Source organism: Novosphingobium sp. FG137 (genome assembly GCF_057809735.1).
Genome location: NZ_JBMDKN010000001.1, coordinates 736,529 through 1,188,051 on the forward strand (window position 1 = coordinate 736,529; position 451,523 = coordinate 1,188,051).

428 protein-coding genes, 4 tRNA genes and 1 riboswitch (1 of these 433 cut by a window edge) are annotated in these 451,523 nt (G+C 66.2%); of the genes, 259 read left to right on the forward strand and 173 right to left on the reverse strand.

Going from position 1 to position 451,523, the window contains the following annotated elements:
* On the reverse strand, positions 1–403 hold the 5' portion of the coding sequence (locus ACODS2_RS03355; RefSeq protein ID WP_488997551.1) for a 7-carboxy-7-deazaguanine synthase QueE. 344 nt of this gene lie to the left of the window's left edge; the window shows 403 of its 747 coding nt (coding positions 1–403); it begins with the start codon at positions 401–403; its stop codon lies beyond the left edge, outside the window.
* Complete coding sequence (locus ACODS2_RS03360; RefSeq protein WP_488997552.1) at positions 400–3,213, reverse strand: valine--tRNA ligase; 2,814 nt, start codon at positions 3,211–3,213, stop codon at positions 400–402. Before ACODS2_RS03360 ends, ACODS2_RS03355 begins: the two co-directional genes overlap by 4 nt.
* Before the next feature lie 110 nt (positions 3,214–3,323).
* Here ACODS2_RS03360 and ACODS2_RS03365 point away from each other — a divergent pair, with 110 nt between their 5' ends.
* From ACODS2_RS03365 to ACODS2_RS03380, 4 genes are read left to right on the forward strand one after another with little or no spacing between them, the layout of a single operon-like run.
* Positions 3,324–4,439 carry an MlaE family ABC transporter permease gene (locus ACODS2_RS03365; protein WP_488997553.1) on the forward strand — a complete coding sequence of 372 codons (1,116 nt, stop codon included), beginning with the start codon at positions 3,324–3,326 and terminating at the stop codon, positions 4,437–4,439.
* Complete coding sequence (locus tag ACODS2_RS03370; RefSeq protein ID WP_488997554.1) at positions 4,436–5,299, forward strand: ABC transporter ATP-binding protein; 864 nt, start codon at positions 4,436–4,438, stop codon at positions 5,297–5,299. Before ACODS2_RS03365 ends, ACODS2_RS03370 begins: the two co-directional genes overlap by 4 nt.
* 9 nt (positions 5,300–5,308) lie before the next feature.
* Positions 5,309–6,247: an MlaD family protein gene (locus ACODS2_RS03375; RefSeq protein ID WP_421839436.1), complete on the forward strand. Its 939-nt coding sequence runs from the start codon at positions 5,309–5,311 to the stop codon at positions 6,245–6,247.
* A gap of 8 nt (positions 6,248–6,255) precedes the next feature.
* Positions 6,256–6,849 carry an ABC-type transport auxiliary lipoprotein family protein gene (locus ACODS2_RS03380; protein ID WP_488997555.1) on the forward strand — a complete coding sequence of 198 codons (594 nt, stop codon included), beginning with the start codon at positions 6,256–6,258 and terminating at the stop codon, positions 6,847–6,849.
* On the opposite strand, the gene ACODS2_RS03385 is transcribed toward ACODS2_RS03380, so the two are convergent.
* The 7 genes from ACODS2_RS03385 to crcB all read right to left on the reverse strand — a co-directional run bounded on the left by ACODS2_RS03385 (position 6,843) and on the right by crcB (position 12,457).
* Positions 6,843–8,297: a porin gene (locus ACODS2_RS03385; RefSeq protein WP_488997556.1), complete on the reverse strand. Its 1,455-nt coding sequence runs from the start codon at positions 8,295–8,297 to the stop codon at positions 6,843–6,845. The two genes, ACODS2_RS03380 and ACODS2_RS03385, sit on opposite strands and share 7 nt — an antisense overlap.
* Positions 8,298–8,490: 193 nt before the next feature.
* Positions 8,491–9,186, reverse strand: a complete 696-nt coding sequence (locus ACODS2_RS03390) for an ATP12 family chaperone protein (RefSeq protein ID WP_488997557.1) — start codon at positions 9,184–9,186, stop codon at positions 8,491–8,493.
* Positions 9,183–9,425, reverse strand: a complete 243-nt coding sequence (locus tag ACODS2_RS03395) for a hypothetical protein (RefSeq protein WP_488997558.1) — start codon at positions 9,423–9,425, stop codon at positions 9,183–9,185. Before ACODS2_RS03395 ends, ACODS2_RS03390 begins: the two co-directional genes overlap by 4 nt.
* Positions 9,422–10,084 (reverse strand): HAD-IA family hydrolase, encoded by a 663-nt coding sequence (locus tag ACODS2_RS03400; RefSeq protein WP_488997559.1) that lies wholly within the window; start codon positions 10,082–10,084, stop codon positions 9,422–9,424. Before ACODS2_RS03400 ends, ACODS2_RS03395 begins: the two co-directional genes overlap by 4 nt.
* A complete protein-coding gene (locus tag ACODS2_RS03405) occupies positions 10,081–10,695 on the reverse strand; it encodes an FMN-binding negative transcriptional regulator (RefSeq protein WP_488997560.1) in 615 nt (204 codons plus the stop codon). The genes ACODS2_RS03400 and ACODS2_RS03405 overlap by 4 nt, the downstream gene beginning before the upstream one ends.
* On the reverse strand, positions 10,695–12,041 hold the full coding sequence (locus ACODS2_RS03410; RefSeq protein WP_488997561.1) for an RluA family pseudouridine synthase: 1,347 nt from the start codon (positions 12,039–12,041) through the stop codon (positions 10,695–10,697). Before ACODS2_RS03410 ends, ACODS2_RS03405 begins: the two co-directional genes overlap by 1 nt.
* A complete protein-coding gene (gene crcB / locus ACODS2_RS03415; RefSeq protein WP_488997562.1) occupies positions 12,038–12,457 on the reverse strand; it encodes a fluoride efflux transporter CrcB in 420 nt (139 codons plus the stop codon). The genes ACODS2_RS03410 and crcB overlap by 4 nt, the downstream gene beginning before the upstream one ends.
* A 186-nt stretch (positions 12,458–12,643) precedes the next feature.
* Here crcB and rpsU point away from each other — a divergent pair, with 186 nt between their 5' ends.
* The 7 genes from rpsU to ACODS2_RS03450 all read left to right on the forward strand — a co-directional run bounded on the left by rpsU (position 12,644) and on the right by ACODS2_RS03450 (position 18,611).
* Positions 12,644–12,850: a 30S ribosomal protein S21 gene (gene rpsU / locus ACODS2_RS03420; RefSeq protein WP_054121618.1), complete on the forward strand. Its 207-nt coding sequence runs from the start codon at positions 12,644–12,646 to the stop codon at positions 12,848–12,850.
* Between the two features lie 170 nt (positions 12,851–13,020).
* Positions 13,021–13,581 (forward strand): FKBP-type peptidyl-prolyl cis-trans isomerase, encoded by a 561-nt coding sequence (locus ACODS2_RS03425; protein ID WP_488997563.1) that lies wholly within the window; start codon positions 13,021–13,023, stop codon positions 13,579–13,581.
* 57 nt (positions 13,582–13,638) lie between these two features.
* Entirely contained in the window at positions 13,639–13,941 is a 303-nt protein-coding gene (gene gatC / locus ACODS2_RS03430; protein WP_488997564.1) for an Asp-tRNA(Asn)/Glu-tRNA(Gln) amidotransferase subunit GatC, read from the forward strand.
* Entirely contained in the window at positions 13,941–15,425 is a 1,485-nt protein-coding gene (gatA, locus tag ACODS2_RS03435) for an Asp-tRNA(Asn)/Glu-tRNA(Gln) amidotransferase subunit GatA (RefSeq protein ID WP_488997565.1), read from the forward strand. The genes gatC and gatA overlap by 1 nt, the downstream gene beginning before the upstream one ends.
* Positions 15,426–15,427: 2 nt before the next feature.
* Positions 15,428–16,921 carry an Asp-tRNA(Asn)/Glu-tRNA(Gln) amidotransferase subunit GatB gene (gene gatB / locus ACODS2_RS03440; RefSeq protein ID WP_488997566.1) on the forward strand — a complete coding sequence of 498 codons (1,494 nt, stop codon included), beginning with the start codon at positions 15,428–15,430 and terminating at the stop codon, positions 16,919–16,921.
* A gap of 110 nt (positions 16,922–17,031) precedes the next feature.
* Complete coding sequence (locus tag ACODS2_RS03445) at positions 17,032–17,697, forward strand: hypothetical protein (RefSeq protein ID WP_488997567.1); 666 nt, start codon at positions 17,032–17,034, stop codon at positions 17,695–17,697.
* Positions 17,694–18,611 (forward strand): hypothetical protein, encoded by a 918-nt coding sequence (locus ACODS2_RS03450; RefSeq protein WP_488997568.1) that lies wholly within the window; start codon positions 17,694–17,696, stop codon positions 18,609–18,611. The genes ACODS2_RS03445 and ACODS2_RS03450 overlap by 4 nt, the downstream gene beginning before the upstream one ends.
* Before the next feature lie 20 nt (positions 18,612–18,631).
* On the opposite strand, the gene ACODS2_RS03455 is transcribed toward ACODS2_RS03450, so the two are convergent.
* A complete protein-coding gene (locus tag ACODS2_RS03455; protein WP_488997569.1) occupies positions 18,632–21,502 on the reverse strand; it encodes a M16 family metallopeptidase in 2,871 nt (956 codons plus the stop codon).
* 493 nt (positions 21,503–21,995) lie between these two features.
* Here ACODS2_RS03455 and clpB point away from each other — a divergent pair, with 493 nt between their 5' ends.
* Positions 21,996–24,575 carry an ATP-dependent chaperone ClpB gene (gene clpB / locus ACODS2_RS03460; RefSeq protein WP_488997570.1) on the forward strand — a complete coding sequence of 860 codons (2,580 nt, stop codon included), beginning with the start codon at positions 21,996–21,998 and terminating at the stop codon, positions 24,573–24,575.
* A 228-nt stretch (positions 24,576–24,803) separates the two neighbouring features.
* Here the strand turns inward: clpB and trhO are convergent, their stop codons facing one another.
* On the reverse strand, positions 24,804–25,610 hold the full coding sequence (gene trhO, locus ACODS2_RS03465) for an oxygen-dependent tRNA uridine(34) hydroxylase TrhO (protein WP_488997571.1): 807 nt from the start codon (positions 25,608–25,610) through the stop codon (positions 24,804–24,806).
* 255 nt (positions 25,611–25,865) lie between these two features.
* On the opposite strand from trhO, the gene ACODS2_RS03470 reads away from it, so the two are divergent.
* A complete protein-coding gene (locus tag ACODS2_RS03470; protein ID WP_488997572.1) occupies positions 25,866–26,639 on the forward strand; it encodes an outer membrane protein in 774 nt (257 codons plus the stop codon).
* A 37-nt stretch (positions 26,640–26,676) separates the two neighbouring features.
* Here the strand turns inward: ACODS2_RS03470 and ACODS2_RS03475 are convergent, their stop codons facing one another.
* The 7 genes from ACODS2_RS03475 to ACODS2_RS03505 all read right to left on the reverse strand — a co-directional run bounded on the left by ACODS2_RS03475 (position 26,677) and on the right by ACODS2_RS03505 (position 33,430).
* Positions 26,677–27,990, reverse strand: a complete 1,314-nt coding sequence (locus ACODS2_RS03475; RefSeq protein WP_488997573.1) for a spinster family MFS transporter — start codon at positions 27,988–27,990, stop codon at positions 26,677–26,679.
* A 102-nt stretch (positions 27,991–28,092) separates the two neighbouring features.
* Positions 28,093–28,497, reverse strand: a complete 405-nt coding sequence (locus tag ACODS2_RS03480) for a type II toxin-antitoxin system VapC family toxin (RefSeq protein ID WP_488997908.1) — start codon at positions 28,495–28,497, stop codon at positions 28,093–28,095.
* A 9-nt stretch (positions 28,498–28,506) separates the two neighbouring features.
* Positions 28,507–28,770 (reverse strand): AbrB/MazE/SpoVT family DNA-binding domain-containing protein, encoded by a 264-nt coding sequence (locus ACODS2_RS03485; RefSeq protein WP_488997574.1) that lies wholly within the window; start codon positions 28,768–28,770, stop codon positions 28,507–28,509.
* Between the two features lie 140 nt (positions 28,771–28,910).
* Positions 28,911–29,987: a phosphotransferase family protein gene (locus ACODS2_RS03490; RefSeq protein ID WP_488997575.1), complete on the reverse strand. Its 1,077-nt coding sequence runs from the start codon at positions 29,985–29,987 to the stop codon at positions 28,911–28,913.
* A complete protein-coding gene (locus tag ACODS2_RS03495) occupies positions 29,984–31,075 on the reverse strand; it encodes a Zn-dependent alcohol dehydrogenase (RefSeq protein ID WP_488997576.1) in 1,092 nt (363 codons plus the stop codon). Before ACODS2_RS03495 ends, ACODS2_RS03490 begins: the two co-directional genes overlap by 4 nt.
* Before the next feature lie 119 nt (positions 31,076–31,194).
* A complete protein-coding gene (locus tag ACODS2_RS03500) occupies positions 31,195–32,484 on the reverse strand; it encodes an acyl-CoA dehydrogenase family protein (RefSeq protein WP_488997577.1) in 1,290 nt (429 codons plus the stop codon).
* 94 nt (positions 32,485–32,578) lie between these two features.
* Positions 32,579–33,430, reverse strand: a complete 852-nt coding sequence (locus ACODS2_RS03505; RefSeq protein ID WP_488997578.1) for an SDR family NAD(P)-dependent oxidoreductase — start codon at positions 33,428–33,430, stop codon at positions 32,579–32,581.
* 187 nt (positions 33,431–33,617) lie between these two features.
* Between ACODS2_RS03505 and ACODS2_RS03510 the strand changes: the two genes are divergently transcribed.
* From ACODS2_RS03510 to ACODS2_RS03530, 5 genes are all read left to right on the forward strand, one after another.
* Complete coding sequence (locus ACODS2_RS03510; RefSeq protein ID WP_488997579.1) at positions 33,618–34,778, forward strand: acyl-CoA dehydrogenase family protein; 1,161 nt, start codon at positions 33,618–33,620, stop codon at positions 34,776–34,778.
* Positions 34,779–34,916: 138 nt separating this feature from the next.
* Positions 34,917–36,056, forward strand: coding sequence for an acyl-CoA dehydrogenase family protein (locus ACODS2_RS03515; RefSeq protein WP_488997580.1), 1,140 nt, complete (start codon positions 34,917–34,919; stop codon positions 36,054–36,056).
* An 11-nt stretch (positions 36,057–36,067) separates the two neighbouring features.
* The gene (locus ACODS2_RS03520; RefSeq protein WP_488997581.1) at positions 36,068–36,868 is read left to right on the forward strand and encodes an SDR family oxidoreductase; all 801 of its coding nucleotides are present in this window, start codon (positions 36,068–36,070) and stop codon (positions 36,866–36,868) included.
* Positions 36,869–36,872: 4 nt separating this feature from the next.
* Positions 36,873–37,754 carry an SMP-30/gluconolactonase/LRE family protein gene (locus tag ACODS2_RS03525; RefSeq protein ID WP_488997582.1) on the forward strand — a complete coding sequence of 294 codons (882 nt, stop codon included), beginning with the start codon at positions 36,873–36,875 and terminating at the stop codon, positions 37,752–37,754.
* The gene (locus ACODS2_RS03530) at positions 37,751–38,218 is read left to right on the forward strand and encodes an SRPBCC domain-containing protein (protein WP_488997583.1); all 468 of its coding nucleotides are present in this window, start codon (positions 37,751–37,753) and stop codon (positions 38,216–38,218) included. Before ACODS2_RS03525 ends, ACODS2_RS03530 begins: the two co-directional genes overlap by 4 nt.
* A 5-nt stretch (positions 38,219–38,223) precedes the next feature.
* Here ACODS2_RS03530 and gmk read toward each other — a convergent pair whose 3' ends face one another.
* The 3 genes from gmk to ACODS2_RS03545 are packed head-to-tail and all read right to left on the reverse strand — an operon-like array spanning position 38,224 to position 39,792.
* Positions 38,224–38,877, reverse strand: coding sequence for a guanylate kinase (gene gmk, locus ACODS2_RS03535; RefSeq protein ID WP_488997584.1), 654 nt, complete (start codon positions 38,875–38,877; stop codon positions 38,224–38,226).
* 31 nt (positions 38,878–38,908) lie between these two features.
* Positions 38,909–39,301, reverse strand: a complete 393-nt coding sequence (locus ACODS2_RS03540) for a hypothetical protein (RefSeq protein ID WP_488997585.1) — start codon at positions 39,299–39,301, stop codon at positions 38,909–38,911.
* Positions 39,298–39,792: an SspB family protein gene (locus tag ACODS2_RS03545; protein WP_488997586.1), complete on the reverse strand. Its 495-nt coding sequence runs from the start codon at positions 39,790–39,792 to the stop codon at positions 39,298–39,300. Before ACODS2_RS03545 ends, ACODS2_RS03540 begins: the two co-directional genes overlap by 4 nt.
* A 93-nt stretch (positions 39,793–39,885) precedes the next feature.
* On the opposite strand from ACODS2_RS03545, the gene hisB reads away from it, so the two are divergent.
* The 14 genes from hisB to ACODS2_RS03615 all read left to right on the forward strand — a co-directional run bounded on the left by hisB (position 39,886) and on the right by ACODS2_RS03615 (position 49,105).
* On the forward strand, positions 39,886–40,479 hold the full coding sequence (hisB, locus tag ACODS2_RS03550; protein WP_488997587.1) for an imidazoleglycerol-phosphate dehydratase HisB: 594 nt from the start codon (positions 39,886–39,888) through the stop codon (positions 40,477–40,479).
* Positions 40,472–41,092, forward strand: coding sequence for an imidazole glycerol phosphate synthase subunit HisH (hisH, locus tag ACODS2_RS03555; RefSeq protein WP_298168793.1), 621 nt, complete (start codon positions 40,472–40,474; stop codon positions 41,090–41,092). The genes hisB and hisH overlap by 8 nt, the downstream gene beginning before the upstream one ends.
* A 97-nt stretch (positions 41,093–41,189) precedes the next feature.
* Positions 41,190–41,915, forward strand: coding sequence for a 1-(5-phosphoribosyl)-5-[(5-phosphoribosylamino)methylideneamino]imidazole-4-carboxamide isomerase (gene hisA / locus ACODS2_RS03560; RefSeq protein ID WP_488997588.1), 726 nt, complete (start codon positions 41,190–41,192; stop codon positions 41,913–41,915).
* A 10-nt stretch (positions 41,916–41,925) separates the two neighbouring features.
* Positions 41,926–42,687, forward strand: coding sequence for an imidazole glycerol phosphate synthase subunit HisF (gene hisF, locus ACODS2_RS03565; protein WP_298168784.1), 762 nt, complete (start codon positions 41,926–41,928; stop codon positions 42,685–42,687).
* A gap of 178 nt (positions 42,688–42,865) precedes the next feature.
* Positions 42,866–43,009, forward strand: a complete 144-nt coding sequence (locus ACODS2_RS03570) for a PEP-CTERM sorting domain-containing protein (RefSeq protein WP_488997589.1) — start codon at positions 42,866–42,868, stop codon at positions 43,007–43,009.
* A 126-nt stretch (positions 43,010–43,135) separates the two neighbouring features.
* On the forward strand, positions 43,136–43,483 hold the full coding sequence (locus ACODS2_RS03575) for a phosphoribosyl-ATP diphosphatase (protein WP_488997590.1): 348 nt from the start codon (positions 43,136–43,138) through the stop codon (positions 43,481–43,483).
* 3 nt (positions 43,484–43,486) lie between these two features.
* The gene (locus tag ACODS2_RS03580) at positions 43,487–43,870 is read left to right on the forward strand and encodes a histidine triad nucleotide-binding protein (RefSeq protein WP_488997591.1); all 384 of its coding nucleotides are present in this window, start codon (positions 43,487–43,489) and stop codon (positions 43,868–43,870) included.
* A gap of 79 nt (positions 43,871–43,949) precedes the next feature.
* Positions 43,950–44,417 (forward strand): YbgC/FadM family acyl-CoA thioesterase, encoded by a 468-nt coding sequence (locus ACODS2_RS03585; protein WP_488997592.1) that lies wholly within the window; start codon positions 43,950–43,952, stop codon positions 44,415–44,417.
* Complete coding sequence (gene tolQ, locus ACODS2_RS03590) at positions 44,414–45,139, forward strand: protein TolQ (protein ID WP_488997593.1); 726 nt, start codon at positions 44,414–44,416, stop codon at positions 45,137–45,139. Before ACODS2_RS03585 ends, tolQ begins: the two co-directional genes overlap by 4 nt.
* Before the next feature lie 10 nt (positions 45,140–45,149).
* Positions 45,150–45,611 carry an ExbD/TolR family protein gene (locus ACODS2_RS03595; RefSeq protein ID WP_488997909.1) on the forward strand — a complete coding sequence of 154 codons (462 nt, stop codon included), beginning with the start codon at positions 45,150–45,152 and terminating at the stop codon, positions 45,609–45,611.
* Between the two features lie 11 nt (positions 45,612–45,622).
* Complete coding sequence (locus ACODS2_RS03600; protein ID WP_488997594.1) at positions 45,623–46,549, forward strand: hypothetical protein; 927 nt, start codon at positions 45,623–45,625, stop codon at positions 46,547–46,549.
* A 5-nt stretch (positions 46,550–46,554) separates the two neighbouring features.
* Positions 46,555–47,931: a Tol-Pal system beta propeller repeat protein TolB gene (tolB, locus tag ACODS2_RS03605; RefSeq protein ID WP_488997595.1), complete on the forward strand. Its 1,377-nt coding sequence runs from the start codon at positions 46,555–46,557 to the stop codon at positions 47,929–47,931.
* 90 nt (positions 47,932–48,021) lie between these two features.
* Positions 48,022–48,540 (forward strand): peptidoglycan-associated lipoprotein Pal, encoded by a 519-nt coding sequence (gene pal / locus ACODS2_RS03610; protein WP_488997910.1) that lies wholly within the window; start codon positions 48,022–48,024, stop codon positions 48,538–48,540.
* 19 nt (positions 48,541–48,559) lie between these two features.
* A complete protein-coding gene (locus ACODS2_RS03615; RefSeq protein WP_298173328.1) occupies positions 48,560–49,105 on the forward strand; it encodes a J domain-containing protein in 546 nt (181 codons plus the stop codon).
* Between the two features lie 99 nt (positions 49,106–49,204).
* Here ACODS2_RS03615 and ACODS2_RS03620 read toward each other — a convergent pair whose 3' ends face one another.
* From ACODS2_RS03620 to ACODS2_RS03655, 8 genes are all read right to left on the reverse strand, one after another.
* On the reverse strand, positions 49,205–50,380 hold the full coding sequence (locus tag ACODS2_RS03620; RefSeq protein WP_488997596.1) for a CCA tRNA nucleotidyltransferase: 1,176 nt from the start codon (positions 50,378–50,380) through the stop codon (positions 49,205–49,207).
* Positions 50,373–50,975, reverse strand: coding sequence for an NUDIX hydrolase (locus ACODS2_RS03625; RefSeq protein ID WP_421839390.1), 603 nt, complete (start codon positions 50,973–50,975; stop codon positions 50,373–50,375). The genes ACODS2_RS03620 and ACODS2_RS03625 overlap by 8 nt, the downstream gene beginning before the upstream one ends.
* Entirely contained in the window at positions 50,972–51,541 is a 570-nt protein-coding gene (locus ACODS2_RS03630) for a DUF1285 domain-containing protein (RefSeq protein ID WP_298173320.1), read from the reverse strand. The genes ACODS2_RS03625 and ACODS2_RS03630 overlap by 4 nt, the downstream gene beginning before the upstream one ends.
* Before the next feature lie 22 nt (positions 51,542–51,563).
* The gene (locus tag ACODS2_RS03635; protein WP_298173317.1) at positions 51,564–52,073 is read right to left on the reverse strand and encodes a GNAT family N-acetyltransferase; all 510 of its coding nucleotides are present in this window, start codon (positions 52,071–52,073) and stop codon (positions 51,564–51,566) included.
* 74 nt (positions 52,074–52,147) lie between these two features.
* Complete coding sequence (locus tag ACODS2_RS03640; protein WP_488997597.1) at positions 52,148–54,727, reverse strand: CPBP family intramembrane glutamic endopeptidase; 2,580 nt, start codon at positions 54,725–54,727, stop codon at positions 52,148–52,150.
* A complete protein-coding gene (locus ACODS2_RS03645; protein ID WP_488997598.1) occupies positions 54,724–55,464 on the reverse strand; it encodes an ABC transporter ATP-binding protein in 741 nt (246 codons plus the stop codon). Before ACODS2_RS03645 ends, ACODS2_RS03640 begins: the two co-directional genes overlap by 4 nt.
* A gap of 145 nt (positions 55,465–55,609) precedes the next feature.
* Positions 55,610–56,275, reverse strand: a complete 666-nt coding sequence (locus ACODS2_RS03650; protein WP_488997599.1) for an SDR family NAD(P)-dependent oxidoreductase — start codon at positions 56,273–56,275, stop codon at positions 55,610–55,612.
* 115 nt (positions 56,276–56,390) lie between these two features.
* Positions 56,391–57,518: a TauD/TfdA family dioxygenase gene (locus ACODS2_RS03655; RefSeq protein ID WP_488997600.1), complete on the reverse strand. Its 1,128-nt coding sequence runs from the start codon at positions 57,516–57,518 to the stop codon at positions 56,391–56,393.
* 239 nt (positions 57,519–57,757) lie between these two features.
* On the opposite strand from ACODS2_RS03655, the gene ACODS2_RS03660 reads away from it, so the two are divergent.
* The gene (locus ACODS2_RS03660) at positions 57,758–58,942 is read left to right on the forward strand and encodes an MFS transporter (protein WP_488997601.1); all 1,185 of its coding nucleotides are present in this window, start codon (positions 57,758–57,760) and stop codon (positions 58,940–58,942) included.
* 111 nt (positions 58,943–59,053) lie between these two features.
* Here the strand turns inward: ACODS2_RS03660 and add are convergent, their stop codons facing one another.
* A complete protein-coding gene (gene add / locus ACODS2_RS03665; RefSeq protein WP_488997602.1) occupies positions 59,054–60,178 on the reverse strand; it encodes an adenosine deaminase in 1,125 nt (374 codons plus the stop codon).
* 97 nt (positions 60,179–60,275) lie between these two features.
* Positions 60,276–61,673, reverse strand: a complete 1,398-nt coding sequence (locus ACODS2_RS03670) for a helix-turn-helix domain-containing protein (RefSeq protein WP_488997603.1) — start codon at positions 61,671–61,673, stop codon at positions 60,276–60,278.
* Positions 61,674–61,830: 157 nt separating this feature from the next.
* Between ACODS2_RS03670 and ACODS2_RS03675 the strand changes: the two genes are divergently transcribed.
* The 4 genes from ACODS2_RS03675 (at position 61,831) to ACODS2_RS03690 (ending at position 67,204) form a co-directional block, all read left to right on the forward strand.
* Complete coding sequence (locus ACODS2_RS03675) at positions 61,831–63,426, forward strand: isocitrate lyase (RefSeq protein ID WP_488997604.1); 1,596 nt, start codon at positions 61,831–61,833, stop codon at positions 63,424–63,426.
* 23 nt (positions 63,427–63,449) lie between these two features.
* On the forward strand, positions 63,450–63,608 hold the full coding sequence (locus tag ACODS2_RS03680) for a hypothetical protein (RefSeq protein WP_169793754.1): 159 nt from the start codon (positions 63,450–63,452) through the stop codon (positions 63,606–63,608).
* Positions 63,609–63,809: 201 nt separating this feature from the next.
* On the forward strand, positions 63,810–66,194 hold the full coding sequence (locus ACODS2_RS03685) for a TonB-dependent receptor plug domain-containing protein (RefSeq protein ID WP_488997605.1): 2,385 nt from the start codon (positions 63,810–63,812) through the stop codon (positions 66,192–66,194).
* The gene (locus ACODS2_RS03690) at positions 66,194–67,204 is read left to right on the forward strand and encodes a phytase (protein ID WP_488997606.1); all 1,011 of its coding nucleotides are present in this window, start codon (positions 66,194–66,196) and stop codon (positions 67,202–67,204) included. The genes ACODS2_RS03685 and ACODS2_RS03690 overlap by 1 nt, the downstream gene beginning before the upstream one ends.
* A gap of 114 nt (positions 67,205–67,318) precedes the next feature.
* Here the strand turns inward: ACODS2_RS03690 and ACODS2_RS03695 are convergent, their stop codons facing one another.
* Positions 67,319–69,166 carry a DUF885 domain-containing protein gene (locus ACODS2_RS03695; RefSeq protein WP_488997607.1) on the reverse strand — a complete coding sequence of 616 codons (1,848 nt, stop codon included), beginning with the start codon at positions 69,164–69,166 and terminating at the stop codon, positions 67,319–67,321.
* Between the two features lie 309 nt (positions 69,167–69,475).
* On the opposite strand from ACODS2_RS03695, the gene ACODS2_RS03700 reads away from it, so the two are divergent.
* Both ACODS2_RS03700 and ACODS2_RS03705 read left to right on the forward strand, forming a co-directional pair.
* The gene (locus ACODS2_RS03700) at positions 69,476–69,649 is read left to right on the forward strand and encodes a hypothetical protein (RefSeq protein ID WP_488997608.1); all 174 of its coding nucleotides are present in this window, start codon (positions 69,476–69,478) and stop codon (positions 69,647–69,649) included.
* Between the two features lie 133 nt (positions 69,650–69,782).
* Complete coding sequence (locus ACODS2_RS03705) at positions 69,783–70,478, forward strand: glutamine amidotransferase (protein WP_488997609.1); 696 nt, start codon at positions 69,783–69,785, stop codon at positions 70,476–70,478.
* Here the strand turns inward: ACODS2_RS03705 and ACODS2_RS03710 are convergent.
* The 4 genes from ACODS2_RS03710 to ACODS2_RS03725 all read right to left on the reverse strand — a co-directional run bounded on the left by ACODS2_RS03710 (position 70,475) and on the right by ACODS2_RS03725 (position 73,532).
* A complete protein-coding gene (locus tag ACODS2_RS03710) occupies positions 70,475–71,641 on the reverse strand; it encodes an aminotransferase (protein ID WP_488997610.1) in 1,167 nt (388 codons plus the stop codon). The genes ACODS2_RS03705 and ACODS2_RS03710 overlap by 4 nt on opposite strands.
* Positions 71,642–71,698: 57 nt before the next feature.
* Positions 71,699–71,773: transfer RNA gene (locus tag ACODS2_RS03715), tRNA-Gln, on the reverse strand.
* A gap of 81 nt (positions 71,774–71,854) precedes the next feature.
* Entirely contained in the window at positions 71,855–72,700 is an 846-nt protein-coding gene (gene yghU, locus ACODS2_RS03720; RefSeq protein ID WP_488997611.1) for a glutathione-dependent disulfide-bond oxidoreductase, read from the reverse strand.
* 151 nt (positions 72,701–72,851) lie between these two features.
* Complete coding sequence (locus tag ACODS2_RS03725) at positions 72,852–73,532, reverse strand: HAD-IA family hydrolase (protein WP_488997612.1); 681 nt, start codon at positions 73,530–73,532, stop codon at positions 72,852–72,854.
* A 59-nt stretch (positions 73,533–73,591) separates the two neighbouring features.
* Here ACODS2_RS03725 and glmU point away from each other — a divergent pair, with 59 nt between their 5' ends.
* Genes glmU through ACODS2_RS03740 form a run of 3 tightly spaced genes read left to right on the forward strand, consistent with a single transcriptional unit; the run spans position 73,592 to position 75,881 of the window.
* Positions 73,592–74,965, forward strand: coding sequence for a bifunctional UDP-N-acetylglucosamine diphosphorylase/glucosamine-1-phosphate N-acetyltransferase GlmU (gene glmU, locus ACODS2_RS03730; protein ID WP_488997613.1), 1,374 nt, complete (start codon positions 73,592–73,594; stop codon positions 74,963–74,965).
* 11 nt (positions 74,966–74,976) lie between these two features.
* A complete protein-coding gene (gene aac(6'), locus ACODS2_RS03735; protein WP_488997614.1) occupies positions 74,977–75,420 on the forward strand; it encodes an aminoglycoside 6'-N-acetyltransferase in 444 nt (147 codons plus the stop codon).
* Positions 75,421–75,422: 2 nt separating this feature from the next.
* Positions 75,423–75,881: a DUF3291 domain-containing protein gene (locus tag ACODS2_RS03740; RefSeq protein WP_488997615.1), complete on the forward strand. Its 459-nt coding sequence runs from the start codon at positions 75,423–75,425 to the stop codon at positions 75,879–75,881.
* On the opposite strand, the gene ACODS2_RS03745 is transcribed toward ACODS2_RS03740, so the two are convergent.
* On the reverse strand, positions 75,878–76,588 hold the full coding sequence (locus ACODS2_RS03745; RefSeq protein WP_488997616.1) for a glutathione S-transferase family protein: 711 nt from the start codon (positions 76,586–76,588) through the stop codon (positions 75,878–75,880). The genes ACODS2_RS03740 and ACODS2_RS03745 overlap by 4 nt on opposite strands.
* Positions 76,589–76,717: 129 nt before the next feature.
* Between ACODS2_RS03745 and ACODS2_RS03750 the strand changes: the two genes are divergently transcribed.
* The 4 genes from ACODS2_RS03750 to ACODS2_RS03765 are packed head-to-tail and all read left to right on the forward strand — an operon-like array spanning position 76,718 to position 80,787.
* Entirely contained in the window at positions 76,718–77,086 is a 369-nt protein-coding gene (locus ACODS2_RS03750) for a ribbon-helix-helix protein, CopG family (protein ID WP_488997617.1), read from the forward strand.
* The gene (locus tag ACODS2_RS03755) at positions 77,083–77,463 is read left to right on the forward strand and encodes a PIN domain-containing protein (protein WP_298173252.1); all 381 of its coding nucleotides are present in this window, start codon (positions 77,083–77,085) and stop codon (positions 77,461–77,463) included. The genes ACODS2_RS03750 and ACODS2_RS03755 overlap by 4 nt, the downstream gene beginning before the upstream one ends.
* Before the next feature lie 16 nt (positions 77,464–77,479).
* Entirely contained in the window at positions 77,480–79,303 is a 1,824-nt protein-coding gene (gene glmS / locus ACODS2_RS03760) for a glutamine--fructose-6-phosphate transaminase (isomerizing) (RefSeq protein ID WP_488997618.1), read from the forward strand.
* The gene (locus ACODS2_RS03765; protein WP_488997619.1) at positions 79,300–80,787 is read left to right on the forward strand and encodes an ArnT family glycosyltransferase; all 1,488 of its coding nucleotides are present in this window, start codon (positions 79,300–79,302) and stop codon (positions 80,785–80,787) included. Before glmS ends, ACODS2_RS03765 begins: the two co-directional genes overlap by 4 nt.
* A gap of 7 nt (positions 80,788–80,794) precedes the next feature.
* Here the strand turns inward: ACODS2_RS03765 and ACODS2_RS03770 are convergent, their stop codons facing one another.
* Positions 80,795–81,706 (reverse strand): homocysteine S-methyltransferase family protein, encoded by a 912-nt coding sequence (locus tag ACODS2_RS03770; RefSeq protein ID WP_488997620.1) that lies wholly within the window; start codon positions 81,704–81,706, stop codon positions 80,795–80,797.
* Positions 81,707–82,002: 296 nt separating this feature from the next.
* Between ACODS2_RS03770 and ACODS2_RS03775 the strand changes: the two genes are divergently transcribed.
* The gene (locus tag ACODS2_RS03775) at positions 82,003–84,309 is read left to right on the forward strand and encodes a putative bifunctional diguanylate cyclase/phosphodiesterase (RefSeq protein WP_488997621.1); all 2,307 of its coding nucleotides are present in this window, start codon (positions 82,003–82,005) and stop codon (positions 84,307–84,309) included.
* Between the two features lie 2 nt (positions 84,310–84,311).
* On the opposite strand, the gene purQ is transcribed toward ACODS2_RS03775, so the two are convergent.
* Both purQ and purS read right to left on the reverse strand, forming a co-directional pair.
* On the reverse strand, positions 84,312–84,992 hold the full coding sequence (gene purQ, locus ACODS2_RS03780) for a phosphoribosylformylglycinamidine synthase subunit PurQ (protein WP_488997622.1): 681 nt from the start codon (positions 84,990–84,992) through the stop codon (positions 84,312–84,314).
* 71 nt (positions 84,993–85,063) lie between these two features.
* The gene (gene purS / locus ACODS2_RS03785) at positions 85,064–85,297 is read right to left on the reverse strand and encodes a phosphoribosylformylglycinamidine synthase subunit PurS (protein WP_298173233.1); all 234 of its coding nucleotides are present in this window, start codon (positions 85,295–85,297) and stop codon (positions 85,064–85,066) included.
* A 295-nt stretch (positions 85,298–85,592) separates the two neighbouring features.
* On the opposite strand from purS, the gene ACODS2_RS03790 reads away from it, so the two are divergent.
* The 4 genes from ACODS2_RS03790 (at position 85,593) to ACODS2_RS03805 (ending at position 89,539) form a co-directional block, all read left to right on the forward strand.
* Positions 85,593–86,207 (forward strand): TetR/AcrR family transcriptional regulator, encoded by a 615-nt coding sequence (locus tag ACODS2_RS03790; RefSeq protein ID WP_488997623.1) that lies wholly within the window; start codon positions 85,593–85,595, stop codon positions 86,205–86,207.
* A complete protein-coding gene (locus ACODS2_RS03795; protein WP_488997624.1) occupies positions 86,204–87,175 on the forward strand; it encodes an HlyD family secretion protein in 972 nt (323 codons plus the stop codon). The genes ACODS2_RS03790 and ACODS2_RS03795 overlap by 4 nt, the downstream gene beginning before the upstream one ends.
* Positions 87,172–88,149, forward strand: a complete 978-nt coding sequence (locus ACODS2_RS03800) for an ABC transporter ATP-binding protein (protein WP_488997625.1) — start codon at positions 87,172–87,174, stop codon at positions 88,147–88,149. The genes ACODS2_RS03795 and ACODS2_RS03800 overlap by 4 nt, the downstream gene beginning before the upstream one ends.
* 256 nt (positions 88,150–88,405) lie before the next feature.
* Positions 88,406–89,539 carry an ABC transporter permease gene (locus ACODS2_RS03805; RefSeq protein WP_488997626.1) on the forward strand — a complete coding sequence of 378 codons (1,134 nt, stop codon included), beginning with the start codon at positions 88,406–88,408 and terminating at the stop codon, positions 89,537–89,539.
* Here the strand turns inward: ACODS2_RS03805 and ACODS2_RS03810 are convergent.
* The gene (locus ACODS2_RS03810; RefSeq protein WP_488997627.1) at positions 89,536–92,388 is read right to left on the reverse strand and encodes a M16 family metallopeptidase; all 2,853 of its coding nucleotides are present in this window, start codon (positions 92,386–92,388) and stop codon (positions 89,536–89,538) included. The two genes, ACODS2_RS03805 and ACODS2_RS03810, sit on opposite strands and share 4 nt — an antisense overlap.
* A gap of 100 nt (positions 92,389–92,488) precedes the next feature.
* Here ACODS2_RS03810 and ACODS2_RS03815 point away from each other — a divergent pair, with 100 nt between their 5' ends.
* Both ACODS2_RS03815 and ACODS2_RS03820 read left to right on the forward strand, forming a co-directional pair.
* Complete coding sequence (locus ACODS2_RS03815; RefSeq protein ID WP_488997628.1) at positions 92,489–94,390, forward strand: CocE/NonD family hydrolase; 1,902 nt, start codon at positions 92,489–92,491, stop codon at positions 94,388–94,390.
* Between the two features lie 12 nt (positions 94,391–94,402).
* On the forward strand, positions 94,403–94,945 hold the full coding sequence (locus ACODS2_RS03820; protein ID WP_488997629.1) for a hypothetical protein: 543 nt from the start codon (positions 94,403–94,405) through the stop codon (positions 94,943–94,945).
* 526 nt (positions 94,946–95,471) lie between these two features.
* Here ACODS2_RS03820 and ACODS2_RS03825 read toward each other — a convergent pair.
* Complete coding sequence (locus ACODS2_RS03825) at positions 95,472–97,793, reverse strand: putative bifunctional diguanylate cyclase/phosphodiesterase (RefSeq protein WP_488997630.1); 2,322 nt, start codon at positions 97,791–97,793, stop codon at positions 95,472–95,474.
* Between the two features lie 4 nt (positions 97,794–97,797).
* Entirely contained in the window at positions 97,798–98,406 is a 609-nt protein-coding gene (locus ACODS2_RS03830; RefSeq protein WP_488997631.1) for a carboxypeptidase regulatory-like domain-containing protein, read from the reverse strand.
* Positions 98,407–98,499: 93 nt separating this feature from the next.
* Between ACODS2_RS03830 and ACODS2_RS03835 the strand changes: the two genes are divergently transcribed.
* Together ACODS2_RS03835 and ACODS2_RS03840 are read left to right on the forward strand one after the other, a co-directional pair.
* Positions 98,500–99,387, forward strand: a complete 888-nt coding sequence (locus ACODS2_RS03835; protein WP_488997632.1) for a DUF3034 family protein — start codon at positions 98,500–98,502, stop codon at positions 99,385–99,387.
* 11 nt (positions 99,388–99,398) lie between these two features.
* Positions 99,399–99,989, forward strand: coding sequence for a group I truncated hemoglobin (locus ACODS2_RS03840; RefSeq protein WP_488997633.1), 591 nt, complete (start codon positions 99,399–99,401; stop codon positions 99,987–99,989).
* A 169-nt stretch (positions 99,990–100,158) separates the two neighbouring features.
* Here ACODS2_RS03840 and purC read toward each other — a convergent pair whose 3' ends face one another.
* The gene (gene purC / locus ACODS2_RS03845) at positions 100,159–100,944 is read right to left on the reverse strand and encodes a phosphoribosylaminoimidazolesuccinocarboxamide synthase (RefSeq protein WP_298164217.1); all 786 of its coding nucleotides are present in this window, start codon (positions 100,942–100,944) and stop codon (positions 100,159–100,161) included.
* A 300-nt stretch (positions 100,945–101,244) separates the two neighbouring features.
* Between purC and wrbA the strand changes: the two genes are divergently transcribed.
* From wrbA to ACODS2_RS03875, 6 genes are all read left to right on the forward strand, one after another.
* Complete coding sequence (gene wrbA, locus ACODS2_RS03850; RefSeq protein WP_488997634.1) at positions 101,245–101,844, forward strand: NAD(P)H:quinone oxidoreductase; 600 nt, start codon at positions 101,245–101,247, stop codon at positions 101,842–101,844.
* Between the two features lie 180 nt (positions 101,845–102,024).
* Positions 102,025–102,435: a ketosteroid isomerase-related protein gene (locus tag ACODS2_RS03855; RefSeq protein WP_488997635.1), complete on the forward strand. Its 411-nt coding sequence runs from the start codon at positions 102,025–102,027 to the stop codon at positions 102,433–102,435.
* Positions 102,432–103,019 (forward strand): GNAT family N-acetyltransferase, encoded by a 588-nt coding sequence (locus ACODS2_RS03860; protein WP_488997636.1) that lies wholly within the window; start codon positions 102,432–102,434, stop codon positions 103,017–103,019. Before ACODS2_RS03855 ends, ACODS2_RS03860 begins: the two co-directional genes overlap by 4 nt.
* Entirely contained in the window at positions 103,019–103,918 is a 900-nt protein-coding gene (locus tag ACODS2_RS03865) for a carbon-nitrogen hydrolase family protein (RefSeq protein ID WP_488997637.1), read from the forward strand. Before ACODS2_RS03860 ends, ACODS2_RS03865 begins: the two co-directional genes overlap by 1 nt.
* Positions 103,919–103,959: 41 nt before the next feature.
* Positions 103,960–105,021: a glycerophosphodiester phosphodiesterase family protein gene (locus ACODS2_RS03870; RefSeq protein ID WP_488997638.1), complete on the forward strand. Its 1,062-nt coding sequence runs from the start codon at positions 103,960–103,962 to the stop codon at positions 105,019–105,021.
* A gap of 24 nt (positions 105,022–105,045) precedes the next feature.
* Positions 105,046–105,780, forward strand: coding sequence for a hypothetical protein (locus tag ACODS2_RS03875; RefSeq protein ID WP_488997639.1), 735 nt, complete (start codon positions 105,046–105,048; stop codon positions 105,778–105,780).
* Between the two features lie 27 nt (positions 105,781–105,807).
* Here ACODS2_RS03875 and ACODS2_RS03880 read toward each other — a convergent pair whose 3' ends face one another.
* The gene (locus ACODS2_RS03880; RefSeq protein WP_488997640.1) at positions 105,808–106,950 is read right to left on the reverse strand and encodes a GGDEF domain-containing protein; all 1,143 of its coding nucleotides are present in this window, start codon (positions 106,948–106,950) and stop codon (positions 105,808–105,810) included.
* A gap of 148 nt (positions 106,951–107,098) precedes the next feature.
* On the opposite strand from ACODS2_RS03880, the gene ACODS2_RS03885 reads away from it, so the two are divergent.
* From ACODS2_RS03885 to ACODS2_RS03895, 3 genes are all read left to right on the forward strand, one after another.
* The gene (locus ACODS2_RS03885; RefSeq protein ID WP_488997641.1) at positions 107,099–109,297 is read left to right on the forward strand and encodes a dehydrogenase E1 component subunit alpha/beta; all 2,199 of its coding nucleotides are present in this window, start codon (positions 107,099–107,101) and stop codon (positions 109,295–109,297) included.
* Positions 109,298–109,447: 150 nt separating this feature from the next.
* Positions 109,448–110,476, forward strand: coding sequence for an ACP S-malonyltransferase (locus ACODS2_RS03890; RefSeq protein ID WP_488997642.1), 1,029 nt, complete (start codon positions 109,448–109,450; stop codon positions 110,474–110,476).
* A 3-nt stretch (positions 110,477–110,479) separates the two neighbouring features.
* Positions 110,480–110,968 (forward strand): low molecular weight protein-tyrosine-phosphatase, encoded by a 489-nt coding sequence (locus ACODS2_RS03895; protein WP_298164198.1) that lies wholly within the window; start codon positions 110,480–110,482, stop codon positions 110,966–110,968.
* Here the strand turns inward: ACODS2_RS03895 and ACODS2_RS03900 are convergent.
* Positions 110,965–112,083 carry a bifunctional transcriptional activator/DNA repair enzyme AdaA gene (locus ACODS2_RS03900; RefSeq protein ID WP_488997643.1) on the reverse strand — a complete coding sequence of 373 codons (1,119 nt, stop codon included), beginning with the start codon at positions 112,081–112,083 and terminating at the stop codon, positions 110,965–110,967. The genes ACODS2_RS03895 and ACODS2_RS03900 overlap by 4 nt on opposite strands.
* Before the next feature lie 80 nt (positions 112,084–112,163).
* A complete protein-coding gene (gene putA, locus ACODS2_RS03905) occupies positions 112,164–115,781 on the reverse strand; it encodes a bifunctional proline dehydrogenase/L-glutamate gamma-semialdehyde dehydrogenase PutA (RefSeq protein ID WP_488997644.1) in 3,618 nt (1,205 codons plus the stop codon).
* Between the two features lie 83 nt (positions 115,782–115,864).
* On the opposite strand from putA, the gene ACODS2_RS03910 reads away from it, so the two are divergent.
* The 3 genes from ACODS2_RS03910 to ACODS2_RS03920 all read left to right on the forward strand — a co-directional run bounded on the left by ACODS2_RS03910 (position 115,865) and on the right by ACODS2_RS03920 (position 120,093).
* Positions 115,865–116,350: an Lrp/AsnC family transcriptional regulator gene (locus ACODS2_RS03910; protein WP_488997645.1), complete on the forward strand. Its 486-nt coding sequence runs from the start codon at positions 115,865–115,867 to the stop codon at positions 116,348–116,350.
* Positions 116,351–116,646: 296 nt separating this feature from the next.
* The gene (locus ACODS2_RS03915; RefSeq protein ID WP_488997911.1) at positions 116,647–118,575 is read left to right on the forward strand and encodes an AAA family ATPase; all 1,929 of its coding nucleotides are present in this window, start codon (positions 116,647–116,649) and stop codon (positions 118,573–118,575) included.
* Between the two features lie 165 nt (positions 118,576–118,740).
* Positions 118,741–120,093, forward strand: a complete 1,353-nt coding sequence (locus ACODS2_RS03920; RefSeq protein WP_488997646.1) for an NAD(P)/FAD-dependent oxidoreductase — start codon at positions 118,741–118,743, stop codon at positions 120,091–120,093.
* A 282-nt stretch (positions 120,094–120,375) separates the two neighbouring features.
* On the opposite strand, the gene ACODS2_RS03925 is transcribed toward ACODS2_RS03920, so the two are convergent.
* The 3 genes from ACODS2_RS03925 to ACODS2_RS03935 are packed head-to-tail and all read right to left on the reverse strand — an operon-like array spanning position 120,376 to position 123,986.
* Positions 120,376–121,344, reverse strand: a complete 969-nt coding sequence (locus ACODS2_RS03925) for a phosphotransferase enzyme family protein (protein WP_488997647.1) — start codon at positions 121,342–121,344, stop codon at positions 120,376–120,378.
* On the reverse strand, positions 121,337–122,620 hold the full coding sequence (locus tag ACODS2_RS03930) for an aspartate aminotransferase family protein (protein WP_488997648.1): 1,284 nt from the start codon (positions 122,618–122,620) through the stop codon (positions 121,337–121,339). Before ACODS2_RS03930 ends, ACODS2_RS03925 begins: the two co-directional genes overlap by 8 nt.
* Entirely contained in the window at positions 122,595–123,986 is a 1,392-nt protein-coding gene (locus tag ACODS2_RS03935) for a glutamine synthetase family protein (RefSeq protein WP_488997649.1), read from the reverse strand. Before ACODS2_RS03935 ends, ACODS2_RS03930 begins: the two co-directional genes overlap by 26 nt.
* Positions 123,987–124,090: 104 nt before the next feature.
* On the opposite strand from ACODS2_RS03935, the gene ACODS2_RS03940 reads away from it, so the two are divergent.
* The 5 genes from ACODS2_RS03940 to ACODS2_RS03960 all read left to right on the forward strand — a co-directional run bounded on the left by ACODS2_RS03940 (position 124,091) and on the right by ACODS2_RS03960 (position 129,305).
* On the forward strand, positions 124,091–124,843 hold the full coding sequence (locus ACODS2_RS03940; RefSeq protein ID WP_488997650.1) for a GntR family transcriptional regulator: 753 nt from the start codon (positions 124,091–124,093) through the stop codon (positions 124,841–124,843).
* Between the two features lie 17 nt (positions 124,844–124,860).
* Positions 124,861–126,240, forward strand: coding sequence for an APC family permease (locus tag ACODS2_RS03945; RefSeq protein WP_488997651.1), 1,380 nt, complete (start codon positions 124,861–124,863; stop codon positions 126,238–126,240).
* A gap of 86 nt (positions 126,241–126,326) precedes the next feature.
* A complete protein-coding gene (locus ACODS2_RS03950) occupies positions 126,327–127,493 on the forward strand; it encodes a GNAT family N-acetyltransferase (RefSeq protein ID WP_488997652.1) in 1,167 nt (388 codons plus the stop codon).
* Positions 127,490–128,338 carry a transcriptional regulator gene (locus tag ACODS2_RS03955; RefSeq protein ID WP_488997653.1) on the forward strand — a complete coding sequence of 283 codons (849 nt, stop codon included), beginning with the start codon at positions 127,490–127,492 and terminating at the stop codon, positions 128,336–128,338. Before ACODS2_RS03950 ends, ACODS2_RS03955 begins: the two co-directional genes overlap by 4 nt.
* A gap of 49 nt (positions 128,339–128,387) precedes the next feature.
* Positions 128,388–129,305, forward strand: coding sequence for an acyl-CoA thioesterase (locus ACODS2_RS03960; protein WP_488997654.1), 918 nt, complete (start codon positions 128,388–128,390; stop codon positions 129,303–129,305).
* Position 129,306: 1 nt separating this feature from the next.
* Here the strand turns inward: ACODS2_RS03960 and ACODS2_RS03965 are convergent, their stop codons facing one another.
* The 3 genes from ACODS2_RS03965 to uvrC all read right to left on the reverse strand — a co-directional run bounded on the left by ACODS2_RS03965 (position 129,307) and on the right by uvrC (position 133,412).
* Entirely contained in the window at positions 129,307–130,089 is a 783-nt protein-coding gene (locus tag ACODS2_RS03965) for a hypothetical protein (protein WP_488997655.1), read from the reverse strand.
* Positions 130,086–131,246 carry a hypothetical protein gene (locus ACODS2_RS03970; protein WP_488997656.1) on the reverse strand — a complete coding sequence of 387 codons (1,161 nt, stop codon included), beginning with the start codon at positions 131,244–131,246 and terminating at the stop codon, positions 130,086–130,088. The genes ACODS2_RS03965 and ACODS2_RS03970 overlap by 4 nt, the downstream gene beginning before the upstream one ends.
* 186 nt (positions 131,247–131,432) lie before the next feature.
* Positions 131,433–133,412: an excinuclease ABC subunit UvrC gene (gene uvrC, locus ACODS2_RS03975; RefSeq protein WP_488997657.1), complete on the reverse strand. Its 1,980-nt coding sequence runs from the start codon at positions 133,410–133,412 to the stop codon at positions 131,433–131,435.
* 144 nt (positions 133,413–133,556) lie between these two features.
* Here uvrC and ACODS2_RS03980 point away from each other — a divergent pair, with 144 nt between their 5' ends.
* Positions 133,557–133,961, forward strand: coding sequence for a PilZ domain-containing protein (locus ACODS2_RS03980; protein ID WP_488997658.1), 405 nt, complete (start codon positions 133,557–133,559; stop codon positions 133,959–133,961).
* Between the two features lie 64 nt (positions 133,962–134,025).
* Here the strand turns inward: ACODS2_RS03980 and ACODS2_RS03985 are convergent, their stop codons facing one another.
* Positions 134,026–136,569 (reverse strand): porin family protein, encoded by a 2,544-nt coding sequence (locus tag ACODS2_RS03985; protein ID WP_488997659.1) that lies wholly within the window; start codon positions 136,567–136,569, stop codon positions 134,026–134,028.
* Between the two features lie 246 nt (positions 136,570–136,815).
* On the opposite strand from ACODS2_RS03985, the gene infA reads away from it, so the two are divergent.
* The 9 genes from infA (at position 136,816) to ACODS2_RS04030 (ending at position 140,425) form a co-directional block, all read left to right on the forward strand.
* Positions 136,816–137,061 carry a translation initiation factor IF-1 gene (gene infA, locus ACODS2_RS03990; RefSeq protein WP_292940983.1) on the forward strand — a complete coding sequence of 82 codons (246 nt, stop codon included), beginning with the start codon at positions 136,816–136,818 and terminating at the stop codon, positions 137,059–137,061.
* A gap of 40 nt (positions 137,062–137,101) precedes the next feature.
* On the forward strand, positions 137,102–137,701 hold the full coding sequence (locus ACODS2_RS03995) for a Maf family protein (RefSeq protein WP_488997660.1): 600 nt from the start codon (positions 137,102–137,104) through the stop codon (positions 137,699–137,701).
* Positions 137,694–138,716: a ribonuclease E/G gene (locus ACODS2_RS04000; protein WP_488997661.1), complete on the forward strand. Its 1,023-nt coding sequence runs from the start codon at positions 137,694–137,696 to the stop codon at positions 138,714–138,716. Before ACODS2_RS03995 ends, ACODS2_RS04000 begins: the two co-directional genes overlap by 8 nt.
* The gene (locus tag ACODS2_RS04005; RefSeq protein ID WP_488997662.1) at positions 138,713–138,883 is read left to right on the forward strand and encodes a DNA gyrase inhibitor YacG; all 171 of its coding nucleotides are present in this window, start codon (positions 138,713–138,715) and stop codon (positions 138,881–138,883) included. The genes ACODS2_RS04000 and ACODS2_RS04005 overlap by 4 nt, the downstream gene beginning before the upstream one ends.
* 104 nt (positions 138,884–138,987) lie before the next feature.
* A tRNA-Phe gene (locus ACODS2_RS04010) sits at positions 138,988–139,063 on the forward strand.
* Positions 139,064–139,323: 260 nt separating this feature from the next.
* Positions 139,324–139,497, forward strand: a complete 174-nt coding sequence (locus ACODS2_RS04015) for an Arm DNA-binding domain-containing protein (protein ID WP_488997912.1) — start codon at positions 139,324–139,326, stop codon at positions 139,495–139,497.
* A 72-nt stretch (positions 139,498–139,569) separates the two neighbouring features.
* Complete coding sequence (locus ACODS2_RS04020) at positions 139,570–139,836, forward strand: phage integrase central domain-containing protein (RefSeq protein WP_488997913.1); 267 nt, start codon at positions 139,570–139,572, stop codon at positions 139,834–139,836.
* Between the two features lie 80 nt (positions 139,837–139,916).
* Positions 139,917–140,210, forward strand: coding sequence for a tyrosine-type recombinase/integrase (locus ACODS2_RS04025; protein WP_488997663.1), 294 nt, complete (start codon positions 139,917–139,919; stop codon positions 140,208–140,210).
* A complete protein-coding gene (locus tag ACODS2_RS04030) occupies positions 140,207–140,425 on the forward strand; it encodes a tyrosine-type recombinase/integrase (protein ID WP_488997664.1) in 219 nt (72 codons plus the stop codon). Before ACODS2_RS04025 ends, ACODS2_RS04030 begins: the two co-directional genes overlap by 4 nt.
* Positions 140,426–140,863: 438 nt before the next feature.
* Here ACODS2_RS04030 and ACODS2_RS04035 read toward each other — a convergent pair whose 3' ends face one another.
* From ACODS2_RS04035 to ACODS2_RS04045, 3 genes are all read right to left on the reverse strand, one after another.
* Positions 140,864–141,616 carry a metallophosphoesterase gene (locus ACODS2_RS04035; protein WP_488997665.1) on the reverse strand — a complete coding sequence of 251 codons (753 nt, stop codon included), beginning with the start codon at positions 141,614–141,616 and terminating at the stop codon, positions 140,864–140,866.
* Between the two features lie 26 nt (positions 141,617–141,642).
* Complete coding sequence (locus tag ACODS2_RS04040; protein WP_488997666.1) at positions 141,643–144,147, reverse strand: TonB-dependent receptor; 2,505 nt, start codon at positions 144,145–144,147, stop codon at positions 141,643–141,645.
* A 242-nt stretch (positions 144,148–144,389) separates the two neighbouring features.
* On the reverse strand, positions 144,390–145,403 hold the full coding sequence (locus ACODS2_RS04045; protein WP_488997667.1) for a YncE family protein: 1,014 nt from the start codon (positions 145,401–145,403) through the stop codon (positions 144,390–144,392).
* Positions 145,404–145,658: 255 nt separating this feature from the next.
* Between ACODS2_RS04045 and ACODS2_RS04050 the strand changes: the two genes are divergently transcribed.
* From ACODS2_RS04050 to ACODS2_RS04070, 5 genes are read left to right on the forward strand one after another with little or no spacing between them, the layout of a single operon-like run.
* Positions 145,659–146,336: a response regulator transcription factor gene (locus tag ACODS2_RS04050; RefSeq protein ID WP_488997668.1), complete on the forward strand. Its 678-nt coding sequence runs from the start codon at positions 145,659–145,661 to the stop codon at positions 146,334–146,336.
* Positions 146,329–147,684, forward strand: a complete 1,356-nt coding sequence (locus tag ACODS2_RS04055) for a HAMP domain-containing sensor histidine kinase (protein ID WP_488997669.1) — start codon at positions 146,329–146,331, stop codon at positions 147,682–147,684. The genes ACODS2_RS04050 and ACODS2_RS04055 overlap by 8 nt, the downstream gene beginning before the upstream one ends.
* The gene (locus tag ACODS2_RS04060) at positions 147,681–149,021 is read left to right on the forward strand and encodes a TolC family protein (protein WP_488997670.1); all 1,341 of its coding nucleotides are present in this window, start codon (positions 147,681–147,683) and stop codon (positions 149,019–149,021) included. The genes ACODS2_RS04055 and ACODS2_RS04060 overlap by 4 nt, the downstream gene beginning before the upstream one ends.
* Complete coding sequence (locus ACODS2_RS04065; protein WP_488997671.1) at positions 149,018–150,040, forward strand: efflux RND transporter periplasmic adaptor subunit; 1,023 nt, start codon at positions 149,018–149,020, stop codon at positions 150,038–150,040. The genes ACODS2_RS04060 and ACODS2_RS04065 overlap by 4 nt, the downstream gene beginning before the upstream one ends.
* Complete coding sequence (locus ACODS2_RS04070; protein ID WP_488997672.1) at positions 150,037–153,075, forward strand: efflux RND transporter permease subunit; 3,039 nt, start codon at positions 150,037–150,039, stop codon at positions 153,073–153,075. The genes ACODS2_RS04065 and ACODS2_RS04070 overlap by 4 nt, the downstream gene beginning before the upstream one ends.
* 50 nt (positions 153,076–153,125) lie before the next feature.
* On the opposite strand, the gene ACODS2_RS04075 is transcribed toward ACODS2_RS04070, so the two are convergent.
* The 3 genes from ACODS2_RS04075 to ACODS2_RS04085 are packed head-to-tail and all read right to left on the reverse strand — an operon-like array spanning position 153,126 to position 158,460.
* The gene (locus ACODS2_RS04075; RefSeq protein ID WP_488997673.1) at positions 153,126–154,487 is read right to left on the reverse strand and encodes a TolC family protein; all 1,362 of its coding nucleotides are present in this window, start codon (positions 154,485–154,487) and stop codon (positions 153,126–153,128) included.
* Positions 154,484–157,570: an efflux RND transporter permease subunit gene (locus ACODS2_RS04080; protein ID WP_488997674.1), complete on the reverse strand. Its 3,087-nt coding sequence runs from the start codon at positions 157,568–157,570 to the stop codon at positions 154,484–154,486. The genes ACODS2_RS04075 and ACODS2_RS04080 overlap by 4 nt, the downstream gene beginning before the upstream one ends.
* Positions 157,570–158,460, reverse strand: a complete 891-nt coding sequence (locus ACODS2_RS04085) for an efflux RND transporter periplasmic adaptor subunit (protein WP_488997675.1) — start codon at positions 158,458–158,460, stop codon at positions 157,570–157,572. The genes ACODS2_RS04080 and ACODS2_RS04085 overlap by 1 nt, the downstream gene beginning before the upstream one ends.
* 180 nt (positions 158,461–158,640) lie before the next feature.
* On the opposite strand from ACODS2_RS04085, the gene ACODS2_RS04090 reads away from it, so the two are divergent.
* The 3 genes from ACODS2_RS04090 (at position 158,641) to ACODS2_RS04100 (ending at position 162,641) form a co-directional block, all read left to right on the forward strand.
* Complete coding sequence (locus tag ACODS2_RS04090) at positions 158,641–159,309, forward strand: response regulator (RefSeq protein ID WP_488997676.1); 669 nt, start codon at positions 158,641–158,643, stop codon at positions 159,307–159,309.
* Entirely contained in the window at positions 159,306–160,319 is a 1,014-nt protein-coding gene (locus ACODS2_RS04095; protein ID WP_488997677.1) for a sensor histidine kinase, read from the forward strand. The genes ACODS2_RS04090 and ACODS2_RS04095 overlap by 4 nt, the downstream gene beginning before the upstream one ends.
* Positions 160,320–160,403: 84 nt before the next feature.
* Positions 160,404–162,641 carry an AAA family ATPase gene (locus ACODS2_RS04100; protein ID WP_488997678.1) on the forward strand — a complete coding sequence of 746 codons (2,238 nt, stop codon included), beginning with the start codon at positions 160,404–160,406 and terminating at the stop codon, positions 162,639–162,641.
* A 427-nt stretch (positions 162,642–163,068) separates the two neighbouring features.
* On the opposite strand, the gene ACODS2_RS04105 is transcribed toward ACODS2_RS04100, so the two are convergent.
* Positions 163,069–166,239, reverse strand: a complete 3,171-nt coding sequence (locus ACODS2_RS04105; protein WP_488997679.1) for a hypothetical protein — start codon at positions 166,237–166,239, stop codon at positions 163,069–163,071.
* Positions 166,240–166,399: 160 nt separating this feature from the next.
* The gene (locus ACODS2_RS04110; RefSeq protein WP_488997680.1) at positions 166,400–167,365 is read right to left on the reverse strand and encodes a helix-turn-helix domain-containing protein; all 966 of its coding nucleotides are present in this window, start codon (positions 167,363–167,365) and stop codon (positions 166,400–166,402) included.
* Between the two features lie 678 nt (positions 167,366–168,043).
* On the opposite strand from ACODS2_RS04110, the gene ACODS2_RS04115 reads away from it, so the two are divergent.
* Positions 168,044–169,159 (forward strand): OmpA family protein, encoded by a 1,116-nt coding sequence (locus tag ACODS2_RS04115; RefSeq protein WP_488997681.1) that lies wholly within the window; start codon positions 168,044–168,046, stop codon positions 169,157–169,159.
* A gap of 67 nt (positions 169,160–169,226) precedes the next feature.
* On the opposite strand, the gene ACODS2_RS04120 is transcribed toward ACODS2_RS04115, so the two are convergent.
* From ACODS2_RS04120 to bdcA, 5 genes are all read right to left on the reverse strand, one after another.
* Positions 169,227–173,504, reverse strand: coding sequence for a chemotaxis protein CheB (locus tag ACODS2_RS04120; RefSeq protein WP_488997682.1), 4,278 nt, complete (start codon positions 173,502–173,504; stop codon positions 169,227–169,229).
* Positions 173,505–173,749: 245 nt separating this feature from the next.
* Positions 173,750–173,941, reverse strand: coding sequence for a Thivi_2564 family membrane protein (locus ACODS2_RS04125; protein ID WP_488997683.1), 192 nt, complete (start codon positions 173,939–173,941; stop codon positions 173,750–173,752).
* Positions 173,942–174,093: 152 nt separating this feature from the next.
* Positions 174,094–174,864: an SH3 domain-containing protein gene (locus ACODS2_RS04130; RefSeq protein ID WP_488997684.1), complete on the reverse strand. Its 771-nt coding sequence runs from the start codon at positions 174,862–174,864 to the stop codon at positions 174,094–174,096.
* Between the two features lie 77 nt (positions 174,865–174,941).
* Positions 174,942–175,349, reverse strand: coding sequence for a glycine zipper 2TM domain-containing protein (locus ACODS2_RS04135; RefSeq protein WP_488997685.1), 408 nt, complete (start codon positions 175,347–175,349; stop codon positions 174,942–174,944).
* Positions 175,350–175,611: 262 nt separating this feature from the next.
* Positions 175,612–176,325, reverse strand: coding sequence for an SDR family oxidoreductase (bdcA, locus tag ACODS2_RS04140; protein ID WP_488997686.1), 714 nt, complete (start codon positions 176,323–176,325; stop codon positions 175,612–175,614).
* 139 nt (positions 176,326–176,464) lie between these two features.
* On the opposite strand from bdcA, the gene ACODS2_RS04145 reads away from it, so the two are divergent.
* Positions 176,465–177,364 (forward strand): LysR family transcriptional regulator, encoded by a 900-nt coding sequence (locus ACODS2_RS04145; protein WP_488997687.1) that lies wholly within the window; start codon positions 176,465–176,467, stop codon positions 177,362–177,364.
* A 70-nt stretch (positions 177,365–177,434) separates the two neighbouring features.
* Here ACODS2_RS04145 and ACODS2_RS04150 read toward each other — a convergent pair whose 3' ends face one another.
* From ACODS2_RS04150 to ACODS2_RS04160, 3 genes are all read right to left on the reverse strand, one after another.
* A complete protein-coding gene (locus tag ACODS2_RS04150) occupies positions 177,435–179,540 on the reverse strand; it encodes a sodium-translocating pyrophosphatase (RefSeq protein ID WP_488997688.1) in 2,106 nt (701 codons plus the stop codon).
* 112 nt (positions 179,541–179,652) lie between these two features.
* Positions 179,653–180,531 (reverse strand): thiamine-phosphate kinase, encoded by an 879-nt coding sequence (gene thiL, locus ACODS2_RS04155; protein WP_488997689.1) that lies wholly within the window; start codon positions 180,529–180,531, stop codon positions 179,653–179,655.
* 146 nt (positions 180,532–180,677) lie between these two features.
* A complete protein-coding gene (locus ACODS2_RS04160) occupies positions 180,678–181,484 on the reverse strand; it encodes a crotonase/enoyl-CoA hydratase family protein (RefSeq protein WP_298173537.1) in 807 nt (268 codons plus the stop codon).
* Positions 181,485–181,572: 88 nt separating this feature from the next.
* Between ACODS2_RS04160 and ACODS2_RS04165 the strand changes: the two genes are divergently transcribed.
* Positions 181,573–182,712 carry an acyl-CoA dehydrogenase family protein gene (locus tag ACODS2_RS04165; protein WP_488997690.1) on the forward strand — a complete coding sequence of 380 codons (1,140 nt, stop codon included), beginning with the start codon at positions 181,573–181,575 and terminating at the stop codon, positions 182,710–182,712.
* On the forward strand, positions 182,712–183,668 hold the full coding sequence (locus ACODS2_RS04170) for an acyl-CoA dehydrogenase family protein (protein ID WP_488997691.1): 957 nt from the start codon (positions 182,712–182,714) through the stop codon (positions 183,666–183,668). Before ACODS2_RS04165 ends, ACODS2_RS04170 begins: the two co-directional genes overlap by 1 nt.
* 46 nt (positions 183,669–183,714) lie before the next feature.
* Here ACODS2_RS04170 and ACODS2_RS04175 read toward each other — a convergent pair whose 3' ends face one another.
* A complete protein-coding gene (locus ACODS2_RS04175) occupies positions 183,715–184,479 on the reverse strand; it encodes an SDR family NAD(P)-dependent oxidoreductase (RefSeq protein WP_488997692.1) in 765 nt (254 codons plus the stop codon).
* 357 nt (positions 184,480–184,836) lie between these two features.
* Here ACODS2_RS04175 and ACODS2_RS04180 point away from each other — a divergent pair, with 357 nt between their 5' ends.
* The 7 genes from ACODS2_RS04180 (at position 184,837) to ACODS2_RS04210 (ending at position 191,154) form a co-directional block, all read left to right on the forward strand.
* Positions 184,837–185,871 (forward strand): MBL fold metallo-hydrolase, encoded by a 1,035-nt coding sequence (locus ACODS2_RS04180; protein WP_488997693.1) that lies wholly within the window; start codon positions 184,837–184,839, stop codon positions 185,869–185,871.
* 117 nt (positions 185,872–185,988) lie between these two features.
* Positions 185,989–187,161 (forward strand): acetyl-CoA C-acetyltransferase, encoded by a 1,173-nt coding sequence (locus tag ACODS2_RS04185; protein WP_488997694.1) that lies wholly within the window; start codon positions 185,989–185,991, stop codon positions 187,159–187,161.
* Positions 187,162–187,249: 88 nt separating this feature from the next.
* On the forward strand, positions 187,250–188,032 hold the full coding sequence (locus ACODS2_RS04190) for an SDR family NAD(P)-dependent oxidoreductase (protein ID WP_298165565.1): 783 nt from the start codon (positions 187,250–187,252) through the stop codon (positions 188,030–188,032).
* Positions 188,033–188,109: 77 nt separating this feature from the next.
* Positions 188,110–188,979: a crotonase/enoyl-CoA hydratase family protein gene (locus tag ACODS2_RS04195; protein WP_421839304.1), complete on the forward strand. Its 870-nt coding sequence runs from the start codon at positions 188,110–188,112 to the stop codon at positions 188,977–188,979.
* Positions 188,976–189,626 carry a TetR family transcriptional regulator gene (locus ACODS2_RS04200; RefSeq protein WP_298165569.1) on the forward strand — a complete coding sequence of 217 codons (651 nt, stop codon included), beginning with the start codon at positions 188,976–188,978 and terminating at the stop codon, positions 189,624–189,626. The genes ACODS2_RS04195 and ACODS2_RS04200 overlap by 4 nt, the downstream gene beginning before the upstream one ends.
* A gap of 65 nt (positions 189,627–189,691) precedes the next feature.
* Positions 189,692–190,150, forward strand: coding sequence for a MarR family winged helix-turn-helix transcriptional regulator (locus ACODS2_RS04205; protein WP_298165571.1), 459 nt, complete (start codon positions 189,692–189,694; stop codon positions 190,148–190,150).
* Positions 190,147–191,154, forward strand: a complete 1,008-nt coding sequence (locus ACODS2_RS04210; RefSeq protein WP_488997695.1) for a fumarylacetoacetate hydrolase family protein — start codon at positions 190,147–190,149, stop codon at positions 191,152–191,154. The genes ACODS2_RS04205 and ACODS2_RS04210 overlap by 4 nt, the downstream gene beginning before the upstream one ends.
* A 163-nt stretch (positions 191,155–191,317) precedes the next feature.
* Here ACODS2_RS04210 and ACODS2_RS04215 read toward each other — a convergent pair whose 3' ends face one another.
* From ACODS2_RS04215 to ACODS2_RS04245, 7 genes are all read right to left on the reverse strand, one after another.
* Positions 191,318–192,328, reverse strand: coding sequence for a type II secretion system F family protein (locus ACODS2_RS04215; protein ID WP_298165575.1), 1,011 nt, complete (start codon positions 192,326–192,328; stop codon positions 191,318–191,320).
* An 8-nt stretch (positions 192,329–192,336) separates the two neighbouring features.
* A complete protein-coding gene (locus tag ACODS2_RS04220; RefSeq protein ID WP_298165577.1) occupies positions 192,337–193,308 on the reverse strand; it encodes a type II secretion system F family protein in 972 nt (323 codons plus the stop codon).
* A gap of 82 nt (positions 193,309–193,390) precedes the next feature.
* A complete protein-coding gene (locus tag ACODS2_RS04225; RefSeq protein ID WP_488997696.1) occupies positions 193,391–194,722 on the reverse strand; it encodes a pilus assembly protein CpaE in 1,332 nt (443 codons plus the stop codon).
* Between the two features lie 3 nt (positions 194,723–194,725).
* The gene (locus tag ACODS2_RS04230) at positions 194,726–195,409 is read right to left on the reverse strand and encodes a CpaD family pilus assembly protein (protein ID WP_488997697.1); all 684 of its coding nucleotides are present in this window, start codon (positions 195,407–195,409) and stop codon (positions 194,726–194,728) included.
* 14 nt (positions 195,410–195,423) lie between these two features.
* Positions 195,424–197,097: a type II and III secretion system protein family protein gene (locus ACODS2_RS04235; RefSeq protein ID WP_488997698.1), complete on the reverse strand. Its 1,674-nt coding sequence runs from the start codon at positions 197,095–197,097 to the stop codon at positions 195,424–195,426.
* Between the two features lies 1 nt (position 197,098).
* Positions 197,099–198,142: a Flp pilus assembly protein CpaB gene (cpaB, locus tag ACODS2_RS04240; RefSeq protein ID WP_488997699.1), complete on the reverse strand. Its 1,044-nt coding sequence runs from the start codon at positions 198,140–198,142 to the stop codon at positions 197,099–197,101.
* Between the two features lie 59 nt (positions 198,143–198,201).
* Complete coding sequence (locus ACODS2_RS04245; RefSeq protein WP_298165587.1) at positions 198,202–198,690, reverse strand: A24 family peptidase; 489 nt, start codon at positions 198,688–198,690, stop codon at positions 198,202–198,204.
* Between the two features lie 105 nt (positions 198,691–198,795).
* Between ACODS2_RS04245 and ACODS2_RS04250 the strand changes: the two genes are divergently transcribed.
* From ACODS2_RS04250 to ACODS2_RS04260, 3 genes are all read left to right on the forward strand, one after another.
* Positions 198,796–199,767: an alpha/beta hydrolase gene (locus ACODS2_RS04250; RefSeq protein WP_488997700.1), complete on the forward strand. Its 972-nt coding sequence runs from the start codon at positions 198,796–198,798 to the stop codon at positions 199,765–199,767.
* Positions 199,768–199,772: 5 nt separating this feature from the next.
* Positions 199,773–200,888, forward strand: a complete 1,116-nt coding sequence (locus tag ACODS2_RS04255) for an NAD(P)/FAD-dependent oxidoreductase (RefSeq protein WP_488997701.1) — start codon at positions 199,773–199,775, stop codon at positions 200,886–200,888.
* Positions 200,889–200,969: 81 nt separating this feature from the next.
* Positions 200,970–201,152: a YegP family protein gene (locus ACODS2_RS04260; protein ID WP_298165593.1), complete on the forward strand. Its 183-nt coding sequence runs from the start codon at positions 200,970–200,972 to the stop codon at positions 201,150–201,152.
* Between the two features lie 6 nt (positions 201,153–201,158).
* On the opposite strand, the gene rnhA is transcribed toward ACODS2_RS04260, so the two are convergent.
* Genes rnhA through ispH form a run of 3 tightly spaced genes read right to left on the reverse strand, consistent with a single transcriptional unit; the run spans position 201,159 to position 203,576 of the window.
* A complete protein-coding gene (gene rnhA, locus ACODS2_RS04265) occupies positions 201,159–201,590 on the reverse strand; it encodes a ribonuclease HI (protein ID WP_421839292.1) in 432 nt (143 codons plus the stop codon).
* On the reverse strand, positions 201,587–202,570 hold the full coding sequence (thrB, locus tag ACODS2_RS04270) for a homoserine kinase (protein ID WP_488997702.1): 984 nt from the start codon (positions 202,568–202,570) through the stop codon (positions 201,587–201,589). The genes rnhA and thrB overlap by 4 nt, the downstream gene beginning before the upstream one ends.
* 10 nt (positions 202,571–202,580) lie before the next feature.
* A complete protein-coding gene (ispH, locus tag ACODS2_RS04275; protein ID WP_298165599.1) occupies positions 202,581–203,576 on the reverse strand; it encodes a 4-hydroxy-3-methylbut-2-enyl diphosphate reductase in 996 nt (331 codons plus the stop codon).
* Between the two features lie 121 nt (positions 203,577–203,697).
* Between ispH and ACODS2_RS04280 the strand changes: the two genes are divergently transcribed.
* From ACODS2_RS04280 to ACODS2_RS04290, 3 genes are all read left to right on the forward strand, one after another.
* The gene (locus ACODS2_RS04280) at positions 203,698–204,384 is read left to right on the forward strand and encodes a hypothetical protein (protein ID WP_298165601.1); all 687 of its coding nucleotides are present in this window, start codon (positions 203,698–203,700) and stop codon (positions 204,382–204,384) included.
* 92 nt (positions 204,385–204,476) lie between these two features.
* Positions 204,477–206,240 carry an arginine--tRNA ligase gene (argS, locus tag ACODS2_RS04285; RefSeq protein WP_488997703.1) on the forward strand — a complete coding sequence of 588 codons (1,764 nt, stop codon included), beginning with the start codon at positions 204,477–204,479 and terminating at the stop codon, positions 206,238–206,240.
* Positions 206,241–206,244: 4 nt separating this feature from the next.
* Positions 206,245–207,063, forward strand: coding sequence for an SPOR domain-containing protein (locus ACODS2_RS04290; protein WP_488997704.1), 819 nt, complete (start codon positions 206,245–206,247; stop codon positions 207,061–207,063).
* Here ACODS2_RS04290 and ACODS2_RS04295 read toward each other — a convergent pair.
* Entirely contained in the window at positions 207,041–208,309 is a 1,269-nt protein-coding gene (locus ACODS2_RS04295; RefSeq protein ID WP_488997705.1) for an alpha/beta hydrolase, read from the reverse strand. The two genes, ACODS2_RS04290 and ACODS2_RS04295, sit on opposite strands and share 23 nt — an antisense overlap.
* 121 nt (positions 208,310–208,430) lie before the next feature.
* Here ACODS2_RS04295 and nagZ point away from each other — a divergent pair, with 121 nt between their 5' ends.
* The 6 genes from nagZ (at position 208,431) to tatC (ending at position 212,470) form a co-directional block, all read left to right on the forward strand.
* The gene (gene nagZ, locus ACODS2_RS04300; RefSeq protein ID WP_488997706.1) at positions 208,431–209,450 is read left to right on the forward strand and encodes a beta-N-acetylhexosaminidase; all 1,020 of its coding nucleotides are present in this window, start codon (positions 208,431–208,433) and stop codon (positions 209,448–209,450) included.
* Positions 209,450–210,271 carry a segregation and condensation protein A gene (locus tag ACODS2_RS04305; RefSeq protein WP_488997914.1) on the forward strand — a complete coding sequence of 274 codons (822 nt, stop codon included), beginning with the start codon at positions 209,450–209,452 and terminating at the stop codon, positions 210,269–210,271. Before nagZ ends, ACODS2_RS04305 begins: the two co-directional genes overlap by 1 nt.
* A complete protein-coding gene (scpB, locus tag ACODS2_RS04310; protein ID WP_488997707.1) occupies positions 210,268–210,873 on the forward strand; it encodes an SMC-Scp complex subunit ScpB in 606 nt (201 codons plus the stop codon). The genes ACODS2_RS04305 and scpB overlap by 4 nt, the downstream gene beginning before the upstream one ends.
* A 71-nt stretch (positions 210,874–210,944) precedes the next feature.
* Positions 210,945–211,190: a twin-arginine translocase TatA/TatE family subunit gene (gene tatA, locus ACODS2_RS04315; protein ID WP_488997708.1), complete on the forward strand. Its 246-nt coding sequence runs from the start codon at positions 210,945–210,947 to the stop codon at positions 211,188–211,190.
* Positions 211,191–211,229: 39 nt separating this feature from the next.
* The gene (gene tatB, locus ACODS2_RS04320; RefSeq protein ID WP_488997709.1) at positions 211,230–211,688 is read left to right on the forward strand and encodes a Sec-independent protein translocase protein TatB; all 459 of its coding nucleotides are present in this window, start codon (positions 211,230–211,232) and stop codon (positions 211,686–211,688) included.
* Entirely contained in the window at positions 211,688–212,470 is a 783-nt protein-coding gene (gene tatC / locus ACODS2_RS04325) for a twin-arginine translocase subunit TatC (RefSeq protein WP_488997915.1), read from the forward strand. Before tatB ends, tatC begins: the two co-directional genes overlap by 1 nt.
* Positions 212,471–212,474: 4 nt before the next feature.
* Here the strand turns inward: tatC and ACODS2_RS04330 are convergent, their stop codons facing one another.
* The 4 genes from ACODS2_RS04330 to ACODS2_RS04345 all read right to left on the reverse strand — a co-directional run bounded on the left by ACODS2_RS04330 (position 212,475) and on the right by ACODS2_RS04345 (position 216,881).
* Complete coding sequence (locus ACODS2_RS04330; protein ID WP_488997710.1) at positions 212,475–213,398, reverse strand: glutathione S-transferase family protein; 924 nt, start codon at positions 213,396–213,398, stop codon at positions 212,475–212,477.
* Between the two features lie 77 nt (positions 213,399–213,475).
* The gene (locus ACODS2_RS04335; protein WP_488997711.1) at positions 213,476–214,201 is read right to left on the reverse strand and encodes a hypothetical protein; all 726 of its coding nucleotides are present in this window, start codon (positions 214,199–214,201) and stop codon (positions 213,476–213,478) included.
* 65 nt (positions 214,202–214,266) lie between these two features.
* Positions 214,267–215,973, reverse strand: coding sequence for an amidohydrolase (locus ACODS2_RS04340; protein ID WP_488997712.1), 1,707 nt, complete (start codon positions 215,971–215,973; stop codon positions 214,267–214,269).
* A complete protein-coding gene (locus tag ACODS2_RS04345) occupies positions 215,973–216,881 on the reverse strand; it encodes an NAD(P)-dependent oxidoreductase (RefSeq protein WP_298165622.1) in 909 nt (302 codons plus the stop codon). The genes ACODS2_RS04340 and ACODS2_RS04345 overlap by 1 nt, the downstream gene beginning before the upstream one ends.
* A 105-nt stretch (positions 216,882–216,986) precedes the next feature.
* On the opposite strand from ACODS2_RS04345, the gene ACODS2_RS04350 reads away from it, so the two are divergent.
* From ACODS2_RS04350 to ACODS2_RS04370, 5 genes are all read left to right on the forward strand, one after another.
* Positions 216,987–217,361, forward strand: coding sequence for a VanZ family protein (locus ACODS2_RS04350; RefSeq protein WP_488997713.1), 375 nt, complete (start codon positions 216,987–216,989; stop codon positions 217,359–217,361).
* A gap of 50 nt (positions 217,362–217,411) precedes the next feature.
* Positions 217,412–218,647, forward strand: a complete 1,236-nt coding sequence (locus tag ACODS2_RS04355; protein WP_488997714.1) for a threonine ammonia-lyase — start codon at positions 217,412–217,414, stop codon at positions 218,645–218,647.
* A 199-nt stretch (positions 218,648–218,846) separates the two neighbouring features.
* The gene (locus ACODS2_RS04360; protein ID WP_488997916.1) at positions 218,847–219,698 is read left to right on the forward strand and encodes an arginyltransferase; all 852 of its coding nucleotides are present in this window, start codon (positions 218,847–218,849) and stop codon (positions 219,696–219,698) included.
* A 49-nt stretch (positions 219,699–219,747) separates the two neighbouring features.
* The gene (locus ACODS2_RS04365; protein ID WP_488997715.1) at positions 219,748–221,889 is read left to right on the forward strand and encodes an autotransporter assembly complex protein TamA; all 2,142 of its coding nucleotides are present in this window, start codon (positions 219,748–219,750) and stop codon (positions 221,887–221,889) included.
* Complete coding sequence (locus tag ACODS2_RS04370; RefSeq protein ID WP_488997716.1) at positions 221,889–226,148, forward strand: translocation/assembly module TamB domain-containing protein; 4,260 nt, start codon at positions 221,889–221,891, stop codon at positions 226,146–226,148. The genes ACODS2_RS04365 and ACODS2_RS04370 overlap by 1 nt, the downstream gene beginning before the upstream one ends.
* Positions 226,149–226,415: 267 nt before the next feature.
* On the opposite strand, the gene ACODS2_RS04375 is transcribed toward ACODS2_RS04370, so the two are convergent.
* Positions 226,416–227,840: an aldehyde dehydrogenase family protein gene (locus ACODS2_RS04375; protein WP_488997717.1), complete on the reverse strand. Its 1,425-nt coding sequence runs from the start codon at positions 227,838–227,840 to the stop codon at positions 226,416–226,418.
* Positions 227,841–228,210: 370 nt separating this feature from the next.
* On the opposite strand from ACODS2_RS04375, the gene ACODS2_RS04380 reads away from it, so the two are divergent.
* Positions 228,211–230,457, forward strand: a complete 2,247-nt coding sequence (locus tag ACODS2_RS04380; protein ID WP_488997718.1) for a putative bifunctional diguanylate cyclase/phosphodiesterase — start codon at positions 228,211–228,213, stop codon at positions 230,455–230,457.
* Between the two features lie 9 nt (positions 230,458–230,466).
* On the opposite strand, the gene ACODS2_RS04385 is transcribed toward ACODS2_RS04380, so the two are convergent.
* The 5 genes from ACODS2_RS04385 to map form a co-directional block, all read right to left on the reverse strand.
* Positions 230,467–231,441: a cupin domain-containing protein gene (locus ACODS2_RS04385; protein ID WP_488997719.1), complete on the reverse strand. Its 975-nt coding sequence runs from the start codon at positions 231,439–231,441 to the stop codon at positions 230,467–230,469.
* Between the two features lie 51 nt (positions 231,442–231,492).
* Entirely contained in the window at positions 231,493–231,990 is a 498-nt protein-coding gene (locus tag ACODS2_RS04390) for a CHAP domain-containing protein (protein WP_488997917.1), read from the reverse strand.
* Between the two features lie 217 nt (positions 231,991–232,207).
* Complete coding sequence (gene glnA / locus ACODS2_RS04395) at positions 232,208–233,617, reverse strand: type I glutamate--ammonia ligase (RefSeq protein ID WP_488997720.1); 1,410 nt, start codon at positions 233,615–233,617, stop codon at positions 232,208–232,210.
* A gap of 118 nt (positions 233,618–233,735) precedes the next feature.
* Positions 233,736–234,074 carry a P-II family nitrogen regulator gene (locus ACODS2_RS04400; protein WP_298173854.1) on the reverse strand — a complete coding sequence of 113 codons (339 nt, stop codon included), beginning with the start codon at positions 234,072–234,074 and terminating at the stop codon, positions 233,736–233,738.
* Positions 234,075–234,503: 429 nt separating this feature from the next.
* Positions 234,504–235,337 carry a type I methionyl aminopeptidase gene (gene map, locus ACODS2_RS04405; protein ID WP_488997721.1) on the reverse strand — a complete coding sequence of 278 codons (834 nt, stop codon included), beginning with the start codon at positions 235,335–235,337 and terminating at the stop codon, positions 234,504–234,506.
* A gap of 118 nt (positions 235,338–235,455) precedes the next feature.
* On the opposite strand from map, the gene ACODS2_RS04410 reads away from it, so the two are divergent.
* From ACODS2_RS04410 to ACODS2_RS04430, 5 genes are all read left to right on the forward strand, one after another.
* On the forward strand, positions 235,456–236,868 hold the full coding sequence (locus ACODS2_RS04410; protein WP_488997722.1) for a leucyl aminopeptidase family protein: 1,413 nt from the start codon (positions 235,456–235,458) through the stop codon (positions 236,866–236,868).
* On the forward strand, positions 236,865–237,269 hold the full coding sequence (locus ACODS2_RS04415; protein WP_488997723.1) for an SH3 domain-containing protein: 405 nt from the start codon (positions 236,865–236,867) through the stop codon (positions 237,267–237,269). Before ACODS2_RS04410 ends, ACODS2_RS04415 begins: the two co-directional genes overlap by 4 nt.
* Positions 237,266–238,189, forward strand: coding sequence for an N-acetyl-gamma-glutamyl-phosphate reductase (argC, locus tag ACODS2_RS04420; protein ID WP_488997724.1), 924 nt, complete (start codon positions 237,266–237,268; stop codon positions 238,187–238,189). Before ACODS2_RS04415 ends, argC begins: the two co-directional genes overlap by 4 nt.
* A 128-nt stretch (positions 238,190–238,317) precedes the next feature.
* Positions 238,318–238,812, forward strand: a complete 495-nt coding sequence (locus tag ACODS2_RS04425) for a DUF427 domain-containing protein (RefSeq protein WP_488997725.1) — start codon at positions 238,318–238,320, stop codon at positions 238,810–238,812.
* Positions 238,813–239,162: 350 nt separating this feature from the next.
* Entirely contained in the window at positions 239,163–240,830 is a 1,668-nt protein-coding gene (locus ACODS2_RS04430; protein WP_488997726.1) for a formate--tetrahydrofolate ligase, read from the forward strand.
* A 3-nt stretch (positions 240,831–240,833) separates the two neighbouring features.
* On the opposite strand, the gene ACODS2_RS04435 is transcribed toward ACODS2_RS04430, so the two are convergent.
* The 3 genes from ACODS2_RS04435 to ACODS2_RS04445 form a co-directional block, all read right to left on the reverse strand.
* A complete protein-coding gene (locus ACODS2_RS04435; RefSeq protein WP_488997727.1) occupies positions 240,834–242,192 on the reverse strand; it encodes an alkaline phosphatase family protein in 1,359 nt (452 codons plus the stop codon).
* The gene (locus tag ACODS2_RS04440; protein ID WP_488997728.1) at positions 242,192–244,507 is read right to left on the reverse strand and encodes a TonB-dependent receptor domain-containing protein; all 2,316 of its coding nucleotides are present in this window, start codon (positions 244,505–244,507) and stop codon (positions 242,192–242,194) included. Before ACODS2_RS04440 ends, ACODS2_RS04435 begins: the two co-directional genes overlap by 1 nt.
* Before the next feature lie 381 nt (positions 244,508–244,888).
* Positions 244,889–245,206 (reverse strand): 2Fe-2S iron-sulfur cluster-binding family protein, encoded by a 318-nt coding sequence (locus ACODS2_RS04445; RefSeq protein WP_298173835.1) that lies wholly within the window; start codon positions 245,204–245,206, stop codon positions 244,889–244,891.
* A gap of 138 nt (positions 245,207–245,344) precedes the next feature.
* On the opposite strand from ACODS2_RS04445, the gene ACODS2_RS04450 reads away from it, so the two are divergent.
* Positions 245,345–245,962: a DNA-3-methyladenine glycosylase family protein gene (locus tag ACODS2_RS04450; RefSeq protein WP_488997729.1), complete on the forward strand. Its 618-nt coding sequence runs from the start codon at positions 245,345–245,347 to the stop codon at positions 245,960–245,962.
* A gap of 32 nt (positions 245,963–245,994) precedes the next feature.
* Entirely contained in the window at positions 245,995–246,798 is an 804-nt protein-coding gene (locus tag ACODS2_RS04455) for an SDR family oxidoreductase (protein WP_488997730.1), read from the forward strand.
* Here ACODS2_RS04455 and ACODS2_RS04460 read toward each other — a convergent pair whose 3' ends face one another.
* Complete coding sequence (locus tag ACODS2_RS04460; protein ID WP_488997731.1) at positions 246,799–247,575, reverse strand: hypothetical protein; 777 nt, start codon at positions 247,573–247,575, stop codon at positions 246,799–246,801.
* 104 nt (positions 247,576–247,679) lie between these two features.
* The gene (locus ACODS2_RS04465; RefSeq protein ID WP_298173823.1) at positions 247,680–247,973 is read right to left on the reverse strand and encodes a 4a-hydroxytetrahydrobiopterin dehydratase; all 294 of its coding nucleotides are present in this window, start codon (positions 247,971–247,973) and stop codon (positions 247,680–247,682) included.
* A gap of 63 nt (positions 247,974–248,036) precedes the next feature.
* On the opposite strand from ACODS2_RS04465, the gene ccmA reads away from it, so the two are divergent.
* The 30 genes from ccmA to ACODS2_RS04615 all read left to right on the forward strand — a co-directional run bounded on the left by ccmA (position 248,037) and on the right by ACODS2_RS04615 (position 280,740).
* Positions 248,037–248,612 carry a heme ABC exporter ATP-binding protein CcmA gene (ccmA, locus tag ACODS2_RS04470; RefSeq protein ID WP_298173820.1) on the forward strand — a complete coding sequence of 192 codons (576 nt, stop codon included), beginning with the start codon at positions 248,037–248,039 and terminating at the stop codon, positions 248,610–248,612.
* On the forward strand, positions 248,609–249,268 hold the full coding sequence (ccmB, locus tag ACODS2_RS04475; protein ID WP_298173817.1) for a heme exporter protein CcmB: 660 nt from the start codon (positions 248,609–248,611) through the stop codon (positions 249,266–249,268). Before ccmA ends, ccmB begins: the two co-directional genes overlap by 4 nt.
* 233 nt (positions 249,269–249,501) lie before the next feature.
* Positions 249,502–250,509, forward strand: coding sequence for a cysteine synthase A (locus ACODS2_RS04480; protein ID WP_488997732.1), 1,008 nt, complete (start codon positions 249,502–249,504; stop codon positions 250,507–250,509).
* Between the two features lie 38 nt (positions 250,510–250,547).
* Positions 250,548–250,931 carry a hypothetical protein gene (locus ACODS2_RS04485; RefSeq protein ID WP_298173811.1) on the forward strand — a complete coding sequence of 128 codons (384 nt, stop codon included), beginning with the start codon at positions 250,548–250,550 and terminating at the stop codon, positions 250,929–250,931.
* A 176-nt stretch (positions 250,932–251,107) separates the two neighbouring features.
* On the forward strand, positions 251,108–251,626 hold the full coding sequence (locus ACODS2_RS04490) for a hypothetical protein (RefSeq protein ID WP_488997733.1): 519 nt from the start codon (positions 251,108–251,110) through the stop codon (positions 251,624–251,626).
* Between the two features lie 343 nt (positions 251,627–251,969).
* A complete protein-coding gene (locus ACODS2_RS04495; RefSeq protein WP_421839256.1) occupies positions 251,970–252,470 on the forward strand; it encodes a division/cell wall cluster transcriptional repressor MraZ in 501 nt (166 codons plus the stop codon).
* Positions 252,467–253,432: a 16S rRNA (cytosine(1402)-N(4))-methyltransferase RsmH gene (rsmH, locus tag ACODS2_RS04500; RefSeq protein ID WP_488997734.1), complete on the forward strand. Its 966-nt coding sequence runs from the start codon at positions 252,467–252,469 to the stop codon at positions 253,430–253,432. Before ACODS2_RS04495 ends, rsmH begins: the two co-directional genes overlap by 4 nt.
* Entirely contained in the window at positions 253,429–254,214 is a 786-nt protein-coding gene (locus ACODS2_RS04505; protein ID WP_488997735.1) for a hypothetical protein, read from the forward strand. Before rsmH ends, ACODS2_RS04505 begins: the two co-directional genes overlap by 4 nt.
* Positions 254,211–255,956, forward strand: coding sequence for a peptidoglycan D,D-transpeptidase FtsI family protein (locus ACODS2_RS04510; RefSeq protein ID WP_488997736.1), 1,746 nt, complete (start codon positions 254,211–254,213; stop codon positions 255,954–255,956). Before ACODS2_RS04505 ends, ACODS2_RS04510 begins: the two co-directional genes overlap by 4 nt.
* Positions 255,953–257,422: a UDP-N-acetylmuramoyl-L-alanyl-D-glutamate--2,6-diaminopimelate ligase gene (locus ACODS2_RS04515; protein ID WP_488997737.1), complete on the forward strand. Its 1,470-nt coding sequence runs from the start codon at positions 255,953–255,955 to the stop codon at positions 257,420–257,422. The genes ACODS2_RS04510 and ACODS2_RS04515 overlap by 4 nt, the downstream gene beginning before the upstream one ends.
* The gene (locus ACODS2_RS04520; protein ID WP_488997738.1) at positions 257,419–258,939 is read left to right on the forward strand and encodes a UDP-N-acetylmuramoyl-tripeptide--D-alanyl-D-alanine ligase; all 1,521 of its coding nucleotides are present in this window, start codon (positions 257,419–257,421) and stop codon (positions 258,937–258,939) included. Before ACODS2_RS04515 ends, ACODS2_RS04520 begins: the two co-directional genes overlap by 4 nt.
* Entirely contained in the window at positions 258,940–260,004 is a 1,065-nt protein-coding gene (gene mraY / locus ACODS2_RS04525) for a phospho-N-acetylmuramoyl-pentapeptide-transferase (protein WP_298173788.1), read from the forward strand. It abuts the gene before it with no gap.
* Positions 260,005–260,023: 19 nt separating this feature from the next.
* A complete protein-coding gene (gene murD, locus ACODS2_RS04530) occupies positions 260,024–261,334 on the forward strand; it encodes a UDP-N-acetylmuramoyl-L-alanine--D-glutamate ligase (RefSeq protein ID WP_488997918.1) in 1,311 nt (436 codons plus the stop codon).
* Positions 261,331–262,563, forward strand: coding sequence for an FtsW/RodA/SpoVE family cell cycle protein (locus ACODS2_RS04535; protein WP_488997739.1), 1,233 nt, complete (start codon positions 261,331–261,333; stop codon positions 262,561–262,563). The genes murD and ACODS2_RS04535 overlap by 4 nt, the downstream gene beginning before the upstream one ends.
* Before the next feature lie 8 nt (positions 262,564–262,571).
* Entirely contained in the window at positions 262,572–263,753 is a 1,182-nt protein-coding gene (gene murG / locus ACODS2_RS04540; protein ID WP_298173857.1) for an undecaprenyldiphospho-muramoylpentapeptide beta-N-acetylglucosaminyltransferase, read from the forward strand.
* The gene (gene murC / locus ACODS2_RS04545; RefSeq protein ID WP_488997740.1) at positions 263,750–265,162 is read left to right on the forward strand and encodes a UDP-N-acetylmuramate--L-alanine ligase; all 1,413 of its coding nucleotides are present in this window, start codon (positions 263,750–263,752) and stop codon (positions 265,160–265,162) included. The genes murG and murC overlap by 4 nt, the downstream gene beginning before the upstream one ends.
* Entirely contained in the window at positions 265,159–266,118 is a 960-nt protein-coding gene (murB, locus tag ACODS2_RS04550) for a UDP-N-acetylmuramate dehydrogenase (RefSeq protein WP_488997741.1), read from the forward strand. Before murC ends, murB begins: the two co-directional genes overlap by 4 nt.
* Positions 266,115–267,059, forward strand: coding sequence for a D-alanine--D-alanine ligase (locus tag ACODS2_RS04555; RefSeq protein ID WP_488997742.1), 945 nt, complete (start codon positions 266,115–266,117; stop codon positions 267,057–267,059). Before murB ends, ACODS2_RS04555 begins: the two co-directional genes overlap by 4 nt.
* A 3-nt stretch (positions 267,060–267,062) precedes the next feature.
* Positions 267,063–268,076 (forward strand): cell division protein FtsQ/DivIB, encoded by a 1,014-nt coding sequence (locus ACODS2_RS04560; RefSeq protein WP_488997743.1) that lies wholly within the window; start codon positions 267,063–267,065, stop codon positions 268,074–268,076.
* Between the two features lie 10 nt (positions 268,077–268,086).
* Complete coding sequence (ftsA, locus tag ACODS2_RS04565) at positions 268,087–269,370, forward strand: cell division protein FtsA (protein ID WP_298166553.1); 1,284 nt, start codon at positions 268,087–268,089, stop codon at positions 269,368–269,370.
* A 142-nt stretch (positions 269,371–269,512) separates the two neighbouring features.
* Entirely contained in the window at positions 269,513–270,988 is a 1,476-nt protein-coding gene (gene ftsZ / locus ACODS2_RS04570; RefSeq protein ID WP_488997744.1) for a cell division protein FtsZ, read from the forward strand.
* A gap of 143 nt (positions 270,989–271,131) precedes the next feature.
* Positions 271,132–273,555: an SPOR domain-containing protein gene (locus tag ACODS2_RS04575; protein ID WP_488997745.1), complete on the forward strand. Its 2,424-nt coding sequence runs from the start codon at positions 271,132–271,134 to the stop codon at positions 273,553–273,555.
* A gap of 153 nt (positions 273,556–273,708) precedes the next feature.
* Positions 273,709–274,212, forward strand: coding sequence for a type III secretion system chaperone family protein (locus ACODS2_RS04580; protein WP_298174137.1), 504 nt, complete (start codon positions 273,709–273,711; stop codon positions 274,210–274,212).
* 72 nt (positions 274,213–274,284) lie between these two features.
* Positions 274,285–275,085 (forward strand): pyrroline-5-carboxylate reductase, encoded by an 801-nt coding sequence (gene proC / locus ACODS2_RS04585; protein WP_488997746.1) that lies wholly within the window; start codon positions 274,285–274,287, stop codon positions 275,083–275,085.
* Positions 275,086–275,264: 179 nt separating this feature from the next.
* Positions 275,265–276,008 carry a Bax inhibitor-1/YccA family protein gene (locus ACODS2_RS04590; RefSeq protein WP_488997747.1) on the forward strand — a complete coding sequence of 248 codons (744 nt, stop codon included), beginning with the start codon at positions 275,265–275,267 and terminating at the stop codon, positions 276,006–276,008.
* A 117-nt stretch (positions 276,009–276,125) separates the two neighbouring features.
* Positions 276,126–276,920, forward strand: coding sequence for a hypothetical protein (locus tag ACODS2_RS04595; protein ID WP_488997748.1), 795 nt, complete (start codon positions 276,126–276,128; stop codon positions 276,918–276,920).
* A 219-nt stretch (positions 276,921–277,139) separates the two neighbouring features.
* Positions 277,140–277,215: transfer RNA gene (locus tag ACODS2_RS04600), tRNA-Ala, on the forward strand.
* Between the two features lie 197 nt (positions 277,216–277,412).
* Entirely contained in the window at positions 277,413–278,468 is a 1,056-nt protein-coding gene (gene obgE, locus ACODS2_RS04605; protein WP_298174130.1) for a GTPase ObgE, read from the forward strand.
* A gap of 185 nt (positions 278,469–278,653) precedes the next feature.
* Entirely contained in the window at positions 278,654–279,799 is a 1,146-nt protein-coding gene (proB, locus tag ACODS2_RS04610; RefSeq protein WP_488997749.1) for a glutamate 5-kinase, read from the forward strand.
* A complete protein-coding gene (locus ACODS2_RS04615; RefSeq protein WP_488997750.1) occupies positions 279,796–280,740 on the forward strand; it encodes an SDR family oxidoreductase in 945 nt (314 codons plus the stop codon). Before proB ends, ACODS2_RS04615 begins: the two co-directional genes overlap by 4 nt.
* On the opposite strand, the gene ACODS2_RS04620 is transcribed toward ACODS2_RS04615, so the two are convergent.
* From ACODS2_RS04620 to cobA, 7 genes are all read right to left on the reverse strand, one after another.
* Positions 280,733–282,088, reverse strand: a complete 1,356-nt coding sequence (locus tag ACODS2_RS04620) for an ABC1 kinase family protein (protein WP_488997751.1) — start codon at positions 282,086–282,088, stop codon at positions 280,733–280,735. The two genes, ACODS2_RS04615 and ACODS2_RS04620, sit on opposite strands and share 8 nt — an antisense overlap.
* Entirely contained in the window at positions 282,085–282,435 is a 351-nt protein-coding gene (locus ACODS2_RS04625; RefSeq protein ID WP_488997752.1) for a thiol-disulfide oxidoreductase DCC family protein, read from the reverse strand. Before ACODS2_RS04625 ends, ACODS2_RS04620 begins: the two co-directional genes overlap by 4 nt.
* 267 nt (positions 282,436–282,702) lie before the next feature.
* Complete coding sequence (locus tag ACODS2_RS04630) at positions 282,703–283,509, reverse strand: phosphoadenylyl-sulfate reductase (protein ID WP_488997753.1); 807 nt, start codon at positions 283,507–283,509, stop codon at positions 282,703–282,705.
* Entirely contained in the window at positions 283,499–283,930 is a 432-nt protein-coding gene (locus ACODS2_RS04635; protein ID WP_488997754.1) for a DUF934 domain-containing protein, read from the reverse strand. Before ACODS2_RS04635 ends, ACODS2_RS04630 begins: the two co-directional genes overlap by 11 nt.
* Entirely contained in the window at positions 283,923–285,557 is a 1,635-nt protein-coding gene (locus ACODS2_RS04640; RefSeq protein WP_488997755.1) for a nitrite/sulfite reductase, read from the reverse strand. Before ACODS2_RS04640 ends, ACODS2_RS04635 begins: the two co-directional genes overlap by 8 nt.
* 2 nt (positions 285,558–285,559) lie before the next feature.
* A complete protein-coding gene (locus ACODS2_RS04645; RefSeq protein ID WP_488997756.1) occupies positions 285,560–285,856 on the reverse strand; it encodes a DUF2849 domain-containing protein in 297 nt (98 codons plus the stop codon).
* The gene (gene cobA, locus ACODS2_RS04650) at positions 285,853–286,623 is read right to left on the reverse strand and encodes a uroporphyrinogen-III C-methyltransferase (protein WP_488997757.1); all 771 of its coding nucleotides are present in this window, start codon (positions 286,621–286,623) and stop codon (positions 285,853–285,855) included. Before cobA ends, ACODS2_RS04645 begins: the two co-directional genes overlap by 4 nt.
* Before the next feature lie 256 nt (positions 286,624–286,879).
* On the opposite strand from cobA, the gene ACODS2_RS04655 reads away from it, so the two are divergent.
* Positions 286,880–287,344 carry a DUF3237 domain-containing protein gene (locus tag ACODS2_RS04655; protein ID WP_488997758.1) on the forward strand — a complete coding sequence of 155 codons (465 nt, stop codon included), beginning with the start codon at positions 286,880–286,882 and terminating at the stop codon, positions 287,342–287,344.
* Between the two features lie 114 nt (positions 287,345–287,458).
* On the opposite strand, the gene ACODS2_RS04660 is transcribed toward ACODS2_RS04655, so the two are convergent.
* The 4 genes from ACODS2_RS04660 to sseA all read right to left on the reverse strand — a co-directional run bounded on the left by ACODS2_RS04660 (position 287,459) and on the right by sseA (position 291,378).
* The gene (locus tag ACODS2_RS04660) at positions 287,459–287,845 is read right to left on the reverse strand and encodes a RidA family protein (RefSeq protein WP_488997759.1); all 387 of its coding nucleotides are present in this window, start codon (positions 287,843–287,845) and stop codon (positions 287,459–287,461) included.
* Positions 287,846–287,967: 122 nt separating this feature from the next.
* Positions 287,968–288,900: a mechanosensitive ion channel family protein gene (locus ACODS2_RS04665; protein WP_488997760.1), complete on the reverse strand. Its 933-nt coding sequence runs from the start codon at positions 288,898–288,900 to the stop codon at positions 287,968–287,970.
* The gene (metC, locus tag ACODS2_RS04670; protein WP_488997761.1) at positions 288,897–290,126 is read right to left on the reverse strand and encodes a cystathionine beta-lyase; all 1,230 of its coding nucleotides are present in this window, start codon (positions 290,124–290,126) and stop codon (positions 288,897–288,899) included. Before metC ends, ACODS2_RS04665 begins: the two co-directional genes overlap by 4 nt.
* Before the next feature lie 406 nt (positions 290,127–290,532).
* Positions 290,533–291,378 (reverse strand): 3-mercaptopyruvate sulfurtransferase, encoded by an 846-nt coding sequence (gene sseA / locus ACODS2_RS04675; RefSeq protein ID WP_488997762.1) that lies wholly within the window; start codon positions 291,376–291,378, stop codon positions 290,533–290,535.
* A 354-nt stretch (positions 291,379–291,732) separates the two neighbouring features.
* Here sseA and queF point away from each other — a divergent pair, with 354 nt between their 5' ends.
* The gene (gene queF / locus ACODS2_RS04680) at positions 291,733–292,194 is read left to right on the forward strand and encodes a preQ(1) synthase (RefSeq protein WP_488997763.1); all 462 of its coding nucleotides are present in this window, start codon (positions 291,733–291,735) and stop codon (positions 292,192–292,194) included.
* Positions 292,195–292,206: 12 nt separating this feature from the next.
* Here the strand turns inward: queF and ACODS2_RS04685 are convergent, their stop codons facing one another.
* Complete coding sequence (locus tag ACODS2_RS04685; RefSeq protein ID WP_488997764.1) at positions 292,207–292,614, reverse strand: histidine kinase; 408 nt, start codon at positions 292,612–292,614, stop codon at positions 292,207–292,209.
* Positions 292,615–292,820: 206 nt separating this feature from the next.
* Between ACODS2_RS04685 and ACODS2_RS04690 the strand changes: the two genes are divergently transcribed.
* Together ACODS2_RS04690 and ACODS2_RS04695 are read left to right on the forward strand one after the other, a co-directional pair.
* Complete coding sequence (locus tag ACODS2_RS04690) at positions 292,821–293,558, forward strand: SDR family NAD(P)-dependent oxidoreductase (protein ID WP_488997765.1); 738 nt, start codon at positions 292,821–292,823, stop codon at positions 293,556–293,558.
* Positions 293,559–293,718: 160 nt separating this feature from the next.
* Positions 293,719–294,759 carry an alcohol dehydrogenase family protein gene (locus tag ACODS2_RS04695; protein ID WP_488997766.1) on the forward strand — a complete coding sequence of 347 codons (1,041 nt, stop codon included), beginning with the start codon at positions 293,719–293,721 and terminating at the stop codon, positions 294,757–294,759.
* An 86-nt stretch (positions 294,760–294,845) separates the two neighbouring features.
* Here ACODS2_RS04695 and ACODS2_RS04700 read toward each other — a convergent pair whose 3' ends face one another.
* The 5 genes from ACODS2_RS04700 to ACODS2_RS04720 all read right to left on the reverse strand — a co-directional run bounded on the left by ACODS2_RS04700 (position 294,846) and on the right by ACODS2_RS04720 (position 300,009).
* Positions 294,846–295,145: a GIY-YIG nuclease family protein gene (locus ACODS2_RS04700; protein ID WP_298171167.1), complete on the reverse strand. Its 300-nt coding sequence runs from the start codon at positions 295,143–295,145 to the stop codon at positions 294,846–294,848.
* Positions 295,146–295,287: 142 nt separating this feature from the next.
* Entirely contained in the window at positions 295,288–296,064 is a 777-nt protein-coding gene (locus tag ACODS2_RS04705; protein ID WP_488997767.1) for a DeoR/GlpR family DNA-binding transcription regulator, read from the reverse strand.
* Positions 296,065–296,087: 23 nt separating this feature from the next.
* Positions 296,088–297,329: an MFS transporter gene (locus tag ACODS2_RS04710; RefSeq protein ID WP_488997768.1), complete on the reverse strand. Its 1,242-nt coding sequence runs from the start codon at positions 297,327–297,329 to the stop codon at positions 296,088–296,090.
* Positions 297,330–297,478: 149 nt separating this feature from the next.
* Positions 297,479–298,627, reverse strand: coding sequence for an FMN-dependent L-lactate dehydrogenase LldD (lldD, locus tag ACODS2_RS04715; RefSeq protein WP_488997769.1), 1,149 nt, complete (start codon positions 298,625–298,627; stop codon positions 297,479–297,481).
* Positions 298,624–300,009 (reverse strand): FGGY-family carbohydrate kinase, encoded by a 1,386-nt coding sequence (locus ACODS2_RS04720; RefSeq protein WP_488997770.1) that lies wholly within the window; start codon positions 300,007–300,009, stop codon positions 298,624–298,626. The genes lldD and ACODS2_RS04720 overlap by 4 nt, the downstream gene beginning before the upstream one ends.
* Before the next feature lie 83 nt (positions 300,010–300,092).
* On the opposite strand from ACODS2_RS04720, the gene ACODS2_RS04725 reads away from it, so the two are divergent.
* The 4 genes from ACODS2_RS04725 (at position 300,093) to ACODS2_RS04740 (ending at position 305,979) form a co-directional block, all read left to right on the forward strand.
* The gene (locus tag ACODS2_RS04725) at positions 300,093–302,201 is read left to right on the forward strand and encodes a bifunctional rhamnulose-1-phosphate aldolase/short-chain dehydrogenase (protein ID WP_488997771.1); all 2,109 of its coding nucleotides are present in this window, start codon (positions 300,093–300,095) and stop codon (positions 302,199–302,201) included.
* A gap of 228 nt (positions 302,202–302,429) precedes the next feature.
* The gene (gene rhaI / locus ACODS2_RS04730) at positions 302,430–303,722 is read left to right on the forward strand and encodes an L-rhamnose catabolism isomerase (RefSeq protein ID WP_488997772.1); all 1,293 of its coding nucleotides are present in this window, start codon (positions 302,430–302,432) and stop codon (positions 303,720–303,722) included.
* A 168-nt stretch (positions 303,723–303,890) separates the two neighbouring features.
* Positions 303,891–304,952: a DUF47 family protein gene (locus tag ACODS2_RS04735; RefSeq protein WP_488997919.1), complete on the forward strand. Its 1,062-nt coding sequence runs from the start codon at positions 303,891–303,893 to the stop codon at positions 304,950–304,952.
* A 13-nt stretch (positions 304,953–304,965) separates the two neighbouring features.
* Positions 304,966–305,979, forward strand: coding sequence for an inorganic phosphate transporter (locus ACODS2_RS04740; RefSeq protein ID WP_488997773.1), 1,014 nt, complete (start codon positions 304,966–304,968; stop codon positions 305,977–305,979).
* Between the two features lie 191 nt (positions 305,980–306,170).
* Here the strand turns inward: ACODS2_RS04740 and ACODS2_RS04745 are convergent.
* The 4 genes from ACODS2_RS04745 to ACODS2_RS04760 all read right to left on the reverse strand — a co-directional run bounded on the left by ACODS2_RS04745 (position 306,171) and on the right by ACODS2_RS04760 (position 308,915).
* Positions 306,171–306,246 (reverse strand) — tRNA-Thr (locus ACODS2_RS04745).
* A 19-nt stretch (positions 306,247–306,265) separates the two neighbouring features.
* Complete coding sequence (locus ACODS2_RS04750; protein ID WP_488997774.1) at positions 306,266–307,138, reverse strand: hypothetical protein; 873 nt, start codon at positions 307,136–307,138, stop codon at positions 306,266–306,268.
* Complete coding sequence (locus ACODS2_RS04755; RefSeq protein WP_488997775.1) at positions 307,135–308,457, reverse strand: replication-associated recombination protein A; 1,323 nt, start codon at positions 308,455–308,457, stop codon at positions 307,135–307,137. Before ACODS2_RS04755 ends, ACODS2_RS04750 begins: the two co-directional genes overlap by 4 nt.
* 227 nt (positions 308,458–308,684) lie before the next feature.
* A complete protein-coding gene (locus ACODS2_RS04760) occupies positions 308,685–308,915 on the reverse strand; it encodes a hypothetical protein (protein ID WP_488997776.1) in 231 nt (76 codons plus the stop codon).
* Positions 308,916–308,933: 18 nt separating this feature from the next.
* Between ACODS2_RS04760 and ACODS2_RS04765 the strand changes: the two genes are divergently transcribed.
* The 4 genes from ACODS2_RS04765 to ACODS2_RS04780 all read left to right on the forward strand — a co-directional run bounded on the left by ACODS2_RS04765 (position 308,934) and on the right by ACODS2_RS04780 (position 312,890).
* A complete protein-coding gene (locus tag ACODS2_RS04765) occupies positions 308,934–309,407 on the forward strand; it encodes a PadR family transcriptional regulator (RefSeq protein WP_488997777.1) in 474 nt (157 codons plus the stop codon).
* An 8-nt stretch (positions 309,408–309,415) separates the two neighbouring features.
* Entirely contained in the window at positions 309,416–309,736 is a 321-nt protein-coding gene (locus ACODS2_RS04770) for a DUF2218 domain-containing protein (RefSeq protein WP_488997778.1), read from the forward strand.
* Between the two features lie 175 nt (positions 309,737–309,911).
* Entirely contained in the window at positions 309,912–310,346 is a 435-nt protein-coding gene (locus tag ACODS2_RS04775) for a hypothetical protein (protein ID WP_488997779.1), read from the forward strand.
* Positions 310,347–310,472: 126 nt separating this feature from the next.
* Entirely contained in the window at positions 310,473–312,890 is a 2,418-nt protein-coding gene (locus tag ACODS2_RS04780) for a beta strand repeat-containing protein (protein WP_488997780.1), read from the forward strand.
* A 21-nt stretch (positions 312,891–312,911) separates the two neighbouring features.
* Here the strand turns inward: ACODS2_RS04780 and ACODS2_RS04785 are convergent, their stop codons facing one another.
* The 5 genes from ACODS2_RS04785 to ACODS2_RS04805 form a co-directional block, all read right to left on the reverse strand.
* A complete protein-coding gene (locus ACODS2_RS04785; protein WP_488997781.1) occupies positions 312,912–314,156 on the reverse strand; it encodes a glycosyltransferase family 4 protein in 1,245 nt (414 codons plus the stop codon).
* Between the two features lie 129 nt (positions 314,157–314,285).
* Complete coding sequence (locus tag ACODS2_RS04790; RefSeq protein ID WP_298169496.1) at positions 314,286–314,648, reverse strand: hypothetical protein; 363 nt, start codon at positions 314,646–314,648, stop codon at positions 314,286–314,288.
* Positions 314,649–314,768: 120 nt separating this feature from the next.
* Positions 314,769–315,212, reverse strand: coding sequence for a hypothetical protein (locus ACODS2_RS04795; RefSeq protein WP_298169499.1), 444 nt, complete (start codon positions 315,210–315,212; stop codon positions 314,769–314,771).
* Positions 315,213–315,593: 381 nt separating this feature from the next.
* Entirely contained in the window at positions 315,594–316,478 is an 885-nt protein-coding gene (locus ACODS2_RS04800) for a hypothetical protein (RefSeq protein ID WP_488997782.1), read from the reverse strand.
* A gap of 26 nt (positions 316,479–316,504) precedes the next feature.
* Positions 316,505–317,434, reverse strand: a complete 930-nt coding sequence (locus ACODS2_RS04805) for a tetratricopeptide repeat protein (protein ID WP_488997783.1) — start codon at positions 317,432–317,434, stop codon at positions 316,505–316,507.
* 240 nt (positions 317,435–317,674) lie between these two features.
* On the opposite strand from ACODS2_RS04805, the gene ACODS2_RS04810 reads away from it, so the two are divergent.
* Positions 317,675–317,830 (forward strand): hypothetical protein, encoded by a 156-nt coding sequence (locus tag ACODS2_RS04810; RefSeq protein ID WP_488997784.1) that lies wholly within the window; start codon positions 317,675–317,677, stop codon positions 317,828–317,830.
* A gap of 61 nt (positions 317,831–317,891) precedes the next feature.
* Here ACODS2_RS04810 and ACODS2_RS04815 read toward each other — a convergent pair whose 3' ends face one another.
* The 3 genes from ACODS2_RS04815 to typA form a co-directional block, all read right to left on the reverse strand.
* Positions 317,892–318,239, reverse strand: coding sequence for a hypothetical protein (locus ACODS2_RS04815; RefSeq protein WP_488997785.1), 348 nt, complete (start codon positions 318,237–318,239; stop codon positions 317,892–317,894).
* Between the two features lie 113 nt (positions 318,240–318,352).
* Positions 318,353–318,874 carry a DUF1993 domain-containing protein gene (locus ACODS2_RS04820; protein ID WP_488997786.1) on the reverse strand — a complete coding sequence of 174 codons (522 nt, stop codon included), beginning with the start codon at positions 318,872–318,874 and terminating at the stop codon, positions 318,353–318,355.
* A gap of 130 nt (positions 318,875–319,004) precedes the next feature.
* Positions 319,005–320,831, reverse strand: a complete 1,827-nt coding sequence (gene typA, locus ACODS2_RS04825) for a translational GTPase TypA (protein ID WP_421839203.1) — start codon at positions 320,829–320,831, stop codon at positions 319,005–319,007.
* 207 nt (positions 320,832–321,038) lie between these two features.
* On the opposite strand from typA, the gene ACODS2_RS04830 reads away from it, so the two are divergent.
* Positions 321,039–321,467 (forward strand): DUF805 domain-containing protein, encoded by a 429-nt coding sequence (locus ACODS2_RS04830; protein ID WP_488997787.1) that lies wholly within the window; start codon positions 321,039–321,041, stop codon positions 321,465–321,467.
* 125 nt (positions 321,468–321,592) lie between these two features.
* Here the strand turns inward: ACODS2_RS04830 and ACODS2_RS04835 are convergent, their stop codons facing one another.
* Complete coding sequence (locus tag ACODS2_RS04835; RefSeq protein WP_488997788.1) at positions 321,593–324,136, reverse strand: ABC transporter permease; 2,544 nt, start codon at positions 324,134–324,136, stop codon at positions 321,593–321,595.
* Between the two features lie 79 nt (positions 324,137–324,215).
* Positions 324,216–324,941 carry an ABC transporter ATP-binding protein gene (locus ACODS2_RS04840; protein ID WP_488997789.1) on the reverse strand — a complete coding sequence of 242 codons (726 nt, stop codon included), beginning with the start codon at positions 324,939–324,941 and terminating at the stop codon, positions 324,216–324,218.
* A gap of 57 nt (positions 324,942–324,998) precedes the next feature.
* Between ACODS2_RS04840 and ACODS2_RS04845 the strand changes: the two genes are divergently transcribed.
* Entirely contained in the window at positions 324,999–325,685 is a 687-nt protein-coding gene (locus ACODS2_RS04845; protein WP_488997790.1) for an arylesterase, read from the forward strand.
* A 120-nt stretch (positions 325,686–325,805) separates the two neighbouring features.
* Here ACODS2_RS04845 and recF read toward each other — a convergent pair whose 3' ends face one another.
* Together recF and pspF are read right to left on the reverse strand one after the other, a co-directional pair.
* Positions 325,806–326,879 carry a DNA replication/repair protein RecF gene (gene recF / locus ACODS2_RS04850; RefSeq protein WP_488997791.1) on the reverse strand — a complete coding sequence of 358 codons (1,074 nt, stop codon included), beginning with the start codon at positions 326,877–326,879 and terminating at the stop codon, positions 325,806–325,808.
* A gap of 297 nt (positions 326,880–327,176) precedes the next feature.
* Positions 327,177–328,214 (reverse strand): phage shock protein operon transcriptional activator, encoded by a 1,038-nt coding sequence (gene pspF, locus ACODS2_RS04855; RefSeq protein ID WP_488997792.1) that lies wholly within the window; start codon positions 328,212–328,214, stop codon positions 327,177–327,179.
* Positions 328,215–328,398: 184 nt separating this feature from the next.
* Here pspF and ACODS2_RS04860 point away from each other — a divergent pair, with 184 nt between their 5' ends.
* The 11 genes from ACODS2_RS04860 to ACODS2_RS04910 all read left to right on the forward strand — a co-directional run bounded on the left by ACODS2_RS04860 (position 328,399) and on the right by ACODS2_RS04910 (position 332,466).
* Positions 328,399–328,560 (forward strand): hypothetical protein, encoded by a 162-nt coding sequence (locus ACODS2_RS04860; RefSeq protein WP_170233763.1) that lies wholly within the window; start codon positions 328,399–328,401, stop codon positions 328,558–328,560.
* On the forward strand, positions 328,560–329,375 hold the full coding sequence (gene pspA, locus ACODS2_RS04865) for a phage shock protein PspA (protein ID WP_421839196.1): 816 nt from the start codon (positions 328,560–328,562) through the stop codon (positions 329,373–329,375). The genes ACODS2_RS04860 and pspA overlap by 1 nt, the downstream gene beginning before the upstream one ends.
* A gap of 3 nt (positions 329,376–329,378) precedes the next feature.
* Positions 329,379–329,687, forward strand: a complete 309-nt coding sequence (gene pspB / locus ACODS2_RS04870; protein WP_488997793.1) for an envelope stress response membrane protein PspB — start codon at positions 329,379–329,381, stop codon at positions 329,685–329,687.
* Complete coding sequence (pspC, locus tag ACODS2_RS04875; RefSeq protein ID WP_421839195.1) at positions 329,684–330,067, forward strand: envelope stress response membrane protein PspC; 384 nt, start codon at positions 329,684–329,686, stop codon at positions 330,065–330,067. The genes pspB and pspC overlap by 4 nt, the downstream gene beginning before the upstream one ends.
* 29 nt (positions 330,068–330,096) lie before the next feature.
* Complete coding sequence (locus ACODS2_RS04880; protein ID WP_488997794.1) at positions 330,097–330,378, forward strand: hypothetical protein; 282 nt, start codon at positions 330,097–330,099, stop codon at positions 330,376–330,378.
* Positions 330,378–330,713 carry a hypothetical protein gene (locus ACODS2_RS04885; RefSeq protein WP_488997795.1) on the forward strand — a complete coding sequence of 112 codons (336 nt, stop codon included), beginning with the start codon at positions 330,378–330,380 and terminating at the stop codon, positions 330,711–330,713. Before ACODS2_RS04880 ends, ACODS2_RS04885 begins: the two co-directional genes overlap by 1 nt.
* Positions 330,710–330,994 carry a hypothetical protein gene (locus ACODS2_RS04890; protein WP_488997796.1) on the forward strand — a complete coding sequence of 95 codons (285 nt, stop codon included), beginning with the start codon at positions 330,710–330,712 and terminating at the stop codon, positions 330,992–330,994. The genes ACODS2_RS04885 and ACODS2_RS04890 overlap by 4 nt, the downstream gene beginning before the upstream one ends.
* A gap of 24 nt (positions 330,995–331,018) precedes the next feature.
* A complete protein-coding gene (locus ACODS2_RS04895; protein ID WP_298173874.1) occupies positions 331,019–331,267 on the forward strand; it encodes a hypothetical protein in 249 nt (82 codons plus the stop codon).
* A gap of 19 nt (positions 331,268–331,286) precedes the next feature.
* On the forward strand, positions 331,287–331,511 hold the full coding sequence (locus ACODS2_RS04900; protein ID WP_488997797.1) for a hypothetical protein: 225 nt from the start codon (positions 331,287–331,289) through the stop codon (positions 331,509–331,511).
* Between the two features lie 189 nt (positions 331,512–331,700).
* A complete protein-coding gene (locus ACODS2_RS04905) occupies positions 331,701–332,111 on the forward strand; it encodes a SufE family protein (RefSeq protein ID WP_488997798.1) in 411 nt (136 codons plus the stop codon).
* 4 nt (positions 332,112–332,115) lie between these two features.
* Positions 332,116–332,466, forward strand: a complete 351-nt coding sequence (locus tag ACODS2_RS04910; protein WP_488997799.1) for a YbaN family protein — start codon at positions 332,116–332,118, stop codon at positions 332,464–332,466.
* A 37-nt stretch (positions 332,467–332,503) separates the two neighbouring features.
* On the opposite strand, the gene ACODS2_RS04915 is transcribed toward ACODS2_RS04910, so the two are convergent.
* On the reverse strand, positions 332,504–333,010 hold the full coding sequence (locus ACODS2_RS04915; protein ID WP_488997800.1) for a sterol desaturase family protein: 507 nt from the start codon (positions 333,008–333,010) through the stop codon (positions 332,504–332,506).
* 144 nt (positions 333,011–333,154) lie between these two features.
* Between ACODS2_RS04915 and leuC the strand changes: the two genes are divergently transcribed.
* The 5 genes from leuC to ACODS2_RS04940 all read left to right on the forward strand — a co-directional run bounded on the left by leuC (position 333,155) and on the right by ACODS2_RS04940 (position 338,285).
* The gene (gene leuC, locus ACODS2_RS04920; RefSeq protein WP_488997801.1) at positions 333,155–334,585 is read left to right on the forward strand and encodes a 3-isopropylmalate dehydratase large subunit; all 1,431 of its coding nucleotides are present in this window, start codon (positions 333,155–333,157) and stop codon (positions 334,583–334,585) included.
* A gap of 332 nt (positions 334,586–334,917) precedes the next feature.
* The gene (locus ACODS2_RS04925; protein ID WP_488997802.1) at positions 334,918–335,862 is read left to right on the forward strand and encodes an OmpA family protein; all 945 of its coding nucleotides are present in this window, start codon (positions 334,918–334,920) and stop codon (positions 335,860–335,862) included.
* A gap of 243 nt (positions 335,863–336,105) precedes the next feature.
* The gene (locus tag ACODS2_RS04930) at positions 336,106–336,282 is read left to right on the forward strand and encodes a hypothetical protein (protein ID WP_298172534.1); all 177 of its coding nucleotides are present in this window, start codon (positions 336,106–336,108) and stop codon (positions 336,280–336,282) included.
* A 110-nt stretch (positions 336,283–336,392) separates the two neighbouring features.
* Positions 336,393–336,983: a 3-isopropylmalate dehydratase small subunit gene (gene leuD, locus ACODS2_RS04935; RefSeq protein WP_488997803.1), complete on the forward strand. Its 591-nt coding sequence runs from the start codon at positions 336,393–336,395 to the stop codon at positions 336,981–336,983.
* Positions 336,984–337,286: 303 nt separating this feature from the next.
* The gene (locus ACODS2_RS04940) at positions 337,287–338,285 is read left to right on the forward strand and encodes an NADPH:quinone oxidoreductase family protein (RefSeq protein ID WP_488997804.1); all 999 of its coding nucleotides are present in this window, start codon (positions 337,287–337,289) and stop codon (positions 338,283–338,285) included.
* An 80-nt stretch (positions 338,286–338,365) separates the two neighbouring features.
* Here ACODS2_RS04940 and ACODS2_RS04945 read toward each other — a convergent pair whose 3' ends face one another.
* Together ACODS2_RS04945 and ACODS2_RS04950 are read right to left on the reverse strand one after the other, a co-directional pair.
* Positions 338,366–338,779, reverse strand: coding sequence for a DUF2147 domain-containing protein (locus tag ACODS2_RS04945; protein ID WP_488997805.1), 414 nt, complete (start codon positions 338,777–338,779; stop codon positions 338,366–338,368).
* Positions 338,780–338,781: 2 nt separating this feature from the next.
* Positions 338,782–339,462: a trimeric intracellular cation channel family protein gene (locus tag ACODS2_RS04950; protein ID WP_488997920.1), complete on the reverse strand. Its 681-nt coding sequence runs from the start codon at positions 339,460–339,462 to the stop codon at positions 338,782–338,784.
* A gap of 97 nt (positions 339,463–339,559) precedes the next feature.
* Here ACODS2_RS04950 and ACODS2_RS04955 point away from each other — a divergent pair, with 97 nt between their 5' ends.
* The gene (locus tag ACODS2_RS04955) at positions 339,560–341,746 is read left to right on the forward strand and encodes a sensor domain-containing protein (protein WP_488997806.1); all 2,187 of its coding nucleotides are present in this window, start codon (positions 339,560–339,562) and stop codon (positions 341,744–341,746) included.
* A gap of 242 nt (positions 341,747–341,988) precedes the next feature.
* On the opposite strand, the gene lpdA is transcribed toward ACODS2_RS04955, so the two are convergent.
* The 6 genes from lpdA to ACODS2_RS04985 form a co-directional block, all read right to left on the reverse strand.
* Positions 341,989–343,389 carry a dihydrolipoyl dehydrogenase gene (lpdA, locus tag ACODS2_RS04960; protein ID WP_488997807.1) on the reverse strand — a complete coding sequence of 467 codons (1,401 nt, stop codon included), beginning with the start codon at positions 343,387–343,389 and terminating at the stop codon, positions 341,989–341,991.
* 144 nt (positions 343,390–343,533) lie between these two features.
* On the reverse strand, positions 343,534–344,751 hold the full coding sequence (gene odhB / locus ACODS2_RS04965; RefSeq protein ID WP_488997808.1) for a 2-oxoglutarate dehydrogenase complex dihydrolipoyllysine-residue succinyltransferase: 1,218 nt from the start codon (positions 344,749–344,751) through the stop codon (positions 343,534–343,536).
* A 31-nt stretch (positions 344,752–344,782) separates the two neighbouring features.
* On the reverse strand, positions 344,783–347,623 hold the full coding sequence (locus tag ACODS2_RS04970) for a 2-oxoglutarate dehydrogenase E1 component (RefSeq protein ID WP_488997809.1): 2,841 nt from the start codon (positions 347,621–347,623) through the stop codon (positions 344,783–344,785).
* Positions 347,624–347,880: 257 nt separating this feature from the next.
* The gene (gene mdh, locus ACODS2_RS04975) at positions 347,881–348,843 is read right to left on the reverse strand and encodes a malate dehydrogenase (protein WP_488997810.1); all 963 of its coding nucleotides are present in this window, start codon (positions 348,841–348,843) and stop codon (positions 347,881–347,883) included.
* Between the two features lie 219 nt (positions 348,844–349,062).
* Positions 349,063–349,413: a hypothetical protein gene (locus ACODS2_RS04980; protein ID WP_298172029.1), complete on the reverse strand. Its 351-nt coding sequence runs from the start codon at positions 349,411–349,413 to the stop codon at positions 349,063–349,065.
* 191 nt (positions 349,414–349,604) lie between these two features.
* Positions 349,605–350,846, reverse strand: a complete 1,242-nt coding sequence (locus tag ACODS2_RS04985) for a cell wall hydrolase (protein ID WP_488997811.1) — start codon at positions 350,844–350,846, stop codon at positions 349,605–349,607.
* Between the two features lie 257 nt (positions 350,847–351,103).
* A riboswitch (cobalamin riboswitch) is annotated at positions 351,104–351,307 on the forward strand.
* A gap of 107 nt (positions 351,308–351,414) precedes the next feature.
* Here ACODS2_RS04985 and ACODS2_RS04990 point away from each other — a divergent pair.
* The 6 genes from ACODS2_RS04990 (at position 351,415) to ACODS2_RS05015 (ending at position 360,417) form a co-directional block, all read left to right on the forward strand.
* Positions 351,415–353,271 carry a TonB-dependent receptor plug domain-containing protein gene (locus tag ACODS2_RS04990; RefSeq protein ID WP_488997812.1) on the forward strand — a complete coding sequence of 619 codons (1,857 nt, stop codon included), beginning with the start codon at positions 351,415–351,417 and terminating at the stop codon, positions 353,269–353,271.
* Positions 353,272–353,327: 56 nt separating this feature from the next.
* Positions 353,328–354,371, forward strand: a complete 1,044-nt coding sequence (locus ACODS2_RS04995; protein ID WP_488997813.1) for an ABC transporter substrate-binding protein — start codon at positions 353,328–353,330, stop codon at positions 354,369–354,371.
* Positions 354,368–355,330 (forward strand): FecCD family ABC transporter permease, encoded by a 963-nt coding sequence (locus ACODS2_RS05000; protein ID WP_488997814.1) that lies wholly within the window; start codon positions 354,368–354,370, stop codon positions 355,328–355,330. The genes ACODS2_RS04995 and ACODS2_RS05000 overlap by 4 nt, the downstream gene beginning before the upstream one ends.
* Positions 355,327–356,067: an ABC transporter ATP-binding protein gene (locus tag ACODS2_RS05005; protein WP_488997815.1), complete on the forward strand. Its 741-nt coding sequence runs from the start codon at positions 355,327–355,329 to the stop codon at positions 356,065–356,067. The genes ACODS2_RS05000 and ACODS2_RS05005 overlap by 4 nt, the downstream gene beginning before the upstream one ends.
* Positions 356,068–356,380: 313 nt before the next feature.
* Positions 356,381–359,338 carry an excinuclease ABC subunit UvrA gene (uvrA, locus tag ACODS2_RS05010; protein WP_488997816.1) on the forward strand — a complete coding sequence of 986 codons (2,958 nt, stop codon included), beginning with the start codon at positions 356,381–356,383 and terminating at the stop codon, positions 359,336–359,338.
* A gap of 191 nt (positions 359,339–359,529) precedes the next feature.
* On the forward strand, positions 359,530–360,417 hold the full coding sequence (locus ACODS2_RS05015; protein ID WP_488997817.1) for a MipA/OmpV family protein: 888 nt from the start codon (positions 359,530–359,532) through the stop codon (positions 360,415–360,417).
* Positions 360,418–360,587: 170 nt separating this feature from the next.
* Here ACODS2_RS05015 and ACODS2_RS05020 read toward each other — a convergent pair whose 3' ends face one another.
* Complete coding sequence (locus ACODS2_RS05020; protein ID WP_488997818.1) at positions 360,588–360,770, reverse strand: hypothetical protein; 183 nt, start codon at positions 360,768–360,770, stop codon at positions 360,588–360,590.
* Positions 360,771–360,924: 154 nt separating this feature from the next.
* Between ACODS2_RS05020 and ACODS2_RS05025 the strand changes: the two genes are divergently transcribed.
* The 3 genes from ACODS2_RS05025 to ACODS2_RS05035 all read left to right on the forward strand — a co-directional run bounded on the left by ACODS2_RS05025 (position 360,925) and on the right by ACODS2_RS05035 (position 363,083).
* Positions 360,925–361,035, forward strand: a complete 111-nt coding sequence (locus ACODS2_RS05025; protein WP_488997819.1) for a DUF6471 domain-containing protein — start codon at positions 360,925–360,927, stop codon at positions 361,033–361,035.
* A complete protein-coding gene (locus tag ACODS2_RS05030) occupies positions 360,993–361,781 on the forward strand; it encodes a hypothetical protein (RefSeq protein WP_488997820.1) in 789 nt (262 codons plus the stop codon). The genes ACODS2_RS05025 and ACODS2_RS05030 overlap by 43 nt, the downstream gene beginning before the upstream one ends.
* Before the next feature lie 201 nt (positions 361,782–361,982).
* Positions 361,983–363,083 carry a hypothetical protein gene (locus tag ACODS2_RS05035; RefSeq protein ID WP_488997821.1) on the forward strand — a complete coding sequence of 367 codons (1,101 nt, stop codon included), beginning with the start codon at positions 361,983–361,985 and terminating at the stop codon, positions 363,081–363,083.
* Here the strand turns inward: ACODS2_RS05035 and ACODS2_RS05040 are convergent.
* From ACODS2_RS05040 to ACODS2_RS05095, 12 genes are all read right to left on the reverse strand, one after another.
* Entirely contained in the window at positions 363,037–363,852 is an 816-nt protein-coding gene (locus tag ACODS2_RS05040; protein WP_488997822.1) for a hypothetical protein, read from the reverse strand. The two genes, ACODS2_RS05035 and ACODS2_RS05040, sit on opposite strands and share 47 nt — an antisense overlap.
* Positions 363,853–363,884: 32 nt before the next feature.
* On the reverse strand, positions 363,885–365,930 hold the full coding sequence (gene gspD / locus ACODS2_RS05045; RefSeq protein ID WP_488997823.1) for a type II secretion system secretin GspD: 2,046 nt from the start codon (positions 365,928–365,930) through the stop codon (positions 363,885–363,887).
* Positions 365,923–366,468, reverse strand: coding sequence for a hypothetical protein (locus ACODS2_RS05050; RefSeq protein WP_488997824.1), 546 nt, complete (start codon positions 366,466–366,468; stop codon positions 365,923–365,925). Before ACODS2_RS05050 ends, gspD begins: the two co-directional genes overlap by 8 nt.
* A complete protein-coding gene (gspM, locus tag ACODS2_RS05055; RefSeq protein ID WP_488997825.1) occupies positions 366,434–366,979 on the reverse strand; it encodes a type II secretion system protein GspM in 546 nt (181 codons plus the stop codon). The genes ACODS2_RS05050 and gspM overlap by 35 nt, the downstream gene beginning before the upstream one ends.
* Positions 366,976–367,986 carry a PilN domain-containing protein gene (locus tag ACODS2_RS05060; RefSeq protein ID WP_488997826.1) on the reverse strand — a complete coding sequence of 337 codons (1,011 nt, stop codon included), beginning with the start codon at positions 367,984–367,986 and terminating at the stop codon, positions 366,976–366,978. The genes gspM and ACODS2_RS05060 overlap by 4 nt, the downstream gene beginning before the upstream one ends.
* Complete coding sequence (locus ACODS2_RS05065) at positions 367,983–368,669, reverse strand: PulJ/GspJ family protein (protein ID WP_488997827.1); 687 nt, start codon at positions 368,667–368,669, stop codon at positions 367,983–367,985. Before ACODS2_RS05065 ends, ACODS2_RS05060 begins: the two co-directional genes overlap by 4 nt.
* Entirely contained in the window at positions 368,666–369,037 is a 372-nt protein-coding gene (locus tag ACODS2_RS05070) for a hypothetical protein (RefSeq protein WP_488997828.1), read from the reverse strand. Before ACODS2_RS05070 ends, ACODS2_RS05065 begins: the two co-directional genes overlap by 4 nt.
* A gap of 3 nt (positions 369,038–369,040) precedes the next feature.
* Positions 369,041–369,502 carry a GspH/FimT family pseudopilin gene (locus tag ACODS2_RS05075; RefSeq protein WP_488997829.1) on the reverse strand — a complete coding sequence of 154 codons (462 nt, stop codon included), beginning with the start codon at positions 369,500–369,502 and terminating at the stop codon, positions 369,041–369,043.
* A 3-nt stretch (positions 369,503–369,505) separates the two neighbouring features.
* Positions 369,506–369,934: a type II secretion system major pseudopilin GspG gene (gene gspG, locus ACODS2_RS05080; RefSeq protein WP_488997830.1), complete on the reverse strand. Its 429-nt coding sequence runs from the start codon at positions 369,932–369,934 to the stop codon at positions 369,506–369,508.
* Complete coding sequence (locus ACODS2_RS05085) at positions 369,931–371,145, reverse strand: type II secretion system F family protein (RefSeq protein WP_488997831.1); 1,215 nt, start codon at positions 371,143–371,145, stop codon at positions 369,931–369,933. Before ACODS2_RS05085 ends, gspG begins: the two co-directional genes overlap by 4 nt.
* Before the next feature lie 5 nt (positions 371,146–371,150).
* Complete coding sequence (locus ACODS2_RS05090; protein WP_488997832.1) at positions 371,151–372,908, reverse strand: GspE/PulE family protein; 1,758 nt, start codon at positions 372,906–372,908, stop codon at positions 371,151–371,153.
* Between the two features lie 387 nt (positions 372,909–373,295).
* Complete coding sequence (locus tag ACODS2_RS05095) at positions 373,296–373,997, reverse strand: DsbA family protein (RefSeq protein WP_488997833.1); 702 nt, start codon at positions 373,995–373,997, stop codon at positions 373,296–373,298.
* A gap of 141 nt (positions 373,998–374,138) precedes the next feature.
* On the opposite strand from ACODS2_RS05095, the gene modA reads away from it, so the two are divergent.
* Genes modA through ACODS2_RS05110 form a run of 3 tightly spaced genes read left to right on the forward strand, consistent with a single transcriptional unit; the run spans position 374,139 to position 376,250 of the window.
* Positions 374,139–374,921 carry a molybdate ABC transporter substrate-binding protein gene (gene modA / locus ACODS2_RS05100; RefSeq protein ID WP_488997834.1) on the forward strand — a complete coding sequence of 261 codons (783 nt, stop codon included), beginning with the start codon at positions 374,139–374,141 and terminating at the stop codon, positions 374,919–374,921.
* A 17-nt stretch (positions 374,922–374,938) separates the two neighbouring features.
* On the forward strand, positions 374,939–375,634 hold the full coding sequence (modB, locus tag ACODS2_RS05105; protein ID WP_488997835.1) for a molybdate ABC transporter permease subunit: 696 nt from the start codon (positions 374,939–374,941) through the stop codon (positions 375,632–375,634).
* Positions 375,624–376,250: an ATP-binding cassette domain-containing protein gene (locus ACODS2_RS05110; protein ID WP_488997836.1), complete on the forward strand. Its 627-nt coding sequence runs from the start codon at positions 375,624–375,626 to the stop codon at positions 376,248–376,250. Before modB ends, ACODS2_RS05110 begins: the two co-directional genes overlap by 11 nt.
* Here the strand turns inward: ACODS2_RS05110 and ACODS2_RS05115 are convergent.
* From ACODS2_RS05115 to ACODS2_RS05135, 5 genes are all read right to left on the reverse strand, one after another.
* The gene (locus ACODS2_RS05115; RefSeq protein WP_488997837.1) at positions 376,247–378,262 is read right to left on the reverse strand and encodes a potassium transporter Kup; all 2,016 of its coding nucleotides are present in this window, start codon (positions 378,260–378,262) and stop codon (positions 376,247–376,249) included. The two genes, ACODS2_RS05110 and ACODS2_RS05115, sit on opposite strands and share 4 nt — an antisense overlap.
* A 77-nt stretch (positions 378,263–378,339) precedes the next feature.
* Positions 378,340–380,151 (reverse strand): TolC family protein, encoded by a 1,812-nt coding sequence (locus tag ACODS2_RS05120; RefSeq protein ID WP_488997838.1) that lies wholly within the window; start codon positions 380,149–380,151, stop codon positions 378,340–378,342.
* 5 nt (positions 380,152–380,156) lie between these two features.
* Positions 380,157–381,506: an HlyD family type I secretion periplasmic adaptor subunit gene (locus ACODS2_RS05125; RefSeq protein ID WP_298171948.1), complete on the reverse strand. Its 1,350-nt coding sequence runs from the start codon at positions 381,504–381,506 to the stop codon at positions 380,157–380,159.
* The gene (locus ACODS2_RS05130; RefSeq protein WP_488997839.1) at positions 381,503–383,266 is read right to left on the reverse strand and encodes a type I secretion system permease/ATPase; all 1,764 of its coding nucleotides are present in this window, start codon (positions 383,264–383,266) and stop codon (positions 381,503–381,505) included. The genes ACODS2_RS05125 and ACODS2_RS05130 overlap by 4 nt, the downstream gene beginning before the upstream one ends.
* Positions 383,267–383,548: 282 nt before the next feature.
* Complete coding sequence (locus tag ACODS2_RS05135; RefSeq protein ID WP_488997840.1) at positions 383,549–383,920, reverse strand: hypothetical protein; 372 nt, start codon at positions 383,918–383,920, stop codon at positions 383,549–383,551.
* A 183-nt stretch (positions 383,921–384,103) separates the two neighbouring features.
* Here ACODS2_RS05135 and ACODS2_RS05140 point away from each other — a divergent pair, with 183 nt between their 5' ends.
* A complete protein-coding gene (locus ACODS2_RS05140) occupies positions 384,104–384,580 on the forward strand; it encodes a protocatechuate 4,5-dioxygenase subunit alpha (RefSeq protein ID WP_488997841.1) in 477 nt (158 codons plus the stop codon).
* Positions 384,580–385,422: a class III extradiol dioxygenase family protein gene (locus tag ACODS2_RS05145; protein WP_488997842.1), complete on the forward strand. Its 843-nt coding sequence runs from the start codon at positions 384,580–384,582 to the stop codon at positions 385,420–385,422. The genes ACODS2_RS05140 and ACODS2_RS05145 overlap by 1 nt, the downstream gene beginning before the upstream one ends.
* Before the next feature lie 19 nt (positions 385,423–385,441).
* Here the strand turns inward: ACODS2_RS05145 and ACODS2_RS05150 are convergent, their stop codons facing one another.
* The gene (locus tag ACODS2_RS05150) at positions 385,442–386,068 is read right to left on the reverse strand and encodes a response regulator (protein ID WP_298171933.1); all 627 of its coding nucleotides are present in this window, start codon (positions 386,066–386,068) and stop codon (positions 385,442–385,444) included.
* Positions 386,068–387,648, reverse strand: a complete 1,581-nt coding sequence (locus ACODS2_RS05155; protein WP_488997843.1) for a sensor histidine kinase — start codon at positions 387,646–387,648, stop codon at positions 386,068–386,070. The genes ACODS2_RS05150 and ACODS2_RS05155 overlap by 1 nt, the downstream gene beginning before the upstream one ends.
* A gap of 255 nt (positions 387,649–387,903) precedes the next feature.
* On the opposite strand from ACODS2_RS05155, the gene ACODS2_RS05160 reads away from it, so the two are divergent.
* The 29 genes from ACODS2_RS05160 to ACODS2_RS05300 all read left to right on the forward strand — a co-directional run bounded on the left by ACODS2_RS05160 (position 387,904) and on the right by ACODS2_RS05300 (position 407,201).
* Positions 387,904–388,572: a helix-turn-helix domain-containing protein gene (locus tag ACODS2_RS05160; protein ID WP_488997844.1), complete on the forward strand. Its 669-nt coding sequence runs from the start codon at positions 387,904–387,906 to the stop codon at positions 388,570–388,572.
* A 73-nt stretch (positions 388,573–388,645) separates the two neighbouring features.
* Positions 388,646–389,011 (forward strand): hypothetical protein, encoded by a 366-nt coding sequence (locus ACODS2_RS05165; RefSeq protein ID WP_488997845.1) that lies wholly within the window; start codon positions 388,646–388,648, stop codon positions 389,009–389,011.
* Positions 389,012–389,050: 39 nt separating this feature from the next.
* Positions 389,051–389,497, forward strand: coding sequence for a hypothetical protein (locus ACODS2_RS05170; protein ID WP_488997846.1), 447 nt, complete (start codon positions 389,051–389,053; stop codon positions 389,495–389,497).
* The gene (locus ACODS2_RS05175; protein ID WP_298171919.1) at positions 389,494–390,078 is read left to right on the forward strand and encodes a winged helix DNA-binding protein; all 585 of its coding nucleotides are present in this window, start codon (positions 389,494–389,496) and stop codon (positions 390,076–390,078) included. The genes ACODS2_RS05170 and ACODS2_RS05175 overlap by 4 nt, the downstream gene beginning before the upstream one ends.
* Positions 390,079–390,465: 387 nt before the next feature.
* Positions 390,466–390,837 carry a 30S ribosomal protein S12 gene (rpsL, locus tag ACODS2_RS05180; RefSeq protein ID WP_054121067.1) on the forward strand — a complete coding sequence of 124 codons (372 nt, stop codon included), beginning with the start codon at positions 390,466–390,468 and terminating at the stop codon, positions 390,835–390,837.
* Positions 390,838–390,906: 69 nt separating this feature from the next.
* Positions 390,907–391,377 (forward strand): 30S ribosomal protein S7, encoded by a 471-nt coding sequence (gene rpsG, locus ACODS2_RS05185; protein WP_292929480.1) that lies wholly within the window; start codon positions 390,907–390,909, stop codon positions 391,375–391,377.
* 142 nt (positions 391,378–391,519) lie between these two features.
* Entirely contained in the window at positions 391,520–393,592 is a 2,073-nt protein-coding gene (gene fusA / locus ACODS2_RS05190) for an elongation factor G (protein ID WP_421839145.1), read from the forward strand.
* A 152-nt stretch (positions 393,593–393,744) separates the two neighbouring features.
* Positions 393,745–394,935: an elongation factor Tu gene (gene tuf / locus ACODS2_RS05195; RefSeq protein ID WP_421839144.1), complete on the forward strand. Its 1,191-nt coding sequence runs from the start codon at positions 393,745–393,747 to the stop codon at positions 394,933–394,935.
* 153 nt (positions 394,936–395,088) lie between these two features.
* Positions 395,089–395,400, forward strand: coding sequence for a 30S ribosomal protein S10 (gene rpsJ / locus ACODS2_RS05200; protein WP_028639306.1), 312 nt, complete (start codon positions 395,089–395,091; stop codon positions 395,398–395,400).
* Positions 395,401–395,630: 230 nt separating this feature from the next.
* Entirely contained in the window at positions 395,631–396,392 is a 762-nt protein-coding gene (rplC, locus tag ACODS2_RS05205) for a 50S ribosomal protein L3 (protein ID WP_421839143.1), read from the forward strand.
* A gap of 3 nt (positions 396,393–396,395) precedes the next feature.
* Positions 396,396–397,025: a 50S ribosomal protein L4 gene (rplD, locus tag ACODS2_RS05210; RefSeq protein ID WP_488997847.1), complete on the forward strand. Its 630-nt coding sequence runs from the start codon at positions 396,396–396,398 to the stop codon at positions 397,023–397,025.
* Positions 397,018–397,323 (forward strand): 50S ribosomal protein L23, encoded by a 306-nt coding sequence (locus ACODS2_RS05215; RefSeq protein WP_336896647.1) that lies wholly within the window; start codon positions 397,018–397,020, stop codon positions 397,321–397,323. Before rplD ends, ACODS2_RS05215 begins: the two co-directional genes overlap by 8 nt.
* 10 nt (positions 397,324–397,333) lie before the next feature.
* Positions 397,334–398,170 (forward strand): 50S ribosomal protein L2, encoded by an 837-nt coding sequence (gene rplB, locus ACODS2_RS05220; protein ID WP_421839141.1) that lies wholly within the window; start codon positions 397,334–397,336, stop codon positions 398,168–398,170.
* A gap of 6 nt (positions 398,171–398,176) precedes the next feature.
* Positions 398,177–398,455, forward strand: coding sequence for a 30S ribosomal protein S19 (gene rpsS / locus ACODS2_RS05225; RefSeq protein WP_067913284.1), 279 nt, complete (start codon positions 398,177–398,179; stop codon positions 398,453–398,455).
* The gene (rplV, locus tag ACODS2_RS05230; protein ID WP_421839140.1) at positions 398,455–398,844 is read left to right on the forward strand and encodes a 50S ribosomal protein L22; all 390 of its coding nucleotides are present in this window, start codon (positions 398,455–398,457) and stop codon (positions 398,842–398,844) included. The genes rpsS and rplV overlap by 1 nt, the downstream gene beginning before the upstream one ends.
* A 2-nt stretch (positions 398,845–398,846) precedes the next feature.
* Positions 398,847–399,542, forward strand: coding sequence for a 30S ribosomal protein S3 (rpsC, locus tag ACODS2_RS05235; protein ID WP_067913290.1), 696 nt, complete (start codon positions 398,847–398,849; stop codon positions 399,540–399,542).
* Between the two features lie 15 nt (positions 399,543–399,557).
* Positions 399,558–399,992 carry a 50S ribosomal protein L16 gene (rplP, locus tag ACODS2_RS05240; protein ID WP_421839139.1) on the forward strand — a complete coding sequence of 145 codons (435 nt, stop codon included), beginning with the start codon at positions 399,558–399,560 and terminating at the stop codon, positions 399,990–399,992.
* Between the two features lie 29 nt (positions 399,993–400,021).
* On the forward strand, positions 400,022–400,207 hold the full coding sequence (gene rpmC, locus ACODS2_RS05245; RefSeq protein ID WP_488997848.1) for a 50S ribosomal protein L29: 186 nt from the start codon (positions 400,022–400,024) through the stop codon (positions 400,205–400,207).
* Positions 400,208–400,217: 10 nt separating this feature from the next.
* The gene (gene rpsQ, locus ACODS2_RS05250) at positions 400,218–400,487 is read left to right on the forward strand and encodes a 30S ribosomal protein S17 (protein ID WP_072379290.1); all 270 of its coding nucleotides are present in this window, start codon (positions 400,218–400,220) and stop codon (positions 400,485–400,487) included.
* Between the two features lie 63 nt (positions 400,488–400,550).
* Positions 400,551–400,919: a 50S ribosomal protein L14 gene (gene rplN / locus ACODS2_RS05255; protein ID WP_054121079.1), complete on the forward strand. Its 369-nt coding sequence runs from the start codon at positions 400,551–400,553 to the stop codon at positions 400,917–400,919.
* A complete protein-coding gene (gene rplX, locus ACODS2_RS05260; RefSeq protein WP_488997849.1) occupies positions 400,919–401,236 on the forward strand; it encodes a 50S ribosomal protein L24 in 318 nt (105 codons plus the stop codon). The genes rplN and rplX overlap by 1 nt, the downstream gene beginning before the upstream one ends.
* Positions 401,229–401,810, forward strand: a complete 582-nt coding sequence (gene rplE / locus ACODS2_RS05265; protein ID WP_421839136.1) for a 50S ribosomal protein L5 — start codon at positions 401,229–401,231, stop codon at positions 401,808–401,810. The genes rplX and rplE overlap by 8 nt, the downstream gene beginning before the upstream one ends.
* Before the next feature lie 72 nt (positions 401,811–401,882).
* Entirely contained in the window at positions 401,883–402,188 is a 306-nt protein-coding gene (gene rpsN, locus ACODS2_RS05270) for a 30S ribosomal protein S14 (RefSeq protein WP_421848414.1), read from the forward strand.
* Positions 402,189–402,198: 10 nt separating this feature from the next.
* Positions 402,199–402,594 (forward strand): 30S ribosomal protein S8, encoded by a 396-nt coding sequence (rpsH, locus tag ACODS2_RS05275; protein ID WP_067913314.1) that lies wholly within the window; start codon positions 402,199–402,201, stop codon positions 402,592–402,594.
* Positions 402,594–403,127, forward strand: coding sequence for a 50S ribosomal protein L6 (gene rplF / locus ACODS2_RS05280; RefSeq protein ID WP_488997850.1), 534 nt, complete (start codon positions 402,594–402,596; stop codon positions 403,125–403,127). Before rpsH ends, rplF begins: the two co-directional genes overlap by 1 nt.
* Positions 403,127–403,477 carry a 50S ribosomal protein L18 gene (rplR, locus tag ACODS2_RS05285; RefSeq protein ID WP_488997851.1) on the forward strand — a complete coding sequence of 117 codons (351 nt, stop codon included), beginning with the start codon at positions 403,127–403,129 and terminating at the stop codon, positions 403,475–403,477. Before rplF ends, rplR begins: the two co-directional genes overlap by 1 nt.
* Before the next feature lies 1 nt (position 403,478).
* Complete coding sequence (rpsE, locus tag ACODS2_RS05290; protein WP_298164279.1) at positions 403,479–404,210, forward strand: 30S ribosomal protein S5; 732 nt, start codon at positions 403,479–403,481, stop codon at positions 404,208–404,210.
* Positions 404,211–404,215: 5 nt separating this feature from the next.
* Complete coding sequence (gene rpmD / locus ACODS2_RS05295) at positions 404,216–404,392, forward strand: 50S ribosomal protein L30 (protein WP_488997852.1); 177 nt, start codon at positions 404,216–404,218, stop codon at positions 404,390–404,392.
* Positions 404,393–404,684: 292 nt separating this feature from the next.
* Positions 404,685–407,201: a TonB-dependent receptor gene (locus ACODS2_RS05300; protein WP_488997853.1), complete on the forward strand. Its 2,517-nt coding sequence runs from the start codon at positions 404,685–404,687 to the stop codon at positions 407,199–407,201.
* A 60-nt stretch (positions 407,202–407,261) separates the two neighbouring features.
* On the opposite strand, the gene ACODS2_RS05305 is transcribed toward ACODS2_RS05300, so the two are convergent.
* Positions 407,262–408,755 carry a DUF4139 domain-containing protein gene (locus ACODS2_RS05305; RefSeq protein ID WP_488997854.1) on the reverse strand — a complete coding sequence of 498 codons (1,494 nt, stop codon included), beginning with the start codon at positions 408,753–408,755 and terminating at the stop codon, positions 407,262–407,264.
* Positions 408,756–408,826: 71 nt separating this feature from the next.
* The gene (locus tag ACODS2_RS05310) at positions 408,827–410,335 is read right to left on the reverse strand and encodes a DUF4139 domain-containing protein (protein WP_488997855.1); all 1,509 of its coding nucleotides are present in this window, start codon (positions 410,333–410,335) and stop codon (positions 408,827–408,829) included.
* Positions 410,336–410,502: 167 nt separating this feature from the next.
* Here ACODS2_RS05310 and rplO point away from each other — a divergent pair, with 167 nt between their 5' ends.
* The 4 genes from rplO (at position 410,503) to ACODS2_RS05330 (ending at position 414,367) form a co-directional block, all read left to right on the forward strand.
* Positions 410,503–411,033, forward strand: coding sequence for a 50S ribosomal protein L15 (gene rplO / locus ACODS2_RS05315; RefSeq protein ID WP_421839128.1), 531 nt, complete (start codon positions 410,503–410,505; stop codon positions 411,031–411,033).
* A gap of 179 nt (positions 411,034–411,212) precedes the next feature.
* Positions 411,213–412,580 (forward strand): preprotein translocase subunit SecY, encoded by a 1,368-nt coding sequence (secY, locus tag ACODS2_RS05320; protein WP_421839127.1) that lies wholly within the window; start codon positions 411,213–411,215, stop codon positions 412,578–412,580.
* Positions 412,581–412,650: 70 nt separating this feature from the next.
* Positions 412,651–413,295 carry an adenylate kinase gene (locus tag ACODS2_RS05325; protein ID WP_298171132.1) on the forward strand — a complete coding sequence of 215 codons (645 nt, stop codon included), beginning with the start codon at positions 412,651–412,653 and terminating at the stop codon, positions 413,293–413,295.
* Between the two features lie 49 nt (positions 413,296–413,344).
* Positions 413,345–414,367 carry an SRPBCC family protein gene (locus ACODS2_RS05330; protein WP_488997856.1) on the forward strand — a complete coding sequence of 341 codons (1,023 nt, stop codon included), beginning with the start codon at positions 413,345–413,347 and terminating at the stop codon, positions 414,365–414,367.
* Between the two features lie 28 nt (positions 414,368–414,395).
* On the opposite strand, the gene ACODS2_RS05335 is transcribed toward ACODS2_RS05330, so the two are convergent.
* The gene (locus ACODS2_RS05335) at positions 414,396–415,679 is read right to left on the reverse strand and encodes an MFS transporter (protein ID WP_488997857.1); all 1,284 of its coding nucleotides are present in this window, start codon (positions 415,677–415,679) and stop codon (positions 414,396–414,398) included.
* 393 nt (positions 415,680–416,072) lie between these two features.
* Between ACODS2_RS05335 and rpsM the strand changes: the two genes are divergently transcribed.
* The 11 genes from rpsM to ACODS2_RS05390 all read left to right on the forward strand — a co-directional run bounded on the left by rpsM (position 416,073) and on the right by ACODS2_RS05390 (position 424,873).
* Positions 416,073–416,441 carry a 30S ribosomal protein S13 gene (rpsM, locus tag ACODS2_RS05340; RefSeq protein WP_421839123.1) on the forward strand — a complete coding sequence of 123 codons (369 nt, stop codon included), beginning with the start codon at positions 416,073–416,075 and terminating at the stop codon, positions 416,439–416,441.
* A 53-nt stretch (positions 416,442–416,494) separates the two neighbouring features.
* A complete protein-coding gene (gene rpsK / locus ACODS2_RS05345) occupies positions 416,495–416,884 on the forward strand; it encodes a 30S ribosomal protein S11 (RefSeq protein ID WP_008065643.1) in 390 nt (129 codons plus the stop codon).
* 121 nt (positions 416,885–417,005) lie between these two features.
* Complete coding sequence (locus ACODS2_RS05350) at positions 417,006–418,070, forward strand: DNA-directed RNA polymerase subunit alpha (RefSeq protein WP_488997858.1); 1,065 nt, start codon at positions 417,006–417,008, stop codon at positions 418,068–418,070.
* Between the two features lie 116 nt (positions 418,071–418,186).
* On the forward strand, positions 418,187–418,612 hold the full coding sequence (gene rplQ, locus ACODS2_RS05355) for a 50S ribosomal protein L17 (protein WP_298164085.1): 426 nt from the start codon (positions 418,187–418,189) through the stop codon (positions 418,610–418,612).
* A gap of 375 nt (positions 418,613–418,987) precedes the next feature.
* A complete protein-coding gene (locus tag ACODS2_RS05360) occupies positions 418,988–421,282 on the forward strand; it encodes a prolyl oligopeptidase family serine peptidase (RefSeq protein ID WP_488997859.1) in 2,295 nt (764 codons plus the stop codon).
* A gap of 110 nt (positions 421,283–421,392) precedes the next feature.
* Positions 421,393–421,716 (forward strand): DUF1476 domain-containing protein, encoded by a 324-nt coding sequence (locus tag ACODS2_RS05365; protein ID WP_298164081.1) that lies wholly within the window; start codon positions 421,393–421,395, stop codon positions 421,714–421,716.
* Complete coding sequence (locus ACODS2_RS05370) at positions 421,716–421,949, forward strand: BolA family protein (protein WP_488997860.1); 234 nt, start codon at positions 421,716–421,718, stop codon at positions 421,947–421,949. The genes ACODS2_RS05365 and ACODS2_RS05370 overlap by 1 nt, the downstream gene beginning before the upstream one ends.
* A gap of 34 nt (positions 421,950–421,983) precedes the next feature.
* Positions 421,984–422,307: a Grx4 family monothiol glutaredoxin gene (gene grxD, locus ACODS2_RS05375; protein WP_298164077.1), complete on the forward strand. Its 324-nt coding sequence runs from the start codon at positions 421,984–421,986 to the stop codon at positions 422,305–422,307.
* A 402-nt stretch (positions 422,308–422,709) separates the two neighbouring features.
* A complete protein-coding gene (locus ACODS2_RS05380) occupies positions 422,710–423,516 on the forward strand; it encodes an NUDIX hydrolase (RefSeq protein ID WP_488997861.1) in 807 nt (268 codons plus the stop codon).
* A 214-nt stretch (positions 423,517–423,730) separates the two neighbouring features.
* Positions 423,731–423,958, forward strand: coding sequence for a hypothetical protein (locus ACODS2_RS05385; RefSeq protein WP_488997862.1), 228 nt, complete (start codon positions 423,731–423,733; stop codon positions 423,956–423,958).
* Between the two features lie 141 nt (positions 423,959–424,099).
* Positions 424,100–424,873, forward strand: coding sequence for a sugar transferase (locus ACODS2_RS05390; protein ID WP_488997863.1), 774 nt, complete (start codon positions 424,100–424,102; stop codon positions 424,871–424,873).
* Here ACODS2_RS05390 and ACODS2_RS05395 read toward each other — a convergent pair.
* Positions 424,867–426,120, reverse strand: a complete 1,254-nt coding sequence (locus ACODS2_RS05395; protein WP_488997864.1) for a glycosyltransferase family 4 protein — start codon at positions 426,118–426,120, stop codon at positions 424,867–424,869. The genes ACODS2_RS05390 and ACODS2_RS05395 overlap by 7 nt on opposite strands.
* A 178-nt stretch (positions 426,121–426,298) precedes the next feature.
* Between ACODS2_RS05395 and ACODS2_RS05400 the strand changes: the two genes are divergently transcribed.
* From ACODS2_RS05400 to ACODS2_RS05430, 7 genes are all read left to right on the forward strand, one after another.
* Entirely contained in the window at positions 426,299–427,168 is an 870-nt protein-coding gene (locus ACODS2_RS05400; RefSeq protein WP_488997865.1) for a glycosyltransferase family 2 protein, read from the forward strand.
* A 5-nt stretch (positions 427,169–427,173) separates the two neighbouring features.
* Positions 427,174–428,247, forward strand: a complete 1,074-nt coding sequence (locus tag ACODS2_RS05405) for a glycosyltransferase family 4 protein (protein WP_488997866.1) — start codon at positions 427,174–427,176, stop codon at positions 428,245–428,247.
* A complete protein-coding gene (locus ACODS2_RS05410) occupies positions 428,244–429,722 on the forward strand; it encodes an oligosaccharide flippase family protein (protein WP_488997867.1) in 1,479 nt (492 codons plus the stop codon). Before ACODS2_RS05405 ends, ACODS2_RS05410 begins: the two co-directional genes overlap by 4 nt.
* Positions 429,723–429,793: 71 nt before the next feature.
* Positions 429,794–430,375, forward strand: a complete 582-nt coding sequence (locus ACODS2_RS05415) for a twin-arginine translocation pathway signal protein (RefSeq protein ID WP_298164067.1) — start codon at positions 429,794–429,796, stop codon at positions 430,373–430,375.
* 30 nt (positions 430,376–430,405) lie between these two features.
* Positions 430,406–432,385: a TonB-dependent receptor gene (locus tag ACODS2_RS05420; protein WP_488997868.1), complete on the forward strand. Its 1,980-nt coding sequence runs from the start codon at positions 430,406–430,408 to the stop codon at positions 432,383–432,385.
* 58 nt (positions 432,386–432,443) lie between these two features.
* Positions 432,444–433,025, forward strand: coding sequence for a GbsR/MarR family transcriptional regulator (locus ACODS2_RS05425; RefSeq protein ID WP_298164064.1), 582 nt, complete (start codon positions 432,444–432,446; stop codon positions 433,023–433,025).
* Between the two features lie 66 nt (positions 433,026–433,091).
* Positions 433,092–434,102 carry a hypothetical protein gene (locus ACODS2_RS05430; protein ID WP_488997869.1) on the forward strand — a complete coding sequence of 337 codons (1,011 nt, stop codon included), beginning with the start codon at positions 433,092–433,094 and terminating at the stop codon, positions 434,100–434,102.
* On the opposite strand, the gene ACODS2_RS05435 is transcribed toward ACODS2_RS05430, so the two are convergent.
* The 5 genes from ACODS2_RS05435 to ACODS2_RS05455 all read right to left on the reverse strand — a co-directional run bounded on the left by ACODS2_RS05435 (position 434,099) and on the right by ACODS2_RS05455 (position 440,320).
* Positions 434,099–434,500 (reverse strand): OsmC family protein, encoded by a 402-nt coding sequence (locus ACODS2_RS05435; protein ID WP_488997870.1) that lies wholly within the window; start codon positions 434,498–434,500, stop codon positions 434,099–434,101. The two genes, ACODS2_RS05430 and ACODS2_RS05435, sit on opposite strands and share 4 nt — an antisense overlap.
* A 362-nt stretch (positions 434,501–434,862) precedes the next feature.
* The gene (locus ACODS2_RS05440) at positions 434,863–437,355 is read right to left on the reverse strand and encodes a TonB-dependent receptor domain-containing protein (protein ID WP_488997871.1); all 2,493 of its coding nucleotides are present in this window, start codon (positions 437,353–437,355) and stop codon (positions 434,863–434,865) included.
* 202 nt (positions 437,356–437,557) lie between these two features.
* On the reverse strand, positions 437,558–438,592 hold the full coding sequence (dmpG, locus tag ACODS2_RS05445) for a 4-hydroxy-2-oxovalerate aldolase (protein WP_488997872.1): 1,035 nt from the start codon (positions 438,590–438,592) through the stop codon (positions 437,558–437,560).
* Positions 438,589–439,533, reverse strand: a complete 945-nt coding sequence (locus ACODS2_RS05450; RefSeq protein ID WP_488997873.1) for an acetaldehyde dehydrogenase (acetylating) — start codon at positions 439,531–439,533, stop codon at positions 438,589–438,591. The genes dmpG and ACODS2_RS05450 overlap by 4 nt, the downstream gene beginning before the upstream one ends.
* Position 439,534: 1 nt before the next feature.
* Positions 439,535–440,320, reverse strand: coding sequence for a 2-keto-4-pentenoate hydratase (locus tag ACODS2_RS05455; protein ID WP_488997874.1), 786 nt, complete (start codon positions 440,318–440,320; stop codon positions 439,535–439,537).
* Between the two features lie 88 nt (positions 440,321–440,408).
* Between ACODS2_RS05455 and ACODS2_RS05460 the strand changes: the two genes are divergently transcribed.
* Positions 440,409–441,164 carry an IclR family transcriptional regulator gene (locus ACODS2_RS05460; RefSeq protein ID WP_488997875.1) on the forward strand — a complete coding sequence of 252 codons (756 nt, stop codon included), beginning with the start codon at positions 440,409–440,411 and terminating at the stop codon, positions 441,162–441,164.
* A gap of 55 nt (positions 441,165–441,219) precedes the next feature.
* Here ACODS2_RS05460 and ACODS2_RS05465 read toward each other — a convergent pair whose 3' ends face one another.
* Together ACODS2_RS05465 and ACODS2_RS05470 are read right to left on the reverse strand one after the other, a co-directional pair.
* Positions 441,220–443,046: a methyl-accepting chemotaxis protein gene (locus ACODS2_RS05465; protein WP_488997876.1), complete on the reverse strand. Its 1,827-nt coding sequence runs from the start codon at positions 443,044–443,046 to the stop codon at positions 441,220–441,222.
* A gap of 85 nt (positions 443,047–443,131) precedes the next feature.
* Positions 443,132–445,639, reverse strand: coding sequence for a TonB-dependent receptor domain-containing protein (locus ACODS2_RS05470; RefSeq protein WP_488997877.1), 2,508 nt, complete (start codon positions 445,637–445,639; stop codon positions 443,132–443,134).
* A 213-nt stretch (positions 445,640–445,852) separates the two neighbouring features.
* Here ACODS2_RS05470 and ACODS2_RS05475 point away from each other — a divergent pair, with 213 nt between their 5' ends.
* Positions 445,853–446,968, forward strand: a complete 1,116-nt coding sequence (locus tag ACODS2_RS05475) for a DUF2332 domain-containing protein (protein ID WP_488997878.1) — start codon at positions 445,853–445,855, stop codon at positions 446,966–446,968.
* A gap of 93 nt (positions 446,969–447,061) precedes the next feature.
* On the opposite strand, the gene ACODS2_RS05480 is transcribed toward ACODS2_RS05475, so the two are convergent.
* Entirely contained in the window at positions 447,062–447,454 is a 393-nt protein-coding gene (locus ACODS2_RS05480) for a hypothetical protein (protein ID WP_488997879.1), read from the reverse strand.
* A gap of 186 nt (positions 447,455–447,640) precedes the next feature.
* On the opposite strand from ACODS2_RS05480, the gene ACODS2_RS05485 reads away from it, so the two are divergent.
* From ACODS2_RS05485 to ACODS2_RS05495, 3 genes are all read left to right on the forward strand, one after another.
* Positions 447,641–447,889 (forward strand): hypothetical protein, encoded by a 249-nt coding sequence (locus ACODS2_RS05485; protein WP_488997880.1) that lies wholly within the window; start codon positions 447,641–447,643, stop codon positions 447,887–447,889.
* A gap of 128 nt (positions 447,890–448,017) precedes the next feature.
* Positions 448,018–448,656 (forward strand): Crp/Fnr family transcriptional regulator, encoded by a 639-nt coding sequence (locus ACODS2_RS05490; RefSeq protein WP_488997881.1) that lies wholly within the window; start codon positions 448,018–448,020, stop codon positions 448,654–448,656.
* A 248-nt stretch (positions 448,657–448,904) separates the two neighbouring features.
* On the forward strand, positions 448,905–449,270 hold the full coding sequence (locus ACODS2_RS05495; protein WP_488997882.1) for a PRC-barrel domain-containing protein: 366 nt from the start codon (positions 448,905–448,907) through the stop codon (positions 449,268–449,270).
* Positions 449,271–449,317: 47 nt separating this feature from the next.
* On the opposite strand, the gene ACODS2_RS05500 is transcribed toward ACODS2_RS05495, so the two are convergent.
* Together ACODS2_RS05500 and ACODS2_RS05505 are read right to left on the reverse strand one after the other, a co-directional pair.
* Positions 449,318–449,437: a NepR family anti-sigma factor gene (locus tag ACODS2_RS05500; RefSeq protein WP_488997883.1), complete on the reverse strand. Its 120-nt coding sequence runs from the start codon at positions 449,435–449,437 to the stop codon at positions 449,318–449,320.
* Positions 449,438–449,668: 231 nt separating this feature from the next.
* Entirely contained in the window at positions 449,669–450,496 is an 828-nt protein-coding gene (locus ACODS2_RS05505) for a response regulator (RefSeq protein WP_488997884.1), read from the reverse strand.
* A 287-nt stretch (positions 450,497–450,783) separates the two neighbouring features.
* Here ACODS2_RS05505 and ACODS2_RS05510 point away from each other — a divergent pair, with 287 nt between their 5' ends.
* Complete coding sequence (locus ACODS2_RS05510; RefSeq protein ID WP_488997885.1) at positions 450,784–451,422, forward strand: sigma-70 family RNA polymerase sigma factor; 639 nt, start codon at positions 450,784–450,786, stop codon at positions 451,420–451,422.
* Positions 451,423–451,523 lie beyond the last annotated feature (101 nt).

Sequence of the window (451,523 nt, forward strand, 5' to 3'; positions counted from 1 at the left end):
CGTGGGGCGGCGGGACGCTGCCATTGGTCTCGATCTCGACCTCCAGCGCGGGGACCGCTTCCTTGAGCATGGGGATGAGCCGGCCAAGCGCTGGAGCCTGCAGCAGCGGTTCGCCCCCGGTGATCACCAGCCGCGTCGGCCTGAGCGCGAGAATGCGCATGGCCACCTCGCGCACGTCGAGCGTGATCTGGTTGTCGATCCGCTCGAACGTCACATCATCGCGGTGCGGGCGGATATCGCCGGTAAAGCGCCAGGTATAGGCGGTGTCGCACCAGCGACAGGCCAGGTTGCAGCGCGAGAGCCGCACGAACACGCAAGGCCGCCCCGCCGAAGGGCCTTCGCCCTGCAGCGAGGGGAAGATTTCCGGCTCGCCGGGCGTGGTGGTGGCGAGCGTCAGGCTCATCCGAGGCGCGCCAATGCGGCGGCGAGGCGGGTGGCCTCGGCACGGTGGTGGGCATGGTCGGCGCGGGCCTTTTCGACCGCTTCGGGCTTGGCCTTTTCGGCGAAGGCCGGGTTGGAGAGGCGGCCTTCAAGCGACTTGGCTTCCTTCTCGGACGCGGCGAGCGCCCTTTCGAGGCGGGCCTTTTCGGCGGCGATGTCGATCACGCCTTCGAGGGGGATTGAATAGGACGTGTCTGAAACGACGATTTGAAATGCAGCGTTTTTGCCAGAGACATAAGCAGTCCGGTCAATCTCCTCGCCAGTAGAAAGAACAAACGCTGCTCCTGACATCGCAAATTGCACAACGTCGAGCCGAGCCATTCGAGAAAGTGCGGGGCCATTTGCCTTGAATTGCACGATTAGATCAGACCTAGCACCGTAATCGACGGAACCGTTGACCACTTTCGTGTCATTGTGGACAATTATGTCGGTTCGCACGGACGGTGATATGTTCATCTCGGCTCGGGCAGAGCGAATTTGCCCGACAAGAGCGATCAACCATTCCACTTCGGCCTTCGCCGCCGGATCGACGCTGGCCTGCGGGGCAGGCCATTCCGCCACGATCAGCTCTGCCGAACGCTCACCCAGCGCATGCCACAGCTCTTCGGTCACGAAGGGCATGAACGGGTGGAGCATCACCAGAATTTGATCGAGCACCCACCCCGCGACGGCGCGGGTCTCGTCGTCGAAGCTGCCCTTGATGAGCTCGATGTACCAGTCGCAGAACTGGTCCCAAACGAAGTGGTAGACCGTGTTCGCGGCGGCATCGAAGCGTAAGTCCGCCATCGCCTGATGGAGCGCGGAGACGGTTTCGACCACTTCGCCGATGATCCAGCGATTGACCGCGCTCGTTGCGGCAGGCGCGGCGACCGAGGTGCTGCCGGTGATCCCGTTCGCCATGCAGAACCGCGCGGCGTTCCACAGCTTGGTCGCGAAGTTGCGATAGCCCTCGACCCGGCGCTCATCCATCTTCACGTCGCGGCCCTGGCTTTCCATGGCGCACATGAAGAAGCGCAGCGCATCCGCGCCGTACTTGTCGATCAGGCCCAGCGGATCGACCACGTTGCCCTTGGACTTGGACATCTTCTGCCCGTCCGCCGCGCGCACCAGCCCATGCAGATAGAGCCGCTTCCACGGCACCTCTTTCATGAAGTGGATGCCCTGCATCGCCATGCGCGCATCCCAGAAGAACAGGATGTCGAACCCGGAAATGAGCAGGTCGTTGGGGTAGTGCTTCTTGAGCAGCGGCGCGTTCTCATCCGGCCAGCCGAGCGTGGCGAAGGGCCAGAGCGCAGAGGAGAACCAGGTGTCGAGGACGTCCTCGTCGCGGGAAAGCGTGACACCGGCGCCTGCCTTGGACTGCGCTTCTTCCTCGCTCTCGGCGACATAGCACTGGCCATCCGAGCCATACCAAGCCGGAATCCGGTGCCCCCACCAAAGCTGGCGGCTCACGCACCACGGCTGGATGTTTTCCATCCAGTTGAAGAAGGTCTTCTCCCAGGTCTTCGGCACGATCTCGATCGCGCCCGAACGCACGGCTTCCATCGGCGCGACGGCGAGCTTTTCGGCATCGACGTACCACTGGTCGGTGAGCCAGGGCTCAATCACCACGCCGCCGCGGTCGCCGAACGGGGTCTGGATCGTGCGCGGTTCGGCGTCGAGTTCGCTTTCCTCGCCGTCCTTGTTCTTGACCAGATGCGGGACGAGACGGCCCACTTCCTTCATCCGCTGCACGATCAGCGCGCGCGCGTCGAAACGGTCCATCCCGACGAACTCGGCCGGCACCAGCCCATCAGCGGTCTGCACCACGCGCGCTTCGGCATCGAACATGTTGAGCATGTCCCCCGCCTTGATCCCGGCGCGGCGGCCCACTTCGAAGTCGTTGAAATCGTGGCCCGGGGTGATCTTCACCGCGCCCGAACCCAGTTCCGGATCGGCGTGCTCATCCGCCACGATCTGCAGGCGGCGCCCAGTCAGCGGCTGCACGACAAACTGCCCGATCACTGCCTTGTAGCGCGGATCATCAGCGTTCACCGCGACGAGCATGTCGGCCAGCATCGTTTCGGGCCGCGTGGTGGCGACCTCGATGTAGTCGAGCCCGTCCGCGCGCACCGCGCCATCCGCCAGCGGATACTGGAAGCGCCAGAACGAACCCTTGATCTCGCGCGTCTCGACCTCGAGGTCCGAAATCGCGGTCTTGAGCTTCGGGTCCCAGTTCACCAGCCGCTTGTCGCGGTAGATCAGGCCCTGATTGTAGAGATCGACGAAGACCTTCACCACCGCCTTGGTGAAGTGCGGGTCCATCGTGAACTGTTCGCGGCTCCAGTCCATCGAGCAGCCGAGGCGGCGCAGCTGGCCGGTGATCGTGCCGCCGCTTTCCGCCTTCCACTCCCACACCTTCTCCACGAACTGCTCGCGCGTGTAGTTGGTGCGCTTGTCCTGCCGCGCTTCCATCTGGCGTTCGACGACCATCTGCGTGGCGATGCCGGCGTGGTCCGTGCCAACCACCCACAGCGCATCCTTGCCGCGCAGGCGTTCATAGCGGATCACCACGTCCTGCAGCGTGTTGTCGAGCGCGTGGCCGATGTGGAGGCTGCCGGTCACGTTCGGCGGCGGGTTCACGATGGTGAAGGGCGCGGCATCGGGGCGTTCGGGCCGGAACAGGCCGTTCGCTTCCCAGTGGGCATACCACTTGGCCTCGAGCCCGGCGGGCTCGAACGTCTTGGCGAGGGCTCCGGCCTCGCTGGCTTCGGGATTGGTTGTTTCGCTCATGATCCGGGGCCTTGCCATCGCAGGGACGGCGCTGCAAGCGTTCGCGCGGATGGGCAGGGTCTCGGCCCGTGCTTGCGGCTTTGGCCGATTTCCCGCATGAAGCCATTACCATGCGGGCATCAGCCGATTTTTCGACCGAGCAGGGCGCCGAAGGCGCGACAACGCTGGTATTCTCCGGCCCGATGACCGTTTCCGCGCTCGGCGCGGTCGATCACCGGCTGCGCGCGCTCGAAGGGCCCTTCGCGGCGATCGATATCAGCCACGCAACGCGCATCGATACGGTGGGCGCCTGGACCGCGTGGAGCCTGTCGCAGCGCCTCGGCGCACCGATCACCGGCGCTTCGCCAGAGGCGGAGCGGCTGATCGCGGCTATCCGCGCGGTTGACGACAATACGGCCCCGGTTGCGGGACACCGCCTGCCGATCTTGCTGCGCGTGCCCGATCATGTCGGGCAGGTGATGGCCGGGCTGGGGCAGGGCATGCTGCTGGTGCTTGGCTTCCTAGGGCAGATCGTGCTGGCAAGCGGCGTGCTGCTGCGCCATCCCAGCCGTTTCCGTCTGCGCGCGCTGGTGCACCAGATGGAGCTGATGGGGGTCAACGCGCTCGCCATCATCGGCTTGATGAGCTTCCTCGTCGGCATCGTCATCGCGCAGCAGGGCGCGGTGCAACTGCGGCAGTTCGGCGCCGAGATCTACACGGTGAACCTCGTCGGCCGGCTATCCTTGCGAGAGCTGGGCATTCTGATGACGGCGATCATGGTCGCGGGCCGCTCAGGCTCGGCCTTTGCCGCGCAGCTCGGCACGATGAAGCTGACCGAGGAAATCGACGCGATGCGCACCATCGGCGTCTCGCCGATCGAAGCGCTTGTGATCCCGCGCCTGCTGGCGACCATGCTGATGATGCCGCTGCTCGGCACCTATTCGGCGGTGATCGGGATCATCGGCGGCGCAGCGCTTTCGGCGCTCACGCTGGGCATTCCCTTCTTCACCTTCCTTGCTCGCATCCAGGAAGTGGTGCCGGTGCACGATGTGTGGGTGGGCCTGATCAAGGGGCCGGTGTTTGGCCTGATTGTCGCCACATCGGGCTGCTTTCAGGGGCTGCAGGTGAAGAGCGACGCCGAGGAAGTCGGCACACGCACGACAGCGGCAGTGGTCATGGCGATCTTCATGGTGATCGTGCTCGACGCGTTCTTTGCGGTGTTCTTCTCGGAAGTGGGCTGGGGATGAGCGAGGAGGGGTTCCTTACCGCCTGCGCCGTGCCGCCCCCGCCGGGGAGCGAGGCGGAGCTTTTCCCGATCCGCGTGCGCGGCCTGAAGAATGCGTTCGGCGAGCATGTGATCCACGAGAACCTCGATCTCGATGTGCGGCGGGGCGAGATCCTCGGCGTGGTTGGCGGATCCGGCACCGGCAAATCGGTGCTGATGCGCTCGATCATCGGGCTGCAGATCCCCGAGGCGGGTGAGATCGAAGTGCTCGGCAGCCCGATTACCGACGCGCGGGATGACGACGATATCGATATCCGCTGCCGCTGGGGCATCCTGTTTCAGGGCGGCGCGCTGTTTTCCACGCTGACGGTGGCGGAGAACGTCGAAGTTCCCCTGCGTGAGTTCTATCCCGAGATCACCGACGAACTGCGCCACGAAATCGCGCGCTACAAGGTGCTGCTTTCGGGCCTGCCGGCGGAAGCGACCAGCAAGTATCCGAGCGAGCTTTCGGGCGGCATGAAGAAGCGCGCCGGCCTTGCCCGTGCGCTCGCGCTCGATCCCGAGCTCCTGTTCCTCGATGAGCCGACTGCCGGCCTCGATCCCATCGGCGCGGCAGGCTTCGACCAGCTGATTCGCAGCCTCCAGCAGACGCTGGGCCTCACCGTGTTCCTGATCACCCACGATCTCGATACGCTCTACGAGATCTGCGACCGGGTGGCAGTGATTGCCGACAAGCGCGTGATCGCGGTGGGCACGATCCCCGAGTTGATCGCCACCGACCATCCGTGGATCAAGGCCTACTTCAACGGTCCGCGGGGCCGCGCGGCCATGGCGGCAAACGAGCGCAACGGTGCCCTTGGCACTGCTGGTGATCAGGCATAGGGATAGCCGATGGAAACGCGCGCCAATCATATCTGGGTGGGGATCGTCACCATCCTGCTCATGGCGGGGCTGGCCGCGCTGCTGATCTGGATCGCACGGCTGAGCCAGCACGAGCAGAACGACTACGACATCTTCTTCAAGCAATCGGTGGACGGCGTCGCGAAGGGCTCGGAAGTGTCCTATTCCGGTGTGCCGGTCGGGCAGGTGAAGGACATCACGCTGTGGGAGAAGGACCCGAGCTTCGTGCGCGTGCGCATCAAGATCGATCGCAAGGTGCCGATCCTCCAGGGCACCACGGCGAGCCTGCAGGGCAGCTTCACCGGCGTCTCGACCATCCAGCTTTCCGGCGCGATCAAGGGCGCGCCGCCGATTGACGAACCGGGGCCGGGCGGCGCACCTGTCATCCCGACCAAGCGCAGCGGGCTCGGCGAAATCCTCTCGAACGCGCCACTGCTGCTGGAGCGATTGGCGACCTTGTCAGAGCGGCTGACGATGGTGCTGTCCGATCAGAACCAGAAGGCCTTTGCCAATATCCTCGCGCATACCGACCAGCTTACAGGCAATCTCGCCAGCGCCTCGCCCGAGGTGAAGAAGTCGCTCGCCGAACTGCAACTCACCCTGCAGCAGGCGACGACCACGCTGGCGACAGTGGACAAGCTGGCGGCCTCGACCGACGCATCGATCAACGACCCGGCGAGCGGCCTTGCCAAGCAGCTGCGCGCCACGCTCAAATCGGCGCAGGCGGCGGCGGATTCGCTACAGGCGACGATGGACGAGACCAAGCCCGCTGCGAAACAATTCAACGAGCGCACCCTCCCGGCGTTCGAGGCCACGCTGCGCGATATCGAGGCGACCTCGCGGTCGATCCGCGCGATGACCGACCAGATCGGCGACCGCGGCATCAGCAGTGTCGTGGGGAGCCCCAAACTGCCGGATTACAAGCCATGAGCGCCCACATGACCCGACCTTTTGCCGCAACGTTTGTGGTGCTGGCTGCGATGAGCGCCGGATTGGGGGGCTGCGTCAGCATCGGGGCAAAGCCGCCCGGTACGTTCCTCAGCCTGACATCGGACGCAGTGCCTGCGGCCGGTTCCAGCAGCAGCGGCACGCTGAGCGACGCGACCGTGGTCGTTGAACCCGGTGCGGCGGCACCGGTTTCGGTGCTGCGCATTCCCGTGCAGATCGATGCAACCAGCGTTGCCTATATCAAGGGGACGCAGTGGGTCGAGCGGCCGAGCCGCGCCTTCCAGCACCTGCTCGCCGACACGCTGCGCGCACGCGGTAAGGGGCTGGTGGTCGAGATCGATCGCAACACCACCGGCACGCGCATCGGCGGCCGCCTGCTCGCCATGGGCTTCGATGTGCCGACACGCTCTGCCGTGGTGCGCTTTGATGCGATGAAGTGGCTGCCCGATGGGCGGATCGAGACGCGGCGTTTTGAAAGCACGGTTCCGGGTGTCGATGCCGAGCCAGGCGTGATCGGGCCTGCGCTCAACCGCGCCGCCAACAAGGTCGCGGGCGAAATCGCGGACTGGGTTTCAGCTCAGTAGTTCCACTGGACCTGCGCCCGCACGATATCGCCTTGCGCCCGGCCTGCGCGGCGCTCGTCCGCTTCGTTGCGCTTCACGTTCGCATAGCTGACGGTCACTTCCAGCTCCTTCAGCGGCAGCCATTCGACGCCCATCTCGGTTTCGTCCGTTTCGAGCCGAGGCGCGTTGATCGCTGCCTTCCAGCCGCCGCGATAGTGCTGCCAGCGCACGAAGGGGATGATCTGGCCGACCGGCGTGTGCGCGGCGCGGACCATGCCCATGACATAGCCGCCCGTGGCGCGCTTGCTCACGATCTCGCCCAGCGCAGGATCCCACTGCGGCCCCTTGCCCCAGGTCCATTCGGCCTGAATGCCGAAAGGCTTGGGATAGATCATGCCGTGCACCGCCACATGGTCATCGCGGTAGGCGAGGGTGGAAACCCCGCCGCTGCGCACTTCGGGCCGGAACTGGTTGCGCATGGCCGCACCGCCAAATTCGGCGACCTGGCCTTCGAAGATGCCGCCCAGACCATCGAGCTTCAGCGGGATGGACATCATGGCTACGGTCATCAGCCCGCCAGAACGTTCGGTGCGATTGGTGCCTTGTCCGTTGAACACGCCGACGCCGAAAGCGCCGTAGTTGCCGAACAGCTTCTGCCCGTCAGCCGTGAGCGCGTCCCAGATCTTCTGGATTTTCACCGGGGTGTAGTAGGCAACCGCTCCGAGATCGCGCTCGCCAGGCACCGGCGCGTTGATCGCATCGGTGCGGTCGAGCGGAATGCGGTTGCTGGAAGACTGCATGTTCTCCCAGCCGAAGGGCACCTTTGACTGTCCGAACCGCAGGCGGAGCGTCTTGGCCTTGTCGAGGAACACGTCGGCATAGGCATCGCGCATCTGGAAGAAGTTCTCGCGCCGTTCGGTGCCCGATTGGTTGCTGACGGCGCTGGCGAGATCGCCTTGCATGTAAAGCGAGACGCGGTCGGACAGATCGCCCTGCACGATGAGGCGGGCGCGGCGGATCGAGAAATTGCCGTTCTCATTGATCCCCGCATCCTGCACCGAACGCAGGCGCGAAACGCCGGAGGGCGCCGATTTCGGACCGGAGATGATCTCGTTCATGCGCAGCTGGGTGTAGCCGCGCAGCATGATCTTTTCGTACCAAGCCTTCTTCTTCTTGTCCGCACCATGCGCAGCGGCGGGTGCCGCAGCCGCCGCGGCGGCGAGTTGCACGGGCGCGACCGCTGGCTGAGCGGGTGTTGCCGCCAGAACCGCAGCTGGGGCCGCCGGCACAGGCTGCGCATGGTTGGCGGCCTGCAGGGCCTCGACCATCGCCGTCAGCCGATCGACTTGTGCTTGCAGCGCGGCGATCTTTGCGTCCTGGCTGGCAGGATCGGCCTGCGCCTGGGCAGAACCCGCCACGCCGATCAGGCTGGTGGCCAGCAGTGCTGCGCGAAATGCCGTGGTACTCATGCCCGAAACTGTCTTCCGATCCGCGTTGACGGGTCGGCGGCTAGGCACTGGTCATGACACTTTTATGACATTTTTGCTACGAATTTGACGGTAATATTGCAGCCGCGGTCGCGTAAGTATCTGATGTTGAATGATCTATCTGCACTAAGTGTGACAATCCGCAACAATTTGTCACAAATCGGTCAAAGAATGGTCAGCCCCGTGCCAGCACGGCAAACCGCGCGGCAGCGGCAAATGCGGCGTGGCGGCGGGCGCGGCGGACCTCGGCCTCGTCATCCTTGCCCCAGAGCTCGGCCTGCCAGTCTTCCTCGAGGTTGGCCGCATCCCACAGCGCATCGATATCCGCACCGGGTTCGACCGCCATCAGGCCCAGAACCAGCGAGGCCGCGAGCGAGGCCGTGGTCTTCACTGCCGCCAGCGTGAAGCCGTCGCGGCTCGCCAGGTCCTCACGCAGGCGCGCCAGCGTTTCTACGGGCTGCGGGCGGTGCATGATTCCGGCGACACGCACGAAGCGTACCTCCCAGCGCGCCTCGGCAGTGGCGAGCAGTGGATCCCATGCCGCGCGCTGGCGGATGCCGAGCGCTTCGTCGGGCTCGGCGCGGTAGCACAGCGTGTCCGTCTCGCCATAGGGGACGAGTTCCTCCACCACCGCCGCCTTGCCGGGGACGACCACATCGATGGCGTAGTCGGCCAGATCGCGGAAGACGAAGCGCGCTGGATCAATCTCCTCGCCCTGTCCCGCCCATTCGGCGGCGAGCGCTTCGGCCAGCGGGGCGCTCGGCACGATCTGCGCGTGTCCGCCGACGGTGCGCAAAGGGCGGCCATCGAGCATGACCCGGAAGCCGGTGCCTTCGGCGGCAACAGTAACGGCCTTGTAGAACCGCTTCACGGACGGCTTTTCCAGCGCCGCGCGATGAGCACGGGGGCCGCGAAGAAGTCGATGAGGCCGGCACCAAGCAGCGCATAGCCGGCCGCCTCGGGCAGCTTCGGCAGCCAGCCGACTTTGCCGGAAATGATCAGAACACCCGCAAAGGCGAGCAATGCGCCCGAAAGCCGCACCAGTTGCAGCACCGCAAAGCGCGCGGCGGCTGGATCACCAGCGGGATCCTTTCCCGTCGGCTCGCTCATTCCATGCCCTTCAGCAGCAGGCGCAGTTCGGCGATCGATCCGGCGACTGCCTCGGCACCCGCCTCGACCAGTTCGCGCGGGTGATGGTAGCCCCAGTCGACGCCGATCGCGCGGACCCCGGCGTTGACGGCCATCGCCATGTCGAACGCAGTATCGCCGATCATCGCGGTCGCGCTCGGCGCAGCGCCGCTTTCCGCAAGGCAGGCCTCTATCATGCTGGGATGCGGCTTTGACGGGTGCCGATCCGCTGTCTGCAGCGTGATGAAGTGCCCGGTGAGACCGTGCGATTCGAGGCAATGGACAAGGCCGCGGTCACTCTTTCCCGTGGCGACGCCGAGCAGCCAGCCCGCGCCTGCCAATTCCTCGATCAGCCCGGCGATGCCTTCGTAAAGCGGCTCGGCCACCTGGCCCGCCATGCGGCGTTCGCGGAAGGCGTCGCGGTAGAGCTGGGCGAGCAAGGTGTGATCATCGCTGGTGCCATCGGGGCGCAGGCGGCGCATTGCCTCGGGCAGCGAAAGGCCCACGACGCGGCGCGTGGCGTTGCGGTCTGGCGGGGTCAGCCCGGCCGCGGCAAAGGCCGCATCCATTGCGGCGCAGATATCGGCCTGGCTGTCGACCAGCGTGCCGTCGCAATCGAAGATGGCGAGGCGTGATGTCATGCCGCTAGCCTTTCCATCAGCGCGGCGAGCGCGAGCTTGCCTTCGCTCTTCAGCCCCTCGATCAGCCTTGCCCGTTCTTCAGCAGGCTTGTTCTGGGAAAGCTTCACCGTGGGCCGCCAGGCCTCGATCGCGAGTTCGAAGCCGACGATCATGTCCATCATCCGGTCGCGCTTGATCCGCGCCATCTTGTCCATGGTCCAGGGCGTGCCTTCGGTGACCCGCGCCTCGTGATGGGCGGAGACGTCTTCGAGCAGCGCGTGGAGGCCATCGCGGTCCATCCGCCGCACCGGCCCTTCCATCTCGAGCGCGAGGTAGTTCCACGTCGGCACCTGATCGGGATCGCTGTACCAGCGCGCCGAGATATAGCCGTCTGGCCCATTGACCACCGCCAGCGCGCGTGCGCCATCGAGGTGGCGGGTGAGCGCGTTGCCGAGCGCGAGGTGGAAGCGCAGCGTGCCCGCTTCGGTCAGTAGCAACGGCACATGGGCAACGCGCGGGCCGTCCGGTGTGGTCAGAAACACCATGCCGAAGCCGGTTTCCGCGATCAGCGCGGAAAACAGCGACCGGTCATCGCTTGACGGATTTGGGCGGAAGGCAGGATTGGGGTGCATCAGGCCCTCGGGCTACGGCGCGGCGCCCCGCCTTTGCCGGCCGGAGGCTTGCTGCCGCCGCTCTTGCCCGCTGCTGGCGCGCGGCGCACCGGCTTGCCACCGTTGGCGCTGCGTTCCGCCGCATTGCGTTCGGCGGAGGCGCGCCCGGCCGAAGCACGGGCGAGCGCAGTTCCGGTCGGTGCCTTGCTGCCCGGGCCTTTCTTCACCTCTGCTCGCGCCTTGGGCGCAGTGCGGCCGCTGGGCGGGGCATCGATGCGCTTGCGGCGCTCGCCCCGGCGTTCCTTGCGGTATTCCTTGGCGTGAGCTTTGGCGGCGCGCTTCTCGATCACCTTGTCGGGGATCAGCTTGACCGGCTCCAGCGGCAGATCGCCATCGGCTTCCTCGAAGCCCAGCTGCACCATGCTCGCCGCGAAATGTTCGGGCAGCGGGGCCGTCACGTCGAGCAGATCGCCTTCGGGATGCTCGATCCGCAGGCGGCGCGCGTGGAGGTGCATCTTGCGGCTGATCGAGCCGGTGAGGAACGCGGCCTGCCCGCCATACTTGCCGTCACCCACGATGGGATGGCCGATCGCGGCCATATGCACGCGCAACTGGTGGGTGCGCCCCGTCAGCGGCTGCAGCTCGACCCAGCACGCGGCATTGCCTGCGCGGCCGATCACGCGGTAGCGCGTGCGGGCAGATTGGCCGTGCTCGCTCTCGTCGACCATCATCTTCTCGCCGCCGGTGCCCGGCTGCTTGGCGAGCGGAAGTTCGATCAACCCGTCCTTCACATCGGGCACGCCGGTGATCAACGCCCAGTAAATCTTGCGCGCGGTGCGCCCCGAAAAGCGCTTCGAAAAGAATGCCGCGCTGCCCGGGGTGCGGGCGATGAGGAGGACGCCCGAGGTATCCTTGTCGAGCCGGTGGACGAGGCGGGGGCGAGGGCCCTTCTCCTCGGCATAGGCATCGAGCAGGCCATCGACATGTTCATGCGTGCCGCTGCCGCCCTGCGTGGCGAGGCCCGGCGGCTTGTTGAGCACGATCGCGGCGCGGTCCTGCGTGAGGATCATGCTTTCGGCGAGCGCGATCTGCTCTTCGGTCAGCGGCTTTTTGGGCCGCGTGCCCTTGATCCCGGCGGGCGCGCTGCCGCCCGGTGGCACGCGCAGGACCTGGCCTTTTTCGAGCCGCGTATCGACATCTGCGCGCTTGCCATCGACGCGCAGCTGCCCGGTGCGCGCCCAGCGCGAGACGGTGGCGAAGCCCACGGTGGGCAAGTTGCGCTTGAACCAGCGGTCGAGCCGCACACCGTCGTCATCCTTGACGACAGTGAACTGGCGGACGTCATCCGCGTTTCCGGGGCCGGTCATGCCGTCACCCGCATCAGCCAGAGGCCGCTGAACAGCGCGGCGAAACCCGCCACGAGCGAGACCGCGACATATGTTGCCGCGAGGCCCAGTGCGCCGCGTTCGACGAACACCGCGAACTCCAGCGCGAAGGAGGAAAAGGTGGTGTAGCCGCCCAGAACGCCAACACCGAGCAGCAGGCGCCATGCCTCGCCCCCCGTCCCGTGCCGCGCCAGCCAGCCGACGAGGAGGCCCATCGCGGCACTGCCCAACACGTTGACCGTGAGCGTGGCCCAGGGGAAAGCGCTGGCCGCGACCGGCCCGATGGTGGCAAGAAACAGGCGGCTGGTCTGGTAGCGCAGCCACGCGCCCAGCGCGCCGCCCGCGGCGACAGCAAGGCCGGGCGGAACGCTGGCAAGCAGAGGTGGGGTGGTTGTCATTGGCCAAGCCCCTAACGCAGGCGGGCGCCAATTGCACGAGATTGCTTGCCTTGGGGGGGCGCTTTTGGTAGCGGGCGCCGCGTGAGAGCCGATCCATTCGGATTCGGCGCGTTTTCTATTTCTGCCATTTACGGTGATTCCCGCTGGGTGCGGGCTCTCGCCATCAGCATTGAGGTGTAGCGGTTTATGCAGATTCTCGTTCGCGACAACAATGTCGACCAGGCCCTTCGCGCGCTCAAGAAGAAGCTGCAGCGTGAGGGCGTGTATCGCGAGATGAAGCTGCGCCGTCACTTTGAAAAGCCCTCGGAAAAGCGCGCCCGTGAAAAGGCTGCGGCTGTCCGCCGCGCCCGCAAGATGGAGCGCAAGCGGCTTGAGCGCGACGGCGGCAAGTAAGCTGCCATAAGGGCCGGACGATCCCGGCCCTTAGCCTCTTGCGATAAGGGTCCGGCTGGGCCAAGAGGGCGCCGTATTCGCGGCGCCCTTTCGCTTGTCCGGCACACGTCGGCCGCGCTTCAAGGGCATGGAATCGGGGCCGTCCCGCCGGTCCCACAAAAGGGGAAGACATGTCGGAAATCACCCGCGTTCCGCTCCAGCCGGTTGGCAAGGGATCGCTCACCCGCATCTGGATCGGCGTGATTCTCGCGCTGCTGATCGGCGCAACTGCCGCCTGGGCCACGCGCTACCAGGGCCTCGTCGTTGAAACCCTCACGGCGGGCTCCGGCCCATCGCCTACGGTGGGCGATGTCGTGCTGGTCAACTATGCCGGCCACCTCGCCAACGGCAAGGAATTCGACAAGGGCACGCAGGTTGCGATGCCGGTCGAAGGCGTGATCCCCGGTTTCAGCCAGGGGTTGCAGAAGATGCAGCGCAAGGGCAAGTACAAGCTTATCATCCCTGCTGCGCTCGCCTATGGCGCTGCGGAGCAGAAGAACCCCTCGACGGGTGAAGTCGTGATCCCAGCGAACAGCGATCTTACGTTCGATGTCGAACTGCTCGATTTCAAGAGCGCGGCAGAGATCGAGCAACGCCGCCAGATGCTCCAGCAAATGCAGCAGCAGATGGGCAGCGCGCCGAAGGCCGGTTCTGGTGCTGGCGCCGCGCCTGAAAGCATGCCGCAGCCCTGATTTTCCGGTTCCCGGCCAGCGGCGCGCCCGCTGGCCCCAGACTTTCGAGAGACAGCCATGTCCGTAGACACCGCCACGGTGGCCAGAATCGCCTCGCTGGCCCGCATCAAGGTGACCGAAGACGAGATCGCGGCGATGGTGCCCGAACTCAACGGCATCCTCGCCTGGGTTGAACAACTCGGCGAAGTGAACGTGGAAGGGATCGCGCCGATGACGGCGGTGATCCCCAACAAGCAGCGCCTGCGCGATGACGTGGTGGGCGCCGATCCGCTGACCGGCGGCGGCGTGCAGGGCAAGGTGCTGTCCAACGCGCCGGCGGGCGAACATGGCTTCTTTGGCGTGCCCAAGGTGATTGAATAATGAGCGACCTTACAGACCTTGGCGTCGCCGCGATCCGCGATGGCGTGGCGAAGGGTGATTTCGCCGCGACCGAAGTGGCGGGTGCTTTCAACGCAGCCGTCGCCGCAGCGCAGCCTGCGCTCAACGCCTTCATCACGCTGACGCCCGAGAAGGCGCTTGAGGCCGCAGCAGCGGTCGATGCCGACCGCGCCGCCGGCAAGCCGCTCGGCAAGCTGGCGGGTGTGCCGATCGGTATGAAGGACCTCTTCGCGACGACCGGCACCACGACGACTGCCGCCTCGAACATCCTTGGCAGCTTCGTGCCGCCTTACGAATCCACCGTAAGCCAGAAGCTGTGGGATGCGGGCGCGGGCATGCTCGGCAAGCTCAATCTCGATCAGTTCGCGATGGGCTCCTCGAACGAGACGAGCGCGTTCGGCAATGTGGTCTCGCCATGGCGGCGTGAGGGCAGTACGGCACAGCTGGCCCCCGGCGGCTCTTCGGGCGGTTCTTCGGCAGCAGTCTCGGCGCGCATTGCCCCGGCGGCAACCGGCACCGACACCGGCGGCTCGATCCGCCAGCCGGCCGCCTTCACCGGCATTTCGGGCATCAAGCCGACCTATGGCCGCTGCTCGCGCTGGGGCATCGTCGCGTTTGCCTCTAGCCTAGATCAGGCAGGCCCGATGGCGCGCGATGTGCGCGATTGTGCGATCATGCTGGAAGCGATGGCGGGCTTCGATCCCAAGGATTCGACCAGCCTCGACATGCCCGTGCCCGCATGGGAATCGAACCTCAACGCCGACCTGCGCGGCAAGAAGGTCGGCATCCCGCGCGAATATCGCATGGATGGGATGGACGCCGACGTTGCCCGCACGTGGGACGAAGGCATCGCCTGGCTCAAGGACGCGGGCGCCGAGATCGTCGACATCAATCTCGCGCACACCAAGTACGCGCTGCCCGCGTATTACATCATCGCGCCCGCCGAAGCCTCGTCCAACCTCGCGCGCTATGACGGCGTGCGGTATGGTCTGCGCGATCTGCCGCAGGGCGCTGGCCTGCAGGACATGTACGCCGCCACCCGCGCCGCCGGGTTCGGCGCGGAAGTGAAGCGCCGCATCATGATCGGCACTTATGTGCTCTCGGCGGGCTTCTACGATGCCTATTACACGCAGGCGCAGAAGGTCCGCACGCTGATCAGCCGCGATTTCATGGACGCGTTCCAGACCGTCGACGTGATCCTCGCCCCCACCGCGCCGACCGCTGCCTTCGGCCTTGGCGAGATGGTGAGCGATCCGCTGGCGATGTACCTCAACGACGTGTTCGCTGTGCCTGCCTCGCTGGCTGGCCTCCCCGCCATGTCGGTGCCTGCGGGCCTCGACCGGCAGGGTCTGCCGCTGGGGCTCCAGTTGATCGGCCGTCCGTTCGACGAACAGGGCGTGCTCGATGCGGGTCTCGCGATCGAAGCCCGCGCGGGGTTCACCGCGCGTCCGGCGAAGTGGTGGTAAGCATGAGCGACTATCGTATCCAGGGCGCAACCGGGGAATGGGAGGTCGTTGTCGGCCTCGAAGTCCATGCGCAGATCAGCACGCAGTCGAAGCTGTTTTCCGGCGCGGCCACCGCGTTCGGCGCGGAGCCCAACACGCAGGTCAGCCTCGTTGACGCGGCTATGCCCGGCATGCTGCCCGTGCCGAACCGCGAGTGCATCCGGCAGGCGGTGCGCACCGGCCTTGCGATCAACGCGCAGATCAACAAGTGGTCGCGGTTCGACCGCAAGAACTACTTCTACGCGGACTTGCCGCAGGGCTACCAGATCAGCCAGCTCTACCACCCCATCGTGGGTGAGGGCAGCCTTGAGGTGCAGCTCGACGACAAGAACCCCGAGAGCACCAAGACCATCGGGATCGAGCGCATCCACGTCGAGCAGGATGCGGGCAAGCTGATGCACGATCAGCATCCGACGATGTCCTATGTCGACCTCAACCGTTCGGGCGTGGCGCTGATGGAAATCGTCAGCCGTCCGGACATGCGCTCGCCCGCAGAGGCAGGAGCCTATCTCGCCAAGCTGCGCACGATCCTGCGCTATGTCGGTTCGTGCGATGGCAACATGGACCAGGGCTCGATGCGCGCAGACGTCAATGTCAGCGTGCGCAAGCCCGGTGAGCCGTTCGGCACGCGGACCGAGACGAAGAACGTCAACTCGGTGCGCTTCGTGATGGCCGTGGTCGAGCAGGAGGCCAAGCGTCAGGTCGCGCTGATCGAGGACGGCGGCAAGGTCGTGCAGGAAACCCGGCTCTATGATCCGGACCGCAACGAGACGCGTTCGATGCGCAGCAAGGAAGATGCGCACGATTACCGCTACTTCCCCGATCCCGATCTGCTGCCAGTGGAACTCGATGATGCGTTCGTCGACGAATGCCGTGCCAGCCTCCCGGAACTGCCCGACGCCAAGCGCCACCGTTATGAAACGGTGCTCGGCCTTTCGCCCTACAATGCCGGCGTTCTGACCGCCGAGGTCGAAACCTCGCGCTGGTTCGAGGCGCTGCTGGCGCAGAGCGCCGCGCAGCAGGGCAAGCCGGAGAGTGAGGTCGCCAAGCAGGCGGCCAACTGGCTGACCTCCGAACTGTTCGGCGCGCTTAACAAGCTCGGCAAGGGCCTGCTGGAAAGCCCTGTCAGCCCCGAAGCGGGCGGCGAACTGCTCGCGCTCGTCGGCAAGGGCACGATTTCCGGCAGCGCGGCCAAGCAGGTGCTGGAGATCATGCTCGAAACGGGTGACGCCCCTGGCGTGATCGTCGAGCGCGAGGGCCTGACGCAGACGTCCGACACCGGCGCGATCGAAGCGGCGGTCGATGCCGTGCTCGCCGCGAATGCCGAAAAGGTCGAGCAGTACAAGGGCGGCAAGGAAGCGCTGTTCGGCTTCTTCGTCGGCCAGACGATGAAGGCGATGCAGGGCAAGGGCAATCCGCAGCTGGTCAACGAAGTGCTGAAAGCGAAGCTCGCTTGAACCGCCGGGTCCGCTGATCCGGACCCGGCGATTTCCCCGGCAGAAGCCGAATCGGGCTTCCAATCCCGGAGGCGATGTGCTGCTATTCCCGCCATCAAGAGGGGGGATGCTTGCTTCGAAATCATGTTCTGACGGCCGTGCTGGCCGTCGCTATCGCGTCTGTGCCTGCCATGGCGCAGCAGGCTGCCGCGCAGGAAGCCGTACCGACGCCAGTATTGGCGCCAGTATCGGCCCCCGCTCCGGCTGCTGAGGCGGCGGCAGCGCCCGCCGCTGCGGAGGCAACGATCCCCTCGCCCGAAGGACTGGCGATGCCCAAGCTCGATTTCACCGCGACGCCGGAGATCGAACAGGACTTCGACAAGTACTTCTATTTCCACCGCGCCAACACTTCGTTTGCCGAAGCCTATGTCGACATCCACGAATGCGATGCGCTGGCGAGCGGGAGCAGCATCTACTTCAACTCCTCCACCGCGACCGCAGCCGCGCTTGCCAATTCGAGCGTGCTTGCTGCGGGGGTCGGCGGGGCGATTGCCGGGGCGATGATGGATGCCATTTTCGGCTCCTCCGCCCGGCGCGCGCAGCGGCGCCAGAACGTGCGCAACTGCATGTATTTCAAGGATTACAAGCGCTATGGCCTGAGCCGCGACTTGTGGACCGAATTCAATTTCGAGGAAGGCATGGGCCGCAAGAAGGAAGGCGTCCGCAATGATGCGCTGGCGCTGCAGGCGCTGGTCGCTTCCGGACCCGCGCCGACCACGAGGGAGCTGGGGCTGTGAAGATCATCCGCACCCTGATCGCCGCTGCGCTCGCAGCAACCTGCCTGGCCGGAGGCGCCCTGCGCGCCGAGCCGGTCGAGGAAAAGAATGTCGTCTCGGGCAAGACCACGCTTGATCCTGCCAAGGGCTATATCCTTGTCAGCGGGCCGGCCCGGCAGTTCGGCATGTTCCTGCGTGTGCCGGACGATTCCACGTTCGCTACCTGGGAGAAGGACCGGCAGAAGGCCCTCGACAAGGCACTGCGCGCCTACAAGACCGAACATGCGAACTGGCAGGTCTTGGCAAACAACGCCAAGGCAGACCACTCCAAGCCGCCGGCAGAGCCTGTCCAACCCACGCTGGAAACCATACAGGTCGATCCGCCCGAGCTGCGCGATGTGGCCGCGTTCGGTCCGCAGTTCGTCTACACCAAGGGCGAGACGGTGACTTATCTGCAGGCGGTGAAGCCCGGCACCTATCGCTGGTACGGCAACGTCATTGGCGGTGCGGGCTTGCCGGCTGGCGGCACCTGCATGTGCATGGGTACGGTGCAGTTCGAGGTGAAGGCCGGGGTCGTCACCGATACCGGCAACTGGCTCCAATCGGCGCCCCACAGCGGCGAGGACATGGACGTTGCGCGGCTTGCGCTCAAGGAAGCCAACGACAAGCGCGTGGCGGCCGGCAAGGAGCCGCGCCTGCCATTGCCCCCGTCCGAGCCTCGGTTCGGCGTGCCCGCCAGCCTGAAGGACTGGCCTTCGGTTCAGGCCGAGTTTCATGCCAGCGGCAAGCTCAACAACTACTACGGCATCTTCATTTCGCGTCTCTCCCCGGTGCCCGGCGTGCTCGGCTATCACCGTGACACGCCGGTCGATCTGCGCACCGGGCAGGAGATCGAAAGCCCGACGCTGGTGAGCCGGGCCAGGATCAAGAAATAAGGCGGTGAGGGGCTAGCCCCTCACTCTCCCTTCACCACTTCCACCGGCAGGCCCAGCCCATCGAGCTGCGGCTTGACCTTGGCCGCATCGCCGACGACGACCCAGACAAGGCGGCTGGGATCGATGGTCTTCCTCGCCGCAGCGTCAAGGTCTGCGGGAGTCATCGCGCGGTAGCGGGCGGGGAGCGTGGCGAAGTAATCGTCCGGGCGCTTGTAGGTCTCGATCTTGGCAACGCCATCCAGCACCGCGCCCGAGGTTTCGAACGCGCCGGGAAGTTCGCGCGCGCTGCCTTGCGTGGCCAGCGCGGTTTCTTCCGGCGTGGTGCCCTTCGCGCCGAGATAGCGCGTCATCTCCCCGCGCAGTTCGGTGATCGAGGGGCCGGTCTGGTCGGTCTGGACCGGGGCATATAGCATGAACAGCAGCCGGTCGGCCCGGTCGTTGATCAGGCTGGCGACGCCGTAGGACCAGCCCTTGGTCTCGCGCAGGTTGGTGTTCATGCGGCTGAGGAAATCGCCGCCGAGCACATCGTTGGCAGTGCGCAGGGTTACGGTATCGTCGGTGCCCTTGGCGGCGATCACCTCGCCGCCGAGGATCATCGACTGCGGCGAGCCGGGGCGGTCGATCAGCACGATGCGCGGGGTGGGCGCGGGGATCGGGGCGGAGAAGTCCTTGACCGGCGGGGCCATGCGGTTCGAAGCCCAGTTGCCGAAGCTCTTCTCGAGCAAGGGCACGACATCGGCGAGCGTGGTATCACCCACGACGTAGATCGTCGCGCGGTCCGGCCGCAACCAGCGGGCATGGAAGGCCGCGAGATCGGCCCGGGTCAGCTTCTTGACGACGTCTGCTTCGCCCGTGCCGGTCGGGGCATAGCCATAGGGATGCGCAGGACCGTAGATCGCGGGGTAGAGCACGCGGCTGGCGAGCGAATAGGGATCGGTGCGCTCGGACTGGATCGTGCTCAGTTGCTGGGCGCGCACGCGTTCAAGCTCCGCCGGATCGAGCGCCGGGTGGCGCACATAGTCCGCAAGAAGATCGAGCGAGGGCGCGAGGTTGGGGACCAGCGCGTTCAGCTCGAACGCGGTTGAATCCGGCATGCCCATGCCGTTGATCGAGGCGCCCAGCGTTTCCTTGGCGCGGGCGAGCGCGGACGAATCGAGGCTGGTGGTGCCTTCATTCATCAGGCGCAGCAGCAAGGCAGTGGTGCCGCGCGCGCCAAGCGGATCGGCAGCATAGCCCGCATCGAACGAGACCCGCACCGACACGATCGGCACCGCGCTACGGCGGGCGAAGACGACCTTCATGCCGTTCTTGAGGCTGGTGCGCTCGATGGCGGGGAAATCGAGCGTGGGCACGTCGCCGGCGGGCGGGATCTTGCTGCGATCGGCATCGGCGGTGGTTGCCGCCACGGCGACAGGCGCAACCGGAGCGGCGACAGCCGGGGGCAGCGCGGCATCGCCGCCGCGCGCTTCGCCGCCACTGGTACGTTCGCCGGGGACGACAGTGAGCGCGAAGACCGGGCGCTTCATCCACTTCGCCAGCGCATCGCGTACTGCGGCGGGGGTGAGCTTCGCGGCTGCCTCCAGTTCCTTGCGGTAGTGCGCCGGATCGCCGGAATAGATCAGCCCCTCGGCCAGCGTCGCCGCCTTGCCGCCGCCGCCCACCGATTCAAGCGAGCGAATCTCGCCCGCCGCAAAAGTGGTTGCAGCGCGGGCGAGCTCGTCCGGCGTGGGGCCCTCGGTCATCAAACGCGTAAGCTGCGCATCGAGCGCCGCGCCGACCTTGGCCGGGTCCGCACCCGGTTTCACATCGGCTTCCATCACGAACTGGCCACCCTGCGCGAAGATATCGGCGTGGGCGGAGGCCGATACGGCGATCTGCGCACCGCGCACCAGCGCATCATCGAGCCGCGAGCTGGCCAGCCCGCCGAGGATCAGGCCGCCGACCTGCAGCGGCAAATAGTCCGGATTGTCGAGCCCGGGGACCGCCCACATGCGGTAGACGCGGGTGGTGGCGACACGGTCCTGCACGGTGCGCGCGATGGGCGCGGGCAGGGTCGGCACCGGCACGCTGACCGGCTGGACGGCGGGACCGGCAGGGATTGCGCCGAACCACTTTTCCACCTTGGCCTTCGCGGTGGCGAGATCGAGATCGCCCGCAAGCACCAGCACTGCATTGTTGGGGCCGTAGTGATCGCGGAACCAGCCCTTCACATCATCGAGGCTGGCGCTGTCGAGATCGGCCATCGAGCCGATGGTGGTGTGGTGATAAGGATTGCCGGCGGGGTAGAGCGTTTCGTACTCTTCGTATTCGATCAGGCCGAAGGGGGCGTTGTCGCCCTGCCGCTTCTCGTTCTGGACGACGCCGCGCTGGTTATCGAGCTTCTCCTGCGTCACCGCGCCGAGCAGGTGGCCCATCCGGTCGCTTTCGAGCATCAGCGCGCGGTCGAGCGCGGCCTTGGGCACAGTCTCGTAGTAGTTGGTGCGGTCGAACCAGGTGGTGCCATTGGCATCGGTCGCGCCGATTTCCTTGAGCGGGCCGAAAAAGTCGTTCGGCGCGTTTTCCGAGCCGTTGAACATCAGGTGCTCGAACAGGTGGGCAAAGCCGGTCTTGCCGCGCGGCTCGTTCTTCGAGCCGACCTTGTACCACACCGACAGCGCCACGACGGGCGCCTTGCGATCGGTGTGGACGAGGACGGTGAGGCCGTTGGGGAGCGTGAAGCGCTCGTAGGGAATGTTCACCGAGTTGACGAGTTCGGCGACTGGCGCGGCCTTGATCGCAACAGCAGGCACCGGGGGTGCAGCCGGATCGGCGGCGAGTGCGGGCACGGCGGCGAGGAGGACAGGGAGCGCGAGCAAAGAGGCCATCAGCGAACGGTGCAGCGAACGGGGCATGGTGATCCTGCGGCTGGGGCGGCGTGCCGGACGGCGGCCGCGCGGGGAGGGGATGTCGCTCTGTTTCAGAGCATGGCTTGGCTGAACAGAAGCAAAATCGAATCGGGCGTCCACTTGCCCCGATGGGCGGGCATCTGGGCGGCAAGTTGACACAGTTGACACTGTCCTGAGGAATAATTGCAATCGATCACTGACGGGCTTTTGATCGATGAAAACGATCAGGGACCGGATCGGTGCGATGCAGACTAACGTCATGCGTTCAAGCATACCGGCAAGCTGGCCTGTAGGACAGGCGGTGCCCGACGAACGTCATTTGTGCATCGACAGGCGCGCAATTAGTGGGCGCTAGGCAGTTGCTGGCGGCTGCTTCAGCCAAGGCGCTGAGGTACCCGGCATAAGGGGACCCGGAGAGCTACGGACGGATTTTTGATCCATGTCCTTGTGTGGCTGAAATGACACACTACTTTCGGGGCATCAGGAGGAAGTCTACCCCATGAACCTCGAGAAATTCACCGATCGCGCCAAGGGCTTTCTGCAGGCGGCGCAAACTGTTGCCATCCGCAATAGCCACCAGCGGATTGGCCCCGAACATGTGCTGAAGGCCTTGCTGGAAGACAGCGAAGGCATGGCATCCGGGCTTATCCAGCGCGCTGGCGGCACGGCGTCTGTCGCGCTCGCGGAGACCGACAAGGCGCTGGCCAAGATCCCGGCGGTTTCCGGCGGCGGAGCGCAGCAGACGCCCGGGCTGGATAACGATGCCGTGCGCGTGCTCGATGCGGCGGAGCAGATCGCGGCGAAGAGCGGCGATGCCTATGTGACCGTGGAGCGCATGCTCGTGGCGCTGACGCTGGCGACCACGACGGCGGCGGGGCAGGCACTCAAGACCGCGAACGTGACCGCGCAGGCGCTGGAGGCGGCGATCACCGCGCTGCGCGGCGGCCGCACGGCAGACAGCGCCGGAGCGGAAAACGCCTATGAGGCGATGAAGAAGTATGCCCGCGACCTCACCGAAGCGGCGCGCGAGGGCAAGCTTGACCCCGTGATCGGGCGCGACGAGGAAATCCGCCGCACGATCCAGATCCTGGCGCGGCGGACCAAGAACAACCCCGCGCTGATTGGCGAGCCGGGCGTGGGCAAGACCGCGATTGCGGAGGGCCTCGCCATCCGAATCGCCAATGGCGACGTGCCCGACAGCCTGAAGCATCGGCGCCTGATGTCGCTCGACATGGGTTCGCTGATTGCGGGCGCGAAGTATCGCGGCGAGTTCGAGGAACGGCTGAAGGCCGTGCTCGACGAAGTGAAGGGCGCCGAGGGCGAGATCATCCTGTTCATCGACGAGATGCACACGCTGATCGGCGCGGGCAAATCGGAAGGCGCGATGGATGCGGGCAACCTGCTGAAGCCGGCGCTGGCGCGCGGCGAACTGCACTGCATCGGGGCGACCACGCTCGACGAGTACCAGAAGTACGTCGAGAAGGACCCCGCGCTGCAGCGGCGGTTCCAGCCGGTGTTCGTGGGCGAGCCGACCGTGGAGGACACCATCTCGATCCTGCGCGGGCTGAAAGAGAAGTACGAACTGCACCACGGCGTGCGGATCACCGACGGTGCCATTGTGGCGGCGGCGACGCTTTCCAACCGCTACATCGCGGACCGCTTTCTGCCCGACAAGGCCATCGACCTCATGGACGAGGCGGCGAGCCGGCTGCGCATGGAAGTGGAGAGCAAGCCCGAGGAGATCGAGAACCTCGACCGGCGGATCATCCAGCTGAAGATCGAGGAAATGGCGCTCGCCAAGGAAAGCGATGCGGCCTCGAAGGACCGGCTGGCGGCGCTGCGCGAGGAGCTGGCGAACCTTGAGCAGCAATCGAGCGAGCTGACGACGCGCTGGCAGAACGAGCGCGACAAGATCGCGGCCGAGGGCAAGATCAAGGAAGCGCTCGATGCGGCGCGGCTTGAGCTGGAGCAGGCGCAGCGGCAGGGCGACCTCGGCAAGGCGGGGGAGCTGGCCTATGGCCGGATTCCCGAGCTGGAGAAGCAATTGGCGGAAGCGCAGGGCATGGCCGAGAACGCCCTGCTGCGCGAGGAAGTGACCGCGGACGATATTGCCGGCGTGGTCAGCCGCTGGACCGGCGTGCCGGTCGAGCGGATGCTGCAGGGCGAGCGCGAGAAGCTGCTCAAGATGGAAGAGACCATCGGCAAGCGGGTGATCGGCCAGCGCGATGCGGTGGTTGCGGTTTCGAAGGCGGTGCGCCGGGCGCGCGCGGGCTTGCAGGACCCGAACCGGCCCTTGGGCTCGTTCCTGTTCCTCGGCCCCACGGGCGTGGGCAAGACCGAGCTGACCAAGGCGCTCGCGGGCTTCCTGTTCGACGACGACAACGCGATGGTGCGCATCGACATGTCGGAATTCATGGAGAAGCATTCCGTGAGCCGGCTGATCGGCGCGCCTCCGGGTTATGTCGGCTATGATGAAGGCGGCGTGCTGACCGAGGCGGTGCGGCGGCGGCCCTATCAGGTCGTGCTGTTCGATGAGGTGGAGAAGGCGCACCAGGACGTGTTTAACGTGCTGCTGCAAGTGCTCGACGATGGCCGCCTGACCGACGGGCAGGGCCGCGTGGTGGACTTCACCAACACACTGATCGTGCTGACCTCGAACCTTGGCAGCCAGTACCTTGCCAATCTGGAAGAGGGGCAGGACGTAAGCACGGTCGAGCCGCAGGTGATGGACGTGGTGCGCGGGCACTTCCGGCCCGAGTTCCTGAACCGGCTGGACGAGATCATCCTGTTCCACAGGCTGGGCCACGAACACATGGCGCCGATCGTCGATCTGCAGGTGGCGCGGGTGCAGCAGCTACTCAAGGACCGCAAGATCGTGATCGACCTGACCGATGCGGCGAAGCGCTGGCTGGGCCGGGTGGGCTATGATCCGGTCTATGGCGCAAGGCCGCTGAAGCGCGCGGTGCAGCGCTATGTGCAGGATCCGCTGGCCGAGCGACTGCTGGGGGGAGAGATCCCCGATGGCAGCACGGTGAAGATCGACGAGGGCGACGGCGCGTTGACGTTTGTGGTGGGGTAAATTGGTTCGCGCAGAGGCGCGGAGGCGCTGAGAAGAGAGAAGGGAAGGGGGTTCGCGCAGAGATCGCAGAGATCGCAGAGATAGAGAGAATTCGGGCCGGAGGCCCTGAAGCCTTCTCCTTACCGAAGGACAAGAAGCGGCTTCTTCGTGAACTCCAAGGTCTCTGCGGACTCGGCGATCTCTGCGCGAAACCCATTCCTCTTTGCGCCTCTGCGCCTCTGCGCGAATTCAGTCTTTGCAGCCGCAGTCCTCGCCTGCTGCAACCGCGCAGCCGCAGCTTTTGCAGAGCGTGTGTTCGCCCTCGGTCAGCCCATGGCCGAGCGCGACGCGTTCGTCGAACACGAAGCATTCGCCCTGCCACAGGCTCTCCTCGGCGGGCACGTCTTCGAGATAGCGCAGGATGCCGCCCTGAAGGTGGTAGACTTCCTCGACGCCTTCGGCCTTGAGGAAGGCGGTCGATTTTTCGCAGCGGATGCCGCCGGTGCAGAACATCGCGACCTTTGGCTGTTTTCCGGCACCCAGAAGGCGGTCCCGTTCGCGGCGGAACCAGGCGGGGAACTCGCGAAAGCTGCGCGTCTCTGGATTGATCGCGCCCGCGAAAGTGCCGACCGCGACCTCATAGGCGTTGCGCGTGTCGATCACGATGGTTTCGGGATCGGCAATTAGCGCGTTCCAATCGTGCGCGGCGACATAGGTGCCGACCGCGGCGAGGGGATCGATGTCGGGCTCGCCCATCGTCACGATCTCGCGCTTCAGGCGGACCTTGAGGCGGCCGAAGGGCATCGCCTCGGCAGTGGAAAGCTTCACATCGAGGTCAGCGCAGCCGGGCAGGGCGCGGATGGACGCAAGCACGCGTGCGATGCCTTGTGCGGTGCCGGCGATGGTGCCGTTGATGCCCTCTCCGGCCAGGATCAGCGTGCCCTTGATGCCGGCGGACTCGCAGGCTTCGAGCAGCGGCGCGCGCAGCGCTACCGGGTCCGCGAAGCGGGCGAAACGATAGAGCGCGGCAACAGTGATGGAGGCGGGTTCGGCCATGGCCTTGCTTCCTAGAGCCGATTGCGCCCGCGCGGCAAGAGTGGCCGGCTGGGGCATTTTCGCCACACTTGCGCGGAAGAAAAACAGACGAATCTGCCTGCTTGGGCATGCCGCACTCGGCTCGTCGCGCTGTTCATTTTCAGTACAGGCGCCGGGCGTATCGACAGGCCATCGCGAACACAGACAGTTATGACTCGCAACATTTGCGAAGTGTTTCTGGAATGTAAGCGTGTATCCAAGAGAAAGGGTTGCGTAATGAGGAATAACTATTTGCTGCTTGCTTCGGCTTGTGTTGCTGTAGCGATGGCTAACAGTGCAAATGCACAGACTTATGTCGGTGTATCGGCAGGTATTTCTGCTCCGCATAACTCGAATAACCAAGGTACATTCACTTCCGATGTGCCTGCCACAACTGCCGCGCCGGTCTATGGCGCCATTCCTTCGGGCACGCCGCTGGGCTGGAAGACCAGCTTCGACGTGGGCTACAACTTCGCGGCACAGGTCGGCCACCGCTTCGACAACGGCTTCCGCATCGAGGGCGAGTTCGCCTTCACGCGCGCCAACGTGCGGCGCCACAGCGGCGTGACCGTGGGCGGCACCAACATCGATGCCATCGACGCCTCGATCCTGACGCGCGGCCCGACCGTGGGTTCGACCGTGGGTCAGGTGGTGGACAGCGGGATCGGCAGCCAGCGCGGCATCGCCGGTTTCGTCAATGCCTACTACGACATCAACACTGGCAGCGCGTTCCAGCCCTATGTCGGTGGCGGTGTGGGCATCCAGGAAACGAAGTTCGACTATCGCCCCTCGAACATCGATGTCGGGCAGGGCAAGGAAACCAACTTCGCGTGGCAGCTGATGGCGGGCGCGACCTACAAGATCGGGCCGAAGTTCGAGCTGTTCGGGCAGTACAACTACCGCGATGGCGGCAAGACGACGCTGCCGCTCGACCTCGTGCCGGCGGATCTGCAGGCGAAGAGCCGGCAGTCGCTGGTCTCGGTCGGCTTCCGCATTCCGCTCGGCAAGTAAGGGCGTGACGGAGGGGCCGTGGGGGCGTCTGGCGCTCTCACGGCCCCTTGCGGTCGAGCTCCTCGTTGAGGCGCAGCGACGTGCGCCAGAAGAAAAAGGCCGGGACGAACCCGATCACCGCCGCGCCATAGAGCACCCAGCGCACGCTTTCCTCCCCGGCCATGGGCTTGATCCCGTCTGACAGCATCCCGAAGAAGAGGGGGCCGAGGCCCAGCCCGATGAGGTTCTGGCTGAACAGCAGCAGCGCGCTCGCCATCGCCCGCGCTTCGGGCTTGACCAGTCCTTGCGCGCTGGAGAAGCAGGGGCCGTAGTAGAGCGAATTGAGCGCGGTGGGGAGCATCAGCAAGGCGAGGGCCCAGCGCCAGTCGGTCATGCAATAGGCGGCGATGGAAAGCGGGACCGCCACGGCAAAGCCGATGGCAGGCGCGGTCATCACATGGCGGCGGTTGACCTTGCCGAACCGGTCCGCCAGCCAGCCACCTGCGAGCGTGCCGATAATGGCTGCGACCCCGCCCCAGATGCCGAACCAGAACCCGGTATCGCCCGGGCTGAGGCCGTGGGTGCGCTGAAAGAAGATCGTCGTCCACGTCGCCTTGCCATAGCTGAGGAACGCAGCCGCCGAGCCAGCCGCGAGCAACAGCACGAAGGCGCGCGAGCCCAGAATTTCGGTCAGCGCCTCGCGGTTGGACAAGGTGCGGGGCGGCGGGGCGGCATTGGCCGCGCGCAGGGCTTCGCCCGCGCGGCGCGGATCGCGCAGCAGCAGGACGACCGCGCCGGCCAGCACGATGCCGGGCACGCCGACCACGACGAACGCCGCCCGCCAGCCATAGGCATCCGCCAGCTGGCCGCCGATCAGCATGCCGAGCAGGGTGCCGATGGGGATGCCGAGCGCATAGATGGACAGGGCCGAGGCGCGCTTTTCGGGCGGCGCGAGATCGGCAATCAGCGAATGCGCGGCGGGCGAACACCCGGCCTCGCCCACGCCGACGCCGATGCGGGCGAGCAGCAATTGCACGAAGTTTTGCGCCTGCCCGCACAGCGCCGTCATCCCCGACCAGATGATCAGCGCCCCGGCGATCAGCCCGACGCGGTTGGTCGCAGGGCGATCTGCATAGCGCGCGATGGGAATGCCGAGGAAAGTGTAGAAGGCGGCAAACGCGATGCCCGTCATCAGCCCGATCTGCGTATCGGACAGGCCAAGATCGCGGCGGATCGGTTCGGCAAGGATGTTGACGATCTGGCGATCGAGGAAATTGAAGATGTAGACGACCAGCAGGACGGCGAGCACGAGGCGCAGGGACTGGGGCTTGGGTGCGACGGATTTAAGCGCTTGCCCGGCTAGTTCGGTCATCCTCATCCTTTCGCGGAACTTTTGCCCGCTGTTCTTGGCTTAGGGGGGCTGCCAGTGAAATGCCAGCCTGCTCCATGGTCAGCGGTGTCCCTCGACAGACGCTCAGGCCGCAAGCAGGGCAACCCCGCTGCGCCGTGCTGCGGCAATGAGAGCTGCATCGCGGGTGGCCAAGGGGAGGCCGCGGCGAAGTGCGAGTTCCAGGTAGGCCGCGTCGTACGGCGTAAGATCCTGGTCGCGCGATAGTCTGCGCGTTGCGTGCCATGCGTGTCGGTCGGTTTCGGGATCGACCGCGATGGGCAGACAGGCAAGGCTGGCGAGAAGTTGGTCCGCAAGTGCAGCGGTGCAGCGTCCGCGCCGCTCGGCGGCCCGGAGCACACTGGCCATTTCGAGGTGCCAGAGGGCAGGGACAAGGGCGCCGCCCACGGTCACTTCATCAAGCACGGCAAGGACTTCGGGAGTCTGCTCGTCAGCGAAGAGCCACGCAGCTGCCATCGAGGCATCGAGCACGAGCAGCAATCAGCGGCGCCCTTCTTCGATCAGGGAGCGAATGGAGAGACCGCCAAGCGTCAGACCTTGCGACAAGGCAAGGATGCCTGCCCTGGCCGCTTCGGCCTTGCGGCGGGCTTCGGCATGCGCGGCATCGCGGCGGATGACAATGGTGCCATCGACAGCCTCGATCTCGACCGCTTCGCCATCGGTCAGACCGGCGGCCTGAACGACGTCGCTGGGAACGCGCACGGCAAGGCTCTTGCCCCATTTTCCGACGATGACTTGAGTCATGGCTGCACCTCGATTTGGGATATCATGGCATATCCCGGGTTAAGGGGCAAGCCTTGCAGCCCCTCCGTCCACCCTTCCTTCGACAGGCTCAGGATGGGCGGAGCTACCACCTCCCCGAAACAAGCTCGGGGAGGGATGGGTCAGGCGCCCGCCTTCACCGCGTAGTTCCACGCCATGTCTGCCAGCGGGCCCACCCGGTCGGACATCGCAGCAGCGTGGGCGCTGCTGGCGGTGCCGTCGAGATAGCGCTTCTTGATGCCCTGGATGATGCCGGCGAGGCGGAAGTAGTTGTAGGCGAGGTACCAATCCATGCCGGCGATGCCGTCGCGGTTTGTCTTCTCGCAGTAGCGCGCGATCACTTCATCGAGTTCGGGGATGCCGAGTGCGGCGCGGTCGAGGTCCATGACGCCGGAGCGGCCGCCGTTTTCGGTGGACCATGCCATCGCGAAGTAGGTGAAATCGGCCAGCGGATCGCCGAGTGTCGAGAGTTCCCAGTCGAGCACGGCGAGCGGCTTGGGCGCGCCATGTGCGAAAATCATGTTGTCTATGCGGTAGTCACCGTGGACGACGCTCACGCGGGTCTGTTCGGGCAGGGTGCGCGGGAGCCACTCGATGAGGCGCTCCATCGGCTCCATGCGTTCGGTTTCGGAGAGGCGGTATTGCTTGGTCCAGCGATCGACCTGGCGGCCGAAGTAGTTGCCGGGCTTGCCGAATTCGGTGAGGCCCACAGAGTCGACGTCCACGCTGTGGAGCTGGGCGAGGGTATCGACCATGGCGAAGTAGGTGGCGCGGCGGTCTTCGGCGCTCGCGCCGGGCATCGCGCCGTCCCAGATGGTGCGGCCATCGACGCAGCCCATCACGTAGAACATTGCGCCCGCGACCGATTCATCGGTGCACAGACCATATTGCGGGGCGACCGGGAAGCCGGTGGGGCCGAGCGCGGACTGGACCTTGAATTCACGGTCCACCGCGTGGGCGGAGGGGAGCAGCTTGCCCAGCGGCTTGCGCCTGAGGACGTAGGGGCCCGAGGGCGCGTCGATCCGGTAGGTGGGGTTCGACTGGCCGCCCTTGAACTTCGAGACGGTGAGTGGGCCCTGAAAGCCTGCCACGTTGGCTTCGAACCAAGCGGTGAGCTTTGCCTCGTCCAGCTTGTCCGCGCCTTCGGGGGAGACGGTGCCGGTGAAGGCGGCCTGAGCGTCGATGACAGGCTCGGTCATGAGTCGAACACGATAACCGAGCGGGCGGAGTGGCCCTGCTTCATCTTTTCGAACCCTTCGTTGATGCCTTCCAAGGGGATGCGTTCGGCAATGATGCTGTCGAGGTCCAAGAGGCCGCGCATGTAGAAATCGACGAGGCGCGGGAGATCGACCGGGAAGTGGTTGCCGCCCATGATCGCGCCTTGGAGCTTCTTGCCCGAAAGCAGATCGATGGCGGAGAGGCCGACCTTGTGGCCGAGCGGCATCATGCCGAGGATCGTGGCGGTGCCGCCGCGGCGCAGCGCAGCGACCGCGAGATCGCCCGAGGCGGGTCGCCCGACGGCTTCGATGGCGTGGTGGACGCCGCCCTTGGTCATTTCCTGGATCTGCTTGGCGGCATCGGGATCGAGCGCGTCGATCACGTCTGTCGCGCCAAGCTTGATCGCGAGTTCGCGCTTTTCGGGCATGGGATCGGCGGCGATGATGCGGCCTGCGCCGGCGATCTTGGCGGCGTTGATCGTGGCAAGGCCGACACCGCCGCAGCCGATCACGGCGACGGTTTCACCCGGCGTGACCTTGCAGGCGTTGAAGATCGTGCCCGCGCCGGTGGTGACGGCGCAGCCAATGACGGCGGCGCGATCGAGCGGCATTTCGGGGTTGATCGCGACGCAGGCGTGTTCGTGAATCAGCATCATTTCGGCGAAGGCCGAGAGATTGAGCATCTGGTTGACGACGCTGCCATCGCTGGAGCGCGTGAGGCGCGGTGCCTCGCCGGGGCGGCGGCGGGTATCACCGCCGAGGCAGAGCGACATGCGGCCGGTGACGCAGAATTCGCAGTGGCCGCAGAAGGCCGAGAGGCAGGTGACGACGGCATCGCCCTTCTTGACCGTGCGGACTTCGCTGCCGACTTCCTCGACAATGCCGGCGGCTTCATGGCCCGCGACGCAGGGCATCGGGTGGGGATAGGCGCCATCGATGAAGTGCAGGTCCGAATGGCACAGACCGCAAGCGGCGGTGCGGATCAGGACTTCGTGCGGGCCGGGCTTGGACACGGTGAGCTGGTCGATGACGAGCGGGGTGCCGGCTTGTTCGAGGATGGCGGCTTTCATGGGGTCTACCTTGCACAGTCCCCCTCCCGCATGCGGGAGGGGTTAGGGGAGGGTGTGTTGGGGATGGCGTGAACATGCCCTCCCCCAGCCCCTCCCGCTTGCGGGAGGGGAGTAGGTTGTCAGCGTGAGATCGCCATGTCGCCCGAGGTGAAGCCCGGGTCGCTCGGCAGATCGGTGTGGCGTGCATATTCGATGCGGGCGACGGCGCGGGCGTGGACTTCGTCCGGACCGTCCGCCAGGCGCAGCGTGCGCTGGTGCGCGTAGGCTTCGGCGAGGCCAAAGTCTTCCGAGACACCGCCGCCGCCGTGGGCCTGGATCGCATCGTCGATGATGCGCAGCGCCATGTTGGGGGCCTGCACCTTGATCATCGCGATTTCGAGCGCGGCGGCCTTGTTGCCGACCTTGTCCATCATGTCTGCGGCCTTGAGGCAGAGCAGGCGGGTCATCTCGATATCGATGCGGGCACGGGCGATGCGCTCTTCCCACACGGACTGTTCGGAAATCCGCTTGCCGAAGGCGACGCGCGACTGGAGGCGCTTGGCCATCTTGCCGAGTGCTTCTTCGGCAACGCCGATGGTGCGCATGCAGTGGTGGATGCGGCCCGGCCCGAGGCGCCCCTGCGCGATTTCGAACCCGCGCCCTTCGCCGAGCACGACGTTGGAGACGGGGACGCGGACGTTTTCGAGCAGGACTTCCATGTGGCCGTGCGGCGCATCATCATAGCCGAAGACGGGAAGGTGGCGCAGGATGTTGACGCCCGGCGCGTCCATCGGGACGAGCACCTGCGACTGCTGCGCGTGGCGCTTGGCGCTGGTGTCGGTCTTGCCCATGACGATGGCGATCTTGCAACGCGGATCGCCGAGGCCCGAGGACCACCACTTGCGGCCGTTGATGACGTATTCATCGCCTTCGCGCACCATGCGGGTTTCGATGTTGGTCGCGTCCGACGAGGCGACGAGCGGCTCGGTCATCAGGAAGGCCGAGCGGATTTCGCCGTTCATCAGCGGGCGCAGCCACTGCTCCTTCTGCTCGCGCGTGCCGTAGCGGTGGAATACTTCCATGTTGCCGGTATCGGGCGCGGAGCAGTTGAACACTTCGCTGGCCCACGAGATGCGGCCCATTTCCTCGGCGCAGAGCGCGTATTCGAGGTTGGTGAGGCCGGGGCCTTCGAACTCGAACGTATCATCGACATGGTGATGGCCCGAGTTCTGCGGCGGCATGAACAGGTTCCAGATGCCGGCGGCCTTGGCCTTGGCTTTCTCTTCCTCGACCACCTGCAGCACCTTCCAGCGGCCGCCGCTGGCCTGTTCGGCCTTGTAGTCCTTGTGGCGCGGGCGAACGTTGCTCTCGATGAAATCGCGGACGCGGTTGCGCCAGTAGACCTGCCGCTCGGTGGGTTCGAAATCCATGTTTGCTCTCCTGCGGTGCGGGCGTGTGGCACCGCTCTTGTTTGTTGATTTAATCTGTCGGTTAAACCTTGCGCCAGATCAAGCGCCAGTTTTGTCAGGCCGCTGCTTCGGCTGCCGCTTTCATCTGGCGCAGCGCTTCGAACAGATCGGGCACTTCGGGATCCCACGAATGGCGCGGGCCGATGGTGAGGCCGCCATCGACGATGATCGAGGTGCCGTTCACGAAGCTGGCGGCCTCGCTGCACAGATAGAGCACGGCTTCGCCAATATCATTGGGCTGGCCGCCGCGCGCCACGGGCTGGGCGGCCTGGCTCATCATCGCGATGGCGCCCTTGGCCTGCGCTTCGAGTTCGGCTGGGACGTCCAGCGAGGTGGTGAAAATGTTGGTGTTGATGAAGCCGGGCTGGACGGCGTTCACGCGGATCTGGTGGCGGGCGAGATCGGCGGCGCTCGTCTTGGTCAGATGGAGCACCCCGGCCTTGGCGACGGCGTAGGCATTGGGCGAGTAGCCGGGGCCGACTGCGGCGACCGAGGACGTGTTGACGATGGCAGCGCCCTTGCGGCCGATCATGTGCGGCACGGCATAGCGGATGCCGAAGGCAACCGAGCGCAGCAGCAGGTGCATCGTGCGGTCCCAGCCCTCGGGCTCGATCTCGTCGATCTTGGCCATGTCGCCGCCCGCGCCGGCATTGTTGAACACGGCGTCGATCCCGCCGGTTTCGGCGGCGGCGCGGTCCATCAGGGCCTTGATGTCCTCGGTGTTGCAGACGTCGCAGCGCACGGTGTGGACTTCGCCGTTGGATTCGGCGGCGGTGGCGGCAAGGCCGGCTTCGTCGATATCGGCGGCATAGACCTTCGCGCCCTCGGCGGCGAACAGGAGCGCAGTGGCGCGGCCGATGCCGGAGGCGGCCCCGGTGACGACGACGGTCTTGTTGTGGAATCGCATTGGAACCTCTCCGTGTTTCTGATTTTGGCGTGAGCTTAGGCTGCTGCGCCCCTTCGTCAATGCCGATCGGGTTGACGCTACGGCATGCGGGAGTGGTGCGGATTGGCAGAAAACCGTGCCGAAATCGGTGCTTGCCAGCGTGCGCTGAGTCGCCTTAACCTTCCGATTAAGAGAGGAGACACGAACGATGTCGGACCTGGAGACTTTCCGCGCGGAGATCCGCGCGTGGATCGAGGCGAACTGCCCGGAAGAGATGCGCCGGCCCGTGCAGGGCGAGGATGACATCTGCTGGGGCGGGCGCAATTTCGTGTTCAAGAGCGCAGCGCAGAAGCAGTGGATGGAGGTCTGCGCGGCCAAGGGCTATACCGTGCCGGACTGGCCGGTGGCCTATGGCGGCGCGGGGATGAACCCGGCTGAGGCCAAGGTGTGGCGCGAGGAAATGACGCGGGCCGGGGCGCGGCCGCCGCTTTCGAGCTTCGGCATCTGGATGCTCGGGCCGGCGCTGCTGAAGTTCGGCACCGAGGAGCAGAAGGTCCATTACCTGGGTCAGGTGGCGCGCGGGGAAATCCGCTGGTGCCAGGGCTATTCGGAGCCGGGCTCGGGCTCGGATCTCGTCTCTCTCCAGACCTATGGCGAGGACAAGGGCGACCATTGGGTGGTCAATGGCCAGAAGATCTGGACCAGCTATGCCGACAAGGCGGACTGGATCTTCTGCCTGGTCCGCACCGACAAGACCAATGTCTATCAGGGAATCTCGTTCCTGCTGTTCGACATGACGACGCCGGGGGTGACGACCAAGCCGATCAAGCTGATCAGCGGTAGCTCGCCCTTCTGCGAGACGTTTTTCGACAACGTGGTGGTGCCCAAGAGCCAGATCGTCGGCCAGCTCAATCGCGGCTGGGATGTGGCGAAGTACCTCCTTGGCCATGAGCGTGAGATGATTTCCGGCGCGGGCGGCGGCGAGCAGACGAGCACGATCGGCAAGGTGCTGACGCGCAATGGTCTCGACGATCCGATGCTGCGCGCGGAGCTTGCCGCATTCGATATCGATGCGCTGGCCTTTGCCGCGATGGGCGAGAAGTTCCTCGACGAGATCAAGGTGGGCAAGGCGCACCCTGCGCAGCCCAACATGATGAAATACGCCGGGACCGAGCTCAACAAGCGCCGGCACGAGCTGCTGATGGCGGCGGGCGGCAGCACCGCGCTGGAGTGGGAGAGCGAGGAGACGCGCGGCGGGGCGCCTTCGCGGTCGTGGCTGCGCACCAAGGCAAACTCGATTGAGGGCGGCACGAGCGAGGTCATGCTCAACGTCGTCGCCAAGCGCATTCTCGAGCTGCCGGGGGCCTGACGCGCAATCCTCGAGGCCCCGCTCATGCTGAGCATGTCGAAGCATCTGGCCCGACCGTGGTGCCAGCACCCTTCGACAGGCTCAGGGTGAGCGGGGTTTAGAGATGTTTTTGAATTTCTAGGGCTTAGGAGCAAATCCATGCCGCTGTATTACAACGAAGATCAGGCCATGCTGGCCGATAGCGTCACCGGCTTCATGGCCGATGAAGGCGGGATCAAGAAGCAGTTGCGCCACTGGCGTGACATCAATTGCAAGGACGGTTTCGGCCACACCTTGTGGAAGCAGTTTGCCGAGATGGGGCTGACGGGCATGCTGGCGGCGGAAGCCGATGGCGGGCTGGCCATGGGCCATGTCGAGGCGGGGATCGTGCTTGCGGAGATCGGGCGCAACCTGACGCCGTCGCCGTTCCTCACCACGGCGGTGATGGGCGTGACGGCGCTGAAGGACGCATCGGACGAGCTGCGCGGGCGCTGGCTGCCGGGGATCATCGCGGGCGAGACGGTGCTGGCCGTCGCGATCGACGAGGGTGCGAAGCACAGACCTGAGAAGATCGCTTGCCGTGCCGAGCGTGCGGGCAACGGGTTCCGGCTGACGGGCGCGAAGGACTTCGTGGTGCATGGCACGTCGGCTGACGCAATCATCGTGGCGGCGCGCACCTCGGGCAGCGATAGCGATGCGGATGGCGTGACGCTGTTTGCCGTGCCCAAGGATGCGGCCGGGATCGGGCACAACGCGGTGCGGCTGGTCGATAGTTCCATCGCCAGCCATGTGCGGTTTGATGGCGTCGAGCTCGACGGTTCGACCGTGATCGGCGAAGTCGATGGCGGGCGCGCGGTGCTTAACAAGGTGCTGAGCGCAGGCCGCATCGGCGCTGCGGCGGAGCAGACGGGCGTTGGCGGCGGAGCCTTCGCGATGACCAAGACCTATCTCAAGACGCGCAAGCAGTTCGGCAAGCTGATCGGCGAATTCCAGGCGCTACAGCACCGCGCGGCGCACCTCTATTCCGAGCTGGAGATTGCCGAGGCCGTGGTGATCAAGGCGCAGCAACTGCTCGATGGTGGGTCCGAGCGGGCCGAGCTGATGGTCTCCGTCGCCAAGGCCAAGGCGGCGCGGGCGTGCAATCTGGCGGTGCGCGAGGGCGTGCAGATGCACGGCGGCGTGGGCATGACCGACGAATACGACATCGGGCTCTACATGAAGCGCGAGCGCGCGCTGACCGAGTTCATGGGTGATGCGAACTACCATGCCGAGCGCGTTGCGCAGCTCAGCGGCTACTAAGGATCAGACAGATGGATTTTGCCAAGCTTTTCAGCCTTGAAGGCCGCGTAGCGGTGGTGACGGGCGGTTCGCGCGGGATCGGGCGGATGATTGCCGAGGGTTTTATCGCGGCGGGCTGCGAACGGGTCTATATCACCGCGCGCAAGGCTGCGGTGGTCGAGGCGACGGCGGCGGAACTGGGGCCGAAGTGCATCGCGCTGCCGGGCGATATTTCGACTTACGCGGGGATCGAGGCGCTGGCCGAGGATCTGGCGCAGCGCGAGAGCCGGATCGACATTCTGGTGAACAATGCTGGCGTGGCCTGGGGCGCGGAGTTTGATGATTTCCCGGAAATGGGCTGGGACAAGGTGATGAACCTCAACGTCAAGACGCCCTTCTTCCTGACGCAGAAGCTGCACGGCCTGCTTAAGGCGGGCGCGGTGAATCAGGCGGCCAAGGTGATCAACATCGCCTCGATCGATGGCCTGCGCGTCAATCCGTGGGAGACCTATAGCTATCAGGCCTCGAAAGCGGCGCTGGTGCACCTGACCCGGCGCATGGCGGCGCGGCTGGTGCAGGACAACATCATCGTCAACGCGATCTGCCCCGGCGCGTTCGCCTCGGAAATGAACAAGGCGGCGGCGAAGAACCCCGAAGCTTCGGCGCGCGGCATCCCGCTGAAGCGCATCGGCAATCTGGAAGACATGGCGGGCGGCGCGATCTTCCTTGCCAGCCGCGCGGGCGATTATGTGATCGGCACGCCGCTGCCGATCGACGGCGGGATCGTGAACGCCTATATCCCCGAGAACCATATCAACCCGCTGGGGGAGTAAAGCCATGAGCCGCGCGGTCCGCCAGCTTGCCGATGGGTTCCACTTCGGCGAGGGGCCGCGCTGGCATGAGGAGCGGCTGTGGTTCAGCGATTTCTACAGCCGCACCATCCGCTCGGTGTACCTTGCGGGCGACCACCGGATCGAGCTTGAACTGGACGACCAGCCTTCGGGGCTGGGCTGGATGCCGGATGGCTCGCTGCTGTTTGTTTCCATGCGCAAGCGGCAGGTGTGGCGGCGCTGGCCGGACGGGCGGCTGGCGATGCATGCCGATCTGGCGGACCTGACGGCGCATCTGTGCAACGATATGGTGGTTGATGCCGAGGGGCGGGCCTATGTCGGCAACTTCGGCTTCGATCTCGACCACGAGCTGCGCGCGCGGGGCGTGGAAGCGGTGCTGGCGGAGCATCCCAAGGCCAATCTGGTGCTGGTGCAGCCTGATGGATCGGTTTCGGTCGCGGCGCCGGATATGAGCTTTCCCAACGGCACGGTGATCACGCCCGACGGCAAAACGCTGATCATCGGTGAGACGCTGGGCGGGCGGCTGACGGCGTTTGATATTGGCGAAGGCGGGGCGCTTTCGGGCCGCCGGGTGTGGGCGGATACCATGCCGCGCGTGCCCGATGGCATTGCGCTCGATGCCGAAGGCGCGGTGTGGATCGCGAACCCGATCGCGCCCGAATGCGCGCGGATCGGCGAGGGCGGGGCGGTGCTGGAGGTCGTCTCGACCGGCGAGATGCCGTGTTTTGCGTGCATGCTCGGCGGGCCGGAGGGGCGGCACTTGTTCATGCTCTGCGCGCCGAGCAGCGATGCGGACGTGGCCAAAAGCGCGGCGAAGGGCGTGGTGCTGGTGGCTGAGGTGGATGCAGCGCGTGCTGGGCGGCCGTGACCGCGCGTGATTCAGACGCGGTGCGGGGCATCGGCGACTGCGAGCTTGCGATTACGCGCCAGATCGCCGCGCCGCGTCCGCAGGTGTTCCGGGCATGGGCCGAGCCTGCGCTGTTCCGGCAGTGGTGGATGCCGGAGGGGTTGGGCGCGACCTTGCTGGAATGCGATCTCGATCTGCGCACCGGGGGTTCGTACCGGCTGGTCTATGCCTTTGGAGAGACGCAAAACATGGCGTTCCACGGCACGTATCCCGAAGTGGTGCCCGATGCGCGAATCGTCTGGACCAATGCCGAAGACCCCGATGGGGCGGTGACGACGGTGACTCTCGCCGACCATGATGGCGGAACTGTGCTGACCTATCACGAGCGCTACCCTTCGCGCGAGGCGCGGGACGAGGCGCTGGTGAGTTCTGCTTCGGCTTTGCCGCTGCAATTGGATCAGTTGGCGGCGTTGCTGGAGATCTGAGCGCCTCAGGGCCGCATAAGCTCGCGGACGAAGCCGATCAGGCCGGTCTGGCGGGCGCGCTTCATGCGTTCGGCGTGGAGGATTTCGCGGACCTTGGCGAAGCACTGGTCGATATCGTCGTTGACCACCACGTAGTCATAGCCGTCCCAGTGGCTGATTTCGGCGCGGGCGCGTTCCATGCGGGCGGCGATGACTTCGGCGCTGTCGGTGCCGCGACCCGTCAGGCGGCGGCGCAGTTCATCGATGCTGGGGGGGAGCAGGAACACCCGCACGACATCGGTTTCGAGCTTCTGGTAAAGCTGCTGCGTGCCCTGCCAATCGATATCGAACAGGTAGTCGCGGCCTTCGCGCAGGCCGGCCTTCACCTGGGCCTTGGGCGTGCCGTAGCTGTTGCCGAAGACGTGGGCCCATTCGAGGAACTCTTCGTTTTCGACCATGCGGTCGAATTCGGCATGGGTGACGAAATGGTAGTCCTTCCCGTCGACCTCGCCAGGGCGCATCGGGCGCGTGGTGGCCGAGACCGAGAGGCAGATGGCGGGATCGGCCTCCAGCAGCATGCGCGAGATCGTCGTCTTGCCCGCGCCCGAGGGCGAGGACATGATGAACATCAGGCCGCGGCGGTGGAGTGCGTCGGACGTTTGGGGAGTCGGCTGGACCATGCGCGCTGTTGGCGCATGGGGGGCCGGATGGTCAAGCTTTGCGATTCTTGCGGCGCTGGTGGAGCGTCTTTGCCAGCAGCGCGCCGCCGACGACGATCGCGCCGGGGACCGAGCGCGTGGCGATGCGCGTGGCGGCGGCAGTGAGGATGCGCGCGCCGAGGCCGAAACGCTTCTTGGGCGCGGCAGCCTTGGCAGCCGAGGCACCGGCGGCTTTCGCGGCGGCCTTGAGCGCTTCGGGTGCAGCGCCGAGGATACCGCGATCAACGCTGCGCTTCAGGAAGGTGGAACCGGCGCGCATGGCAACGCCGGCAAGGATCGCGCGCGCGACCGGGCCTACGGGATCCAGACCAGCCGGATCGGGCGCCGAATCAGTGGTGGGTTCGGGTGCTGGAGTTTCCGGGGCCTTTGCGGTGGGCCCGGTCATTTCTTCCGGCCGAAATCCACGGTGACGACGTTGGAGCCATCATCCGGGCTTGCAGGCCCGCTGCCATCGGGCGAATCGTTTTCCGCGTCGTGCAGCGGTTCGTCCTCGTCGTCGCTGTCGCCCGCCGTCTGAAACTGGAGGCCGAAATCGACCGCCGGATCGACGAAAGCGGTAATCGCGCTGAACGGGACCACCAGCGTGGACGGAATCTGGTTGAACGAGAGGCCGACGCTGAAGCCTTCGGGTGTGACCTTGAGGTCCCAGAACTTGTTCTGGAGCACGATGGTCATTTCGTCCGGGAAGCGTTCCTTGAGGCGGGTCGGGATCGACACGCCGGGGGCGCCGGTCTTGAAGGTGATGTAGAAATGGTGCGCGCCGGGGAGCGTGCCGCCGGTGTTTTCAACCTGGCCGAGCACGCGGCCGACCACCGCGCGCAGGGCCTCCTGCACGATTTCATCGTAGGGGATCAGGCTGTCGGGTGCATCGCTCATCCTGCCTAGGGTGGCTTGGAGCGCCGCGCGGGTCAAGAGGGTGCGGCGTGCAGGCAATTGATTCTGTGCGGAACCAGCCTATAGGCGAGGGCCATGCGCACCGGATCGATCGCCCGCACCACGCACGAAACCGACATCCAGGTTTCGGTGAACCTTGATGGCACCGGCACTTTCGACGTCAGCACCGGCATCGGCTTCCTCGATCACATGATCGAGCAGTTCAGCCGCCACTCGCTGATCGACGTGACGTGCCGCGTGAAGGGCGACCTCCACGTCGACCAGCACCACACGACCGAGGATAGCGCGATCGCGCTGGGGCAGGCGATTGCGCAGGCGCTCGGCGACAAGAAGGGCATCACCCGCTACGGCACGGCCTATTCGCCGATGGACGAGGCGCTGGCCCGCGTGGCGCTCGATATTTCGGGGCGGCCGGTGCTGGTCTGGAAGGCGCAGTTCACGCAGCCACGCCTTGGCGAGATGGATACCGAGCTGTTCGAGCACTGGTTCCAGTCGATTGCTCAGGCGGCCGGCATCACGCTGCATATCGAATGCCTCTACGGCTCGAACAATCATCACATCATCGAGGGCATCTACAAGGGTTTTGCCCGCGCGATGCGAAGTGCGGTGGAGATCGATCCGCGCAAGGGCGATGCGGTGCCCAGCACCAAGGGCATTCTGGGTGGCTGAAGTCATTGCCTTGGTCGACTACGGCGCGGGGAACCTGCGCTCGGTCGCCAATGCGCTGAAGGCGGCGGGGGCGGAAGGCGTTGCGGTGACGGCGGACCCCAATGTGGTGCGCGCGGCGGACCGGATCGTGCTGCCGGGTGTCGGCGCATTCAAGGCTTGCGTGGAGGCGCTGCGCGGCGTGCCGGGGCTGGTCGAGGCGATGAGCGAGCGGGTGCTGGTTGGCGGCGCGCCGTTCCTTGGCATTTGCGTGGGCATGCAGCTGCTGGCGGACCGGGGCATCGAGTTCGGCGTGACTGAAGGGCTGGGCTGGATCGGCGGCGAAGTGCGGGCCATCGAGCCGAGTGATCCCAGCATCAAGGTGCCGCACATGGGCTGGAACGATGTCGCGCCGATGCACCACAATGCTTTGATCGTGCCGGGCGAGGCCTATTTCCTGCATTCCTATCACTTCGTGCCCGAGGAAGGCGCGAGCATTGCGGCGATGACCGACCATGGCGGCGGGCTGGTTGCGGCGGTGGGGCAGGACAATGTGCTGGGCGTGCAGTTTCACCCCGAGAAGAGCCAGGACTACGGGCTGGCGCTCTTGGGGCGTTTTCTGGAGTGGAAGCCTTGAGCGGTCGCGCCTCGACTTTGGCGTGGTTACCCCCACCCAGCCTCCCCCGAACGGGGGAGGGGCTTGCCATGTATAAATCGACGGGTGGTGCTCTGCGATGATCGTTTTTCCGGCAATTGACCTCAAGGGCGGGCAGGTCGTGCGGCTGGCCGAGGGCGATATGGCGCGCGCAACGGTCTATGGCGATGATCCGGCGGCGCAGGCCATGCTGTTTGCGGATGCGGGCTCGCAGTACCTCCATGTCGTCGATCTCGATGGCGCGTTCGCGGGCGAGGCGGTCAATCGCGAGGCCGTGGAAGGCATCCTCAAGGTGTTTCCGGGGCACGTGCAGCTGGGCGGCGGCATTCGGAACCCAATTGCCGTCGATGGCTGGTTCGATCTGGGCGTGAGCCGGGTGGTGATCGGCACGGCGGCTTTGAAAGACCCGCAGTTCGTGAAGGATATGGCCAAGGCCTATCCGGGCGGGATCGTGGTGGCGGTCGATGCGCGCGATGGCATGGTGGCGACGGAAGGCTGGGCGGAAGTTTCCGACGTTTCGATTGTCGATATGGCGCGGCGGTTCGAGGATGCGGGGGTGGCTTCGATCCTGTTTACCGATGTGGGGCGCGATGGGCTGCTCAAGGGCTGCAATATCGACGCGACGCTGGATCTTGCGCGTGCGACGCGGCTGCCGGTGATCGCGAGCGGCGGGGTGAAGGGCATCGACGATATCCGGATGCTCAAGATCCACGAGGCTGACGGGATCGAGGGGGTGATTACCGGGCGGGCGCTGTTTGAGGGGCGGCTGGACTTGGCCGCTGCGATTGCGATGGCTGAGGCGTGAGGGTGGGGGCATGACCGTCCGCATCCGTGTCATTCCTTGCCTCGATGTGCGCGATGGGCGCGTGGTGAAGGGCGTGAACTTCGTCGATCTGCGCGATGCGGGCGATCCGGTCGAGCAGGCGCGGGCCTATGACAAGGCGGGCGCGGACGAGCTGTGCTTTCTCGATATTTCGGCAACGCATGAGGGGCGCGGGACGCTGCTCGATGTCGTCGCGCGGACGGCCGAGGTGTGCTTCATGCCGCTGACGGTGGGCGGCGGGGTGCGTGAGCCTGAGGATGCGCGCGCGCTGCTTCTGGCCGGTGCGGACAAGGTCGCGGTCAATTCCGCAGCCGTTGCGCGGCCCGAATTGGTGCGCGATATTGCCGAGCGGTTCGGCGCGCAGTGCGTGGTCGGCTCGGTCGATGCGCGGCGGGTGGCGCCGGGCAAGTGGGAGATATTCACCCACGGCGGGCGGCGGCCCACTGGGATTGATGCGCTGGCCCATGCGGAAAACTTGGCCAAGTTGGGGGCGGGCGAGTTGCTCGTCACCTCGATGGACGGAGACGGCACGCAGGCGGGCTATGATCTGGAGCTGACCCGGCGGATTGCCGATGCGGTGCCGGTGCCGGTGATTGCCAGCGGCGGTGTCGGGAATCTTGACCACCTCGTTGCGGGTGTGCGTGAGGGGCATGCCAGCGCGGTGCTGGCGGCCTCGATCTTCCACTTCGGCACGCACTCGATTGCCGAGGCGCATGCCGCCTTGCGCGCGGCGGGGATTCCGGCGCGGGGATAGGTCCCGCTAGTGTCGGAATTCTTGACAAATGCAGTCTGAACGCTGCGGACGTTAACTAGCGAAATAGGCTTATTTCCTTGATTTTCGGGATGTTGGCACAGGGATTGCTTTAACCTTTTAGCAAGGCCTTGTATTGGAAATCCCCCGCGTGCTCCGTTTTGTTCCCATTGCCCTTGTCGTGTTTGCCACCACAACCGTCCCTGCCTTTGCGCAGGCGAGCGGTGGCATCGCCATTCCTGAACCGACCGACGGCGCGCTTTTCGCCATCGGGCTCGCAGGCCTGATCATCGGCCGCCGCGTCGCGCGACGCAAAGAGGACTGAGGCAGCCTTCAGCGCCGGGTGCCTCGACTCCGCTCGACACCAACGGAGGTGGGGGCGAACGGAGGCGGCGAGCGATAGCTTCTGGCCCGCTTGACCTTCCCATCGCCGCGCGCCATGCCCGCTGCGATGTCTTCCTTCACCGATCCGACCACGCTCCTCTCCCGGCTTGAAGCCACGATCGCTGCGCGCCGCGCTGCCGGTTCTGCTACAGGCCCCGATGCTAGCTATGTCGCCCGTCTGCACGCCAAAGGGCGCGGCAAGATGGCGCAGAAGGTGGGCGAGGAAGCCACCGAAGTGGTGATCGCCGCGCTCACCGGCAGCCCTGAGGCGCTGGTGGGGGAAGCGGCGGACCTGCTCTTCCACCTCTTCGTGCTGATGGGCGATTGCGGCGTTTCGCTGGCCCAGGTGACGGCCGAACTGGAGCGGCGCGAGGGCACGTCAGGGATTGCCGAGAAAGCCAGCAGGAGCAGTTGAACCATGGCGGTCGATGCCACCCAGCCTTACGATGACCAGAACGTCTTCGCGAAGATTCTGCGCGGGGAAATCCCCTGCCGGAAGGTCTACGAAGACGAGTGGAGCCTCGCCTTCCACGACATCAACCCGCAATCGCCGACGCATGTGCTGGTGATCCCCAAGGGCGCTTACGTGAGCTGGGACGATTTTTCGGCGAAGGCTTCGGACAGCGAGATCACCGGGTTCGTGCGCGCGGTGGGGCATGTGGCGCGCGCGGCGGGGCTGGTCGCGCCGGGATACCGGCTGCTGGCGAACACCGGCACGAATGCCCATCAGGAAGTGCCGCATCTGCATGTGCATGTGTTTGCGGGCCGTCAGCTTGGCCCGCTGCTGGCGCGGGTGGACTGAAACCTTCCTGAAGCGGTTAACAAATTGCCGCGTTTGATCTTGCCTCGCGAGTCGCGGCAAGGCTAGGACAGCGCGGCATATGCCTGCTCCGCTTCCTCCTTCCGGCTGTTTTGACGGCGCGCGCCATCTTTATGCGATACGCGTTTACTATGAGGACACCGATCTTTCGGGCGTGGTCTATCACGCGAATTACCTACGCTGGTTCGAGCGGGCGCGGTCGGACATGTTGCGCCTGCTTGGCATCGACCAGCGCGGTGCGCATGAAGCGGGGGAAGGTGCCTTTGCGGTGACCGACCTTGCGCTGAAGTACCTCCGCCCGGCGCGGCTCGATGACGATGTGGTGATCGAAAGCACCGTCGCCGAGGTTTCACGCGTCACGTGCAGTCTGGTGCAGAAGGCCTGGCGCGGCGAGGACTTGCTGGCCGAGGGCCGGGTCCGCGTGGCGTTCGTCTCTCCGCTGGGCCGCGCGCGGCGGCTGCCTGCATCGTTCCATTCCGCTTTCACGGCGCTGCTGGCGCCTCCCCCTGAAGGGTCCGTCCATCCATGATGCTATCCGTTCTTGCCGCTGCCGCCGTGCCTGTCGCCGCCGGGGCGACTGCGGGCATGCCGACCCGGCTCAACCCGGTCGCGCTGTTCCTTCATGCCGATATCGTGGTGCAGGTGGTGATGGGCGCGCTGGTGCTCGCCTCGGTCTGGGTGTGGACGATCATCGTCTCCTTCTCGCTGCGCATGGGCAGCGCCGAGCGCAAGTGCGACAAGTATGAGACGGCGTTCTGGGAAGCGCGCGATGTCGATGCCTTCCACAAGGAGAACGGCGGCAAGGACGTGCCCAGCGCGCGGATCGTGACGGCGGCGCTGGCAGAATGGCGGCGCTCCACCTCGGGCAAGACGATCGACCGCGAGGGTACGCGCCAGCGGCTCAACTCGGCGATGGAAAGCGTGGTGACGGCGGAAACGGACCGGCTGGCGGGGCGGCTCAATTTCCTCGCTACAGTTGGTGCGGTGGCGCCTTTCGTCGGGCTGTTCGGCACGGTGTGGGGCATCATGGACAGCTTCTTCAACATCGGCGCGCAGCAGAATTCCTCGCTCGCGGTGGTGGCGCCGGGCATTTCGGAAGCGCTGTTTGCCACGGCCATCGGCCTGTTCGCGGCGATCCCGGCAGTGATTGCCTACAACCGCTTCTCGCACCGGGTGAACCGCTTCGAGACCCGGCTGTTCCGCTTTGCCGACCGCTTTCATGCGACCTTGAGCCGCGAGTTGGAGCAGTAACGCCATGGCGATGAGCATGGGCTCTGGCGGTGGCGGTGGCGGGCGGCGCGGGCGGCGGGGGCGCGGGCGCGGCGCGGCGATGAGCGAGATCAACGTGACGCCGCTGGTCGACGTGATGCTGGTGCTGCTGATCATCTTCATGGTGACCGCGCCGATGCTGACCGCGGGCGTGCCGATCGACTTGCCGGACAGCCGGGCCGAGGCGCTCAAGACCGACAGACAAGTGATCACGGTGAGCATGGACGGCGAAGGGCGGATCTTCCTCGACGATCAGGAACTTGCGCCGGGTGAGCTTTCCGACCGGCTGACGGGGCTGGCAGTTGCGGGGCCGGGTGGCCAACTGCCCGTCGTCACGCTGCGCGCGGATCGCGGCCTCGATTATGGCCGGGTGGTCGCCGTGATGGGCGCGCTCAATGCCGCGGGGTTCAAGTCGATCTCGCTGGTCACCAACGGTTCAGTCACGGCGCCTTAACCGCGATGGGCATGACGGCCTCTTCCTCCTCCCAAGGCCTCACGCGCGAGGAAGCGCCCATACCGTTTGGGGCGCTTGGCATCGCGCTGGCGGCGCACGTGGCGCTGATTGCGGCGCTGACGCTCTCGCCGCCGGGCAAATCGATCCTGTCGCCCCCCGAACGGATGACGGTGACCTTCGCCGAAGAGACTGCCGACCAATCGACCTCGCCGCAGCCCGATGCCGAGGCTGCGCCCGATGTCGCGCCGGTGCTGGGCGAGCCTGTGCCGGAACCGGCCCCGCCGCAGCCTGCGCCGCAGATTGCGCCGCCTCAGCCCCAGCCCCGGCCCCAGCCCCAGCCCTTACCTAAGCCCGCGCCGCCGCCACCGCCTCAGGCAAAGCCCGCGCCGCAGCCCAAGCCTGTTGCGAGGCCGCAGCCTGTCATCAAGCCGCAGCCGCAACAGCGTGCCGTGCCTGCGCCGCCGCAAAAGCCGGTGGCAAAGGCGGCCGCCGCGCCGCCGCTTGACCCGCGCCAGCGGCGGCGGCCCGATGCGCCAAGCGGCGCCAGCCAACTGGGCTCCGATTTCCTCAAGGGGATCAATACGGGGACCCGGCCGGGCGCGACGGGCAATCCCGCCGATGCGTTGAGCGATACTGCCAAGGCCGCGATCCGCGTCACGATCAACCGCAAGGTGGTGCCGCCGTGGAACAGCTGTCCGCTGAGCGGCGTTGAGATCGAGAAGCTGCGCGCGAAAGTGACCTTCCAGCTTGATCGCAGCGGGAACATCGTCAGCATTGCAACGCCGGTTCTTTCCGGCCAGACTCCTGCCAACACGCCGCAGGTGGGCCGCTTCACCGAATGCGCGGTTCGCGCGATCAGGACGGCGGCTCCGTTCAATCTTCCTGTCGAAACGTATGATTTCTGGAAGACCTACACGCTCAATTTCAGGAAAGAGTAGAGCCCTTGCGTAGCACTCTTGTCGTCGGCCTTTGCGCGCTCCTTGCCGCCTCGCCTGCACTGGCGCAGCCTGCCACACCTGCGCCCCAACCCGCCGCTTCGGCCGCGCCGGCGGATTCCTCGCCAGAGGAGGACGTGGTCGGCACGATCAACAACGATGCTGCCATCGCGATCCCGACCTTCCCGACCAACGAGATGCTGCCCACCGCAGCCGATGGCGGGAACACCGAGGCGCTGGGGCGCAATCTTGCGCGGGTGATCTATGGCGATCTCAAGAACAACGGGCTGTTTCGCCCGGTCGGCCCCGATGCATTGCCGGGCATTGCCTATGGCGAAGTGACCGCGCCCACGTTTCCGAACTGGCGCGCGCGTTCGGCGGAAATGCTGGTGCAGGGCTTCGTCAAGGCCGGTGCCGACGGAAGGCTGACGGTGGGCTGCTACCTCTATGACGTGGCGCTGGGCAGCGAGCTGGCGCGGCAGGGCTATGTGGTGAAGCCCGAGGAGTGGCGCCGCGCGGCGCACAAGTGTGCGGACATGGTCTATTCGCGGCTTTCAGGGGAAAGCCCGTTCTTCGACAGCAAGATCGCCTATATCGCCGAGACGGGGCCGAAGGATCATCGCCGCAAGCAGCTGGCGATCATGGATTCGGACGGGGCGAACCACCGCTTTATCACCAACGGCCAGGCAACCGCGCTGACCCCGCGCTATTCGCCGGACTACTCGAAGATCGCCTACCTCAGCTTCCTCAACGGCACGCCGCGCATCTATGTCTATGATATCGGCAGCGGGCAGCAGCGGCTGGTGACCGAGGGCAAGGGGCCGACTTTCGCGCCGCGCTGGTCGCCCGATGGCAAGTCCATCCTCTACTCGATGGCGATTGCCGGGAATACGGACATCTACCGCGTGCCCGCAACCGGCGGCGAATCGGTGAAGCTGACGGATTCGCCGGGGATCGACGTGGGCGGCAGCTATTCGCCTGATGGCAGCAAGATCGTGTTCGAAAGCGATCGTTCGGGAAGCCAGCAAATCTACGTGATGAACGCCGATGGCACCAATCAGAAGCGCATCAGCTTTTTCGGTGGTCGCTCCGCGACGCCCGAATGGAGCCCACGCGGTGGCCAGATCGCGTTCACCCACATCGCTGGCAATCTTCGCATCGCGGTGATGAACCCATCGGGCGGCGAGATGCGCTATCTCACCGACAGCTGGCAGGATGAAGCGCCGACATGGTCGCCCAACGGCCGCATCGTGCAGTTCTTCCGCACGGCAAAGACCACTGGCAAGACCTCGATCTGGCAGGTGGACCTGACCGGGCGCAACGAGCGGCGGCTGAATACGCCGGTCGATGCATCGGACCCTGCATGGGGCCCGGTTCTGCCCTGAACCGGTGCCAAAACCGTTTGCCGATTCGCCTTGTGCAATGCACTCTGGCGCTGATTGACCAAAGGAGACCCGTCCGTGACCCGCAAGATCATCACATCGAAAGTCTTGACTGGCCTGCTGCTCACCTCCGGCCTTGCGCTCGCGGGTTGCGCCACCAAGCCCAAGGAACTGCCGCCGCAGCCGACCGGCGCGACGACCACGACGACGACTACGCCACCGCCGGTCAGCCAGCCGATGGGGCCGGTGCCGGGCAGCCAGGCCGATTTCATGGCCTCGGTGCTGGGCGACACGATCCTGTTCGACACGGACCGCTACAACATCGACAGCGAGGATCAGGGCATCCTGCAGAGCCAGGCACAGTGGCTGGCGCGCTATCCCGGCAAGCGCGTGACCATCGAAGGGCACTGCGACGAGCGCGGCACGCGTGATTATAACCTTGCTTTGGGCGAGCGCAGGGCCAATGCGGCGAAGAACTACCTCGTCAGCCTCGGCATCGATGCTTCGCGCATCACCACGGTGAGCTATGGCAAGGAGCGCCCGGTCGCTCTGGGTTCGGACGAGGCAAGCTGGGCGAAGAACCGCCGTGCGGTGACGATCACCGTACAGTGAAAAGGGATTAGCCACTTCGATGGCACGGCAAGGCAGATCGGCTGACTGGGGTTTCCCACGCTGGCGCGGCTATGGTGGTTCGCGCGAGGCGGCCCCGGTGCGCCTGTGCGACCGGGCCGGCTGCGACGAGAAGGGCGACCGGCCTGCGCCCAAATCGCCGAACAACCCGGACCGGTGGTACTTCTGCGAGCGCCATGCCGCCGAATACAATGCCGGGTGGAACTACTTCGAAGGGCTCGACAAGGAAGAAGCCGAGCTACGCGAGAAGGCCGAGCGGGGCGAGGCTTCGGGCTATGCGCAATCGGCCTATCAGGCCTGGGCAGGCCCCGGCGATGGCAGCCGCAGCCGCGACGAGATGCGCGCGCTGGAAGCGCTTGGGCTGGAAGTGGACGCCGATTTCGAGGCGGTGCGCAAGGCGTGGCGTAGCCGTGCCAAGGAAGTGCATCCCGATGTGCGCCCCGGCGATGCCGAAGCGGCGGCGGAGTTCCTGAAGCTGCAGACGGCCTATGAAGTGCTGCGCGCCGCCGAGGAGCGGCGCGAGTGGAAGGGGTCTGACGCGGGCTGAAGGCCGGGCGCATGGTGTCTCGACTTCCAGCCCTTCAGGCTGGAAGTTCATCCCGAGCGACGTCGAGGGGCTCGACACAAACGGGACTTGGTTTTTCGCTTAGCCGAGTTCTTCGCTGAGCAATTCCGCGATGCGGGCTTCGTTTGGAAAACCTTCTGCCACCCAGCGGGCTTCGACCGCGCGGAGGATGCGGGCGACTTCGGGCCCGGCGCTGACGCCGCGGGCGACGATCGTGCCGCCTTTGAGCGGAAACTGCGGGATATCCCAGCCATCGAGCGGGGTGGTGTCTTCGCCGGTGATCAGCAAGCGATCGAGCGCGGCTGCGCGGCCGACCTGGTAGGCGAGCGGGCGGGCGGCTTCCTCGGGAACGGTGCGCGCGGCGACGAGGGCGAGGTGCTTGCGCTGGGCGATCGAGAGCCTCAGGCGCGCGGCGATCAGTTCGGCCAGCGGCGGATCGGCGGGGAGCAACGCGGCGAGGCGGCGCAGCGGTTCGGGCGCAACGGCGCGGGCGGCTTCTGCGGCGAGGAGGGGCGGGAGCGCTGCGGGATCGGCTTCGGGCAGGATCACGCCAAGCACGCCGAGCTCAGCCATGCGCGCGACGGTGGGCGCCGGGTTGGGCAGCGCCAGCAGCATGAGGAGTTCGCTGGCGATGCGTTCGCGCGAGAGGCCCTTGAGGCCCGGCGCCAGCGCACTGCAGGCGGCTTCCGCGGCTGCATCGGCAGGGAGCGAGCCGAAGCGGGCCTGGAAGCGGAAATAGCGCAGGATGCGCAGGTAATCCTCCCGGATGCGCGCCTCCGCATCGCCGATGAAGCGCAGGCGGCGGGCCTTGAGGTCTGCGAGGCCGCCGAAGTAGTCGTGAACCGTCAGGCCCTGCGGATCGGCGTAGAGCGCGTTGATCGTGAAATCGCGGCGGGCCGCGTCTTCCGACCAGTCGGTTGAAAACGCGACGGTGGCGTGGCGGCCGTCGGTCGAGACATCGCGGCGCAGGGTCGTGATCTCGACCGGGCCGCCAGCGAGCACGGCGGTGACGGTGCCGTGGGCAAGGCCGGTGGGGACACTGCGGATGCCTGCGGCCTTGAGCCGCTCGATCACTGCAGGCGGTTCGAGCGGTGTGGCCATGTCGATGTCCTTCACCGCGATGCCCAGCAGCGTATCACGCACCGCACCGCCGACGTAGCGGACGAGGCCTTCTCCGGCCGGATCGAGCGCGGCGACGAGTGCGGCGAGGTCTTCGCGCTGGGTCCAGTCGGCAGCAGGGAGGCGCGTTTCAGCCATGCCAGCGGATCCGCTGCGCAAGATTGGCGATAATCCCGGCGGTGACGCCCCAGATGCGGTGCTCATTCCACTGGATATCGATGTAGCTACCGCGCCGCCCGGCCCATTCACTCTCCCGCCGGACGTGGTTGGCGGGATCGAGCACGAAGCCAAGCGGGGGCTCGAACCAGCTCGCCACTTCGGCGGGATTGGGCTGGATGGGCAGGTCTGGCGGAACCATCGCGAGGACGGGGGTGATGTCGTAGCCGGTGCCAGTGCGGTACTGGTCGGTCGCGCCGATCACGTCCACCAGCGCGGGATCGATGCCGAGCTCCTCGTTCGCCTCGCGCAGCGCGGCCTCGATCGGGGTTTCGCCCGCATCGATCTTGCCGCCGGGGAACGCGGCCTGCCCGGGGTGCGCGCGCATGTGCGAGGGGCGGTGGATGAGGAGCACGCCGGGGCCTTGCGCATGGTCTGGCCGGTCGGTGACGGCGATCAGCACGGCGGCGGCGCGCAAGGGCGTATCGGGAAGCGGGCGCCAGTCCTCGTAAGCGGGCGGGACGGGGAGGGCATGCCCGACGTCGAAAAGTTCGGCGAGGCGTTCGCGCAGGCTCATGCGGGCAGCAGGCTGAAGCGGGTGCCCCGGCTTTCGACCGCGAGCGCTTCGGGTTCGGATAGAGTGAGCGCGTGGTCGATCAGCTGGCCGTAAGTGCTGCGGTTGAGCCGCGCTTCGGTGCCATGGCGCACGGCGAGGTAGAAGGCGGGGACTTCGGGCGTGCCCGCAGCGCGCAAGGGATGATCGGGGCCGGCGAGGACCACATCGTCGCTATTGAGGCGGAACGCGATGACCGGGTGGCCGTTCTCGTCGCTGCGGACTTCCATGTCGGTCGCGATGAAGGCGGCGTCGTCCACCGCGATGGCGAGCTTTTCGACCGGAGTGACGAGCCAGTGCTGGCCTGCTGCATCGCGGGTGAGGAGCGATGAGAAGGCGCGGACCATGGCCGGGCGGGTGATCCTGCCGCCCTCGTGGAACCACGTGCCGTCTGCCGCGATGCGCATGTGGCTTTCGCCGATGTTCGCGGGGGACCAGCTTTCTACCGCCGGCAAGCGGCGCGATGCGATGGCCTCTGCCAGTTCACTCAGCGAAAGCGCTGCAAGTTCGGGGGGCGGTTCATAGGGCACGAACCGCCGATGCCAGATCAGATCAGCCGCGCCAAGGGCCGAGCATGCCCTCTGTGGGCAGGACGGCCGGATTGGCGGTGCGGCAGAGCAGGCGCGCCGGGTCCCACGGGCCGGGCAGCTTCCATCCGCCGGTGTGCGCGGCGGAAAAGCCAAAGAAGCGGCCATAGTAATCCAGATCGCCGATCATCACCTGCGGCAGCGGTGCGCGCGGATCGATTGCGGTGAGGCTGGCGGTGACGAGCGCCTTGCCATAGCCCTGGCCCTGAAGGCCCGGGAGGACAGCGACCGGGCCGACCATGATCATCGGGTGGGCGCGGCCGCTTTCATCGTTCAGCGCGACAGGCCAGCACTGGATCGTGCCGGCGATGTGCTCGCCTTCATCAAGCGCAGCGAAGGACAGGCCGGGGAGCCACTCGGTCCCCTCGCGCACCTTGTAGGCCGTGCGCGCGAAGCGGTCCGGCCCGAAGGCGGCATCGAGCACGTCTTCGATCAGCGCGGAATCGATATCGGCAAGCGGGATCAGCGTGGCCAAGGTGATGCGGGCTTTCGGGTGGATGGCGGAAGGCGCGCCGATAGCGGGCGAGGGAGCCGGGGGCAAGCGCGGGGTCACGATCCGGTCAGCACGACGACCGTATTGTAGGCCATGTGGAGCACCACGGAGGGGGCGAGCCTGCCGGTGCGCTTGAACATCACGCAATTGAGCGCACCGAGCAGGCCTACCGGGAGCCATGCGATCGGCGGGTGATAGATCGCGAAGAAGGCGGCGGCGGCAAGCACCGCTTTCCAGCCGCCCCATTGCCGATCCAGCGCCCGGTAGAGCAGGCCGCGGAACAGATATTCCTCTGCAAATGGCGCGCAAAGGATCGCGATGAAGGCGTAGCTGAAGCGCAAGGACGGGTTCGCGGCCCACTGGGCGTGAGTCGCCGCGATGTCGTGCGCGAACGGGGGAAACATGGCGAGGATGTGGATGTAGGCCCAGGCGAAGCCGCCGAGCAGCAGGCCGACCGCAAGGCCTTCCGCCATCGCTCGCCCGTGATGGCGCAGGAGGTTCCACAGCGTCTCCCACGGTGCGACGAACATGTGCACGGCCTGCGCGGGCGGAGGAGACCACAGCCACGCGGCTGCCGGATTCATGCCGCGATCCTCAAGGACCCGCGCGGTCACCATCGAGACGAGTACGGCGCTGGCCGAATAGCCGACGGCCATTGCCAGCGGCAGATTTTCACGCCCGCCGATGCCCGCGACGAAGGCGGCGATCACGGAGGAAAGCTCCAGCATTGCGCTGACCGCGATCATCGCGTGCATCAGCGTGGGCGGCGGTGGCAGCTTTTCCGACCACGGATCATAGAGATAGGGCAGGCGCGCGCGGAAGTTTTCCCACATCGCGGCGGCGGTGACCCATGAATAGACGATGCCGACGATGGCAAGCGACCAGACCTGCGTGCAGATGCCGATCGCAAAGGTCAGCATGCCGAGCTGTGCGGCCCAGCGCCGCCCGGAGGGGATCGGCTGCGCTTCGCCCGATTCCGAAACGACGGTGACCAGCGTGACAGCCTTTTCGGCCATGCTGCGGGCGAAAAGGTACCAGCCCACGCCAACCAGCACGATCTTCCACCAATCCTGCGGGAACAGCGCGCAGCCCAGCAGCAGGACCACTGCAACCAGCAGCGTCGCGATCAGCGACCACAGCCAGGCCTTGGCCTTGAGCACGCTTTCGATCCCTTGCGGCCAGGTCAGCGCGATCCACAGCGCGGAGCCTTCCGAGACCAGCGACTTGGGGCCGAGAACCCAGAGCATATAGGTGCCGAGCGCGATTGCGGCACCGGCGAGGAGGTTCCAGGATTGGGCGGCCAGACTGAGTGCGCCGCGCAGCTGGAACATGTTGTAGCCAGCGACGGTGAGCGGGATCAGGATGGTCTGCACGATGGCGCTGCGATCGCGCAAAAACCACAGGACTTCCTTGCGAAACAGCGGCTCGCGCCCGAAGCGCGTCTGCCGTACGGGGCCTGTGTTCAGGGTTTCGGCCGCGAAAGCGCCCGACAGGCCATTGCGCAGCGCGCGCACGCTGAGCCAGACGGCGAAGCCGAGCATGGCGGCAGCGACGAGCCAGCCAAAGGCGATGGCACGCAGGAACGAGCGGCCCCCCGCACCATCAAAGCCGAGCAGCAGGGCGAGCAGGGGCGCGGGCAGGCGCGCGGCGATGGCAAGGGTGCCGGCAAAGTGCCCGACCAGCCAGTCGATCGTGGCGGCGCCGACAATCGGGCCAACCGTGCCGACAAAACCGAACCAGCTGATGACGCCGATCACGCCGCCGCGGGTGCGCGGGGACAGACGCAGCACCGCCGAGATTTCAAGCGCCTTGCCCAGGCAGCCCGCCGCAATGGTGAGGGGAATGCCAATCACCACCGCGCCGATGAGGCCCAGCAGCACATCGTAGGTGAGGCCGAGCAGGGCGCCGACGAACAGTGGTCCGGCCCAATAGGTAGGGTTGGCGGCAAGCGGCGCGATCATCTCGGCAAGGAAAACCGCGCCGGGCTGCACCGGATGCGAGAAGAGCCATTCCCACATGGGATGACGGCGGCGCTGGATGTCGAGCTCCAGTCCCTCGCCCTGGCATACCAGCGTTACCAGCCAGAGCAGGACGAGCAGCGATCCCAGCAGCGCGGGGATGGGTTGCGAGAGGCCTTGCGGGGTGAGGCCGGGTTCTGCGCTTTCGGCAAGGACAAGTCCGCTGCTGCCTGGTGCCGCGACGCGCGCGCGCAGCTTTGCCGCGATCTCTTTTTCGTCCTCGCCGCGCTGATCCCGCGCGATCCTTGCCGCCTCGTCGCCGATGGCCTCCGCCAGCGAATCGCTGCGGACTCGCGGCGAGGCAAAGCGAGTCTGATCGGCTTCCTGCACCTGTTCGAGGAATTCCTCGCTGACAACCATATGCCCGTGGAGCTCTGCTTCGGCGCGCTGGCCGGCGGTTACCGCAACAAACACCGAGCCTGCCGCGAAGCCATGGATGACAACGCTGATGATCAGGCCGACCAGCAAGCCGAGGCCCGACCAATCCGTTCCCTTGCCGTCGCTTCTTTGGCTGAGCAACTGCTGTTGCCGCTTGCTGCGCCCGCTCTGGCGGCGACGCGCCGATGCCAGCAGCAGGCGCACGGTGCCCCAATAGCCGGGGGGAGAGGCGGCGCTCATTCCTGCGCGGGCCGGGCGGTCAGCTTCAGGAACAGTGCTTCGAGATCGGGCTCGCCATGGCGGGCAGCGAGCGCGCCAAGCTCGCCCTGTTCGACCACGCGGCCTTCGTTCACGATCACCGCGTGCGAGCACAGGCGCGCAACGTGATCCATCAGATGGGTCGAGAAGAGGACCGTGGTGCCGGTGGCCGCTGCCTCGTTCACCAGATCATAGAACAGGCGGGTGGATTCTACGTCGAGCCCGTTGGTCGGCTCATCCAGCACGAGCAGGCGCGGCTGGTGCAGCATGGCGAGCAGCAGGCCGAGCTTCTTCTTCATGCCGCGCGAGTATTCTTCGGCATATTTGTCGAGATCGTCGGCAAGGCGCATGCGCATCGCGAGGGCTTCGATCCGCGCCATCGCCTCCGGCACGTCGAGGCCGTGCATTCCGGCGCTGAGCGCAAGAACCTCGCGGCCGGACAGGTAGGAATAGAACACCGGCTCGTCGGGCAGGAAACCGATCGCGCGCTTGACCTCGACCCGATCCTCGAACGCATCGAGACCGGCGACGCGCAGCGTGCCCGAGGTGGCCTTGAGAATGCCCATGAGCAGGCGGAACAGCGTGGTCTTGCCCGCGCCGTTGGGGCCGAGCAGGCCGCAGATCTGGCCGGGCGGGACACGGAAAGAAACGTCGGTCAGTGCGGTCTTGGGGCCGAACGACTTCGACACGCGTTCGACAATGACGATATCGTCATCCATGCAGGCCGCCCTCGACTGGCAGGAGAGGTGAATGCCGCCCGGATAGCGCCAATGCAGCCGTGAGTACCGGCAGACCTATTCTACACCAATCTGGCTCCATTACTCCAAGTCTAGCAGACAATTACGGACAGGCAACCGCAGTGTCTCACAAGATCACTTCCACCGGGGCGGGGGCGGGCATGGTGTGGAGATCCCAGAAATGCCCGGCGATCGTATCGGGCGCAAGCGGTGTGCCGGGGAGGATCTGGCCGGTGACGGTGACCGTGCCGACGCGGATGGCCGAGCCTTCCAGTTCCTTGTGCAGCGTCTGGGCAAGGTTGCGGATCCCGGCCTTGCCGATGGCGAGCGAGGCGGCCGGGAGCCAGCCGGTGGGATCGAGCGCGAGGCCGCCGCCGGTGAGCAGCACCGTGCCTTTCCCGCGCGCCTGCATGGCCGGAAGCACCGCCTGCACCGCCGCCAGCGCGCCGCCGACGTTGACGCGGAAGTCCGCCACCAAGGCATCGAGCGGGATCTGCGAGGGGACCGCAGGCGTGGCGCTGTAGGCATTGTAGATCAGCACTTCGATCGGCCCCAATTGGGCCTCGACGGCGTGGATGGTGGAACCGAGGGCGGTGAAATCACCGGCATCGACCGCGCGCAGATCGAGTTTGTGGCCCTGTTCTGCCATGGCGGCCGCGAGCGCAGCGGATTTTTCGGGGCTGCGCGCCAAGCCCGCGATCGCATAGCCGCCGGCGGCAAAGCGCTGGGCAAGCGCGGCGGAAAGACCGGGCCCCATGCCGATGATGAGCGCGACGGGGCGCGTGGCGGACATGCGCTGTTCTCCTCTTCCGGTGACCGTCTCAGCTTTCACCGGCGGTCTTGAGTCCTCACGATACTGCGCCCTTGCGGACGCTGTATATGAGGAATTCGAACGGCAGGGCGCTCGATCAGTGCGTCTTGCGCGCCAGCAGCCGCAGCCGCGAGTTGAATTCGCCGCGATCGACGTAGCAGCCGTGGAGATGGCGGAAGCCGGTTGCCGGGTTGAATGCCTCGCGCCCATGCAGCACGCGGCGGTTGTCGAACACGATCATCTCGCCCGCCTTGAGCTTGAAGGTGAGCCGGTAGGCGGGGTCGCGCGTCATCGCCATGAAGGCGCGGTAGGCGCGGTAGTAGGCGGGCATGACGTCCGCCGGCATATCGAACGTGGCGGCAATATGGGCGTTCCAGCGGATTTCGCTTATGGCACCGGCGCGGTCCCCAGTGGCATTCAGCGTGATCACCGGGGCGTGGGTGCGGATATCGGCGTCTGCATCGTGGAAGCGGAAGGGGATGGCGATTTCGCTGAGCAGGCGGAAAGCCTCCGGATCCTTCGCGCGCAGATCCTCGGCCAGGGCAAAGCCATCGGCAAAGAGCGAGCCGCCACCCTCGGCCTCGTTGGCGAGGCAGTGGAGGAACTGGAAGCCCGGTGGCACTTCCTGATTGGGCAGGTCGGTGTGCAGCGGCAGGGTGACGGCAGTATAGGCAAGGTTGTTGGGATCGGGCTTGCTGACGACCTCGAAGGTCATGCCGAAGTTGGTTTCGCGCAGGAAACCGATCTTGCAGGCAATCTCCACGCCCGCGTCGATCCGGTCGTCGAGGCCATCGACGATCGAGAGGCCGACTGCGGCGGTATCCTGCATCCACGCGCGCAATGCGCCGTCATTTTCAAGCAGCTGGGCCGCAGCATAGCGCGGCACGCTGGCCGGGGTGAGATCCGCGCGCCAGAGCCGGGGCACAATCGCGGCGGGGTCCTTTGTGGCGCAGCCGGGACGATGCTCGAAGAGCAGGGCCATGGGCACGCGGCTGACATGGCCATCGGCAAAGTGCAGGATCACTTCGTCGCCCGCGCGCTCGGCATTCAGCAGGACCGGCTCGGGATCGAGCGTCAGCAGATCGAGCACGCGCTCCTCGGTCTGCGGGTGGAAGGCGCTGGGGCAATTGTCGCGAAGCCAGAGCGTGGGATAGGTCACGGGGCCCGACTGGGACCAGGTCGCGAGGAGGGCATCCGCCCGCACCTCAAAGGATGAGATTTTCATGGGAACGTCCCGTCATGGAGCAAGGGTCAGCTGACGATGTCGATCAGCCCTTGCGTGGCGGCGGGCGCCAATCCTGCACCTTGCCATAGCGGAACGACGCGGGGCGCCGGCCATGGATCAGGTCTGAGCAGATAACTGTCATAATACTGCAGCGTATGGCGTATCGTTTGGTTGGACAACTGTAAAACAAGCGTTGCCCTCATTGCCACTTGCTGCGCAGCATGCCACCCCTGCGGGCGATGGATCATTCGCATGGCAGGCCGTCCGGCCCGGCGCGGGACACCGCCCCGTTCGCCCCCACCCTGATCGGCATCGGCGCGGCCACGGCAGCGGCGCATATCGGCAACAACTTCACCACCTATCTGGTCGGCGGGTTGATGGACCGGTTCGGTTTCACCCCCTTTGCGATGGGCGCGTGGAACATGGCCGAGACGCTGAGCTATGCTGCCGCGATGTTCCTTGTCGCGCCGCGCGCGCGCGGGCTGGATGCGCGGGTGCTGGCGATGATCGCGAGCGTGGTGGTGATTGCGGCGCAGGCAGGATCAGCGCTGACAGGGGCCTATCCGCTCTTGCTCGCCGGGCGGATCGGCACGGGGCTGGGCTTCGGTCTTATGAACAGTGCGCTCAATCTGGCGGCGGGGCGCACGGGCAATCCGGCGCGGTGGATCTCGCTGGGGATTGCGGTGCAGACCTTGCTCTATAGCGGGATCGCAATTGTGGTGCCGTTGGTCGGGCGCGATTTTGGCGCGAGCGGGATGTTCCTTGGGCTGGCGGGGATTTCCGTGCTGTTTGGCCTGTGCGCGCTGCTGCTGCCGGGGGGCAAGGGTGCTGTCGAGGCACACGCGCAAGCGGCGGCGCCCATCGGCGCGGAAGGATGGCGCGTGCTGGCGGCGATGGCGCTGTTCGCGTTCGGCTCGCTGGCGATCTGGCCGTTCATCGAGCGGACCGCGCATGCCATCGGCATCCCGGCGACGCAGTTCGGACTTTATCAGAGCGCGGCGGTGCTCGCGAGTGCGGTGGGCAATGCCGGGCTGGCCATGGTGATCGGCCGCCTGCCGCGCGCCTGGCCGTTGGCGACGGCGCTGGGCATGTGCGCCTTGATGTGCGGCTTGCTGACCACGGTGGGGAGCGAGGCGGCGTTCGGTGCGGCCTTCGTCGCGTTCATGGTGAGCTGGTTCCTGACCTATCCGCTGCTGCTGCGGCTTGCCTATGCGCAGCCCGCCGGAGAGCGGCTGGCGGTGATGACCACGGGGACGTGGCTGCTTTCACAGAGCCTCGGCTCGCTGGCGGCGGGCGCGATGGCGCAGGGCTTTGGTGCTTATACGCTGATCGGGCCGGTGGGCGGGGTGATCTGTGCGTTGGCGATTGTCGCGGCGATGCCGGTGGCGAGAAGGTTGGACGGGGAAGTGGGCTCAACTTCGTGAAGAGACCGTTCGCAACCCCGCTCACCCTGAGCTTGCCGAAGGGTGCTGGCGCAACCGTTGTGCGTGATGCTTCGACAGGCTCAGCATGAGCGGTTTTGGGAATGGAGCCAGCTAGGCGGCACCCGCGAGATAAGCTTCCAGCTTTGCGATCAGCGCGGTTTTGTCAGCCGCTGGTAGCCACGCTGCCTCGAAGCCGTTGCGGGCGATTCCGGCAAGATCGGTGCGGGTGAGGTTGCTGCGGGTGACGGCGCGCAGGAGCACTTCGTTGATATACTCGCTCGCCATGTAGGCAGGGTCGTCTGACGAGATCGTGACCTTGAGGCCGGCATCCAGCATCGAACGCACCACATCGACCGGCGGGTTGATGCCCCGGCGCAAGGTGCCGGAGAACGTCGGGCAGACGGTGAAATACATCCCTCGCTGCTTGGCGATGGCGACGAGTTCGGGGGACTGGACGATGTTGCCACCGTGGTCGATCCGATCGACCTTGAGATCGACCAGCGCGGTGCGGATGTTCTTCAGCGTATCGACCTGATCGACATCGCAGTGCGCGGTGACGTGGAGGCCGTTGGCGCGCGCCTTGGCGAAATGGGCGGCGAACTTTTCGGGCGGGTGGCCGGCTTCATCCGAATCGAGCCCGACGCCGACGAGGTGCTGCTTGAAGGGCAGCGCGGCATCGAGCGCGGCCATCGCGGTATCGGCGGGAAGATCGCGCACGAAGCAGAGGATGAGCTGCGAGCGGATGCCGAGCTTCGCCTCGGCGTCACGGCGGGCACGGGTGATGCCCATGATCACCGCTTCCATCGGCACACCGCGCTTCAGGTGCTCCTGCGGATCGAAGAACATCTCGGTGTAGATCACGTTCTGCGAGGCGGCCTTGGCGAGGTAGGCATAGGCGAGATCGTAGAAATCCGGCTCCTTCAGCAGCACCTTCATGCCGTCGTAGTAGATCGCGAGGAAGCTCGGCAGGTCGTGGTACTGGTAGCTCGCCTTCATCGCGGCGACATCGGCGAAGGGGAGGTTCAGGCCGTTGCGCTTGGCGAGGGCAAACTTCATTTCGGCCTCGAGCGTGCCTTCGAGATGCACGTGGTATTCGGTCTTGGGCAGGCCCTTGATGAAGGTGACAAGCGCGGGATCGACGCCTTCGGCGGGCGCGGCTGCATAAGCCCAGCGGGGGAGCATGGCGAGCGTGGTTGCGGCGGTGAGGCCAGCCATGAGTGTGCGACGTGTGATCATGTATTCGGCCCCCGGATTGTCCCTTTGCGGGCACATTCGGGATGCAAATGGGCGGGGTCAATCGGGTTTTGTGCAATGGACCGTGCTGGAAATGCGTTCAGCTTTCCGCAAAGGTGAACGGCTCGGGCGTCTTGCGGTAGTCGTCCGGGAGAATCTCGCGGCCCAAGGGCGGTTCGGCGCGGGCGGTGCAGGTGGCGCGATTGCAGAGGCGGCAGGTGACGCCAATGGGCGTGGGGGCGGGCTGTTCGCCGCGGGCGTAGATCAGCCTGGCCGCGTGTTCGGCGGTGCAGCCGAGCGCGATGGCGCGCAGGACTGCGGGCTTGCCGTGGCCGCCGCCGCCCGAGGTGACCGAGCGCGCGACGCTGAAAAAGCGCTCGCCGCCGGGGAGTTCGAGCCATTGGGTGAGCACTTCGCCGGGGCGGCGGAAGCAATCGTGCAGGCTCCACAGCGGGCAGCCGCCGCCATGTGCGGCGAAAGGGAAGCCCGCGCCGTCGAGCCGCTTGGAGACATTACCTGCCGCATCGACACGGATGAAGAAGAACGGCACGCGTTCCTGCCCGGGGCGATTGAGCGAGGTGAGGCGGTGGGCGACTTGCTCGAAGCTCGCGCCGAACTGGCCCGAAAGCGCCTCGATATCGTAGGCGCGGGCTTCCACCGCGCGGGCGAAGCGGTCGTAGGGCAGGATCAGCGCGGCCGCGCCATAGGCGGCGAGCGCGCGGCGGACGAGCTGGGCGGCGGTCTCGCTCGAAAAGCTGGCCCCGCGCACGAGGGCGGCGATCTCGCCGCGAAGCGCGGTGTAGGCGATGTGGAGGGCGATCTGCCAGCGGCGGGCCTGCGGGCTCAGCGTTTCGTCGATCAGGAGCTGCTCGGCATGGCGATCGTAGCGGCGCAGCGCGTCCATCATGATCTCTGCCGGCATGAGGCGCACGCGCAGGCCCTGCCCGCGCAGATATTCGGCAAGGCCGCCCTCCTGCAGGCCGCCGAGCTTTTCGATTTCCTCCGAAAGGGCCTCGGCCTTGCTGTCGAGCGCGGGGAAGTAGTTGCGGCGCTGGGCGACGAATCGGCGCGCTTCGGCGAGCGGATTGGCCACATCGCTGCCCGCGCCGCCGCGAAGCCCGGCCAGCGCCTGCTGTTCGCGCATGTAGGCGGTGTGGAGGCGCAGCATGGCCTCGGTCACGCCGGGATAGCTGGTGGCGACGTCCGCCACTTCGAGCGCGGGCAAATCGATCTCGGCGAAGATCGGATCCTTGAGCACATCGGCGAGGCGGCGGGCGTAGTCGTCGCGCTCGTCGGCCGCGAGTTCGCTGACATCGAGCTTGTAGGCCTTGGCGAGGCGCAGCAGGAGATCAGCGGTGAGCGGGCGCTGGTTGCGTTCGAGCAGCGCGATATAGCTGGGCGAGATCGCGAGATCGTCGGCCATGACAGCTTGCGTGAGGCCGAGTTCGCGGCGCAAGCGCTTCAGGCGAGGGCCGAGGTAGAGCGGGCGCGATTCCATATGGTTAAGAGGTCCTGTCTCGCCGAAGTAAGGGCTGTACAACTTTACAAGCATATTCTGTAAAGTTTGACAACATGACTGCGCTGCGGGTTTCGCGGGTGCGTTCGCGGGTCTAGCCGGGGTGCATCAAGCCTACCCCAGACAGGAAGCGAGACCCATGACCTATTCCCAGACCATCAACGAAGCCGCCAAGGCGATCGCGCCCTTCGGCAAGCCCTGGGACGGGATCGACGCCGCTTCGGTAGCGCGCATGCGTCTGCAGAACCGCTTCCAGACCGGGCTCGACATCGCGCGCTACACCGCCAAGATCATGCGTGCCGATATGGCCGCCTATGATGCCGATCCGGCCAAGTACACGCAGTCGCTCGGCTGCTGGCACGGGTTCATCGGCCAGCAGAAGATGATTTCCATCAAGAAGCACTTCGGCACGACCAAGGGCCGCTACCTCTACCTTTCTGGCTGGATGGTCGCCGCGCTGCGCAGCGAGTTCGGCCCGCTGCCCGATCAGTCGATGCACGAGAAGACCAGTGTTCCGGCGCTGATCGAAGAGCTCTACACCTTCCTGCGTCAGGCCGATGCGCGTGAGCTGGGCATGCTGTTCCGCGAACTCGATGCCGCCAAGGCCTCGGGCGACGCGGTCAACACGCACCGCCTGCTGCACAAGATCGACGAGTACCAGACCCACGTCGTGCCGATCATCGCCGATATCGATGCGGGCTTCGGCAATGCCGAGGCGACCTACCTCCTCGCCAAGAAGTTCATCGAAGCGGGCGCCTGCTGCATCCAGATCGAGAACCAGGTTTCGGACGAAAAGCAGTGCGGCCACCAGGACGGCAAGGTGACCGTGCCGCACGAGGACTTCCTCGCGAAGATCCGCGCGGTTCGTTACGCTTTCCTGGAGCTGGGCGTCGATGACGGGATCATCGTTGCGCGCACGGACAGCCTTGGCGCGGGCCTCACCAAGCAGATCGCCTTCGTGAAGGAACCGGGCGACATTGCCGACCAGTACAACAGCTACCTCGATTGCGAGGAAGTCGATGCGGCGACGCTCGGCCACGGCGATGTGCTGATCAGCCGCGACGGCAAGCTGATGCGCCCCAAGCGCCTTCCTTCGAACCTGTTCCAGTTCCGCCCCGGCACCGGCGAGGACCGCTGCGTGCTCGACGGGATCAACAGCCTGCAAAACGGTGCGGACCTGCTGTGGATCGAGACCGAGAAGCCCCACATCGGCCAGATCGGCGGCATGGTGCGCCGCATCCGCGAAGTGATCCCGAACGCCAAGCTCGTCTACAACAACTCGCCGAGCTTCAACTGGACGCTGAACTTCCGCCAGCAGGTGTTCGATGCCTGGAATGCGGAAGGCAAGGACACCAGCGCCTATGACCGGGCAAAGCTGATGAGCGTGGACTACGACGGCACCGCGCTGGCGGACGAAGCCGACGAACGCATCCGCACCTTCCAGCGCGATTCGGCGCGGGAAGCGGGGATCTTCCACCACCTCATCACGCTCCCGACCTACCACACCGCGGCGCTCAGCACCGACAATCTGGCGCGCGAATACTTCGGCGAGGCGGGCATGCTGGGCTACGTGAAGAACGTCCAGCGCGAGGAAATCCGCCAGGGCATCGCCTGCGTGAAGCACCAGAACATGGCCGGCTCCGATCTTGGCGATGATCACAAGGAATACTTCGCCGGCGAAGCCGCGCTCAAGGCGGGCGGCGCGCATAACACCATGAACCAGTTCGCAGCATAAGCACCGAGCAGAGGAGCAGGACAATGGCTGAACCGACCCGGGCCCGTGCGGTCCTTTCCACCGAAGACTTCAAGCTGATCCGCGAGGCAGTGCTGCACTACCTCAAGGTGATCGAGGACCAGCCGGAATCGGTGAAGTTCTCGCACCTCTACCACCGGCTCGGGAGCGCAATGGGCAGGTAATCCGCCCTCGCGCCCCACACGATACTTTCCTGGGGAGGAAAGCTGGCCCGCCGTGCGATACATCGCGCGGCGGGCCTTTTTAGTAAGAAAAGTATAATATAACAAATAATTGCTCGATGAGAGAGTTGCCGTCTTGTAACAGTTCTGTCTCCAGCCACGCATAGCCGCCCCTCATTCGTCAACACGAATGGGGGACCTGACGTGACCACATCTGCCAACCGCCTTGCCTTTGCGCCGCGTACCGCGCGCCTGCTGGTCCGTGCCACGCTTCTGGCCGGAAGCGTGCTCGCCTTCACACCGGCCCTGGCAGCGGACGAAGCTGCGGACGGCGCGGCAGCCGAAATGGCCGACGACGAGACGACCCGCGCCGCGCGCGAGATCGTGGTGCAGGCCGAGATCGGCTTTCGCAACCGCGCGACAGATGGAGTCGAGCCCAAGCTGGTCTATGACGAGGAATACTTCCGCCGCTTCGAGCCGCTGACAGCTGGCGATGCGCTGAAGCGCGTGCCTTCGGTCACGTTCCTTTCCGACGTGCTGGAAAGCGACGGAGCGCGGCTGCGCGGGCTTGATCCGGGCTATACCCAGATCCTGATCAACGGCGACCGGGTGCCCGGCGCGAACGCCGACCGTTCGTTCTTCCTCGACCGGATTCCGGCCGAACTGATCAAGCAGGTCGAAATCGTGCGTTCCTCCTCGGCCCGCCGCACCGGCGATGCCGTCGCTGGCACGCTGAACATCGTGCTGCGCAACGCCTTCAGCATGGACGGCGGCTATGTTCGCGCCGGCGGGCTGTTCTTCGATGATGGCAAGGCCAAGCCCAGCGGCGGCCTTTACTACGGCGGGCCGCTCGGACCGGGCCGCTTGCTGATCGGCGCAAACGTGCAGGGACGCTATGCTCCCAAAACCAAGAAGAGCCTGCGCTACGGCGATTCGCCCGAGAACAATCCGAATTTCGCCACCGATGATTTCAACAACCGCGAAGAGCAGTCCGACATCCGCAACGGCACCGACTATGCCGGTAACGTCAGCTGGGCGATGGAGCAGGGCGGCACCAAGTTCGAGATCGCGGGCAATTATGTGCGCACCGAACGGGAGCAGATCGAGCGCTCGTTCGAATTCAACGATCCGGTCGTTTCAACCGGCCCGGTCCGCCTCAATGCAGGCGGCACATTGCTGACCGACAACTACAACCCGCTGTTCATCAAGCAGGAGAGCATGGCTCTCACCAGCAAGTTCAGCCATGAGACCGATTGGGGCAAGACTACCGCCCGCGTCAGCTTCTCCAGCTTCCGGAATGACGAGCGCGAGTTCGAGCATGAGGTCGATTTCGACCGCAGCCGGCCGCGCTACACAGGCGACTTTGGCACGACCGCGCTGCGCGATACCGAACTGGCTGGCGAACTGGAGCAATCGTTCCGCCTGACCAGCGCGATCAACCTTGCGGTAGGCGGGTTTGCGCAGAACAAGATCCGCAAGACCGATATTGCGGCTGTGCGCAACCGTTTCAACGTGACCGGCAATCTTTCGGGATACGCACAGGCGACCGACAATCCCGAACAATTCGCCCGGCCTTTCGTGGATATTGAAGCCACCCCCGGCGGCTTCAACCGGATCGAGGAGGATCGCCGCGATCTTTATGCCCTGATCGAAGGCAAGAGCGGGAGCGTGAAGTTCGAGGCAGGGCTCCGCTGGGAAAACACCGCGGTGCGGATCGAGGATTTCACGGTCGATCCGGCGGATGCCTCGGCGCGGGTGAAGTACAATTTTCTGCTGCCTTCGGCTTCGGTGCGCATCGAACTGGGTGCGGGCCGGATCACCGCTTCGGCCGCGCGGACCGTGCGCCGCCCGCGCTTCGATTTCATCTCGCCCGCGCTGCTCGAGGCCGAATTGGGCGACAACGATCTGCTGGGCAATCCGCAACTGAGGCCGGAAACATCCTGGGGCGGCGATCTGGGCTATGAACACCGCATCGGCCGGACGGGCGTGATCGGGGTCAATGCGTTCTATCGCACGATCAAGAATGTCGTCGAAGTGGCCAACACCGGGCGCGAAGGCTCTGAAGGCGAGAACACCTTCGTGCTGCAGCCCCGCAACACCGGGAGCGGTGAAGTCTGGGGCGTGGAGTTCGATCTTTCGGCCAGCCTCGGTTTCATCGGACTGCGTGAAACCGGCATTTTCGGCAACCTGACCTTGATGCAGAGCAGCATCCGTGACGAGTTCGGCACACGGCGCTTCAATGGACAATCGAAGTACATCTACAATTTCGGCATGATCCAGAATTTCCCCAGGATCGGCGGCACCATCGGCGCGACTTATCGCAAGCAGGGTCCGGCGTTTGACCGGATTATCGGCGAGGAAATCCGCACGACTTATGGGGCGGATCTCGAGGTGTTCGTCGAAAAGCGCTTCGGCAAGAGCTTCACCCTGCGTGCGGTCGGCTCGAACCTGCTCAACGGCGCCAAGGATGAGGTGTTCAACAAGTTCACCACGATCGGCGATCAGCGCACGCGCAGCTTTGACGAGTATGAGCTTGAATCCGAGACTGGCGGCCCGGTGTTCCAGATCGTCGCGCGGTACGCGTTCTGATGCGGCTCTGGGTGGCACTTGCTGCGGCGGCGCTGCCGATGGCGGCGTTGGCTGCGCCGGTGACGGTATCGGTCACCGCGCAAGCTGAAACTGTGCCGGTTGGCACCGCGGCAGCTGATGCCGCCGACGATCCTGCGATCTGGCGCAATCCGCGTCGGCCACTGCGCAGCCTGATCGTGGCGACTGACAAGAAGGCCGGGCTCTATGTCTACGGGCTCGATGGAAAAGCGCGCGATTTCTCACCCGATGGGCGGCTCAACAATGTCGATCTGATCGGCATGGGGCGGCGCGGCGTGATTGTGGTGGCGAGCGACCGCAACGATGAAGCTGCGGCGCGGCTGCGGCTCTACCGGCTCGATACCCGCCGCGCAAAGCTGATGCCGCTGGGCACGGTGAGCGGCGGCGCGGGCGAAGCCTACGGCTTGTGCCTGATGCGCGTCGGCGCGCGGCTTCATGCGTTTTCGGTGCTGAAGGACGGGACCGTCGCGCAAGTGGCGATTACGCTGGGGCAAGGAAAGCCGCGCGGGCGGATCGTGCGCCAGCTCAAGCTGGAAAGCCAGGCCGAGGGCTGCGTGGTCGATCCGCGTAGCCGCACGCTCTATGTGGGCGAGGAAGATCGCGGCATCTGGGCGTTCGATGCGCGGGCCACGGCTTTGCGCCGGGGGCGGCTGGTCGCGGCGGCGGACGGCGCGCAGCTTGTCGCCGATGTCGAGGGACTGGCGCTGGCACCGCAGGGGCGGCGCGGCGGCTGGCTGATCGCATCGAGCCAGGGCGACAATGCCTATGCGCTGTTCCGCTTGCCCGGGATGAAGCCCGCCGGACGCTTCCGCATTGCCGCGGGCCGGCTGGGATCGACCGAGGAAACCGATGGCATCGCCTTCCATCCCGGCGCATTTGGCCCACGCTACCCCTCCGGGCTTTTCGTGGCGCAGGACGGCGACAATGCGCCTGCAGCGCAGAACTTCAAGCTCGTATCCTGGGCGGATGTGCTTGCGGCCTTGCGGCGCTGAGCCGGGGCCGCAAGCAAGTCCTCACACCGTCAGATCGGACTCAAGGGCCTCTGCTGCGAGAAGACCCCTATCGCGGTGGCCAGATTGGGCGCCCGCGCAGACCGATAACTCTGCCTACTGGCGCCGTGCGGCGATCCACGCATCGACCTTGGTTTCCAGAATCGAAAGCGGCATGCTGCCCGATCCGATCAGCAGATCGTGGAACGAGCGGATGTCGAACTTCGCGCCCAGTTCGCGCTCGGCCTTGCGGCGCAGTTCCATGATCTTGAGCATGCCGATCTTGTAGCCGGTCGCCTGCCCCGGGAGCGTGATGTAGCGGCGCACTTCGGACCGGGCCTGGTCGGGCGTGGCCCGGCCGGTTTCGATCATGTAGGCGACCGCCTTTTCCTCGTCCCAGCCCAGCGAATGGATGCCGGTATCGACCACCAGCCGCGCCGCGCGAAACACTTCGGCATCGAGCCGCATGAAATCGCTGGCAAGATCGGGATAGGCGCCCATTTCCTTGCACAGCGCTTCCGCATAGAGGCCCCAGCCTTCGCCGAACGCGACATAGCGGGTGGCCTGGCGGAAGCGCGGCCCCGCAGTCTGGCCGATCTGGATATCGCCCTGCATGACGTGGCCCGGCACACCTTCGTGGCACATCAGGTCGACGATCGCATCGGGTGAGGGATCGCTGGTCTGGCCGAGCAGGTGGACATAGACGCGGCCCGGGCGCGAACCATCGGCGCTGGGCCCGGCGGCATGCGCGGCCCCGCCGGTCACTTCGCTGAACGAGGGTTCGCGCACCACTTCCATCGCGCGTGTCGGCAGGGTGCCAAAGAATTTAGGCAGCAGCGTGCGGTTGTGCGCGATCGCGGCATTGGCCTTCTGCAGATAATCGGCGCGCAGTGCGTCGGTCCATGGCTGGGGCGGGTTCTTGCGTGCCAGCTCGGCGTAGAACGCAAAACGATCCTTGAACCCGCCTGCCTGCGCAAGCTTGTCCTGCTCGCCCTCGATCCGCGTGACCTCGGCAAGACCGATCTCATGGATCTGCGAGGGCGTGAGATCGGTGGTGGTGTTGAGCCTGAGCGCGGCGGCGTACCAATTGGCACCGCCGGGCAGCGAAACCGCGCCGACCCGGCCGGATGGTGCGGTTGGCAGGTCTTCCTTTGCCCAGGCGATCACCCGTTCATAGGCGGGCTGGATCGTCAGCAAGGCGGCGCGCGTATCGGCCAGCAAGGTATCCGCCTCTGCCGGGGTGACCTTGCCGCTGGCCTGCAACTTCTGAAGCTTGGCCTGCGCATCGGCCCACAGCGGCGAATCCTTGCCTGCGCCGAACGGAGCGCCGGAGATGATCGCACCGCTGCCGGAAATCACCCGCTCGATCTGGAAGCGCGGCGCCCGCACGCCAGCGGCATCGGCTGCGCGGCTCCGTCGGATCGCCTCGTCCAGCACCGCAGGAATGGCGCGCAGCCGCGCGGCATAGGCGCGCATATCGTCCGCATCCTTGACCGAGTGCGTGTTGACCAGGAAATCGGGCAATTGCGAATGGAGCGAATAGAGGAAGGAATAGAACGGCGGCGTATAGGTGCGGAAGCGATAGGCCAGCTCGGCGCGCTCGAGCTCAAGCGCCCAGATGTCGTAGTTGGTCTGTCCTTCCGCCGTCAGCTTGCTGCGGTCAAACAGCGCCTTCATCTGCGCCACGCTGGCCCGGCGCCATTCGAGGCGTTGCAGCGCTGCCGCGTCGCTGATGTCGTCCAACTGATCCTTGGCCACTTTGTCGCCGAGGTAGGTGGCGAGCTGGGGTTGCTGTCGCAGCTGCTCGGCGAAGGCCTGATCGAGGAAGGCATAGAGCCGGCCGGTTTCGCTTTGGGCCGGTGCGGCGGGCGCTTGCGCCTGAGGCGTCTGCGCGGCGGCGGGGGCTGCCACGGCGAGCGGCAGCAGGAGCGCGAAAGCGGCGCGGTTCAGGAAGGGTTTGCGCACAGGGTTCTCCTTGAAAGATGACCTTAGCTAACGCCTCGGAAGAGGTTCGCGAAGTGCAACTTCTGATGGAAATGCTGGTGGGCCCTTTCGGGCGCAGCAAGCAAACCTTGGCAGGGCTTCAGAATTTCTGAAGTGACAATACCCAATTAAATTAGTAGAGATTTTGCGTGCGCCGGGGATGTCCCTCTCCCCGTCCTCGGCGCATCGCGGCTTTTGATGGATGTCAGCTTGCTCCGCGTCACCAACGGCTAAAGCGCACGAACCGGGGCGACCTCGCCAGATTCGTGTTCCGATCAAGGAGCCCCGAATATGTCGAGACTTTCGAACCCGCCCCGTGGCGCCCGCAAGCCGTCCGCCCGTTCGCCCGTCGCCAGCGCCGCAATTGCCCGTCTGCCGCACCCATCGTGGCGCCTGTCGGGAGAGACTGCGACCGCAGACCGCACGCTGTCCGCCGAAGATTTCTGGCAGAAGCTGGGGCTCTGACCCGGCGTTTCGGCGTGCTCGCGGCGGTGGTTCGGCGGGCCGGAAAGCGCGGCTATGGCGGAGCCAATCTGAACTCGCTGGCCTTAGTCTATCGGTTTAGTAGAAATAGACTTCCGACTCAGGAGCCACATTGATGAAGACCGCGCTGATCATCCGCCACGTGCCACGTGAAGGCGTTGCCGGTTTCCGCGCGCCGATCGAGGCGGCGGGCTACGTGATCAACCGGGTGGATGTGATCGACCACGATTTTCATGCGCTTGATCTCGTCTCGCCCGATCTGGTGGTGATGATGGGCGGGCCGATGGGCGTCTACGAGCGCGAGGCGCATCCGTGGATTACCTGCCAATTGAAGCTGCTCTCGCGGCGGCTGGCGGCAGACCGGCCGACGCTGGGTGTGTGCTTCGGTTCGCAGATGATCGCGGCGGCGCTGGGGGCGGATGTTTATGCAGGGCCAGTCAAGGAAATCGGCTTCGCGCCGGTGATGATCCACGACCGCGAGGGGCCGCTGCGCCATCTGGCGGAGGTGCCGGTGCTGCATTGGCACGGCGATACGTTCACCCTGCCCGATGGAGCGGAGCTGCTGGCTTCGAGTCCGCTCTATCCGCATCAGGCGTTCCGCAAGGGGCGCAATGTGCTGGCGCTGCAGTTCCATGCCGAGATGGGCGAGGACGAGCGCTTCGAGGACTGGATCGCGCAGGACATGGATTACCTGACTGCCGCCGGGAAGTGCCCGAACGAACTGCGCACAGATCATGCGGCGCATGGGCCGGGCGCAGTTGCCGCCGGGCGGGCGATGATCGCGGAGTGGCTGGCGGGACTTGCCGCCTAAAGACTTTCGCGCCAGCGGCTGAGGCGCGCAACGGCATCCTCCAGCATCGCAGGCGGCTTGCAGTGGCACAGGCGCACGATGGTGGTGGGGCCACCTTCCCCTTCCCAGAGCGCGGAGAGCGGGATCGAGGCGACCCCCGCCTCGCGCACCGCGCGTTCGCTGAAAGTGCGGTCGTCAAGCGCGATACCGCTGGCGGGCAGGTCGATGCAGGCGAACCAGGTGGCCTTGCTTTCGAGCACGGCAAAGCCCGCGCGCTTCAGGCCTTCGATGAGGACGGCGCGCGAGGCGGACCATTCGGCATGGAGCGCCCCGGTGATCGCGGGATCGGCGAGGCCTTCGGCGGCGGCCCATTGCAGCATTGGCGGGGTGGTGAAGGTGAGGAACTGGTGCGCCTTGCCCAGCACTGCGGCGAGCGCGGCATCGCCGACCAGCCAGCCGACCTTCCAGCCCGTCGCGCCGAAAATCTTGCCGGCCGAGCCGATTTTGATCGCGCGCTCCGCCATGCCGGGCTCGGCCAGCAGCGACTGGTGCGCACGGCCATCGAAGCGGACGGCTTCCCACACTTCGTCGCAGATGGCGACGAGATCATGCTCGCAGGCGATCCGGGCGAGGAGGGCGAGTTCTTCCGGGCTCGTGACCGAGCCGGTGGGATTGAGCGGATCGTTTAGGATCAGGGCGCGGGTGCGCGGGCTGATCGCAGCGCGGATCGCCGCTTCGTCATAATGCCAGCCCGGCGGGCTTAGCGGCACGAACACCGGCACACCGCCAGCACGGCGCACCAGCGGGGCATAGGCATCGTAGGCGGGCGAGAAGAGGAGCACTTCATCGCCTACCCCGACGACGGCAAGGATCGCGGCGGCAATCGCTTCTGTCGCGCCTGAAGTGACGACGACTTGCTCGCGGGTGAGGGCAAGGCCTTGGGTCCGCGCATAGAATGCGGCGACCGCATCGCGCAGTTCGGGCACGCCCATGCTCGGCGGGTACTGCTGCGAGCGGGTTTCCATCGCGCGCATCGCGGCAGCGGTGAGCGCGGCGGGCGGCGGCGTATCGGGAAAGCCCTGGCCCAGATTGATCGCGCCGAGGCTGCGGGCAAGGCCCGACATGTGCTCGAACACGGTGACGGGCATCTCAGCGTAGATGGGATTGAGGCGAAGGTCGGTCATCGCGCACCACGCTAGCGCTGCGCTGGCAGCCTGCCCAGCCCCGTCTCGACAGGAAGCTGGCTGGGGCGGGAGGATTCGAACCTCCGAATGCCGGTACCAAAAACCGGTGCCTTACCACTTGGCGACGCCCCAGCGGGAAGGCGCGCTTATAGCGGCGCGTTCATGAATGAAAAGGGGCGGATGGGGCAGGATTTTGCCCCATCCGCCGGACCGTCAGAGCGTCCCTTCCGGCAGCGACGCGAAATCGGCGGCGCTGTGGCGTTCGGGCAGGCCATTGGGGCGATTGACCAGTTTGCCGCGCTTCACCGCGGGGCGGGCGTCGATCTCGGCAACCCAGCGGCCGACGGCTTCGTATTCGTGCATCGAAAGGAAGGTCGCCGCATCGCCATAAGCATCGCCGCGGTAGATATTGCCGAGCCAGGGATGCGTGGCGATATCTGCGATGGTGTATTCATCGCCAGCCAGGAAACGGGTTTTCTTGAGCTGGTTGTTGGCGACATCGAACAGGCGCTTGGTTTCCATCGCATAGCGATCGATCGCGTATTCGATCTTGAACGGGGCATAGGCGTAGAAGTGGCCGAAGCCGCCGCCCATGAACGGGGCCGAGCCGACCTGCCAGAACAGCCACGAGAGCACTTCGGCGCGGGCGGGGCCTTCCTTGGGCAGGAAGTGGCCGAACTTTTCGGCAAGGTGCACCAGCATCGCGCCCGATTCGAACAGGCGGAAAGGCTCTGGGCCGCTCTTGTCGAGCATCGCGGGAATCTTGGAATTGGGATTGAGATCGGTAAAGCCGCTGCCGAACTGGTCGCCATCGAAGATCTTGATCAGCCAGGCATCGTATTCTGCGCCGGTGATACCGAGCTCAAGCAGTTCCTCGAGCAGGATCGTGACTTTCTGGCCGTTGGGCGTGCCGAGCGAATAGAGCTGGAACGGGTGCTCGCCGACCGGCAGCTCCACTTCCTTCTGCGCGCCGGCGGTGGGGCGGTTGACGCCGGCAAAGGCGCCGCCGTTCTCCTTGTTCCAGGTCCAGACCTTGGGCGGCACGTATTCTTCGGACATCGGGATCTCCTCGGGGAAGTTTTGCTTGCCACAAGAGTGGCGTTGCAGCGCGCGGATGGCAAGGCGCAGGGGCCGCGCAGATATTCTGCTCGCGCCCCACTTTTTTCTATCGCGAGGTCCGAGGCGGCAGCCAAAAAAATAGGGACAGTCCCTATTTTTCGAGCGCAATCCGCGCCAGTGCCGGGACCAGCTCATCGAAATGGTCAATCACCGCGTCCGCGCCGAGTTCATCTGCCGGCAGATCGTTGAACCCGAAGCGGACCGCGACGACGGGCAGGCCCGCCGCGCGCGCCGCGCCCACATCGAAGGTGGTATCGCCGACAAAGGCGGCGCGGCCACCACCGCAGCGCGCGACCATTTCGTGCAGCATGTCGGGCGCAGGCTTGGCGCGGCCGGGGCCGAGCGTATCGCCGCCGATGATCGTGGCGAAGCGGGAAGTCAGGCCAAGCTCGTCGAACAGGCGGCGGGCGAGGTCCTCGCGCTTGTTGGTGGCGATGGCGAGGTGGACGCCGCGCGCTGCCAGCGCTTCCAGCATGGCCTCGCCGCCGGGGAACAGCGCGGTGTGGCGGGCGATGTTTTCGGCGTAGAAGGCCACCAGCACGTCCTGCAGCGCGGGTACGTCGATCCCTGCTGTGCCGCCGGTTTCGGCCAGCGCGCCGTGCAGCATCTGCCCGGTGCCGCCGCCGATGAAGCGGCGCGCCTCCTCGACCGGAACAGTCGGTCGGCCGATGTGGGCAAGCGCGTGGTTGAGCGCGTGGCCGAGGTCGAGCGCGGTATCGAGCAGCGTGCCATCGAGGTCGAACCCGACGATCTGGAAGGGAAAATCCGTCATGCCGCGCTCCGTGGCGGCACGTTCTGGAAACTGCAAGCAAATGCTGGCAAGGAGCGCGCATGACCGAAGCTTCCTCCCCGCCCGAACGCCCACTCGCCCTTGTTGTCCTCGCCGCCGGCAAGGGCACCCGCATGAAAAGCGACCTGCACAAGGTGCTGCACCCGATCGCCGGGCGGCCCATGCTGATGCACCTGCTGGCGAGCGCCGATGCGCTGGACCCGGCCCGCAAGGTCATAGTGGTGGGCGCGGGGCGCGAGCAGCTGGCAGCTGCGCTGGGCGACAGCGCGGAACTGGCGGTGCAGGATCCGCAGCTCGGCACCGGCCATGCAGTCCAGCAGGCGGAGAGCGCTCTCGCCGGGTTCGCGGGGGATGTGCTGATCCTCTATGGCGATGTGCCGTTCGTGCGCACGGAAACGATGCGGGCGATGCTGGAACGGCTACATGGGCCGGACAATCCGGCAGTCGTGGTGCTGGCCTTTGAGCCTGAGGATGCGCTGCAATATGGCCGGGTGATCGCCGAGAACGGCGTCGTCACCAAGATGGTCGAGCACAAGGATGCGAGCGCCGATGAGCGCGCCTGCCGCCTGTGCAATTCCGGCCTGATGGCGGTACGCGGGGAGGAGCTGTTTGCGCTGCTGGGGCGCGTTGGCAACGACAACGCGCAAGGCGAATACTACCTCACCGATATCGTCAACGTGGCCAATTCCGACGCGCGGGTGTGCGCGGTGGTGCTGACGGACGATCCGGACGAAGTGGCGGGGATCAACAGCCGCGCCGAACTCGCCGAGGCGGAAGGGCGCTGGCAGAAGAAGCGGCGGTTGCAGGCAATGGCGGACGGCGCCAGCCTCGTCGCGCCCGAGACGGTGTGGTTCGCCTGGGATACCCAGCTCGGCCGCGATGTGACGGTGGAGCAGAACGTGGTGTTCGGCCCGGGCGTGACAGTGGCGGACGGCGTGGTGATCCACGCTTTCTGTCATATCGAGGGCGCGCGGCTGGAAAGCGGTGTTTCTGTGGGCCCCTTCGCGCGGCTGCGCCCCGGCGCGGTGCTGGAAGAGAAGGCGCGCGTCGGCAATTTCGTCGAAGTGAAGAACGCGGTGCTCCATGCCGGCGCCAAGGCCAATCACCTGACGTACCTTGGCGATGCCGACGTGGGCGCAGGCGCGAACATCGGCGCGGGCACGATCACCTGCAACTATGATGGCTACTTCAAGTATCGCACCGTGATCGGCGAGCGCGCCTTCATCGGATCGAACTCGGCGCTGATCGCGCCGGTGAAGATCGGGGCGGATGCAATCGTCGCGGCGGGCAGCGCCGTGAGCCGCGACGTGGCTGACGGCGAATTGCGCCTGGTCCGCGCCGAACAGCTGGTCAAGCCCGGCTGGGCCGACCGCTTCCACGACGCGATGAAGCGCAAGAAGGCTGAACGGAAGTAGAGGGGGAGCAAATGTTCACCGTAGTCCCGGCAGCCGAGGAGCATCTCGACGGCTGGGCCACGTTGCGGCACTTGCTGTGGGATGAGTCTTCGCAAGCGGAGCACCGCGAAGAAGCCGAGGAACAACTGGCCGAGCCAGAGCGGTTCTTCAATCTGGTTGCGCTCGATGGAGCAGCAGTCGTCGGCTTTGCCGAAGCGTCGATCCGCCACGAATACGTGAACGGCTGCGAGGATTCCCCGGTGCTGTTCCTCGAAGGCATCTGCGTCGCGCCGGAAGCGAGGCGGCAGGGCCTCGCGCGGCGGCTGGTTGCGGCCGTGGCGGACTGGGGCCGGGCGCAGGGGTGCCGCGAATTCGCTTCCGATACCTGGCATGACGACACCGAAAGCCATGCCTTCCATCTCGCCGCCGGTTTTGCCGAGACCGAGCGGGTGGTCTATTTCCGGCAGGAGCTCTGATCGTGCCTATCGCCCAGCTCAATGTTGCCCGCTTCCGCAAGGCCAAGGCCGATCCCGCCAATCAGCCCTTCATGGACGCGCTCGATCACGTGAACGCGCAGGCGGATGTGGCGGACGGTTTCATCTGGCGGCTGGTTGGTGCCGATGAAACTGGGGGCGATGCCAACGATGCCACCGCGATCGAGGCCGTGGCGGGGGATGCCGATTTCATCGTCAACCTCTCGGTTTGGCGTGATGTGCCCTCGCTGGAAGCCTTTGCCTATCGCCAGGCCGATCACCGCAGTGTTCTGGCAAGGCGCAGTGAGTGGTTCGATCCGATGGAGCCTTCGTTGGCGCTGTGGGAGGTGCCGGAGGGCCATATCCCGAGCGTGGCCGAGGCGCTGGACAAGCTGGCGCAGCTGGGGCGCGACGGGCCGAGTGCGTCCGTCTTCACCTTCCGCTGGTGGCGCGAGAACCGCTAGTAGTACCGCGCCGCAAACCGGTCGATGAAGGCGACGAGGTTGGGCGTTTGGCCGATGGCGCGGCGGACCTCGCTTTCGAAGGGTGCGCGCCAGATGTTGACGAGCTGGGCGTAGACCACCGCGTCGGTCGAGCTGGGCTCCGCGCCGAAGAACCAGTCCGACGCGCCGAGGATATCGGAAAGTGCGTTCACGTCGCGGCGGCCGATGGCGGCGATTTCCGCAGCGCTGTGGATGCCCATGCCGTGGCCTTCGAGCTGCTTCTTCACCCCGCGCCGGGCGATGGGGCCGAGCACGCGGCGCAGCGGCACGGCAAGGCCGCCGAGCACGACATCGCGGAATTGCTGCCAGTTCGCATCGTTCATCCAGCGATCATGGACCATCGTCCAATAGAGATTTTCGTCGATCAGCCGCTGGATCGCCACCGCCGTGCCGCGCTGCGAGGGGGTGAGGTGAGCATCGGGGTCGACGCCGTGGCGCTGCATGAGGTGCGCGATGATGAAGGTCGAATCGCCCAGTTTCTGGCCATCGAGTTCGATCCACGGGGCCTTGCCCTTGGGGCCAGCAAAGGGCGTGGCGGCAGTCATGCTCTCGTGCTGGATGCCGGTCATGCGCAGCCATGCGTCGAGCTTGAGGCAGAACGGGCTGACGGTGGGCAGGCCCCAGGCCCCGGGCAGGTGATAGACCTTGAGCGTGGACGTAGCGGCCATCGTGGGTTCCCCTTCCCGCATCGGCTGTACCGACTTGTTTACGCCTGAAGACTATAGGGGATCGGGGCGGAGACAAGCCCCGACCATTCCTCTTGACATGATATCATGATATGATATCGCGATATCACTATGACACGGATCCTTGCCGACCTGCCCGATGAAGACATCCGTTGGCTCGATGCCCGCGCGGCCGAGCAAGGCAAATCCCGCGCCTCGGTGCTGCGCGATGCGGTGGCTACCTACAAGGCGCAGGCCGCGTCTCAGGGCACGGACTGGATCGATCTGGGTTTCGGTCTGTGGAAGGATCGCACCGATATCGGTGATTCCGTCGAATGGCAGCGGCGCGAGCGAGCATCGTGGACGCGCCCCTGGGATGACGACTACGAGGCGACCAAGGCGGAGTTTCCGGACCTGTTCGATGCCGAAGACGATCGCCAGCGTGCCGTCTATCTCGCAATGCGCGGGTCTGGGTCCAAACCGGAAGATGACGCAGCGTGAGCGACTATGCGTTCGATTCCAACATCGTGATCGATGCACTGCTCGGCTATGATCGCGCGCGGGCCGAGCTCAAGCGCGCGGCCTCGGCGGGACGGCGGCTGTGGCTCAGCCGCATGGCCTGGGTGGAGATTCTCTCGAAAGGCGAAGGCCAGACCCTGCGCGAGACCGAAGCATTCCTTGACCGGTTCGCGATTGACGAAATCGATGTGGAGATCGCGTCGCGCGCAGCAGCCTTGCGGCGCGAACGGCCGCGTTTGAAATCGCCGGACGCGATCATCCTTGCCACCGCACTCACCCGCGGCCGCGTCCTTGTCACCCGCAACACCAAGGATTTCCCGGCCGAGATGCCCGGTATCCGCGTCCCCTATACTCTCTAAGCGAAAGCACCTCCCCATGTGCGGAATTATCGGAATTGTCGGCAAGGAACAGGTGGCGGACCGGCTGGTCGATGGCCTGCGCCGCATGGAATACCGGGGCTATGACAGCGCGGGTATCTGCCTCGTGGCCGATGGCCAGCTGGTGCGCCGCCGGGCCGAGGGCAAGCTGAACAACCTCGTTCTCGAGCTGGCCCGCCATCCGGCCGCAGGCCACATCGGCATTGCCCACACCCGCTGGGCCACCCACGGCGCGCCGACGACCAGCAACGCCCACCCGCACGCGACGGACGAGGTGGCGCTGGTGCACAACGGGATCATCGAAAACTTCAAGCCGCTGCGCGATGCCCTGATCGCGCGCGGCCGCAGGTTCGAGAGCGAGACCGACACCGAAGTCGTCGCGCACCTCGTGTCCGAACAGGTCGAGGCCGGCCTCAGCCCTCAGGATGCGGTCAAGGCCGTGCTGCCCACGCTGCGCGGGGCGTTTGCGCTGGCGATTGCGTTCCGCCAGCATGACGACATGCTGATCGGCGCGCGGCTCGGCTCGCCGCTGGTGGTGGGCTATGGAGAAGGCGAGACCTATCTGGGGTCCGACGCGCTGGCGCTGGCCCCGCTGACCCAGCGGATCACCTATCTGGAAGAGGGCGACTGGGTGGTGATCACGCGCGAGGGCGCGACGATCTACGACGTGAACAACAACCTCGTGACGCGGCCCATCGTGGCTTCGGGCGCGACAGCGGCGGCGATCGAGAAGGGCGAGTTTCGCCACTTCATGCAGAAGGAAATCTTCGAGCAGCCGACCGTGGTGGCGCAGACGCTGCGCAGCTACTTGCGCCGGATCGACCAGACCGTGGCGCTGCCGCAGATCGATTTCGACCTCTCCAGCATCAGCCGCGTGACCATCGTCGCCTGCGGGACGAGCTTCTACGCAGGGATGGTCGCGAAGTACTGGTTCGAGCAGTTCGCGCGCCTGCCCGTCGATATCGATGTGGCGAGCGAGTTCCGCTACCGCGACCCTGTGCTCGAGCCGGGCGGCCTTGCCCTGTTCATCTCGCAGAGCGGCGAGACGGCGGACACACTTGCCGCGCTGCGCCATTGCAAGGCGGAAGGGCAGACCATCGCAGTCGTCGTCAACGTACCGACCAGCTCGATGGCGCGCGAAGCGGATCTGCTGCTGCCGACCCACGCCGGGCCGGAAATCGGCGTCGCCTCGACCAAGGCGTTTACCTGCCAGCTGGCCGTGCTCGCAGCGCTCGCCGCACATCTGGCGGTGAAACGCGGGCGGCTCAGCCGCGAGGAAGAAGCCGATATCGTCAACCAGCTGGCCGAGACTCCCGCCGCTTTGAACGCTGCGCTCAGCCATGACGACGAGATCGCGGCGATGGCCCACCTCATCGCCCCGGCGCGCGATGTGCTCTATCTGGGCCGCGGGCCGGACTATCCGCTGGCGCTGGAAGGCGCGCTGAAGCTCAAGGAAATCAGCTACATCCATGCCGAAGGCTATGCCTCGGGCGAAATGAAGCACGGGCCGATCGCGCTGATCGACGAGGCCGTGCCGGTGATCGTGCTCGCGCCTTCGGGGCCGCTGTTCGAGAAGACCGTGAGCAATATGCAGGAAGTGCGCGCGCGCGGCGGCAAGGTCGTGCTGATTTCGGATGCGGCGGGGATCGAGGAAGCGGGCGAGGGCTGCCTTGCCACGATCGAGATGCCCAAGGTTCACCCGCTGATCGCGCCGCTGGTCTATGCCGTGCCGGTGCAGCTGCTGGCCTATCACGTGGCCGTGGCGAAGGGGACCGATGTGGACCAGCCGCGCAATCTGGCGAAGTCGGTCACCGTCGAATGACCGCAGCGGCCGCGGGCATCGCGGACCATGGCAGGGCTGGAGCGCTCGTGCGCGAGCTGCCGGTCCTGCTGTTCATTGCCGCATGTTCGCTGCTGATCCGCATCTGGTGGATGGACAATCCGGTCGTCGACCACGACGAGCAGTTCTATTCCTACGTCGCCACCGCCATGCTCGACGGGCAGGTGCCCTATGTCGACATCTGGGATCGCAAGCCGGTCGGGCTGTTCCTGCTGTATGAGGGTGCGCATGCGCTGCTTGGGCGCGGGGCCTTCGCCTATCTCGCCATGGCCAACCTGTTTGCCTGCATCGGTGCCTGGCTTGCCTATCGCATGACGGCAGTGCTGGCCGACCGCCGCACCGGCTGGGTCGCCGCGCTGCTTTACCTTCTCGCCATGACCGTGTTCGGATGCCGCGGCGCGCAGAGCGAATTGCTGTTCACGCCGTTCTGCATGGGCATGATGTACCTTGCGATGGTCTATCCGGGGTCGCTGCGGGCGATGGTGCTGGCCATGCTGCTGGGCGGCTTCGCGCTTCAGATCAAGTATACCGCAGCGCCGTTCTGCGCGGTGTTTGCCGCGTTCGTGCTGGTGGAAGACTATCGCCGGGTCCGCGCGGTGCTGCCGGTGCTGGGGCGGGCCTGCCTCTATGCGCTCGCGGGCCTCGCGCCCACGATCGCGATCGGTGCGTGGTATGCGGCTGCGGGCCATTGGGATGACTTCGTCTACGCCAACTTCGTCTCGATCTTCGAACGCAAGACGAGCATCGGACGGTTTCATCCCAAGACCCTGACGGTGATCGCGCCGTTCCTGCTGATGATCGCAGCCGGGGGCTGGGCATGGTTCCGGCTCGGCCAGACCTATCCGCGCCGGGCCAGCGCCCTCGTGGTGGTGATGACGGTGGGCGCGCTCGCCTCGATCTACTTTCCGAGCAATGTGCTGGCCTACTACTACGCCTTCCTTGGCCCGTTCGCGGTACTGCTGGCGGTGCCGTTCTACGATCTGCGCCAGCGCGCCGGGTGGTTCGGCGCGGCGGTGCTGGTCGGGGCGCTAGTCGTCGTGGGGAACTTTCCGCGGAACATTGCCGCCGGCCGCACCGATGTGGCCCAGTTCCATGCCATGGTCGAACGGATCAAGTCGGGCGGCCCGGGCCGCACGCTTTACGTCTTTTCCGGGCCGACGGCGGCCTATGCGGCCACGGACACGCGCCCGAAAGCGAAGTATCCCTTCCCGTTCCACAGTGCCGAATACATGGAGCACGGCGCAGTGGGGCGGCCGCAGGAGCAGATCGTCGCCGAGTTCCTTGCGAAACGCCCGATGTTCATCCTGACGCGGTCCGACCTGAGCATCTACGCGACCTCGTTCACGGCACCGACGGTGATGAATGAGGCTCGCACGCACTACACGCCGGTCGGGGACTACCTGATCCTGGGGGACGGGCTGACCTTGTGGCAGCGGCGGCCCGAGCCTGCGCCGGGCGCGGGCTGACCGCCGGTCAGGCGTCGCCCGCGCTCGCCCGCAACGCCGCGATGTGCTCCGGCCCGATCCCGCAGCACCCCCCGAGGATCGAGGCACCGGCTGCGTGCCACGCCGCGGCGAAGCGCCCATAGCCGTCCGGCGTCAGGTCCTCGCGGATGGGCGTCAGCCCGTTGTTGGCTTCGGCATCGGCGGCCATGGGCGGGAAGGCATTGGCATAGACGCCGATGCGGATGGGGCTGTCCGGCCCCAGTTCGGCATCCGCTGCGCGTACCGCGGCTTCCATCACTTCGGGCTGGCTGCAATTGAACAGCAGCGCCGCCGCGCCGATCTCGTGCGCAAGGCGGGCGGCTTCGGCCACGCTCTCGCCCGAGCGCAGGACCGGCTCGGCGGCCGGCTGCCCATCCTCCAGCGTGAATGAGAGCCACAGCGGCTTGGCCGTGGGCGCGGTGAGCGAGGCGGCCAGCCGCGCTTCGACGAGCGAGGACAAGGTCTCCGCAAGCCAGTGGTCGATGCTGGGCGCGAGCGCTGCGACGAGGACTTCGAGCACTGGGCGGGCACGGTCGAGATCGACGAGATCGGGGCGGTAAGATCCGCAGATGGGCGGCAGCGATCCCGCGACATGCACCTTTCGTCCCGCGGACTCTTGTGCCGAATCAGCGACTTCGCGCGCCAGCCGTCCGGCACGGGACGCGAGCGCGGCGCCCTGCTCGGCAAAGCGTTGCTCACCGATATGAAAGGGGACGACGGCATAGGAATTGGTCGTGATCACGTCCGCCCCGGCCGCGACATAGGCGCGGTGGACGGCGCTGACGAACTGCGGCCCCTCGATCAGCGCGAGCGCCGACCATTCGGGCTGGCGGAAGGGCGCACCGCTGCGGGCAAGTTCGCGGCCGGTGCCGCCATCGAGGATCAGGAGGGGGGCAGTCATGGTCGGGACGAAACTCGCGCTAAGGGTGGCGTGTGGGCGCTAGCACGGTGCCCGGCAAAGCGGCAGGGGCAAGCTGCAGGGGCCACAGCGTGAAGGTAAAAAAATCCCAATGGAAATTCGTTACGAAACGGGCTTGTGCCCGTTGTTTCAGGCGCTTGAAAAACATCCGGAAAGGCGCAGCTCGTGGTGGAACACGCCACCTGCTTACCATTGCGCAAGGTTTCCCCACTAAGCCGCGAAGTGTGACGCGAACCACCGATCAAACCTTGCCCGCCCTGCCGCGGGAACTTCCGGCGATGGCCGTGCTGGGCCTCTCTGATTCGGCGGAAGGCGATTGGGGACGGCTGCGCGGATTGCAGTATTCCGGCCTCGCCCGGCTCACCCGCCCCAGGCTGGTAGCCCATGGGCTCGCAGCCATGCTCGTCGTTCAGGCGCTGTGGGGGGCAATCCCGTTTGCGGTGCTGCTGGGCTGGGCCGTGGCGCTCGCCGGGGTGCTGGCCTGGGGCGCAAGCTTCGACCGCACGCTCGAAGATGCCGATCGCCGCCGGATGACCCGGCACGAAATTCACCGCCACACCGTGTGCACCGTTGCGGCGGGTCTGGTGTGGGTCTTGCCGATCCTCGTCATGTCGCCTTTCGCCTCGCCCGAGCAGCGGCTGCTGGTCTGGACGATCATGGCGATGCTGATGGCCGGCACGGCGCTGGCCTTCGCTGCCGTTCCGCTCGGCGCGGTGCTGTTCAACGCGATCCTTGGCGCGGCGAGCGTCGTGGTGTTTGTCTTCTTCGGCAAAGTGACGGCGGCGGCTGCGGCAGTGACTTTCGTGATTTTCCTCTGGGTCGGCAGCCTCGAGGCGGCGCGCATGTTCCTCGCCGGCAAGGTCGCCGAAGCGGGCGTCGCGGAAAAGAGCGAGGTCGTCTCGCTGCTGCTGCGCGAGTTCGAGGAAGGCGAGGCGGACTGGCTGTGGCAGACCGATTCCAACCGCCGCGTCCGCGCCGCGAGCCCCCGCTTTGCCTTCGCGCTGGGCGAGGATCCCGAAGACATCGACGGCAAGCCGCTGATCCAGCTGATCGCCGGGTCGGCATGGGAAAGCGGGCATTTCCATTCCTCCCTGCATGATCTGGCCGAACGGCTGAAGCGGCGCGAGAGCTTTTCGAACCTGCTGGTCCACGTAACCCTGCACGGCAATTACCGCTGGTGGGAGCTCTCCGCTTCGCCGCGATTTAACGACAACGGCAATTTCATCGGCTTCCGCGGTGTCGGTTCGGACGTAACCGAGCAGCGCGAGAGCGCCGACAAGATCGCCTATCTCGCCCGCTACGACACGCTGACCGGCCTGCCCAACCGCCTGATGCTGACCGAGACGCTGGGCGAGGCGATGTGCGAGGCGGACCGCTGGCGGATGCGCTGCGGTTTCATGATGATCGACCTCGACCGGTTCAAGGCGGTCAACGATACGCTTGGGCACCTCGTCGGCGACCAGCTGCTCGCCAAGGTTTCGGACCGGCTGAAGTCGCTGATGAGCGAGAACGAGCTGTGCGGGCGCCTCGGCGGTGACGAGTTTGCCATCGTGGTGCGCGATACCGGCGACGGGACGCGGATCCGCGAAGTGGCCTACGCGGTGATCACTGCGCTTTCGCAGCCTTACGAGATCGATCACCACACGCTGTATGTCGGCGCGAGCGTCGGCTCGGCGATCGGGCCGCGCGATGGCGCGACCGTCGAGACGCTGATGCGCAATGCCGACCTCGCACTCTACCGCGCCAAGGACGAGGGCGGCGGGCTGCACTTCGATTACGAGCCTTCGCTGCATGCGCATGCCGAGGAGCGGCGCAAGCTGGAGTTCGCGCTGCGCCACGCGCTGGAGCGCGGGGAATTCACGCTGGCCTATCAGCCGGTGGTCGATGCGATTACCGAGGCGCCGGTGAGTTTCGAGGCGCTGCTGCGCTGGCATTCGGCGGACCATGGCCCGATCAGTCCCGCGAAGTTCATTCCGCTCGCCGAAGACACCCGGCTCATCGTGCCGATTGGCGAATGGGTGCTGCGCACCGCGTGCTTCGAAGCGATGAACTGGCCGGACCCGATCAAGGTGGCAGTCAACGTTTCGGGCGAGCAGCTGCTTGATCCCAGCTTCGCCGAAGTGGTGGTGAGCGCGCTCGCCGCCAGCGGCCTGCCGCCACACCGGCTTGAGATCGAGGTGACCGAAAGCATTTTCGTGCGCGACGGGACGGCGGCGCAGCAGACGCTGGAGCGGATCATGTCGCTGGGCTGCGGCGTGGCGCTTGACGATTTCGGGACGGGCTATTCCTCGCTGGGTTACCTCCGGAAACTGCGGTTCTCGACGATCAAGGTGGACCGCAGCTTCGTGCAGGGCGCCGCGAAGGACAATCCCGAGAGCCTTGCCATCGTGCGCGCCGTGGTGGCGATGGCCGACGCGCTTGAGATGTCGACGACCGCCGAAGGTGTCGAGACCGAAGAAGAACTGGCCAAGATCCGCCAGCTTGGCTGCAAGAAGATCCAAGGCTACTACTTCGGCCGCCCAATGACCGCGCGCGACGCGGCCGGGCTGTTCGATACGCTGGAGTGGCGCCGCCAGCTTGCCTGAGATCAGGCCGCTACGCCGAGGCCTGCCAGCACGCTTTCAAACAAGGCCCGGCCGTCGCTGCCGCCCTGCGCGGGTTCGATCATGCGTTCGGGGTGCGGCATCATGCCGAGCACGTTGCCAGAAGCATTGAGCACACCCGCGATATCGCGCTGCGAGCCGTTGACGGGCTCGCCATAGCGGAAGGCGACGCGGCCTTCGCCTTCGAGGCGGTCCAGCGTTTCGGCATCGGCGAAGTAGTTGCCATCGTGGTGCGCGACGGGGATCGTGATGCGCTGGCCGGCGGTGTAGCGCGCGGTGAACAGCGACTGGTTGTTTTCAACGACGAGCGGCACATCGCGGCAGACGAAGCGGATGCCGGCGTTGCGCATCAGCGCGCCGGGGAGCAGCCCGGCTTCGGTGAGGACCTGAAAGCCGTTGCACACGCCGAGCACGGTGACACCGCGATGGGCGGCGGCGACAACCGCCTGCATCACCGGCGAGCGCGCGGCCATCGCGCCCGAGCGCAGATAGTCACCATAGGAAAAGCCGCCGGGCAGCGCGATGAAATCGAGGCCCGCAGGCAGTTCGGCATCGCCGTGCCACACGCGGTGGACCGTGCCACCGGTAATCTTCTCGATCGCCACCGCCATGTCACGGTCGCAGTTGGAGCCGGGGAAGGTGATGACAGCGGCGGTGAAGGGCATGGGCTGGGCTTTCGGTGTCTGGTGTCTCGACTTCGCTCGACACGAACGGGGGGAGTCGTTCCGGTTCCTGCTCAGGCGACCTTTTCGATGCGGAAGTTTTCGATCACCTGGTTGGCGAGGAGCTTGCGGCACATCTCGTCCAGCGCGGCGTCGGTGGTGCTGTCGGCCACGTCCATCTCGATCAGGCGGCCGGCGCGCACATCGTTGACGCCTTCGAAGCCGAGGCCTTCGAGCGCGTGATGAATGGCGCGGCCCTGGGGATCGAGCACGCCGTTCTTGAGGCTGACGTGGACGCGAACTTTCATGGGTGAAGAGCCTTTCGTGGCGGCGAAGGGAAGATTCGCGTGCGCCTATGCTCCGGCGCGCGGCCAAGCGCAAGTTGGCGGCAAGTTGACACGGTTGACACAGTCCTGAGTGAAAACCCGGCGGCCCCGGCGGGCAGGACATGCGCGGCTGCCGAAGCGGCGTGGAAGCGACGAAAAATGGCGGAAATGCGCAACATGGAGCCACCATACCAGATCGCCGCGATGTAGGAAAATCGGCCCGAAACGCGCCGCTACCGACTTTTAAATAACAGACGCGTCTGTTATTTATTCGGCCATGGCCCGAGTCACACCTCCCGATCGCGATGACCGCATCCTCGATGCAGCGCGCGAAGCCTTCGCCACGCGCGGATTTGCCGCGACGACGATGGAAGACATTGCGCAGCGGGTGGGGATCAGCCGCAGCGCGATCTACAGCCGGTTCGAGAGCAAGGAGGCGCTGTTTCGCGCGCTGGTGGAGGGGCTGATCGGGCACGTGCTGCCCGAGGCCATGCCCGATCTTGCGGGCACCAGCGCTCCCGACGCGCTGCGGCGGTTCATCCACGTGGTGATGGTGCGGCTGGGCAGCGGCAACATTGCCTTTCTGCCGCGCCTGATCATCGGCGAGGGGCAGGCCTTTCCCGATCTGGTGAAGTTCTACCACGACCATGCGATCACCCGCGTGCTCGGCGCGATCGAGGCGATCATCCGCCACGGCGTGGCGCGCGGCGAGTTCGTCTGCGCCAATCCTGCGCTGGCGGCGCGCAGCGTGGCGGGCGGCATGATCTTTTCCGCGCTGTGGCGGATCGTGTTCGAGCCGGTGGGCGCGGAGCCGCTCTATATCGAGGCGATGGCGGTGAGCCATGCGGAGGTGCTGCTGAAGGGGCTGACGGCCCGGGGAGATTTCGCATGAGCCTGCGCGCGCGCCTGCCGATCCTGCTGTTGCTGGCCGCGCTGGGGGGTGTGGCCGTGTGGTTCTTCACGCGCAGCAGCGCACCCGATCCGTGGCTCGGCTATGTCGAGGGTGAGGCGCTATATGTGGCCGCGCCGGTTTCAGGCACGCTGGCCAGCCGGCCAGTGGAGCGCGGCGGGCGGGTGAACGCAGGCGCAGCGCTGTTTGCGCTCGATCCGCGCAGCGCGGATGCGAGCGCGGCGCAGGCGGCGGCGCAAGTGCAATCGGCGCAGGCTTCGCTCAGCGATCTGGGCGCGGCGCGCGAGCGGACGCCCGAGATCGACGTGGCGCGCGCGGCAGAGGCTTCGGCGCGGGCGCAGCTGGTGCGGGCGGAAGCGGACTTCCGCCGCTTTGCGGACCTTTCGGCAAAAGGCTTTGCCAGCCGCACGCAATTGGATGCGGCGCGCGCGGCGCGGGACAGCGCGGCAGCGCAAGTGGCCCAGGCGCAGGCACAGCAGCGCAGCGGCGCGCTCAGTGTGGGGCGCGGTACGCAGCAGGCTGCGGCTGCTGCGCAGGTCGAGGGTGCGAAGGCGGCGCTGGCGGCCGAGGCGCGGCGGCGGCAGGAAATCGCGCCGACCTCCCCGGCGAGCGGGCAGATCGAGCAGACCTATTTCAACCCCGGCGAATGGGTGCCGGCAAACCAGCCGGTCGTCTCGATCATTCCGGATGACAAGCGCAAGATCCGTTTCTTCGTGCCGCAGGACAAGGTGGCGGGGCTGCGCATGGGGCAGGCAGTGCGCTTTACTTGCGATGGCTGCGGGGCGGAGCGGACGGCGACGGTGCGCTTCATCGCGCCGCGCGCGGAATATACGCCGCCGGTGATCTATAGCGAGCATGCGCGCGCGAAGCTGGTGTTCATGGTCGAGGCCATGCTGCCGACAAACCAGCCGCTGCCGCTAGGGCTGCCGGTGGCGGTGAGCGCAAAATGAACCTGCCCCTCCACCATCCTGCGGATGGTCCCCCTCCCCGTTCCGGGGAGGAACTGGTGATCGATGTGCGGGGGCTGACCAAGCGGTTTGGCGGGCGGACCGTGGTCGATGCGGTCGATCTGGCGGTGGCGCGGGGGCGGATTTGCGGGTTTCTGGGGCCGAACGGATCGGGCAAGACAACGACCTTGCGGATGATCTGCGGGCTGCTGATCCCCGATGCGGGCGAGGGCACCGTGCTGGGCGAGGACCTGCGCACGCGGCGCAGCGCGATCAAGGCGCGCGTGGGATACATGACGCAGAAGTTCGGGCTGTTTTCGGACCTGACGATTGCGGAGAATCTGGAGTTCTTTGCGCGGGTGCATGGGCTGGACCGGCGGCGCGAGCGCGTGGCGGAGGCGCTGGAGCAGCTGGGGCTGACGAGCCGCGGCGATCAGCTGGCGGGCAAGCTTTCGGGCGGATGGAAGCAGCGCCTCGCGCTCGCGGCCTGCGTGCTGCACGGGCCGGAAATCCTGCTGCTGGACGAGCCGACCGCAGGCGTCGATCCGCAGGCGCGGCGCGAGTTCTGGGAGCAGATTCATGGGCTGGCGGCGGGCGGGATGACCGTGCTCGTCTCCACGCACTATATGGACGAGGCCGAGCGCTGCCACGAGATCGCCTATATCGCCTATGGGCGGATGCTGGCGCGGGGGAGCATTGCCGAAGTGGTCGCGGGCTCGGGCCTCAAGGCGCTGCAAGGCGAAGGGCCGGGTGCAGACCGGCTGGCGGCGGCGATCGAGGCGCGGCCCGGAGTGGCGATGGCGGCGCCCTTTGGCACGGCGCTGCATGTTTGCGGGCCGGATCTGGCGGCGCTGCATGAAGCGGTGGCGCCGTGGGCGGGGACGATTGCGTTCCGCGAGGCGAGTCCGAGTTTGGAGGACGTATTCATCCACCTGATGCGCGGGGCCGAGGACAACTCGGTGGTGGTGCACGCATGAGGGTGTTTTTGAGCTTTTCGCGCAGAGGCGGAGGGGCGCGGAGAAGAGAAGTGGTTTGTTCGCGCAGAGATCGCAGAGATCGCAGAGCCGTAGAGGAAAACGGCGAAGCCGCTTCAAATTTGAAAGCTCGCATGGAAGATTCAATTGCCTGCGGCGCACACGCCATCTCTGCGGTCTCTGCGATCTCTGCGCGAACCCCCTTTAACCTTCTCTGCGCCTCTGCGCCTCTGCGCGAACAATTTCCCGGAGCCCGCACATGAGCGCCACGCCGCTGCAGCGCATCGGCGCGATGGTGTTCAAGGAAGTGCGGCAGATGCTGCGCGACCGGGGCACGGTGGGCATGATGCTGGTCATGCCGCTGATGCAGCTGATGATTTTCGGCTATGCGATCAACAACGATCCGCGCGGGCTGCCGATGGCGATCGAGCGGGGGGACAATTCGGTCTTCGCGCGCTCCATCGATGCGGCGCTGCGCAACACGACATACTTCAAGGTAACCGAGCTGGTGGAAAGCCCCGGCGCGGGAGAGGCGCTGCTGCAGCAGGGCAAAGTGCAGTTCGTGGTGACGATCCCCGCTGATTTCGGGCGCGATCTGGTGCGCGGGCGGCGGCCGCAATTGCTGGTGACGGCGGACGCGACCGATCCTGCCGCTACCGGCCCCGCGATCAGCGCGATCAGCGAGGCGGTTTCTACCGCGCTGGGGCATGATCTGATCGGGCCGCTTGGGAGCCGCGCGGCGGGGCCATCGCCGGTCGATCTGGTGCTGCACCGAAGCTATAACCCCGAAGGGATCACCAGCCACAACGTGGTGCCCGGCCTGCTCGCCATCGTGCTTTCGATGACGATGGTGATGCTGACCGCGCTATCGGTGACGCGCGAGGTGGAGCAGGGGACGATGGAGAACCTGCTGGCGACGCCGCTGCGCCCGTTCGAGGTGATGGTGGGCAAGATCGTGCCCTATCTGGCCATCGGCGTGGTGCAACTGAGCGTGATCCTGCTGGCGGCGCGGTTCCTGTTTCAGGTGCCGTTTGCGGGGCCGCTGCCGCTGCTGCTGGGAGCGACGCTGCTGTTCATGGTGACGAGCCTTGGGCTGGGCTTCACGCTTTCGACCTTGGCGCAGAGCCAGTTGCAGGCGATGCAGATGAGCTTCTTCTATATCCTGCCCTCGGTGCTGCTTTCAGGCTTTGCCTTTCCCTATCGCGGGATGCCGCAGTGGGCGCAGACATTGGCGGAAGTGCTGCCGACGACGCATTTCATCCGGCTGGTGCGCGGGATCATGCTGAAGGGCTGGGGGATCGTGGATGCCCTGCCGGAGATGGGGGTGCTGGCGGGGATGCTGGCGCTGCTGGGGTTCGTGGCGGTGCGGCGCTATCAGGATACGGTGGCTTAGCGCGCAGGTGCCTGCGCAGCTTCGGGGAGGACGAGCGCGATGACGGCCTGATCGGGGGCGAGGTAGCGCTTCGCGAGGGCCTGGAGATCGGCGGCGGTGAGTGCATCGAGGCGCTGGCGGGCCTTGAAGTAGCGTTCGAGGCGTTCGGGCTGGCTTTGTGCGCGTTCGGTGAGGGCGAGCCAGCCGGCGTTGGTCTTGAGCAGGTTGTCGAGCCGCTCGCGCATCGGGGCGCGGGCGCGGGCGAGGATGTCGGCATCGATGGGCGCGGCGGCGAGGCCGGCGATGGTGCGCTCGATCGCGGTGCGCGTGGCGGCGACATCGGCGACATCGACCGAGGCGTTGACGCTGAACATGCCCCAGCCGCGCCAGACCCGGCTGAGCGAGGAGGAGGTGGCGGGCGAATAGGCCTTGCCGAGCGCCTCGCGCACCACATCGAGCACTTCGATGCCGGCGACTTCCTGCAGGAGTTCGAGGCCGATGGCGGTTACGGGATCGCTATCGTCGGTGGTGGGCCAGACATAGCGGACGATCGCCTGGTTGGCCTCGCCCTTGTGGCGGATCACGGTGAGGCCGCGCTGGGGGGTGAAGCTGCGCTGGCGGGCTTCCTCATAGGGGCGGAAATCGGGTTCGCGCGGGGGGAGGGCGCCGAAGGTGCGGGCGGCCATGGCAATGGCGGCATCGGGATCGAGATCGCCGACGAGGGTAAGCTCGATCGCGCCGTTTGCTAGGCGATCGCCGATATCGGCCTTGAGCCGCGCCATGGTGAGCGCCTGATAGGCTTCGGGCGGCTGGATGGTGAAGCGCGGATCGCCGCTGGAAAGGAGGCCGGGGAGCGTGTTGGCGATCGCGGAGGCGGGGGTGGCATCGCGCCGCGCGAAGAAGTTGGTCATCGTCTGGTGGTAGAGGATGTCCGCCGAAGTGCGCCAGCCGGGATCGGTGAGCTGCGCGGCGAGCAGCTGGAGCTGGAGTTCGAGATCGCGGCGGGTGGTGCCAGCGCCCATCGCGAAAGCATCGCCCGATGCTGCGATGCTGTTGCCGACGGAGTGGCCGGCGAGCAGGGTCTGCAGATCATCGAGGCTGTGCTTGCCGAGGCCGCCGGTGGGGAGCATCGCGGTCATTTCGGTGGCGAGGGGATTGGCCCTGGTATCGAGCAGTTCGCCGCCATCGACGTATAGGCGGACAAGCACGCGGTCCTGTTCGAGATCGGTGCGCCGCAGATTGAGGCGGACGCCGTTGGCGAAGCGGATCTGGCGCAGGCCGAGATCGGCGCGGGTGGTGTCGCTGGTGACGGTGCCGGGGGCGCCGAAATCGGTATAGGCAAAGGTGCCCGTGGGCGCGCTGACCTTGAGGCGCAGGGGCGCGCGCAGCGCTTCGTTCCAGGTGGCGCGCAGGGCCTTCTCGGCGGTGGCCGTGCCATTGGCGGGCGCGGTGCGGCCCTGGAAACGGATCAGCGGGTTTTCGAGCGGCAGCACCTCGGCGCGCAGCGCGGCGAGCACGGCGGCGGGGGTGAACGAGGCGGCGTGGCGGTTGAAGCGTTCGAGCGCGGAGGCGGGGGTGGTGGGCACCTTTTCATCGCGCAGGAGCTGGATCACCGCGCCGACGAGCGCATCGTTGCTGCGCGTTTCGGCGGCGGCGGCGGCGTTTTCGATGCCCGTGCGCGCATTGGCGACCTGTTCGGCCACTTCGGCTGCGGTGAAGCCCCTGGCCAGCGCCTCGCGGTAGACCTGCGCGGCGGCGAAGAGACCATCGCGCCAGCCCTTGTCCGGCGTATCGACGACGAGATTGGTGGTGCGGCCGATGTGGAAGACTTCGCTGGTGCCAAGCCCCGCGCCGCGAAACGGCGGCTGCGCGATGCGGCTGAGGCGCTGCATGCGGCGGTTGATCACGCCGTAGCCGATCTGGCGCAGGAGATCGACGCGGCGCTGCTCCTCGGTATCGGGCTCGCGGCGCCAGCGGCCATGGCGCGAGACGGTGACGCGTTCCGACAGCGCCGGATCGAGGTGGATGCGCGCGGCGCCCTGCTGATCGGGATGGACGCGGCCCTGATCGGGGCGCTTTGCGGGGGCGCGGGCGGGCCAATCTGCAAAGCGCTTGGCGATCGCCGCCTCGACCGCATCGGCATCGAAATCGCCGACGACGATCAGCGTGGTTTTCGCAGGGACATATTCGCGCGCCCAGAATGCCTTGAGCGCGTCCGACGTGGCGGCTTTCAGCGAATCCGCGGTGCCGATGGGGAGCCGATCCCGGAAGTGCGCGGCGGGATAGAGGAAGGCCATCTGGTCCTTGTTGTTGTCCAGCGCATAGCCTTGCCCGTCGCGCAGTTCGGACAAGACAACGCCGCGTTCGCGCTCCACGGCGGCGGGATCGAAGGCAAGCTCGCTCGCCGTCTCGCGCAGCAGCATGAGCGCGGTATCGAGGAGCCGGGGTTCGTTTCGCGGCAGGCTCAGCATGTAGAGCGTGTGTTCGAAGCTGGTCTGCGCGTTGGTATCGGCCCCGAAGGCGAGCCCCTCGCGCTCGAGCAGCTTGATCATCTCACCCTCGGGCACATGGGCGCTGCCGTTGAAGGCCATATGCTCGACGAAATGGGCAAAGCCGCGCTCGCCATCCTGCTCGTCGAGCGAGCCGGCATCGATCTGGAGGCGGACTTCGGCGGTGGCCTTGGGGCTCGCATTGTGGCGGATCACGTAGCGCATGCCATTGGGCAGGCGGCCGAAGCGAAAGGCGGGATCGGGCGCAAGGTCGCTGCGTTCGAAGGCCCAGACGGGCGCAGGCTTTGCCGCGGCCGGTGCAAGCGGCACGGCGGCAAGGACGAGCAGGGCGAACAGGCGGACGAAAGCGCGGTGGAGCATCACCGGCGGTTCTGGCGGCTTGCGGGTGAATGCGCAATGACGCTTGGCAGCGGAGGGCCTGCTGTTAAGCTCGTGCCAACGTGATGAGGGGGAATGGAACATGAAACTGCGCACAGGTCTGGCTCTGGGGTTGCTGCTGGCGAGTGCGGGGACCGCGTGGGCAGCGCCGGCCAAGGCGCCCGCCTATGACGAACGGCCACAGGCGATCACGCAGCCGATTGCGGCGCGGGATTACGAGCGGCGCGCGGTCGAGATCCCGATGCGCGACGGGGTGAAGCTGCACACGGTGATCATGGTGCCCAAGGGCGCGAAGAATGCAGCGATGCTCCTCACGCGCACGCCCTACAATGCCGAGGAAATGACCAGCCAGCATGGCTCGCCGATCATGGCCGTGGCGCTCGACGGCTATGACCATGCGCCCGATGTGGTGAGCGCGGGCGGCTATATCCGCGTGGTGCAGGACGTGCGCGGCAAGTATGGTTCCGAGGGCACGTATGTGATGAACCGGCCCTTCGTGGGGACGTCCCTCAACCCGACGAAGACCGACCACGCGACCGACACTTATGACACCATCGACTGGCTGGTGAAGAACGTGCCCGAAAGCAACGGGCGGGTGGGCATCATCGGGATCAGCTATGACGGCTTCACCGCGCTCGCCGCGCTGGTGAACCCGCATCCGGCGCTGAAGGTGGCGGTGCCGATGAACCCGATGGTCGATGGCTGGCGCGGCGACGACTGGTTCCACAACGGTGCGTTCCGCCAGATCGGCATCAGCTATATCTGGGAACAGGTGGCGACGCGCGACAACGCCAACAAGTATGAAGTGGCCGAGGCGGACGCCTATGCGCACTTCATGAAGTATGGCTCGGCGGGTGCGCTGGCGACCGCGCAGGGGCTGGATCAGATCGGGTTCTGGCAGAAGCTGAAGGCGCATCAGGCGTGGGACGGGTTCTGGCAGGAACAGGCGATGGACAAGGTGCTGGCCAAGGCGCCGCTGAAGGTGCCGACGCTGCTGGTTCATTCGCTGTGGGATCAGGAGGATATCTACGGCGCGCCGGCGGTGTGGAAGGCGCTGAAAGGCGCGGACAAGGACGGCCTGCTGCATATGTCGATCGGGCCGTGGTACCACGGGCAGGCCATCGAGAAGGCCGATACGCTGGGCGCGCTGCATTGGGATGCGGACACCGGCAAGTGGTGGCGGATGAACGTGCTGGCGCCGTTCCTTGCGCATTACCTCTATGACAAGCCGATGGACGTGCCGACGGTGACGGCGTTCCAGAGCGGGACCAACCAGTGGCAGCGGTTGCCGGGCTGGCCTGCAGCGAAGGGGGAGAAGAAGCTTTACCTGCTGCCGGGCGAGGGGCTGGGGTTTGAACCGGCGGCTGCGGCGGGGACGGTGGACTACGTTTCCGATCCGGCCAAGCCCGTGACCTATTACCCCCGGCCCAACCAGCAGGAAGGCTATGACGGCAATCCCTGGCCGACCTGGCTGGTGGGCGACCAGCGCGCGGTTTCGGGGCGGCCCGATGTGCTGGCTTTCGTCGGCCCGGTGCTTGACAAGCCGGTGACGATCGCGGGGGCGCCGGTGGTGCACCTGACCGCCTCGACCAGCGGGACCGACAGCGACTGGGTGGTCAAGCTGATCGACGTCTATCCCGATGCGGTGGCGGGCGACCGGGCGATGGGCGGATACGAGCTGGCCGTGGGCATGGACATCTTCCGCGGCCGCTTCCGCGAAACCTTGAGCGAGGCGCGGCCGCTGAAGGCCGGGGCGGCGCTGGGCTATGTGTTCGAACTGCCGCAGGCGAACCATGTGTTCCTGCCGGGGCACCGGATCATGGTGCAAGTGCAATCGAGCTGGTTCCCGCTTTATGACCGCAACCCGCAGACGTTCGTGCCTTCGATTTTGGACGCGAAGCCGGGGGATTATGTGAAGGCGGTGCAGATGGTGAGTGTTGGGGGGGAAGGCGGGAGTTATATTGCGCTGCCTGTGGTGGAGTGAGGGGAGGCACCCATGGATATCGAGAAGCTTATTGCCTCAATTCCCAATCGAACTGACATCGTACGCAAGACAATGCGGACAAACGCCGAGGCGCGGTTGGACTTTGATCCGCAAGCAGCCTTGCTCATTGCTGCGTTGGACGAGTTCGAGCTGGAACGGAAGCGGAAGGGCGAAGAACAGCGCAGGCGTGCAGTTGAATCGCTAGCTTCCAGTCCTTTGTCTGAGCGAGTGAAGATCGCATTCCATGACCTGGAGAGTGAGACCGACCGGCGCGTGGTTCAGGTGCTGCTTGACTATCCCGGTAGCACATGTGCCGAGCTGTCAGAAAAGCTTGGCTGGGCTCCGAATACCTGGGACATGCATTTCGGCAGCATTTGTGCCGTTCGGGCGGACTTTCTCCGCGACCTTCGCGGGACACCTGCTGAGGGTCGAAGTGCAAATTTGCCGCTTTTGACATTGCAGGAACGCAGCGAGGACAATGCCATCCGCTACACGATGAAACCGGAAGCTGTCGAAGGCTTCAGGCTTCTGGGGTTTCGCGTGAAGGAGCCTTGAGGGAAAGCGCCCAAGTCGTTTTCAGCGGGCGTTGTGTTTGTTGCTCTGGATTCCCGCCTTCGCGGGAATGACGAAGGGTGGGGTGGAGGCCCGGGACTGGTTTGGGGATGCAAGGGCTGTGGCCCTTGCCCGCCGGAGGCTCTTTTTTCTGAGGTAGATACCCCTCCGACCCGCCTGCGGCGGGCCACCTCCCCATTTGTGCTGCGCAAAAATGGGGAGGACCTCTGAGCTTACTTCTTGCCGCGAAGCTTGCGGTGGGCGCCGAGGTCGAAGACTTCGCTGATTACGGTGACACTCTACCAAATCGCCAAATCCGAGAGGTAGCGTCGTGGCTGCCGTTCTCGACTCCCGCCTTCGCGGGCATGACGAAGGGCAGGGTGGAGGCTTGGGACTGGTTTGGGGATGCAAGGGCTGTGGCCCTTGCCCGCCGGAGGCTCTCTTTTCTGAGGTAGATACCCCTCCGACCCGCCTGCGGCGGGCCACCGCCCCATTTGTCTCTGCAGGAAAAATGGGGAGGAGCTTGCGGTCAGCCTGCTGCTGCGCGCTGGGCCGGTTCGCCGGCGAGGCGGTCGATCAGGGCGGGGACGGCGGCGTCTGGTACGGGGCGGCTGACGAGGTAGCCCTGGATGAGGTCGCAGCCTTCGTGGCGCAGGGCTTCCATGGTGGATTCGAACTCGACGCCTTCGGCCAGCGTCTCGATGCCGAGCGCGGCGGCGAGGGTGGTGATGGCGCGGATGATCGCGCCGGCGCTGGCATCGCGGCCGAGATCGCGCACGAAGCTCTGGTCGATCTTGAGCTTGTCGAACGGGAAGCTGCGCAAATAGCTGAGCGAGGAATAGCCCGTGCCGAAATCATCGAGCGCGATGCGCACGCCGAGTGCGCGCAGGCTGTGGAGCATGGCGAGGGTGCGCTCCACGTTGCCGATGAAGATGCTTTCGGTGATTTCGAGTTCGAGCCGGTGCGCGGGGAGGCCCGAGGCGGCAAGGGACTGGACGATGGTCTGCGCGAGCACCGGGCTGACGAACTGGCGCGGCGAGATGTTGACCGCGACGGAGAGTTCGCCGGGCCAGGCGGCGGCGCGGGCGCAGGCATCGCGGATCACCCATTCGCCGATCTGGACGATGAGGCCGGTTTCCTCTGCCAGCGGGATGAAATCGGCGGGGCTGACCAGGCCGCGTTCCGGGTGGTTCCAGCGGATCAGCGCCTCGAAGCCTTTGAGGCGCTGCTGCGTCATCGAGTAGAGCGGCTGGAAGTGCAGTTCGAAGCCGCCTTCGCGCACGGCGCGGCGCAGATCGAGTTCGAGCTGGCGGCGGCGGCGGGCTTCTTCATCGAGGGCGGCTTCGAAGAAGTGATAGGTGCCCTTGCCCTCGCTCTTGGCGCGGTAGAGCGCGAGATCGGCGTTCTTGAGCAATTCGTCGCTGGTGGCGCCGTCCGAGGGACCGACGGCGACGCCGAAACTGGCGGTGAGCTGCACCGCGCGGCCGCCGATATCGACTTCATCGTTGAGCGCGGCGTGGATGGTGCGCGCGAGCGAGGCGGGATCGGCGCTCTCGCCAAGGCCGGTGACGAGGAGGCCGAATTCGTCGCCGCCGAAGCGGGCGACCATGTGATCGGGAAAGCGCTCCTGCAGGCGCTGGCCGGCCTGGCGGAGCAGGGCATCGCCGGCGGGGTGGCCAAGCGTGTCGTTGATGATCTTGAAATTGTCGAGATCGACGAAGACGACCATGGTGCGGTTGGCAGGCGTTTGCCGGGCGACGGCGCGATCGAGCTTTTCGATGAAGAAGCGGCGGTTGGGAAGCGTGGTCAGGCCATCGTGCAACGCGCTGTGGACGATCTGGCGTTCGCGCTCCTCGATCGCATCGACCATGGCATTGAAGCTGAGCGCGAGATCGGCGACTTCGGCATCGCCTGTCACCGCGACCTTGGCGACAGTGCCGCCGGCATAGCGCCGTGCGGCTTCGGCGAGATCGCTGAGCGGGCGGCTGATGCTGCGCGCGATGCGCAGGGCGAGCCACAGGCCCGCGAGTGTCCCCGCGAGGGCGATGCCGAGCAGCACGGTGTTGAGCGCGCGGTAGGCCTGCATCGCCTGCGCGAGCGAGTGGCTGAGGATGAGGCGCGGTTCGATGCCGCGCTGGAGGCTGGGCAGCGCGGATAGCCGCACGAGCTGAAGCCCCCGGGGCGAAGGCAGTTCGCCGATGCGGCCGAGGCCGAGCGTGCGCTGCGCCGGGGCGAGCGTGGCGGCGGGTGCGACCGAGGCCTTGACCGGGACGGCGGAGAGGCGGCCCATTGCTTCGAGATCGCGCGTGCCGAGCGGCTGGGCGAGGATGAGCCAGCCGGCGAGATCGGGAGTCTCGATCGGGGCGACGACAGCAAGCCCGAGCCGGCCCCCGAGATCGATCACGCCGCTGCTTTGCCCGGCATCGAGCGCAGGGAGGAGCGTCTTGCCATCGAGCGCAGGCGCGCCGGGGCTGGTGACCACGGTGCCATCGAGCATGACGACCGCCGCGACCTCGGCCCCGCTGCGTTCGCCGAGGCTGGCGAGCGCGGAGCCGAGCGTGGCGCGGTCATTGAAGGCAAAGGCCTCGCGGAATCCGAAATCGCGGGCGACGACCACCGCCGCATCGCGCAGTTGCCCGGCGCGGCTGGCGATGAGCTGTTCGAACACGCGGGCGTTGGCGGCCATGTCGCGTTCGGCCACGCGGTGGGCGAACAGGCTGACGCCGCTGCCAGCGACCGCGACGGTGACGGCCATGACTCCGGCCAGCAGCGCCATGAACAGCGCGGCGATGCGCGCGCGCAAGGTGCGCGGGCGGAGGGCGGCGAGGCGGGCGAGGAAGGCGTGCGGCATCGGATCAGCGCAGCTCTATCGTGATGCGCGCCGGGGTGCCGGGCGCGATGGTGAGGGTCTGGACGGCTTCGTTGGCGCCGCTGCGCAGGCGCGGGTGCCACACGGTGATGCGGTAGGTGCCGGGCGCGAGGCCATCGATCTGGCCGCGCCCGTTGAGATCGGTGGCGGCGGCATAAGGCGTGGCGACGACGCGGATGTAGCCGCGCATCTTGTCGTGGATATTGCAGCCGAGCGCGACGGTGCCGGTGATCGGAAAGCGCTGCGAGCGCGTCTGATCGCGGCCGTAGAGATCGATCTGGAAGCGGGCCGGCTTCGAGAAGCTGTAGATGCTGTGGCGCACGATATCGAGATTGGGGAAGGCGACCGTGGCGCCCTGCGGAACGATCAGGGTGCCGGGAACGAATGTCTGGTTGCGCTGCGCCATGGCATAGCGCCACGGGAACGCGACGGCGCGCGTGCTGCCGGAGGGCGGTGGAACTTCGATCACCGCGCCTTCGACGGGCAGGCCGCGCTGGTCGAAGATCTGGACAACGCTCGTCTGTGGCCCCGTTGCCGAAACGCCGAGCAGGCAGGCAAGCCCGAGCGGCAGCCGAGACACGAAGCGCAAGTCCATATGTGTGGATTCGCACGCTTTTCCTAAGATATGGTCAATCTTGCGGTGAACTGCCTTTACCATTCATCAAGGGGGTTGGGCTAACTTCGGAGTATGCCGAAAAACCCCGTTCTTCCTGCACTCGCCTGCTGGCTGGGGGTGATGCTTTCCGGCGCTCCTGCGGCGGCGCGCGAAGCGATCACCATCGATGGCGGCAAGCTGATCCTGACGAATGGCATCACCACGATCGAGGGCAGCGGCGGCGGCGGGATTGCCACCTGGGCGACGATTTCGGGCATGGGCACGAACCGCGCGGTGGGCATTTCGGCGCACGTGACGGGGGTGGAGCTGCCCGACTTCCGGCTCGACACCCACGGCATCGCCATCGGCATCCGCGACCGGGTGGAGCTCGCTTATGCGCGGCAGAACTTCAACACGCGCCATGTGGGCGCGGCGCTGGGGCTGGGGCGCGGGTTCCAGTTCAATCAGGACATCTTCTCGGCCAAGGTCCGGTTGGCGGGCGATCTTGTCTATGGCCCCGGCTGGCTGCCGCAGATCAGCGTGGGGGCCGAGCACAAGCGCAATCTCGATGGCGCGGTGGTGCGCGCGGTGGGGGCCAGAGCTTCGGCCGGCACCGATTTCACCGTGAGCGCGACCAAGCTGTTTCTGGGCGCGAGCGTGCTGGCCAATGCCACGGTGCGGCTGACCAAGGCCAACCAGTTTGGCCTGCTCGGCTTTGGCGGGGACAGGAACGGCGGGCGCAGCGTGCAGTTCGAGGGTTCGCTGGGGTGGATGCTGACCTCGCGGCTGGTGGTGGGCGGTGAATGGCGCACACGGCCGGACAACTTGCAGATTGCGCGCGAGGATGATGCCAAGGACCTGTTCGCGGCCTGGGCAGTGACCCGGCACGTGACGGTAACGGCGGCCTATGTCGACGTGGGTTCGGTGGCGACGTTCAAGAACCAGCGCGGCGGGCTGCTTTCGCTGCAGCTGGCGTATTGAGAGGGCCGAGGATGATGTTTCTGCTGCCGCTGCTGATGGCCGCTGCGCCAGTGGTCGAACCGCCAGTGGTCGAGCCGCCAGTGGTTGAACCGTCACCCGGGCCGGCTCCGACCGGTACGGAAGCGCCGGTCGACTGGGACAAGGAATTCGGCGTCGTGCGCAAGGAGCGCGATCCCGTTACGGGAGAGATTCCGGTCGATCCCTATGTGCAGAGCGATGCCAATGCCGGGGCGAAGCCGTTTACCGGCGAAGGCATGGCGCGTGCCTTTGGCGGGCGGGCGGGCATCCGCCGGATCACCGACCGCACGCTTGAGCTGAGCGAGGCGGATCCCCGGATCAAGGCGATCTTCGAGGAGCACGACATGGTGCGGCTGCGGCGCACGCTGTTCGAGCAGGTGTGCTTTATCCTGAATGCGGGGTGCAGCTATTCAGGCCGGGACATGAAGGCCACGCACAAGGGGCTTGGCACGACGCGCGCCGATCTCAACGCGCTGGTCGAGAACCTGCAGCGGGCGATGCGCGAGGCGCACGTTGCGTTTGCCGCGCAGAACCGGCTGCTGGCGAAGCTGGCGCCGATGGACCGGGATGTGACGGAGCGGTGATTTTCACCACCCCCTGCGCCCACCTCTGAAGAGGAGGGGGCTATGTCCCTTGCCCGTCCTTCGACAAGCTCAGGATGAGCGGGGGTTGCTTCCGTTTACCCCTCAGTCAGCGCTTCGCGCTGCCACCTCCCCGTTTGTGCTTCGCAAAAACGGGGAGGACCTTTGAGGATTACTTCTTGCCGCGCAGTTTGCGGTGGGCGCCGAGGTCGAAGACTTCGCTGGGGCCGCCGTCGTTTTCGAGCAGGCCGAGGCGGCGGGCGACTTCCTGGTAGGCTTCTTCTTCGCCGCCGAGATCGCGGCGGAAGCGGTCCTTGTCGAGCTTTTCGCCGGTGACCATGTCCCACAGGCGGCAGCCATCGGGGCTGATCTCGTCCGCCAGGATCACGCGGCTGTAGTCGCCATCCCAGATGCGGCCGAATTCGAGCTTGAAATCGACAAGGCGGATGTTGATCGCGGCGAACATGCCGACCATGAAATCGTTCACGCGGATCGCCATCGAGGAGATGTCCTGCATCTCCTCGTTGCTGGCCCAGCCGAAGCAGGCGATGTGTTCTTCGGCGACCAGCGGATCGCCCAGCGCATCGTCCTTGTAGTAGTATTCGATCAGGGTGTGGGGCAGCGGCTCACCCTCAGGGATGCCGAGGCGCTTGCTGATCGAGCCTGCCGCGACATTGCGCACGACCACTTCGATCGGGATGATTTCCACCTGCCGCACGAGCTGTTCGCGCATGTTGAGGCGGCGGATGAAGTGGGTGGGGATGCCGATATGCGCGAGGCGGGTGAACACATACTCGCTGATGCGGTTGTTGATCACGCCCTTGCCGTTGATCGTGCCGCGCTTCTGCGCGTTGAAGGCGGTGGCATCATCCTTGAAATACTGGATGATCGTGCCAGGCTCCGGACCTTCATAGAGGATCTTGGCCTTGCCTTCGTAGATCTGGCGGCGACGGGACATGGGCGATTCTTTCCTAGGCGCTGGGCCAAAGATAGGCCACTTGCGGCAAATCAAAAGCCCCGGCGGAGCAAGGAAATCGCCGGAGCGATACCTGCGCTGGGCCGGGGCGAGCGCGATGCCCTTAGGACAAAATGCGCGTCCACGCAAATGGACACAAAATCGGCGGCACATTCGATAATTTCGAACAATCAAGACAAGTTTATCCGGCTGAACCGGACCAATGGTGTGCGGTAAACACGCTTCACACAATGCGGCGGGCGCGATTCGGTGCCCCTTTCCGCGAAGCAAAGGATACATCCGATGGCAAAGGTTCTGGTGCTCTATCATTCGGCTTACGGCCATGTGGAAACGATGGCGAACGCGATCGCCGAAGGTGCGCGCGCGGCGGGCGCCGACGTGGACGTGAAGCGCGTGCCCGAGACGGTGCCGCTGGAGGTGGCGCAGGCCGCGCACTTCAAGCTCGATCAGGCCGCGCCGGTGGCGACGGTGGCGGAACTGGAGAACTACGACGCGATCGTGGTCGGCACCGGCACGCGCTTTGGCCGGATTTCCAGCCAGATGGCGGCGTTCCTCGATCAGGCCGGCGGCCTGTGGGCGCGCGGCGCGCTGAACGGCAAGGTTGGCGCTGCGTTCGTTTCGACCGCTTCGCAGCATGGCGGGCAGGAGACGACGCTGTTTTCGGTGATCACCAACCTGCTGCACTTCGGCATGACGATCGTGGGCCTCGACTATGGGTTCCAGGGCCAGCTGCGGAATGACGAAGTGGTTGGCGGTGCGCCTTACGGGGCAACCACGGTGGCCGGCGGCGACGGCAGCCGTAGCCCGAGCGAAACCGACCTGGAAGGCGCGCGCTATCTGGGTGCGCGCGTGGCGACGACGGCGGCGAAGCTGTTCGGGTAAGACCCCTCCGCCTCCCCGGGTTCGCTTGGGGAGGCATTACCCCTCCGACCCGCTTCGCGGCCCACCTCCCCATTTGTCCCTCCGGGAAAAATGGGGAGGACCGGGGCCGTTTTGCGTTTTTGTAATGTGGTGCATTACCTCTGGCCTCGCTAGATACGCGGCGCTGAAGGAGACCCGCCCATGAGCCGTGCTGATACCATTTCCCTGCTGACCCGCTATTACGCCGCGTTCAACGCGGGCGACTGGCAGGGGATGCTCGATTGTCTGAGCGAGACGGTCGCGCACGACGTGAACCAGGGCGAGCGGGTGACCGGCAAGGACAAGTTTGCCGCGTTTCTTGGCCACATGGAGCGCTGCTACAAGGAAGAGCTGCGCGATATCGTGCTGATGGCGACCGATGACGGTGCGCGCGCGGCGGCAGAGTTCGTGGTGCACGGCGCCTATCTCGCGACGGACGAGGGGCTGCCCGAGGCGAACGGCCAGACCTATGTGCTGCCGGCGGGCGCGTTCATTACGGTGGACGGCGGGAAGATCACGCGACTGACGATGTATTACAATCTGGCCGACTGGACCGCACAGGTGGTTGGTTGAGTGTTACCGTCCGCCCGCTGACCGGCGCGGAAATCGGCGCGGCGCTGGGGGATCTGGCGGCATTGCGCATCCGCGTCTTTGCGGCCTACCCCTATCTCTATGATGGCGATGCGGCTTACGAGGCCGAGTATCTGGCCGAATATGCGGCGGCGGCGGATGCTGTGCTGGTTGCGGCGTTTGACGGGGCGCGCATTGTGGGGGCGGCGACGGCGGCGCCGATGATCCACCAGAAGGCGGAGTTCCGCGAACCGTTTGCGGCGCGCGGGCTGGATGTGGACCGCTTGTTCTATTTTGGCGAGAGCGTGCTGCTGCCGGAGTATCGCGGGCTCGGGATCGGTCATGCGTTTTTCGATCACCGTGAGGCGCAGGCGCGGGCGTGCGGGGCAACGGCGGCGTGCTTTGCGGCGGTGATCCGTCCGGACGATCATCCGGCGCGGCCTGCGGACTATGTGCCGCACGATGCGTTCTGGACGAAGCGGGGGTATGCCGTGGTGCCGGGGCTGGTGACGGAGCTGGCGTGGAAAGAGCATGGCGAGGCGGGCGAGAGCCTGAAGAGCATGCAGTATTGGCTGAGGACGTGGTGATGACGCGTTACACCATCGCCGCCGCGCAGTATCCGATCGAGCAGCTGGCCGATTGGGATGCCTATGCGGCAAAGCTGACGCGCTGGGTGGCCGAAGCGGCGGAAGGCGGCGCGGCGCTGGCGGTGTTTCCTGAGTATGGCGCGATGGAGCTAGCGAGCCTTGAGCCTGCGACGATGGGCGATCTGGCGGGGTCGCTGGCGAGCGTTGCGGGTTTGATAGAGCGGGTCGATGCGCTCCATGCCGAACTGGCCGCGCGGTTCGGGCTGCACATTCTGGCGGCGAGCCTGCCGCGGCTGGATGCGGACGGGCGCTATCGCAATGCGGCGCGGCTGTTTGCGCCGAATGGCAAGGCCGGCACGCAGGACAAGCTGGTGATGACGCGCTTCGAGCGCGAGCAGTGGTTTGTTTCGGCAGGCGCGGAGGGACTTGCGCTGTTCGAGACCACGCTGGGCAAGATCGCGGTGCTGATCTGCTATGACAGCGAGTTTCCGCTGCTGGCGCGCGCGGCGGTGGATGCGGGGGCCGAGGTGCTCTTGGTGCCGAGCTGCACGGATAGCCTGCATGGATACTGGCGGGTGCGGCTGGGCGCGCAGGCGCGCGCGCTGGAGGGCCAGTGCTATGCGGTGCAGGCGCCGACGGTGGGGATCGCCGACTGGTCTCCCGCAGTGGACGTGAACCGGGGCGCGGCGGGGGTCTATGGGCCGCCGGATCGCGGGATGCCCGAGGACGGGGTGATCGCGCTGGGCGCCGAGGGCGAGAGCCAATGGGTTTTCGGCGAGGTTGATCTGGCGCGCGTGGCGGAACTCCGCGCCGATGGCGGCGTGCTCAATGCGCGGGACTGGCGCGATCAGCCGGGCGCGGGGCCGCTGCCCGCGGTGCGGGTGGTCTCGCTGCTGTAATGGGATCGGCTTAGCGGGTGCATTCCGCCGGGAGTTTCGCCATGATGATCCGCCTTCTGCTGCTGGTTCTGGGAATGGTGATGACCGCAACGCCGCTTGCCGCCAATCCGCTGATCTTCGCGCATCGCGGGGCTTCGGCATGGCTGCCGGAGGAGACGCTGGCTTCCTATGAGAAGGCGATTGCGGATGGGGCGGATTTCATCGAGCCCGATCTGGTGCCGACCAAGGACGGCGTGCTGGTGGCGCGGCACGAGAGCAACATCACCGAGACGACCGATGTGGCAGCGCACCCGGAATTTGCCGCGCGCAAGGCGGTGAAGGTGATCGACGGGCGGCGGCAGGACGGCTGGTTTACCGAGGATTTCACGCTGGCGGAGCTGAAAACCTTGCGCGCGAAGGAGCGGCTGGGGGCGCTGCGGCCGGAGAGCATGGCGCACGATGGCCAGTTCGAGGTAGCGACCTTCGACGAGATCGTGGCGCTGGCGACGCGGAGTGGGGGGCGCGTCGGGCTGATTCCGGAGATCAAGCATCCGACGTATTTTGCGGGGCTGGGGTTTGATACGCCGGGCAAGCTCGTCGCGGCGATCAAGGCTTCGGACTATCTGCGGCGCGCGCCGGTGATCGTGCAGTGCTTCGAGATCGCGACGCTGAAGCGGCTGCACCGGGAGCTGGCGAGGATGCGCAATGTCGCGCTGTTGCAGCTGATCCAGTCGAGCGATGTGAAGCAGCCCGCCGATGTGGTCGCGGAAGGCGGCATGCTGACGTTCGACGAGATGGTGACGCCCAAGGGCCTCGCCGAGATCGCGACCTATGCGCAGTGGATCGGCCCGCCGCTGCGGCGGGTGATCCCGCTGGACGCTGCGGGCAATGCGGGGCCGCCGAGCGCGCTGATCGCCGATGCGCACAAGGCGGGGCTGAAGGTGGGCGTGTTCACCTTTCGGCCGGAGAACCAGTTCCTTCCTGCGAACCTGCGCCACGGCGATGCGGGTGCGCGGTGGCCGCAGGGCATGGTTGCCGATGTGCGGCAGTTCGTGGCGGCGGGGGTAGACGGGTTCTTTACAGACGACCCGGCGCTGGGGCGCGCGGCGTTGAAGGGAAGCTGAGCGGACTCGATTTCCCTTGCACCGATGTTCGGCTTTGCCATCCTGTGGTCAATGGCGGGTGGCGAGGGAAGCCAAGGCATGCTGCGCAGGTTTGCTATATTGCTCCTTTTGCTGTGGGCCAGCCTTGGGCTTGCAGTGCAGGTGAATGCTTGTAGCCCGGCGCGAGGAGCGCGGCTTGCGACGAACCTTGATCTGGTCCAGCAGGCGCCGACCATCGTGATCGGCCGGGTGGTGCAATGGGACAGCAAGAAATCACCGGAGCACCAGTGGTTCGATAGCACGAGCATCGTCGTCGAGCCGGTCGCGACCCTCAAGGGCGAAGGGCCGCGTGCCCCGTTCCGGCTGGATGACATGATGGCCATGACGGAAGGCCTTGCCTCGCCCGTCGACAGCCAGCCGAGCGCTTACGACGAGTTCCAGCAGCCGCATGTCAACGCCTTCATGGGCGGCTGCATCCGGTACAATTTTGTGATCGGGCAGTTGGTTGTGTTCTTTCTCCATTTCGAGGATGGGAAATGGCAACCTGCCGCTACGATCTTCTCACGCTGGGCGGAGGACGTTCCATCGGTCGATGGGCCGTGGGTCCGGCTGGTGCGGCTCTACATTGAAGCATCGCAGCTACCGAAGGCGAAGCGTCGGGCCATGCTGCGCGCTGAAAAGGCGAAGCTGCTGGCTGGTCAGCCGGGCCGGATCGAGCGGCTGATGGCGGCGGATATTCAACGGCAGATCGATGCCAAGCGGCCATCCTTCGGGGTTTGAAGCAAAGGGGGCGCGGGTAAATCCGACCTAGGCGGCGGCAGCGTCGTTGGCGGGCGTGGCCGCCTCGCGCGCCTCGGCCTTGGCTTGATAGAGGGCCTTGTCGGCGAAATCGAACAGCGCGTCGGTGTCTGCGCCATCGGCGGGCCAGAGCGCGACGCCGACGCTTGCGCCCACGGTGATGGGGTGGCCATCGATCATGTGCGGGCGCACGAGCGCGATGAGCAGTTGATCGGCGAGTGGCGCGGTGATCAGCGGGGAGTGCGGGGGGATGAGGATGGCGAACTCATCGCCGCCCTGGCGCACGACGAGGCCGCGCGCGCCGATCGATTCGCTGAGGCGCGCGGCGACCGAGCAGAGCAGCTTGTCGCCAAAGGCGTGGCCGTAGCGATCGTTCACCAACTTGAAGCCATCGAGATCGAGCAGTGCGAGCTTGAACGGGCGCGCGCGGGTGGAAGGGCGCAGGAACTGGGCAATCTGATCATCGAGCGCGCGGCGGTTGGCGAGGCCGGTGAGCGGATCGGTATGGGCCAGATCGCGGGTTTGCGCCTGGAGTTGCAGCAGATCGACCAGCATCGCGTGGCCCTGGAGGATGAAGCGGATGAGGATCGCGGTGGCGAGAATCAGGCTGGTGGCGGCGGCCATTTCTCCCTCCCGGCCGGACGAGAGCATCAGCACGGTGATCGGCAGCACCCCGACCGCGAGATTGAGGATCGCGGCGGCGCGGATCGAGGAGAGGCAATAGGCCGTGGCGAGCGAACCCATGGTGAGGATCATCGCGAAGTTGGCGTGGTTTTCGGGCGGGGAGGCGAGCCAGTTCACCACGCACCACGCGCTGCACATCGAGCCGACCCAGCCGGAGACGTGGTTGGTCTTGGCGACGAGGATGCGCGCGCGGCGCAGGCTCATGCGGCGCCGGCGGCTCTGTGCGTTTTCGAGCAGGCCCAACACGCAGAGCAGCGCGAGCAGCGCGGGCATGCCGAAGCGCACGCCCCAGTGGACATGCGCCGCGCCGACCCAGGCCGCAGTGGGCGTGGTGGCGAGCAGCATGAGGTACATCAGCGGCGTCTGCGTTTCGACACGCTGGGCGCGCAAGATGGTGAAATCATCCCGGATCGCATCCGGTATCGGCGGCATGAGCCGCGCGCGCAGGCGGGTGAGAGCACCGATCATGCAAAGGGGTTTACCGGAGCGGGCGTAAAGACCGTGTTAACGATGTTTTTGGGCCGAATGGGCCTGTGCCTGCCTGCAACGGGGTGACTGCATGCGCGGCTTTGGCTAGGGCTTGCGGGATGATCACGAATGAAACCGGTCCGCGCTGATGGACGCCGCACAGCAGGTTCATGAGCAGTTTGTCGCCGCGCTGGAGGCGGGGCACTTGCAGCGCAGGAGCAATCTGGGGCTGGCCGCGGTGGGGCTTTCCCCGCAGCGCGCCGCCGCCTTGCTGCACAGCCAGATGGTGAGCCGGCAGCTCGACCGGCTGAGCCGCAAGCTGCAGGCGCGGGGCGAGGGGTTCTATACCATCGGCTCTTCGGGGCACGAGGGGAATGCCGCGCTGGCCGAGGCGCTGCGCGTGGATGACGTAGCATTCCTGCATTACCGCGACGCCGCGTTCCAGATCCACCGCGCGAACCGCGTGCCGGGCGAAAACCCGATGTGGGACATGCTGCTTTCCTTCACCGCGAGCGCGGATGATCCGATTTCCGGCGGGCGGCACAAGGTGCTGGGTTCGAAGCGGCTGGCGATTCCGCCGCAGACGAGCACGATTGCGAGCCACCTGCCCAAGGCGGTGGGGGCGGCGTTTTCCATCGGGATTGCGCGGCGGATGGGCTTTGAGGAGACGACGCTGGCGAAGGACGGCGTGGTGCTGTGCTCGTTCGGCGATGCTTCGGCCAACCATTCGACCGCGGTGGGCGCGCTGAACACGGCGGCCTGGGCGGCGTTTCAGGGGACGCCGATGCCGATTGTTTTCCTGTGTGAGGACAACGGCATCGGCATTTCGACGCGCACGCCCAAGGGGTGGGTCGAGGCGAATTGGTCGGGTCGGGCGGGGCTGCACTACATCGCCTGCGATGGCTGCGATCTGGCGGACGCGTGGCGCGGGGCGAGCGAGGCGGTCGATTATGCGCGGCGGTATCGCAAGCCCGTGTTCCTGCACATGAAGACGGTGCGGCTCTATGGCCATGCCGGGAACGATGTGCAGCAGGTCTATATGTCGAAGGCGGATATCGCGGCGGACAATGCGCGCGATCCGCTGCTGGCCAGCGCGGCCTTGCTGATCGAGGAAGGCGTGATGAGCGCCGCCGATGTGCGCAGCGCCTATGACGCGATCGAGGCGCAGTTGCTGCGGCAGGTGGAGCTGGCGATAAAGCGGCCCAAGCTGCCCGATGCAGCGGCGGTGATGGCCAGCATTGTGCCGCCGGGGCGCGAAGGGGTTGAGCGACCTTTGGCGAGCGCCGAGGCGCGGGAAGCGGTGTTTGCGGATGAAGCGGCGGCGATGGAAAAGCCGCAGCATATGGCGCGGCTGATTTCGTGGGGAATGGCGGATATTCTGCTGCAATACCCGAACGCGATTGTCTGCGGCGAGGATGTGGGGCCGAAGGGCGGTGTTTATAATGCGACGGCGCGGCTGCACGCGCGGTTTGGCTCGGCGCGGGTGATCAATACGCTGCTGGATGAGCAGGCCATTCTGGGGCTGGCCATCGGCGCGGCGCACAACGGGCTGCTGCCGATGCCGGAGATCCAGTTCCTGGCGTACGTGCACAACGCCGAGGACCAGATCCGGGGCGAGGCGGCGACTTTGTCGTTCTTTTCCAATGGGCAATATACCAATCCGATGGTCGTGCGGATTGCCGGGCTACCCTATCAGAAGGGCTTTGGCGGGCACTTCCACAATGACAACAGCTTGGCGGTGTTCCGCGATATTCCGGGGCTGGTGATCGCGGTGCCTTCGAGCGGCCGCGAGGCCGTGCTGATGCTGCGCGAATGCGTGCGGCTGGCGCATGAAGAGCAGCGGGTGGTGATCTTCGTCGAGCCGATTGCGCTTTACATGACGCGCGATCTGCATGCCGAGGGCGATGGGCTGTGGACTTCGGTTTACGAAGCGCCCGGGGTGAGCGAGATCCGCGTGGGCGAGATCGGGGTGCATGGTGAGGGGACGGACCTTGCCATCGTGACTTATGGCAACGGGGTCTATCTTTCCTTGCAGGCGCAGAAGCTGCTGGCGGAAGCGGGCGTTTCGGTGCGGGTGATCGATCTGCGCTGGATTGCGCCACTGGCCGAGGACGCGCTGCTGGAGGCTGTCGCGCCGTGCGGGCGGGTGCTGGTGGTCGACGAGTGCCGCGAGACGGGTTCGCAGAGCGAGGCGTTGCTGGCGCTGATGGCCTTGAGGGCGCCGGACAAGGGGCTTGGCGTGCTGGCGGCGACGGACAGCTTCATCCCGCTTGCGCGTGCGGCGACGCATACGCTGCCGAGCCGCGACGGGATTGTGGCCAAGGCGCTGGAGATGGTCAGGCAGTGACAAGGGACATCGCCACTTTCACTCGTCATGCTGAACTTGTTTCAGCATCCATGGTGCTGCCTTGCGCTGAACCCGCAGGCTCTGCGCTGGCTGAGGGATGGACCCTGAAACAAGTTCAGGGTGACGCGGTTTTGAGTGGAGACCTTGCGCGTGGCTGTTGAGGGTCGGAAGGAAACCGTCATCGTCGTGTGCCCGGGGCGGGGGACGTATAATGCGCCCGAGCTGGGATATCTGACGCGGCATCATGCGGGATCACCGTGGCTGGCGCATTTCGATGCGGTGCGGGACGCGGCGGGCAAGCCTGCGCTGACGGCGCTGGATGGGGCGGCGAAGTTTGATCCCAAACTCCACCCGCGCGGCGATGTGGCGGCGCCGCTGATCCATGCCTGTGCTTATCTGGACTTCCTTGCGCTCGACCGCGAGCGGTTCGAGGTTGTCGCCGTCACTGGCAATTCGATGGGCTGGTATACCGCGCTGGCCTGCGCGGGTGCGGTATCGGGCGAGCATGGGTTTGCCATTGCCGATGCAATGGGGCTGAATTCGCAGAAGCACGAGAGCGGCGGGCAGGCGGTGATCGTGATGGCGGGGGAGGACTGGCGGGTCGACCCGGCAACCGAGCGCGCGGTCGAGGCGACCTGCGCGCGTGTGGGCGTGCTGCCTTCGATCCGGCTGGGCGGAATGCTGGTGGTGGCGGGGCCGGAAGCGGCGCTCGATGCGCTGACTGCGCAATTGCCGCCGCTGCCGCGCCCGCCGCTGCGGCTGCCGGGGCATGGGCCGTTTCACACCCCCCTGATGCAGGCGAGCGCCGATGCGGCGCGCGCTTCGCTGCCGGCGGCGTGGTTTGGTACGCCGCAAGTGCCACTGATCGATGGGCGCGGGAAGGTGTGGCGGCGCTTCGAGACCGAGCCGCAAGCGCTGTGGGACTATACCTTCGGGCACCAGATCCTCGCGCCTTACGATTTTACTGCGGCGATGACGGTGGCGCTGAGGGAGTTCGCGCCCGACCGCGTGGTGCTGCTGGGACCGGGCGAAACGCTGGGTGGCGCCATTGGGCAAACCATGATTGCGCAGCGATGGCTGGACATTGATAGCAAATACGTGTTTTCCCTTAGGCAGGAAGAGGATCCGTTTCTCGTCGCAATGGGCCGGGAAGCCCAGCGGCGGCTCATCACCATCTGAGCTATGGGGCAGCTTGTGAGCCAGCCGTCGGTTCTGTTCGTATGCCTGGGTAATATCTGCCGCTCCCCGCTGGCCGAGGCCGCGCTGCGCGCCGAGGCGGTTGCAGCGGGGCTGGCGATCACCATCGATTCTGCCGGGACCGGCGGATGGCATGCGGGTGAGCCGCCCGACCATGGCGCGATCACCGAAGCGGCGCGCCACGGGATCGACATTACAGGCTACCGCGCGCGGCAGGTGCGCCGCGAGGATTTCCAGCGCTTCGGCTATATCTTTGCGTTGGATCAGCAGAACCTGCGCGATTTGCGGCGGATCGAGCCGGGCGGGCTGCTCGGCCGATCGACGGCGCGGCTGAGCCTGCTGATGGACATGGTGCCAGGGCGCGAGGGGACGGCGGTGATCGATCCCTTCGGCGGGAGCGCCGAGGATTTCGCGCAGACCTGGACCGATGTGCGCGAGGCGGCGCGGTATATCGTGACGCGGCTGGGCGGTTAGGTTCTGGTCCGCTCGCGCCGCTCCGCATCGAGCAGGGCGCGTTTGCGTTCGAGCCCCCAGCGGTAACCACCGAGGCTGCCGTCTGCCCGCAAGGCGCGGTGGCAGGGGATGAGGAGCGCGATGCGGTTCGCCGCGCAGGCGCTGGCGGCGGCGCGGACGGCACGCGGCTTTTCGGCGCCGGCGGCGACTTCGGAATAGCTCACCACATCGCCCGGCTTCACCGAGAGGAGGAAGCGCCAGACGCGGATCTGGAAGGCGGTGCCGCGCAGATCGAGCGGGAGATCGGGGCGGGGGGCAGCCTGTTCGAAATGGGCGGCGAGCGCGGCCATCCAGTCATCCAGCGGGGCTGCCGCCGCCAGCGCGGCGGGGAGGAGCGCAGCTTTGGGAAATTCGGCGGCGAGCTGGGCAAGCAGTGCTTCTGCGCTTTCGCCGAACTGGACGAAGCAGACGCCGCGCCGGGTGGCGGCCATCATCAACGGGCCGAGCATGGTTTCGCGGGTGGCATGGACGATATGCTCGCCCGCGCCGCCTGCGCGGTAGGCGCTCGGGGTCATGCCGAGGCTGCCATCGGCCATGTCATAGATGCGGCTGGTCGAACCGAAGCCCGCATCGAGGCCGGCTTCGAGCACCCCTTCGCCTTCGCGCAAGGCCAGCTTGAAGCGGGCGAGGCGCTGCGCGGCCTGATACTCGCGCGGGGAGACGCCGAGCGCGGCCTTGAACGCGCGCTGGAAGTGGCTGGGGCTCATCCCGGCCTGATCGGCGAGGTGGGCGAGGGGGAGCGCATCCTCCGCATGATCGGCAATGTAGCGGGCCATGGCCTGCATCAGCGCGGCGGCAGGTTCCTGCGCGGCGGCGGGATGGCAGCGGCGGCAGGCGCGGAAACCGGCGGCTTCAGCCTCGGCCGGGGCGGCGAAGAAGCGGACGTTCTCGCGCTTGGCGAGGCGCGAAGGGCAGGAGGGGCGGCAATAGACGCCGGTGGTCTTGACGGCATAGACGAACGTGCCGTCCGCCGCCTTTGCGCGCGCGGTGACATGGTGCCAGCGGGCTTCGTCAAGGGCTTCGGGGCTTGCCACGGGCTGGCCGTAGCGTGCGGGGGAGGGAATTGCCAAGGACATCTGGGGGCTCCTGCCGGGGTGAGCAGCGGGATAGCGCGGAGGGCGTGACGACGCGCTCCGGAGCTTGCGGTGCAATCCCGCTAGGCGAGGGCCATCAGGCTGGCGTTGCCGCCGGCGGCGGTGGTGTTGACCGAGAGGGTGACTTCCTCGAGCAGGAGGTGGAGCGGGGTGCCCCCGGGAGCAGATATGTGCAAGGGGACGATGGGGCCTTCGCGCTGCGCGAGCTGGCGGCTGGCTTCGGCGATGCGCGCGGGCGAGCCTTCGATCAGCATGGCGGAGAGATCCGGGATCTGGCCGAGGTCTGCTCCGTCCCACAGCACACGGGCGGCGAGCGCGGCCGGGAAACCGGCGGGGCGTGTTGCGATCGGGCTGGGAACGGTGATCACGGCGGTGTTGCCCGTTGCCAGCACGGCGGCGACCTGCTGCCACAGCGCCTCGACACTGGCGGCGCTGCAGGCGATCCGGCCGCGCGGGGCGAGGCGGTACGCGTTGCGTTCGCCGACCGGGCCGGGAAGTTCTGCCGTGCAGCCGAGAAGCGAGGCCTTGGCGGCGTCCCATGCCGCGCTGGCGGCGGCGGCGAGGCCCTGCGCGGAGGCCCACAGGGCGAAGGCGGCAAGGGTGGTGTCCGGCTCGGCGGGGCGTTCGCCTGCGGGCAGGCTGGGCAAGGCGCCGGGGGCGAAGCGGGTGAGATAGAGCGGGCCGCCCGCCTTGGGGCCGGTGCCCGAGAGGCCGCGCCCGCCGAAGGGCTGCACGCCGACGACCGCGCCGATCATGTTGCGGTTTACGTAGAGGTTGCCCGCGTGGATGCGGCTGGTCACGCGCTCGACGGTCTGGTCGATGCGGGTGTGGAGACCGAAGGTGAGGCCGTAGCCTGAGGCGTTGATGGACTCGATGAGACTATCCATGTCCTCGGCGCGGAAGCGGACGACATGGAGGACGGGGCCGAAGACTTCGGCTTTGAGATCGCGCGGACCCGCCAGTTCGATCAGCGTGGGGGCGATGAAAGTGCCCTCAGCCGTTTCGGGGGCGAGGGGCATTTCGGTGACCGGAAAACCGGCGGCGCACATGGCGGTGACATGCGCGGCGATGCCGGTGCGGGCGCGCTCGGAGATTACCGGGCCGACATCGGTGGCGAGGGCTGCGGGGTTGCCGACCGCGAGTTCGGCCATCGCGGCTTTCAGCATGGTGAGGGTGCGGTCTGCGATATCCTCCTGCAGGCAGAGCAGGCGCAGCGCGGAGCAGCGCTGGCCCGCGCTATCGAAGGCGGAAGCGAGGACGTCGGCCACGACTTGTTCGGCGAGGGCGGAGCTATCGACGACCATCGCGTTGAGCCCGCCGGTTTCGGCGATGAAGGGGATGGGGGCGCCGTGGGCTGTCAGGCGACCGGCGAGGGATTGCTGGATCGCGCGCGCGGTGGCGGTGGAGCCGGTGAAGACGACGCCTTGGGTTTCGGGCGCCGCGACAAGGGCGGCGCCGATCTCTCCGCCGCCGGGGAGGAAATGGAGCGCATCTGCGGGAATGCCGGCGGCGTGCAGCATGCGGACGGCCTGCGCGGCGACGAGCGGGGCTTCGGGTGCGGGCTTGGCCAGCACCGGATTGCCGGTGGCGAGCGCGGCGGCGATCTGGCCGGTGAAGATCGCCAGCGGGAAGTTCCACGGGCTGATGCAGACTACGGGGCCGAGCGAGTGCGCCTCGGCTGGGAGGCGGCGCGCTTCGGCGGCGTAGTAGCGCAGGAAATCGACCGCTTCGCGCACTTCGGCGAGGGCATTGGCGGCGCTCTTGCCAGCCTCGCGAATAAGGAGCGCGATGAGGGGGATGCGCGCGGCTTCCATCGCATCGGCGGCGCGTTCGAGCGCGGCGGCGCGGGCTGCGGCGGGGGTTGCGCTCCAGCTTGATGCGGCGGCTTGGGCAGCGGCGCGGGCGGCGTCTTCTGGGCTTGCTGGGTGGACATGGCCGACGACGTCGCGGTGGTCGGCTGGGTTCAGCACGACTTGCGCGGGGCGGGCGGGATCGCCGGCGCGGTGGTCCTGCGCGGCACTGGCGATCAGGGCTTCGGCAAGCGCGGCAAGGGTGGGTTCGTCGGCGAGATCGAGGCCCTTGGCGTTCTGGCGGTCGGCGAAAAGGGCCTGCGGGAGGGCGATGGCACCATGCGGCGCGCCGGGCTGGGGTTCGGCGGCGACCACGGCGGCGGGGTCTTCGATCAGGGCTTCGACGGGCACGTCAGGATCGGCGATGCGGTTGACGAAGGAGGAGTTCGCGCCGTTTTCGAGGAGGCGGCGGACGAGATAGGCGAGCAGCGTCTCGTGCGTGCCGACGGGGGCGTAGACGCGGCACGGGCGGGCAAGCTTTTCGGGGCCGACCACTTCCTCGTAGAGCGGTTCGCCCATGCCGTGGAGGCACTGGAACTCGTAGTCGCCGAGTGTGAAGTCCGGTCCGGCGAGGTGGAGCACGCTGGCGAGCGTTTGCGCGTTGTGCGTGGCAAATTGGGGGAATACGGCATCGCGCGCGGCGAGGAGCTTTTGCGCGCAGGCGACATAAGCGAGATCGGTGTGGACCTTGCGGGTGTAGACGGGGAAATCGGCGAGCCCGGCTTCCTGCGCGCGCTTGATCTCGGCGTCCCAGTACGCACCTTTGACAAGGCGGACCATGATCCGGCGGCTGGAGCGACGGGCGAGATCGACGATCCAGTCGATCACCATGGGGCAGCGCTTCTGATAGGCCTGGATGACGAAGCCGAGGCCGTTCCAGCCCGCGAGGCTGTCTTCGTGGGCAAGCCCTTCGAGAATGTCGAGCGAGAGTTCGAGACGGTCGGTCTCCTCGGCGTCGATATTGAAGCCGATGTCGTAGTTTTTGGCGAGCTCGGCGAGGGCAAGGACGCGGGGGGCGAGTTCGGCCATGACGCGGGGCGCCTGCGCGCGGACATAGCGGGGGTGGAGCGCGGAGAGCTTGATCGAGATGCCGGGGCCGGAGACGATTCCGCGCCCGGCGCTGGCGGTTCCGATCGCGTGGATCGCCTGCGTGTAGGACTCGAAGTAGCGCGCGGCGTCCTCGGCTGTGGCGGCGGCTTCGCCCAGCATGTCGTAGCTGAAGGCGAAGCCCTGCGCTTCGCGGCGGCGGGCGCGGGTGAGCGCGTCCTCGATCGTTTCGCCCATCACGAACTGTTCGCCCATCATGCGCATGGCGACATCGACGCCGCGCCGGATGACGGGTTCGCCAAGGCGGTGGACCATGCGGGTAAGCGCGTGGCCGAGGCCGGTGGCATCGACGCTTGCTGCGAGCTTGCCGGTGATGACGAGGCCCCAGGTGGCGGCGTTGACGAAGAGCGGCTTGTCACCGCCGAGGTGCGCGGCCCAGTTGCCGGTGGCGAGCTTGTCGCGGATCAGCGCATCGCGGGTGGCATCGTCGGGGATGCGCAGCAGTGCTTCGGCGAGGCACATCAGCGCGACGCCTTCGTGGCTGGAGAGCGCGAATTCCTGCACCAGCGCTTGTACCCCGCCGGGGCGGGCCTTGGCGCGCAGGGCCTCGATCAGGCCGCGCGCGGTGGCGGCGATCGCGGTGCGCGTGGCTGCGGGGAGCGTGGCGGCGGCCAGCAGCGGGCGCACCGCGTCAGACTCGGGCACGCGCGTGGCGAGCGTGATGGCGCGGCGCAGCGGAGTTTCGGGGGAGAGGCGGGGAGCGAAAAGGGGGAGCGCGTTCATAGGGCGCAGAATACGCGATTCTTCGAAGGCCTTTTGCCTGATTTGCATTGTGAACGCATCCAGATCGCCTTAAGTTTGACGGTATGGCAGGCGATACGGATACAGATGGTGCAAATGGCGGGTCGTTGGACCGGTTTGATCGCGCCATTCTGGATATTCTGGCGGTGGACGGGCGGCTGCCGATCACGGAGTTGGCGCAGCGCATCGGCCTTTCCAAATCGCCGACTCAGGCACGGCTCAAGCGGCTGGTGGCGGAGGGCTATATCCGCGGCTTTCGCGCGATCCTCGATCCGCGCAAGCTGGGGATGGACCATGTCGCCTTCACCGAAGTGAAGCTTTCCGACACGCGCGAGGCGGCGCTGGAGGCTTTCCGGCTGGCGGTGTTGCGCATTCCCGAGATCGAGGAATGCCACATGATCGCGTCGAGCTTCGATTACCTGCTCAAGGTGCGCACCGCCGATATCCGCCGCTACCGCGAGGTGCTGGGCGAGAAGATATCGAGCCTGCCGCATGTGGCGAACACCTCCACCTTCGTCGCGATGGAGACAGTGCGCGATCCGCATGATTGAAGTTGCGTTTGCAACCGGATGTGCCTATCGGCGCGCACCGGTCGGCGAATCGTGCGACCGAAGGAGACGTGCATTGCTGGAATTTCTAAACCGAGTGGGCGCCGCGCCCCGGTTCTTCCAGCCCTTCGCCTGACGCGCTTTCGCGCGCCGCGAGAGGGCCTGAGGGCCTTCGTGCGCGGCAATCCCACTTCGATCTGAAACACTGGGAACGTCCCCGTGCGCGCGCTTGCGTCCGGGGCGCGAAGCGAGACTTTATGGACGAGATTACGATTGCCCGGAGGATGCTCCTGCGGGCCATGCAGGGTGTGACGGCGGCTTCTCCGCCGGGCAAGACGCTGCTGGAATTCGGCCGAAGCAATGCCGATGTACTGCTGGGCTTGCGTCCGGCGGTGGCGAAGAAGCTGACCTGGACTGCGCTGAAGCGCGCGGCGGCGGGCAAGGCGTTGCCGCCGCGCGTGCCTTGCGGGGCGGTGCGGCTGGCGGGCGAGGTTGCGGCGCTGTTGCGGCTCGATCCCATCGATGCGGGGATCGTGACGGTGGTCTTCGCGCTGGACCGGGTGCGCATGGTGCGCGACCTCGGCGATATTCTGCGCGGACAAGGCGACAGCCTGCCTGCGATGATCGGCGAGATTGCGGGGGCTGATCCGCAGGATGCCGAGCGGCGCGTGCGGCTGAACCCGCTGTTCCGCATGGGGCTGGCCGTGTTCCGCGCGGACTGGCGCGGCCAGATCGAGCTGGAGACGCGCTGGGCACTCGACAACCTGCTCGACCGCATGCCGGAGAGCGAAGACGGCATCATCGCGCAGCTGGTCGGCCCCCGCCAGACCGGGGCATTGCCGCTGGATGCCTTTGCCCACGTGGCGGAGGCCGATTTCCTGCGGCGGCTTCTCGAAGGCACCAAGGCCGAGCGCGCGGCCGGCATCAACGTGCTGATCCACGGGCCGCCGGGCACGGGCAAGACCGAGTTCGCACGCGCTTTGGTCGAAGCGGCGGGCCTGACGCTGCACAGCGCGGGCGAGGCCGACGACGACGGGCGCGAGCCCGACCGGGCGGATCGGCTCGCCGCGTTCCAGATGGGGCAGCGGCTGCTGGCAGGGCGCGGCGATGCGGCGCTGCTGTTCGATGAGATGGAGGACCTGATCGGCGATGCGACGCCGGTGCAGGGTGACTTCATGCGCGGGCGGCAGGGCAGCAAGGTCTTCGTCAACCGGCTGCTCGAGACCAACCCGGTGCCGGTGATCTGGACGACCAACGCGATTCGCAACATCGATCCGGCGATCCTCAGGCGGATGAGCTTCGTGCTGAAGCTGGGCCATCCCTCGCGCGCGACGGCGCTGCGCATGCTGGAGCATGTGGCGGCCGAGGAGCGCGTGGAACCGGGTGCGGGCTGGGCGGGGCTGGTCGATGCTGCGCCCGAGGCGGCCTCGGTCCTGCGCGTGGCGGCGCGCGGCGGGCGGCTTGCGGGTGAGGCGGACGGCGGGCTGCGCGCGGCGCAGTCACTGGTCAAGGCGCTGCGCGGGACGAGCGACTTGCCGCCGGGCCACGACGGGACGATCGACTTCGACTTGTTCGAGACCGATCGCCCGCTGCAGCCGCTGTTCGATGCGGTGGCGACGAGTGCGCATGCCGACGTTTCGCTGCTGCTGACGGGGGTGCCGGGCACGGGCAAGACTGCGCTTGCCCATTCCCTCGCCCAGCGGCTGGACCGGCCGCTGCTGGTGAAGCGCACGTCCGATCTGCTTTCGAAGTGGGTGGGCGATACCGAGCGCCTGATTGCCGAGGCCTTTGCCGAGGCGCGGGCGCGTGGCGGGGTGCTGCTGTTCGACGAGGTGGACTCGCTGCTGTTTGACCGCACCACGGCGCAGGCGAGCTGGGAAGTGAGCCAGGTCAACGAACTGCTTACCTGGCTGGACCGGCATCCGTTGCCGGTGGTGGCGGCGACCAACCATGTCGGCAAGCTCGATCCGGCGACGATGCGGCGCTTTGTGTTCAAGCTGGAACTGCGCGCGCTTTCACCGGCGCGGGCGGGGCGGGCGTTCACGCGCTTCTTCGGTATGGCGCCGCCGCCGGGGCTGGCCGATGTGCGGGGGCTGACACCGGGCGACATGGCCGTGGTCAAGCGGCAGCTGCGCTTTGCGGGCAATGCCGATGTGGGAGAGATCCTTGCGCGGCTGAAGGACGAGGTGGCGGCCAAGCCGCAGACCGGGGGGAGGGTCGGGTTCTAGGACCCGGTCCTTCCTTCCGGGAGCTGAAGATGATCACAAATCGGTGGTGTATGGAGCATTTGGCAGCTTAACTGCGTCGGAATGTGCAAAAATGTGATCACATTATTGTTGACATTGCGGGGGCGGAAATCTAGGCGGAAAAGGTACTTTTGCGAGCACTTTGCCATGAACGCCACCACGACTGCCCCCTCCTCTGCGCCGAACTCCGATCGCGAGATCGAGACCTTTTCGCCTGCCTCGCCCTATGCCGGCATGCCGACGTACTATGCCGCGAGCGCCAACCCCACGCCGCGGCGGCCGGAACTGCTGGGCGAGGAGCGCGCAGATATCTGCGTGGTGGGCGCAGGCTTCACCGGCATGGGCGCGGCGCTGGAGCTGGCCGAGCGCGGGTACAAGGTGATCGTGGTCGAGGGCGAGCGCGTGGGCTGGGGCGCTTCGGGGCGCAACGGCGGGCAGCTGGTCAATGGCTATAGCCGGCGGATGCAGGAAGTGCGGCAGCACTACGGTGCGGAGGCGGAGAAGGCGTTCGGTGCGATGGCGCTGGAAGGCCAGGGCATCATCCGCGAGCGCGTGGCGAAGTATGGCATCGAATGCGACTTGCGCGCGGGCAATGCGATCATGGCGATGAGCAAGCCGCAGCTTAAGGTGCTGGCGGAGCGAACCGAGGAATGGCACCGCCACGGCCATACCCAGATGTTTCTCGCCGAAGGCGCGGCAGCGCGCGAGCATATCAATTCGGATCGCTATATCGGCGGGATGTTCGATCCCATCGGCGGGCACATGCATTCGCTGAACTATGTGCTGGGCGAGGCGGCGGCGTTCGAGGGGCTGGGCGGGCGGATTTTCGAGAATTCGCGCGTGACCCATGTCGACCGGGGCGCGGAGCCGGTGGTGCATACGGCCAAGGGCAAGGTGCGCGCGAACAAGGTGCTGGTCTGCGGCAATGCCTATCTTGGCGATGCCGCGCCCGATCTTTCGGGGCGCGTGCTGCCGGTTTCGAGCCAGGTGATTGCGACCGAAGTGCTGGGGGACGAGCTGCTCGAGACGCTCTTCCCGACCAACTACTGCATCGAGGATATCCGCTATATCCCGGACTATTACCGGCGCACGGCGGATGGCCGGCTGCTTTATGGCGGCGGCACGATCTATGGCGGGTTCGATCCGGCCTCGATCGAGGGCAAGATCCTGCCGCAGATGTTCCAGACCTTCCCGCAGCTCAAGGGCACCAAGGTCGAGTTCCAATGGAGCGGCAATTTCGCGCTGACGATGACGCGCTATCCGCAGATGGGGCGCGTTTCCGACAGTGTGTACTTCTCGCAAGGCGACAGCGGGCACGGCGTGACCACGACGCAGATGCTGGGGCGCCGTCTGGCCGAGGCCATCGACGGTCAGATGACCAAATTCGACGTGTTCGCCTCGCTGCCGTACATCCCGTTCGTGGGCGGAAAGCTGTTTCGCGTGCCCTACTGCGTGGTGGGCGCGTGGTACTATGGGCTGAGGGATCGCCTTGGAATCTAGGGATGAATCCTGAATCTCAAGTTAGCTTGAGGTGTGATTCCGGTTCCTGATTCCTTTCAATGCTTTGCTGGTTTGTTGGGCGGGTCTTTGCCGGGCCTGCGGGCCTATGCATGTGGCTCTGGATTCCCGCCTTCGCGGGAATGACGAGGGGGTGGGAGAACACCTTTCCGTCACCCTGTGCTTGCCACGGGGTTGGGCTTTTCTTCAGGCGCGGCGCTTGAAAAGAAAAGCCAAGGCCCGGATCAAGTCCGGGCCGACGATTACACCTGATGCTTTCTGGTTCTAGCGGTGTCGCTCAAGAGCGGCATTGGCCCTCGCGATCAGATCGGCCTTCCAGTCATCGCGGGCGATGTCCGGGCGGTCGGCGCACCAGCCGATCAGCATGAGCGAGCGCACCAGCAGGAACAGGTTGACCTGCGCGAGGACGTCCTCCGGCAGCGCGCGGCGCTGCGCGTAGCCGGCGAGGAAGCGGTCGCGGACTTCGGGGAACTGCGGATCGCTGCTGGCGTTCCAGATACAGACGGCCATGTCGAAGGCGGGCCAGCCCCAGGCGCAGTCGTCGAAATCAATGAGGCCCAATTGGTCTCCGCTGATGAGGACATTGGCGGGGTGGGCGTCGGCGTGGATGAGGATCAAGGGATCGGCAAGGTCTGCGAGGCGGGCGGCGACGTGTCTGCGTGCTTCGGTGAGGAACTGGCGTTCTTCGGCGTTGAGGCAGGCCAGATCCCAGAAGCGGCCCCAGAAGGGGTTTTCGCCGACAAGGCCCGGCGCATCGAGGCAATGGCGGGTAAAGGCGGGGGGCGGGCGCCAGCTGGCGGTGGCATTGTGTAGATCGGCGAGAAGCGTGCCGGTGCGTTCGAACCAGTCCCAGCTTTCAGGGCCGCGATTGTCGCCGAGCAGGCTGCCGAGCGTCTGGCCGGGATGCCAGAGGGTCAGGCCGGCGAGGCGGGTGCCTTCGGGATCGGGCGTGGCGACTTCGGCATACCATCCGCCATTGGTGGTGCGGCGGCCCGTGGGGACGAGCAGGCCGCGGGCTGCGAGGTGGGCGGTGAGCTGGCGTTCGGATTCGAGTTCTGCGAGCGCGAGGTAGCCGGGGCGGTGGAGGCGCAGGGCCCATGTCGTGCCCGCGGGGTCAGTCGCGCGGAAGACGACGTTTTCGCTTTTGCCGACGGGGTGGGGTTCGGTTTCGGGGAGGCCGAACTGGACGAGCGCTTCGCAGGCGGCGGGGAGGTAAGCCTCGATCTCAGGCATGCGTGACGCGGTCGAAGGCTTCGAGGAAGGCCATGGCGTCTTCGCGGGGGAGGACGAGCGGGGGGCGGATCTTGACGCAGTTGTTGAAGGCGCCGTCGACCGAGGTGAGGAAGCCTTCGCGGCGGAGCGCACAGACGAGGGCGAAGGCGTGGGCGGCATCGGGTTCGCCTGTGCCGTCGACGAATTCGGCGGCGAGGAAGAGGCCCTTGCCGCGCACATCGAGGAGGCCGGGCGTGTGGCCGAGGCGCTGCTGCAGCTCCGCTTTGAGTTCGGCGCCGAGGGTGCGGGCGTGTTCGACGAGGCCTTCGTCCTCGATCACATCAAGCACCGCGAGGCCGACCGCGCCTTGCAGGGGGCTGGCGGCGAAGGTGTTGAAATAGCGGGTTTCGGCGCGGAATTGCTCCACCACATCGCGGCGGGCGCACGTGGCGGCGAGGGGGAGGCCAGCGCCCATGGGCTTGCCGGTGACGACCACATCGGGCGTGAGGCCGACGTGGTCGTAGCCCCACCATGTGCCGCTGCGGCCGTAGCCGGCCTGCACTTCATCGGCGATGATGAGGCCGCCTTCTGCGCGGACCAGTGCTTCGGCTGTTGCCATGAAGCCGAGCGGGATATCGGGCAGGCCCTCGTTGGCGAGGATGGGGCAGAGGATGAGGGCGGCGAGGCCCTGGCCGCTGGCCTTGAGGTCGTCGATCGCGGCTTTCAGTCGCTCCACATAGGCCTCGGCCAGTCCTTCGCCGGGCGGGAGGGGGCGGAGCGTCTCAGGGAAGGGGATCGAGCGGATATCGGGGTGGCGGGTGTCGTCTGCGGAGAGGTTCGTCAGCGCGCCGACCACGGTATTGTTGCCGTGGTAGGTGTGGTTCGTGCAGACGATCCCCTGCGCAGCCGTGGCCATGCGGGCCATGCGCAGGGCGATCTCGATGGCTTCGGTGCCGGAGCAGCTGAATACCGCACTTTCCGTGACGCGCTGGAGCGCGGTGAGGCGTTCGGCGAGCGCAATCGCCGGTTCGCTGAGGTAGCGGCTGTGGGTGTTGAGCGTGGCCTGCTGGCGCGCCATTGCCTCGACAATGCGCGGGTGCGCGTGGCCGACGGACGCGACGTTGTTGTACATGTCGACATAGCGGCGGCCGTCAGCGCCGAAGAGGCTCGCGCCTTCGCCGCGCACGAGGTGGAGCGGTTCGTCGTAGAACAGCTTGGCGCCGCGCCCAAAGGCGCGGTCGCGCCTTGCCAGCAGCGGATCAGGCCCAGAGTCAGGCGTTGCGGAGATACCAGTCATAGTCGAGCGCGGTGACCTCGCTGAAGAAGCGGTCCTGTTCGGTGCGCTTCACCGCGCAGTACATCTCGACGAAGGTATCGCCGAGATAGTCGCGCATGATGGGTGAAGCGTGGAGCGCATCGACGGCGGCGTACCAGTTGCCGGGGACCTGATAGGGGCTGTCTGCCGCCGCCTTGTAGCCATCGCCGACGACCGCCGGGCCGGGATCGATCTGGTTGACCATGCCGTGATGGACGCCCGCAAGCATCGCGGCGAGCGCGAGGTAGGGGTTGGCGTCCGCCCCGGCGAAGCGGTGCTCGACATGGCGCGACGCGGGCGGACCGGCGGGGACGCGCAGGGAGACCGAGCGGTTGTTGACGCCCCAGATCGGCGCGGTGGGGGCGTAGCTGTTGGCGCGGAAGCGGCGGTAGGAATTGGCATTGGGCGCGAAGATGCCGAACGCCTGCGACTGCGTTTCGCGCAGGCCGCCGATGGCGTGGCGCATCTGCTCGGTGCCTTCGGGGTCCTCGCTGGCGAACACGTTCTTGCCGTCTGCACCCGCCATGCTGAAGTGGAGGTGCATCGAACTGCCGGCGGAATGGCTGAAGGGCTTGGCCATGAAGGTGGCGGCCATGCCCTGCGTCTGCGCGACGCCCTTGGCGAGGCGCTTGTACATCTGCGCTTCGTCTCCGGCGCGCAGGGCATCGGGGCGGTGGTGGAGGGTGAGTTCGACCTGGCCTTGGGCGTATTCGGAAATGACCGCTTCGAGCGGGATGCCCTGCACGTCTGCCAGCCGCCAGAGTTCCTTGAAGAAGGGGGCGAAGTCCTGAATGTCGGTGAGGCTGAAGACGTCGATCAGGTGGGGCTGCGCGCTGGTGTGCGGCGAGCGGGCGAGGTGGACCTCGCCGCGCGGGCCGCGGACGGGATCGACGAGGTAGTATTCGATCTCGCAGGCGACGACGGGGGTGAGGCCGAGCGGCTTGAACCGGTCCACAACGCGGGCGAGGACGTGGCGCGGATCGAGTTCGCAGGGGGTGCCGTCTGCGTAGTACATCGATGTGATCACTTGCGCGACATCATCGCCCAGCCACGGCGCCTTGACGAGCGTGCCGGGAACGGGGCGCAACATATAGTCCGGATCGCCGTTGCCCCAGACGAGGCCGGTGTCTTCGCAGTCCTGCCCGGTCACGTCTGCCACCAGCATCGAGCTGGGATAGAGGCGGCCGCTTTCGTAGATCGTCATGAGTTCGCTGCGCCGGACGCGCTTGCCGCGCGGGACGCCGGAGAGCGCGGTGAAGATCACTTCGATGAAGGCGATTTCCGGATTGGCGGCGAGGAAATCGCGTGCTTCAGCCGGGTCGGCGATCATGGATTGCGGGGCGGTCATGGGTCGGAACGGTCCTCGGGAGCTTTCGTACCGGGTGGTATGGAGCAGGGCGGGGGGAGTCAATCAGGCTTGGCGCGCCCGCAAAAATGTGATCACATGGCGGCATGATGGCAACAGATCTCGTGGACGAAACGCAAGGCGGCGCGGATGATCCGCGCACGCTGCACCAGCAGGTGCTGGCGCGGCTGCGGCAGTCCATCCTGCTTGGGCGGATCGAGCCGGGGCAGGCGCTGACGATCCGGGGGCTGGCGGCGGACCTTGGCGTGAGCGCGATGCCGGTGCGCGAGGCGCTGCGGCAACTGGTGGCGGAGCGCGCGCTGGAGCTGATGGACAACCGGCGCGTGCGCATTCCGCCGATGACGATCGAGCGCTTCGACGACCTGATCGCGGCGCGCGTGGTGCTGGAGGCCGAGGCGGCGGCGCGGGCCATGCCCTATGTGACGGAAGGCCTGATCGCGCGGCTGGAAGCGGAAGATGCCGTCCTCAACAAGGCGGTGGCAGAGCGCGACTACGACCGCTGGATCGGCGCGAATTATGCTTTTCATTCGATACTTTACGGGGCGGCGGGGCAATCTGCCTTCGTGCCGCTGATCGAATCGCTGTGGCTGCAGATCGGCCCGTTTCTGCGCCGCGCGATGCGGACCATTTCGGGCCACTACACGGTTGACCGGCACAGCGAGGCACTGGCGGCGCTGCGGCGGCGCGATACGATGGCGCTGCGGATCGCGATCGAGGCCGATATCCGCGACGGGATTGCGCATATCGGCAGCACTCTGATCAGGAGCGAGGCCTTGGGGGCTGCGCGTGGCCCTTCGACAGGCTCAGGGCGAGCGGAAGTTTTGAGTGAGGCGGTTTAAACGGGGGGCGATATGGCATGAGCGAGCAGGGCGGCCAGCCAAGTCTGGCGAAGGGCGCATTGTCGGCGCTGGAATCGACGATCATGGGGATCGCGGGGACATCGCCTGCCTTCACCGTCGCAGTGACGACCGGCACGATCTATGCCGCAATCGGGCCGCTTTCGGTGGGGAGCCTGCTCTATAGCGGCGTGATCATGCTGGGCATCATGTTCGCCTTTGCCAAGCTCAACCGGGTGATGCCCGATGCGGGTGCGGCGTTTGCCTGGGTGGGTTCGGTGTTTGGCCCGACCTGGGGCTTCTTTGCCGGGTGGGGGCTGATGGTCGCCTCGGTGGTGTTCATGGTTTCCGCCACTTTGCCCGCCGCGACGGCCACGCTGCTGCTCTTCGCGCCCGATCAGGTGGAGAACACCCCGCTGGTGACGGCGATTGCGGCGGTGTGGCTGACGCTGGTGACCGCCATCGTGCTGCGCGGGATCAAGCATGCCAGCACCGCGCAGGTGATCGTGACGGTGATCGAGGCGGCCATCGTCGTCGCATTGCTGGGCGCGGCGGTGATCTGGTTTGGCGCCACCCCGGCGCACGCGCCTGCGCTTTCGTGGATCGCGCCGGGATCGTTCACGTTCAAGTCGTTCGCCGATGGGGCCATCGTCTCGGTGTTTTTCTACTGGGGCTGGGACGTGACGATGAACCTGGGCGAGGAGACCGAGCCGGAGGATGCCTCCAAGGGCGCGTTCTGGGCGATGATCAACCTCATCGTGTTCTTCGTGATCCTGATGACGGTGGTGCTGATCGCGCTTTCCGACAAGGAGATCGCCGCAGCCAATACCAACGTGCTCTATGCGATATCGGCCAAGATTTTCCCTGCGCCGTGGAGCTATCTGGTGGTGCTGGCGACGGTGCTGAGCACGGTGGGCGCGCTGGAGACGCAGATCCTGCAGTTCAGCCGCAGCATGTATTCGATGGCGCGTGCGGGCGTGCTGCATCCGCGTTATGCCGCCGTGCATCAGGAGTGGCAAACGCCGTGGGCGGCGACGCTGGTGATCTGGGCCCTGGGCCTCGTGCTGCTGTTTGCGGCGTCCTACATGCCTTCCGTCGCGGCGATCCTTGAGAGTTCGATCGAGGCGATTGGGCTGCAGATCTGCTTCTATATGGGGCTGACGGGCTATGCCTCGGCCTGGCATTTCCGGGGGCTGCTGCGGACGGACATGCGCGAGGCGTTCACCCATGTGGTGATGCCGCTGATCGGCGCGCTGTTCATGACCCTCGTGGCGGCCTGGGTGATCCCGACCTTCAGCCCGATTGTGCTGACGGTGGGCATCGGCGGGCTGGCGCTGGGCTTCATCCCGCTTTCCATCGGCTGGTGGCGCAATGCGCGGGGCGGCGCTTTGCCGGCGTAAACCTGCGCGAAATGTAACGGAATATGCCTAGGCGTTAACCGCCTGTTCGGTCCGGACTGCTAGCCCTTGAGGCTGGAGACCCGATTTTGAACGACGCATCCTTTACCATACGACCGGGGAAGGCACGCCTTCCCGGAGCGGGCGAGGCTGATGCCAGCTTTGCCGTGCTGCCGTGGCGCGCATGGGATTCGCCGGATGCGCGCGCTGGATGGGATGCGCTGGCGGCGCGGGCGGGCACGCCCAATCCGTTTTTCGAGCCGTGGTACTTGCTGCCGGGCCTTGCGCGGTTCGATCCGCAGGAGCGCATCCACATCGCTGCGCTGAAGCGGGGGGATGCCCCGCAGGCATTGCTGCCCTTGCAGCGCGCGCGGCGCTATGGCCAGCACCCGCTGCCCCATCTGGCGGTGTGGCTCCATGCCAATGCCTTCCTTGGCGCGCCGCTGGTGGCAGATGGGGCCGAGGAAGCGTTCTGGGAAGCGCTGCTCGACTGGGCGGACCGCAACGCCGGGCTGGCGGCCTTCCTCCACGCGGCCTCGCTTCCGCTGGAGACGGCGCTGGCCGAGGCGCTGCTGGCGGTGGGCGCGCGGCAGCGGCGGCAGATCGTGCTGGTCCACCGCGAAGAGCGCGCGATGCTGGCTTCACCGCTGGGGCCGTCGGCCTATCTGGAGCATGCGCTGCCGGGCAAGAAGCGCAAGGAATTGCGCCGCCAGCAAGCGCGGCTGGCCGAGCAGGGCACGCTTGCCGCCTTGCGCCGCACCGATGGCGAGGGCATCGCGCTGTGGATCGAGCAGTTTCTCGCGCTGGAGGCGCGGGGCTGGAAGGGCAGCGCGGGCAGCGCGCTGGCCTGCGCGGGCGAGACGGCGGGGCTGTTTCGCGAGAGCATGATGGCGGCGGCGGAGCGCGGCTGCCTCGAGCGGCTGAGCCTTGAACTGGACGGCGAGCCGATCGCCATGCTGGCGACGCTGATCGCGCCGCCGGGGGCCTTCTCCTACAAGACCGCGTTCGACGAGCGCTTTGCGCGCTTTTCGCCGGGTGTGCTGCTGCAGCTGGAAAATCTGGCGTTGCTGGAGCGCGCGGGCGTTCGCTGGGCCGATAGCTGCGCGGTACCCGACCATCCGATGATCGATTCGCTGTGGCGCGAACGCCGCGCGATCGGGCGCTTTTCCATCGCCATCGGCGGTCCGGCGCGGCGCGCGCTGTTTCGCCGCATCGTTTCCTTCGAACTGTCTCGCAATCCGCAGGGCCTGAAATGAGCTGTACCGTGTTCGAAGCAGAGGCGCGCGCCGCTTTTGCCGCTGCCTATCCCGAAGTGCCGCACCGCCTGCGGCATGAGCTGCGCGGCCATCCGCTGTTGATGCTGGATGCGCTGGCGGACCTGGCCGAGGCGCTGCCGGAGCAATCCCGCGAATACAACCGCGCCGACTTGCCGGTGGGGCTCAACGGCATCGTGCCGCCGGGCAACGGCCTTGGCATCGGCGAGACGATCCGGCGCATCAACGAAACGGGCAGCTGGGCTGCGCTCAAGAACATCGAGCAGGTGCCGGCCTACCGCGAGTTGCTGCTGGCGCTGCTGGAGGAGCTGCGCCCTGCGATCGAGGCGCGCACGGGGGCGATGCTGCGGCCGCAGGGCTTCGTGTTCATCACCAGCCCGAACGGGGTGACGCCGTATCACTTTGATCCTGAGCACAATATCCTGCTGCATCTGGCGGGCGTGAAGGCGATGACGCTGTTTCCGCAAGGGAACCCGAACTACGCGCCCGACGAGACGCATGAGGCCTACCACACCGGCGGGGGGCGGGAGCTCTATTGGCGGGATGAGCTGGATCGCGGCGGCACCGAATGGAAGCTGCGACCGGGCGAGGCGCTCTACGTGCCGGTGATGGCACCGCATTACGTGCGCAACGGACCGGCGAGCGCGATTTCGCTTTCGATCACGTGGCGTTCGGAATGGAGCTTTGCGGAAGCCGATGCGCGGGCATTCAACGCGGTGCTGCGGCGCATGGGGCTTTCGCCGCGCGCGCCGGGGCGCTGGCCTGCGGACAACCGCGCCAAAGCAGCCGGCTGGCGCATGCTGCGGCGGCTGCCGGGGTTTGGCTGAGGGCAGCTTTCCGTTGACGCAAACGTCAGGTTGGGCAATGCCGCCCGCCATGAGCGAAACACCCGAAAGTTCCGATCCGGCTGATCTCGTCGCCGGCTTGCTGCGCCTGCTCGATGTTACGGATGGCGGAAATGACCACTTTGCCGGAGCGCGCAAGCCCGGCGGGGTGGGGCGCGTGTTTGGCGGGCAGGTGATCGGGCAGGCGCTGGCAAGTGCAGAGCGCACCGTGCCTGCGGACCGGCCGGTCCATTCGCTCCACGCCTATTTCCTGCGCAGCGGTAACGAAGACTACGGCATCGATTTCGAGGTGATGCGCGATCTCGATGGCGGGAGCTTTGCCAATCGCCGCGTGGTGGCGAGCCAGCAGGGCCAGGATGGCAAAGTGAGGCCGATCCTGAGCATGGTGGCCTCGTTCCACAAGCGCGAGCCGGGGGTGGAGCATGCCGAGGACATGCCGGTGGTGGCCGAGCCCGAGAGCTTGCGCAGCGAGGCGGACTTGCGCGCCGAATATGCCGATCGCGTGCCCGAGCGGCAGCGCCACATGATGCTGCAACCGCGCCCGATCGAGCTACGCCCGGTGGAATCGCGGCACTGGATGGGCGGCCCCCCACGCGAGCCCTTGTCGCACACATGGATGCGCGCGGTGGCGCCGTTGCCCGATGATCCCAAAATCCACCGCGCGGTGCTGGCCTATGCCAGCGACATGACGCTGCTCGGCACCGCCACCCTGCCTCACGAGATCAGCTGGGCCAAGGGCAACATGATGGGCGCCAGCCTTGATCATGCGATCTGGTTTCACGACGATTTCCGCGCCGACGAATGGATGCTTTATGTGTGCGACAGCCCGTGGGCAGGCCGCGCGCGCGGGTTCAACCGGGGGCGGATCTTCACGCGCGAGGGCAAGCTGATTGCCAATGTGGCGCAGGAAGGGCTGATCCGCCCGCTGACGAAGAAAAGCGAAGGCTGACCTATTTCTTGCCCGGCGGGCAGTTCACGATGGCTTCGAGCAGGGTGACCTGCACCAGCGACGTGGACACCATGGTGAGCAGGCGGTCGGAGTTGGTCTTGTCGGCCAGCGAGAGCACGATCGCATCGAAGGCCTTGCAGCGCTGCAGCGTGGTGATGCCGCCGCCGTACTGATTGCCGATCATCGTCAGGTAGCGGTCATAGGGATCGGTGCGGCGCGAAATCTTGGCGGCGGGCTTCGCGGCAAGTGCGGGCGCGGCGGCTGGGTTGGACAAGGCCTTGCGCGCTGTGCCCGGGGCCGGTTTTGCCGCGATGGAGGTCGATGCCAGCGTGCGCTTGCCGGGTGCTGCCCTGCCAGGTGCTGACTTGCCGGGGGCTGCCTTGCCGGCGGCCAGCTTGGCCGGGGCCGTCTTGACGGGTGCGGGCTTCGCCGGGGCGGCTGGTGCCGGGGTGCTGGCAGCCGCGACCTGCCGGGCTGCGCCGAGCGCGGGCTTGACGGGGAGGCTGCGCAGGAAGCTGGCGACGCGGTCGTTCGCTTCGGCAAACATGGTGCGGCGCGAACTGTTCATGCCGTCCAGATGATCGCTGATCGGCACGCCGACATGGCGGCAGCGCACCCCGACGCCCATCATCATCGTCTGGAACTCGACAAGGCGGGCAGCCTGCACGGTGGCGGCATCGGGGCAGACCGCAGCGGTTTCGGCGGCCTGCGCGGCGACCTGCGCGAGCACGAGCGCGAGGGCACCGACAAGCCCGGCACCGCGCGGAAAGCGCGCCGGGGTCACGGCTGCTTCGCAGTCTCGCACGCGCGGATCGGCACTGCCATGAGCGTGTTGAACGCGCTGACCAGCGCCGATTGGGCGGTGAAGGCGGCCGCGGCGACCGGGCCATAGGCGCGGGCCTCGGCGGCGACCGCGTTCATCGGATTGATATCGCCGCTGAGCTGGTTGGTATCGTAGAGATCCTGCAGCTGATGCATGTAGGCGATCGTCGCATCGTTGTTGCGCTTCGCCGCTTCGACGGCCGCGATATAAGTCTGATCGTGGAAGGCATTGCGCGCTTCGGCCGAGCAGAAGCTGGCGGGGAAAGCGAGCGGCGGGATTGCTGCGAGCTGCGGGCGTGGCGGCAGGACGAAGCCGGTGGGCAGCGGGCCGACCGCGATCGGGCGCGGATCCCCCGCCGGTGCCGCGCTGGCCGAGAGTGCTGCTGCATCGGGCACGGCAACCGGCGGTCCGGCAACTTCGACAAGGCGGGACGGGGCCGCGCCGGGAACCGCCAACGGAGCGGCGGCGGGGGCGAGCGGGGCGGTGTTTGGCGCGGGGCCTCCTTCGGCCACCTCGACAATCGGGGCGGGCGAGGGCGCGCCGAGGCGCTGGCTATCTCCCAGCGCGCCGAGCAGACGGCGCAGCGCGGCGCTGTCGCTGCTTTCGGGTTCGGGATCGGCCGGCTCGGCGGCGGTGACATAGGGCGCGGATTCGGCTCCGGACCTGGTGGCCACGATGGGCGCGGATGGCGGCGCTGAGCGCGCGGCTTTTGCGGCGGCAAGCTGCTTCGGAGCGGGTGCCGGTGCCGGTGTTGCGAGGGGCGGTGGTTCTGCCTTCGCCGTCACGACTGGGGGCGCGGGCTGCGGTGTGGGCACGACCTGCGCGGGTGCAGGTACGGGTGCGGGTGCAGGGGCCGGGGCCGGTACAGGGGCGGCGAGTGGGCGCAGTTTTACCAGCTTGACCCGCGCCACCGCAGCAAACGTGCCGTTCGGATACTGCGCGAGGTAAGCTTCGTAGAGCGCCGGATCGTTGCCGCTTTCGACCGATTGCCAGTAGGTCAGCTCGAACTGGGAGCCGACGCCGGTGGTGGCCTGTCCTTGCGCCGAGATCGGCACGGCTAGCGGAAATGCCAGCGCGGCGAGCGCGACGGCGAGCATCCGTGCCGGCGATTGCCGCACGGGCGCGCCTGCGCTGTATGATGCCCCTCTGTCCACTGTGCCCCTCGGATCGCCTGCCACCTGCCTGCGATAGGCAGATGTCACTATCACACGATAGTAAAGATTCGGAGTCGATATGGATTGATTTGGCCGTGCGCCCCTTTCCTTATAGCGCAGGGGCAACACAGGTGCGCAGCGGAACCGCCTTCAGGCGCCCGGATGGTAGAAATCGAAGACTGCCTGCGCGACCGTGGCGCTTACCCCGGGCGCGCGCTGGAGGTCTTCGAGGCTGGCGGCGCGGACCTTGCTGGCGGTGCCGAAGTGGAGCAGCAGCGCGCGCTTCCGGGCCGGGCCGATGCCGGGGACTTCGTCGAGCGGGCTCGCGGTGATCGCGCGGCTGCGCTTGGCGCGGTGCGCGCCGATGGCGAAGCGGTGGACTTCATCGCGCAGGCGCTGGAGGTGGAACAGCACTGGCGAGTTCACGGGCAGCATCTTCTCGCGCCCGTCCATGAAGTGGAACACCTCGCGCCCCTCGCGCCCGTGGTGCGGGCCCTTGGCGATGCCGATGAGGGTGACATCCTCGATGCCCATGGCCTCCAGCGTCTCGCGCGCGGCGTTGAGCTGGCCCTTGCCGCCGTCGATGAGGACGAGATCGGGCCATGTGCCGGCTTCGCGGTCCGGATCGTCGTCCTGCGCTTTTGCGAAGCGGCGCTGGAACACTTCGCGCATCATGCCGAAATCGTCGTTGGTCTGCGCGGTCTTGATGTTCCACTTGCGGTACTGGCCGGTGAGGAAGCCTTCGGGGCCCGCGACGATCATCGCGCCGAGGGCATGGGCGCCTTGCACGTGAGAGTTGTCGTAGACTTCGACGCGCTGGGGCGCTTCGCCGAGTTCAAGGAATTCGGCCATTTCACGCCAGGTGCGGGCCTTGGTGCCGCTTTCCGCAAGGCGGCGTTCGAGCGCTTCGACCGCGTTGCGCTGCGCCTGCTCCATCAGGCGGCGGCGATCGCCGCGCTGGGGTACCGAGACTTCGACCTTGCCGCCCGCCGCGCCGTGGAGCGCTTCGGCGAGAAGGTCGGCTTCGGGCAGCTCGCGGTCGACGAGGATCAGGCGCGGCGGGGGGACTTCCTCGTAGAACTGGGCGAGGAAGCTGGTCATGACCTCGTGCTCCTCCAGCCCCTCGGTATGGCCGGGGAAGAAGGCGCGGTGGCCCCAGTTCTGGCCGCCCCGGATGAAGAACGCCTGGATGCTGATCTGGCCGCCCTTGCTCGCGATCGCGAAAACGTCCGCATCGCCGACGCCTTCGGCGTTCACCGCCTGGCTGCCCTGAATGAAGGTCGCGGCGCGCAGCCGATCCCGCAACATGGCCGCGCGCTCATAATCGAGCGCTTCGGCCGCCGCGCTCATCTGCGTTTCGATTTCCTTCTGCACCGCGCCCGATTTGCCGCCGAGGAAGTCCTTCGCCTGCCGGACGAGCTCGGCGTAGTCCGCCTCGCTGATGCGGTCGACGCAGGGGGCCGAGCAGCGCTTGATCTGATAGAGCAGGCAGGGGCGATCGCGGCGCGACATGTAGCCATCGTTGCAGCTGCGCAGGAGAAACAGCTTCTGCAGCGCGTTGATCGTGGTGTTGACCGAACCGGCGCTGGCGAAGGGGCCGTAGTAGTTGCCCTTGGCGCGCCGCGCGCCGCGGTGCTTGCTGATGCGCGGGAAGGCGTGATCGGCGCGCAGCAGGATGAAGGGGAACGATTTATCGTCGCGCAGCAGCACGTTGTAGGGCGGGCGGTAGCGCTTGATCAGCTGCGCTTCGAGCAGCAATGCCTCGGCCTCGGAATTGGTCGTGACGATGGTCATCGAGCGGGTCTGGCTGACCATGCGCTTGAGCCGCTGGGGCAGGCGATCGACCTGCGTGTAGTTCGCCACGCGGTTCTTCAGCGCACGCGCCTTGCCGACATAGAGCACATCGCCGCGCGCATCGTGCATGCGGTAGACGCCGGGCTTGGGCTTCAGCGTGGCGACAACCTCGCGGATCGCGGCGACACCGCGCTCGATATCCGGCTGGTCCGAGCCGCGCACGGTGTAGGTCGCCTTGTCCTCGTTGAACCGCTCCGAAGCCTGCGGGAGCAGGGGCTCCGGCACTTGCGGCCCGGAGTGGTTTTCGGACGGGGAAGGGGGTGTGCGGCGCGCCATGGCGGGTTCGAGATAGTCGCTCGGGCGCGGCTTGGGGAGGGGCGGCGGGCAGATATCCCCGCGCAGAGACCTGCCATTAGGGGAATCCTGCTAGGCCCCTCGCGATGGTCGCTTAAAGAATTCGGGCGCAGACCGACGCGCATCATGAGTGCACGTTCCTCCCCGCCGAACATGGCGATGCCCCGCACCACCGGACGCCGTGCGATGCCACGGGTGCGGCTCTATGTTCCGGCCAAGGTGCTGCTGCTCCAGGGGCACAAGAACTGCCTGCTGGACGACCTTTCCCAGTCCGGCGCGCGGGTGACGATCGCGGCAAAGCTGCCGATGCCCGGCGCGGGCGTGGTGCTGACTGCGCAGGGACTTGATGTATTCGGCAGCGTGGTGTGGTCGCAGGGCGCGCGCTTCGGCATCGTGTTCGAGGAGCCGCTGCCGCTGCACGAGGTGGTGGGCGTGCGTCACCTGGCCGATGCCCGCGGCGATCACGATAGGGCACAGACGCGGCGCCAAGAGCGCGGTTTTCCGCCGGGGCGGCCGGGACTGCGCGCCTAGGGTCCAAACTCAATCAGGGCGCGTTCGAGGCACCCTGATTGAGTTTGGACCCTAATCTTCCTGATCAGAACTGCTTGCGCAATTCGATGCTGAAAACGCGGCCTTCCGGATTGAGGTAGCCGCGCTGGTAACGCAGCGGGGTCGCGCCGGTCTGGTCCGTGACTTTCTGGACCGCATCGAACAGGTTGTTGACCCCCAGCGCGATGCGCGTGCCCTTGAAGAACGGCGCGCGGCTGACGAGCTTTGGCATGCGGCCGAGATCAATGAAGCCGCGCAAGTTGAACGTGGCGAGATCGCCGAAATCGAGGCGGGACGCGCCCGGAACGCCGCCACTGCTCGCTTGGGCGCCATCGACACGCGTGCCGCTGGCGTATGTGCCTGAAATGCGCAGACCGAAGCCGCGGTAGAAGCCGCCGCCTTCCAGCGTGGCGCTGCTGCGGGAAATGCCTGCGCCCGAAAGCGCATCGCCGTTCAGCAGATCGAGCACGCGCCCACCGGGGACGATCCGCGCGGTCTCATCGAGTTCCTGCGTATAGGCGAGGCTGAGGTTCCAGTGGCCGCGTCCGTCGCCGCCGGGTCCGCCGCGCCCTCCGCCGCCGCCGCCTGCAGGGCGAGCGCCGCCGGGGCCGCCGCTGCCTGGTCGACGCGTGCCGGCAAAGGCACCGCGCCGCGCGTTGGGATCGGGTTTGCCGAAGGGGCCGCCGAAATTGAGGCTGGCGCGCAGGCGCGATCCGGTGGTTTCGGCAAATGTCACCGCGCGCTGGTCCACGCTGACGATCCGCCCGGAGCTATCGCGCAAGACGCGGCCGGGGAAGGCGGCTTCGACATCGGGCGTGAGCAGCGGGAAGGCGTTGGTCGTACCCTGCGAGCGGTTGCGGAAGTATTCGACCAGCAGCGCGGATTCCTTGCCGATCGGCAGATCCCAGTTGGCCGAAAGCTTGATATCGCGCTGGCGCTCCTTGGTCAGCGCAGGATTGCCGCCGGTGATGACGGTGGCGAGCACGCTCTCCCCGCGCGTGAAATCATAGAGCGCGACACCGGTGGTGACGGTGACCGGCGCTCCGAGATCGGCGAGGCCCGGCGCCTTTTCGCTGGCGATGTAGTTGGCGGTGAAGGTCAGCTTGGGCGTGGCGCCCCAGGTGAGGCCGGCGCCCCACGCGGTGAGCCCGCCGAAATCGGAGACGGTGTGCGCCTCGGCGTTCACATTGAGCGAGATATCGCCCAGCTTGCCGCCGAAGCCTTCGCGGCGGCTGGTGATGGGCAGATCGAGGCTGAAACCGGCCTGCCCATCGCCGCGCTTGAGATTTGCGGGCGCTCCCAGCTGGCGCGAATCGGCAGAGCGGAGGCCGGAATAGGCGAACCCCGCCTTGAGCGTGAGCGCGGTCTGCCCGCCGGGCAGGCGCAGCGGGGAGCCGGTGACGGTGGCCAGCGTGGTCGCGGTATCCGATTTGCTGCGCGCAACACCTTGCGGCGCGGGCAAGACCGCGTCGGCGGGGAGGGCGCCGAAGGGAGAAAACGTGCCCTGATCGACCATGGTCTGCAGCCCGGAGAGGTCCGCGCGCGCATCGATCGTGGTGGTGGTGGCGACATGGCTGCCGTCCGATGTCCAGGCGAGCTGCCATGGGCCGAGCGGCACGTTGAGCGTCGCCCCGGCTGAAACGGTATCGGACACGGTGCGGCTCGCCAGCGGGGCGGGCAGCAGCGTGGTGCGCTGGGTGAGGCTGCCATCGGGCGCGGTGAGGACAATTGTGTTGAGCCCGTTGAGGCTGCGATTGTCGTTGCGCTGGACAAGGCCGTTGAGGGTGATCGAGGCCCCGGTGCCGAGCGATTTCGCCCAGGTGCCATTGAGCACCGCGCTGCGTGCATCGGCCAGCAGCGTGCGGTAATCGCCCTGCTTCGGATCGGTGGAGACAGTCGCCGCGCCGCTGGCGGCGGGCTGGACGATGCCGCGCTCCGCCTCGGTCAGGGGCGAACGGCGCTCAAGCGTGCCGGTGAGGTTGATCCGGCTCGCCTTTTCGATGCGGGTGAGCGTCGCTTCCTCGCTGAGATCGCTGAAGCCGCCCGCGCCGGGAAGCTTGACCTCGGTCTCGCTGCCGAAACTGCGGAACTTGTCCTTGAGGATGAAATTGACCACGCGCTGGTCGGGCCGGAACCCGTATTTGAGCGCGACTTCCTCGGGCAGGACTTCGACCCGGCGGATCGCTTCGGGCGGGATCGAACGGATCTCGCGGAAGCTGGCGATGCGCAGGCCATTGAGCAGGACCGAAGGCGTGCCGTCGCCGCGCCCCCGCCCGGTTCCCGTCTGCGGGGCGAGCGCGGTAAGCAGCGCTTGGAGCGAGCCTGCGCCATAGGCGGCGATATCGTCTTCGCTGAGCGTGATGATGGGCGGGACGGCAGTCTCCACCTGACCGCGCACGCGGGTCGCGACAACGACAATGTCGCCGTCCGCATCGGTCGTGCCGGTTTCGGGCTCTGGCGCGGGTGCAGCGGCGGGCTCCTGCTCCTGCCCCTGTTCCAGCTGGGCCGGTGTGGCGGCGGGAGCGGCTGCGGCCGGAAGCGGTGTCAGCGCGAGCAGCGCCATGGCTGCGGCGCGATCTGGCAGTACCATCGGTCAGTATCCCGTTGTCGGACCGGGCAATCCGGCCCGGCGCGAGGTTGCTGCCCCCTTGGGCCGCTCGTAGGGCGGTGTACCTCTGCCGGACAATGACCCTTTCGTATCATTTTGTCGCAGCGCAGCATTCGCCTTCGCGCTTTTCTTTTTGTGTCGAGATCGCTATGCGCCGCGCGCGTGGGTGTTTTTACGCGCCCGCAATGCGTGCAACCTTCACCCACGAAAAGGCAATCGACCCCGCCTATGGCGAAAGAAGAACTCCTCGAGATGCGCGGCCAGGTGGTCGAACTCCTGCCCAACGCGATGTTCCGCGTGAAGCTTGAGAACGAACACGAGATCCTGGGCCACACCGCCGGCAAGATGCGCAAGAACCGCATCCGCGTGCTGGTTGGCGACGAGGTTCTGGTCGAGCTGACGCCCTATGATCTGACCAAGGGCCGCATCACCTACCGCTTCATGCCCGGTCGTTCGGGGCCCGGCCAGTTCTAAGCGGCCCGGCAATGGTGGCTGCCATGATGGCTGCGGCTTGATGGCCGTGCCGTTGGCATCCGGGACTCGCGAGCTCGTGCTGGCTTCCGCCAGCCCGCGCCGCCGCGAATTGCTGGCCCGGCTCGGCATACCTGCACCGCGCGTCCTCGCCACCGATATCGACGAGACCCCGCTGCCCGGCGAACAGCCGCGCGAGCATGCGGTGCGCCTTGCGGCGGGCAAGGCGCGCGCGGCGGCGGTGTTGGCGCCAGACGCGGTGATCCTTGCCGGTGACACCGTGGTCGGCGTGGGGCGCCGCATCCTGCCCAAGGCCGAGGACGAGAGAACGGCGCGCCGCTGTCTCGCGCTGCTATCCGGCCGCCGCCACCGCGTGTTTTCCGCGATCGCCGTGCTGACGCCCGATGGCACTCTGCGCGAGGCGCTGAGCGAGACGGTGGTGCGGTTCAAGCGGCTCGAGCCCGCCGAGATCGAGGCCTATATCGCCGGGGGCGAATGGCACGGGAAGGCGGGCGGCTATGCCATTCAGGGCAGCGCCGAGGGGTTTTGCGTCTGGCTCGCCGGGAGCCATTCGGGCGTTGTCGGCCTGCCGCTCTACGAAACGCGGCGGCTGCTGCGCGCGGCGGGGCTGGCGATTGCCTGACATTCCATCGATTTCCGGGCCAGAATGGCTGATTGAGCAGGGCATCGGCGAGGAGCGGGCAATCCTTGTCGAGCAGGGTGAAATCGTCGCCGCGCGGGTGGTGTGGGATGAGCCGTGGCGTGCGGGGGCAGTGGTGGAAGCGCGGCTCGGTGCGCGCATTCCCGGCACCCGCCGCGCCGTGGTGCGCCTGCCCGATGGCAGCGAGGCGCTGGGTGAGGGCTTCGATCCCAGGCTGACCGAGGGGCAGGCGGTGCTTGTGCGCGTGACGCGTTCTGCCATCGCCGAAAAAGGCCGCGCCAAGCTGCCGCAAGTCCGCCCCGCTGCGGTAGAAGATGGGCTCCGGACTGCACCCTCGCTGCTGGAGGAGCTTTCCGACGGTCCGCATCCGGTGCGCAGCGTGCCGGTGCACGGGCGCAGTTATGCGGAGGCGGGCTGGGATGATCTCGTCGCCGAAGCGCTGACCGGCGAGGTGGCGTTTGCCGGGGGCAGCCTTGTGATCAGCCCGACGCCCGCGATGACCGTGATCGATATCGACGGCCCGCCGCCGCTCACCGCGCTGGCATTGGCTGCCGTGCCCGCGATCGCCGCTGTGCTGCGGCGCTTCGACATCGGCGGGTCGGTGGGGATCGATTTCCCCTCGCTCGCCGAAAAGGCGCAGCGCCGCGCGGTGGACGAGGCGCTGGCCGAAGCGCTTGCCGCCGCAGGCTGGCAGGGCGAGCGCACGGGGATGAACGGGTTCGGCTTTGTCCAGCTCGTTTCGCGGCTTGAGCGGCCATCGCTGATCGCCCGCTTTGCGCGCACGCCCGCCGCCGCTGCCGCCCGCCGCCTGCTGCGCATGGCCGAGCGGGTGGCGGAGCCGGGCAAGCTGCTTCTCACCGCCCACCCCGCCGTGCGCCGCGCGATGCGCAGCGAATGGGAAGCCGAACTCGCCCGCCGCACCGGCCGAAACATCCAGTGGCACGAGGACGCAGGGCTTGCGCCCGCCGCCACCTTCGCGCAGGCAATTGCCGCATGACCACACCCGCTGCGCCCATTCGCCGCTGCCCCATCTGCCGCAAGCCGCGCGTGGCCGAATACGCGCCGTTCTGCTCATCCCGCTGCCGAGACCGCGATCTCGTGAACTGGCTGGAGGAGGGCTATACCCTGCCCGGGCCGGTGGTGGACCCGGAAGGCGACATCTAGGCTGCCAGTTTTCGGCAACTGGGGACTGGACAAGGGCCCAAGCCTTCGCCATAGGCGCGCTTCCAACGCGCGGACGAGCCATGTCGGCCCCCCGCGACGGCGATGCCCGGGTAGCTCAGTTGGTAGAGCACGTGACTGAAAATCACGGTGTCGGCGGTTCGACTCCGTCCCCGGGCACCATTGGCCCCTTCTGAAGCCTCTACAGAGCTCCCCAAGCGTCCAAGAAATGGCGGATTTCTGCCATTCTTCCAAGGTGTGCGTCCGGGTTTGATCCGGCTCATCCGGTTGCAGCCGAGTGCTTTCTCGATAAACTTGATGGTATCGGCTCCACAGCAACCTCCCGTTACCATCATGTCCCTGACTTTCACCGCAATTAATGCAGCAAAACCAAAGGATAAGCCCTAAAACTGACCAACGAACGCGGTCTGTACCTCATGGTCATGCCCACCGGTGGCCGCCTTTGGCGAATGAACTATCGCTATGATAGAAAACAGAAAACACTCTCCTTCGGGAAATTCCCCGATCTGTCTCTCGCAAAGGCCCGCGAGGTCCGAGATATCGCCCGCGAAGCCCTAGCGCTGGGATTGGATCCGGCAGAGGAACGGAAGGCTTGAGAGCGCGAAGCAAGAGCCAAACGGTCGGAGACTTTCAAGGTCATCAGTAATGAATGGCTGGATCGGCTGACGCTGGAGGGCAGGGCCAGCAAAACCCTCGCAAAGCTGCGCTGGATGGTCGACATTGCCTTACCCTTGCTCGGGGATCGTCCCATCGCAGACATTACGGTGCCCGAACTGTTGCAGGTCTTGCGATCGGTCGAAGCGCGGGGCCGCTATGAAACTGCGACTCGCTTGCGCAGCACATTCGGGACCATTTTCCGCTACGCAATCGCAACCGGGCGCGCACAGCGGTACATCTCGGCGGACCTGCGTGGGGCGCTGACACACCCAAGGTAAAGCACCGGGCAGCGATACTCGAGCCTGCCGCGCTCGGAGGACTGCTGCGGGCAATCGACACTTACGATGGACAGCCGACCGTGCGAATAGCGTTGCAGCTTGCGCCCCACCTCTTTGTCCGGCCGGGTGAGTTGCGAATGGCTGAATGGACTGAGTTCGATCTCGCTGCGCGCCTATGGATAATACCAGCGGCAAAGGCCAAGATGCGGCGTCCCCACAAGGTTTATCTGACGGATGAGGTGCTCGCGCTCCTGAAGAAGCTGCGCAGCATGTCGGGCGATGGCCACTACCTCTTCCCGAGCGTGCGGACCCCCAAGCGCCCCATCACGGACAATACTCTGAATGCCGCCTTGGCTACACCTCCGAGGAGATGACGGCCCACGGCTTTCGCGCGACAGCCAGCACGCCCCTCAACGAATCACGCAAATGGCATCCAGATGCGATCGAACGTCAGCTTGCGCATGTCGATGGCAACAAGATCCGCCGAGCATACGCGCGTGGCGAGCACTGGGACGAACGCGTGAAGATGATGCAGTACTGGTCGCGCTACCTTATCGGACTCAAGAAAAAGAGCGCAGCGAATGGATGAGGCTGAAGAGCTGAAAGTGAGCGCATCGGCCTGAGCGTGATCCGCTTGTTGCGACCTGGTCTGTATGGCGAACTCTGGGTTGTTTCTGCGACTCGCGCAGAACGTGAGCATTGGCTGGTTCTGGCCGACAACGGAAACTGCCAGTCGCCCGATTGGCTGTACCCGGAAATGGTACAAGGACTTGGCAGGAAATCCCTGAACCGAGATCAATGATGGTTGAATGCGGGCCGGGCCCTGTTGATCGTGGGCTGGAATGATTTCGCCGCAAAGGTGGACCTTTGGTTCACGGAAGTAGGCTCTCGCGTCAGACTGCTATCAACGATTGGTACAGACTGGCGCCCGTGAAATCCTTGAACTCGAGCGCGAGGCCGCCCTTTCCGATCGTCACAATGGCAAAGCCCGAGCGGGCGACGCAAAAACGGGTGCCTTCGACTTCGGCTACCGGGCGCACTTCAGAGCCGCCGCCACAGCCGATGTAGTGCAGGCCGTCGCGCCACGGCGCTGCAGGATCGGCAGGACCAGTTCGAGCATCTCGGGCGTCTCGCCGTGGCCGCTGCCGCCTGAGCGGATTGTGTGGTGCCCGATCACCAACTTCCAGCGCGCAGTGGATGCTGCAAGTGCCTTGTCGAGCCACAGGAGCTGGGCGCTCACATTCTGCGCGGCGACATTGCGCGCGATCGCGCTGTCCACCTTGTCGCGGTACTGGTGGACGGTGGGCGAGGTATCGATCACGAAGAGGTCGATCTGCGGCACGCCGGCGTCCGCGCCGGAGACCTGATAGTAGCGCTGCGGCATGCGCCAGCGCGGGCTGGTCACGGCATAATCGAGCTGCGCCTGCGGATTGCCGCGGTAGTCGTGGTTGCCGAGCGCGACGTACCACGGCACCTGCAGCGCGGGATCGGTGTAGACCTGCTCGTAGGAGCTCTGCCACTGGGGATCGTTGGCGGACTGCACGCCGTTATCGTAGAAGTTGTCTCCGACCGAAGCGATGAAGCGGCTGCCGAGCGCCGCCGCAGTCTTGCCCATCTGGACGGCGACGTCGCGCTGGTGCTGCGCACCATCGCGACCCCAGTCGCCCACTACCAGAAAGCTGGCAGACGGCCCGTCGTTGGCGAAGTCCAGACTTGGCAGAGCCGCCGTGGCGACCATGCCAGCTATGACCGAACGGCGATCAAGCGCAATCCTCGGCATGGCTGGCTCCCCGGACCGGACGGGCATCAGAACTTGAGCTTGATGCCGCCTTCGAAAGTCTCGTCATAATACTCGCGCTGGATCGGGCGGTTGGTCGTATTTTCAAAGAACCGCAATGGGGCGTTGGTGAGGTTCTTGGCGTTGAAGTAGAGTTGCGCCCACGAGGACAGGTCGTAGCTGCCGTTGAAATCCAGCGTGAAGCGATGATCCTGGAACACGTCGGTGGCGCGGCTCCCGCCAACTCCGAACAAAACCTTCGATTCATACTGGGCAGCGACGCGCGCCTTGATCGCACCACGCTCGTAGAACAACGCCGCGTTGCCGCTGAACTTGAACGTACCGGGCAGTTCCACGCTGCCTTCGCCATCGCGCAGATCGACTTTGGCATCAACATAGGATGCATTGGCATCAATGCCAAAGCCGTTGAGCAGTCCGGGGAGCCCGCCGAACTTGTCCACGAAGGCGGCCTCGACCCCGCGCGCATAGGCCCCGCCGACATTGGCATAGGTCGAAATGGAAGCGATGCCCGTGATGCCCGGATAGCGGCCGCGCGTGGTGCGCGTGACGATGTAATTGCGGAGTTCCTTGTCGAAAACGCCGATCGAGATGATCCCGCTATCCGGCAGGTAGTATTCCAGCGAGACATCGAAGTTGTTCGAGGTCATCGGCTTGAGGTTGGGATTGCCGGTTGAGACCGAACCGCCGCCAACATCGACGCTCGAGGACTGGATCGTCTGGTAGAAGCCGGGACGGGCAATGGCGGTCGACCAGGTTGCACGAGCCACGAGGTTCTGCGCGAAATCATAGCGCAACTGGATGGTCGGGAAGGCATTGGTATAGGACTGCGTGGTCGCGGCGGGCACATAGCTGATCGTGCCTGCCGGATCCGCGATCCTGGCAATGCCGGCATAGCGCGCGCTGGTGTGCTCGACGCGCACGCCGGCCAGGAGGCCGAGCGCGCCGAAGGTCGCCTTGTACTGGGCAAACCCCGCGATCACGTCTTCTTTGTCGTCAAAAAAGCCGCCCGCGTTGCGCCTGAGATCGCGCGTCAGACTGCGGTCGAAGAGGCCGGGATTGCTGTTGAGCAGCGCGCTCAGCTTTCCGCCGTCGAGATCTGGCCCAATTGCATATGCACCATAAAAGTTCGTGATCGGCTGTCCCTGCGTGAAACCGGCCATGCCAAGCGCAGGGCCATTGTAGCCATACGTGTAGTTCATCGGCTGCGCAGTCTTCTGGCGGAAACGCAGCTTGCTGCCGATTTTCAATTCGTCATTCGCGGCAAGGCCGAGCGGAAAAGCCAGGTTCGACGAGAAGCTCCACTCGCGGTCGCGCGAGTGCTCGGTCGAGTTGCTGATCCCATCGAGCGTATAGTTCGCCGGATCGGTGATGTCGGGTCCGGTCACCGTGTACTTGGGGTGATTGGGGTCGGTGGTGTTGTCGTACTTGATGCCAAGGCCCGAGGGACCGGCGAAGGTCGTGTTGTAGTCATAGTACTTGTCGTAAGTGGCGCGGCTGTAGGCCCCGAACCAGTTGAAGGTCACGCTGTCGAAGTGATGGTCGCCGCCAACCTGTACGACCAGATTGCGATGCGCCTCGTCTTCGTCGCGCAGTGTCTTGACGGTTGAGGCACCGGTTACGACGAGGCCGTTTGGATTGGTGGGATCGACCACCACGCCATCGGCCAGACCGTCGATCTCCAAGCGATTGCGGTGGACCGTCTCGTTGTAGCCCGCAAAGCTGGCGCGAGCATAGAGCCGGTTGTCGGCATTCGGCATGAAATCGAACTCGCCCGAATAGCCGAAGCGCTTGCGGTTGTACTGGTAGCGGCGCAACTCGAGCGCATCGAACGCCTTGTCCGGCGTGTTGGGTTGATCGTCGATGTAGGCTGCCTCGATGTCGTCGAAGCCGCGCTTGTCGTTGTAGAGGAACTGGCTGACCACGAACGAGAAGGGCGCATCGCCCGAGGCATTCTTGCCGCCGAACGGCGCGCCGAACACGACCTCGTCTCGGTAGAAGCCTTTGTTGCGCGCAGTCTGTATACCGCCGCCCAGCGTGACTTCGGCGAAGGGGCTTGTGTGGCCGATGGCGGTGCGAGGCGTCAGTTCGACCGCGCCGCCGATCCCTTCGGCCTCGCGGTCGGGCAGCCCGGTCTTGATCACACTGATGCGGTCGATTGCGCCGATGGGAACGGTGTCGAATTCCACCGCGCGGCCTGCCGAGTTGAAATAGGTGCCGCCGGGCTGGGTGTTGAGCAGCACCACGCCGCCAAAAGTCGCGCCGTTGAAGTTGCCATCAAGCCCGCGGATGTTGACGAAACGGCCCTCGGCCGTGTCGATCGAAAGCGAAACGCCGGGAATGCGGCTGATCGCCTCGGCAGCGTTGATATCCGGATACTTGGCGATGGTTTCAGCCGACTGGAAATTGACGATGTTGGGCGCCTTGAGCTGCTCCTCGCGGGCCGCATCGGCGCGGCGGGCGGTGACGACAATATCCTGCGCGGACGACGTAGCGGGATCGCTGTCGGCAGCCATGGCCGGCGCTGCAACTGCCCCAAGAGAAACCAGCATTGGCGAGACGAGCGCCATCGTTCGGATTTTCATCACGCAAGTTCCCCAAAAATGATTGCAACACACAGAGTTAGCCGGGCGCTTTGCGGTCCGGCGTGCCATGTTGCGATGCGGTCGTTTTGTGAAGCTTCTGCGACAAAGACCCTTCAGGGCCCGAAGGTTGGGACAATTTAATCTGGCGGGGGAGCGCTCTCCCGTGCTGCTCCTTACTTCGGCGCGACGATCAGCACGTGGAACGAACCGGGCTTGGCAACCGGCCTTCCGCCGGGTGTGGCCGACGGGCCGAAACGTGCGGTCGGCAGGTAGAGTTTGCCAGTGGCCGGGTCGAGCGCACCGGTGCGTGCGCCCGGCTCGCTGGTGACAGTGCCGGAAACCACTGCACCGTCCGCGCCATCCAGGTTGACGATGCTGATCGTGCCTGAACCGCCACAGGGAATGAAAGCCAGCCGCCGGCCCGTGTCCATTATCACCGCATCGGGCCCCTTGCCGATATCGAGCAACCGGACAACCTGCCGGGTCTGGGCGTTGACCACGACAGCCTTGCCGTTGGCGCAGGCGCTGATCAGCTGGTGCGTTGCCGCATCATAGCCGAGACCGGTCGGCCCCTCGCACCCGGTCATGGGGATAGAGGCGCCAGGCTTGCCGCTGACCAGATCCGCGGTTAGGAGCTCGCTGGTGTCCTCGTTGTTGACGAACAGCGTGTTGCCATCCGCCATGACCGCAAATTCGAGACCGGGCTTCAGCGTGATCGTCGCGGCCACCTTGCGAGCAGCGACATCGATGAGCGAAACAGTTCCATCCTTGGCGTTCATCACCGCCGCACGTCCGCTGGCGGAATCATAGAAGGCCGCATCAGGGTCTCTGCCGACGGCTATCCGGGCGATCTCGTGCCCGTCGCCGGTATCGAGTAGCCGCACCGTATCGTCGTGTGCGCTCGAAACCAGCAGCGTGGCCGTGCCCGGGATCGGCACGACGGCATGGGCCTTGGCGATAGTGCCGAGCGAGCGCACCGCGTTGCCGCTCGCCAGATCGACCGCCATGACCGCCTCCCCATGCGCGACATAGAGCGTATGCGCGGTTGGATCGACGCTCGCATAGTCCCAACCGCCATCGGGCCCGGCAATCGAGCCAGCGATCTCGTAGGACGGAGCCGGAGCTGCGGCGACCAGCGCGAGCGAAAGCGCGGCTAGGGACAACTGGGAGAGGCGGATCCTACGCATGGTACTACTCGCAATCAGAGGGGAAAGACCGCGCGTGAATGCCCTGCACCTGCCGCGCTTGCCAGCAGCGATCGCCTGTCGAGGCAGTACATTGGGAAGATTTAAGATTGCGGTCCTGCAGCCGCGGCTGTTCATGTACATTGGGATTTTAGAAGATCATTTCGATCCGCCGCCCATCTATAGCGGTAAGAGGCTCTGCCAGCCCGCATCTCCTGCGGCTTCGCGCAGAGCGCATGTCACGAGCAAAGGGGGCCGATGCGGGTTCTGATCGTCGAAGATGACCGCGGCACTGCCGAGCTTGTCGAGAGTACACTCGGCGAAAAAGGCCATGTCGTCTCCTGCGCCGCCAGTGGTGTTGAGGCCTTGCGCCTTGGCCTCGCCGAAAGCTTCGACGTGATCGTGCTCGACCGCATGCTGCCGGCGCTCGACGGGCTGGAGGTGCTGCGGCGCTGGCGCGGCGAGGGTCTTGGCACGCCGGTGCTGCTGCTGACCGCACTGGGGGGCATCACCGACCGGGTTGCGGGGCTGGAGGCGGGGGCGGACGACTATCTCGTCAAGCCCTTCGCGATGGCCGAACTCCTTGCCCGGCTCACCGCACTAATGCGCCGCCCGCCGATGAACGAGGCGACCACCCGGCTCGAAGTGGGTGCGATCACGCTCGATCTGTTGAAGCGCGAAGTGCGGCGCGAGGGCCGGGAGGTCCACCTGCAGCCGCGCGAGTTTGCCCTGCTCGAACAGTTGATGCGCCATGCCGGCAAGGTGGTGACAAGGACGATGTTCCTCGAAAACATCTGGGGCTTCCACTTCGATCCGCAGACCAACATTGTCGAAAGCCACCTGAGCCGCCTGCGCTCGAAGCTCAACGAGGGGTTCGCCAGCGATCCGATCGAAACCTTGCGCGGGATCGGCTACCGCATGCGCGCCCGTGGCTAGACGGCTAATGGCAAGCGCCGCCTACCGCGTGGCCTTCACCTATTCGGCGGCATTCGCGCTGGCGATCCTGCTGCTCGGCGTGGCGGTCTATTTTGCTGCGGACGCCGACTTTCGGAACCAGCAGGACATCGGCCTCGCCGAGGAAACAGCGGGATTGACGCGCGAGTTCGATGAGGGCGGCATGGCCGACCTCGTCGCCGCGATCGCCAAGCGCGAGGCAATGAACCCGGCCGACGGCTACCACTATGCTGTCCATGACAACGCCGGACAAAGGATTGCGGGCACGCTGCTGGCAAACCCGGTGCAAACCGGCGCGCAGGACATCATGCTGTTCGACCCGCAGGAAGGGCCTGATCCGGCGCGCGCGCTGGTCACGGCCTTGCCGGGGGGAGCGCGCCTGCTCATCGCGATCGACAGCGAGGGCGTCGAGCGGATCGACCGCACGATCCTCACCCTGTTTGCCGCCGCTTTCATGCTGGTGATCGCATTGGGAGTGATCGGGGCGCTGCTGCTCGGCGGCTATCTGCGCCAGCGGCTTGCGCGGATCAGCGGCACCGCGCAAGCGATCATGGCGGGCGACCTTGCGCCGCGCATTCCCGTCAGCCCGCGCGGTGACGAGTTCGATCAACTGGCGATCGCGCTCAATGCCATGCTGGACCGGATCGGCGCGCTGCTGGACAATCTGCGGCAGGTCTCGACCGACGTTGCGCACGATCTGCGCACCCCGCTCGCGCGGCTGCGCAGCCTGATCGAAAGCGCCCTCGATGGCAGCGGTGATCAACAGGTGCATCGCCAGGCGCTCAAGCGCGCGCTATCGCAGAGCGATGATCTGCTCGCGTTGTTCGCGGCGATCCTGCGCATTTCCGAAGTTGAGGCCGGCGAAATCAAGCGCCACTTCCGGCCTGTCGATCTCTCCGACCTCGCCGGCGATCTTGCCGAAAGCTATGCGCCTGCAGTGCTCGACGGCCAGCGCACCCTGACGGCGGCAATCACGCCGGCGCGGGTCATCATGGGGGACCGCGAACTGCTGGCGCAGGCCGCGATCAATCTGCTCGACAACGCGCAGCGGCACACGCCGCAAGGAACCGCGATTGCCATCGAAGTCCGGCGTGAAGGCGAGACCGTTCTGCTGACGGTGGCCGACAACGGCCCCGGTGTCGCCCCCGGCGACCATGCGCGCATTGCCCGCCGGTTTGCGCGGCTTGAAGCGAGCCGGACCACCCCCGGGCACGGGCTCGGGCTGAACCTGGTCGCGGCCATCGCGGCAGCGCATGGCGGCGAGCTGAAGATCGAGGACAATCAACCGGGCTTGCGGGTGACGCTCGTCCTGCCAGAGTTTGTCGCATGATCGCGAACTGGTCAGGGCCCTTTGCCGCCGTCTTCCTGCTGTCGGCTTGTGCCAGCTACACGCCGCATCCACTGAACCTCGCGCTGGACGATACCACGACGCAGCAGGTACTGATTCGCGATGCGGCGAGCCTTGACAGGCCCTATCTTGCGCCGGCAGCCATCGACCTTTCCCGCCCGCTCGATGGCAATGCCATCGCGACGATTGCCGTGATTGCCAACCCTGATCTCAAGGCCGTGCGCGCGCGCGCCGCAGTCGCCGATGCGCAGGCCTTTGCCGCCCGCCTGCTGCCCGATCCCAGTTTCAGTCTGGGCGTGAACAAGGTGCTTTCAGGCCCGGACCCGTTTCTCGACCTCGCCGGCGCACTCGGCCTCGACATCAATGCCTTGCGCACCGCCAAGGTGCGGCGCGAGGGGGCTGCGGCCCTCGCCCGGCAGGTCCACCTCGATCTTGCGTGGGCCGAATGGCAGACGGCAGGGCAGGCACGCCTGCAGGCTGCGCGGATCGTCAGCCTCGAGCGGCTGCTGCCCATCGTTACGGCATCGGAGGTAACCGCACGCCGGCAACTCGAACGGGCGATGCGCGCCGCCAGGCGGGGCGATCTTGCTGCGGATCAGGCGCAGGCCGCGCAGATCGCCGCCTTCGATGCGCTCGACCGCCAGCGCACGACTGCGCGCGATCTGGCGGCGGCGCGGCTCGAACTGTTGCGTCTGCTGGGCCTGTCGCCGTCCACTGTGCTCATGCTCGCGCCGCCGGGACCCATGGCTGCGGCGGCCGATCCCGGGCATCTGTTCGATCTTGCCCGGGAGCGTCGTTTCGATCTCATGGCCTTGCAAGCGGGCTACAGTGCGCAGGAGACCGCGCTTCACAAGGCGATTCTCGACCAATTTCCCAACCTGATGCTGACGATCAACGCTGGACGCGATACCGCTGGCAACGTCTCGGTCGGCCCGGCCGTGAACTTCGATCTGCCGGTCTGGAACCGAAACCGCGGCGCGATTGCCACCGAGCGCGCCACGCGCGAGGCGCTACGAAGCGAATATACCGCGCGCCTGTTCCAGACTCGGGCCGACATTGCGGCAGCGGTGAATGGTCTTGCCATCGCGCGTCAGCAACGCAGCGCGATCCTCGCCGATTTGCCCGCCCTCACGCGCTTTGCTGAGACCGCGCGCAGCGCCGCAACGCGCGGTGATCTGCCGCTCGCCAATGCCGAAACCGCCGAACAGGCGCTGCGCGACAAGCAGGTGCTGTTAGCGCAGGACGATCAGGCCATCGCCGAACAGACAATCGCGCTGGAACTGCTGACCGGCACCTTGAACAAGACATGGACCCGATGAACCGAGCCGCACCGTCCCTCCTCTCACTCCTGCTCCTCGCTGGCTGCTCTGCCGGCGGTGAAGCGGATCCAGCCGCCGATCCGGTTGCGCTCGTATCACTGGCCCGCGCCACACCCGGTGCCATCGCTTCCGAGGTCACGCTGTACGGCACGGCGGAAAGCGGCGTGACCGGAAAGCAGGGCCTCACCGCCCTGACTGATGCCGTGGTGTCACGGATTGTCGCCCCGGTCGGCACGCGGGTTAAGCCCGGCGATGTCATTGCCGTGCTGACGCCCGCGCCCACCGCAAGGCTCGATTTCGTCAAGGCAGCAAGCGATGCACGTGCCGCCGAGGCCGCGCTGGCAAGAGCGCAGCGACTCCGTGCCGATGGTCTCGTGAGCGATGGTGATGTCGAGACTGCGCGCGCGGCAGCGGCGAGCGCGCGGGCCACCGAGGCGAGCCTTGGCCGACGGGTCGCAGCCCTCACCTTGCGTGCTCCGTCCGTCGGATATGTCGAGACGCTGGCGGCAAAGCCCGGTGATATGGTCGCCGCGGGAACCCCGATTGCCACGCTTGCCAGCCTCGATGACGTGCGAGTGCGCTTCGGCGCCGATCCAGCGACGGCGCGCGCGCTGCGGCCGGGTGCAACGATCACGTTCGTGCCCAGCGCTGGGCGTGCGGGGCTTTCGGTGCCGGTCGCCTCGGTCGATCCAGTGGTCGACCCTCAGACCCGCCTAGCCTCGGTGTTCGTCCGCCTGCCGGCAGGTGCCGGCATCGCCAGCGGCGAGACGGTGCAGGGCAAGGCTTTTGTCGGTACCAGTGTCACCGCCTTAACCATCCCGTATTCGGCGCTGCTCGATGATGGCGGGCAGCCGTTTGTCTATGTCGTCAGCGGCGGCATTGCGCATCGCCGCGATGTAGAGACCGGGCCCGAGACGGGCGACCGCATTGCCATCGTAAAGGGGCTTGCCGCAGGTGACCTGGTGGTGACGCAGGGCGGCACCGCGCTCGAGGATGGCATGAAGGTGCGCACCAGGTGACGCGCCTGCTGACCGATCACGCGCGGGCCTTGCTGCTCGCGCTAGTGCTGCTGACCGCGGGCGGGCTGCTGGCCGCGACGCGTCTTCCGGTCAGCTTGTTCCCCCCGATCGATTATCCGCGCGTGACTGTCGCGATTGATGCGGGCGAGCGCGATGCCGCGCAGATGGCCGCGGAGATCACCCGGCCGATGGAGATCGCCCTGCGCGCGGTCCCGGGCGTCGCGCATATCCGTTCGACCACCAGCCGCGGTTCCGCCGAAGTCGCATTGAGCTTGGACTGGGGGCACGATATGGCCTCCGCCACGCTTGCCACCCAGGGCGCGCTGGCGACCCTGCTCCCTGATCTGCCGCCCGGCACCCGCTTCCAGGTGCGCCGCTCCGATCCGACCCTGTTTCCCGTGGTGGGCATCGCGCTGACGTCGCGCTCGCTCGACAGCAGCGCGCTGCGCCAGATTGCCGAGCTCACTATCCGCCCCGCGCTGACCGCAGTGCCCGGTGTCGCCGGAGTCGATGTGCTCGGCGCCGCGCCGCGCGAGTTTGCCGTGGATGTCGATCCCGCGCGTGCGCAGGCGATCGGGCTCAGCCTTGCCGATGTAGCCGCTGCGATTGGCAAGGCCAACGATGTGCGCGGCGTGGGCAAGCTCGAGGATCGCCACCGGCTTTACCTCGTGCTGGCACAGAACCGAGTTACCGCGATCGCTGATCTCGCCGCGATGCCGATCAAGACCGGGCCTTCCGGGGTCGCCACGTTGGGCCTGATCGCGACGATCCATCCCGCAGTCGAGCCGAACTACACCCGCGTCACTTCCAACGGGCAGGCGGCGGTGCTCATCAATATCCGCCAATCGCTAGCCGGGGACACGGTCAAGATTGTCCAGCAGGTCGATGCACGGCTGAAGGCCATCGGCCTGCCGCCGAGCGTGACGGTCAGCCCATTCTACGATCAGTCGGAACTGGTGACGGGCGCTGCCGAAGCGGTGCGCGATGCGATCCTGCTGGGGGCGGTGCTGGCGGGCCTTGTGCTGTTCGCATTCCTGCGTTCAGGTCGGCTCATGATCATCACCGGGCTGATGCTGCCGGCTGTGCTTGCGGGCACCTGCCTCGTGCTGGCGAGCCTTGGTATGGGCTTCAACATGATGACGCTGGGCGGCATGGCGGCAGCCGTGGGTCTGGTGGTCGATGATGCGGTGGTCATGCTCGAACATATCATGCGCCGCATGCAGGACGGCACTGCCAAAGGCCCGGAAGGCCTGCTCCATGCCGCCGCCGAGATGGGCCGTCCACTGATCGGATCGACGCTCGCCACCATCGTCGTCTTCCTGCCACTGGCGTTCATCACCGGGGTAACTGGTGGGTTCTTCAAGCCGCTGGCCCTCACCATGGTCGCGGCGCTTGGCCTTTCGCTCATGTTTTCGCGGCTGGTGATCCCGCTCATCGCCGCGCGCTGGCTGCGCGACAAGGACGCCGAGGCTGCCGAGCGCGCGGGCGGCTTCCAGCAATGGCTGGCGCGCGGCTACGAGCGCGCCGGAGACCGGGCCTTCGCGCGGCCCGGCGTGTTTGTCGCAGTGCTCGGGATCGGCATGGCCGTGCTCGGCCTTGCCGCGTGGTCGCAAGTTCCCTCCGGCTTCATGCCCGCTATGGACGAAGGCGGTTTCATCCTCGATTACAAGGCGCAAAGCGGTGCTGCGCTCAGCGATACCGACCGGCTGCTAGGCCAGGTCGAGGCGATCATCCTCGCGACGCCGGAGGTCGCGAGCTATTCGCGGCGGACCGGCGTCCAACTGGGGGGCGGGCTGACCGAAGCGGATGAAGGGGACTACTTCATCCGCCTCAAAAACGGCTCGCGCCGCCCGATCGACGAGGTCATGGCGGACATCCGCCGCCAGATCGCTGCCAAGGTCCCCGGGATCGAGATCGAGACCGCGCAGCTGATGGAAGACCTCATCGGCGATCTTACTGCCGTGCCCCAACCCATCGAGGTCAAGCTCTTTGGCGATGATCCCGCTTCCCTTGAAGCGGCGGCAAAACGGGTCGGCGAAGCCGTGGGCAAAATCGGCGGCGTGGTCGAGGTTGTCGACGGGCTGCGCGTTGCAGGCGATGCCCTCAGCATCAGGCTCGATCCCGGCAGCGCGGCGCAGCACGGGCTTGATCCGGATGCAGCGGCGACCCAGCTCGAGGCGCTGATCGGTGGTAGCCGTGCCACGCAGGTGCGCATCGGCGAGCAGCTCGTCACCGTGCGGGTGCGCGCGCCCGAAGACTTGCGCCGGCGGGCGGCGGACCTTGGCCGGCTGGTGCTGACAGCGCCCGATGGCCATGCCGTCTACGTTTCCCAGATCGCGACGATTTCAGTTGTCGCCGGGCAGAAACAGCTGACACGCGAGGACCTCGCTCCTTTCATCGCCGTCACCGCGCGGCTCGAAGGGCGCGACCTTGGTTCGGCGATGAAGGATGTTCGCGCAGCGGTGGCCGGGCTCCGGCTGCCGCCGACGATCCGTGTGGACTTCGGCGGGCTCTATGCGCAAAAGGAGCGCAGCTTTGCCGATCTCAGTCTGGTCTTCGCCGCCGCGCTGCTGCTCGCCGCACTGCTGCTGACCTTCCTGTTCGAACGCATGGTCTGGACGATCGCGGCCCTCGCCACGGTGCTGCTTTCGGCGGCTGCGGTGATCTGCGGGCTTTGGCTGACGGGCATAGAACTCGACATTTCCGCGCTGATGGGCCTCACCATGGTGGTCGGCATGGTGACCGAACTCGTCATCTTCTTCCTCGCCGAAATCGACCCGGCGGCACCCGTCACCCTGGCGAACCTGCGTGAAGCAGGCACGCGAAGGCTCCGGCCGATCCTGATGTCTGCGCTCATCGCCATCCTCACCCTCAGCCCATTGGCCTTAGGCGTCAGTCGCGGTGCGGGACTGCAGCAACCGCTCGCGACGGCGATCATCTTCGGCCTGTTGGCGGCGGTGCCGTTGGTGCTGCTGTTCCTTCCAGCGATGATCGCCGCAATCGGGTCGGCAAGGCGGCGTGGTAATCAGCGGTAATGCCCCAGTCACAGAATGTTGTGCGACGTGATCACCGCCTAGTCGCCCGCTCAACGAGGGGCTGATGCGTCCTCCCAGCCACCGCCGAGACTGCGAAACAGGAAGACTTGCCGCTGGGCAAGGCGGCGGCCCGCGAGTGTGCCGAGGAGTTCGGTCTCGTAAGCCGTGCGGCGGGCATCGAGCGCGATGAGCGGAGTTGCATCGCCAAGGCTTACGCGCGCTTCGGCTCGGCGTGCGGCGGTCTGCGCGTCAGCCAAAGCGGCTGCAAACGACTGGTTGGCGCGACGTTCGGCATCCGCATCTGCCAGTGCCGTTTCCACTTCGCGCAAGGCCCTGAGCCATGCGGCGTCATATTGGGCGAGCGCGCCTTCCTGATTGGCCTCGGCCAGTGCGATGCGGGCCTTGACGCGGGCAGGATTGATGAACGACCAGCTGATCAGCGGCGTGATGAAGGCATCCAGCGAGCCGCGAATGAGTCCGCCCGATGCGCCGAGCGTGACGCGGGGGTACATCTCGGCTTTCGCAACTTTCACCCGCGCGCCAGCGGCCGCGAGCCGTCGCTCTGCCTCGCGGATATCAGGGCGGCGGGCGAGCAGGCCTGCACCATCGCCAACCGGCAACGGTGCCGTGAATGATGGCGGGCGCTCGCACTGAAACTGGGCGGCCTCGGCAGGCGGGAGAGCCTCCAGATTGGCGAGGAGATAGCGGGCGCGCTGCGCATCGGCTTCGAAGGCGGGCAGGCCAGCTTCCAGCCTGCCTAGCAGTTGACGGGCCTGAGCGAGCTCCAACGGGGACACCTCACCCACCTTGACCTGGCGCGATACGGTATCCGCCAGCGCGCGCTGCGTCGCAATCTGCCGTGTTGCCAAACGGGCGAGTTCCCCGGCCCAGCAAAGATCGAGCCAAGCCCCGACCACATCGGCCGCTACCGCAAGACGCACGCCGTCGCGAGCTGCCGCTGCCGCCTCGGCATCGGCACTGGCGGCTGAGGATTGATTGCGGAGCCGACCGAAAAGATCGGCCTCCCAAACTGCTTCCGCGCCGAGTTCGTAGCTCGATTTGGGCACGCCCGTCGTGCTGGGTTGGTTGGCTCCGCGCGTCGTCGGGCTGGCTCCGCTTTCCAGCACCACGTCCGGCGTGCGGGCTGTGCCTGCCAGCCGGGAATTGGCGCGCGCTGCATCGAGGTTCGCGACCGCCAGGCGCACATCGCGGTTGGCGGCAAGCGCTCGGGCAACGTGTTCATTGAGCGCAGCATCGCCGTAGAGTCGCCACCATTCGGCAGGCAAAGGCGCAGAGTTGGCCGCGCCCACGAACGGTGCGGTGGCGGCAGGCGGCGGTGGGGGCGCTGCGTTCGGCGGCGATTTCGCCATGCATCCTGCCAGCATCAGCGTCATGACCAGTGCGCGCTTCATGCCTGCTGCCCCTTGCCGAAGCGCAGATAAAGTGCGGGCATCCAGATGAGGTTGAGCACGGTCGAGCTCACCAGCCCGCCCAGGATCACGAGTGCCATCGGATACTCGATCTCGTGGCCGGGCACGTTGCCGCGCACCACCAGTGGCAGCAGCGCCAGCGCCGCCGTGCCTGCGGTCATCAGGATCGGCACAAGCCGTTCGGCGGCGCCCCGCTGCACCAGCGCAAGGCCGAAGGGCTGATCCTCCTCGCGCTCCAGATGGCGGAAATGGCTGAGCAGCATGATCCCGTTGCGTGCCGAGATACCCAGCACGGTGACGAAGCCGACCAATGCGCCCATCGAGAGCACCCCGCCTCCCAAAGCCGCTGCCGCGACCCCGCCGACCAGCGCGAAGGGCAGGCTGAGCGCGACGAGCGCGACAATCCGCCCTGAACGGAACTCCAGCCAGACAAGGAACAGAATGCCGACGAGGCAAGCGAGCGAGAGCCAGCCCAACTGCGCTTTCGATTCCTGCAGCGTTTTCCACTCGCCGAGGAATTGGGGGTAGTAACCGGCGGGCATAGGCATGGCTTTGACCTTGCGCTCGACTGCCTGCGCTACGCTGGCGAGATCGGCGCCGTCCTTGATGTTGAGGGTCACATCGATGCGGCGCGAGCCCGCCTCGCGCTTGATTTCGCCCGCCGCCGGAGCCACGCCGACGCGCGCGAGGTCGCCCAAGCGCAACGACGATCCCGCCTGACCAATTGCAGACGGAGGTCCGGGAACGATCAGCCGCCGGAGCGCGCCAAGATCGCTGCGGGCCTCCGGCACGGCCCAGACCGCGACATCGAAGCTCTTCTGATCACGGTAGATTTCGCCGACCCGCGTGCCGCCGATCAGCGTGGCCGCCGTGCGGCGCACATCGCCCGCGGTCACACCGGCGAGCGCCAGCACATCCGGCCTCGGCGCAATCTGGATCTGCGGGATCAGGCTCTGCTGCTCCACTTTCAGGTCCTTGATGCCCTCGGTGCCATCGAGCGCGCCGCGCACCTTTTCGGCAAGGCTGCGAAGCTCGGCCAGATCGGCGCCATAGAGCCGCACCACCACGGTCGCACCCGCGCCAGTCAGCACTTCCTTGATGCGTTCGCGCAAGTACGTCAGCACATCGCGCTGAAGGCCTGGATAGCCGGCGATGGCGGTCTCGATGCGCTTCACTGCCGCGTCATGGTCGGCGGTTTCATCGAGGCTGATCCACAGTTCGGTGAAATTGGGCCCGTAGACTTCATCGCCCTGCTCGGCCCGGCCGATATGCGAGCCGAAGTTGCGCACACCGGGGATCGCGGTGAGTTCCTTGGACGCGCGGATGGTGATGCGATCCATCGCTTCGATGGACGTGCCGGGCTTCTCGACGAAGTGCATCAGGAAATCGGTCTCGCGAAAGTCGGGCAGGAACTGCTGGCGTAGCAGGCCGATGCCCGCGACTGACAGCAGGATGCCGACCGCAACAACGGCGACTGCGATGCCGCTCCGAGGCGCCAACCGTTCGAGAATGCGGGCGTAGCGGGTGCGCAGGCCAATCACCCAGCGCGGTTCGGCGCGTTCGGCTACGCCCGGCAGCAGCATCAGGCACATCGCCGGAGTGACCGTCAAAGCCACCAGAAGCGAGGCCGCGATGGCCGCGATATAGGCTATTGCGAGCGGGCGGAAGAAGCTGCCCGAGACGCCGCCGAGGAAGAACACCGGCAGGAACACCAGCATGACAATGGCGCTGGCAAACACCACCGCGCTGCGCACTTCCAGGCTGGCTGCCAGCACCACGGCGAACGGCGAGCGCGGCTGTTCTCTCGATGGTTCTAGCCGCAGCCGCCTCCCGATGTTCTCGACATCGATGATCGCATCGTCGACGATTTCGCCCAGCGCGATCACCAGCCCGGCGATCACCATGGTGTTCATGCCGACCCCGAATGCAGTCAGGGCCAGCACGGCCCCCACCAGCGAAAGCGGGATCGCGGTCATGCTGATCAGCGCGGTGCGCCAATTGCGCGTGAACAGGATCAGCACCGCCGCCACCAGCAGAACGCCGATGCCCATTGCCTCACCCAGATTGGCCAACGCGCGTTCGATGAAGGTCGCAGGGCGGAAGATGGTGCCGTCGACGTTCATGCCCTTGAGGCCGGGCCGCAGTTCGGCCAGCGCCTTGTCGATGCCGCGCGTCACGTCCAGCGTGTTGGCGCCGAGCTGCTTCTCCACGATCAGCAGCAGGCCGGGGCGGCCATTGATGATCGCATCGCCGATGGGCTGGGCAAAGCCTTCGGTCACCTGCGCCACATCCCCGATGCGCACCGGCGCGCCGCCAATCGTGCGGATCACGGCGCTCGCCAGATCGCTGCCGGTCTTGACGCCGACCACTTGCCGCACGGCCAGCCGCTGGTTGGGGCTATCGACGAAACCGCCGCCTGCAATCACCACCGCATCGCCCGCCGCGCGCTGCACATCGGCCACCGTCACCCCGGCAGCCGCAAGCCGCACAGGATCGACCAGCACCTGCAACTGCCGGTCGCGCGCGCCCCACATCGCGACATTGGCGACGCCGGGCACCGCCATGAGGCGCGGGCGGATCGTCCAGCGCGCCATTTCGGTCATCGTCATCTGGTCGAGTTTGTCGGACCACAAGCCGATTTTCATCGCGCGGCTGGTGGCCGAAAGCGGCGCGAGCATAACCGGCGGGCGCACCGCTGCGGGCAGGCGCGGGATGACCGTTGCCAACCGTTCCTGCACCATCTGGCGCGTGCGCACAGGATCGGCGGCGCGGTCCATCACCAGCACCACCGATGACAGGCCCAGCACCGATTTGGAGCGCAGCGTGGCAAGACCCGGCACGCCGTTCACCGCCGTTTCGATGGGCACCGTGACCAGCGCCTCCACGTCCTCGGTCGCCAGCCCCGGGGCTTCGGTCTGCACCTCGACGATAGGCGGCGCGAACTCAGGGAAGACATCGAACTTGGCGCTCATGGCGGAGCGCACGCCCAGCGCCGTCAGCACCGCCGCCAATGCCAGCACCAGCGCGCGCTGGCGCAGCGACGATCCGATCAGCGCGGCCAGCATCACTTGGTGCCGAACTCGGTGCCGAACAGTTCCGCAGCCCCGGCCGTCACGACCCGAACGCCACAAGCGAGGCCCCGCGCCAGCATGGCCCGCCCGCCCACGATGCGGGCAACTTCCACCCGCCGACGTTCAAACTGGCGCGGCGCGGTCTCGACATAGACCCATTCGCCGCCGTTGATGTCGGTAAGAATCGCAGAGGCGGGCACATCCAGCGCAGCCGCTCCGGAACCAGTCTGCTCGGGCAGATCGACGAGCACCCGTTCGCCCACCCTGAAGTCGGCCCGCATTGCCGGAGCATAGTAGAGATCAACGGTGGCCGCTCCCGGTGTTGCTGTGGCCGGCCCGCGCACGGGCCTTGCCATGATGCCGCCAGTGCCGCCCACCGGCCTGACGGAAGCGGAGGCCCCGCGATCAAGCCGCCCTAGATCAGCAGCGGGCACTTGCGCGCGCACCCATAGCGCCCCGCTATCGGCCATGGCTGCAACTGCTGGCCCCAGCGCCCGCCTCTGCCCGGCCGCGCCGGCGAGCGCGGCCTTGGCAGCGGCGACCTGCTGGGTCGCCTCATCGCGTGCCCGGATGCTGCCTGCTTCCGCTTCCACAAGGCCGCTGGCGCGCCGCAAATTGGCCTCGGCCAGCTTCAGATCGGCCATCGCGCGCTGCGCATCGGCATCGGCGCGCGCCTGCAATCCAGCCAGCGCTGCCAGATCGGTTCCGGCTGCCACGGGCAGACCGCCGCCACGCGGCGCGGCAACGATCTCCCCGGGCACGGAGCGGCCAAAGGAATTTGCTTGGGCACCGCCCACCACTTCGGTTTCCAGGCCAAGCCGCTGCGCCGCGTCCGCGGTCAGCGTCAGGCGCATGAGTTCGGTTTCATGGCCGATCGCGTCCACTTTGGCGGGCGGCTTTGTTTTGTCCGCAGGGGCGGCCCCGCACGCCGATATGCCGCAGGCAAGTATGAACGCAGACAGCGAAGCGTGTGGACGAAGTGGCATCTACGCCACCTAGCAAACAAGACTGACATGACACTGACGTGCTGGGCGCGGTCCCCATCAACTGGTATCGCTGCGCCCATGCATATCCTGCTGATCGAAGATGAAACGGATCTGCGCGTGATGGCCGCAGAGGGCTTAAGGCGACGCGGCTTCGTCGTCGATGCGGCCGGTTCGCTCGCCGCCGCCCGCGATTGTCTCGGCGTCGTGCGACTCGATGCAGCCATCGTCGATCGCCGCCTGCCCGATGGCGAGGGACTATCCCTGCTCCCGGAACTGGCTCGGCACGGTGTGCCATCCTTGGTCGCCACGGCCTATGGCGATGTCGAGGACCGCATTGCCGGCCTTGATGCCGGCGCTGACGACTACATCGTGAAGCCGTATGATCTCGATGAAGTGGCCGCGCGGCTGCGCGCGCTGCTGCGCCGCCCCGGTCAGCGCGTGCCCCCGGTTCTGGTGCACGGCCTGTTGCGGCTGGACCCAGCCAGCAGGCAGGCCTGGCTTCGCGATGTACCACTCGATCTTGGACGACGCGAGTTCGCCCTCCTCCAGCTCCTTATGGAATCCGCGCCCAATGTCGCCGTGCGCGATATGGTGCAGGACCGGCTCTACACGCTTGATGAAGCGGTGAGCCCGAACGCGCTGGAGGCTATCGTCTCACGGCTGCGTCGGCGGCTTGCGGCTGGTGGCTGTGGGATCGAAAGCCGGCGCGGCATCGGCTGGCGCCTGGTGCTCGAGACGATGGCATGATGGCCTCGCTCAGGAGCCGCATCGGTCTCTCCATCGCGGCCATTATCTTCGTGGCGGCCTTGGCTATACTCGGTTTCGTTGCCCTTGAATTGAAGGAACTTGAGCAGGGCGGAAACCTCGACCCAGCTCATGTCGAATATGCAGAACTTCTGCTCGTGCTTCTGCCGTTCGCAGTGGTTGCTCCGCTGGTGGGCGTGCTGGTGGCCGGCTGGAGCCTCAAGCCGCTCTCCACTGCCGTTTCCGCATTGCAAGAGATTGGGCCTGACCAACCGAACATGAGACTTTGCGAGGAAGGACTGCCGAAGGAAATCCAGCCCTTCGTAGCCGCGACAAACCAGGCACTCGATCGCCTCACCGGGGCCTATCTGAACGAGCGACGATTAGCGGCCGACGCAGCCCATGCGCTTCGCACGCCAATGGCGCTTGCGAAGTTGCGGATAGACCAGTGGCAAGACGGTGCCAGCATCGATGTGGCGGGTCTGGCAACCGATCTGGACCGTATGCAACGGTCCATCGCTCAGGTGCTCGCCATGGCCCGGCTGGATACACCTGGCCAGCCTGATGATTGCAGGCCGCTCGTCGATGCGTCCCGTCTGGCCCGGCAGATTGCCGCCGAGTTTCTGCCACTTGCAGACAAGATGGGACGCGCAATCATCGTCGATGCTGAGTTCGGGGCTCCGGTCAATGTGACGGACCTCGATGAGGCTTTGCGCAATCTCGTCAGCAATGCGCTGCACCATGGGCAGGGAACCGTTTCTTTGTCGGTGTCTGCGACTGGCGAGGAGATTGTCATCACCGTGCAGGATGAAGGGACCGGTGTCCCGGAAGTCGAGCGCATCCGCATGCTCAGCCGCTTCGCCAAAGGAGAGCACTCTCCGGGCTCAGGTCTTGGGCTAGCCATCGCTGCAGCGGTGATGGAACGCTCTGGCGGGCGCCTCACTTGGCCGATGCCGTCAACACTGCAGTTGCATATGTCGGGATGCTCGCTCGCAGCTAAAGGGGATGGCTAGGGTGAGTGACTATAGCCTGCGACGCTTTGCAATCGGATTGCTGCAGCGCGCCCGATAGTCGGCTTCTCCACGCGGCGGCAGGAAGTGCTCGAAGCACGACGTGGCAGCGGGCTTGAGGCAGGTGTGATCGCCACGCTGGCGACGCGCTCGGCGAAGGAACAGGGCATCGATCGCGATGCCTTGCTCGAGCAATGGCAAGAGCGTGCCTGGGGGCTTGGTCTCGACCTCGTCGGCATAGTCCGTGATGCACGGGAGCGGTCGAATGCGATGGTCATCGCCGACCGAAAGGCGTCCCAAGATCGTCCCTCGATCGCGCAGCGTGGCAAGGTCATGGTGCTCGAACTGGCGGAACGTCTGGGGATCAGGGAAGGGGACCCTCTGGTCCCCGCGCGCATCCATCTGCGGCCTGCGCAGGAGATCGCCGCTGCCCATGCTGTTGCCTCAGCTGTGCGGCATCTCTCGGAGCGGGAAGAAGCCTTCAAAGCGACCGATCTCGCCAAGGCTGCGCTTGATCTTGGCCTGCCGACAACCATGCCGCTGATCGAGAAACGCATCGGTCAGCTGGCTGATCAGGGCGCACTCAGTAAGGGGCGCGGTGCCATGCAGGGCTGGCTCACCACCACCGACGCCGTCGCGCTGGAAAGCCGCATGCTCGCCGAGATCGAGAAGGGCAAAGGCGGCGCCACTCCGATCATCGAGATGGCTGAAGCGGGCCCTCAGCTGCAGGCCTCGGCCAGTCTGAACTTCGGGATGAGGCTTAATGCCGGGCAGGAAGCGGCGGGGCGGATCATCCTGTCATCGACGAACCGCATTGTTGCCGTGCAGGGCGTGGCGGGTGTCGGCAAATCCAGTCTGCTCCGCCCCACCGCCCAGATCCTTGCCGAGCATGGCAAGCGCGTGATCGGGCTTGGCGTGCAGAATACGCTGGTGCGCATGCTGGAGCGGGATACCGGGATCCCGTCGATGACTGTGCACCGGTTCCTGGGGCAGCACCGGACATTGCTTGACGGCACTCCGGGCAAAGCGGGAATGGCCGAAGCGCGGGCCGCGTATCGGGATGCCGTGCTGGTGCTCGATGAGGCCTCGATGGTCTCGATCCGCGATCAGGATAGATTTGCCAGGCTTGCCAATCTGCTCGAGGTCGACCGCCTCGTTCTGATGGGTGATCCCACGCAGCTTGGTGCGGTCGAGGCGGGTAAGCCCTTTGCGCTGGCGCTTGCAGCCGGCACTGAGACGGCGCGGATGGAGACAAACCTCCGCGCGCGATCCGAGATGCTGAAGCTTGCCCAGGCCGCGGCGCAGCAGGGGCGCACCGGCGAGGTGATGGAGCATCTTAAGGGTCACATCGTCGAGGTTGGCGAAGACAGCGCCATCGTCGCGGCAGAGCGCTGGCTGACGCTTCCTCCTGCCGAGCGGGAGCGAACGGGAATCTATGTCTCCGGGCGCCAGCTGCGCGACGAGGTCAACGCGGCCGTGCAGACCGGGCTCGCCGCAAATGGCGAAATCGGGCCAGACAATATGACCCTCACCGTGCTCTCACGCGTCAACGCGACGCGCGAGGAGCTACGGCACGCGCGGACCTACGCGCCGGGCATGGTGCTGGAGGTGGCCACGCGGCAGTCCCGGCATAACCTGGCAAAGGGGCGCTATGATGTTCTGAAGGTGGATGCCGCCAAGGTTACAGTCGAGCTGAGGGACAACGGTGGCCATCTGCGAACGTTTCTGCCGTCTCGCATGGGGGCTAAGGGGGACAATCAGGCACTCCAGCTTCACGAGCGGAAGGTGCTGACGGTCTACACCCGCGATACGATCCGCTGGACCGCCAACGACCATCAGCGCGGTCTGATCAATGCCGACCGGGCAACGATTACTGCGATTGCGGACAACGGCCTGACGGTGCGGACATCGACCGGGATGGACCAGAAGCTCGAGGCGGGCGATCCGATGCTGGCGCGGATCGATCTGGACTACGCGCTCAACGCCCACATGGCGCAGGGGCTGACTTCCGACAAAGGCATCGCCGTCATGGACAGCCGCACCCGCAAGCTGCTCTCGGCGCGCAACTTCCTCGTCACCATTACCCGTCTGCGCGATGAGCTCACCCTGATCGTCGACAATCGTGACAAGGTCGAGATGGGGATCGGCCGCAATCCGGGTGACAAGACCTCAGCGCTTGAGGTGACGGAGCGGCTAGGCGCCGCAGCCGCGAAGGGGCTGACGGCAGGTAAGCCTCAGGAAATTACCCGGCCGCAAGATGTCGAGAGCAAGCGCGAGCTTGAGCGCACGATCACCAAGGTGGTGCCGTTCGAGATGGGGATTTGAGATTGGAACTACGCTGGACTAAGAGATGAACGCGGTGCTGCTGAAATGACCCAAGGAGGCAGGCTTCGAAACGACTGAAGTCAGATTCAGCAGAGACCACCTCGTCGTTCAGGCTGGCTGTCTAAAATGGCTCCATTCGTCGTTGAAAAGCGCCATTTCGACGAATATTGGAATCGAACCCGGTATAGATTTCAACTTGGTGGTATTTTTGATGGAAAATGGTAGCATCAGTTTATAATTTAATCTCTATTTTTATTATAGTTATATCTATTGAGTGACTCCGTCCCCGGCACCACTGCCGCTATTCATCCATTTAAACTGTCAGTGTTTTCTTGATGGTTGGAAGCTTGCCCTCCTCCAGATTTGAAAGTGCACGGCCGGCGAGGAGGCGCATGACGGCCTTGTGCGATCAAGGCCTAGGCCGCGCCTACCAGGCGAAGGTCATGCCGACCCGTCCTCCGCTCGAACCTTTGACTGTTGATCCGGCCACACCCGCATTGAAATAGACGTGGTCGCTGGCCTTGACCACGGCGGAACCTGAAAAGCCCTGCTGGCCCCGGTAGGTGGCGAGGTTGAACGAAACGGCGAACCTGGCATCGGCGGGCATCAGCGTGCCGCCCATCGCCATCGCCGCAGCGATGCCGCCATTGGCGTCGCGGCGATTCGTCTCAACCTGATTGCCCAGTCGGCCGAGCCCGGATTCGAGCGCGGTCAGGCGTGCGCCTTGGGCTGCGGTAACTGCCTCGATTGCGGTCGCCCGCGCGTCTTGCGCTGCATCCCTGGCCTGGATTGCGGCGATCTGGGTCGAATGGACGGTACTGGCGGCTTCCACGCTGGCGATCTTGGCATCCTGCACGACGTTTTGCGCCAGCGCGGTGTTGGCATCGGCGGCGGCAGCATCGGCGCTCGCCTTCGCCGCGGCCGCGTTTGTCAGCGCGGTGTTTGCTGTGGTTTGCGCGGCAGCTGTCGCGGCCGCGTTGCCAGTGGCTGCCACGGCCTTGAGCTGCGCGAAATTGACCGCGTCGGTGTCCTGTGTGCCCGCAGCAACATTGGTGATCTGGCGCTGCAATGCGGCACTGCCGACCGAGACGGAGTTGGCGCGATCCGCGCTTGAGCCATAGCCTATCGCGACAGAATCGGCGGCGCTGGCGGTGGCCGTTGCGCCCAGCGCGAGGCTGCGGTCGCCGCTGGCAGCGCTCGATTGGCCAATGGCGATGTTGCCCGCTTTGCTGGCATTGGCCTGATCGCCGATCGCAAGGGCGGAATCGCCATCGGCAATGCTCAGGTTGCCCAGCGCCACGGCGGCGGTTCCGGTGGCCGTATTGTCGGCACCGATGGCGACCGCGCCGGTGCCCGTGGCGATGTTTGGATCGCCGATGGCCACCGCACCGTTGCCATTGGCCTGATTGAGATAGCCAAGCGCAACAGCTTTGCCCTTGGCGATCGAGCCCTGGCCGAAGTTGAGATTTGCTCCACCATTCATGTGGTCGATAATGTTATCGATCCTGAAATCGGTGCTGGATTGCACAGCACGCAATTGCCCCATGTTAACAGCATCATAGTCGTTAAATCCATCGCCGACGTGGGTGAGCGTTCGGTTGACGGAGTCACTGCCGAAGGAAACCGTGTAGTCCTCGTCTGCGACAGAGTAAGCGCCAATCGCCACGCTCCCGATCGCGGTCGCCTTCGCAAATCTGCCAAAAGACGAACTGGCCCCTCCGCTGGCAATCGCTTCCCCGCCGACGGCTGTGGAGAATTCGTCGGTTGCCTCGCTGAAAGCACCCAGCGCGACATTCCGAAAGCTGGTGGCCTTGCTCGCGCGACCGATCGCGATGGACTCTTGATTAGTGGCTTGCGCAGCCCAGCCCATGGCAATTGCCGACGTATCGAGCGCCTTTGATTCATAGCCGAATGCAACTGAGCCAGAGCCGACTGCCTTGTTGCTTTCACCGATTGCGGCACTACCAAACCCGTTCACCGAATTTGAACTGCCAATCGCAACGCCAAAAGTGCTTGCGTTCGTATCCCCAATCGCCACCCCGCGGTTCTTGCTGCTCAGCGTGTTGCCGACGCCGGCCGAAACAACGTAACCGACCGTTACCTTGCCGCCGTCGCTAGACGTGACCCGGGCATCGAGCTGGCCAAGGTTGACCGCATCGGTTGCCGAAGTGCCGGCGGCAACGTTCACCAGCGCACGTTCCGCGCCGCTCGTGCCGACTGAGACGACATTGTTGCGGCCCGTCGTCGATCCATTGCCGAGCGCAACGCTGTTCGTGCCTGAGACGATGGTACCATTGCCGAGCGCCATGCTGTTGGCACTGTTGGCAGCGGCATTCACGCCCAGCGCCAGCGCATTGTTGCCCGCTCCCTTGGCGCCAGCGCCAATCGCGGTGGAAAGCAGGCCCGAAGCCTTGGCGGAAGCACCGAGGGCGAGCGCCTTGTCCTGAGTGGTTTCGCTGCCGTCGCCGATGGCGATGCTCGCTTCTCCAGTGGCGACAGCGCCCGTGCCGACCGCGACCGCCTGCTTACTGGTGGCCGCGCTGAAAGCACCGACTGCTACCGCGTCGTCGGCCATAGCATCGGCATCCGTGCCGAGCGCCGTGCTGTAGGCCCCCGTCGCGCGGCTGTTGTTGCCAAGGCTGGCGGCCCCTTCTGCGCTTGAAAAAGCGGCATTGCCGACGGCCGTGCTGATCAGTCCGGAGGCCGTGCTGGCCGCACCGAAGGCGGATGCGCCATTTGCTGTCGCCCGGCTGTCCACGCCATAGGCGCTCGAGGAAGCGCTGCTGGCCGTGCTGCCCTGACCGGTGGAAGTCGCGCTTTCGCCCGCTACTGCGCCTTGCCCCAGCGCCGTGCTGCGATAGCCATCGGCCGCCGCGCCCTGGCCCACAGCGGTGGAAAGCCCGGCGGTGTCCGAGGGGCCGCCATCGCTCTTGGCAACCGCGCCTTCGCCGATGGCAGTGCTGTTTTCGCCCAGCGCCTGCGCGCCTTTGCCAACGGCGGTGGACTTGACCTCGCGCGCCTTGCTGAACGCGCCGAACGCGCTGCTATCTGCGCCTTCCGCCACGCTTTCCGCGCCCGTGGTCGTGCTGTTCAGCCCGTTTGCCGCGCTGAACGCGCCGATGGCGGTCGAATAGTCCTGCGCGGCGTTGCCGTAGGCGCCCAAGGCCGTCGCCTCAGTGCCCGATGCGCTGCCGTTGACGCCTACGACTGTCGCCAGCCCGCTGGACGCCGCAGCGCCGGAGCCGACCGCAATCGTCTGATCTCCGGTGGCGCTCGCACCGCTGCCCAGCGCTGACGATTCCGTGCCGGTCGCCTCGCTATTGGCACCAATGGCGGTGGTATCCGCGTTGAAGGCGTGGGCCGAGTGGCCGATTGCCGTCGCCTGCGTGGGCACGGGTGCGGGCGGTGTGGTGCTGACGCTCGCTCCCGTTCCGCAGACGAGGGTCTGGAGATCCGCATTGGCTGCGCAGACTCCGCTTGCCGGCGGCGGTGATGTGCCCACGACCTGACCTTGCGCCGCGCCGGCCACGCCAAGGATCGCGGCCATGCTGGCGCTCGACAGGAGAAGGGTTCGCGAAAAACGATTGGTGCGGTTCATGACACAAGATCCCCCGGTTCTTGGCCGCCGCGCCTTGTTGTCTTCAGCCGGGGCCGGTGCTCATCACTTCCGGGGACAGTCTATCGCTGGCCAAGGGGAGTTCTCCTCAGCCTGCGCCAATCATTGCTCATTCTCCGCCATGGGCATTTTTCGGAAGGGATCAGCCTTCGCCCTGTCGCCATTCGCGCGGGGTCAGGCCGAAGGCCTGCTGGAACTGGCGGTTGAAGGTCGCCAGCGAGTCAAACCCGTTGGCATAGGCAATCGTCGAGATCAGCTGTCCGGCTGCTGCAGGATCACGCAGTGCGCGCTTGCATTTGTTGAGCCGGGTGCGGCGCAGGCACGTCGTGAAGCTGTCGCCGTGCAGTTCAAATGCGCGCTGCAGTGTCCGCTCCGACAAGCGCATGTTCTCTGCCACTATGGCTGCCGACAACGCTGGATTGCTGGAATGACGATCGATCAGCTTGCGCGCCAGATTGAACCGCCCGCGTTCGACAGCGGTCGAGATCGGCTCACCATTGCCGTCCACCGCGCCATAGGCGGCAGCGACCAGCCCGTAGAAGGCATTGAGCGCCATGTCGGCGGCAAAGCTGTCCAGCCCGGGCAATTCGCTTGCCAGTGTTCCGAGATAGGCTGTGAGCAGACGCGCCGCGCCGCCTTCTCCGGAGACTTTGCGGGTGGGCACATAATCGGGCAGTTTCCCGCCGATGCTGGCGAGATGGCGCTTGTGAAAGCGGTACAGCCGCGTGCGTGAGGGCAATTGATCGAGCGGCTTCAGCCGGGAGGGCAGCACCGGATGATAGATATACATGTCACCCGGCGAGAGGTGAATGTCGTCAACCGTGTCGAACAGCGCGACTTCGCGCGATTCCAGTTGCTGATAGACCCACAGGTAATTGTCATCGACGTGGCTGACAAAATTCTTGCTCTGGATTGTTTCGTGCGCAGTCGATCGGCTCTCGACGATTTCGAAATCGCCATAGTGGCGCATGACCATCGAGCCGGAAAAGCGCAACCGGTCATCCCGTTGCAGACTAAGATCAGCCTCCTGGAAGTTGTTGCCGACCAGATCCCGCCAGAAAGGATACCGGTCCTGCGGCCGCAATACGTCGGTAGAAAACTCGATCACACGCTGTTCGGTTGCCCGCCCCAATCCCCGATTCTGAAGATATCAAGCGCCCCCATGAGTGTCAATCATTGCGGAAAGTTACCATGAATCATTGACTTAACTTTATTCTCTAAAAGTCCGTCGGCACTTGATGTTCTCGCGCCTCTTTAGAAAATTTATGAAAAATTTGGGGATGAATAGACAAAACAATTAGCAATTTAATTACATAGATAATGCAATTTTTACGGAAGTTCGTTAGAAGATCCATAACATGCTTCACGACGATACTGCTATCCTGTTCTCCGCCGTCGAACAATTCGGGGTATGCTCTGGCCCTTGACTGCATTCGCGGTACTCACCGATGCCAAAGCACCGAGTACGATCGTGCGCTGTTTGCCATCCCTTGACCACTTGTAGCCAGAGGCTTCCGCCTGACCCTCGTCCGCAGGGCTGGCTGCCCCACCATGGGTATATTCCGAAGCTGTGCCCGGCCGCGCTGGCGGACTACACGCCGTTCGACGTTGGCGATGGCCCGCGTCCCTAACCCTAGAAGACCCGATCGCCACGGCCAGGTTATTCGAGCCGCCCCGCCTCTGCCGGGCTGCCGGACCTGTTCGGCGTCAGGCCGCCGCCGATCCTGCTCCCCCTCTTACCTCGTGGCCGCATCTTGCGGCTTCACCAAAAAAGAACGGATACTTCATGAGGAAAATTCTCGTCGGCCTGATGCTGGCCACCAGTGCGCTCGGCACTAGCGCCTATGCCTCCGATGCCGGGCCCTACATCACCTTGGAAGGTGGCGCGGTAAAGCAGCAGCGCTCGGATGTCAGTGGCCCAGGCGGCTATGAGCACACGGATCGGTTCAAGACCGGCTGGGAAGCCGGCGGCGCGATCGGTTATGACTTCGGCCATTTCCGGCTTGAGGCGGAAGGGTTTTATGCCCGTTCGAAACTGCGCACCCAGACGCGCCCGGTCGGAACCCCGCTGCCGAATGGCGAATACACCTCGAATGGCAATCTCTCCGGCGAGACCAGCACTTGGGCCGGCATGGCCAACGCGCTCGTCGGTCTCGGCCATTGGGGCGGGATCAAGGCCTATGCCGGCGGCGGTGTCGGCTATGCCCGGACGCGGCTCGCGGAGAACCTGCCCGGCGCGGTTTCGCTCAACGATCGCGCGCATGGCTTTGCCTGGCAGGCGCTCGCCGGGCTGACGGTGCCGCTTGGCCGCAATGTCGATTTCGGCGTGAAATACCGCTACTTCCGCCCCGACGGTGCCGACACGTTCCTCGCCGCCGATGGCTTCTCGCGCAAGGCCGACTTGCGTTCGCATTCGTTGCTGGCAACGCTCACGTTCAGCTTCGGCGGCCCCGCCGTCGAACCGGAACCCGAGGCTGCTCCGCCGCCGCCCCCGCCGCCGATGATGGCGCCGCCTCCTCCGCCCCCGCCGCCCCCGCCGCCGGTGGTTACCTGCAACCGCGGCCCGTTCATCGTGTTCTTCGATTGGGACATGTCGGACATCTCGCCCGAAGCGGCCAGCGTGCTGGACAACGCGGTGCAGGCGTACGGCAACTGCTCCAATGTCGCCGTCATGCTTGCCGGCCACACCGACAGTTCGGGCTCCTCGAAGTACAACCTCGGCCTCTCGTCACGCCGCGACAGCGCCGTGCAGAGCTACCTGACCGGGCACGGCATCGCTGCCAGCGCGATCACCAGCCAGGCGTTTGGCGAGACCAACCAGCGGGTGCCCACGGCAGACGGTGTGCGCGAAGTGCAGAACCGCCGCGTGGAGATCAGCTACGGTCCGGGTTCGGGCTTCTGATCGCACAGGTTGCGGACATGGGGCCGGCAGCAATGCCGGCCCCATTGGCCGTTCCGCCGGGCGGGGATCAGCTTTCGATCATCAGGACCTTGCGGGCGAGTTCGGGCAGCGAACGCACGCCCATGCGGTGCATGATTTCGGCGCGGTGGTTCTCGACCGTGCGCTGGCTGATGCCGAGGTCCGCCGCGATATTCTTGCTGGGCTCGCCCGCAAGGACCATTTCCATCACTTCCTTCTGCCGCGTGGTGAGCGCGGCAAAGCACGCTGCCGCTTCGGCCTGCGCGACATCGGCGATGCGGATCGTGTGCGACTGCTCGGCGGCGCGGTCGATGCTCTCCATCAGCGCATCGCGCCCCACCGGCTTGGTGATGAAATCGCAGGCACCGGCACGCATCGCCGCCACCGCAAGGCCGATGTCGCCATCGCCGGTGATGAGGATGACCGGCAAGTGATCGCCCCGCGCGCGCAGTTCGCCCAGCAGGCCGATGCCGCTCAGCCCCGGCAGATGCGCATCGACCAGCAGGCACCCCGGACGCCCCGCGCGGTAGACCGCGAGGAAGTCCTCGGCACTGGTGAAGTCCTGAACTTCGCGGCCATGCGCGGTGAGCAAATCGCGGATCGCTTCGCAGACATGTGGCTCGTCGTCGATCACATAGGTTACCGGCACGACTTGCGGGGTGTGCCCCGGAGGCAAGGCGACGACCGGGGCTTGTGCTGGCGGGCATAGCGATTCCACCGCGCGCAGCAGCGCGGCCGGGTTCACCGGTTTCTTGAGATGGATGCAGTCCGCCTCGGCAATGCTGTCGCGCGCGGCGGTGGAGATATCGCCGGTGAGCACGATGGCGGGGAGCGGGCGGTGCAGCCGCGATCTGAGCGCCATGAGCAGGTCCACCCCGCTCTGGCCTGAAGGCAGGTTGTAGTCGGTCAGCAGGATATCGGGGCGGATCGCACCACCTGAGACCAATCGCAGCGCCTCCGTCCCATCGGCGGCACAGCTTACCATGTGGCCGTTGTCACGCAGCAGCTGTGCGACGAGATCGAGCAGATCGGGATCATCCTCGACCACCATGATCGCCGAGGGACGCGCGATCAGATCGGATCCGGGTTCGGGCACCGGTTCACGCGGGGGCACTGGAGGCAGGTGGGTCGCGCCTTTGCGCAAGGGGACAGTGATCGCGAAGACCGATCCGCGCCCCGGCACCGAACGGACATCGACGGGATGGCGCAGCAGCCGCCCCAGCCGGCGCACGATAGAGAGGCCAAGCCCGAGCCCGAGCCCGCTCTCGCGCGCGGGATTGTCGACCTGGTGGAATTCCTCGAAGATGCTGTCGAGCTGCGAGGCCTCGATGCCGATGCCGGTATCCCACACCTCGATGCGCAAGGTCTCACCACGCCGCCGACAGCCCAGCAGGATGCGCCCGGTGCGCGTGTACTTGACCGCATTGCCGAGGAGATTTCGCACCATCTGCTCGAGCAGGCGCGGATCGCTTTCGATCCAGGCAGAGCTTGGCATGAAGCGCAGCGAGAGATCGCGCGCTTCGGTGACCGCGAGGAATTCGCCGTGCAGACGGCCCAGCATCTCGCCCGCCGGGAACACCACGGTCTCGGGCTGCACCGCGCCCGCCTCGATCTGGCTGATGTTGAGCAGCACGTCGAGCATGCCGGAAAGCGCACCGAGCGTCTTGTCGAAGCGCGCCATGAGTTCGGCCGCGCGTTCGCCGGTGACGTTGGGGGCAAGGAAGTCCTTGAGCAACGCAAGCGCCTGCAGCGGCTGGCGCAGATCGTGGCTCGCCGCAGCCAGGAAGCGCGACTTGGCGGCATTGGCGCGCTCGGCCTCGAGCTTGGCTTCCTCCAGCGCCGAGGTGACGTGCTTGCGATCGGTGATATCGGCAAAGGTGATCACCACGCCTTCGATGCGGCTGTCGTGCGCCCGGTAGGGGAAGATGCGGCGCACGTACCAGGTATCGCCGGGGGCATGCACCTCGCGCTCGATCGTCGCCTCGTTGTCGAGCACGCGCTGCGCATCGGCGAGAAGTTCGGGATCATCGGCAATCGGCCGGAGGTCTGCCAGAGGCCGCCCGACATCGCTGGCGATCACGTTATAGAGCGGACTGATCGCCGGGGTGAACAGTCGGATGCGCAATGCCGCATCGAGGAACATCGTGCCGACATTGGTGCTGAACAGCACGTTCTGGAGATCGTCCGAGGCGAGCCGCTGGCGGTCGAGCGTTTCCTGCAACTGGCTGTTGAGCGCGGTCAGTTCCTCGTTGAGCGATTGCAACTCCTCCTTCGAGGTGAGCAGCTCCTCGTTGGTCGACTGGAACTCCTCGTTTACCGAGAGCGCCTCCTCGTTGATCGCCTTCTGCTCCTGGCCCGCGATCTCGCGCTCGTGGATCGCGGCCTGCAACTCGGCGTGCGCATCGACCAACTCGCGTTCGAGTTCGGCGATGCGGCTGGCCTGCTCCGGGGCGAGGTCTGCGTGCGGGGCACCGTTGGCCGCCGGCCGTTCGGCAAAGCAGACGAGGATCAGCTGTTCCGCAGTATCAAGCAGCAGTTCGACGGTGATGGCGAGGTCGACCTGCGCGCCATCGATCGTCAGTCTCGCGGTGCCGCCATCGACGCGTGGCTCATCGCGGCTGACACGCCGGATCGCGTGGCGCAGCCGCGTTCTCAGGGTAGGAGAGGCCATGCCGAGCAGATTCTGCGTGGGATACCCGGGCGTCACCCGAAGAAACCGGTGCGTCGGCCCCATCGAGAACAGGCATTCGCTCTGCTGGTTGACGAGCACCGCAGCAGGTGCGTGATTGGCGAGCACGGCCCGGCTGCAGATCTCCGCGAGGCTGCGGCGCACAGCGGGCGATTCGTTTCCGGCGGCGGCCAGCATGGGCAGCTTGCCATCAAAGCTCAGGGGAAAACCCGGCTCACCCGGTCGAGTCCGCGCGACGTGGCGGTAGCAGCATTCGGCGCGGACCACCGGCGCGAAGCGGGGGTCGGGCTTGGCGATCGTCTCCGCTGTGCCAAGCAGGAGGAAGCCGCCTTCCTTGAGCGCGAAATGGAACAGTGAAATGATCCGGCCCTGCGCCGCCGCATCAAGGTAGATCAGCAGGTTGCGGCAGGAGATGAGATCGAGGCGCGAGAACGGCGGATCGCTGAGCACGTCCTGCACCGAGAACACGACATGGTGGCGCAGCGCCGGGACGACTCGGTAGCCGGTATCCTCCTCGGTGAAGTAGCGCGCCAACCGCTCAGCCGGGACCACCGCAGCGATATCGTGCGAATAGAGCCCTTCGCGCGCGGCAGCGATGGCATCGGGGTCGAGGTCGGAGGCGAATATCTGCAGCTTGAGATCGCGCCGCACGCCGACGAGCGCATCGTGGCAGGCCATCGCGATCGAATAGGCTTCCTCGCCAGTGCTGCAGCCGGCCACCCAGATGCGCAGCGCCTGCCCGGGCTCCAGCCGCTCGATCAGCTCGGGCAGGATCTCGGTCTCGAAACTTTCGAAGACTTTGGGGTCCCGGAAGAAGCTGGTCACATTGATGAGGAGGTCGCTCGCGAGCAGCGCGCACTCTTCTGCATCGCTGCGCAGCCGCTCGGCGTATGCCGCCATGTCGCCTGCGGTCATCGACAGCAGCGCCATGCGCCGCGCGATCCGCCGGGTGATCGTCCCGGGCTTGTAGTGGCTGAAGTCCTGCCCGGTCGTGTGCTTGAGCGCTGCGAGGATCGCGGCAAGGCCGGCTGCCGTTTCGAGCGCCGGAGCTGTGGTGGTGACGAAGCCTGGGCGGGTGACGCGCGCGGCAAAGGCGATCAGCACTTCGGGCATCGCGGCCAGTGGAAGCACCGCATTGACGAGCGCGGTATCGAGCGCCGCCTGCGGCATGCCCGGATGCTCGGCCTCGGCCGGGTTCTGGGCCAGGATTATCCCGCCTGCCGCATGTAGCGCGGGGATGCTGCGGCTGCCATCGCCGCCGGTGCCGGACAGGATGACGGCAGCGCTTTGGCTCCCGCACGAGGCGGCGAGCGAGCGGATCAGCCAGTCCAGTGGCAAGCGCGCGCCATGTCCGGCCTCGGGCGCGGAAAGGCGCAAGGTTCCTGCACGCACCGAAAGGTAGCGGCCGGGGGGGATGACATAGACGTGATCGGGCGCGAGTGGCCGGCCATGCACGGCTTCGACCACCGGCATCGCAGTGTGTTCGGCCAGCAGTTCGACCATCAGGCTCTTATGGTGCGGATCGAGGTGCTGGACGACAATGAAGGCCATGCCGGTCGCCGCAGGCAGCGCATCGAACAGGCGCGAGGTTGCCTCAAGCCCGCCCGCCGAAGCGCCGATCGCGATGATCGGGAGCACCGCGCGCGGTGGCAGGTCTTTCCTCTGTGGTGGTCGGCTTGCAGTGCGCGGCGGGTTTACCACTGCAGGAACGAGGCGGCAGGCCTCCTGCACTGGAGGCTCTGGCCGTATACTCTCTGCGTCATTTCGTGCCTCTCGTGATGACAGTGCCTAACACACTTCGTCAGCACCCACCCCATCGCAAATGACGAAGCCACCGGCCGGTTGGCCGATGGCTCCGATTCTCTTACCCGGCGCGGCAGCGTTCAGCCGCCGACGCGGATCGCACCCAGCGAGGTGAGCAGGCCGAACGCCTGCAGCAACCACAGGACTACCGCGATGACCACAACCACGTTGAGGATGGATTTGATCTTGCCGTCCATCGGCAGGTAATTGTTGATCAGCCAAAGAATGACCCCGACCACGATCAGAACGACGATGAGATTGATCAATGACATGACGTGATACTCTCGCAAGGTGCCCTGCAATCAGGGCCCGTGGTGATTGGCAAGAGCGTGCCGGAACTTCGCCGCAGCATAGGTTCCGGCACGCTCCCGTGTGACTTGGCTCGATTTTGCGGGAGGGGAGGCACTATCGAGCCAAGACGCAGTCAGTATTGGGGCTGCCTCGCAGCCTCGGCTGAGGTGGAGGCCTGATCTGGGCCCTGTGCAGCGCGGGCACTGCCACCATTGTAGTTGTTCGGCCCGGCGCTGGGCCCCATTTGGCGATCAGGCTGCGCGGCGCTGCTGCCATGTTCGGGAAACCGGTAGGGCTCTGCGCTGTACCGCGACATGTCCGGAGCGCCGCGTCGGTCCTCACCCTCGCGGGTGCGGCGCGGTTGTTCCTCGATTTGCCGGTTATCGCCGTGAAGATCCTGGCCATGCTGGCCTTCGGTCCGCCGCCGATCATGCCTTCGTCCGCGATTGCGATCGGAGTCCCAGTCCCGGCGCTGCTCGCGCTCGCCCCATTCCGGGCGATAAGCATTGTCGTATTGCGACTGCCACCGCTCGCGCTGGCCATAGAACGGCCGGCCGCGATAGTGGTTGTCCCAATAGGAGCCGAATGCAAACGTGGTTACATCCACGCCCATGTTGGCCCCGACGCCGCGTCGGCGGCCATCATGCTGGATGCGCAGGGCTTCGCCCGCGATCCAGCCGCGATTGGCCCGGTAGGTGACATCGCACCAGGTCCAGTCACGCAGGCAGCCGTGCACGTTGACCATCGTGCCGCGGCGCACCGTGCGCACGGTGGGATAATCGCGCAGCGGGCCGGAATAGAGCCGCGTTGAAACGGCGGTGTAGCCGCGCATGGTTTGCGCCGTGGCACCGGTCAGCGGCAGGGCGGCGGCAACCAGCGCTGCCAGAGTGAGGATCGAGCGCATCAACAGGGCTCCCTTCATGGTCTGTGAGGCAGAAGTGGGCAGCGCGGCGGCTTTACGCGCCGCGCTGCCGGGGCCGATCAGCGGCAGCGGACATTGCGCCCACGATCGATCTGGCGGCCAGCAACGCCGCCGACAACGGCGCCAAGCACGGTGCCGAGCGCTTCGGACCCGCCGGGAGCGATCACGTTGCCCAGCACTCCGCCGCCAATTGCGCCGATCACAAGGCCAGTGGTTCCATCGGAGCGGCGGCAATAATAGCGTCCGTCGTTTCCGCGATAGATCCGCTCGTTGTTGTCCATCCGCCGTTCGCGATAGCGGCTGGAATCCTTGCGGTAGTAGCGATCGGCCTCATAGCCGCCGTAGCTCGGATCTGGACGGTTGTAGTCGTAGTTGCTCCACTGCGAGTTCATGGGTTCGGGGCCGCCATATTGGGCGCATCCGGCGAGGAGGCCGGAGGCGGCGATGGCCATCAGGATTGTACGCATGGGCTGTGCTTCCTTGTGCAGCGAGCCGGACGGAGCGGGCTGCACCGACCGGACGTCACATGGGACCCATCAAACTTAGAAGCCTCCCGCCAGCGCGACAGGATCGGAAACTACCCACGCGGCGCTCTGCAAGCGCCGCTGCAAGCCGTTCGCCCGCACGTACATTCCGCAAGCGAAGCGTGAGGTTCCCTGCGGCGCGCCATGCGAAAACGGGGCACCGTTGCAGGCACCCCGTTCGTGACATGGCAGGATTTTCTTCCGTTCAGGCGCCGAAGCCGCCGTCGATGGTCTGCAACGATCCGGTGATCATCGCGCTGTGGGGGCCGGCGAGATAGGCAGTCAGTTCGGCAATCTCGTCGGGCCGGGCGTGGCGCTTGATCGCCATGAAGCTGTGCATCGTCGCGGCCATGGGCCCTTCGGCCGGGTTCATGTCGCTATCGGTCGGCCCCGGCTGGATGCTGTTGACGGTGATGCCGCGATCCCCGAAATCACGCGCGAGGCCGCGCACCATGCCCTGCACGGCAGACTTGGTCATGGCATAGGCCGCGCCGCCCGCGAAGGGCATCCGGTCGCCATTGACCGAGCCGATCACGATGATGCGCCCGTTGTCGTTCATGCGCCGCGCGGCTTCCACCGCAGCGTGGTAGGGCGCGCGGATGTTGACGTCGATCATGTGGTCGATGGCGTCCGGATCAAGCGTCAGTGGATCACCCATCACGAGGGTGCCGGCGTTGATCACCAGCACATCGAGCGGCCCACGGCTGGCGATCGTGGCGGCCAGCGCGTCGCGGTCGGCGCTGTTGGCCTGGATTGCCTCGGTACCGGTTTCGGCGGCCAGCGCTTCGGCGGCATCGCGCGATCCGGCATAGGTAAAGGCGGTGGCGGCACCGCTCGCGGCGAAGCGGCGCACGATCGCGGCGCCGATGCCCCGGCTGCCGCCGAGGATGAGGACGTTCTTTGCGGCAAGATCAGTCATGGTCAGTCTCCTTGTTGTGGGGGGCGGAGCGACCGGACATCCGGTCTGCGTGGCCCCTCTGCTGGACCTGAAGATGCCGATGAGGCATCGTTCGCACTAGCCGCCCGATCCGGGTTCTTGCTGACGGAATAGCCGAACGATGATGAAGCTCGATGGCGTTGCCGCGTTCGTCACCACGGTCGATGCAGGCTCGATCAGCGCGGCGGCGCGGCGGCTGGGCCTCGCCAAGTCGGTGGTCAGCGAGCGGCTGGCCGAGCTGGAGCGCACGCTGGGCGCGACGCTGATCCAGCGCTCGACACGCCGCCTTGCGCTCACCAACAGCGGCGAGACCTTTCTGCCCCGCGCCCAGCGCATCCTGCGCGAGATGGAAGCCGCCGCCTCGGAACTCGATGCGACCAGCGGCAAGCTCGCCGGGCCGCTCAGGCTTTCCGCGCCGGTTGGCTTCGGCACCCTGCACCTCGGGCCGGCGCTGGCCCGCTTTCTTCAGGACCACCCCGATATCGAGCTCTCGCTGGAGCTTGATGATGCCTTTGTCGATGCGGCGACGGGCGGGTTTGATGCCGTGCTGCGCCATGGTGCGATTGGCGACGGACGGCTGATCGCGCGGCGGCTGGCCTCCAGCCGCCGCCTGCTGGTGGCCGCGCCGGACTATCTGGCAGAGCATGGCGTGCCCGCAAACCTCACCGATCTCGAGGCGCATCGCGGCATCCTCTACGCCAACCGCACCGGCGACTGGCGCTTTGCCACGGGGCACGGCTGGACGGTGGTCCGCCCGCGTCCGGCGCTCAGGGTCAACAACGGGCTGGTGATGCGCGATGCCGCGCTTGCCGGTCTGGGCCTTGCCCTGCTGCCCACTTTCTTCGTCCACGAGGAACTGCGACGCGGCGCGCTGGTTGAAGTGAACCCCGGCTGGCCGGCGGAAGGGGCCGAATTGTTCCTCACTTATCCGCGTGATCATGGCGCATCGGCCAAAATTCGAGCGCTGGGCGATTGCCTGCGCCGCACCTTCGGCGATCCGCCCTACTGGGAAGCGACCTGACCGCAGTCTGGCACAAAAAAAGCCCCTCCGGTGAGGGAGGGGCTTCGAGGCTTTTCAGATCAGTGTTGGCTCAATGGCCAGCGTGCGTTGCCAGCGCTGCGAGCAGCAGCAGGGCGACGATGTTGGTGATCTTGATCATCGGGTTAACGGCGGGGCCCGCGGTGTCCTTGTAGGGATCGCCGACCGTGTCACCGGTGACGGCAGCCTTGTGGGCTTCGCTGCCCTTGCCGCCGTGGTTGCCGTCTTCGATATACTTCTTGGCGTTGTCCCATGCGCCGCCGCCCGAGGTCATCGAGATGGCGACGAAGAGGCCGGAGACGATCACGCCGAGGAGCAGGGCGCCCAGCGCGGCGAAGCCGTTGGCCGGGCCGGCGACGGCGGCGATCACGAAGTACACCACGATCGGTGCGAGCACCGGCAGCAGCGACGGGATGATCATTTCCTTGATCGCGGCCTTGGTGACGAGATCGACGGTCCGCGCGTAGTCCGGCTTCACATCGTAGGTCATGATGCCGGGGTTTTCGCGGAACTGGTCGCGCACGTCCTTCACCACGTCGCCAGCGGCGCGGCCCACCGCGGTCATGCCCATGGCCCCGAAGAGGTAGGGCAGGAGCGCGCCGAGCAGGAGGCCGACGATGACGTAGGGGTTTTCGAGGCTGAACGACACGTTGAGATCGGGGAAGAACTCTCTGAGGTCGGTCGTGTAGGTGGCGAAGAGCACCAGCGCGGCAAGGCCTGCCGAGCCGATGGCATAGCCCTTGGTGACGGCCTTGGTGGTGTTGCCCACCGCATCGAGTGCGTCGGTCTTTTCGCGGACGGAATCGTCGAGACCGGCCATTTCGGCGATGCCGCCGGCGTTGTCGGTAACCGGTCCGTAAGCGTCCAGCGCGACGACCATGCCGGCCAGCGCCAGCATCGCGGTAGCAGCATAGGCAATGCCCATGAGGCCGGCGAGCTTGAAGGCGATGATGATGCCCGCGCAGATCACGAGCGTGGGCATGGCAGTCGATTCAAGGCTGATGGCGAGGCCCTGGATCACGTTGGTGCCGTGGCCGGTTTCGGAGGCCTTGGCGATGGAGCGGACCGGGCGGTAGTTGGTGCCGGTGTAGTATTCCGTGATCCAGATGATCACGCCGGTGATGACGAGACCGAGGAAAGCGCAATAGAACAGGATGCGGCCCGTATAGGCCTGATCGCCGATGGGCGCTTCCATATCGCCGCCCAGCGAGTGGCTGATCGCCCACCAGATGGCGGGGACGGAGAGCACGGCGGTGACCAGGAAGCCCTTGTACATCGCGCCCATGATGTTCTTGCCGCCGCCGAGACGGACGAAATAAGTGCCGATGATCGAGGTGACGATGCAGACGCCGCCGATGAGCAGCGGCATCGCCATGAGATCGATCAGGTTGCTGGCGTTCTTGAGCAGGAGCGCGGTGAGGATCATCGTCGCGCCGACGGTGACGACATAGGTCTCGAACAAGTCGGCGGCCATGCCGGCGCAATCGCCGACGTTGTCGCCCACGTTGTCTGCGATCACGGCGGGGTTGCGTGGGTCATCTTCGGGGATCCCTGCTTCGACCTTGCCGACGAGATCGGCGCCGACGTCTGCGGCCTTGGTGAAGATACCGCCGCCGAGGCGCGCGAAGATCGAGATGAGCGACGCGCCGAACGCGAGGCCGGTGAGGGCGAGGACCACGGTGCGGTCTTCACCGCCGACGCTGTAGCCGCCGGGGCCAGTGAGATACCAGAACAGGCCCGCAATCGCGAGCAGCGCAAGACCAGCGACAAGCATGCCGGTGATCGCGCCCGCGCGGAAGGCGAGCGTGAGGCCGGCCTGAAGGCCCGTCTGCGCGGCGGCAGCGGTGCGCACGTTGGCACGAACCGAAATGTTCATGCCGATGAAGCCCGCGACGCCCGAGAGGACGGCACCGATGACAAAGCCTGCGGCCGAGATCGGGCCGAGCGCGGCAGCGACGATGACGGCCATGATCACGCCGACGATGGCGATCGTGGTATACTGGCGCTTCAGGTAGGCTTGCGCGCCTTCCTGGATGGCGGCAGCGATTTCCTGCATCTTGGCATTGCCGGCCGGTGCGCCGAGCACCTGCTGGCTGGTGACGAAGCCATAGATGATGGCCACGACCCCCAATACGATTGCGGTTAAGGTTAAACTCACAACAGACACCCCCTTTATTGACCGGCCTTTTTCGGCCGGTACCCGTCGTTCGCGGGTCGGGGCGGGAGGCTAGTGCATAATTTTCATGCCGCAAGCCTTTAGGTGTGATTTTTCAGCAATGTTCGTAGCCGAGGGGGCCTTCCGGCGGAGTGTCGCCGAGGAGCAGAGGTGCGGTCCTGAGGGGCAGGACGATACCGATGCGATGCGCCCGGCAGGGCGGCGCGGTGCCCGCGGGAAGGGTGAACAGCAGCTCGTAGTCATCCCCCCAACTCAGCGCGTCGCGGGCGCGTTCGGGCGGCAGGTCGGCGGGGAGGGGTATGAGGGTCGGATCGAGCGCAAATGTCGCCGCGCTCGCCGCAGCCATGCGGCTCGCATCGAGGAGCAGCCCGTCCGAGACGTCCATCATCGCGGTGACGAGCGGCGACAGCGCGCGGCCTTCGACAAGCCGGGGCAGGGGGCGGCGGTAAGCAGATGTGTCGGCTGATGTGTTACCGGCGGAGAGCGCCTCGAACCCCAGCATGGCCGCGCCGACGGGGCCGGTGATCCAGATGCCGTCTCCGGCCTGTGCGCCGCTGCGCGAGGGGACAGGCCGATGCGTGGCGAGGCCCAGCGCGGTGAGGCCCAGCGACTGCGCCCCGGTCCCTCGCACGGTATCCCCGCCCAGCAGCGGCACGCCGAAATGCGCCAGCGCCTCGCCCAGACCCTCGGCAAAACGGGTGTTCTCGGCGGCGAGCGTATAGCCCAGCAGCACGCCGAGCGGCTCGGCGCCCTTTGCGGCAAGGTCCGAAAGGTTGGTGGCGAGGAGCTTCCAAGCGACGTCTGCCGGGTCTTGTCCGGGGAGCCAGTGCACGCCCTCGACCATCATGTCGTGGGTGAGGATGAGGGTTTCCCCGCCCACCTCCAGCACCGCACAATCATCGGCAAGGCCGCGCGCTGCAGGGTGCGAGGCGAGGCCTCGCAGCGCGGCGATAAAGGCGGCTTCGGGGGTCATGCTTGCCCCTTACATGTTCCAACCCAACCCCGCTCATGCTGAGCTTGTCGAAGCATGCTAGCGCGGCGCGTGCGGCCACACCCTTCGACAGGCTCAGGGTGAGCGGGGATTGGGGCGGGAGGGCATGGGCAGCTGCGCACCCGCCCTCAGTCCCCCGTAAACACCGGTGCGCGCTTTTCCAGAATCGCGTTGACCGCTTCCTTGTGGTCCGCCGTTTCATGCACGATGGCCTGGAACGCAGCCGAAAGCTCGAGCACGTCGCCCGCGCGGCCATGCTGGGCCTCGCGCAGCAGGCGCTTGGTGAGGCGCAGCGCGCGGGGGCTGTTGGCGGCGATTTCCTCGGCGAGCGCGACGGCCTTTTCCAGCAGCTGGTCCGCCGGCACCACATCGCCGACAAGCCCGATGCTTTGCGCATAGGCCGCATCGAACGTGCGGCCCGTGAGGAAGAGTTCGGCAGCCTTCGAATAACCGATGATCTTCTGCAGCGTCCACGCGCCGCCATCGCCGGGGATGATGCCGACCTTGATGAAGCTGGCGGCCATCTTCGCGGTATCGGCGGCAAGGCGCAGATCGCACACGCAGGCCAGATCGAGGCCGAGGCCGATGGCGTGGCCGTTGATCGCGGCGATCATCGGCACTTCGCAATCGAGCATCGCGCGGGTCGCGCGTTGCACGCCCCGGCGGTAGTTCGCGGCGGTCGAATCGGGCTGGTCGAGCGGGCCGATGCCCTGCCGGTCGCGGATGCCCTTGATGTTGCCGCCGGTGCAGAAGGCGCGGCCCGCACCAGTCAGCACGATGGCGCTGACCGAGCGGTCGTTGGCGAGGCGGAAGAACGTGTCGACGATGTTGTCGCAATCTTCCAGCGTGCCGATGGCGTTCATTGATTCGGCGCGGTCCATGGTCAGGATGGCGACGCGCCCACGGCGCTCTTCGTGGAGGAATGGGGTGGTCATGGTGGCTCTCCCGATTTGCCCCTCTGGGCTGTGACACTAGCAATCTTGCGATTGCGATGGCCCGCGCGCTGCCATAGTGACGGAGCCGATGCAAATATTCCCGCTCCATCCGTTCCTCCCCGAGGGGGACATTCCCGCCCTGCGCCAACAGGTTCGCGACCTTGTGGCGCAGCATGAGGCCAAGTGGCCAGTCGAGCTGCGCGCCAATTGCTGGTTCAGCTTCGACGAGGAATTTTCGAAGGCGCTGGGCGCCGCCGGCCTCCTCGGCATGACCTGGCCCAAGCAATATGGCGGGCACGAGCGTACGATGCTCGAACGCTATGTCGTGCTGGAAGAACTGCTGGCGGCAGGCGCCCCGGCGGGGCTGCACTGGATCGCCGACCGCCAGACCGGCCCGCTCCTCCTGCGCTATGGCACCGAGGCGCAGCGCGAAAAGTATCTGCCCGGCATGGCGCGCGGCGAGATCTATGCCTGCATCGGCCTCTCCGAACCCGGCTCGGGATCGGACCTTGCCAGCGTGCGCACTTCGGCCAAGAAGACCAACGAGGGCTGGCGCATCAATGGCCAGAAGGTGTGGACCAGCGGCGCGCATCGCAGCCACGCCGCGCTTACCCTGCTGCGCACCGAAGAGGGCAGCGAGCGCCACACCGGCCTTTCGCAGATGATGATCGACCTTGATACGCCGGGGATCACGATCCGCCCGATCATCGACATGACCGGCACGCACCACTTCAACGAGATCTGGTTCGAGGACGTCCTCCTGCCGCACGATGCGCTGGTGGGCGTCGAAGGCAACGGCTGGAAGCAGGTTGTCGCCGAACTCGCGCTCGAACGCTCGGGGCCGGAGCGCTATCTCTCCAGCCACATGTTGCTCGTCGCGCTGATAGACGCCATGGGGCCTGAGCCTGATGCGCCGACCGCGCAGCTGATCGGGCGGCTGACAGCGGAGATGTGGACGCTGCGGCAAATGTCGATGTCCACCATCGCCAAGCTGGCGGCGGGCGAGGATCCGGTAGTAGAGGCGGCCATCGTCAAGGACCTCGGCAATGCCTACGAACAGGCGCTGCCGCGCATGGTGCAGGCGGCTGTGAACGCGGATCTTGCGGGCAAGAGCGATCTTTCGCGCCTGCTGACCTGGATTCTGGTGGCGAGCCCGAGCTTTTCGCTGCGCGGCGGCACGCCCGAAGTGCTGCGCGGGATTATCGCCAAGGGATTGGGACTGCGCTGATGAGCGACAACCGTACACTGCTGACCGACATGGCAGCCGGCCTGTTCGCCGATCTGGCGGGCAAGCCTTTCGATGTGGCATGGCCGCAAGTGGCCGAGGCGGGGTTCTCCACGTTGCTGGTGCCCGAGGATACGGGCGGCTTTGGCGGGGACTGGGGCGATGTGCTCGCCGTGCTGCGGCTTGCGGGCCTCAACGCGCTGGCCGCGCCGCTTGCCGAGCCGGTGATCGCGCACTACCTGCTGGCGAAGGCGGGGATTGCGGCGCCTGATGGCCTGATTTCCATCGCCGCTCCGGGGCAGCGGGTGCCTTATGGCCGCCATGCCGCGGCGGTTGTGCATGTGGAGGGCGGCACGCTCTCGCTCTATCACGCCGATGCCTGCAGCTTTGACGAAGGGCTTTCGCCTGCGGGTGAGCCTTGGGATGCCGTGAGCTTCACCGGCGCAGCAGCGGCTACGGCAGCGTGCGACGTCGATCTGCTGGCGCTGGGCGCGTTTGCCCGCGTCGCGCAGGCTTCGGGCGCGCTGGAGGCGGCGTTCACGCTCGCCATCGATCACGTGAACACCCGCGTCCAGTTCGGCCGCGCGCTAGCGAAGTTTCAGGCGGTGCAGCAGGCGATGGCCGAGTTTTCCGAGGAAGCCGCGGCGGTCGATGCCTCAGCCGCAGCCTGCGCGGCGGCGCTCGATTATGGTCACGCCAGCTTCGAGATCACGGCGGCCAAGCTGCGCATGGGGATCGCCGTGGACCGCGCGGTGCCCATCGCGCACCGCATGCACGGCGCCATCGGCTTCACCATCGAATACGCCCTCAACCACCTGACCCGCCGCCTGATGGGCTGGCGCAGCGAATTCGGCGGCGATGCCTTCTGGGCCGAGCGGCTGGGCCGGCGCGTGGCCGGGCTGGGCGGGCACGGCCTGTGGCGCGAAATGGCGGCGCGGACGGACCGGCTGGTGGGGTGATCGGGGGCGGGGCTGTCTGGTAAGCCAGTCTACCGCCACCGGGCCGTTAGTGGGCCAGATAGCCGCCATCAGCGGTAACGACGCTACCCGTTGTATAGCGCGAAAGGTCTGAGGCCAGGAAGACTGCCGACCCGACCATGTCATCAGGCATGCCGAAGGCTCCCATGGGAATCCGGCGCAAGACCGCGGGAAGGTCGGCTGCATCCCCTCCCCATGCCTCGGCAAGAGGGGTGACGATCATGCCCGGGGAGAGGGCGTTGATCCGGATGTTGTCACGCGCATAATCAACCGCTGCCGCCTTGGTGAAGCCCAGGATTGCGTGCTTCGACGCGGTGTAGATGGAACTTGCGCCGAGAGCGCTATGCGCCTCGATCGAAGTGGTATTGATGATGGCGCCGCCCTTGCCCTGTTTCAGCATCTGAGCGATTTCGAACTTGAGGCACGAGAACGTGCCCTTCACGTTCGTATTGAAAATCCGATCAAAATCATCGTGGCTGAGATCGGCCAGCCGGGGTGAGCTGCTTCCGATACCGGCATTGTTGAAGGCGATGTTGATTTCGCCAAACAATTCCACGCCCCGGTAAATCAGGTGTTCAACCTGCGCTGCATCAGAAACATCGACCCGCACGAACTCCGCTACGCCGCCCGCCTGACGAATTGTTTCGACAACCTCTCTGCCTTCGGCTTCGCGCCTTCCTGCAACGATGACGGCCGCGCCGTGCTCGGCAAAGCCATGCGCCACGGCTTTGCCGATGCCGCTTGTCGCGCCGGTCACAAGCGCAATCTTACCATCCAACAGACGCATCATCATTTCTCCCAGGAGCTCTGACGATAGCTGCGCCCCGGAATGCCAACAATCTGACGTTTCAGCTAGATTCCCCAGCGCTTTGATGCGTGGTCTTGCAGCGGAGAGAATGCCTGCTCACCATCTGACGCGGGCAAGGCAGCCTGACTGGCCACCTGATGGGCTGGCGCAGTGAATTCGGCGCCGACGCCTTCTGGGCCGAGCGGCTGGGTGCTTATCACCAATACTGTGAATCGCGACCACTCTGGAGCTATCCCCGGGCGCCGGCAATTGTCTCCCAGCTCGGTCAAAGCTAGGTTTGCCGCAATGCCACGGCCACACCAATTGTCCGGGCGCGAATAGCAAGTGGACGGAAGGCTTGGTATGATCTTCGAGCAGATTGCCACGGGTGGCTGTCAATCCTATCTGGTCGGGTGCGAGGCGACGGGGGCGGCGGTCCTGATCGATCCGGAGCACAGCCAGATCGATCGCTATATCGGCCTTGCCCATCAGCGGGGTGTGCAGGTTCGCTACATCATCGACACGCACACCCATGCCGATCACTTTTCCGGAAGCCGGGATCTGGCGCGCGCGCTGTCTGCCCCGGTGGTGATGTACCGGACCAGCCCCGCACCCTATGCCGATATGCGGCTGGATGATGGCGACATGCTGATCGTTGGTCAGCTTCGCCTGAACGCGCTCCATACGCCGGGCCATACGCAGGATTCGATGTGTCTCGTCATGGACGACCGCGTCTTCACGGGAGACACGCTGCTGATCGGCGGCACCGGGCGGACCGATCTGCCCTCGGGCGACCCGCACGCCTTGTATGACAGCTTGTTCCAGAAACTGCTCAAGCTTCCCGCCGAAACGCTCGTCTTCCCGGCGCACGAGTACAAGGGCCGGACTCACACCACAATCGGTGCAGAAATCGCCGGGAATCCGCGCCTGCAGAAGACCGATCGCAGCGAATTCGTGGACATGATGCAGCATCTTGACCTCGCCGCGCCAACCCACCTGACTGAGGCGCTGCGCACGAACATGACCGGTGGCAAGTCGGTCGCCCAACTCCTCTCCGAAGCCGGCGCTAAAGTGCCGTTCATGGCGCTGGCCGAGTTGCGGGAGCGTCTTGGCGGCAACAGCCGCGATTTGGTCATCCTCGACGTGCGCGAGCGAGATGCCTTTGCAAGCGGGCATATTCCCGGTGCGCGCCACCTGCCGCGAGGCCAGCTCGAGCTGCGGGTCAATACCGAGTTTCCGGATCCGACAGTGCGGATCGTGACGTGCTGCGAATTCGGCAAGATCTCGACACTGGCGGCGGCGACGTTGCGCGAGCTTGGGTTCAGCCGGGCGACTGCGCTTGATGGTGGCGTGAAGGCCTGGAAGGATGCCGAGTATCCGCTGGAGGGTGCTGGCTGACCCGGCACGTCCTTTGCTGCGGGTGCCGAAGCTTCTTGGCCCACCCCAATCCCTTGACCCCACCCCCCAGACCCCTTAATCGTTCAGTTAAACGAACGCATACGGGAGTCGAGTGCCATGGCTGTAGCCTATATCGTTGATGCAGTGCGCACCGCTGGCGGGCGGCGGAATGGGCGGTTGGCGGGGGTTCACCCGGTCGATCTTTCGGCGGCGACGCTGGATGCCATCATCGCGCGGACGGGGATCGATGGCGCGGCGGTTGAGGACGTGATCATGGGCTGCGTCTCGCAAGGCGGGCAGCAGGCGGGGCAGGTGGGGCGCAATGCCGTCCTCGCCGCGCGGCTGCTGCCGGATTCGGTGCCGGCGGTGACGATTGACCGCCAGTGCGGCTCTTCCCAGCAGGCAATCCAGTTTGCCGCGCAGGCGGTGATGTCGGGCACGCAGGATATCGTGATCGCGGCGGGCGTGGAGAGCATGACCCGCGTGCCGATGGGATCCACCGCGATCTTTCACATGAAAGAGGGGCTGGGCAACTACAAGTCGCCGCAGCTGGAAGAGAAGTATCCGGGCATCATGTTCTCGCAGTTCATGGGCGCGGAAATGATCGTGAAGAAGCACGGCTTCACCAAGGATCAGCTCGATGCCTTCGCGCTCTCCAGCCACCAGAAGGCGATTGCTGCAACGCAGGCGGGCGCTTTCGATGGCGAGATCGTGCCGATTGTCATCGAGACGGCGGACGGCCCGGCGATGCACACGCAGGACGAGGGCATCCGGTTCGATGCGACGCTGGAATCCATCGCGGGCGTGAAGCTGCTCTCGCCCGAGGGCCTGCTGACGGCGGCCAGCTCCAGCCAGATCTGCGACGGCGCGAGCGCGGCGCTAATCGTTTCGGAACGGGCGCTGAAGGCCCACGGACTGACCCCGCTGGCGCGCATCCACAACCTGACGGTGACGGCGGGCGATCCGGTGATCATGCTCGAAGAACCGCTCTTCGCCACCGACCGCGCGCTGCAGCGGGCGGGGATGAAGATCGGCGATATCGACCTTTATGAAGTGAACGAGGCCTTCGCCTCGGTGCCGATGGCTTGGCTGAAGCACACCGGCGCGGACCCGGAGAAGCTCAACGTCAACGGCGGCGCGATTGCGCTGGGCCACCCGCTCGGCGCTTCGGGCACCAAGCTGATGTCGACGCTGCTCCATGCGCTGAAGGCGCGCGGCGGCAAGTATGGTTTGCAGACGATGTGCGAAGGCGGCGGTGTCGCCAACGTGACAATTGTTGAAATGATGTGATTTTTCCGCCCTTGCTGCGCCTGCGTCCTTCGACAGGCTCAGGACGAGCGGGGGTGGTGTGCGATCCCAGATTTAGGAGAAAATTGCCATGAAGCTTGATAGTTCCGTTTCCGCCGTCGTCACCGGCGGCGCTTCCGGTCTTGGTGCCGCCACCGCCCGCGCGCTGGCCGCGAAGGGCGTGAAGGTTGCGATCTTCGACATGCAGAAGGAAAAGGGCGAGGCCGTCGCGGCGGAAATCGGCGGCGTGTTCTGCGAAGTGAACGTGACCAGCGACGAGAGCGTTGACGCGGGCTTTGCAAAGGCGCGCGCGGCCAACGGGCAGGAGCGCATCCTCGTGAACTGCGCGGGCACCGGCAACGCGGTGAAGACCGCCAGCCGCAGCAAGGAAGACGGCTCGATCAAGCACTTCCCGCTGGAAGCGTTCAACTGGCTGATCCAGATCAACCTCGTCGGCACTTTCCGCTGCATCGCCAAGTCCGCGGCGGGTATGATGACGCTTGACCCGCAGGAAGACGGTGATCGCGGCGCGATCGTGAACACCGCGTCGGTCGCGGCAGAGGATGGCCAGATCGGGCAGGCGGCCTATTCGGCTTCGAAGGGCGGCGTTGTCGGCATGACGCTCCCCATCGCGCGCGACCTGATGAGCGAGGGCATCCGCGTCAACACGATCCTGCCGGGCATCTTCGATACCCCGCTGCTGGCCGGCGCACCGCAGAACGTGCGCGATGCGCTTTCGGCTTCGGTGCCGTTCCCCAAGCGTCTGGGCCAGCCGGCGGAATATGCGCAGCTTGCGCTGACGATGATCGAATGCGGCTACTTCAACGGCGAGGACGTGCGGCTTGACGGCGCGATCCGCATGGCGCCGAGGTAACTTCGGGGGTTGATGAATAAATAGGGACAGTCCCCCTTTTAATGGGGACTGTCCCTATTTTTGGGAGAGAGCCGAAAATGGCCGATTACACGCAGATCCTGCTCGATGTGGCCGACGGCGTCGCGACGCTGACGCTCAACCGTCCGCACAAGATGAACGCCTATACGCGCACGATGATGACCGAGATCATCGACGCGTTCGACCGCACCGATGCCGATGACAGCGTGCGCGCGGTGATCGTGACCGGGGCGGGCGACCGGGCCTTCTGCGCGGGCGCGGACCTGACGCCGGACGACGGCGCGCGGCCTTTCTCCGATCCGACCGAAGTGCCGTTGAACGACGTCAAGGTGCGCGATGGCGGCGGATATTGCACCTTGCGCATCTTCAATTCGAAGAAGCCGGTGATCGGCGCGATCAACGGCGCGGCGGTGGGCATTGGCGCCACGATGCAACTGCCGATGGATTTCCGCCTCGCCAGCACTTCGGCGCGCTTCGGCTTCGTGTTTGCGCGGCGCGGAATCGTGCCCGAGGCGGCCTCGAGCTGGTTTCTGCCCCGCATTGTGGGCATGAGCCAGGCGCTCGAATGGTGCATGACAGGGCGCGTGTTCGGCGCGGAGGAAGCGTTGGCCGGTGGCCTCGTCCGCTCGCTCCATGCGCCGGAGGACTTGCTGCCCGCCGCGCACGCGCTGGCGCGCGAGATTGCCGACAATACGAGCGCGGTTTCGGTGGCGATGACGCGCGCGATGCTGTGGCGCAATTCCGCCACGCCGCATCCGATGCATGCCCACCGCGTCGATAGCCGCGCGATCTATCAGCTTTCGCGCGGGGCCGATGCGAAGGAAGGTGTGGCCAGCTTCCTTGAAAAGCGCGCTCCGGCCTACCCCGGACGCGTTTCTTCGGATATGCCCGGGTTTTACCCGTGGTGGGAAGAACCGGGCTGGGAATGAAAGAGCAGACGAACGTGGCAACAGTGGGGGAAACCGGCGGAGAACAGCCGGGCGCAAGGGAACTGCTGCTGGAGACCGCCTCGCAGATCATGCGCGAGGGCGACCAGGTCGATATCTCGCTGTCCGAGCTTTCGCTGCGCTCGGGGCTCAATTCCGCGCTGGTGAAGTACTACTTCGGCAACAAGGCCGGGATGCTGGGCGAACTGCTCGACCGTGACATGGTGGCGATCATCAAGTCGGTCGAGGCGCTGCTCGCCAAGGACAGCATGAGCCCGGAAGCGAAGCTGCGGATGCACATCGCGCGCTGCGTCGATACCTACTTTGCGTTCCCCTACCTCAACCGGCTGCTGATGCGGCTGGTGCGCGACAGCGATCCGGCCGAGGCGAAGCGGATTGCCGACAAGTATCTCGCGCCGCTCAACAAGGCCTATGACCGGCTGATCAGCGACGGGGTGAAGGCGGGTGTATTCCGGCCGATCGATCCGCAGCTGTTCTATTTCACCGTAACTGGTGCGGCCGACCGGTTCTTTTCGGCGCGGCTGGTGCTGCGGCACTGCTTCGATCAGGACACGCTGACCGAGGAGCTGCGCGACCGCTATCGCGAGCATACCGTGGACTTCATCATGGCGGGTATTCTGGCCCGGTGACCAATCCGGTGAGAGCTGGATGCGCTTTTGCTTGCGCGGCGCGGCGGCAGGCCTAGAACCGGGGTATGGCTGACACGCAATCAAGGCTGTCCGACTTCATCCCCTATCGCCTCGCGATTACGTCGAACGCGGTCAGCAGCCTGATTTCGGGCGAGTATCATAGCGAATTCGGCCTCAAGATCCCCGAATGGCGGATTATGGCCGTGCTCGGCGATGCCGGCCCGCTGACGCAGCGCGACCTCGTGCGCGCGACCTTGATGGACAAAGTGGCGGTGAACCGCGCGTGCAAGATGCTGGGCGAGCGTGCGCTGGTTGCGCGCAGCCCGAACGAGGCGGACGGGCGCTCGCACCACTTGTGGCTGACGGACGAGGGGCGCGCTATGTACGACCGGATCTGGCCCAACGCGCTTTCGACTTACGAGAAGATATTCGCCGCACTTTCGCCGGCTGAAACGGCCAAACTGAGAGCGCTGCTCGACAAATTGCTGCGCGCGGTACGCACCATCGAAGGGGAAAGCCCATGAAACTGGCAAGCTTGCCGCAGCGGCGCGACGGCCGCCTGATCGTCGTTTCGGACGATCTCGCCTGGTATGCCGATGCCGATCACGTCGTGCCGACGATGCAGGGTCTGCTCGACGAATGGGAGCGCCATGCGCCCTATCTTGAGGCGCTGGCGATCGAACTGCAGCACGGGGCGATCCCGCGCAAGCGCTTCCACGAGCGCGAGGCGACTGCACCGCTGCCGCGCGCGTTCCAGTGGGCGGATGGCAGCGCCTACGTCAATCACGTCGAACTGGTGCGCCAGGCGCGCGGCGCTCAGCTTCCGGCAAGCTTCTGGACCGATCCGCTGATGTATCAGGGGGGCAGCGATGATCTGCGCGGTGCGCGCGATCCGCTGGTGCTCCGCGATGAGGCGTGGGGCGGCGACCTTGAGGCCGAAGTGGTGGTGGTGACGGGCGATGTGCCGCAAGGTGTCTCGCCGGAAGCCGCGCTCGATCACATCCGGCTGGTTGGCCTTGTCAACGATGTGTCGCTGCGCGGGCTTATCCCCGATGAGCTCGCCAAGGGGTTCGGCTTCGTGCAATCAAAGCCCGCCAGCCATTTCTCGCCGGTGTTCGTTACGCCCGCGAGCCTTGGGGCGGCGTGGACCGGCGGCAAGCTTCATCTGCCGCTGCATGTCGATCTCAACGGTCACGCGTTCGGGCGGCTTGAGGCGGGCGAGGAGATGACCTTCGATTTCGGCACGCTGATCGCGCATCTGGCGAAGACGAGGGCGATCGGCGCCGGCTCGATCATCGGGTCGGGCACCGTTTCCAATCGCGATCCGGACGGATCACCAGGGCGGCCCGTTGCCGAAGGCGGGCGCGGTTATGCCTGCATCGCCGAACAGCGCATGGTCGAGACGATCCGCCACGGCGCGCCGGCAACGCCGTTCCTCCGCCATGGCGATACGGTGCGGATCGAGGCGAAGGATGCCAAGGGCCACAGCGTGTTCGGCGCGATCGAGCAGCAGGTGGTGGCGGGGTAGGGAGAGCAGCTACCCCTCCGACCTGCCTTCGGCAGGCCACCTCCCCATTTGTGCTTCGCAAAAATGGGGAGGGCCAGGAAAACCCCTCCTCTTTTCCTCCCCATTTTTCCGAAGGACAAACGGGGAGGCGGCAGCGCGAAGCGCTGACGGAGGGGTAATCTACTTACGTCTTCCGGTTGAGGAAGTTGTCGCTGATCGAGCAGGCTGCGGGGCCAAGGATCACGACGAACAGCGTCGGCAGAATGAACAGGATCAGCGGGATGGTCATGATCGCCGGCAGACGCGCAGCCTTTTCCTCGGCGCGCATCATGCGCTCGTTGCGGAATTCGGCCGAGAGCACGCGCAGCGCCGAAGCGAGCGGGGTGCCGTAGCGCTCGGTCTGGATCATCGTCGTCACCACGCCCTTCACCGATTCGAGATTGACGCGGTACGCCAGGTTCTCGAACGCGATACGGCGTTCGGTGAGGAACGAGAGTTCGATTGCAGTTAGCGCGAATTCATCGCCAAGCTCGGGATAAGCTCGGCCCAGTTCGCGCGCGACGCGGCCAAAGGCGGCGTCCACGGTGAGACCGGCCTCGGCGCAGATAACCAAAAGATCGAGCGCATCGGGAAGGCCCTTGCGGATCTCCTTGGTGCGCTTGTTGATGAGGTTCTTGATCCAGATGTCCGGACCCTTGTAGCCGAAACCCACCGCGCCCGCGAACAGGCCGAACTTCTTGAAGGCCGACCACAGCGGGAAATAGTTCACGCCGTAGATCAGCACGCCGAACAGCAGGCCGAGCACGATCGGGCCGATCATCCGGGCGAGCACAACCGCGACAGCCCATTCCTTCTTGCGGATGCCGGCTTGTGCCAGCCGCTGCTGGATGTCGTGAAGCTGGCTGTCCTGCAGAACCTTCAGCGATTCGAGGAAGGTCTTGATGCTGTCGGTCGTATCGTTGCGGCGAACGATGCTCTGGCGCTTCTTCGCGTTGACCGTAACGATGCCGGCCTTGAGCTGGTCGCGCCGGTCATTGAGCGCCTTGACGCGCTTGGCCATGGGATCGCGCACCGTGACCGCGGCGTAGATCGCCAGCAGCATCGCGGCGGCGGCGATACCCATGAGGATCGAGCCGACATAGATGACGTCGATGCCGAGGAGCGTTGGGCCGTGCGGGGGAGGGTTGACTGGCATGATGGGTCTCAGATCTCGAAGTTGACCATTTGCTTCATGATCCAGGCACCAATGCCCAGCCACACGAGGCCGCCGACGCCGGCAATGATGAGCCGCTCATCCACGAAGAACTGTCCGAGGTAGCGCGGGTTGATGGAGTAGATCAGCGCGAAGACGATGAACGGCAGCGAGCCGACGATGTAGGCCGAAGCCTTGGATTCCGAGCTCATCGCCGCGATCTTGAGCTTCATCTGCGCGCGCTTGCGCAGCACGTCGGCCAGGTTCGCGAGCGTTTCGGCGAGGTTGCCGCCGGTTTCGCGCTGAATGGCCAGCGTGATGCAGAAGAAGCTGAACTCGGCCATGTCGAGCCGGTTGGCGGTTTCCTGGAGCGCTTCCTCCATGGTGCGGCCAACCTTGATGCGATCGGTGACGAGCTTGAATTCCTCACCCACAGGGCCGGGCAGTTCGTGCGCGACGACGACCAGCGTCTCGGTGATCGGCAGACCCGAACGCAGACCGCGCACGAGCAGTTCGAGCGCATCGGGAAACTTGGCGACGAACCCGACCTTGCGCTTGTTGATCGCGCGGCCGACCATCCAGTGCGGAATGCCCGCGCCCACCAGCACGCCGGCACCGACTCCCAGCAGCAGCGCGCCGGATTTGATGAAGATGAGCAGCGTGATACCGACTGCAAGCCCGATCGAGACGTAGAGATACTGAGAGAGCGTCCAGCCCTTGCCGGTCTGGTGCAGGCGAAGCGCAAGCGCCTCGAGGCGCGAGCCCGAACCCGCCTTCTTGAAGGTGGCGGGTTTGCGGTTGGCCACCGCCTTGCGATACTGCGCCTCGACCTTGTCCACCGCGCTTTCCGAGTGGCGGAAGCGTACGGTCTGGAGCCGGCGCGAAGCTTCACGGCTTGCCGAGGGGCCGCTCAGCGCGAGGGCCATCAGCAGCAGAACCAGCGCCGCACCGCCGCCAAGGATCACGAGTTGCATCATGTTCATGGCCGGGTCCTGCCAGTTCTCTCAGTACGTGCGGTGCCGGCGCCGATGGCCCCCGTGCAGGGGTACAAGCGCCGGCCGCGGATCATGCGGGGTTTCCGGCCTTGGCTTTGCCGGAGGAAAGCATCTTCTTGATGTCGAACTTGCCGAGCAGCGAGGTCTTGGCCCCCGGTGCGCCGCCGTTCTTGTTGCCGCCCTTGTCGGCAGCCTTGGCGGGCTTGCCCTTGGCCTTGGCATCAACCACTTCGCCATCGCTGCCGGTGGCGATGATGGCGGTGCCGAGGTCGCGCATGGCCGCGCCCGCCTTGCTGGCGCGGTTGGCGGCAACGAAGGTCTGGCCGAGCTTGGCCGCATTGGCTGCGGCCTTGACGTCGTAGGGCACGGTGTAGTTGATCTTGCGCTCGATCGAGGCTTCGAAGTCCGAACGGCTGATCTCGCCGATGCCGGAGTGGACCTTGTTGGCCACCACGATCGTTTCGGCATGCTTGGCATTGGTCTTGAGCCACGACAGCAGGCGGATCGCATCACGCGCGCCGGCCAGCGTGAGCTCGGTAACCACGACCACCACGTTCACGTCTGCCAGAAGGTGCGGGAAGTTGATCAGCATGTTCCGCGGCAGATCGATCATGGTCATTTCGAACGCGTGGCGGAATTCCTCCTCCAGTTGAACGAAAGCGCTGCCGTCGGTCATCAGCGGGGCGCTGATCGGGGCTTCGGCCGAAAGGATCGCCAGGTTATCGTTGGCGCGGATCATCGCGCGTTCGATGAACAGGCCGTCGATGCGGCTCGGGTTGTCGATCGCGTCGGTCAGGCCGCGGCCCGGTTCGAGATCGAGCGTGAGCGCGCCGGTGCCGAAGTGCACATCGAGATCGAGCAGCGCGGTCGGCAGGCGGTGATCGCTGCTGAACAGCCACGCCAGCGAGGTCGCGATGGTTGAGGCGCCGACGCCGCCGCGTGTGCCGACCACTGCGGTCGAGACGTGGCGCTTGACGGTTGCCCCATCTGCGGACTTGGGCGAGGCGAAGATCGCCTGCGCCTGCACCAGTGCATCGCGCACCTGGCCCGGTGTCAGCGGCTTCAGGAGGTAGTCCTGGATGCCCGATGCGAGCAGGTCGCGGTAGAGCCGCACGTCGTTGACCTGGCCGACCGCGATCACCACGGTGCCCGGTTCGCAGACTTCGGCCAGCGCGTTGATGTCGCTCAGCGGGTCGCCGCTTTCGGAGAGGTCGACCATCAGGATGGCCGGGCTCGCTGCGATCGAGAGGGATTGGATCGCGTTGCGCAGGCCGCCCTTGTTGCACTTTTCCGGCTGCCAGCCCATGTCGGCCGCGACCGGACGCAGCACATCGAGGGCCGCGTCGTCGCACATGAAGGCCGCGAACATATCGCGGTTGGCGGTTTTCCAGGTCGCGCTCATCGATCAGTTACCCCCGGACTTGCTGGAAACGGACTTCAGGCCCTGCGCGCCGGTGGCCGGCATCTGGCGATAGGCTTCGATCGCCTTGGTGTTGCTCTGGACCAGCGTGGTGCTGCTGCCCTTGGCGCCGTGAACGAGGTCTTCCTTGTTGGCGACCATCGCAGCCATGTTGCTGTTCACCGCGCAGCCGAAGTTGGGCGAAGTGGCATTGTTGGTGCGGTTGTCGATCTTGTCCGACCAGTCCGGGCAACCCGGCACGCTGGCTTCCGAGCGCGAGACGACGATGCGGGCGGTGCCCGGCGCGATCGCGCCTTCGGTCACCGGAGCGACGTCGGCGAGGAGGATGCCGAAGCGGCCGGCCACCTGCTCGACCGAATTGCGCGTCTGATCCGAATCGACCGGATCATCGAGCGAAACGCGGTCGCCATAACCAAGGCTCAGCGCATCGAGCCAGCCGGCGAGGCGGCGCTGTTCGGAAACGGGCAGGCCGCCGCCGGGGAGCGTCGAGACATCGAACACGTAGCTGGTGCGCTGCACGACCGGCTGACGCACGCTTTCAAGGCTGCGGTTCATGTCGGCCGTGGGGCTGTTGCACGCGGCAAGCGGCAGGCTCAGCACACCGGCAAGGCACAGCACGCGGATGGCCCCCTTGGCGGGACGAGCGATACGGGGCAGACGAATGGACATGGGGTAGCCCTTTCTCACTGGATGCTGAAGCCGGGCGCCGCATCGGCGCTGGCCTGACGATTGCGGGCAGGACGGTTCGCCTTCTTCGGCGCGGCTGCTGGTGCGGCCGGTGCGCCGGCTGCATCGGGCAGCGGTGCATCGAGCGCACCGACCTTGGGGCCGTTCGACTGGACCGTGCCGGGCGTCTCGGTCGGCTTGGGCCGATCACCGCCCGTCACGCCATCCGATTCCATGTGACCAAGGAACTGCTGGAGCGCTGTCGAGGTCTTGAAGCCGTCGGTGGGCAACTTGATCTCGCTCGAATCGACCGGGTTGACCAGATAAGGCGTGACCACGATGACCAACTCGGTCTCGCCCTTGCGGAACGAGGTCGAGCGGAACAATGAGCCCAGGATCGGGATATCGCCTGCGCCGGGCATCTTGGTAATCGTGTTCTGCGCGTTGTTGCGCAGCAGACCTGCGATCATGAAGCTCTGGCCCGAACCCAGCTCTACGGTGGTCTCGGCGCTGCGCACGGTGAGTGCGGAGACCGAGAAGCTGTTGCTGATGATCGCGCCGTCGGACGAAAGCTCGGACACTTCCGGCTTCACCCGCAGCGAGATGCGCCCGTTGGCGAGCACGGTGGGGGTGTAGGCGAGGCTGATGCCGTACTTCTTGAATTCGATCGAGGTGTTGCCGAGGCCGGTCGAGACCGGGATCGGGTATTCACCGCCGGCGAGGAACGTGGCGGTTTCACCCGAGAGCGCGGTGAGATTCGGTTCGGCCAGCGAAGTGACAAGACCGATGGTTTCGCCCAGATCGAGCGCGCCAAGGACGTTGACGCCGAACAGCTTGGTGAGGCCCGCCAGCGTGGACTGGCCCTGCAGCGGTGTCACGTTGGTGCCGTCCATCATCACGGGCTTGCCGGTCGTGGGATCGAAGCCGTAGCCCTTGACCGAGGTGCCAATGCCGAGCGGCAGGTTGGGATCGGTGGTGATCGTCGTCGCCGGCGAGCGGCCCTGGTTCAGGCCGAACTTGAATCCGCTCGAACCGTCGATCGTGGTGAAGTTGGAGCCGACCTGGCGGATCAACGAGCGGTTCACTTCAGCGAACTTCACATGGAGGTTCACCTGCAGCGGGGTCGCCATCTTGAGGCGGCTGATCACGTTGGTCTTGTCGTCGACGAAGGCCTTCACGAGGCGCTCGGCCTCGGCGGCATCCTCGGGCGCGGCGATCGTGCCGGTGAGGAGCACCGTGTTGTTCATCGTCGAGGTAACGATGTGCGCTTCGGGCATCGCGAGCTTCAGCATCTGGTCGACGCTGTCGATGTTGGTGCCGACGCGGACATTGGCCGACCACACCACGTCACCGTTCGCGTTGCTGGCATAGACTGTGGTCTCGCCGCCCGCCTTGCCGAACACGTAGAGCTGGTTGGTGGACTTCACCTGGACATCGGCGATGTTGTCGTTGGCGACGAACACATCGGTCATCTTGCCCGGCAGCGTGACCAGCTGGCCGCGACCGATCGAGATCGCGATGCTGCGGGCCGGGCTGGTCACCGTCTGGGCCAGGGCCGGCGCGGGCGCCGAGGCGAGCGCCAGCGGAACCGCGAGGGCGACGAGAGGGAGCAGGCGGGATGCGATACGGGCCTTCATGGTCTTGCCTTTCGCGGGCGCAGTTTGGGCCTTGATGGAAGCGAGGGTGGTCATGTCAGTGGTTCCCTACGCTGACTTCCTGGGTGTCCTTGCCGCGGGTCACGCGGACCACCGGGCCAGGGCTCAGGAGCGAACGGGCAGCGGAGGTCATCGAGCCGCCCGGCATCGCCCGAGGCATCGCCGAGATTGCCTTCGCCATCGCGGCGGCAGCGGCAGCCGGATCGGCATTGTTGACGTTCTTCGGCTGGAAGCGCGACACGTCACCGCCGGTGGCGAAGCTGTTGCCAGTCGCCTCGATGGGCTTCGACATCGCCTGCCGGATGATCCGTTCCTCATCGGCCTTGCTGGCGCCGGTGGGAATCTTGATCTGGCCCAGTGCGATGGCCTGATCGAGTTCGCTCGAATTGTCGGCCAGCGAGCGCAGCGAAAGGCTGAGCGTGCCGACAGTCTGCGCCACCGCGATCTTTTCGGCGATCTTGGGTGTGGCTTCCACGGTTACCGTGCTGAAGGTGCGCACGCGGGTCTTGCCCTCGATCTGCTCCTGCTCGGTCGATTGGTCGGTGGCGAGCACGCGCAGGTTGCGCAGGATGGTTTCGGCAGCCTTGAGCGGCTGGCCAACGCCTTTAACCGTCTGGGTGAGAACGAGGTCGATGTGGTCACCGGGGAAGACGAAGCCTGCAACGGCGGTACGCGCGCTCACCGGAATGGTGACGGCGCGCATGCCCGGCCCGAGCGCGGCGGCGAGGAAGCCGCGGTCACCGGGGGAGACGAGGCTGCCCTGGGTCACCGGTTCGCCCGCCGTGATCGGATGGCGCACGACCGTGCCGAGCAGCTTCGACATGTCGGTCTTGTCTTCGGTAAAGTAGACGTCCTGGACAAGGTCCTTCGGCCAGGGCTGATAGCCCATGGCGTCAGCCGTGATGATGGTGCCGGCAGGAAGCGCGCGATTGGCGACGAGCACCTTGGCGCCCAACTGCACCTTCGCGGCGGCCGCTGCCTGCGGCGATGCGGCGCCCGCAAACAGGCTCCTGGCAGCAAAGGCCGTGCCGATCGCCACGATCAGCGCCCCTACCAGCAGCAACAGCTTCTTCCTGTCCATGGCTACAATCCTGCCGTTTGATCCGCCCGCTTGTTTCGGGCAAAATGGTTAATATAGCGTCAGCCTGCCGAAACGGCGTGCAAGGCGCTCCAGTCGGTGGTGGTGATGATCCAGAGTCCGGCGGTCGCGATTGCGATGCCGTAGGGGATCTTGAGCTTGTCCTTCTGGCGCCGCGCGATGTGCCACATGCCCATCGTGATGGTCAGCACGCCGCCCGCGAGCGCCATGATGACCAGCAGCTTGAGGAACAGCAGCGCCGGCATCCACAGTGCCAGAGCGGTGAGGAGCTTCACGTCGCCGCCGCCCATGGCTTTCAGCGCGAAGAGCCCGGCGAGGACGAAGAACGTCACCACAGCAAGGCCGATCTGCAACGCGACCCCTGGCCACAGCGCAAGACCGGATGCCCACCAGAACAACGGTGCACCCGCGGCAATGGCGGCATTCAGCCAGTTGTCGATCTGGCGGCGGCGGATATCGGTGATCGCGGCAACCGTGAGTGCGATTGCCAAGGCCCCGACCAGTCCGTAAACGATGTGAGTTCCCTGCATGGGGGGTCTCATACGAGACAATCACTTACCAAACGGTAACCAAACAGGCGCCGCATATCCGGGCACTTGCGGATGCCGCCAAAGCTTTGTGACAGGAGTGCTGGCGTGAATGCAGTGTTGGACGGTTCCTGCGATATCCGGCGGGCGATACCCGCAACCGCGCGGGAATGGCGCTGGGCTCTGCCCGATGGACACGAGGTTCGCCGCATCAGTTTCGCCCCCCCTGCCGACAGGGCCCCGCGCGGGTCGATCCTGTTCATGCCGGGGCGGGCGGATTTCTACGAGAAGTATCTGGAAACATTGGCGGAATGGGCTGCGGCAGGCTGGCATGTGAGCGCGGCCGACTGGCGCGGGCAGGGGGCCTCCGGGCGCATGACGGCGGACCCCATGGTAGGTGATATTGCCGACTTCTCGATCTGGATTGCCGACCTTCGCGCGCTGTGGTCCGAGTGGGTGCGCACCACCCCCGGGCCCCATGTTCTGGCCGGTCATTCGATGGGCGGGCACCTCGTTCTGCGTGCGGTGGCAGAGGGTGCGGCAAGCCCCGATGCCGTCGTGCTGAGCGCGCCGATGCTCGGATTCGTCACGGCGATTCCCCAATTTGTTCAGCATATTTATGGAAAGATCATGTGCCGGATCGGTAACCCGGAGCGCATGGCCTGGAAGACGAGCGAGAAGCCGGGCTCGGCCAGCAACAATCGCATGGACCTGCTGACGCATGACGCGGAGCGCTATTCCGACGAATTGTGGTGGCGCGCGGCGCGGCCCGAGCTCGAAATCGGACCGGCCAGCTGGCGCTGGGTGGAGCGCGCGGCGGCCTCGATCGAAAGCCTGCGCGCGCGCGGCGTGCTCGAAGCGGTGATGGCGCCGGTGCTGCTGCTTGCGGCCAAGCACGATGCGCTGGTTTCGTGGCCGGCCATCGAGCAGGCGGCTGATCGCCTGCCGCGCGGCGAGCTCGTCGCATGGGGCCCCGAAGCGCGCCACGAATTGCTGCGCGAGGCGGATCCGGTGCGGCGGCAGGTCATGGCCGCGATCGGGAGTTTCCTTGATCGCGCAGTTCCGGCAAAGGCGGTCTGAAACCCATGACTGCGCACGAACTCTTTGACATCGCCATCGTCGGCGCCGGCATGGCGGGGTCCAGCCTCGCGGCCGAATGCGCCCCGCATGCCCGCGTGCTGCTCATCGAGGCGGAGGATACGCCCGGTTACCACACCACTGGCCGCTCTGCCGCGTTCTGGCACGAGACGATTGGCGGGCCGCAAATCTATCCATTGACCGCAGCCTCAGGGCCGTGGCTCGCCGAACACGGCTTCCTCAGCCCGCGCGGCGGCCTGCATATCGGGCGCGAGGATCACCGCGCCACGGCTGAGGCCTTCGTCGCGGAGTTCCTGGCCGCCGGTGCGCGAATCGAGCTCATCGGCCGCCGCCAGCTCGAACAGATCGTGCCCGGTCTGCGGCCGAACTGGATCGTCGGCGCGTGGGAGCCCGAATGCGCGGACATCGATGTTGCCGCGATGCACCAGCACTATCTTGCCGCCGCGCGCAAGGCAGGCAGCGTGCTCAGGGTCCGCGCGCGGCTCGATGGCGTGGAACGCACGGGCGCGGACTGGACGCTCTCGTGGAGCGGCGCTGCGGGGCCGGGTGCGGCACGCGCCGCGCTGCTGGTCAACGCGGCGGGGGCCTGGGCAGATGGCGTGGCGCAGCTTGCCGGGGCCGCGCCGCTCGGCATCCAGCCGCTGCGCCGCTCGATGGTTCAGCTGCGAGTCGATCCGGTCCCGCCGGAGGCGCTGCCGCTGACACTGAGCTTCGACGAGGATTTCTATTTCCGCCCGCAAGGCGGCCGCCTCTGGCTTTCGCCGCACGACGAGACGCCCGACGTGGCGCGCGATGCCGCGCCCGAGGAACTCGATATCGCCATGGCGATCGACCGGATGGAGCAGGCGGTCGATTGGAAGGTGCTCGGTCTCGAGCGGCGCTGGGCAGGCCTGCGCAGTTTTTCGCCGGACCGGCTGCCGGTCTTCGGCTTTGATCCCGCGCGCGATGGCCTGTTCTGGTTTGCCGGCCAGGGCGGCTTCGGCATCCAGACCGCGCCCGCTGCCGCGCGACTGAGCGCACAGCAACTGCTCGGCTTGCCGCGCGATGCGATGACAGAATCGATCGACGCAGCGAGCTATTCGCCCGCCCGGTTTGCCGCGTAGCGCCGCATTTTCGACTCCCACTGGGCTTGCGTCGTGCTAAACCACTACGGGGTCCGTATGTTTACCTAGGGAGTTAAGGATATGGCGCACCGTTTCGAGATCCGGAAGAACAAGGCCGGCGAGTTCGTGGCCTACTTCTGCTACAACGATGAAACGATCTTCTGGACCGAAGGCTACAAGTCGAAGGCCAGCGCGAAGAATGCCATCGATTCGGTGCTGAAGAACGGTCCGGGTGCCGAAGTGGTCGATACGACGACCGACTGAGCCGGATCAGGCCGCAATAGCTGCATCGCTGGCGAGTTTGTCCACCCGCTCGTTCTCCGGGTGGCCGTCGTGGCCTTTCACCCAGACCCATTCGATCTTGTGCGGACGGGCCGCGGCGACCAGCGCGCGCCACAGGTCTTCGTTCTTGACCGGCTTGTTGTCGGCGGTCTTCCAGCCTTTCTTCTGCCAGCCGAAGATCCATTTGGTGATGCCGTCGAGCACGTAGCGGCTATCGGTGTGCAGCGTGACCTGGCAGGGCTGCTTGAGCGCTTCCAGCGCGCGGATGGCGGCCATCATTTCCATGCGGTTGTTGGTGGTTTCGCGCTCGCTGCCCGAAAGCTCCTTCTCCACCTCGCCCATGCGCAGCAGTGCGCCCCAGCCGCCCTTGCCGGGATTGCCCTTGCAGGCCCCGTCGGTGAAAATGGCGACGTGCTTCATGCAAAGATCCCCGGATTGGCCGTGTAGAACCCCAGCCGCCGCGCCGGGCCCATCGGGTCCTTGGGGGTGACGAGTGCATCGGTGGGCGTGTTGAGCCAGTCCCACGCGCGGCTCATCGCAAAGCGCATCGCCGCGCCCTCGGCCAGCAGCGGCAGCGCGGCGCGCTCATCGGCGTTCAGCGGGCGCACGCTTTCGTAGCCTTCGATCAGAGCGGACGACACATCGGGCCGGAAGGTATCGTCCTTGTCGAAACACCACGCGACATGCGTGACCGCCAGATCGTAGGCGATGATGTCGTTGCAGGCGAAGTAGAAGTCGATCAGGCCGGTGACCTTGTCGCCCAGCATCAGCACGTTGTCCGGAAAGAGATCGGCATGGATCACGCCGGAGGGCAGGCCAGTGGGCCAGCTTTCGGCAAGGCGCGGCAGTTCATGCGCGACGATCTTCGCGAGTTCGGGATTGATTCGCGCGAGGCCCTCCGCGCCGCAGGCCTCGGCCAGCCGCTGCCATTCCGCCACGCCCATGCCATTGGCGCGGCTGCCGGGGAAATCGGCTGCGGCCAGGTGCAGCCGCGCCAGTTCCCCGCCAACTGCGCGCGCCTGCCCGGCGGTCGGCGTGCTGACCGAGACGCCGGGCAGGTACTCGATCAGCGCGAGCGCCTTGTCTTCCCCCGCCGGGCCGGGCCGCGTTACATAGAGGTTGCCCTCCCGGTCATGGATCGTCCGCGGCACCGGGCAACCCCTTGCCGCCAGATGATCGAGCAGCGAGAGGAAATAGGGCAGGTCTTCCAGCTCGATGCGGAATTCGTACATGGTGAGGATGAAGCGCGCGCCGCTTCCATCGCCGCCGGTCGTCTCGAGCAGCCAATTGCTGTTGGAAACGCCCTCCGCGATCCCTTTCGCGGAAACCAGCGTGCCGACATTGAAACGGGCGATCAGCGCGGCCATCTCCTCCGCGCCGAGGTGTGTGTAGACTGCCATGGGGCCAGCTTCAGTCCGCGAGCTGGCGCGGCAGCTTGAACACCATGTTCTCGACCGTGGTGGTCACGGTCTCTTCTTCCACCGTGCGCCACTCCCGCAGGCGGTCGACGACTTCGCGCACCAGCACTTCGGGGGCGGATGCCCCGGCGGTGAGGCCCAGCGTCTCGACCCCGACAAGCCAGCTTGGATCGATCTCGCTGCCGCGCTGGATCAGGCGCGCGGGCGTGCCCTCGCGCTCGGCCACTTCGACAAGGCGCAGCGAATTGGAGCTGTTGGGCGCGCCGATCACGAGGAGGAGCTGGCACCGCGCCGCGATGGACTTGACCGCAGTCTGCCGGTTTGACGTGGCGTAGCAGATGTCCTCGGCGCGCGGGCCGCTGATATCGGGAAAACGAGTCCGCAGCGCGGCGACGATCTCGCGCGTGTCATCGACCGAAAGTGTCGTCTGCGTGAGGAATGAAAGCGCCGTCCCCGCCGGGAAATCGAGCGCGGCCACATCGTCCAGCGTTTCGACCAGCGTGATCGAGCCTTCGGGCACCTGGCCCATCGTGCCGATCACTTCGGGGTGCCCCTTGTGGCCGACGAAGAGGATGTGCCGCCCCGCCTCAACCTGCCGTTCGGCCTGGCGGTGGACCTTGCTGACCAGCGGACAGGTGGCATCAAGCCAGTCGAGCCCGCGTTCGGTCGCGGCGGCGGGGACCACTTTGGGCACGCCATGGGCGGAAAACACCACCGGCGCGCCATCGGGCACTTCATCGAGTTCCTCGACGAAGACCGCGCCCTTGGCCTTCAGCCCGTCGACCACGAAGCGGTTGTGCACGATCTCGTGCCGCACGAAGACTGGCTGGCCGAACCGGTCGAGCGCGCGCTCGACAATTTCGATCGCGCGGTCGACCCCGGCGCAGAATCCGCGCGGGGCAGCGATCAGCAGCTTGAGCGGGGCCAGATCGGTTTGGGCAAGGCCGCTCTGGGCGGCGGCGGGCGAAGTCGGTGCGGTGGTGGTCATCACGGGCGACCTTAGCAGGGGGGCGCGCCTGCGCAAACCCGCCACGAGGGGGGCATGCAGCATTGCGCCGGGGGAATGCGGTGGCTAGAGGATGCGCTCTACGTTGCCCGAGGATGCCTGAATGACCCCGTCTGCCTTTCGTCCTGCTTCCTTCCGGCGTCTCGCTCCGCTGGCTGCGCTGGCCCTCGTGGGCACGCTGGGCGCGTGCAAGGGCGGCGGCGGCGAACTGGTGGTGGACGACAGCGTGGGCGTCACCGCGCTGCGCAGCCCGTGCCCCCTGGTCGAAATTCCGGACATGACCGGCGATGTCACGCTGTTTACCGATCCTGGCCGCACCGATGCGGGCGCGATCGACCTGACCGCCTCGATCACCAACCTGCGCAGCACCTGCGATGATGCCAAGGGCCAGACCCAGCTCAGCACCGAAGCCACCTTCGATGTCTATGCGCGCCGCACCGATACGCGGGGCGCGCGCCGGGTGGTGCTTCCCTATTTCTCCGCCGTGATGCGCGGCGGCAATGTCGTCATCGCCAAGCGGCTCGGCTCGGTGACGATCGATTTCGCTGACGGGCAGGAACGCGCGCAGGCCACGGGCCGTGCCGGTTCGACCGTCGACCGCAGCGAAGCGACGCTGCCCGATAACGTGCGCAAGCTCCTCACCCGCAAGCGCAAGGCCGGGCAGGCCGACGCCGCAACCGATCCGCTTGCGCTGCCCGAAGTGCGCTCGGCGCTCGCCAAGGCGAGCTTCGAGCTGGTGGTGGGCTTCCAGCTCACCGATGCGCAGCTGAAGTACAACGCCACGCGGTGATCGGGTGGAACGTGCTGAAGTGCGCGTGACGCTTCGCAATCCTGCAAGCTAGTTTGTTGGCGAACGCGCGCGGTTGGGCTAACGGCGCGCTCATGACCGAGACCGCAACCGCTTCCGCTCTTCCCCTCTTCGCCGATTTCGCCGGTGTGATCGACCGCGCGCTCGATGCGCTGGTCGCCGCCGGCACGCTGCCCGAGGGCCTTGCACGAAGCGGCGTGACCTGCGAGCCGCCGCGCGAGGCCAGCCATGGCGATATCTCCACCAACGCCGCGATGGTGCTGGCCAAGCCCGCCGGCACCAATCCGCGCGCGCTTGCCGCGCTGCTGGTGGAAGAGCTGACGCGCGAACCCCGCGTCGCCTCGGCCGAGATCGCCGGGCCGGGCTTCATCAACCTGCGGCTGGCAGACAGCGCATGGCTCGCCGAACTTGCGCAGATCGCCGCCAAGGCTGGCGACTATGGCCGCTCCGGGATGGGCGGGGGCAGCATGGTGAACGTCGAGTACGTGTCTGCCAACCCGACCGGGCCGATGCACATGGGCCACTGCCGCGGCGCGGTGGTGGGCGATGCGCTTGCCAGCCTGCTCGAATTCGCCGGGCACCGGGTCACGCGCGAATACTACGTCAACGATGCCGGAGCGCAGGTCGATGTGCTCGCCCGCTCGGTCCACCTGCGGTACCGCGAGGCGCTTGGCGAGGCAGTGGGCGCCGTGCCCGAAGGGCTCTATCCGGGTGAATATCTGGTGCCGGTCGGCCAGGCGCTTGCCGCCGAATTCGGTGATGCCTATGCCAAGGCGCCCGAAGCCGATTGGCTCGTGCCCTTCCGCACCCGCGCGGTGACGGCGATGATGGACATGATCCGCACCGATCTCGCCACGCTTGGCATCCACCACGATCTGTTCTCGTCAGAGGCGGAACTGCAGGCCTCCGGCAAGGTCGATGCGGCCGAAACGTGGCTGCGCGCGCATGATCTGGTCTATGATGGGGAGCTTGAGGCACCCAAGGGCAAGCTGCCCGATGATTGGGAACCGGTGGCGCTGCCCTTGTTCCGCTCGACCAGGTTCGGCGACGATCAGGACCGCCCGATCAAGAAGTCCAACGGCAGCTGGACCTATTTCGGCGCGGACCTCGCCTATCACTTCCAGAAGGCGCAGGCCGCCGATGCCCTCGTCGATATCTGGGGCGCGGACCATGCCGGCACGGTCAAGCGGATCAAGGCCGCCGTCGCCGCGCTGACCAGCGCCGAATCCGGCACGCCCAAGCCCTTCGAGGTCAAGCTTGTCCAGATGGTCCAACTGATGAAGGGCGGCCAGCCGTTCAAGATGTCGAAGCGCGCGGGCAATTTCGTCACGCTCTCCGATGTCGTCGATATGGTCGGCAAGGACGTGGTGCGCTTCACCATGCTCACCCGCAAGCCCGATGCGCAGATGGACTTCGACTTCGACAAGGTGGTCGAAGCCTCGAAGGACAATCCGGTGTTCTATGTGCAGTATGCCCATGCGCGCATCCACTCCACCTTGCGCAAGGCGGCGGCTGAGGGCTTTGCGCCCGCGCCGGAACATGTCGCGCTGCTCGGTGTGGAGGAACTTGGCCTCGTCAAGCTCGCCGCGCAGTTCCCGCGTGTGGTTGAAAGCGCCGCCGCCGCGCGCGAGCCGCACCGGGTGGCGTTCTTCCTCTATGACCTCGCCGCCGGCTTCCACGCCTATTGGAACGTGGGGAACGACCGGCCTGACAAGCGCTTCATTGTGGCACAGGATGCAGCGCTCACATCGGCACGACTTTTCCTCGGCGTTCAAATCGGGCAAGTGGTGAAGAACGGGCTGGCCATATTGGGCGTAGAGGCCGCCGAGGAGCTTTGACGCGATGGTTATCAGCGGAGCCGAGGGGACCGGCGAAGGGGACGACAACACGGGCATGCCGATCAATCCGGCAGCTTGGGGCGAAGCAGCGCAGCACGCTGCCGACGAGGGCACCGAGGCGGTGCACGGCGCAGCGCATGATGCCCTCGGCACGCCCTTCGATGGCGCGCAGGACGATCGCCTCGCCCTTGGCGACGAGGAACGCCTGCCCTGGCTCGAAAGCGCGGACGATGTCGATTTCGACGAACCGGCGGAAGGCAACAGCCGGCTGATCGGCTTCGCTGTGCTGGCGTTCCTGCTGCTGGCAGCGCTGGTTGGCGGCATCTTCGTGATTTCGCACCGGAACGCCGGCACGGCCGCCGCCGATGGCAGCCTGATCACGGCTGACAAGGAACCCTACAAGATCGCGCCCAAGGATCCCGGCGGCAAGACGTTCGAGGGCACCGGCGATGCAAGCTTCAAGGTGAGCGAGGGCGAGAAGCCCGTTGCCAATCTTGCCGGCAGCACGGCCCCCGGTTCAACGCCCGCCACTCCTGCTCCGAAGCCTTCTGCTGCGGCTTCTGCGCCGGCACCGGCTGGCCCCGCATCGGGCATCGGCGTGCAGGTGGGCGCGTTTTCGACAGCTGCGTCGGCTGAAACGGCGTGGTCCAAGCTCGTCTCCGCGCATGATGCCCTCTCGGGCCTGTCGCACCGCGTGGTCGAGGGCAAGGCCGATATGGCGACCGTGTTCCGCCTGCAGGCCGTGGCGGGAGACTTTGCGGCTGCCAACGCGCTTTGCGCCAAGCTGCAGGCCGGCGGCCTCAAGTGCCAGGTGAAGCGCTAAGCTGATCGAACCAGATGCGAACGCGCGGCACGGCTTGTAGGGCCGTGCCGACGTGGTCGTAAGGCCCTTGCGGCATCAGGTGGACATTGCCGCCCAGCTTTGCCGCTTCCGCCGCGAAGTGCTTCGAATCCTGCGGTGAAACGTCGGTGTCCTTGTCTCCAAAATAGAGCCGCAGCGGAGCCTTCGGTGCCCAGCGGAAAGCTTCATTGGCGGTAAGCCCATCGGTGAACCAGTTGGATTGGTGCGCCTCGATCGCAGCGAGCGCTTCGGGGCGGAACAGGTCGTGCGGGTCGGCAGGCAGCGCGGCGCTGATCGCATCGACGCTGTGGTTGCCGTCGAACAGGCCCGGCAGCACTTTGGCGTAGCGATCTGCAATCACGGTGCCGAGCGGCTGGCGATACTGTGCGGCATAGGAAGCTGCGATATAGGCAAGGTAGAGCGAATGCTTGTGCTGAAAGGCATAAGGCACGCTCACTCCGGCCAGATCGAACGCCCCGGAAATCGCGGCGGCGGCCTTTACCGTGACGCCGGGAATGGGCCGTGCCTCCAGATCACGCTGGACGACGGCAGTGGCATGCCCGCCCTGCGAAAAGCCGGTCAGGTAGAGATCGGGAGAGAAGGGCAGGCGAAGTGCCCCCGCCACCTGCCGCGCGGCGATAACCAGATCGCGCGCGGCTGCCGCAGTCGCCGGGGCATGGATATAGGCGGGCGCAGCATGCGATTGGCCGAGCCCGAAGTAATCGGGTGCCAGCAGGATATAGCCGCCACCGGCAAACAGCGCGGCGGGCAGCAGCCCTTCCTGATCGCCCGGCGCGGAGGGCGAGGCGGTTCGGTCCGGGCTGGTGCCGTGGAGATACATCGCCGTGCCGCGCGGGACTGCGCCGCCCAGCGTGCGATAGGGCACGGCCATCAGCCCCGAAGCTTCGACCGGCTGGCCGTTCGTTTGCGACCAGTAGCGCACGCGCAGCAGTTCCGCGCCATCGGATATCGGCGCGCGCACGGGAAGGGCCACCATCAGCAACCCCGTCAGCACCAGCCGGTTGTGCCCGCCGACCCGCTCCACCGCGATCACAGAGCCGGGCGTCTTGCCGCTGAAGCGCAGGCTTGCGGGATCGGCATAGCGCGGCGGCGAAAGGGCCCAGGCGGCGACGCCCGCGACGACGACAAGGGCGAGCAGGGCATAGGCAAGCTTGCGCAGCATGGGGCACGGCTCCGGCATGGCAGGGGCAGGCACCAACTTGAGCATTTTGCCGGCGAGGAGGCAAGAACCTCTCCGGCCTGACTGCGGCAGGCCGCCTTCCCCTTTTCCCCGACGATCCACAGCCTCCAGCCTTGCCAGCCGTGCGCATTTGGGCGAATCCAGCTTCATGCTCCCGGCGATCTTTGGCTTATCGGGCCTCACTCTCAGCGATGACGAGCGCGCTTTCTTCCGCGATGCCGATCCGGCGGGCTACATCCTGTTTGGTCGCAACGTCGAAAGTCGCGCCCAGCTGCGCGCACTGACGGATGCGCTGCGAGAGCTGCACGGGCGGGAGCGCACGTTCATCTGCATCGATCAGGAAGGCGGCCGTGTCGCGCGGATGAAGCCGCCGGTCTGGGCGGCCTATCCGCCCGGCGCGGCGTTCGACCGGCTCTACGAACGCGCCCCGATCAGCGCGATCGAGGCCGCGCGCGCCCATGCCGAAGCACTGGGGATCGACCTTGCCGAAGCGGGCATCAGCGTCGATTGCCTGCCGCTGCTCGATGTGCGGCAGCCTGGCGCGCACGACGTGATCGGCGACCGCGCCTTGGGGCACGAGCCGCTGCGCGTGGCGGCACTGGGCCGGGCCATGCTGGAGGGCCTCGCACGCGCTGGCGTCGCGGGCGTGATCAAGCACATCCCCGGCCACGGGCGCGCCGGGGTGGATAGCCACAAGGAGCTCCCCACCGTCACTGCCAGTGCCGAGGACCTCGAAACCGACCTCGCGCCCTTCCGCAGCTTGAGCGACAGCCGGATCGGCATGACCGCCCATGTGCGCTACACCGCGTGGGACGACGAGAACCCCGCCACGCTCTCGTCCACGGTGATCCACGACGTGATCCGCACCCGCATTGGTTTTGACGGCCTGCTCCTCACCGACGATCTCGACATGCAGGCGCTCGGCGGCGCGGTGCCCGATCGCGCCGCGCGGGCGCAGGCGGCGGGCTGCGATATTGCGCTCAATTGCTGGGCGAAGATGGACGACATGGTCGGCATCGCGGGCGCGCTTGCGCCAATGTCTGCGGAGACCGCTGCACGGCTGGAGCGCGCGCTGGCTGCGACCGGCGATTTCAGCGCTCCGGCGGACCTCGCCCGGCAGGCCGAGCGCACCGAGACTCGCGACCGGCTGCTGGCACTCGCGGCGTGATCGAGGAAGCCGCCCTTGCTGCCCCGCTTGCGGGCGATGATTGGGACGACACCCCGCTCGAACTGCCGCCCGAAGCGCGCATCGGGGAGCCTGACACGCTGACGCTGGCCATCGACGGCTGGGAAGGGCCGCTCCATCTCCTGCTCGATCTGGCGCGGCGGCAGAAGGTCGATCTGCGCAAGATCTCGATCCTCGCGCTCGTCGACCAATACCTCGCTTATGTGGAACGCGCCGGGGCGCAGCGGCTTGAGCTTGCGGCGGATTACCTCGTCATGGCGGCATGGCTCGCCTGGCTGAAATCGCTGCTGCTCCTGCCGCGCGATCCCGAAGTCCAGCCGAGCCCCGAGGAACTCGCGCTGCGCCTGCAGCTGCGCCTCCAGCGCCTCGGCGCGATGCGCGAGGCGGGTGCGCGGCTCATGGCGCGCGACCGGCTGGGGCGAGATGTGTTCGCGCGCGGCGCGCCAGAGGGGCTGCGCGTCGACCGGCAGGTCAGCTGGCAGTGCGATCTCTTCGCGCTGATGCAAGCCTATGGCCATGTCCAGCACCGCAATCGGCCCGTTGTCCACATGGTCCGCGCGCGGCCGGTGATGACGCTGGAAGCGGCCATTGCGCGGGTCGAGGCGCTGATTGGCGCGGCGATCGACTGGACCGAACTCAGCCTTTTCCTCCCGGTGCAGGAAGTCGGCGGCGATCCACGCCTTGCTCGCTCGGCGCTTGCCTCCAGCTTTGTCGCCGCGCTCGAACTTGCCAAGCAGGGCAGGGTCGAACTGGCGCAGGAAGCGACTTTCGCGCCGCTGATGCTGCGCCGAGGGCGCGGATGAACCCGCCGGACGAAATCGAACGCGCGGTCGAGGCCGCGCTGTTCGCCGCCGAAGCGCCGATGACCGCCGAAGAGCTCTCGCGCCATCTTGGCGGGGCGGATGTAGCTCCCGCGCTCGAAGCGCTGGCCGCCCACTACGCCGGGCGCGGGATCGAACTCGTCATGCGGGGGACGAACTGGCACTTCCAGACTGCGCCCGATCTTGCTCACCTCCTGCGCCGCGAGCGCGAGGACGTGCGCCGCCTTTCGCGCGCGGCGACCGAAGCGCTGGCGATCATCGCTTATCACGAACCCGTCAGCCGTGCCGAGATCGAGGCGATCCGCGGCGTGCAGACCGCCAAGGGCACCTTGGACGTGCTGATGGAAGCGGGCTGGATCAAGGTTGCGGGCCGCCGCGAAGGACCGGGCCGCCCGACGATCTACGCGACGACGCCGGCGTTTCTCGCGCATTTCGGCCTCGAATCGCGGCGCGATCTTCCCGGGATCGAGGAACTGCGCGCGGCGGGCCTGCTCGATCCGGTCGAGGCGGTGTTTGCCGGAGAGCAGGACGTTGAAACGGGCGGGGAACCGGACGAGGAACCGGACGAAACACACGAGGCTTGACGAATCTTCGCTAGCTCGCTGGCAGTTTCGCGCAGGATGTCCTATCTGAAGGGACATAAAGGAGAATACCCATGGGCGCTCTGTCCCTTCCGCATCTGATCATTCTGGCGCTGGTTGTCCTCATCCTGTTCGGCCGTGGCCGCATTTCCGAGATGATGGGCGATTTCGGCAAGGGTATCAAAAGCTTCAAGCAGGGCATGAACGAGGGCGCGGACACGCCGCTTGTCCAGCCGCCTGCGCAGATCCAGCAGCAGCCGGTGGCCCCGGCCACGCCCGCCACTCAGCCAGAGCAGACCGGCTCCGGCCCCGCCGCCTGATCCAGCGCCCACCCCCGCACCCGATCAGGGCCTGATACGATGTTCGGCATTGCGCCAGACGAGATGCTCCTCGTCGTGATCGTGGCGATCATCGTCATCGGTCCCAAAGATCTGCCGCTTGCATTGCGCACGGCGGGGCGCTGGATCGGCAAGATTCGCCGTGTTTCCGGCCACTTTCGCACCGGCCTCGAAACGATGATCCGCGAGGCGGAGATGGAGGAGATGGAGCGCAAGTGGAAGGAACAGAACGCGGCGATCATGGCGGCTCATCCCGCCGCTGATCCCGCTGCCGGTCAGAGCGCCGAGGCAACCGCCGATCAGAACGATCCGCCGCCCCTCATGCAGGCGCTGCCCGCGCCCGCGCCGATCGATCCCGAAGTGGCCGCCGTCGCGCCTACCGAGCCACTGGCCGAGCCATTGGCCGAATCGGTTGGCGAAATGCTCCCCATCGCCGAACGCCCTGCGCGCGCCAGAAGCCCCGGTAGCGGCAGCGCATGATGGTCAGCGATATCGACGAGACGCAGGCTCCGCTGCTCGATCACCTGTTGGAGCTGCGCACCCGACTGCTGCGCTGCGTCTATGCCATCGCGATTGCCTTCGTGGTGTGCTTCTATTTTGCCAACCAGATCCTCGCGATTCTGGTCCAGCCGCTGGTTCATGCCTTTCCGGCGGGGCAGGGCAAGCTCATCTACACCAAGCTCTATTCGGCGTTCTTCGTCGACTTGAAGGTGTCGCTCTTCGCGGCGTTCCTGGTCAGCTTCCCGGTGATCGCCAACCAGCTTTGGGCTTTCATCGCGCCCGGGCTCTATGCGCGCGAGAAGAAGGCCTTCCTGCCCTTCCTGATCGCCACGCCGATCCTGTTCACGATGGGCGCGAGCCTTGCCTATTTCATCGTGATGCCCACCGCCTTCCGCTGGTTCATCGGCTTCCAGGGGGATCGCGGCGGCCTGCAGCTGGAGGCGCTGCCGGGGATCGAGGAATACCTCAACCTCGTGATGCAGTTCATCTTCGCCTTCGGGATCAGTTTCCTTCTGCCCGTGCTGCTGATGCTGCTGAACCGCGCCGGGATCGTCACCCGCGCGCAGCTCGTGGCGGCGCGGCGCTATGTGATCGTCGGCATCACCGCGATCGCTGCCGTGATCACCCCGCCCGATGTGCTCAGCCAGCTCATGCTCGCGATTCCGCTGATGATCCTTTTCGAAGGCACGCTCGTCGTGATGCGCTTTGCCGAGAACAAGGACGCCGCGGAAAAGGCCAAGGCCGAAATCGCCGGGGCCTGATCGGTCAGTATCGCGTCACACCGAATCCGTGCCGCGGAAAGTGCACGTGAACGATTCCGGTCAACGCGTGTTCGCGGCGGATCACGATGGTTCGGGTGTCGCAGCGCAGCAGGGTGCCGTGGCTTGGCATCACACCGTAATCGACCGGGGCCACGTTGACTTCGGTGCCGGGCGGGAAGGCGGGGATGTCGCTGGCCTGCTCGACGGGCAGCGGATCGGCGGCGTGGGCGGTGGCGAGCGCATCGTCCGCCGTGATCGCCTCGCCCGGATGCTCGCCGAACTTGCGCATGCGGTCCATCCAGCCGCTGACGCGGGTGTGGGCTGCGAGCCAGTCGGCCATGCCGCCGCCAGCGTGGATGAACCACAGCATGTGGTAGACCGCGAAATCGGCAACGCTGACGTCTGCACCGAACAGGCAGGCACGGCCATCGCCGAGCTGGGCCTCCATTTCGGCAAGGAACCGGGCGTAGCGCGCCTTGGCCTCATCGACGGCGGGACGGCGAACCTGCGCGCCCTGTGCGAAGTTCGCGCGGTCCTCGGCGAAAGCCTGCGCCACGGCAGGATCAGCAAAGAAATTCCCCATGTTCTCAGGCAGGAAGCGCAGCGTCACCGCAGCCCAGAACAGCTCGGTATCCACCCAGCGCGCTAGAGTTTGCACGGCAAGCAACTGGCTGGCGGGAAAGAGGCTGGGGCCGCTGCCCTTGCTGTCGAGGTATTCGGCAATCAGCGCGGTATCGCAGTAGACGTCCGCGCCGACCTGCAGCACCGGAATGCGCCGGTATCCGCCAGTGAGCGCAATGGTCGCCGGGCGCGGCATGACCATCGATACCTGCAGCGAGCGCCAAGCCAGCCCCTTGGCGCCGAAGATGGCCCGCACCTTTTCCGAGAAGGGCGATTCCGGGTAGTGGTGCAGGATCAGGTCGGTCATTGCCTTGGTTCCTCGGCTGGCGAAGCTGGTGTTCTATCCAGCCAAGGGCGGGTCCGTCCACCATGACTCGTGCGTGATCATCCGCCCTTCCGGCAATCGGTCAGGATGCGGCCGAAGTTGGTTCCGTTCACCGCGATGGACACGTCCTTGAAACTGTACTGCGCGTATTCCTGGACGGTCCCGCTGCCAAACTGGCCGCTCCCGGAACCTCCGTGAACGAAGCGCAGGGCGATGGTTTGCGGACTTTTCGGCAGCCCGGAAAGCAGCTGTTGCAGATTGACATAAACGTCTTGGGAGTTGCTGGCGGGAAGGCGCAAGGTTTCCGCTCCATTCGCGGCTGACTGTTGCCACGAACCAGCAGATGTGGCGGGAAATTCCGAGGCTGGATCAAACGCGGGCTGCGGATCACGATACACAACGGGCTCAGCCTGATCGAGCTTGTAGATCATGGCGTCGAGCGATGGCCCGGTGCCGCTGGAGTTCGAGCCTACCGAACTCGCCGTCAGGGTCAGTTCGTTGTTCTCGGGATGGGAGACGTTATGAACGCACTTTGCCACAAGGAACAGCGCGCCCGGCACGTCCTCCATCGGAAATCGTGCAGTAGCGGTCGAGGTCGTGATCCCGAGGAAACCGTCCTCGTTGCGAGTATAGTCAAACTGGTCCCCGCGCGGACCTGTCTCGATCGTGCAGGAAGCCAGTGCCGCCCCGGCCAGTGCAGCAAGGGCAAACGAAGGCAAAGCGATCGTTGCCACGCGCATGAAATTCGGGTCCATTGTCTGAAAGAACTGCGGGAAGCCCTGCAAGCAGCGGCCAGTTCCGGGACCTTATATCCGATTCATGCACTTGCAGGTTAACACCGTGCCCGCCCCTACTTCTTCACCGGCTCCGCACCCGCCGCGCCGCCATCGGGCTTGTCGGCATCCCAGACCTTGCCGCCGCCGACCCAGGTTTCAAACACTCTGGTCTTGCGGATGGCTTCGGGCGTGGCGATCATCGGGTCGGTATCGACGAAGATGAAATCGGCGCGCAGCCCCGGGGCGAGGCGGCCGAAGCGCTTTTCGGCGAATCCGGCGTAGGCGGCCTGCGCGGTGTATCCGGCCAGTGCCGTCTCGCGGCCGACGCGTTCCTGCGGCTGCCAGCCTTGCGGTGGCTGGCCGTTTTCGTCCACGCGGCTGATCGCGGCGGCAAAGCCGGCCCAGGGATCGGGGAGCTCGACCGGGCTGTCCGAGCCGAAGGCCAGCACCGCACCGTTCGCCTTCGCCGAAGCCCAGGCATAGGCCCCTGCCAGCCGGTTCGGCCCGAGCCGGGCCTCCGCCATCAGGCGGTCCGATGTCTGGTGGACGGGCTGCATCGAGGCGATGAGGCCGACCGACTTTGCCACCCGTGCGGCAATCGGCCAGTCAGCAGGATCGATCACCTGCGCATGCTCGATCCGCCAGCGCCGGTCACCCTTGTAGGTCTGCGCAAGGTCTTCCATCGCGCCGAGCAGCACCGCGTTCGCCTCGTCGCCGATGGCGTGAACGGCGATCTGGTACTGGTCCATCGCCGCGCGGCTCATCAGGTTGCCGAGCTGCGTCTGCGTGAGGCGGGGGAGGCCGCGCGTATCGGGCTTGTCTGCGTAGGGCGCCTTGAGCCAGGCCCCGCGCGAACCGAGCGCGCCGTCCATATAGAGCTTCACGCCGTTCAGCCGCAGCCGGTCGGCATAGAGCCATGGCGAGGGGCCGGGGCCGCCGATCTCGACCGTGTTCTCGATGCCCGAACCATAGGCCATGATCCGCACGTAGAGCGTGTTGAGGTCCCCCGCGCGGCGGAAGGTCTGCCAGTCTTCCATGGTCGAGCCCATGTCGGCCACGGCGGTGAGGCCGCGCCGGTAGAACTCGCGCTGGGCGAGCGCTAAGGCAGCGTCGTAATCGCGCGCCGTTGGCGGCGGGACATGCGCGCCGACGAGATCGGAAGCGTTGTCGACCAGCACGCCCGCCGGGCTGCCGTCGGCAAGGTGGATGATTTCGCCCCCACTGGGCGCTTTGCTTGCGGCGGTCACCCCGCCCGCCTTGAGTGCTGCGGTATTGGCCCAGCCGGCATGCCCATCGGCGCGTTCAAGCCAGATGGGGCGGTCCGCGACCACGGCATCAAGTTCTGCAGCGGTCGGAAAGCGGCCGAGCTTCCAGCGCTCCTGATTCCAGCCGCGCCCGATAAGCCACGGCCTGTCGGGGTGCGCCTTGGCATAGGCGGCGATTTTTTCGAGCGCCTCGGCAAGGCTGTTCGTTTCCGAAAGGTCGAGCGTCAGCGCGGCAAAGCCGGTGCTCATCACGTGAACGTGCGCATCGATCAGGCCGGGCAGCATGATCCGCCCCTTGCCGTCGATGCGGTACTGGAAACCCTTCTTCGGCGTCTTCTCGCCTTCGTGGATCAGCGCCTTCACCACGCCGGCATCGTCCATCAGCATGGCCTTGAACCGCTCGACATGGCCGTCCGCGCCGATGGTCTGGCCGGCCACGTTGTCGATCAGGGTGTCGGCGTGGGCGGGGGCGGCGAACGCCAAGGTAGCGAATGCGGCGAGGCCAAAACGGACCATCAGTTGTTCCCCCGGCGCGGCAGGCGGCGGATCAGGGCGCTCGTGTCCTGCCGTCCGCCGCCCAGTGCCTGCACATCGGCATAGAACTGGTCGATCAGCGCGGTGGTGGGCACGCTGGCCCCCACGCCGCGCGCTTCCTCGATGGCGAGGCCGAGGTCCTTGCGCATCCAGTCGACCGCGAAACCGAAGTCGAATTCGTCCTTCGCCATGGTGTGCCAGCGGTTGTCCATCTGCCACGATTGCGCAGCGCCGCCGGAGATTGCCTCAAACACTTTGTCGAGATCGAGCCGGGCGGCCTGCGCGAAGCGGATGGCCTCCGCAAGGCCTGCGATGGCACCGGCGATGCACATCTGGTTGGCCATCTTGGCCGTCTGCCCCGCGCCCGGCTTGCCGACATGGACCACGCGCTTGGCATAGGCGGACAGCACTTCGCGCGCCGCATCGACCGCCTTTTCGCTGCCGCCGCACATGATCGAAAGCGTGCCAGCCTCTGCGCCCGATTGCCCGCCCGTGACGGGCGCATCGACGCAGAGCAACTCCTTGTCGCGGCCCTCGACCGCAATCTGGCGGGCAATTCGTGCCGAAACGGTGGTATGATCGATGAACAGCGCGCCCCGCTTCAGCGTCGAAAACACGCCGGTGGGGCTGAGCACAACGTCCGAGAGATCATCATCGTTGCCGACGCAGGTGATCGCCACGTCCGCACCCTCTGCCGCTTCCGCCGGGCTCGTGGCCACGCGCACGGCAAGCCCCGGATTCGCGGCCTGCCAGGCCTGTGCCCGCGCCGGTGTGCGGTTGTAGATGGTGAGGTGATGGCCGGCAGTGCCGAGATGGCGGGCCATGGCCCCGCCCATTACGCCAAGACCAAGGAAGGAAACGTTGAGCGGTAGGGAAGCTGCGTCTGTCATGCCCGGCGTTCTAGCCGCTTTGCCGCGCGCTGCCAGCCAGAATCGCGCCACCTCCGCGCAAACGGTGCTTGCCGCGCGGTGGCGCAGCGGGCTAGCGCGCCGCCCATGTCTCGCACTTCTGGGCCTCGCACATCTGGATTCGCCGCGTTTGCCGCGCCTGCCTTCTGGCTCTGCCTGACCGGCGCGGTGACGCTGGCCTTGCTTCCCCACGCGACCAATCTTCCCGAACTGAACGACAAGGCGCAGCACATGCTGGCCTTCGGTACGCTCGCGCTGCTCGGCGCGTTTGCGTTTCCGCGCTTTCCGAAGCTCCACCTGGCCGAGCGGCTGTCGTTCCTCGGTGCGCTGGTCGAGGTGCTCCAGGCGATCCCCTCGCTCCACCGCGATTGCGATATCCGCGACTGGATCGCCGATACGATCGCGATCGTGGCCGTGCTGGCCTTGCTCCAGCTGTTCAATCTGCCCCGACGCAAGCGCTGATCGTGACGAAGGTTCCCTTCAGGGCAGGTTTCGACTAGGGGCCGTAGCCCATGAACACGACGACAACCGCCGCCCCGCTGCTGACCCTTGACGACGTGCGCGCAGCTGCCGCGCGGATCGCCGGACAGGTCGTGCGCACGCCCACGCTGCACAGCAAGACGCTGAGCGAGATTACCGGCGCGGAGATCTGGCTGAAGTTCGAGAACCTGCAGTTCACCGCCGCCTACAAGGAGCGCGGCGCGCTCAATGCGCTGCTCCAGTTGAGCGAGGAGCAGCGTGCGAAGGGCGTGATCGCGGCTTCGGCAGGCAATCACGCGCAGGGGCTTTCGTATCACGGCACGCGGCTTGGCATGCCCGTCACCATCGTGATGCCGCGCACCACGCCCACGGTGAAGATCATGCAAACCGAAAGCGTCGGCGGCAACGTCGTGCTCGAGGGCGAGACGTTCGACGAGGCCTATGCCCACGCCCGCAAGCTCGAGGCCGAGCGCGGGATGACCTTCGTCCATCCCTTCGACGATCCCCATGTGGCCGCAGGGCAAGGCACCGTGGCGCTCGAAATGCTGGAGGACGTCCCCGGGCTCGATACGCTGGTCGTACCGATCGGCGGGGGCGGCCTGCTTTCGGGCATGGGCACTGCCGCGCGCGGGATCAAGCCTTCGATCGGGCTGGTCGGCGTGCAGGCCACGCTGTTTCCCTCGATGTATGCCAAGCTCAAGGGCCTCGATCTGCCCTGCGGCGGCGATACGATCGCCGAAGGCATCGCGGTGAAGGAGCCGGGCACATTCACGTCCGCCGTGCTCAAGAAGATCGTCGACGATATCGTGCTGGTGAGCGAACCGGCGCTGGAAACCGCCGTCGCTGTGCTGCTGCAGATCGAGAAGACCGTGGTTGAAGGCGCGGGCGCAGCCGGGCTGGCCGCGGTGATGACGCACCGCAAGCGTTTTGCCGGGCGCAAGATCGGCCTCGTGCTGTGTGGCGGCAATATCGATACGCGCCTTCTTGCCAATGTGCTGCTGCGCGATCTTGCCCGCTCGGGGCGGCTTGCCCGCCTCAGGCTGACCTTGCAGGATCGGCCGGGCGCGCTGTTCAAGGTGGTGGAGGATTTCAACCGCCACCAGGTCAACATTCTCGAGGTCTGGCACAACCGCATCTTCACCTCGCTGCCGGCCAAGGGCCTTACCGCGGAGATCGAATGCGAGGCGCGCGACCGTGAGCAGATCGATCTGCTGGTCGCGAGCCTGCGCGCCAAGGGCTACGATGTGACGCAAGTGGAACTCGGTTAAGCCTCTTTCGTCACACTCCCGGCCGTTCGTATCCCGTTTCGGTACGGTCATCGGCCTGTCCTGGGCTCGGCTGCGAAATCCTTGCCGATTAACTACCTTTGATGGTTAATCGCTCTTTCACCAATCGCCCGGGTAAGGCATGTTGCCTCTGTCAGCGCTGCAGGATGGTCCTGCGGCGCGAGAGGATACCGCCCAGGCCGTGACTGCGCCCGTCCGCTTTCCCCGCTTTTTCGTGACGAGCCCGATGCCGTGCCCCTATCTGCCGGGGAAGACGGAGCGGAAGGTGTTCACGGAGCTCAAGGGCCCCAATGCTGACGAGCTCAACGATGCGCTGGGCCGCATCGGCTTTCGCCGCAGCCAGACGGTGGCCTATCGCCCCAGCTGCATCGATTGCTCGGCCTGCATTTCAGTGCGCGTGGTGGCGGGTGAGTTCGTGCCCTCGGCTACCCAGCGCAAGAACCTCAAGCGCAACAGCGATCTTGTCGTCTCCGCCTGCAAGCCGTGGTCCACGCCGGAACAATTCGAGCTGCTCCAGCGTTATCTGGCCGCGCGCCATCCCGGTGGCGGCATGGCCTCGATGGACGAGATGGATTTCGCCGACATGGTCGAGCACACCCCGGTCCAGAGCTTCGTGATCGAGTATCGCGAGCCTGGTGTCGACGGGAAGCCCGGCAAACTCGTCGGCGCATGCCTGACCGACCGTCAGGGCGATGGGCTGTCGATGATCTACAGCTTCTACGAACCCGATCATGCCGAGCGGCGGGGGCTTGGCAATTTCATCATTCTGGACCACATCCTTCATGCCGCCCGTATTGGTCTTCCCTATGTCTATCTTGGATATTGGGTCGAAGGATCGGCGCGGATGCAGTATAAGGTCCGCTACCGGCCGCTCGAACGGCTGGGCCGCGAAGGATGGGAACGCTTTGACCCCGATGAGCAGGCCCGCGCGATTGACCGCGCTGCGACCGCAGGGGGTGCAGATCGGCGAATCGCGGACGATACCGGCAAGGACGGTCTTGCCGCCGCACAGGCACAGTACCGCCAGATCTGAAGCCTGGCGGGCCTTCCTGCCGGCCCTTCTGCTCGCCATTCTGCCGCATTTGGCGCACGCCCAATCGCGTGATGCGGATCAGGCGCTTGAGGATCTGATCCCCGATTCCGCGCTGGACGATCCCAAGACCTGGGCGAACCAGACCGATGCCGCCAAGGTCTCCGTTCCCGATCCGAGCACCCTGCTTTCGCCCGATGCAATCGCGCCGCTGACCGGCATTCCCGCGATCACGCTGGCCTGGCCCGATGCGGCGGAGCTGCCGCCGATCGAGCTGCTCACGCCCGATGCGGATATCGGCGAGGCGGCCGAACAAGCCAAGGCTGCCGGTGAAGCGCTGGCGACCGACGCCGATCCGGGCAGCGGGCGCGGGATCGGGCAGATTCCGGGCGCAAGCCTGTTCCCGATTACGCCGCAACTGGCGCTCGCCTTTCCGCCGGACGTCGAGACCCTGCCAGAGCGCGAGGCCGTGACCACACGCTTCGGCACGCTCGCCACGTTGCGCAAGTTCGGCAACGAGGAAGACAACCTTGCGCAGCTGACCCGGCGCGCGCGGCAGGACACCGATCTGCTGCAGCAGGTGCTGAGGGTCTATGGCTATTACGACGCCGAGGTGTTCCAGAGCACGACTGGCTATGCCGCGCCTGCCGAAGGCAGCGGGCCGGGGCCGGCAATCGATCTCAAGAAAGTCGGCGTGCGCTTCGATGTGCGCCCGGGGCCGCGTTATACTCTCTCGCGCATCGACCTGGGCGATATTGCCGCCGCGCACGATGCCGCTGCGCTGACGCGCGCCTTCGCGCTCGCGCCGGGCGATCCGGTCAATACCGACCGCATCGTTGTCGAGCGCGATCACCTGATCACCGCGCTCGGCGAAGGCGGCCATGCCTTTGCCAAGGTGGGCGAACCCGATCTCACGATCGACCATGCGGTGCGCACCGGCGATCTCACCCTGCCCGTCACCAGCGGCGGGCAATATGTAATGGGTGAGATCCACAGCTCGCTGCCCGATTACCTGTCCGCCCGTCACCTCGCGCGGATTGCCCGCTTCCGGCCGGGTGATCCCTTCCGCAAGTCGCGTGTCGATGATCTCAGGCAGGCGATCCTGGCAACCGGCCTCGTCTCGGCAGTCACGGTCACGCCGCGAGAAGTCACCCCGGCGGCCAATCCGCAGCCGGGCGTCGCCGATGTCGACGTTACTCTGTCCAAGGCGCCGCAGCGCACGATTGCCGGGCTCATCGGTTATTCGAGCGGTGAGGGCCTGCGGGTCGAGGCGAGCTGGGAGAACCGCAACATGTTCCCGCCCGAAGGCCTCGTGCGCTTCCGCGGCGTGGTCGGTACGCGTGAGCAGCTGGCGGGCGCGACCTATCGCCGCAACAACTTCTTCGGGCGTGATCAGGTGCTTACCGCCGATCTCTATGCCCAGACCCGGCGGACAGACGCGTATCAGGCGCGCACCCTCTCGTTCTCGACGACGTTCGAGAAGCAGACCACGCTGATCTTCCAGAAGGCCTGGGTGTGGTCCGCCGGGTTTGAACTGCTCGCCACGAGCGAACTGCCTGCCGCCGCCGGTTCCACCCGCACCACCTATTTCATCGGCGCGCTGCCCTTGCGCGGCGCTTATGACGGCAGCAACGACCTTCTCGATCCGCGGCGCGGCGTGCGCGTTTCGGTGCGGCTGAGCCCAGAAGTTTCGGTGCAGAACGGCATGAAGTCCAGCTACTTGCGCGCGCAACTCGATGCGAGCGCCTACCAGCCTGTCAGCAGCCGCGTGGTGCTGGCAGAGCGCGTGCGGCTGGGCACGATTCCGGGCACCGATGTCAATTCCATCGCGCCTTCGCGGCGGTTCTATGCCGGCGGCGGCGCATCGGTGCGCGGCTTCGCCTATCAGGCAGTCGGCCCGCGCGATGCTCTCGGCAATCCGAGCGGCGGGCGCAGCCTGTCCGAATTCTCGCTGGAAGCGCGCGTGAAGACCGGGCTGATGGGCGGCGCGGTCAGCGTGGTGCCGTTCGTCGATGCGGGCACGGTGGGCACCACAGCCTCGCCCACGGTCAACGGCCTCAAAGTCGGCGTGGGCCTCGGCCTGCGCTACCAGACCAGCTTCGGCCCGATCCGCATCGATCTGGGCACGCCGGTCAATCCCTCGAAGGGCGATAGCCGCATCGGCGTCTACGTCAGCCTCGGGCAGGCGTTCTGATGGCGAGTGCCGCGCCGCCCGAGCCGCCTGCCGCTCCGCCGCCGCGCAAGGGGCCGGTTCGGCGCGTGCTCGGCTGGGGCCGCGGGCTGCTCCTTGCCGGGCTGCTGTTCGTGCTGGCTATCGCCGGCTCGATGGTCGTACTCGATTCCTCGATTGGTCACCGCTTCGTGGCGGACCGCATTGCCGCGATCGTGCCGGGTTCGGGCCTGCGCATCCGGATCGGGCGGATCGATGGCACGCTGCTGGGTGCGATGAGCCTGCACGAAGTGGTGCTGAGCGATCCCGACGGGCGCTTCATGGTCGTGCCCGAAGCCACGCTCGATTGGCGTCCGCTCGCCTGGTTCGGGCTTGATCCGCGTTCAGGGCTGTTCAAGGGCCTCGATATCCGCGCGCTGATCCTCAAGCGCGGCACGCTGCTGCGCGCGCCCCGCCTCAGGCCCGGCGATCTGAACGAGCCGATCCTGCCCGATTTCGATATCCGCATCGGCAAGCTGGCGGCGGAAAATCTTGCCATCGAGCGCGGCGTGACGGGAGAGCGTCGGCGGATCGACTTTGCCGCAGTTACCGATATCCGGCGCGGACGGGCGCTTGTCAGCCTGGGCGGACGGCTGGGCGGTCGCGACCGGCTGCGCCTGCGGCTCGATAGCGAGCCGGATCGCAACAAGTTCGCGCTCGATTTCATCTACAACGCGCCGAAGGACGGCCTGCTTGCCGCGCTGACCGGGCTGAAGCGCGACATTTCCGCGCGCGCGGGCGGCAAGGGCACGTTTCAGGAGTGGCACGGCTGGAGCGCGGCGACCGAGGGCGGGCGCAAGCTGGCGGCATTCCAGCTCGAGAACCGCAGCGGGCGCTACAAGCTGGCCGGGCAGATCTTCCCCGGCGATCTGCTGGGTGATGCCGCCCGGCGCGCGAGCGGCGGCAAGCTTTCCATCGTGGCCGACGGAACCGCCGGCGGCGGTGTGCTGCGCGGGCGGCTTTTCGCCGGGGGCGCTGCGCTCAGGGCCACGGCGGAGGGCGGGCTCGATCTCGTGAACAACCGCGCCGAAGCGGTCAAGGTCCGCGCCGTTCTTGCGCGGCCGGAGCTGCTGCTGGCCGGCACGGGCACCGAACTGCAGGGCGCGCGGCTCGATGCAACGGTCGATGGCCGCTTCGCCGCGCTTGCGATCATCCACGACCTGCGCGCCGCGCGCCTGCGCAGCGGACCGGTGCTCGCCGAGGGGTTGCGAACGGCGGGCACGGCCTATTGGGATGGCAAGCGCCTACGCCTGCCGCTCGCGCTCACGGCGCAGCGGCTGAAGACCGGACAGGCCATGGTCGATCCGCGCCTGCCGGGTGCGCGTCTTTCCGGCGACCTTGTGCTGGCCGGTAGCAAGCTCACGTCGGACCGGCTCGATCTCACAATGAAGGGTGCGTCTGCCAGGCTGGTCCTCGATGGCGATCTGGCGCGCAGCCGCTTTGCCCTCTCGGGCCCCGTCACCGCGCGGGGGATCGCGCTGCCCGATCTGGGCATGGCCGATGGCGAGGCGCGTATTGCGCTCACCGTGGGGGGCGGTCAACCGTGGCTGCTCAGCGCCGATGGTGCCGGGCGGATGGCGCGGATCGACAATGCCACGCTGGCCAACCTGACGGGCGGCAATGTCCGCGCCCGGGCTTCGCTCACCCTTGGCGGCAGCCAGCCGCTGATCGTGCGGCGGGGCGAGCTGACTTCGGCGAAGCTCACCATGGCGCTGCGCAGCTGGACACAGGCGAACGGCGTGACGACGCTGGCCGGGCAGGGCAGTCACCTCGAATACGGGCCGTTCACCTTCGATGCGGCGCTGGCAAAGGATGGCCCGCGCGCCACGCTCGTGCTCGCCGATCCGCTCCCGGCTGCCAGTCTCAAGGACGTGCAACTTGCGCTGAGCCCCGAAGGTGATGGCTTCCGCATTGAAACCAAGGGGGATTCGCGGCTCGGGGCGTTCAGCGGTCTCGTCCTGCTCACGGCGCCGAAGGACGCGCCGGTGCACCTCGGGATCGAGCACTTCACCGTCTACCAAACCCGGATCACCGGCAGCGTCGATATCGGCAAGCAGGGGGCGACGGGCAGCCTGGCGCTCGCGGGGGGCGGGGTGACCGGCACCATCGACCTCGCACCGGACGGGGCGGGCCAAGCGCTCAAGGCCGCGATCACGGCGCGCGGTGCCCGCTTCGGCGGCGAGAACCCGATCGCGGTCGGCAATGCCGAGATCACCGCTGACGGGCGCATCGAGGGCGGTGACACCACCTTGCAGGCCTCGCTAAAGGCTGAGGGGATCAGCGCGGGCAAGCTCTTCATCGGCCGGCTTGCAGCGGACGCCGCGCTCGTCAACGGATCGGGCAGCGTCACCGCGTCGCTCGCCGGGCGGCGCGGCACGAGCTTTGCGCTGCAGGGCACCGCCGCCTTTTCGCCCGACAAGATCGTCGCCTTCGTCGCAGGGGACTATGCCGGGCGCGCGATCTCGATGCCGCGCCGCGCGGTGCTGGAACGGGCGCCGGAAGAAGCGGGTGGTGGCGCAGCGGCCGGCTGGCGGCTTCAGCCCACGCAGATCGATTTCGGGCGGGGCAGCGTCATCGCCAGCGGCCATGTGCTGGGCGGGGCGACCCAGCTCAAGCTCATGCTATCGCGCATGCCGCTTTCGGTGCTCGATATCGTGCTGCCCGATCTCGGGCTCGGCGGGCTCGCCTCAGGCGTGATCGATTATGAGAACGACCATCTCGGCGCGCCCTCGGGCCACGCTGCGGTCGAGCTCAAGGGCCTCACCCGCTCGGGCCTTGTCCTGACCTCAAGGCCGCTCGACCTCGCGCTGGTGGCGGAGCTCAATCCCGCCGCGCTGCAGGTCCGCGCGGTGGCGCGCGAAGGCGCGGCGATGCGCGGGCGGGTGCAGGCGCTGGTGACCGACCTGCCGCGCGGCGGCACCATGCTCGAGCGCCTGCGCGGCGGCAGCCTCAAGGCAGAGCTGCGCTATAGCGGCCCCGCCGAGGCACTGTGGCGACTCGCCGCGATAGAGGTGATCGACCTCACCGGCCCGCTCGGCGCGGCGGCGAGCGTCACGGGTTCGATCGACCACCCGGTGATCACCGGTGCAGTTGCGACGCGTGCGCTGCGCGTCCAGTCGAACCTCACCGGCTCTGACGTGCGCGATGTCGAGGCGCTCGGCAGCTTTGCCGATGCCCGGCTCAGCCTGGCCCACTTCAGCGGCACAACGCCCGGTGGCTCGGGCGGCGGTGGCACGGTCAGCGGTAGCGGTACGGTCGATCTCTCCAATCTGGCGACGCGGGGCGTCGGGCTCGACCTCAGGCTGGCGGCCACGAACGCGCTGCTGATCAACCGCGACGACATGGCCGCGACCGTCACCGGGCCGCTGCGCCTTATTTCCGACGGCATCGGCGGGACGATCGCCGGACGCGTGCATATTGATCGCGCGCGCTGGACACTGGGCCGCGCCAATGTGACCGAAGCGTTGCCCGCGATCACCACGCACGAAATCAACCAGCGCGCCGATGTCGCCCCGCCGCGCGTGCCCTACACACCGTGGAAGTACCTGATCGACGCCGCCGGCGCGGACCGCATCGATGTGCGCGGGCTCGGCCTTGAAAGCGAATGGGGCGCCGATGTACGCCTGCGCGGGGATACCGCCAATCCGCAGATCTTCGGCAGTGCCGATCTGGTGCGCGGTGGCTATGAATTTGCGGGGCGGCGCTTTGATCTGACGCGCGGACGGATCCGCTTCGTCGGGGAAGTGCCGGTTGATCCCCGGCTCGATATCGTGGCCGAAGGCGATGCCAACGGGGTCAGTGCCAAGATTGCCATCAGTGGTTCGGCGCTCAAGCCGCAGATCGCGTTCAGTTCGGTCCCCGCGCTGCCCGAGGAAGAACTGCTCAGCCGCATGCTGTTCGGCAGTTCGATCACCCAGATTTCCGCGCCGGAGGCGGTGCAGCTCGCCTCCGCGCTCGCCAGCTTCCGCAGCGGCGGCGGCCTCGATCCGATCAACAGGGTGCGCAATGCCATCGGGCTCGATCGGCTGCGTATCATCAGCGCCGATGCCTCGGTCGGGCGCAGCACGTCGATTGCGGTGGGCAAGTATATCGGCCGCCGCATCTTCGTGGAACTCATTACCGACGGGCGCGGCTATAGCGCGACTTCGGTGGAGTTTCGCATCACGCGGTGGCTGGTGCTGCTCGGCACGATCTCCACGATCGGCGACGAAAGCCTCAACCTCAAGGCATCCAAGGACTACTGACGCCTTCGTATCTGCGCTCAAACCTCGCCTCCACCGTCACACTGAACTTGGTTCAGGGTCTATCTCTCGGTTCGCGCGGTGGTCTGGAATTTCAGAAGCTTAGGGCGAGGGTTGCTCCTGACAGACAACACCAAGCTTGTTGCGCGGTGGACCCTGCACCAAGTTCAGGGTGACGAAGGGTTTGGTTGATCGCGAATCCGCATGACAAACAAAACCCCGCACAACCGAAGCGGCGCGGGGTCTTGTTTCAAGCATGGCGCTGGAGAATTACGCCCCGGCGATGGTCTTCAGTTCCATGAAGTCCTTCAGGCCGTAGACGCCGCCCTCGCGGCCGTTGCCCGACTGCTTGTAGCCGCCGAAGGCACCGCCCTTGACGCCGCCCCACTGGTTGACCGCGACGAGGCCCGCGCGCAGGCGGCCGACAATGCCCTTGGCGGTCTCGACATCGCCGGTCACGACTGCCGAAAGCCCGTAGGCGGTGCGGTTCGCCAGCTCGATGCCATCCTCGATGCCGTCATAGGTGGTGATCGTGGCGACGGGGCCGAAGGTTTCCTCGCGGAAGATCGTCATTTCCGGCGTCACGTCAGAGAACACCGTCGGGCGGATGAAGTAGCCGCGGTTGACGTTGTCGGGCAGGCCCGGGCCGCCTTCGAGCAGCGAGGCGCCCTCGGCGATCGAAGTGTCGATCAGCGACTGGATCTTGGTCCACTGCGCCTTGTTCACCACCGGCCCGATGTGCGCGCCGTCCTCGGCCGGATTGCCGACCTTCACCGCCGCGAAGTAGTTCTTCACGAAAGTCTCGGCCTCTTCCTTGCGCGACTTGGGAACGAGCAGGCGGGTTGGGGCGATGCAGCTCTGGCCGGTGTTGGCGACCACGCCCTGCAGCGTGCCAGGCAGCGTCGCGGCAAAGTCCGCATCCTCGAGAATGAGGTTGGGTGACTTGCCGCCCAGTTCCTGATGCACGCGCTTCACGGTGTCAGCCGCGTTCTTGGCGATCTGGATGCCGGCGCGGGTCGAGCCGGTGAAGCTCACCATATCCACATCGGGGTGGACAGTAAGCGCCACGCCGACGCCCGGACCATCGCCCTGGACGAGGTTGAACACGCCCGCCGGCACGCCTGCGGCATGCATGACTTCAGCGATGATCACCGCGTTGGAGGGGCACTCTTCCGAAGGCTTGAGCACGATCGTGTTGCCGGCGGCAATGCACGGCGCGATCTTGGCGCAGATCTGGTTAAGCGGCCAGTTCCACGGCGTGATCGCCGCGACCACGCCGATCGGTTCGTGCACGAAGCGGGCATTGGCGCCGGGAACCGGCGATTCCCATTCAAAGCCTTCAAGCGCTTCGAGCGTGCCGAGAATGTAGCCGATGCCAGCGCCCACCTGCGCGGTGCCGGCAAAGCCGATCGGCGCGCCCATTTCTTCGCTGATCACCTTGGCGAAATCGGGAATGCGCTTCTTGTATTCGTCGAGAATGCGCACGAGCAGCGCCTTGCGCTCTTCCACCGGGGTGGCGGCAAAGGCGGGGAAGGCGGCCTTGGCGGCGGCGACGGCCTTGCCGACATCGGCCTGGCTGCCCAGCGTGATGACCGCGCAGGCCTCTTCGGTCGCGGGATTGATCACCTCATGGCGCTTGCCGCCTTCGCTATCTACCCAGGCGCCGTTGATATAGTGCTGCAGATGCTCACGCATCAGTGTTCTCCCAAGATTGTTGGATTGCCAAACGGTTGAGCCGTGTGCCCGACGATGACAAGTCCGGTACGTGAATGCAACGTATTTGGCGACGGACCGGACCATCCGCAAGGATTGGCCGGAATGGCCATGCGCCACCCCCCGATGCCAACCCATCACGAGCAGGATTAGGGTGCCACGGGCCTGCTGATGGCTATCACAACACATCAACCTTGGCCGGTGACGCTTTAGATAGTCGCGAAAGCCGCAAGATTCGAAACATTTGGCTCCATACGCGTAGCCCGCGCTAACCGTTTCTTTCCATCCTGTCGCTAAGTCTGGCTCGATGGGTCTTGACCACCTCAGCTGCGGTTCTGCCGCGCGATCGTCTGTGCGCAATCTGCGCACCGGCTGGATCGCGCTTGCGACGTTCCTGGCGCTGATCGCGCTGTCTGCGCTGCTGGTCGCGGTTTTCTCCAGATCGACCCGCATCGCCGACGAACTGGCGCGCGAAGACGAGCGGGTGCTCGTTACCCGCTATCTCGATCAGCTGGGCAGCCAGATCGTTGCGGCGCAAAAGGTGCAGCTCACATGGGACGATGCCATGCGCAATGCCGTGCTGGCGGACAACGAGGCCTGGGCAAACCACTTCCTCGGCGATTTCGTCTGGAACAACCTCGAGACCGACGCGATGTTCCTGGTCCGGCCCGATGGGTCGCTGGTCCATGGGTGGGCGCAGGGGCGGCCGACCGGGGATGTCGGCTATCAGGAAGTGCGCTGGCATGTCGAGGACCTGATCGACCGGGCCAAGCACAACGTGCCCCTGGGCGGGCGCATCGCGGGCATGAAGAAGCTGGCCGATATCGATTGGCCGGTGGCCGCATCGGGCCAGCCGCTCAATCGCTGGGCGGCGACGCCGGTGCTGCGGCATGGTCGGCCGGCGTTCCTCTCGGTCGTCGCGATCGTGCCCGACAACGACTATACCCTGCTCCGCCGCGAACCCAATTACGTGGCGACGCTGCGCTATCTCGATGGCTCGATCCTTACCAAGATGGGCAGCGACCTCGTGCTGCGCGATCTCAGCTTCGTGCCGGATGAAGCGCGGATCGGCGCAGCCAATGCCGTGCCGCTGAGCACTGCCTTCGGCGATCACATCGGCTGGATCACCTGGACAGCCAAGGTGCCGGGGCCCAAGATCGTCCAGCGCACCGCACCGGTGCTCGCCGCGTTCATCCTGTTCTTCCTCGGCGTGGTCGCGGGCGGCGCGGTGATCGTGCGGCGCATGCGCCTGACGGCGAACGAGCTCAAGGCCAGCGAGGCGCAGGCCCAGCACAATGCGCTGCACGATGCGATGACCGGCCTGCCCAACCGCGTCTACTACATGCAGCGCCTGCGCACCTTGCTCACCGAATTCTTCGAAGGCGAGGCGCAGGGGAACCTGTTTGTCGCCTATATCGACATCGATGGCTTCAAGCTGGTCAACGATACCATGGGCCATCACGTGGGCGATGAACTGGTCCGAATGGTCGCCCACCGCCTGCGTGAGGCGCTGCCGCGCGAGGCCTTCATCGCGCGCTTCGGCGGCGATGAATTCGTGCTGCTCCACGCCAGCGAGGATGGCGCGCGCGCTGCAGACCGGCTGGGCAACAAGATCATGCAACTGATGCGCAGGCCCTTCCTGATTTCGGGCAACACGCTCGAAGTTTCGGTCAGCTGCGGGATCAGCTGGGGGCCAGAACAGAGCGAGGACCCCGGTGAACTGCTGCGCCGCGCCGATATCGCGCTCTACCGCGCCAAGCAGCGCGGGCGCGGGCGCTATCGCCGTTTCACGCCGGATATGGACGCAAGCGTCAAACTGCGGCGCGAAATGGAAATGGAGCTGCGCCTCGCGATCACCCGCGGCGAGCTCTCGGTCGCCTACCAGCCGGTGGTCGAAACCGGCTCGGGCATTATAGGCGGATTCGAGGCGCTGCTGCGCTGGAACCACCCCGAGCGCGGGGAGATCCGTCCTGACCTCTTCGTGCCGATCGCCGAGCAGGGCGGCCTGATGATCCCGCTTGGCACATGGGTGCTGCGCCATGTCTTCACCGAGTGCCGCGATTGGCCGGACTGCGACATTTCGGTCAACCTCTCGCCGCTCCAGATCATGGCGGGAGATTTCCTGCCGATGCTCGCGGGACTGCTCGAAGAGACCGGCATGGACCCGCAGCGGCTGGTGTTCGAAGTGACCGAAGGCGTCATGCTCGATCGCAGCGCGCACGTGATCGGCGTGCTGCGCGAGCTCAACCGTATGGGTATCCGCGTTGCGCTCGACGATTTCGGGATCGGCTATTCCTCGCTGTCGTACTTGCGCTCGTTCCAGTTCGACCGGATCAAGATCGACCGCTCGTTCGTCTCGAACATCGAGCGCGACCGCGATGCCCACTCGATCCTCTGCGCGATCACCACGCTGGGCAAGACACTGCGGATGAAGGTCGTGGCCGAGGGTGTCGAGACCGAAGTGCAGCGTCTGCTGGTGCAGGCCGCCGGCTGCGAGTTGGTGCAGGGCTATCTGTTCTGGGCCGCGCTCCCCGCCGAAGAAGCGCGCGGTCTGCTCGCGGATCGGGAAATCGAAGCGGCGCTGCGCCGGGCCTCCTGAACGCGCTCTTCAGGGCTTCTCGTTCGCGGGATCGGGCAGGATCGTCATGTCGGACGCCTGCCAGGCGGGCGAGACGCTGACAGTGAATTCGAGCCGAGTATCGGCATCGATGCGGTGCGGCACGCCGGGCGGCAGCAGCACGACCGACCCTTGCGCCACATCCTGCACCTTGCCGCCGATGGTGACGCGGCCCTTGCCGGCAGCGACCACCATCACTTCGCTGCCTTCATGCGTCACCGTCAGCGGGATCGCAGCGCCCTTCTGCAGCACGAAGCGGGCGACGCTGATCGCCTCGGAACGCTGCGGCGCGGTGCGGCCAACCAGTTCCTCCACCGCTACCGGCGGCACCAGCGCGGGCTTTGGCGCGGTGCTTTCCGCCGGGCGGCGGGCAGATTCGTCGCGGGTGAGCCCGGTGATCTCGTTCGCGAACTTCGGGTAGAGCCTGACCAGCTCGTCGCGGTAGCCCGGTTCGTAGTCGGCATATTCGAAACCGGGCGAGAGCGTGTTGGCCCCGAAGCTGTACGCCGTCTGCGGATCGCCGATGGGCCGCGCGCCCATCCACGTGCCGCGCGGCACCATGATCTGCGGCTCCTCGCCCTTCAGCACATTGCTGCCCCAGATCCGCGTTTCGCCGTGCCCATCGGGATAGAGCAGCAGGATCTGCGCCGGGCTGCCGCCGTAGAAATGCCAGAGCTCATCGGTGGCGAGCCGGTGCATCGCGGAGAAATCGCTGCGCGTGAACACAGCGTAGATGGCGGTATAGGCCCAGCGCTTGCCCTTGTAGCGCTCGGCCAGCGCACCTTCGATCACGTCGTCGCTCTTGAAGGTCTGCAGGAACCACGGCCCTTCATGGGGGATGTTCTGCATGTGATAGTGATCGATGATCGCGCGCGCGGCCGGCGGCATCGGATCGGCTGCCACAGGTTCGGCAGCTGCATGGGAGCACCACAGCAGCGCGGCTACGGCAAGAAGCGGTCTGTTCATGGTTGAAGCTGTTGGCAAATCAGAAAGGGCTTGCCTACCCGCAAAACGGTATCAGCCGGCGCTGGAAGCAGTCTCGGCGCTCGCCGTCAGGGTCCCGGACGTCGATGCGTGCGGATAGATGAAGCCCTTGGCCGCGCTCGGGCGCAGGCCCAGCGAGCGGGTCGGCGCATACCACACGCGCACTTCGCTCCAGTCACCCGCAGCGGAAACGTCCACCGCCATCACGCCGCGCTCGACCATGCCGGGGCGCGACCAGTTGGCATGATCGATCAGGATGTGGCGATCATCGACGACCTTGCGGACGACCGCGACGTGGCCATAGGGCATCGAACGGGTGCCGGCGAAGGCGAGGACAGCACCAGCCTTGGGCGCTTGGCCGCGACCGTAGCGGCCTTCCGCGTTGCCCCACCAATCGCGCGCATTGCCGCTGAGCTGCACGTCCGAAATCTGGCGCGCGTAAGTCACGCACTGGAGCCGGGCCAGCGCTGCCGAGGGCAGGGCGAACATCGAAAGGAGTGCGAGAAGGGCTGCGACCACGTTCTTGTGCATGTGCAGCATCTCTAAGGATCCGGGCCGATTCGAGGAGTCCGGGGCGGCTCCGTTCATCCTGCCGCAATCACCGTTCATCCCGAGTCCATGTGGGGCTGTGGAAAAAGATCACAGCTGCCGCGCAGATATCTTCGCGCGGCTATCCTCCTCATTCGCTCAAACGAAAAAGGCGCCCGGTTTCCCGGACGCCCCTTCCTGAAACGCAGCGCTGAAAAAATCAGGCGCTGTAGTACATGTCGAACTCGACGGCCGAGGGCGTGGTTTCCCAGCGCATCACTTCGGGCCACTTGAGTTCGATATAGGCTTCGATCTGGTCCTTGGTGAACACGCCGCCCTGGAGGAGGAAGTCGTGATCGGCGACCAGCGCGTCGAGCGCTTCACGGAGCGAACCGCAGACGGTCGGCACTTCGGCGAGTTCGGCAGGCGGCAGATCGTAGAGGTTCTTGTCCATGGCTTCGCCCGGGTGGATCTTGTTCTTGATCCCGTCGAGGCCAGCCATGAGCAGTGCCGAGTAGCACAGGTAGGGGTTGGCCATCGCGTCGGGGAAGCGGAATTCCACGCGCTTTGCCTTGGCGCCCGAACCGTAGGGGATGCGGCACGAGGCCGAACGGTTGCGCGCCGAGTAGGCGAGCAGCACGGGGGCTTCGAAGCCCGGCACCAGACGCTTGTAGCTGTTGGTGGTCGGGTTGGTGAAGGCATTGAGCGCCTTCGCGTGCTTGATCACACCGCCGATGAAGTAGAGGCACATGTCAGACAGACCGGCATAGCCGTTGCCTGCGAAAAGCGGCTTGCCCTGATCCCAGATCGAGATGTGGGTGTGCATGCCGCTGCCATTGTCCGACTTGATCGGCTTGGGCATGAACGTGGCGGTCTTGCCATAAGCCTGCGCGACCTGATGGACGACGTACTTGTAGACCTGCATGCGGTCGGCGGTCTGGACGAGCGTGCCGAAAGTGAGGCCGAGCTCGTGCTGGGCCGAGGCCACTTCGTGGTGATGCTTGTCGCAGGGCAGGCCCATGTCGATCATCGTGCGCACCATCTCGGCGCGGATGTCGACGCAGCTGTCGACCGGAGCGACCGGGAAGTAGCCACCCTTGGCGCGCGGACGGTGGGCAAGGTTGCCGGCTTCGTAATCGCGGTTCGAGTTGGTCGGCAGTTCGATGTCGTCGATCTTGAAGCCATTGCCGTCGTAACCGTCGTAGAACTTGACGTCATCGAAGATGAAGAATTCGGCTTCGGGGCCGACGTAGACGGTATCGCCCACGCCGCTCGCCTTGACGAAGGCTTCGGCGCGCTTGGCGGTCGAGCGCGGATCGCGGGCGTAGAGTTCGCCGGTCGAAGGCTCGACGATGTCGCAGCAGATGATCATCATCGGGGTGGCCGAGAACGGATCGACGTAGACCGCGTTGAGGTCCGGCTTCAGGATCATGTCGGACTCGTTGATGGCCTTCCAGCCCTCGATCGAGGAGCCGTCGAACATCAGGCCGTCTTCCAGTTCGTCCTCGCCAAGCACGGTGGAGACCATCGTGAGGTGCTGCCACTTGCCCTTGGGATCGGTGAAGCGCAGATCAACCCATTCGATTTCCTCGTCCTTGATGCGAGCGAGAATGTCCTTTGCAGTAGCCATCGCTGGTCCTTTAACTGGCCCCGGCCCGTGCAGGGGCGCTCAGTGAACAAAAACTTGGGGTCACAAGTCTGGAGAAGGCGCCGGCCCGCAGCCACCTCCGGTTGAAGATTGCCTGATCCTAAATGGCGTCGTTATCGCGTTCGCCGGTACGGATGCGCAGCGCGCTTTCCACCGCGAACACGAAGATCTTGCCATCGCCGATGCGGCCCGTCTGCGCTGCGGTGGCAATCGCCTCGACCACGCGGTCGACCATGGCATCGGCCACCACCACTTCGAGTTTCACCTTCGGCAGGAAGTCGACGACATATTCGGCGCCGCGATAGAGTTCGGTATGGCCCTTCTGCCGGCCGAAGCCCTTGGCTTCGGTGACGGTGATGCCGGAAACGCCGATTTCGTGGAGCGCTTCCTTCACCTCGTCCAGCTTGAAGGGCTTGATGATCGCTTCGACCTTTTTCACTCGATCAATCCCTGCAGGCAGACCGGTTCCCGGCCTTGCGGCCCTGACCGGCGGTGTTGGTATTCGTACGGAGCCCGATACCGGATCAGCTATCCAAGAATCGTGCCACGCGGGTACTACCCTCCACTAGGACAGGAATGGGCGCCGCGAAAGCCGGAAAAGCGGCATGTCTGGCAAGAATGCAAGGCGCATGCGCACCGTTGCATTGCGCAAGTTGCGCGGAAAAGGCGGATTGGTGCACAAGATTTGCGCAAGGTCTGCCTTATTTTTGGGCAGATGGCCCCTCCGTCACGCGCTTCGCGCGCGCCACCTCCCCATTTGCACTTCGTGAAAACGGGGAGGACCGATAAAGCGGCGCTTCAGGTCCTCCCCATTTTTGCAAAGCACAAATGGGGAGGTGGCCCGCCGCAGGCGGGTCGGAGGGGTTCTTCAGGCCGCGTAGGGCGGGCGGTGCAGGCCCGCGGGGCTCAGCGTGAAGATCTCGCAGCCCGTTTCGGTCACGGCGATTGAATGTTCGAACTGCGCGGAAAGCGAGCGGTCGCGCGTCACTGCCGTCCAGCCATCGTCGAGCAGCTTCACCCCCGCCTTGCCGAGGTTGATCATCGGCTCGATCGTGAAGAACATGCCGGGCTTCAGTTCGGGGCCGGTGCCCTTGTGTGCGGCGTGGATCACTTCGGGCGCATCGTGGAACAGGCGCCCCAGACCGTGGCCGCAAAACTCGCGCACCACGCCGTAGCGGTGCCGCTCCGCATGGGCCTGGATCGCCGCGCCGATATCGCCGAGCCGCGCGCCGGGGCGGACCTGCTCGATGCCGATCATCAGGCATTCGTAGGTAACATCGACCAGCCGCTTCGCCTTGAGCGCGACATCGCCGACGAGGTACATCCGGCTGGAATCCCCGTGCCAGCCATCAAGCAGCGGCGTCACGTCGATATTGACGATATCGCCCTCGCGCAGGATGCGGCTTTCGGACGGGATGCCGTGGCACACCACATGGTTGATCGAGATGCAGCACGAATGGGTATAGCCGCGATAGCCCAATGTGGCAGGGACGGCGCCGCCATCGAGGGTCATCTGCCGCACGACATCATCGATCGCGGCGGTGCTGACGCCGGGCTGGACCATCGGCACCAGTGCATCGAGGATTTCAGCCGCAAGGCGTCCGGCCTTGCGCATGCCTTCAAAGCCCGCAGGCCCATGCAGCTTTATCGTGCCGTCACGCGGCATCACATCGGTCTCGTCGGCGATCACATAGTCGGTCATGGAAGGCATTTAGCGTGTCTGTGCGGAAATTGCGAGGGCGCTGCGCCGTGCTGGCATGCGGCCCTGTGCAGTTTCCTCTCGCACTCGCCGCCAAGCTGCGGCAAGGATCGTGGCTACGATGAACCAGCTCGATGCACTGATCCAGCCCGATCGCGGCCAGAAGGCCATTCCGCTCCACCTGATCGACAAGGCGGGCCTGCCCGGCTGGCTTGCGGGCCTCACCGCCGCGCAGCGCGCAGTGCTTGCGGGCCAAGGCTTCGAAGGCGGCGCGGGCGAGATCGCGATCGTGCCCGATGCTGCGGGCGCGGGCGAAGGATGGTTCGCGGTGGCGGGCGTGGCCGATCCGGCGAAGCTTTCGAGCTGGTGTCTTGCGCCATTGGCGGACCGGCTGCCGGCAGGGACCTATCGGCTCGCCAGCCCCGGCGCGGAAGGCCCCGCGCTGATCGGCTGGCGGCTCGCGCAGTACCGCTTTGATCGCTATCGCAGCGAGCCTTCCGATAAAGGCGCGCGGCTGCTGCTGACAGGCGCGCTCGGCGCGATGAATGCGGCGCTTGCGGAGGCCGAGGCGGTCATTCTGGTGCGCGATCTGGTCAATACCCCGGCGGAGGACATGGGCCCCGCACAGCTTGAGGCGGAGGCGCGCGCGCTCGCCAAGGCGCATCACGCGGTGATCCATGTCGTTTCGGGCGATGCGCTGGAGCGGGACTATCCGATGGTCCACGCGGTGGGCCGTGCGGCCGCTCGCAGCCATGCGCCCCGGCTGATCGAGATTGAATGGGGCGATCCCGCGCACCCGCGCCTCGCCATCGTCGGCAAGGGCGTGTGCTTCGATTCCGGCGGGCTCGACATGAAGCCGAGCTCGGCCATGGCGCTCATGAAGAAGGACATGGGCGGCGCGGCGCATGCGCTGGCGCTCGCGGGCCTCGTGATGGGTGCGGGGCTGCCGGTGCGGCTGCATGTGCTGGTCCCGGCGGTGGAGAACGCGGTTTCGGGCAACGCTTTCCGCCCCGGCGACGTGCTGCGCTCGCGCGCGGGGCTTTCGGTCGAGATCACCAACACCGATGCCGAGGGGCGGCTGGTGCTGGGCGATGCGCTGGTGCGCGCCTGCGAGACCAAGCCCGAACTGCTGATCGATTTCGCGACGCTGACGGGTGCGGCGCGCGTTGCGCTCGGACCCGATCTTCCGGCGATGTTCGCGCGGACGGATGAGACGGCGAATGGCCTCCTGTCTGCCGGCCTCGAACGCGACGATCCGTGCTGGCGGCTGCCGCTGCATGATGGCTACCGCGAGATGCTCAAGTCCGATGTCGCGGACCTGCAGAACAGCCCCTCGGGCGGGTTTGCAGGGGCGACGGTTGCGGCGCTGTTCCTTGACCGGTTCGTGGTCGAGGGGGTGGACTGGGCGCACTTCGATACCTTCGCGTGGCGCCCCGCCGCCAAGCCCGGCCGGCCCAAAGGCGGCGAAGCGCTGGGCCTGCGCGCGAGTTGGGGGCTGATCCAGTCCCGCTTTGGAAAAGAGCGCATGCCTTGAACCCTGAGCCCGATGCCTATAAGCGCCCGGCTTTCGTCTTTGCCGGAAAGCCTGACGTGACCGAACTGATCCTGCCCAGCCTGAACACATCGCACGCGCTGACGGGTCCTGCGCCCAAGTTCGATACGCATGCGCATACCCGCGCGGTGCGCGGCGATCTGGCGCATGTGCGCTATGCCGGGCAGGTCTTCGTCTCGCACTATGCGGTGCCGACGCCGCGCACGGTGGGGGCGGAGGGCGCCACCTTGCGCACGGCGGGGCGCGATGATGCAGACATGATCGGCGCACTGGCGGCGGGAGAGACGTTCAACCTGCTCGACAAGGCAGGCGGCTGGGGCTGGGGACAGCAGGGCGAGGATGGCCTCGTCGGCTATCTGCCGCTGACGGCGCTGGAGCCATGACCGTACAGGTCTTCATCGACGGCGCCGCGGGCACAACCGGCCTCGAGATCGCCGACCGGATTGCGGGCCGCACCGAGTTCGGCCTGATCGCGTTGAGCGATGCCGAGCGCAAGGACGCAGGCGCGCGCGCCGAAGCGCTCAATGCGGCGGATGTCGCGATCCTGTGCCTGCCCGATGATGCCGCGCGCGAGGCGGTTTCGCTGATCACCAATGACACGACCCGCGTGATCGATGCCTCGACCGCACACCGGGTCGCGCCGGGCTGGACTTACGGCTTTCCCGAGATCGTCGGCCGTGACGCGGTGGCCCATGCCAAGCGCGTTTCCAACCCCGGCTGTTACCCCACCGGCTTCCTCGGCCTGCTGGTGCCCTTGCTGCGCGCGGGGCTGCTGCCGGCGGACTGGCCCTACACGGTCAATGCCGTCTCGGGCTACTCGGGCGGCGGCAAGGCGCTGATCGCGCGCTTTGAAGACGATCCTGAAATCGCTTTCCGCGCTTATGGCCTTGGCCTTGGGCACAAGCATGTGGCCGAGATGCAGGGGCACGCCGGCCTGACCCATGCCCCGATCTTCGCGCCTGCGGTGGTCCCCGCACATCGCGGCATGGTCGTCGAAGTTCCGGTGCCGCTCGCTGCCATCCCCGGCGCCGCTGCGCCCGATGCCCTGCGCGAGGCGCTGGCGGCGTTCTATGCGGGCAGCCCGCTGGTGCGTGTGCTCGATGGCGTGCCGGACGAACTGCTGCTGCGTCGCTCTGATGCCCCGCGCGACGGGCTCGACCTCTATGTTTTCGGCAGCAAGGATGGCACGCAGGCACGGCTCGTCGCGCTGCTTGATAATCTCGGCAAGGGCGCCAGCGGTGCGGCGGTGCAGAGCCTCAATCTGATGAGCGGCTTGCCGGAGATGGCGGGGCTGCGCCTCTAAGGCCCTCTTGCGTTTTCCGAACCCTTGCCGTTCGTGTCGAGCGAAGTCGAGACACCACCCAACGCGTCTGGTGTCTCGACTTCGCTCGACACGAACGGAGGTTGGGTTGGTGGCAAGAGGTATGAAGCGTGTGGCCTAAGCCTGATCCCGTCCTGCCCGGGCAGGAGAGTGTCTGGGACTATCCCCGCCCGGCCATTGCGCGGCCATGCACCGCGCATGTGGTGATCGCGCATCGCGGGCAGATCATCGCCGATACGCGCCGCAGCGTGCAGACGCTCGAGACCAGCCATCCGCCAAGCTACTACATCCATCCGGATGACATCGCGCCGGGGGTGCTGCGGCGGGCCTCCGGCTCATCGATGTGCGAATGGAAGGGCGCGGCAGCGTACTGGGATGTCGTGGTCGATGGCGAAGTCCTGCCGCAGGTCGGCTGGAGCTACCCCAATCCCACGCGCGGTTTCCTGGCGCTCAAGGATCATGTCGCGTTCTATGCGGCGCCCTTCGATCGGTGCAGTGTGGATGGCGAGACGGTGATTCCGCAGGCCGGCGGATTCTATGGCGGCTGGATCACCAGCAAGGTGGCTGGCCCCTTCAAGGGCGGGCCGGGCAGCAGGGGCTGGTAGGGGCTTCGCCATATCCGGGCGGGCATGGCGGAATGGCAGGAACGTCTGCGTGAGCTGCTTGAAACGCTGGCGCGCGTTCAGTCGTCTCTGCGAAACCATTTGTCCCAGATTGCAGTGATTACCGCGATCGGGAACACAACGACTGCCAAGAGGGTGAGGCTTGAGACGATTGGCCATAGATTCCAGCCGTTGAACACATTGAGAAATTCCAAAAATGCTATCATTTGATAGAATACTCGCAGCGATTATACTTTGAACGTATCAAATGGGATGATCTTCCTGCAAGCAAAGACCCGGCTCTACGCGGGAAGGACGCTTGCTCTGCGTGCCATCATAAGTAAAAAGACTGGATGCCATCCGACATCGAGATCTCGCGCGCCGCGACGCTGAAGCCCATCCTCCAGATTGCCGAGCGCGCCGGAATCCCGGCTGCGGCAGTCGAACCTTATGGCCACTACAAGGCCAAGCTCGATCTGGCGCTGCTCGAAGCCGAGGCGGGCAAGGCGCCGGGCAAGCTGATCCTTGTCACCGCGATCAACCCCACCCCGGCGGGCGAGGGCAAGACGACGACCTCGGTCGGCCTTGCCGATGCGCTGAACCGGATCGGCAAGCGCACCATGCTGGCCCTTCGCGAACCCTCGCTTGGCCCCTGTTTCGGCACCAAGGGCGGGGCGACTGGCGGCGGCTACGCGCAAGTCGTGCCGATGGAGGATATCAACCTCCACTTCACCGGCGATTTCCATGCGATCACCAGCGCGCACAATCTGCTCGCCGCGATGATCGACAACCACGTCTACTGGGGCAACGCGCTCGATCTTGATGTGCGGCGGATCGTGTGGCGGCGCGTGCTCGATATCAACGACCGCGCGCTGCGCGATATCGCGCAAGGGCTGGGCGGGCGGGCCAACGGGTTCCCGCGCGAATCCGGGTTCGATATCACCGTCGCTTCGGAAGTCATGGCGATCCTGTGCCTCGCCGAAGATCTCGAGGACCTGGAAGCGCGGCTCGGGCGGATCGTGGTCGGCTATACGCGCAGTGGCCGCCCCGTCACCGCCCGCGAACTGAAGGCCGATGGCGCGATGGCCGTGCTGCTGGCGCAGGCGATCAAGCCCAATCTGGTGCAGACGCTGGAAGGCAATCCTGCGCTCGTCCACGGCGGCCCGTTTGCCAATATCGCCCATGGCTGCAATTCGGTGCGGGCGACGCGCGCGGGGCTGGCGCTGGCGGACTATGTGGTGACCGAGGCGGGCTTTGGCGCAGACCTCGGCGCGGAAAAGTTCTTCGATATCAAGTGCCGGCAGGCCGGCCTCAAACCGGCGGCGGCGGTGATCGTCGCCACGGTGCGCGCGCTGAAAATGAACGGCGGCGTTGCCAAGAATGCACTGGCGCCGGCCGATGTCGAGGCGGTGAAGCGCGGCGGGGTGAACCTCGTGCGGCATATCGAGAACGTGCGCCAGTTCGGCGTGCCTGCGGTCGTCGCGATCAACCGCTTCCCGACCGACAGCGACGAGGAGATTGCCGCTGTGCAGGCCATCGCCGCCGCGCATGGCTCGCAGGCGCTGGTCTGCACGCACTGGGCTGAAGGCGGCGCGGGTGCGGTCGATCTGGCCGAGCGGGTGGTGCAGTTGGCCGAAACGCCCTCGCAGTTCGCGCCGCTCTATGATGATGCGCTGCCGCTATTCGAGAAGATCAACACCATCGCCACCCGCATCTACCGCGCCGAATGCGCGATTGCCGATCCGGCGGTGCGGACGCAGCTCGCCGCGTGGGAAGAGCAGGGGCACGGCGCGCTGCCGGTGTGCATCGCCAAGACGCAGTATGGCTTCTCCACCGATCCTGCCGCGCTGGGCGCGCCGACCGGCCATGTGATCCCGGTGCGCGAAGTGCGGCTTTCGGCGGGCGCGGGCTTTGTCGTCGCGATCTGCGGCGAGATCATGACCATGCCCGGCCTGCCGCAGGTGCCCGCGGCAGAACGCATCCACATCAATCCCGAAGGGCGGATCGAGGGCCTCTTCTAGGCCCTACTTCCCGAAGCTGATCGCCGGCTTTTCAGCTTCGGGCAGCGTGCCGCCCATCAGCTTGGCCAGCGTCGGCGCGATTGCGCGCATGTCGATTTCGCCCAGCTTGCGGCCCTTGGGAATGCCCTTGCCCATGATCATGAAGGTGGAGCGCATTTCGGGCGCGGCGGGGAAATAGCCGTGCATGCCCTTGACCGGCGAGGGGAACGACAGCGGCAGGGTGCCGTTCACGAACGGACCGGCCACGGCGCCGATCTTGAGGTTCACATAGAAGCTGGCGTCGGGATTGGCCCCCTCGGCCGCGATGGCGGGGCCTTCGATCACGCGTTCGAACTTGGCAGCGGGATCGGCGGCCAGCTTGTCGAGCACGGCCTTGACCCTGGCTTTCAGCGCGGCATCGTTCGGCCGCGCCAGGCGGATCGCGAACGAGCCTCCCGAGCCCCACGGCGTTGCATCGGCGGAGGCGATCTTGCCGTCCGGCCCCAGCGTCACGAGCCCGGCATCGATGAACGGGCGGTAGAGGTTGATCACCGTATCCACCGGCGCAAATCCGTGATCGCTGACGAGCGCGATCACCGCATCGGGATGGACCTGCATTTCGGCCGCGACGAGTTCGCCGACGAAACCGTCGATCTGCTCAAGCGCCGCGTGCGATTCGGCGGAGCCCGGGCCGGTCTCATGCTCGGTATGGTCCAGCGCGGCGAGATACATCGTCATGAAGCCGGGCTGGTACTTCACGATCATCCCCACGCCGAATTCGGTGCGGATCTGGTCGCCCAGCAGGTCTTCGGATTTGCCATCGGCGTAGGCCGCGCCGGTCGCCGTCTCCAGATCGCCGACAAGGCCCGGTGTCGCCAGCGCATTGACCAGCTTGCGGTCGTCGGGATGGCCGGTGCGCCAGATCTGCGGGAGGTTCCACGTCACATTCTTCGCCGCGACGGAAACCGGCCAGTGGACGTTGCCGGTGGTGAGGCCGGCATCACGGGCCGCATCCCACAGGGTGCGGGCCTTGTTGTCCTCGGCATACCAGAACCAGCCGCTCTGGTTGATCTGGGTGGGATCGTAGGTGGTGTTGTTCACGATGCCATGCTTGGCCGGCGATACGCCGGTGATCAGCGTGGTATGGCTGGGATAAGTAACCGAGGGCAGCACGCCGACGACGCCCGTGGCATAGGCGCCCTCGGTCACGAAGCGGCGCAAGGTCTCGACCCTGAGGCCGCGAGCCTCGGCGTCGAGCACGTCGCCGGGGCGCAATCCATCGATCGAGATAAGGAGGACAGGAGCGGCGCGCGCTTCCTCTGCCGCTGCGCCAGAAAGCACCGGGGCGATGAGCGCAAGGGCGAGAGGAAGCGCGCGGCGCATCAGAAGCCCACCTTCACGGTCGCGAAGACCTGACGCGGGGCACCGGCGAGCAGCGTCTGGTTGTCGCCGCTGTTGCCGAAGCCGTTCGAACCGATCGTGGCGACATAGCGCTTGTCGAACAGGTTGGTTGCGTTGATCTGCAGCTCCACCGGCTTGCGCATGCCCAGATCGAACCGGTAGCCGAGTGTCGCATCGACGAGCGCGCGGCCGGGGACCGACTGGTCGTTGGTGTAGGTGAAGTAACGCTTCGACATGTAATCAACCCCGACGCGGCCATAGAGCGGCCCCTGATCGTACGAAACTTCGCCATGGACAAGGTGCTTGGGGCTGTCGGTCACGGTTTTCCCGGCGGTGGGGATCGTGGTGACGGTGCCGTTGGCCCGGATCACCACGTCGTCGCGGTAGGTGTTGTCGTTGTAGCTGTACGAAGCCAGCACCGACCAGCCGTGGCCGATGCGCAGCTCGCCGCTTGCCTCGATGCCCGCCGAGCGCACGCCACCGACGTTCTGCAGCGCGTTGGCCGCGCCGACGATGCCCACCGAGGTCGGGATCGCCAGCAGGCGGTTGCGGAAGTTCACCAGGTAGCCTGCGAGCACACCGTGGAAGATGCCGCTGTTGTAGCGCAGACCAGCCTCGTACGTGTCCGACTGCTCGGGCTTGAGGAAGGGCTTGATCGCGTCGAACCCGGCCTGGCTCGAGGAGAACGGACCTGCCGTGGTGGCCGAGGCGAAGGCGCGCGTCACCTGCGTGAAGCCGGCGAAAGCCTCGATCGCGGGCGAGAAGCGGTAGCTGATGCCCGCGTGCGGCTGGAACCAGTCCGTGGTCGAAAGATCGCCCTTGGTGCGTCCGCCCGCGACGATCGGGTTGGCGTGGTTGTCCACCTTGAAGCCCTTCCAGCCGAGGCTGATCTTGGCGTCACCCAACTTGATCTCGTCCTCGACGTAGTACTGGAACGTCTTGGTGTTGAAATCGATGTCCCACTGCGTCGCGAACGGATCGTGCTGGAACTTCAGGTGGTCGCGGCCCGGATTGGTGCGGCTGGCATAGGCATAGAAGCGCCGCGCCTGGTTGAAATCATTGTTTTCGTACCACGCGCCCACGGTGATGTTGTTCATGCCGAGATCGGCGTTGAGGCTGCCGAACACACCCTTGCGGTTGATGTCGTATTCGGTGGTGCGCAGCGCCATCGGCACGCCGGTCGGGCTGTTGACATAGGGCGTGCCCCAGGTGCCCTGGCCCGAATTCTTGTGGAGATAGGTCTTGAGCTTCAGCGTCAGCACCGAGGCGAGCGGCGCGGTGAGGCCGACGGCGGCGAGCGTGTCGCGGCGCAGGCCCGAAGCGTCGTAATAGGCATCATCCGCGGTCTTGATCGGCGAGGGATAGACCTTGCCCGCAGCCGGGTTGAGCGGGGTAGTGCCGGTCTCGCCCCGGTTGGCGGCAATGTCGGCCACCTGAACGGCCAGCGCGTACTTGCCCGGGCCGAAGTTGTCCCAATCGTAGCCGAGGCGGTTGATCTGGTCGAGGCTGAGGTCCTGATAGTCCTGCTCGGCGCGATCGGAATAGCTGAAGTAGCCGTCGAGCGTCACGTTGCCCAGCGGCAGGATGCCCTTGGCGTTGACGTTCAGCTGGCGCTGCTGGCCGTCACCCTTCCACTTGTCGGTGGTGGCATAGACGACCGAGGCGAAGGCGCGCGCGCCGTTTTCCGTGCCGATGCCGCCGCGCAGGAAGCCGCGCCAGGTGTTGTTCGAGCCGTAGGTGCCGCTCGCGTCGAGCCCGAGCGCGTTCTTCGGATCGAGCGTGTAGAAGTTGAGCGTGCCGCCGAGGTTGTTGGTCGACTGCGTGTCGATCGCGCCCGAGCCCTGGCTGACGACAGTCGAGCCGATGTTTTCCGCAGTGACCGCACGGCTGATGTGGAGGCCGTTATAGTTGCCGTACGACATGTCGCCGAGCGGAATGCCGTCGAGGTTGAAGCCCAGCTGGTTCTGGTTGAAGCCGCGCAGGGTGATGCGGGTCGACCATTCATACGTGCCGAAAGCATCGGCCGACTGGAAGTTCACCGAAGGCAGCTTGGCGATCGCGCGCAGCGGGCTGGTGCCGGCGGCCTGGAGGGCAAGATCGGCGCCCGAAAGCTCCTGGACCTGGCGGGTCTTGCCGGTGCCGTAGACGACGATGGCTTCACCGTCGCCGGTGTCGGCAGGGGCGGCACCGTCGGTCGCGGCGGCAGCCGGAGCGGCCTGCGGTTCGGACGCCGCGAGCGCGGGGGATGCGGCGGCGGCGAATGCCGTCGTGGCGAGCAGGATGGTAGCGAGGCGCATAGTTAACTCCCTCATGGCCTTTGTAGTGTTGCGGCCGCTAAGAGCGATTTGTGACACTTTTATGTTTATATTTCCAAATCTTGCATCTTCTCCATGTGTCACTTTGTTGCAACGCGGCACAAAGTCCACATGGGATTGAAATTCATGATGGCCCACGGCGAAACGATGTTAGAGTGCGGCGGATCGCGGTGTGTGGCGGCCAGGTTCAGGATGCGTTCAGTCAGCAAGAGGCCACCTGTGGGCCTTCTGAAACCCCGCTCCGGAGCGCTCTCCACCCCGCCCCCGAAGGCTCGAATCGCACATGCCAAAACGCCCCGCTCGCGTTTCCGCGGCGGGGCGTTTTGCGTTCCGAAAAGCACGCGCGCCGCAGCGCGCCCCTGCTCAGTCTTCCGGTGCGATCGTGACCTTGAGGCCGTCGAGATCGGCGGTCAGCTGCACCTGGCACGAGAGGCGCGAGGTTTCGCCCCGGTGGTCGGAGCTTTCCAGCAGGTCGTTCTCGTCTTCGCTCATCTTCGGCAGCTTGTCGGCGAAGGCGGGGTCCACATAGATGTGGCAGGTCGCGCAAGAGCAGCAGCCGCCGCACAGCGCGAGGAGTTCGTCAAAGCCGTTGTCGCGGATCGCTTCCATCACCGACAGGCCGGCAGCGGCCTCGACAGTGGATTCTTCACCCGAGCGGTTCACCACGACAAGCTTCGGCATCGACCCTATCTCCTGTTGAGAGCCGGACGCACGAATCCCGCGCTCTCTGGCCCCATTTGCCCGGGGCTGCTATCGCGCGGGGGGCACTTTGGCAAGGTGCTGCGCTGCATCATGGCCTCAAAAGGAAAACGGACAGGTATGGGCCTCACCGCCAGCCAGATCGCCGAGGGCCTCGCCCATGTCGGCAAAAGGAGCCCGCTGATCGCCGAGGCCATCGCGCGTGTCGGCCATCCCGAGCCGCGAATCCGCCCGCGCGGCTATGCTACGCTGCTGCGCACGATCGTGGGCCAGCAGGTCAGTGTCGCCGCTGCGGCCTCGGTCTGGACCAAGCTTTCCGCACTGCTGGGAGACGATATGCCCCCGCACGATCTGCTCGCCGCCGACTTCGATTCGCTGCGCGCCTGCGGCCTTTCGCGCCAGAAGCAGGGCTATGCGCGGTCTTTGTGCGAACTGGTGGTGACGGGCGAGCTTGATCTCCACTCGTTGCCGGAGGACGACGAGGAAGCCATCGCGCAACTCACCCGGATCAAGGGCATTGGCCGCTGGTCGGCGGAAATCTACCTGCTGTTTGCCGAAGGGCGGCCCGATATCTGGCCGGCGGGCGATCTGGCCGTGCAGGCGGGCATGGCCAGGCTTCTCGGCCTTGCCGAACGGCCGAGCGAGAAGGAAGCCCGCGCCATGGCCGAAGACTGGCGCCCGCATCGCGGCGCAGCGGCCATTTTCACGTGGCATTGCTATAACAATCCGGCGCTTTAAGTTCCTGTCCCAACGACAGAGGGTGTAACGCTGTGGCGCAAAAGACGATTTTCATCACCGGCGGCGCATCGGGCATCGGGCGCGCGGTGGCCGAGCGGTTTGGCCGGGCTGGCTGGTTCGTCGGTATTGCCGATATCAACGAGGACGGGATGGCCGGCACCGCCGCGCTGATCCCGGCAGGCTTTTCCTCGCAGCACAAGCTGGACGTGCGCGACCGCGCCGCATGGGACGCGGCGCTGGCAGACTGCGCCGAAGCCTCGGGCGGAAAGATCGATGTCGTTTTCAACAACGCCGGCATCCCCCTTGGCGGGCGGTTGATCGATTGCAGCGCCGAGGAAGTCGAACGCACGCTCGATATAAACCTCAAGGGCGTGATCTTCGGCGCGCAGGCGGCATATCCGTGGCTCAAGGCTGCGGCCCCCGGCTCATGCCTGCTGAGCACCGCGAGCGCGGCGGGGATCTATGGCATGCCCGGCGGCTCGATCTATGCGGCCACCAAGTTCGGCGTGCGCGCGATTACCGAATCGCTGGATGGCGAGTGGAAGGACGATGGCATCAGCGTGCGCGATCTGATGCCGAGCTTCATCGAAACCCCGCTGCTCGATCACGCGCCCAATCGCGCTTCGAACGCGGATATCCGGGGGCAGGTCAGTTCCGCCGGGCTCGAGATCACGCCGGTGAGCGAGGTCGCCGAAGCGGCGTGGGCGGCGGTGCATGGGCAGAAGGTCCACACGCTGGTCGGCAAGACCGCGAAGAAGCTCGCCTTTGCCGCGCGCTGGATGCCGGGGGCCTTGCGCAAGCAGGTCAGCGGCCTTGGGCGGCCGATGGGGGGCTGATCAGTCGAAGCTCGTGTCGTCGGGCTGCGCTATCAGAGCCTTGCGGCGCAGCAGGAAGATTACCGCGACGACCGGCAGCGAGAACGACAGCATCCACGCGTCGAACGGCGAGGCCTTGAACGCCGCACTGCCCAGCAGGAAGAAGCCGAGCGGCCGGAAGATCCACACGCCGGTCGTCCAGTTGAGCGTGAACTGGCCAAGGCCGAGAGCAGACCCGACGGCCCAGAGCCAGCGCCGCCGCACGCCTGTGCTGCGCCCGATGAGGATCAGCGCGGTGACGATCGTGAGCGTCGATAGCGCCATCGCGGCCAGCCAGAAGTAGTGTAGCGCGCCTTTTCCTGCGAACGTGAAGGCCTCGCCGGTGGTCGGCTGATGGTCAGAGGGCGCGGCATGCCATCCCACGATGAGCGGCCCGCCGGGCGCCACCTTCATGACGATCTGGATCACCGCCCATCTGGTTCCCGCGCCGAATTCGTAGTTGAGCGCCTTCAGCGTCTGCGAGACGCCGTTCACCGTGTTGGTCTGGACGGCGACGGTTACCAGCCTGGTGTTCGTGGCCTTGGGGATGCCCGCCTGAAACGACCGCTCGATGCCGAGCGTCTGCGCATAGAGCTGCGGCTCCATGCTGGCCTTGACCGTATCGAGCTGCCCCGACTGCAGCGCTGCGATGAAGCGGACAGCGACGGACTGCTCCTGCGGCGTGGCGAGCGCTTCATGGACCTGCGACTGCGAGCAAGCGGCCAGAAGCAGGCTGAGGATCACCAGAATGATGCGCATGCCCCCGGTCCTTCCACTTTGCCCCAGACTGCGGATTTCTGCGTAGCTGGAATGGCTTGCCGCAGCAATCGGGACACGCAGCTGGGCCACGCAATTGGGCTGGTCTAGCCCGCGAACCCGTCAATCGCGCTTGCCAGCGCCACGTCTCGCGTGCTCAGCCCGCCTGCATCGTGCGTGGTCAGCGTGATTTCGACGCGGTTGTAGACGTTGAACCACTCCGGGTGATGATCGGCCTTTTCGGCAAGGATCGCCACGCGGGTCATGAAGCCGAAAGCCTCGGCGAAATCGGCGAAGCGGAAGGTGCGGGTGATGGCGAGGCCGTCTTCGCGCAGCGACCACTGGGGGAGGGCGGCGAGGGCGGCGGTGCGTTCGGCATCGGTGAGGGCGGCAATCACCATAATGGCTCTCCTTGCCATAGGATTTCTTGGCAGTGCGGCGTCTTTCCCCTATCGCGTGAACCGATGCAACCGTGCCGTCTCGCTGCCTATGATCTTGCCTGCCGGCGCGGTGACCGGCTGCTGTTCCGGGGCGTGGGCTTCGAACTGACCGGGGGGGAAGCGCTGCACCTTTCCGGCCCCAACGGCATCGGCAAATCGAGCCTTATGCGCATTCTGGCGGGCCTGCTGCGCGCCTACAACGGCCATGTCGAGCACGAGGGCGCGATGGCGCTTTCGGATGAACGGCCCGCGCTCGATCCGCACCGGCCGCTGGGCGAGGCGCTGGCGTTCTGGCGGCAAGTTGATCGCGCAGGCGAGGCGCGCGCCGATTTCGGGCTTGAAGACCTACTCGATGTGCCGGTGCGCTATCTTTCCACCGGTCAGCGCAAGCGCGCCGCGCTGGCGCGGCTGGCCGCGAGCGGTGCCCGGATCTGGCTGCTCGACGAGCCGCTGAACGGGCTCGACACGCATTGGGGCGCCAGCGCGCAGGCCGCGATCGAGGCGCATCGCGCGCTCGGCGGTATTGCGGTGATCGCCTCGCACCAGCCGCTGCAATTGCAGAAACTGCGCACGCTTTCGCTGCTGGAGCATCTGCCATGAGGGCGCTGTGGACGATCTTCCGCCGCGATCTGACGCTGCTGCTGATGGGCGCGCCGGGACGGGGCGGGGCGCTGCTGCCGCTGCTGTTCTTCCTCGCGGTTGCCATGCTCTATCCCTTTGCAGTGGGCCCCGATGCCAAGCTGCTGGCGCGGACCGGCGCGGGCGTGATCTGGGTCGCCGCGCTGCTGGCCGCGATCCTGCCGTTGGACCGGTTGGTGGAGCCCGATCTGGAGGCCGGCTTTTTTGATCAATGGGCGCTGCGCGGGATTGCCGAGGAAGGCGTGCTTGCGCTGCGCATCCTTGCGCATTGGCTCAGCTTCGGCGTGCCGCTCATGCTCGCGGCGCCGCTGGCGGCGGGGTTGCTCAATCTGGACGGTGCGCAGCTGTGGACGGTGGAGCTGGGGCTCCTGCTCGGCACGCCGGGGCTGGCGGCGATCGGCGTGACCATCGCGGCGCTGACGGCGGGCCTTCGCGCGGGGGCGGCGCTGGGCGGGCTGCTGGCGATACCGCTGACGGTGCCGCTGCTGATCTTCGGTGCGGGCTCGCTCCAGCCGGGCGGGGAGGGCGGGCTGCTGCTGCTCGCCGCATCGAGCCTTGCCGCGCTGGCCATCGCGCCGTTTGCCGCGGCGGGCGCGATCCGGGCGGGGCGGGAGTGAAATTGGTTTCGCGCAGAGGCGCAGGGGCGCAGAGAACTATCTTCAAGCCGTAGGCAATTTCTCTGGTGGTGCGCCGAAATCAAAAGCGGCTTTGCCGCGAACGCCAACTCCTCCGCGCCTCTGCGCCTCTGCGCGAAACCATCTCGGTGCTCCTTGCGCGAAACACACTCCCTTGCCGCCCCCCAAGCGCAATTGCATTGCGGGCAGCGCGGCGGCGCATTACTTCCGCGTTCATGAACCAGACCGTCGCGCCACCCGCCGTCCTCGCCGATACCCTCTCGCTGATCGGCAACACGCCGCTTGTCCTCCTTAAGGGGCCGAGTGAAGCTGCGGGCTGCGAGATCTACGGGAAGTGCGAGTTCGCCAACCCCGGCGCTTCGGTGAAGGACCGCGCCGCGCTGTGGATCGTGCGCGATGCTGAAGCGAAGGGCCTGTTGAAGCACGGCGGCACCATCGTTGAAGGCACGGCGGGCAACACCGGCATCGGCCTTGCGCTTGTCGCCAATGCGCTGGGCTACAAGACCGTGATCGTGATGCCCGAAACGCAATCGCGCGAGAAGATGGACACGCTGCGCGCACTGCGGGCCGAGCTGGTGCTGGTTCCTGCGGCGCCGTTTTCCAATCCGGGGCACTTCGTCCACACCTCGCGCCGCATTGCCGAGGAAACCGAAGGTGCGATCTGGGCCAACCAGTTTGACAATATCGCCAACCGCCGCGCCCATATCGAAAGCACAGCGCCCGAAATCTGGTCGCAGATGGAAGGCCGCGTCGATGGCTTCATCTGCGCAGCGGGCACCGGCGGCACGATCGCGGGGGTCGGCTTCGGGCTCAAGGCTTTCGACGAGAGCGTGACGATCGGCCTCGCCGACCCGCACGGCGCTGCGCTCTACAACTACTATGCCCACGGCGAATTGAAGGCCGAAGGCTCCTCGGTCGCGGAAGGCATCGGGCAGGGGCGCATCACCGCCAACCTCGAAGGCGCGCCGATCGATACGCAGTTCCGCATCTCGGACGAGGAAGGCCTCGAATGGGTGCGCCGCCTGCTGGCAGAGGAAGGGCTGTGCCTAGGCCTTTCGAGCGGGATCAACGTGGCGGGCGCAGTGGCGCTGGGCAAGCAACTCGGCCCCGGCAAGCGCGTGGCGACGATCCTGTGTGACACCGGCTTCCGCTACCTCTCCTCGCTCTACAACCCGGAGTGGCTGCGCGCGAAGGGCCTGCCCATGTTTCCCTGGCTTGGATGACCTTCCCCTCGCTGGCATAAGCGGTTAAGATCGGGCGGATGGCACTCTTCGGCCTCATCCCTGATCGCCGCCCGTCCCCGGACGCAGCGGCTGAAACCCCGGCGGAAGCCGCGCGGCTCGCCGCGCTGCAGCCCGCGTATCCCGGCCCGCGCGAACTGCGCGCGCAAGCGGTGCACCGGCTGCAGATCGGGCTGTTCGGCCTTGCCGGGATGCTGCTCATCGTCAGCCTCGCCAACGTAATCATGGACCGCGCCAAGCAGGTCGAGCGCACCACGGCGGGAACGCCTGCCGCCGCCGCCAGCCCCAGCGCAAGCCCCAGCACGGCCAACGATCCGCTGGTCGATATGGGCGTCGCGCCCGAACTGCCGGTGGCCGGCGGCGCCAAGCCCGCGCGCCAGGCACCGCGCCCGCCCGGCAACTGAGCGGCAGCCGCACAATCTGGATCCTTGCCGCCGGCGTACTGGCGCTGGCCGGTTGCACGCGCGCTTCGCCGCCGCCCGCGCTCGGCCTGTTCACCAGCCTGCCGATCCTGTGGAGCGAGGCAGACGGGATGGGCGCGCAGCTTGCTCCGTCCGGAAAGCCGCACTGGGCGCGCCCCGTGCTTGAGGAAGGCCGCAGCCTTGTCCCGCTCGATACGCTCCTCGCGCCGGGGCCGCTTGCCGACCTTCTCGTTGCGCAGCCGCGTCCGCTGGAGCCGGCGGAGAACGTCGCGCTCGATGCATGGCTGCGGGGCGGGGGGCACCTCCTGCTGTTTGCCGATCCGCTGCTCACGGCGGAAACCCGCTTCGCGCTCGGCGATCCGCGCCGCCCCGCCGATACCGTGCTGCTGGGCCCGATCCTGGCGCATTGGGGCCTCGCGCTGCGCGATGCGGGCGAGGGGCGGGAAAGCGCGGGAACGCCGTTTCCCGTGAATGCCCCGGGTGAACTCACCCTGCTTCCGGGGCCTGCGCAGGACTGCCGGATCGAGCAGGCCGGCCTCGTCGCGGCGTGCCGGATCGGCAGGGGTTTCGCGCTGATCGTGGCCGATGCCGCGCTGCTCGAACCCGCCGAGGGCCCGGAAGCCGCATCCCGGGCCGAGGCGCTGCGCGCGCTGATGCGCCGGGCCTTTGCCCGCTGACGCGGGAATCGGCGGGAAACGACCACGGGAAAGCACGGGAACGAAGCGGAGCCGCTCCCCGGCTGCGCGTCTTAACCATGAAATCTGGCGGAATTGCGTGACTTCGTCTGAAACCCCGGCAAGTCACCGGTGCGCTACGTGGTTGCCCCAAGGAAAGATTCATCCACTGGAATCAACGTTTGGACGTAATTTCCCGCATTTTCCCCTTTTCGCCCGGACCCTCCCGCGTTAAGACAACACCTCATCAGGAAGGACTCCATGACGCATCCGCGGGGGATGAGTCGGCCACGCGGGTGTGCGCGGCCGGGTTGGGAGGCTTTCGTCCGAGGCGGGGAAGCGGCACGTGGCTGGGGCGCAGTCGCAGTATTGGGGGCAGGGCTTCTCGCCGCGCGGCGAGAAGAACCGCTTTGTCCTCCCCGCAGACTTCCGCCAGACCGTGCGCGAAGCTTCGCGCGGGCAGCGCCTCCTCTGCCTCGACAAGCACGCCAAGCACCCTTGCCTCGTCGGTTTCGGCGAATCCCGCGCGGAAAGCTTTGCCGAGATGCTCGCACATGAAGAACGCGTCGCGATCGAGCGCGGCGAGCCGTTCGATATCGACGTCCGTGCCGCGCAGATTGGCGGCTTTGCCCGCGTCAGCTTCGATGATTCCGGTCGCTTCGTCCTGCCCGAATATCTCGGCGAACAGGCCGATGTGGGCGATGCGCTCTATTTTCATGGCGGCATGCACCAGATCACGATCTGGGCACCCGATGTGCTGTTTGCGATGGGGCCGGAATGGGACTCGGTCAAATCCGCATGCCGCGCCCGCATGGCCGAGATCTCGGCCAAGGCAGCCCGCAAATGAGCGCGCAGCAGCCCCATATCCCCGTGCTCCTCGATGAGGTCGTCGCCGCGCTGACCCCCCAGGGCGGCCTGACTCCCGGTTCCCTTGTCGTGGACGCCACCTTCGGCGCAGGCGGATATACCCGCCGCCTGCTCGGTGCCGGTGCCACCGTCCATGCCTTCGATCGCGACCCCGATGCGATTGCGGCAGGGCGGGCCTGGGGGGAAGTTTCTGAAGTGCCGCCCCGCCTTGTGCTGCACCAGCGCCGCTTTTCCGAGCTTGCCGAGGGGCTGGCGGAAGCGGGTGTCGCCTCGGTGCAGGGCATTGTCTTCGATATCGGCGTCAGCTCGATGCAGCTTGATCAGGCAGCGCGCGGGTTCGCCTTCTCCAGCAATGGCCCGCTCGACATGCGCATGTCGCAGGAAGGCGAAAGCGCTGCGGATTTCCTCAATGGTGCCACCGAGGAAGCGATTGCCGATGTGCTCTACCACTATGGCGAGGAGCGCCAGTCGCGCCGCATTGCCCGCGCCGTGGTCGCGGCCCGCCCGCTGACGACCACCGGCCAATTTGCCGATGTGGTGCGCAAGGCGCTCGGCTATCGCCCCGGCGCGCCGAAGGACCCTGCCACACGCAGCTTCCAGGCGGTGCGGATCCACGTGAACGGTGAACTGGACGAGCTGCAGGCCGGCCTTGCGGCGGCAGAGCGAGTGCTGGCCCCCGGCGGCCGCCTCGCCGTCGTCAGCTTCCACAGCCTCGAAGACCGCATCGTCAAGCAGTTCCTCCGCGAAGCTGCGGGAGCTGTCCCCGCCGGTTCGCGCCACCTCCCCGTCAGCACCCCCACTGCCGCGCCCGTGTTCGAAAAGCCCTCCGCCGCGATCCGCCCCGCTGCGGAAGAGCAGGCGCGCAACCCCCGCGCGCGCTCTGCCACGCTGCGCTGGGCCGTGCGCACGGCGGCTCCAGCCAGAGGAGTGATGGCGGCATGATGGTCAGCGCCAACCGCTTCCGCTCGATCGGCTGGATCGCGCTGCTGCTCGTCTGCGCAGCGATCGTCATGGTGCTCGCTTTCCGCGTCAATGCGCTGCGCAGCCAGGTCCACCGCACTGAGCTGCAGATCGTCGCGCTGCGCAAGGAGAAGCTCTACCTCGAAACCGAGGTGGAAACCCGCGCCAACCAGCAGCAGCTGAAGCTGTGGAACGATGTCGAGTTCGGCTATGTCGCGCCGACCGCCGGTCAGTACCTTTCGAACGAGCGCCAGCTGGCCGCTTTTGCCAAGCCGGATGGTCCAGGCAGCCCTGCACCGATCCGTGTGGCGAGCGCGGACGATGCCGTTGCGGCCGAAGCAGCGTTCCCTTCGGTGATGTCCGGCCTTGCTGCTGCGGCCGATATCTCCGCGCCGGTCGTCACTGCTGACGAGGATGACGACAAGCCTGCGGCGAAGCCCGCAGATGCCGCGGACCGCGCCAAGGCCACCGCCAACCTCGGCGCGCGACTTGCGATGGTCACGCCGCTGAAGAACGACGGCAAGAGCAAGCCCGACGAGACCGGCAAAACCGACAAGACCGGCAAGGATAGCAAGGCAAAGGACGGCGAGAAGAAGGCCGCCCTCGCCAGGACGGCGAAGGCCTCGAAGGACGAGGCGGCGCGGCCCGGCAAGGGCGCGAAGCTCGCGGCGGCCAAGTCCGAAGCGCGGCCGGGCAAGACGGTTGCTTCGAAGCCTGAGAAATCAGCCAAGCCTGCACGCGGGGGGAGCAAACCCGCCCCGTGAATGCGCTGACCGCCTCCGCCGCAATCGCCACCGGACGAGTCCAGCTCGCCAACGTGCGCCAGGGCGCGCTCGTCACCGCGCGGCTGCGCGCGTTGTGGATCATGGTGCTGTTCGTATTCGTGACACTGACAGCCTGCGTGCGGATCGTGCAGCTCGGCTTGTTCGAGCGGACGCCCGAGCGCGCCTCGCTGGCCGAGGCGCTGTTGCCTTCGCGCGGGGAGATCACCGATCGCAATGGCACCGCGCTGGCGCGCGCCTTCGCGTCCTATTCCTTGTGGTTCAATCCCAAGGCGCTGGGTGAGCGCGGCGCACCGCTGGTCAAGACGCCAGAGGAAGTCGCCCGCGCGCTTGTCGGCATTTTCCCCGATGCCGATTACGCCGATCTCGTGGCGCGGCTGAAGGCTGGCAAGCCCTGCTACCTGCGCCGCCGCGTGCTGCCGGAAGATGCCAACAAGGTCTTCGCGCTCGGCGAACCCGCGCTTGAATTCCCGCGCGAGGAGCAGCGCTTCTATCCGCAAGGCTCGCTCGCCGCCCACGTGCTCGGCTATGTCGATGAGGCGGGCAAGGGCCATGTCGGGATGGAGCAGGTGCTGGAGCCGCGTCTGCTCGATCCGGCCTACCGCGGTACCCCCACTGCGCTTTCGATCGACGCGCGGGCGCAGGGCGCGCTGGAGGACGAGCTTGGCCGCGGCATGCTGGAAACCAGCGCCAAGGGTGCCGCCGGGGTGATCCTCGATGCCGATAGCGGCGAAGTGGTCGCGCTTGCCTCGCTACCCTCGTTCAATCCCAATCGTTCCGATCTTGCCTACAACGATCTGGTGTTCAACCGCGTGTCGAACCAGGTTTACGAGCTTGGTTCCACCTTCAAGCCGATCACCATCGCTTCGGCCATCGATGCCGGCGTGGTCACCGATCTTTCGGTGCGCTACCCTTCGGTGCCCTTCCAGATCGGCAAGTTCACCATTCATGACAGCCACGATTTCGGCAATTCGCTCAATGTGCCCGAAGCGTTGATCCATTCCTCCAACGTTGTGCTGGCTCATGTTGCTGATCTGCTGGGGCCGGTCGCGCTGAAGCACACGATGGAGCAGCTCGGCATGAACGAGCGCCCGACGATTGAGCTGCCTGCGCGCGGCTTCCCGCTCTGGCCGCGCGGCGGGAGCGAAGGCGGCAAGGGCGATTGGGCGCGGCTGACGACGATGACGGTGAGCTATGGCCACGGCATCGCGGTCACCCCGCTGCACCTCGCCTCGGCCTATGCCGCGCTCGTCAACGGCGGGATCTGGCGTCCGGCCACGCTCTACAAGGTTGACCCGGCGCACCTCGCCCCCGGTCGCCGCGTGTTCCAGGCCTCGACCAGCGCGCGCCTGCGGCAGCTGCTGCGTATGATCGTGGTCGATGGCACCGGCCGCAAGGCGGACGCGCCAGGCTTTCGCGTCGGCGGCAAGACCGGCTCGGCAGAAAAGCCGGGCAGCGGCGGTTATCGCAAGACTTCGCTGATCGCGACCTTCGCGGCGGCTTTCCCGATGGACAAGCCGCGCTATGTGGTGATCGTGATGCTCGACGAACCCCAGGCCACTCAGCAAACCAGCGGCCAGCGCACCGCCGCGTGGAACGCCGCGCCCATCGTCGGCCGGCTGGTGCCGCGCATCGGCCCGATGCTGGGCGTGGTGCCCGATGCGCACCATGACGTCGATATTTCCGATCTCAGCCCGCTGGTCGGTTCCGGAGAAGGCGAATGAACCTTGCGGCCCTTGCCGCTGCGGCGGGTATCGCGCTGCCAGAAACGACTGCCGTGCTGGCCAGTGCCAACGTCACGGGCTTCGCCATCGATCACCGCAAGGTCGCCCCCGGCACCGTGTTCGGCGCGTTCGTCGGCACGCGGGTGAACGGCGAGGATTTCATTGCGGACGCCATCAAGGCCGGCGCGATTGCGGTTGTCGCGCGGCCCGAGGCGAAGGTGGAAGGTGCGGTTCATATTGCCGACCCCGCGCCGCGCAGGGCTTTCGCGCGCCTTGCCGCGCCGTTCTTCGCCCCGGTCCCTGAAACGCTCGTCGCCGTGACGGGGACCAACGGCAAGACCTCCACGGTCGAGATGACGCGCCAGCTCTGGCGCATGGCCGGTTTCCGCGCCGCATCGATCGGCACGCTGGGCGTCACCACGGCGGACGAGAGCGTCTCCACCGGGCTCACCACGCCCGATATCGTCACCTTCCTCGCCAATCTTGCAGGCCTTGCGCGCGAGGGGGTGAGCCACGTCGCCTACGAAGCTTCGAGCCACGGGCTTGATCAGTTCCGCAACGAAGGCCCTCGGGTCGCAGCCGGTGCCTTCACCAACCTCAGCCGGGATCACCTCGATTACCACGGCACGATGGACGTCTATTTCGAAGCCAAGATGCGCCTGTTCGGGGATGTCGTAGCCGAAGACGGCGCGGCGCTGATCTGGGCCGACGATGCCTGGTCCGCGCAGGCGATTGCGGCGGCCAGGGCGCGCGGGCTGAAGCTGATCACGGTGGGTGAACGGGGCGAGACGCTGCGGCTGCTCTCGCGCACGCCCACGCTGCTGGGGCAGACGCTGGAACTCGCGTTCGAGGGCACCACGCGCAAGCTCGATCTGCCGCTGATCGGGGCCTATCAAGCCGCCAACGCGCTGGTTTCGGCGGGTCTGGTGATCGCGACGGGCGGCGATCCGGCCGCCACGCTGGCCGCGCTTTCCCGCATCCAGCCCGTGCGCGGGCGGCTAGAGCGCGCGGCGATCACCCGGCATGGCGCACCGGTCTATGTCGATTATGCGCATACCCCCGATGCGATCACCGCCGCGATTGCCGCGCTGCGCCCGCATGTCGGCAAAAGCGGCCGCCTGATCACCGTATTCGGCGCTGGCGGTGACCGCGATGAAGGCAAGCGCCCCGAAATGGGCCGCGCGGCCTGCGCGGGGTCCGAGCTGGTTATCGTCACCGACGACAATCCGCGCGGCGAAGACCCCGCGCTGATCCGCGCCGCCGTGCTGGGTGGCTGCACCGAACGCGCCCGCGAAGTGCCGGGCCGCCGCGAAGCCATCGCCGCAGCCATTGCCCAAGCGGGGGCAGGCGATATCGTGCTAGTAGCGGGCAAGGGTCACGAACAAGGCCAGATCGTGGGACGCGGCGAGGCCATGCGCGTCCTTCCCTTCGATGACGTGCAAGTGGCGCGGGAGTGCAGCCAATGAATGCCATGAGTGCCCTCCTGCAATGGCCTGCTGAGCCGAGCGATGCCATCGGCCTCGCGCTGTGGACTGCGGCCGAGATCGCCGAGGCGACCGGCGGCAAGGCTTCCGGCACGTTCGAGGTCTCCGGCTGCGCGACTGACAGCCGCGAAGTTCAGCCAGGCGACTTGTTCATTGCGCTGAGGGGCGCTGAAAGCGATGGCCACCGCTTCCTCGAAGGCGCCTTTGCGCGCGGGGCCGCGGCGGCGCTGGTCGAACATCCGGTCGCCTATCCCCATGTGCTCGTTGAAAGCACCACGCAGGCGCTCGTCGATCTCGGCCATGCCGCCCGCGCACGGGTCGATGCCACGGGCGCGGTAGTGATCGGCGTAACCGGCTCGGCGGGCAAGACCGGCGTCAAGGAAGCGCTCTTCGCCGCGCTTGATCGCGGCAGCCGCGGCCGCGCGCACCGCTCGGTCAAGAGCTACAACAATCACGTGGGCGTGCCGCTCAGCCTTGCGCGGATGCCCGCGCGCAGCCGCTTCGGCGTGTTCGAGATGGGGATGAACCACGCGGGCGAACTCGCCGCGCTGACCCGGCTGGTGCGCCCGCACGTGGCCATCGTCACCACCATCGCGCCCGCGCATATCGGCCACTTTTCGGGCGAGGAAGCCATCGCCGAGGCCAAGGCGGAGATCTTCGAAGGGCTCGAAGCCGGCGGCATGGCGATCATCCCGGCCGACAATCCGCACTTCGCGCTGCTGCGCGAAGCCGCCGCGCGCCATGCGGGCGAAGTCGTCAGCTTCGGGCGCAGCGCGCACGCCGATGCGCGCCTCCTTGATGCCGTGCCCGCGCCGGGCGGCGGTACGCTCGTCACCGCAGCATTCTCCGGCCCGCTCGGCCCGCGCAAGCTGTGCTACACGATTGCTCAACCGGGCGCGCACTGGGTCGACAACTCGCTCGCCGTGATGGCAGCCGTTGCCGCCGCCGGAGGCGATCTCGGCGCGGCGGGCCTCGCGCTTTCGGAAATGGAAGGGCTGGCCGGGCGCGGCGCGCGCCATGTCATTCCCGCGCCGGGCGGCGATGGCTCGGGCAAGGCGCTGCTGATCGACGAAAGCTACAACGCCAATCCCGCCTCGATGCGCGCGACGATTGCTTCGCTCGGCCAGGTCCCCGCGCGCCGCCGCATCGCCGTGCTTGGTGCGATGAAGGAACTGGGCGCGGCTTCGGACGGCTACCACGCCGAACTCGCCGAGCCGCTGATCGCTGCGGGCGTCGAGCGGATCATTCTGGTCGGGCCGGAAATGGCCGTTCTTGCCAAGGCGCTGGGGAAAAGCGCCGGGCCTGCGCTTGCCGCGCGAATCGAACTCGACCATGCCGAAAGCGCTGCAGAAGCGGCGGAATGCCTTGCTGCGGATGCTCCGCAGGGTGGTGACGCCATTCTGGTAAAAGGGTCGAATTCAGTCGGGCTCGCCACACTGGTGCGCGCTCTGACCGCAAAGACCAAAACGGGCGTGGCCAAGACGGCCGGGGAAAACTGAATGCTCTATGTTCTGGCGCATTGGCTGCATTTCGAGGGCATCGCCAATCTGATCCGCTACCAGTCGTTCCGGTCTGGCGCTGCGCTGATGACGGCGCTGGTGATTGGCCTGATCATCGGCCCGCGCTTCATCAACATGCTGCGCGTGCGGCAGGGCAAGGGCCAGCCGATCCGCGCCGATGGGCCGCAATCGCACCTCGCCAAGCGCGGCACGCCGACGATGGGCGGGCTGATGATCGTCATCAGCCTCGCGATCTCGCTGCTGCTGTGGATGGACCTCACCAGCAAGTTCGTATGGGCCTGCCTTGTGGTGACGCTGGGCTTCGGGCTCATCGGCTTCCTCGATGATTACGCCAAGGTCACCAAGTACGCGCACGCCGGGCTTTCCGCGCGGATCCGGCTGCTGGCCGAATTCGTCGTGGCGGGCGCCGCGCTTGCGCTGGTGGTGACAGACACCAACCTCTACTTGCCGGTGTTCAGCAATCTCTATGTGCCGATGGGGCCGTTCTACTACCTGTTTGCCGCCTTCGTCATCGTCGGCGCGGGCAATGCGGTGAACCTGACCGACGGGCTTGATGGCCTCGCCACGATGCCTGTGATCATCGCGGCGGGCACCTTCGCGATCATCGCCTACCTCGCGGGCCGCGTGGACTACGCGCATTACCTCGGCATCCAGCATGTGCCGCGCGCGGGTGAGCTTTCGATCTTCTGCGGTGCGGTGATGGGCGCGGGCCTCGCCTTCCTGTGGTTCAATGCGCCGCCAGCCGCGGTGTTCATGGGCGATACCGGCAGCCTTGCACTGGGCGGCACGCTGGGCGTCATCGCGGTCTCGATCCACCACGAGATCGTGCTCGGCATCGTCGGCGGGCTGTTCGTGATGGAGGCGGTCTCGGTCATCGTGCAAGTCTTCGTCTACAAACGCACCGGCAAGCGCGTGTTCCGCATGGCGCCGATCCATCACCATTTCGAGCAATTGGGCTGGAAGGAATCGACCGTCGTCATCCGCTTCTGGATCGTGTCGATCGTGCTCGCGTTGATCGGCCTTGCCACGCTGAAGGTGCGATAAGCGTGCCGTGCCACAGCCCATGATCGTCTCCTCCGCCTTTGCCGGCAAACGCTATGCAGTCCTCGGGCTCGCCCGCTCGGGGCTCGCGAGTGTCGATACGCTGCTGGCAAGCGGGGCCGATGTGACGGCGTGGGACGGGCGCGAGGATGCGCGCGCAAGTGTTGAGGGCCGCGCGACGATTGCCGATCCGCTCGCGATCGATCTCACCGGGTTCGACGGCATCGTCGTCTCCCCGGGCGTGCCGCTCAATCGCCACCCCATCGCTGCCCACGCGCGCGCGGCTGGCGTGCCGATCATCGGCGATATCGAGCTTTTCGCGCAGGCCCGCGCCAGCCTGCCGCCGCACAAGGTCGTCGCGATCACCGGCACCAACGGCAAATCGACCACCACCTCGCTGATGCACCACATCGTGAAGGAAGCCGGCCTTCCCACCGTGATGGGCGGCAATATCGGGCTGCCCATTCTCGGCCAGCCGCCGCTGCCGGAAGGCGGCGTCTATGTTCTGGAGCTTTCGAGCTACCAGATCGACCTTACCTACAGCCTCCACGCCGATCTCGCCGCTTTCATCAACCTCAGCCCCGATCATCTCGATCGTTATGATGGCTATGAAGGCTATGGCGCCTCCAAGGCGCGGCTGTTCCAGATGCAGCAGGCGGGGCAGTTTGCCGTGTTCGGCTGCGGCGATGAAGATACCCGGCGGATTGCGGCGGAGATCGCGGCTGACCGCCCGGAAGGCGATGTAGCGGTGGTCGATCCCGCCGCGCTGATCGGGCAGGCCGAATGGCCTTCGCTGCAGGGGCCGCACAACCTCCAGAATGCCGCGATTGCGGTGGCCATGGCCCAGCGGCTCGGCATTCCTGAACCCGTCTGGCGCGCGGCACTCGCCAGCTTCGTCGGCCTGCCGCACCGCATGGAGCGCGTAGCGGAAGCGAACGGCGTCCTCTTCATCAACGACAGCAAGGCGACCAACCCCGCCTCGACTGCGCCAGCGCTCGGCGCCTGGCCGCGCGTCCACTGGATCCTCGGCGGCCTGCCCAAGGGCGACGATCTGGATGCCTGCGCCCCCTATTTCAGCCACGTTGTGCAGGCCTATACGATCGGCGAGGCCGGGCCTCGCTTTGCCGAAATCCTCGAGCCGGTCATGCCCGTCCAGCGCAGCGAAATGCTATGCGATGCGGTGCGTCAGGCGATGGATGCGGCCCAGCCCGGCGATGTCGTGATGCTGTCCCCGGCCTGCGCGAGCTTTGACCAGTTCCGCGATTTCGAGGCGCGGGGTGACAGCTTCCGCCAGATCGTCACCGCGCTGATTGCCGAGGGGGGAGCGGCATGAACGGCCATCAGCCTACCCGGCAAATCGCTACCCAGCTGCCCGGCGGCGGCGTGCGGATCGCGCCGCGCACCAATCGTTATCGCCGCACCCGCCGCAGCGAACTGGTGATCTGGTGGCGCGAGATCGACCGCGTCCTGCTTGCGCTCGTGCTCATGCTGGTCACGGTCGGCACGGTGGCGGTCGCCGCCTCGTCCCCGGCGAGCGCGCACCGGCTCTCGACACAGACGAAAAGCCTCGGTGATCTCTACTTCTTCTGGCTGCACTTGCGCTTCCTCAGCGTCGGGCTGCTTGCGATGTTCGTCGCCTCGCTCCTGCCCAAGGAAACTACGCGGCGGCTCGCCATCCTGCTGGCCGCGACCATGCTTGTCGCCCTCGTGCTGGTGCCCTTTCTCGGCAACGAGGTGAAGGGGGCCAAACGCTGGCTGTGGATCGGCTTCAGCCTCCAGCCCTCCGAATTTCTGAAGCCCGGCTTTGCCGTTGCAGTCGCGTGGATCCTTTCGTGGCGGGTACGCGATCCCAACATCCCGGTGATCCCGATCACCGTCGGCCTCATGCTCCTCATCGCCGTGTTGCTCATGGCGCAGCCCGATTTTGGCTCGACCGTGCTGTTCGGCGGCGTGTGGTTCGCCCTCGTGCTGCTCTCAGGTCTTGATCTCGCCAAGATTGGCTGGAGCGTGGGCGGGGCGGTGGTTGCGGTGGTGCTGGCCTATTTCTTCTACCCCAACGCCACGCACCGCATCGACGCGTTCCTTTCGGGCGGCAGCGAGTTCGATCAGGTGGACCTCGCCATGCGCACGCTGGTCAGCGGCGGGTGGAGCGGCAGTGGCCTGTGGCTGGGCAGCCGCAAGATGGCGCTGCCCGAGGCGCATACTGACTATATCTTCTCGGTGATCGGCGAGGAATTCGGCCTGATCGCCTGCGCGCTGATCGTGGTACTTTATTGTGCCATCGTGATCCGCGTGATGATGCGCCTGGCGGACGAGGAAGACCTGTTCACCGTCCTCGCCGCAGCGGGCCTTACCGCGCAGCTGGCGGGGCAGGCCTTCATCAATATTCTCGTCAATCTTCAGCTTTTCCCCTCCAAGGGCATGACGCTCCCGCTCATCAGCTACGGCGGCTCCTCCACGATCGCGCTGTTGCTCGGTGTCGGGTTCCTCCTCGCCATCACGCGGCGCAATCCCTATCTCTCGCGCGAGATGACGGACCTGAGGGAGCTCGCGCGCACATGACGAATCATATCCCCGGCGTCTCGCGCCATTTCGTCCTCGCGGCGGGCGGCACAGGCGGGCATTTGCTGCCCGCCTTTGCGCTGGCGACCGAGCTGGAGCGCCGCGGGCATCATGTCGCGCTGGTGACGGACGAACGCGGCGCGAAGATCCCCGGCAAGCCTGCGTTCCTGCCCGCGCATGTCCTGCCCGCCGGGCGGCTCGGCAAGAACCCGATTGCACTGGCCAAGGGCCTTGCCGCGATCTGGCGCGGCCGCGCGATGGCGCTGCGCCTGTTTGAAAGCTTCCAGCCGTCCTGCGTGGTCGGCTTCGGCGGCTATCCGGCGCTGCCCGCGCTGCTCGCCGCGCGCTCGGCCCGCATCCCCACGGTGATCCACGAACAGAACGCGGTGCTCGGCCGGGTCAACCGCCTGCTGGCAAAGCGCGTGGATGCCATCGCCACGGCCTACATGGAAGTCGAGCGGCTCGATCCGGGGCTCTGGGGCAAGGTCCACCGCGTCGGCAATCCGGTGCGCGCGGAAGTGCTGGCGCTGCGCGGCGAGGCATTTCCGGCGTTCAGCGAGGACAGCCTGTTCCGCGTGCTTGTCACCGGCGGCAGCCAGGGCGCATCGATACTCTCCGAAGTCGTCCCCGATGGCCTCGCCATGCTCCCGCCCGCACTGCGCCACCGTCTGCAGGTGACCCAGCAGTGCCGCCCCGAGGATCTCGAAGCCGTCCGCGCGCGCTATGCCGGGCACCAGATTCCCGCCGAGCTTGGCACCTATTTCGAGGACATGGCGAGCCGCCTTGCCGAAACGCACTTGTTCATCGGCCGCTCGGGTGCATCGACGATTGCGGAGCTGACGGCGGTCGGCCGCCCCGCGATCCTCGTGCCGCTGCCCATCGCGACCGACGACCATCAGGCTGTCAACGCGCGCGAAATGGTGAAGGCGGGCGGAGCGCGAGCGATCCGCCAATCGGGCTTTACCCCCAAGGAACTTGCCAAGCAGATCCAGACGATGGCGCTCAATCCCACATCGCTCGCCAATGCCGCCCATGCGGCGTGGAACTGCGGCCTGCCCAATGCCGTCAAGGACCTTGCCGACCTCGTCGAGGGCTTCGGCGGCGTGCCGCTAATGGATGTGATCCGCATGGAAGGCTCCGTGCAGACCGCCAGCACCCAGCAGGCGCTGGCAAAGGAGAGCGCTGAATGAAGGGCGTCGGCACCGAGATCGGCACGATCCATTTCGTCGGCATCGGCGGCATCGGCATGTCCGGCATTGCCGAGGTCATGCACAACATGGGCTATAGCGTGCAGGGCTCCGACATGGCGGAAAGCTATGTCGTCGATGGCCTGCGCACGCGCGGCATTCCGGTGATGATCGGCCAGCGCGCGGAAAACGTCGAAGGCGCTGCTGTGGTCGTTACGTCCACGGCGGTGAAGCGCGACAACCCGGAAGTCGTCGCCGCGCTGGAAGGCCGCATCCCCGTCGTCCGCCGCGCGGAAATGCTCGCCGAGCTGATGCGCCTCAAGAACACCGTCGCCGTGGCGGGTACGCATGGCAAGACAACCACGACCTCGATGGTGGCCTGCCTGCTCGATGCCGGCGGGGTCGATCCCACCGTCATCAACGGCGGCATCATCAATTCCTACGGCTCCAACGCCCGGCTGGGTGACAGCGAGTGGATGGTGGTCGAGGCCGACGAGAGCGACGGTTCGTTCCTGCGGCTCGATGGCACGCTCGCGGTCGTGACCAACATCGATCCCGAGCACCTCGATCACTACGGCTCGTTCGAGAAGGTCAAGGACAGCTTCGTCGAGTTCATCGAGAACGTGCCGTTCTACGGTGCGGCGATCCTGTGCATCGATCATCCCGAAGTGCAGGCGATCATCCCCAAGGTGCGCGACCGCCGCGTGGTGACCTACGGCTTTTCCGCGCAGGCAGACGTGCGCGGCGAGGCGGTGACGCCAATCCCCGGCGGCAACCGCTTCACCGCCGTGTTGCGCCAGCGCGACGGCAGCTTCCGCCGGATCGAGGGCATCGAGCTTCCCATGCCCGGACGCCACAACGTGCAGAACGCGCTCGCCGCCGTCGCCGTCGCGGTGGAGATGGGCGTTTCGGAAGACCTGATCCGCACCGGCTTTGCCAAGTTCACCGGGGTCAAGCGCCGCTTCACCAAGGTCGGTGAGGTGGACGGTGTTACCGTGATCGACGATTACGGCCATCACCCGGTCGAGATCCGCGCCGTCCTCGCCGCCGCGCGCGAGGGCGTGCAGGGGCGGGTGATCGCTGTCGTCCAGCCGCACCGCTTCACCCGCCTGCGCGATCACATGGAAGAGTTTCAGGGCGCGTTCAACGATGCCGACGTGGTCTATGCCGCGCCCGTTTATCCCGCCGGCGAGCAGCCCATCGAGGGGGTGGACAGCGCCGCGATGGTCGAGGGCATCAAGGCACGCGGGCACCGCTCGGCGCACCTGATCGCGGGCGCGGATGCGCTTGCGGTGGAACTGGCAGGTGTGATCCAGCCGGGCGACATGGTCGTGTGCCTTGGTGCGGGCGATATCACCAAGTGGGCGGCGGGGCTGGCTGGTGCGATTGCCGCACGGCGGGGGGCTGAATGACTTCCGCACCCCATCCGTTCGTGTCGAGCGAAGTCGAGACACCAAACGCCGCGCATGGTGTCTCGACTTCGCTCGACACGAACGGGGTGAGGGGCAAACTCACCTCGAACGCACCGCTTGCGCCGCTCGTCTGGTTCAAGTCCGGCGGCGCCGCGCAGTGGCTGTTCGAGCCCAAGGACGTGGCAGATCTGCAGGACTTCCTCGCCGGTCTCGCGCCCGAAGTCCCGGTCATGGCGCTCGGTCTCGGCTCCAACCTGATCGTGCGCGATGGCGGCGTGCCCGGCGTCGTCGTCCGCCTCGGCAAGGCTTTCGCGCGAGTGGAGCGCGTAGATGAAACGACGCTCGACTGCGGCGGCGGTGCCAGCGGCATTCTTGTCTCTTCCACCGCGCGCGATCACGGCATCGCGGGCCTTGAATTCCTCCGCTCGATCCCCGGCACCGTCGGCGGCTTCGTGCGCATGAACGGCGGTGCCTATGGCCGCGAGGTCAAGGATATCCTGATCGATTGCGACGTGGTGACCCGCTCGGGCGAAATCGTCACGCTGCCGGTCGGCGAATTCGGCTACACCTACCGCCATTCAAACCTGACCGACGGCAGCATCGTCGTCGCCGCGCGCTTCCGGGGCCATCCCGGCGAATCCGCCGCGATTCAGGCCGAGATGGACCGCATTTCCGCCGCACGCGAAGCCAGCCAGCCGCTGCGCAGCAAGACCGGCGGCAGTACCTTCAAGAACCCCGATGGGGGCAAGGCGTGGGAACTCGTCGACAAGGCCGGCTGCCGGGGGCTGACGCTGGGCGGCGCGCAGGTTTCCGAAAAGCACACCAATTTCCTCATCAACACCGGTGAGGCCACGAGCGCCGAGATCGAAGCGCTGGGCGAGGAAGTGCGGCGGCGCGTGAAGGAACAATCGGGCGTAGACCTGCAGTGGGAAATTCAGCGAGTAGGCCGACCGTGACTCTTCCGAAACTCCATATTGCGGTCCTCATGGGTGGCTGGTCGAGCGAGCGCCCTGTGTCGCTCATGTCCGGCAATGGCGTCGCCGATGCGCTCGAAGCCAAGGGCCACCGCGTCACCCGTATCGACATGGGCCGCGATGTTGCGCAAAAGCTCGCCGAAGCCGCGCCCGATGTCGTGTTCAACGCGCTCCATGGCACGCCGGGGGAAGATGGCACCGTGCAGGGCCTGATGGACCTGATGGGCCTGACCTACACGCATTCCGGTCTCGCCACTTCGGTCATTGCCATCGACAAGCAGCTGACCAAGCAGGCGCTGGTGCCCCACGGCATCCCGATGCCCGGTGGGCGCATGGTGCGCAGCGAAGAGCTGTTCGAGCGCGATCCGCTGCCGCGACCCTATGTTGTGAAGCCGGTCAACGAAGGCTCCTCGGTCGGCGTCGCCATCGTTACGGCGGGCGGCAACTACGGTGATCCGATCAGCCGTGACAGCATCGGCCCGTGGAACGAGTTCGACGAGCTACTCGCCGAACCCTTCATCCGCGGGCGCGAGCTCACGACCGCGGTGCTCGTCGACAAGGCGCTTCTCGTTACCGAACTCAAGCCCAAGTCCGGGTTCTACGATTTCGATGCCAAGTACACCGATGGCATGACCGACCATATCTGCCCGGCCGAAATTCCCGACGAAATCGCCGAAGCCTGCAAGGACATTGCCCTGCGCGCACACCAGCTGCTCGGCTGCAAGGGCACCAGCCGCAGCGATTTCCGCTGGGATGACGAGCAGGGCGCCAGTGGGCTGTTCCTGCTGGAGGTCAACACCCAGCCGGGCATGACCCCGCTCAGTCTCGTGCCCGAACAGGCGCGCGCGCTGGGCATGGATTATGGCGATCTCGTCGAGGCAATAGTCGCCGATGCGCTCGCTTCAGCGAAGAAGGAGGCCTGAGCCATGGCGCAGACCATTCGCCGGGGCGGGAAAGCGGTGCGCAAGGTCGCGGCGGCCAGCGGCACCAAGCGCAAGGTGACCGCCGCGCGCCGCCAGACCGGATCGATGATCGACCAGATCATGCAGTGGATGCCCTTCAGCGAGGAAACGCTGCACCGCATCCTCATGTTCGTCATCCTCGGCGGTGCGGCGGTGCTGGCGTGGGTCGTCGCCAGCATGGCGGGCGTGCCGCAGCTGGCCGAGGCCGAGATGGCGCTAATCGCTTCCAAGTCCGGCTTCGAGGTAAAGCGGGTCGAAGTGCGCGGCGTCAACCGCATGAACGAGCTCAAGATCTACGAGAAGGTGCTCGGCCAGCGCGATCAGGCCATGCCCCGGCTCGATATCGCGAGCCTTCGCGATGAGCTGCTCCAGCTCTCGTGGGTCAAGGACGCCCGCGTTTCGCGCCAGCTGCCCGATACGCTGGTGGTCGACGTGATCGAACGCAGTCCACATGCCGTACTGCGCCGCGACGGCAAGCTGACGCTGATTGACGAGACCGGCCACCCGCTCGAGGCGGTGAATCCGGCCAAGGCCAAGGGCCTGCTTGTCCTTTCCGGCAATGGCGCGGAAGGCCGCGTGCCCGATCTCGTCCACCTCCTCGATGCCGCCCCCGCGCTGCGCCCGCAGGTGGCGGAGGCCGAATGGATCGGCAACCGCCGCTGGAACCTGACGTTCAAGACCCGCCAGGTCGTCGCGCTGCCCGAGGGCGATACCCAGGCGGCGAGCGCGCTGCTCACCTTCGCCCGCATGGACGGCGTGGACCGCCTGCTCGGCGGCAAGGTGGCGAGCTTCGACATGCGCAACCCTGATCGCATCTACATGCGGGTGCCTGGCCGCGCGGATGAAGTGGCCGCCGCCGCCCGCGCCGAAACGACTGCCAAGGCCAATGCCGCCGCCGCGAAGACCGAAGCCGCGCGCAGCGCCGTCGCGTCCGCCGCCCCCGCCAAAGTCGCTATCGCCAAGACCGCGCAGGATTGATCGTCCGGCCATGGCTGCCCCCCGCATCACCAAGGTTTTCGCGGCCGTCAATCTCGGCTCGTTCCGGGTTTCGGCGATCATCGCCGGGCTGACCGAGGCGGGCGAGATGGTCGTCATGGGTTCCGGTCACCGCCAGTCGCAGGGGATCAAGCGCGGCTATGTGACTGACATGGTCGCCGCCACCCATTCGGTGCGCGATGCGATCGAGCGTGCCGAGAAGATGGCCAATGCCAGCGTGCAGAGCGTGTGGATCGGCTGTTCGGGTGCAGGCCTTGCCAGCACCACCGCCAAGGTCGAAGTCGAGATCGGCGGGCGCCGCATCGAAAGCGACGATATCGAGCACCTGCTGATTGCCGGGCGCGAGGTGATCCAGCCCGATGGCCGCACCGTGCTCCACGCCCAGCCTGCGCACTACACATTGGACGGGGCGGACGGCGTGCCCAACCCCAAGGGCCTCCATGCCGAGCGCCTCGCGGTCGATATCCATGTCATGCTGGCGGACGGTGCGCCGGTGCGCAACCTCAAGGAAACGGTCGAAAACGCGCACTTGCGGGTCGAGGCGGTCGTCGGCTCACCCATTGCTGCGGGCCATGCCTGCCTCTCTGCCGAGGAGCGCGAACTGGGTGTGGCGCTGATCGAATTCGGCGCGGAAGTGACGACCGTCTCGGTCTATGCGGGCGGCATGCTGCTGGGCATGCAGGCGATTGCCTTCGGGTCGGGCGATATCACCGACGCCATCGCCTCTGCGTTCGGCATCCGCCGTTACCAGGCCGAACGGCTGAAATGCATGGCCGGTTCCGCGCTGGCGAGCCCCGCCGATCACCGCGAGATGATCCCGGTCAACGCCCCCGGCGATCCCGAGCAGGGCGCACCCGTGGCGCGCCACGCCGACGACAAGAACCGCATCCCCCGCGCCGAGCTCGTCTCGGTGATCACCCAACAGCTCGGCGTCTTCACCGACGAAGTGGGCCGCGCCTTGAAAGCGCTCGGCTTCAACGGCAAGCGCGGCCAGCAGGTGGTGCTGACAGGCGGCGGCGCGCAGCTTCCGGGGCTTGCCGATTATGCGCAGGCCGCGCTGGGTCGCCCGGTGCGCATCGGTTCGCCGCCCACCATGCTGGGCCTGCCGCCGGGCCATGCGACGCCCAGTTCCTCCACGCTCGTCGGCCTGATGCTCTATGCTGCGGCCGATCCTGTCGATATCCGCAAAATCGGGCCGACCTGGGGGCCTACGCAATCCTACAGCGGGCTGGGTCTGCTGCAGCGCATCTGGCGTGCGATGAAAGACTATTTCTGATGGTGGAGGGCCGGTCAAACCCTCCTACTTGTGGAAAAACCTGTCGAAGCTTTGATTCGGTCAAACAATCCGTGCCAAAGCAATTGTTACGATTTCCGGGGCTCCGTTTCCGGCCCCCCGCAGACCCGCACGGGAGAGCGCTATGAGCATCAACATCGGACCGCCGGCCATCGACGAACTGCGGCCGCGCATCACCGTCATCGGCGTGGGCGGGGCGGGCGGCAACGCCATCGCCAACATGATCAACGCGAAGATCGAAGGCGTCGATTTCGTCGTCGTCAACACGGACGCGCAGGCGCTCAACAATTCGATTGCGGACAACCGCATCCAGTTGGGGCCTGACATGACGCAAGGCCTCGGCGCCGGCGCCCGGCCCGAAGTTGGCCGCGCTGCCGCTGAAGAGACGATCGAGGACATCGAACGCGCGCTTGAAGGCGTGCACATGTGCTTCATCGCCGCCGGCATGGGCGGCGGCACCGGCACCGGCGCTGCACCCGTGATCGCCGAAGCGGCCCGCCGCAAGGGCGTGCTGACGGTTGGTGTCGTCACGAAGCCGTTCCTGTTCGAAGGCACGCGCCGCATGCGCGCCGCCGAATCCGGTATTGCCGAGCTGCAGAAGCACGTCGATACGCTGATCGTCATTCCGAACCAGAACCTGTTCCTCGTCGCCAAGGCGGAGACCACGTTCAAGGAAGCCTTCCAGCTGGCTGACGAAGTGCTTCAGCAGGGCGTCCGCTCGATCACCGATCTCATGGTCATGCCCGGCCTGATCAACCTCGACTTTGCCGACGTGCGTTCGGTGATGGGCGAGATGGGCAAGGCGATGATGGGCACCGGCGAGGGCGAAGGCCCGAACCGCGCGCTCGAAGCGGCGGAACGCGCGATTGCCAACCCGCTGCTCGATGGCGTTTCGATGCAGGGCGCCAAGGGCGTGATCATCTCGATCATCGGCGGCGACGACATGAAGCTGCTCGAAGTGGACGAGGCCGCAAACCATATTCGCGAGCTGGTCGATCCCAACGCGAACATCATCTGGGGCTCGGCGTTCAACCCGCACCTCGATGGCAAGATCCGCGTCTCGGTGGTCGCCACCGGTATCGAGCAGAGCGCCGAGATGGCCGAATCCGCCGCGCGTCCAGCCACGACTGGCGGGCTGCGCGGTCCGGCGTTCCCGGGTGGAATGGCCCGTCCCGCCGCACCCGAACCGGCGCCCGAGCCGGTTGCCGCCGCGCCGCAGCCGTTCGCACCGCCGCCCAGCTTTGCCGCGCCCGAACCGGCCGCAAGCGAGCCGGAACCCGCAGGCGCCGCGCCTGCCGAGGAACCGCTCGATCTGACGCTCGACTTGTCCGATGCTCAGGAAACCGCGCCGCCCGCCGCAGGAGCCGGTGAGCTCGAACTCGGGCTCGGTGATGCCGAGCCTGTTCCGCCGCGCTTCGGCCGTGCGCAGCCCGATCCTTCGGGCGATGCGCCGCCGCGCAGCGCGCCGGGCAGCACGCTGTTTGAACGGATGGCCAATCTCTCACGCGGTGGGGGCCGCGTGGGCGAAGAAGATGCTGATGGCGAAGATGGCAGCGCGCTCAATATCCCGCGCTTCCTCGGCCGTCAGAACAACCAGTAAAGCCGCACGGCTCGGCGCAAGGGATTTGGCATGTGCGGTGCGGTGGCTAGGGGGTGGCCAGCGCACCGCGAGCCGCCCCGCTTTGTTGCCATTGTCGCCGGCTCAGCTTTGCGTGTCCCCCAAGCCGCGATAAGGTCGGCCCCATGATCCGACGCTTCTTCCGCTCCGGGCTCCGGCACCGTGTTTTGCCCGTCCGCTTCGGGCTGTTTCTTGGCACGGCCCTCGCACTTGCCCAACCCGCCTGGGCGCAGCAGCGGGCCGGGGCTGTCGATGATGACGCGGTCGAGCCGGTTCCCAGCACGTCGGTCCCGGTCGTCCAGCCGATCACGCCAAGCCCGACGCGCATGCTCAATGCCGCGCTGGCCCGGCTTGCGCGCGATCCGCGCGACATCAGTGCGCTGCTCGATGCCGGGGGCGCCGCGCTCGATCTGGGCGATACCGATGCAGCGATCGGCTTCCTTACCCGCGCCGAACAGGTGGCGCCAGGTACCGCCGGAGTGCGGGCGCGGATGGGCATTGCGATGCTGCGCTCGAACCAGCCGTTCGAGGCGATCCGCTGGTTCGATCTGGCCGAGCAGGCCGGCTTCAACCGCGCCGAAATGGCCCCCGATCGCGGACTTGCCTACGATCTTATCGGCGACAATGCGGCGGCCCAGCGCGAGTACCAGCTGGCCCTTTCCGCTGGCCGGAATGATGAGACGAGCCGCCGCTACGCGCTGAGCCTCGTCATTGCCGGCGACCGGCGCGGTGCCGAGCTCATCATCCAGCCCATGCTCGAGCGGCAGGATCGCGGCGCCTGGCGCGTGCGCACCTTCATCATGGCCATCGCCGGGCAGAGCGAGGAAGCCGAAGGTATTGCCCGCGCGACGATGCCCGCCGACCTTGCCGCGGCGATCTCGCCCTATCTGCGCTACATGCCCCGCCTTACGCCCGCACAGCAGGCTGCCGCTGCCAATCTTGGCCGCTTCCCGCGCGCGGCGGATATTGGCCGCGATGATCCGCAGGTCGTGCAGTATGCGCTGGCCCACCCGCGCGCGCCGCGCGTCGATGCCGCGCTCGTGCCGCAGGGTGAAGCCCTGGGTGCGCGCGGACGTGACGAGCGTTCGAAGCGCCGCCGTCCGGGCAAGGAAGACCGTCGCGAGACGGTGCTCGCCGCCGCCGCGCCAGCGTCCACGTCCACGCCTGCACTAATTCCGCCACCGCCGCCGGCTCCGACGGTACCTGCGGTCACCGCGCCATGGGGCCTCCAGCCAGGCACCCGCACCGCCGCAGCGCAGCAGCCGCAGTCCTCGCCCCAAAGCCTCACGGCCCCGGCTCAGACAGCACCGGCCCGTCCGACTGTCCTGTCGAAGCTCGATGTGCCGCCGGGCACGCCGCTGGCCCCCCCACCGGCGCCGCGCCCGGTCACTTCCACGTCCATCCCTGCGCCCACGCCAATGCCGAGCCTTGCATTAGCCCCGGCTCCTGCGCCGACGCCCGCATCGGCCATCACGCCGCCCGCTGCGGCACTGCAAGTCACTAAGCCGGTCACACCCACCCCGGCTCCTGCACCGGTTCAGGTGGCAACGGCCGCGCCTGCGACGACGTCTTCGGCTCCGGCTCAGGCCCCTTCCTCGGCCCCGTCCTCGCCAACGCCCCCGCCACCTGGTCCGCAATTCGCGCTGCTGTCATCTCCGCCCGCCGCCTCGGCACCCGCAGCGGTCCCGCCCGCTTCGACTACGCTGGATCCGCTGCCGCAGCCCACGCCGCCCCCTCCGCCGGCAGCCGCGACCGCAACCGCACCCGCACCCGCCGATTTCCGCACCATGTTCGATGGCTTCAAGCCACCCGAGCAGGAAGCCTCCGCCAAAACCGAGGCGGTCGATCTCGCGCGGATCGAAGCGCTGCGCGAATCGGCCAAGGCGGCTTCGGCCAAATCGAAGGACCGCGGCGCGAAGGATCGCAACACCAGGGATCGGGGCGAGCGCCCTGATGGCCCAACCGCGGTTTCGCGCACCAGTGATCAGGATGCGCCCGAAGCCGCCGTCACCCGCGGCGGCAAGGACAAGGCTGAAAAGGGCCAGACCGGCAAGGAAACGGCGGCCAAGTCGGCGAAGGACAAGCTTGCGCTCAACACCGATTGCCTCGATACCCCGGCCAAGGGCAAGACGGGCAAGGGCAAGGGCGCTCCGGCAAAGGGCAGAGCCGCCGCAAAGTCGTCCGCCAAAACGAAGGGCAAGGGGGCCGCAGAGGCCCAGTGCCCGCCCGAAAACGACAAGGCGCAGAAGGGCAAGAACGGCAAGGCCGAGCCCGCGCACGCCAGCCGCATCTGGGTTCAGGTGCTCACCGGCTCGAACCGCACCGCCATGGGCAAGGAGTGGCAGCGCCTTGTCAGCGCGTCCGCCGCGCTGAGGGGCCGCAAGCCCTCGATCACGCCGTGGCGCAGCAATTATCGTTTGCTCACAGGGCCTTTCGCGAGCGACGCGGAAGCGCTGGCCTTCGTCGACAGGCTGCGCAAGGACGGCGTCGGCAGCTTCGAGTGGACGAGCCCGGCTGGTCAGGCGGTCGACAGCCTTGGCGTGAAGTAGCAGCTGTGGGGGGAGCGGGGCTCCACCGCTTCTCCACAGCTTATGAACAGACTAGTCGAGTTTTGCCCAGCCCCGGACGGGGCCCCGATTGCCGCCACGAGCCCTCTCCGCGATGGCTCGCAAGGGCCCAGTCCGGGACCCGAGGAACACCCGATGCGCACCGGCCATGAAGACAGCGAACGCGAAGATGCGGCGCCCGTCGATATGCTCGCCTCGCTGTTCGAGGCGCGCGGCTGGCCGTGCGAGTTCGTTTCCGAAGACGAGATTCACGGCGAAATCCAGGGCAGCTGGGCGAGCTATCAGCTGCGCTGCATCTGGCGCAGCGAGGACCATGTCCTGCAGATTCTCTGCCTGCCCGATATCCGCGTGCCCGAAGACAAGCGCAGCGCGATGTTCGAGATCATGGCGCTCATCAACGAGCAGGTGTGGCTCGGCCACTTCGATATCTGGTCGAACGGCTCGGTCCTGCTCTATCGCCACGGGCTGATGCTGGGCGATGATGGCCTCCTCAGCCTCGTCCAGGCGCAGACCGCGATCGAGGCTGCGGTCGACGAGTGCGACCGGTTCTATCCCGCGTTCCAGTTCCTGCTCTGGGGCGACAAGTCTCCCTCTGATGCGCTCGCCAGCGCGCTGATCGACGCTGCGGGCGAAGCCTGACACCCCTCCCGCTTGCGGGAGAGGTTGGGGGAGGGCATGTGCAATGCCTAACTTTTCAAGCGAGAGCCCAACGTGACCTTCTCCCTTCTCCAGTTCGGCTGCGGCAACATGGGCGGCGCGATGCTCGCCGGCTGGCTCGCTGCCGGGTTCGATCCGGCAGCCTTCACCGTGGTCGATCCGCTGCTGGCAGAAGCGCCCACCGGCGTGCGGCTGCTGCGCGAAGCGCCGGTGGATGCAGAGCCGGCCGATGTGGTGCTGCTCGGCTTCAAGCCGCAGCAGTTCGCCGCCTCTGCCGCCGCGATTGCGCCGCATGTGGGGGAGGGCACGTTGCTGCTCTCGATCCTCGCCGGGGTTGATTGCGGCACCCTGCGCGCCGCGTTCCCGCAGGCCGCTGCGATCGTGCGCGTGATGCCCAACCTCGCCGCCGCGATCGGCAAGTCGCCCATCGCGCTTTACGGTGATGCCGCAGGCGCCTTGCGGGAGCGGACCGAGGCGCTGATGGCCCCGCTTGGCCCCGCCGAATGGCTGGCGGAGGAAAGCGCGATGGATATCGTCACCGCGCTCGCCGGGTCCGGCCCTGCATTCGTCTACCGCTTCATCGATGCGCTGGGCGAAGCGGCTGCCACGCTTGGTCTGCCGCGCGTCCAGGCCGATCGGCTGGCGCTCGCCATGGTCGAGGGCGCCGCCGCGCTCGCGGCTTCCGCCCCCATAGCGCCCGGCGAACTGGCCCGCCGCGTCGCCAGCCCCGGCGGCACCACCGAAGCCGGCCTCAGGGTGCTCGATGCCGACCAGCGCCTCGCCGCGCTGATCACCGAAACCCTGCGTGCCGCCCGCGATCGCAGCGAAGAGCTTACGGAAGCCGCCAGAAGATAGGGCCGGAAAATAGGGCCGAAAAATAGGGACAGTCCCTATTTTTTCGGATGCGGGCCAAAACCGGAACTTATTACGCTTTGACACACTCTGTTATGGCCCTCCTGCTTGAAAAGGCATGGGTTTGGGGCGATATTGGCAGCAGTCGGTCCATCCCGGGCCGAAACGGAGTTTGGTACGTCATGGCAAACTGGAATGACCCCCAGCCCTCGGGCTGGAGCTCGGCAGGCTTCGGCGCTGCGGCGGGTCTCGCCGGGCGCGGCGCCGCGTATGATGCGGGTCTGCGCCGCTACATGCTGTCGATCTACAATTACATGGCCTCGGGCGTTCTGCTCTCGGGTGTGGTCGCGCTGCTGTTCGCTACCTCGGGCATGGCGGATGCCGTGTTCGGCACGCCGCTGCGCTGGCTCGTCGCGCTCGCCCCGCTCGCCATCGTCATGGTCATGAGCTTCGGCGCGAACCGCATCTCGACGACCACGATGCAGGGCCTGTTCTGGGCGTTCAGCGTGCTGATGGGCATCTCGCTCTCGGCGATCTTCGCGGTCTATACCGGCCCTTCGATCGCGGCGACGTTCTTCGCCACCGCAGGCGCCTTCGCTGGCCTCAGCCTCTATGGCTACACCACCACGAAGAGCCTGTCCGGTCTCGGCACGTTCCTGATCATGGGCCTCGTCGGCATCCTGATCGCCAGCCTGATCAACATCTTCTTGCAGTCGGCGGGCCTTGCCTGGGGCATCAGCTTCCTCGGCGTCCTGATTTTCGCGGGCCTCACCGCCTACGATACGCAGAAGCTCAAGCTGATGTACGATCAGGTCGCGGGCACCGATTTCGCGGGCAAGATGATCGTGCTCGGCGCGCTCACGCTCTACCTCGATTTCGTCAACATGTTCACGTTCCTGCTGCAGTTCATGGGCGATCGCCGCTGATCTGAAGCGTATTGTTTCACATTACCGTGCCCGGCGGGCCATCCGGCTCGCCGGGCATTTTCTTTGCGCGGTGGGCCGGTTAAACCACATAAGTTTTCTCCGGGGGAACCCTCTCGCATGCCACGTACCTCGCGCCCTGCGGCGCCAGCATTCTTCCGGCTCGCCCGGTTCCTTCCGGCCGCTGTCCTTGCGGCCGCTTTGGCGAGCTGCGCCGCGCCTGCGCCGCCGCCACCGCCCCCGCCGCCGCCCCCCAAGCCCAAGCCCTATATCCCGCCGCCGCCCAAGCCCGTCCCGCCGTCCGGCGCCAGCGACAATCTCACCATTCCCCCCCTCGATGCAGGCGGCCTGCGCCAGTCGGTGAACCGCAATATCTCGCCCACGCAGATGCTGTGGAACCTGCGCTCGGCCTTCAACGTCGCCGCGCTCAATTGCAGCGATCCGAAGCACGCCGAGATTCTGCCGCGCTACAAGGTCTTCCTCAAGAGCTACAGCACGACGCTGATGGCGACGAACCGCAAGGTCGATGCCGAGTTCAAGGCCCGCTACGGCGCGAAGTTCACCGCCCCGCGCGAGGCTTACATGACCTCGGTGTACAACCATTTCGCGCTGCCACCGGCCATGCCGGAATTCTGCAATGCGGTGCTGGCCGTCACCGGCGATCTCGCCGAGATCACGCCCGCCGCGCCAAAAGCGGCTCCCCCGAAAAAGGCCGGAGCCAAGGTTGCCGCGGCCAAGACTCCCACTCTGAAGCCGGCCGAACTGGAAGCCTTCGCGCTGCGCAGCCTGCCCAGCATCGAGATCGTTTATGACGATTTCTACCGGCGTTATGAAAAGTACCGGCTCGATCTCGCCGAATGGAACGCCAGGTACGGCCCGCCTGCCGCGCCTGCGGCGACCAGCGGGACGCCTTGATCCGCCTTTTGCCCTGACACCCAATCCGCTCATGCTGAGCTTGTCGAAGCATCACAGCGCGGCGGCCGCGCAAGTACCCTTCGAGAAGCTAGGGGTGAGCGGGGCAGGCGATGATTTGGCATGGTTCATTTTGCACTTGGCAAGCGCCCGCCCGCTGGGCTAATGGCCGCGCTCCCGGCGGGAGGGCTTCGTGCCTGAATGCCGGAGGATACTGGGAACGGGGCCGTAGCTCAGATGGGAGAGCGCGTCGTTCGCAATGACGAGGTCAGGGGTTCGATCCCCCTCGGCTCCACCAGTATGCCGTAAATCGGGTTCATGCCGGCCTGCGAACGGCACCGTTCTGCGCTTCCGGTGCTCACGACCTGAATGGTCGCTGCGCGCCGGTTCTCGAACGGCACCATTCTCGGCGCGGCCTGAACCCGATTTCCGGCATACTGGTCTTGACCGCCAGCGGGTCGGGACATTTCCCCCTCTTTCTGCTAGTAACCCTCCATGCATTTTCTCGACCAGGCCAAGATCTTCATTCGCTCCGGCGCGGGCGGTCCCGGCGCGGTCAGCTTCCGGCGCGAGAAGTATGTCGAATATGGCGGCCCCGATGGCGGCAATGGCGGCAAGGGCGGGGATATCATCTTCGAGGCGATCAGCGGCCTCAACACCCTGATCGACTTTCGCTACACCCAGCATTTCAAGGCCCCGCGCGGCGGCGGCGGCGCGGGCAAGAATCGCACCGGCGCGGGCGGCGAGGATCTTGTCGTCAAGGTCCCCGTCGGCACGCAGGTGATCGACGAGGACGGCGAGACGGTGCTGCTCGATCTCACCGAGCCGGGCATGCGCGCCGTCCTGCTGCGCGGCGGCGATGGCGGGCGCGGCAACCTCTCCTTCAAGTCCTCCACCAACCGCGCCCCGCGCCAGGTCGGCCCCGGCTGGCCCGGGCAGGAAATGTACGTCTGGCTGCGGCTGAAGCTGCTCGCCGATGCGGGCCTTGTCGGCCTGCCCAATGCCGGCAAGTCCACCTTCATCAACCAGATCACCAACACCAAGGCCAAGGTGGGGGACTACGCTTTCACCACCTTGCGCCCGCAACTCGGCGTGGTGCGCCATCGCAATCGCGAATTCGTGCTGGCCGATATTCCCGGCCTCATCGCCGGCGCCGCCGAAGGGGCCGGGGTGGGCGACCGCTTCCTCGGCCACATCGAACGCTGCCGCGTGCTGATCCACCTCATCGATATCAACGGCACCGATCCCGCCGAGGCGCTGCGCATCGTCGAGGAAGAGCTCGAAGCTTATGGCGGCGGTCTTGAAGACAAGCCGCGCCTCATCGCGCTCAACAAGATCGACACTGTCGATGCCGAACTCGTAAAGGCCTTCCGCGCCGAACTCCGCGCCGCCGGGGCAAAGCGCGTGTTCCCGATCTCGGGCGCGACCGGCAAGGGCATGAACGCTCTGCTCGACGCCGTCCTCGAGCACCTCCCCGCTGCCACCGCCACCGAACGCCCCGATGGCGAGGTCGAGGACGCGGAAGACCAGAAACCCTGGTCGCCGATCTGAGGCGGGCCAGACTTACAATCTCGCCGTTTCTCGTCACCCGCGAGCGCAGCGATGCAATCCAGAGCGTCACACACACCGCTCTGGATTGCTTCGCTTCGCTCGCAATGACGAAGTGATGGGCGCGGAGGACACTCCCCACCCAACCCCTTCACGCGCCGCCGCATTTCCCCTAAGCGGCGGCCACCATGTCAATTGACTACCTCGCCCAGCTGACTGACGCCTTCGAGACCCCGCGCCTTGTCATCAAGGTCGGCTCGGCGCTGCTCGTTGGCAAGGATGGCGCGCCGCGTCGGGCTTGGCTCACGCTGCTGGTGGCGGAAATTGCCGCTGCCCGGGCGCGGGGGCAGGATGTCATCGTCGTGTCCTCGGGCGCGATTGCGCTCGGCGCGCGCAAGCTTGGCCTCGCGCGCGGCGGGCGGGGGAGCCTCGCCGATGCGCAGGCCGCCGCCGCTGTCGGCCAGATCGCGCTCGCGGGGCTCTGGGCCGAACTGCTCGCCGCGCATGGCCTGATCGCGGCGCAAGTGCTGCTCACGCTTGAGGATCTCGAAGATCGCCGCCGCTATCTCAACGTCACCGCCACGCTCGGCACGCTGCTCGCATCGGGCGCGGTGCCAGTGATCAACGAGAACGACACCGTCGCCACCGAGGAAATCCGCTTCGGCGACAACGACCGCCTCGCCGCCCGCGTCGGGCAGGCGGCAGGCGCCAGTGCGGTGCTGCTGCTCTCGGACATCGATGGGCTTTACGATCGTGACCCCCGCCTCGAAGGCGCGGTGCGTGTGCCCGTGGTGCGCGGCGTTACCCCGGAAATCCACGCCATGGCGACCGGCGGCTCCTCCTCCGGCCTCGGCTCGGGCGGGATGACCTCCAAGCTGCAGGCCGCCGAGATTGCGGGCCTTGCCGGCATTGCGCTCGCGATAATCGATGGCCGCCCTGATAGCCCCATCGCCGCAGCCCTCGGCGAGGAACGCGGCACCCTGTTTTGTCCGCCCCAACGCTCTGGGCGCAAGGCCCGCGCGCGCAAGGCATGGCTTGGCGGCAAGCTGCGCATGAAGGGCGCGATCACGGTCGATGCGGGCGCTGCTGCCGCCCTCGCACGCGGCTCCAGCCTGCTTGCCGCCGGAGTGACGGCGGTGGAAGGCACCTTCGTGCGCGGCGATGCCATTGCCGTCCACGGCCCCGATGGCACAGTCCTCGCGCGCGGCCTCAGCGAATATGACGCGGCGGAATGCGCCGCGCTGATGGGCCATCCTTCGGCGGACCACGAAGCGCTGCTCGGCTACGCCCCGCGCTCGGCGCTGATCCACCGCGATCAGCTGGTGATGCTGTGAGCAGCAAGGGCGATCTTGTTGCAGTTACGGGCGCGACCGGGTTTGTCGGGCAGGCGGTGCTGCTGTCCGCCGGTCGCCACCACATCGATGTCCGCGCGCTCACCCGGCGCAAGCAGCGCCTCCGCGGCGGCGTGGAATGGACCCTCGGCGATCTGGCGGACAAGGATGCGTTGAAGCGCCTGATGGAGGGCGCCAGCGCGGTGATCCACATCGCCGGGGTGGTCAATACGCCCGATCCAGCGGGTTTCGAGGAAGGCAATGTCCAAGGGACCTTGCGCGTGATCGAGGCCGCGCACGAAATGGGCGTGGGGCGGATGATCCACGTCTCCTCGCTCGCTGCGCGCGAACCGCAGCTGTCGATCTACGGCGCTTCCAAGCTGCGCGGCGAACGGCTGGTGCGCGCCTCGGGCCTCGATTGGACGGTGGTGCGCCCGCCCGCCGTGTTCGGCCCGCGCGATACCGAAATGCTCGAGCTGTTCCGCCTCGCACGCCGCGGCATCGTGCCGCTGCCGCCGCCGGGGCGACTTTCGGTGATCCATGTCGCCGATCTTGCCGAACTGCTGCTCGCGCTGCTCCCCAGCAGCGAAGAGGCCACGCACCAGGTGTTCGAGCCCGATGATGGCGAACCCGGCGGCTGGACCCATGTCCGCCTCGCGCAGGCTATCGGCGCGGCGGCCAATGCCGGGACCGGGCGCGACAAGCCGATCCGCCCGCTGTCACTGTCGCCGCGCATGGTGGGCCTCGCCGCCCGCGCCGACCGCCTGTTTCGCGGCAGCAATGCCAAGCTGACGCCCGACCGCGCGCGCTATATCTGCCATCCGGACTGGACCGTGGGGGAGGGCGCCCAGCCGCCCCGCAGCCTTTGGCATCCGCGCATCGATACGCGCGAAGGACTGCACGCCACCGCGGCATGGTACCGCGAGGCGGGCTGGCTCAAATAGCCGCTTCGGCTGGCTCCGCAGGCTTCGGCTGGAGCCCGGCCAGCCGCGCCGCGACCATCGCCTGCAGCGGCAGCCGCGCCTTCATCCGCACCGCCAGCAGCGCGGTACCGCTCACTTTGCGCTGCACGAACAGCGTATCCATCGGCGGTAGGTGCCAGGTGTCGCGGTCCTGCGCCACCGGCTCGCCGAAATCGCGTAAGCGGGCCACGAAGCTGCGGTCGGCAAAGTCGAAGATCTCCGCCTTGTTGACGTGCTCCAGGATCACCCCGATCACGCCTTCGAAGGCCGCACCATGCCGCGCCATCTGCTCTTCGGAGGCAAAGCCCACCTCGCAGATGCGCCGCTTGAGTTCTGCCGGATCGCCATCGAGGCCCGCCTGCATCATCCGCGCATAGGCGGCTTGCGTTTCCTCCGGAACCCCCCGTGCAGCGCCGAAATCGAGCAGCACCACGCGGCCTGTCTCGGGCTGCCAGCGGTAGTTGGCGAAGTTGGGGTCGGTCTGCATGAAGCCGAATTCGAACAGCTCGCGCAGCACCAGATCGAGCATCGCGCCCATCACCCGGTCGCGCACATCCTGCGGGGCATCGGCCAGGGTATCGATGGGCTTTGCGGCGATGAAGTCCATCGTCAGCACGCCGGGGCCGGTCAGCTCGTCCACCGGCGCAGGGACCACGAACTGCGCCTCGCCCGCCAGCATCGCGCCATAGCGGCGCATCTGTTCGGCCTCGCGCAAGTAGTCCGCTTCCTCGTGGAGCTGCCGCTTCGCCTCCGCCAGCAGCGGCGTGATATCGAGCGACTTGGGCAGCAGGCCGGAAACGCGCAGCAAGGTCGCCACGTTGTCGATATCGGCGTCGATGCTCGCGGCGATCCCCGGATATTGCACCTTCACCGCCACCGTGCGCCCATCGTGCATCACCGCGCGGTGGACCTGCCCGATCGAAGCGGCGGCAATCGGTGTCGCCTCGAAGCGGGCGAAACGCCGCCGCCAGTCCGGCGCCCATGCGGCGGCGAGCACCGTTTGCAGCTGCTTGGGCGGCATGAAGTGCGCCGCATCGCGCAGCCTGGCGAGGATCGCGGTCAGTTCCTGCGGCAGCAGATCGCCCGCATCGAGCGAGATCATCTGGCCCAGCTTCATCGCCGCGCCGCGCAGCCGGGAAAGCTGCTCGGTCACGCGCGTGGCGTTGGCTGGGGTCAGCAGCAGGTCCGACATGGCCGGCCGCTCGCCGCGCGCAAGGCGCTTGGCCCCTTCGGCGATCACCCCGCCCGCGACGCCGCCCGCCAGCTGGCCGAACGCGGAGAAGCGCGAGAGGCGGCTGGTGGGAACCTTGCGGTAGCGGTCATCACTCATCGTGCGAGCCTTTGCAAAGCGGGGCGGACCCGGAGGAACCCAATGTAAGCCCATTCGAGCCCGCGCAGAACCTGAGGATTGCGGGCCAGCAGCCCCAGCGGCCGCAGCAGCGGAATCGCCCGCCACATCGCCGCAAACGCTGCCGCGCCGCTCAGCAGAACGCCTTCCTCGCGCGCATGGAACCGCGCCAGCAACAGCGCCGGATCAATCGGGCAGCTCGCGCCCGGCTCAGCCACATCGACAAAGTCGATCCGCCCCGCACGGTCCAGCCACCGCATCAGCGCGATCTCGCGCGTGCAGAGCGGGCAAGCGCCGTCAAACCAGACGGTGAGGGGGGCAGGGGACATGCCCCGCGCCTAGGCCCTGCTGGCATGCGCGGGCAAGGTGCTCATTGGTGAGGGAAACCGCCCCGTACCCTACCCCCTTCGTCATTGCGCTCCCCGCAATGACGAAGGCTGAATGGATGCCCAACCCCAGACCCACTTCCGCTCATGCTGAGCTTGTCGAAGCATCTGGCGCAACCGCCGCGCCAGCACCCTTCGCCCTTCGACAGGCTCAGGATGAGCTCAGGGTGAGCGGGGTAGGGGGCTGGGGATGGCGGGTCGTGCAGCCCCTCAAAACGCCGGATCATACCCCGGCGGCAGCTCGCCATCGGTTGCGGTGCTGTCCGGCGAACCGGGCACATGGATGCCGCACTCCACCTTGTCCCAGCCCTTCCAACGGCCTGAACGCGGATCTTCTCCGGCGGCGACCTTGCTGGTGCAGGGGGCGCAGCCGATCGAGGGATAGCCCTGCGCCACCAGCGGATGGCGCGGCAAATCGTGCGCCACCATGTAGGCCTCAAGGTCCTCGGAGGTCCACGAGGCGAGCGGATTGAACTTCAGCCGCCCTTCCGCATCGGTGCGGTCTATCTCGAAGCGGGGGAGGCCGCTGCGCGTGGCGGATTGAAAGCCCTTGCGCCCGCTGATCGAGGCATCGAACGACAGGAGCGCGCGGGCCAGCGGCTGCACCTTGCGGATATCGCAGCAGCCATCCGGGTCCCACGACCAGCGCAGACCGTTCTCGTCCTTCTTGCCGACCTGCTCCATGTCCGGCTCGACGATCAGGAGGTTCGTGAGCCCGAGATGGGCCACCAGCGTGTCGCGATAGGCGATCGTTTCCGGGAAATGCTTGTGCGTTTCGAGGAAGATCACCGGGATCGACGGGTCCACCTGAGCGATCAGATGCAGCAGCACCGCGCTTTCCGCGCCGAAGCTGGAGACGACCGCGACATCGCCGATCAGCCGATCCTTGAGGACGCTGCGCAGCATTTCGGGCGTATCCGTGCCGCGAAACAGGTTGTTCAGCCGGATCGCGTCACTTTCGGTGAAGCGCGGCCCGGTCGAAAGCCGGTCAATCTGGCGCGTCTCTTTAGAGGCCATGGCGCTTGGCCCAGATGGGCGAGCGGCCGTCCACCGTCTTCTGATAAACATCGGGCCAGGTCGCGAAGGCCTGCTGCGCGGCTTCGGGCGCAATCGGCTTGGCGGGCGCAAAACCGTCGAATCCGCAGCGCTTCATATGGCTCAGCTGATCGAGCAACACATCACCCACCGCCCGCAGTTCGCCACTATAACCCGCCTCGCGCAGAATGCGGGCCGAGCTATAGCCGCGCCCGTCGCCATAGGCCGGGAAGCTCACTTCGACGAGCGCGAGGCGCGAAAGATGCGGCACCAGTGCGCGGGCATCCTCGCCCGGCTCGATGCGCACGGCAGCCGCGTTATCGGAAGCGAGAAAGTCCGCGAGCGACAGCACGGGCGCACCGGATGCCCCGTCAACACGCAGGCGCAGCAACGACTCAACCATAGATCGCCTCCTTGAACGGCGCAGCGCCGATGCGGCGGTAGGTATCGATGAAGCGCTCGCCCTCGGCGCGCGCCTTCAGGTACACGTCGGTCGCGGTCTCGATCGCGTCGACGATCCCGTCCTCGCTGAAGCCGGGGCCGATGATCTGTGCGAGCGAAGTATCCGCCGCTTCCGAACCACCGAACAGCAGCTGGTAGTTTTCGGTGCCTTTCTTGTCGACGCCGAGGATGCCGATGTGGCCCGCATGGTGGTGCCCGCAGGCGTTGATGCAGCCCGAAATCTTGAGCTTGAGCTCGCCCAGCGTCTGCTGCCGCTCCGGCGAGGCAAATCGCGCCGAGATCTTCTGCGCCAGCGGGATCGAGCGCGCATTCGCGAGGCTGCAGTAATCGAGGCCCGGGCAGGCGATGATATCGCCGATGAGGTCGAGGTTTGCGGTCGCAAGGCCGGCCGCATCAAGCTTCTGCCACAGCGCATAGAGGTCGCTCTGCTTCACATGCGGTAGCACGATGTTCTGCGTGTGCGTCACGCGCAGTTCGTCGAGGCTGTAGGCCTCCGCCAGCTCGGCCATCAGGCGGATCTGGTCTGCCGTGGCATCGCCCGGAATGCCGCCCGCAGGCTTGAGGCTGATGACGACCGCCTTGTAGCCCGCCTGCTTGTGCGCGGCGGTGTTCTGATCTGCCCACACGGCAAAGTCCGGATCGCTGCGGTCATAGCCATCGGCCAGCCCGCTCTCGAGGCCGGGATCGGCAAAGAACGCCGCAATCCGCTCGAACTCGGCCTGCGGCGGTTCCAGCCCCAGGGTGAGGATATGCGCGAACTCTTCCTCCACCTGGCGGCGGTATTCGTCCGCGCCGATCTCGTGGACGAGGATCTTGATCCGCGCCTTGTACTTGTTGTCGCGCCGGCCGTAGCGGTTGTAGACGCGAAGGCACGCCTCGGCGTAGCTCACCATCTGCAGCGCAGGCACGAACTCGCGGATCACCGGGGCAATCATCGGCGTGCGCCCCATACCGCCGCCCACATGGAAGCGCGCGCCGATCTCGCCGGCTTCGTTCGTCACGATCTGGATGCCGATATCGTGCAGCCGCATCGCCGCGCGGTCGGTATCGCTCGCGATCACCGCGATCTTGAACTTGCGCGGCAGGTAATCGAACTCCGGATGGAAGCTCGACCACTGGCGCAGCAGCTCGGCATAAGGGCGCGGATCGACCAGCTCGTCCGCAGCCGCCCCGGCAAAGTGGTCGGAGCTGATGTTGCGGATGCAGTTGCCGCTCGTCTGGATCGCATGCATCTCCACCGTCGCGAGATCGGCGAGGATCTGCGGCGTGTCTTCGAGCTTGATCCAGTTGTACTGGATGTTCTGCCGCGTGGTGAAGTGGCCGTAGCCGCGGTCATACTTGTCGGCGATATCGCCCAGCAGCCGCATCTGGCGACCGTTCAGCGTGCCATAGGGAATGGCGACACGCAGCATGTAGGCGTGGAGCTGGAGGTAGAGCCCGTTCTTCAGCCGCAGCGGCTTGAATTGGTCCTCGGTGATCTCACCCGCCATGCGCCGCGCCACTTGCCCGCGGAATTCCTCCACGCGGGCATCGACCATGGCCTGATCGTATTCGTCATACTGGTACATGTTCAGATCACCTGCCTGGCAGCATCGGGATCACCCGGCTTGAGCGAGAGGTCGAGCCGCACGGTCGGGCCGAGCGCCCGGATGCGGTCCTTGATATGCGCGGGGCGGACGCCCTCGGCGGTGCGGGTGGCGGCAATCGCATAGCTTGCGTTCACGCGCTGCGCGGCTTCCTCGGCGGCGAGGATCGCTGCGTCCTGATCGCCCACGTCCACCGCATCGTTCACATCGCGCGACCAGCCCTTGCCGTCCCACCAGACGACATCGCCGGATGCCAGATCATTCCCCGTCAAAATCTTCACGCAGCGGTCTCCGCTATCTTCAAAAGGTCCTGTGTGCGCTCACGCGCGGTCACTTCGCCGATCACGATGAGGGCAGGGCTCTTCACCTTCTCCTCGGCGACCAGCGCGCCAAGCCCCGCCAGCGCCCCGCGCAGCACGCGCATCGTGGGCCGTGCCGCGTTCTCGATCACGGCCACCGGCATGTCAGGCGCGAGGCCATCGGCCATCAGCTTCTCGGCAATCGCATCGCTCGTGGCGACACCCATGTAGATCACCAGCGTGCGGCCGACACCGGCCAACCCAGCCCAGTTCTGATCGGCGAGGCCCTTGCACTGGCCCGCCACGAAGCTGACAATCGAAGCGTTCTCGCGGTGCGTCAGCGGAATTTGCGCCGCCGCCGCCGCGCCCATCGCCGCGCTCACGCCCGGCACGACCTGAACCGGAACCCCGGCGGCATGGCAGGCCTCGGCCTCTTCCCCGCCGCGCCCGAAGATGAACGGATCGCCGCCCTTCAGCCGCACGACATCGTGCCCGGCCAGCGCCTCACGCACCAGCAGCGCATTGATATCGTCCTGCTGCATCGTGTGCCGCGCCCGGCTCTTGGCGACCGAAACCAGCCGCGCGTCTTCGGGGACCATCGCCATGATCGCCGGATCGACCAGCCCGTCATGCACGACCAGTTCCGCACAAGCGAGCAGCCGCGCTGCACGCAGCGTCAAAAGGTCCGGATCACCCGGGCCTGCGCCTACGAGGTAGACGGTTCCGATTCTTTTGGGCGCATTGTCCATGGGCGCCAGATGGTCGTTCGCCTCAGCAATCGCCAGCGAGGAAAGCTAGGGGGGCGGCTAGGTGAGCTTTAGCGCGTGGCCCACCCCCAACCCCTCCCGCAAGCGGGAGGGGAGTACCAGCGCTACCAATCTCCCCTCCCGCAAGCGGGAGGGGTCGGGGGTGGGCAAGCGGCAAAGCCAGACCTCCCAGAATACCTTGTCTTCACCGTTCGAACGGGTCTTAATGCGCCCAAACAGCAAAAGGGGGAGAAGCCGAATGGAACTGGTGCACGAGTTCACTTTCAGAGCCGGTCTGAAGCCACCCCTGCCTATTGGCGCAGGCCCCATCGGCACGCGCATGTATTACGAGATCGACGGCGGCGAGGTGGTCGGCGAGCGCCTGAATGGCACCATCCGCGGTGGCGGCGAGTGGGCGCTGATCGGGCCTGATGGCTATCTCCGGGTCGATGTCCGCGCCCAGGTCGAAACCCCTGATGGTGCCTTTCTCTATGTGCAGTATTTCGGCCTGCTCGAAATGAATGCCGCCGTCATGGGCGCCATCGAGAACGGCACCGGCACCGAATTCAGCGATCAGTATTTCTGCACCAACCCGAGGATCGAAACCGGGGACCCGCGCTATAGCTGGGTCAACACGACGTTCTTCGTCGGCGAAGGCCGCGTCCTGCCAGGGCTCGGGATCGAATACCGCGTCTACCGTCCGGCAAGGGGAGCGGCGGGCTGACGCGCTTCAGTCAGCCCTGCCTATAACATTCCTCTCAACAAGGCACACCGCGCACCCCCATCTGGGGCCTCCCCCGACTTGGCGAGGAGCCTCAAGCCCTGTCCCATCGGCTCGTCATGCCGCCGCAATGGCCTCGATCTCGACCAGCCAGTCGTCGGTCAGCGTCTGTGCCACGATGGCGGTGGTCGGAATGCGGTGCTCGCCCAATGCGGCGAGGCGGGCGGCCGCATTGGCGTCGGCATAGCTCGCGTCGCGTAGGTAGCTGGTCAGCCGCACCAGATTGTCGGTTGTCATGCCCGCGCTCGCCAGAATGGCGCGCAGGTTGTTCCAGACGCAGTCCAGCTGTTCCTCGAGCGTGGGCGGTGCGGAGAAATCGGGGCGCAGGCCCATCGTTCCGCTGATGAACAGCAGACGCTGCGGCCCGCGCACCTCGATGGCGTGAACCCAGTCGCCGCCCGTCGCATAGACGCCTTCAGTGGGATTGTGCGTGATCACTTCCATGACGATCTCCTTGATTATCCTTTAGTCACAATGGCCTGTGCATGCCGCAGCCGCAGGCTCGCGCTGGCCGGAAGGATAGGTGGGGCCTCGTCAGTGGGGCAAGGTCAGATGTGTCCGATCTGCTACGGATTGTCAGGTCCGCGCCGAGCCAGTGCCTCGGCCAACACCCGCAGCCCATCCGAATCCCGCAGCGTCACGTCCGATTGCGGCAGGGGGATGCTCACGCTGCTGTCCTTCAGCGCGTGCCACGCCGCCTTCAGCACATCCGAACGCACATTGCCCACGCCGTTTTCCGGGTCGTCGATCGAGATATAGATCAGCAGCTGGATCGCGCTCGGCCCGAACGCATCGAGCAGGATCGAAGGCTCCGGGTCCTTCAGCACGCGCGGCACCGTCAGCGCCGCTTCCAGCAGCAGCTTTTCGGCAAGCTCCAGATCGCTGCCGTAGGCCACGTTCACCGGAATCGTGATCCCGACCATGCGCGAGGAGTACGACCAGTTCTCCACTTGCGTGGTCATCAGGATTTCGTTCGGGATCAGGATCTCGCGGTTGTCGCGCGTCGTCACCGAAACCGCGCGCACGCCGATGCGGCTGACTTCGCCGAAGGTGCTGCCCTTGGTGTCGGTCACCGCGATGACGTCGCCCGGCTTGATCGAGCGGTCCATGAGGAGGATCACGCCTGCGATCAGGTTGCCGAAGGTCTTCTGCAGGCCAAAGCCGACCGCGAGGCCGAAGGCGCCCGAAAACACCGTCAGGGTGGTGAGATTGATCCCCACTGCATCAATGCCGACAAGCACCGCGATGGTCCACACGGTCACCGTCATCAGCTTCTCGCCGAGCGCGCGCTGCGTCCCGTCGAGGCCCTTCATGCTCCGCACCATGCGCCGCCCGACCCGGCCGGCCACGCGGCCGAACGCGATCACGAGCACGACGACGACGATCATCCAAACCGCGTTGAACAGCGAGATATGCGTGCGGCCCACGTCGAAGCCGACATCGTCGAGCGAGGCGGCCCATTCCGTGATCGTGCGGCGCAGCTTGGTCCACTCGCTCATGCCGCCGCACTCCATACGCCCAGCGCGCGTTCCAGATCGGCGATCAGGTCGGCCGTATCCTCAAGGCCAATCGAAAGCCGCACACCAAAGCGGTCGCCCTCGTCCAGCCCCGGCAGCGGCCAGGGGCTTGCAGTGCGGATCGGCGCGGGATCGACCGGGGTGGCCAGGCTCTCGAACCCGCCCCACGAGAAGCCGATGCCGAACAGCGCCAGCGCATCGATCAGCGCGTCGCGCGCTGCGGAGGTTCCGCCCTCGAGCACGAAGCTGAACAGCCCGCAGCCACCGGTGAAATCGCGCTTCCACAGGTCATGCCCGGGCGATCCCGGCAGCATCGGGCAGAGCACCTTTGCCACCTCGGGCCGCCCTTCCAGCCACTGCGCAATCGCCAGTGCCGAGGCCGTCTCCTGCGTCAGCCGCAGGCCCATCGTGCGCAGCCCCCGCAGCATCAGCGCGGCATCATCGGGCGAGACGACATTGCCCAGCCCCTGTGCCCGCACGCGCAGCTTCCTGTGCCATTCCGGCCCCGCGCTCGCGCTGCCCATCATCACGTCGGAATGCCCGCCGACATGCTTGGTCAGGCTCATGATCGCAATGTCCGCCCCGCGCTCCAGCGCCGGAAAGCCCAATGGCGAGGCCCAGGTGTTGTCGAGCACCACGGTCAGCCCATGCGCCTTGGCGATGGCGGAAAGCGCGGGCACATCGCAGACTTCGATGGTCAGGCTCCCCGGCGATTCCAGCAGCACCGCCTTGGTGCGCGGGCAGATCGCCGCCTCGAACGCCGCCGGATCGCTGGCATCGAACCAGCGCGTTTCCACGCCGAAATCCTTGAGGAGGCCGCGCCCCATGGCCCGGCTCGGCTCATAGGCATTGTCGATCATCAGCAGCACATCGCCCGGCCGCAGCACTGTCAGCAGCGCGCCCATGATCGCCGCTACGCCGGAAGGATAGAGCACCGTGCCCTCGGCTCCTGGCTCCAGCGCCGTCAATGCCTCGGCCAAGGCCCACTGCGTCGGCGCGCCCCGGCGGCCATAGTAGAACCTGCCGTCCTCATTCGCCGGATGCGCCCTCAGCGCCGCCATATCGGGATAGAGATGCGTGCTCGCCCGGTAGACCGGCGGATTGACCACCGCACCGGGATGGTCCGCCGTGCCCGTCCACTCCGCCCGCCGACCTGCGCCGACCAGCCGCGTGCCGGTGCCATGGTGTTCGCTGTCATGTTCCGCCATGCGCCGGTCTTAGGGGGATTTGCGGAGAAAGGGAATCACGCAGTCCAACCCAAACCCAGACCTGCGCCAAAGCCAAAGCCCGCTCATGCTGAGCCTGTCGAAGCGGCTGCACCAACACCCTTCGACAAGCTCAGGATGAGCGGGGAAGGGAAGTGCGAGGCAGGTTCCTGAACCAGGCCCAAGAGGGGGCCAAAATCGAACAGAGGATCGGGGGAAGGCACACAGCATTGCCGGGCCTCCCCACACAGTCGGGGGAAGCACTCACAGCCAGGCCGGACTTCCCACACAAGTTTGGGGGAAAGCACTTGGCAAAGCCCGACTTTCCACTCCGCTTACAAAACTGCCACGCGCCAGACGGCTTGCAAAGCAGAGAACGGTTGGAAACGGACCCTTTCCGGAGATGCCCCTAGCGCGCCGCCCCCGTCTCCTTCGGCGTCTCGGGATCCGCGCCCCATTCGCTCCAACTGCCGTCATAGAGCGCCACATCATCCTTGCCGATGAGGTGCAGCGCGAAGATCAGCACGTTGGCGGTGACGCCCGAACCGCAGCTGGTAATGATCGGGCGGGTGAGGTCCACGCCGGCCGCCTCGAACACATCCCGGATGTCGCCCGGGCTCTTCCACGTGCCATCCGGGCGAAACAGGCTGGCGTAATAGACATTGCGCGCGCCCGGAATGTGTCCGCTGGCAAGCCCCGGCTTCACTTCGGCCACTTCGCCGGTGAACCGCCCCGGCCCGCGCGCATCGATCACCAGTTCGCGCCCGCTGCTCAGGTTCGCCAGCACGTCTTCTTTGCTGCGCACGGTGCGGTCATCGCTCCACACGGTGAAGTGCCGGTGCCGCAGCGTTTCGCGCCCTTGCGCGCATTTGCGGCCTTCCGCCTTCCACTTGGCGATCCCGCCATCGAGCAACGCCACGTTGGTCGCGCCGAACATCGTCAGCATGAACCACGCGCGCGTGGCCGAACGGATCGGGCTGTCGTCATAGATCACGATGCGGCTGCCATCACCAAGCCCAAGGCTCTGCATCCGGCTGGCAAAGCGCTCGGCGCTGGGGAGCATGTTCATCCCCGGCCGGGCAGGGTCGGTCAGTTCCGCAAGGTTCATGAACACCGCGCCAGGAATATGGCACGCCTCGTATTCCAGCAGCGGATTGCGTCCGTGCTCGGGCAGAAAGGCGCTGGCATCAACGATGCGCAGATCGCTCGCGCCCAGCTCGCTGGCGAGCCACTGGGTCGAGACCAGGGAATCCATGGGGTCAGCTCCGTCCTGCATGCGGCCCGTCTCTGCGGGTCCTTGAGGGTGAGACTAGTCGCGCGCCCCGCTGCCGTCACGCCAAAAATGGGGCGAATCCGCCGTTCCTTGCCGGACGGTTTCTCGCAAAGAGCAGAAAGGAAGCAGAGACCGCAGGGGGGTGGCGGATAGCGGCGAAGCCGCTGGCTATATCGTGCGCTGCCTGTTGAGTTTTGCCGCCGACTGGCAGCACAGCCTCTCTACGCTCTTCCTTCTCCTCTGCGCCTCTGCGAGAAACCCCTTTCCCCTTCTGACAGCCCGCTTGCTCCCGCGCCCGCCCGGGTCCAAAGGCGCGGGCGCAAGAAAGGACCCGTCATGACCGATATCGGCGCCACCCCCCTCCACCTCGGCCAGTCGAGCAGCCTGCCCGCTTCGCCCGAAGCGGCCGTGCTCGATTACGTGCCCAATCCGCGCGCCGGCTCGCTGTTCCTCGTGCGCTTTGCCGCGCCCGAATTCACTTCGCTCTGCCCGGTCACCGGGCAGCCCGATTTCGCGCATCTCGTGATCGATTACGCGCCGGGCGAGACGATCGTGGAATCGAAGTCGCTCAAGCTGTTCCTCGGCGCATTCCGGAACCATGCCGGCTTCCACGAAGACGTCACCGTCGGCATCGGCCAGCGCCTCTTTGCCGAAATGCACCCCAGGTGGCTACGCATCGGCGGCTACTGGTATCCGCGCGGCGGCATTCCGATCGACGTGTTCTGGCAATCGGATGCGCCCCCCGCCGGGCTGTGGGTGCCCGATCAGGGGGTCGCCTCCTATCGCGGCCGGGGCTGAGCCGGGGGCGGCTCAGCGCCCCCAGTAACCGCCGCGATAGCGCCCCGCTTCTTCGTCGATCCAGCGATCGATCCGCGCGTAGTCCCGGCCGATCCTGTCCACCGCGCGCCAATCGCCTTCGGCGCATTCGTGCTGTTCCTTCCACTGCAGCCGGTCGATTTCCCGCTGGATGCGCTGCGCCGCGCGGTAATCGATCAGGCCGCGGCTGGTCTTGAAGCGCAGTTCGCGCTCCAGCCGATAGCCGCGCTGGCCCGAGCAGGTGCCGCCGGAATCGCCGCGATCACCAGACCAGCCGCCGCCATAAGGCTGCGCATAGCCCCAGCCATTCCCGCGCCAGTCATGCGCGCTCGCCGTACCGCTGATGGCCACTGCGCTGCCAAGTGCAAGTGCTGTGGCAAGGACCTTCGTCATCGTCTTCATCGTACTACCCCTTCACTGGTGCCGATGAACACGTTCTGCCTGATTCGCCTTGGCATGAGCCTGAATGCGCCGTTGGCTTTCGTTCAGGTTCAGGACTACTTTGCTGAACGAACGGCACAGCCTCTTGCGCCCGCCGCGCTCCCTGCCGAAAAGGACGCGCAAGGAGGGCGCCGGCACATCAGGCCGCCCCGGGAGAGAGCATGCACATGAAGGGTGATACCGATTTTACCGGCCGCAAGGTCCTCGTCGTCGGCGGATCGAGCGGCATCGGCAATGGCGTCGCCCATGCCTTCCGCCAGCGCGGCGCGGCCGTGCATGTCTGGGGCACGCGCGCGCGGGCAGATGATTACGATCCCGCCGAAGGCTCCGATCTCACCGGCCTCGGCTACACCAGCGTGGATGTCGGCGATCCCGCCGCCATCGAAGCCGCGCCCATGCCCTTCGATAGCCTCGACGTCCTCGTCCTTTCGCAAGGCACCGTCGTCTACAAGCGCGGCGAGTTCGAGCAGGCCGGCTGGGACAAGGTCATGGCCGTCAACCTCGACAGCCTGATGAACTGCGCGCGCAAGTTCAAACCGCAATTGGCTGAAACCAGAGGCAGCCTCATCACGGTCAGCTCGGTCGCCGGTTTCGGCGCCAATGTCGGCAACCCCGCCTATGCCGCATCCAAGGCGGGCGCGGTCAGCCTCACCCGCACGCTCGGCAATGCCTGGGCTGGGGACGGCATCCGCGTGAACGGCATCGCCCCCGGCCTCGTCGATACCAAGCTCACCAAAGTGACCACCCAGCACCCCGAACGCCTCGCCGGCTCGCTCGCCCGCATCCCGCAAGGCCGCCTCGGCACGCCGGAAGACATGGCAGGCGCCGTCCTCTTCCTCGCCAGCCCGCTCGCCGCCTATGTGACAGGGCAGACCTTGATCGTCGATGGGGGGCTCACACTGTGAATCACAGTCCAATGCACTTCCCCGCCGCCCCCACTCCGCTCACCCTGAGCCTGTCGAAGGGTGTTTGCCGCAAACGCTGCGCCCGCATGCTTCGACAAGCTCAGCATGAGCGGGATTGGTCGCGGTATGGTGGGGCGAAAGCACGAAAAGGTCTCTGCGCATGAAAGCCCTGCGCTATTACGGCGCGCGCGATGTCCGCTATGAAAGCATGGACGATCCCGCGCCCCAGTCCCTCGCCGATGCCGTCGTGCGCGTCACCGCCTGCTCGATCTGCGGGTCAGACCTTCACATCTACCACGGCCACGGCTTCTCGGAGGACGTGGGCTTTTGCGTCGGCCACGAAGCGGTGGGCGAAGTGGTCGAAGTCGGCAGCGCGGTCCAGCGCGTGAAGGTGGGCGATCTCGTCATGCTCCCCGCCGCGGTCGGCTGCGGCCGCTGCCGCTCGTGCCTGTCCGGCCTCGTCCACACCTGCGAAAACGGCGCGCTTGCCTGCTATGGCCTCTCCGCCCGCCTGCAAGGCTCGCAAGCCGAAGCCGTGCGCGTCCCCGCGGCAGACATGAACGCCGTCCCCATCCCGGAAGGCGTGAGCGAAGATCAGGCGCTGATGATGACCGACGCGCTCGCCACCGCCTGGTTCGGCGCGCGGCAGGCCGATATCCGGCCCGGCAGTTCGGTCGCGGTGATCGGCCTCGGCCCCATCGGCCTCATGGCGGTCGAAAGCGCCTGGGTCATGGGCGCGCATGTGGTCTACGCGATCGACCCGATCCCCGAACGCCGCGCCATGGCCGAAGCATCGGGCGCAATCACCCTCCACCCGGACGAAGCGCTCGAACGCATCAAGGCCGACACCAAAGGCCGCAAGCTCGATTGCGTGGTCGAAGTCGTCGGCAGCGACGCCACGGTCGATTTCGCGCTGCGGCTGGTGCGCCCGCGCGGCACCGTCTCGGTCATCGGGGTCCAGCAATCACGCCGCTTCGCCTTCCCCTTGGAACGCGCCTTTGCAGCAGGCCTCACCTTCCGCATCGGCACTTGCTCGGTGCCTGAGGAACTGCCCGCGCTGTTCCCGCTCGTCCAGTCCGGCCGCCTGAAGCCCGAACGCACGATCACCCACCGGATGCCGCTGAGCGAAGGCGCAGAAGCCTACCGCCTGTTCGAAGCGCGCGAGGCAGGGGCGCTGAAGATGGTGTTGACGCCGGATTGACCCAACGTCCGCCGCGTAACCCACCTTCGTCATTGCGAGGAGCGCAGTGACGAAGCAATCCAGAGCAGATAAACGCAACGCCAAACCTAAGCGCAAATCTCCGCAAACAAATCCCGCCATGCCGGATTTCCCGCCTCGATCAGCGCGAGCTTGCGCCGCCGCGATCCACCCTTGAGCTGCTTCTCGCGCTCAATTGCATGTTCCATCGTCGCATGAAGTTCGTACCAAACCAGCGTCTTGCACCCGTGCCGTTTGGTGAAGCCTGCAACCATCGCTTCCCGGTGCTGCCAGACACGTTGCGGCAGATTGCTGGTCACGCCGACATACGTCGTCCCGTTGCGCTGCGAGGCCATGATGTAGACCGCTGGCTGGAAGTCGCGCTGCATCGCTCTGGATTGCTTCGTCGCTGCGCTCCTCGCAATGACGAAGGTAGGGCTGGAACCAAAGTCGAAGCATCTCCCACCCCAACGGCCGTCCCCCAAACTTCGTCATTGCGAGCGGAGCGAAGCAATCCAGAGCGGCCAGACACTACCCCGCCACCACCAACTCAACCCCCGCCGCGCGCACCATCGCCGCATGTTCCGGCGCGATCCCCGCGTCGGTCACCAGCACATCCACCTCATCCAGCCCGCACACGATGGTGCCCGAGCCCGAAGCGAACTTCCCCGAATCCACCAGTAGGATCACCTGCTCGGCCCGGTCGATCAGCCGCCGCTCCGCTGCCACCAGCACAACATCCTGTTGCATCACCCCCTGCGGCCCCACTGAAGCTGCGCCCATGAACAGTTTGGGCGCGTGGAAGCGCGGCATCGATTCCTCGCCCGCTGCGGCCAGAATGATGTTCTGTTCGCGAAACACCGTGCCCGAAGGCACCAGAATGCGCGTGCCGGCCTGGCTCAGCAGCGCGTTCACGATGTGGAGCGAATTGGTCAGCACCTGCAGGCCAAGGCCCGCCAGATGCGGGCACATCTGCAAGGTGGTCGTGCCGCCGTCGATCATCACGCCTTCGCCCGGCTCGCACAGCGCCGCCGCCGCCGCGCCGATGGCGCGCTTTGCTGCCATGTTGCGGTTGATCGATTGGTCAAACGGCGTGCCTGCCAGCTGCAGCACCGGCGCGCGTTGCCCTTCCGCCAGCTTCGCCCCGCCATGCACGCGCACGATCAGGCCTGCCTCTTCCAGCCGCGCCAGATCGCGCCGGATCGTCGCGGGCGAGGCATCGAGCATGGCCTCCAGTTCGCGATAGGTGACAAAGCCGGTGCCCTGCATCGCCTCGACGATCACCTTCTCGCGCTCTGCCGCGTGCACATTCGTCCCCTGATTACTTCCAATCAGAAACCGTCATGCCGCTCGGCCTCGAGTTGTTCAAGGCTTTTGCCTTCGTTGCGGGGTGCCCAAGCGTAGCCGATCACGCCCGAAACGATGAGGAACCCCGTCAGGATCAGCGCCAGCGTGGTAAAGCCTGTCGCCGTCAGCAGCGGCACGAAAAAGCTGAATACGCCAAGGCTCACCCGCACCACGGCAAAGCATATGCCCTGCGCGGTCGAGCGCAGCATGGTGGGAAACTGCTCCGCGCTCCAAAGCTGGAAAAAGCTCTGCGCGCCAAACCCGCCGCCAAATTGCAGCAGGAACACGTAGAGCAGCGCCACCGGGATGGTCAGCGGAAACACCGCTAGCAGCCCCATGCCCACGACTTGAATCACCGCCGAAATCGCAAACAGCGTGCGCTGGTTCACCCGGTCCGCCAGCGGCATGAACACCAACCCGATGGAGGCCATGCCGATGGCGAACGACAGCGCCTGAATGCCCACCGCCTGCGCCTGCGTCGCCGCGCCTACCGTGCGCAGGATATAAGGGAAGAAGAACCCGTTGGTCCCCGCCCAAAGGTTCCAGAAGCCATACATGCCGACAAGCCCGAGGATCGAGCCGAGATGCTTGCCCTTGAACAGCGAGGAAATCGGCGGCCGCTTCTCGCCAGAGGCCTGCGCCTCCGTCCACCGCACCGATTCCGCCATGCGCGAACGCAGGAACGTCAGACCCAGCGCGATCACCAAAAGGTGCGCAAACACGATCCGCGCGCCCAGTTCGCCAAGGCCTGTCAGCGCGAGGCTCATCAGCAAGACGACGACTGGCCCCAGATACCACAGCACTTGCGCCATGCCCGAATGCCGCGCCCGCTGCCCGTCCGGCGCACCCTCTGCAATCAAGGACCACGAGGCCGGAATATCTGCGCCCACCGCCAGACCCACGATCAGGAACCCCGCCACGATCATCCACGGCGCGACGGCAAACACCAGAAGCGCCATGCCCGCAGCATAGATCAGCATGTCCCACTGGTAGATCGTCTTGCGCCCCAGCCGGTCGCACAGAATGCCACCCACCAGTGCCCCTAGGCCCGCACCGATCGCATTCGGCCCAAACGCGCCGAGCAGGCCCAGAAACCCCGGCGAGAGGTGGTAATGCTCCTGCCACAAGGCCAGCGCCACCGATCCCGCTACGATCGAGCCCGCGTCGATATAGTTGGCCAGCCCCGCCAGAATCGTGTCACGCCAGTGGTGCGAAGGTGCCGTCAACTACTCTCTCCCATGCGTCATCTCGAACCGACGCTCAGCGTAAAAAATCCCCGTCGCCCCGTGCTTGACACGGGGCTTGGCTAGACTTGGCCGCCCAAGAAAGCCCAGGCCCGTGTCGAGCACGGGCCGACGAGAACGTATTGAGGAGTTCAATCCCAACATGCCAAATTGTCCCGGCCGATATCGCGCACCCGCGTCACCCCCGTCAGCGCCATCGCCACGCGCATTTCCGCTTCGATCAGCGCCAGCATTTTCGAAACCCCGGCCTCGCCCCCGGCGGCGAGAGCGAAGGCCCACGCGCGGCCCAGCAGCACACCCTTGGCGCCCATCGCCAGCAGCCGTACCACATCGAGCCCCGAGCGCACGCCGCCATCCGCCAGCACGGTCAGCCGGTCGCCCACCGCATCGGCAATCGGCGGCAAGGCGCGCGCGCTCGAAAGCACTCCGTCCAGCTGCCGCCCGCCATGGTTGGAAACCACAATGCCATCGGCGCCCACTTCGGCGGCCTGCCGCGCGTCCTGCGGATCGAGAATGCCCTTGAGGATCAGCGGCCCAGACCACTCGCTGCGGATGAAATCGAGGTCGCGCCAGTTGATGCCGGGATCGAAATTCGCCCGCATCCACGCGAAGAAATCCTCCAGCCCCGTCCGCCCCTTCAGCACCGGCGCGATATTGCCCAGATGATGCGGACGGCCCATGAGGCCCACGTCCCACGCCCAGCCGGGCCGCATCGCAGCCTGCGCGGTGCGGCGCAGATCGCCCAGCAGGCCGGACGCGCCTGCAAGGCCAGACCGCACATCGCGGTAGCGGCTTCCCGGCACCGGCATGTCCACGGTAAAGATCAGCGCCGAGCACTGCGCCTCGCGCGCCTCGGCCAGCAGATCGCGCATATGGCCCCGGTCGCGGATCATGTAGAGCTGAAACCAGAAGGGCTTGCTCGCCGCAGCGGCTACTTCGCTCAACGGGCATACCGATACGGTCGAAAGCGTGAACGGCACTCCGGCCTTCTCCGCCGCGCGCACCGCCTGAACCTCGCCGCGCCGCGCATTCATGCCCGCAAGACCAATCGGCGCGAGCGCAACCGGCATGGCCAGCTTCTGCCCAAACAGCTCCGCCGAAAGATCGATATCCGCCACATCGGCCAGCACCCGCTGGCGCAGGGCGATCCCGGCAAGGTCAGCCACGTTCCGCCGCAGCGTCTCTTCCGCATAGGAGCCGCCATCGAGATATTCGAACAGGAAGTGCGGCAGCCGCCGCCGCGCGGCTTCACGGAAATCGGCGATATTGGCGATGATCACGGCGTAGTCTCCAGCAGCCAGCGCGCGCGATAGGCTAGGATATCGCCGGCCAGCGGCTCCACCTGCCGCAAGCGCGCCGCGGGCGCCAGTGCGGGATCAATCAGCCGCAGCGCGCCGAATGCCGCATCTGCCGGCCCGTCCGCCACCATGACACGGCTTTCGGGCCGCAGCGCCGCCAGCGCCCGCACGAAAACCTCGGCACCGGCAAACCGCCCCTCCACCAGCAGCGTCTGCTTCGCGCCGATCAGGTCCATCGCGGCATCCACTATCAACGCCGCATAAAGGCACGCGGCTGCGCGGCGGTCTTCCGGCTCGGCAATCCAGCGCGCCACTGAATCGGGAAACGGCCCGCAGCCCGGCGCCAAGGTCGGCAGCAGCATCGCGCCGCTCTCAAGCACCCTCGGTACGTCAGCCAGCAGCGCCGCCTGCTCCGCCGGACCATCCACCGCCGCGCCGCCAGCGGCGATTTCAATCTCCCGTCCGCCCATGAACCGGGCCGAAGGCACCGCGCGGCCCTCAACGTCCACGTTTACCAGACAATCGCGCCCCTCGGGCAGCACCGGCGCAGCCCCCTGCGCCCGCCGCATGGCAACGAACCAGGTGCCAGTAGAGAGAACCGTCGCTTCCCCATCCGCTACTTCGGCAAACCCGCGCGCGCCATGCAGCGCCGCGTTGGAATCATGCACGCCCGCCAGAACCTTCACTTGGCCCGAAAGCCCCGTCGCCGCCGCAATTTCCGGCTTCAATGTGCCCACCACTTCGCCTGCGCGCACAAGCGGCGCAAACCGCTCGGACCAGCCCATGCGCTGCGCCAGCGGCGAAAATGCACCCGCCGCCGGCGCCCACAGATCGGTATGGCACCCCAGCGAGCTCACCTCGCTCACCGCCGCGCCGCTCAGAAACCACGCCCAGTATTGCGCCCAAGGCAGCAGTGTCACGCCCTCTAGTGCACCCTGTTCCTCCAGCCACCACAGCTGCGCGCCAAGGTTCAGCCCGTGGGGCAGGGCAGGGGAGCCAGTCACGCCGAAGGGATCGCGCACGGCCCGGTAGCGCGCCATCGCGTCTGTCGGAATCGCCGCTTCATAGTCCAGTGGCGCAAAGTCCAGCGCACCGTCCCGCAGCGCCGCCACGCCCGCGCCATGGCCGACAGGCACGATCGCTTCCACCGGATGCGCGGCAAAGGCACCCAGCGCTTCGATCAGCCACGCCGCAATTCCTGTCACATCGAGAGCGCCGCCTGCCGCTACATTGGCCCGCGTGCGCACATCAAGCCGCCGCCCGGCCCGGTCCCATAGGGAAACCTTGGCCAGCGTCTTGCCCAGATCGATCACGATGAATGCGCCGCCTGTCAGCGCCTCTCTCCCCTTGTCTGAAACGATCATTATCAATCAATATTGATCGTTTCCAGTAGAAATGTTAGCAGACCCATCAAGCGCAGCCCGATTACTGCCGCCGGAAGGATGCCATGAACGCCCATACGCCCGTAAGCCCCGCGATTCCCTTCGCCGTGCCCACCAGCCGCTGGGACGATGCGCATGCCGCCACGCTGAGCCCCGAGGAATTGCTCCTCTATCGCTCCAACCTCCTTGGCAGCGACCTTACCGTCACAAACTTCGGCGGCGGCAACACTTCGGCCAAGCTCACCGGCACCGATCCGCTCACTGGCGCGCAAGTCCCCGTGCTCTGGGTCAAAGGCTCGGGCGGCGATATCGGCTCGATGAAGCTCGATGGCTTTTCAACGCTCTGTCAGGACAAGCTGCTCGCTCTCGAAGCGCACTACAGCGGCCCGGATGACGACGACACAATGGTCGGCTTTCTCCCCCACTGCACCTTCAACCTCAATGGCCGCGCCGCCAGCATCGATACGCCGCTGCATTCGCTGCTGCCCTTCGCCCACGTCGATCACGTCCACCCGGATGCGATCATCGCGCTCGCTGCAAGCTCGGGCGGGGAGGCGGCGACGCAGGAAATCTGGAGCGGAAAGATCGGCTGGCTCCCCTGGAAGCGCCCCGGCTACACCCTCGGCGTGATGCTGCGCGACTATGTCCGCGCGAACCCGCATGTGCAGGGCGTCATGCTCGCCGGCCACGGGATCATCTGCTGGGCCGATACGGCGAAGGCCGCCTACGAACACACCATCAGCCTGATCGCGGACGCCGCCCGCTTTCTCAACCAGGCGCTCGCCGCAAAGCCCGCGTTCGGCGGCCAGATCGTTGCCCCGAACCCGGACCGCGCCGCCATCGCCGCCGATCTCATGCCCCGCCTGCGCGGCCTGATGACCGGCGCGCGCCGCAAGCTGGGGCATTTCTCCGATGATGCCGAAGCCCTCGAATTCACCGGCAGCGCCCACTTCCAGCGCCTCGCCGCGCTCGGCACCTCGTGCCCCGATCACTTCCTGCGCACCAAGATCGCGCCGCTTGACCTCGATCCCGCGCGTCTGACCGATGACGCGTATCTTGCGCAGCAGCTTGCCGATTACCGCGCGATGTACGCCGCCTATTACGAACGCTGCAAACGCCCCAATTCCCCTGCCATGCGCGATCCCAACCCGGTCGTCGTCCTCGTCCCCGGCGTGGGCCGCATCACCTTCGCCACCGACAAGACCACCGCCCGCCTCGCCGGAGAATTCTACGGCAACGCGATCAATGTCATGCGCGGGGCCGAGGCCATTGGCGACTACATCGCGCTCGACGAACAGGAAGCCTTCGACATCGAGTATTGGCTGCTCGAGGAAGCCAAGCTCCAGCGCATGCCCGCGCCCAAGCCGATGGTCGGCCGCATCGCGCTCGTCACCGGCGGCGCCGGCGGGATCGGCGCCGCCACCGCCGTCCGCCTGCTCAGGGAAGGCGCCTGCGTGCTGCTCGCAGACCGCGACGGCGAAGCGCTGGATAGCACCCGCGAAGGCCTCGCGCAGCAGTTCGGCAAGGATGTGATCCGCACGGCCACTTGCGATGTCACCGACGAAGCCCAGGTCGCCGCGGCCTTCGCCACTTGCGCGCGCGAATTCGGCGGGCTCGACATGCTCGTCGCCAACGCGGGCATCGCCAGCTCGGCCACCATCGAGGAAACCACGCTAAGCCTCTGGCACCGCAACCACGATGTCCTCGCGCAAGGCTATTTCCTCACCGCCCGTGCGGCTTGGCCGCTGCTCAAGCGCATGAAGGAGCAGGGCGGCTCGTCGGTCGTCTTCATCGGCTCCAAGAACGCCGTAGCCGCCGCTGCCGGGGCCTCCGCCTATGCCTCGGCCAAGGCCGCTGCCAACCACCTCGCACGCTGCCTTGCCTTGGAAGGCGCGCCCGTTGGCATCCGCGTCAACATCGTCAACCCCGATGCAGTCATCCGCGGCAGCCGCATCTGGGACGGCGATTGGCGCAAGGAACGCGCTGCCGCCAACAAGGTCGATGCGGGCGAGGAACTCGAAGCCCACTACCGCAATCGATCGCTACTGAAGCGCGACGTGCTGCCCGAGGATATCGCCGAAGCCGCCGCCTGGCTCGCCTCCGATCTTTCGGCCAAGTCCACCGGCAACATGATCAATGTTGACGCGGGCAACGTCCAGGCGTTCACCCGGTAATGCTCGCAACCATCTGTTTCATATAACTCTTCGTCACCCTGAACTTGTTTCAGGGTCCATCCTTCCGCCCACGCGGAGCGCCGCGTTCGACAACCAAGCCTCTCGGTTTGCGGCTTCCCGGACAGCACGGCGCATGTGGCACAATGGACCCTGAAACAAGTTCAGGGTGACAAGGAAAAAGAGAGAGCGATTGCCCCGCACCGCAAGGAAGCGGCAGAAAGGAATACGATGACGCAGTTCCCCATCTCGTCCGACCTTATCGGGACACGCAACGCAGCCCACCTCGCGGCGCTCGAGGACGACTACGCCGCCCTCGGCCGCAAGCTCGCCCGCGCCGGGATCGAGATCGATGCCGTCAAGGCCAAGGTCGCCCAGTTCTCCGTCGCCGTTCCCTCATGGGGCGCAGGGCGCGGCGGCACGCGCTTTGCCAAGTTCCCCATCCCCGGCGAGCCCACCAATATCCACGAGAAGCTTGAAGACTGCGCCGTCATCCAGCAGCTCGGCCGCAGCACGCCGCGCGTCAGCCCACATTTCCCGTGGGACAAGGTCAGCGATTACAAGGCCCTGCGCGAAGAAGCGGCCAGCCTCGGCCTCGGCTTCGATGCGGTCAATTCCAACACCTTTCAGGACCAGCCTGGCCAGCCGAACACCTATGCCAACGGCTCGCTCGCCGCGCAGGATGCCGCCACCCGCGCGCAGGCGGTGGAACACAACATCGAATGCATCGAAATCGGCCGCCAGCTCGGCTCCACGGACCTCACCGTCTGGGTAGGGGATGGCACCAATTTTCCCGGCCAGCAGGACCTTGGCCGCAGCCTTGATCGCTATCTCGAAGCCGCCGCGCAGATCTACGCCGCGCTGCCGGATGACTGGCGCATGCTGCTCGAACACAAGATGTTCGAGCCTGCGTTCTACTCCACCGTCATCTCGGACTGGGGCTCCTCGATCCTCGCCGCGCAGGAACTCGGCCCCAAGGCCAAGTGCCTCGTCGATCTGGGGCACCATGCGCCGAACGTGAACATCGAACAGATCGTCGCCCGGCTCCACCGCTTCGGCAAACTGGGCGGCTTCCATTTCAACGATAGCAAATACGGCGACGACGACCTCGATTCAGGCGCGATCAATCCGCACCAGCTGTTCCTCGTGTTCAACGAACTGGTCGAAGCAGAGCTTAATCCGAGGGACGGCTTCAACCCCAGCTACATGATCGACCAGTCGCATAACGTGACAGATCCCATCGAATCGATGCTGTCTTCTGCCGAAACCATCGCCCAATGCTACGCCAAGGCCGCGCTGGTGGACCGCGCTGCGCTCCACGCCGCGCAGGAAGCCAACGATACGATGATGGCCTTCCAGGCGCTGCGCCGCGCCTACAACACCGATGTCGCCCCCATCCTCGCCATGGCGCGCATGGAAGCGGGCGGCGCGATCGATGTGCTGGAGGCCTTCCGCCTCAGCCAGTACCGCAGCCGCAAGGCACAGGAACGCACGGCTGTGGGGCTCGGCGCGGGGATCGTCTGAAGATTGCACCGGATATCTGACGATATCTTGTCAAAATCCTGTCACGAAACTGGCATTCGATTGCAACCGATGGTCTAGAGACTGCCGGAATCCGGGAGCCTGACCATCAGACAGATCGCCGCCTTGCCCTATCGCTTCGAAGAAGTGCAGGCCGATACGCAAGTTCGGCTGATGCTGGTCACCTCGCGTGAGACCAAGCGCTGGGTCATTCCCAAGGGCAATCTTTCCGCCTCGATGCTGCCCCATATGGCCGCCGCGCGTGAGGCGGAAGAAGAGGCCGGCGTTGCCGGGGCGGCTTGCCCCACCCCCCTCGGCAGCTATCGCTACCGCAAGAAGCGCGGCAACGGCGCCTCGCTGATGGTCGATGTCGATGTCTTCCCGCTCGCCGTCACGCGCGAAATGCCCGCGTGGAAGGAACAGCACCAGCGCGAGCGCCGCTGGTTCACGCTGGCCGAAGCGGCAGACGCGGTGGACGAGCCCGATCTGCGAGATCTCATCCGATCTTTCGCCGCATCCGAATTCAAGGCAGCGACACAGCGCACGAGTGTGCTAGGGGCCGTGGCGCACCATACACGGATCGGATCGATGTTCGCCTGGTTTCAGCGTCTCTTGCCCCGATCGGGCAACTTCTTCGACATGTTCGAGGCCCACGCCACCACAGTCCTCGCCGCTTCGGATGCGATGGCGCGGCTGCTCGAAGAAGGCTCATCCAGCGCCGATCACATCCGCGAGATCAACGAGCGCGAGAACGACGCCGACGAGATTACCCGCACCGTGCTGCAGACCGTGCGCAAGACCTTCCTCACGCCATTCGACCGCGGCGCGATCACCAGCCTGATCGGCGCGATGGACGATACGGTGGACGAGATGCAGGCCGCCGCCAACGCGATCAGAATTTATGATGTGAAGACCTTCGCGCCCGAAATGCGCGACATGGCCGCGATCATCGTCGATGCCGCGCGCGTCATGGCCGAAGCCGTGCCGCTGCTGCGCGATGTCGCGCGCAACGGCACGCGGCTGCACGAGCTGACCGAGCGGCTGGTGCGCATGGAATCGCATGCGGACGAGATCCACGCCGCCGGCCTGCGCCGCGCGCTGCGCGATCACGGCGCCACCGATACGCTGCGCTTCGTGGTCGAGCGCGAAGTCTACAAGCACCTCGAACGCATCGTCGATGCCTTCGAGGATGCCGCCAATGAAATCGACGGCATCGTCATCGATCATTCCTGAGGAGGGCTGATCCATGCATGAGCTTGCCTTCCCGTTGCTCGTCGGGCTGATCGCCATCGCTCTGGCGTTCGATTATCTGAACGGCCTCCACGATGCCGCCAATTCCATCGCCACGGTGGTCGCCACCCGGCTGCTGACACCGGTGCAGGCGGTCATTTTCGCCGCAGTGTTCAACGCGGGCGCCTATTTCCTCACGATCAGTTTTCCCAGCCTACAGGCCGTCGCCGCCACCATCGGCAAGGGGCTGATCGACAAGGATCTCGTCACTCCCGCCGTCGTCTTCGGCGCGCTGATCGGGGCCAGCGTGTGGAACATCCTCACCTGGCTCAAGGGCATTCCTTCCTCGAGCAGCCATGCGCTCGTCGGTGGCCTGATCGGCTCGGGCCTTGCCCATGCCGGCATGACCGGCATCCAGTGGAGCGGCCTCAACAAGACGCTGATCGCCATCGTGCTTTCGCCCACCATCGGCATGATGCTGGCGATGATGGTCATGCTCATCACCAGCTGGCTGTTCCGCCGCTCCTCCGCGCGCACGGCGGAAACGCGCTTCCGCTATCTGCACCTCGTCTCGTCCGCCGCCTATTCGCTCAGCCACGGCCTCAACGATGCGCAAAAGACGATGGGGATCATCACCGTCCTGCTCTATTCGACCGGGCGCCTCACCGGCCCGTTCGAAGTGCCCCACTGGGTGGCGATCAGCTGTTATCTCGCCATCGGGCTCGGCACGCTGACGGGCGGGTGGAAGATCATCGAGACGATGGGCGGGCGCATCACCAAGCTCTCGCAGCACCAGGGCTTCAGCGCCTCGCTGGCAGGCTCGATCGTACTGTTCGGCGCCTCCGCGCTCGGCGTCCCCGTCTCGACCACCCACACCGTCACCGGCGCAATCATCGGCGCCGGCACCGCCCGCCGCGCCTCCGCCGTGCGCTGGGGCGTCGCGCAGAGCGTGGTCGTGGCATGGATCATCACGATCCCCGCCTCCGCCGCCGTGGGTGCGCTGTTCTACGGCTTGACGACGCTGTTCTGATTTCGCGGGTAAGTGGTGCCGGCTACAGGATTCGAACCCCCAGCGGAGCCGCTTGCGGCGCAGCGCATCAAGAATGCCACGGGTTTGTAAGCGCGAGGGTGATGGTGCCGGCTACAGGATTCGAACCCACAGCGGAGCCGCTTGCGGCGCAGCGCATCAAGAATGCCCCGGGTTCGTAAGCGCTAGGGTGATGGTGCCGGCTACAGGATTCGAACCCGTGGCCCCCTGATTACAAATCAGGTGCTCTACCAACTGAGCTAAGCCGGCCTTGGCGCCGTCCATAGCGTCAGGTGGCGCCAAAGGTCCAGCCCTCGGTGCGGGCAATTACCTCCGAAAGGCCCGCCGGGGCCCACAGCGCCGGATCGTGCGCCACCTTGCGCAGCCAGGCTGCCGTGATCAGCGCGTCGCTGGTGTGGTCGTCAACCGCGCCTTCCAGCCTTGCCGATGCGCTCCCCAGCCGCGCCAGCGCCGTATCGAGCTCCGCGCCGTCCCTGATCTTGGAGCGCCCCGCGCTGCGTCCCGCCGCCATCGCCGCAATCGTCGTGTAGATCTCGCAGACCACCGAGCCAGCCTCCGGCAGCGGATCGATCGGCCAGACCGGCAGCGCACCCTGCAATCGGTGCAGCACGCGCATGCCCGAAAGGCTCGATTTGCCGACCTGCGCCGCGCCGACCAGATTGAAGTTCGAATAGGGTGTGCAGCCCATCGCCCGCTGCGCCAGCTCGGTCACGCGAAACCGCCCGCGCCCGCCTCCGAAGGCCGCTCCTTCGCGCCCGCCATGCCGCCGGAAGTGCGCCGAAGCTTCGGGATGATCGACAAACGCGCTCACCGACAAATGCGACTCTTCTTCGCACACCGCATCAATCAGCGCCCACAAGGCCTTGGCATCGGCAGGGCTTTGCGCCCATCCCGGAAAGAACGCACCCCTGTCTGCAAAGGCGAGGGAGATGCCCAGATCCATCCCCACCAAGGTGTTTGCCGGCAGGTCATCCCGCAGCCACTCAAGCACCTCGCCTCGCGACCAGCGATGCCCCGGCCGCACCAGCTTCGGCGCCGCGCCGCCTTCCCCGCAGATCGCCAGCGCAATGCCCCGGTGCCGCTCGCCAGCTGCGCCGGACCAATCGATAGCGGCAAAATGCCGGAACCGGTTCGGGTTCATTCCCCCCGCCGCTCGCGCCGCTTCTTGTCCCACCAGTCCAGCCGCTTCACGATCTCGCGCTCGAACCCGCGCTCCACCGGTTTGTAGAACTGCTGCGGCCGCATCTCTTCCGGCCAGTAGTCCGCGCCGGAAAAGCCATCCTCGGCCTCGTGGTCATAAGCATAGCCTTCGCCATAGCCGATGTCCTTCATCAGCTTGGTCGGCGCATTCAGGATATGCGCGGGCGGGCTGAGCGAACCTGTCTCCCGCGCGCTCTTGAAGGCCGCCTTCTGCGCCGCATAGGCCGCGTTCGATTTGGGCGCGGTCGCAAGGTAGAGGCACGCCTGCACGATCGCCAGCTCCCCCTCCGGCGAGCCCAGAAACTGGTACGCATCCTTCGCCGCAAGGCACTGCACCAGCGCTTGCGGATCCGCCAGCCCGATATCCTCGCTGGCAAAGCGCACCAGCCGCCGCAGCACGTAGAGCGGCTCCTCGCCCGCCGTCAGCATCCGCGCCATGTAGTAGAGCGCGGCCTGCGGGTCCGATCCGCGCAGCGCCTTGTGGAGCGCGGAAATCAGATTGTAGTGCCCGTCGCGGTCCTTGTCGTAGACCGCCACGCGCCGCATCAGGAACTTCGCCAGTTCTTCCGGCCCCAGCGGGGCGGGGAGGGAGACATCGAACAACGTTTCGGCCTGCCCAAGCAGAAACCGCCCGTCGCCATCCGCCGAAGCGATCAGCGCCTCGCGCGCCGGCGGGGTGAGGGGGAGCCTGAGGCCCGTCAGTTCCTCTGCCCGCGTCAGCAGCGATCCCAGCGCCTCGGCATCGAGCCGGTGCAGGATCAGCACTTGCGCCCGGCTCAGCAGCGCGGCGTTCAGCGCAAAGCTCGGGTTCTCGGTCGTTGCGCCTACCAGCGTGACGGTGCCCTTCTCGACAAAGGGCAGAAACCCGTCCTGCTGCGCGCGGTTGAAGCGGTGGATCTCGTCCACGAACAGCAGCGTCTTGCGCCCGATCTGCGCCATCGCCTCAGCCTCGGCAAAGGCCTTCTTGAGGTCCGCCACGCCAGAAAACACCGCGCTGATTGCCACATAGCGCAGCCCCACCGCATCGGCGAGCAGCCGCGCGATGGTCGTCTTGCCGGTGCCCGGCGGGCCCCACAGGATGATCGAGGAAAGCTTGCCCGCCGCCACCATCCGGCCAATCGCGCCATCCGGCCCGGTCAGATGATCCTGCCCGACGACTTCGCCAAGGTTCGCCGGACGCAGCCGCTCGGCCAACGGCGCATCGTGGCCGGCCGTATCGCGCGGTGTTTCGGCAGGGGAGGGGGCGAACAGGTCGGACATCCGACTCCGGCACTACCAACGCAGGCCTTGCCCGTCACCCCGGACGTTGCGCGGCGCGCCCAGCGCAGGAAGAATAGCCGAACCCCCGGTCAAGCCCGGGGTGACGGGATTATGTATCTGAAAGATGGCTCATTTCTTCCTTCGTCACCCCGGACTTGATCCGGGGTTTGGCTTCCTTCCGCCGCCCGGCCCGCAAAAACTCTCGCCCACCCCCTTGCCAAGAGCGTTTAAAGATATATCTTAGAGCCATCATGAAGCATCAAGGATATGCAATGCGATTTCACAGACACGGCCATGATCATGGCCACAAACACGGCCTCGGGCATCACTTCGCCATGAAGATGATGGCGCGCGGCTTCGGCGGAGGCGGCTTCGGGGGATGGGGCCATCGCGGCGGCGGTTTCGGCGGTGAGGACTGGGACGATGAAGGCCCAGGCTTTCGCGGCCGCGGTCGCCACGGCGGGGGAAGGGGACGCATGTTCGGCCCAGGCGAATTGCGCCTCCTCCTGCTCCTCCTGCTCGATGAACAAGACCGCCACGGCTATGAGCTGATCAAGGCCATCGAGGAGCTCGCCGCCGGCGCCTATGCGCCCAGCCCCGGCGTGGTCTATCCCACGCTCGCGCTGTTGGTCGATGAAGGCATGATCACCGAGGTTCCGGGGGAGGGCGCCCGCAAGGCCTTCACCATGACCGAGGCCGGCCGCGCCGAACTCGCGCCCCGGATGGAAGAAGCCAAGGCCGTCGTCCAGCGCCTCGGCGATTTCGGCAAGGCCCGGTCCGAGGCGGAAGGCCGCAGCGGCAGCCCGCCGCTTCGCCGCGCCGTCGCCAATCTCATGCTCGCCCTGCGCCACAAGGCCGGCGGCGGGCTGGATGAGGCCACCGCGCACCAGATCGCCGATATCCTCGACGAAGCAGCGCGCAAGATCGAACGCCTGGGAGCCACGCAATGAGCAGCGCGATGAGCAGCGCACGGGCCATGGTCGCCACCCAGCATGCCAGCAAATACCTCCAGCAGGTCTGCAAGCACTGGGAGCACAACCTCGCCGTCACCTTCGATGCGCAGCAGGGCACCGTCACCTTCCCCCGCGATGCGCGCGGCGCAGCGTGGGCGGGAGATGCGGTGGTCACCTTCACCGCGCACCCCGAAACGCTCGAATGCCACATCGCCGCCAGCGAGCCCGGCCAGCGTGACGGCCTCAAGGGCGCGGTAGAGCGCCACATCGACCGCTTCGCCTTCCGCGAAACGCTTGGCTGGGAATGGTTCGATCTGGACGGCTGATTGCCAGCGGCAAGGGCAAGGCGTAGGCTGACCAAAACCACGGGGTCAGACCTCAACCCGCTCATGCTGAGCTTGTCGAAGCATCTGGCACGACCGCCGCGCCAGCACCCTTCGACAAGCTCAGGGTGAGCGGAGTTGGGTGGGGTGGCCTGAATGGGACAGGAAGCACAAAGCAATGCCCCTGAACGCAAGACCGCAAACCCCCGCATCCTTCTGGCTCGTCGCGGTGCTCAGCCTGCTGTGGAACCTGTTCGGCTGCTACGATTACCTGATGTCGAAGCTCTCGCCTGAAAGCTACTTCGCCAGCATGGGCATGAATGCCGAAAGCGCCGCCTATATGGCGAAGCTTCCCGCATGGCTCACTGCATTCTGGGCGCTCGGCGTCTGGGGCTCGCTGCTGGGCTCGCTGCTGCTCATTGCCCGCTCGCGCCAGGCCGCCCCGGCCTTCGCGCTTTCGCTGCTCGGCCTCGCCGTCAGCCAGCTCACGCAGGCATTCTGGCTCCACCCACCGCAGGCCGCGCCGGTGGGACTCGTGCTCACGATCTGGAGCGCGCTCGTCTTTTTCCTGATCTACGCGCGCAGCATGGCAGCCAAAGGCGTGCTCACCTGATCGCTACATCGCTGCCCCGGCTCCCCTTGCCGCAAATCACGATTGCATCCGTATCGGATATTCGCGTCGCGCGCCCATCCATGACACTCTCCTAGGTAATAAGCCCTATCGGGCTGTGGAGAGCTGATGATGGTAGGGACCACCACCTTCAACGTCTTCGTCGATCGCGCGTCCGGCGCCTTCGATGTGAGCGTCGATTACTACATCCCCGGCTATAACGATCCGGAGACCTTCGAGCAGTTCTACGAAACCACGTGGAATTTCTCCTACTCCGGCTCGGACGGCTCCTATGGCTACGGCGGCTACGGGTGGGACAGCGGCTTCGGCTCCATCAGTCTTGGCTTTGCGGGCGATACGATCGCCGACGGCAACCTCGATTTCTACGCCGTCAACGGTTTCAGCGGCGAGGAAGCGTCGGGCCGCTTCCGCATCCTCAACGCCGCGCTCGCGCAGAACAGCGTTACCCTCACGGCGGCCGTCACCGATGGCGATGCCATCCTGCTCGGCGGCGCGGGAAATGATGCGCTGACCGGCGCGGGCGGCAACGATCTGCTCGATTCCGGCGGCGGGGCCGATACGCTCATCGCCGGCGCAGGCAACGACAAGCTCGACGGCGGCAGCGGCGCTGATCGCATGACCGGCGGCACGGGCGACGATACCTACTACATCGACGATACCGGCGACAGGATCGTCGAAGACATCGGCGGCGGTCATGATCTCGTCTTCTCGACCATCAGCACCATTCTTGCCCCCAATATCGAGGACCTCATCCTCTGGGGTAACGGCCCGCTGAACGGGACGGGCAACGGCGAGGCCAACGCCCTCTACGGCAACAACGAGGCCAATACGCTCTCCGGCCTCGGCGGTGACGATGTGCTCTATGGCTATGACGGGAATGACAAGCTCGAGGGCGGCCAGGGCAGCGACCGACTCGACGGGGGGAGCGGCGACGACCTCATGACCGGCGGTACGGGCGATGATGCCTATGTCATCGACAGCGCCGGCGACCGTATTGTCGAGGCAGCGGGCGGCGGCGTGGACGAGGCCCGCATCGATGGCCGTTCCACCTATTCGCTTGGCGCCGAAGTTGAAAACCTCACCAATCTGGTCGCGCTGCCGGTCTTCACCGGCATCGGCAACGGGCTCGCCAATGTGATTTCCGGGGCGGGTGGGATGGACCAGCTCTTCGGCCTTGGCGGTGCGGACCGGCTGGTCGGCGGCGATGGCAACGATACGCTCGAGGGCGGTTTGGGCGCAGACCAGCTGGTCGGCGGCAACGGCACTGATTACGCCAGCTATGCCTCGGCAGGCGGCGCTGTCACCGTCAACCTCGGCGGCCTCCCCGGCACGGGCGAGGCGGCGGGCGATACCTTCTCCAGCATCGAGAACATCATCGGCAGCCGCTTTGCCGATAGCCTCACCGGCAATGCCGCCAGCAACTACATCTTCGGCGGGGCGGGAGACGACAGCATTGCAGGTGGCGGCGGTGCCGATTGGTTCGTCGGCGGCCTTGGCGGCGATACGCTGGTGGGCGATGGCGACGACGGTGCGAGCTATGCCGGTTCCACCAGCGGCGTTACCGTCAATCTCGCCGCGCAGACCGCCAGCGGCGGCGATGCTGCCGGCGACGTGCTGACCGGCATCCGCAATATCATCGGCAGCGATCAGAACGATACGCTGACCGGCAATACCGATGGCAACATTCTCGTCGGCGGTGGCGGCCTGGATCGGATCGACGGCGGCAACGGCAATGACGTGATCCGCGGCGGCGCGGGGGCGGATACGCTGATCGGCGGTACGGGCATCGACAGGCTCGATTACACCGGCTCCGCCGCTGCCGTCACGGTCGATCTCGGTGCTGGCACGGCCAGCGGCGGCGATGCCACCGGCGATACCTTCTCGGGCTTCGAAGGTGTCGAGGGGTCCGCTCTGGGCGATACGCTCAAGGCCGGCGCGACCGGCAGCACGCTGATGGGCGGTGCCGGTGCCGATACGCTGACCGGCGGTGCGGGCCGCGACACCGTCATCGGCGGCGCGGGAGCCGATACGATGAACGGCGGCGGCGACATCGATACCTTGAGCTACGAGACCTCGACCACATGGGTCTCGGTCGATCTCAATTCCGGCCAGGGCTTTGGTGACGATGGGCAAGGCGACAGCTTCACCGGCTTCGAGAACCTGCGCGGCGGCCGCGCGAGCGATGCGCTCTATGGCAATGCCGGGGTCAACACGATCACGGGCGGCGAGGGCGGCGACTATATCGACGGGCGCGGCGGCAACGATGTGATCCTTGGCGGCACCGGCGATGATGCCTTCGTGCTCGGACCGGACAGCGGCTGGGACCGCATTCGCGATTTCACCGCAGGCGGCACCGAGGACCGGCTGCTCATTGTGTGGGACAGCCGCTATGATACCTTCGCCGAAGTCATGGCCGCTTCCAGGCAGCAGGGCAGCGACACCATCATCTCGCTCGCACCCGGCATCGGCATCGTGCTCGAAGGCGTGCTCAAGGCAAACCTCACTGCGGCCGATTTCGTGTTCTGAGCGGGTGGCTTAGCCGAACGCTCAGCGCTGCTTCAGCGCGTCCTTCTGCCGGATCAGCCTGAGGTACGTGTCCGCCACGGCCTGGTTGATCGCATCCCAGCTGAAATCGAGGCTGCGCCTCTCGCCTGCCGCGCCATGCGCTGCGCGCAGCGCGCCATCCTCGACATAGGCGCGCAAGGCCTCGGCAAACTGGTGCAGCGCGCCCGGCGCGATGAGGCGGCCCGAAACGCGATCGGAAACGAGGCTCTGGCTCCCGGTGGCCGCCGCGGCCACCACCGGCACACCGCAGGCCATCGCTTCCAGCGTCACGTTGCCGAACGTCTCGGTCACCGATGGGTTGAACAGCACGTCCATCGCCGCCACCGCGCGGCCCAGATCCTTGCCGCCCTGAAACCCGGTGAAGACAGCGCCCGGCAGCCGCGCCTCGAACCATGCACGCGCCGGGCCTTCGCCCACCACCATCACCCGGTGGCGCGTGCCATCCTTCGCGCTCCGGCGGGCGAGCTCGTCGATCGTGTCCGAAAACACGTCGAGCCCCTTTTCCATCACCAGCCGGCCGAGGAAGCCGATCACTACCTCGTCATCGGCAATGCCCAGGCTGCGCCGCCATTCCGGATCGCGCCGTCCGGGATTGAAGATCGTCCGGTCCACCCCGCGTGACCACAGCGAGATGTCATAGTTCATCCGCTCCTCGCGCAGCACTTGCGCCATCGATTCCGAAGGCGCGACCAGCGCATCGCAGCGGCGATAGAACCGCCGTAGCAGCGCAGTCAGGATCGGCTCCAGCCAGGCCATGTTGTAATAGCGCGGGTAGGTATCGAAGCGGGTGTGCACGCTCGCCAGCACCGGCAATCCGCGCCCTCGCGCCCAGCTAACGGCGCGGTGTGCGGCAGGGTCTGGCGATGAGACGTGGACGACATTGGGCTGAAACGCCTTGAGATCGGCGCGCGCCTTGCGGCCCAGCGAAAACGGGATGCGGTATTCCGCGCGCCCCGGCACCGGGAACGAAGGCAGCCCCACCAGCTTGCCCATCGATGCGAACGCGGGCTTGCGCACCTTGGGCGCATAGACGTGAACTTGCGCCCCCTGTCGCTGGAGATAGCCCACCAGCCGGTTCAGCGCCTGGTTCGCCCCGTCGCGCACATAGTTGTAATTGCCGCTCAGCAGCGCCACGCGCAGCCCCTTCAGCGGGGCGTCCACGGGTGATGCGTCCTGCGCTGGTTCTACAATGGCGGTCTCGGCGGCGGTCTCGGCGGTGCGGTCCATCCGCGCGCCCATAGTGTCTTTTGCCCCCATAAGGAAGGCGCACCGGTCACCTGCGGGCGCATGCGCCGCGCAAGTGACCGGTGCGAGCAGGGTTATCGTGAAAGCGTAGGGGTGCGACCAGACCCGAGTTTACCAGCCGCGCCAGCCTCCGCGATGCTCCCAGCGTTCGTGTTCGCGCCAGCGCCGCCACTGTTCGTAGCGCGGATCATAGCCCCGCCAGCCCGGATAGGCGCGGTAGGCCGGATAGGCACGATAGACCGGATAGGCGGGGTAATACCCGCCATAATAGCGCGGCCGATTGTCGTAACGGACATAGACGTCCGAATTGTTGTTCGAGGCGATCGCCGCGCCCACGGCAAGGCCGAGCACGCCCGCGCCGATCGCCACGGCGGTATCATCGCCGCGCCGGCCGTGTGCCTCTGCCGGCACTGCCATCACCATGCTGCCGGCGGCAAGCGCGGCAGCGACAAGTCCTGGTTTCCAAAGCTTCATGGCTCTTCTCCTGCGCGGGGCCGGTCCCGGGCCTGCGCTCATGCGTGGAAGGGAGCACTACCGCCCTGAACCGTTTCTGAAGCGGCGCGCCCGATGCGGCGCGCCGCCCCGAAGACGGGATCAGTTGCCCCGGTATTCGTCCTGATCGGTGTCCGGATCGCGATAGCCGCGCCGGTCGTAGTACCCGTCGTTGCCCTGCGGATAGCCATCGCGGCTATAACCCGGCTGCCCGCCCTGATAGCGCTGGTCATAGGGATCGCCATTGTAGGCGCCCTGCCAGCTCGGCTGGCCCCGATACTGATTCTGGTACTGAACCTGGCCGCGGTAGCGGTTGTCGTAGCGGCGGTCGTAGTGGTCGCGGTTGCGATTGCTGTTTGCCGCCGAAACGATGATCGCGCCCAGCGCCAGCCCGATGATCCCGCCCGCAATCGCCGCCCCGGTGCCGTCGCCGCCGCGGTGGTGGCGATAGCCGCCATAAGGATCGGCCATGGCCGGCGTGGCACTGGCGAGCGCCGTGGCGGCAAGGGCGATGGCAAGCGTCCCCTTCTTTGCAAACCTCAACATGGTCCGTCTCCTGAGGCGAAGGAAAGGCCGACTGGAACATCCCGCCGCGATTCGTCGCCGTCGAAGATCTGTCTAGGCCTCGCTGCCTGAACGGAGGTGGGATAGCGCTTGCAGGATTTGTTCAGATTAAAGGCCTATTTGCTGAACATCTCTGTCAACCGCCACCCGGTCTACTTCGCTCGGAAGCTAAAAAACCTCTTGGAAACAGATGGGTAAAGACATTCCTCAGGTCCAGCATACCCGGCAAGCAGAAACGCCGGATTTTCGCAGGGCCATGGCGGACCGTTGCCACCTGAAAGAATCCGAGCGAAGCCGTCATGACGATTAGCGATATCCAGAATGCGCTGGCAGCGCTCTGCGCGAACGAGGCCTGGGGCTGCCTTATTCCGGGCGGTTCCGGCTGACCCACAGTCCGGCGCGCGCGTCGTCATAGAGCGAGCGCATTTCGGACCGTGCCAGCATCGGCATCAGATTGCGCTCGAACCCGGTGAGCCACCGCCGCAGCTCGGCCCTCTCTGGCGCGCGCGACCCTGCGGCAGGTTGCAAGGCGCGTGATGCGGCCAGCAGCCGGTCCCGTTCCCGTGCAAGGCCCTGTCCGGCGTAGCGCTCGTTGATCAGTCCCAGCTGGTGGCGTGCCCCGGCCACGGCAATCGCCGCTGTTTCCGGATCGCCCGCAGCAGCAAGGCGCTCCGCTGCCATGACCGAGAGCCGCACGAGTGCAACTTGATCGGCAAGACGGCGCGGCTTTTCCTGCTCCGCACCGCAATCGCCGATCGCGCGGACATAGGCCGCGAGCGCAGAAAGCGCCGCAGGCGAAGGCTCGCGCCCGGAAAACTCCTCGACGATAAGTCCTCGCAGGAACCGCTCGAGCGCGCCGGAAGCAGGATCGCGCGAGACTTTCACCGGATAGGCCAGATCGGGGATCGGCTTGGGATCAAACCGCCCGTTGGCCCGCGCCAGGCTGAAGAAGCTGGAGCTGACATCCGCCGTCCCGGGCCCTGCTGAAACACCGTCCAGCTGAAAGTGCGGATTGCGCCGCCCGTTGCTGTGGCAGCTCGCGCAGCTCATGTCCGCGCGCGCGGCCTGCCCACCCAGCAGCATCGGGGCGTTAAACAGCGCCTCGCCGATCATGACCTGCGCATCGCCCGCTGCCGCCCGCGAACACATCGCCGGCTGGCGGGTCAGCGCCGCCGCCTCATGCCCGGGCGCAATCCAGATCAGTGCGCTCAGCGCAGGCGCGCCGGCGCCCCACGCGCTCGTTGCCACGATCAGCGCCAGCGCGGCGCTGGCCGTCAGGAGGCGGATTTGCCTGACTCCCGCAGCCAGCGGCGCAGTTCGTCGGCCTGCTGGCACCCGAAACCGCACAGGCCATCCAGCCGCGCGAGGTGTTGCCGCGCTCCGGCCACATCCCCCAGCTCCAGCTTGAGCTCGCCGTAGTATTCCAGCGCGCCGCGATGGTTCGGCGCCACCGCCAGCGCCATCTCGTACCACCCGCGCGCCGTTTCATAGCGGTGGAGCTTGCGGTTCGCGAAGCCGAGATAGGTCAGCACATCGGGATGCGGCCCCGCCGCCCATAGCGAGCTTTCCAGCTCGGCAATGGCCTCGCCATAGCGGTGCTCGTTGATCTTGCTCACCGCCGAAACATAGACAGCGTCGATCGAAGCGAGCGGCGCGATGGCGCGCTGCGGCGCAAAGGCCTGCGGAGATCCTGCCATCGCGGCATCCACAGCCGCAATTGCCGCATCGAGGCTGGCCGCATCCGGGCACGTCGCGGCGCACTGCGTCTTGCGCGCGGTGAGCATGTCGCGCTGCTCGCCCGCCTTGGCGGTATCGCCCAGCTTCGCCAGCACGACGCCGAGATCGCGGTGCGCATCGATCATCGTGGCATCATGGCGCACCGCCTGTTCCAGCGGCCGCTTCGCCTTCTTGAATTCACCCATCTGCAGATAGCTCGAACCAAGCAGATACTGCGCGGGCGCATGCGTCGCCACCACATCGGTCACATGCCGGAAAGCCGTCACCGCATCCTTGAAGTTCTGCGCCTGATAGGCAGCAATGCCCTTCTGGTATTCCGCTGCCGGATCATATTGCGGCGCAGACTGGCTCGGCGCCGACATGCCGCCGCCCCCGCCGCCACCGCCCGCCGCGATGGCCGGCCCTACCGGCAAAAGGATGAGAAGGGTTCCAAGGGTAACCGCACGAAGCCCCACGCGACCTGACATAGCCCTGCTCCCGATCCTGGCGCCGCCCGGCAAACGCAGCGCTTCCGCATAAGACATACCATGACAGGCAACGGTTCGACGCAGGGATTTGTTCTGTGTGGGGCGAGAATTTTTTAGATTGTGTACTGGCAGGATCGCCGGGCTTGCGCAGAATCAGCCTCGTGCCACTCCGTCACCCAGGGGTCTAGCTGGCGGCTCGCACAATGCTCTGAAAGAAAACGCAATTCGCCACGTCAGCTGATGTGGAACCGGAAGCTGCCGCTCTGCTCACTTGCGCCGATGCGTGTTCGCCAGCGCAATCCGCTCGGCCTCCAAAATGCTGGCGTCGTGCTGAAGGCGCAGTTCCTTGATGAGCAGGACCCAGCGCTCATAGCTGTCGACGCAGAGCCCGATTGAGCGCGATCTGTTCGTCTTTCGGTGGAAACTGCATGTTCGGCACCATCACGCGGGTCACCATTCAGCGATACTCTTGCACCACCGCAATCTCGCCAACGATAGCGCGGTTGAACGCCTCCAGTTCTTCGGCCGGAATCCAGTATTCCCGATGCGCCCGTCCTCCGGCGTCCTGCACCGCGTATCGCGAGAGGTAGTCACGCCGTACCTCAAACCGCGTGACAAAACCCGCCCCGCTGGCGCGAACATTCCAGTCCCGCGCTATCTTGATTGCGTATTCTTCCGTCGTCACCGGGTAAAAAATTGGCTGCTCGGGCAAGCGCGGTGGAAAGGCCTTCATACCAGCTTGCCGGATGAGCTCGAGTTCAGCCGGTCCGACCGGACGCCACAGTGTGATGGTTTCCTCAGGCATGTGACAAGCATGTCAGGGCGCGGCGTTCATTTCTACCCACTACCGCCTCCCCGAACAGAAAGGGCGGCCCGCAAAGGCCGCCCTTCCATTTGATCCCGAGCCCGAGCCCGCGTTCATCGCTTGATGCGCGGCATGCCCATGAAATCGCCCTTGCCCACCTTCACGCCCTGCGCGCGCAGGATCGCATAGGCGGTCGTGGCGTGGAAATAGAAGTTGGGCTGCGAGAACGAGAGCAGGAAGTTCGCGCCAGTGAAGGGCAGCTTCATCTCGCCAAACGCAAACAGCGTGTCGCTCTCGCCCAGCGCTTCGAACTCCGCCGGGTCCAGTGCGGAAAGCTCGGCGATGGCGCCCTGGATGGCCGCGTGGAGGCCCGCGAAGTCGGTCGGCCACGGCGTCAGATCGGGCGCAAAATGGCCAGCCCTGACCCCCGCGACGGCCCCCACCGAATGCGCTGCGCAGCTCTTCACCTGATAGCCGAACGGCAGCATGTCGGGCGCGAGGCGCGCGTCGATCAGATCGCTTTCGCCGCGCCCATGCTCGGCGCAGAAAGCCTCGGCCTTGTCGAGCAGTGCATCGACCGCGCGCAGGATCTGCAAGTTGGAAGGCACAACGGCGTCGTAAAGCGAAATCGGCATATGTCCTGCTCCGGTTGTTTCGGCGCAGGCTATGTCATTGCCGGGCGGTCAGGTCCATGCCCGCTGGCCCCAAACGAAAAGGGCGGCCCGCAAAGGCCGCCCTCCCTGTATCATCAGAGGCTCGGAAAGCTTACGCCGCTTCCTTCTTCCGCCCGGCCTTCTTGCGCTCGTGCGGATCGAGCAGCGCCTTGCGCAGCCGGATCGACTTCGGCGTCACTTCGACCATTTCGTCGTCGTCGATATAGGCGATGGCCTGTTCCAGCGTCATGATCTTCGGCGGGGTCAGGCGGATCGCATCGTCCTTGCCGGTCGAACGGAAGTTCGTCAGCTGCTTCGACTTCATCGGATTGACTTCGAGATCGTCGGGCTTGGCGTTCTCGCCGATGATCATGCCCTCATAGAGCGGGGTGCCCACGCCCACGAACAAGATGCCGCGCTCTTCCAGCGGCCCGAGTGCATAGGCCACCGCCTCGCCCGCGCCGTTGGAGATCAGCACGCCGTTCTTGCGACCTTCGATCCGGCCCTTGTAGGGGCCATACTTCTCGAACAGGCGGTTCATGATGCCGGTGCCGCGCGTGTCCGAAAGGAACTCGCCGTGATAGCCGATCAGGCCGCGCGAGGGCGCCGAGAAGGTGATGCGCGTCTTGCCGCCGCCCGAGGGGCGCATGTCGGTCATCTCGCCCTTGCGGGTCGCCATCTTTTCCACGACCGTGCCGGCGAACTCGTCGTCAACGTCGATCACGACGGTTTCATAAGGCTCGGTCCGGCCGCCGTCCTCGTCTTCGCCATAGAGCACGCGCGGGCGGCTGATGCCGAGCTCGAAGCCTTCGCGGCGCATCGTCTCGATCAGCACGCCCAGCTGCAGTTCGCCGCGGCCCGCCACTTCGAAGCTGTCCTTGTCTGCGCTCTCGGTCACCTTGATCGCCACGTTCGATTCGGCCTCGCGCTCCAGCCGGTCGCGGATCATGCGGCTGGTCACCTTGGTGCCCTCGCGCCCCGCCATCGGCGAATCGTTCACCGCAAAGCGCATCGAAAGCGTCGGCGGATCGATCGGCTGCGCATAAAGCGGCTCGGTCACGGTCGGATCGGCGATGGTGTTGGCCACCGTCGCCACGGTCAGGCCCGCGATGGAGATGATGTCGCCCGCCTTGGCTTCGTCCACCGGCACGCGCTCAAGACCTCGGAACGCCATGATCTTCGAGGCGCGGCCCGTCTCGACGATCTTGCCGTCGCGGTCCAGCGCGTGGATCGGCGAGTTGACCTTGATCGTGCCCGACTGGACCTTGCCGGTCAGGATGCGGCCAAGGAAGTTGTCACGGTCGAGCAAGGTCACGAGGAACTTGAACTGCCCGTCCACGTCCGCAGCCGGCGGCGGCACGTGATCGACGATCTTCTGGAACAGCGGGTTCAGCGTGCCCTCGCGTGCTTCCTGGTCTTCGCTGGCATAGCCATTGCGGCCCGATGCATAGAGCACCGGGAATTCCAGCTGCTCGTCATTGGCATCGAGGCTGACGAACAGGTCGAACACTTCGTCGAGCACTTCCTGCGGGCGGCCATCGGGGCGGTCGATCTTGTTGACGACGACGATGGGCTTGAGACCCAGCGCCAGCGCCTTGCCGGTCACGAACTTGGTCTGCGGCATCGCGCCTTCGCTGCTGTCCACCAGCAGAATCACGCCGTCCACCATGCTCAGGATGCGCTCCACCTCGCCGCCGAAGTCGGCGTGGCCCGGGGTATCGACGATGTTGATATGCGTGCCGTTCCACTCGACCGAGGTGCACTTGGCGAGAATGGTGATCCCGCGCTCCTTTTCGAGGTCGTTCGAATCCATCGCGCGCTCTTCCACGCGCTGGTTGTCGCGGAACGTGCCGGACTGGCGGAACAGCTGGTCCACCAGCGTGGTCTTGCCGTGGTCGACGTGCGCGATGATCGCGATATTGCGCAGGGTATTGGACATGAAGACGCTTTCGATAGAATCACGAGATCAGCGCAGGCCGCAGGCAGCACGCCGTGCCCAGCGTTGAGGCCGGGTCATCGGCGCGCGCTTACCCGGAATTGTGCGATGCGGCAAGGGTGGCCAGCGTGCAATGCGCAGCAACCCTTGCCTCAAACGCCGATTGATGGCTCTACCTGCCGTAACGGTATCACGAAAGGCCCCTGCGCGATGAACTGGATGCTGCTGCCCTACCGCCGCTACGGCGAATTCACCGGCCGCTCGCGCCGCCGCGAATACTGGATGTTCGTGCTGTTCTGGGTGCTGGTCTTCGTGGTGCTCAACGCGCTGTTCGGCACCAACGAGGTCGCCCGCACCTCTACGGACTTTGGCACCGGCTTCAGCTATGGCAGCCGCCTGACGGGCGGAGGCGGAGCGATCGGCAGCCTGTTTGCGCTGGTGAGCTTCATCCCCGCGCTCGCCGTTTCGGTGCGCCGCCTGCACGATCAGGACCGCACCGGCTGGCTGCTGCTGCTCATGTTCCTCCCCTTCTTCGGCGGTTTTGCGCTGCTCGTCCTGATGTGCCTCGAAGGCACCCCCGGCCCGAACCGCTACGGCTTCGATCCCAAGAACCCCAACGATATCGACGTGTTCCGGTAGAGCAAGCGCAACCTGATGCCCCCCTCCCGGAGGGGAGGGGTTGGGGGAGGGGGTTCGGCCTCTCGTGTGTACGCACCGCCGCGCGCCCCCACCCAGCCTCCCCCGAATGGGGGAGGGGTCATAAATCAGAGCGCCCGCAGCGCCTCCGCCGGCCGGGTCCGCAGCACCGATAGCGATCCCGCCACCGCCAGCACCATCACCAGCGCCACGCCTCCGGCCAGAACGCCCAGCACGCGGCCCCAGTCCGGCGCCCAGTCGAACTCGAACAGTTCCACGATCACCAGCCATGCGGTACCGCCGCCCAGTACCAGCGCCACCAGCGCCAGCACCGCGCTCAGCAGCGCATATTCCGCCGCCAGTAGCGCGAGGAGCTGCCCCCGGCTCGCGCCCAGCACGCGCAGGATCACGCTGTCATACTGGCGCGCCGCCCGCGCCGCCGCGATGGCGCCAGCCAGCACGGCAAGCCCCGCCAGCACCGCCACGCTCGCCGCGGCAAAGATCGCAGTGCCAACCTGCCCAAGCAGCGTGCGCGCCTGCCCCAGCACCGGCCCCACCTCGATCACCGAGCTTTCCGGCAGCGCCTTTACCAGCCCCGAAAGGATCGCGCGGCGCACCGCCTGCCGCTTTTCGGGCGCGGCAAGGGTGATCGTCGCGGCATACGTGTGCGGCGCGTCCTCCAGCGCATTGGGGCTGAACACCAGCGCATAGTTGAACCCGAACGAGGCCCAGTCGATCCGCCGCAGCGACGCCACCCGCGCCTCGCGCTCGGTGCCGAGCAGGCTGATGCGCAGCTTGTCGCCCACCTTGAGGCCAATGGCTTTCGCCTGGTCCTCATCGACCGAAACCAGCGGTTCGCCCTTGTAGTCCTTCGGCCACCAGCGCCCGGCACTCAGCACGTTGCCTTGCGGGATATCCTCGGCATAAGTCAGCCCCCGGTCGCCGCGCAGCAGCCACGATTCCTCGGGGATCGCCTTGAGCGCCGTCACCTCGGTCATCGCGCCTTCCGGCCCATAGGCCAGCACCGCGCCGCGCATCGAAGGCACCATGCGCACCGCCGCGCCCGGCGCCTCGCGCCGCACCAGCGCCTTGAACGTTTCCGCGCCCGCGCCGCGCGGCACATCGAGCACGAAGTAATCCGGCGCCCGCTGCGGCACGCGCCTGGCGATATTGGCATCGATGCTCGTTTGCACCGCCGCCAGCAGCACGAAGGCCGCCAGCGCAAAGCCCAGCGCCACCACCAAGGCCGATGTCTGCGCCCCCGGCCGGTGCAGATTGCCCAGCGCCATGCGCAGCAGTGGCCGCTTGGGCCGGGGCAGCCGCGCTGCCAGCCACGAAAGGCCCCGCCCGATCAGCGCAAGCAGCGCAAACACCGCCGCCGCCCCGCCGAGGAACCCGGCTGCCAGCATAGGCTGCGGCGAGGTCAGCACCGCCAGCGCCGCAATCCCGCTCAGTCCCAGGCCCACCGGCGCCGCCCACAGCGGAACGCGCCAACCCCTGCCCAGCGGCGAAACCCGCGCGCGCAGCAAGGCCATCGCCGGCACCCGCCGCGCGTCCAGCAGCGGCGGCGCGGCAAAGGTCAGCGCGATCAGCAGGCCATAGGCTCCTGCCACCGCCAGCGCGCCTGCGTCCACGGTAAACCCAGGCGGGATCGGCAGCAGCCCCTCCAGCGCCCGCGCCAGCAGCGGCGTGATGCCCACGCCCAGCAGCAGCCCCAGCGCAATCGCCGCCAGTGCCGCCGCCGCGATCTGCAGCAGGTAGATCCGCACAATATCGCCCGCATCGGCGCCAAGGATCTTCAGCGTCGCAATGCTCGCCCGCCGCGCCTCGAGGTACGAGGAGACGCCCCCCGCAATCCCGATTCCCGCAATCCCCAGCGCCGCCAGCGCCACCAGCACCAGAAACTGCCCCATCCGCTCGACAAACCGGTCCAGCCCCGGCGAGGCCTTGTCGCGCGTGCGGACCTGAAAGCCGCTGCTCGCAAACCGCGCCTTGAAGCTATCCGCCAGCGCCGCCGGATCGGCCTTGTCCGCCAGTCGCAGGCGGTACTTCCACCGCGCCATCGAGCCGACTTGCACCAGCCCCGAGGCGGCGAGCGCTTCCTCGCTCACGATCACCGTCGGACCCAGCGCAAAGCCTTCGGAAAGGCGGTCAGGCTCGCCCGCGATCACGCCGCCGATGATGAGTTCGGCCTGACCGATCTTCAGCCGGTCGCCCGCCTTGACCCCCAGCCGGTCGCCCACGCCGGGATCGATCCACGCGGTCATCCCCTGCGGCGCGCCTGCCTTGCGCCCACCTTCCACGGTGAACGCGCCATACAGCGGCCAGCGCGCATCGACCGCCTTAAGCTCCACAGGCACCGCATCGTCCGCACTCTCGGCCCGGCGCGCCATCGCCTGCAAGCGAACCCCCTGCGAAACCGTGCCCAGCCCGCGTATCGCCGCCAGCTCGTCCGCTGCCGCCGCGCGCCCCGCCAGCGTCAGCTCCAGATCGCCGCCGAGCATCGATTGCCCGCGCGCCGCCAGCTCACGCCCGATCCCGCCCGTCAGCGTGCCGATCGCGGAAAGCGCCGCCGTCCCCAGCACAAGGCAAACGATCAGCAGCCGCAGCCCGCGAAACCGCCAGTCCAGCCCCCGCCTTGCGAGCCGCCACGCCAGCGCCCAGCGGCTCACGAGCCATGCCCCAAACCCAAAGACCCGCTCACCCTGAGCCTGTCGAAGGGTGCTCGCGCATCCTCAGTCCCATTCCGGCTCACAACGCGCTGTCCGAAACGATCTGCCCATCCTCCAGCCGCACGATCCGCCCGCAGCGCTGCGCCAGCGCCTCGTCATGCGTCACCATCAGCAAGGTCGCGCCCACTTGCCTGACTTGCGCAAACAGCAATTCCGCCACCGCCCCGCCATTGGCATGGTCAAGATTGCCCGTCGGCTCGTCGGCAAAGACCAGCGCCGGGCGCGGCGCCAGCGCGCGGGCAATCGCCACGCGCTGCTGCTCGCCGCCCGAAAGTTGCGCCGGATAGTGCCCCATGCGGTGCGCAAGGCCCACCGCCTCCAGCGCCGCGCGCGCGCTCGGCGAAGCATCGCGCACCCCCGCCAGTTCCATCGGAGTCGCCACGTTTTCGAGCGCAGTCATTGTCGGCAGCAAGTGGAACGCCTGCAGCACCACCCCGATCCGCCCGCGCCGCGCCGCCGCCAGCGCATCCTCGGAAAGGCCCATGAAGTCCTGCCCCGCCACGCTCAGCGAACCGCTTCCCGCGCGCTCCAGCCCCGCCAGCACCGCCAGCAGCGAGCTCTTGCCCGAACCCGAAGGCCCCAGCAGCGCGACCGTCTCCCCCGGCATGACCGCAAGGCTCACCCCGCGCAGCACATCCACCCGCGCCTCGCCTTGTCCAAGGCTCAGCGTCAGATCACGCGCGTCGATGACGGGGGCTGGGATCAGGGGGGCAGGGGAGGGCGAGCCGGTGGCGGAACTTGTCACTTCCCGCTATTGCCACGAATGGGTTGCACCTCGCAACCTAGCCCTTGAGGACTCCCGATGCGCCGCCTGATCCCGCTGCTTGCCCTTGCGATTGCCGCCTGTTCCCAACCAGCGCCGCCGCCCGAAGCCCTCCAGACGAAGGCCGCCGCCGCCGCGCCCGCCATCCCTGCCGATGCCCCTGTCATCCTCGCCTTTGGAGACAGCCTCTACGCTGGCTACCGTCTCGCACCGGGTGAGGGCTATCCGCCCCGCCTCGAAGCCGCGCTCAACGCTGGCGGCATCAAGGCCCGCGTCGTCAATGCCGGCGTCTCGGGCGATACCACCGCCGCCGCGCGCGAACGGCTCGCGTTCACGCTCGACAACCAGAGGCGCAAGCCCGCGCTCGTGCTTGTCGGCCTCGGCGGCAACGACATGCTGCGCGGCCTGCCGCCCACCGAAACGCGCGCCAATCTCGATGCAATCCTGACGGAACTCGACAAACGCGACATCCCCGCGATGCTCACCGGCATGCTCGCCGCGCCCAACATGGGGAAGGACTATGTCAGCGCCTTCAACCCCATTTTCCCCGCGCTCGCCGCCAAGCACAAAGCCCCGCTCGTCCCGTTCTTTCTGCAGGCGGTGATCGGCAACGACAAGCTCCTGCTCGATGACCATATCCACCCCACGGCCGAAGGCGTGAACCGGATCGTCGCGGCGACCAAAGACGATGTGGCCAAGGCGCTCAAAGCGGCGACGGAGCGCTAGGGTCCGCCCTCACCATCTTCACATAAACTTCGTCATTGCGAGCGTAGCGAAGCAATCCAGAGCGCCGCGCACTACCGCCCTGGATTGCTTCGCTACGCTCGCAATGACGACCCGTGGGACCTACTCCCGCACCACCGCCCCATCCGCCACGCGCCACATCGCTGCGTCCGCGCCCAGACCCTCGAACGGCGCAAGCTCCGTCCCTGTCATCCACACTTGCGCGCCCGCCTCGGCCAGCCGCTCATACAGGGCCGCGCGCCGCACCGGATCGAGATGCGCCGCGATTTCATCCAGCAGCAGCACTTGCGGCCGCGCGCCTGCCGTCAGCGCCGCATGGGCGAGCACGATCGAAATCAGCATGGCCTTCTGCTCGCCGGTCGAACAATCCGCCGCCGGTGCAGCCTTGGCCGCCAGCGTGACGCCCAGATCATCGCGGTGCGGGCCCGTCAGCGTCCGCCCCGCCGCGCGGTCCCGCCGCCGCCCTTCGCGCAAAGCCGCGCGCAAGGCCTCCGCCTCAACCGGCCCGCCCGCGACATAGGCCAGCGCCGGCCGCGCAAACGGCGCCTCGGGCAGATCCGCCAGCGCGCCCGCCAGTCCAGCGATCAGTCCGGCCCGCGCCCGCGCCAGCTCCGCGCCCGCTTCGGCGAGGCCGACCTCGATCCCGTCGAGCCACAGCGGATCAGGCTCCCCCGGTCCTTCCAGCAGCCGGTTCCGCTCGCGCAGCGCCGTCTCATATCCGCTGGCGACCCGCGCATGCCCCGGCTCCACCGCCAGCACCAGCCGGTCGAGGAACCGCCGCCGCGCCCCCGCGCCTTCGGCAAACAGGCGGTCCATCGCAGGCGTCAGCCAGGTGATCGAAAGCCATTCGCCCAGCCGCGCCGCCGGCCCTTCCGCGCCGTTGATGCGCACCGTCCGCCGCCCCGGTGCTGCGGGCGTGGTCGCGGTCGCAAGCGCCATGTCGCCGCCGCCGAGCTCCGCCGCCACGGCAAAGCTGCCATCCCCGCCGCGCGCCGCCATTTCCGCCGGCTGCGCACGCCGCAGGCCGCGCCCTGGTGAGAGCAGCGAGATCGCCTCCAGCACATTGGTTTTCCCGGCGCCGTTCTCCCCGATCAGCACGTTGAAGCGCGCTGTCTCCTCCAGACGCGTCGCGGCATGGTTGCGAAAATCGCGCAAGGTGAGGCGGGTGAGGGGCATCATTCAGCCGTTAGATGGTTTCTCTCGGAGGCGCAAAAGGAAGGGGTCTCGCGCAGAGGCGCAGAGGCGCGGAGAAAATGATTTTCGCGCAGAGATCGCAGAGTTCGCAAAGATGTTGAGTGCGCCGCAGGCTCTCATCTGAGAAACGACCTCAGGAAATGTTAGCGCGGCTTCGCCGCAAGATGAACATCTCAGCGATCTCTGCGCACTCTGCGCGAACCAATTTTCCCTTTATCCGCGCCTCCGCGCCTCTGCGCGAAAATCTCTTCCCCGCGCCGCAGCGCAAGTCCCGGAACCCTAACCCTCACCCCGCTCCAGCAGCCCATGCTTCTTCAGGCAGTGCCGCAGCTGGTCGTAGGTCAGGCCCAGCGCCTTTGCCGTCTGCCGCTGGTTATAGCGGTTGCGCCCCAGATGGTGCTCCAGGATCGCGCGCTCATGCGCATCGACCGCGCCGCGCAAGTCGCACACGCCATCCAGATCGTGCTGAACCACAGGGGCAGGGGCCTCCGCCGCTGCGCTCCCCGCAGCCTTCACTGTTGCTGCCGCCGCCCCTGCCGGCCGCCACGGGCTCTCGAACGGATCGAACTGGATATGCCCGATCGCGCGCGAAGGGTCGTCCCAGCGATAAACTGCACGCTCCACCACGTTGCGCAGCTCGCGCACATTGCCCGGCCAGGCATAGTCTTCCATCTGCTTCGCCACGTGCGCGGCAAAGCCCGGCCATGAAGGCCAGCCCAGCTCTGCCGCCATGCGCCGCGCATAGTAGTCGGCCAGCACCGCAATATCCCCCTCGCGCACGCGCAGCGGGGGGAGCGTGATCACCTCGAAGCTCAGCCGGTCGAGCAAGTCAGGCCGGAAGCGCCCTTCGTCGGCCATTTTCGGCAGGTTCTCGTTGGTCGCCGCCACGATCCGCACATCGACCATGATCGGCTTGTTCGCCCCGATCCGCGCCACTTCGCCATATTCCACCGCGCGCAGCAGCCGCTCCTGCGCGCCCATTGAAAGCGTGCCCAGCTCGTCGAGGAACAGCGTGCCGCCATGCGCCTCTTCAAACCTGCCCGCCCGCGCCCGCGTCGCCCCGGTAAAGGCGCCCGCCTCGTGTCCGAACAGCTCCGCCTCGATCAAGGTCTCGGGCAGCGCTGCACAGTTCATCGTCACCAGCGGTTCCTGCCACCGCGTGGAGAGGCGGTGGAGGCGTTCGGCGATCAGTTCCTTGCCGGTCCCGCGCTCACCGATCACCAGCACCGGGCGGCGCATCGGCGCGGCGCGGCTGGCGCGCTCCACCGCATCGAGGAAGGCGCTCGATTGGCCGATGAACTGGACTTCGCGATCCATGGAGCGCCCCGCTTCGTAGTCTGTCCCAAGGTCTAGCAGAAATTCCCAAGCCTAGGCAAGAATCCCCACATAAGCGATTTCGCTGATCCGCCAAAACGCCGGAATTGCTGGGCTTCTGCAGTTTGGCACGCCCCATGCAAAGCAAGGATCAATTCCCGCACAGGGAACCAACAGGAGACTTTCGATGTACACTGCCCGCTTCTTCTCGACCCAGCTCGGCCGCGCGGCGCTGATCAGCATCGCAGCGATGATGGCGCTCAACGTCGCCGTCGCCACCCGCCCGGTTGCTGCCGCGGCTCCCCAGGTCGTCGCTTCCAGCGCCGCGATCACGGGTGAGCTCGCCTGATGGGCGCGGACACGCCCTTCAAGCCAGTCGGGCGCTCGCAATCCCGTTTCGAAATCGAGCTTGGTGCGCTACGCCGTCCCGATACCGAAACCCCGCGGCCTTCCGCCTCGTTTACCACCGGAGCCAACCTGATGGGCATCTTCTCCCGCACCCGCGACATCATCGCCGCCAACTTCAACGACCTGCTCGACAAGGCGGATGACCCCGCGAAGATGATCCGCATGATCATCATGGAGATGGAGGAAACCCTCGTCGAAGTGCGCGCCTCGGCTGCCCGCACGATCGCCGATCAGAAGGAAATGGCCCGCCACGTCGCCAAGCTCGATCGGCTCCAGGCCGATTGGGCGGACAAGGCCCAGCTCGCCCTTTCCAAGGGCCGCGAAGACCTCGCCCGCGCCGCGCTCGTCGAAAAGAACAAGGCCGCCGACATGGGCGCGCAGCTTGCCGGCGAGATCAAGGTGCTCGACGATTCGATGCGCGCCTACGAGGCTGACATCGAAAAGCTGCAGACCCGCCTGCGCGAAGCCCGCAGCCGCCAGACCGCGATCGCTGCCCGCCTCGAAAGCGCCGAAAACCGTGTCCGCCTGCGCACGCTGATGACCAGCGAACGCGTGGATGAGGCTCTCTCGCGCTTCGACCAGCTCGAACGCCGCGTCGATTATGCCGAAGGCCGCGCCGATGCGCTCAGCCTCGCCGATGGCGCCCAGCCCAACCTCGCGGACGAAATCGCCGCGCTCGCCGGGCAGGACAAGGTCGATGAGGAACTCGAAGCCATGAAGCGCGCGCTCGGGCAGAGCGAAAGCAAGGAGGGCTGATCGATGGAAGACATCTTTGTCCCGCTGATCGCGATGTTCTCGCTGTTCATCGCCTTCCCGTGGATCGTGCTGCACTACATCACCCGGTGGAAGACCGCCGCCACGCTCACCACCGGTGACGAGGCGCTGCTCGAGGAGCTCTACCAGCTCGCCCGCCGGCTCGATGAACGCATGGACACCGTCGAACGCCTCGTCGCCGCCGACAATCCCGAATTCCGTCCCGGTCGGGTCCTGCCCGATATGGACGCCGACAATCAGAAATTGCGCGAGCTGGACCGTCTGGTCGCGCAGCAGAGGGGGATTTCCAAATGAGCAACCAGCTGCCCCAACGCACCAAGTTCTATCGCGACAAGGTCAACGGCAAGTTCATGGGCGTGTGCTCCGGCATCGCCGACTACACCGGGATCGATGTCCTGTGGGTCCGGATCGGCTTCCTGGTCCTTGCCTTCTCGATGGGCTGGCCGTTCCTGATCTACTTCGCGCTGGGCTTCCTGGCCGAAAAGAAGCCCGCCCGGCTCTATGTCGACCGCGAAGAGCAGAAGTTCTGGCAGGGCGTGCGCCAGTCGCCAGCCCGCACCGCACGGGAAGTGCGCAGCACCTTCCGCGATATCGACCGCCGCCTCGCCGAAGTCGAACAGTTCTACGTTTCCGGCAATCCGCGCCTCTCGGCAGAGATCGAGAAGCTGCGCTGATCGCCTGAACCTCCCCGGGGGAAATTTCCATGGACAACGGTACACTCGCCCTGCTGATCCCGATCCTCGCGCTCCTTATCCCGGTCCTCGCGATCTGGACCCAGCACCAGCGCAAGATCGAGGAAATCCGCGCCAAGGCGCTGGGCGAAGTCGGCAACCAGGCCGCCGCCCGCGCCGCCGCTCTCGAAGAACGGGTCCGCGTCCTCGAAGCCATCGTTACCGACAAGAGCTACGACGTCGCCAACCAGATCGAGGCCCTGCGAGATTCGGCGCGCCGGGATGGCTCGGCCATCGAACACGGGAGGAACTGATGGGACCGGAAGAAATCTCGCGCCTGACGGACCTTGGCCCGTTCATCGCCATGATCACCCTGATCCCCGTTGCCGGCTGGGTCTTCACCACCTGGCTGCGCATCCGCCACGGCTACCCGCTCGACGGGGCCTGGGGGCAGGCGATCTACCCCAAGACCAACAACGCCGAGCTGGAACGGATCAAGCTGCTCAGCCAGGAAAACGCCCAGCTCCGCGCCGAGCTCGGCTCGGTCAAGGATCGCCTCGCCAATGTCGAGCGTATCGTCACCGACAGCGGCTATCAGCTGACTCACGAGATCGAGGCCCTGCGCGGCCAAGGGAGCACCAAGCAATGAACGCCGCCGATGCCATTGCCTTTGCCGCGCTGATGATCGGCCTGATTTCGATCATCGGGGTCATCGCCGATGTCTACAAGCGCCGCCTCGCCTTCAAGGAGCGCAAGCTGGAGCTCGCCGCCAAGGAAAGCGCCGAACAGGCCGCCAGCTTTGCTGTGCAGGCGCAGAAGCTCGAACAGCGGGTCCGTGTCCTCGAGCGCATCGCCACCGATCGCCAGGGCCAGGAAGTGGCCGCGCTCGCCAGCGAGATCGAAGACCTGCGCACCGCAACCGCCAACTGAACCCCATCACCTGAGGACTGATCCATGAGCTTCTGGAGCGCCATTGTCGCGATCGTCGCGATCCTCGCCTGGGCCAAGATGCGCAGCGCCCGTTACGAGGCCGGCCTTGGCCACCCGCTCGCCGAACTGCGCAATGCCAGCCGGCCGGATCCGGCGCTCGAACGCGAAGTCATCGAACTGAGGAAGCGCGTCGAAGTGCTCGAACGCATCCTCACCGATGGCCGCGATGCCAGCCGCCTCGCGCAGGATATCGAAGCCCTGCGCGAACACTGAGACGAAGGAGAGAGCCGCCATGCCCTTCACAACAGCCGCCGTGCTCGCCGCCGCCACGCTGGTGGCCATCGCGATCCTCGCCCGCACCGCGCTCACCGCGTGGAACGGCTGGCTCGATCTCCAGCGCACCCAGCTCGCCCGCCCGGCGGATGGCACCCACCACGCGCTCGGCATGATCGATCTCAGCGACATCAAGGAACGCCTGCGCAAGCTCGAAGCCATCGCCGCTGGCGTCGATCTCTGACCCCTCCGGTCCTCCCCATTTTTGTCCTGAGCTTGTCGAAGGGCACAAATGGGGAGGTGGCCCGCGAAGCGGGTCGGAGGGGTAATCCCTCCCCGAGCTCGTCTCGGGGAGGTGGCAGCCCAAAGGGCTGACGGAGGGGTACTTTCTACCGTCTTGCCCACTGCGCCCAATCCGCTATGTCCGCCGCCCATGAGCCAGCTCGACGACATCCTTGAAGAGTACGAATTCCTCGACGCGGACGAACGCTACCGTCTGCTGATCGATCTCGGCCGCAAGCTGGAACCCATGCCCGAAGCGCTGAAGACCGACGCCACCCTCGTGCGCGGCTGTTCGGCCAGCGTCTGGGTCTATCCGGTCGCTGCCAGCGGAGACGCGCTCCATTTCCTTGCCGATAGCAACGCAGCGATCACCAAGGGCATTGTCGCCCTCGTCCTCGCCGCGGTGCAGGATCAGCCGGCGCGGGCCGTCGCCGATACCGATATCGCCGCTGTCCTCGCGCCCTTCGACCTCAAGAACCAGCTCTCCTCGAACCGCACCCAGGGCGTCCCCAACATGATCGCCCTCGTGCGCGAACACGCCGCGCGGATCGCGCAGGGGTAGCCACATGCGCCGCCACCTCTGGACCGGCGCTGGCCTCATGTTCGTTGGCATCGGCACAGTCGGCGCTTTCCTGCCGCTGCTCCCCACGGTGCCGTTCCTGCTGCTCGCGCTGTTCTGCTTCGCGCGCGGCAATCCGGTGTGGGAGCAGCGCCTGCTCGATCACCCGACTTACGGCCCGCTATTGCTCGATTGGCGTCAGCGCCGCGCCATCCCCCGCCGCGCCAAATGGGCCGCGCTGATCGCCATGGCCGTCTCGGTCGTGGTCACCGGCCTCACCGCCGGCTGGCCGTGGGTGCTGATCCCGCTCGCGGTCATGGCGCTCAGCGGTACCTGGATCTGGACCCGCAACGAATAAATAGGGACAGTCCCCATTTTTCGGGCCTACGCGAACCTCAATCCACCGCGTCGCGCACCACGGCAATCCCCGCCGCCCTTTGCCGCCGCAGTTCCTGCTTCAGCTTGGCCGGATCGAGCGCGATGATGAAGCCGAAGCTCACCCCGCCTTCCTTGCCGATCGTCGCATGGTGCAACTTGTGCGCCTGCACCACCCGCTTGAAATAGCCCTTACGCGGCACGTACTTGAACCAGCGCTGGTGGACGAGGCCGTCGTGGATCAGCGTATAGATGATCCCGTAGATCAGCACGCCCACCCCGATCCACGTCGCCGGCCACCACGCATAGGCCCCCGCAATCAGCGGACTGCCGATCATGAACCCGCTGATCGACATCGCCGCGCCGACCACCGCATAGAGGTCGTTGCGCTCGAAAAAGCCGTCGTGCGGTTCGTGATGGTCGCGGTGCCACGCCCAGCCGAAGCCGTGCATCACATACTTGTGGCTGCTCCAGGCAATGAACTCCATCGCCCAGACGGTCGCGAACACGATTGCAAACTGTATCATGCAGCCCCTCTACACCAGCCCGCGGCCTGTTCCCAGACATCCTCTGGGGCAGGTCCGGGAATGGGCCTCACGGGTAACAAAATTGCGCCGCCGCCCCCTGCCACGCCTTGAAATGCCCCCGCACCGGGTCTAGCGCGCCATACCATGAACAGCACAGCCAAAACGCTCTACGAAAAGATCTGGGCCGCCCACGTCGTCGAGGATCGCGACGATGGCACCAGCCTCGTCTACATCGACCGCCACCTCGTTCATGAAGTGACGAGCCCGCAGGCGTTCGAGGCGCTGCGCCTTACCGGGCGCAAGGTGCGCCGCCCCGATCTCACCCTCGCGGTGCCCGATCACAACCTGCCGACCACCGCCCGCCGCGATTCCCAAGGCGCGCGCGTCGCCATTGCCGATCGCGAAAGCGCCGCGCAGCTCGAAGCGCTCGAAGCCAACGCGCCCGCCTTCGGCATCCGCTATATCGGCGATGCAGATGCGGAGCAGGGCATCGTCCACGTCGTCGGGCCGGAGCAGGGCTTCTCGCTCCCCGGCGCGACCATCGTCTGCGGCGATAGCCACACCGCCTGCCACGGCGGCCTCGGCGCGCTCGCCTTCGGCATCGGCACGAGCGAGGTCGAGCATGTACTCGCCACGCAGACGCTGCTCCTGAAGCGCTCCAAGACCATGGAAGTCCGCGTCGAAGGCACGCTGCTCCCCGGCGTCACCGCCAAGGATGTCGTCCTCCACATCACCGGCGTGCTCGGCGCGGCGGGCGGCACCGGCCATGTCATCGAGTATACCGGGCAGGTCATCCGCGACCTCAGCATCGAAGGCCGCCTTACCGTTTCAAACATGGCGATCGAACACGGCGCCCGCGCCGGCCTCATCGCGCCGGACGACAAGACCTTCGCCTACCTCAAGGGCCGCCCCTACGCGCCCAAGGGCGAGGAATGGGACAAGGCCGTCGCCTGGTGGCGCAGCCTCGCCACCGATGCGGGTGCAAAGTACGACAAGACCGTCGTCATCAATGCGGCGGACATCGCCCCCAGCGTCACCTGGGGCACCAGCCCGGAAGACGTGCTGCCGATCACCGGCGTCGTCCCCGCGCCGGAAAGCTTCGCCGATCCCTCCAAGCAGGCCGCCGCGCGCGCCAGCCTCGATTACATGGGGCTGGAACCGGGCCAGCCGCTCACCTCGGTAGAGATCCAGAACGTCTTCATCGGCAGCTGCACCAACAGCCGCATCGAGGACCTGCGCGCCGCCGCCGCCGTGCTCAAGGGCCGCAAGAAGGCCGCGAACGTCACCTGGGCCATCGTCGTCCCCGGCTCGGGCCTCGTCAAGCGGCAGGCTGAGGAAGAAGGCCTCGACAAAGTGTTCCTCGAAGCCGGCCTCGAATGGCGCGAACCCGGCTGCTCGGCCTGCCTCGGCATGAACCCGGACAAAGTCCCCGCAGGCGAGCGCTGCGCCAGCACCTCCAACCGCAACTTCGTCGGCCGCCAGGGCCCCGGCGCACGCACGCACCTCGTCTCGCCCGCCATGGCCGCCGCCGCAGCGGTGACAGGCCGGCTGACGGACGTGCGCGAACTGGTCTGAGCCGCCCCGACTCCACCTCCCGCAGCGCCTCTCGCTCGCCTTGTCCGGTTATGCTGTCGGCCCGCCTTGCCCTGTGCACGGCTGGTCGACAGCGTCAAATCGGGCTGATTCAGGCATTTGTACGTACCGGCAACGTTCTGTCGCAGCACCCGCACGGTGCAGCCTTGCCACGACCTATCTGAACCTGTCTGTTCATCTGGCAGAAAGCCTGCTCCAGCAGGGAAGAGACGAAGCCGTTCATCTTGGCGCCGCAAAACCTTGCTGCGGCGCATCCGGCTTCCGCCCGCGGCACCCCCGCGCGGCGTCATGACAGAGCTTGAAGGAGTAACCCGATGCGTGCCCTCACTACCGGAAAGACCGGCCTTGCCCTCGCCGTCGCGTTTGCGGCGCAGCTGCCGGCCGGCTCATTCGCGCTGGCGCAGGAACTCCCGCCGGTCGATCAGAGCCAGCAGAATCAGGCCCAGCCCCCCGTCGCCACCGGCGCCGAGCTGCGCACCACCGTCGCCCCCACCAGCGATGCCGCCGCCCTGCCCAAGGGACCGGACATCAAGGGCGTAATCTCGCGCCGCAGCGCAGACCGCATGGAAATCACGGCTGACGATGGCACCAAGACCATCGTCAACGTCAACGACTACACCAAGATCCGTTCGAGCAAGGGCCTCTTCGGCATGAGCCGCCAGCAGTTGGCCGCCAATGCGCTGCTCAATGGCCTCCCCGTCACGGTCCACACCCTGCAGTCGGGCGATGCGCTCATGGCGGCTGATATCCAGTTCAAGGACAAGGATCTCAAGATCGCCAACATGATCCGCACCGGCACCAAGCAGGGCTTCGAGGAGCAGAGCGCTGCCACCGCCGAAGTCCGCCAGATGACCGAGGCGCTGCGCACCCGCTTTGGGGATATTGACGACTACAACATCAAGAGCACCACCAACGTGAACTTCGCCTCGGGCAAGACGCTGCTGACGCCGCAGGGCAAGGCCGATCTTTGCGCCACCGCCACGCAGGCGCAGGGGATCAAGAACGCGGTCCTGCTCGTCGTCGGCTATGCCGATTCCAAGGGCAACGAAGATCTCAACCAGCGCCTCAGCGATCAGCGTGCCACCCGCGTGGTCAACTATCTGCAGCAGGCCTGCGGCTGGAAGCCCTACAAGATGCTCACACCCTCGGGCATGGCCACCGCCAATCCTCTGGCGGACAACAGCACCCCCGAAGGCCGCGCGCAGAACCGCCGCGTTGCGGTCAACGTGATGGTCAGCAAGGCCGTCGACGGAATGTAAGGAAGCTGTTTCTCGCAGAGACGCGAAGGAAGAAGAGACCGCGAAGCGGCTTCAGGCATACACGGTCAAAGCTCCGGCCCACGCCGGCTCACCAGCACCGCGTCTCTGCGCCCTTCTTTCCCTTTGCGTCTCTGCGAGAAACCCCTTCTTCCCATCACACCTGCGGATAGCCCCCTTCGCCCGCTTGCAATCACGGCTCGCCAAGGCCACTTCGAAGGCGAGGCGGGATCAAGGAGCACGTCCGTGACCAAGAAGACCGATAAAGAGAGCAGCAACAGCTGGACCGGCCCGGCCGCGATTGCCGGCGCAGCCATCGGCTCGGCCGCACTGGCCGCCGCTCTCCTCTATTCCTCGCGCCGCAAGGAACGCGCTGAAAAGGCGGCTCCCAAGCCCCCCGTCGATCCCATCGACACGGACTGACCCCCGGAAAGCCCCTCCCGCACGGGGAGGGGTTGGGGAGGGGTAACCGAGCTATCCGATCAAGCGCCGCCCCTTGCATCCGGCCCGCCCTAGCGGCTAAGGCCCGCGCCATGGAACCCGTCACCACCATCGATGGCCGCGCCATCCCGTTCGGCCGCAAGAACGTCGATACCGACGTGATCATCCCCGCCGCCTGGCTCAAGACGATCAGCCGCGAAGGCCTCGGTCGCGGCGCGTTCGAGGCGATCCGCAAGGATCCGGACAACATCTTCGACAGCGCCGAATTCAAGGGCTCGCCGATCCTCATCGCGGGCGACAACTTCGGCTGCGGCTCCAGCCGCGAACACGCCGCCTGGGCACTGCTCGATCTCGGCATCAAGGCCGTCATCGCGCCTTCCTTCTCGGATATCTTCTCGGGCAACGCGTTCAAGAACGGCATCGTCACCGTGGTCCTCCCGCAGGAAGCGATCGACCGCCTGATGGAAGTCGCGGCAACCGAGCCCGTGCACATCGACCTCGAAGCCCAGACCGTGACGACGCCCTTCCAGGACCGCTTCTCTTTCGAGATCGACGCCTTCCGCAAACATTGCCTGCTCAATGGCCTCGACGAAGTCGGCCTCACCATGGCCCGCGGCGACGCCATCAGCGCCTACGAAGCCAAAGCCAGCGCCGAGCGCCCCTTCCTCGTCCACCCGGCCTGATTTGAGTTTCGCGCAGAGGCGCGGAGAGGGTTCAAAGGGGGTCGCGCAGAGATCGCGGAGACCGCAAAGATATCAGGGCTTGCACGCGCCGCAGGCGCTTTCGATCTCCTGCAAGGCAGCTTCGCCGCCACCTTCTTCTCTGCGAACCCTGCGAACTCTGCGCGAACCCATTCCCTTCTTCCTCTGCGCCTCCGCGCCTCTGCGCGAATCTAATCTTCCTCCCTTAACCACCCGCTTAAAAACCCCTTCCCAAGCCCGCCAAAACATGGCTCAAAGGTGCCAACCAAAGCACCGGAGAGATCGATGAAAGCCCTCAGAACCCACGCCGTCGGCGGCCCCGAAACCCTCACCCTCGACGAGATTGCCGAACCCGTCGCCGGCCCCGGTCAGGTCGTCGTCGCGGTCAAGGCCTGCGCGATCAACTACCCCGATACGCTGATGATCCGCGACATGTACCAGTTCAAACCGCAGCGCCCCTTCGCGCCGGGCGGCGAGGTGTCGGGCGTCATCGAAAGCGTGGGTGAGGGCGTCACGCAGTGGAAGGTGGGCGACCGCATCATCGGCATGTGCGGCAACGGCGGCCTTGCCGAAAAGGTCGCGCTCGATGCGGCGCGTATGTTCCCGCTGCCCGAAGGCGTGTCGTTCGAAACTGGCGCCTCGCTCCTGATGACCTACGGCACCACCATCCACGGCCTCAAGGATCGCGGCCGGATCAAGGCGGGCGAAACCATGCTCGTCCTCGGCGCCGCCGGCGGCGTCGGCATTTCCGCCATCGAACTCGGCAAGGCCTATGGCAACCGCGTCATCGCCGCTGTCTCCAGCGAGGAAAAGGCCGCCGCCGCGCGCGAAGCCGGCGCGGATGACGTCGTGATCTATGGCCGCCCGCCGTTCGACAAGGACCAGAGCAAAGCCCTTGCCGATGCGTTCAAGGCCGCCTGCGGCCCGAACGGCGCTGACATTGTCTACGATATCGTCGGCGGCGATTACTCCGAACCTGCCGTGCGCGCCATCGCGTGGGAAGGCCGCTTCCTCGTCGTCGGCTTCCCCGCCGGCATCGCGCGCCTCCCGCTCAACCTCACCCTGCTCAAGTCCTGCGACGTCTGCGGTGTATTCTGGGGCGCCTTCACCGCGCGCGAACCGCAGAAGAACGCCGAACATGTCGCCGAATTGTTCGAGCTGCTGAAAGCCGGCAAGATCAACCCCCGCGTCTCGGCCCGCTTCCCCCTCGCACGCGGCGGTGAAGCCATCGCCATGCTGGCGGACCGCAAGGCCGTCGGCAAAGTCGTGGTGACTATGGACTAAGGCTGCGTTGATCCTCCCCATTTTTGCGGCACGCACAAATGGGGAGGTGGCCCGCCGCAGGCGGGTCGGAGGGGTAATCTCTACTTCACCTTCGCCCAGACCTGCGTCTTGCACAGCGGCCAGACCAAGCACCCCTTCACCACCAGTTCCCCCGGCGAGCGCAGCGAGACCGTCGCCGCATAGGTCCCGCCGTCGTTGGGATTGTAGATCGTCCCCTTCCAGCTCCCGCCTGCCGGTTTCAGCCCGCGGAAGATATACATCCCGATCAAAGGCCGTCCCCGCAGCGCCGGGTTCTTGTTGTTGCGGTCGAACTTGTCCTCTGCGCCGCCGCTCGATCCGCCGAGGATCTTCCCGCAAAGCCCGCCATCGCACTGGCTCACTTCGATCAGCCCGCCGCGCTCGGGCGTGCGCCACTGGCCATAAGGGCTCGCCTGCTCCGCAGCACTTGTTCCGGCTGCCAGCAACAGGGCGCCAACCAGCAAAAACGTCTGCATCCTCATTTCCCCCTGCTACGCCATCCATAGGCCGGCAGCGCCAGCTGCCAGTGGATCGCCGCGCCGCGCAGGCCAAAGCCTGCCAGTGCCGCCACCGGCCATACGATCATCTTGTCGATCCCCGCCATATGTCCACCCGCGCAAATCGCCGAAGTGAGCGCGGCAGGCGTCACATAAAGCTCGGGTCGCATGATGATCGAAGGCCGCCCCGCGATCACGTCGCGGATCACGCCGCCCACGCAGCCGGTGATCACGCCCATCAGCGCGGCCGGCACTGGCGCCACGCCCAGCGCCAGTGCCTTCGCCGTCCCCAGCACGGCATAAGCGCCAAGCCCCGCCGCATCGGCCCATTCGATCACCCGCGTGCTCTCGCCCTGCCACCAGCGCGCAGGGCTGAACCACACCATCAGCGCCACGCCCAGACACACCGGCGCGGTCCAGGCATTGTGCACCCAGAACACCGGCGCCCCGATCAGCAGATCGCGCACTGTGCCGCCGCCCACGCCCGTCACCACCGCAAAGAACGCCATCGTCACGAACGTCTGCCGCATCCGCGCCGCCAGCAGCGCCCCGCTCAGCGCGGTGATCGCGATGCCCGCCGGGTCCAGCGCCGCGATCAGGGCAAAGACATCCGAAGCCGGCAATCGCGGCGCCACGGGCAGGTTCAGCGCAAGGATGGACATCGGGCTCATCAACGCTCCACTTAGGACGAAAGTAACCAGTGCGTGCCTAGGATGCGGGCCGGAACGGTCTATTTCTCCAACAGGCTCTCTGCGCGCAGTGAAGAATCTGCTCAAGACCTGGCACGGCGCAAAGCCGCCGCAACCGTCGCCTCCCGGTGATGATGCCGCGCATCGGCTGGCCGTGTTCGAGGATATCGAGCGAGGCCATTCCGGTTGGTTCTGGGCCACCGATGCCTCCGGCTGCCTGACCTACATCTCCCCCGCTGCCTGTGAACGCTTCGGCCTTACGCCGGAAATGCTGATCGGTCAGCCCTTTACCAGCCTGTTCGAGACTGATCCCGAAAACCCCGGCGAACGCTCGGACCGCCCGCTGCAGTTCCTGCTTGGCACGCACACGCGGATCGCGGACGTGACCGTGCGCCTCGTCCCTGATCGCTGCGCACCCGGCACGCGCCTCGCATGGTGGGCGCTTTCGGGCCAGCCCAAGATCGATGTGGCGAAGCCGGGAACGGACGGCGCGTTCTACGGCTATCGCGGCAGCGCGCGCGATATCACGGTGGAATACGAACGCCGCATCGAGGATTCGCGCCTCGCCGAATTCGATTCGCTCACCGGCCTTGCCAATCGTCACCGCATCACCCGCCGCTTCGATTCTGTGCTCGCCGCGTTCCGGGGCACCTTGCGCCCCGCCACGCTGATGATGCTCGATCTCGATCGGTTCAAGCACGTCAACGATACGCTCGGCCACCCTGCGGGCGACGAACTCCTCCGTCAGGTCGCCCAGCGCCTCACCCGCGTCGTGGGCTCGGCGGGTGAGATCGGCCGCCTCGGCGGCGACGAGTTCCAGATCCTGCTCGCCGATCAGGAAGACCGTGGCAAATTGGGCGAACTCGCCGACAGGATCATCGGCCTCATCTCGCAGCCCTATTCGATCGACGACAATCACGTCGTCATCGGCGTCTCGATCGGCATGGCGATCGCCCCGTTCGATGGCACCGAGCGCGAGGATATCGTCCGCGCTGCAGACCTCGCGCTTTATGCCGCCAAGCACGGCGGACGCGGCCAGTTCCGCTTCTACTCCTCCGACTTGAAGGATGAGAAGGAAGAGCGCAGCCTGCTCGAAGAAGCGCTGCGCGAGGCCATCGCCTCGGTCGATGGTTCTGACGACAGCTGGGATGATCCCCAGCTCGGCATGGTCTACCAGCCCGTCGTGCGCACCGATGATCACGCCGTCGTCGGCTTCGAGGCGCTGATGCGCTGGGAGCATCCGCAGCGCGGCGCGATTCCGCCTTCGGTGTTCATCCCTGTGGCCGAAGATACCGGGATGATCCTCCAGCTCGGCGCCTGGGCGCTGCGCCAGGCCGCGCGCGATGCCGCGCTCTGGCCGCACCCCTTGCGCGTCGCGGTCAATGTCTCGGCAGTGCAGTTCGCCCACCCCGATTTTCCCGGCATCGTGTCTGATGTGCTCGATGCCAGCGGCCTCGATCCGGATCGGCTGGAGCTTGAACTCACCGAATCGGTGTTCATGGGCGATGGTGAAGTAACCGATGGCGCGTTCAAGGCGCTAAAGTCCCTAGGCGTCCGCCTCGCGCTCGATGATTTCGGCACCGGTTACTCTTCGCTCAGCTACTTGCGCGCCGCACCGTTCGACAAGCTCAAGGTCGATCGCAGCTTCGTCGAAAGCTGCACCCTCAGCGATCAGAACAGCGCCAAGATCATCGCCGCGATTATCGGGCTGGCCGATGCGCTGGGCATGGAAACCACCGTCGAAGGCGTCGAGGCCTTCGATCAGCGCGATGTCGTCTGCGCCAAGGGCGCCCGGTTCATCCAGGGCTACCTCTATTCGCCCCCGCTCGAACAAGCGGTGCTGCTCCAACGCATGGCGGCGGGCGAACTGCGCATCCCGCCCGATGGCCCGCAGCGCCACCGGCCTGAGCGCCGCTCGGTCTATCGCCGCATCGGCGTGATCCACGAAGACCACCGCTACGAAGCGCTGCTGCGCAATCTCTCGGCCACGGGGGCGGGGATAGAGGGCCTCGTCGGCGTGCCCGTCGGCACCAGCCTCGTGCTCGATCTCGGCGCGGGCCAGCTCGCCGTCGTCACCGTCTCGCGCTCCGAAGATGCGACCATCGGCGTCGAATTCGAAACCCCGCTGGTCAGCGACGGCGCCGGCGGCCTCGTCACCCGCTACCGCGCCAGCCCCTATGCCCTCGCCACCGCCGCCCGCATGGCCAGCAGCAGCACCCCCCAGTTCCTCGAAGTGGAAGTCCGCAAACGCGCCTGAAGGTCCTCCCCATTTTTGCGGAACGCACAAATGGGGAGGTGGCCCGCGAAGCGGGTCGGAGGGGTAATTCCTCCCCGGCACGGGGAGGGGGATCACCGAATGTGATGGAGGGGCACCCTCAGTAGGAAATAGTTTCGCGCAGAGACCGCAGAGACCGCAGAGAAGCGTCGGCAACATGCCGCAACGTCTCTGCGCTCTCTGCGAACTCTGCGCGAACCAACCAGCGGCAAAAGCCGCCAACATCAAATATGAATCGGCTTCCCGCCAATGCCCATCGCCGCTTCCTTCAGCGCTTCGGCATGGGTCGGATGCGCATGGCTGGTATAGGCGATGTCTTCCGCCGTCGCGCCAAACTCCAGCGCCAGCGCTGCTTCGGCAATCATCGACCCTGCGACCGAGGCGATGCACCACACGCCCAGCACGCGCTCGGTCTTCGCGTCCGCAATCACCTTCACGAAGCCGTCCGGCTCATGGTTGGTCTTGGCGCGGCTGTTCGCCAGCATCGGGAACTTCGAAACCTTGATCTCGCCCTTCTCGCGCGCGGCTTCCTCGGTCAGGCCCACGCCCGCGATTTCGGGGAAGGTATAGACCACGCTCGGGATCACGTTGTGGTTCACGATGCCCGTCTGCCCGGCGATGAACTCCGCCACGGCAACGCCTTCGTCTTCCGCCTTGTGCGCCAGCATCGGCCCCGGGATCACGTCGCCGATGGCCCAGACGCCTGGCACCGATGTGCGGAAATCATGCCCCGTCTCGATCTGCCCGCGCTTGTTGACCTCAAGGCCGATTTTTTCGAGCCCCAGCCCTTCCACATTCGGCCGCCGCCCGATCGAAACGAGCACGCAGTCTGCCGTCAGCGTTTCCGCCGCGCCGCCCGCCGAAGGCTCCACCGTCAAGGTCGCGGTCTTGCCCTTCACGGCAACGCCCGTGACCTTGGTGGAAAGCTTCAGCTCCATGCCCTGCTTCTTGAAGATCTTCGCGGCTTCCTTGCGCACATCGCCGTCCATGCCGGGCAGCAACTGGTCGAGGAATTCCACCACCGTCACCTTCGCGCCGAGCCGCCGCCACACCGAACCCAGCTCCAGCCCGATCACGCCGCCGCCGATCACCACCAGATGCTCCGGCACTTGGCTTAGCGCCAGCGCGCCGGTGGAATCCACCACGACACCCGCGTCATTATCAACTGTCACGCCGGGCAGCGGCGTCACGCTCGAACCGGTCGCGATCACCACATCGCGCGCCGTCACCTTCGCGCCCGCAACCGTCACCGTGTGCGCATCCTCGAACGCGGCATAGCCCTTGAGCCAGGTCACCTTGTTCTTCTTGAACAGGAACTCGATCCCGCCGGTCAGCTGCTTCACCGAATCCAGCTTCTGCTGCTGCATCGCCGCCAGATCGAGCGTTACCGGCCCGGTCTTGATGCCGTACTTGGCGAACGTGCCATCGACGGCCTCGGCAAACTTCTCCGAACCGTGCAGCAGCGCCTTCGAAGGAATGCACCCGACATTGAGGCACGTGCCGCCCAGCGTCTCGCGCCCATCGGCACAAGCCACCTTCAGCCCCAGCTGCGCCGCGCGAATGGCCGCAACATATCCGCCGGGACCGGCACCGATGATGAGGACGTCGTAGTCGTATTCAGCCATGTTCGGCCTCCGTTGCGCGTCCATGCTTCGACAAGCTCAGCATGAGCGGCCTTGGTTCTTCTCGCATCGCAGAAACTGCGCAATCTCGGCCCAACACCCGCTCATGCTGAGCCTGTCGAAGCATCACGCGCAGCGCCAGCCCGATCACATATCAATCAGCAGCCGCGTCGGATCCTCGATCGCTTCCTTGATCGTCTTCAGCGCCGTCACCGCCTCACGCCCGTCGATGATGCGGTGATCATAGGAGAGCGCGATATACATCATCGGCCGCACCACGATCTGCCCGTCCCGCACTACAGGCCGGTCCTCGATCCGATGCAGACCCAGCACCGCCGACTGCGGCGGATTGATGATCGGGGTGGACATAAGCCCGCCGAACACGCCGCCGTTCGAGATCGTGAAGGTGCCGCCCGCCATGTCGGCCATCGTCAGCGTGCCGTCGCGGGCCTTCTTGCCATACTCGGCGATGGCCTTCTCGATGCCGGCAAAGCTCATCTTGTCGACATCGCGCACCACCGGCACGACGAGGCCATTGGGCGCGGAAACCGCGACCGAAATGTCCACGTAATCGAAGTAGACGATCTCATCGCCCTGCATCTGCGCGTTGACCGAAGGAATGTCCTTCAGCGCCAGCACCGATGCCTTGGCGAAGAAGCTCATCAGGCCGAGCTTCACGCCGTGCTTCTTCTCGAACACGTCCTTGTACTTCGCGCGCGCTTCCATCACCGCGCTCATGTCCACGTCGTTGAACGTGGTCAGCATCGCCGCAGTTTCCTGCGCCTGCTTCAGTCGCTTGGCGATGGTCTGGCGCAGGCGGGTCATCTTGACCCGCTCCTCGTTGCGCCCACCCGAAACCGCTACGACCGGAGCCGGGGCAGGGGCCGGAGCCGCCACGACCGGCGCGGGCGCAGCCTGCTTGGCCACAGCCGCCGCCAGCACGTCTTCCTTGGTCAGGCGCCCGTCCTTGCCGGTGCCCTTGACCGTGGCCGGGTCGATCCCATGCTCCAGCACCGCGCGGCGCACGGCAGGCGAAAGCGCCGCCGCATCGTCACCGACAGCCGCCGGAGCAGGGGCCGCCGCAGCCGCCGGAGCAGGGGCCGAAGCAGGAGCAGCCGCAGCCACCCCGCTCGTCTCGATCATCCCCAGCACCGCGCCCACCGCCACAGTATCACCCTCGGCGGCCACATGCGCACCCATGATCCCCGCAACGGGGGAGGGCACCTCGACCGCAACCTTGTCGGTCTCAAGGCTCGCGATGGGTTCGTCGAGCGCCACCGCCTCGCCGGGCTGCTTCAGCCACTGGCCAACCGTCGCCTCGCTGACGCTTTCGCCCAGAACCGGAACTTTGACTTCGATAGACATGGGATTGTCTTCCTGAGAAAATTGCGGCCGATCAGGCCTTCTTCTTGGTCCGGCGCAGCTCGCCGCGCACCGAAAGCGAAAGCGCGTTGCTCACCAGCGCGGCCTGTTCGGCTGCGTGGCGCTTGGCAAGGCCAGTCGCCGGGGACGCCGCCGCAGACCGCCCGGCATAGCGCGCGCGCTTCACCTTGCTGCCCGATGCCTTGAGCGATTCCTCGATCAGCGGCTCGACAAAGAACCACGCGCCATTGTTGCGCGGCTCTTCCTGGCACCACACCACCTCTTCAAGCTGCGTCATGCGCGAAAGCCGCAGCGCCAGCGCTTCGCCCGGGAAGGGGTAGAGCTGCTCGATCCGGATAATCTGCGTGTCGGTGATCCCCGCCGCATCGCGCGCCTCGATCAGGTCGTAGGCGACCTTGCCGCTGCACAGCACGACGCGCTTGGTATCCGCATCGGCCGCCGGATTGAGGTCGGAAAGGATGCGCATGAAGTGCCCCTCGCCAACGAAGTCCGAAGCCTTCGATTTCGCCAGCGGATGGCGCAGCAGGCTCTTGGGCGTCATGATGATCAGCGGCTTGCGGAAGGGCCGCTGCATCTGCCGGCGCAGCACGTGGAAGTAGTTCGCCGGGCTGGTGATGTTGCACACCTGGATATTGTCCTCGGCGCAAAGCTGGAGATAGCGCTCCAGCCGCGCGGAGGAATGCTCCGGCCCCTGTCCCTCATAGCCATGCGGCAGCAGCATCACGAGGCCGTTGGCCCGCAGCCACTTGGCTTCGGAGGCCGCGATATACTGGTCGATCACGATCTGCGCGCCGTTGGCAAAGTCGCCAAACTGCGCTTCCCACAGCACAAGCGTCTTCGGATCCGCGCTCGCATAGCCATATTCGAAGCCCAGCACGCCGTATTCAGAGAGTGGGCTGTCATGCACTTCGAACTTGCCGTGGGGCAGGGTGGTCAGCGGCACGAACTTGCGCTCGCTGGTCTGATCGACCCACACCGCATGGCGCTGGCTGAAGGTGCCGCGCCCCGAATCCTGGCCCGAAAGCCGCACGTTGAAGCCTTCGGTCAGCAGGCTGCCAAACGCGAGCGCCTCGCCGGTTGCCCAGTCAAAGCCTTCGCCTTCGGCAAACATCGCCTTCTTGGCCTCGATCACGCGGCCGAGTGTCTTGTGGATGGTCAGGTCGTCCGGCACCGTGGTCAGCGTCCGGCCCAGCGCGTCAAACCGCTTCTGGTCGATCCCGGTCGCCACGTTGCGCCGCGCGGTTTCCGGGTCCGCCGGCTTGTTCAGCCCGCTCCAGCGCCCGCCAAACCAGTCGGCATGGTTGGCCTTGTACCCCTTGGCTGCCTCGAACTCGGCCTCCAGCGTCGCGACAAAGCGGTCCTCGGTCTCGCCCTTCCAGTCCTTGTCGATCACGCCCTGCTCGATCAGGCGGCGCGCATAGACTTCCGAAACCGCCGGGTGCTGCTTGATCCGCGCATACATCAGCGGCTGGGTGAAGCTGGGCTCATCGCCCTCGTTGTGGCCAAAGCGGCGATAGCACCACATGTCGACCACCACGTCGCGGCCAAACTTCTGGCGATAGTCGATCGCCAGCTTGCACGCGAAGGTCACCGCTTCGGGATCATCGCCGTTCACGTGGATGATCGGCGCCTGCACGCCCTTCGCCACGTCGGACGGGTAGGGTGAACCGCGCGAAAACTGCGGGCTGGTAGTAAAGCCGATCTGGTTGTTGATGATGAAGTGGATGCACCCGCCGGTGTTGTAGCCCTTCACGCCCGAAAAGCCGAAGCACTCCCACACGATGCCCTGGCCTGCAAAGGCCGCGTCGCCGTGGATCAGGATGGGCAGCACCTGCTTGTGCTTGCCTTTGCCGATGTCATCACGAAACACCTGCTGCGCGCGCGCCTTGCCCAGCACCACCGGGTCCACCGTTTCCAGATGGCTCGGGTTCGGCTGCAGGCTCATGTGCACCTTGATCCCGTCGAACTCGCGGTCCGTGCTGGTGCCAAGGTGATACTTCACGTCGCCCGAACCGCCGACATCTTCGGGGTTCGCGCTGCCGCCGGAAAACTCGTGGAAGATCACGCGGTAGGGCTTGGCCAGCACGTTCGCCAGCACGTTGAGCCGGCCCCGGTGGGCCATGCCATAGATGATCTCGCGCACGCCCAGCTGGCCGCCATACTTGATGACAGCCTCCAGCGCCGGAATCATGGATTCGCCGCCATCAAGGCCAAAGCGCTTGGTGCCGACATACTTCTTGCCGAGGAACTTCTCGTACTGCTCGCCGCGCACCACCGCCGCCAGGATCGCCTTCTTGCCGTTGGGGGTGAAATCGATGGACTTGTCGCCGCCCTCGATCCGGTCCTGCAGGAACTTGCGCTCCTCCACGTCCGCGATGTGCATGTATTCCAGGCCGACCTTGCCGCAATAGTTGCGCTGCAGCACGCTCACGATTTCGCGCGGGGTCGCCCACTGCATGCCGAGCACGCCGCCGACGAAGACCTTCTTGTCGAGGTCAGGCCCCACAAAGCCGTGGTATTCCGGGGTGATGTCCGCCGGCAGCTCCTGCCTTGCAAGGCCCAGCGGATCGAGGTCCGCCGCCAGATGCCCGCGCACGCGGTAGGTGCGCACCAGCATCATCGCGCGGATCGAGGCGCCCGCCGCCGCTTCCAGCGCGGCTTCGTCCAGCGGCGCGCCAGCCGCCTTCGCGGCCTTGGCGATTTCCTGCTTGAGCGCCATCGGATCGAGCGCGCGGGTCAGGTCGTCGCCCGCGCCGGGATCGCTCACCGGCCAGCGCTTCGATGCCCACGAAGGCCCTGCCTGCGGACCCTCCTGCAAGGGATCCACTTCGAACGCGCGCTCTTCGTAACCCATTTCTCACTCCTCTCGCCCCGGGGAGGCCAGTACCTTCGTACCCCGGGCTTCGGACCATCCGGCGCGGCCAGGCGCGCCAGTCACTTTCCTGCGCGGGCGCGTGCGCCGCCCGGAATGCTAACCATGCAAACCCGCACAACCAGCGGGTTTACCCGTGTCCCTGCAAAAGGAGCGCACTCCCGGGGCCACGTAAAACCTCGTAGCTGAACGGGGCGCGAACCTGCTGCGGGCAGGTCTTCGCGCCCCGCCTCAGCCACTCACGCGAGCGAGGGGTCGATCCCCTTGCACGCCACAAGCAGTTCCTTCACCGCATCGACCGAAACCTGCAGGCCGGCCTTGTCGGCCTCGTCCAGTTCGATCTCGATGATCTTTTCCACGCCGCCGGCACCGATCATCACGGGCACGCCCACGTAAAGCCCGTCAACGCCGTACTGGCCATCGACATAGGCCGCGCAGGGCAGGATGCGCTTCTGGTCGTTGAGGTAGGCTTCGGCCATCGCGATGCCCGAAGTGGCGGGCGCATAGAACGCCGAACCGGTCTTGAGCAGCGCCACGATCTCGCCGCCGCCGCTGCGGGTGCGCTGCACGATCGCGTCGATGCGCTCCTGCGTCGAAAGGCCCATCTTGACGAGGTCGGGCACGGGGATGCCGTTCACGGTCGAATAGCGCGTCACCGGCACCATGGTGTCGCCATGGCCGCCCAGCACGAACGTGTTCACGTCCTTGACCGAAACCTGGAATTCATCGGCAATGAAGTGGCTGAAACGCGCCGAATCCAGCACGCCTGCCATGCCCACCACCATGTGATGCGGCAGGCCCGAAAACTCGCGCAGCGCCCAGACCATCGCGTCGAGCGGGTTGGTGATGCAGATCACGAAGGCGTTCGGCGCATTGGCCTTGATGCCTTCGCCCACGGCCTTCATCACCTTGAGGTTGATGCCCAGCAGGTCGTCGCGGCTCATGCCCGGCTTGCGCGCAACGCCTGCGGTCACGATGATCACATCGGCCCCGGCGATATCGGCATAGTCGTTGGAGCCGGTGATCTTCGCGTCAAACCCTTCGACCGGGCCGCACTGCGAAAGATCGAGCGCCTTGCCCTGCGGCACGCCCTCGACCACGTCGAACAGTACGATGTCGCCGAGTTCCTTCTGCGCCGCGAGGTGCGCGAGCGTACCGCCGATGTTGCCGGCGCCGATCAGCGCGATTTTCTTGCGAGCCATGCCTTTGCATTCCTTTCCCGGATACGCGGGACCTGCGGCCATGCACGGCCGCCCGAGAGATACCGCCATAAGGGCCTCCCGCGTCCCGCATGACGGGAAGGAATCCAAGCGGATAGGAGCGACCTAAGCCTGCAGGATGGTGATTGCAAGGCGCAAAAACCCACTCTCTGCGGGTTTTTGTGATAACAGTTCGCAATAGCAAAAGGGCTTGCTTGCGCCTCAGCCTTGCAGTCTGGCCCGCGCTGCGCAGGCCCGCGCGAGCGGCCCGTCCAGCATTGCGCAAACTGCGAGCCACCACTCGGCACCGGCGCTGTCGCCGCTGTCGGCCGCGATTTCCGCCGCCTCGCATGCGCGCTGCGCGGCGGACAGCCCATGCGCGGCGAACAGCCGCAGCGCTGCGGTGAGCAGTGCGTCGTCGTGTGCCTCGGAATCGTTGGCACCGGCCTTGCGCGCCGCCAGCGCAGCGCCATTGTCATTGACCGCGCGCGGCACACGCAGCGCGCGCGGGCGAAGAGTGCCCCAGTGCAGGCAGGGCGAGATGATCCCGTAGCGAGGGGCAAAATGCAGCATGGGGGGCTCTCCTCGGTTGCCGATGGAGCGGATATAGCAGGCGGGGGTGAACAGCGCGTTCGCCCTTAGGGTAAAGGCATAGCTAACCCTACTTAGCGGAGAATAAGTATAATCCGAACAGTGGTTTAGGATAGCTCTAAAGCGCGCAGAGTTGGGCTTGCCCGGCGAATTCGGCCCGAAACGGACTGAACCTAGCCGCCCGGCTGGGCAATCCACTTGCCGGCATTCTCGTAAGCGGGATTGACCGTCGCCCCACCGGGCAATTGCCCCGCACGGTACAGCGCATCGCCACCGCGCGCTTCGACTGCGGGCGCAAACTGGGGCGTGGCCGCGCGCGGCTCGCCATAGCTCGGCAGCGGGGCCTGGCCGAACGAGGCCGCATTGCGTCCCGCCGCGCCCGGTGCCGCCTGTGCAGACTTGAGCGCTTCGATCCGCCCCGCCTCGAACGCCTTCTCCAGCTGGATCGGATCGGCCACGTCCGCCGCCGCCGGGGTCCAGGTGCGCGGATGCGGCGCCGCCACCGGCTCGCCGCCCGAATAGACCGCATTGAACGCGATCGGTCGTCCAGCCGCGCCGCTCCAGCGATAGAAGCGGTGCGCGCCGATCGTGCCGACGAAGGTCAGGCTGTCCGCCCAGTAGGGATGCACCGCCGATGTATGGTAATGCGTCGCCAGCCCCACCGGCGCATAGACGGAGCCCGCCAGCGCATCGGCTGCCACGCGCCGCGCGCGGTCCCAGAACGCGGCCACTGGCCGCCGCGCCATCGATCCGTCGCAGGCAAAGCTGAACTGGCAGCCTGTGCGCTCCGATCCCTGATAGACCACGCCGCACACCGTCTTGGGCCAGGCCGGATGCGCCACGCGGTTGAGCACGACTTGCGCCACCGCGCGCTGCCCGGCATCGGGCTCGCTCGCTGCCTCGTAATAGATCGCCGCCGTCAGGCACTGCAGCGCGCGCGATTGATCAAGGCTCGTGCCCCGCATCGCGATCGGCCGCGCCGCTGGTCCCACGCCGGTGATCGGGGCCGCATCGTCGCCATGGATCTGCGCCAGCTGCGCATCCCACGCAGATTTCGCCGCATCGGGCGCGAGCATGCCGGTGTCATCGCTCGCCAGATAATAGAACGCCGAGCCCGGAAAGCTGTCCCCCGGCCGCTCGAACGGCTGCAACCCATCGCGCGCCTGCGCCGAAGGCACCCCCGGCGCGATCCACCCCGGCCCCGCCAGCCACAGCGCAAAGCCCATCACCGCAACGCCAAGGATTCCGCCCCAGCGCCGATATCTCCCCTCCCGTGTGCGGGAGGGGCCGGGGGAGGGCATGATGACTTCAACGCGGGGCCGCTCGACCACCTCGCGCTCAGCCGTCACCACCCGCCGAGGCGCCAGTGCCTCTGGCGGCAGCTTCACCGGCCGGTAGTCAATGATCAGTGGCATGGAACAGAGGGACTCGTTTGGCGGCATTGCAGCGCTAGAGCCTCTGTGGGGCTTGCGCATCCTGCCATTTCACCCCGTCCCGCTAAGGCACAGGCCCCTGCCAGAGCATTAACGCCAATTCCACCGCAGTTCCTCTTCCCTCTCCATTTTTGCGAAGCACAAATGGGGAGGTGGCATCGCGGAGCGATGACGGAGGGGTTCTTCTTCACCTTCCTCTCCTCCTTCACCCCTTGCCCCAAAGTGCAGGTCCCGCTACACATCCCCTCGACGCCACCGGTGCCCGCGCAAGCGGGCTAAGAGGGAATTCGGACAAGTCTTCAACGATTTGCCCCCGAAGCTGCCCCCGCAACTGTGCCCGGATAGCGCCCTGTCCATCATGCCACTGGCCGCAAGGCTGGGAAGGCGGGCAGGGGGCGATGACCCCGGGCGAGCCAGGAAACCTGCCGGTGTGTGGTCGTTCCGCGGCCGGGCGGGGTGTACCGGGCGCATGCGTGAGACGGCGCGCCTTATGGCCCCGCGCACTCTCCCGCCATGGACGGCAACGTCCATGGGCCGGGAGGAAAACCGAATGAAAAATCTGTATCTTGCCGCCGCAGCCTCATGCGCTCTGGCAACCCCCGCGCTTGCCCAGCAGGCCGATCAGATCACCGTCGTCGCCACCGGCAGCCCCCAGCGCATCGACCAGACCGGCCAGCCCATCACTGTCCTCACCGCTGCCGATCTCGCCCGCCTGCAAGGCCCCGATATCACCCGCGCGCTCGAACAGGTCCCCGGCCTAACGCTCAGCCGCAACGGCGGCCCCGGCGCTTTCACCGGGGTCCGCCTGCGCGGCTCCGACTCTGAACAAGTCCTCGTCCTCATCGACGGCGTCCGCGTCGAAGACGTCGCCGCCCCCGGCGCGGGCTTCGATTTCGGCACGCTCACCACCGGCGGCATCGAACGCATCGACGTCCTGCGCGGCTCCAACTCGGTCACCTGGGGCAGCGCCGCGCTCGGCGGCGTCATCGCCATCCAGACGCGCGAGCTGAACGGCTATGAGGCCAGCGCCGAAGGCGGCAGCCGCGGCTCCTTTGCGGGAGAGGCCGCCGCCGGCCTTGCACGCGAAAAGTATGCCCTCTCGCTCACCGGCGGCTACACCACCACCGATGGCGTCTCCGCCGCTGCCGTCGGCACCGAAGCAGACGGCGCGCGCCAATGGCACTTCGGCGGCAAGGCCCGCCTCGATCTCGCCCCCGGCCTCTCCTTCGTCGCCAATGCGCGCTACGCCGATACCCGCACCGAGATCGACGGTTACCCCGCGCCCAACTACACCTTCGCCGATACCCCCGAATACCAGACCACCCGCCAGGCCTCCGGCCGCGCCGGCCTGCGCTACCAGGGCGATTGGCTCACCCTGAACACCGGCTTCGCCCTCTCCGATACGAAGCGCGACTACTACGACACCACCTTCGGCACCGCCCCCAGCTACGGCTACCGTGGCCGCAGCCACCGCGCCGATCTCACCGGCCGCGCCAAGCTCCCGGCAAACTTCGCGCTCGATTTCGGCGCTGACAGCGAATGGACGCGCTATTCCGGCACCTTCGATGCCCGCCAGACCGCGCGCCAGACGAGCGGCCACATGATGCTCGGCTGGTACACTGATGCCATCTCGCTCGCCGCTGGCCTGCGCTATGATGATCACAGCCGCTTCGGCAATGCCACCACCCTCGGCGCCAACGGCACCGTCCGCCTCGCGCAAAACCTGCGCCTGCGCGCCAGCTACGGCGAGGGCTTCAAGGCCCCCACGCTCTACCAACTCCTCTCGGACTACGGCAACGCCGCGCTCCGCCCCGAACGCAGCCGCAGCTACGACGCGGGCCTCGAATACAAGAGCGGACCCGTCACCGCCGCCGTCACGGTCTATCGCCGCGATAGCCGCAACCTGATCGCCTTCGTCTCCTGCTTCGGCCAGGCCACCGCGATCTGCACCAATCGCCCCTTCGGCACTTACGACAACGTCGGCAAGGCTCGCGCCGAAGGCGCCGAAGCCGAACTCACCCTGCGGCCCACCGCCAAGTTCACCCTGCGCAGCCTCTACACTTACACCAAGGCCCGCAATCTCACCCCCGGCACTGCCCAGTTCGGCAACGATCTCGCCCGCCGCCCGCGCCACGCGCTCACGCTCAGCGGCGATTGGGAAACCCCGCTGGCAGGCTTCGCGCTTGGCGCAGACCTGCGCCTCATCAGCCAAAGCTTCGACAACGCGTCGAACACCGTCCGCCTCCCCGGCGGCCCGGTCGCCACGCTCCGCGCCAGCCTCCCGCTGCACGACCGCGTGACGCTCTACGCCCGCGTCGAAAATGTCTTCGACAACCGCCTCCCCACCGCCGCCGGCTACAGCGCCGTCGGCCGAGGCGCCTTCGCCGGCCTCAGAGTGCGCTACTGATGCCGCAGAACCCTTCCACTTTGTCCTCCCCATTTTTGCGCAGCACAAATGGGGAGGTGGCCCGCCGCAGGCGGGTCGGAGGGGTTCTTTGCCTCCTGCTCGCGGCGCTCACCGCCTGCACCCCGCAGCCCAAAAGCGAAACCCGGCGCGAAACCACGCGTTATCTCCCCACGATCGTCAGCCTCAACCCTTGCGCCGACGCGATCCTCGCCGAAGTCACCGCCCCCGGCCAGCTCCTCGCGCTCTCGCACTACAGCGCCGATCCCCGCGCCGCCTCGATGGACCCGGCCAAGGCCCGGCAGTTCCCCACCACGCGCGGCACGCTCGAGGAAGTCCTCACGCTTCGCCCCGATGTGGTGGTCGATAGCACCTTCGTCCCCCCCGCCACCGCCGCAGCCTACCAGCGCCTTGGCCTGCGCCTCGAAACCATCGGCATCGCCAGCACGGTCGAGGAAAGCCGCGCCCAGATCCGCGGGCTCGCCGCGATGGCCGGAAACCCCGCGCAAGGCGAAGCGCTTATCGCGCGCATCGATGCAGCCCTCGCTGCCGCCGCACCCACCCGTGCGAGCGCCTTGCCCGCGCTGGTGTGGGAGCCGGGCGGCATCGTCCCGGGCGACAACACCCTGATCGCCGATCTCCTGCGCCGCACCGGCTTCGCCAATTTCGCCGCCGCGCGCGGGCTGGGCCAAGCCGATCAGCTCCCGCTCGAACGCGTCCTCGCCGATCCCCCGCGCGTGATCCTCGTCGCCGGGTCAGATCGCGCGCTCAGCCATCCCGCACTGACCCATCTCACTGGCACCACCCGCGCAGCGCTCGATCCGCGCCTGCTCTATTGCGCCGGCCCCACCATCATCCCCGCCGCCCAGCGCCTCGCCGAAGTGCGCCGCACACTTCCGGTCCTCCCCATTTTTGCGCAGCACAAATGGGGAGGTGGCCCGCCAAAGGCGGGTCGGAGGGGTACTTCCGCCCTCCAGCTTGCGGCCAAGGTCTCTCATTCTCCTCCCCTCCCGCTTGCGGCCAAGGTCTCCCTTCCTTCCCCCCTCCCGCTTGCGGGAGGGGTCGGGGGTGGGCCGCGGCAAACACAGCGCTCGCTCCGATGACCCGCCCCGTCCCTCTCCTTCTTGCAGCCCTCGCGCTCGCCATCCCCCTCAGCCTCCTCGCCGGGCAAGTCTGGCTCAACCCCTTCGCGCCCCACACCGCCAACGCCTTCACCATCCTCGCCGAACTGCGCGCCCCCCGCGCCGCGTTGGCGCTGGTCATCGGTGCGGGGCTGGGCGGGGCAGGGGCCGCGATGCAGGGCTACTTGCGCAATCCGCTGGCTGATCCCGGCCTCTTCGGCGTCGCCCCCACCGCCGCGTTCGGCGCGGTGCTCAGCCTCGCGCTTGGTCTCGGCACGCTGCTCCCGCTCGCATCGCTGCTTGGCGCCGCCATCGCCATGGCCGCGCTTGCGCTCATCGCGGGCAATGCCAGCGGGCAGAACAGCACCACCTTGTTCGCGCTCGCGGGGCTCATGCTCGCCAGTCTCTCGGGCGCGCTCACCAGCCTCGTCATCAGCCTCGCGCCCAATCCCTTTGCGCTCAGCGAGATTGTCACTTGGCTCATGGGCAGCCTTGAAAGCCGCTCGTGGCACGATGTCCTGCTCGCCGCGCCGCCCACCGCGCTCGGCCTGATCCTTCTTTCCCGCGCCGCCCCTGCGCTCGACGCGCTCACGCTGGGTGAGGAAACCGCCCGCTCCTTGGGCGTGAATCCCACCCGCCTGCTCTGGCTCGTGGTTCTCGGCACCGGCCTCGTCGTGGGCGCCGGGGTCGCCGCCGCCGGGATCATCGGCTTTGTCGGCCTCGTCGTGCCCCACATCCTGCGCCCCTATACCGATCAGCGCCCCTCCAGCCTGCTCCTCCCCAGCGCGCTGGGCGGGGCGCTGCTCCTGCTCATCGCCGATTGTCTCTGCCGCCTGCTCCCCCTCGCGGGCGGCGAACTGCGCATCGGCATCGCGCTCAGCCTCCTGGGCGCGCCGTTCTTCCTGCACCTGCTCCTGCGCCTGAGGAGCGAACTCGCATGAACCTTGCCCCCCGAAACCTCACAGCCGAAAACCTCACCATCCCCGGCCGCCTCACCAGCCTGACCACCGCCGTTCGCCCCGGCGAACTCACCGCCATCTGCGGCCCCAACGGCGCGGGCAAGACCACCCTGCTGCGTGCGCTAGCAGGGCTGGAGGCAGGCCCCGTCACCCTCGGCGAAACCCCGCTCGCCACCCTCCCGCCGCGCCGCCGCGCGCAGGAGATCGGCTATCTGCCCCAGCATGCCGAGCCCGCGTGGAACCTCACCGTCGAAGCACTCGTCCGCCTCGGCCGCCTGCCGCACCGCACCGCGCGCGCCGAGGATGAGGCCGCCGCCCGAGCCGCACTCACCGCGCTCGATGCCGCGCACCTCGCGCCCCGCGGCATCCACACCCTCTCCGGCGGCGAACGAGCCCGCGTCCTCCTCGCCCGCGTCCTCGCCGGCCAGCCCCGCTGGATCCTCGCCGACGAACCCCTCGCCAGTCTCGATCTCGCCCACGCCGCCACGCTCCTCGCGCACTTCCGGGGGCTCGCCGATGCCGGGGCAGGGGTCGTCCTCGTCGTCCACAGCCTCGCCCACGCGATGAACTACGCCGACCGCGTCATCGTCCTCCAAAACGGCCGCCTCGCCGCCGATGGGCCGCCAGCGGTCGCCCTCTCCGAGGAAGTGATCGAACACGTCTGGAACGTCCGCGCGCAGTGGACCGGCCCCCAAGGCGCCCGCGCTTTGTCCCTTTAGATCCTCCCCATTTTCACGAAGTGCAAATGGGCCAATGATCCCCTGGATCCTCCCCATTTTTGCGAAGCACAAATGGGCCAATGATCCCCTGGATCCTCCCCATTTTTGCGAAGCACAAATGGGGAGGTGTCAGCGCATAGCGCTGACGGAGGGGTAACGACGTCTCCACCCGCACATCGTCCGCTCAGTCGCCACCATTCGAAGGGCCTTGCCCCCCGCGCCACCTTGCTATCACGCGCCCCGCCACCCACGTGTCGCAAAACACCCGCGCGCCCCTTGCCGGAATCGAACAAATCTGGAACAGACTGCCCCCATGTCCCTCAGCACCATCTCAATCCGCGGCGCGCGTGAGCACAATCTCAAGGGGATCGACGTCGATCTCCCGCGCGATAGCCTGATCGTCATCACCGGCCTTTCCGGCTCGGGCAAATCGAGCCTCGCGTTCGATACGATTTACGCCGAAGGCCAGCGCCGCTATGTCGAGAGCCTCTCGGCCTATGCGCGCCAGTTCCTCGAAATGATGCAGAAGCCCGATGTCGAACATATCGACGGGCTCTCCCCTGCGATCTCGATCGAGCAGAAGACCACCAGCCGCAACCCGCGCTCCACCGTTGCCACGGTGACGGAGATCTACGACTACATGCGCCTCCTCTGGGCGCGCGTCGGCATTCCCTATTCGCCCGCCACGGGCCTGCCCATCGCGGCGCAGACGGTCACCCAGATGGTAGACCGCGTGCTCGCCCTGCCGGAGGGCACGCGCGCCTATCTGCTCGCCCCCGTCGTGCGCGGCCGCAAGGGGGAATACCGCAAGGAACTCGCCGAATGGCAGCGCGCCGGCTACACCCGCGTGCGGATCGACGGCACCCTCATGGCCATCGAAGACGCCCCTGCGCTCGACAAGAAGCTGAAGCACGATATCGAAGTCGTGGTCGATCGCATCGCGGTCAAGCAAGCCGACGAAGGCTTCCGCACCCGTCTGGCAGACAGCTTCGAGCAGGCGCTCAAGCTGGCGGATGGCACGGTTTACCTCGATCTGGCGGATACAACGGTCGAGGCGATTGGTGGGGAAGGGGCTGCTCCCACCCCCGCTCAGCCTGAGCCTGTCGAAGGCCCCTCGGCCAAGCGCAACGCCAAGGGCATGAAGAAAACTGGCCTCCCCGCCAATCGCATCGTCTTTTCGGAAAAGTTCGCCTGCCCGGTCAGCGGCTTCACCATCGAATCCATCGAACCGCGCCTCTTCTCGTTCAACGCCCCCCAGGGCGCCTGCCCCGCGTGTGATGGCCTCGGCGAAAAGCTCCTGTTCGATCCCCAGCTCGTCGTCCCGAACGAAGCGCTTAGCCTCAAGCAGGGCGCCGTCGTCCCCTGGGCCAAGTCCAACCCGCCGTCGCCCTATTACATGCAGGTCCTCGCCAGCCTCGCCGGCCACTTCGGCTTCAGCCTCGAAACGCCGTGGGAAAAGCTCGCCCCCGAAGTCCGCATCGTCATCCTCTATGGCACCGCCGGCAAGGCCGTCCCGCTCACCTTCATCGACGGCAAGAAGAGCTACACCGTCCAGAAGGCCTTCGAAGGCGTTATCGGCAACCTCAACCGCCGCATGCTGCAAACCGAAAGCGCCTGGATGCGCGAGGAGCTCTCCAAGTTCCAGACCGCGCAGCCCTGCGAGACCTGCCACGGCGCCCGCCTCAAGCCCGAGGCGCTGAGCGTCAAGGTCGCCATGGCCGACATCTCGTCGATCACCCACCTCTCCGTCGCCGCCGCGGTGGAATGGTTCGGCGCGCTCGATGCCCAACTCACCTCGCAGCAGAGCCAGATCGCCAAGGCCATCCTCAAGGAAATCAACGAGCGCCTCGGCTTCCTCAACAACGTCGGCCTCGATTACCTCAACCTCGATCGCACCTCCGGCACCCTCTCCGGCGGCGAAAGCCAGCGCATCCGCCTCGCCAGCCAGATCGGCTCCGGCCTCTCCGGCGTCCTCTATGTGCTAGACGAGCCCTCCATCGGCCTCCACCAGCGCGACAACGACCGCCTGCTCATCACCCTGAAAAGGCTCCGCGATCTCGGCAACACCGTCATCGTCGTCGAGCATGATGAAGACGCGATCCGCACCGCCGATCATATCGTCGATCTCGGCCCCGGCGCCGGCGTCCACGGCGGCGAGATCGTCGCGCAGGGCAACCTCGACGATATCCTCGGCAACCCCGACAGCCTCACCGGCCAATACCTCACCGGCGCCCGCCGCATCGAAGTGCCGAAGAAGCGCCGCAAGGGCAACGGCCTCAAGCTCACCGTCGAAGGCGCGCGGGCCAACAACCTGCAGAACGTCACCGCCTCGATCCCGCTCGGCACCTTCACCTGCGTCACCGGCGTCTCCGGCTCCGGCAAGTCCAGCTTCACGATCGATACGCTCCACGCCGTCGCCGCGCGCACGCTCAATGGCGCCCGCGTCATCGCCGGCGCGCATGATCGGGTCACCGGCCTCGAACACTGCGACAAGGTGATCGAGATCGACCAGTCCCCCATCGGCCGCACCCCGCGCTCCAATCCCGCCACCTACACCGGCAGTTTCACCCTCATCCGCGATTGGTTCGCCGGCCTCCCCGAAAGCGCCGCACGCGGCTACAAGCCCGGCCGCTTCAGTTTCAACGTCAAGGGCGGCCGCTGCGAGAAGTGCCAGGGCGACGGCCTCATCAAGATCGAGATGCACTTCCTGCCCGACGTTTACGTCACCTGCGAGGAATGCGACGGCCGCCGCTACAACCGCGAAACGCTCGAGGTGAAGTTCAAGGGCCACTCCATCGCCGATGTGCTGGATATGACGATCGAGGACGCCGAGGAGTTCTTCAAGGCGGTCCCCCCGATCCGTGATCGGATGCACATGCTCAACGAAGTCGGCCTCGGCTACGTCAAGGTCGGCCAGCAGGCCACCACGCTCTCCGGGGGCGAGGCGCAGCGCGTCAAGCTCGCCAAGGAGCTCGCCCGCCGCAGCACCGGGCAAACGCTCTACATCCTCGACGAGCCCACCACCGGCCTCCACTTCGAAGACGTGCGCAAACTCCTCGAAGTGCTCCACCGCCTCGTCGATCAGGGCAACAGCGTCGTCGTCATCGAACACAACCTCGATGTGATCAAAACCGCCGACTGGCTACTCGATCTCGGCCCCGAAGGCGGCGTGCGCGGCGGTGAGCTGGTCGCCGAAGGCACGCCCGAACAGGTCGCCAAAAACCCCCGCAGCTTCACCGGCCACTACCTCGCGCCGCTCCTCAAGCGCTAAAGGTCCTCCCCATTTTCACGAAGTGCAAATGGGGAGGTGGCAGCGCGAAGCGCTGACGGAGGGGTTCTTCCTTCCCGCCCATCCCGGCAACAATACGTTATAACATAGCAACGCAACCACGCCGCCCGCCTGCTATGCGCTGCGCAGTCGCACCCCACTCCGCAAGACGCCATCGTCAGGACCTGGCCCCCATGAACACCGCCCACTGCACCGCCCTCGCGGCCGCGCTCACCCTGCTCGCACCCGCCGCGCATGCCCAAAGCGCGCATTCCCAGAGCGTACCGGCCCAAAGCGCACCCGGCCGCCCCGCCGGCCCGCCCGCACCGCCCACCTGGGTCCTCACCGTCGGCGTCGCGCCCATCGTCGCCCCCGCCTGGCAAGGCTCGCGCGATACCGCCTTCTCGATCTTCCCGGATATCCGCCTCGCCTACAAGGATGCCGTCTTCGCCTCGGTGCAGGAAGGCCTCGGCTGGAACGCGATCAACCGCGATGGCTGGAAGATCGGCCCCATCGCCCGCCTCCGCTTTGGCCGACGCGAATCCACCGGCGGCTCGCCCTTCCTCGTCGCCGGCGGCAGCGATGCCCTGCGCGGCTTCGGCAATGTCGGCCTCGCCGGGGAATTCGGCGGCTTCGTGCAATATAGCCCAGCCGGAGTTCTTGGCCGCCGCCTCGCCCTGCGCACCGAAGTCCGCCAGGGCACCGGCGGACACGAGGGCCTCGTCGCCGAACCCTCGATCCGCTTCACCGATCGCGCCGGCGCTTTCCGCTATTCGCTCACCGCGCGCAGCACCTTCGCCAGCGCGAAGTACACGCAGGTCTACTTCGGCGTGACCCCCGATCAAGCCGCCCGCGCCGGCCTCACGGCTTACCAGACGGGCTCCGGCCTCGTCTCGGCAGGGCTCGGCGGCACGCTCACCCGCCCCCTGGGGAGCCGCGGCCAGCAGGGCGCACTCACCCTCCTCGCCGGCTACGACCGCCTCGGCAACGCCGCCGCCAACAGCACCCTCATCCGCGAACGCGGCCGCCGCGATCAGTTCAGCATCGGCCTCGCCTACGGCTACCGCTTCACCTGGAAATAAGCCCCCATTCCTCCCCACTTTTGCGGCACGCACAAATGGGGAGGGGGACCGCCTCGCTCATCCTGAGCCTGTCGAAGGAAGGTGGTGGAGGGGCACCCACGGCAAAACGCTACCCCGGCAATTCAACCACCCGCAAAACCCCCCGCCGCCGCGCATCCGCCAGCGCCCGCTCAAGCGAAGCGCTGAATTCCTCCCCATTTTTGCGGAGCACAAATGGGGAGGTGGCAGCCCGCAGGGCTGACGGAGGGGTAAGGCTCCGCCGTCCAGCACCGCACCGATCCGTCGTCATGATAGTAGACCTGATGCACCGCCAGATGCGTGCCATGGTCGAGCACCCGATAATTCCAGCTCATGGAAACCTCCGTCAGACAGACGCGAGACAGCGGATTTGCCGTCAGCGTTGTATTCGGAAGTGGAGCACTAAATGGGGGGCGAGCTCAGACGGTTGCGACCCGCAAGAGCGCGCGCTGTTCCCGACTCATTATAAAGGTCTCAGGCATTGGGGTGATGGACTCTGAGCCGAATATCAGGAACAAGATCAGCCGTGGCAAATTTACAGCGGTGTTTCCGATCCAATGCTTAGAGGTTATCGGCTGCTTATCCTTGCACTTGGGCTAATCCTATGCGCAGCTAGCGGCCCGCAAAAGCCCAGTCAGCAGCAGGCAACCAACGCCCCAACTGAACAAGCGTCGCAAGCGGCCTTTACTCCATATCCCGATTTGAATGCTGAGTCCTGCTATCATGCCAATGACCATGACCGCGCTGATTTGTGCGCTCAATGGCGCGCCGCTCTCGCTGCTGAGAAATCCACCCTTGAAGCACATAGGGCTACCAATTGGGCAATTGTCGGCACGGTTTTGAGCGCAATCGGTTTGGGAGCTATTCTGTGGTCGCTCGGGCAAACCGAAAGGGCTTTGGCAGCTTCCAAAGAAGCGAATGACATAACCCGGGAAACATCCATTCATCAACTCAGAGCCTATGTTGGCTTCTATGATTGGGATTTTGAAATAAAGATCACGAAAGCTACTTTCGAGGTCTCGATCAAAAATTTCGGCCAGACTCCAGCTCTAAATCTCCAAGTCAGGCGTGTTCTCACAACTGACAAAGACTTTTCTTTTAAGGATTTGGACTTTGAAGATATGACTTCTATTGATCTCCATCCCGGGAACAGTTGGGATCATTTGAAAGCGATTTTGGACGACGCCCCCTACGACCAAGATCTCCATTTTATTGCGGAGGCAAGGTACTCGGACATTTATGGTCAACGCTGGGCGCTGCCTATTCGATACCTCAAAAAGCCATACGGTGTTTGGGGCACCGTCCCAGATGTAAACGGTTCCAATCGCGAATATCAAGTTCAGTAGTATCGAATTAGCCTCACAATCGAGGCATCATTCTCCCAAGCACATTTGCCATCACCGGCGATGGCGTTCGCCTCAGGCTTGGTGCGTTTGCTACGTAAGCCCGATCAGATCCGCGCTCCCGTCCTTCGCCTAACCCCTGTCCTACACACCCCCACCCATGCCACAATGATCCCCCTTTGTTCCAATCGGGAGTCGCACGGCATGGCACAGCACAATTCCAGCGGGTTCGGGCGCGGGTGGATTCCCATCGAGCGCGATGTGGGGCTGCCCGATGATGTCGATCCTTTTGCTCCCCTCCCGCCTGCGGGAGGGGCCGGGGGAGGGCATGTTGGGCCAAGCGCAGCGTATCCCGAACACGCCCTCCCCCCAACCCCCTCCCGCAGGCGGGAGGGGGAGTTCACCTTCTCGCGCCCCTTCACGCCGGATCGCCGCGTGCGCTTTCTCCATTTCCTTGCCACCACCGGCAATGTCCGCCGCGCCTGCGCTGCGGTCGGCGTTTCGGCGCAGGCGGCTTATGTCCACAAGCGGCGCGATGCCGCCTTCTCCCATGGCTGGCAGGCTGCGCTGCTCCTTGCGCGCGATGCGGCGGAGGAAGTGCTGGCCGAACGCGCGCTGAACGGGGTGCAGGAGACGATCTTCTACCGGGGTGAGGCGGTCGGCCACCGCGTCCGCTTCGATGCGCGCCTGCTGCTGGCCCACATCGCGCGGCTCGATCGCCATGCCGATCAGGCGGAGCAGGAGGGTGCGCCCGCGCCGGGCATCGCCGCCCGCTTCGATGAATACCTCGCCGAGCTGCGCGAAGCGGCGGAGCCCGGCGATGAACCCGCCTTCGCGCCGCCGGACTATGATTTCGATGCCCCGCCGCAATGGACCCCCGCGCAGCCCACCCGCGAGGAAGCCCTCCTCGCCGCGCGCGAAGAGGTGCTCTATGCCTTCCCCCCTGAATCGGAGGACCTCCCCGCCGAAGTGCTCGCCGGGCTCGATCTCGATGCCATCGATCCCATCGATATCTGGCCCGAAGCGCTCGCCCACGCCCAGCACGCCGCCGAAACCGCCGCCGCCGCCGAATGGGACGCCGCCAGCCAGACCCGCCTCGCCGCGCTCGACACCCTGTTCGATGAACACGAATGCCCGCCCCGCGCCGAACCGGCCATCGAAACCAAGTCCGCAAAAGTCTCTCAGGACCGTGTCAACCGTGTCAACTTGCGCGCCCTGATCGCGGCCCGCCCGCCCCTTTCCCTTACGCCGCTGTCCCTCAGGCCCCCCAGCGCAGCACATAGGGCTGGCGCGGGTTGCCGGTGATTTCGGCCACCACGCGCCGCTGGGCCTGCGCGCCGCCGGGGCCGCGCGCCGTGGCGATGATCGTCACCACCCGGCCGCGCCAGTCCGCCGGATCGCTGATCGGGAAGGCGGGGCGCTGTCCGGCGATCTCGCGCTGCCGTTCGATCACGTCGGGCGTGTTGGCGTTGCCGTCGTTCATCACCTGGATCGCCAATGGATCGGCATAGCGCTTGTCGAACGGCGCGCCGTTCACCTCCACCGTCGCGATCCGGGCCACGCGCTCCACCAGCGCCGGGGTGAAGCCGCGGATGTCGCCCAGTTCCTCGATGCTCTGCGGCGGCCCGTTGCGCGCGCCGTAGCCGCGGGGGTGGTAGGTCTCGCTCTCCGCGCCGTCCGTGCGGGGCTCGTCGTCCTGGTCGATCCAGTCGTCGAAGCTGTCGCGCAGGGTCTTCACTTGCGGCGGCGGCAGGCCCAGCGTGCTCATCAGCCAGCCGATGTTCTCGCCGTCGATGCGGTTGATCATGATCTTGCCCGCCTCGTCCTCGATCCGGATCGCCAGCGCCGCGGCCTTGTAGGTCTCGGTGTAGGTCCGCCCGTCGATCGCCCAGCGCGCGGCCAGCCCGGGGCGGGTGAGCCGGGCGAGCGCGATCGCCACCCCCGCATCGGCCGCCGCGCCCAGCCGCGCCGCGCTCGTCTCCGCCTCCAGCGTATCGAGCCGCGCCGCCGTCGCCGCCGCCGCCCCCGCCGCGAGCGCCGCCATCACGCCGATCCCCGCCACCACGGCGAGCATCGCGTAACCGCGTTCGTGGCGGGGCCGCTCGGTCAGGGGATCTTGCCCTTGGTCTTGAACGGCTCGACCGACTGGATCTTGGCGCGCAGCTCCTCGGTGATCGCGGTCAGGTCATCCGGTGTGCGCAGCACATGCGGCTTGATCAGGATGATCAGCTCGGTGCGCTTCTGCGTGTTGTTGTTGTTGCCGAACAGCAGCCCGCCCAGCACCGGAATGCGCGAGAGAATGGGGAGGCCGTTCTTCCCGAAGCTCTTGTTGTCGCGGAACAATCCGCCGAGCGCGATGACCTGCCCGTCCTGCACCGAAACCGTGGTGGCAACGCGGCGGGTGGTGATGGTCGGCGAATTGGTGACGCCGCTCCTGGTCGGCTGCACATCGCTCACTTCCTGGCTGACATCGAGCAGCACCGCCCCGCTGGCATTGACCCGCGGGGTAATCTTGAGGATCACGCCGGTATCGCGGTACTCGACCGAGTTGGCCGAGAGCAGGTTGCCCGTGCTGCTCCCGCCGCCCAGCGGTGTCACCTGCTGCGAGAGCACCGGCACCTGATCGCCCACCTGCAGCGCGGCGGTCTGGTTGTTGAGCACCATCAGCTTGGGCGCGGAGACGACCTTGACCGTAGTGCGCTCTTCAAGCGCGTTGAGCGTGGCGGTGATATCGTTGTTGTTCGAGTAGAAATAGGAAAAGCCCGGAAACTGCCGCGTCGGCGTGGCCCCGTCTCCTTCGCTCAGCGCGAAGTTCGATTGGCCGGTCTGGAAGTTCCACTGGACCCCGTAGCGCAGTCCGTCGTTTAGCCCGACTTCGGTGATCGCAGCCTCGATCATCACCTGCAGCGGCGGCACATCGAGCTTGCGCAGCGCATCCTCGACGATCGCGAAGTCATGCCCCGAACCGTAGACCACAACCGCATTGTTGAGCTCGTCTGCCGAAACGCGAACCCTGAGCCCGGAGCTGCCCGCATCCGGCCCGCCGCTGCTACCGTTCTGGATCGACGGAGCACTCTTGTCCGCCCCGCCGCGCTGCTCTGGCGCGAAGGGATCGGGATTATCGGACGCACCGCCGCCGCCACCACCGCCGAGGCCGAAGCTGGCGTTGAGTGTCTTGACCAGATCACGCGCGCGGCTGTTCTGCACGCGGTAGATGTAGAGCCGCGCCTCGTTGCTGGTGCCTTCGCGGTCCAGCACTTCGACCCAGCGGCGCACGTCCTCGAGGTATTGCTTCTGCGCGCTGATCGCGATCACGCCGTTGATCTTTTCCATCCCGATCAGGCGGACCAGCCCGCGCGTCGGCGCATCGGGCGCGTTGATGAGCCTGTCGAGCTCGGGCACGATCAGCCGGCTGTCGAGGTGCTGCGGCACATAGAGCGCGAAGGACATCGAGCGCAGCCAGTTGACATCGAACTGCGCGATCACGTCGTGCACGCTCTTGCGCTGGGCCTCGGTGCCCGCGATCACCAGCGCGTTCTGCGTGGCATCGAGCGACTGGACCGCGCCGGGCACCACGGTGTCGAGCAGCTTGCGCATCTCGTCGGCATTGGCAAACTGCAGCCGCACAGTCTCGCTGCCGAAGCCGCGGCTGGGCAGGAATTCGGTGCCGCGCGCCTTGGCCGCGTCCACCGTCATGATCCGGTAGCCGGTGCCTTCCCACACCATCGCGAGGTTCGCCCTTCGGAGCGACGCCTCGAACAGATCGAGCAGTTGCTGGCGGCCGATCGGGCCCGCTGTCGTCAGGCCGACGTCGACGTCACCCTCGAGGCTCATGGTATAGGGAATGCGCAACGTGTCGCGCAGCACGATCTGCGCGAGCGTGCGCACATCGGCGCTGGGGATGGTGAACTCGATGTTGCCCCTGGGCGCGCTGCGTGTGCTTTCGCTGTTGTTGCCGGGAAGCGCAGGCGCAGGCTCGGTGCCGCCGACAAGCGCGGTCGTTACGCCTGCCGGGCGCAGGGTGGGCGAGGGCGGCGCAGCGGGCAGCGCCCGTTCGACCGGCTGGACCGCCGCACGGGGCGCGCAGGCCGTGGTCGCGGTGAGTGCGAGCGCCGGGATGCCAGCCAGCAGGATCGTGTGGTGTTTACTCACTGTTGCTCTCGCTCTCGCTGGAACCTGCGTTGAAACCGTCCGCCGCTGCGCCGGCACCAAAGCCGATGCGCAAGATCCTGCCGCCCATGCGGAACCGGGCGCCATCTGCCTCGATCCGCAGCAAGTGCCAGCCCCGGTAGTTGCCGCCGGGCGCCAGGCGCAGAACGCGGCCGTTTTCCTCGCGCAGCAACAGTGCCTGTGCCCGGCCCACCTGCATTGCGCCGAGCACGAAGGTGCCGCCAAGCGGACCCACCGGCTTTGGTGCCGTACCCGCATTGACCTGCCCCGCCTGCGCGCCGCCAAGGCGCAGCGGCGAGAACAGCGAGGGCCGCCCCGAAAGATCCGGCACGGCGATCCGGGCCATCATCGGCAGCCGCCGATCCGGCGCGCGCGAGACGCCAAGCGCCGGCGGCACCGCTACGCCTTGCGGCAGGGCAAGCTGCAGCGCCGCGCCCGCCAGCAGCACCAGCGCGAGCCCTGCGGGCAGCAGTGCACCGTCCGCCTTATCGGGGCGGTACGAAAGGAGCCGTTGCTTCAAGTCTGACATCGAGCAGATCCGATCGGGTGTTGGTCAGGGCATCGTCGGCGATCACGGTGAGGCTATCGACGGCAAGCGCGGGCTTCAGGGCATTGAGCCGGGCGAGCAGGGTGGCGAGCTGCGCGTGGCTCATCCGCGCATCGATGGCGGCGCGCGCCCAGCCCTGTTCGGCGGGTACGGCTTCGGAGGCCTTGATATCACCGCCGGCATCCTGCGCGGCGATCTCGATCCGCTCGCGCAGCGCCTCGCCCGCCTCGTCAGCATCGGGTGCGGCCAAAAGCAGCGCGCGCATCTGGCCGGGCTGTCGTTCGGCCTCCGCCTGCAGTGCGTTCAGCGAGCCGATGCGCCGTTCGTTGGCGTGGAAGGTCTGAACCAGCGCCGCGCGCCGCGCGGCTCGCTCTGTAAAGCCGGAGACCCCGGGGCCGATCACGATTGTCAGCACCAGCGATACCGCCAGCACGAGGATCAGCACCGCGATCAGCTTGCGCTCGCGCGAGGTCAGCGGCCTCATGTGCCGGCCTCCCGTCGCGGGATGAGCACGAGTTCGAACGGCCGCCCGGTCGCGCTTTCGGCCACTGCCTCAGCGCGGCTCGCGCGTACGCTGGCGAAGAGGCCCGAAGCCTTGAGCGCGGATACGACATTGACCCCCGGCGCGCCGTAGCCCGAAAGGCGCAAGGTCTTGCCGTCCCACTCGAAGCGCTGGATCCACGCCTTGTCCGGCAGCACGCCGCCCACCATCGCCATCAGCCGCAACGGCTGGTGCGCGGCGCGGCGTGCGTTGAGGGCCTGCACGACCCGGGCATTGCCGATCACCCGGTCCTCGATCCGGCGCACCGCCGTGAGCGCCGGAGCCTGTGCATCGACAAGGGTCTGCAGACGGCTCACCTGCTGCTCATTGCGCAGCACTGCCGTGCCGATGTTGAGCAGTACCATCACCGCCACCACCATCCACCAGAACCGCGCGGCGGCGGGGCGCAGCGGCAGCAGCCCGGCCTTGCGCATGGCCGGAGCGAAATCGAAATCGAGCTGTTCGCCTGCCGCATCAAGTGGCCCGATCCGCGCGGGGGAAACGCCCGCCGCGTGCGCTGCCTCGGCAATTTCGCGCGCGCGGGAGATGGGCAGCGCGCCGACTTGCACCCGCACCTTGTCCGCCCCGCCAGTGGCCTCTCCCGCCGGCCCCACCGTGCGGATGCCGATCACGATGCTGTCTGCCGGCACCGGCATGATCCGATCGGCATCGAGCGCGATCAGCGCGGCAAGATCGTCGGGCGGCAGGCGCGGCAGGGTCAGCGTGCGCACGAGGCACAGTTCGTTCGGGATCACCAGCGTATCGACCCCTGCGCGGCTTGCCGCGAGCACGGCGCCGTGTTCGTAGCTGTGCCAGGCCGTCAGGCTCCGGCCGCGGACGAGACCTTTCGGCAGCAGCCCCTCAAGCTCGCGGACCCACCAATCGAAACCGCCGCGGGCCATCCGCGCGAGCGTCGTCATGTCCAGATTGAGCAGTTCGGTGAGGGTCATGGCGCGTCCCCGCAATCGCTGCTGTTGCGGCCATTCCGGCATTCAAGGCGCACACCGCTCATCGGCCGCACCATCAGCACTGGCCAGCTTCGCGCATCGCCTGCGGCAAAGCCGAGGCGCAGGCGCACGAGCTTGGGCGGCTGGGCGCGGTTTTGCCAGCGATCCTGCCATGCATCGCGCCCGGTCACTCGGTCTGCGCCATAGTAAGCGTACTCGATCCGCTGCACGCCATCGAGCAGCGGCGCGGCGCGCCAGCCTGCGACGCCCGGCGCGTGCAGATCGACGCCTGCCAGCAGCGGCGCGGTGTAGAGCATGAGCTGGCCGCGTGCGGTGCGCCGCAGCCGGATCGCCTGCAACTGGTGCGCGCCATCCGCCGCAAGGCCCGGCGCCGTGAAAGTCAATTCGTCGCCTTGCCCGACCATCGCGATCGTATCGCCGAGCCCGCGCGGATCGACCACCGCGCGCATCTGTTCGATCCGCGCGCGCAGCACGGTCTGCGCCAAGACGACCTGCTCGGCCGCATCGCCCTGCCGCCGCGCGGCGCCATCGAGCCGGGCGATCAGGTTCACCACTGCCGCAATCAGCGCCGAAATCAGGGCGAACAGCGCAAGCGCGACCAGCATCTCTGCCAGCGTGAAGCCGGTCTCGCGCCGGGGCTGCCGGGGGAGGGCCGCCGCGATCATCGCATCGCCCTGAGCGAGGAGAGCCGGGCGAGCACTCGGCCCGTGGCGGCATCGCTCACCGCGACACTCACCGTCTCGAGCGGCAGGCCCTCTGCCGCCTCGCTGGCATAACCCTCATGTGCGATGCTCCACGCTAGCCGACCATCGGCCCCGCGCGGAGGGATGGGCGAGCCGGTTCCCGGCACGCTCGCCGCCGCCAGCACCGACCGCGCGAGGAGCAACGCCTGCCGCTGCTGCGCGGCGACGGCGGCGGTGCGGCCCATCTGCCAGACCGTATCGAACACCAGCGCTGCCATCAGTGCCGCTATCGCCAGCGCCACCAGCGCCTCGACCATCAGAAAGCCGCGTTCGCGCGGTTCTGGCCGCATCGCTCAGTCTCCGCTTCCGGCTGGCGCAGCCGCCAGCGATTGCCTGCCCGTGCGCGAGACTTCGATGGCGGTGGCATCGCGCCCGGTGCCGAGCGTCAGTCGCCCGCCGGTGGTGCTGCCATCGGGATGGAACGTGATCGTCCGCGGCCGAAGATCCAGCCTCAGCTGGCGCGTGGGATCGACCGTGATCCGCCGCGTGCCTGCTATCACCAGCGCCCCGGCCGCCGGATCCGCGCTGAGCGATACCGGCGCGCCGCTGCGCAGCGCGGCGGCGCTTGCGGCTTCCACTGCCGCCGCCATCTGCTCGCGCGCAAGGCGCTGGCCCACGGCAAACCGCGCGGTGGCGAGCTGCGGATAGAGCAGCCCCGCGATCAGCCCGGTGATCGCCAGCACCACGAGCATCTCGAGCAGCGTGAAGCCGCTCTCGGCAAGACGGGTGCGGGGAGGGGTGGCGGCGCGGGGCATGGCCTACCAGTTGCCGAGGTCCTTGGCCTCACCCGTGCCGCCTTCGGCATTGTCCGAACCCAGCGTGTAGACGTCGATCTCGCCATGCTTGCCGGGATTGGCATAGCGATAGGGATTGCCCCAGGGATCGGTGAGCGCGGCGCTGCCGGGCAGATAAGGCCCGCGCCACTCCGTCATACCCGGCGGCTGGGTGACAAGCGCCTGCAGCCCCTCCTGCCCCGTGGGATAGCGCCCGGCATCGAGCCGCAGCAGCTTCAGCGCCGCATCGACATTCTTGACCTGCACCGACGCTGTCTCGCTTCTCGAGCTCGACAGGTATCTGATCACCTGCGGGCCGACGATCGCATAGAGCAGGCCGAGAATGGCGAGCACCACCAGCAGTTCCAGCAGGGTGAAGCCATTGCGGACGGGGATCCTGTTGCGCGTTTTCATTGTGCCACCGCCAGATCATTGAAACCGAGGATCGCCGAGAGGATCGAGGCCACCATGGCCGCGACCAGCACGCCGAGCGAGACGATGACGACCGGCGTTGCCACCGCGATCACCCGCTCCAGCCGCTCTTTCACATCGCGGTCGAGCACCGTACTCAGCCGCGCCAGCATCGGGCCGAGTTGCGAAGTCTCCTCACCGGTGCGGATGAAGCTCAGGGCCATCACGGGGAGCACGCGCCGCTCGGCCAGCGGCGCGGCAAGCCCGCCGCCCTGCCGCACGATATCGGCCACCTCGCCGATCCCGGCGTTCATGTGGCGGTTGCCGACGGTGCGGCGGGCCAGCGCGAGCGCATTCGGCAGCGGCACGCCGCCTTCGATCAACGCGCCAAGGCTGCGGGCAAAGCGCACGGTTTCGATATGGCGGATCAGCATGCCGATCTGCGGCACGCCGAGGATCACGCGGTCGAGCCAGGCCTTGCCGCCCGGCCGGGCCAGTGCCGCCCGCGCGGCCAGGCCTGCGCCCCCCAGCACGGCAAGGATGATCAGGCCGTTGGCGCGCACGAACCGGCTCGCGCCCATGACGAAGAGCGATGCGGCGGGCAGCTTGCCCGGCGGCGCGGAAGCGAACAGCGCTTCGAACTGCGGCACCACGAACAGCAGCATGAGCAGGATGACGCCCAGCGCGATCACCGCGAGTATGGCGGGATAGGTCATCGCCGAGGTGATCTGGCGGCGCTGTTCATCGGCTTGCTCAAGCATCTGTGCGAGCCGCGACAGCGCTTCGCCCAGCTTGCCGTTGGCCTCGCCCGCCTCGGTCATCGCGGGGGCGAGGGCGGGGAAGAGATCGGGATGCGCCGCGAGCGCGGCGGACAGGGGCCTGCCTTCGCGCACCGCCGCCAGCACCTCGCCAAGACGCGCGCGCAGGGCGGGGTGATCGACATTCTCGACCGCGATGGCCAGCGCCCGATCCAGCGGGAGGCCTGCCTGCAGCAGCACGCCGAGTTCGGCAAGGACATTGGTGACAAGTCGCGCGGGCGCTTTGCCGCGGCGCTGGCGCAGGGCTGCTGCGCCCGGCTTCGGCTCGGCAATCTCGATCGGGCGCATGCCGGACTTGCGCATCGCCGCGATGGCGTCATCGCGGTTCGCTGCCTCGATCTGGCCGGAAACGGCCGCCCCGCTCGCGGCGAGCGCCCGGTACTGGAAGGTCGCCATGCCGCTCAGTCCTCGCTCGCGACACGGAGCACTTCTTCAAGCGCGGTGAGGCCGGTCCGGGCCTTGGCAATGCCATCGGCGCGCAAGGTGCTGGCCCCGGCGCAGGCAGCCGCGGCGGCAATCGTGCGGGTATCGGCGCGGTGGAGGATCAGCCCGGCCATCTCGCGATCGATGCGGATGAATTCGAACACCGCCGTGCGCCCGGCATAGCCCGAACCCTTGCATTGCGGGCAGCCGACCGGGCGGTAGAAAGTATGGCGTTCAGGGGCCTGCACCGTGATCCCCAGCCGCTCGAGCAGCGCCGGGTCCGCCACATAAGGTTCGCGGCAATGCGGGCAGAGCCGCCGCACCAACCGCTGCGCGAGCACGCCGGTGAGCACCGAGGACAGCAGGAACGGTTCGACCCCCATGTCGAGCAGGCGGGTGACTGCGCCCGCTGCGGTGTTCGTATGCAGCGTGGAAAGGATCATGTGGCCGGTGAGCGCGGCCTGCACCGCGATCTGCGCGGTCTCCGTATCGCGGATCTCGCCGACCATCATCACGTCCGGGTCCTGCCGCAGGAACGAGCGCAGCGCGGAGGAGAACGTATAGCCGATCACCGGATTGATCTGGCTCTGCACCACGCCCGAGAGGCGGTATTCGATCGGGTCCTCGATCGTCATCAGCTTGCGTTCGGGCGCGTTGAGATGCGCGAGCGCGGCGTAGAGCGTGGTCGTCTTGCCGGAGCCGGTCGGCCCGGTCACCAGCATGATGCCGTGCGGCTGGGCCAGCGCAGCGAGGAACTGCGCTTCGAGATCGGCATCGAAGCCCAGCGACTTCGGATCGAGCGCAAGGTTCGCCCGGTCGAGAATGCGCATGACCACGCTCTCGCCATGGATCGAGGGCGCAGTCGCGACGCGCAGGTCGATCTCGTGCCCGCGTACGGTGAGGCGCAAGCGGCCGTCCTGGGGCAACCGCCGCTCGGCGATGTTGAGCCCCGCCATGACCTTGATCCGGCTGACCACGGGCGCGCGCATCGCGGGGGGCTTGGGCGCCATATCGCGCAGCAGGCCGTCGATGCGGAAGCGCACGGCGAGGCGGTCTTCGGTCGGCTCCAGATGAATGTCGGACGCGCGGGCATCGACGGCATCGGCGATCAGGCGGTTCACCGCGCGGATCACCGGCGCGTCGCTCACCAGGTCCTTCAGCCGCTCGAGATCGCCCTCGTCGACTTCGTCTTCCACCTCGACCGCGCCATCAGTGCGGTAGAGCCGGTCGATTGCGGCATCGATATCGCCGCCGCGCGCAACGCAGCGCTCCACCCGTCGCCCGGTAGCAAAGGCAATGCCCTCCACTGCCTCACGGTCGAGCGGGTTGGCCATGGCGACCACCACGACCGCCCCGTTGAGGCCGAGTGGCAAGACGCGGCGGTCGCGCAGGAACGGGGCCGAAACCTCGGGAACGGTTGCAGTTTCCTCCGGGAAGCTCGCGGCATCGACCAGCGGCAGCCCCAGCGTGCGGGCGAGCGCCCCGGCCAGCGCATCCTCCGAGATCAGGCCGAGCCGGGTGACGATCTTTTCAAGCGTTTCGCCGGTTTCAGTCTGCACCAGCCGCGCGCGGGCGAGCGCTTCTTCGGTCATACCGGCTTCGCTGCGCAGGATCGCCATGAGAGCGGAAGAGGGATCGCCCGCGTATTCCGCAAAGCCAGCCGGATCGGGCCTGCCCGCTGCTTCTTGGCCGGCACCATCGGCAGGGAAGGTTAGGAAATTGCCGGAATCGGACACGGATTATCGCGCCTTGCGCAGCGCGTCGCACGGTCTGCCCGCAGCGAGCCGACGACCATGCGCGGCGAGTGACAGATCCCTTCCCAACACGCGCACCTTGTTACCCCATCCCCGGCGCTGCTTCGCACTGAAACTTGGCCGAAAACGCACCTTTCCGCAACAAGGGCAGGTGCGGGCGGGTTTGCCGCCGGGTGTGTTGCGTTCATCGAAGGATTTGTTGGGGGAGCGCACCTATCGCGACGCCCGCGCGTGCAGTTTCAGCCGGATTGGCCAATTCATCAAAAATTCAGCGCTGCAGCGCTATAGCGGGGCATCACGCTTCTGCGCTGCAGGCGAGCGTTACACCCCTCTCCTGGCGGCGGCAGCTTCGGCTTCCGCCGCCGTTTTTCAATCCGCCCCGTTCGCGCCAAGAGCGCGGATCACACCGGTGATCTCGGACGCAGGGATCGCGCCCTCGGTCATGGCGAGCTTGCCCGAGCGGTTGTCGCGCACCACGATGGCGGGTGTGCCAGTCACCCCGGCGGCATTGGCGGCGTTGAATTCCTGACCCAACGCCTGAACTGTATCCTGCGCATGGACGCAGGCATCGAGCGCGGCCATGTCGTTCACGCCGGCTTCCCGAGCGAGGGCTTCGACACTTGCGCCCGTGGTTTCGGGAAGACCGGCGCCGTTGGTCCGCGTCAGTTCCATGTAGCGATCAAGAAACCGGTAGTAGCCAGCCGGAGGCGTCTGCCGGCTCACGCAGATGGCCGTTGCCGACGCAACGAATGCTGCACGCCCATGCATCGGCAGTGGCAGGAGCCGCACCACGAGGTTTACCCGACCGCCGCTGGCATCGACGACCTTTTCCGGCGTCCGCCCCAGCATCTTGCAGTAGGGGCATTCGGGATCGAGCCATACGATCACGCTGAAATCGCTCGCGGGCTGCCCATAGACCGGCTCACGCGCCGCATCGACTGGCGCGACCGTGCCCGCGCTGTGCCAGATCGATTCCGCAGCGGCCTGCGCCGAGGCAGGGGATGCCGCCAGCGCCGCAAGGGCGAATGCCGCCAGAAACGGGCGGGAGATGAGAGGGCGGAGACGGTGCATCGGCGGGCCTTCGGCTGAGACAGTGAAACGGATATGACAGCGCAGGAGACCGCCCATCGCGGGAAGCATAGGCGCCGAATTCGCTCTAGGCAATTTGGTGCGGGGTTGTATATCCCGGTATATAGCTGATTGGAGCTGTCCTTGCCGTCTCTGCTACGCCGTCTTCGCCATGGCCTTGCCCTGTGCCTGCTCCTGATCACGGCGCAGGTCTCTCCGGCGCATGCCCAAGCGCGCGGCCCACTCGTGCTGGCGGCCTCCAGTCTGCAGGAAGCGCTGACAGCGGCTGCGGACAGCTGGGCAAAAAAGGGGCACCCGCGGCCCGTCCTGTCGTTTGCGGCATCGTCCGCGCTCGCGCGCCAGATCGCGGCCAAGGCCTCGGCCGACCTCTTCTTCTCCGCCGATGAGGAGTGGATGGATTATGTTGCCACGCGCAATCTGATCGTTTCCGCAACCCGTGCCGATCTGCTCACCAACCGCCTCGTCATCGTCGCCCCGGCCAAGGGCCGCGTGAGCCTTGCGGTGATGCCCGGCTTTCCGCTTGCGGCCGCGCTCGGCGGCGGGCGGCTCGCGCTTGCCGATCCCGATGCGGTTCCCGCTGGCCGCTATGCCAAGGAAGCGCTGACCCGGCTCAAGGTCTGGCCGAGCGTCGAGGGCAGCCTGGCCCGTGCAGAGAATGTGCGGGCGGCGCTGGCGCTGGTCGCGCGCGGGGCGGCTCCGCTCGGCATCGTCTATGCCACGGATGCGCGGGCTGACGGAGCTGTCCGCGTGGCAGGCTGGATTCCGGCGAACATGCACCGGCCGATCGTCTATCCGCTCGCCCGCCTCGTCGCCTCGTCCAATCCCGAGGCAGAGGGCTTCCGCCGCTTCCTCGTTTCGGCGGAAGGCAAGGGCATCCTCGGCCGCTACGGCTTCGGCACGCGCTGAGCGGCGATGGGTCTGGCATGGGCATGACCGCCGAGGAATGGGGCATCGTGCTGCTCTCGCTGCAGGTCAGCCTCGCTGCGATTGCCGGCGCGCTGCCGCTGGCATTCGGCCTCGCCTGGGCGCTCGCGCGGCTGCGGTTTCCGGGCAAGATCCTGCTCGATGGCATTGTTCACCTGCCGCTGGTGCTGCCGCCAGTGGTGATCGGCTGGTTACTGCTGATCGCCTTTGCGCCGGAAGGACCGGGAGGGCGGCTGCTTGCCCTGTTCGGCGTCACCGTGCTGTTCCGCTGGACCGGCGCGGCCATCGCTGCTGCCGTGATGGCGTTGCCGCTCATGGTGCGTGCGATCCGGCTCAGTCTCGAAGCCGTCGATCCCCGGCTCGAACAGGCCGCGCGAACGCTGGGTGCGGGGCGCTGGCGCACCTTCTCCACGATCACGCTGCCGCTTGCCGCGCCGGGCGTGCTGGCGGGCGCGGTGCTCGGCTTCGCCCGCTCGCTCGGCGAGTTCGGCGCCACGATCACCTTTGTCTCCAACATTCCTGAGGAAACCCGCACCCTGCCGCTGGCGATCTATGCCGCGCTCCAGTTGCCCGAAGGCGAGAGCGCGGTCTGGCGGTTGGCGCTGATGGCCGTGGCGCTCTCATTGGCGGCGCTGGTCGCCTCCGAAGCGCTCAGCCGCGCTTCGGGTAGTGGCAGGGGCGGCCATGTCCTTTGATGTTGACGTTAGGCTGCAGCGGGGGGAGCGCCCGATTGCCTGCCGCTTCACCGCGCCGGCAGGGATCACCGCGCTGGTGGGGCCGTCAGGCGTGGGCAAGTCGAGCGTGCTGGAGGCGATTGCCGGCTTGTTGCGCCCTTCTGCCGGGCGGATATCGGTCGGCGGCACCGTTCTTTTTGACAGCGCGCAGGGTGTGAACCTTCCGCCCGAGCAGCGCGCCTGCGGTATGGTGTTTCAGGACTTGCGCCTCTTTCCGCACCATCGCGTGCGCGACAACCTGCTCTATGGTTACAAGCTCGCACCGCCCGAGCGCCGTTTCCTCGGCCTCGACGAAGCCGCGGCGTTCCTCGACATCGCCCCGCTGCTCGGCCGCCGCCCGCGTACGCTTTCAGGCGGCGAGGCGCAGCGCGTTGCCATCGGGCGGGCGCTGCTTTCGGGCCCGCGCTTCCTGCTGATGGACGAACCGCTCACCGCGCTCGACGATGCGCGGCGCGAGGCGATCATTGCGGTGATTGGGCGCATCCGCGCCGAGTTGGCACTGCCCATCCTCCTCGTCAGCCACGACCGCGCCGATGTCGCCCGGCTGGCTGATCAGGTGGTGGAGTTTGGACCCTAGATTTCCAGCTGGCTGCCGAGTTCGATCACGCGGTTGGTCGGCAGGCGGAAGAATACCATCGCGCTTTCCGCATTGCGCACCATCCATGCGAACAGCTTTTCGCGCCAGATCGCCATGCCTGGGCGCTTTGAGGCGATCAGCGTCTGACGGGCGAGGAAATAGCTCGTCTCCATCGGCTTGAACGCCCCGCCAGCGCGCGTTTCGGCGGCCAGCTCGGCGGGCACATTGGCCTCGTCCATGAAGCCGATGCGGATGATCATGCGGAAGAACCCGTAGCCGAGGTCTTCCACCTCGCGCCGCTTTTCGGGCGGCACGTGGGGCACGTTCTGCGTCTCCACCGTGAGCACCACAACCCGGTCATGCAGGATGTGGTTGTGCTTGAGGTTGTGGAGCAGCGCGGGCGGAATGCCTTCCGCGTTGGACGCGAGGAACACCGAAGTGCCGGCCACGCGACGCACTTTTGGGCAGACCGAACCGAGGAAGATGTCGAACGGCATCGAATCCTCGGCCAGCCGCTCGCGCATGATGCGGCGGCCGGTCGACCACGTGCTCAGCATGGTGAAGGTGATGCTTGCGCCCAGCAGCGGGAACCACCCGCCATCGGGAATCTTGGTCATGTTCGAGGAGAAGTAGGCGCCGTCCACCAGCAGGAACAGGCAGGTGAAGAACCCCGCGATCGGCGCGGGCCACTTCCAGACCTGGAAGGCCAGCACGCCGAACATGCACGAGGTTATGAACATCGTGCCGGTGTTGGCGATGCCGTATGCCGAGGCGAGGTTGCCCGAAGTGCGGAAGCCCAGCACCAGCATCACCACCAGCGCCAGCAGCGTCCAGTTGACGATCGGGACGTAGATCTGCCCCGCGGCGCTCGCGCTCGTGTGGCGGATGCGGATGCGCGGCAGATAGCCCAGCTGCACCGCCTGCTGCGAGACCGAGAACGCGCCGGAAATCACCGCCTGGCTGGCAATCACCGTCGCGGCTGTTGCCAGCAGCACTAGCGGCAGGCGCAGAGCATCGGGGGCGAGCATGAAGAACGGATTGGCCACCGTTTCCGGCCGGTTCATGATCATCGCTGCCTGCCCGAGGTAGTTCAGCAACAGGCACGGGAAGGCGAGGCACAGCCACGCCGCCATGATTGCGGGCCGGCCGAAGTGGCCCATATCGGCATAGAGCGCTTCGGCTCCCGTCACCGCCAGCACAATCGAACCCAGCGCAAGGTAGGCCATCAGTGGGTCGTCGGCGAAGAAGAGCACCGCGTACATGGGGTTGAGCGCCCAAAGGATATTCGGCGCTTCCATGATCCCGACCACGCCCAGCACGGCGATGGTCAGAAAATAGAACATCATCACCGGGCCGAACAGCTTGCCCATCGCCGCAGTGCCCCGCGACTGGATGGCGAACAGGCCGATCAGGATCGCGATCGAGATCGGCAGGACCAGATGCTCGAAGCCGGGGTGGACCACCGTCAGGCCCTCGACCGCAGACAGCACCGAAACCGCCGGCGTGATCATCGCATCGCCGAAGAACAATGCCGTGGCCGTGAGCCCGAACACCGACATGACATATGTCCAGCGCCGGTCCGACAGGCAGCGGCTGACGAGCGCGAGCAGGGCCAGGCTGCCACCTTCGCCCTTGTTGTCTGCGCGCAGCACGAGGAACAGATACTTCACCGTCACGATGACAATCATCGTCCAGAACACGATGCTGAGCACACCGAACACATGCAACTGGTCCACCTTCATGATGTGGTGGCCGACAAAGGTTTCCTTGAACGAATAGAGCGGTGAGGTGCCGATATCGCCGAAAACCACACCGATCGCGCCGACGGCCAGCGTGGAAAGACCTTCGCGCTGGTGGCCGTGGCCTTGCTCATCCGGGTGCTGCTCGCCAGTCCCTGCGAGGGCATCGGCTGGGGCTGCGGCCCCTGCAACTGCCCCAGCCCCTGCAACGGCCGGGCCGGAAACGGGCTCACCGCCTGCAGGCGCGCCATCCTGAATCGCGTTGTGGTCCATCGGCGCGCCGCTACTCCTGCCGCCGGATACAAGCGAGAGTTATTTTCAGGCGACCGGTCCCTGGCGGAAGCACCCGGTCAATTCGGCGGATTTGCCAGAGCGCCAGCGGGCGCCGGAGCGGTGGGTGAGGGGGCCGGTTCCACCAGCTTGTCCGCCGGCTGGATCACGATCGGCGCGGCCGTGCGCGCACCTGCCGGATCGCGCACCGGGCGTGTTGCCGTGCTGCCGATCGCGCCCGCGTTCTCGATCGCGCGCGCGATCGGCGTGTAGATAGGCACATCGCCGTTGTGCTTAACCTTGCCGAGATGCCGGTCCACGTCATAGCGCGCGGCATCCGGCATCAGCCAAGATTGCTCGAGCGCGCCCGCCGCCGCCAACACGCGCGCCTTGGCGATGTAGGCGTTGGCAATCGCGGTGTTCGAATTGCTTCGCGCCACCAGCAATTCGCGCGCGAGGTCCAGCACGTCGAGCGTGGTGATCAGGCCCGCGCGCTGCTGGAGGATCGCACCTTCATAGGCCTTGCGTGCGGATTCTTCTGCCGCGCGGTAGCTCGCGATAGCCGCCTGCTGTGCCTGCCAGTCGTTCCAAGATGCGGCGAGGGTCGCCCGGCTTTCCCGCAGCGACGCATCGAGCAGGCGCCAGTCGGCATCGTTTGCCGCCATGGCTTCGCTCACCCGCGCGCGGCGCAACCCGCTTTCGAAGATCGGCCCGGAAATGATGAACTGCCCGCGCAGGCCCCGCTGCCGCAGATCGTCGTTATAGGCGCTCTGCGAACCGTAGCTCGCGCTGCCCTGGAAATCGATGCGCGGCATGAGATCGGACTTGGCCGCCGCCACGCTGGCGCGTGAGACTTTCTCGCGCGCTTGTGCCGCAAGGATCACCGGGCTGTGCATTTCCGAATAGGCATAGGCTTCCTCCAGTTGCCGCACCGGCAGCTGTAGCGGATTGGGCGGGACCAGATCGCCCGCGGGCACGCCGACCATGCGCAGGAAGCTCGCCTCGCTGGAGGCAGCATCGCGCTGCGCCGAATAGACCTGGGCCTGCCCCAGCGCGACGCGGGTGGAAATCTGCTGGACGTCCGTCGCGGTCACTTCGCGCACCGCGAGCCGCGCCTTGTTGTCATTCAACTGGCGTTCCAGCGCCGCAAGGTTGTCCTTGGCGATCAGCACCGCCGCCCGATCCCGCAGCACGCCGATATAGCTCGTGATGGCATCGAGCAGGGCCTGTTGCTCGGTCGAGCGGAGCACCTGCCGCTGGAACTCCAACTGCGCGGCCGAGTTGCGCTCCTGCGAGGCATTGCGGCCGAAGGTGAAGATCGGCTGTGTCAGTACGGCGGAAGCGGCTGTGGTCCAGCCAGACAAGGCAACCGGCAGGCCGCGCCGCTGCTCGAACCGGTCGCTCTGGAAGGTGGTGGCAAGGCTGTAGTTCAGCTTGGGGCCGTAGTTCGCCCGCGCCTGCGCGATGCGGTAATCGTAGCTTTTTACCGTCGAGCGCTGCGCCAGCAGCAAGGGCGAGGTCCAATAGGCAAGCCGCAGCGCATCGGTCAGCGATGTGATCGGCGCTCCGCTCGTCGCGCGCTCAGCGATGTCGGCGGGTGTTTCTGCCGGCAGTTCTGGACGCAGGGCGATGCGGTCTGCCTCAGGAATTGCGCTGTCGTCGGCGCTGTCCGCCCCCCCGTCAGCCCTGATGTCGCCCCCGTCGCGTCCGCTGTCGGGATCGTCGGTGCCATAGCTGCCCGCCGGCGCGCCGCTATCGGGCGGGCCCTGCATGGGCGGTGCAGGCAGCGCCGCATCCTCTGCGAAAGCGGGAGCCAGCGCAGCACACGCGGCGCTGGCAGCACACGCGGCCAGGAGTGCGGCGCGCAAGGGCAGGGCAGGTATCATCGCCATGCCGCTCAGTTGTCGCGGAACGCGCGCATGAACTGGTCCATGAACGGTTTCGTGAGGTAGGACAGCAGCGACCGGTTGCCGGTTTCGATGTAGACTTCAGCAGGCATGCCGCTGCGCAGCGCGAGGCCTTCCTTCTTCACCGCGGCCAGGTCCACCTCGATCCGCACCACGTAGTAGGCCTGCCGCGATTCCGGGTTCTCGGTGCGGTCGGTTGCCACATAAGTGACCTTGCCGAGGATCTCCGGCGTGGTCGGCCGGTTGAACGACGTGAAGCGGACGCGGGCGGTCTGCCCCTTCATGGTCTGGTCGATGTCCGAAGGGCTGATCATCGCCTCCACCACGAACGTATCGCGATCGGGCACGATTTCCATGATGGGTTCAGCCGGGCGCACCACATCGCCGATCGCGGCGAATGCGATCTTCTCGATCACCCCGGTGTAGGGCGCGCGAATCTCGCTGCGGTCCTGCTGGTCGGATGCGGCCACGCTGCGCAGCTGCTGCTGGTTGAGTACCGTGTTGACCTGCGCGAGATCGGTGCCTGCCTGCACGCGCCGCGTCTGGCCGAGCTGGATCGATTGTTCCTGCGCTTCGGTGATCTTCGCGCGGGCCTGCGCGATCTGCGCCTGGAGCGAGCCGACATTGCCATCCAGATCGACCGCCGTGCGTTCCAGCTGGTTCAGGCGGTTGATCGTGACGAGCTGCTTGTCCCACAGGTCCTTCACGCCCTGCCGTTCGGGCTCGATCAGCTTGCGCTGCTGCTTGAGCGCGGAAATCTGGGATTCCAGCCCGTGGATTTCCTCGTTGTATTGCAGCACCCGCGCGGCAAGCTGGGAGCGCAGCCCTGCTTCCTCGGTCTGGCGGATCGCGAAAAGCCGCGCCTCGTCGGCCATGGCCTTCGCTGCGCTGGTGCTTTTCGAGTTCGTCAGTTGGGGAGGGAACAGCAACTTGCCAGAGCCGAGCCGTTCCGCCTCCAGCCGCGCCTTCTGCGCCAGCAGCTGCTCGACCGTGAGGTTCGAATAGGTCGCGTCGGCGCCGGTCACAGTGTCGTCGAGCCGCATGAGCAGCTGGCCCTGCGCGACGTGCTCGCCATTGCGCACGTAGATCGCTTTGATGACCCCGCCGGTCGGGTGGGCGATGCGCTTGACGCGCGATTCCACGCCGACAGAGCCGCCGCCGATCACCGCGCCGCCCATCGGAACGAGGGCCGCGAGCGCGAAGAGCACGATGAACAGACCGCCGACCGCATAGAGCAGCCGCTTCAGCAGGACCGGCGAGTTCGCCTTTTCAGCCCCTTCCTCGCCGAACACCGGCAGCAACTGGCGCGCGGGATCGGAAATGGTGGTGGGCAATGTCATGCGGTGGCTTCCTTGGCCGAATTGCTCTCACCGGGCGCGCCCTGCGGGACCTGCGCCGCCGCGCCGCCGGGACCGTTCTGGCCCTGCATGCGCTGCAGCACTTCGTCGCGCGGGCCGAAATCGGCGAGACGGCCGCTGTTGATCACGGCAAGGTGGGTCGCTGGGCCGAGCGTGGCCGGACGGTGGGTGATCATGATCACGATGCCGCCGCGCGCGCGCATCCCGGCAATCGCATTGGCCAGTGCGGCATCGCCCGCCGCGTCGAGATTGGAATTGGCTTCGTCGAGCACGAGGAGAAATGGATCGCCATAGAGCGCGCGGGCGAGGCCGACTCGCTGGCGTTGGCCTGCGGAAAGCTCCACCGCCCCTGCAGAGACCGGCGTTTCATAGCCATCGGGCAATGCGAGGATCGCTTCATGCATGCCGGCCGCCTTGGCCGCAGCCATCACGCCTTCCGATGTTGCCGCAGGATCGAAGCGAGCGATGTTCTGGCCGATCGTGCCGTCCACGAGGTCGACCGTCTGCGGCACATAGCCGAAATAGCTGCCCAGCGCTTCCGGATCCCACTGGTCGAGCGTCGCCCCATCCAGCCGCACTTCGCCGCGGTTGGCTTTCCAGATGCCCAGGATTGCGCGCACCAGCGTCGTCTTGCCGGCGGCGCTGGGGCCGATCACCGCCAGAACCTGGCCCGGCGTTAGCGTGAACGAGACCCCGGACAGCGTGAGGCGCTGCGTGCCCGGAGGCGCGACCCAGATGTCGCGCACCGAAAGCTCGGACGAAGGGCGCTCCAGCGTGACGCCGCGCACGGGCGGCTTGCGAAACGTGGTGACCGCCTGCGCGATCCGGCCCCAGCCAGTGCGTGCGGCAACGAGGCCTTTCCAGTTGGCGATGGCCTGGTCCACCGGCGCCAGCGCGCGGCCAGAAAGCACAGAGGAGGCAAGGATCACGCCGCCGCTCGCCTGCCCATCGATCACCAGCAGCGCGCCGACCGAAAGGATCAGTGATTGCAACAGCATGCGAAACGCCTTGCTGGCGCCGCCGAGCCGCGTGACCGTGCGCGAAAGGTAGGACTGCGCCTCGATAAAGCCGGTTTCCCAGCTTGCCGTGCGCGCCACCAAGCGCTCTTGCATGCCCATCGCCAGCGCGCTTTCGGCAAAGCGGATCTCCGAAAGCGCGGCAGCAGACCGGCGTCCGGTTATGGTCGCCAACTCGCGCGATCCGGCCTGGGTGCGGCGATTGGAGATGATCGCGATGCCCGCCATGATGAACACGCCGGCCAGCGCCGTCACGCCAAGCCACCAGTGCAGCGCAAACAGCACGATCATGAAGGTGATCACCCACGGCAGATCGATCAGCGCAACCGGGCCTTGCCCGGCGAGGAACGTGTGGATGGAATCGAGGTCGCGCGTGAACTGCAGCCCGTCGCCCTTGTCGGCGCCCGCGCGTAGGGGGCGGGTGACGGTGGCGTAGTGCACCGCCTCGAACAAGTCGTCGTGCACGCCGTTAGCGATGCCGAGCAGGGCTTCGCCGCGGATCGCCTCGAACACCGACTGGAACGCATAGACCAGCAGCAACATGCCGAACAGGCCGATCAGGGTGGGCACACTGCGGCTCGGCAGAACAGAGTCGTAAACAAGCAGCATGTACGCCGAACCGGCGAAAACGAGCACATTGAGCATCACGCTGGCGATGCCGACAAGAATGAGGCTGCCGCGATAGCGCGCCGCAAAGAGCCGCATGAACTGACGGTCGACGCTCATATTTCTCCTGACGTCCGGCGGCTAACCCATCGGAACTACCCCAGCAAGCGCCAATACATCCTCAATGGCGCATACCCAGTTTAACAGTATTCTGTTTCAGACCCTGGTAAATACCGAATAAGCGCCCACAAATTGAAATCCGGTTAGAACGAGACAAATGCTGGCGGCGACAGTACCTCCAGGACCGGACGCGGAAGGGGAGGGCTTAGCGCGAGGAAACGCGACTAACCCCAGATCAGGCATGGGGAATGCAGCCTTTTCCCGATTGTGCGGGAATGCCGGTCAGGTGCCTTCGGGTGCGCGGCCAGCGCGGCGCGGGGCAAGGCGCAACGCGTCGGAAATCTCGATGATCACGGCAATGGCGCGCGCTTCTTCTGGTAAAAGATCGGCAAAATCAGGCAGGAAGGCCCGAGCGGCCTGGATCAGGTTGCCCGGGCTTCGCTCCAGTTCGGATCGATATTGTGCTATCGTCGTGCAGCCGTCGATAGCGGACCAATCGATCCCCCCCGGCCCCGGACGCTGATGGAATGCCCAGAGCGCCTGCACTGCGCGCTCCACCGCCATGCGCGCCTGCTCGCCCACTCCGTCCGGCGAAGCGCGCATTCTCAGCTTTTGGCGGTAGCGGCGCTGCCGCTCGGCGTTGGTGAGGGCCATGACATCGGATGTGCGCCCCGGTCTGGGGCCGCGCAATCCGCATTGTTTGTTACGTAACACTGCCTATCGGGCCGCATTTCACAATCGCACCCTGCGGATTGACCTCGGTCAATGCCGCGTCGCGCTGGCGCTATTAGGCGCAAGATGCCGGGGCATCCCGGCCTTCCGTGAAGAGAAGTGCCCATGTCGCCACCATCCAGCGCTCCGTCCGAAGGCACTTCTGGCCCTGCGGTCGACCCCCGCGCCTTGCGCCGCTCCATTCCGGGGACCGCGCTGTTCGATGGCGATCTGGCGATGCGCGGCTTTGCCCTCAATGCGATGTGCTATTCGTTCAACGATGCGGCCAATCGCGCCGCCTTTGTCGCGGATGAGGAAGCCTACTGCCGCAGATATGGCGTAACCGGGGAGCAGCGCGCCGCCGTCGCCGCGCGCGATGTGCTCGCCATGCTCGAGGCCGGCGGCAACGTCTATTACCTCGCCAAGCTGGCCGGGATCCTCGGGCTCAACGTGCAGGAACTCGGTGCGCTGCAGACCGGCCGCAGCGTGGACGATTTCAAGGCCATGCTCGTCGCCGCGCGTGCCGGGGTCGATCCCGATCTGGGCGGCCTGCATTTCGGGTCGCGGCCATCGGCCTCTTCCCGCCAGAGGGAGAATGCGTGATGGCCCAGGTTGTCGGCGGCTATTTTACCAGCCACGTTCCCGCGATCGGCGGCGCCATCCAGCGCGGTGACCAGCAGTCGGCATACTGGAAGCCCTTCTTCGACGGGTTCCCGCCGGTCCGCCAGTGGCTCGCCGAAGTCGCCCCCGATGTCGCTGTCGTGTTCTATAACGACCACGGGCTCAACTTCTTCCTCGATGCCATGCCCACTTTCGCGGTCGGCGCAGCCCCGCAGTATCATAACGCTGACGAGGGCTGGGGCCTGCCCGTCTACAAGAGCTTCGAGGGGCACCCCAATCTCTCCTGGCACTTGATCGAGGCGCTGGTGGAGGCCGAGTTCGACATTACGACCTGCCAGAAGATGATGGTCGACCACGCGCTGTCGATCCCCTTCGAGCTCGCCTGGCCCGATGCCGAAGCCTGGCCGGTCAAACTCGTGCCCATTGCGATCAACACGGTGCAGTTTCCGCTGCCCTCGCCGCGGCGCTGCCTTGCCCTCGGGCAGGCGGTCGGTCGGGCGCTGCGCAGCTGGAAGGGTGATGACCGGATCGTGGTGATGGGCACCGGCGGCCTTTCGCACCAGCTAGAAGGCCCGCGCGCCGGTTTCATGAACCCGGACTACGACCGTTTCTGTCTCGATCATCTGGCCGACGATCCTGCGGCGCTGACGGCGCATTCGGCGGAGGAAGTGGCTGAACTGGCAGGCACGCAGGGAGTCGAGATTCTCAACTGGATCGCCGCGCGCGGCGCGCTGGGCGAAGCGCCGCAGGTGATGGTCATGCGCAACTATCACGTGCCGATCAGCAATACCGCTGCGGCCACCGTGGTGCTCGAACCGGCCTGAACCGGCTGGAGGGCGAACCCTATTCGCCCGGATCGTTGACCGCGAGCAGCGCCAGCTCGGTGCGGTTCTCGATGCCCAGCTTCTGGTACATCGCGTGGAGGTAGACCTTCACCGTGCCTTCACCGATGCCCAGCTCCGTGCCGATATCGCGATTGCGCATCCCGCGCGCGACGAGCCTTGCGATACGCCGCTCGCGCTGGTTGAGCCGTTCGAGCGGGCCACCGGAATCGGCACTGAGAGAGAGGTCGAGCGCGCGCTGCAGCAGCGCAGAATCGATGGCTTTTCCGCCCGAATGCACTTTGTCCAACACATCGACAAGGCCGCCTTCTGCGCCGTCCTTGTACACGATGCCTTCAACTCCTGCGCGCATCACCGCGAGCAGCTGGCGATCGTTGATCCCGGCGGTCAGCAGCACCACCGCGCGCTTGTCCCCCTTGGACCGCAGTGCTTCGAGGGCCTGAACCCCGTTCATGCCCGGCATGTTGATATCGAGCAGCACGATCGCGGGATCGTGGGTGGCGATGGCGGCCAGCGTCTCTTCGCCGCTGGCAGTCGCGGCGACCACCTGGAATCGGCTGCCACGCAGCACGGCTTCCACACCAGCACGAATGAAACCGTGGTCATCAGCAACAAGAACGGGAATCATCAGGCAATCCTATTGGGCAAGGCGATTTCGAGCAACGCGCCGGGGTGATTATGGCAGATCGAGAGCGTTCCGCCCAGAGCTTCGACCCGTTCGCTGATCGAGCGCGGGCGGGGCGGGGGGCGGTCGGTCGGGAAACCCTCGCCATCATCGCCGATGCGCAGTGTCAGCCCCGATGCGCCGGTGCACACTGAGACGATGACTTCGCTGCAATGACCGTGACGCGCGGCATTGGCCACCGCTTCGCGCAGCACCTGCCTTAATTCATGGGCGAGGCCGATCGAGACTGGCATCGGCCGCACTTGCGCATCGAGCCGGACTGCAATGTGCCAATGTTGGCTCATTTCGCCGAGCAGCGTTTCCATTTCCTCGACGAGGTCGGTGCGCCGGTCGCCCTCCTCGCCGCGCCGCAGCCGCTGGATCATCGCGCGCAGCTCGCCCTGTTCGCGGCGCAGCGCAGTTTTCAGATCGTTGATCTCGGCTGTCGGGTCATGGCCCTCGCGGATCCAGCGGGACAGGGCTTCGAGCCGGAACAAGGTGCCGGCCAGGAACTGCGCCACGCTGTCATGCAGGTCGCGCGCTAGTGCATCGCGCAGCGCGGCAGCCGAAGCCGCTTGCGCCAGCTCGGCCAGATCCTCGCGGTCGAGCTCGGTGCTGAGGTGGCGGCCGATCGTCTCGACCAGTGGAAGGTCGTCCACGCACATGTCCGGAATGCCCCAGATCAGCAACTGCCCGGGGCCCGCCACCGTTTCGAAGGTGACGATCATGGCTTCATTTATCCCGCAGTGGGCGGCCAGCGGCGCGTTGACCGGACCGGGGATCGCGAGAGGGTAGGAACTGGTGCGGCTGATGATCCGCCGGCCGCGCGGGCGATCGATCAGGGCGGCGCGGTCAGGCTCGCCGAAGCTGCCTTCCAGCGCTTCGGGCCCCAGCCGGTCGACGATAACCGCATAACCGGAATCGCGCAGTAACTCGGTCCATGGCTCCTCGCCATGCGGGACTGCGATCGCTGCCCCCCGCGCCTGCAGCGCGACCCGCGCGAATGTGAGCGTCTCGACCAGGATGGCGTTGCGCCGCTCACCAGGCGTGCCTGGCGTTCGCGGCATCGGGGTAGCTCGGGGACCACGCTGTTCGCCGCTCAGCCAGACCATCATGATCGACAGCACGCTGAGATACATCAGCCGCCGTCCGTAGCGATAGGGGTCGATCGGCAGCCCGGATACCAAGAGGCTCGCGCCAATTGCCACGTTTAGGGTTACGAGCGCGACCGAGGTCCAGGCCACCGCGAACCAGCCCCAGCGCAAGGTGGCGCTGATCAGCAGGAAGGCAGTGAGGGCCATGAACGGACTGTTGAAATCGGCCTTGTCCGCCTCCGAGAAGTAGACCGCGAGGACAAAGGCCAGCGTATCGATACCGTGCACCCAAGGGGCGAGGCGAAATTCCCACCACCAGCTGCGCCAGGCGATCATGATCATCCCGGCGGCGCCGGCGAGGTAGGCGGCCAGCATGAAGTAAATGGCAGTGCCGTTCCGTCCAGGCGCGGCGGGATCAAGGGCAAGCGCGACCAGGAAAACAAGCGCCATGGCCGCGCGACTCGTCGCCAGAACCTTTCCGGTTCTCCGCGCGAACATCCTCGGCCTCATTGTTTGCTTTCTCTCAGGTTAATAACGAATTTATCCTATGTTAGGGGAGCTATGGTGTTTTGGATGGGTTCGCAATGTCAGGTTCTCGTGATTGGGCTGGCGCTTGGTGGTGCGGTTGAGTTGTTCTTGCGGTCAAGCCGGTATTCATCCATTTTTACCCCCGGATTGGCGATTTCAGGGTCGTAACAAGAAAACATGGGCAAGTCCGATCATAGCGTTGCAGCGCCGCCTCCGCCGGGGGCGCGCGAACCGGTAGATGTGCCTGGTTTTCGCGCGCTCGCGGACCGGGATGGCGCAGCGCTTTCAAAGCCTGCCGAATCAGACGATGGCGAAGCAATCCTGACATCCCTTACCGACAAGCAGCGCGCCGTTCTCGATCTCCTGATCGAGCACAAGACGTCGAAGGAGATTTCGCGCATCCTCGGGATCTCGCATCACACCGTCGACCAGCGCATCATGCTGGCGCGTGCCAAGCTGGGTGTTGCGACGCGCGGCGAGGTGGCGCAGGCCTATCGCCGCCTTGCTGCGCATTCTGCCAATGTTGCAGCCATATACGAACGATCCGTATATGACTTTTCCAACGTCGCGCCGCCGGTCGATGTCCTGCACGTTCCGATGCGGGAAGACAGGACGGACGGGGACCAAGGCCCTCAGATCCGCAGGGATGCCCTGACTCAGGTCGCATTCCAAAGCGGTGAGGCATTTGCCGAGCCCTACCATCATGTCCTCCCGGAGATGTTCGACGGGCCTCACGGGACCTATATCCGGCTCGGGACCATTGCGATCCTGGCCATGTTCCTGATCCTGATCGTTATGGGTGGTTTGGCGATGTATGCGCAGTTGTCGCAGATCCTCGCGAGCTGATCCCGACGCGAATCTCTCCATCTTGTTGGCAAACGTGGGCCCAGGGGAGGGCTCCAGCTACGGAGAGTGAGTTATGACCGCTTTTGCTACCCAAGCCATGCCCGAAATGCCGCTTTCAGTGGCGCAGTTGCGGATTGCCCGCGATCTGCATCAGGCCGAAGCCGCGCTGGATGAAGCGCTCGCGCGACAGGCCCAACTGCTTCAGACGATGGTCGGCGCCCGCCGCGACACCGGCGTTGCCCCCTTCCTCGGCCAGGAAGCCCTGATGCGGCTGGTCAAGAGCCAGCAGGCCACGCTTGATGCCGGCGGCGAACTCGCCCGTGTCCACGGCCGCCTCAGCACGATTTCGGCAGAAACCTGCGGCGGCAACGATGCCTGCCCCCCCAGAGCCGAGCTCAAGGAGGATGAACCTTCCTCGGCCGCGGTCTGCGCTGCCTGAATGTTAGGCCGGTCTGCACATTGAAGGTCTTGCACCACAATGATCTGGCTTTGGATTCTTCGCATAGCGCTGATCGCTACGGTGTTGTTCGCGGCCCGCAAGGGAGATGAACCCGAACAACTGGTGGCGACGGTGCTGCTCTCCACATTCGCGCTGGATGTGGGCAATCATATGCTGTTCGGCGATCCGGCCTGGTACACGGTCAATCCGGGACACCTGGTGATCGATACCTGGGCTTTCTTCTCCCTGCTTTGGGTTGCGCTTTATGCCAATCGCGGCTGGCCGATGTGGGTATCTGCCTCACAAGTCCTCGTCGTGCTCGGCCATGTCGCAAAGCTCTGGGATGTGGACATGGTCCGCCGAGCCTACTGGACGATGACGCAAATGCCTTTCCTGTTCCAGCTGATCGTGCTGGCAATCGGCACGGGGGCGCATGTGGAGCGCCAGCGCCGCATTGGCCGCTATCATTCGTGGCGGCTCGTATGAGCGGGCGCATCATTCGCCGCCATGATCGCGGCCGCCGCCGCGCGGTTCTGCGCCGCGCCAGTCCTGCCGCCCTTGCAGAGGCCACGGCCGTGCAGGATCCGCTTGGCGACGCCGACCGTGTTGCCGTGCCGGACGCGACGGCGTCGGTTGCTGCGGCCTTGCACGAATCGTCGGCGCGCATCACCCCCGAAGCGCTGCTTGCCTTTGCGCGGGAAACTTACGCGATCCGGCGCCGGCGCGATCGTCACTTGCCCGGCGATCTGTTCGGCGAGCCGACGTGGGACATCCTGCTCGATCTCTACGTCGCCACGCGGGAAGGCCGGCCGGTGCCCACCACAAGCGCCTGCATCGGAGCCAATGTCCCGCCGACGACCGCGCTGCGCTGGCTTCGCATCCTGGAGGCGCGCGGGCTGGTCGAACGCGAGGACGATGGGCGCGATGGTCGGCGTACATTCGTGCGGCTCTCGGCACGAGGTCTTGCCGCGATGGACAATTGGTTGCAGGTGGCCCTTGCCACGCTCGATCACGCAGTCGGACCGATCCTGCGTCGGTCCATGCCGCTCGCAGAGGCTGCCGAATAGGTCCCGGTTCCCGCCCGCCGGTGGCTTGCTGCTTGACCGGTGGGCGGTTCCGGCCTAATGGCCCGCCGTCCCGAACGGCCTTTGGCCCACCGGTTCAACAGAGCTGAACATTGCCGGTGCGCGGCAAGTGGGGCCTCGAAGGCGGTGTTTTCCGTCATTCGCGGGTCCCTCTTGTGTTTGGTCCGTTATCCCGAATCGGGGGTATGGGCCAGTCCATGCCGTAAGCCGTCAAAGTAACCCGGTGGCGACTTGCCCCGGGTGGAGCGTTTTCGGCTCATGCAGCACCCGGGCGCGAGGCTTCATCGGCCTTGCCCGGCGCTGGATGAGATATTCCGTGAAGCTTCACCTGGTTCCTGCCGCGCCCGCAACCAAGGTGAAGAGTCCTTCATGCCTACGATCAACCAGCTGGTCCGCAAGGGCCGCGAACCGCAGAAGACCAAGTCCAAGGTCCCTGCGATGGAGCAGAATCCGCAGAAGCGCGGCGTCTGCACCCGCGTCTACACGACGACCCCGAAGAAGCCGAACTCGGCGCTGCGCAAGGTGGCCAAGATCCGCCTGACCAACAGCCGCGAAGTGATTTCGTACATCCCGGGCGAAGGCCACAACCTGCAGGAGCACTCGGTCGTGCTTATCCGCGGCGGCCGTGTGCGCGACCTTCCGGGCGTGCGCTACCACGTGCTGCGCGGCGTCCTCGATACCCAGGGTGTCAAGGACCGCAAGCAGTCGCGTTCGAAGTACGGCGCCAAGCGTCCGAAGTAAGTTTCAACTGGGATCGGAACCGCAAGGCAGGCCCGGCTGGGCCCGCTGCGTTTCGAAGGAGTACGCAATATGTCTCGTCGTCGTCGTCCCGAAAAGCGGGAGATCCTGCCGGATCCGAAGTTCAACGATCAGATCCTGTCGAAGTTCATGAACAACCTCATGCTCGATGGTAAGAAGTCGGTCGCCGAAAGCATCGTCTATGGTGCCATGGAAACCATGCAGACCCGCGCCAAGGCCGATCCGCTGCAGCTGTTCCACGATGCGCTCAACAACGTGAAGCCGCAGATCGAAGTTCGCAGCCGCCGCGTCGGTGGTGCGACCTATCAGGTCCCTGTCGAAGTGCGCGTCGAGCGTGCGCAGGCTCTGGCCATCCGCTGGCTGATCACGGCCGCGCGCAACCGCAGCGAAACCACGATGGCTGCCCGCCTCTCGGCCGAGCTGCTCGATGCTGCCAACAACCGCGGCAACGCGGTCAAGAAGCGTGAAGACACCCACCGCATGGCCGACGCCAACCGCGCCTTCAGCCACTATCGTTGGTAATCCGGCGCTGGTAAGGGCACTGCCCAAGAGGGCCGCTGGTTGGTCTCAGGCTGACCAAGCGGCCGTCTTGAAACGGACACGCTAAAGACACTATGGGGCGGGCCGCAACCATTCGGCCCCTCCCGAACCCAAGGAACCTCCCATGGCCCGCAGCCATCCGCTCGAGCGCTATCGCAACTTCGGCATCATGGCGCACATCGACGCCGGCAAGACCACGACGACCGAGCGTATCCTTTACTACACCGGCAAGTCCTACAAGATCGGCGAAGTCCACGACGGCGCCGCGACCATGGACTGGATGGAGCAGGAGCAGGAGCGCGGCATCACGATCACGTCGGCCGCGACGACCTGCTTCTGGAACGACCACCGCCTGAACATCATCGACACCCCCGGCCACGTCGACTTCACCATTGAAGTCGAGCGTTCGCTGCGCGTGCTGGACGGCGCGGTTGCCGCGTTCGATGGCGTTGCGGGCGTCGAGCCGCAGTCGGAAACCGTGTGGCGTCAGGCCGACAAGTACGGCGTGCCGCGCATGTGCTTCATCAACAAGCTTGATCGCACCGGTGCGAACTTCAAGTACTGCGTGCAGACGATCATCGATCGCCTCGGCGCGAAGCCGGCTGTGCTGTATCTGCCGATCGGCGCGGAAAGCGATTTCCGGGGCCTGGTCGACCTCGTCGAGCAGCGTGCGATCATCTGGAAGGACGAAAGCCTCGGCGCCGAGTTCTCCTACGAGGAAATCCCGGCCGACCTCGCGGACGAGGCTGCCGAGTACCGCAACACGCTGATCGAGCTTGCCGTCGAGCAGGACGACGACGCGATGGAAGCCTACCTCGATGGCAACGAGCCCGACGTGGCGACTCTCAAGGCGCTGATCCGCAAGGGTACGCTCAACCAGTCGTTCGTGCCCGTGCTGTGCGGCTCTGCGTTCAAGAACAAGGGTGTGCAGCCCCTGCTCGATGCGGTCGTGGACTACCTGCCTTCGCCGCTCGACATCGAGGACGTGCAGGGCATCAATCCCGACACCGACGAGCCGGACAGCCGCGCGACCTCGGACGATGCTCCGTTCTCGGCGCTCGCGTTCAAGATCATGAACGACCCCTTCGTCGGTTCGCTGACCTTCACCCGCATCTATTCGGGCACGCTGACCAAGGGCAGCTACCTGAACTCGGTGAAGAACAAGAAGGAGAAGGTCGGCCGCATGCTGCTGATGCACTCCAACAACCGCGAAGACATCGATGTGGCCTATGCGGGCGACATCGTGGCGCTGGCAGGTCTGAAGGAGACCACCACCGGCGATACGCTGTGCTCGGAACGGCAGCCGATCATTCTCGAACGGATGGAATTCCCCGAGCCGGTGATCGAGCTTTCGGTGGAGCCCAAGACCAAGGCCGACCAGGAGAAGATGGGCATCGCGCTCAACCGTCTCTCGGCCGAGGATCCCAGCTTCCGCGTCTCGACCGATCACGAATCCGGCCAGACCATCATCAAGGGCATGGGCGAACTTCACCTCGAAATCCTGGTCGACCGCATGAAGCGCGAGTTCAAGGTCGAGGCGAACGTCGGCGCGCCGCAGGTGGCTTACCGTGAATACCTCGGCAAGCCGGTGGACGTGGACTACACCCACAAGAAGCAGTCGGGCGGCACTGGCCAGTTCGGCCGCGTCAAGGTGAAGGTCACGCCGGGCGAGCGTGGTTCGGGCTTCGTCTTCAAGGACGAGATCAAGGGCGGTAACATTCCGAAGGAATATATCCCCGCCATTGAGAAGGGCTTCCGCGAAACTGCCCTGACCGGCTCGTTGATCGGCTTCCCGATCATCGACTTCGAGGTCCTGCTCTACGATGGTGCGTACCACGACGTCGACTCGTCGGCGCTGGCCTTCGAAATCTGTGCCCGCGCTGCGATGCGCGAAGTGGCCCAGAAGTCGGGGATCAAGCTGCTCGAGCCGATCATGAAGGTCGAAGTGATCACGCCGGAGGAATATCTCGGCGATGTGATCGGCGACATCAACTCGCGGCGCGGCCAGATCCAGGGTACCGACAGCCGGGGCAATGCCCAGGCGGTTGTCGCCATGGTCCCGCTCGCGAACATGTTCGGCTACGTGAACCAGCTCCGCTCGTTCACACAGGGTCGTGCGAACTACTCGATGTTCTTCGATCACTATGACGAGGTTCCTGCGAACGTCGCGACCGAGATCAAGGCGAAGATGGCGTAACCCATTTTCCCGGCAATTCGGCCCTCGGGCGGAATCCGGGTGATGGCAGGCTTGCATAAGCAAGCGGATCAATCTAGGGGCGGCGGCTGATTCAGCGGGCGCCGTCTCGAACCCGCAGTATCTGCAATTTTTTAGAGAAGAAGGTTTGAGCAATGGCCAAGGCTAAGTTTGAGCGGACCAAGCCGCACTGCAACATCGGCACCATCGGTCACGTCGACCATGGCAAGACCACCCTGACGGCGGCGATCACCAAGGTGCTCGCTGAAACCGGCGGCGCGACGTTCACCGACTACGCGAACATCGACAAGGCTCCGGAAGAGCGCGAGCGCGGCATCACCATCTCGACTGCGCACGTCGAGTACGAGACCGCCAACCGTCACTACGCGCACGTCGATTGCCCGGGTCACGCCGACTACGTGAAGAACATGATCACCGGTGCCGCCCAGATGGACGGCGCGATCCTGGTCGTGAACTCGGCTGACGGCCCGATGCCGCAGACCCGCGAGCACATCCTGCTCGCCCGTCAGGTCGGCGTCCCCGCGCTGGTCGTGTACATGAACAAGGTCGACCAGGTTGACGACGAGGAAATCCTCGAACTCGTCGAGCTGGAAATGCGCGAACTGCTGAGCTCGTACGGCTTCGAAGGCGATGACATTCCGTTCGTCAAGGGTTCGGCTCTTGCCGCGCTCGAAGGCCGCGACGATGCTATCGGTCGCGATTCGATCAACGCGCTGATGGCTGCCGTTGACTCGTGGATCCCGCAGCCCCCGCGTCCGACCGACAAGCCGTTCCTGATGCCGGTGGAAGACGTGTTCTCGATCTCGGGTCGCGGTACCGTCGTGACCGGCCGTGTCGAGACCGGCATCGTCAAGGTTGGTGAGGAAGTCGAGATCGTCGGCCTCAAGAACACCCAGAAGACTGTCGTCACCGGCGTCGAAATGTTCCGCAAGCTGCTCGATCAGGGTGAAGCCGGCGACAACATCGGCGCGCTGGTTCGCGGCGTGAAGCGTGAAGACGTCGAGCGCGGCCAGGTGCTCTGCAAGCCCGGTTCGGTCACGCCGCACACCGAGTTCACGGCTGAAGTCTACGTGCTGTCGAAGGACGAAGGTGGCCGTCACACGCCGTTCTTCGCCAACTACCGCCCGCAGTTCTACTTCCGCACCACCGACGTGACCGGCGAAGTGATCCTTCCCGAGGGCACCGAGATGGTCATGCCCGGCGACAACCTGTCGCTGTCGGTCAAGCTGATCGCTCCGATCGCGATGGATCCGGGTCTGCGCTTCGCAATTCGCGAAGGTGGCCGTACCGTCGGTTCGGGGGTTGTCAGCACGATCACGAAGTAATATAGGCCGCGCTCCGGCGGGAGATTCGCTCTCCCGCCGGCCGGTTTTTACGGATCAGTGGCCCGCTTTCTCCTCGCTTCAACAGCTGGGGCAGGGTGAGAGGGCGGAGCGGCTGGTCTTTTTGTTTTACCTCTTTCGCATCGGTAAACGGACATGGACGCCCAGAATATCCGCATTCGCCTCAAAGCCTTCGATCACCGCGTGCTCGATCAGGCCACTGGCGAAATCGCTGACACCGCTCGCCGCACCGGCGCGCTGATCCGGGGCCCCATTCCGCTGCCGACGCGCATCGAGAAGTTCTGCGTCAACCGCGGTCCGCACGTCGACAAGAAGTCGCGCGAGCAGTTCGAGGTTCGTACCTACAAGCGGCTGCTCGACATCGTGCAGCCCAACGCCGCCACGGTGGACGCGCTGATGAAGCTCGACCTCGCTGCTGGCGTGAACGTCGAGATCAAGCTCGCGTAAGAATTCGCTTCTGCTTTCGGGCAGAAGTACCAGAGTTTTGGAGGCCTAAGAGCCTCTCGGACAATGGGATACCTCCGGCGCCGGCCTAAGGGCCACAGCCGGGCAAGCGTCCCCCGTTCGCTTCCGCCGCACCGGCGGGGGCACTCAGCCCGGACGGGGCGCGTTTCACATACGGGCTGAACACGCCTCGCGGGGATGGTCCTCGCAAGGCCTCTGTAAGGAGTATGGTCATGCGCACCGGCGTGATCGTTAAAAAACTCGGGATGACCCGAGTGTTCCAGGACGACGGACGGCACGTGCCGGTTACCGTTCTGGCGCTTGAAAATTGCCAGGTGGTCTCGGTTCGCACCGAAGAGCGCGACGGATACGTCGCGGTTCAGCTCGGCGCTGGTCAGGCCAAGCAAAAGAATGTCGCCAAGCCGCAGCGCGAGCATTTCGCCAAGGCTGAAGTCGAACTGAAGATGGAAGTCGCCGAGTTCCGCGTCGCCGATGACGCGCTGCTCGAAGTCGGCTCGACCATCGCCGCCTCGCACTTCGTGCCCGGCCAGTATGTCGACATCACCGGTCACACCCAGGGCAAGGGCTTCGCCGGCGCCATGAAGCGTTGGGGCTTCGGTGGTATGCGTGCGACCCACGGTGTATCGATCTCGCACCGTGCCCACGGTTCGACGGGTAACCGCCAGGATCCGGGCCGCGTGTTCAAGAACAAGAAGATGGCCGGCCACATGGGCGACCGTCAGCGCACCCAGCAGAACCTCGAAGTCGTCCGCACGGATGACGAGCGCGGCCTGATCTTCGTCAAGGGCTCGGTGCCCGGATCGAAGAACGGCTGGCTGCTCATGCGCGACGCGGTGAAAATCGATCGTCACGCCGAGGCTCCCTATCCCGCCGGCATCAAGCAGGCTGCCAACATGAATGACACGGCTGCGGCCGACACGCCGGCGGAGGACACCGCTGCTGTCGAGACCACTGTCGATGGTCAGGAGGGCTAAGTCGTGAAGGTTCAGGTCCTCAATCTCGATGGCACCGCAGCTGGCGAAGCCGAGCTCTCGGATGCCGTGTTCGGGCTCGCTCCGCGCGCCGACATCCTCCACCGCATCGTCACCTGGCAGCTCGAAAAGCGCCGTGGCACTGCCCGCGGAGCGCGTGAGCGTTCGGACGTGGCGCGCACCGGCAAGAAGCTGGGCAACCAGAAGGGTGGCGGCGGGGCACGTCACGGTGATCGTGCAGCTCCGATCTTCATCGGCGGCGGCAAGGCTCACGGTCCGCGTGTCCGTGACTTCAACCCTTCGCTCAACAAGAAGATCCGTGCGCTCGGTCTGAAGATGGCACTCTCGACCAAGGCTCAGTCCGAAGGTCGTGGTCTCGTCGTGGTCGACACGCTCGACACCGACGGCAAGACCGCCACGCTGGCCGCCACGCTCGCCAAGGCGGGCTTCGGCAAGAAGGTGCTGGTGATCGACGGCGAAGCGGTGAACGACAACTTCGCCCGCGCCGCGCGCAACATCATCGGGGTCAACGTGCTCCCGGCGGTCGGCGCGAACGTCTACGACATCCTGAAGCATGATACGCTGGTGCTGACGCGCGCTGCGGTCGAAAAGCTGGAGGCGCGTTTCAATGGCTAAGGAAGGCATCGACACGCGTCACTACGACGTGATCGTGGCTCCCCACATCACCGAGAAGGCGACGCTGCTCAGCGAGCACAACGCCGTTGTGTTCAAGGTTGCCGACAAGGCCACCAAGCCGCAGATCAAGGCGGCCGTGGAAGCCCTGTTCGGCGTCAAGGTGACCAAGGTGAACACCTTGAACCAGGACGGCAAGACCAAGCGCTGGAAGGGCAAGCCCTACAAGCGTTCGGACTTCAAGAAGGCTGTCGTCACGCTGGCTGCTGGCCAGTCGATCGACGTCACCAGCGGGATCTGAGGGCAGAACGATGGCACTCAAGAATTACAACCCGACCAGCCCCGCCCGGCGCGGCCTGATCCTTGTCGACAAGTCGTCGCTGTGGAAGGGCAAGCCGCTCAAGGCGCTGACCGAGGGCAAGAGCAAGACCGGTGGCCGCAACAACAAGGGCCATGTGACCAGCCGCGGTATCGCGGGCGGCCACAAGCAGAGCTACCGGTTCATCGACTTCAAGCGCCGCAAGTGGGACATGCCCGCGACCGTCGAGCGTCTGGAGTACGACCCCAACCGCACCGCGTTCATCGCGCTCGTCAAGTACGAGGACGGCGAACAGACCTACATCATCGCACCGCAGCGTCTCGCCGTGGGTGACACCATTGTCGCTGGCGAAAAGACCGACGTGAAGCCGGGCAACGCGATGCTGCTCAGCCAGATGCCGGTCGGCACGATCATCCACAACGTGGAGATGAAGCCGGGCAAGGGTGGCCAGATCGCCCGTTCGGCAGGCACCTATGTCCAACTCGTCGGTCGTGACCGCGGCATGGTCATCGTCCGCCTGAACTCGGGCGAACAGCGCTACCTGCGCGGCGATTGCATGGGCACGGTTGGCGCGGTTTCGAACCCCGACAACTCGAACCAGAACCTTGCCAAGGCCGGTCGCGGCCGCTGGCTTGGTCGTCGTCCGCTCACTCGCGGTGTTGCAAAGAACCCGGTCGATCACCCGCATGGTGGTGGTGAAGGCCGCACCTCGGGTGGCCGTCATCCGGTCACGCCGTGGGGCAAGCCGACCAAGGGCGCCCGTACCCGTCACAACAAGCAGACGGACAAGATGATCATCCGTTCGCGTCACGCGAAGAAGAAGAGGTAACACCCCATGGCACGTTCCGTCTGGAAGGGACCCTTCGTCGACCTGCACCTCCTGAAGAAGGCCGAAGTGGCCCAGGACGTCGGTTCGCGTGCGGGTCCGATCAAGACCTGGTCGCGGCGTTCGACTATTTTGCCGCAGTTCGTTGGCCTGACGTTCAACGTCTACAACGGGCACAAGTTCATCCCCGTCTCCGTCAACGAGGAGATGGTCGGCCACAAGCTCGGTGAGTTCGCGCCCACGCGCACGTTCCCGGGCCACGCCGCTGACAAGAAGGGCAAGCGCTGATGGGCAAGCCTAAATCCCCGCGCCGCGTTGCTGACAACGAAGCGCTTTCGGTGGGCACGCAGATCCGCGGCTCGGCACAGAAGCTGAACCTCGTGGCTGCTCTGATCCGCGGCAAGCGCGCTGAAGATGCGATGAACATCCTCAGCTTCTCGAAGAAGGCGATGGCGGTTGATGCACGCAAGGTGCTCGCCTCGGCGATCGCCAATGCCGAGAACAACCACAACCTCGATGTCGATGCGCTCGTCGTCGCGGAGGCGTCGGTCGGCAAGTCGATCACGATGAAGCGCTTCCACACCCGTGGTCGCGGCAAGTCCACCCGCATTCTCAAGCCCATCTCGCGTCTGCGGATCGTGGTGCGTGAGGCTGCGGCCAACGGTGAGGAGGCCTGATCATGGGTCACAAGTCGAACCCCATCGGTCTGCGCCTGCAGATCAACCGCACGTGGGACAGCCGCTGGTACGCGGAAGGCCGCAACTACCAGAACCTGCTTCGTGAAGACCTTGCCATGCGCAAGTTCATCATGGAGCACCTGCCGCAGGCTGCCATCTCGAAGGTGGTGATCGAGCGTCCGGCCAAGCTGTGCCGCGTTTCGATCTATGCTGCCCGTCCGGGTGTCATCATCGGCAAGAAGGGCGCGGACATCGAAAAGCTGCGTAGCCAGCTCGCCAAGATGACTGCCAGCGACGTGAAGCTGAACATCGTCGAGATCCGCAAGCCCGAGATCGACTCCAAGCTCGTTGCGCAGGGTATTGCCGACCAGCTCGTTCGCCGCGTGGCCTTCCGCCGTGCGATGAAGCGGGCAGTTCAATCGGCGCTCCGTCTGGGCGCCGAAGGCATCAAGATCACCTGCGGCGGCCGTCTGGGTGGTGCGGAAATCGCTCGCGTCGAGTGGTACCGTGAAGGGCGCGTGCCGCTCCACACGCTGCGCGCGAACATCGATTATGCCGAAGCTGTGGCGCACACCGCCTACGGCGTGATCGGCATCAAGACCTGGATCTTCAAGGGCGAAATCCTTGGTCACGATCCCATGGCGCAGGACCGGCTGATGATGGAGGCTCAAACCTCCGGCGTCCGCCCGGCGCGCTAAGGTAGGTACAGAACCATGTTGCAACCGAAAAAGACCAAGTTCCGCAAGGCCTTCAAGGGCCGGATCAAGGGCGACGCCAAGGGTGGCACCGACCTGAACTTCGGTACCTATGGCCTCAAGGCGCTTGAGCCGGAGCGGGTTACCGCTCGCCAGATCGAAGCCGCGCGCCGTGCGATTACGCGCCACATCAAGCGCCAGGGTCGTCTCTGGATCCGCATCTTCCCGGATGTGCCGGTGTCGAAGAAGCCTGCCGAAGTCCGTCAGGGCAAGGGCAAGGGTTCGATCGAATACTGGGCAGCCCGCGTGAAGCCGGGTCGCATCCTGTTCGAGCTCGACGGCGTTGCCGGTCCGCTCGCGGCCGAGGCCTTCAGCCGCGCTGCGATGAAGCTGCCGATCAAGACCAAGGTCGTTGCCCGGCTCGGCGACACCTCGCACCTCGGAGGCGAATGATGGCCCAGAGCAAAGCAAAGTTTGAAGACATGCGCGTCAAGTCCGACGATCAGCTTCAGGCTGACCTCGCCGAGCTGAAGCGTGAGGCGTTCAACCTGCGTTTCCAGGCGGCAACCAACCAGCTCGAACGGCCGGCCCGCATCCGCGAAGTCCGCCGCGACATCGCCCGCATCAAGACGCTGCAGACCGAGCGCAGCTCGGCCGCCAAGGCGTAAGGAACAGACTATGCCCAAGCGTATCCTGATCGGGACGATCGTCTCCGACAAGACCGACAAGACCGTCGTGGTCAAGGTCGAGCGCAAGGTGAAGCACCCGCTCTACGGGAAGATCATCCGCCGTTCGAAGAAGTACCACGCCCACGACGAGACCAACTCGTTCAAGGCCGGCGAGACCGTGCGCATCGAAGAGACCGCGCCGATTTCGAAGCTGAAGACGTGGAAGGTCGTTGACCGCGTGCAGGCCGGCAAGGCTGCCGCGATCGAAGCCGACGTCTAAGTCGCAAACCATTTTGGAACTGCCGGACTGGTTCCGGCAAGCCAGTGAGAAGGAACCGGATCAATGATCCAGATGCAGTCCAATCTCGAAGTCGCTGACAACAGCGGCGCGAAGCGCGTCCAGTGCATCAAGGTGCTGGGCGGGTCGAAGCGTCGTTTTGCCAGCGTCGGCGACGTGATCGTCGTGTCGATCAAGGAAGCTCAGCCCCGTGCCCGCGTCAAGAAGGGCGACGTGCACCGTGCGGTGATCGTGCGTACCCGTAAGGACGTGCGACGCGCCGATGGGAGCGTGATCCGCTTCGACACCAATGCCGCAGTGCTCGTCGGCAAGAACGAAGAGCCCATCGGCACCCGTATCTTCGGCCCCGTGGTGCGTGAACTGCGCGCGCGCGGCTTCATGAAGATCATCAGCCTTGCGCCGGAGGTGCTGTGATGTCGGCTGCCAAGATCAAAAAGGGTGACGCTGTCGTCGTCCGTTCGGGCAAGGACAAGGGCCGCACCGGCACGGTGCTGCAGGTCATGCCCAAGGACGAGAAGGTTGTCGTGGCCGGCATCAATATTGCTGCGCGCCACCGCAAGCCTACTCAGGAGAACCCGCAGGGCGGTATCGACCGCCGCGAGGCTCCGCTGCACATCTCGAAGGTGGGCCTTGCCGGCAAGGACGGCAAGCCGACCCGCGTGCGCTTCGAAGTGAAGGACGGCAAGAAGGTCCGCGTGGCCGTCAAGACCGGGGAGACGATCGATGGCTGATAAGTACGTGCCGCGCATGAAGGCGAAGTACGAGGCCGAGGTCGCTGCTGCGATGCAGGCCAAGTTCGGTTATGCGAACCACATGGAGATCCCCCGGATCGAGAAGATCACGCTCAACATGGGCGTGGGCGAGGCGAGCCAGGACAAGAAGAAGGTCACCACCGCTGCTGCCGAGATGGAACTCATCGCGGGCCAGAAGCCGGTGATCACCAAGGCGAAGAAGTCGATCGCGCAGTTCAAGCTGCGTGAAGGCATGCCGATTGGCTGCAAGGTTACCCTGCGCCGCGAACGCATGTACGAATTCCTTGACCGTCTGATCACCATCGCAATGCCGCGCATCCGCGACTTCCGGGGCCTCAACCCCAAGTCGTTCGACGGGCGCGGCAACTACGCGATGGGTCTGAAGGAGCAGATCATCTTCCCGGAGATCAGCTACGACCAGATCGAGAAGGTGCGCGGGATGGATATCATCGTCACCACCACCGCCAAGACCGACGAGGAAGCGCGCGAGCTGCTCCGTCTCTTCGGTTTCCCGTTCCCGCGCGAAGCTGCTGAAGAGCAGCAGGCTGCCTGAGGATGTCCCGGCTCGAGCTGCCAAGCAAGGTGTGGTGGCTCGCCAAGGTTTTGAAGAAGAGAGCTTAAGTCCATGGCGAAACTGAGTTCCATCAACAAGAATGAGCGTCGCAAGAAGCTCGTTCAGAAGTACGCGGCGAAGTATGCTGCGCTTAAGGCCGTTGCAGGCGACGAGAAGCTGGACGAGACCGAGCGCCTTATCGCTCGCCTCAAGATGGCCGAGCTGCCGCGCAACGCGAACCCGACTCGCGTGCGCAACCGCTGCAACACCACCGGTCGTCCGCGCGGCTACTACCGCAAGTTCGGCCTCTGCCGCATCGAACTGCGCGATCTCGCCAACAAGGGGATGATCCCCGGCGTGACCAAGTCGAGCTGGTAAGGATCACGAAATGGCATTGACCGATCCCCTGGGTGATATGCTCACCCGCATCCGCAACGGCCAGCAGGCGAAGAAGGACTCGGTCCTTTCGCCCGCTTCCAAGCTGCGTCTCCATGTGCTCGAGGTTCTCCAGCGCGAGGGCTACATCCGCGGTTTCACGGAGGACGCCACCGGCGCTCACCCGCAGCTGCGCATCGAGCTGAAGTATTTCGAAGGCCAGCCTGCGATCAAGCACGTGGCCCGTGTCTCGAAGCCGGGCCGCCGCGTCTACTCGGGTTCCAAGGAACTCCCGGTTGTTCGCAACGGCCTTGGCATCACCATCGTCTCGACGCCGAAGGGCGTGCTTTCGGATGCCGAAGCACGCGCTGCGAACGTTGGCGGCGAAGTGCTGGCGGAGGTGTTCTGATGAGCCGCATCGGCAAGAAGCCGGTGACGATCCCCAGCGGCGTCACCGCGGATATCGCGAACGGCGTGATCACCGTGAAGGGCCCCAAGGGCACTCTCACCCTGAGCATGCGTGAAGAGATCAGCTACACGGTCGATGGAGATGCCATCATCGTGAAGCCGGCAAATGACACCAAGGCCGCACGGGCATTCTGGGGCATGCAGCGCACGCTCGTGGATAACCTGGTGACCGGCGTGACCGAGGGCTACACCAAGACCCTCAACATCACCGGTGTCGGGTACCGCGCGGCTGCTCAGGGTTCCAACCTGAAGCTGCAGCTCGGCTACAGCCACGATGTCGATTTCGCGATCCCCGAGGGTATCGAGATCAAGACCCCTGACAACACCACGGTGCTGATCTCGGGTATCGACAAGCAGAAGGTCGGCCAGGTGGCCGCCGAGATCCGCCGCTGGCGCAAGCCCGAGCCCTACAAGGGCAAGGGTATCAAGTACGCTGGCGAGTTCATCTTCCGCAAGGAAGGGAAGAAGAAGTAATGGCCAAGCTCTCGCTCTTCGATCGCCGCCGCCAGCGCGTCCGTACCGCGCTCAAGGCTCGTTCCGGTGGCCGTCCGCGGCTGTCGGTGCACCGTTCCGGCCGTCATATCTACGCGCAGATCATCGACGACGCCGCGGGCAAGACGCTCGCTGCCGCCTCCAGCCTCGTCAAGGGCCAGAAGTCGGTCGGCGCGACGGTTGATGCCGCCGCGCAGGTTGGCAAGGACATTGCCGAACGCGCCAAGGCTGCCGGCATCACCACTGTCGTGTTTGATCGCGGCGGCTTCCTGTTCCACGGTCGCGTCAAGGCGCTGGCCGACGCTGCCCGCGAAAACGGGCTGGAGTTCTAAGATGGCTGACGAAACCAACCTGGATGGCGTTGTCGCCCCCGAAGCAGCTGCTGCCGAGGCTCCCCGCGAGGGCCGTGGTCCCCGCAATGATCGTGGCCCCGGCCGCGGTCGTGGTGGCAACGACCGTGGCGGTGAACGCGGTGGCCGTGGCCGCCGTGATGATCGTAATGGCCGTGGCGGCCGTGACGATGACGGCGGTGAAGAGCTGATCGAAAAGCTCGTCCACATCAACCGCGTCTCGAAGACCGTCAAGGGCGGTAAGCGCTTCGGTTTCGCTGCGCTCGTCGTGGTCGGCGATGGCAAGGGCCGTGTCGGCTTCGGCCATGGCAAGGCGCGCGAAGTGCCGGAAGCGATTACAAAGGCGACGGCTTCGGCCAAGAAGACCATGGTCCGCATTCCGCTCAAGGAAGGCCGCACCCTTCACCACGACGGCAAGGGCCGTTTCGGTGCTGGCAAGGTCAACCTCCGCTCGGCGCCCGCCGGTACCGGCATCATCGCCGGTGGCCCGATGCGCGCTGTGTTCGAGAGCCTCGGCGTTCACGACGTGGTGACCAAGTCGGTCGGCACTTCGAACCCGTACAACATGATCCGCGCAACCTTCGACGCGCTCACCGATCAGACCAGCCCCAAGTCGGTTGCGCAGCGTCGCGGCAAGAAGATTGCCGACCTGCTCGGTCGTGGCGGTGCGGCTCCGGTTGAGGCCGAGGCCGAAGCCGCGGCCATCGTGGAGTAATCGATATGGCAAAGATCAAGCTGAAGCAGATCGGTTCGCCGATCCGTCGTCCGGATAGCCAGAAGCAGATCCTCATCGGTCTGGGTCTGGGCAAGATGCACCGCGTGGTGGAGTTGGAAGACACCGCTGAAGTCCGTGGTGCGATTGCCAAGCTGCCGCACATGGTCGCCGTGGTCGACTGACCCGGTTCCCGTCCGGCCGGATGGGTCACAAACAGGAAACAAGGCCTCGGTAGTGATACCGGGGCCTTTTTTCGTGCTCGCCGATGCAGATCCATAACCTTACCATAAGTTACTCTATTTGCCTCGAATATGGTTCTTTGGGCCATATCGTTCGTAGTAATCCTGTCACTTTCGCGTGCTCTGAGCGGGTCCATGCGGAGGCGGGCGATCTACTCTCGTTACCAGGCTGGTGGCCCTCGATGGGTGCCGTTCTCCGCGCCGGATCAATCGATCCCCAATCGGAGAAAACGAGATGCGCTTCCACCCCACACTTCTTGCTGCGGCCAGCCCGATCGCGATCGGCGTAACTGCGCTGTTCTCGCCAGCGCTTGCGCAATCGACTGGTTCGGTCGATTTCGACAATGCGATCGTGGTCACCGGTTCGCGCGGGACTCAGCAGGTCGCTGGCGTTGCCTCGCCCGATACGCCCAAGGCCAAGGCCGTTCTGACGCAGGAAACCATCCAGCGCCAGAACCCCGGGCAAACCATTCTTGATACGATCAACCTGATCCCCGGCGTCAGCTTCCAGAACAACGACGCTTATGGTTCTGCCGGCGGCACGCTGAGCATCCGCGGCTTCGATTCAAGCCGCATCAGCCTGACTTTCGACGGCGTACCGCTCAACGATTCGGGCAACTACGCGATCTATTCGAACCAGCAGCTCGATCCGGAGATCATTTCGGAGGTCAACGTCAACCTCGGCACGACCGACGTGGACAGCCCTACCGCATCGGCCGTCGGCGGTACGGTCAACTACCGCAGCAAGAACCCCGATCGCCAGGCCGGCCTGCTTTTTTCCGGATCGGTCGGTGAGTACAATTTCCGCCGTGGCTTTGCCAAGATCGAGACTGGTGACCTCACTTCGAGCGGCACTCGCGCGTGGTTTTCCGCCAGCTCCGCCAAGAACGACAATCCGTTCAACAACTACGGCAAGGTCAACAAGCAGCAGTACAACGCCAAGCTCTATCAGCCGCTTGCCGGGGACGATTTCATCGCGATCGCCGCGCACTACAACCAGAACCGCAACAACTTCTTCGGCTCGCTGCCGCTGCGTAACGATGCCAACCGCACTGTTGGTTCGGGCTCGGGCAATCGCTTCCCGAGCAATTCCGACGAGCGCGGCTATGCGGTCAATTATCCTTGCACGGTTGCCCTCGGCGTGACGGGCAAGGCGGACGCTACCAACACGTGCGGCACTGAATTCGATCGCCGCTATAACCCCTCCAACACCGGCAATGTGCGCATTTCCTCGCGCTTCACGCTGGCTGATCACCTCGTCCTCACGGTCGATCCGAGCTACCAGTGGGTCAAGGCCAATGGCGGCGGCACCGTGACTGGCCTTGAAAACACCCGCACCATTGCCGGAACGAGCTACACCGGCTTCCTTGGCGGGCGGTACTACTTCGGCAAGGATCTCAACGGCGATGGCGATGCGCTGGATTCGGTGACGCTCCTCGCGCCCAGCCACACCCAGACCGGGCGCATCGGCCTGATTGCCAGCCTCAGGTGGGATATCGATCCGACCAACACGGTGCGCATCGCCTACACCTATGACCGCGCGCGCCACCGTCAGACCGGCGAGGTGGGCACCCTGCAGTTCGACGGTGAGCCGACGGACGTCTTCCCCATCAACAAGCCGCTGACGGCAGCCAACGGCGTGGTCGTCGAAAAGCGCGACCGCCTCTCCTTCGCCATCCTCCAGCAGGTCGCGGGCGAGTACCGCGGCGAGTTCTTCGGCGGCAATCTCGTGGTCAACGCCGGGGTGCGGGCGCCCTTCTTCAAGCGCAACCTGACGAACTACTGCTTCGCCACCTCGGCCAGCGGCAACGTCGATTGTTTTGGGCAGGATGCCACACTCAATGCGGCCTATGCCGCTGCCAATCCCTATTCCTTCAACAGCACCACGAACAAGATCACCGGTTTCGCGCCGCCGCAGCAGCGCGTGTTCAACTTCAACCGGGTTCTGCCCAACGTGGGCTTCGTCTACCGGCTTGGCAGCGGCGTGAGCCTTTTTGCCAACTACTCGAAGGGCCTCTCGGTTCCCGGCACGGATAGCCTCTACAACGCCTTCGTGTTTCCGCTCGGCACCGAACAGGCGCAGCCGCGGCCCGAGACGACCGACAACTTCGATGCCGGCGTGCGCTATCGCACCGGCAAGGTTCAGGGCGAAATCTCGGGCTTCTACAACAAGTTCAAGGACCGTCTCGCCAGCGCCTACGATCCCGAACTCGATACCACCGTCTACCGCAACCTCGGCAACGTGAAGAAGTACGGCTTCGACGGGTATGTGTCGTACCAGCCGGTCCCGGCGATCAGCCTCTATGCCTTCGCCAGCGCGATCAAGTCCGAGATCCAGAACGATGTGCAGGTCAATGCGACCACGTTTGCGGCGACTGCAGGCAAGCGCGAATCCGGCATCCCGACTTACTCGTATGGCGGCGCGATCCGCGGCTCTGTCGGGCCGTTCGATCTTGGCGTGACGGCGAAGCGCACCGGCCCGCGCTATTACAACGACGAGAACCTTCCCGTGGTTTCGGGTGGGAACGAAGTCTATCCGGCGCAGATCCCGGCCTATACCTTCGTCAATCTCGATGCGCGCTTCAACCTCAAGGGCATCGGCCGCGGGAGCTACCTGCAGCTCAACGTCTACAACTTGTTTGACGCGTTCTCGGTCGGCGGCGTGGGCGGCACATTGCTCCACACCGCAACCTACTTCGCGCAGATCGGCGCTCCGCGCACGATCAGCGGGACGCTTGTCGTCGGCTTCTGATCGGGGGCAGGGGAGGGCTGCGACCTCCCATCGGAACCGGCCCGGACGGGAGCGATTTGCTCAGTTCGGGTCGGTCACCCGGTAGCGCAAGGTTGCCTCGCCTTCGGCCGGCACGGTCACCGTCCAGGTCGGTCGGCCGAACTTGCGCGTGAGCGGCGTGGAGGGGCGTTCCAGCTTCTGCCCGTCACCGAGGCGTACATTTCCCTCGAATGTTACCGACCAGGGATTGGCATTGCTCACCTTGGCCTCATAGTCGGTCCAATTCTTGCTGGAGCCGGTTTCGGTCACGGCGACATGGACTTGTGGAGAGGTGCCGAGCGTTACCTCGACATCCTCGTCCACGGCATAGTCGCGCATGCCGCCCTGGCCGACGAGCAGCAGATCGCCGCCATGCGGCTCGAACACCGCGACCGGTCCGCCCGGCAGCGCCACGCCCAGCCCGTCTTCCTTGCGGTTGCGGGTGCGCAGCTTGATCACGGCATTGCCATCCATAGAGGGCCAGAGATCGGCGGTGTGCCAGGTCTTGAACTTCACGGCCTTGAGCTCGTGCATAGCCACCTGCTTCTGCGCATTGGCGGCCACCGTGGTCGGGATCGGCACGCGGTAGAGCTTGAGATCGCCTAGCCCTTCCTCGGTCACCTTGATTGGCGCGGCCTGCATGGTGTTCGCCCGTCGCTGCGCCGTCACGACAATGTCGGCCGCCTCCATCATCATGACCGGTGCCGGTGCTGGCGGTGGCGGTGGTGGCGCCACCATTGGCGCCGGCACTTGCGGGCGCAGGTAGCAATGCAGTACCAACTCGCTGTCCTGCTCCTGCTGGTCTTCGCGCGCATCTTCGCGGTCCAGCTTGCCGCCGACAACCGCCGTGCCGGCATCGACAAAGCTGGTGGGATCGCTGCTGGCCAGCGTCACCCACGCCATCACGTCCGCCTTGCCGGTTGCCGGGTTCAGCCGCACCACGTAGTTCGTCTGCCAGTCAAAGCCCCATGCAAGGTATGAGAGCGTGATCGTCGCACGCTGCGCCGCCGTGCTTTCGGTGCGCACCGAAAGTGTCGGCTTGGCGGAGAGCCCCTCGGGCATCTCGGTATAGACGAGCGCATCGGAGATCCCGCGCCCGCAATCGGCGATCTCGAAGCCCTCCTTCGTCTGCACGATCGCTGCGCCATCTGGCGCGGAGCGGATCACCGCGCGCTCCTCGGTCAGCGTGCCCTTGCCGTCCTTGCCGCGCTGGCGGCGCAGGATCACCGGACGGCCATGGGCGCGGGCATAGAGATTGCGCGCCGAAAGCAGATCGGCATCGAGGTTCTTTTCCCGCACGCCCGAAGGCAGGCCTGCCACCAGCGCGGATTCGGACAGGATGCCGCCGGCCACGCCTTCGAAGCGAATCGTCGCCGCGCCCGCGGGGATCTCCACGGTGCGGGTCTCGGTGATCAGCGCATAGCCTTCGAGCCAGTTCAGATTCATCGCGGTATCGGCATCACGGTCGGGCGCACGGTAGATCGTGACGCCCACCGCATCCGGCCCGGCAGAGAGCACGGTCGGTTCGCCCGCCACCGCCGCTGCGGGCGCAGCAAGATACAGCGCCAGGGCTGCAAGAGGATACGCGCGCCGCACCGCCGCCGCGCTCAATACCGCGTGTCGAACTGGACGGTGAGGGTGGTCTCGCCATTGGCCGGCACATCAAGCGTCCATGTCCGCTCGTCGAGCGTGCGCTGCGTGCCCTTGACGCTTTCCGAGGGGACCCGCGTGTCGCTCCACCAGTTATCGAGCCCCGCCTGCACCAGTTCTACCTTCACCGGCGCGGGCCGTGCGTTGGTCACCTTGTAGGTCATCGTCGTGCGCCAGTAGACTTTCTGCCGCTCCACCGTCACGTCATCGGTCTTGCCGTTCACGGTGATCCGCCAGCGTCCGGTCTTCTCCCATTCGTCCGATGTGATCGTCTCGCGCTTCTGCACCGTGGGCTGCACTTTCACGTCGAACGCCTCACCGGTCCGCAGCGAAAGCGTCGATCCCATCGGCGTATGGTCGATCGATTTCTCGCCGATGAACTGGGGCGCTCCGCGCGCGTCGCGCATATAGACGCGCACTGTTCCCGCCGGCAGCGCATCGCCCACGCCGCTTTCCTTGGCAGTCGAAAGCTTGAGCACAGTCGCGAAGCTTTGCGCCTCGTCCGATGCGCCCAGCCAGCCGTTGCGAAAATAGTACCCCTTGCTCGCAGGCGCCCCCGCCACGTCGAGGAAACTTACCTGCTTCTGCTGGGCATTGGCCACAGTGGTGCGCGCGGAGATGGGATAGACATAGAAGTCGCCCAGCCGCTCGCGGTTGGCGCTCTGCGTGCCAGGCACGAAGTCGACCTGCCGCTGGATGGGCCGCCGCCCGCCGCCGTACTGGTTGTTGTCTTGCCCCGGGCTTCCCGCCACCAGCAGCACGCGGGCACTGGGGAAGCTGGTGCCGGTGTTGTTCGTCAGCGTGATCCAGCCCTGCAGGTCCATCTTGCCCGCCGCCTCGTCGAACAGCGCGACATAGTCGGCCTTCCAGCCGAAGCCGGAGGAGAGATAGCTCAGCGTGACGGGGCGCGGACCGGCATTGGCGGCATTGAGCGTGATCGATAGCGTCGGCCGCGCGCGCAAGCTGGGCGGCAGACCGGAAAACAGGATCCGCGCGCCGTAGCTTTCGAGCACTTCGATGCGGTCCCCGATCCGCACGATCGTCCCGCCGTTGTTGGCCAGCACCGTCGCCTGCTCGCGCGTTTCCGCGCCCGTGGCCGGATTGGTGCGCACCAGCGTCACCGTTTGCCCCACCGCCTTGTCGAGCAGTTTATCGGGCGAGAGCAGGTCATAATCGAAGTTCTGCTCGACAATGCCGGCATCCCCGCTGTTCAGCGTCACCGTCTCGGGCCGGATCATGGCCGAGACATCGGGAAATTCCTGCCGGCTCGTCCCCCTCGTCAGGGTTATCTGCCGCTTGTCCTGCACCAGCGCGAGATCGTTGTTGTAGATGGTGAGCGAGACGTCACCCTGGCTTGAACCAAGGGGCGCCGAGCCGGACGGCGCGACGCTTTGCGCGGCGAGGGGGAAGGGCAGTGTAGCTGCAAGGCTCAGCACCATGAGGCGGACATGCTTGCTCTTGGCCATCGGGTTCCTCTCGCGCGTGTTTTCTTTTCCTGCGTAACAGGTCTATCCGAGGCGCCGATCCTTGGAAAGCAGCCGATTGTCCCGATACGGGCGTGACATTCCTGCCCGCTTCGCCTAAGGGCCCACCTCCCATCAGCGCGACTCAAAGCGAAAGCGAGTGCTACGACATGACCAAGCTTAACGAACTCTCCGACAATTATGGCGCCCGCAAGAGCCGCATGCGCGTGGGCCGCGGCATCGGCTCCGGCAAGGGCAAGACCGCTGGGCGCGGCCAGAAGGGTGCCAAGGCGCGCTCGGGCGTCTCGGTCAACGGGTTCGAAGGCGGCCAGATGCCGCTCCACATGCGCATCCCGAAGCGCGGCTTCAACAACATCTTCGCCAAGGACTTTGCCGAAGTGAACCTCGGCATGATCCAGAAGGCGATCGACGCCGGCAAGCTCAGCGCCGATGGCGTGATCGACCACGCCGCGCTCAAGGCCGCCGGCCTCGCGCGTGGCGGCAAGGATGGCGTGCGCCTCCTCGCCAAGGGTGAACTCACCACCAAGGCCAGCTTCCACGTCGAAGGCGTCAGCAAGGGCGCCCGCGCTGCGGTTGAAGCGCTCGGCGGCGCGGTGACCCTGCCCGAGGCAGCACCCAGCGAGCACGAGAAGAAGACGGTTCGCCGCGAAGCCAACAAGGTGGCGAAGGCCGCCAAGTAAGGCATGCAGCGCATGCGGGGGCCGGGGAAACCTGGCCCCCGTTTGCGTTTCGGCCCTCCCGCGCCGATAAATCGCTGAACGGGGGTTCGACATTGCCGAACCCTCCCTATATGGGCTAGCCACATAGGCACTGCGGCATCGCTTGCAGTCAGCCCAGCAGCAAGGCTTGAAACCCGAACATGGCATCCCGCGCCGACAACATCGCCAGCACGCTAAACCTGGCCAATTTCTCGAAGGCGACCGAACTCAAGTCGCGCATCTGGTTCACTGTGGGCGCGCTCGTCGTGTTCCGCTTCATGAGCTTCGTGCCGCTGCCCGGCGTCAACCCGATGATCCTGGAAGAGCTTTACAAGCGCACACAGGGCGGTGTTCTCGATATCTTCAACGCCTTCTCGGGCGGTTCGCTGCAGCGCATGAGCCTCATCGCGCTCGGCGTGATGCCCTACATCACCGCCTCGATCGTGGTGCAGCTCGCGTCTTCGCTCCATCCCGCGCTTGCCGCGCTCAAGAAGGAAGGCGAAAGCGGGCGCAAGAAGCTCAACCAGTACACCCGGTACGGCGCAGTATTCCTCACCGCGATCCAGGGCTGGTTCCTCGCCGTCGGGCTTGAGGCATTCAGCGCCTCGAGCGGCCTGCAGGCGGTGGTCGATCCCGGCTACCTGTTCCGCGTTGGTGCGGTTATCAGCCTCATCGGCGGCACCATGTTCCTGCTCTGGCTGGGCGAGCAGATCACCAGCCGCGGCATCGGCAACGGCACCTCGCTGATCATCATGGCCGGCATCGTTGCGCAGATGCCCACGTTCTTCGGCAACTTGTTCGAGCAGGGCCGCACCGGCGCGACGAGCCCGATCTTCATCGCCGGCATCGTCCTGTTGCTCGTTGGCGTCGTGATCTTCATCTGCTTCTTCGAGCGCGCCTCGCGCCGCCTGCTGATCCAGTATCCCAAGCGCGTCACCCAGCGCGGGATGATGGCAGCAGACCGCAGCCACCTGCCGCTGAAGCTCAACACCGCAGGCGTGATCCCGCCGATCTTTGCCAGCTCGCTGCTGCTGCTGCCGCTCACGATCACGCAGTTCGCCGGCCGCTCGGTCTCGCCCGATAGCACCATGGGCCAGGTCATCGTCGGGCTGAACCAGTACCTCGGCCACGGCAAGCCCGTTTACATGATCCTCTATGCGCTCGGGATCCTGTTCTTCAGCTTCTTCTACACCGCGATCGTGTTCAATCCGGAAGAGACGGCGGACAACCTCAAGCGCAATGGCGGGTTCATTCCCGGCATCCGTCCCGGCAAGAACACCGAGAAGTATCTCGATTACGTGCTGACCCGGATCACCGTGCTGGGCGCGGCCTATATCACCACGGTCTGCGTGGTGCCCGAGGCGATCATGGCGGAAACCGGCATGGGTTCGCTGTTCTTCGGCGGCACCAGCTTGCTCATCGTGGTCAACGTGACCGTGGATACGATCACCCAGATCCAGTCGCATCTGCTGGCGCACCAGTATGGCGACCTCATCAAGAAGGCCAAGCTTAAGGGGCGCACGCGCTGAACGACGGTCCGCACCTCTGCCTTGAGCAGGGTCGGACGGTGAGGCGGGCGGTTAAGAGGGGATTGCAGGCGTGAACATCATCCTGTTGGGGCCGCCGGGAGCCGGCAAGGGTACCCAGGCGCAGCGGCTTGTCGAGCGGCATGGCATGAAGCAGCTCTCGACTGGCGATATGCTGCGAGCCGCTGTCAAGGCGGGCACGCCGGTCGGCCTCAAGGCCAAGGCCGTCATGGAAGCGGGCGAGCTCGTCTCGGACGAGATCGTTTCGGCTCTCATCGGCGATGAACTCGATGCCATGCCCGCCGGTATGGGCGCCATCTTCGATGGCTACCCGCGCACTGCGCCGCAGGCGGAATCGCTTGATGCCATTCTCGCCTCGCGTGGCCGCACGCTCGATCATGTGATCGAGCTCGAGGTGAACGAAGACGCGCTCGTTGAACGCATCACCGGACGCTACACCTGCGCCACTTGCGGCAAGGGCTATCACGACACGTTCGAGAAGCCCGCCGTGGAAGGCACTTGCGACAAGTGCGGTGGCCACGAGTTCAAGCGCCGCCCGGACGACAACGAGGAAACCGTGCGCACGCGCATGGCCGAATACCGCGCCAAGACCGCGCCGATCCTCCCCATCTACGAAACGCGCGGCATCGTTGCCCGCGTCGACGGAATGGCGGATATGGACGCCGTGACGGGTGCCATCGAGGCCATTCTCGTATAAAGACTTACGTCGGGGCACCTATTCAGGTGCAAAGGCGGGGGTTTTGGACATGCGGGACATCGGGCGTGGGCTATGGGGCATGGGCCTCATCGTGGCTGGGCTCGCCCTTGCTGCCCCTGCCGCCCATGCCGAGGTCGTCTCCCGCACCGAGACGGGCTTCGTCGTTCGCCTCGCCAGCGAGGTCTCCGCGCCGCCCGCCGAGGCGTGGAAAACCGTCCTCAGCCCTGCGCAATGGTGGCAGAGCCAGCACACCTTTTCGGGCGATGCGGCGAACCTCAGCCTCGATCCGCAAGTCGGCGGCTGCTTCTGCGAAGTCCTGCCGCGCCCCGATGGCGCTCCAACGACCCAGAAGCCCGGCGGCGTACAGCACATGCGCGTGATCTATATCGAGCCCCCCCGCGCGATGCGCCTCGTCGGCGCGCTCGGCCCCCTGCAGAGCGAGGCGCTTTCCGCGACGATGACGATCACGGTGAAGCCTACCGAAAAGGGCTCGCGCATCCTGTTCGAGTATGTCGTTGGCGGCTTCATGCGCTACAAGGTCGACGAGATCGCGCCCGCGGTGGATCGCATGCTGACAGCGCAGCTCGCCAGCCTTGCCGGCAAGCTTGGTCCGATTGCCGATCCGGCACCGAAGCCCGCGCCGGAAGGCGATGCCGCAGCCAAGGACGAACCCGCGCCACCAGTCGCGCCGCTCAAGGGTGCGGAAACGTTCAGCCTGCCGCCCAAAGGCGGCAAGCCTGCGCCAAAGGGCGCGGCCAAGCCTGAGGCAAAGCCGGTTCCCAAGCCTGACGCAGCACCTGCTCCCGCACCCGCCGCTGCCGCGACCAAAACCGCCGCGACTCCAGCACCTGCCACGAAGGCGCCGGTCAAGGCGGGCTATCTGCCGCCTGCAAAGTCTGCCGCTGCTGCGCCTGCAAAAGCCCCTGCCAAGACGCCGGCAAAGGCTGCCGCCAAGCCGGGGACCAAACCTTCGACCAAACCTGCCGCCAAGGCGCCTGATCCGGAGGCCGATGCCCACCGCGATGCCAATGCCGCCTTCGATGCGGCGTTGGGGGCAGCGCCCGCTCCTTGATCGCGGGCAAACACGGCGCTGAAGCGGGTCACCCCAGCCGCATGCTCCGCGCCCGCGCCACCAGCGCAGCGCCTGCCGCGGCGAGGGAAATCGGGATCAGCAGCGCCACACCCGTGGCATAGCTCCCCGTCGCATCGGCCAGCACGCCCCAGGTGATCGGACCGAAAAACGCGCCCCCTTGCGAGATCGTGTTGCCCATGGCGAGGCCCGCCGGCCGGTCGCCCTCGGGGATCAGGCGGCTGATTACTGCCAGCGGCAGCATCCCGGCTGTCTGCGCGGCCGCGATGAACACCACGTAGCCGCCGATCGTGCTCGCGCCTGATCCGCCCAGCCACAGCAGCGCCAGCCCCGCCGCCGCCAGCACCATGAAACCTGCATACGTCACCAGCGTACGCGCGGTGGTCCGCCCCGCCAGTGCGCTCACCGACAGCAGCCCCAGCGCGATTGCGACACCGCCAACTGCGACTACCCGGCCCACGCCCGCCGTATCGAGCCCGGTGCCTTGTGCCAGCAGCTTGGGCGCGGAAAACACGATCGCGTTGATCGCGACGTAGTTGAGTGCATTGGCCCCGCCCAGCAGCAGCACGAACGGATTGGTCAGCGCGCGGAGGAGGTTGTGTGAAGGCGCCCCCGCAGCTGCCGCCTCGCGCCGCAAAACGCCGTTCAGCCAGGCACGTTCCGCATCAGTCAGCCACGGCGCGGTTTCCGGCCGGTCTGGCAGCGCGGCGATCAGCACCAGCGCGAGCAGCACCGACGGCACCCCTTCCACGATCAGCAGCCACTGCCAGCCCTGAACGCCCATCGCCCCGTCGAGCGCGAGCAGCGGTGCGGCAATGCTGCCCATCACCACGTAGGAAAGCGGCAGCGCTATGTAGAACCGGCTGATCGCCCAGGCGCGGTGCTCGCCCGGAAACCAGGTGGAAAGGTAGAGGATCACGCCCGGATAGAAGCCCGCCTCCGCTACGCCCAGCGCGAAACGCATCGCATAGAACTGCCAGGGCGTGTGGACGAAGGCGGTGAGGATCGAGATCAGCCCCCAGGTGAGCATGATCCGCGCGAGCCAGACCCGCGCTCCGAACCGCGCAAGCAGCAAGTTGGACGGCACTTCGAGCAGCGAATAGCCGAGGAAGAAGGCCGAGGCGCCAATCCCGTAGATCGTTTCGCTGAAGCCGAGGTCGGCATTCATCGTCTTGGCGGCAAAACTGATGTTCGAACGATCGACCACCGCCACAAAATAGCTCAGCAGGATCAGCGGCAGCGTGCGCCAGGCAATTTTGCGGAACAGCGTACGCTCGTTCACCTCAGCCGCCATGCACGATCGCCCCCGCCTTGTCCCGCCGCAACGCTAGCAGGGCAGGTCGAAACAACAAGCAGGCGGGACCATCAGATTGATCCGATCCAGCAGAGACCTTTGACCTTGTCCGGCCAATACGGTATAATCCGCATCATCATTGCACGGCCGTGCCTTAAAGGCGCGCGGGCCACGCTTTGGCGCGTCTTAGTGGTTGACGCTTAATTCGAATCGTCCTAAGCGCGCCATTCACTCGATACGGCAAGGGCTTTTGCGTCGGTTGGGAATCCATGATTTTCTTGGGTTTCTTCTGGCGAGGCTGCTTTCGTGCAACCGGGTGAATCGCGATGAGATGGGGTTTGGCCCGGCGCTTTCAGCGCTGCCGCCTTCGCCCTGTGGAGCATGGAGAAACAAGTGGCTCGTATTGCCGGGGTCAATATCCCCACCAACAAGCGCGTGATCATTGCGCTGACCTACATTCACGGAATCGGTGCGCACAAGGCCAAGCAGATCGCCGACAAGCTCGGTATCGATCATGCTCGCCGCGTGCAGGATCTGTCGGACGCCGAAGTGCTCCAGATCCGTGAAGCGATTGACGCCGATCACACCGTGGAAGGCGATCTTCGCCGGGAAACCGCGATGAACATCAAGCGCCTGATGGACCTGGCCTGCTACCGCGGCCTGCGTCACCGCAAGGGTCTGCCCGTTCGCGGTCAGCGCACCCACACCAACGCCCGCACCCGCAAGGGCAAGGCCAAGGCGATCGCCGGCAAGAAGAAGTAAGGCGGCTTTAGTCCCGACTTCTCAGCACAATTTCTCGACAGGATTTCAGTACAATGGCCCGGGAACCTCAGCGTATCAAGCGGCGCGAGCGCAAGAACATCACCAGTGGTGTCGCGCACGTCAACGCCAGCTTCAACAATACCATGATCACCATCACCGACGCGCAGGGCAACGCCATCTCGTGGTCGTCCGCCGGCATGATGGGCTTCAAGGGCAGCCGCAAGTCGACGCCCTATGCCGCGCAGGTTGCGGCTGACGACGCAGGCAAGAAGGCCGCCGAACATGGCGTCCGTACGCTCGAAGTCGAAGTGAAGGGCCCCGGTTCGGGCCGCGAAAGCGCGCTGCGCGCGCTGCAGGCGGTCGGCTTCACGATCACCGCGATCCGCGACGTGACGCCGATCCCGCACAACGGCGTGCGTCCTTCCAAGCGCCGCCGCGTCTGATCCTGCCTTTGGCGGGCGAAAGCGCGGGGCGCGTCCCGCGTTTCACGCCCGCCCGATATTCTGACCGGCATTGGCCTCGTCGCCAATCGCCGGTCTCCTCCGATAACCCTAGGGGAATTCCATGACTGTCAACATCAAGAACTGGCAGGAACTGAAGAAGCCCAACTCCCTCGAGATCAAGCCCGGCAACGATTCGAAGCGCCGCGCGACTTTTGTCGCCGAGCCGCTCGAGCGTGGTTTCGGTCTCACCCTCGGCAACGCGCTGCGCCGCGTGCTGCTGTCCTCGCTGCAGGGCGCGGCCGTCACCTCGATCAAGATCGAGAACGTGCTGCATGAATTCTCCTCGCTCGCCGGCGTGCGCGAGGACGTGACCGACATCGTGCTCAACGTGAAGCAGATCGCCATCCGCATGCAGGGCGAAGGCCCGAAGCGGCTTCAGCTTTCGGCCACCGGCCCGGGCGAAGTGAAGGCGGGCGACATCGCGGTTAGCGGCGACATCGAGGTCATGAACAAGGACCTCGTGATCTGCAACCTCGACGAGGGCGCGACGTTCAACATGGAACTGACGGCGGACACCGGCAAGGGCTACGTCCCTGCCGTGTCGAACCGTCCGGTCGATGCGCCGATCGGGCTGATCCCGGTCGATTCGCTCTACTCGCCGGTCCGCCAGGTCTCCTACAAGATCGACAACGCCCGCATCGGCCAGGAGCTTGACTACGACAAGTTGAGCCTGATGGTCGAAACCGACGGCACCGTCACGCCGGAAGACGCGGTCGCTTATGCGGCGCGCATCCTGCAGGACCAGCTCTCGCTCTTCGTGCACTTCGACGATCAGCTGCCCACCGGCCATGCGCCGGCGATGGGTGGCGGCATGACCGTCCACACGCCCGAGGAAAGCGACGCGAACCAGCTCAACCGCTACCTGCTCAAGAAGGTGGACGAACTCGAGCTGTCGGTCCGCTCGGCCAACTGCCTCAAGAACGACAACATCATCTACATCGGCGATCTCGTGCAGAAGACCGAAGCGGAGATGCTGCGCACGCCGAACTTCGGCCGCAAGTCGCTCAACGAAATCAAGGAAGTGCTTTCCTCGATGGGTCTGCGCCTCGGCATGGACATCCCTGGCTGGCCGCCCGAGAACATCGAAGAGATGGCGAAGAAGCTTGAGCAGGAACTGCTCGGCTAACTCGGAATTGGGGGCGCGTTCCGCAAGGGCGTGCCCCAACGGGTTCTTGGCGGCGACCCTGACAGCCGCCTGGTACGGGCTACCTGATACGGGCCCCTAACGAACGGAGAAGACCGATGCGTCACAAGCTGGGCCAGCGCAAGCTGGGTCGTACATCCTCGCACCGCCGCGCGCTGATGCGCAACATGGCGGCCGCGCTCATCAAGCACGAACAGATCACCACCACGCTGCCCAAGGCACGTGAACTGCGCCCCTACATCGAAAAGCTGATCACGCTGGGCAAGCATGGCGGCCTTTCGAACCGCCGCCTCGCGCACGCCCGCCTGCTGGACGACGCGCAGCTCGGCAAGCTCTTCACCACCCTGGCCGAGCGCTATGCCGCCCGCGCCGGTGGCTACACCCGCATTATCAAGGCCGGTTACCGCGCCTCGGACGCTGCTCCGATGGCCGTGATCGAGCTGGTCGATCGCGACACCAGCGCCAAGGGTCTCGATTCCGGCCCGGTGCTGACCGCGGACGAGGACGAATACGAAGCAGCCTGAGGCTGCCGGATCCCGCAAGGGACTAACTGGGGCGGGGCCGCAAGGCTCCGCCCTTTTCATTTTGGTGCCTTTGACCCGGCTTATTGATCGACCTCCATCCCGCTCATGCGGAGCTTGTCGAAGCAGCTTTCGCTACCGTCGCGCCAACATCCTTCGACAAGCTCAGGGTGAGCGGCGTTGGATTGGCTTCGCGTATTGGATCGGGGGTACCGCGTCATCGCTCTTCCAAGCATTAGCAAGTCGTGGCCGCACTGCACAATGCCTGCCGTCGGCTCCAAACACCCCCGAAATCCTGCCAAACGCTTGCGTCCGGCCTAGTACAATTTCGCTCTCGCCCTCTGCCCCTCCGAGGTGCTAAACCCCTCCCATAAAAGCATGAAAATCGCGGGAAGGATCGGCAGGGCGGTCCTGGTTCTGGCAGCGCTGCTGCCGGCTCCGGGTATCAGGGCCCGTGAGGAGGCCGAGGCGCTGGTCGCGCCGGTTCGCGGCCCGTCCACCTATTCCGGCACGCAGGCCGTGCAGCCCTCTGCCTCCGACCGCAGCCCGGATCGGGCCCCTGACGTCTTTGGCATCACCACCCTTTCCGTCCCGCACTATCCGCCCACGCGCCGCGATTCCCTGATCGAGCGCCAGTTCGGCGAGGATCTGGCCGATCCCTATCGCTGGCTCGAGGCGGACGTGCGCTCCAGCTCCGAAGTGGCCGCATGGGTCACGCAGCAGAACGCCGCGAGTTCCGCCTATCTCGCCCAGTTGCCCGGCCGTGATGCGCTGCGGGACAAGATCCGCAGCCTCTTCGCCTTCGAACGCTACAGCCTGCCGCGCAAGGCGGGTACCCGCTACTTCTACACGCGCAACAGCGGGCTGCAGAATCAGGCCGTGCTGCAGGTGCGCGAAGGGCTGGATGGCGAGGGCCGCATTCTGGTCGATCCGAATACATGGGACGCCAAGGCCGGGGAGGGCCTGCGCACCCTCGATGCCTGGGTTCCTTCGCCGGGCGGCAATCTCGTTGCGCTTACCCAGCAGCGCGATGGCAGCGATTGGCGCACGGTCCGTGTCGTCGATGTGGCCAGCGGCAAGATGCTCGATGAGCGGCTCGAATGGGCCAACGATACCGCGATTGGCTGGGTCGGCGATGCCGGTTTCCTCTATGCCCGCTATCCGGAGCCGCCAGCGGGTGAGGCTTACCGCGCGCAAGTGTTCGACAAGGCTATCTGGTTCCACCGCGTTGGCACGCCGCAAAGCGCGGATATGCGCGTGTTCGCGACACCCGATCACCGCGATTGGAACCACCGCGTTTCGGTCTCGTCGGATGGCCGCTGGGCGGTGATCCTGTCCTCTGCCAGCACGCTCCCGCGCCGCACCGTGCAGGTGATCTCCCTCGCGCGCGGGAAGGCGCAGGATTGGACCCCGGTTCCCATCGCGCCAGAAATGACCGACGACTGGAAGTTCGTCGAAGGCGTCGGCGATCGCCTCTGGTTCATCACCAACGCCCGCGCGCCGCATTACCGCCTCGTCCGTGTCGATCTTGATCGCGGCGGGAAGGGCGGCTTCGCAATCAGCGACGTGATCGGCGAGAAGGATGATACGCTCGATGCCGGCCGCATTGTCGGGAACCGGCTGATCCTCTCCTATCTCCAGCACGGCTCCAGCTATGCTGTCGTCACCGATCTCAAGGGCAGGCCCAAGCGGGCCATCACCGTTGGCGCGATCGGTGCGGCGAGCGGCTTCGGCGGCCGTCCGGGAGATCCGGAGACGTTCTACCAGTTCTCCAGCTTCAACCAGCCGCCCTCGATCTTCCGGCTCGACATGCGCACCGGCACGGCCACGCCGTTTGCCGTCCCGCGCCTGCAGTTCAATCCTGACGACTATATCGTCGAGCAGCGCAGCTTCCCCTCGAAGGACGGTACGCGGGTGCCGATGTACGTCGTGCGCAAGCGCAGCCTGGCGGCCGCAAGCCGCGCGGCGCCCACGCTCCTTTATGGCTATGGCGGCTTCGATGTCGCGCTCACGCCGGGCTATTCGGCGGTGCGCATGGCCTGGCTTGAGGCAGGCGGCGTCTTCGCGCTCGCCAATATCCGTGGCGGCGGGGAATTCGGACGCGCGTGGTACGATGCAGGGCGCCTCGGCAACAAGCAGAACAGCTTCGATGATTTCATTGCCGCCGGAGAATACCTCCTCAAGGAAGGCATCGCTGCGAAGGGCGGGCTTGCCATTCAGGGCGGATCGAACGGCGGCATGCTCGTTGCCGCCGTCATCAACCAGCGCCCCGATCTCTTCGCCGCTGCCAATCCAGATGTCGGCGTGATGGACATGCTGCGCTTCGACCGGTTCACCTCGGGCCGGTTCTGGGTGGATGACTACGGCAGCCCCTCGCGCGAGGCGGACTGGCGCGTGCTGCGCGCCTATTCGCCCTATCACAACATCCGCCCCCGCGCGGATTACCCCGCGATTCTCGTCACCACCGCCGACACCGATGACCGCGTGGTGCCTGCGCACAGCTTCAAATATGTCGCCGCGCTGCAGGCGGCCGATCTCGGCGCGCGCCCGCATCTGCTGCGGGTCGAGGCGCAGGCCGGCCACGGTCCCGGCAAGCCGGTCGACAAGGTCATCGCCAACGGCGCCGACGTGCTTGCCTTCCTCGCCAGGTGGACGGGGCTGGCTCTTGAATAGAGCGCTGATTTCGCGCCAAGCGCCCTTGCAGCCATGCGCGCGCGCCACTATCCCTCGGGATTGAAGCAGCCCGCCGCCAAGGCGGGCACGAGCCACAGGAAAGACCAGCCATGACCTCGTTCCAGGACCGTGAACGCGCCGAGGAAGCCAAGTTCGCGCACGATGAAGATACCCTGTTCCGCATCCAGGCCCGCCGCAACAAGCTGCTTGGTCACTGGGCGGCGCAGCGCATGGGCCTCGATGCCGCCGAGACGGAGGCCTATGCCCGCGCGGTCGTGCAGGCCGAATTCGAGGAAGCGGGCGACGAGGACGTCGTGCGCAAGCTGCTGGGCGATCTCACGATGGCCAAGGTCGAGATCGACGAGGCCGAAATCCGCGCCGCGCTCGCCGAGCAGGCGATCGAAGCGCGCCGCCAGATCACGGGCGACGCCTGATGCCCATGCCCGCGGCCGAGATCGAGGCGCTGATCCGCGCCGCGATTCCCGATTGTGAGGTCACGATCACCGATCTCGCCGGCGATGGCGATCACTATGCCGCCCATGTCGTTGCGCCCTCGTTTGCCGGTCTCAGCCGCGTTGCACGGCACAAGGCTGTCTACGGCGCGCTGGGTCAGCGCATGGGCGGGGTGCTCCACGCCTTGCAAGTGACCACCGGCGTCCCCACCTGAAACCCAAATCTTCTTTCGAAAGCAGGCTAGGCCCATGTCCACCAACGAACGCATCGCTGAAATCGTCGGCACCAACGACGTCGTCCTGTTCATGAAGGGTACGCCGCTGTTCCCGCAGTGCGGCTTCTCGAGCAAGGCGATTGCCATCCTCGATCACCTTGGCGTCGAATATGCCTCGGTCGATGTGCTGCAGGACATGGAAATCCGTCAGGGAATCAAGTCCTTCTCCGATTGGCCGACGATCCCGCAGCTCTACGTGAAGGGCGAATTCGTCGGCGGTTCGGACATCATGATGGAAATGTATCAGGCCGGTGAGCTTCACCAGCTCATGGTCGATGCACAGGTCGTAAAGGCCTGAATCTTCCACGCTGACGCAATGCAAAGCGCGGCTCCGCCACAAGCGGGGCCGCGTTTTGCGTTTCAGGAGCTGGTGGGGGAGGGCCGTCCGGCCCCGCGCGCGGGTGGGGGGTGGATCCGCGCGCGGGGCTTGTCAGGCGGTGGGGCCTGGAGAGGCGGAACCGGGAGACCGGGGGGAACGGTTCCGCCTCTGGGAAGACACTCTCAGGACACAGAACACTATGCATGGGGCGTGCCAAACTGCCAAACGTCCCAAAAACCAAGTGATCCCGCAGAGGTCGGGCGCAGGTTGGTTCGCGATCTGTAAAGTCTGCCGACAGGGGCCTCTCACTTTGGGGGAGAATGCGGCAAACCGGTGCCGCAGAGCTTGGCAAGGCCGTGCACCCTGTAGCATGGTCGCGATATGGACGAACTCGATGACATGGGCGAACACGCCGACGCTGCCCCCGCCACTCCGGCTGCCACGCTGGTGGTGTTCCGCCACGATTCCGCTGGTGGCCCAGCCCAGATCCTGATGGTCGAACGTTCGGGCAGCCTCGCTTTTGCAGGTGGGGCGACTGTCTTCCCCGGCGGCAAGGTCGATCCCGCCGATCTCGAACTCGCCGCAGCCTTCATGGCCCGAACCGGTCTCTCGCTCGATCCCGCCGATGCCGCTGGCCGCATCACGGCGGTGCGCGAAACGCTCGAGGAAACCGGCCTGGCGGTTGGTCTGGTCGGCGCAATCGATGCGGGGCGCGCCGCCGCCGCGCGGCGCCTGCTGCTCGATACTGGCCGCCTTGCCGATGTGCTCGAAGCGTTTGCTTGGGAACTGGATTTCGAAGCGCTCGTGCCCTTCGCGCGCTGGTGGCCGCGCCACCGCAACATGCGCGTGTTCGATACGCGCTTCTATCTGGCGGATCTCGGCACCGGCGCAGTCGAAGTCACCGCCGATACTACCGAGAATCGCCACCTCTTCTGGGCCAGCGCGACCGAGGCGCTGCGCCTTGCCGACGAGAAGGCGATCAAGATCATCTTCCCCACCCGCCGCAATCTCGAACGGCTGGCACAATTCAGCCATTTCGCGGCCGCACGGGATCATGCGCTAGCCACGCCCATCGTCACCGTCACGCCGCGGATCGAACTGCGCGATGGCGAACGGTGGCTCTTGATTCCCCCCGATGCCGGCTACCCGGTCGATGGCGAACCGCTCGCTCAGGCAGACCGAGCCTAGACTGCTCCAAGTTGGAGGCGATTGTGCGGTGCAATGAATTTTTCGTTGCACTGCATATACTTAAGTAAAAATACATAGATTCGGGCAAGCCTCGCTTCACTCCGCAGCGCTAGTCTGGTGCGCGGAGGAACCCTCATGCCTGCTGTCCAGCCGCGCCCCGAAAGTCCTGCTTCTGCCCGTTCGGTCGTGCCGTCCGCAGTTGCGCCACAGGCACATGACGCCCCCCCCGTCATCATCCTCGGTGGCCCGACTTGCCGATGAACTGGCGGTTCCTGCGCCTTCGCCGGTGCACCAATTGCAAGCCGAACTGGTGCAGCTCATTGTTCCACCGGAGGCCGAGGCCGAGCAGCTCTACCCCGGCTGGTTCCGCCTCGCCTTTCCGCTGGCGAGCTCGTTGCTGCTCTGGGCAGCCATCCTGTGGGGCGCCAGCCACCTCGCCTGAGGGCGTTCGCGTCAACCGCTTCGCAGCATCCTTATCCAACCGTCCCGGGGGCATCCTCGCCTGACCGGCACCCCGCTGCACTGCATCATGACCCGACTGCCGCCAATTTCCGGCGTGCGGGCCTCGATGGAGACCTGAGCAGTGAACAGCCTCATGCCAGCCCAGGCCGAGCCCTGGGCATCTGAACTTGCCGCCCCCGCGTTTGCTCCTGCTGCGCGCCCTGCTCCGCCTCCGCGCGTACTCACCTCTGTGCCGCTGCCGGCGCAGCCCTTGCTGCCGCCGCGCCGTGCAGAGCCGCCCACGCGCCATGCCGCAGCCATCCGCCTGTTCGACATTGTCGTCGCGGTCACGGCGCTCTCCTTGCTGGTGCCGGTGCTGCTGGTCGTCGCGCTGGCGATAAAGCTTTTCGATCCCGGCCCGCTTCTTTTCGCGCACAAGCGGCTGGGGCAGGGCGGTCGTCCGTTCCACTGCCTCAAATTTCGCTCGATGACGGTCGATGCCGATGCGCGCCTCGCCCGCCTGCTGGAGGTGGATCCCGCCGCGCGCGCCGAGTGGGCCGAAACGCAGAAGCTGCGCAGCGATCCGCGCATCACGCCCGTGGGCCGCTTCCTGCGCCGCAGCTGCCTTGATGAGCTGCCGCAGCTCGTCAACGTCCTGCGCGGGGAGATGAGCCTCGTCGGCCCGCGTCCGATCGTGGCCGCAGAGGCGGCTCGTTATGGCCGCCACTTCCCGGTTTATTGCAGCATGAAGCCCGGCATCACCGGCCTATGGCAGGTCAAGCGGCAGGACCAGACGAGCTACCGCCGCCGCGTCGCGTTCGATCTCACTTACGCCCGCTCGCGCTCGCTGGCGCTCAACCTTGCCATCCTCCTGCTCACCGTGCCTTCGGTGCTGCGCGGCCAGGGAGCCTACTGAGCGGCCTCCGCCAGGATGATGCCGTTTCCTGAAACTTCGCCCACCGGATCGCCAGAAACGTTCCGGTGGGCATTCTCATTGGCCTTCATCGCGGCTTCGCCCAGCACCGCTTCCAGCACACGAGTGGCCTGATCGCGCCAGGTCCAGTGCGCGGCATGGATGCGGCCCCGGGCTGCATACGGCGCCGGATCGGCCAGCACGCGCCGCACTGCCGCCGCCATGTCGTCCACATCATCGGGATCACAGTAGACCGCTGCCGTCCCGCAGCGCTCGGTCATCGCCGGAATGGCGGAGACGACCACGGGGCAGCCGAAATGCATCGCCTCGATCGGCGGCAGTGGGCTCGCCTCATAGAACGAGGGGAACAGCAGGCAGCCCGCATCGCGGTAGAGCCGCCCCAGCGCATCAAGTTCCGTCACCGGCCCGGTAAAGCGCACCAGATGCGCAACGTCTGCCGGGATATCTCCCGTGACCGGCGAGAGGATATCGCTGCCTGCGCCCACGATCAGCGTGCGTAGACCATCCTCACGCGCGAGCCGCACGGCCACTTCCAGCACGCCGTGGATGTTCTTGCGCCGCGAGAGGGAGCCCACGAACAGCAGGTATCCCGGCTCCGGGCCCTGGTCCTCCGGCAGTGTTCCTTGCGCTGCCATTGCGTGCTCCACCGGGGCTGCGCCGCCCCAGCCGCCGTTCTGCGCCACGCGGATGCGCCCGCGCGCTTCGGGCCGCAGCGCTGCCAGCATGGCTTTCTCCCGCTCCGAAACGGTGAGGATCGTTTTCGCCCGGCGTAGCAGCGAAGGCAGCATGAAGTGGTGCCCCAGCCGGTAATGCAGCCGGTAGGCGCCGGGAAATTGCCGATAGGAAAGGTCGTGGATCATCACCGTCACACCTTGCCGCTTGTGAAGGGCGGCGACGGGCGCAGTATTGCCAAGGCAGAGCAGATGCCCCCCGCGCACCCGGCCCGGCAGCACCAGTTGCTCCCAGGCATGCCCGCCCAGATGCCAGCCCAGTCGCCCGCTCCACCGGCCCGCCGCGCGCTCCACCGTGGTGACACGCAGCGCCAGATCGTCGAGCTGCGCTGCCGGTTCACACACCAGCCGCAGCTTCACCGGCAAGCCTTCCTCTGCCACCAGCCGGTCAAGCGCGCGGGTCAGTTCGCGCGCCACGCGCTGCACGCCCGTCACCGGCTGCATCAGGAAGCGGCCGTTGATGACGATTTCGGGATGGCTGTTGGTCGGCTGGTTCATGCGCGCGCCCGTTGTCCTGCTGTTGGAATGGGCCCGTTCTAACACCGCCCCCGCCTCTTCCGCGCCCGCTAACCGGTCGGCTTCGGAGACAACCTTCGTGGGCGCGGGGCGGCGCGCCCGCTAGACCGGCCCGGCCACTCGACAGGGAGTGGCGCAAGGCTTGGGGGGCAGGCGGCACATGCTGCGTATCCATATCGTCATTGCCACGGTCGGCCGGCCCGCGCTCCTGCGCGAAACGGTCGATCTCATCGCGCGGCAGACGCGGCGGCCCGATGGCGTGCTGATCGTCGCACCGGCGCAAGAGGATTTCGGCACGGCGGGTGAAAGCGATGTCTGCCCCGAACTTGCCCTCTCGCCCAAGGGCCTGTGCCGTCAGCGCAACTGCGCGCTCGATCTGCTTGAGGGTCGGGCGGATATCGTCCTCTTCCTCGACGACGATTTCGTCATGGCACCGGATTACTGCGCGGCCATCGAAGCGTTGTTTACCTCCGATCCGGGGATAGCCGGGATCACCGGGAACCTCGTGGCAGATGGCGTGCGCCACGGCGGCTTTACCGCCGGTCAGGCGCTCACGCTGATCGCCCGCGATGCCCCGGGGCTCGATCCCGCCATTATCCCGCGAGAGGCGCTCTATGGCTGCAACATGGCGCTGCGCATGTCGCTGATGCGCGGCTTGCGCTTTGATGAGGCGCTGCCGCTCTATGGCTGGCAGGAGGATATCGATCTCACCATGCAGCTCGCCCGGCGCGGGCGACTGATTTCCAGCGGCCTCGTCACCGGCGTCCATCTCGGCGTGCGCGGTGGGCGCACTTCGGGGCGGCGGCTCGGTTATTCGCAGGTCGCCAACATCGTCTATCTGCTGCGCAAGGGCACGATTCCCCGCTGGCTCGCCAAGCGCCTGTTCTGGCGTAACCTCGCCGCCAATCTGCTGCGCGCCCCGTTCCCCGAACCGCATATCGATCGTGCCGGCCGTCTCGCCGGAAACCTGCGCGCGCTGGCTGATCTCGTGCGCGGGCGCATCGATCCGCGCAAGATCGAGCGGATGTGAGGGGCATGCGCCGCGTCGTCTTCAACGGGAAGTTCCGCGCCGGGGGGCTCAACGGCGTGCACCGCGTCGCCGCGCGGTTGATCGCCGAAGTGGATGATCTCCTCGCCAGCGCGCCAGCTCCCGATGATCCTCCGTGCGCGCTGATCGTGCCCAGGGGCTGCGCCGAAGGGCCGCCGCTCGCCGCCATTCAGCTGATCGAGGATGATCGCCCCGCCTCGCAGGCGTGGGAACAGTTGCGCTTGCCCCGGCTCGCGGCGGGCGGGCTCCTCGTCAATCTCGCCAATCTCGCACCGCTCGCGCACCGCCCCAAGCTCACCATGCTGCACGATGCGCAGTTCCTCCGGGCAGACAATTCCTACCCCTGGCGCCAGCGCGTGGGCTACCGCCTGCTCACCCCGCTGATGGCGCGGTCGAGCGAGCGGGTGCTTACGGTCTCGGCGTTCTCGGCAGATGAGCTTGCGCGCGGCGGCGTCACGGGACGGGTCGAGGCCGAAGTGCTCCACAACGGCGCCGATCATATCCTCGAGGCGCAGGCCGATCCCGCCGCGCTCGCCCGCCTTGGCCTCGCACCGCGCAGCTATGCGCTGATGTTTGGCAGCCCCAAGGCCTACAAGAACAACGCGGTCGTGTTCGCTGCCTTCGCGGATGGCGCGCTTGCCCCCTTGCGCCTTGTCGTCGTCGGCCCCCCGCGTGCCGCGCTCGAAGCGGCTGGGCTCGCCCCGCCGCCCGATGCCATGTTCGCTGGGCCGTGCGACGATGCGGCTCTGCGGGCGCTTTATGAAGGGGCGGAGGCCCTGCTGTTCCCCTCGCGCACGGAAGGTTTCGGCCTGCCGCCGGTCGAGGCCATGTTCTGCGGCTGCCCGGTCATTGCGGCCCCCTGCGGCGCGGTGCCCGAAGTGTGCGGCGATGCCGCGCGCTATGCCGATCCCGATTATCCCGCCGCCTGGCGCGCCGCGCTCGCCGATCTCCCGCGCGATGCACTGGCCGCGGCGGGCCACGCCCGCGCTGCGCGCTACACCTGGGCCCGCGCGGGCCGGACCTTGCTGTCCTCCCTGCGCGAACTGGCGCGCAGGGCATGAGCGGATCGGGCATCAAGGCGCGCCTGCTCGGCTTTGTCCGCGCCGGGGGCGGCACAGCGGTGATCGCCATGGCCGCGCGCGTCAGCGGGCAATTCGCCATGATTGCGGTCACGTTGGTCGCCACCCGCCACCTCGCGCCTGCCGATTTCGGCGTGTTCGCCATCGCCGGTGCGCTGGTCATGCTCGCGCGCACGATGCTCTACACCGGCCCGTTCGAGTACCTGCTCAAGCTTTCGCATGATGCCGATCAGCGCCGGGGCGCGGGTGCCTGCCTTGCCGCGACGGTGCTGGTTGCGCTGGTGTGGATCGCGCTGCTCGTCATGCTCGGGCTTGCCGCACCCTTCGTGTTCAAGGGCGGCGGTGTTGCGCCGGTCATCCTCGCGCTGGCCCCTTCGGTTCTCCTCGGTGCGCTCGCGGCCTTTGCCGAATCGCTCATGCTGCGCAGTGGGACAGTGCGGCGCTACTATGCCATCACCGTCCTTGCCGAAGTCGGCGCGGGTATTGCCGCAATCGCCTTGCTGGCCAGTGGCTGGAGTCTCTGGGCGCTCGTCCTCCAGATCTACGCGCGTACTCTGCTCATGGCCCTCGCGCTCGGTGCGCTCGGCCCGCCACTGGCGCTCGCTGCCCCGCCGCGCGCGCTGGTGGCTGAAGTGCTGCGCTGGTCGGCCAGCCGCTTCGGTTCGGTTCTTGTCAGTTTTCTTGCCAACTATAGCGGCGATCTCGTGCTCGGCATGGTCTTTTCCCCCGCAGCCTCCGGGCTCTACCGTGCGGCCAACCGCATGGTCACTGCGCTGGCTGACATGTTCGTCCAGCCTGCGGGCATGCTCGCGCTGACCACACTCGCGTCCGGCCGCGCCCGCGGCGAGGGGGAGGGCCTCCCCGGCGCATGGCCCCGCCTTGCCGCGTTGTTCGCGGTGCTCGGCTGGCCTGCACTCGCGCTGCTGGCGCTCTTCGCGTACCGTGTGGTCCCTCTCGCGCTCGGCCCGGCCTGGGCCGCTGCCGCGCCCGTCGTCGCGGTGTTCTGCGTGGCGCGCATGGCCGCGCTCGTCACCGCGGTCGCCACGGCAGAGCTGATCGTGACGGACCGGCAGGGCAGGGTGCTCGCCATTCAGACCTTCGCCGCTGCCGCCACTGCCGGGCTTACCCTGCTGGCCGCGCCCTATGGCGCGCTCGGCGCGGCAGTTGCTGCCACCTTTGTCGCCCTGTTCGCCGCCGTCGCCATGGCGCTCGCCGCGCTCCAGCGCCGCGATCGTCCCGCGCTGGCCGAAGCCGCCCGCCTCGTGATCTTCCCCCTTGTCGGCGCTTTCGTCGCAGGCCTCGCGGCAGACCGCGCGTTCGGGACCTCGACACCACTTGTCGCGCTCGCCCTGCCGCTTGCCTGTGCCGCTGCCGGCTGGCTGCTCGCGGCCTGGCCGGTCATCCCCGCACTGCGCCGCGCAGCTGCGCTCCTCACCGAAGTGCCAAAGCCAGCCTAGCCCCAAATCCCGCTTGCCCTCGGCGCTCGTGCGTGGAACCTTCGCACCTGCAACACGAGGGACCACCACGCATGAAGCGCATCCTATTCGCCGCAGCGCTGCTCCCGGCAGCCATTCTTTGCGCCATGCCCTGCGCTGCTGTGGCCGCTGAGCCGCCAGTGCCCGCACTCGTCGCGCCCGCCTTTGCCGTCCCCACCAGCGCCGTAGGCCCCGGATTCCGCCTGCAGCCCCTCGGCCCCGATCTCGTGAAGATCGATTTCGATGCCTACATGTCCTCGGTCGAGCACCTTCAGCAGACCTTCACGCGCAGCAAGGACTGGCCCCACGCCGGGATCAGCGATGCGGATGCTCTGCTCGATATGCAGACCGAAGCTGGCCGCTTCCAGCGCCGCGAAAGCTTCGCCTATTCGGTCCTCACGCCTGATGGCAAACGCGAGCGCGGCTGCATCTACGTCGCGCCGAGCCCCGTCCCCGGCTACGATGCGGTCGTGCGTATCTGGGTCACCAAGGCTGAGTATGACGCCGGCTTCGACAAGCAGCTTGAAGCCTGGGCCCACGCATGGGTCGCCGCCAAATGGCCGTTCAAGAACGTCGCCTGGCCCGGCCGCGATATCGATTGGGCGACTTGGGATGCCCTGACCAAGGCGAAATAGCGCGCCGCCCTGCGGCCTGCCGGGGGGATCATGCCGGTCAAACTGCGTCCCATCACATCCTGCTGCGCCATCGCCGCCGCACTGGCGTTCGCACCCGCCGCGAATGCGCAGACCGCCGCCCCCGCGATCGACGCGCCCACCACAGCCGCCACCGGCGCCCGCGCCGCCGAAAACGCCGTGCGCAGCGCTGCCGATGCCTTCGGCACTTCGGTCGGTCGCGAATCCATCGGCCTCTATGATCCGGAAGGCGTGCGCGGCTTTTCCCCCACCGCTGCGGGCAATGTCCGCATCGATGGACTCTATTTCGATCAGGTCTGGGAGCTCGGCGCCCGGCTCCAGCGTACCACGCAGATCCGCGTCGGCCTTTCCGCATTCGGCAGCCCGTTTCCTGCACCGACCGGCATCATCGACTATGGATTCCGCACACCGGGTGATGAGATCGCGCTCAGCCTGCTCGCCGCGCTCAACCACTGGGGCAACCATTCGGTTGAGGCCGATGCCAATCTGCCCGTCAGTTCCGCACTTAGCCTCGGTCTCGGCGCTGCGCTCTACAATGATCGCAACGGCAACGCCTCGCGCGCCCAGTTCCTCGAATATTCCGTCACCGCCCGCTGGCAGCCTGCGCCCGATCTCGAGTTTGTGCCTTTCGCCACCCGCGCGCAGGGCAACGAGCTCAAGGCCCCGCTTTTCCTCCCGGCGGGTGAGGGCCTGCCGCCGCGCCTCCCACGCCGCTTCTTCAAGGGCCCAGCCTGGGCGCGCTATGATGGCACCGCATTCAACGGCGGCCTCCTCGCCACTTGGCGCCCCGCTGCGGGGTGGGAGCTCAAGGGCGGCCTGTTCCACTCGCGCTTCGATGACAACAGCAACTTCACCAACCTCCTCGTCGATCTTGATGCTGCGGGCACCGGCACCCAGCTGATCCTCGCCGATCCACCGCTCAAGTTCGGCTCGACCAGCGGAGAATTGCGCCTCACTCGCACCATATTGGATGGTCCGCGCGTCCACCGTATCCATGCCAGCCTGCGCGCCCGCGCAGGAGACCGCCGTTTTGGCGGTTCGGCGGAGATCGATCTTGGCACCACCAGCCTCTACGAGCCGACCACCGCGCCGCGGCCCGCTTATGCCTTCACCGCCCAGCAGCAGGACCGCGTTCGCCAGTGGACCGCCGGGCTTGCCTACGAAGGCCGCTGGGAGGGCCTTGGCGAGCTCAGCCTCGGCCTCCAGAAGACGCACTACCGCAAGCGCATCGGCCTACCGGGCGAACCGCCCCGCTCGACCAATGCCTCGCCCTTCCTGTTCAACCTCACTGTCGCCGCAGAGCTTTCGGCCCGCCTCGCGCTTTATGGCGGCTATGTCACCGGACTTGAGGAAAGCGGCATCGCGCCTGAAAACGCCGCCAACCGCAACGAGGCGCTGCCCGCGATCCGCACCAGCCAGCGCGATGCGGGGCTGCGCTTTGCCCTCACCGACGAGATCAAGTTCGTCGCCGGCCTGTTCGATCTGCGCAAACCCTACTTCAATCTTGATGCGGGTGGCCGCTTCGATGCGCTCGGCGATGTGATCAACCAAGGCATCGAAACCTCTATCGCTGGCCCCGTCACGCCGCGCTTCAGCGTGGTCGCGGGCGCTGTTCTCCTGCGCCCGCGCGTGCGCGGGCCCAATGGCGGGCTTGGTGTCGGCGTCGGCACGCGGCCCGTCGGCGCGATCAGCCGCCGCCTTGAGTTCAACGCGGATTGGCGCCCCGTCTGGACTCCGGGCCTCTCGTTCGATGTCAGCGCCGCGCACCGCAGCGCCGAAACCGCCACGGTCTCCGGCCTCACCGCGATCCCCGCGCGCACACTCGTCGATCTCGGCACCCGCTACCAGTTCACCATCAGCCGCCGCTCCGCCACCTTGCGGCTGCAGATCGAGAACCTCACCGATGTGCAGAGCTTCGAGCTCAAGGGTGCCGGGGCCTACGATCTCCTCCCCGGCCGCCGCTTCGGTGGGTACCTGACAGTCGATCTCTGAAGGGCAGGGGAGGAGGCCCCTCCTTGACTCTTCCGCAAAATCATCAGATATTTCTGTCATGACAGAAACAACTGCCGAGTCGAGCAAGCTTCCCGATGCCGTCGAGCAGTTCGTCCTGCGTTGGGGCGATATGGGTACGCAGTGGGGCGTCAACCGCTCGGTCGCCCAGATTCAGGCGCTGCTGTTCCTGTCGGAGCGCCCGCTCACGGCGGAGGACATTGCCGACAAGCTCGGCATGGCGCGGTCCAATGTTTCGAATAGCCTCAAGGAACTGCTCGCGTGGAAGCTCATCCACCGCGTCCCTGTGTTGGGCGATCGGCGCGATCACTTCGAGGCCGAAACCGATCTCTGGCAGATGGCCACCAAGGTCGCACAAGGCCGCAAGGCGCGTGAGATCGATCCGATGGTGGCCGCGATCCACGCTGCGATGGAAGGCATCGATGATCCGCGCATCAGCGCCAAGGTGCGCGGCCGCCTTGTCGCGATGAACGATTTCGTCGGCACGGTCGATCGCTGGTACCAGCAGATGCTCGATGTGCCCCCGGCGCAGATCATGACGCTGATCCGCATGGGATCGCGGGTGGTTGGCCTGCTCAAGTTCGTCACTCGCCGCAGCCGACCGAAGGACGAGGGGGACTGATCCCCTTTTTTTGAATCTCCATTTCTCGGAATACAGAAATATCGGAACGTTCACACAGGAGGAACCATGGACAGCCCACACCCCGAACCTGCCAGGCAAGACCGCCGCACTCGCGGCCGCGTCATTGCCGGTTTTACCCTGGCCCTCGCGATTTCGTTCGGCGCTTTCGTCCTCATCAGTGCTTTCAGCTCCGCTGGCGTGGTCTTCGGCAGCGTCTGGTTCCTCGCTTTCCTTCCGGCCTATCTCTGCGCCCTCATCTGCTATGTGGGCGATCCGGATGGCACCAAGCCTGCCAGGTTCTATGGCAGCGTTCCGCTCATCTTCGGTGCGATCGTCATCGTTGGATCGATCGCAATTCTGCGCGAAGGGGTGATCTGCCTGATCATGCTCGCCCCGCTCTGGCTGCTGTTCGGCTGGCTCGGCGCCATCGTGATGCGCCGCATGCGCAATCAGCCGGTTGATCCCAACACCTTCCGTTCGACCCTGATCTTCCTCCCGCTGTTCAGCGCCGGCCTCGAAAGCCAGCTCCCCGTTACGCACGATCAGGTGACGCTGACCCGCGAAATTGTCATCCGGGCACGGCCGGACGAGATCTGGCCCTATGCTGTCTCCATCCCGCACATCGCGCCAAGCGAGGGCCGCTGGACCTTCACGCAGAACGTGCTGGGCCTGCCCCGCCCGCGTGCGACGACGATCACTGAAAGACGCAACGGCGGGGTTCGCACCGCCTGGTGGGGGGACAGGATCAATTTCGAGGAACGGATCACCCACTGGGAACCGGGCCGCCGCCTCGGCTGGGCCTTCGCGTTCCGCAACACCACGCTGCAGGACTATACTGACAAGCACATCTCGCCCGATGGCGAATTCCTCAAGATCGACACGGGCGACTATGTCCTCACCCCGCTTGCCGATGGCACCACCCGCCTCACCCTGCGCACGAACTACATCGCCAAGACCCACGTCAATCCCTACGCAGCGTTCTGGGGCGAGATCCTCTTGGGCGACATTCAGAACAACGTCCTCGCGATCATCAGGCAGCGCGCCGAAGCGCGGCACCTCGATGCAAACGTGCGCTAAAGTTCGACCAGCACCGTCTCGATCTCGGTCGTCACTTCGCTCATCAGCTTGTGCACCGGGCACTTTTTCGCCGCCGCCAGCAGCGTCTCGCGCTCTTCAGGGGAAAGATCGCCGGACAGCATCAGCGTGGTGCGCAGGCGGTAAATGCCCTTCCGTTCGTCGGAATCATCGCGCGTTACCACCACTTCGATATCTTCCAGCGCCATCCCCTTGCGCTGAGCCAGCCACAGCACCGTCAGCGCCTTGCACGCCCCCAGCGCCGCATCGTAGATCTCGTGCGGATCGGGCCCCTCGTTGTCTTCGCCCGCAGCGGGCGTCATGTCCGTCACGAATTCGTGCCCGCGCACGGCAATGCGGTGCGCGGTGCCCGCCGGATCGATGCGTGTAACCGAAATCATGATGCCTCCTGCGGGATTGCTGCCGGGTGCAGTCCAGCACCGCGCCTGCCGGGGGTCAAGCCACACCCGCCTGTGCCGGATCGGGAGAAGTTGACACAGTTGACACAGTCCTGAGGAATAACTGCATTCGATCAGTAGCGCGCTTTTGATCGGCAGAGGCGATCAATCGGCCCGACCGGACCGACTCGAAACAGGGCATGGCGGGTCTGGAGCGCATGCCGTGTTTGTTGACTGGAATGGGCTGTGTAGGACAGACAAAACCGCCGCCCGCACGCCGCCCCCGTTGTGCACCAGCTTCGGCGCAGTGCGGCCCTGGATCAGGCAGGTAGCCTTCACCAGAGCCGCACCGGGGGGCGCGTTGCTCAGAAGAAGAAGCGGACCGAGGCGGTCATGTTGCGGTCGAACAGCGTCTGCGCCAGCGTGACACCGCCTGCCGGCAGCGAGGGCGCGGAGACGTCGGTCAGCGCCAGCGTGTCGAACAGGTTGTTGACGTTGAACGAGAGCACCACCCGGTCGACCGGGCGGACCTGGATGAAGGCATTGACCGTGGTGTAGCCCGGCATGCGCAGCTTGTTTTCGTCCTGACTGAAGCTGCCGGTCGTGCCGACCGCGTTCGCGCCGATCGTGAACAGGTCGGTCTCGTACTGCGGCATGATCTGGAAGATCAGCTTGGCCTGATGGCGCGGTGTGTTGCCGACCAGCGTGGGGTCTTCGGCCGCGACGATCTTCGCATCGGTCACGGTCGCCCCGGCAGTCAGACTGAAGCCGCCCTTGCGCACGCCTCCTTCGAATTCGAAGCCCTTGGCGCTGTAGCGCCGCGTCACGAGCGAGAGCCCGATCACCCCATTGGCATTGGGGCGGATCTGGCTGTTGGTTTCGGCAACCTTGGCCGAAAAGCCGGTCAAGTTGGCGAAGAACGGACCCGAGCGGAACTTCACACCCACTTCCGCCTGCTTGACCGGATCATAGCCGACACTGCGGTCCACCAGTCCGCCATCAGTTGCGCTGATCGCGGGGGTGAAGAGGATCTTGTCGGCCGCAGCCCGGGCGCCCCGGCTGTAGCGGGCAAAGAACGACATCGAGCGGGAAGGCCGGTAGTTCGCGCTCACCGAGTAGGAGGTGTAGTGATAGCTGTAGTTGACCGGGGCCGCATTGGTGACGGGCGAGAAGCCGAACTTGGTTTCCGCCGTAGCAATGACACCATCGTTGTTGGCATCGATGGTCCTCACGTCGCTGGGCCGGTTGTTGCGCAGCGTTCCTTCGACCTTGCCGGAATCATACCGCAGCGACCCGCCGAGCGAGAGATTGCCCATTTGCAGATTGAGCGAGCCATAAGGCGCCAGCACCCGGTAGCGCAGGTCCACGTTGTGCAGGGTTCCGGTCGTCGGCCCGGTGAAATCAAGCGCGCCGCCGAGCGAATTGGGCGTGCCGTCTGCATTCACGAGGTCGATCAGAGCTGAATTGCCGCCACCGACCACATCCTGGATGAAATCGAGCAGATAGCGTTCGTAAGCCAGATCCTGGCGCGAGTTGTAGACGCCTGCGGTCGAGGTGAGGTTGGCAGTACCCAGCTGCCAGACCCGGCTGACGCGGAGATCGTTGGTGAAGTTGTCCAGCTTGCGGACCTGGCTGTTGTACATCGCCGAATAGGTCACCAGCCCATTGCCGTTGAGCGTGCCGGGCGAGGTGATCGTCTGCCCCTTGTTCGGCCCGTTCGCGTAGACGAGGCTGCCAAACGGCGAGCCAAAGGCGAACGTGGCGACCTGCGCGGGAAGCACCACAAGCGGGTAGTCAACCGTCACGCTGCCGGACTGCGCGGCATAGCGGCCGTGCTCGGAGACGGTCCAATCGCCGATGTTGAACTTGGCCTGGAAGCCGATCGACTTGACCACGGCGTGGTTGCCATCGTGGATGTTGATCTGGGACTGCGAACCATCGCCCGAGAACTTGGGGAAGGTGCTGGTGTAGCGCGACGTGAGCGAATCCTTGTTGGCCGCAAAGTTTGGCAGCACGGCATATCTGGGATCGGCATCGGAGCCGGTTACGCCGAGCGGCGTGTTGAAGAACTGCGTCGTGGTATCGTCGAGGAACTTGCCTTCCAGCCGCACGAAGCCGCCAGCGAACTCCTTGGTGACGTTGAACTTGAACTGGCCGCCGCGATTGCCGGTGAAGCCGGTGCGACGCGGGCCTTCGCCTTCGCGGTAAAAGCCGCCCACGTGGAAACGCAGGCTATCGCTGAGGTGGCCGCCATAATCGAAATCGGTGCGGTGGTTGCGATAGTCGAGCCCAGTTGAAGCCTGGATCGAGCCGCCCTCCACTTCGCCGGTGTGCGAGATGAGGTTGATCACGCCGCCGGGCGCATTCGAAGCGAAAGTCGAAGCCGAACCGCCGCGGATCGATTCAACCTGGGCCACGTTGAAATCCGCACGGATGAACATGTCGGGGATCAGGGCCAGCAGATCGCCGAATTCCAGCACGGGCAGGCCGTCTTCCTGGATCTGGAGGTACTTGGCACCGGTGGCGACCATCGGGAGGCCGCGGATCGTGTAATTGCCGTTCACTTCACCGTTTCCGGCCTCGGCGCGGATGCCCGGAATGTTGCGGAACAGGTCGGCCATCGACGTGGCACCAATCTTTGCAATGGTGCTGTCGCCGAGCGAGCTTGTCGAGGTGGCGCTGTCGAGGCGGTCACGGGCGCGGGCGACGCCGGTGGCGATCACATCATCGTTGGTGGCAGTCCGGCTTGCTTCCCATGCCGTCAGCGGCGGCTTGCTCTCCTCCGCAAATGCCGGAGCGGCCAGCAGACATGCCGCCAAAGCGAGGCTTGAGAGCGCCGTCGAACTCAGAAACTTCATTCAATATCTCCCGCAGTGACCAAATGGATGGCGGGAGAAATAGAAAGAATTGTTTTCGTTAGTTGGTTTGGAGCATTGAGGATTACCCTTAATGCTGTCGTGCGAAATGAGATGAATTTTTTATTATGATTTACAGGGCAATAAGCCGACTATTCGGCTTTCACGTAGTGTAGAATTCATCCCCTGCAAACTCGGAAGTAACTCAGCTATCCTGAAGGCCCCCGGCCAGATCGAGCGCGATGTCGACGATCATGTCCTCCTGTCCGCCGACCATCTTGCGGCGGCCCGCTTCGGCAAGGATCGCGCGGGTATCGACGCCGTAGTCCGCGCTGGCCTTCTCCGCATGACGCAGGAAGCTGGAGTAGACACCGGCGTAGCCCAGCGTGAGCGTTTCGCGGTCTACGCGCACGGGGCGGTCCTGCAGGGGGCGCACGAGGTCTTCGGCGGCGTCCATCAGTGCATAGAGATCGCAGCCGTGGTTCCAGCCCATGCGGTCTGCGGCGGCGATGAACACTTCGAGCGGGGCATTGCCTGCGCCTGCGCCCATGCCCGCAAGGCTGGCATCGACCCGCACTGCGCCGTTCTGCACCGCAACGATGGAGTTCGCCACGCCGAGGCTGAGGTTGTGGTGGGCGTGGACGCCGCGCTGGGTTTCGGGCTTCAGTACGCGATCGTAAGCCTGAAGGCGCGCGGCATATTCGTCCATGTTCATCGCGCCGCCGCTGTCCGTCACGTAGACGCAGTGGGCGCCGTAGCTTTCCATCAGCAGCGCCTGCTGAGCGAGCGCTTCGGGGCTCGTCATATGGCTCATCATCAGGAAGCCCGAGACGTCCATGCCGAGGCTGCGCGCCGCCTCGATATGCTGCTTCGAGACGTCCGCCTCGGTGCAATGCGTGGCGATGCGGACGGATTTGACGCCCATTTCGCAGGCGTGCTTGAGATCGTGGACCGTGCCGATGCCGGGCAGCAGAAGCGTGGTGAGCACGCTGTGTTCGAGCACTTCGGCCACTGCGCCGATCCAGTCCCAATCGGTATGGGCGCCAAAGCCGTAGTTGAAACTGGAGCCTTGCAGGCCGTCGCCATGCGCGACTTCGATGGCGTCGACTTTGGCCAGATCGAGCGCCTTGGCGATCTTCTGGACGTGATCCAGCCCGTACTGGTGGCGGATCGCGTGCATGCCATCGCGAAGGGTTACATCCTGGATGTAGAGCTTTTGCTCGGCGGGGTCGAAGCTCATGCGGCCATCCTTGTCGCGATCTTCTCGGCAGTTTTCATCGCGGCCGAGGTCATGATATCGAGATTGCCGGCATAGGCCGGCAGATAGTGCGCCGCGCCTTCCACTTCGAGGAAGACGGAGACCTTGAGGCCGGTGAAGCTGCCGCCCATCTCCGGGATCCGCAGCGGCTTGTTGCCGCCGATGCTTTCAAACTGCACCGCCTGTTTGAGCCGGTAGCCTGGCACGTAGCTCTGCACTTCGGCGACCATATCATGCACCGATTGGCGGATCGCCTCGCGGTCGGCGTCCTCGCACAGGCAATAGACCGTATCGCGCATGATCAGCGGCGGTTCGGCGGGGTTGAGCACGATGATCGCCTTGCCGCGTGTTGCCCCGCCGACATCCATGATGGCCTGACTGGTGGTCTCGGTGAATTCGTCGATATTGGCGCGGGTGCCGCGGCCTGCGCTCTTCGAGGAGATCGAGGCGACGATCTCGCCGTAATGGACCTTGGCGACGCGGTTTACCGCCGCGACGATGGGGATTGTCGCCTGCCCGCCGCAGGTCACCATGTTGACGTTAAGGGCATCGAGGTTCGCCTCGCCGTTGACCGGCGGGACGGTGTAGGGCCCGATGGCGGCGGGGGTGAGGTCGATCATCCGCTTGCCCGCCGCGAGCACCAGTTCGCTGTTGCGCTGGTGCGCGCCGGCGCTGGTTGCATCGAAGACGATGCCGATATCGGCGAATTCGGGCATGGCGAGGAGGCCGTCGATCCCTTCGGCAGTGGTCGCAACCCCCATCCGCGCGGCGCGGGCGAGGCCGTCGGACGCGGGGTCGATGCCGACCATCACGCCCATCTCCAGCACATCGGAGAGGCGCATGACCTTGATCATCAGATCGGTGCCGATGTTGCCCGAACCGATGATCGCGACTTTGGTCTTGGCGGTTGGGGTCTGGGCCATATCAGGCGTCTCCATAAGTGAAGCGGCACTCGCCGATCCCGGCAACCTTGGTGCAGACCGTCACACCCGGCTGCAGCGTTGCCATCGGGCCAATGGCTCCGGCGAGGACGATGTCGCCTGCCTTCAGGGGTTCGCCGCGCGCGGCCAAAGTCTGCGCCAGCCATGCGGCGGCGTTGAGCGGATTGCCGAGCGCCGCCGCGCCGATGCCGGTCGAGACCACCGCGCCGTCGAACGTCATTTCCATCGCGGCGCCCTCCAGATCGAGCCCGGCCAGCGGCAGGCCTTGCTCCGCCAGAACGAAGAAGGCGGAGGAGCCGTTGTCGGCCACGGTATCGGCGAAGGTGATCTTCCAGTCGGCGATGCGGCTGTCGACGATCTCGATCGCGGCGTGGACCGTGGCGACGGCGGCGGCGACCTGCTCGGCGCTCGTGTCCATGTCCGGCAGATCCGCGCCGAGCACGAAGGCGATTTCCGCCTCGGCCTTGGGCTGGATGCAGCGGGCTGGATCGAGCGTGGCGCCATCGGCCACGCGCATGTCATCGAACAACACGCCGAAATCGGGCTGGTCGACACCGAGTTGGGCCTGCACCGCCTTGGCGGTCAGCCCCGCCTTGCGGCCGACGATGCGGCGCCCTTGCGCTTCCCAGAACCGCGTGTTGATTTCCTGCACCGCATAGGCGCCGACGGCATCGGTGGGGGCCAGCCCGTCGCGCAAGGGCGGCACTGTGCCGCTGGTGTAGGCGCCGCGCAGACGCTCTGCGAGCGCGGCATGGGTCGGGCACTTCATGGCGGGTCCTCTGCTGCGGGTCGATGCCCTTTCGATAGGGGCCGCGGGTGGTTGTGCCTAGAGCGGGGCAGGGCTAGTATCTCACTATATGAGAAACGGCACTCCCAAGGTCGCGGCCTTCCGCCGCACGCTGGTGATGCTCGATGCCGTGCTTGCCGATGGCGGACAATCGGGCATCGCCGCGATCGCGCGGGGGATCGGCATGCCGGTGGCGACCGCGCACCGGCAAGTCGCGACGCTGGTGGAAGAGGGCTATCTCGCGCGCGATGCAGCGCGGCGGCATATCGCCGGGCCGCGCCTGATCGGCATGCTCCACCGGCTCGACGAGAAGCAGATTGTTGCCGCTTGCGCTGCGCCGGTGCTGCACCGGCTGGCGGCGGAAAGCGGCACTGTCGTCCAGCTCGGCACGTTCGAGAACGATATGGTGACCTACCGCGTCAAGACCGGGCAGGGGGCAGGGGCGCTGTTCAGCCGGGTCGGCATGCAGCTCGAAGCCTATTGCTCGGGCATCGGCAAGGTGCTGCTGGCCAACCTGCCCGACGATCACCGGCGCGCTTACCTCGCAACCGGGCCGTTTCCGGCGCTGACGTCGCGCACGATCACGGATCCAGCCGCGATTGCCGATGAGCTTGAGCGCGTGCGCGCGCAAGGCTTTGCCTTTGACGCGCAGGAGGTGGCGGACGGGCTGGTCTGCGCTGCCGTGCCTGTGAGTTGGCCCGATGGCCGCGTGCTGGCGGCGATTTCAAGCTCGCAATTCGGCGAGCAGGTGCGGCCGCCGGAGGAACTCCTGCCCGCCCTGCGCGCGGCGGCCAGGGACATCGAGCGCACCGCGTTTGGCGGGTGATCGCAGTCTCGATAGGGCCGAGCCCGCGCAAGGGCTTCTTCGCCGGCTTCTACCGCTAGAACTCGGCCCAATCGCTCTCGATCGCAAGGTTCCCGCTGATGGCTGGCACCGCATGCACCGGCCGGGTGGGTGCCGCCATCGGCGCTCGCTTCATCGGGGCGAGCGCGAACTGGCGCTTGGGCTCGTTTCCGATCCGGAAGCTGGCAAAGGCCGTGCTGAGCTGCGTTGCCTCCTGCGTCAGGTTCTTGGTCGCGGCGTTGGTTTCCTCGACCATCGCCGCGTTCTGCTGGGTCATCTGGTCCATCGCGCTGATCGCCTTGCTGATCTTGCGCAGCGCCAGGCTCTGCTCGCCTGCTGTCTCGGCGATGGTCGAGACCGAGGCGGTGACCGTGCTCACGCGGTCGATGATCGTCTGGAGTGCGGTGCCCGTTTCGTTGACCAGCGAGACGCCGGATTCGACGTGGCCAGTCACCGCGGCAACCCGCAGCTTGATCGCATTGGCCGCTTCGGTCGCCCGCAGCGCCAAAGCTCGCACTTCGGATGCGACGACGGCAAAGCCCTTGCCTGCCTCGCCCGCACGGGCGGCCTCGACCCCGGCATTGAGCGCGAGGAGATTGGTCTGAAAGGCAATCCCGTCGATCATCGTGGTGATGTCGGAAATCTCGCCGCTCGCGCGGGCCACGTTATCCATCGCCTCGATCGCGCGGCTCACCACCTTGCCGCCGCTTTCCGCCTCGCCGCGAGCCTCGACCATCGAGCCGCTGACATTGGAGGCAATCTTGGCATAGTCCTCGATCTGCGTGGTCAGGCGGTCCATCGCCGATGAGGATGCCTGAAGGCTGGCCGCCTGCTGCTCGCTGCGCCCGGCGAGGTCGGTGGTCGCCTGCTGGATCTCGTTGGAGGTCAGGTTGATCGCGACGATGCTCTGCTGGACCAGGCCCATCGCCTGGCAGAGCCGCTCCATCGCATCGTTGAAGTCATTCGCGACAGACTGGAAGGCCGGCGGGACATCGTGCAGCCGGACCGAAAGATCGGAGTGCGCGACCGCTGCAAGATGGCTCCCGATCTTGGCCATGGCCTCCTCGCGTTCCTTGACCGAACGATCGCGTTCGAGCGTGGCATCGCGGAACACCAGCACGGCCTTGGCCATGTCGCCCAGTTCGTCGACACGGTCCGTGCCGGGGACCATGCCATCCGTCTGGCCCTGCGCCAGCGCCGACATGGTCCGGGTCAGTTCGGTGATCGGCGTGGCGATCGAGCGCGAGAGGCGGCGCGCCATGAACAGCGCAAGGCCGATCAGCGTCGCTCCGCCAAGGCCGAGCGCGATCCACGCAAACAGGATCGCCGAGGCCTGGCGCTGCGTTTCCACGATGATTTCCTTGGCCTTGGCATCCCTGATTTCGCGCAAGGGCAAGACTGCGTCTGTCACCAGTACGGCCTTGCCGGCAGCGCGGATCGCTTCCTGCGCGGCATCACGCTGCCCGGACTTGACCAGCGCGACATATTTGTCGCCCCAGTTCTCGCGCCATTTCAGCGTTTCGGCGCGCGATCGCAGCACGAGATCCTTGAGCTGCGGTTCGGCCAGCTGTGCTTCAAGCGAAGCCGAGGCCTTGTCGTAATCGTCGCGGCCTTCGTAGTAGGACTTGAGATAGCTCTCATCAGCCGTCACCAGAAATCCCCGCAACTGGCTGTTCTGGCGCAGCAACGCTGTTTCCAGAGTCAGCGTATCGGCCAGCACGTCCTGGCTGGCCGTGTTGCGCGCGGTCACGCTCGAAACCATGCCAAGACTGATGCCGAACACGATCATCATGATCGCCGCCGCGGCGATGAGCGTGACGAAGGACAGACCAAGCCTGCGCGGAATGTTCATGCGGTCGAACACGGTATCTCAATTCCTTGATGGCGTTGAAACGGGGTCTTGAGGGGCAGGAGCAGCCCGCATGGCCGTGCCATGCGGGCCGGTCCCCTCAGAACGCGTAACGCAGCGAGGCGGTGACGGTACGGCCGTTCATGACCTGCGCGTTGACGAGGCCGCCCGGCGGGATCGCTGCCGAGGCGAGCTGGACGATTGCCAGTTTGTTGAACACGTTGAAGGCGTTGATCCCGATCTGCACCCGATCGACCGGGCGCACCTGCACGAACGGACTGAAGATCACATAGCCAGGCTGCTTCAGGATATTGCTGTCCTGCGCGAAGCTGCCGGCCGTACCGTTGATCACGCTGCCCAGCGTGACCTTGCCCAGTTCCACCTGCGGACGCGCCTGGAACGAGAAGGAAGGCAGATGACGCGGGCGGTTGCCTTCAAGCGTCGGATCCGTGCGGTCCTTGTCGATGTGTGCATTGGTCCAGGTTGCGCCCAGCGTCAGCGAGAACGGACCATGGCGCGCCTCACCCTCGAACTCGATGCCCGTCGCGCTGTAGGTGCGGTTGAGCTGAACTACGACGGCCTGCCCGCTTGCATTTGCGGCGAGCTGGAAGTTGCGCTCGGCGGTCGAGGCCCAGAAGCCGGTGATGTAGGCTGTCAGCCCTCCCTTGCGGAACTTCATGCCCAGTTCGGCCTGCTTCACTGCGCCAAAGGCCATCGAGGGATCGAGCAGCTTGCCGGTCGCCGGGTTGAGCGAGGCTGCGCCCAAAATACGGTCGGCATTGGCGCGGGCACCGCGACTGTAGCGGGCAAAGGCGGAGAACGGCTCGGCAAACCGGTAGTTCACACCCGCTGAATACGACAGATAGTCATAGTTGTAGTCAACCGCAGCGGACTTGCCGAGCGCGAGAATTGCGACATTGCTTTCTGCAACCGATATTGTTCCGTCGCCGTTGACGTCGATCGCGGCCGAACTCGGCGCATTGCCACCGAACTCCGCTTTGCCAATGGAACCACGCATCTTGCCGCGATCCCAACGAACGCTGGCGCCCAGCGAAAGCTTGCCGATCTGGTAATTGACCGAACCGTAGGGTGCCAGAACACTGGCCGTCAGTTCATTGCGGACGCGGTAGGCGGCGATCGGAACGCCCAAGCCGAACCCATAGGCATATACGCCGTTGTCGCTCAGCGGGACACCGCTGCCACTTGTCAGATTGACAGGTGCATTTCGGCCGCCTCCCGCCAAATCATTGATGGTGTTAGCGAAATTCCCAAAGTTTGAGATCGACTGTGTCGACTTGTATACGCCGGCGGTCGTCGTGAGCTTACCCGAGCCCACGATCCAGACGCGACTGGCCCGCAGATCGTTGGTCAGGTTATCAAGCTGGTTCTGCTTGTAATTGACCCGAATGGTGAGTGAGAGCGGCCGGCCATCTGCGATCACTTGCCCGCTCTGCGGCCCGGCAGCATAGCCAAGGGTCGCTCCCGGACCGCCAAGCACCCCCGCCAGAACGGGGGCAGGCGCTGTGAAAAACGGAATGCTATCATTGTAGTCGCCGCTGAGATCGGAGAAGCGGAAACGATTGCTGACCGTCCATTCCGCCACATCGAACTGCGCCTCTACGCCGATCGATTTGCTGATGCCGCGAATGCCGCTGCGCGCATCATAGGCGGTCGGGCGGTTGTTCTGATCGACGCCGAGATAGCGTGCCCCGAACTGCGATTCATAAGCATCGCCGCGCACATTGTTGCCCGGAAGGTCAGCAATCCTGGGCGCGCCGTTGGTACCGGAGACCAGTACCGGATAGAGCGCGTAGTTGGGCTGCCGGTCATCAAGGTACTTGCCGTAGAAGCGGATGTAGCCATTGGCGAACTGCTTGGTCAGGTTGCCTCTGAACTGGCCGCCGCGGAAGCCATCGTAACCGATCTTGCGCGGCCCTTCGCCCTGACGGAAAAACCCGCCAACATGGGCGCGCCAACCATCGCCCAGCGGACTGCCATAGGCAAAATCGATGCGATTGAGATCATGGTCGATACCGCTTGAAACCTGGATCGCACCACCCGCGGTCTCACCAGTCTTCGAGATGAGGTTGACCACGCCGCCCGGCGCGTTGGACGTGAAGGTCGAGGCCGATCCGCCGCGGATAACCTGAACCTGGGAAACGGCAAGATCTGCCCGGACGAACATATCCGAATTGGCGCTGAGGATATCGCCGAATTCGAGAACGGGCAGACCATCTTCCTGGATCTGCAGAAACTTTGCGCCGTCCGCCGAGAGCGGCAGGCCACGAACGGTTATGGCGGAAAATCCATCATTGCCCGAAGTCTCGGCGCGGATACCCGGGATGTTCTGCAAGATGCCCGCGACCGAATTCACCGAAAGCTTGGCGAGATCGGCTTCGTCGATCACGCTGGCCGAGATCGCGGTGTCGAGCAGATCGCGCCCCTTGGCAACGCCGGTGCTGAAGGTCTTACCGCCCGCTGCGGGCTTGGCTTCGGAACCCTCGGCAGCCTTTGCCGGATCAGTGGCGGTTTTGGCCTCTCTAGCCAGAGCGGGGGTGGCCAGTGTGGCCGCGAGCAGGGTGGAAGCCAGGAGATGCGCGTGTCGCATAGGTACCTCATGTAGAAACGTCGAGGCTGGTCGATACCGCCATCACCTTAAGTGCTGCCAAGCCTGTGCTTACGCAGTTCTACGATGGTTAATTGCCTGCTTTTCAGTTTCGTAGCGCGCGCCTTAAGTGCTTCTACGTGGGGGCGCTTTCCCTGAAACTTGGAATGAATTCCCGCAGATCGGGGCTCGATCCTGACGTGAAGGCGAGCCCCCATGTATACCACTGCCATCGGGGCCCAGCCCGCTTGCCGCCTGCGCCCCGCTCTGCGCGGCGAAGCGCAGCTCCTGCGCGAAGCGGCCAAGGCGCAGAGTTTCGGCAAGCACTTTGTCGCGGCGCTGCTCGAAGGCCTCGCGCGGACGCTCTGGCATGCACCCGCGCTTGTCCGTGTCATCGAGGAGTGGCCGGGCGATCTGGCCAGCGCCGGCGTCATCTTCCGCCTCAATGCCGGCCTCCATGCGCTGGCGCGCTCGGGCCGGTTTCCCGAACTAGGGGCGATCTACACAGCTGCTACCACCGCGACCGTGCCTGATCCGCTGCGGCTGGATCCGGCGCTGGCGCTGGCGCTGCGCGATGGCGAGGACGACCTGCTTATGTGGCTGACCGGGCCAACCCAGACCAACGAGGTGGCCCGCATCGCCGGGCTGGCGGCAGTGCTGATGGAGCTTTCGGCGCAGCGCGAAATGCCGTGCCGCCTGCTCGAACTCGGCTCCAGCGCCGGGCTCAATCTCAATCTTGCGCACTATGATCTGTGCATCGGCGGGGTGCGCGTAGGAGATGCCGCCAGCGATGTTCATATCGCCCCGCGCTGGTCGGGACGGTTACCCAGACCGGGCAAGCTCAGGATCATCAGCGCCGAGGGCGTCGATCTCAGCCCGCTTGATGTGGCGAGGCCCGGTGATGCCGAGCGGCTCCATGCCTATGTCTGGCCCGGCGAGCGCGAGCGCAGCGAGCGGCTGCGCGGCGCCATTGCGCTGGCGCAGCGGTTGCCGCCCCGGATCGAGCAGGGCAGCGCCGGCACCTGGCTGGCACGCCAGCTGGCAGCACCGCAGGCGGCCGGGGAGCGGCGCGTGGTGTTCCATTCGATGGTGCTGCAATACCTGCCGGAGGCGGAGCGCCTGTCGATCGATCGCCTGCTGGGCGCTGCCGGCACTCGCGCCGCGGCGGACCGGCCGCTTGTCCGCGTCGGGCTCGAATGGAACGAGGGGCGAACCGCAGTGGAAGTGCGCGTTACCCGGTGGGATGGCGGTCCGCAGTCCGGCCAACCCAGGCTGGCGGCGCGGTGCCATCCCTATGCCGAATGGTTCGAATGGCTGGGGCTGGACGACTGATCTTCTGCCGCCGGTGATGGGGGACGCGCCGCGAGGCGCTCCATACGGGCTGCGGGCGGCCCGGCGCAGAGACCGGACCGCCCTCGATCACGCTTAGCTGGAGGGTGCCTTGGGGGCCTCGCCAGCGGTGCTCGGTGTCTGGGCGGCCGAGCCCTCCTGCGCCCTTGCATTGCGGATCGCTGTCTCGAGCTCGGCCTTCGTGTGGTTCATCGTCAGGCCTTTTTCGCCCATCGTGAACTCGGTCAGCGGCATCGAGCCCTTGCCTTGCTCGGTCGCCACCACGACGACATTGCCGTTGACGCTCTCGACCGAGCCGGCCTGCTGACCGGTGTTGTCATAGACGACGTCGCCCGCCTTGGGCGCGACCGGCGCAGGCGTTGCCGATTGCGGTGCGGGCGCGGTGGTGCTTGCGGGGGGCGCAGCCTGGGCATTCGCAGCGCACGCGCCGAACAGGATGACAGCGCCGCACAGGGCAAGATTCTTCATGTCGACCTCCATTGTGAACCGGTGTGAGCCGGCATGGAGCGACTACGCAGGAGGGGGGTCGGAGTTCCCGGCGCATGGCGGCTTGGCCGACGCGCCGCGCCATCCTTGAGGCGAGCCGTGCGGAACATCGCCCGTGCGCGGCGCGTTAGGTCTCGTGGCGACACCCGCCAACAAGGAGATGCGCTCATGCGCTGGATATCAGGATTGATCACTATCGCCGGCCTCTACGGGCTGTACCGCGTACTGCGGCAATCGGCGCCGGCCCCGGCAACCTCGCCCGCCGCCTTTTCCGACATGGAATCGGTGCCGGAGAACATGACCCAGATCCGCAATGCCGGCGTGGAAGCCACTGCGACGCCGCAACAGGATTGGGACGAAGTCGATCAGGCCTCCGACGAGAGCTTTCCGGCGAGTGACCCGGGCGCCAGATACTGACCGCTTGGCGCGGCCTCACCGATACCGTGCCGTGCCGCTGTTGCGACAAGACCGGCACAGGATCGGCGGGGAACCCCCGTTGGCAGAAGTTATGGGAAGGTTGAGCGTGTTCGACCAAGGACAACTGCATGGCCGCAATCGCCACTGTAACGCCGCCCATCGTGCGGCACATCCGCCGGCACGGTCACCTCGTGCGGCGCAACGAGGCAACCGATCGTCTCTTTCACATCATCAATGGCTGGGCGTGCCAGTACCGGCTCCTGCCCGATGGCCGCCGCCAGATCATTTCGCTGTTTCTGCCCGGAGACTACTGTGAGGCCCAGTGGGTCCTGACCGGCAAAGCAAACTGGCCGAGCGTGGCGCTGACCGAGCTTGACTGCATCGAGATCCCGCTTGCGCAGATCCGCGAGAACCTGACTCAGGGTGCGACGGGCATGGCAGACATGCTGAATGCGATCGCGCAGACGCTGAAGTACCAAGAGACATGGATCGTGAACCTTGGACGGATGAGCGCGACCGAGCGCATCTGCGCCCTGCTGATCGATCTTTTTGAACGACTGCAACTCACGGGAAATGTGGTCGCCAACCGCTGCCCGATGCCGCTGACCCAGAACGATATCGCCGACGTCGTCGGGATATCGGCGGTTCATGCCAACCGGGTGCTGCGGATACTGCGCGGCATTGGCGTGATCGCGCTGGAAACGGGGCGGCTGGAACTGCTTGATCCGGCGGAGCTCAGGCGGCTGTGCGGCGCTGCCTGCCTCTAGAGCCTGACGGATCCGATGTTCGCCGAGTGCAATGATCGCGCTGTACATGGTGCTGCCGGCCGAACCCCTGCCTTATGAGCCGGGCAAGTACCGGGGATCAACGCGCGGCGCGGGGGGGGGGCACCGGCAGATACTGACCTGGGTTAGAATGTCGCCGGACTGCAGGGCTGGAACATCTCGCCGCGTGCGGGGTTTAGAATAGGCCTGGGGGCGCGGTTCCGGGCCCTTCAACCGCCAGGAGCGAAGACATGCCCGACACACTGGAATCCTTTGGGACGCGCGACCTGATTGCCTCCGATCGGGTTGAGGGGACTGTGGTCTACAATTCCGCAGGCGAACGCCTCGGCACCGTTCAGCGGTTCATGGTCGACAAGAATTCGGGCAAGGCGCACTACGCCGTGATGCAGTTCCGCGGCATCATGGGCCTCGGCAGTGACTATTATCCGATCCCCTGGGAAATGTTGGTCTATCAGCCGAACCAGGGTGGCTATGTCGTCGATATCACGAAGGAACAGCTGGGCTGCGCGCCGCACTACCTTGTCACCGCGACGCCCGAATACAACCGTGACTACAACGAGCGGATCAGATCGCACTACGGTCTGACGTACAACTGACCGAGGCCGCCATGAGGGCTTGGGCGCTGCGCTTTAAGCGAGGCGGCCTACTCGGAACTGTCCGGGGCGATCTTTGCCAGCAGGTCGAGAAATTCCTGCGGCACGGGCTCCTGCATCACCGAATTGTAGTAGTCGCGGATGTCTTTGCTCCATGCAGGGTCGGGCATGGAACTATCGTTCCCGTCGGGCGCAGCGCTGGCTGCCGTCCGCCCATTCGGCGCAAGTCTCGGATCAAGGAAGGGATCTTTTGCCACAAGTTGTATCCTAGCGAGCTTGACACCCCCCGTCAGCGTGCTCGTTTTCCGCCCGTCGCCCGAATGTAAAAGCATATTCCGTCCCCGGATTCCATTGTCATCTTGGTTCATTCCCCGCGACCTTCGGTGGCCGCTCGGGACGCCTCATTGCCGGCCGTGCGAGCCGAAAAACAACGCCTGGCTGATCGCGGTACGCACAGTCTCGTCGCGAAACGGCTTGCCGATCAGAAACGCCGGCTCCGGCCGCTCGCCTGTCAGCAACAACTCGGGAAAGGCCGTGATGAAGATGACGGGCACATCACTCAGTTCCGCAATCGCGTCCATCGCGTCGACGCCCGAACTGCCATCGGCCAGTTGCACATCACTGAGCACGAGATTGGGCTTCTCCCGCTCGAACAGTATCCTTGCCTGTGCTGCGGTGGTGGCATTGGCGACGACCCGGTGTCCGGCCTCCGCGACGATGCTTTCGAGATGGCTGGCGATAAGCCCTTCGTCCTCGATCACGAGGACCCGCACCGGCTCATCGAGCCCCAGTTCACCGATGGCCTGCTGCACCAGCTCCTCGGCTTCGCTTTCAGGCAGGCCAAGAATGGCCCCGGTCTGCGCCACCGAGAAGCCTTCCAGCTGGTGGAGCAGAAGCGCCTGGCGGGGCAGGCTCGGCACGCGGGCGATCTGCGAGCCGGGGTCGGACAAGGCCCCGGCAGGACTGGGCACCTCTAGCGACATCCAGAGCTGGGTGAAGGCGCGAAACAGCGAGATCGGGCCATTGCGGATCTCGGCGCGAACATCGGGATCGTGCAGCGAGCATTCGAGCAGAGCACGCACAACCGCGTCTCCTGCCGATTGCCGGCCTGTCAGCGAGCGCGCGTAGCGCCGCAGGTAGGGCAGCGTCCGCGCGAGTTCGGCACCCGCCCGATCGCGGTTTGCCGGCCCTGGCTCTGTCGGGCTAGAGGGATAGGATTGTGTACCCATGCGAAGTCCCATGTGGCAATGCCCGGATGCCATGCCGGATCCGGGCGTTAAGTGGTCATGTGATAAATGGTCAGCCGAGTGCTTGTTCCGGTGTACCGGCAAATAATCAGCGCCAGAGTGCTGTCGGTACGGCAATTGCCACGCTTTGCCGCAAGAGTGGCCCACTCATCCCCGTTTCCGGTTAAACACTGATTCGGCAATATTTTTCGCGGATGGGGAGCCATTTTCGCGTTTCGCTCGCTTATCCCGGAGAGTGATTGCCCGAACCACTTTGTCAGGAAAGTCCAATGACCATGCTGATCGAGCGCAATGCCGACGTCGAGCAGGGCGGCACCTTGTCCGACGCGGATTTTCACAAGGAACTGGTGGCTTCAATCCCGCACTTGCGCGCCTTTGGCCGCAGCCTGTGCGGGAACCGCGATACCGCCGATGATCTGGCGCAGGAAACCATGCTCAAGGCCTGGGCCGCGCGCGCACGGTTCAGGGCCGGAACCAGTTTCCGGGCGTGGACCTTCACGATCCTGAGGCACCACTACTTCGGCCAGCTGCGGCGCGAGCGGTTCTCTGCCGATTATGACGAAGCTGCGGCCGAGCGCATCCTCAACTGCAAGGGCGATCAGGAATCGCGGCTGGAGACGATCGACGTGCTTCGCGCGCTGGAGTGCCTGCCGGCAACGCAGCGCGAGGTCCTCATCCTGATGGCTATCGGCTCGATGAGCTACGAAGAAATCGCACAAATCTGCAATGTGGCGGTCGGCACCGTCAAGAGCCGGATTGCGCGTGCCCGTGCTGCGCTTTCCGCGATCCTCGAAGGGGGTATCCTGCCCGATGCGCGGCACGCCTTCGTGCTGGAAGGCGAAGTCTTCGACGCCTTTCTCGCCAAGTTTCGAGCGATCGCAGCGCACTATCTGGACCGCGCCGCGTAGTGCTCGTCTGACATCTGTGGCCGGGTCTGTTCCTGAAAACCCCCTTTGCCCGAGCAGATATGGCCACAGGTCCTTCGGCGGCGCTGCCACGCAGCGCCGCC

Coding starts and splice junctions, on each gene's coding strand:
- ACODS2_RS03360 (WP_488997552.1), bottom strand. CDS start 3,213: ATGAGCGAAACAACCAATCCCGAAGCCAGCGAGGCCGGAGCCCTCGCC.
- ACODS2_RS03365 (WP_488997553.1), top strand. CDS start 3,324: ATGCGGGCATCAGCCGATTTTTCGACCGAGCAGGGCGCCGAAGGCGCG.
- ACODS2_RS03370 (WP_488997554.1), top strand. CDS start 4,436: ATGAGCGAGGAGGGGTTCCTTACCGCCTGCGCCGTGCCGCCCCCGCCG.
- ACODS2_RS03375 (WP_421839436.1), top strand. CDS start 5,309: ATGGAAACGCGCGCCAATCATATCTGGGTGGGGATCGTCACCATCCTG.
- ACODS2_RS03380 (WP_488997555.1), top strand. CDS start 6,256: ATGACCCGACCTTTTGCCGCAACGTTTGTGGTGCTGGCTGCGATGAGC.
- ACODS2_RS03385 (WP_488997556.1), bottom strand. CDS start 8,297: ATGAGTACCACGGCATTTCGCGCAGCACTGCTGGCCACCAGCCTGATC.
- ACODS2_RS03395 (WP_488997558.1), bottom strand. CDS start 9,425: ATGAGCGAGCCGACGGGAAAGGATCCCGCTGGTGATCCAGCCGCCGCG.
- ACODS2_RS03400 (WP_488997559.1), bottom strand. CDS start 10,084: ATGACATCACGCCTCGCCATCTTCGATTGCGACGGCACGCTGGTCGAC.
- ACODS2_RS03405 (WP_488997560.1), bottom strand. CDS start 10,695: ATGCACCCCAATCCTGCCTTCCGCCCAAATCCGTCAAGCGATGACCGG.
- ACODS2_RS03410 (WP_488997561.1), bottom strand. CDS start 12,041: ATGACCGGCCCCGGAAACGCGGATGACGTCCGCCAGTTCACTGTCGTC.
- crcB (WP_488997562.1), bottom strand. CDS start 12,457: ATGACAACCACCCCACCTCTGCTTGCCAGCGTTCCGCCCGGCCTTGCT.
- rpsU (WP_054121618.1), top strand. CDS start 12,644: ATGCAGATTCTCGTTCGCGACAACAATGTCGACCAGGCCCTTCGCGCG.
- ACODS2_RS03425 (WP_488997563.1), top strand. CDS start 13,021: ATGTCGGAAATCACCCGCGTTCCGCTCCAGCCGGTTGGCAAGGGATCG.
- gatC (WP_488997564.1), top strand. CDS start 13,639: ATGTCCGTAGACACCGCCACGGTGGCCAGAATCGCCTCGCTGGCCCGC.
- gatA (WP_488997565.1), top strand. CDS start 13,941: ATGAGCGACCTTACAGACCTTGGCGTCGCCGCGATCCGCGATGGCGTG.
- gatB (WP_488997566.1), top strand. CDS start 15,428: ATGAGCGACTATCGTATCCAGGGCGCAACCGGGGAATGGGAGGTCGTT.
- ACODS2_RS03455 (WP_488997569.1), bottom strand. CDS start 21,502: ATGCCCCGTTCGCTGCACCGTTCGCTGATGGCCTCTTTGCTCGCGCTC.
- clpB (WP_488997570.1), top strand. CDS start 21,996: ATGAACCTCGAGAAATTCACCGATCGCGCCAAGGGCTTTCTGCAGGCG.
- trhO (WP_488997571.1), bottom strand. CDS start 25,610: ATGGCCGAACCCGCCTCCATCACTGTTGCCGCGCTCTATCGTTTCGCC.
- ACODS2_RS03470 (WP_488997572.1), top strand. CDS start 25,866: ATGAGGAATAACTATTTGCTGCTTGCTTCGGCTTGTGTTGCTGTAGCG.
- ACODS2_RS03475 (WP_488997573.1), bottom strand. CDS start 27,990: ATGACCGAACTAGCCGGGCAAGCGCTTAAATCCGTCGCACCCAAGCCC.
- ACODS2_RS03485 (WP_488997574.1), bottom strand. CDS start 28,770: ATGACTCAAGTCATCGTCGGAAAATGGGGCAAGAGCCTTGCCGTGCGC.
- ACODS2_RS03490 (WP_488997575.1), bottom strand. CDS start 29,987: ATGACCGAGCCTGTCATCGACGCTCAGGCCGCCTTCACCGGCACCGTC.
- ACODS2_RS03495 (WP_488997576.1), bottom strand. CDS start 31,075: ATGAAAGCCGCCATCCTCGAACAAGCCGGCACCCCGCTCGTCATCGAC.
- ACODS2_RS03500 (WP_488997577.1), bottom strand. CDS start 32,484: ATGGATTTCGAACCCACCGAGCGGCAGGTCTACTGGCGCAACCGCGTC.
- ACODS2_RS03505 (WP_488997578.1), bottom strand. CDS start 33,430: ATGCGATTCCACAACAAGACCGTCGTCGTCACCGGGGCCGCCTCCGGC.
- ACODS2_RS03510 (WP_488997579.1), top strand. CDS start 33,618: ATGTCGGACCTGGAGACTTTCCGCGCGGAGATCCGCGCGTGGATCGAG.
- ACODS2_RS03515 (WP_488997580.1), top strand. CDS start 34,917: ATGCCGCTGTATTACAACGAAGATCAGGCCATGCTGGCCGATAGCGTC.
- ACODS2_RS03520 (WP_488997581.1), top strand. CDS start 36,068: ATGGATTTTGCCAAGCTTTTCAGCCTTGAAGGCCGCGTAGCGGTGGTG.
- ACODS2_RS03525 (WP_488997582.1), top strand. CDS start 36,873: ATGAGCCGCGCGGTCCGCCAGCTTGCCGATGGGTTCCACTTCGGCGAG.
- gmk (WP_488997584.1), bottom strand. CDS start 38,877: ATGGTCCAGCCGACTCCCCAAACGTCCGACGCACTCCACCGCCGCGGC.
- ACODS2_RS03540 (WP_488997585.1), bottom strand. CDS start 39,301: ATGACCGGGCCCACCGCAAAGGCCCCGGAAACTCCAGCACCCGAACCC.
- ACODS2_RS03545 (WP_488997586.1), bottom strand. CDS start 39,792: ATGAGCGATGCACCCGACAGCCTGATCCCCTACGATGAAATCGTGCAG.
- hisB (WP_488997587.1), top strand. CDS start 39,886: ATGCGCACCGGATCGATCGCCCGCACCACGCACGAAACCGACATCCAG.
- hisA (WP_488997588.1), top strand. CDS start 41,190: ATGATCGTTTTTCCGGCAATTGACCTCAAGGGCGGGCAGGTCGTGCGG.
- hisF (WP_298168784.1), top strand. CDS start 41,926: ATGACCGTCCGCATCCGTGTCATTCCTTGCCTCGATGTGCGCGATGGG.
- ACODS2_RS03575 (WP_488997590.1), top strand. CDS start 43,136: ATGTCTTCCTTCACCGATCCGACCACGCTCCTCTCCCGGCTTGAAGCC.
- ACODS2_RS03580 (WP_488997591.1), top strand. CDS start 43,487: ATGGCGGTCGATGCCACCCAGCCTTACGATGACCAGAACGTCTTCGCG.
- ACODS2_RS03585 (WP_488997592.1), top strand. CDS start 43,950: ATGCCTGCTCCGCTTCCTCCTTCCGGCTGTTTTGACGGCGCGCGCCAT.
- tolQ (WP_488997593.1), top strand. CDS start 44,414: ATGATGCTATCCGTTCTTGCCGCTGCCGCCGTGCCTGTCGCCGCCGGG.
- ACODS2_RS03595 (WP_488997909.1), top strand. CDS start 45,150: ATGAGCATGGGCTCTGGCGGTGGCGGTGGCGGGCGGCGCGGGCGGCGG.
- ACODS2_RS03600 (WP_488997594.1), top strand. CDS start 45,623: ATGACGGCCTCTTCCTCCTCCCAAGGCCTCACGCGCGAGGAAGCGCCC.
- ACODS2_RS03615 (WP_298173328.1), top strand. CDS start 48,560: ATGGCACGGCAAGGCAGATCGGCTGACTGGGGTTTCCCACGCTGGCGC.
- ACODS2_RS03620 (WP_488997596.1), bottom strand. CDS start 50,380: ATGGCTGAAACGCGCCTCCCTGCTGCCGACTGGACCCAGCGCGAAGAC.
- ACODS2_RS03625 (WP_421839390.1), bottom strand. CDS start 50,975: ATGAGCCTGCGCGAACGCCTCGCCGAACTTTTCGACGTCGGGCATGCC.
- ACODS2_RS03640 (WP_488997597.1), bottom strand. CDS start 54,727: ATGAGCGCCGCCTCTCCCCCCGGCTATTGGGGCACCGTGCGCCTGCTG.
- ACODS2_RS03645 (WP_488997598.1), bottom strand. CDS start 55,464: ATGGATGACGATATCGTCATTGTCGAACGCGTGTCGAAGTCGTTCGGC.
- ACODS2_RS03650 (WP_488997599.1), bottom strand. CDS start 56,275: ATGTCCGCCACGCGCCCCGTCGCGCTCATCATCGGCATGGGGCCCGGT.
- ACODS2_RS03655 (WP_488997600.1), bottom strand. CDS start 57,518: ATGAAAATCTCATCCTTTGAGGTGCGGGCGGATGCCCTCCTCGCGACC.
- ACODS2_RS03660 (WP_488997601.1), top strand. CDS start 57,758: ATGGATCATTCGCATGGCAGGCCGTCCGGCCCGGCGCGGGACACCGCC.
- add (WP_488997602.1), bottom strand. CDS start 60,178: ATGATCACACGTCGCACACTCATGGCTGGCCTCACCGCCGCAACCACG.
- ACODS2_RS03670 (WP_488997603.1), bottom strand. CDS start 61,673: ATGGAATCGCGCCCGCTCTACCTCGGCCCTCGCCTGAAGCGCTTGCGC.
- ACODS2_RS03675 (WP_488997604.1), top strand. CDS start 61,831: ATGACCTATTCCCAGACCATCAACGAAGCCGCCAAGGCGATCGCGCCC.
- ACODS2_RS03680 (WP_169793754.1), top strand. CDS start 63,450: ATGGCTGAACCGACCCGGGCCCGTGCGGTCCTTTCCACCGAAGACTTC.
- ACODS2_RS03690 (WP_488997606.1), top strand. CDS start 66,194: ATGCGGCTCTGGGTGGCACTTGCTGCGGCGGCGCTGCCGATGGCGGCG.
- ACODS2_RS03700 (WP_488997608.1), top strand. CDS start 69,476: ATGTCGAGACTTTCGAACCCGCCCCGTGGCGCCCGCAAGCCGTCCGCC.
- ACODS2_RS03705 (WP_488997609.1), top strand. CDS start 69,783: ATGAAGACCGCGCTGATCATCCGCCACGTGCCACGTGAAGGCGTTGCC.
- ACODS2_RS03710 (WP_488997610.1), bottom strand. CDS start 71,641: ATGACCGACCTTCGCCTCAATCCCATCTACGCTGAGATGCCCGTCACC.
- yghU (WP_488997611.1), bottom strand. CDS start 72,700: ATGTCCGAAGAATACGTGCCGCCCAAGGTCTGGACCTGGAACAAGGAG.
- ACODS2_RS03725 (WP_488997612.1), bottom strand. CDS start 73,532: ATGACGGATTTTCCCTTCCAGATCGTCGGGTTCGACCTCGATGGCACG.
- glmU (WP_488997613.1), top strand. CDS start 73,592: ATGACCGAAGCTTCCTCCCCGCCCGAACGCCCACTCGCCCTTGTTGTC.
- ACODS2_RS03745 (WP_488997616.1), bottom strand. CDS start 76,588: ATGGCCGCTACGTCCACGCTCAAGGTCTATCACCTGCCCGGGGCCTGG.
- ACODS2_RS03750 (WP_488997617.1), top strand. CDS start 76,718: ATGACACGGATCCTTGCCGACCTGCCCGATGAAGACATCCGTTGGCTC.
- glmS (WP_488997618.1), top strand. CDS start 77,480: ATGTGCGGAATTATCGGAATTGTCGGCAAGGAACAGGTGGCGGACCGG.
- ACODS2_RS03765 (WP_488997619.1), top strand. CDS start 79,300: ATGACCGCAGCGGCCGCGGGCATCGCGGACCATGGCAGGGCTGGAGCG.
- ACODS2_RS03770 (WP_488997620.1), bottom strand. CDS start 81,706: ATGACTGCCCCCCTCCTGATCCTCGATGGCGGCACCGGCCGCGAACTT.
- ACODS2_RS03775 (WP_488997621.1), top strand. CDS start 82,003: ATGGCCGTGCTGGGCCTCTCTGATTCGGCGGAAGGCGATTGGGGACGG.
- purQ (WP_488997622.1), bottom strand. CDS start 84,992: ATGCCCTTCACCGCCGCTGTCATCACCTTCCCCGGCTCCAACTGCGAC.
- purS (WP_298173233.1), bottom strand. CDS start 85,297: ATGAAAGTTCGCGTCCACGTCAGCCTCAAGAACGGCGTGCTCGATCCC.
- ACODS2_RS03790 (WP_488997623.1), top strand. CDS start 85,593: ATGGCCCGAGTCACACCTCCCGATCGCGATGACCGCATCCTCGATGCA.
- ACODS2_RS03795 (WP_488997624.1), top strand. CDS start 86,204: ATGAGCCTGCGCGCGCGCCTGCCGATCCTGCTGTTGCTGGCCGCGCTG.
- ACODS2_RS03800 (WP_488997625.1), top strand. CDS start 87,172: ATGAACCTGCCCCTCCACCATCCTGCGGATGGTCCCCCTCCCCGTTCC.
- ACODS2_RS03805 (WP_488997626.1), top strand. CDS start 88,406: ATGAGCGCCACGCCGCTGCAGCGCATCGGCGCGATGGTGTTCAAGGAA.
- ACODS2_RS03810 (WP_488997627.1), bottom strand. CDS start 92,388: ATGCTCCACCGCGCTTTCGTCCGCCTGTTCGCCCTGCTCGTCCTTGCC.
- ACODS2_RS03815 (WP_488997628.1), top strand. CDS start 92,489: ATGAAACTGCGCACAGGTCTGGCTCTGGGGTTGCTGCTGGCGAGTGCG.
- ACODS2_RS03820 (WP_488997629.1), top strand. CDS start 94,403: ATGGATATCGAGAAGCTTATTGCCTCAATTCCCAATCGAACTGACATC.
- ACODS2_RS03825 (WP_488997630.1), bottom strand. CDS start 97,793: ATGCCGCACGCCTTCCTCGCCCGCCTCGCCGCCCTCCGCCCGCGCACC.
- ACODS2_RS03830 (WP_488997631.1), bottom strand. CDS start 98,406: ATGGACTTGCGCTTCGTGTCTCGGCTGCCGCTCGGGCTTGCCTGCCTG.
- ACODS2_RS03835 (WP_488997632.1), top strand. CDS start 98,500: ATGCCGAAAAACCCCGTTCTTCCTGCACTCGCCTGCTGGCTGGGGGTG.
- ACODS2_RS03840 (WP_488997633.1), top strand. CDS start 99,399: ATGATGTTTCTGCTGCCGCTGCTGATGGCCGCTGCGCCAGTGGTCGAA.
- purC (WP_298164217.1), bottom strand. CDS start 100,944: ATGTCCCGTCGCCGCCAGATCTACGAAGGCAAGGCCAAGATCCTCTAT.
- wrbA (WP_488997634.1), top strand. CDS start 101,245: ATGGCAAAGGTTCTGGTGCTCTATCATTCGGCTTACGGCCATGTGGAA.
- ACODS2_RS03855 (WP_488997635.1), top strand. CDS start 102,025: ATGAGCCGTGCTGATACCATTTCCCTGCTGACCCGCTATTACGCCGCG.
- ACODS2_RS03865 (WP_488997637.1), top strand. CDS start 103,019: ATGACGCGTTACACCATCGCCGCCGCGCAGTATCCGATCGAGCAGCTG.
- ACODS2_RS03870 (WP_488997638.1), top strand. CDS start 103,960: ATGATGATCCGCCTTCTGCTGCTGGTTCTGGGAATGGTGATGACCGCA.
- ACODS2_RS03875 (WP_488997639.1), top strand. CDS start 105,046: ATGTTCGGCTTTGCCATCCTGTGGTCAATGGCGGGTGGCGAGGGAAGC.
- ACODS2_RS03880 (WP_488997640.1), bottom strand. CDS start 106,950: ATGATCGGTGCTCTCACCCGCCTGCGCGCGCGGCTCATGCCGCCGATA.
- ACODS2_RS03885 (WP_488997641.1), top strand. CDS start 107,099: ATGGACGCCGCACAGCAGGTTCATGAGCAGTTTGTCGCCGCGCTGGAG.
- ACODS2_RS03895 (WP_298164198.1), top strand. CDS start 110,480: ATGGGGCAGCTTGTGAGCCAGCCGTCGGTTCTGTTCGTATGCCTGGGT.
- ACODS2_RS03900 (WP_488997643.1), bottom strand. CDS start 112,083: ATGTCCTTGGCAATTCCCTCCCCCGCACGCTACGGCCAGCCCGTGGCA.
- putA (WP_488997644.1), bottom strand. CDS start 115,781: ATGAACGCGCTCCCCCTTTTCGCTCCCCGCCTCTCCCCCGAAACTCCG.
- ACODS2_RS03910 (WP_488997645.1), top strand. CDS start 115,865: ATGGCAGGCGATACGGATACAGATGGTGCAAATGGCGGGTCGTTGGAC.
- ACODS2_RS03915 (WP_488997911.1), top strand. CDS start 116,647: ATGCAGGGTGTGACGGCGGCTTCTCCGCCGGGCAAGACGCTGCTGGAA.
- ACODS2_RS03920 (WP_488997646.1), top strand. CDS start 118,741: ATGAACGCCACCACGACTGCCCCCTCCTCTGCGCCGAACTCCGATCGC.
- ACODS2_RS03925 (WP_488997647.1), bottom strand. CDS start 121,344: ATGCCTGAGATCGAGGCTTACCTCCCCGCCGCCTGCGAAGCGCTCGTC.
- ACODS2_RS03930 (WP_488997648.1), bottom strand. CDS start 122,620: ATGACTGGTATCTCCGCAACGCCTGACTCTGGGCCTGATCCGCTGCTG.
- ACODS2_RS03935 (WP_488997649.1), bottom strand. CDS start 123,986: ATGACCGCCCCGCAATCCATGATCGCCGACCCGGCTGAAGCACGCGAT.
- ACODS2_RS03940 (WP_488997650.1), top strand. CDS start 124,091: ATGATGGCAACAGATCTCGTGGACGAAACGCAAGGCGGCGCGGATGAT.
- ACODS2_RS03945 (WP_488997651.1), top strand. CDS start 124,861: ATGAGCGAGCAGGGCGGCCAGCCAAGTCTGGCGAAGGGCGCATTGTCG.
- ACODS2_RS03955 (WP_488997653.1), top strand. CDS start 127,490: ATGAGCTGTACCGTGTTCGAAGCAGAGGCGCGCGCCGCTTTTGCCGCT.
- ACODS2_RS03960 (WP_488997654.1), top strand. CDS start 128,388: ATGAGCGAAACACCCGAAAGTTCCGATCCGGCTGATCTCGTCGCCGGC.
- uvrC (WP_488997657.1), bottom strand. CDS start 133,412: ATGGCGCGCCGCACACCCCCTTCCCCGTCCGAAAACCACTCCGGGCCG.
- ACODS2_RS03980 (WP_488997658.1), top strand. CDS start 133,557: ATGAGTGCACGTTCCTCCCCGCCGAACATGGCGATGCCCCGCACCACC.
- ACODS2_RS03985 (WP_488997659.1), bottom strand. CDS start 136,569: ATGGTACTGCCAGATCGCGCCGCAGCCATGGCGCTGCTCGCGCTGACA.
- infA (WP_292940983.1), top strand. CDS start 136,816: ATGGCGAAAGAAGAACTCCTCGAGATGCGCGGCCAGGTGGTCGAACTC.
- ACODS2_RS03995 (WP_488997660.1), top strand. CDS start 137,102: ATGGCCGTGCCGTTGGCATCCGGGACTCGCGAGCTCGTGCTGGCTTCC.
- ACODS2_RS04005 (WP_488997662.1), top strand. CDS start 138,713: ATGACCACACCCGCTGCGCCCATTCGCCGCTGCCCCATCTGCCGCAAG.
- ACODS2_RS04015 (WP_488997912.1), top strand. CDS start 139,324: ATGCCCACCGGTGGCCGCCTTTGGCGAATGAACTATCGCTATGATAGA.
- ACODS2_RS04030 (WP_488997664.1), top strand. CDS start 140,207: ATGACGGCCCACGGCTTTCGCGCGACAGCCAGCACGCCCCTCAACGAA.
- ACODS2_RS04035 (WP_488997665.1), bottom strand. CDS start 141,616: ATGCCGAGGATTGCGCTTGATCGCCGTTCGGTCATAGCTGGCATGGTC.
- ACODS2_RS04040 (WP_488997666.1), bottom strand. CDS start 144,147: ATGGCTGCCGACAGCGATCCCGCTACGTCGTCCGCGCAGGATATTGTC.
- ACODS2_RS04045 (WP_488997667.1), bottom strand. CDS start 145,403: ATGCGTAGGATCCGCCTCTCCCAGTTGTCCCTAGCCGCGCTTTCGCTC.
- ACODS2_RS04050 (WP_488997668.1), top strand. CDS start 145,659: ATGCGGGTTCTGATCGTCGAAGATGACCGCGGCACTGCCGAGCTTGTC.
- ACODS2_RS04060 (WP_488997670.1), top strand. CDS start 147,681: ATGATCGCGAACTGGTCAGGGCCCTTTGCCGCCGTCTTCCTGCTGTCG.
- ACODS2_RS04065 (WP_488997671.1), top strand. CDS start 149,018: ATGAACCGAGCCGCACCGTCCCTCCTCTCACTCCTGCTCCTCGCTGGC.
- ACODS2_RS04075 (WP_488997673.1), bottom strand. CDS start 154,487: ATGAAGCGCGCACTGGTCATGACGCTGATGCTGGCAGGATGCATGGCG.
- ACODS2_RS04080 (WP_488997674.1), bottom strand. CDS start 157,570: ATGCTGGCCGCGCTGATCGGATCGTCGCTGCGCCAGCGCGCGCTGGTG.
- ACODS2_RS04090 (WP_488997676.1), top strand. CDS start 158,641: ATGCATATCCTGCTGATCGAAGATGAAACGGATCTGCGCGTGATGGCC.
- ACODS2_RS04095 (WP_488997677.1), top strand. CDS start 159,306: ATGATGGCCTCGCTCAGGAGCCGCATCGGTCTCTCCATCGCGGCCATT.
- ACODS2_RS04105 (WP_488997679.1), bottom strand. CDS start 166,239: ATGAACCGCACCAATCGTTTTTCGCGAACCCTTCTCCTGTCGAGCGCC.
- ACODS2_RS04115 (WP_488997681.1), top strand. CDS start 168,044: ATGAGGAAAATTCTCGTCGGCCTGATGCTGGCCACCAGTGCGCTCGGC.
- ACODS2_RS04125 (WP_488997683.1), bottom strand. CDS start 173,941: ATGTCATTGATCAATCTCATCGTCGTTCTGATCGTGGTCGGGGTCATT.
- ACODS2_RS04130 (WP_488997684.1), bottom strand. CDS start 174,864: ATGCGCTCGATCCTCACTCTGGCAGCGCTGGTTGCCGCCGCCCTGCCG.
- ACODS2_RS04135 (WP_488997685.1), bottom strand. CDS start 175,349: ATGCGTACAATCCTGATGGCCATCGCCGCCTCCGGCCTCCTCGCCGGA.
- bdcA (WP_488997686.1), bottom strand. CDS start 176,325: ATGACTGATCTTGCCGCAAAGAACGTCCTCATCCTCGGCGGCAGCCGG.
- ACODS2_RS04145 (WP_488997687.1), top strand. CDS start 176,465: ATGATGAAGCTCGATGGCGTTGCCGCGTTCGTCACCACGGTCGATGCA.
- thiL (WP_488997689.1), bottom strand. CDS start 180,531: ATGACCCCCGAAGCCGCCTTTATCGCCGCGCTGCGAGGCCTCGCCTCG.
- ACODS2_RS04160 (WP_298173537.1), bottom strand. CDS start 181,484: ATGACCACCCCATTCCTCCACGAAGAGCGCCGTGGGCGCGTCGCCATC.
- ACODS2_RS04165 (WP_488997690.1), top strand. CDS start 181,573: ATGCAAATATTCCCGCTCCATCCGTTCCTCCCCGAGGGGGACATTCCC.
- ACODS2_RS04170 (WP_488997691.1), top strand. CDS start 182,712: ATGAGCGACAACCGTACACTGCTGACCGACATGGCAGCCGGCCTGTTC.
- ACODS2_RS04175 (WP_488997692.1), bottom strand. CDS start 184,479: ATGATGATGCGTCTGTTGGATGGTAAGATTGCGCTTGTGACCGGCGCG.
- ACODS2_RS04180 (WP_488997693.1), top strand. CDS start 184,837: ATGATCTTCGAGCAGATTGCCACGGGTGGCTGTCAATCCTATCTGGTC.
- ACODS2_RS04185 (WP_488997694.1), top strand. CDS start 185,989: ATGGCTGTAGCCTATATCGTTGATGCAGTGCGCACCGCTGGCGGGCGG.
- ACODS2_RS04190 (WP_298165565.1), top strand. CDS start 187,250: ATGAAGCTTGATAGTTCCGTTTCCGCCGTCGTCACCGGCGGCGCTTCC.
- ACODS2_RS04195 (WP_421839304.1), top strand. CDS start 188,110: ATGGCCGATTACACGCAGATCCTGCTCGATGTGGCCGACGGCGTCGCG.
- ACODS2_RS04200 (WP_298165569.1), top strand. CDS start 188,976: ATGAAAGAGCAGACGAACGTGGCAACAGTGGGGGAAACCGGCGGAGAA.
- ACODS2_RS04205 (WP_298165571.1), top strand. CDS start 189,692: ATGGCTGACACGCAATCAAGGCTGTCCGACTTCATCCCCTATCGCCTC.
- ACODS2_RS04210 (WP_488997695.1), top strand. CDS start 190,147: ATGAAACTGGCAAGCTTGCCGCAGCGGCGCGACGGCCGCCTGATCGTC.
- ACODS2_RS04215 (WP_298165575.1), bottom strand. CDS start 192,328: ATGCCAGTCAACCCTCCCCCGCACGGCCCAACGCTCCTCGGCATCGAC.
- ACODS2_RS04220 (WP_298165577.1), bottom strand. CDS start 193,308: ATGAACATGATGCAACTCGTGATCCTTGGCGGCGGTGCGGCGCTGGTT.
- ACODS2_RS04225 (WP_488997696.1), bottom strand. CDS start 194,722: ATGAGCGCGACCTGGAAAACCGCCAACCGCGATATGTTCGCGGCCTTC.
- ACODS2_RS04230 (WP_488997697.1), bottom strand. CDS start 195,409: ATGTCCATTCGTCTGCCCCGTATCGCTCGTCCCGCCAAGGGGGCCATC.
- ACODS2_RS04235 (WP_488997698.1), bottom strand. CDS start 197,097: ATGACCACCCTCGCTTCCATCAAGGCCCAAACTGCGCCCGCGAAAGGC.
- cpaB (WP_488997699.1), bottom strand. CDS start 198,142: ATGGACAGGAAGAAGCTGTTGCTGCTGGTAGGGGCGCTGATCGTGGCG.
- ACODS2_RS04245 (WP_298165587.1), bottom strand. CDS start 198,690: ATGCAGGGAACTCACATCGTTTACGGACTGGTCGGGGCCTTGGCAATC.
- ACODS2_RS04255 (WP_488997701.1), top strand. CDS start 199,773: ATGACTGCGCACGAACTCTTTGACATCGCCATCGTCGGCGCCGGCATG.
- ACODS2_RS04260 (WP_298165593.1), top strand. CDS start 200,970: ATGGCGCACCGTTTCGAGATCCGGAAGAACAAGGCCGGCGAGTTCGTG.
- rnhA (WP_421839292.1), bottom strand. CDS start 201,590: ATGAAGCACGTCGCCATTTTCACCGACGGGGCCTGCAAGGGCAATCCC.
- thrB (WP_488997702.1), bottom strand. CDS start 202,570: ATGGCAGTCTACACACACCTCGGCGCGGAGGAGATGGCCGCGCTGATC.
- ispH (WP_298165599.1), bottom strand. CDS start 203,576: ATGACCACCACCGCACCGACTTCGCCCGCCGCCGCCCAGAGCGGCCTT.
- ACODS2_RS04280 (WP_298165601.1), top strand. CDS start 203,698: ATGACCCCGTCTGCCTTTCGTCCTGCTTCCTTCCGGCGTCTCGCTCCG.
- argS (WP_488997703.1), top strand. CDS start 204,477: ATGACCGAGACCGCAACCGCTTCCGCTCTTCCCCTCTTCGCCGATTTC.
- ACODS2_RS04290 (WP_488997704.1), top strand. CDS start 206,245: ATGGTTATCAGCGGAGCCGAGGGGACCGGCGAAGGGGACGACAACACG.
- ACODS2_RS04295 (WP_488997705.1), bottom strand. CDS start 208,309: ATGCTCAAGTTGGTGCCTGCCCCTGCCATGCCGGAGCCGTGCCCCATG.
- nagZ (WP_488997706.1), top strand. CDS start 208,431: ATGCTCCCGGCGATCTTTGGCTTATCGGGCCTCACTCTCAGCGATGAC.
- scpB (WP_488997707.1), top strand. CDS start 210,268: ATGAACCCGCCGGACGAAATCGAACGCGCGGTCGAGGCCGCGCTGTTC.
- tatA (WP_488997708.1), top strand. CDS start 210,945: ATGGGCGCTCTGTCCCTTCCGCATCTGATCATTCTGGCGCTGGTTGTC.
- tatB (WP_488997709.1), top strand. CDS start 211,230: ATGTTCGGCATTGCGCCAGACGAGATGCTCCTCGTCGTGATCGTGGCG.
- tatC (WP_488997915.1), top strand. CDS start 211,688: ATGGTCAGCGATATCGACGAGACGCAGGCTCCGCTGCTCGATCACCTG.
- ACODS2_RS04330 (WP_488997710.1), bottom strand. CDS start 213,398: ATGACCGACCTGATCCTGCACCACTACCCGGAATCGCCCTTCTCGGAA.
- ACODS2_RS04340 (WP_488997712.1), bottom strand. CDS start 215,973: ATGGTCCGTTTTGGCCTCGCCGCATTCGCTACCTTGGCGTTCGCCGCC.
- ACODS2_RS04345 (WP_298165622.1), bottom strand. CDS start 216,881: ATGACAGACGCAGCTTCCCTACCGCTCAACGTTTCCTTCCTTGGTCTT.
- ACODS2_RS04350 (WP_488997713.1), top strand. CDS start 216,987: ATGTCTCGCACTTCTGGGCCTCGCACATCTGGATTCGCCGCGTTTGCC.
- ACODS2_RS04355 (WP_488997714.1), top strand. CDS start 217,412: ATGAACACGACGACAACCGCCGCCCCGCTGCTGACCCTTGACGACGTG.
- ACODS2_RS04370 (WP_488997716.1), top strand. CDS start 221,889: ATGGCGAGTGCCGCGCCGCCCGAGCCGCCTGCCGCTCCGCCGCCGCGC.
- ACODS2_RS04375 (WP_488997717.1), bottom strand. CDS start 227,840: ATGCGTGAGCATCTGCAGCACTATATCAACGGCGCCTGGGTAGATAGC.
- ACODS2_RS04385 (WP_488997719.1), bottom strand. CDS start 231,441: ATGAACAGACCGCTTCTTGCCGTAGCCGCGCTGCTGTGGTGCTCCCAT.
- ACODS2_RS04390 (WP_488997917.1), bottom strand. CDS start 231,990: ATGCACAAGAACGTGGTCGCAGCCCTTCTCGCACTCCTTTCGATGTTC.
- glnA (WP_488997720.1), bottom strand. CDS start 233,617: ATGGCTACTGCAAAGGACATTCTCGCTCGCATCAAGGACGAGGAAATC.
- map (WP_488997721.1), bottom strand. CDS start 235,337: ATGACCGACTATGTGATCGCCGACGAGACCGATGTGATGCCGCGTGAC.
- ACODS2_RS04410 (WP_488997722.1), top strand. CDS start 235,456: ATGAACCAGCTCGATGCACTGATCCAGCCCGATCGCGGCCAGAAGGCC.
- argC (WP_488997724.1), top strand. CDS start 237,266: ATGACCGTACAGGTCTTCATCGACGGCGCCGCGGGCACAACCGGCCTC.
- ACODS2_RS04430 (WP_488997726.1), top strand. CDS start 239,163: ATGCCATCCGACATCGAGATCTCGCGCGCCGCGACGCTGAAGCCCATC.
- ACODS2_RS04435 (WP_488997727.1), bottom strand. CDS start 242,192: ATGCGCCGCGCGCTTCCTCTCGCCCTTGCGCTCATCGCCCCGGTGCTT.
- ACODS2_RS04440 (WP_488997728.1), bottom strand. CDS start 244,507: ATGCGCCTCGCTACCATCCTGCTCGCCACGACGGCATTCGCCGCCGCC.
- ACODS2_RS04445 (WP_298173835.1), bottom strand. CDS start 245,206: ATGCCGAAGCTTGTCGTGGTGAACCGCTCGGGTGAAGAATCCACTGTC.
- ACODS2_RS04450 (WP_488997729.1), top strand. CDS start 245,345: ATGGGCCTCACCGCCAGCCAGATCGCCGAGGGCCTCGCCCATGTCGGC.
- ACODS2_RS04460 (WP_488997731.1), bottom strand. CDS start 247,575: ATGCGCATCATTCTGGTGATCCTCAGCCTGCTTCTGGCCGCTTGCTCG.
- ACODS2_RS04465 (WP_298173823.1), bottom strand. CDS start 247,973: ATGGTGATTGCCGCCCTCACCGATGCCGAACGCACCGCCGCCCTCGCC.
- ccmA (WP_298173820.1), top strand. CDS start 248,037: ATGCAACCGTGCCGTCTCGCTGCCTATGATCTTGCCTGCCGGCGCGGT.
- ccmB (WP_298173817.1), top strand. CDS start 248,609: ATGAGGGCGCTGTGGACGATCTTCCGCCGCGATCTGACGCTGCTGCTG.
- ACODS2_RS04480 (WP_488997732.1), top strand. CDS start 249,502: ATGAACCAGACCGTCGCGCCACCCGCCGTCCTCGCCGATACCCTCTCG.
- ACODS2_RS04485 (WP_298173811.1), top strand. CDS start 250,548: ATGGCACTCTTCGGCCTCATCCCTGATCGCCGCCCGTCCCCGGACGCA.
- rsmH (WP_488997734.1), top strand. CDS start 252,467: ATGAGCGCGCAGCAGCCCCATATCCCCGTGCTCCTCGATGAGGTCGTC.
- ACODS2_RS04505 (WP_488997735.1), top strand. CDS start 253,429: ATGATGGTCAGCGCCAACCGCTTCCGCTCGATCGGCTGGATCGCGCTG.
- ACODS2_RS04515 (WP_488997737.1), top strand. CDS start 255,953: ATGAACCTTGCGGCCCTTGCCGCTGCGGCGGGTATCGCGCTGCCAGAA.
- ACODS2_RS04520 (WP_488997738.1), top strand. CDS start 257,419: ATGAATGCCATGAGTGCCCTCCTGCAATGGCCTGCTGAGCCGAGCGAT.
- mraY (WP_298173788.1), top strand. CDS start 258,940: ATGCTCTATGTTCTGGCGCATTGGCTGCATTTCGAGGGCATCGCCAAT.
- murD (WP_488997918.1), top strand. CDS start 260,024: ATGATCGTCTCCTCCGCCTTTGCCGGCAAACGCTATGCAGTCCTCGGG.
- ACODS2_RS04535 (WP_488997739.1), top strand. CDS start 261,331: ATGAACGGCCATCAGCCTACCCGGCAAATCGCTACCCAGCTGCCCGGC.
- murC (WP_488997740.1), top strand. CDS start 263,750: ATGAAGGGCGTCGGCACCGAGATCGGCACGATCCATTTCGTCGGCATC.
- murB (WP_488997741.1), top strand. CDS start 265,159: ATGACTTCCGCACCCCATCCGTTCGTGTCGAGCGAAGTCGAGACACCA.
- ACODS2_RS04560 (WP_488997743.1), top strand. CDS start 267,063: ATGGCGCAGACCATTCGCCGGGGCGGGAAAGCGGTGCGCAAGGTCGCG.
- ftsA (WP_298166553.1), top strand. CDS start 268,087: ATGGCTGCCCCCCGCATCACCAAGGTTTTCGCGGCCGTCAATCTCGGC.
- ftsZ (WP_488997744.1), top strand. CDS start 269,513: ATGAGCATCAACATCGGACCGCCGGCCATCGACGAACTGCGGCCGCGC.
- ACODS2_RS04575 (WP_488997745.1), top strand. CDS start 271,132: ATGATCCGACGCTTCTTCCGCTCCGGGCTCCGGCACCGTGTTTTGCCC.
- ACODS2_RS04580 (WP_298174137.1), top strand. CDS start 273,709: ATGCGCACCGGCCATGAAGACAGCGAACGCGAAGATGCGGCGCCCGTC.
- ACODS2_RS04590 (WP_488997747.1), top strand. CDS start 275,265: ATGGCAAACTGGAATGACCCCCAGCCCTCGGGCTGGAGCTCGGCAGGC.
- ACODS2_RS04595 (WP_488997748.1), top strand. CDS start 276,126: ATGCCACGTACCTCGCGCCCTGCGGCGCCAGCATTCTTCCGGCTCGCC.
- obgE (WP_298174130.1), top strand. CDS start 277,413: ATGCATTTTCTCGACCAGGCCAAGATCTTCATTCGCTCCGGCGCGGGC.
- proB (WP_488997749.1), top strand. CDS start 278,654: ATGTCAATTGACTACCTCGCCCAGCTGACTGACGCCTTCGAGACCCCG.
- ACODS2_RS04620 (WP_488997751.1), bottom strand. CDS start 282,088: ATGAGTGATGACCGCTACCGCAAGGTTCCCACCAGCCGCCTCTCGCGC.
- ACODS2_RS04625 (WP_488997752.1), bottom strand. CDS start 282,435: ATGTCCCCTGCCCCCCTCACCGTCTGGTTTGACGGCGCTTGCCCGCTC.
- ACODS2_RS04630 (WP_488997753.1), bottom strand. CDS start 283,509: ATGGCCTCTAAAGAGACGCGCCAGATTGACCGGCTTTCGACCGGGCCG.
- ACODS2_RS04635 (WP_488997754.1), bottom strand. CDS start 283,930: ATGGTTGAGTCGTTGCTGCGCCTGCGTGTTGACGGGGCATCCGGTGCG.
- ACODS2_RS04640 (WP_488997755.1), bottom strand. CDS start 285,557: ATGTACCAGTATGACGAATACGATCAGGCCATGGTCGATGCCCGCGTG.
- cobA (WP_488997757.1), bottom strand. CDS start 286,623: ATGGACAATGCGCCCAAAAGAATCGGAACCGTCTACCTCGTAGGCGCA.
- ACODS2_RS04655 (WP_488997758.1), top strand. CDS start 286,880: ATGGAACTGGTGCACGAGTTCACTTTCAGAGCCGGTCTGAAGCCACCC.
- ACODS2_RS04660 (WP_488997759.1), bottom strand. CDS start 287,845: ATGGAAGTGATCACGCACAATCCCACTGAAGGCGTCTATGCGACGGGC.
- ACODS2_RS04665 (WP_488997760.1), bottom strand. CDS start 288,900: ATGAGCGAGTGGACCAAGCTGCGCCGCACGATCACGGAATGGGCCGCC.
- metC (WP_488997761.1), bottom strand. CDS start 290,126: ATGGCGGAACATGACAGCGAACACCATGGCACCGGCACGCGGCTGGTC.
- sseA (WP_488997762.1), bottom strand. CDS start 291,378: ATGGATTCCCTGGTCTCGACCCAGTGGCTCGCCAGCGAGCTGGGCGCG.
- queF (WP_488997763.1), top strand. CDS start 291,733: ATGACCGATATCGGCGCCACCCCCCTCCACCTCGGCCAGTCGAGCAGC.
- ACODS2_RS04685 (WP_488997764.1), bottom strand. CDS start 292,614: ATGAAGACGATGACGAAGGTCCTTGCCACAGCACTTGCACTTGGCAGC.
- ACODS2_RS04690 (WP_488997765.1), top strand. CDS start 292,821: ATGAAGGGTGATACCGATTTTACCGGCCGCAAGGTCCTCGTCGTCGGC.
- ACODS2_RS04695 (WP_488997766.1), top strand. CDS start 293,719: ATGAAAGCCCTGCGCTATTACGGCGCGCGCGATGTCCGCTATGAAAGC.
- ACODS2_RS04700 (WP_298171167.1), bottom strand. CDS start 295,145: ATGCAGCGCGACTTCCAGCCAGCGGTCTACATCATGGCCTCGCAGCGC.
- ACODS2_RS04720 (WP_488997770.1), bottom strand. CDS start 300,009: ATGATCGTTTCAGACAAGGGGAGAGAGGCGCTGACAGGCGGCGCATTC.
- ACODS2_RS04725 (WP_488997771.1), top strand. CDS start 300,093: ATGAACGCCCATACGCCCGTAAGCCCCGCGATTCCCTTCGCCGTGCCC.
- rhaI (WP_488997772.1), top strand. CDS start 302,430: ATGACGCAGTTCCCCATCTCGTCCGACCTTATCGGGACACGCAACGCA.
- ACODS2_RS04740 (WP_488997773.1), top strand. CDS start 304,966: ATGCATGAGCTTGCCTTCCCGTTGCTCGTCGGGCTGATCGCCATCGCT.
- ACODS2_RS04750 (WP_488997774.1), bottom strand. CDS start 307,138: ATGAACCCGAACCGGTTCCGGCATTTTGCCGCTATCGATTGGTCCGGC.
- ACODS2_RS04755 (WP_488997775.1), bottom strand. CDS start 308,457: ATGTCCGACCTGTTCGCCCCCTCCCCTGCCGAAACACCGCGCGATACG.
- ACODS2_RS04765 (WP_488997777.1), top strand. CDS start 308,934: ATGTTCGGCCCAGGCGAATTGCGCCTCCTCCTGCTCCTCCTGCTCGAT.
- ACODS2_RS04770 (WP_488997778.1), top strand. CDS start 309,416: ATGAGCAGCGCACGGGCCATGGTCGCCACCCAGCATGCCAGCAAATAC.
- ACODS2_RS04775 (WP_488997779.1), top strand. CDS start 309,912: ATGCCCCTGAACGCAAGACCGCAAACCCCCGCATCCTTCTGGCTCGTC.
- ACODS2_RS04780 (WP_488997780.1), top strand. CDS start 310,473: ATGATGGTAGGGACCACCACCTTCAACGTCTTCGTCGATCGCGCGTCC.
- ACODS2_RS04785 (WP_488997781.1), bottom strand. CDS start 314,156: ATGGACCGCACCGCCGAGACCGCCGCCGAGACCGCCATTGTAGAACCA.
- ACODS2_RS04790 (WP_298169496.1), bottom strand. CDS start 314,648: ATGAAGCTTTGGAAACCAGGACTTGTCGCTGCCGCGCTTGCCGCCGGC.
- ACODS2_RS04795 (WP_298169499.1), bottom strand. CDS start 315,212: ATGTTGAGGTTTGCAAAGAAGGGGACGCTTGCCATCGCCCTTGCCGCC.
- ACODS2_RS04805 (WP_488997783.1), bottom strand. CDS start 317,434: ATGTCAGGTCGCGTGGGGCTTCGTGCGGTTACCCTTGGAACCCTTCTC.
- ACODS2_RS04810 (WP_488997784.1), top strand. CDS start 317,675: ATGTGGAACCGGAAGCTGCCGCTCTGCTCACTTGCGCCGATGCGTGTT.
- ACODS2_RS04815 (WP_488997785.1), bottom strand. CDS start 318,239: ATGCCTGAGGAAACCATCACACTGTGGCGTCCGGTCGGACCGGCTGAA.
- ACODS2_RS04820 (WP_488997786.1), bottom strand. CDS start 318,874: ATGCCGATTTCGCTTTACGACGCCGTTGTGCCTTCCAACTTGCAGATC.
- typA (WP_421839203.1), bottom strand. CDS start 320,831: ATGTCCAATACCCTGCGCAATATCGCGATCATCGCGCACGTCGACCAC.
- ACODS2_RS04830 (WP_488997787.1), top strand. CDS start 321,039: ATGAACTGGATGCTGCTGCCCTACCGCCGCTACGGCGAATTCACCGGC.
- ACODS2_RS04845 (WP_488997790.1), top strand. CDS start 324,999: ATGCGCCGCCTGATCCCGCTGCTTGCCCTTGCGATTGCCGCCTGTTCC.
- recF (WP_488997791.1), bottom strand. CDS start 326,879: ATGCCCCTCACCCGCCTCACCTTGCGCGATTTTCGCAACCATGCCGCG.
- pspF (WP_488997792.1), bottom strand. CDS start 328,214: ATGGATCGCGAAGTCCAGTTCATCGGCCAATCGAGCGCCTTCCTCGAT.
- ACODS2_RS04860 (WP_170233763.1), top strand. CDS start 328,399: ATGTACACTGCCCGCTTCTTCTCGACCCAGCTCGGCCGCGCGGCGCTG.
- pspA (WP_421839196.1), top strand. CDS start 328,560: ATGGGCGCGGACACGCCCTTCAAGCCAGTCGGGCGCTCGCAATCCCGT.
- pspB (WP_488997793.1), top strand. CDS start 329,379: ATGGAAGACATCTTTGTCCCGCTGATCGCGATGTTCTCGCTGTTCATC.
- pspC (WP_421839195.1), top strand. CDS start 329,684: ATGAGCAACCAGCTGCCCCAACGCACCAAGTTCTATCGCGACAAGGTC.
- ACODS2_RS04880 (WP_488997794.1), top strand. CDS start 330,097: ATGGACAACGGTACACTCGCCCTGCTGATCCCGATCCTCGCGCTCCTT.
- ACODS2_RS04885 (WP_488997795.1), top strand. CDS start 330,378: ATGGGACCGGAAGAAATCTCGCGCCTGACGGACCTTGGCCCGTTCATC.
- ACODS2_RS04890 (WP_488997796.1), top strand. CDS start 330,710: ATGAACGCCGCCGATGCCATTGCCTTTGCCGCGCTGATGATCGGCCTG.
- ACODS2_RS04895 (WP_298173874.1), top strand. CDS start 331,019: ATGAGCTTCTGGAGCGCCATTGTCGCGATCGTCGCGATCCTCGCCTGG.
- ACODS2_RS04900 (WP_488997797.1), top strand. CDS start 331,287: ATGCCCTTCACAACAGCCGCCGTGCTCGCCGCCGCCACGCTGGTGGCC.
- ACODS2_RS04905 (WP_488997798.1), top strand. CDS start 331,701: ATGAGCCAGCTCGACGACATCCTTGAAGAGTACGAATTCCTCGACGCG.
- ACODS2_RS04910 (WP_488997799.1), top strand. CDS start 332,116: ATGCGCCGCCACCTCTGGACCGGCGCTGGCCTCATGTTCGTTGGCATC.
- ACODS2_RS04915 (WP_488997800.1), bottom strand. CDS start 333,010: ATGATACAGTTTGCAATCGTGTTCGCGACCGTCTGGGCGATGGAGTTC.
- leuC (WP_488997801.1), top strand. CDS start 333,155: ATGAACAGCACAGCCAAAACGCTCTACGAAAAGATCTGGGCCGCCCAC.
- ACODS2_RS04925 (WP_488997802.1), top strand. CDS start 334,918: ATGCGTGCCCTCACTACCGGAAAGACCGGCCTTGCCCTCGCCGTCGCG.
- leuD (WP_488997803.1), top strand. CDS start 336,393: ATGGAACCCGTCACCACCATCGATGGCCGCGCCATCCCGTTCGGCCGC.
- ACODS2_RS04940 (WP_488997804.1), top strand. CDS start 337,287: ATGAAAGCCCTCAGAACCCACGCCGTCGGCGGCCCCGAAACCCTCACC.
- ACODS2_RS04945 (WP_488997805.1), bottom strand. CDS start 338,779: ATGCAGACGTTTTTGCTGGTTGGCGCCCTGTTGCTGGCAGCCGGAACA.
- ACODS2_RS04950 (WP_488997920.1), bottom strand. CDS start 339,462: ATGTCCATCCTTGCGCTGAACCTGCCCGTGGCGCCGCGATTGCCGGCT.
- lpdA (WP_488997807.1), bottom strand. CDS start 343,389: ATGGCTGAATACGACTACGACGTCCTCATCATCGGTGCCGGTCCCGGC.
- odhB (WP_488997808.1), bottom strand. CDS start 344,751: ATGTCTATCGAAGTCAAAGTTCCGGTTCTGGGCGAAAGCGTCAGCGAG.
- ACODS2_RS04970 (WP_488997809.1), bottom strand. CDS start 347,623: ATGGGTTACGAAGAGCGCGCGTTCGAAGTGGATCCCTTGCAGGAGGGT.
- mdh (WP_488997810.1), bottom strand. CDS start 348,843: ATGGCTCGCAAGAAAATCGCGCTGATCGGCGCCGGCAACATCGGCGGT.
- ACODS2_RS04980 (WP_298172029.1), bottom strand. CDS start 349,413: ATGCTGCATTTTGCCCCTCGCTACGGGATCATCTCGCCCTGCCTGCAC.
- ACODS2_RS04985 (WP_488997811.1), bottom strand. CDS start 350,846: ATGCCACTGATCATTGACTACCGGCCGGTGAAGCTGCCGCCAGAGGCA.
- ACODS2_RS04990 (WP_488997812.1), top strand. CDS start 351,415: ATGAAAAATCTGTATCTTGCCGCCGCAGCCTCATGCGCTCTGGCAACC.
- ACODS2_RS05000 (WP_488997814.1), top strand. CDS start 354,368: ATGACCCGCCCCGTCCCTCTCCTTCTTGCAGCCCTCGCGCTCGCCATC.
- ACODS2_RS05005 (WP_488997815.1), top strand. CDS start 355,327: ATGAACCTTGCCCCCCGAAACCTCACAGCCGAAAACCTCACCATCCCC.
- uvrA (WP_488997816.1), top strand. CDS start 356,381: ATGTCCCTCAGCACCATCTCAATCCGCGGCGCGCGTGAGCACAATCTC.
- ACODS2_RS05015 (WP_488997817.1), top strand. CDS start 359,530: ATGAACACCGCCCACTGCACCGCCCTCGCGGCCGCGCTCACCCTGCTC.
- ACODS2_RS05020 (WP_488997818.1), bottom strand. CDS start 360,770: ATGAGCTGGAATTATCGGGTGCTCGACCATGGCACGCATCTGGCGGTG.
- ACODS2_RS05025 (WP_488997819.1), top strand. CDS start 360,925: ATGGACTCTGAGCCGAATATCAGGAACAAGATCAGCCGTGGCAAATTT.
- ACODS2_RS05030 (WP_488997820.1), top strand. CDS start 360,993: ATGCTTAGAGGTTATCGGCTGCTTATCCTTGCACTTGGGCTAATCCTA.
- ACODS2_RS05035 (WP_488997821.1), top strand. CDS start 361,983: ATGGCACAGCACAATTCCAGCGGGTTCGGGCGCGGGTGGATTCCCATC.
- ACODS2_RS05040 (WP_488997822.1), bottom strand. CDS start 363,852: ATGCTCGCCGTGGTGGCGGGGATCGGCGTGATGGCGGCGCTCGCGGCG.
- gspM (WP_488997825.1), bottom strand. CDS start 366,979: ATGAGGCCGCTGACCTCGCGCGAGCGCAAGCTGATCGCGGTGCTGATC.
- ACODS2_RS05060 (WP_488997826.1), bottom strand. CDS start 367,986: ATGACCCTCACCGAACTGCTCAATCTGGACATGACGACGCTCGCGCGG.
- ACODS2_RS05065 (WP_488997827.1), bottom strand. CDS start 368,669: ATGATCGCGGCGGCCCTCCCCCGGCAGCCCCGGCGCGAGACCGGCTTC.
- ACODS2_RS05070 (WP_488997828.1), bottom strand. CDS start 369,037: ATGCGGCCAGAACCGCGCGAACGCGGCTTTCTGATGGTCGAGGCGCTG.
- ACODS2_RS05075 (WP_488997829.1), bottom strand. CDS start 369,502: ATGCCCCGCGCCGCCACCCCTCCCCGCACCCGTCTTGCCGAGAGCGGC.
- gspG (WP_488997830.1), bottom strand. CDS start 369,934: ATGAAAACGCGCAACAGGATCCCCGTCCGCAATGGCTTCACCCTGCTG.
- ACODS2_RS05085 (WP_488997831.1), bottom strand. CDS start 371,145: ATGGCGACCTTCCAGTACCGGGCGCTCGCCGCGAGCGGGGCGGCCGTT.
- ACODS2_RS05095 (WP_488997833.1), bottom strand. CDS start 373,997: ATGCACCGTCTCCGCCCTCTCATCTCCCGCCCGTTTCTGGCGGCATTC.
- modB (WP_488997835.1), top strand. CDS start 374,939: ATGGGCATGACCGCCGAGGAATGGGGCATCGTGCTGCTCTCGCTGCAG.
- ACODS2_RS05110 (WP_488997836.1), top strand. CDS start 375,624: ATGTCCTTTGATGTTGACGTTAGGCTGCAGCGGGGGGAGCGCCCGATT.
- ACODS2_RS05115 (WP_488997837.1), bottom strand. CDS start 378,262: ATGGACCACAACGCGATTCAGGATGGCGCGCCTGCAGGCGGTGAGCCC.
- ACODS2_RS05120 (WP_488997838.1), bottom strand. CDS start 380,151: ATGGCGATGATACCTGCCCTGCCCTTGCGCGCCGCACTCCTGGCCGCG.
- ACODS2_RS05125 (WP_298171948.1), bottom strand. CDS start 381,506: ATGACATTGCCCACCACCATTTCCGATCCCGCGCGCCAGTTGCTGCCG.
- ACODS2_RS05130 (WP_488997839.1), bottom strand. CDS start 383,266: ATGAGCGTCGACCGTCAGTTCATGCGGCTCTTTGCGGCGCGCTATCGC.
- ACODS2_RS05135 (WP_488997840.1), bottom strand. CDS start 383,920: ATGGCCCTCACCAACGCCGAGCGGCAGCGCCGCTACCGCCAAAAGCTG.
- ACODS2_RS05140 (WP_488997841.1), top strand. CDS start 384,104: ATGTCGCCACCATCCAGCGCTCCGTCCGAAGGCACTTCTGGCCCTGCG.
- ACODS2_RS05145 (WP_488997842.1), top strand. CDS start 384,580: ATGGCCCAGGTTGTCGGCGGCTATTTTACCAGCCACGTTCCCGCGATC.
- ACODS2_RS05150 (WP_298171933.1), bottom strand. CDS start 386,068: ATGATTCCCGTTCTTGTTGCTGATGACCACGGTTTCATTCGTGCTGGT.
- ACODS2_RS05155 (WP_488997843.1), bottom strand. CDS start 387,648: ATGGCGCTTGTTTTCCTGGTCGCGCTTGCCCTTGATCCCGCCGCGCCT.
- ACODS2_RS05160 (WP_488997844.1), top strand. CDS start 387,904: ATGGGCAAGTCCGATCATAGCGTTGCAGCGCCGCCTCCGCCGGGGGCG.
- ACODS2_RS05165 (WP_488997845.1), top strand. CDS start 388,646: ATGACCGCTTTTGCTACCCAAGCCATGCCCGAAATGCCGCTTTCAGTG.
- ACODS2_RS05170 (WP_488997846.1), top strand. CDS start 389,051: ATGATCTGGCTTTGGATTCTTCGCATAGCGCTGATCGCTACGGTGTTG.
- ACODS2_RS05175 (WP_298171919.1), top strand. CDS start 389,494: ATGAGCGGGCGCATCATTCGCCGCCATGATCGCGGCCGCCGCCGCGCG.
- rpsL (WP_054121067.1), top strand. CDS start 390,466: ATGCCTACGATCAACCAGCTGGTCCGCAAGGGCCGCGAACCGCAGAAG.
- rpsG (WP_292929480.1), top strand. CDS start 390,907: ATGTCTCGTCGTCGTCGTCCCGAAAAGCGGGAGATCCTGCCGGATCCG.
- fusA (WP_421839145.1), top strand. CDS start 391,520: ATGGCCCGCAGCCATCCGCTCGAGCGCTATCGCAACTTCGGCATCATG.
- tuf (WP_421839144.1), top strand. CDS start 393,745: ATGGCCAAGGCTAAGTTTGAGCGGACCAAGCCGCACTGCAACATCGGC.
- rpsJ (WP_028639306.1), top strand. CDS start 395,089: ATGGACGCCCAGAATATCCGCATTCGCCTCAAAGCCTTCGATCACCGC.
- rplC (WP_421839143.1), top strand. CDS start 395,631: ATGCGCACCGGCGTGATCGTTAAAAAACTCGGGATGACCCGAGTGTTC.
- ACODS2_RS05215 (WP_336896647.1), top strand. CDS start 397,018: ATGGCTAAGGAAGGCATCGACACGCGTCACTACGACGTGATCGTGGCT.
- rplB (WP_421839141.1), top strand. CDS start 397,334: ATGGCACTCAAGAATTACAACCCGACCAGCCCCGCCCGGCGCGGCCTG.
- rpsS (WP_067913284.1), top strand. CDS start 398,177: ATGGCACGTTCCGTCTGGAAGGGACCCTTCGTCGACCTGCACCTCCTG.
- rplV (WP_421839140.1), top strand. CDS start 398,455: ATGGGCAAGCCTAAATCCCCGCGCCGCGTTGCTGACAACGAAGCGCTT.
- rpsC (WP_067913290.1), top strand. CDS start 398,847: ATGGGTCACAAGTCGAACCCCATCGGTCTGCGCCTGCAGATCAACCGC.
- rplP (WP_421839139.1), top strand. CDS start 399,558: ATGTTGCAACCGAAAAAGACCAAGTTCCGCAAGGCCTTCAAGGGCCGG.
- rpmC (WP_488997848.1), top strand. CDS start 400,022: ATGCGCGTCAAGTCCGACGATCAGCTTCAGGCTGACCTCGCCGAGCTG.
- rpsQ (WP_072379290.1), top strand. CDS start 400,218: ATGCCCAAGCGTATCCTGATCGGGACGATCGTCTCCGACAAGACCGAC.
- rplN (WP_054121079.1), top strand. CDS start 400,551: ATGATCCAGATGCAGTCCAATCTCGAAGTCGCTGACAACAGCGGCGCG.
- rplX (WP_488997849.1), top strand. CDS start 400,919: ATGTCGGCTGCCAAGATCAAAAAGGGTGACGCTGTCGTCGTCCGTTCG.
- rplE (WP_421839136.1), top strand. CDS start 401,229: ATGGCTGATAAGTACGTGCCGCGCATGAAGGCGAAGTACGAGGCCGAG.
- rpsN (WP_421848414.1), top strand. CDS start 401,883: ATGGCGAAACTGAGTTCCATCAACAAGAATGAGCGTCGCAAGAAGCTC.
- rpsH (WP_067913314.1), top strand. CDS start 402,199: ATGGCATTGACCGATCCCCTGGGTGATATGCTCACCCGCATCCGCAAC.
- rplF (WP_488997850.1), top strand. CDS start 402,594: ATGAGCCGCATCGGCAAGAAGCCGGTGACGATCCCCAGCGGCGTCACC.
- rplR (WP_488997851.1), top strand. CDS start 403,127: ATGGCCAAGCTCTCGCTCTTCGATCGCCGCCGCCAGCGCGTCCGTACC.
- rpsE (WP_298164279.1), top strand. CDS start 403,479: ATGGCTGACGAAACCAACCTGGATGGCGTTGTCGCCCCCGAAGCAGCT.
- rpmD (WP_488997852.1), top strand. CDS start 404,216: ATGGCAAAGATCAAGCTGAAGCAGATCGGTTCGCCGATCCGTCGTCCG.
- ACODS2_RS05300 (WP_488997853.1), top strand. CDS start 404,685: ATGCGCTTCCACCCCACACTTCTTGCTGCGGCCAGCCCGATCGCGATC.
- ACODS2_RS05310 (WP_488997855.1), bottom strand. CDS start 410,335: ATGGCCAAGAGCAAGCATGTCCGCCTCATGGTGCTGAGCCTTGCAGCT.
- rplO (WP_421839128.1), top strand. CDS start 410,503: ATGACCAAGCTTAACGAACTCTCCGACAATTATGGCGCCCGCAAGAGC.
- secY (WP_421839127.1), top strand. CDS start 411,213: ATGGCATCCCGCGCCGACAACATCGCCAGCACGCTAAACCTGGCCAAT.
- ACODS2_RS05330 (WP_488997856.1), top strand. CDS start 413,345: ATGCGGGACATCGGGCGTGGGCTATGGGGCATGGGCCTCATCGTGGCT.
- ACODS2_RS05335 (WP_488997857.1), bottom strand. CDS start 415,679: ATGGCGGCTGAGGTGAACGAGCGTACGCTGTTCCGCAAAATTGCCTGG.
- rpsK (WP_008065643.1), top strand. CDS start 416,495: ATGGCCCGGGAACCTCAGCGTATCAAGCGGCGCGAGCGCAAGAACATC.
- ACODS2_RS05350 (WP_488997858.1), top strand. CDS start 417,006: ATGACTGTCAACATCAAGAACTGGCAGGAACTGAAGAAGCCCAACTCC.
- rplQ (WP_298164085.1), top strand. CDS start 418,187: ATGCGTCACAAGCTGGGCCAGCGCAAGCTGGGTCGTACATCCTCGCAC.
- ACODS2_RS05360 (WP_488997859.1), top strand. CDS start 418,988: ATGAAAATCGCGGGAAGGATCGGCAGGGCGGTCCTGGTTCTGGCAGCG.
- ACODS2_RS05365 (WP_298164081.1), top strand. CDS start 421,393: ATGACCTCGTTCCAGGACCGTGAACGCGCCGAGGAAGCCAAGTTCGCG.
- ACODS2_RS05370 (WP_488997860.1), top strand. CDS start 421,716: ATGCCCATGCCCGCGGCCGAGATCGAGGCGCTGATCCGCGCCGCGATT.
- grxD (WP_298164077.1), top strand. CDS start 421,984: ATGTCCACCAACGAACGCATCGCTGAAATCGTCGGCACCAACGACGTC.
- ACODS2_RS05380 (WP_488997861.1), top strand. CDS start 422,710: ATGGACGAACTCGATGACATGGGCGAACACGCCGACGCTGCCCCCGCC.
- ACODS2_RS05385 (WP_488997862.1), top strand. CDS start 423,731: ATGACGCCCCCCCCGTCATCATCCTCGGTGGCCCGACTTGCCGATGAA.
- ACODS2_RS05395 (WP_488997864.1), bottom strand. CDS start 426,120: ATGAACCAGCCGACCAACAGCCATCCCGAAATCGTCATCAACGGCCGC.
- ACODS2_RS05400 (WP_488997865.1), top strand. CDS start 426,299: ATGCTGCGTATCCATATCGTCATTGCCACGGTCGGCCGGCCCGCGCTC.
- ACODS2_RS05405 (WP_488997866.1), top strand. CDS start 427,174: ATGCGCCGCGTCGTCTTCAACGGGAAGTTCCGCGCCGGGGGGCTCAAC.
- ACODS2_RS05410 (WP_488997867.1), top strand. CDS start 428,244: ATGAGCGGATCGGGCATCAAGGCGCGCCTGCTCGGCTTTGTCCGCGCC.
- ACODS2_RS05415 (WP_298164067.1), top strand. CDS start 429,794: ATGAAGCGCATCCTATTCGCCGCAGCGCTGCTCCCGGCAGCCATTCTT.
- ACODS2_RS05420 (WP_488997868.1), top strand. CDS start 430,406: ATGCCGGTCAAACTGCGTCCCATCACATCCTGCTGCGCCATCGCCGCC.
- ACODS2_RS05425 (WP_298164064.1), top strand. CDS start 432,444: ATGACAGAAACAACTGCCGAGTCGAGCAAGCTTCCCGATGCCGTCGAG.
- ACODS2_RS05430 (WP_488997869.1), top strand. CDS start 433,092: ATGGACAGCCCACACCCCGAACCTGCCAGGCAAGACCGCCGCACTCGC.
- ACODS2_RS05435 (WP_488997870.1), bottom strand. CDS start 434,500: ATGATTTCGGTTACACGCATCGATCCGGCGGGCACCGCGCACCGCATT.
- ACODS2_RS05440 (WP_488997871.1), bottom strand. CDS start 437,355: ATGAAGTTTCTGAGTTCGACGGCGCTCTCAAGCCTCGCTTTGGCGGCA.
- dmpG (WP_488997872.1), bottom strand. CDS start 438,592: ATGAGCTTCGACCCCGCCGAGCAAAAGCTCTACATCCAGGATGTAACC.
- ACODS2_RS05450 (WP_488997873.1), bottom strand. CDS start 439,533: ATGGCCCAGACCCCAACCGCCAAGACCAAAGTCGCGATCATCGGTTCG.
- ACODS2_RS05455 (WP_488997874.1), bottom strand. CDS start 440,320: ATGAAGTGCCCGACCCATGCCGCGCTCGCAGAGCGTCTGCGCGGCGCC.
- ACODS2_RS05460 (WP_488997875.1), top strand. CDS start 440,409: ATGAGAAACGGCACTCCCAAGGTCGCGGCCTTCCGCCGCACGCTGGTG.
- ACODS2_RS05470 (WP_488997877.1), bottom strand. CDS start 445,639: ATGCGACACGCGCATCTCCTGGCTTCCACCCTGCTCGCGGCCACACTG.
- ACODS2_RS05475 (WP_488997878.1), top strand. CDS start 445,853: ATGTATACCACTGCCATCGGGGCCCAGCCCGCTTGCCGCCTGCGCCCC.
- ACODS2_RS05480 (WP_488997879.1), bottom strand. CDS start 447,454: ATGAAGAATCTTGCCCTGTGCGGCGCTGTCATCCTGTTCGGCGCGTGC.
- ACODS2_RS05485 (WP_488997880.1), top strand. CDS start 447,641: ATGCGCTGGATATCAGGATTGATCACTATCGCCGGCCTCTACGGGCTG.
- ACODS2_RS05490 (WP_488997881.1), top strand. CDS start 448,018: ATGGCCGCAATCGCCACTGTAACGCCGCCCATCGTGCGGCACATCCGC.
- ACODS2_RS05495 (WP_488997882.1), top strand. CDS start 448,905: ATGCCCGACACACTGGAATCCTTTGGGACGCGCGACCTGATTGCCTCC.
- ACODS2_RS05500 (WP_488997883.1), bottom strand. CDS start 449,437: ATGCCCGACCCTGCATGGAGCAAAGACATCCGCGACTACTACAATTCG.
- ACODS2_RS05505 (WP_488997884.1), bottom strand. CDS start 450,496: ATGGGTACACAATCCTATCCCTCTAGCCCGACAGAGCCAGGGCCGGCA.
- ACODS2_RS05510 (WP_488997885.1), top strand. CDS start 450,784: ATGACCATGCTGATCGAGCGCAATGCCGACGTCGAGCAGGGCGGCACC.